This window comes from Streptomyces sp. G7(2002), assembly GCF_028870195.1.
Lineage (GTDB): Bacteria > Actinomycetota > Actinomycetes > Streptomycetales > Streptomycetaceae > Streptomyces > Streptomyces nigrescens.
In genome coordinates this window covers 571,993-1,033,365 of record NZ_CP102609.1, presented here as the reverse complement: position 1 = coordinate 1,033,365, position 461,373 = coordinate 571,993, and the positions used below count along the sequence as shown (strand labels likewise).

The following is a 461,373-nucleotide window of genomic DNA, read 5'->3' as shown; positions in this document are numbered from 1 at the left end:
GGGCCGTGCGTTGTCGTGGTGGGTGCCGAGCGTCGGGGGCTTACTTGTCGATCTGGCCCCGCCCGTATCGGCGGGTCCGCTCGTATCCCATGAGTTGGCCCTGTTCATCGAGGCGGACGCGGTAGGAAGCCATCACGCTCGCGGTGTCCGGCACCCTTTCGATCTCCACCACTTCCACGTTCGCCAACCAACCGTCCTCGGTGGGCTTGAGAGCCGACACCGAGTCGGGCTCACATTGGAGCAGTTGCGCAAGTTGCCCGGAGGCGTGGCGCATTGCCGTGGAGGCGGAGATCCGTTCCGTTCCGCCGCCGTGTGCTTTCTCGCGTTCCGTGTTTTCCTCGGTCGCCATGATCCCGCCTGTCGTGCGTCGTAGGGCTTTCTGTCGAAGTACGGAGGCCGTTTGCTGGCGGTAGAGGATCGCGTGCCCCTGGGACTCGAACATATGCGTAGCCGCGCACATGGGGGAGCAATTCCCGTTCACGCAAGAGCGTCTTCGTCCCGCAAGCCGGGGATCGACGCACAGGTCGACGCGCAGGCCAACGCACTGGCCAACGTGCAGGTCAATGTGTACGGATCGCCGGGCGGATCGGCGCATGAATGAGCTCACCGTCGCGTCATGGACAGCGCAGGACGGCAAGCGAAACAGGGACCGGAACAGGACAGACAGACCAATTCCGAGGTGCGGAAAGGTAATTCAGAGCCGGACGTGAGGCGCCGCGGCGGGCGGTTCGCCCGCGACGGCCACCTGCGCGGGGCGCAGCAGACGGTCGCCGACCCGGTAGCCCAGGCGCAGCACCTCGGTGCACAGGGCCTGCTCCAGCCGGTCGGTGGGGGTGAAGGTGACGGCCTCGTGGATCAGCGGGTCGAACGGGTCGCCCGCCGCGCCGAAGGCCTGCAGGCCCAGCGCCCCGAGCTCGGTGCGCAGTGCCTCGGCGACGCGCCGAAATCCACCGGTGACCTCGCCCTGCTCGGTGGCCTCGGCGAGGGAGTCGAGCACGGGCAGCAGCCGGCTCAGCACATTGGCCACCGCGATCTCGCCGACCGCCAGCCGGTCGCGGTGGACCCGCTTGCGGTAGTTGTCGTACTCGGCCTTCAGCCGCTGCAGGTCGGCGGTCCGCTCCCGGAGTTCGGCGTACAGCACCGCCTCCGGCGGCGTCGGCCGCCCGGCCGACTCGTCATGGCCGGACGGCCTGCCGGTGCCCTGCTCCACCCCTTCGTCCGGGCGGTCGGTGACATCGGGCGGGCCCGGTTCGGGGCGCTTTGCCGGCCCGTGTCCGACGAGGGCCAGCGGGGGGTGGGGCAGGCCGTGGACGTGGGGCGGGCGGTTCATCGTGCGCTGCCCTCCTGCTTGTCGTCGTCGACGATCTCCGCGTCGACGACATCGTCCTGCTCGTCGGCGGCGGCGTCCGACCCGCCCTCACCGGCAGCGGCGCCTTCAGGGCCCGGGGCGGTCTGCGCGCCCTGGGTGTCGGCGTACATGGCCTGGCCCATCTTCTGGGAGACGGCCGCGAGCTTCTCGCTGGCGGTGCGGATCTCGGCGGTGTCCTCGCCCTTGAGCTTTTCCTTCAGCTCGCCGACGGCGGTCTGGACCTCGGTCCTGACCTCGCCGGGGATCTTGTCCTCGTTGTCCTTGAGGAACTTCTCGGTCTGGTAGACGAGCTGCTCGGCCTGGTTCCGGGTCTCGGCGGCCTCGCGCCTGCGGCGGTCCTCATCGGCGTGGTGCTCGGCGTCGCGGACCATCCGGTCGATGTCGTCCTTCGGCAGCGAGGAGCCGCCGGTGACGGTCATCTTCTGCTCCTTGCCGGTGCCCAGGTCCTTGGCCGTGACATGCATGATGCCGTTGGCGTCGATGTCGAAGGAGACCTCGATCTGCGGGACCCCGCGGGGGGCCGGCGGCAGGCCGGTCAGCTGGAACATCCCCAGCTTCTTGTTGTACGCCGCGATCTCGCGCTCGCCCTGGTAGACCTGGATCTGCACGGACGGCTGGTTGTCCTCGGCCGTCGTGAAGATCTCGGAGCGCTTGGTCGGGATCGTGGTGTTGCGTTCCAGGAGCTTGGTCATGATGCCGCCCTTGGTCTCGATACCGAGGGACAGCGGGGTGACGTCCAGCAGGAGGACGTCCTTGACCTCACCCTTGAGCACACCGGCCTGGAGGGCGGCGCCGATGGCGACGACCTCGTCGGGGTTGACGCCCTTGTGCGGGTCCTTGCCGGTCAGCTCCTTGACCAGCTCGGTCACCGCGGGCATCCGGGTCGAGCCGCCGACCAGGATCACATGGTTGATGTCGGCGACCTTGACCCCGGCGTCGTTCACCGCGTTGTGGAACGGAGTCTTGCACCGTTCGAGCAGGTCGGCGGTGAGCTGCTCGAACTGTGAGCGGGTGAGCTTCTCGTCCAGGTGCAGCGGCCCGTCCGCCGACGCGCTCAGATACGGCAGATTGATCGTGGTCTCGGTCGCCGCCGACAGTTCGATCTTCGCCTTCTCGGCGGCCTCCCGCAGTCGCTGGGTGGCCATCTTGTCCTGGGACAGATCGATGCCGTACGCGTTCTTGAACTGCTTGGTCAGGTGGTCGACGATCCGCTGGTCCCAGTCGTCGCCGCCCAGGTGGGTGTCGCCGTTGGTGGCCTTCACCTCGACGACGCCGTCGCCGATGTCCAGCAGTGAGACGTCGAAGGTGCCGCCGCCGAGGTCGAAGACCAGGATGGTCTGGTCGTTCTCCTTGTCGAGGCCGTAGGCCAGGGCGGCAGCGGTCGGCTCATTGACGATCCGCAGCACCTTCAGGCCGGCGATCTCGCCGGCCTCCTTGGTCGCGGTGCGCTGGGAGTCATTGAAGTACGCCGGAACGGTGACCACGGCATCCGTGACGTCCTCGCCCAGGTATTCCTCGGCATCGCGCTTGAGCTTCTGCAGCACCCGCGCGGAGATCTCCTGAGCGGTGTACTGCTTGCCGTCGATGTCGCCGCTCTCCGGGAAGCGCCACTGCGCCTCGCCCATGTGGCGCTTGACCGACCGCGCGGTGCGGTCGACGTTGGTCACGGCCTGCCGCTTGGCGATCTCGCCCACCAGCACCTCACCGCCCTTGGCGAAGCCGACCACCGACGGGGTGGTCCGGGCGCCCTCGGCGTTGGTGATGACCGTGGGCTCGCCGCCCTCCAGCACACTGACCACCGAGTTCGTCGTACCAAGGTCAATACCCACTGCACGTGCCATGGTCTTCTCCTCACCTTGCGGCCCGCTCGCGGAACGGCCCCGCGTAGGCCTCCTCACCTGCTGATATGGGGAGCAAGCCGCCTACTCATCTGCATAGAACGCGCTGACACGCATGTCAAGATATTCCTATTCAAGGCAAAAGTTCGTTTTGCGCCAACCGCTGCCGTGCCCCCGCCGACGGCTGCCCCCGGGTGATCCCGTTCCCGGGACGCGCCCACACCGCGGCGCCTTCCCGGGGCGGCACGGTCCAGTCGCTTCCCGCGCGGCCACGCCGACGCGGGCCGGAGCGCTACCCCAGGGGAGTGAGGCGTCGCGGTGCCGCGCTGCGCGGGCACATGCGCGGTGCGCCCGGCGGATCACCGTCCGGGCGCACCGCGCGGGCGCGCTCACGCCGCGATGTCAGGGGTCGAGGCCCAGGTGCCGAGGGACATCTCGGCGGTGATGCCGGGACCGAAACCCGCCAGCAGACCGCGCTGGCCCTCGACGGCCGATGCTTCGTCGAACATCCTCGCCAGGGCGTCGAGCACCACACCGCTGGCGATGTTGCCGTACTCGGTCAGCGTCGCGCGGCTGAAGCGGAACGCCTCGGGCGGCACCTCCAGGAAGTGGCACAGGTCGTCCAGAATGCGCGGACCGCCCGCGTGGACGATGTAGAAGTCCAGTTCGCCCGCGTCCCATTGGTGCTGCTTCGCGATGGCGCGCAAAGCAGGGGCGAGCGGCTCCATGGTGCCGGGTACCCGCTTGTCCAGCTGGAAGTGGAATCCCGTGGCCCGCACCGCGTAGGAGATCCAGTCCTCGGTGTTCGGGATCAGGTACGAGCTGTTGCGCTCCAGGCGGACGCCGGTGCCGCCGTTGCCCCGGACCACGGCGGCGGCGACCGCGTCGCCGAACAGGCCGTTCGACAGCAGCGATCCCACCCCCAGATCAGTGGGCTGGTAGCACAGCGAGCAGAATTCACACGCGACGATGAGGACATTGGCCTCGGGGTACGCGGTGCAGAAGTCATGCGCGCGGTTGATCGCGGCGCCTCCCGCGGCACAGCCGAGTTGGGCTATCGGCATCTGCCGTGTCTCCGACCGGAAGCCGAGAGTGTTGATGAGCCATGCCGTCAGGGACGGCATCATGAAGCCGGTACAGGAGACGTAGACGATCAAGTCGATCTGCTGTGGCTCCAGTTCGGCCTGGTCGAGTGCCTGGCGCACCACGGCGGGGACACGGGCCTTGGACTCCTCCTCGTAGACCGCGCTGCGGGCGTCGAGCCCCGGGTGCTTGAGCACCTTGTCGATCGGCTGGATCAAATGCCGTTTGCGTACACCGGTGTGCTCGATGAGGCGGAGCACCAGCCGCAGCTGCGAATGATCCTTGTGCAGCCGCCGTGCGAGTTCGAGGGTGTCGTCTTGGGTGATGACGTATTCAGGGACCGCGATTGCAGGTTTGCACAGAACCGCCATGGGATGGGCTCCTTGCAGACTTGTGGTCCGCTCAGGGAATTCCCTGATTTCCCTTTCGGGTCGCTGTCGGCCGGTGGTTCCCGCCGCGGCAACCTGCCCGAAGAACGGGCACGTTGGCCTTGGCGGGAATCGGCGGACTGAAGTGCACGACCCTCGGAGAGAACTGTGAGCGGGCCATCCGTCGAAGAATGAACTCTCCCCGTGCAGGTGGATCTTCTTTCCGACTAGTAACCGTACGCCAGAGCGGTGACTTCTGCATTCTGCGGCGTCGGCACCCTTACCAGGCGACCGGCAGCTCCAGCGGATAGCGCCAGATCGAGGTCGTGTTCCAGCGCACTTCCTCGGCCGGCTTTGCCAGCCTGAGCTCGGGGAAGCGCTCCAGGAGGGCGCCGAGGGCGACTTCCAGCTCCGTGAAGGCGAGCGGGGCGCCCAGACAGTGATGGCCGCCCCAGCCGAAGGTCATGTGGGAGGGCCGGTCCTCGCGTTCCAGATCCAGCTCGTCGGGCCGCTCGAACTTCCGGCCGTCCCGGTTTGCCGTCAGGTAGGAAACGTGCACGATGTCCCCGGCCCGGATCATCACCCCGCTCAGCTCCACGTCCTCGGTGGCGACGCGGGGGATACCGACGCCCTTACGGAAGGGGATGAACCGCAGCAGTTCCTCCATCGCCTGCGGGAGCATCTCCGGGCGGGCCCGCACCATGGCGAGTTCCCTGGGCCGGGTGAGCAGGGTGTAGGCGAGGTTGCCGATCTCGTAGGTGGTGGTGTCCTGGCCGGTGATGAGCAGCACCATGGCCAGGACCGTGAGTTCCTGGTCGTTGAGGAGCTCGTCGCCGTCGCGAGCGGTCGCCAGCGCGCTGATCAGGTCGTCTCCCGGGTGCTGGCGGCGCTTCGCCGTCAGCGTCTTGAAGTACGCGCGCATATCGGCCTTGGCGCGGACGGCGCTGTCCCGGTTCTCGACGGTGACGTTCATCATGGTCCGTGCGTGCCCGCGCAGTTGTGCGCGGTCGGCCTCGGGGATGTCGAGGACCTCGCAGATGGTGGTCAGCGGCAGCGGGGACGCCAGGCTCTCCATCAGGTCGGCCGGGGAACCCTGCGCGGTCATCCGGTCCAGCAGGTCGTCCACGACGTGCTGCGTACGGGCCCGCATGCGCTCGACCTGACGCGGGGCGAACGCTTTGGAGACCAGGCTCCGCAAGCGGCTGCTGGCCGGCGGGTCCATCACGTTGATCGCCTCGTCCTGCACGATCGGCTCGGGCGTCATCCGTGGGAAGTCCCGGCCGATGATGGCACTGCGGCTGAAGCGCCGGTCGGTCGTCACCGTGCGCACATCCTCGTACCGGGTCACGAGCCAGGCCTCGCCCTCCCCGTAGGGCAGCTTGATACGGGCGACCGGTTCCTCGGTCAGCAGACGCTTGAGCGTCGGATCGAATTCCAGTGCCTCGGCGTAGTCGAACGGGCAGTTCCACACGGTAGCGCCGGGTTCCATAATGAGCTCCCGAAGTCAGAGGTGACGAGTGGATTCACCGCCTGTGAAGGCAGAAAATTGGCGCATGTACGCGTACGTACCAGGCCGTCAGCCAGAAACGCGCCAATTCATCCCGGATATCGTAAACACGGGGATGCGGAGGCGGCTTTACCGTCCGATCACGCTGAGGAATGGCGGGTGCTGTGGTCCGCCATTCCCCAGCGAATTGCGACCGGGGCCGGGTGCCCGAAGCGTTGCGCCATAAGGGTGATGTCCCCGCCCGTTCTGTGCGGTGACCACTGTGCTCAGCGCCGCCCCGGGCGCCGCGGGGAGGTCACAGGCCGTGGCGGCGCCCGCCGAGTACGCGTGCGCACACCTCGGCTTCCGTCCGTGCGGCGAACGGCTCCCGCGGTGCCGGGATCCGGGCGCGGTGTGCGGCGACGGCGCGGGCGGTGTCCTCCTTGACCAGATCGCCGTTGATCGACGTGGCGGCGGTGAGCCCGGCGGCAGCGGCCTGGATCACCCCGGCATACGGATCCGTGACATTGCCGGCCACCCACACTCCGGGAATCCGGGTTGCCCCGGCCGGGCCGGCGGCCACGGCACTGCCGAGTACCTGCTCGCCGCCCTTCTGCTCGTCCACTTCGAGGTCGAGCCGGGCCAACACGGCCCCACGTGCCGCGAACCGCGGTGCGACGACCACCGCCCGGCACGGGACGACCCGGCCGGAGTCCAGCCGCAGCCCGGTGAGCCGGTCGTCGGTCAGCTCCACCCCGGTGACCTTGCCGTCGACCACCGCGATACCGCGGGCCGCGAGCTGCTCCCACTGCTCCTCGGACGGCTCCGGCGCGGTGTGCAGGAACAGGGTCACCTCCGCGCTCCACTGGCGGAACAGCAGCGCCTTGTCCACCCCGTTCGGCCCGGTGGCCAGCACCCCGATCGGCTGGTCGCGGACCTCCCAGCCGTGGCAGTACGGGCAGTGCAGCAGCTCACGCCCCCACCGCTGCGCCAGCCCCGCGACCTCGGGCAGTTCATCGACCAGCCCGGTGGCCACCAGCAGCCGTCGCGCCCTCACCCGGGTGCCGTCGGCCAGCGCCACGTCGAAGCCCTCGTGCTCCCCGCCGTCGCCGGTCCGGCGCCGGGCCGAGACGACCCAGCCGCTGACGACCGACCCGCCGTACGCCGCCACCTCCGCCCGCCCCGCCGCCAGCAGCTCCGACGGGGGCGTGCCCTCCCGGCCCAGGTAGTTGTGCACCCGGTCGGCCGGGGCGTTGCGCGGCTCGCCGGCATCGACCACCAGTACCGAACGCCGTGCCCGGGCCAGCGCCAGGGCCCCGCTGAGCCCCGCCGCGCCACCCCCGACCACCACCACGTCATGGTGCGCCTCCGCGGAGAGCGCGGCCGGAATCCGGTCCTTCTTCTGAGTTGCCATCTCTCGTACCTCCGTTCACCGGAGATGCTCGACCGGCCGCGCCGCATTGACAAACATCGTTGCCGAGATGGCAAAGAGGAAGTCCGCCGTCCGGGGCCCGGCCACCGGCGCCGGCCCCTCGCTCAGTGCCCGCGCGTGCCCGGAGCCCGCACCGTGCCGTCCGACCCCTGCCGATCGGTGGCGTGGAGGGTGCCGAGCAGGGAGAGGGCCTCGGCGCTGGGGCTGCCCGGCTCGGCGTGGTAGATCACGAGTTGCAGGCCGGGCGCGCTCCGGACGTCGAAGGCCTGGTAGGTGAGGGACAGGGCGCCGACCTCCGGGTGGCTGAACTCCTTTGCCTCGTGGGTCTTTCCGCGCACGGTGTGGGAGTGCCAGAGCTCGGTGAACGCCGCGCTCGCCGCGGTCAGGCTCCGCACCAGCGCGGCCGGCCGCGGGGCATCGGGGTCACGGCCGACCGCCTGCCGCAGATTCGCCACCGTGGCCTGGGCCGCCCGGTTCCAGCGCGTGTGGAACTGCCGCGCCGCCGGGTCGAGGAACACCATGCGGGCAAGGTTGTCCGCCCGCTCGAAGGGGGAAAACAGCGCCTCGGCCAGGGAGTTGGCGGCCAGGATGTCCAGCGCCGGGTTGAGGACGAAGGCCGGTGTGTGCGGATAACCGTCGATCAGCTGGCGCAGGGCCGGGCCGACGGTCTCCGGCCCGTAGGACGCCGGGCGGTCGTCCGGGACGACACCGGCCAGCCGGCACAGATGCGTCCGCCCGTCCTCGTCCAGCCGCAGCGCACGGCTGAGGGCATCGAGCACCTGCGGCGAGGGGTGGCGTTCGCGGCCCTGCTCCAGCCGCGCGTAATAGTCGGCGTTCATGCCCGCCAGGACGGCGACCTCCTCGCGGCGCAGTCCGGGGACCCTGCGACGCCCGTGGGAGGGCATACCGACGTCCTCGGGGAGGACCTGTGACCGGTGCGCCCGCAGGAACGCCCCGAGTTCGTTGTTCGTCATCCGCCCAACGTAGGGCGTGTCTGCGGGAGGTGCCTGGGTGTGGGGCACCCAGGCACGAGCTGTCCTGGTCGCGGTGCGCTCCGCGGTGGAGGCTCGCCGGTGAAAGCAACTGGCAAAGGAGCAGCCATGACGGAGCACGAGAAGGCCATCCTGATCACCGGCGCGAGCAGCGGCATCGGCGAGGCGACCGCCCGCCGCCTGGCCGCCGACGGTCACCGCGTCTTCCTCGGCGCCCGCCGCACCGATCGACTGGAAGAGCTGTCCCAGGAGATCAGCAACGACGGCGGCACCGCGGCCTTCCGGCGACTGGACGTCACCTCCGCCGAGGACATGCGGTCCTTCGTCGCGGCCGGGCGCGCGGAATTCGGACGGGTCGACGTCCTGGTCAACAACGCGGGGGTGATGCCGCTGTCGCCACTGGAGGCGCTGCGGGTGGACGAATGGGACCGGATGCTCGATGTGAATGTGCGCGGGGTGCTCCATGGGATCGCCGCCGCGCTGCCCGTGATGCGAGCCCAGGGCGCCGGACACTTCGTCAATGTCGCGTCGACCGGGGCGTACGAGGTGGTGCCCACCGCCGCGGTCTACTGCGCCACCAAGTTCGCCGTACGGGCGATCTCCGAGGGACTGCGCCAGGAGTCCGCGGGCGGCATCCGGGTCAGCGTGGTCTCGCCGGGCGTCACGGAATCCGAACTCGCGGACTCCATCACCGATCCGACGGCCCGGGACGCCATGACGGCCTACCGCGCGGTGGCGCTGCCCGCTGCCGCGGTCGCGGACACCATCGCCTTCGCCGTGAGCCGGCCTCCGGAGGTCGAGGTGAACGAGCTGGTCGTGCGCCCGGCGGCCCGCACCCGCTAACAGGGCGTCTCCACAGGGCGCTTTGGCGACAAAGGGAGCGCCACCGGACCCGGTGGCGCTCCCCGCCCCTCCGCCCGCCCGGGACAGCCCTCAGTTCGCCTGCCCCAGGGCATGGCCCTCGCTCGCGGCGAGAACGAAGGGGTGGCCCGCGGGGTCCGCATAACGGCGGGCGTCGTAGGGCCCGCGGTTCTCCCGCGTCTGCAGCGGCCGTGCTCCCAGGCTGACCGCTTCGCGCTCCGCCTCGTCCATGTTGTCCTGCGGGACGAGGAAGTGCAGATGTGCCTGCTGTGAGTCGTCCGGGCGGGGCCAACTGGGCGGCGCCGCGCCCCGGTCCCGTCGTATCGCGAGGTGCACGGTGTCGCTCTCGACGACTTCGATGTAGTCCGGGCTGGTCCCGATCCGCACTTCTCCGCCGAGGAATTGTGCGTAGAAGTCCGCCAGTGCCGCGGGCTCCGCGCAATCCAGTACCAGGACGCTGGTTTTGGCGATGGCCATCCGGTTCCCTTCCTGTCGACGGGCCTCCGCCCGCCTCTCCGGACCGCTACCCCGAGACGGCTCCGACACTCCGCGTGCCGGGAAAGCCGCTTCGCCCGACCCGGCCCGCCCGCCTTGTGGAAGGGCGACGCGCAGACAGCCGGGGGAGTGGTCCCGGCCGATGACGCTACGGGGCAGATCCTTGTTCACGGCGGGCCTGTTCCAGCAGCGTACGGGCGCTACGGGCATGGGGGTGCGCGGCACCGAAGGCACGCTCACAGGCGCGTACCGCTTCCCCGGCCAACTGGACGGCGTCGGCCCAGGTGAGCTTCTCGGGCCTGGTGTGGGGACCCATCGTGCGGTCCAGAAAACGCACCACCGGCGCCGGGAACATCCCCACGCCCCTCGACCGGCTCGCGCCCTCGTCCCGCAGCGAGCGGACCGCTGCCGCCGTCACCTCCGCGTGCACGAGTCGCAGCAGGGCGGCATCCCGAGGGCGGTCCCCTTCGAGTTCCGCTCTGTCCCGGTAGGTGAGGGCGTCATGGACCAGGGCGAAAGCCTCGTGCCACAGGCGCTGTTGTCCCAGCGCGCGGGCGCGGTGCAACTGGGCGAGCAGGCGCGCCGGATGCGCCGCCCCCTGGACCCGCCAGCGCAGGCCGGCCGCCGCATGCAACAGCCGCTCGCACTCGGCGTAGCGCCGCAGCCCGTACAGCGCATCGGCCAGGGCATGCTGCACCTCGGCGATCTGCGTCAGCACATGACAGTCGGCCGGGGAGAGCCGACCGGTGAACGGGCCGTCGGCGTTCTCCCGGAAGATCTCGGCGATGCTCGGGCCGGTGTGCCCGGCAAGCGACAGTCCGCGCCCGCCCGCCTCCCTCTCCGCCCGGTCGAGCACCGGACGCAGCACGGCCTCCGCGTCGCCGAAGTCCCCGCAGCCGACCTGGAGTCGGCCGAGCGCCAGGACGTCCCCGAGCTCCGCCCCGGCGCCCGACGACTCCACGATCCGCACCGCGAACGGCAGCCCTTCCTCGTACCGGCCGGCCGCGGCATACGCGTCCCGGACCCGGCGCGCGACCGTGGCCGCCCGTGACGGTTCCCGGCCGGCACGCCACAGCAGGGCCATCGCATGCGGGGCGAACACGTCCGGTGCCGTACCGTCGGGCGACCGCAGCAGGGCATGGTCGAGCAACGCCGCGGCGTAACCGCACAGTTGCGCGCGCACCTCGTCCGTCAGCTCCCGGGCGGACTCGGCGACGGCGGCGGCGTCCGCCCGCACACAGGGCACCGGGGGTTCACCGGCCACCCCCGCGCGGTCGGTCAGCTCGCGCACCTCGGCCGCCACCCGTTCCGCCGGCAGCTCCGGTATCCGGACCGCGGCGAACGCCTCGGTGGACAGCACGGACAGCGGAAGGGGCGCCTCGTCGAAACACGACAGCAGATGCCGAAGGGAGAGCCGGGGCGCCGTCCTCGGCGCGCGGTCGTCGCCGTGCTGATGGGTGATGTGCAGATCACGGGCGGCCTGGTAGATCCGTGCCTGGTCGTGCGCCTCGGCTTCCCAGGACGCCCCGTCGCTCATGACCCCTGTACCCGCATATCGCGCCCGGCCTGGTAGATCCGGGAGCTGCCCTCCGCGCGCGCCTGCAACTGCACGTTACCGGCGGGGAGTTCCGCCGGCTGCGCCCCCTGCGCCGCCTCCAGCACCCGCCGCAATTCCTCGGCGGCCGCCGGATCGTCCCGCAGGACACGCAGCAGCCGCCGCTGCCACTCGCCGACCAGTTCCTGCTCCGTCTCCTCGTCAGCGCCCCCCTCCCTGGCCTGGACGAGTTCCGCGCGGGCCTCGTCGAGGTCCCGGCCGACACCGTCGGCGTCCGCGGGCCGTACCCGCCGCCACAACGCGACCACGCCGTCCCGGGTCTGCCCCCAGGCCTCGGTCACCATCAGCCCGACCAGCGTCGTCCCCGCACTGGCAAGCACCGGATCCATCGCTCCACCGCCCCGTTCCCGTCATCTGGCTCATCGGCCCTCCCCGGCCCCGGCCCGCGTCCCGTGCGGACCTGGTTTCGGACCACTGCACGCGTAGTCTCCTACGTCCGGTGACGGTGGCTCAACAACAGCGGCCGCGGGGCGCGCGCTGCCGGGTGTGGTGCCGAGGGCCGGTCGCGGCAGTAAAGTCTGCTCCCATGTCGAAGCCCGACGAGCTGCTTGTCGACATCGCCGCCATGGTGGAGTCGGAGCAGAGCAATCAGATGTCGCTCACAGTGGTTGTCCAGGGTGCTGTCATCACGGGGCGGCTGGCGCCCGAGAGCGTGTGGCGGCAGCGTGTGGCCGAGGTCCTGGAGCAGTCGGAGCGGCTGGGACCGTTCTCCGCGCTCTTCGCCTCCGCCGGCCCGGACACCGGCCCGCCGCAACGGAAAGAGCCACCCACCCACCTGTATTTCCATGTGGCGAGGATTCTGCAGGGGAGTATCGGCCTGCCCGAGACCGGCGGGATGTATCGCATCGCGATCAAGGACGTAGGAGCGTGGACGGTGGGCGACTTCAGCTACTCCGACCGCTGAGGCCGGGTCTCTGCCCCGGCGCAGGACCGTCCTGCTGTCGCAGTCCCTGCCGCCGTCGCTGCCGTGGCCGCCGCGCGACCACGGCCCGTCATGAGCCTGGAGGACCACCGTCACACAAAGGTGGGCTCCGACCGGTGCGGTCGGAGCCCACTTCGTCGTGCGGGGTGGCCCGTGTCAGCCCGTCGGGTCGCCGTCAGGCGCCGCCGGAGCCTGGAGCAGTGCCGACGCCTCCTCAAGAGGCGTGCGGGCGACGGGGGTCGAGGAGCTGCTGCAGGTGAAGCCGAGGCGGGTCAGAGCCCGGGTCACTTCGCCGGCGGAGAAGTCGCGGCGGTCCTGCCGGGTGATGATCTCCCCGACCTGCTTGACGGGGTAGTGACGGCCGCCGATGAGTACGGACTCACCCGTGATGGGTTCGGGCTTGACGCCCTTCATCGAGTCCTGCACCTCGGTCTTGATCAGGTCGAAGGGGAAGCGGGCGATGACGACGCGCATAGTGCCTCTACAGGGTCGAAGAGAACCGGGAACGGCCGGACGGCGGAGCGGAGGAGGAGCGGCGGGCGAGCGGCATGACTGCCGCGTTACGGGGTCTTGCCGGCGGCGGGCCGGCGCTGCGACGTCCCGGACGCGGTCCGGGGTGCGCCGGAGGACCGACGGGCCTGCGAGGAGCGACTGCGCCGGCCGCGGGTGGAGGAGCCACTGCGCTTGGGACGTTCGACGACCGGTGCGGCAATGGTAACGGGAACCCCTGAGGGAGCCTGGGCACCGGTGATACGGGTCAGTTCGGCCTCGCCGGAGCGGACCTGGGTGGACTGGGGGGTGATCCCCGCGTCGGCCATCAGCCGGTCCATCTCGCGGCGCTGGCTGGGCAGCACGAGGGTGACGACGCTGCCGGACTCCCCGGCGCGGGCGGTGCGTCCGCCGCGGTGCAGGTAGTCCTTGTGGTCGGTGGGCGGGTCGACATTGACGACGAGGTCGAGATTGTCGACGTGGATGCCACGGGCGGCGACGTTGGTGGCCACCAGCACGGTGACCTGGCCGGTCTTGAACTGGGCCAGGGTCCGGGTCCGCTGGGGCTGGGACTTGCCGCCGTGCAGGGCCGCGGCGCGTACCCCGCTGTTCAGCAGGTGCTTGGTGAGCTTGTCCACCGCGCGCTTGGTGTCCAGGAACATGATCGACCGGCCTTCGCGGGCGGCGATCTCCGTGGTGGTGGCGTGCTTGTCGGCGTCACGGACGTGCAGCAGGTGGTGTTCCATCGTGGTGACGGCGCCCGCCGACGGGTCGACGGAGTGGACCACCGGGTCCGTCAGGTAGCGCCGGACCAGAAGGTCGACATTGCGGTCCAAGGTGGCCGAGAAGAGCATCCGCTGACCCTCGGGGCGAACCTGGTCGAGCAGCGCGGTCACCTGGGGCATGAAGCCCATGTCGGCCATCTGGTCGGCCTCGTCCAGCACGGTGATGCCGACCTGGTTCAGACGGCAGTCACCGCGCCCGATGAGGTCCTTGAGCCGTCCGGGAGTCGCGACGACGACCTCGGCCCCGCCGCGGAGCGCGCCGGCCTGGCGGCCGATCGACATACCGCCGACGACGGTGGCCAGGCGCAGCGACAGCGCCCGGGCGTAGGGGGTGAGCGCATCGGTGACCTGCTGCGCCAGCTCCCGGGTGGGGACCAGGACCAGGGCCAGGGGCTTGCCCGGCTCGGCGCGCTGGCCGGCGGTGCGGGCCAGCAGGGCCAGGCCGAAGGCGAGGGTCTTGCCCGAGCCGGTGCGGCCGCGGCCCAGAACGTCGCGCCCGGCCAGCGAATTGGGCAGCGTGGCGGCCTGGATCGGGAACGGGGCGGTCACCCCTTCCGCGGTCAGCGACGACAGCAGCGGGGACGGCATGTCCAGCTCGGCGAACGACTCGGCCGGCGGCAGCGCGGGGGTGTGCGTGACGGGCAGGGCGAACTCTCCCTGCGGCGCCGGACGCCGCCGCTTGCCACCGGAGCGGTTGGCCGACTGCGAGCGGTTGCCGCCACGGCCTGAACCGGCGGAGCGGGTACGGGAGAAGCGGTCGTTCGGGCGAGATGTGCGGTTCATGGAGAACCTTCCTCGATGCGGTACGTCGAGGAATTCCCGGCAGCTGTGAGCCACACACAAAAGAATCGCAGAACGGACCGGCGAAAACAGATGGAACGAGGCGGGGCGGAATCGACCGCCGACGCGTGGAAAAGATTTCGCCGCGAAGAGCGGCGCACGTGATGCCGGATCGGGGAGCCGGGTGGAGCGGCGTGCTGTCGCAGCAGGCCGTGGTCCGGTACCGAGCAGGTTGCCTCTGTCGCCGGCGCGGCCGTGACGGCACACGCGGCGGATTCCGCAAAGGGCAACGAGCTGGGGCCCGCACCCAAGGTGCGGGCCCCAGCTGCGGTGTGATGCGTCAGCGTCAGGCGGGAACGATGTTCTCGGCCTGGGGGCCCTTCTGGCCCTGCGTGACGTCGAAGGTCACCTTCTGGCCTTCCTGGAGCTCACGGAAGCCCTGGGTGGCGATGTTCGAGTAGTGGGCGAAGACGTCAGCGCCGCCGCCGTCCTGCTCGATGAAGCCGAAACCCTTTTCCGAGTTGAACCACTTAACGGTACCGGTAGCCATGTCATATCTCCTTCGGGGGCAGTGCCGGGGCCGCACTGTGCGGACCCCGCGTCGCCGTGATGATTGCCCCGTCCGGAAAACCGGATATACAAAAGCGCTCCCGCCGGCATGGAATGTCGACGGGGGTGCGAGAAGTCTTTGGGAACCACAACTGCAACTGAGATCGACAGTAGCACGGCATCAGCGGCCTTGCGTGGCTGTTGCCTCCGCCATTCTTGGGCGCGAAAGCCCCTGCTGCCGTGGCGGGTATTTCTGTGGTCGCGGCACGAGATATTTGCCCCTCGCGCACCGACCCGTCCGGCCACGGGAGGGGGTGGCTCGCCCCGCACTTTCGGCTTGCGCGGCCGCGTGAGCGGTCCGTGCGCCGCGCCGGTCAGGCGCAGCCCGCCGCCCTCCCGTCCGCCCGGCGCGTGCCGAGGCCTGGAATGGCGGAGAAAATCTATGCCGGTCACGATAGATATATGGATCTGAGCCTCGCGACCGGATTCCGTCGGCGGCGGCCGGAACCGTACCACTCACCGGGCCGGAGGGCGCCGGCCGCGGGAAAATGTCCGGGGAGGTGGCGGCGATGTCTCCGTGGCGGGTCCGGAATCTCGGCGAGGACGATCTGGACCAGGTGGTGCGCATCTGGGAGGAGTCCCGGGACACCGTGCGGGAACCGGCGGTGAGCCTCGCGGAAGTCGTGAGCGCCCTGCGGGGCAGGATGCCGGCCGTGGTGGCCGTGGTGGGGGACCGGGTCGTCGGGGCGGCGGTGTCGTCGGTGGCGCAGGAGCGGGCCTGGGTGCTGCGGCTGGCCATCGCCCGTCAGTGGCGCCGCCACGGCATCGGGTCGGCGTTGCTGGCAGCGCTGGAGGAGCGCCTGGCGGAGGCGGGTGTGCGCCGTATCGGGGCGCTGCTGCCGGAGGGGGAGGTCGGTGAGCAGGCCTTCAAGAATTCCGGCTACACCGGACGGCCGGATCTGAGCTATTTCGAGAAGCTGCTGAGCGCGGATTCCGCGGAGGCCACCCTGCTCGATCAGCTGGGCGGCGTGGTGCCGGAAGCCGGGCTGTGGGACGGCATTGCGGGGATGACCGGGGAGAAGGCCCTGATCGAACGGCGGCTGGTGCTGCCGCTGGAGAATCCCGCGGTCGCCGAGCGCTACCAGCTGGTGCCGCCGCGCGCCGTGGTGCTCTTCGGACCGCCGGGCACTGGGAAGACCACGTTCGCGCGGGCGGTGGCATCCCGGCTGCGCTGGTCGTTCGTCGAGGTGTTCCCCTACCAGCTCGCCGAGGACGCGCACGGGGTGGCGGCCGCGCTGCGGCGGCTGTTCGCGCGCGTCGAGCATCTGGACGAGGTGGTGCTGTTCTTCGACGAGGCGGAGGAGATCGCCTCCGAGCGGCAGGATCCGACGTCACTTGCCCACCGGGTGACCAATGAACTCCTCAAGCTCATCCCGCAGTTCCGGCGCGGTGAGCGCCGGCTGCTGATCTGTGCGACCAATGCGGTGCGTTCCCTGGACCCGGCCTTCCTGCGGCCGGGACGGTTCGACTATCTGATCCCGGTGGGCCCGCCGGACGCCGAGGCCCGACGGGCCATCTGGATCCGTTACATCGGCCCGGACCGGGTGGCCGGTATCGATCTTGACGCGCTGGTCGGGGCCAGCGGCCGCTTCACCCCCGCGGACATTGAGTACGCGGCGCGCACCGCCGCCCAGAGTGCCTTCGAGCGGCATCTGGCGGCGGGCCCGGGGCGGGCCGGGGACCCCACCCAGCTGACCGACGACTATCTGCAGGCCATCGCCCGCACCCGCACCACGCTCACCGAAGAGGACATCCGCGCCTTCGACCGCGACCTCCGGGCTGCCGGGCGGGTGTGAGGCCCGAGTGAGGGGTGAGGCCCGTGCGGGGCGTTCGGTCGACCGGCGGTGGAAGGGACCGGACGGCCCCTGTCCGGCACGTCCGGCGCATTCCAGGCTGGAGGTGTCACGGGTCGGGCGACGTGCGTCCGGGTACCGAGGAGGCGTCATGCAGAACACTCCGCACCTTGTCAGCGATGTGATGACGCAGACCGTGGCCGCGGTCGACCGGGAGGCGCGGTTCAAGGAGATCGTCGAGACCATGGAGCGGTGGCAGGTCAGCGCGCTGCCGGTGCTGGCGGGCGAGGGCCGGGTGGTCGGCGTGGTCTCCGAGGCCGATCTGCTGCCCAAGGAAGAGTTCCGGGAGTCGGACCCCGACCGTCTGGAGCAGCTGCGGCGGCTCGACGATGTGCGCCGGGCGGGAGCGCTGACCGCGGGGGAACTGATGACCGCTCCCGCCCTGACCGCGCCGGCCGATGCCACGCTCTCCCAAGCGGCCCGGACGATGGCACGCGGGTCCGTCAAACGGCTGCCGGTGGTGGACGCGCACGGGGTGCTCCAGGGCATCGTCAGCCGCGCCGACCTGCTGAAGGTGTTCCTGCGCTCGGACGACGACCTCGCGGAGGAAGTCCGCTACGTCATCGGTGAGCTGTTCGCGACGCCGGTCAGGGACCTGCGGGTCACGGTCGTCGACGGGGTCGTCACGCTCAGCGGGCAGGTCCGGGACACCTCGCTCATCCCGGTGGCCGCCCGCCTGGTGCGCGCGGTCGAGGGGGTCGTGGACGTGGAATTCGACGTCACCACCCCGGCTGCCGCACGGACCCGTACGCCGATGGCGGGTCCGCACGGCTGACGGGACCGTTCGCCGAGGCCGTTCACGGCACCCACCGGCGGCGGGGCGGGGCGCGGTCCAGGGCCCGTACCGAGGAGGCGTCATGGAACACAGCCCGTACACCGTCGGCGATGTGATGACCCGGACCGTGGTGGCGATCGGCCAGGAGGCGCCCTTCAAGGAGATCGTCGAGACCATGGAGCGGTGGCAGGTCAGCGCGCTGCCCGTGCTGGCGGGCGAGGGGCGGGTGATCGGTGTGGTCTCCGAGGCGGATCTGCTGCCCAAGGAAGAGTTCCGGGAAGCGCAGCCGAGCCGTCTGGAGCAGCTGACGCGGCTGGACGATGTGCGCAAGGCCGGCGCGCTGACGGCGGGGGAGCTGATGAGCGCGCCCGCCCTGACGGTGCACGCCGGTGACACCCTGGCCCAGGCGGCGCGGACCATGGCGTTCAAGTCGGTGAAGCGGCTGCCCGTGGTCGACGGCACGGGGCTGCTGCAAGGCATCGTCAGCCGTGCCGACCTGCTCAAGGTCTTCCTGCGCGCCGACGAGGACCTGGCGGCGGAGATACGGACGGAGATCATCGGCCCGCTGTTCGCCGCGGCGCCCGGGGATCTGGCGGTCGGCGTCACCGACGGAGTGGTCACCCTCAGCGGCACGGTCCGCGACCCGTCGCTGCTCCCCGTCACCGCCCGCCTGGTGCAGGCGGTCGAGGGCGTCGTGGACGTGAGGTTCGACGTCACCGGCCCGGTGCCCGCCGGGCAGGAGCGCCGGGTGGACCCCGGCTGACCAGGGGCTTTCGGTCACCGCACGGCCGCCCCGGGACCGTTCGGCCTGGCAGGCCCCTGCGAGAGGGGTCACGATGGGGACAGTGAGACGGACGTCGTACCAGCCGGAGGGGCGTCATGAGCGACGCGGAGGCTTTCTCACCGCACCGGCCGATCCGGGTGTTCCTGCTCGACGACCACGAGGTGGTCCGGCGCGGTGTGGCGGATCTGCTCGATGCCGAGCCCGATATCGAGGTGGTCGGCGACGCCGGGACCGCCGCCCATGCGCTCGCCCGCGGTCCGGCGCTCCGGCCGGATGTCGCGGTGCTGGACGTGCGGCTGCCGGACGGCGACGGGGTCACCGTGTGCCGGGAGCTGCGCTCGCACCTGCCGGATCTGGCCTGTCTGATGCTCACCTCGTTCGACGACGACGAGGCGCTGCTCGACGCGATCATGGCCGGTGCGGCCGGTTATGTACTCAAGGAGATCAAGGGGGCCGATCTCGTCGCCGCGGTGCGCACGGTCGCCTCCGGCAGCTCGATGCTCGATCCCGCGACGACGGCACGGCTGATGAGCAGTCTGCGGGGCGGCGACTCCGGCGCTCCGCCCGAGGCGGCGGCGCTCTCCGGTCTGTCCCCGCGGGAGAGGGAGATCCTCGGCCTGATCGGCGCCGGATTGACGAACCGTCAGATCGGTAAGCGGCTCTATCTCTCCGAGAAGACCATCAAGAACCACATCTCCCGCCTGCTGGCCAAACTCGGTGTGGAGCGGCGCATCCAGGCGGCCGTCCTTGCCACCCAGGCCGCCTCGGCTCCCGGTGCGGGCGCGGGCCCGCACGGGAACTGAGGCGGGAGCAACGGTGCTTCACCCCCGCAGGGGACCGGAGCCCGGGTGACGGGCCGCTACGGCCCGTTTCTCCGACCCCGAAAGGAGGGCGGTCATGGAGCCGGACATCATCACCGTGGGGCTCGACGGTTCGCCGGAGAGCCTGGCGGCCGCGCAGTGGGCCGCTGACGAGGCGGACCGGCGCCAGTCGGTACTGCGGCTGCTCCACGCATGGATACTGCTGGCCGCCGAGGCGCCGGACACGCCCCCCGACCGTGACCAGAACGCCGCCGCCCGGCAACTCGTGCGCCGGGCCCAGGACGCGGTACGGGAACGCCACCCGCATCTGCAGATCATCGAGGACCTGGTGGGGTCGGAGGCGGAACCGGCGCTGCTGCGTGCGGCCGGTGAATCGCTGATGGTCGTGCTCGGGTCGCGGGCACTCGGGACCTGGGAAAGTTATGTGCTGGGCGATGTGAGCCTGAATGTCGTGGGCCGGGCCGAGGGACCGGTCGTCCTGGTCCGGGCGGCCGAGCGGGCGAGAACACCGCGCCACGCCTCCGCGGACGGCACGCCGCCCGCCCCCGACCCGCGGGTCGTCGTCGGCGTCGGACTCAGCGGCCCCTGCGACCGGATGATCGAGTTCGCCTTCGACGCGGCGGCGAGCCGTGGCCTTCCGCTGCAGGCCGTCCACGGGCGCCCGCTGCCCGTGCAGGCGTACACCCCGTGGGGCATCGACCCCGATGCCGCGACGGAACTCACCAAAGAGGCGGACATCGAGCTGCGGGACGCCCTGCGCCCGTGGTGCGAGCGTTTCCCCGGTGTGCTGGTACAGGAGACCGTGCTGCCGGAGAGCCCGACCCGGGCCCTCGTACAGACGGTCTTCGGAGCCGAACTCCTGGTGGTCGGCCGCCGGCGGCACCGTCCCCTGCTGGCGCCCCGCGTCGGCCCGGTCGCACACGCCGCCATCCACCATGTGACTTGCCCGGTCGCTGTGGTTCCCCACGACTGAGAGCCTGCGGCAGTGCACCGCCCGCCCATGGGGCCGATGAGATCCGGCCCGGCACACCCGGAGGGACTGGCCAGAGATGAGGCACCGGACCGTGGCAGACCTGATGACGCCCGAGGCCGTCGTCGTCCAACGGGGCACTCCGTTCAAGGAGATCGCGCGGCTGCTCGACGAGTACGACATCACCGCCGTACCCGTGCTCGACGAGGACGACCAGCCGGTGGGGGTGGTGTCCGAAGCCGATCTGCTGCGCCGGCAGATCGCGAAGCTCGGGGCGACCACCGCCGAAGCGATCATGACGAGCCCCGCGGTGGTGGCCCGGCCCGAGTGGAGTGTCGTCGAAGCGGCCAGGACGATGGAGAAGAAGAAGGTCAAGCGGCTGCCGGTGGTCGACGACTCCGGACGGCTCATCGGCGTGATCAGCCGCAGTGACCTCGTGCAGCTGTTCCTGCGCCGGGACCGGGCCATCCAGGAGGAGGTGCTGGAGGAAGTACTGACGCGCACGCTCGGGGTGTCACCGTCCGCGGTCACGGTCGAGGTCTCCGACGGCCATGTGACCCTCACCGGCACCTTGGAGCGCAAGAGTCTGGTCCCGATCGCCGTGCGGCTGTGCGAAAGCGTCGACGGAGTGGTCGAGGTGATCGACCGGCTCAGCTCCCTGCGGGACGACACCGTCACGCCCCGGCAGGAGACGCCGGAGTAGCGCGAACGGGCCGTCGCCCCGCGTCCGGGAGAGGGACGCAGCGCCCGGACTCATTGCTGCGGTACGACCGAGACGGGGCAGTTGGCATGGTGCAGGGCGGCGTGAACGACGGGGCCGAGCAGCATCGGTGACCGCTGCAGGCGACGCCCGACGACCAGCAGCCCCGCATGGGAGCAGGCCGCCAACAGGACGGGTGCGGCTCGGCCGCTCCTGACGTGCGGGATCACCTCGACCGCGGGGAACTTCGCCCGCCAGGGCCCCAGCGTCTCGGCGAGCGCCTGCTGCTCCGCGACGCCGGCCCCTGTCCCGTCCGGCGGGCGGGCCGGGGCGGCACGCACCGGCCCCACGGGTGCCGCGGAGTCCCACGCCCGTACGGCACGTACGCGCGCGTGATGGGCGTCGGCGGCAGTGAAGGCGAATTCCAGCAAGGCCTCGTCCTCCGGCCCCGCATACTGCACGCCCACCACGATCTCCCGCCGCGGAAAGGCCGCGTCCTCGCGCACCGTGATGACCGGGCACTCCGCCCGGCCCAGCACCTGCAGACTGACCGAGCCGAGCAGGAAACCGGCGATCGCACCGTGCCCGCGCGACCCCAGAACCACCATCGAGGCCTGTGCGCTCCGCTCCGCCAAGGCGTCCGCGGGCCGCTCCCCGACCTGCTCGGTGGTCACCGGAACCCCCGGGTGCCCGGTCTGTGCCAGATCCGCGGCGGTACGGAGCATCTCGGCCGCATGGCGCTCCGGTCCGGCCGCCTCCGGAGCAGCCGGGGCCCTGTGCGCCGACGGGGCGCCCCAGGAATACAGCAGGTGGAGCGGGAGGCCCCGGGCCGCGGCCTCCTCGGCGCCCCAGAGCACGGCAGGCACGCTGTTCCCCGTGTCGTCCAGTCCTACGACCACCGGGCCGCCCATGACGCACCTCCGCGCACACGGTGCCCTCACGGGCGCCGGTGCCTCGCCCCTTCCTCTCCAGCCTGGCCGGAGCGGCGCCGCCCCGGCATGAGCCACTCGGCCCCCATCGCCCGGCCGGTCAGGCCCGGACGGCGCGAGGGAACCGCGGTGCCGGTGGTGTGAGGGCCACTGTCCGCGGCAGCGCGCCCCCGGGCACACGACGGCCTTCCACCGGTTCACCCCGGCGGAACGTCCCACGCACCGGCCCGCGGACGCCGTGTCGCACCGGCCTCCTGACGCAGCGTCACGGCGTCATCGTGGCGCTCGCGGTCGTCGCCCGCCGGCCGGTCCGCCTCCCCGCCCGGCACGTCCCGGCCTCTGACCCGGTCCACTGCGGGGACGGCGGCTGACCTGGGCCTTCAGGCCGATCCTGCGCGCCGGCCCGGCGCCGCCGCCACAGCACCGCATCGGAGGGAACCCGCTCGGTGGCCGCCGCCCCGGGCGGGGCCGGCGGGCTCGCTTCCGGCCCCCGCGCGGAGCACCCTGGAGACATGACCGTGTAGCCGTGAACCGAGCTGTGAGGTGCCTGATGAGCACTCTCGAAGAACACATTGACGTGGGCGTTCCCCTCGATACCGCATGGGCCTGCCTCCACCGCGCGGAGGCCTATCCACGGTTCCTGGACGGTGTGCGCGAGGCCCGGTCGGAGGGCGAACACCGGACCCATCTGGATATTGACGCGGGCGGTCAGCCACAGGAGTGCGTAGTGGAGATCACCGACCGCAGCATGGAAAACGTCATGAGGTGGCAGACCACCAGCGGCCCCGACCTGGCGGGCACCTTCTCGCTGCTGCCCATCGACGAGGAGCACACCCGGGTCCAGGCCCGGTTCGAATACGACCCGGGAACCATCAAGGAGGCCTTCGGCGGACCGCAGGGATTCGCCCAGGCATCCGCCATCGAACGCGGCCTCCGAAGCGACCTGCAGCAACTGAAGCGCCTGGTGGAACAGGAACGCTGAGCCACGCCGCCGCGCTCACCCCGTGGCCCGCCCCGATGACGGCCTTCCGCCGTACGGGGGCGGGCCTCGGGGTGGCTTGACCGGCATCACGAGGCTTGGACCGGGGGCGGGGTCGAGGCGACGCCGCGGCAGCCCGCTCGGCCCTTCGTGGTCATTCGCGATGGATGCGGGCGGCGACGATCACTCCGTCCCGAACCGTGTAGGTTCCGGCGAAGTAGCGATGGGTGCCATCGGTCTGTGTGGCGTCCAGTTCCACCGCAACGTTGTTGCCGACCACGGAGCGCACCGTGACGTCATCTCGTGCGGTGTCGCTGAAGGTCCGCACGAAGTAGTCGTACGGCTGCCCCGTGATGTGCTTCCCGCCGAGCGCCCAAGCAGCCACATATTCACCGTTGTTGATGGCCTGGAAATACGCTTCGACCACATCAGCGGGGTCCGGCGCCGCCTGGTTCGGTACGACCGCGTGGTGGCCGGCTGTGTCCGGTGTCCGCGGCAGGCTCCGTGGCTGAGCGATTGCCGCCGTACGGTCCTGGGCGTCCGGGGCCGCCGCCCCGGCGGCCACTGTCACCATCGACGCCCCGGAACTGCCCCCGGCCGGCGGGGCAACGCCCAAAATGGCGCCGATACCGACAAGGACCGCGGCCATCGCCAACCGCAAGCGCGGCACCACGCGGCCGGCCGTCGTTCGAGCACCGCGTCCGGTGCGGAACGCGCTGCCCTTCCGTTGTACGCAATGGCTCTTTGTGTGTCCCGGATGCTCCGTCATTGGTAATCCCGGGCAATACGAGGATCTGGATCTTCCCCTCCCATCGTGCGCTCCATGTCCGCCGGATGCACCTGCAGGACGAGACCGCGGAAGGGCACGCAGTGCCCAGCGCTGCGGAGCTTCAACTGGCCTGCTTTAACTGCCCTGTTCAGTGTGTAGCGCACCTAGGAGCGGCACGGAGATGCGTGGCCCGGGAAGCTGTGATGTTCTGAAGGTAGCCAAGTGCCGACGCCTGTACGCATGGAGCCACTGACCATGACGCGGAGTGCACGTCGCAAAGTTCTCACGCTTGCCTGCGCGCCCATGCTCGCTGTGGGGCTTGCGGTAGGTGTGTTCCCCACTGCCGCCGCAGCGTCCGCCGCCACCTGTCCCACCCGCACGGCTGAGGGGCGAGCGATCGACCGGGCGGCGGTGATTGCCGGATCCGATGCTGATACACCGTCAACCAGCGGCCCTGTCACCTCTGTTGGTGATGGCTGTCGATTCATGGCGGGGGGCCGTGCCGAGGTTACCAAGCGCGACCCGGTCGATTTGAGTGCCCAGCCCATCACGGTCAACGGGATGGGCCCGCTGCGCATGGGCATGAGCCGTCAAGCGGCCGAGCGTGCGATCGGAGCCCGCATTCCCGACGGACCGGGTGGGCCGGAGTGCCGTGACCTGGCCGTCGAGGGAGGGCCGCAGAACCTCTCGCTGCGCTTTTCCAACGACGACCGGCTGGTGGCGATCTCTGTCCTGTCGTCGACGCCGGATTCGCTCGCCACTGCTTCCGGGGTGCGGGTGGGGAGCACGCGGGAGGACGTGCTGGCCACGTACGGTGACGAAGTGACGTCGCGTCAAGACGGCGGACCCGAGGAGCTCGTATTCGCTCCCAGGTCGGCGAAGTTCCACGGGAGGGTCATCACCTTCTTCATGAATGACGAGGGCACGGTGGGCTCTTTCATGGCCGGCGAGCGCTACTTCACTGACCCGTTGCCCTGCGGCAGTGACTGACCGTTCCTCCCTGCCCCCGCCGCAACTACAGGCGGACGATGACCAGGGCGATGTCGTCGCGGGCGCCGGCGCTGACTCCCAGGCGGGCAAGCAGGGCGTCGGCGAGGCGTTCGGGGCTGAGTCTGCTGTAGGGGGCGAGGGCGTCGGTGAGGCGGGCCAGGCCGGTGTCGATGTCCTCGTCGCGGCGTTCGATGAGCCCGTCGGTGTAGAGGACGAGGGTGTCGCCCGGCACGTACGGGAGGTGGGCCTGGGGGCGCGGCACCTGTTCGGGGTGGGCGCCCAGGGGCGGGTCGGTGGCCCGGTCCAGGAGTTCGTGGGTGCCGTCGGCGTGCAGCAGGACGGGCGGGGGGTGGCCGGCGCTGCTGTAGGTGACCTGGCGGCCGCCGGTGTCGATCAGCGCTTGGACGGCGGTGGTGGCCAGCGCCTTGTCGACGGAGCGGGCGTACAGGCCGAGCACTTTCAGCGCCTGGGCGGGCCCTTCGACCGAGCGGGCGGCGGCGCTGAGGGCGCTGCGGAGCATCCCCATGACGGCGGCGGCTTCCAGTCCGTGGCCGACGACGTCGCCGACGGAGAGGGCGAATCCGTCCTCCGGCAGGTCGACGATGTCGTACCAGTCGCCGCAGACGTTCAGTGAGCCGATGGCGGGGAGGTAGCGCACCGCGATGTCACGGTGTCCGGCGAGGTCGGGGGAGTGGAGCATGGCTTCCTGCAGGGTGACGGCGACCTGGCGTTCGCGGGCGTGGGCCCGGCGCAGCTCCTCGTTGAGGTGCTGCAGCGCCCGTGCCCGGACGTACAGCTCGGCCTCCATCGCCTCCTCGCGTTCGCTCAGCTTCCCGCCGGGCGCCGGACGGGTCCGGCGGGAGTGGACAAACGCCGTCACGTCTTCGACCCGGTGGATGATCCACGCCACCCTGCCGTCCGGCCCGGGGACGGGGGTGTTGATCGTGGACCACCAGCGTTCCTCGAACAGCCCCGGCTGCTCCGTCACGGGGATGTCGTACCGCTGCACCGCCATCGTGTCCGGCTCCCCGGTGGACAGCACGCGGAGCAGCGAGGGGTGCAGGTTCTGCACCCCTTCGGCGTCCGGGTCCGCGGGGTTGTCGGGGAAGGCGTCGAAGACGTACTGCCCGAGCAGATCGTCGCGGGTCCGCCCGGTCGCCTCCAGATACGCCTGGTTGACGTCCACGATGACCAGCTCCGGATCGAGGACCAGGCACGCGCTCGGTGTCGCGGCGAACAGCGCCGCATGATCGAGCTCCGGTCTCCTCACACGCTCCCTGCCCATCCTCCCGCAGCCCGGTGATGCGGACCGTCCTCGTGCCCGCCCGCGCCTTAGCCGAGTGGCCCGGGTCCGCCACCGGTGTGGCCTGCCGCGCCGCGGGGCCGTCCCGGGCCGCGGCGGGTCAGGCGCCCGGCGGGCGGAAGCCGACCGACTTCTTGGCGGCCTCGTCGATCTCCTCGACGGTCAGCAGCGGAATCGTCTTGGAGCGCAGGGCTCCACTGGCGCGGACGGTCATGGCGATGGCGGCCATCGACAACTGGTCGGGGAAGTCGACGACGCAGTACAAGTCGTCGTCCCCGTAAGCGAAGTACATCGTTTCGAGCCTGCCGCCGCACGAGCTGACCACCTGCTCGACGGCCGCCTTGCGCCCGGTGCCGCCCTCGGCGAGCAGCCCCTTCATTCCCTCGGCGGTATAGCTGGCCTGGACCAGGTACTTCGGCATCCGGCTCTCCCATGTTTCGGCCCATGCGGCAGCGGACCGCGGTTACGGCGGTCACACGGCCACCCTCACCCGCCGGATGCGGAGCGGCCACCGGTGGGCGGCCGGACGGATGACCCCGCCGCGGTCACGACGCCTTCCACGGGGCGAAGGCGTTGTCCACGGACCGCAGGGACGACCGCAGCTCCGGGAAGTGGCGCAGCAGCACAGTGGTCATGCTGTTGTTCTCGATCCAGTCCAGCCCGGTCTGTGTGTACACCTGGGGTGTGTAGTCCCTGGTGAGGAACCGGTCGCTGTTGAGGCGGCGGGAGGCCATGAGGATGAAGATGCGGAAGGCGGTGTCGCTGAAGGCGAAGCCCTTCGGCCGCGGCTCGGCATACATGCCCACCATGAGATCGACGCGCTCGATGTCGTCGTCGTACATCCGGCGGAGCTCCTCGGCCCAGGACGGATCGTCCGTGAGGGAGGCGAAGTCCTCGGCGGGTTTGAGGTGCAGCAGGCGCCGGAACTCGTTGTACCGCGGTACGCCGAGTTCCCGGATCCGCAGGATGTCGACGGCCGCCAGGTCCATGAGCTGGTCATCCGGACGCTGGAACTCCTGGAGGAATTTCGGGTAGTTGTGCAGCGTGACCAGTCCCGGATGCGAGGTGCCGAAGGAGTAGAACAGGTCCGGCAGCGCATGCTTCCGCAGGATGTCGTACGCGTACGGACCCGACAGTTCGCGGAAAGTGGCCTCCTGGAGCAGCGAGTTGTCGGCGGCCGAGCGGAAGCTCCAGTCGTCCGGGATCAGGGGGTGCATGCGGTAGACGGCGACGAATTCCTCGGTGAGTGCGTAGGGGACGCCGAAGTGGTCGGTCCGGCCGCCCACGATGCCGCTGAGCACCTCGCTGCCGCTGATCCGGCCGAGCAGCTTGTGCACCCGCTCGCCCAGGATGCCGAACCAGTTGGCGCGGAGCGCGGCGATCGTCGTCGGATGGCTGATCACCGCGGGGGTCCACTCGACCGTGTGGATCTTCGCGATCAGCGCCGCGTTGATCAGGCGCGCGCGTTGGAAGAGCTGCTCGTCCGACCAGCCCGGGTACTCATGGCGCAGCCGGTCGCAAATGGCGTTGTGCTCCTGGAGGAACAGCAGATGCATCATGGCGAGGCCCAGCCAGAAGCCAGGGGTGTGCGCCGGGTCCCGCTCCGGCTCGTCCGGGAACAGCGAACCGTTGTGGGGCACCCGCAGTTTGCCGTCCGTGCCCGAGCGCAGTGCCTGCTGCGCGGCCGGGTCGTTGCCGTAGAGCTGGGACGCGTCCCACCAGTGGGAGTTCTCGTTGAGGTGGGTCGGCGGCAGACCGTCGCCGTTCGCCGGCCGGGTCGGGTCGGGGAGGGTACGGGCCACCGGCATCGGCGAGGCCGGCCACGGGTCGTCGTCGGCCAGTTCGATCTGCCAGGGGCGGTCCATACTGCCCTGACCATGGCTGACCCAGTCGCGGATCATGAATTGCAGCCATGCGGCGACCAGGGCGTTGACCGACTCGGCGGGGATAAAGGTGTGTCTCGTGAGCAGTGCGCGGCTGATCTCCCGGGGGCTGGGGGACAGTATCTCCGGCTCCGGCTCGGGAAAGGCCGCAGTGGGCGGGACATTGCGGCCGAAGCGCGACCGGGCCATGCCCATGCGGGGGTCGTCCAGGTCGTTGTACGTACCGTCCGCCGTCCGTTCGGTGCGGTGCCGCGCCTCGGGAGGCCCGGTGTCCGGCAGATCCTGGGACGGGTAGCCGCTGGTGTCGAAGAGGTTCTGCCGGCGCAGGATGTTGCGCAGGCCCAGCAGGGGCAGCAGGCCGAGCGGCTTCGGAAGGTTCTGCCAGCCGATTCTGTGGTCCACCGCCAGCATCAGCCTGTTGTAGAGGGCGAGGAACGGCGACGGGGCGTCACCGGCCTGTCGGGGGTCGGACCGGCGTCCGGAGCCTCGGGGGGCTGTGCTCATCGTGGACCTTCCTTCCGGCTCCGGGCTTCCGATATGCGGCATGCGGCATATCGGCATATCGGAAGATCGGCATGCCGCATATCGCATACGGTGCGGCCGGTGGGGACGCGGCGTCGGCCGTCGGCCCGGGCCCCTGTACCCGTGTGCCCATGTGCCAGGGCAGTCGCCGCACAGGCGTCATGGCTGGAGTGGTGGTCGTCGGTTGCGCAGGCCCTCCCCGCATGCAGGGGAGCGGGCAAATCCCTCCTTATACGAAGATATCGAACGTGCCACTGATCGGCGCGCCGAGTTCTCCGGAGCTCCCGACGAGGCATGCCCGCCGCCTGCGGGCCGTTGGGGGCAGGTGGTGCGCGTAACTTCGACTACCGTCATCCGCCCGCTTCCGGGAACCAGGCGTCGGGCCCGTACGACTGACTGGACCGGGGCCCGTGAGGGCCGGAGCTGTCGGGAGGGGCGCGTGCTGGTGAAACGTGGCAAGGAACCGGAGGCCGCCGGGCCGGACGGTGGCACCGTACGCCCACCGGGCGGCCGGTCGCTGACCGTGCTGCTCACGACGGCGATGGCGTTCTCCATGCTCCAGCTGTTCGTGATCGGGGCCCTCGGGCCGCGGCTGGTCGGGGAATTGGGGATATCGCGCACGGTGCTGGGCCTGACCACCACGGCCGGCTTCGGGGCGGCGGCCGTGCTGTCGCCGATGGCGGGCCGACTGGTGGACCGGGTGGGTCCCCGGCGTTGCCTGATCGCGCTGCTGCTGCTCACCGCCGCTTCGCTGGCGCTCATCGGCGCCGTCCCGGGAACGGCCGTGCTGCTGCTGGCCGTCGCACTCGGCGGCGTACCGCAGGCGCTCGCCAACCCCGCCACCAACAAGGTGATCCTCGCTGCCTTTCCGGCCGAACGGCGGGCCGCCGTCACCGGGCTGAAGCAGTCGGGGGTGCAGTGCGGGGCGTTCGTGGCGGGACTGCCGCTGTCGCTGCTGGCGGCGGGGGTGGGCTGGCGCGGCGCGGTCTGGGCGGCGGCCGCCACGGCGGCACTGGCCGCGCTCTGGGCGGCCCGCGTCCTGCCCGCCGACCGGCCGTCGGCCACCGCGGGCCCGCCTGGGGCCTCATCGTCCCCCCGGGAGACACGGCGGCTGGCCGTCTTCTCGCTGCTGCTCGGCTGTGGCATCGCCTCGGTCAACACCTACCTGGCGCTGTTCGGCTCGCAACGCCTCGGGATGACGCCGACCACGGCGGCGGCACTGGTGGCCGTCCTGGGAGTGGCCGGCATCGGAGGACGCGTCGGCTGGTCACGGGCGGCGGGGCGGCCGGGCTGGGCCGAGGCGCTGCCGGCGCTGCTGGCGGCCGGTGCGGTGGGCGCCGCGCTGCTGCTCGCCGTCGCGCTCCGGGCGCAGCCGCTGGTGTGGCCGGCCGCCGTCGCGGTCGGCTCGTTCGCCGTGTCGGCGAATGCCGTCACCATGGTGCTGGTGCTGCGGAAAGCGGCGCCAGGCCGGGCCGGGAAGGACTCGGCCCTGGTGTCGGCGGGATTCTTCGCGGGGTTCGCGGTGGGGCCGCCGCTGTTCGGTGCGCTGGTCTCCGCGACCGGATACGGGCCGGGCTGGCTGCTGGTGGCGGCGGAGTTCGCTGCGGCGTCGGCGGTTGCCGTTCCCCTGATGCTGCGTCGCTCCGGAGGGCCCGATGCCTGAGACGACCCACCACGAGGCATGGGCCGACCGTGCGTGGACGGCGCTGCTGGAGCGGACCGGACAGACCGCGGCCGAAGTGGGGCCGCGCTTCCCGCTGTACGCCGATCCGGAGAGCGGTGCCTGGAAGTCCACCTCCAGAGGGTCCTGGACGGGCGGCTTCTGGGCCGGACTGCTCTGGCTGCGCGCCCTGGCGTCGGACGCTCCCCAGGACCGGGCCGCCGCGGCCGAGTGCACCCGGAGACTGGCCCACTGGACCGACCAGGACACCGCCACCCGCGGGCTGATCTTCTGGTACGGCACCGCGCTCGCAGCCGGGCCGGGGCGCGACGGTGAGGCGGCCGGGCTGCGGGAGAAAGCGGCCCGCTCCTGTCTGGCGGCGTACGACCCGGAACGCGAACTGGTGCCCTGGGGCGCGGCGTTCGGCGGCCCCCGGATGCTCGCACGGGTGGACGCGGTGCCGGGGCTGGTGCCGCTGCTGGCGGGCCTGGCGGGGGAGGGGCAGCGCGCGGCGCACGGCCATCTGACCCGGCATCTGACACTGAACCGCACCGAGCACCCACCGCGCCCGGCCTGGCAGGCCGGACCCGAGGACGGCTGGACACCCTGCGCCGAACCCGCACCGGGATGGAGCCGCACCACGCCCTGGCTGCTGCTCGGCCTCGCGGACGGACTCCACTTCCTCACGGACGGGCTCGACTCCCGTGCGGCCACGGGACTGTGGGAGGCGGCCGGTCGGCTCACCGCGCCCCGGCTCGCCCCGGCCTCCCCGCTCGTCCCGCCTGCCCAGGAGGGGCAGCCGTCCGGCCCGGTCGACACCTCCGCGGCCGCCATCGAGGCGGTGGCCCTGCTGAAGCTGGCCGCCCTGGCCCGGGCGACGGACCGCGGGACCGAAGCCGAACGGCTGACCGCGCGGGCCCGGCAGATCCTGCATCGTCTGTGCACCGGCCATCTGTCGGCCCGGGGCGCACTGACGGACGGGTGCTATGACGCCGCCCGCGCCCTCGCCCCGTGCCACGAGCTGATCTGGGGTGACTTCTTCCTCGCGGTGGGACTGGCGGTCCTCACCGGCCGGACGGATCCGTTCACGACGTGACCGTTCACGACGTGAACGGATAGCCGCGCAGCACCCGGCGGGCGACGGCCGTGATGTGCAGCTCGTCGGGGCCGTCCAGCAGCCTGGCCGTGCGGCCGGTGCGGAACAGCCCCGGCAGCGCGGTGTCCGGACCGAGGCCGGCCGCGCCGTGCACCTGGATCGCGGCGTCGGCCACCTGCTGCAGCATGCGGGCGGCCGCCACCTTGGCCAGGCCGGTCTCCAGCCGGGCGTCGCCGCCCGCGGCCAGCCGGGCCACCGCCTCATGGACCAGGGGCCGGGTGGAACGGATGGCCAGCAGCGAGTCGAAGACCATCTGCTGGACGAGCTGACGGTCCGCCAACGGCCCGGCCGACTGACTCCTCGACCGGGCCCGCAGACACATCAGATCGAAGGCCCGCTCGGCCTGTCCGAGCCAGCGCAGACACCGCAGCACCCGGCCGAGCACCAGCCGCTCCCCGGCGATCCGCAGCGCCTGGCCGGGGGCGCCCACCGCATGCTCGGGCGGCACGGCGACACCGTCGAGTTCGATCTCCCACTGCCCGCCGGCGCCCAGTACCGGCAGCTCACGCACCACCGTGAACCCCGCGGCGGACGAGGGCACCAGGAACAACGACAGGCTGTCCGTACCGGGCCCTTCGTCGTCCGCCCGCGCCAGCACGGTGAGCAGATCGGCGTCGCCCGCGCCCGAGATGAACCACTTGCGGCCGTGCAGGACCCATCCGCCCGCGGCGTCCGAGACGGCCTTGGTCGCGGTCAACCCCGGGTCGGTACCGGGTGTTTCGGGCTCGGTCATCGCATAGCAGGTCCGCACCTCGCCGTCGGCGATGCGCCGCAGAAAGCGTTCCTTCACGGTGTCGTCGGCATGCCGGTCGAGCATCAGCACATCGAGGAGGGGCGCCGAACCGAGTGCGGCCGGGCCGTGGTCGCTGGCCCCCTCGGCCTCTGCGATATGGGAGTAGAGCGGAAGGGCGAGCCCCTGGCCGCCCCATTCCTCCGGCAGCGGCAGGGCCCAGAGCCCCTCCCGCTTCGCCTCGGCCTGGAGTCCGCGCAGCTCGGTGCGTGCCGCGGCGCCCCCCGCGTCCAGCACCGGCTCGCAGGGCATCACCCGCTCCCGCACGAACGCCATGACCCGCCCGCGCAGGGCGTCGATCTCGGGCGGGCAGCCGGGCTGCCCGAGTCCGGCGGACCCGAGCGGCGGGTCCGTCGCCGACAGTTGCTGCCCAGCGTTCATGGCGTGCACGGCCTTCCTCCATTTCACCGGGAACTCGGTGAACCGACAGTCCGACTTACTGGCCGTGGAGTTGGTCGGCGCCGGACGCCGTCTGGTTCCCGTGTCTGTGTGAACCAGGCGGCGGTCCGCCGCCGGAGAGGAGTGCCGTGGGACACCCTGCCGTCATCCGCGCGTCCCAACCGTTGGAAGAGGTGACCGTCCGGGTCGCGGGCCCGCCGGCGCTCACCACGCCGGCGGCCGCCCATCTGCGGGCGCTCGGCGCGACACTGACACCGCGGACGCCCGGACCGCACACCGGGCCCGCGGCTTTCGAGGCCGCGGGCGCAGCGGGCGCGGCCACCGCGTACACCGCCTGGGCCGATGTCCTGCCGGCCGCGGACGCCGTCGACGAGTCCACCGTCCAGGCGGCCACCGGCATGATGCAGGTGCACGGCAGACGCGACGGCCCCCCGCGTGGTCTCGCCGTCGACTACGCCGCCACCTGTGCCTCCGTGCTCACCGTGCAGGGCCTGCTCGCCGCCCTGCTCGGCCGGGCGCGTGGCGGCGCGGGCCCCGCGCAGGTCACCACCGGAGCCGACCGGGCCGCGCTGCTCACCCTCGGCCAGTACCTCGCGGCGGCGAACGCCCCGGAGGCCGAAGCCGTGTCGCTGTCGCCAGGAGGGCCGCCGTTCACCGCGCGGTGCGGCACCCGGTTCGAGCTGGAGGCGCTGGACCCCGTCCCCTGGGCCCGGTTCTGGCGGGACCTCGGTGCGCCCGAGGAGGCGATCCGCACCGGCTGGCAGCCCTTCCAGTTCCGGTACGCCACCGCCTGCGCCCCGATACCCGAGGCCCTGCACCGGGCGGCACGGTCCGTGCCCTGGGCGCGGGTGCAGCAGGCCGCAGCCGCTTCGGGGGCGGAGGTGTGCCCCCTGCACGCCCCGGCCGCACCGCCCGGAGCGATGGCTCACCCGGCACCGTGGACCCTGACTCCCCGGACCGCTGACTGGACCTCTCCGGCCACCGGCACCGCCCCCGGTGCCGCACTTCCCCTGTCGGGGCTGACGGTCCTGGAAGCGGGCCGCCGCATCCAGGCCCCGCTCGCCGCCCATCTGCTCCGTCAGCTCGGTGCGGAGGTCCTCCGGATCGAACCCCCCGGCGGTGACCCGCTGCGCGGTATGCCGCCCTGCTGCGAGGACATCTCCGCCCGATGGCTCGCGCTCAACCGGGGCAAGGGCGCCGTACAGATCGACATCAAGTCCGCCGTCGGGCAGGCCGAGTTGCGGGAGCTGGCCTCCGGTGCCGATGTCTTCCTGCACAACTGGGCACCGGGCAAGGCCGAACAGCTCGGCCTGGACGCCGACCGGCTGTCGGCCGTCAATCCGGGGCTGGTGTACGCCTACACCAGCGGCTGGGCGGGACGGCTGCCCGATGCTCCGATGGGCACCGACTTCATGGTCCAGGCCCGTACGGGCATCGGCACGGTGGCGCGCCCCGCCGACGAACCGCCCGCGCCGTCCCTGATGACCCTGATCGACGTCCTCGGCGGACTGCTGGGCGCGGAAGCCGTGGTCGCCGGTCTGCTGCTGCGCGAACGCAGCGGCCGCGGTGTACAGGTGGAGTCCTCGCTGCTGGGCGCCGCGGAAGCGCTCACCGCACCGGCGCTGCACCGGGCGGCGGCCGGCGGGGAACTCCGCCGTCCCGCGGGCTTCCGCCGTCCGCTGCCGACCGCCGACGGCTGGATCGCCCCCGCCGATGACTCGGCACCCGCCGCCGGTGCCCGCGCGGCCCGGCTGGCGGAGCTGACCTCGGAGCAGGCGCTCGAAGGGCTGCGCGCCGACGGACTGGCCGCGACCGCCGTGACCACCGACCTCGGTGCGCTCCCGCAGGACCCGCGCCTGCGTGGTGCCTTCACCCGCGACCCCCATGGCTCCCTCGCCGTCCCCACGCCCTGGAGATTCCAATGACCCATCGGATGCACGACCTGGTTCCCGGCGCTCTCCGCCGCACATGGGCGGCGCAGGGACACTGCCCCGATCTCGACCTGTACGCGCTGTTCCGGGCACACCGGATGCGGGACCCGCTCCACACCGCTGTGATCGACGCGCAGGGTGAGGCCAGTTATGCCGAGCTGGACACCGAGGCACGATGTCTGGCCGCCGGCCTCGCCGAGGCCGGTATCCGCCCCGGCGACGTGGTGGGCGTCCAACTGCCCAACAGCAGAGCGGCGGTGGCCGCCGATCTCGCGCTGGCCGCCCTGGGGGCGATAGCCCTGCCCTTCCCCGTCGGGCGCGGCGGACGCGAAGCCGTATCGCTGCTCGGCCGCTCCGGGGCGCGGGCGGTGATCGCGGCCACCACGTACCGGGGGACCGAGCACGCCAGGGAACTGGCCGAGCGGGCACGCGACTTGCCCGCCCTGCACACCGTGATCGCCGCCGGACCGGGCCCGGTCCCCGCCGGATGCCGGTCACTGGCCGGCCTCACCAGCGACGAACGGACCGGATTCACCCCCGAACGGCCCGATCCCGACTCCGCGGCCCGGATCCTGGTCTCCTCCGGCTCCGAGGCGGAGCCGAAGATGGTGGCGTACTCGCACAACGCGCTCGCCGGCGGCCGTGGCAATTTCCTCGCCTCGCTGCTGGTCGACGGCACACCCCCGCGGTGTCTGTTCCTCGTCCCGCTCGCCTCGGCGTTCGGCAGCAACGGGACCGCGGTGACCCTCGCCCGCCACGGCGGAACCCTGGTGCTGCTCGACCGTTTCACGCCCGAGGACGCGCTGGCGGCGCTGCGCACCCATCGGCCCACCCATGTGCTGGGCGTGCCCACGATGGTCCGCATGATGGTGGAACGCTGCGCCACGGAAGGCCGTACGGCGGACGGGCCGAAGGCGCTGGTCCTGGGCGGCTCCGCGCTCGACGCGGCCACCCACGACGAGGCGGCCAGGGTCTTCGGCTGCCCGGTGGTCAACCTCTACGGATCCGCCGACGGGGTCAACTGTCATACCGGCACGGCCCAGCGGACCCCGCTCCCGGACGACGGACCGGGGATCGTGGTGGGCCGGCCCGACCCCGCCGTCTGCGAGATCCGTATCGCGCCACCGCCCGGTGCGGCCTCGGACGGGACCGGGGAGATCCTCGCGCGAGGCCCGATGACGCCCCTATGCTATGTCGGTGCCCCCGAGCTGAACATGCGCTACCGCACGGCGGACGGCTGGGTACGCACCGGCGACCTGGGGACACTCGCCGCCGACGGCACCCTGCGGGTCGTCGGCCGTCTCAAGGACATCGTGATCCGCGGCGGCGCGAACATCAGCCCCGCAGAGGTGGAGGGCGAGCTCTCCTCCCACCCGGACGTACGGGACGTGATCTGCGTGGGCGTGCCCGACCCGCTGATGGGGGAGCGGCTCGCGGCCTGCGTGGTGCCGAGAGCCGGCCGGGAGATCACCCTGCAGAGCCTGTGCGCCCACCTCGACGCGCGGGGTCTGGAGCGCCGCAAACACCCCGAGCATCTGCTGCCGGTGACCGGCGCGCTGCCCCTCACCCCCGCGGGCAAGCCCGACCGCGCCGCCCTGCGCGACCGGCTCGCCGCCGGGCTCCCGGACGAGCCCGCACGGACGGGGTGACCGGCCGGCGGTGGTGGGCCCATGCGCCAACATGCGTCAACGGCCCACCACCGCACGGCGGTCCGTCCGCTCAGGACCCGGCGAACGCCTTCTCCATCTGCTGCGCGGCCTTGCGGTACACCGCCAGCAGATCGAGGTCCTGGCCCGGGTAGTTGGCGATGCTCAGCTGCTTGGCGCCCGAACCGGGCAGTACCGTTCCGGTCGACATGTTCTCGTTGTCGAGCACGAACTTCGGCTTCTTCGCGGACAGCTTGGACAGCTGAGCCGGAGTCACCGCCTCCGGGCCGTAGGTGCCCACCATCTGCGCCCCGGCGAGCTTGGCCGCCCATGTGGTGAACATCTGCGCCGTCACCGCCGGGGCCTTGCCGCCCGGCCAGGCGGCCCGCACCTTCTTGTGCAGCGACTCCCACTCCTTGCCGAACGTGGTGTTCCACCGCCCGGCCGCCTTCTGCGTACCGAACGCCTTGCCCAGACGCGTCACATTCGCCGTCGTCTTCGACGGGGTGTTGTCCAGGTTGAGCTCGATCATCTTGGCGTCGGAGCCCGCCGCCTCCTTGATCCGGCCGGCGAAGGGCTCGAAGGAGGAGTAGAGGACATAATCGGCCTTCGCCACCTTGGTCAGATCCGACGGCTTGACGTCGTAATCGGGCGCATGCCGGATGCCTGCGGGGACGATGGACGTGACGTTCTTCGCCCCGGCTGCCTTGGCCAGCGCCGCCTCCCACGCGGTGGTGGCGACCACCACGGGTCCGGAGGCAGCCTTGTCCGACGTACCGGAAGCGGTGTTTTCCGAGGCCGCGCCGGAGCCGCATCCGGAGATCAGCAGCAGGCCCGCGCTCAGTGCGGTGAGGGGACGGACGAGGACGCGGGTTCGCGCCATGAGGGAGTTCTCCGTTCAGGGATGAGATGAGCTGCGAGGGCGACCGCACCCGCAGTGAGGACGAGGACCGGCCCGGGCGGCAGGTCCCAGGCCAAGGAGGTGAGAAAACCGACGACGTTGACCACCAGCCCGATGCCGATCGCCCACAGCGTGATCGACACCAGGGAGCGGCCGAGCCGGCGGGCGGCGAGGGCGGGCAGCAGGGTGAGCGCGTCCACCAGCAGGGCCCCGGTCAGCCGGATGGCACCGGCCACCGCGACCGCCACCAGCACCAGGAGCAGCACGGTGAGCCGCTGGACCGCCACCCCGGAACACAGCGCCAGTTCCCGGTCGTGCAGTAGCAACGACAGCTCCCGGCGCCGCCAGAAGAACAGCGCGGGAAGAGCCACCGCCAGGGCACCCAACACCGCGAGGTCGACGGGGCGCACCGCCAGGATCGACCCCCACAGCAGCGCGAAGGCCCCGTTCGCATTCACCCCCGACAACGCCAGCATCAGCAGCGCGGCGGCGATGGCCAGACTCATCAGCAGCCCCATCGCCCCCGACAGCCCGTCCGCCGTACGCGCCAGCGGCGCCACCCCGGCACCGGCCAGCGCACACGCGACGAGCGCACACAACACCGGGTCCAGCCCCAGCAGTTGCCCCACCGCGATACCCAGCAGCGCCACATGCATCATCGCGAAGCGCACCGGCATGATGTCCAGCCCGACGATCACCACGCCCACCACCGGCAGCCCCATGGCTGCGAGCAGCAGACCGGCCCCGGCGCGCTGGACCGGTACGAGCTGCAGCAGGTCACCGACCTGTCCGAACGCGCTCACCGGACCTCCCGCAGACGTCCGGCGGCCATCTCCAGCGTCCGGTCGCAGCGCGCGGCCATCGCCCGGTCGTGGGTGACCACGAGTACCGTCACCGGCAGCGTGGTGAGCGCCTCGGCGGCCTCCTCCTGCCCGGCGAAGTCCAGTGCCGCCGTCGGCTCGTCGGCGAGCAGCACCCCCGCCCCGGCGGCCACACACCCCACCGCCCGCGCCAGATGCATCCGCTGCAACTGCCCACCGGACAGACTGCTCAGCGGACGGTCCGCGAGCGCACCCACCCCCAGACGCTCGGCGGCGTCCGCCGCCTCGGCCGGGGCACCGCTGCTCGCCAGCAGTTCCTTCGCCAGCAGCGGGAAGCGTCCGGCAGCCGGGCGCTGCGGTATCCATGCGCAGGCCCGCCGGCGCCAGGCCCATTCCGCCGCGCTGCGGCAGCTCCGCCGCCCGACGAGAATCTGGCCGTCGACCTGCCGGTGCAGCCCCAGCACCGCCCGCAGCAGCGTCGTCTTGCCCGAACCGTTCGTACCGGTCAGCGCGATCCGTTCACCGGCGGCCACATCCAGATCGACACCGCTCACGGCCTCCAGCCGGCCATGCCGGCACACCACGCCGTGCATCCGTACGTCGAGACCGGACGACCTGCTCGTCTGCCGTGCCGCTGGGGGCTCCGGCCGCTCATTGCTGCGCTCCACAGCCCACTAGTCGGCCCGCCGGGCCGTGGAGTTCCCGGGAACTCCACTTTCTCTGGGGGACCGGGGCGGGTGACGCGTCACGGGGGCGTGCCGGCGGGCGTCGTTGGTGCGCGCGAGGCCCGATGCCTTCCGCTGCCTGCTGACCGCTGACCGCCGATCTCTGACCGCTGAGGGCCGACCTCCGATCTCTGACCTCCGACCGCTGACGGCCGCGGAGTGGTCGCGGGGCCGGGCGTGCGGGGTGGGGACGGGGACCGGGACGGGCGGGGGCCGGGCTTGCGGGACGGGGGCGCGGGACCGGGGCGCGGGACCGCTGTTCCAAGCGTCCCTGCGCCCCGGCCTTCTGCCCGGCCGACCACCACCGCCGCCGCCTCATCCGGCTCCCGACACCGGCCGAGGCTGACCCTGCCTCAGGCCGATCCCAACTCAGGCCGATCCCGCCTTAGGCCAATCCCGCCTCGGGTCGACCCCGTCTCAGGCCAATCCCACCTCAGGCCGATCCCGTCTCATGCCGACGCCGTCGAAGCGGACACCTGCAACGACGCGCCGAACCCCGCCTCCGCCGCTTCCCGCTCCGCACCGTCCGGCCGCCGCACGGTGGTGCCTTCAGCGGAGTTCACCAGCGCGATCAGCGTCTCCCGGGCCCGCGCCACCCGGGACCGGACGGTGCCCACCGGACACCTCGCCACCGAGGCGGCCTGCGCATAGGGCAGTCCGAGCAGCTGGGTGAGCACAAACGCTTCCCGCCGCGCGGGCGCAAGCGCGCAGAGCAGATCGGCCAGCACGATGCCCTCGTCGAATCCCGGCAGGACCTCCGGCTGCGCCTGTTCCGCCATGGTCTGCCAGTCGTCGAGCGCGGCGATCCGGGGCCTGGCCCGGTTGGCCCGGATCCGGTCGGCGACCGTGCGCCGCGCGATCGTCAGCAGCCAGGTACGGGCCGAGGACCGGCCCTCGAAGGAGGGGAGGCCCCGGAGGGCCCGCAGATAGGTGTCCTGGACCAGGTCGTCCGCCGCCTGGAAGTCACCGCTCAAGTGCGTGACATAGCGCAGCACATCGCGTCGGGTGGCCCGTACGAACCTCTCGACGGCGGCCTCGTCGCCGCTACGGCCCTCCAGCGCCCACCTGGTCACCAGGGCATCCTCAGCGGCACGCATGCGAGGCCTCCTCTCCCGTGCGCAGTTCCGTGGGCAGGGGTATCTGTGATACCGGCATCTGGGCAGGCGTCATCATCATCGGAAGTCCTTCGCTGGATCCGGTCACTGTGAACGGCATCGGGACCGGAGATGTCGGGGCGGGCGCGGCCGGCGCGGCGTCCGCGCAAGTTCCGTCCGTGGCCCGCAGGGCGCACTGCTGTCAGTGGACAGCGGGCTCCAGCGGTGGGCCCCGTCGCGAGACGACATGGACCAGGAGCAGTCTCCGCAAGGCGCGATGCGGTGTCCGCTCCGGTTCCCGGGTGTCCGGAGGGAGGGTCGGAAGCACGGGGTGCAGAACGAGCCGGATACGCGGTACGAGAGCGAGGGACACCGCCCGCACCAGCCGGAAGACCGCGCGTTCGCCGCCCCACATCCACCACACGCTCAGCGTCGCGATCAGCAGATGCGCCGCGAGCATCGCGCCGATGCCACCCGGCGTCCCCGGATGCGGTAGGTGCCCCATGCCGGGCATCTGGCCCGGCATCGACAGACCGCCGAAGTGCCCGTCACCGAGCATCGCCTGCACCGGCAATCCGTCAACCAGGCCCTCGTGCGGGCCACTTGGGACGCGCATGTCATGGAACGGCACACCGCCACCACACCGCAGCGATTCCCACCACAGCTTGGCCCAGGACAGCTTGCTGTGCCCGGCGTGGTCGATCGCCTGCCCGAGGGCGAAGGCGGAGTGCAGCGTCGCTTGGGTGCCCACGGTCAGGGCCGCCACCGTCAACGGACCTCGTTCACGGCCGGCGAAGCACCATGCACCTCCCGCGGCCCCTGCCGCAGCCGTGAGCAGCACCTTCCACGGCAGCACCGCACCGGAGGTCAGCACATGCCCGACAGCCGTGAGCAGTACGCAGACCACCGCGAACGCGATGGCCCGCAATCCCCTGAGTACGTATCCGGCTTCCATGGCGAGAACAGCTTGCCCCTCCCGTGCTCCGTCAGACAGAAGAGGCCAAAAGATGCTCACTTCCGGAGTGAAAATGACTGGCGGAACGGATGGCGGACTACGGCACATCGATGGCCGACGAGTCACCCAAAGACGTACGGGACACCCGGCACCGAGGAAGCCCCGCATCCGGGGTACGGCCGACAAAGGCGACGTATCGCCCTCATCGCACCCCCTTCCCAGACCCCCTCTCCAAACCCACACCCCGCGAACGAACCACAACCAGTAGCGTCGGACACATGCGTGCCTTCATCGTCGATGCGTTCACCGACCGCCCCTTCGCCGGCAATCCCGCCGGTGTGTGTCTGCTGGACGAGCCGGCCGACGCCGCCTGGATGCAGCGAGTGGCCGCCGAACTCAACCTGCCGGAAACCGCCTTTGTGCACCGGACAGCGGAAAACACCTACGGATTGCGGTGGTTCACGCCGACCGTGGAGGTCGATCTGTGCGGTCACGCCACATTGGCCACCACCCACGTGCTCCACACCACCCAGGGCGCCGCTCCTGACGCGGCCCTGCACTTCGACACGCTCAGCGGTGCACTGACCGCCCGTCGCGACGACCAGGGCGTGATTTCCCTGGACTTCCCGGCGGATGCGCCGACCGCCACCCCCGCGCCGCCGCACCTCGCCGAGGCCCTCGGCGCCGAGCCGAAGTGGACGGGCCGGGCCAGGCACGATCTGCTCGTGGAACTGCCCGATGCGGCCACGGTGCGTGACCTGACCCCGGACATCGCCGCGCTGGCCGACTTCAGCGGCCGGGCGGTCATCGTGACCGCGAGCGCCCCGGACGGAGCCGACCACGACTTCGTCTCCCGCGTCTTCGCCCCCGCCGCCGGCATCCCCGAGGACCCCGTCACCGGCGCCGCCCACTGCGTCCTCGCCCCCCTCTGGTCCGGACGGCTGGACCGCACCACACTCACCGGCGTACAACTCTCCCCACGGGGCGGCCGGGTGGGCGTCGAACTACGCGGCGACCGCGTCACCCTGCTCGGCCAGGCAGTAACCGTCTTCGACGGCGAACTGCGGGCTTGAGGCGGGGCGGCCGGCCGAGACGACCGCGGCCGCCCGCAGACGCAGGCAGCGTCTGCACCACCCGGTATCCGGTTGTGGGGGAACCACCTCCTGACGATGATCGACCCCATGACCACGCCGCAGCACGGGCCCTTTGCGGAGGCCCCTCTCGAAGAACTCTTCCCCGACGCCGGGGAGGGGGACCTGGAGCTCCTACGGCACGAAGCCGCGCGGGTGGATGCGGCACTCGCCCCAAAGGGCCCGGCGCGGTGGGAATGGGAGCCCGGGGTGCTGTTCACGGAGATCACGGTGGGCGACGAGGCCGGCGACCGGCTCGAATACATGCTGCAGGTGGACTGTTCGGAAGGCACCAGCGCTTGGGTGTTCGCGGGTGTGAGTGTGGCGTGCGGGTGCGAGGAGAACCATGAGACGCACCTCGTCGGCCAGGTCCCCGTGTACCTCACAGAACTGACCTCCCTCTACGAAGGAACAGAGCTGGGGATGGCGTTCTCCTTCGCGGCATGGGAGTTGACCGGCTGGATCGAGAACCCCAGGGAACCGGACTACTGGCGCTCCCTGAAGGGATTGCCGGCGCCTCGACCGACCGCTCCGGCGCCTTGACCGACCGCCCCCGCTTAACCGATGGACCGGACGAAGCTGGACCGATGGTCTGGAGAGAGGAGACAGGTGTGGACGCTGCCGTCGTCTTCTCGAACGCTGATGCCGCCGCGCTGTACGACCTGTTGAATCCGTGGGACCCCGAACAGTGCCCCAGCGATGCCTTCTACGACGAGCTGGTCATGGCCGCGGCCTCGGTCCTGGACGTCGGCTGCGGCACCGGCGCCATGCTGCACCTCGCTCGCGAACGTGGCCACCCGGGCCGTCTCGTCGGACTTGATCCGGACCGTGCCGCACTTGCCCGGGCTCGGTCCCGGGCCCGGCATCGCACCGCTATCGAGTGGGTCGAGGGCACAGCAGCGGCAGCCTCGCGGTGGGACGCCGCGTTCGACCTGGCGACGATGACCAGCCACGCCTTCCAATGCCTTGTCACGGACGCGGAGTTGCGTGCCTCCCTCGCGGCGGTCCACACGGCGCTGTGCAACGGCGGCCGCTTCGCGTTCGAGACGCGGCACCCGCAGGCGCGTGCCTGGGAGGACTGGAATCCCTCCGAGGCATCCGACATCGTCGACTCGGCCGGCCGGGCCCTGCGCGTATGGCACGAGACCGAGTCCGTCATCGGTGACCTGGTCACCTTCACCGGGACGACGGCCGCGGCCGACGGCACCGTGCTCCGTGTCGACCGGACGAGCCTGCGCTTCCTTGACGTCGCGAAGCTCGACGAGTTCCTCATCGACGCGGGCTTTGCCGTCGAGGCTCGGTACGGGACCTGGGACGGTGGGCCCGTCACCGGTACGAGCCGGGAGATCATCACGATTGCCCGCCGCCGATAGGGCCATGGGGCTGTGTAGCCTTCGGTGGCGAGAAAAGGCGGGAGCGGCTTCAGGCGCATGCAAGAACAACACAGTCACTTGACGAGGCGTCAAGTGGTCGACATCACAAGGTTTTGATATTCGGCAAAGCGCCCGCTGTCCGCTTTTGCCTGTGGTTTCGTGATACCTTCCTTCCCGCTTCTTATTCTGTCGTTACATCCATGGGGGGACCGCGGATGCGCCGTCGCCCATCCCGGAAGGATCACCGGTCGAAGTCTGACGACCCTCCTCTCTCGAGATCTCGCTGACGCGCCCACCCCTGCCGTGCAGTTTCCTTCGCCCGTACGGCGTGCGGAAGGAAACAAGGGTGGGGTTATTGCCGATGTGGACATCCGGGCCGCCGAAGGGCAGCTCACCGTAGGCCGGAAAGCGCTCAGCAAAGTACCGCGATCTGGCCATTCCTTCAGGACAGCGCAGTTGGTGAATTCGCCGCCGACCGGCGGCGATCCGGATTCGCCCCGCTGAATCCGGAGGAGGCGCGCCAAAGAACCGCGCGAGCACCACACCACCACCGAATCCCAGGGCTGAGAACGCACGCGCGCCTTGGCTCCCTCAGCTGAACCCGGTCGTTCCGACCCTTCAACGGACAGGCTCATGAAACGAATACCTTGGGTGCGCGCCGCCGCTGTCGGCGGCTGCGCCTCGATCGTGCTCGCCGTTCCGGCGCTCGCCGCGCATCAGGCGTCGCCGCCGGCTGCTCGGACCACGCCCGCGGATCAGGGCGCACAACCGTCCCTGCCGCGCGGCTTTCGGGCACCGGATGTGCCCGCCGGCGTGGCGACTGCGCCGTCGTCCGGTCCGGCGACGCCGTCCTCTGGCCCCGTGAAGCCCTCCAAGGGCGTGACGCAGGAAGAGATCCGCAAGGCGCAGGAGCTGGAGCGCTACTGGACGCCGGAGCGCATTCGTGCCGCCGTCCCCGTGGACGCGGTGCGGACGGGGGAGAAGGGGCAGGATCCGCCGGGTTCCGCCGACGTGGCGGGCCGCAGTGGAGTGTTCGCGCCGAGCCATCAGGTCGCGTCGGGAGCCGCCACGGTCGGTGTGTTCCTGATCCGCAGTGAGGACGGGTCGGCGACGCCCAACCAGTTCTGCAGCGCCAGCGCCGTCACCTCGCCGACCAAGAGTCTGGTGCTCACCGCGGCTCACTGCCTGAAGGGCGGCAAGTCGTATCGCAATGTCGCCTTCGTGCCCGGCTACCGGGGTGGGGCCTCGCAGGCGGGCCAGCCCGGGGAACGGCCCTACGGGCTCTTCCCGATGGAGCTGGGCAAGGTGTGGATCGACGAACGGTATCTGTCCTCGTCACCCAGCGACGATGTGGACTTCGCCGTCCTGCGCGTCGGACCGAACGCCCAAGGACAGCTCCTGGAAGATGCCGTCGGCCGCGGCAACACGCTCACGGCGGTCCGCGCCGCGGATCTGGCACGCCGTGAGGTGACGCTCATGGGCTATCCCGGGGGCCAGAAGACCCCGCTGCAGTGCACGAACGCGACCAGGGCCTTCCAGGGCCGGTTCATGGAAATCAGCTGCGCCGGCTTCCGTACGGGGGTCAGCGGCGGTCCGTTCCTGGAAGGCTTCGACGGCAGCCGCGGCAACCTCGTCGGCGCCATCGGCGGCTACAAGACCGGCGGGCTCCAGGACGACATCTCCTACAGCTCGCAGTTCGACAACGACGTCTTCCGCCTCTACCAGCAGGCGGTCACGGACGCGGCGCCGGACACCGTCAACCCCCTCGGTGACGCCACCACCTGGCAGCACGCCAGCACCGTCCTCACCGGCCGGTTCCACTCCGACTCGGTGCGCAACAACACCGGCGACCTGATCGTGCGCTGGTCCGACGGTGAGGTCTCTCTCTACCCCGGCAACCGCGCATACGGTCTGCGCAAGGACATCCAGCTCGTCAAGAAGGGTCCGGTCTGGAAGAAGGCCAAGGCCGTCACCGCCGGAGAATTCACCGGCAACAGCACCGACGACCTCCTCGTCCGCTGGGACGACGGCAGACTGACCCTCTACAAGGACGTCAACGAGACCAACAAGCTGACCCAGGCGATCCAGCTCAAGGGCCCCAACGGCACGTGGACGCATGCCGAGAGCATCACCGCGGGCCGGTTCGGCGGCGGCAACGCGCGCCGCGACGACCTCGTGGTGCGCTGGTCCGACGCCGAGATGACTCTCTACACCAATGTGGACGGGCGGGGTCTGCACGCCGAGAAGCAGCTCGCCAAGCGCAAGAACACGACCTGGTCACACGCCCGCGACAGCGTCGCCGGGAACTTCGCCGCGACCGCCGGCGACCAGGATCTGTTCGTCCGCTGGTCCGACGGTGAAGTGACCGTCTACGAGAACATCGCCGCCAAGGGCTTCAAGGCCGAACACCGGCTCCGCCCCGCGAAGTCCGCATGGCGTTACAGCAACCTGGTCACCGCCGGCGCCTTCGGCGGCGGTACCCGTCAGGACGACCTCATCGCGCTCTGGCCCGGCGGCAAGCTCGTCATGTACGGCGACACCACGGCCAAGGCCCTGGGCCTCGAACGTCTGCTCGTTCCCGCGCGGATCAGCTGAACCTCACGTCACGCCCCAGCCGTGCCTTCCGGTCTCGCATCAGGGAACCGGAAGGCATGGCCCTCCTCGTCCTCTATGCCTCGGCCCTCGGGGCCACCGCCGGCGCTCCCCTTGGGGCGCCGGCGCGCAGGTCAGGCCGGTGCCGGGAGGCCGGGGATCAGGCCGGTGCCGGGAGACCGCAGGTCAGGGACGGTGCCGGGGGACCCGCGGTTCAGGCCGGCGCTGGGAGGCCGCGGATCAGGTCCGCCGCCTTCTCCGCGATCATGATCGTGGGAGCGTTGGTATTGCCCCGCACCACCGTCGGCATCACCGAGGCGTCCACCACGCGCAGGCCGCTGACGCCGTGCACCGCGAGCCGGGAGTCGACCACGGGGCCGATCGCGCAGGTGCTCGCCGGGTGGTAGAGGGTCTGCAGCTCGCGCCGGGCGAACTCCAGCAGGCCGGCGTCGTCCGTGGCGCGGGGGACGCGGAAGTCGGCGCGACGGTGTTTGCGCAGGCTGGGCTGGTCGGCGATGTCCAGCAGCATCCGCAGTGCCCGTACCGCCGTGGTGCGATCCTCGTCCGTGGTCAGGTAGTTGTGCAGGATGTGCGGTTTGGCGCTGGGGATCGCCGACCGCAGCGAGACCTTGCCCCGGCTGGTGGGGGCGAGCAGGACCGCGCCGAACATGAAGGCATGGTCGGTGACCGGGCTGATGCCCTCCTCGTGGAACATCACCGGTGTGGCGTGCACCTGGACGTCGGGAGCGTCCAGCCCCTCGCGGGTGCGGTGGAACCCCCCGGCCTCACCGACGTTGGAGCTCAGCGGACCACGGCCCTCGGTCTCCAGCATGCGCACATTGTCCGGCGTCTCCGCGGTCAGCAGGGATTCGGTGTCGGTCAGGTAGGAAAGGCCGATGTGCGGGTGGTCCTGCAGGTTTTCCCCCACCGGGAGGTCCACCCGGGGTGTGATGCCGCGGGCCGTCAGCTCATCGGCCACGCCGATGCCGGAAAGCATGAGCAGCTGCGGGGAGTTGTATGCCCCGGCCGACAGCACCACCTCCCGCTCGGCGCGCAGTTGGAGCAGGTCACCGCCCCGTTCCAGCTCGACCCCGGTCGCGCGAGACCCCTCGAACAGCACCCGGGTGCACTGGGCGCCGGTGAGCACTTCGAGATTCGGCCGTTCCAGAGCGGGCCGCAGATACGCGACGGCCGTACTGCAGCGCATACCGTCGCGCTGCGTCAGGTGGTAGTAGCCGACACCGTCCTGCTCGGGACCGTTGAAGTCAGCGGTGTAGGGGTGGCCGGCCTCCTGCGAGGCCGCCACGTAGGCAGCCATCAGCGGATGCCGTGAGCGGCCTTCGCTGACGGTCAGCGGCCCGCCGGTCGCGTGCCACGGCGATGTCTCCCCCCGGAAGTCCTCGGCGCGCAAGAAGTAGGGCAGAACGTCGTCCCAGCCCCACTGCTCCGCACCCGCGGCGGCCCAGGCGTCGTAGTCACGGCGGTTGCCCCGGATGTAGATCATCGCGTTCATCGACGACGAACCACCGAGCATCCGGCCCCGGGGCAGGAACCGGCGCCGGCCGTCCAGCCCCGGTTCGCAGTCGCTGAGGTAGCTCCAGTCGTACTTCGTCTGGAAAAGCTTGCTGAAGGCGGCCGGGACGTGGATTTCCTGCGCATCGTCCACCGGCCCGGCCTCGACCAGCAGAACGCGGGTGCTCTCGTTCTCGGTGAGCCGGGCCGCCAGCACACATCCGGCCGATCCGGCACCCACGATGATGTAGTCGTACACCCATACCCCTCACGCAGCGCTCTTGCGGACCTCTCCACCCAAGCCGCTTCGGCAGCTCCGCTCACACCGGGAATCCAGCCAATGTCATCCGGATCCGACCCGCCCCGTAAGGCAGTTGAGGGACGAGGCCTCCCAGGTCAGGCAGGCGCGGCGGCACGGATCTCCTCGTACCGCGCATCCCGACGTGGCCCAGCCCGGCCCGGCGCATCCCGACGTGGCCCGTCCCGGCCCGGCGCATCGAGGCGCGGCCCGGCCCGGCGTATCCCGAAGCGGCCCGTCCCGGCCCGGCCCGGCACCGCGCCACCGCAGCGCTCAGCTGCCGGTGCGCTGCCGTACGCGAGGGCGGGCCGCCCGGCCGCATCGATCATGACGGCCGGAACCGCGGCGTACGGTGGCCGCGCTGCCGCTCGTCCCGGGACCGGTCACCACGCCGAGTGTCCGCACCTGAGCGACGGGCGCAGAATGAAGAGAGCCGCTCTGGCGTCCGGAGGGCGGCCGGGCCACCGTGCGCGGCGGGTGGAAGGACAAGCCGGTGCCATCAGATCGGCCGAGCGACGAGCAGGCTCGCGGTCCGCTCTGGTCCGAGCCCGGGTCGCTGCTGGAGCATGTCGCGGTCGCCGTGTTCGGCATCGATGACGACAACCGGATCTGCTACTGGGGCCCCGGCGCCCAGCACCTGTTCGGCTACCGCGCCGGGGAGCTGCTGGCGAAGCCCGGTGCCCTGCTCTTCCCTGCCGCTCCCGGTGACGGTTCCGACGCCTGCGCCCGCCTGGCCGAGCGCGGCCGGACCGAGGGCTACTGGCGTGGACGGCTGCTCGCCACGCATCTGGACGGTTCGGTCTTCGACTGCGGCTTCCGGGTCTTCCCGGTGGCCGGGGCCGCGGGGCGTTCGGTGGTCATGGCCCTGGCGAGCCGTGGTGACGAGCTGGACCGGGTGAAGACCAATCTCGCCTTCCTCGACGCGCTCTTCGAGACCTGCCCCATCGGCCTGGTCATGCTCGACGAGGAGCTGCGCTACGCCCACCTCAACCAGGGGCTCGCCGACATCAACGGGCTGCCCATCGAGGAACACCTGGGACGGCGCATCACCGAGATCATGATCACCGCGGACGGCGGCGAGTACGAGCGGATGCTGCGCGGCGTCGCCGAGGAAGGCAAGCCCGTCGCGGGGGTACGGGTCGGGATGCGTACCCGGGGCCATCCGGACCGGGACAAGGTGCTGTCGGTGAGCTTCTTCCCGCTCTCCCGGGCAGGGGGCACCCGCCCGGGGGTGGGCGGACTGCTGGTGGATGTGACCGACCGGGAGCAGGCCATCGTCGAGGCGACCGCCACCCGTCAGCGGCTGGCGCTGCTGGACCAGGCCTCCACCCGGATCGGCACCACCCTGGACGTGCAGGTCACGGCCCAGGAGCTGGTCGACGCCGTGGTCCCGGTCTTCGCCGACGCGGCCGTCGTGGAGCTCGTGGAATGGCTGGACGAGCGGGAGTCGTTCGACCCGGCGCTGCCGGTGATCACCCGCCGCCTCGCCCACGGCACCGTGCTGCCCCCTCCCGCGACGGAACTGGTGAGCGGGGTGGAGGGAGTGCACTACCCGCCGGGCTCCGCCATCCACCGGATGCTGCGGACCGGCCGCCCGATCTCCGCGCCGGTGAACCAGGAGTTCATCCTGCGGACCGTGCTGGATGAAGAGCGCGCCCGGGTGCTGGCCGACAGCGGTCTGACCTGCCTCCTCCTCGCCCCGCTCATCGCCCGGGGAACGGTGCAGGGCATCGCCATTTTCGGCCGGTCCGCGGCCCGGCCGGCCTTCACCGAGCAGGACCTCAGCCTGGCCGCGGAGCTCGCCTCCCGGGCCGCGCTCTGCCTGGACAACGCGCGGCTGTACAGCCGGGAGCGGAACATCGCGCTCACCTTCCAACGGGCGCTGCTGCCCAGCTCCCTGGGGACCTGCCCCTCCCTGCACCTCGCCCATCGCTATCTGCCGGGCAGCCACGTCACCGAGGTCGGCGGCGACTGGTACGACGTGATCGCCCTGCCCGAGCAGCGAGTCGCCCTGGTCGTCGGCGACGTCATGGGACACGGCGTCTCGGCCGCCGCGTCGATGGGCAGGCTGCGCATCACCGCCAAGGCACTGGCCCGGCACGACCAGGAGCCGGAAGAGCTGCTCACCGAACTCGACCAGTGCGCCCAGGAGGCGGGCATCGAACTCGCCACCTGTCTCTACATCCGCTACGACCCCGTCACCGGACACACCCGGATCGCCAGCGCCGGTCACCCCCCGCCCCTCCTCCGCTACCCCGACGGCCGTACCGAGATCGTCGACGAGGTGCTGGGGGTCCCCCTCGGCGTCGGCGGCTGTCCCTACCGGTCGACGGAGATCGGCCTGCCCGACGACACCACACTCGTCCTCTACACCGACGGCCTCATCGAGGCACGGGGCCAGGACATCGACGAGGGGCTGACGGCGCTCCGCACGGAACTGGGCCGGCTCCCCGACTCACTGGAGGCCGCCGCGGACCATATCCTCGCCCGCCTCGTACCGAGCTCCCCGGCCGATGACACCGTCCTGCTCCTCGCCCGGGTACACCGCCTGCGGCTGTGAGCGCGCGGCCGCGTCACCGGTCGACGGCATCGACGGGCCGGCGTCCCCTCAAGGGCGTCCCGGCGCGGCGATGCGCGCGGAGACGCACGGATCCTCGTTGCGGAATCCGAGGCGGTTGTAGAGCCGTTCGGCGGGGGAGTTGTCGGCGAGCTGCCACAGCGTGCAGAACCCGTACCGGCGTACGGCGTACCGGGTCAGCCACGCGGTCAGCGCCGCACCGAGCCCCTGACCGCGCTGCCTCGCGTCCGTCGCGACCGACGCCATCAGGGGAGCGCCGCTGTCCCGCAGGCTGCTCAGGGCACCGCAGGCCACCAGCCGTCCGTCCGTGTCGCGGATGCCGGTCCACAGGCTGACGCCGGAGGAGCCGGGGCCGGTCGAATGGGCGGGGCTGTGCTCGTTGAGGAAGGCGAGCAGCTCCCCGTGGTGCGTCTCGTCCAGCTCGATCACCCGCTCCTCGGCCCGTTGGACGGGCGGTTCCTCCAGCGTCCACCGGAAGACCCACTCGACGACATCGGTCACCGCGAGGTGGCGGCCGACCAGGGCCTCGGTACCTAGAGGGCCGGTGAACTCCCTTACGTCATCGGGGAGTTCATGCGCGGCACGGAGGACGAGCCCGGCGGCGGGAACCGCGTCGCCGACGCTCCACAGATGTCCGCGGGCGTCGTCGAGCCAGGCGGCGGCACCGTCGCCGGACCAGCTGATCCGGTCGGCCGGTTGCTGCCGCGCGGCGCCGAAACGCAGCAGGGCGGAGCCGGCCTGGCGCTCCAGACCCTGCCGGAACAGGTCTGCGGTCCGGGGAGGAAGAGTCGTTGCCTGCATCGCTCTCTCGGGAAGGACGTAGCGGGAGGGCGACGGCCCGGACACGCGCAGGGCGCAGCCGGAACCGACCGTTTGGGGTGTGGGGGAGTCCCGGCAGGGGCTGCGCAGGCGGCGCGCCCGGCTGACCGGGACGCCCACTGTTGCACACCGCCCCTGGCCCGAGGCAAATCCGGGGCCCGGGCGGCGAATGCGTACCGGGAATTGCGGCGGAAGCAACCGGGGAATGGCCCCGCCGACCGGCACCGTTCACCACGGACCACCCCGCGGACCGTGCCCGCGACTGCCTGTTCTCCCACGGCGTGACCAGCGGGGTGGCGGGGGCGGGGAGCACGTTCTCGACCCGCCGGCACGCCGACCTGCCGACTCGCCGGGGAATGGTGGTGTTGATCACGGTGCGGGCCGGTGTGCGTCCCTGTCGCCGGCATCAGTGGTCCGGGGCGCCGCGGGCGCGGTCCGGCGCGACTGCGCGGCCGCCCTGATCCGGGGAACATGGAAGCACTGCTGGGTGCGGTGGACACGGGCCGCAGTCCGAACCCGGCGGGGCCGCATACCGCGCTCACAGGCGGAGGAGGTGCCTGGGATGGGTACAGCAGGCCCCTTCGGCCCGGCGGGCGCCCAGCCGCCTCCCGGGGAGCCGCAGCGCAGCGGGCTGCTGGACCTGCTCAGCGTCGCGGCGGTGCTGCTCGACGCCGAGGGACGGATCGTGCTGTGGAGCCCGCAGGCCGAGAAGCTGTTCGGGTACACCGCGCAGGAGGCGCTGGGCCGGTACGCCGGGCGGCTGCTGGTTCATGAACAGCAGCTGGACCTGGTGATCAGGCTCTTCACCGAGGTGATGGCGACGGGCGAGAGCTGGGCCGGCGCCTTCCCCGTCCGGCACAAGGACGGCAGCACCCGGCTGGTCGAGTTCCGCAATATGCGGCTGCTGGACGACCGGGGTGACTTCTACGCCCTGGGCATCGCCACGGACGAGGAGATCCTGCGCCAGGTGGAACGGGATGTGGCCCTGTCCACGCGGCTGGTCTCGCAGTCCCCCATCGGACTGGCCGTCCTGGATACCGATCTGCGCTATCTGGCCGTCAACCCGGCGCTGGAGCGGATGAACGGCGTCCCCGCCGAGGACCATCTGGGCCGGTCGGTGCGTGAGGTGCTGCCGTTCCTGGAGACCGACGCCATCGAGGCCGCCCTGCGGCAGGTCCTGGAGTCCGGCACGCCCCTGGTCGATGAGCACACTGTGGGACGCACACCCGCCGACCCCGACAACGATCATGCCTGGTCGGTCTCCTACTACCGGCTGGAGGACCCGGGCGGGCGGGTGCTCGGGGTGGCCGGCCTCTCGGTGGACGTCACCGACCGGCACCGCGCGGCCACCGAGGCGGCCCGCGCCCGGCGACGCCTGGCCATGATCGCCGACGGGTCGGCCCGGATCGGCACCACGCTGGAGGTGGAGCAGACCGCCCGCGAGCTGGCCGACGTCGCCGTCCCCGACCTCGCCGACGTGGCGGCGGTGGACATCCTGGATTCCGTCCTGGAAGGCCGTCCGCCCCAGACATCCGGCGCCCGCCATGCGCTCTTCCGGGCCCTCGCGGTCAAGGCCGCCTACCCCACGGAGGCGGTCCGCGCCGCCGACCCTCCCGGCCACCTCGCCAGCTACGGACCCGACCGGCTGGCCACCCGGTGTGTGCGTACCGCCCGCCCCATCCTGATACCCCACGTCGACGAGCGGGACCTGGCCCGTATCGCCCGTGACCCCGAGGCCGCCGCCCTGCTGGCCCGCGCCGGCATCCACACCTATCTCACGATGCCGCTGATCGCCCGCGGTGAGGTGCTCGGCGCCCTGGGCCTGACCCGCGCCCGCAACCCGCTGCCGTTCGACGAGGACGACCTCGCGCTGGCCGCCGAACTGGCCGACCGCGCCGCGGTGTGCATCGACAATGCCCGCCTGTACCAGAGCCAGCGCAACGCCGCCCTCACCCTCCAGCGCAGCCTGCTCCCCGCCCACCCACCGCACCAGAAGGGCCTGGAGATCGCCACCCGCTACCAGCCCGCCGGCACGACCAGCGAGGTCGGCGGCGACTGGTTCGATGTGATCCCCCTCAGGGCGGACAAGACCGCGCTCGTCGTGGGCGATGTGATGGGCAGCGGCATCGACGCCGCCACCACCATGGGACGCCTGCGCACGGCCACCTCCACCCTGGCCGACCTCGACATCCCGCCGACCGAGGTGCTGCGGCACATCGACAAGATCACCGCCGGTCTGGATCAGTACGCCACCTGCGCCTACGCCGTCTACGACCCGCACCACGCCGTCTGTCACATCGCCGTCGCCGGACATCTGCCGCCGGTGCTGATGCGCACGGGCAAGCCCCCGGAACTGCTCGACCTGCCGATCGGCGTACCCCTCGGGGTCGGCGGTGTGCCCTTCGAAGAAGCCACCTTCGGCGTGCGCCCCGGCGACCAGTTGGTCCTTTACACGGACGGGCTGGTCGAGACCCGCCACGACGCCATCGACGAGCGCCTGGCGCTTCTCCTGCACCTTCTCGACAGCCCGGACCGTTCCCTGGAGGACACCTGTGACCGTCTTCTTGACGCACTGCGCGATCCGGACGATCCCGATGACGTCGCCGTCCTCATCGCCCGGGCCCGGAACCAGGGAGAGGCTGCCTAGATACGGCGGATCCGGGCGGCCAGCGCGTGCCCGATGCACACATAGACGACGGCGGGCAGCCCGTAGTTCAGCACGGTCCGCAACCAGTCGGCGTCCATGGTGAACAGATCGTGCGACCACCCGGCCAGCCAGCCGGCCGCGTCATGGACAAAGTTGACCAGATCATTGGCGCGGTTCGCGTCGACGAGGGCGAACAGGATCCACAGACCGAGGATCAGCGCCGTCAGGTCTGCGAGGACGACGACGACCTTCGCTGCTTCGTTGCTGCGGTAACGAGCGCGTGAGGACATGCACAACGCGTTGCCGCTTTCGGCCGCTTGAAACGCCGCCGTGGACGCCCGCCGCAGTTCCGGGCGCCGTACTTCGATGCAGTCCGTGTGCGGTCGGTGACCGGTCCGGCTGATCGTCCAGTTACCCGGCCGACTCCTGGTCCGTCCGGGTCAGGCTCGCGATGTGGGCGCGGTAGGCAGCGACTTCGGCCTCGGTCAGCGCCAGGCGGCCGGGGCCGGGCTGGCCGGCCGGCAGCTCGGTCGACTGGACCGCCGCCCGGTAGAGGGGGCCGGGAAGGTTCAGCAACAGCTGCCCCTGTTCGGCGGTTTCGATCACCAGCCACGAGTCCGCGTTCTCGTCGTGAACATCGGTGACTCCGATGGTGCTGATAGCGGTTACGGTCAGGACCGGAGGTATTTCGCTCATACCACCTCCCTACCAGCCGTCGCCTGTCACGGCGAATCGCCGAAGTGGGGTGGGCTCCCCCGGAGGAGAGCCCACCCCACAGCGCAACAGGAAGCCGGCCGGCGTCCGGTCACTGACCCGTCGTGCCGGGCCTGGTCCCCGTCCTAGCGCAGGAGGTCGGCCAGGTACCCGCCGCCGGTGTGCACCCCGCCGGTCGGCCGGTGGTGGTCCCACCTGTGGTGATCACGCTTGTGGTGGTCCCGCTTGTGGTGATCGCGCTTGTGGTGCTTCTTCTTGCGGTGGTCCTTCTTGTGATCGTCCTTCTTGTGGTGTCCGTGCTTGCACTTGCGGTGGTCGTGGTCGGAGCTGCTCGACGCGACGTGGTCCGTGGTGTGAGCCTCGGCCGCGGTCGCGGTGGGAGCGGCGACCGCGAACATCGCGGTGATGACGGCGGAGGCGAACAGAGTGCGGGCACTGCGCATGGACATGTTCCTTTCGGCCTGCTGCGAAGGGCGACACCCTGTCGGCCTTCTGCGGCGCAGTAGTGATATGACACGCAGCCAGTTGCATTGTCACGGCGCACCACTTGAGAGGATCGAATCCGGGTGAATAATTGAGCTTTATGGGTGGTGTGAGCGCGCCGTCGGCATCGGCGGTGTGCGCAGGGAAAGGGCATGAGCATGACGGCTCGCCGCTGGTGAGGGGATGTCTCACGGGACGGAAGACGACAGGGAAACGATGCTTCCGGGGCGCTGATCTGCACGGCATTCGACGGAAGCGGGCGCGGCCTCGTCACGGTGAATAGCAATTTCCGGTCGCGAGAGCTCACATTTTTTCTCAATTCACGTCACGTCGGGATTCGGTTCGGCAATTGACCGGTTGCAATCTGCTGTTTTCGGTCATCGGGCGAAGGTCCCCGGGGGGACGGTGGATTCCCGCAAGGGCGGAGACGCTAGGGCGTTTCCGGGGTGAACGGCTCGGTGCCGGCGATCAGCAGGGCGACATCGTCCGGGTCGTCGGGACGCCGCAGTTCGCGCAGGAGCCGGTCGCAGGTGTCCTCCAGGGAGCGGTCGGGGGCGTCCAGCAGGCGGAGCAGGGTGTCGAGGCGTTCGTCGAGGGAGTGGTGGCGGGTCTCGACCAGTCCGTCGGTGTAGAGGACGAGTTGGTCGCCGGGGTCCAGGACGAAGGTGGTGGTCTCGAAGGGGACGCCGCCCACTCCGAGCGGTGTGCCGGTGGGCAGGTAGAGGAACTCGGGGTGCTTGCCGCTGCGTACGAGGGCGGGGGGCAGATGGCCGGCGGTGGCGATGTGCAGCGTGGAGCGGTGTGGATCGTACGCGGCGTAGACGCAGGTGGCGATGTAGTGCTCCAGCCCCGAGGTGATCTTGTCGAGGTGCTGGAGTACCTGGGCGGGGTCGAGGTCGAGGTCGGCGAAGGCGCAGGTGGCGGTGCGCAGACGCCCCATGGTGGCGGCGGCGTCGATACCGCTGCCCATGACGTCGCCCACGACGAGGGCGGTCTTGTCGCCGTCGAGCGGGAGGACGTCGTACCAGTCGCCGCCGATCTCGTAGGTGGCCTGCGCGGGCCGGTACCGGGAGGCGAGCTGCAGACCGGGACGGTGCGGCGGGTGGTCAGGAAGCAGGCTGCGCTGCAGGGTCTCGGCGGCGTTGCGCACGCTCTGGTGCGAGCGGGCGTTGTCGATGCACACGGCGGCGCGGGAGGCCAGTTCGGCGGCGAGGGCGAGGTCGTCCTCGTCGAAGGGCGGCGAGTTGAGTGCTCGGATGAGCCCCAGGACGCCGAGGATATGGCCGCGCGCGGTGAGCGGGGCCAGCATGTAGGAGTGCACCCCGGCGCGGGCCAGCAGGGTGGCGGCGTGGTCGTCGCGGGCGATGCGCGCCAGGTCACGGGCATCGGCGTGGGAGACCAGGATCGGGCGGCCGGTGCGGACGCACTGGGTGGCCAGGCGGTCGGTGTCGTAGGCGGCGATATGGCCGGGCGGATCGGCGGCGCGGACGGCTTCGGTCGGGTAGGCGGCCTTCACCGCGAGGGCGCGGAAGAGCGCCGGGCCGCTGTCGCGGGTGGGGCGGTGCTCGTCCAGGACGGAGTCGAGGACATCGACCGTCACCACGTCGGCGAGCTCGGGAACGGTGACCTCGGCCAGTTCCCGGGCGGTCTGTCCCACCTCCAGGGTGGTGCCGATCCGGGCGGAGCCGTCGGCGATCAGGGCCAGCCGCTGCCGGGCCTCGGCGGCCTCCCTGGCCGCCTGGTACCGGTCGGTGACATCCACCACCAGATCGGCCACTCCGAGCACCCGCCCATGGGGGTCCTCCAGCCGGTACAGCGAGATCGACCAGGCGTGCTCATGGTCCGGGTCGGAGGGGGTACGGCCGACGACCGTGGCCTGGTCGACCATGGGGACCCCGGTTTTGAGGACCTGACGCATCGCGGCCTCGGGCACCTCGAACTTCGCGGCGCTCATGATCTCGCGGTAGTGCCGTCCGAGATGGTCCTTCGCGGGTATGCCGTGCATCCGCTCCAGGGCGGGGTTGACGGCCACGTACCGCAGCTCGGTGTCGAGCATCGCCAGCCCGATGGGGGACTGGGAGATCAGCCGGGTGGACAGGGCGACATCCCGCTCCACCTCGCGCAGCGTCGAGGAGTCGGTGGCGAGCCCGAGGGCGTAGAAGTCGCCGTGGTCGTCCATCAGCCGCATGTTGCGCAGCTCCACCAGCCGCACGGTGCCGTCCTTGTGCCGGACGGGGAAGGTGCCGCTCCAGCTCCGGCCGGTCTCCATGACGCCGGTGAACTTCCCGATGACCAGGTCCCAGTGCTCCTGGTGCACGAGCAGGGGTGCCGCGTACCGCCCGAGCGCCTCCTCGGCGGTGTAGCCGTACAGGTCCTCTGCCTGAGGGCTCCACAGGACGATCCGGCCGTCGGCGTCCAGAAGGACCGCGGCCACACCGAGGAGGTCCATCAGCCCGCTCGGCTGTGGCGGCCTTCCCTGCGGCTGACCGGCACCGGCCGGACGCCCGTCGGCTGCGCTCACCCGGGCACTCCTTCCACCCGACGGACCACGTGGGCTGCCCGCTCGCTCCGGTCCGCGGCCTGTCCACCTCGTTGGCTGTGGCCCTCCCCTTCACTGGTGAGTGCTTCGGCTTCCATGGTCCACCAGGACCGGCCGCCCGCACACCTCGTCCCGCCGGGGCCCGGGCGCCGCCGACCGAAAGTAATCTGACAGCACTTACATAAGCACTGTTACGATGCCGCGCATGACCGAGGACCCCACGCTCGACCCCACCGGCAAGAGCCTCTGGCGGCCGCTGCGACTGCTGCAGGCATCGATGGACGCGGAGATCGCCCGGATCTACGCCGAGGAGCGGATCGCCGGGCTCAAGCCGAGCTACGTCATGGAGCTGCTCCGGCTCCACGCCCGCGGGCCCATGACCATCACCGAACTGGCCGGGTCGGTCGGCCGGACCCACTCCGCACTCAGCCAGAAGGTGGCCGCGATGCGCGCGGCCGGCTGGGTGGAGACCGTGGCGGGCGACGACGCGCGCAGCAAGAAGGTGGCGCTCACGGACCGCGCCCGCGGCATCGTCGGACGGCTGGCCGCGGAGTGGCGCGCCACCGAGGCGGCCCTTGCCGAGATCGAGGCCGAGATCCCCTATCCGCTGAGCCGGGTCGTCACCGACATCGAGCAGGTCCTCGCGCGCAAGAGCTTCCACGACCGGATCGCCGAGAAGCTGGCCGAGGACCCCGCATGGGAGTGAAGCGCGCACTGATCGATGTGACCCCGCTGCGGCGGTCGGCACCGTTCCGGCGGCTGTGGCTCGGCCAGACGCTCTCCCGCCTCGGCGGCCAGATGACCCTCGTCGCCGTGATGTTCCAGGTCTGGCAGACGACGCACAGCACCGTCTGGACCGGGGCCGTCGGTCTGGCCCGGGCCGTCCCCCTCATCGTGCTCGGACTCTTCGCCGGGTCGCTCGTCGACCGCGTGGACCGGCGGACCTTCTACCTGATCACGACCACTGGCCAAGCCGTCTGCGTGTCCCTGCTCGCCCTGCAGGACTTCCTCGGGAACTTTCCGACCGCGGGGGTGCTGCTGCTGGTCGCGGTGCAGTCCTGCTTCGCGGCCGGCAGCGGTCCGGTGTCACGCACCTTCCTTCCGTGTCTGCTGCCGAAGCAACAGCTCGCCGCCGGGCTGGCGTTGAACCGGATCGCCTTCCAGGGCGCCATGCTGACGGGCCCGGTACTGGGTGGGCTGATCCTGGGCGGGCTGGGTGCCGGCGGTGTCTACCTGATCGACGCGCTCACCTTCGCCGCCGCGTTCCACGGCGCGTTCGGGCTGCCGCGGATGAGACCCGGCGACGAGCCCGCCCGGCCCGGTCTGCGCGGCGTGGCGGACGGCCTGGCCTTTCTCGTCCGTACGCCGGTCATCCGCGGAGCGCTCCTCACGGACCTGGCCACCACTGTGCTGTCGATGCCGATCAGCCTGTTCCCCCTGGTCAACGCGGAACGCTTTGGCAACGATCCCCGCACGCTCGGACTCTTCCTGAGCGCCGTGGCAGCCGGCGGGGTCCTTGCCTCGCTCTTCGCCGGGACCTTCACCCGCCTCTCCCGCCCCGGTCTCGTCATGCTCGGCGGATCGGCCACCTGGGGCGCGGCCCTCGCCCTGTTCGGCCTGTCGGCCGACCCGTGGACCGGGCCGGCCTTCCTGGTCCTGGCGGGTGCCGCCGACACCGTTGCCGTCGTGTCCCGAAGCACCCTCGTACAGCTGCACACCCCCGATGAGCTGCTGGGACGGGTCAGCGCCGCGGAACAGATCGTCGGACAGGCCGGCCCGGACCTCGGCAATATGCGCGGCGGCCTCATGGCGGACGCCACGTCAGGCACGGCGGCCCTGGTCAGTGGCGGCTTGCTGTGCATCGGCGCGGTGGCGCTGGTCGGCACGACCACACCGGGCCTGCGCTTCAGCCGTTCCCCGTCGCCGTCTCCTGCTCCGGCGCCGTCTCCTGCCCCGGCGCCTGCTCCGTCCCCTGCTCCGGCGCCTTGCCGGGCCAAATGGTGGTCACTATGGGCCAAATGAGGCTGTAGACAAGGACCTTGGTGAGCGGGTTGAGCCAGACGAGGAGCGGAGCACCCTTGTCGAAGGTGCCGGCCAGCACCACCAGACCGAAGATCAAGCCCACGCTGATCGCATAGGCCAGCAGGAATCTGAACCAGGACTTCCAGGCGTCCACAACAGCCGCACGCCCGTGGAGACTTGGGCGGGGTGGAGCGCTGCTCCCGCTGAAGCGGCGGGCGAACCTCGCGTCGGCCCAGCGGACGGTGCGGTGTCCGTAGACGACGGTGAGACCGAGGTAGGCCGCCGACAGGCCGTGCCAGACGGTCGGCCCGGCGCCGTCCCGGATGCTGAGGACGGTGGCCCCCAGCAGTACGACATCGATCAGCGGGACGCACAGCAGCAGCGCGCCACCGAGAATCCGCCGGCCGGCGGCGTAGCGCGCGGCCAGGCCCCCGACGAGGAAGATCCAAAAAAGCACATCACAAGCGAGAATCAAGTAAAAGATGATGCGGCCCCCCCAGTGCGCAATTCGATCATTATCGCTCGGGGCGGGCGTGCGGTGGCGTCCGGATCCAGCCAGGCCGGGGCACCCGCCCCGTGGGAGCGGGTCCGCAACGCGCGCATCCAGCCCACAGGGCGTATATGTGAAGCCATCGGAATGACACACCTGGTGCGGTGCGGCAAACCGTGCGGCGGCGTCCGGTCCTTCCGCGTCGCGAGCGCGGCCCGGCAGCAGGAGATGCACTGTGAAAGGCCTGCAACCCACGCTGGCGAAGGTGCCCTGGATCCTCGCGGCGCTGGCCCTCCTGGCCGGCGTGCTGCTGAACCTTTTCGCGCCCGAGCCGTACATGGGACTGCCGCTGCTGGCCGCCGCACCGCTCGTCGCCGGCGCCACGCTCACCTTCCGCTCCGCACTCGCCGTCGTGTGTGTCACCTGTGTGGTCTCGGTGGCACTGGACATCGAGCGGGGGCGTCCGGCGACGCCGCTGTTCGTCGACCTGGCCGTGGTGGGCCTGATCGGTGCGCTGGCGCTCGGGGTCAACCGGCTCATTGTGCGGCAGGGCCGTGATCTGGCGCTGGCCAGGGATGTCGCGGAGGCGGTCCAGCGGGCGGTGCTCCCGGACCCGCCGGCGGAGGCCGGGCCGCTGGCCGTGGCTGCCGGGTACACCACGGCGCAGGCCGAGGCGCGGATCGGCGGGGATTTCTACGCGGTGCAGGAGACGCCGTTCGGGGTACGGATGATCATCGGGGATGTGCGCGGCAAGGGCCTCCAGGCTGTCGCCGCGGTGTCGGTCGCACTCGGGGCGTTCCGTCAGGAGGCCGAATACGCTCCCACCCTGGACGCGCTGGGCCGGCGGATGGACGAGGCGCTGGCCAGAGCGGCGGCCGGGAGCGGTCCGGTGATCTCCAGCGAGGGCTTCATCACCGCCGTGCTGGCCGAGGTCTCCGCCGACGGTGAGGCGCTGAGGCTGATGAACCGCGGGCATCCGCCGCCGTATCTGGTGCACGAGGGGCAGCTCGTACGGCTCGACCCGACCGTCCCGCAGCTGCCCCTCGGGGTGGGGCTGGGCGATATCGCTCCTATGGCCACCGAGCCGGTCGATGTGGTGCCACTGCCCCCGGAAGCCTCGCTGCTGCTGATCACGGACGGGGTCACCGAGGCACGGGACAAGCAGGGCGCGTTCTACGACCCGGTCTTGTCGGGGCGCCTGGGCCGGCGGTTCACCGACCCCGAGGCCTTGGTGGAGGCCCTGACCAAGGACGTCGGCCGCTGGACCGAGGGCGACCACGAGGACGACATGGCCATCCTGGCCGTCACCCGGCGCCGCCCTCCCCACGCCACCTGACCGGTGCCACGCCGCCTGACCGGGAGTGCGCACCCACTAATGGCGGACCGCCTTTTCCCGCGGTATTCACCGCCCCGGTGCAGGCAGCCGTTGCCGATGCCGATGTCGCACGGCGCGGTCCTCGTCCACCGCGGCACAAGATTGGGCCCGCTCAGGATGCGCGGGTCATGGAGACGATGAGACTTGGTGTATGGCAGAGCAATCCCGAACGCGGGTCCGGTCGTCCACGGCTGCCCGAAAGCGGAAATCAACGCCGGAGAACACCCCTGCGGAGGTGGCGCACCGTGCCGCTGAATTGCTGCAGAGCGTGATCGTCCACCGGACCGAGGGCGTTTCGGCGGTACGGCGGACCGACGACGGCTGGTGTGTCGTGGTGGATGTGCTGGAGCTGGCGCGGATCCCGGACACCACGAGCCTTCTTGCGACGTACGAGGTAAGGCTCGACGACGAGGGCGAACTGCTCGAGTACTACCGGACCCACCGCTACCGACGAGGTGCGGCCGACCAGTGAGCGCGCCGTCCTCACCAGCTGAAAGGGCACCCTAGATGACCACCACGACCTATTCAGGCCTGTCCGGAGAGGTAATTCCCTGCCCGCCCAGGGCCGGAACGTTGTACGACGTGATGGAGCTCATCCTGGACCGGGGGATGGTCATCGATGTGTTCATACGGGTGTCCCTGGTCGGGATCGAGATTCTGAAGATTGATGCCCGCATCGTGGTCGCCAGTGTGGATACCTACCTGCGGTTCGCGGAGGCGTGCAACCGGCTGGATCTGGAGCGGGATTCGGGAAGTGTCACCGTTCCCGAACTCTTCAGCGGCCAGGCCGCCAAAGGCATCGGAAAACGCAAGGTGAAGGACGCCGCCAAATCCGTTGGCGAAACCGTCCGTTCGGCGGTGGGAAAGGGCGACGACTCGGATGACGATGCGGACGAGGAGGAAGCGCAGCCGCAGCGGCGGCGGCGTAGTTCCGCCCGGTCCGGAGCTGCTTCCCGCCGACGGCGCTCAGAGGAGGAATGACCCGTGACGGACGACGGTATCTACGTTTACGGCATCGTCCGGACCGATCGCCCGTTGCCCTCGCATGTGGGTGGAGTGGGGGATCCCCCAGGAGTCGTGGAAAAAATCGTGGAGGGGCGGGTCGCCGCGGTCGTGAGCCAGGCGCCGCCGCAGCTGCGTGCCCGCCGCCGCGACCTTTTGGCGCATCAGGAGCTGTTGCTGGCCCTGTCCGAGGGCGGGTCGGTCCTGCCCATGCGCTTCGGCATGGTGGCGCCGGACGAGACGGTGATCCGCCGTCAGCTGGCCGATGCCGAGGAGCGCCATCTGGCGGCGCTGGAAAGCCTCGCGGGCCGGGTCGAGATCAATGTCAAGGCGATGCCGGCCAACGACTCGCTCGCCGCGCTCGTCAAAGGGGACGCCACCATCCGCGGGCTGCGCGAAGAGGTACGTCGCCGGCCGAGCTACGAGGCCAATATGCGGCTGGGAGAGGCGGTGGCGGCCGCGCTGTCGCGCCGGGCCGCCGAAGCGGGCCAGGAAATCGTGCGGGAGCTGAAGCCCTGGGCGCATGCGGTCTGCCCCGGGCCGGAGGTGTCCGGATGCCAGGTCAATGTCTCGTTCCTGGTGGACCGGAGCGACAGCGCCGAATTCGCCGCGGAGGCGGAGCGTCTCGCCCAGGACCGGCGCGAGCGCGTCGAACTGCGGGTGGCGGGACCGTTGCCCTGCTACAGCTTCCTGGAGCCGCAGGTGCTCGCGGGAAGGGCGGGAGGATGACATGGGGCTGATCAGCGGAGTGCTCACGCTGCCGCTCGCCCCCGTGCGGGGCGTGGTCTGGGTGGCCGACCAACTCGCCCAGGCGGCCGACCGCGAGCTGCACGACCCGTCCGTCGTCCGCGCCCGGCTCGCCGCGCTGAACCAGGAGTACGAAGCCGGTCACCTCAGCAAAGCGGCGTTCGAACGCGAAGAGGACCAGCTGCTCGACCTGCTGTACGGGAGATGACCGGCGCTCCGGAGCCGCGTCCCGCCCCGTACGCGACGAAGAGGAATGAGTGACCACGTGACCGACGTCGATTACAGACAGGCCGCTCCTCCGGCCAACGGTCCCAGCACCGCGAACCTCGCCGACATCCTCGAACGCATCCTCGACAAGGGCATCGTCATCGCCGGGGACATCAAGATCGACCTGCTGGACATCGAGCTGCTCACCATCAGGCTGCGCCTGTTCGTCGCGTCGGTGGAGACGGCCAGGAAGGCCGGTATCGACTGGTGGGAGACCGACCCCGCGCTCAGTTCCAAGGCGGCACGGAGTGAACTGCGCGAAGAGAACGACCGGTTGCGCGAGCGCATCGAAGCGCTGGAGTCCGGCGATGACGGTGCTGCGTCCTCCTCCCGGACGGCTTCCCCCTCCTCCCGGACGAAGGACGAGGCAGCGTCATGACGACGGAACAACTCGGCACCTCGGAGAGCGCCACCTCGGAGAGCGTCATCTCGGAGAGCGCCACCGCCGCCGAGACCGCGACCTACGTCTATGCGGTGAGCCGCCGACTGGACCCGGCCGCCCTCAGCGGGCTCGCGGGCCTCGCCGAAGGCTTCCCCGTGCGCACACTGCCGCTCGGCCCGCTCACCGCGGTCGTCCAGCACGTACCGGCCGCCGAGTTCACCCAGGACGCCTGGCAGCGGCGGCTGTCGGACCGTGCCGAACTGGAACGCTGCGCACGGGCTCACCACGAGGTGGTGACGGCGGCCGCCGCCTGCGGGCCGACGGTACCGCTGCCGCTGGCCACCCTCTACCGCGGGGACGAACGGGCACAACAGGTCCTGGGCGCGGACCGGGACCGCTTCGCCGCGGCGCTGGCCCGTATCGAGGGCCACGCCGAATGGGGAGTGAAGGTCAGTCTCCCGACGGCCGCTCCCGAGCCTCCCAGGGTTGGATCCCCAGGGAGCGGCGGTGGACCGTCCGGCGGGGCGGGCCGTGCCTACCTGGATCGGAAACGGGGGCTGCACCGGGCGCGGGAGCAGCACCACGACCGTGCGTTGCAGACCGCCGAGGACATCGACGCCGCCCTGAGCCGTCTGGCCACCGCCACCCGCCGGCTTCGCCCGCACACTCCGGAGATGACCGGGGAGCGGCACCGCCTGCAGGTGCTCAACGCCGCGTACCTGGTGACGACCGTGCGGGAGAAGGAACTGCTCGCTGCGGTGGAGACCTTGCGGCACCGTACGGGAGCAGAGGTCGAGGTCTCGGGCCCGTGGGTGCCGTACTCCTTCGTCGGGGAGGTGTGAGCCGTGTCCATTCGCGAGCCCGTCCCCTGGGACACCCCGGGCCCGCTCTCCGGGCCCATCGGGGTGCCGCTGGTCGACCTTCTGGACCGCGTCCTGTCCACCGGGGTCGTGGTCAGCGGGGACCTGGTCATCGCCATCGCCGATGTGCCGCTGATCCGGCTCTCCCTGCACGCGCTGCTCTCCTCGGTCAGCGAACGGGTGCCCGCACCGTGGTCGGACGGAGGTCCGCTGTGACGGGAAGAACGGGTACGCCCGAGAGCAGAATCGACCTCGACCGTGAGCAAATGGGCCGCGATCTGGTCTCGTTGGTGCTCACCGTGGTGGAGCTGCTGCGGCAGCTGATGGAACGGCAGGCGATCCGCCGCGTGGAGCAGGGCGACCTGAGCGATGAGCAGGTGGAACACATCGGGGAGACGCTGATGCATCTCGAAGCGCGGATGACCGAACTGTGCGAACAGCACGACCTCCGTCTGGAAGACCTCAACCTCGATCTGGGCCCCTTGGGATCCCTCCTGCCCCGGAACTGAGCCGACCAGCGGCACCTGCCAACTCCCTTGCCGCCGCGCCTACTTATCCTGGATTTTCCGGTACGCCGCACGAGGCCCTGAGTTGGCCGTGCCGAGCCGAGCCATCAGCCAACTCGGGGAACATCACCCTGATTACGGAACGTGCCCAGCCGCTTACCTCTTTCGGCATACCCGTCGGCCGATCGGGGCAGGGAAAGGCCCGGGAACAGCGGGGTTCGGCCGGCAGAGGGAGGGAGCGGCATGCCCACGGATAGGCACGTCCGGCACGCGGTGGTGATGGGGGCGGGCATGGCGGGTCTTGCCGCCGCCCGTGTCCTGGCCGACAGCTTCGAGGCCGTCACCGTTATCGAACGCGACACACTTCCGAGCGCGTCCGCACCCAGGGCCGGCGTGCCGCAGGGGCACCATGTCCATGGCCTTCTGGCCCTCGGTGCCGAGGTGTTCGAGGGGTACTTCCCCGGGCTGCGGGCCGAGCTGGAACAGGCCGGTGCGCCGATGTGGGACTGGGGTGAAGGGCTGTGTGCCGTGCTGCCCAACGGAATCCCGCCGTCCACACCGATGGGCATGCCGATCCAGACCTTCTCCCGTCCCCTCCTGGAGCATGTTCTCCGCCAACGGGTGACGGCGCTGGGGCCCGTCACCTTACGGGACGGACTGACTGTCATCGGCCTGCGCACGGCCGCGCCCGGGAAGGTCACGGGGGTGCGCGTCAAGGACGGCGACGGCGAGGACGAGATCGCCGCGGACCTCGTGGTGGACGCCTCGGGCCGCTCCTCCCACCTGCCGCAATGGCTGGCCGCCCTCGGTCTGCCCCATCCCCGTACGACGACCGTCGATGCTCATGAACCGCCTGATCGACACCGTCCCCCATGACCCGCAGCTCTATACCGCCTTCTCCGGCCTCTTCCACATGACTGCGGGGCCCCTGACGCTGGCCGACCCACGCCTGCTGTCCCGCGTCCTCATCGGCCCCCGCCAAGGAGGACGCCCGCGCACGACCACGGCCTGAATCACCGGCATCGAGGCTGCGGCAACCCGCCGTTGAGGCAGGCGACTTGTGGATACACGCAGCAACGACCTGGGGGACACATGGACGAGGGGAAGGCAGCCCTCTACGCCGCCGTCATTGGCTTCGCAGCAGCCATCATGGGAGCCGCAGCAGGAGGATGGGCCAGCTGGCGGGCAGCTCGCCACAGCGCCGATGCCGCGGTACAAGCCGCCCTCGCGCAGGTTACTGGACAAGCCGCCAACGAGCTTGCTCAGTGGATCAGGCAGGAGCGTCGACAGGTCTACGGGGAGGTGATCACTGCCTACGCTCAGATGGGTCACATCCTCGTCAGGCTGGGTGAGGCGCCGGCGAACGACGCACTCGAAGCCGCCTACCAAGTCGAAGCCGACAAGGTGCGAATCGCCGCCCACACTGTTCGGCTATTTGGCCCCGGCAGCGTCAACGCCGCAGCCCAGGAGTTCATCCAAGCCACACATGAAGCGAGGAACGCCATTCATGTGTGGACTAGAAAGACGGCCAGCGGCTCTTCGGACCTACTAGAGGCGGAGGAAGCCGCCGCAGAGGCGCAGCGATCCATGGGGAGGAGCTATTCCGCCTTCGTGGCAGCCTGCCAGGAAGTGCTTCTGACACCACAGGGCGAAGACGCCGCGTAACCAGGCTGCTGCCAGGACGCCCTCAGTGGGGCATTTCCAACCTGGTTGAGCAGCGCGCAGCACGGCTGACATTGCTCCTCCCGTACGCTTCCCCTCCGACGTGCTCCACGAGGTCAGCGCCGTTCCAAGGCCGCCGACCGATCGGTGGGGCCTCGTGGATCGGTCGAGCTGTCGGGCACGAGCTCAACCGGACGGCGTTACGGAGGACCACACGCCGAACCACTGCTCGGCGCCGTACTCCTCGAACCGCTCCACCTCGGTGAACCCCAGCTTCGCCGCGAGGCGCATCGCGCGGTCGTTGGCGGTCTGGGTGCAGAGCACCACCGGCTCGCTGGGAAGCGCGCCGGTGAACCAGTCGAGTGCCGCTGCGCACGCCTCGGCGGCGTACCCGCGTCCCCACGCCTCCGGCAGGAACATATAGCCGAGCCCGGGCTCCCCGGCCTCCGGACGGACGTGACCCGGATGCTCGGCCCCGCGCCGATCGAACGTGATCATGCCGATCATCGCTCCGTCGAGATCGACCACGAAAAAGCCAGGGCGCCGCCCGGGCACTTCAGGCACGGCGCGATCGAGCTCATCACGTGTGCGAGGGCCACCAATGTAGGTGCCCACCTCCGGCGAGGCGAACAGCTCGATGAACGCCGCACGGTCCCGGGCCTCGGACTCGCGGAGCACGAGCCGCTCGGTCCTGATCGGGGCAGGTGGCCAGGCGACGGGGCCGAGCTCAGTCATGGCGGCCAACTTAGCGCAAGCCCTGGTCCGCGCGGTCATTCGGTGGCGGTGGCGGGTGCGTCGTCCCAGGCCAGTGAGGACATCCTCCATCCTGACGGGGTCCGGATGAACTGGGTGGTCTTGTGGCCGGTGCCCTCGAACCACTCGCCGTGGTGGAAGCCGGACTTGCGGTATTCGCTGAAGCGGTGCGCGATCGATCCGAAGATCTCGGTCCGTTCGGCGACCTCCCATTCGCTGAACTCCGTCAGCGTCCCGTCGGTGAGCATCTTCTGCCGGGGCTCGATGAACGCGTCGAGGTCGTAGATCACGGGCTCGTCCCCGACGTTCGCGATGATCCGGCCCTGCGGAATGAAGACGTCGCGGATGACTCCCAGGTCCGGCCGGCTGTCGCCGGTGTTGGTGAAGGCGCCGGTGAACACGCGCATCAGCCGGTCGAGTTCGGCCTGGACGCGGGGGCCGGACGCTTCCCCGGGAGACGGCCATTCTTCGGCGAGGACCGACCAGACTTCGCTGTCCTGTCGTGCACCTCGGTACGAAGAGCGCTGCCGCAGCACGCCGTCGCGGGTCATGCCCAGTCGGCGGGCGACGTCGATGCTGCGGGTGTTGCCCGCCGCGACCCACCATTCGACGCGGCTCATCCCGCGTTCCTGGAAGGCCCAGTCGATCAACATCCGGCAGGCCCGGGTCACCAGGCCGCGTCCCTCCCCGGCCTGCTCCAGCCAGCAGCCGATCTCGCACACCCCGGAGGCGCTGTCGAAGTGGGTGAACATGACGCCGCCGACCAGCGTGCCGTCCAGCCAGATCCCGTAGATCCGGCCGGTGTCCTGGGCCAGACGGTCGGCGTAGCGCTGGAGGGTGGCCGTGGCCGAGTCGAGGTCGGTGCTGAACGTCGCCCAGGGTATCCACGGGTCCACGGAGGTCCGGGCGCGGTCGATATGGGCGAGGAACTCCTGTGCCTGCCAGGGCTCCAGGGGACGGAGTCGGGCATGGTCGCCGAGCGGCAGGGTGAACATGGGAGCCTCGCTCTCTGGGTCCATAACAAGCGTTCGGTACGTAAGCTAGCAGCATGCCGCCGCCCGCACCCGGAGACCGTGAAGCCCGCCGCAAGGACGTATCCGAGGCGGTGTGGCACGTACTCGCCGACAAGGGGTTCGGCGGGCTGACCCTGCGTGCCGTCGCCGCTGCGATGGGGGTCTCGACCGGGATGCTCATGCACTACTTCCCGACCAAACGGGCCCTGATCACGCACGCGTTGGACCTGCTGGAGAAGCGCACCGCGGAGAGGCCCCGCCGCACGCGTCCCGCCGCGGGCCTCGCCACCGTGCGCGCCATGCTCCTGGACATCCTGCCGCTGGCCCCGGACGACACCGCCCGCAACCGCATCTGGGTCAGCTCCTGGGACCTCTCCCTGGCCGACGACGGGCTGACCACGGAACAGGCAGACCGCTACACCCGGCTGCGCTCGGCGATCCGCCCGCACCTCGAAGCCGCACGTGACCTCGGCGAGCTCCCCGCAGCGGCCGACCCGGACCAACTCGCCGCCGCTGCCGTCGCCTTCACCCACGGACTCGTCGTCCAGGCCCTCTTCGACCCCGGCCGATTCCCCCAGGACGTACAGATCACCATGCTCGACGACTTCCTCGCCTCGACCGCGCTAACCCGGCCCGACGGCGGCAGCCGACCGGCCCCTGGTGCCGGCGCACGGTCTTACTGATCACTTCGGAGTACGGTGCGTTGTCGTCTCCAGCAGATGATGCCGCAGGCGAGGTCCGGGGCAGGCCCGCCCGTGTGGCGGCGGTGCTCATGCGTGACTCGCCCTCGCACGGCGGCTGTTGACCAGGGCTGCTCCCACGAGCGAGATGACGCCACCGATGAGTCCGAGGAGGCTGGGAAGCTCCCGGAGGAAGACGAACGAGACGACGATCGTGATGAGCGGCAGGGCATACAGACCCGACGTCGACGCGGAGACGTCAAGCCTGGCCAGGGCGTAGTTCCACAGGAGGTAGGCCACCGCGGCGGGGAAGATGCCGAGGTACACCATCATCAGGACGCTGCCGGTCGTGGCCGAAGCCAGCTGACGGGTGAGGTCGCCGGCGAACGGCAGCATCATCAGGGTGCCGGGGATGGTGACGTACACGTTGAGTTCCATGGCCCCGTAGCGCTCCAGGAGCGGTTTGGACAGGACGAAGTACAGGCTTTCGGCGAGGGCGGCGGCGAGAACGTAGAGCGTTCCGGTGTTGATCTGGAGCCCGGTCTGATCGGCGAAGAGCATGACGACCGTGCCGGCGATGCCGACGCCGATGCCGATCCAGCCGACCACCGCCACGCGCTCCCTGAGGATCGCGGCGGCCAGCATGATGCTGAACACCGGTACCTGGCCGACCAGGAAGCTGGCTGTTCCCGGACTGACGGTCTGCTCGCCGAAGTTCACGCCCAGGTTGTAGATCACGATCAGCAGCAAGGCGCACAGCAGCAGCAAGGGCACGTCCCGGGCCGCGGGAAGCCGCAGCCGTTCGCGACGTATCCGTGCGGTCACCATCCACACGAGCAGCAGTCCGCACGAGGCGACGACGAAGCGGAAGAGGGCCATGGGGCCGGGGGTGAAGTCGTGCAGGGCGGAGCGGATACCGACGAACGCGGACGCCCACAGGGTCAGCGCTCCGGCGAGGGCGAACCAGACCATCGAGGTCTTGGTACCGACGTGTGTGGGGGTCTGCTCGATGGTCATGAGCGAGTCCTGTCTACAAGTATTCCGCCGAGGAGGGCGTGCGTGTTCTTCCGGCGCGTGCTCGGGTCCACCCCTCCACGCCGGTACCGGTCGAAGCTGTGCAGGTGGTCGGGGAGGTCCGCCGGCAGCCGTGCGGCGTCCACGGTGACCGGCAGCCAGCGGATCCGGCGGCCCGTTTCCCTGGTCACCCGGGTGAGCTGGTCGTAGGCGCCGGCGAGGGGACAGGCCGACCAGTCGGACAGCGAGGGGGTGATCAGCAGCAGGGCGGTTCTGGCGGGCAGCGTGGCCTCCACCAAGCGTGCCGTGTCGTGCTCTCCGTAGGCGGTGCGCAGCCCCAACGTCGCCAGCTCGGAGGCCAGTTCCGCCGCGGCGCGGTCGTCGTCCGGTGCGTGCCAGATGTGGACGTCGGGCGGTTCGTGCCCGGCGAAGCCGTCGTTCAGCAACAGGCGTTCCTGCCGCAGCCGTTCGTCGTCGATGTGCTCGTCGACGACCGCGACCCGGTCATCCAAACGCGTCGGCAGGTCCTGTTGGGAGAGCGCCCAGACCCCGACGGCAGCCGGGTCCCACTGGTGCAGGTTCGCGGGTACGGGACGGGCCATCCGGATGCCGCGGCGGGCGGGCGGGGCCGCGCCGGGCCGCGCGCGTGCGATACGGCGCGCCAGGAGCGCGACGAGCAGGTCCCGGTCCGCTTCGCGTTCGGCGGCCACCCGCACCGTCAGTCCTTCACCCGGTGCGCGCGTCGCGGTGACCCGGACGGAGTGGTGGTCGTCCGTGAGGGCCGTGAGCTCGTGGCGCCCGGCGGCCCAGCGCCGGAACAGGGTGGTGTTCAGGACGTCGGACAGCACCTTTGCCGGACTGTGGTCCACGTCCTGCGCGTAGCGCAGTTCCTCGGCCGGCCCGGCGGGGTACCCGGCCGACGGGGCGTCAGGTGTCTCCGGCAGGGCGTCCACCACGCAGAGCCTCCCGGGATGCGTCGTGCCGCGGACCCAGGCCCGGCCACTGCGCACCAGCTGACAGCCGACCAGGCTCGCGGTCGTCCTTGCCGACGCGTGACGGCTCCCGGTGACCGTGGGCGTGTCGCGCAGCAGCCGCTCGACGGTGGGCAACAGGTGCAGGTCATCTTCCGCTGCGGCCGTGGCACCCACGCACAGGTCGGCCAGTTGCCGGAGCCAGGGCGTGTCCAGGGCGGCCACCCGTGCTCCGTAGAGCGCGAGTTCGCCCGCGTCGGCGCTCCGCACCAGCTCCGCCTCGGCCCAGCCCTCCGGCTTGGGCCGCGTCGGCAGCGCGGCACCCAGATGCCGGGTCGCTTCGGTCAGGGTCAGATGGCCGGCACCTGCCCGCCGGGCGTCGCGGAGCGCGTCGCGCACGTAGGCGGACACGGGCCGCTCCGGCGGGGCGGCGGCGGTGGGGGCGAGCGGCCAGATACGGACTTCCTGTCCGTCCGCGTCGGTGCCCGCGAGAAGGGCGGCGGTCGGGGAGGCTTCGAGGCAGCCGGTCCACCCCGGGTAGGCATCTTCCCGGCGCCACAGCAGCCGGCCGGTACGGGCGTCCCACACGCCGATGCTCTGGTCGTGCGAGAGCGTCGCGATGACCTCGCCGTCGCTGCTCGCGGTGACCCGTGCGACCGCACCGCCGTGCCCGTCGATCAGCTCGCGGGGGCGCAGCGTCCGCGCGTCCCACAACCGCACCCGGCCGGCGGCGTTACCCGTGGCCAGGCCGCCACGCCACCAGCACACCGTCCAGACGCTTCCCGGGCCGGCCGGGGCCGCGCGCACGGTCCAGTCGGTGGCATCCCAGACGGTGAGGTCCGCGCCGCGGCCCGTCCCGGCCAGCGAGGCGCCGTCGGGCGACCACGCCAGGCTGAGGAACACGCCGTAGGGGCTGTGCAGGGGCGGGGCGGCGGGACGGCCGTACCGGTCGGTGACGACGATCCGCCGGTCGCCGCCGGCGGCGGCGAGCCGCTTGCCGTCCGCAGACCAGGCGACGGCGTTGACCCACCGCCGGTTGCGCTGCGGGGTGGCCTGGCGCTCGCCGGTGGAGCTGTCCCACACCACGGCCGTCCCGTCCTCCGCGCCGGAAGCCAGCAGGGTGTCGTCGGGGGTCCAGGACAGGGACCGCACCGCTCCGTCATGGCCGCGCAGGGTGAGCAGCAGGTCCGCGGTGCCCTCGCGGGGCCGCCACACCTTGATGAGGCCGTCGTTGCCTCCGGTGGCGAGGCGTTGTCCGTCGTGTGACCAGGAAAGGGCGCAGAGCCCTGCGGGGTGGGCGTGCCAGCCGGCTGCCGCCGGCGGGCACACCCCGGTCCTCTCGGTCATACACCGGCCCCGACGGGCTCCGGTGCGGGCAGTTCCAGGGCGGTGGTGGTCTTGCCTCCCCAGTCCACGGTGGTCCCGTCGACATCCACGTCGTAGAGGTAGCGGCCCAGCACGCTGTTGACGATGACGCCGCTGCGCCACGCCATCCCCGCGAAATTGGGGTCGATCCAGCCGTGGGTGTGCAGGGACATGTTGTGGGCGAAGATCCGGTGGTCCGGTGGCCCGTCCCACTGCAGCGAGAAGTCCTCGTTGACGACGACCTGTCCGTCCTCGTCGCGGACGAGCCGGTCGGAGAGCTGGTCGAGGATCGCGGGAGTCTCGTGGTTGAAGCCGGTCGCCAGGATGACGATATCGGCCTCGATCGCCTCGGTGCCCTGCGGGCCCTCCATCGTGAGCAGCCAGCCCGAGGCCGCGGGGGAGACGCGGGTGAAGTGCCGGTCCACCAGCATCCGGTAGCCGAGCCGCCGGTCCTGGAGGAAGTCCGTCTCGTACAGCCGCCGGTAGATGGACTCCAGCAAGGGCTGCAGGATGGCGTCGCTGGAGAGCTTCTGCTGGGGCAGCAGGCGCTGTCGCTCGGTGCGGGACTGCGCGTGGAAGTACCGCGTATAGCCGGGTACGTACAGCTCGTTGGCGAACGGCGACTCGTCGAACGGTGCGAAGTTGCCGCGCCGGGTCACCCAGGTCACTTCGGACGGCAGCCGGGAGTCGTCGCCGATGAGGTCGTCGAAGATCTCCGCGCCGGTCTGCCCGCCGCCGATCACCGCGACGCGTTTGCCGGTGATGTCGATGTCGCGCAGCAGGTACTCGCTGCCGTGGAAGACGGTGCTGCCGAGGTGGGGGCGGGCGCCTTCGGGGACGAAGGGGGCACGGCCGACACCGAGGATCACGTCCTTGGCACGGTAGGTGCCCCGGTTGGTGCCGGCGACGAAGGCGCGGCCGTCGAAGTCCAGGGACCGCACATCGGTGCCGAAGCGGAGGGTGTCGAGGTTGGCGCAGATCCACTTGAAGTAGTCGTTGAACTCACGGCGTTTGACATTCGGGTGGTCGGCCACGACGAACCGGTTCAGCCTGCGGCTGCGCGAGAGGTAGTTCAGGAACGAGTACTCGCTGGTCGGATCGGCCAGGGTCACGCAGTCCTTGAGGAAGGGCGACTGGAGCGTGGCGTGCCGGAAGAGGAGACCGGGGTGCCAGTCGAAGGCTTCCTTGCGGTCGATGAAGCGCGCCGTGACGGCGTCCTTCGGCAGCAGTGCCGCGGTACTGAGGTTGAAGGGTCCGATTCCGATGCCGAGGACGTCGAGGTCTTCGGTGGAGCCGGCTCGGTGGGTGTGGTGCTCAGACACGGTCGCTCCTCAGGTGGCACACGGGTGCTATCTCATTGGCGGTGAAGGTCTTCTCCGGCTCCGCGGGCGCGGTGGCGGTGGCGGTGCGGCGGCCGTTCTCCCGGCCGAGGTCGGCGAGCCGGGGGCGTCCCGCCCGGCCGAGTGCCGTCCACAGGCGCTGGGCGACGACCGGCATGAAGGGCTCGGCGAGGAGGGCGAGACCGGTGAGCCAGGCCGTGCCACCACCGTCGGCCGGTGACGCCGCCAGCCAGTCGTCGAGGACCCGGACCGCGGCGGGCAGGGACACCGCCGCGCCGGGCCGCAGGCTCTCTCCCTGCTGGTGGACGGCCCGCACGATCCGCTCGGTGTCCTGCGCGGTGAGGACGCCGTCCGTGTCGCACGCCAGGGCCTCGGCAGCGGCGAACTGGGTGCGGACCCGGTTGACGCTGTCGACGAATGCGGCGATGGCGAAGTTGTCACTGCCGGACGTGAGATCCACATGGCTGAGGTGGTAGCGCAGTTCGTCCGCGGTCGCCGACGTGCGGGAGAGGAGTTCGTGCAGCCAGATGCCGTGCTTGCGGCTGGTGGAGCACTTCTCGCCCTCGAAGTCGAGGAAGTAGTTCGTGACCATGTGGTCGAACGCCTTGAGCTCGCCGTGGGACGCGGCGATCGCGTGGCTGGCGGCGACTCCGCCGATGGCGTTGTCGATGCCGAACAGTCCGACGGTGATGACACCGGAGTCGCGGTGGAAGGCGTTGACCTCGGTGCCGTGGCGCCGGCGGTACACCTCTCCGCAGTAGAGGCTGAAGCCGAAGTAGGGGTTGCTCAGCACTCCTTCGGGCCCGGCCAGCTCACTGGGGATTCCCCAGTCGCCCGGCTGTGAAAGCCGCACCGCACCCTTGGTCTGCCGCAGGTAGGTGGCCGCGATATCGGCGAAGTCGGCTGCCACGTCAGAGGCGTGGACGGCGTCGATGACGTCCTCGACGGACGGCGGGCTGAGGTACCAGCTGTCGAAGTCCTCCCACTCCAGAGGGCCTTCGTCCAGCCGTGAGTGCGGTTCGAGGATCTCGGCCGGCTGGTAGTGGTAGCCACAGGCCTCACAGGCGTTGCCGCCGCCGGGCGTATGGCACTGGGGGCAGGTGCCCTTCAGCCACACACCGATGACATGGCGGCCGGTGTCGCGTGAGCGGGGCGTGGGGTCCGGCACCTTCCTGGCGGTGCCGGCGTCGGCGAGCCGCTTCAGCAGCTCTTCGTGCACCCGTTGGTAGGGCTCGGCGTGGTCGTCGTCGAGGGGGCTGATCCACTCGTCGAGTTCCACCCCGAGGCTGCGCAGGTCGTCCCCGATGAGCGCGTGGAAGCGCCAGCAGGTCTCCGCCGGTGTCCGGTCGGCGTCGAGCGCGTCGAGGAGGATCCAGTTCTCGTACGCGTCGCTGCCGCTCATCACGGACACCTGGTGGCCCTCGCGGCGCAGGTGGCGCGCGAGCACATCGGCACGGAGGTAGGCGCCGGCCGCATGCCCGATGTGCAGCCGCCCGTTGGGCGTCGGATGCATGGGCACGATCAGATAGCGCTGTGGTGCCTGGGTTTCGCTGGTCATGTCACTCCTGGGTGGGGGAGGGGCGGAGAGGCTAGATGTGCGGCACGTAGGGGGTGAAGTCGACAAGGAGGACGGAGCGCTCGCCGCGGCGTGCCTCGGTGCCACGGCGCACGGGGCTGACGTAGTGGCTGACCTGGGGGTCGTAGACGCCGTAGGAATCCAGCGGCCGGTCCAGGGTGAACTCGGCCTGGATCAGCTCCTTGTTGACTTCCTCCGGATGCAGGCCGGCGCATCGAGGGGGTGCGATCACATTGACGCCGCCCGTGACGTTGTCCCGGCTGATCAGGTGGGCGAAGGTGAAGGGTTCGCCGTCCTGGTGCAGGACATTCGGTGAGGGCACGGCCTCCTCTTCGGAGCCGTCCACGGCGAGCTTGAGGAGGTGCACACCGACATGCACGAGCCCGTGGCGGAGCGAGTCCAGCTGGGTGGCTTCCCGGGCGTCGAAGAGAATGATCTGGCGGAGCAGCGCATTGGCCCGGGTCGCCGCCGAGATCGCGGGGAAGCGGCGGCGCCGGCCGGGGTGTTCGGGGTTGTGGTCGCCCTGGTAGTACTCCGTGACCGGGCCCAGAACCGGGTCCTGGTGGGTGGGCAGCCAGGTGAGGGACTGCTCCCAGGGCACCAGCACCGCGCGTCCGTACCTGCGGTAGCGGTGCGCCCTCTCGGCGTACGGGTCCGGGGGCAGCTCCGTGAAGGCGTCCCGGAGCTGGCCGAAGAGCGCGTCGGCGTCACGGTCGCCCAGCCCCTCCAGGAAGTCTTCGCAGTCGTAGCGCTCAAATCCTTTGCCCATGAGACGTGTTGTCGTTTCGACAGCTACGGTCGTCATGTCTTCCTCCGTCTTCGCTATGGGAATTCCGCGCCGAGGCCAGGACGAGGCCGGGCGGGGTTTTGGATTTAACGGGGAGATGGAAGATGCCTGCCGATATTGTGAAACCGAGGATGTCTTCGACTCGAATTTCTGGAACTTTCGGCGGCGGGGAAATTCAGTGAACCACTTGGATTTCCCTCTTGCATCTCACGGTAATTGAATGAGGATGCGATGTGCAAGGCGGCTGTTGAAATAATTTTCCAGTATTTCCGCCGGGATGGCCTCGCGTATGCCGGCGGTGGCCCCCCGTGGACCGCGGCGTCACATCCGCCGCGGTCACACGAAGTCAGGCGTGCGTCGTCTCAGAGTATTTCGCACAGCGCACGGGCGAGCGGCTTCGCGGAAGCGGGGTTCTGCCCGGTGAGCAGGGCGCGGTCGCGAACGAGGTGTTCCCCCCACGGCGGGCCCGCGGAAAAGCGGGCGCCACGTTTGACCAGTCGGCCCTCAGCCGTCCAGGGAATCAGTTCCAGGAGCCCGAGGTCGGCCTCTTCCTCGTCGGTGAAGCAGGTCATTTCGTAACCGCTGAAAGGCCAGTCGCCGGATGCGTCCAACGACGAAAGCAATGCCGCCGGACCGTGGCAGACCGCTGCGATGGGTTTTCCGGACTGATGGAACGCACTCAGTACGCGCCCGCAGTCAGGGTCGGCCCACAGGTCTGCCAGGGGCCCGTATCCGCCGGGAATGAACACCGCGTCGAACATCTCGACATTGACGGCCCGCAGTGGCACCGGGGTGGTGAAGCGCGGGCGGAGCGCCTCGACGGCTTCGTGAAGTGCGGCGCAGTGATCGGCGGAGTATCCGGTCCCCTCGGGGGTGAGCCCCGCGGGGTCGGGGCCGGCCGGCGCGCCTTCGGGTGTGGCGATGACGGTGGTGATGCCGGCGGCCGCGAAGACGGCTTCAGGTTCGATGACCTCTTCCGGCCAGAATCCTGTCGTGTGACGGCTTCCGTCGGTGAGCGGGAGCTCGGTGGCAGCTGATAACAGCATCAGGACAGATGTCATGGCCGTCCTCCTTTCTGATGGTGGTGGGTGTGCGGCGGTCGCCGGCGACGCTCACCGGTCGCGGAGTGCGCTGCACGCGACCGCTGTTCATCGCTCGTCCGCTTCTTCGGTGTAGAGACCGAGCTTGTCGAGCAGGGGGAACTCGTTGTACGAGAACAGCACCGCCTCATCGGTGCCGGGGTTGGCGTGGCTGTGCCATGACCAGGACGGCACGCAGAAGGTGTCGCCGGCGCTCCACGGATGGACCACGCCGTCGATCGTCACAAGACCGCTGCCGCGCGCTGCGACATAGACGACCGATCCCGTGTGCCGGTGGCTGCGGGTGTGTTCACCCGGCGCCAGCATCTGCAGCTTCGCGCCGAGGGTGTGGGTCACCGGGCCGCCCGTGACCGGATTCGTGTATTCCATGATGACGCCGTCGAACGGGGAGTGGTTCCCCGCGCGTGCTGCCGCGGCCAGCGCCTCGTAGCACTTGTCCCAGGGGTAGGAGAACAGCGGGGACGCCTCGCTGCGCCGACGGGTGTCGGGCAACAGCAGGCCGCCGTAGCGCGCAAGGGTGTCCGTGCGGTCCTGCGTCCCGAGGTGGCTGCGCTGCGGATGAAGCTCGAAGAAGTTCGCACCGAGCGTGTTGACCAGCGGATCGTTGGTGCAGTCCTGCCAGATGACGAGACCGTCGTCGGAGTCGTTGCCGTGTTCGTGCCACAGCCCGCCCGGGGTGATCACGACATCGCCCGGGCCGACGGTCATGCGGTCACCGTCGACCGCCGTCCAGCCGCCCTCGCCCTCCATCACGAAGCGGATGGCGGAGGCCGCGTGCCGGTGGGCCGTCATTCTCTCGTGCGGTTTGAGGGTCTGGAGCCCCGAGTACAGGTGCCCCACCGCCGCCTCGTAGTCGGGGTGCCCGGGGTTGAGGTGGGTGATGACCCGGAGCGCGGCGTCCTCGCCCTTGACGAACTCGGCCGCTTCGACCGCGAAGGGGCGCAGCTCCGCGTAGCGCCACAGGGCGGGCACCGAGCGGGGGTTGGGCGTCCAGGACTGGTTCTCGTTGGCGGCGCCCCAGCGCCCCACGGCGTGGTGGCGGCGCAGTCGGCCGGCGAAGGACTCCGGCTCGGTGGGCCCCTGTTGCTGGGGCGGTATCGCACCGAGGAGTGCCGGTTTCATCGGGTGCTCCCTTCTGGTGTGCGCGGGACGGCGCAGCGCCGGGCGGCGGTGGTGAGTTCGGCCCACAGGGCGTGGATGTCGGCCTCGGTGGTGTGGATGTTCCCGATGGAGACGCGGATGGCATACCCGGACGGCACCACGGTGTGCGAGACGAACGAGCCCCCGGCCTCGTTGACGGCCCTATGGATACGCCGGTTCAGTTCGTCGACGTCCCGCGGGTCCAGCTCCTGGTCGTGGGGTTGGTAGCGCAGGCACACCAACGGGAAGGGGGTGTCGTTCTCCACCACCCAGTCCGGGTCGGAGCGCGCCCTGTCACGCAGCCCTTCGGCGAGGGCCGCCGCGGCGCTGAGCCGGTCGGTGAGACCCGAGACGCCGAAGGACTTGATCAGCCACCACAGCTTGAGCGCGCGGAACTGCCGGCCCAGCTGCAGTGAGTAGTTCATGAAGTCGACGCTGCCGTCCTCGTGACGGGTGCGCAGGTATTCCGGTACGACGCGGAAGGTGTTGGTGAGGGCGTCGCGGTGCCGGCAGAACAGGGCACTGGCTTCCATGGGGCACATCAGGACCTTGTGCGGATTGGCGACCAGCGAGTCCGCACGCGACAGGTCGGGAAGCTGTGGGCCGACCTGCGGGGCCAGCCTCCAGAACCCGCCGTAGGCGGCGTCGACATGCAGCCAGGTGTCGTGCGCGGCGCAGATCTCCGCGATCTCCTCGACCGGGTCGATCGCTCCGACGGAGGTGGTGCCGACGTTGGCGACCACGGCCATCGCGCGGTAGCCGAGCCGTTCATCCCGTTCCAGGCGCTCCCTCAGGGCGTCCGGGTCGAGCCGGCCGTCGGGGTCGGCGGGGATGCGCACCACGTTGTCGAGGCCGATACCGAGGGTGATGGCTGCCTTGTCGATGGAGCTGTGGGTCTGGTCGGAGGTGTAGATCCGCAACCGGGGCACGTCCCGGCCGGCGAGCCCCTGCTGTCTGATGTCCAGTCCGGCGAGGTGCTCCCGGGCCGCGGCGAGTCCGTAGAGCGTGCCCAGGGACGCGCCGTCGACCAGAACCGAGTCCTGCGCCACGGTGTAACCGACCATCTGGGCGAGCCAGTCCAGGACGGTCAGTTCCACGGCTGCGGCGGCCGGAGCGGCGTCCCACAGCATCACGTTGACGTTCAGCGCGGCGGTGAACATCTCGGCCAGGATGGCCGGCCCGCTGGAGCTGTTGCTGAAGTACGCATGGAACCGCGGGTGGTTCCACAAGGTGAGATTGGGACGCACGTCGTCCCAGGTCTGGCTCAGGATCTCGGTGAATGGCTGTGGGGCGTCCGGTAGCGGTTCGTCGAGCAGCGCACGGATCTCCTGTGCGGAGCGCTGGGTGGTGACGGGCTGGTTCCCCAGGGTCGAGAAGTGCTCGCGCAGTTGCGACAACAGGAGTTGACCGTTCTTCTCCAGCTCTTCGGGGCTCCAGTCCCCGACGTTCTCACTCATGTGTGTCCTTAGGTCATACGCAATCAAGTCCGACGGATCAGTGGTCGTGCTCGACCTCCACCTCCAGCTCGGTGGCGTAGCGGATGTGCCGCGGACGCGTGCAGTACTTGCGGTACAGAGGCTCCGCCAGGCTCTCTTCGGAGGTGAGCAGGTCCTGGTGGTCCTCCTTGCTGCGCCAGGAGTACTGCCACGTCACCAGGTGCGGGTCGGCGTCGTCCTGGAGGAAGATGGCGTGTCCGTTCCAGCCGGGGTGCGCATGGGCGTTGTCGCCGAGCGCGTCGTCCATGCGCTGCATGACGGTGGTCGCCTGGGCGGCGGACTCGTCGTTCAGGTACCAGGTCTCGATCACGGTGATGGCCATGACAATCTCCTCTTCGTGTGTGTCGGTCAGGCGTTGGCGTTGAAGTAGTCCTGGAGCAGCGACTGGCCGCCCGGGACGAACTTCTCGCAGATGAGCTTGTGGTTGGCGCGGTTGTGGGACTGTGCGCGCCAGAGCTGGGTGGCCGCTCTCTCGACCTCCTCCGGGACCTCCCCGGAGCGGATCGCCCGCTTCAGGCTCGTCCGGATCGTGCGCATGAGGTCGAGCATCCGCTCGTGGTCGCTGTTGAACTTTCCGGAGAATCCGGGGTTCAGCCACGGCGGCTCCATCGACGGCCTGATAAGGCTTTCGTAGGCCGTCTCCGGGAAATCCGATGCGTAGCGCATGCAGGAGGTCGCGGCGCCGTAGAGCCTGCTCAGCTTGGTCAGCAGCGGGCTTACGGACCGCCAGTCCTCTTCGTTGATCGATTTCTCCAGCGATGCGAGATAGGTGTTCATCACTGTGAGATGCAGATGGAAGACGTGGTGCCCGAGCTTCCACCGGCGCACTGCCGTCTGCTGTTCGGCCGAGATATGCATTGCTGTCGTGCTCCCCCTTCGGTCGGTGATGTCGGGAAACCGGCCCATTTTCACGTCGCCAGCTGCCGCAGCGTGTGCTGCAGGATGATGGCGAGACCGTCAAGAATCTGAGCCTGTTCGCTCTCTTCGAGGCTCGTCGCGGGAAGATCGTCGCTGACCTGTTCCGCAACGGAAAGCACGGTCTTCATCCAGGTGTCCGGCGATATGTCACTCTGATGCTCAATGCGGAAATACGCGTCGTATTCGTCCGAATCGCTGAGCACTTTGACGTCACCGGGCGCCCGGCCGTCGCCGGGCAGGGTGATCGGGGCGATCAGGTGATAGTCGTCCACTGCGAGAGTCGCTTCACTCATGACGCTTCCAGTCCGTTGGCAGCTACTTCGGGTCAGAGTTGTGCTGTGTATCGGGCATTTCCGTCACGAACCGCTGGTGCTGCTCGGGGAGGGCCTGCGGTTGGAGAACCACACTGCGGCGATCACGACCACACAGCCGACGAGCTGGCCGGCGGTGGGCGTCTCCCTGAGGATGATGAGTCCGAATCCGATGGCCATGACCGGCTGGAGCAGCAGCAGCGCGGCGGAGGTGTTCGGGGCGAGCTTGGGCGATCCGGTGCTGATCAGCAGCCAGGCCACGACCTGCCCGAGGAGGGCAAGGGCGATCACCCAACCCCATGACATCGGCGACATCGACAGGCTGATGCCGGTGGTGAACAGGCTGATGACGCCGGCGGCCACCGCGGCGGCACCGGTGGAAATGCAGATCGGTGTCACCACGTGCGCCGGGCTGCGCTCGCCCGACACCCGGTTGAGGTACAGATACGCGGCGTAGGCGATGCCGGCGGCGACACCCAGCACCGCACCGCGTACCGGGTTTCCGTCCCCCTCACCGTGTTCCAGAGCGCCGCTGGACAGCGCGATTCCGGCCAACATCACGGGAATGGTGAACAGGAATCGACGAGAAATCGCTGTTCCGTCGATGATCCGCGCCAGCAAAGGGAATGCGATGACTTGCACATTGATGAGCACTGTGGCGACCGCGGCACCCACATCCAGGATACTCATGGTCCACATGACGTAGTCCACGCCCAGGAATATGCCCGCGACCACTGCATATCCCTGAAGCGGCCGCGCCAGACGCCCTTTTCGCCTTACCTCATGAACAAGTAACGGCACAAGTACTGCGAGGGCGAGGGCGCAACGAAGGAATGCCGCGGTTCCCGCAGTGACGTCGGCGAGCTTGACAAACATCGCCGAAGCCGACAAGCAGGCGGCACCGCTGATCACCAACACGACCGGGGCCGCGGTGCCATGCCGCGGAGTCCGCTCGTTGTCATCTGCGGTTGTTACGGGGGGAGTTGAGGTCGCATCCACAACGTCCACGATCCCAGCGTGAGCCCCGTAACACTATTCAAGATTCATTACCAAAAAGCATTAGCCTGCCTTACATGATCACCTGGGAGAGGTTACGTGTCTTTGCCGCCGTCGCCCGGCTCGGCTCTGTGGGCGAGGCGGCCGCGGTGCTGCACATCACCGGCCCGGCGGTGTCCCAGCACCTGCGCAAACTTGAGAAGGAGGTCCAGTGCCGGCTCGTCGAACGAGACGGCCGCGGCATCCGGCTGACCAGCGCCGGACACATACTGGCGAGGTCCGCACAGGCCATGGTGACCACGCTCGACGACGCCGAGCGCGACCTCGCCAATCTCCACGGTCTCGTCGCCGGTCCGCTGCGCATAGGCGGCGTCGCCAGCGCCCTGCGCGCCCTGGTACCCCCTGTGCTGAGCAGTCTGATCACCCGTCACCCGCGCCTGGAACCCTCGCTGCGCGACGGTGAAGCGGTCGACATGATCCCGATGCTGCAGGCACGCCAACTGGACGCGGTCGTCACCGAGAGCTGGACCCACCGCCCCGCGCACATGCCGCCGGGCATCCGGATAACCCGGCTGGTTTACGAGGACGCCCAGTTAGCGGTTCCTGAGGGGCACCCGCTCGCCGACCGGGAGTTCGTGGCGCTGAGCGATCTTCACGGGGAGTTCTGGACCACCTGCCCCGAGGGAAGCGACGCCCATGAAGCGCTGCTGCAACTGCTGCGCGCGCATGAGGTGGAGGCGGAGGTGCGCTACTGCGTGTCCGACTACGCCACGCAACTCCATCTGGTGGCGGCGGGCCTCGCGGTGACCTTGGTACCGCGCATGGTGCGGGAATCCGCGCCCCCCGGCGTGTGCTTCGTTCCCTGCCGGCCGACCGTGACCCGCAGCGTGGTCGTGGCGACCGCCGCCGACGCCGAAACGCCGGGCGTGCGGGCCTTCATGGCGGAGATGATCCGGGTCGCCTACCGGACCGAGCCCAGCTTGACTCCGCACGCTCCGCGGAAGAGCGCCTCGGACGAGCAGGCCCTCGCGGCAGAAGCGAGTCCGGACACCGACGCGCCGCCGGATCCACCGGCGGTCACCTCGCACTTACCGCTTGGCACCGACCCCGCCCCGGCATCATCACCTGAGGAGTAACGACGGAAGAGGCGGCCATGTCCGGCTTCAGACGCGTCGTCGGCGGCCAGGGCTCGGCCACGACTCCCTCCTCCGCCCTACGGTCCACGGCACCGGCCCCGCTCGCTGATCCGGGCCGATCTGAACGAATGACCCTGGTGACCCGGGCCGGACACCGAGAGAGTCAGGCCCCTCACCCGGCCGCTGCCGCCTCCGCCGCCCCCCGGCCCAGGAGGTCGTGGAGGAGACGGGTGGCGGGGAGTTCCGGGTGGAGGTAGACGTGTTCGCCGCGCTGGGCGACGGCCGCGAGGAGGGCGTGGAAGGTGGTCTTCGCGTCCTCCGTCCGTCCGGCCCGGTGCTGGGCCTGTCCGAGGAGGCCCAGGTGGAGGGGGCGGCGCAGATGGGTTCTGGAGTTGCGGAGTTCGGCGAGGGAGGAGTTCATCAGCGTGAGACCGTCGTCCACCCTTCCGGAGTGGGTGAGGCCCCAGCCCTCCAGCGTGGCGAGCATGGCCTTCCAGTAGAGCAGCCCGTGTTCGTCCGCCAGGCGGGCTCCCTCGGCACCGGAGGAATGGGCCGTGCGGACGTCGCCCTCCCAGGCCGCCACGACCGCGTCCACATAGAGAGCGAAGGAGCGGTCGGAGGGCCTGCTGTCGTACTCGGTGAGACCCAGCAGTTCGCGGCGGCGTGCCGTGGCGGTCTTCCGGTCGCCCATGAGCCAATGGGTGAAGGTGTCGTAGGAGCGGCAGGAGACACGCGGGTCGTGCTGGAAGGTGCGGGCCAGGGAGTGGCCCTCGCGGGCGTAGCCGTCCGCCATGGCGACGCCGTGCTCCAGTTCGGTGAGCGCCTGCGGCAACTGGCCGCGGACGTGCAGAACGATGCCCTCGGCGTAGGCCGCGCCGAGCACCGCCACGGGCTGGCCGGACCGTTCGGCGAGGTCGCGGAGCAGGCCGGAGAACGGGCGTGAGTCGTCGTAGCGGCCGGTGACGAGGTGCGAGGCGCACAGGGCCCAGAGCACCGACGGGTCCTCGGGGGAGTGGGTGACCTCGCTGAGGGCCCGTCCACGGGCGAGTGCCGTCTCGGCCTCGGAGTGGCCGTAGCCCCGGGTGGTGGCCAGCACTTGGCCGAGCTGGATGTGCAGCCGCCGGTCCAGGGACGCGGTCGAGGGGTCGTCGGGCGGCAGCAGGCCGACCAGGTGCACCGCGCGGCGCAGCCAGGTCTCCACCTGTTCGTAGGCGAGCTGCTGCTCGGCCTGCTCGGCGGCGCGCAGCAGCAGGGGAAGTGTGTCGGCAATCGGCAGCGCGCCCTTGGCCTGCCAGGCATGGTGGGCGACCCGCTCGATCTCCTCGTCCTCCACCAGCCGGGGCCTGCGGGCGCACAACCCCTCGGCGACCCTGGCGTGCAGCCGCTGCCGGTCCTCGCGGGAGAGCTCGTCGATGAGCGTCTCCTGGACCAGGGCATGGGCGAAGTGGAGCCCTTCCGGACGGTGGGGGTCCTCGCCGAGCAGCCCGGCGCGGATCGCCGACTCCAGTGCCTCGGCGACCGGTTCGTCCTCGGTGGCGGTGCAGTCCAGCAGATCGGTGTCGACCTCGGTGCCGATGACGGCACACAGCCGCAGTACGCGCAGCACCGTCTCGGGCAGCGCGGCGAACCGCTGGCGCAGCGCCTCGCGGGCGCCCGTCGGGATGCGGGTCAGCAGTACGCCCACCGCGTCGGGCCGGCGCAGGCTCCGCGCGTCGGCCAGCAGCGAGAGGAGCTGCATGACGAAGTACGGGTTGCCCTCGCTGCGCCGGTGCAGCACCTCGACGACCTTCGCGTCGACACCGGGCCCGGCCTGGGCGGCGACGATGGCGGCGACGGCGTTCCGGGACAGGCCGCCGAGCCGCAGGGTCTCGGTCCGGGGACCGCGCAGGACCTCGGCGAGTATGCGGCGCAGCGTCGCGTCGGATCCGACCTCGTGCTCACGGGCGGTCAGGACGATGCCGAGCGGGTGGCCCTGGCTGCGGGTGCTCAGCAGTCTGAGGAGGTCCAGGGAGGCGGTGTCGGCCCAGTGCAGGTCCTCCATGAGGAGGACGAGCGGATGCTGGGTGGCGAGGGCGAGCAGGACCTCGCAGACCGCGTCGTGGGTGAGGAACCGGGCCTGGCCCCAGTCGGGTTCGGGGGCCGGCCGGCCGGGTCCGGCCGCGTGCTCGGGCATCAGTGGGGCGAGCAGGGTGCCGAACGGTTTCACCGCGTCGCGGAAGGCGTCCGGGCGGGTGGTGGACAGCCGCCTGAGGATCTGGGTCCACAGCCAGTAGGGCGGTACCCCCTCGCTCAGGAAGCAGTGGCTCCAGATCACCTCCAGGCCGGCACACTTCCGGTCGGCGTCGTCCTGGCCGGCGCAGGCGGCTTCCAGCCGGGGGACGAGTTCGAGCAGCAGGCGGGTCTTGCCGACACCGGCGGGGCCGAGGACGCCCGCCACGTGCCCGTGGCCGGCGAGCGCGCTCGCCGCCGCGGCCGTCAGACGCTGCAACTCCTCGCTGCGGCCGGTGAACGGTGACTGGGCGCCCGGCCTTAAGGTCTCGCGGATCGTGCCGTTCTTCGGGGTCTCCGCGTCCCGCGCGGGACGCGCGCCCTCAGGGGAATCCGCCATGGAAGACGGTGAGTCCTCGGCGGTCGTCACCGGCCGGCATGTGTGCCCCGGTCCGGCGGTGACGCGCGGCGCTCCCGCCCCGCCTGCGGCAGCGCTTCCGGCCGCTCCCCCTTCCGCGGACCCGGCGCCGTGCCGGCGAGAGTCGTGACAGCGGGCTGCCGTGAACGGCCCGCCCGATTCGGCGCCTGCCGTGCCGGCCCCACCGGACGCCTCGGCGGCCGCGGGCCGTGCGGGCTCCTGCGCCGCGCGGACGGGCGGGCGCGCCTCCGCCCTCCGCGTCCTCTCGCCGTCGTCCGCCTTCGCGACCCCGATCACCGGAGCCCCCAGCGCGGGACCGGCGGGTTCGGGGCGCGCGGTGTGTGATCCCGCGGTGGGCCCGCACGTCCCCGGCTCCTGGCGCAGTATCGCGGTCCTGACCCGGCGGAGTTCGGCGGCTGTGCCCACACCGAACTCCTCGTCCAGGTGGACGCGGGTCCTCTCGTACGCTTCCAGCGCCTCGGCCTGCCGCCCGAGCCGGGACAGGGCCGTCATCAGGTGGCCGACCAGGCGTTCCCGCGCCGGGTGGCGGCGTGCCTCGCGGTCGAGGTCCGCGGCGACCTCCTGGGCCGCTCCCAGGGCGAGCCGGGCCTCCGCGCTGGCCTCCACGGCGGCGAGCCGGACGTGTTCGAGCCGCGAACTCTCGTCACAGAGCGGGGGATGGCCGTCGAACTCCGCGTAGGGCGAGCCCCGCCACAGTGCCAGGGCCGCGCCGAGCCGGTCCCGCGCGGCGAGCGGGTCACGTCGTTCCAGTAGCCGTCGCCCTTCCGCGACCAGGCGCTCGAAGCGGCAGCCGTCGATCTGTTCGGGGGGCAGTTCCAAGACGTATCCGGGCGCGCGGTGGCGCAGCATGGAGGGGCGGTCGGGCCCGGACGCCGGCTGCAGTGCGCGACGCAGGTGGGACACGTGGCTCTGGAGCGTGGCGACGGCCTGACGCGGGGGCTCCTCGCCCCACAGCTCCTCGATGAGCAGTTCCGTGGGCACCACGCGCCCCGGGCGTATGAGGAGCAGGGCGAGCAGGGCCCTGCGGCGTGGCGGGCCGAGCGGGAGGTCGCGGCCGTCGTGGCGTGCCGACAGGGGACCCAGAACGCTCAGCAGGAGGGGGGCGTTGTCCGGCTCGGCCGCGGGGGCCGGGGTGGTCGGGGCCGGGTTGCGTATGGGGAATGGAGGCATGTCGGTCCCAATCGTTCTCGCACGCGCGTTGGTGCTGACGGGCGGGTGGCGCTGTGCGGCAGGTGCCCTTCCAAACCGGATCTTGGCATAGGGAACGGGGCATTCCAAGATCAAGATCCGCCGTCGGCAAGGGAACGGCAAGGTGTCTGCCGGGGGTCGGCAAGGTTGGCGCAAAACCGCTGCAGTGGACGGCAAGGATTCGCCAATGTTCCGGCCAGGCCGCTGCAAGGGGGGTGTCGCAGGCTGCCCGTCATCGGAAACCACCGCTGAACGGGGAGGCCATGAACCCGCCGGACGACTGCTCTGCCATCACCCGAGAACTCACCGCCGCGGGCCCGGCGTGAAGGCTTCCGCAGCGGGACCGCCCGCCGTGTTCTTCCCCGGCCAGGGGTCCCAGAAGCGCGGCATGGGAGCCGGCCTCTTCGACCGGTTCCCCGAACTGACCGCGTCGGCCGGCGACGTCCTCGGCCATGACCTCCCGCGGCTGTGTCTGGAGGACCCGGACGGGCGGCTCGACGACACGCGCTACACCCAGCCCGCGCTCTATGTCGTCAACGCCCTCGCCTACCAGGACTCGCTGGAGCGCGGCGAACCCGAGGGCGCGTACCTGCTGGGCCACAGCCTCGGGGAGTACAACGCCCTGCACGCCGCCGGCGCCTTCGACTTCGAGACCGGACTGAAGCTCGTCGTCAAGCGGGGCGAGCTGATGGCCCGGGCCACGGACGGGGCCATGCTCGCCGTCGTGGGGCCGGACGCGGACGAGGTGCGGGCCTTCCTCGCCGAGGAGGGCCTGTCGCGGCTCGACATCGCCAACATCAACACCCCTGTCCAGACCGTGCTGTCCGGGGCTCTGGACGAGATCGAGCGTGCGCACAAGACGCTCGACGCGCGCGGGACCCGGGTCGCCCGTCTGAAGGTCTCGGCCGCCTTCCACTCGCGGTTCATGGCCTTTGCCCGCGACGAGTTCGCCGCCTTCCTCAAAGGCTTCCGGTTCGCGCCCCTGCGGGCCACGGTGATCGCCAACCTCACCGCGCGGCCGTACACGGACCAGGACATCGCCGCGACGCTCAGCGAGCAGATCTGCGGATCGGTGCAGTGGCTGGACAGCGTCCGCTACCTGCTGGAGCGCACGACCGCCGGCCACTGCCGTGAGGTGGGCGAGGGAGGAGTCCTGACCCGAATGATCCGGCAGATCGACGCGGCCCCCGCCCGCCAGGCGCCGAAGCCGCAGCCCCGGTCGCGGCCACGCCTGTTCTGCATCGCCTACGCCGGAGGCGACGAGCGCGCCTACGCAGGGCTTGCCGAACACTGCCCGGACGTCGACGTCGTGACGCTGGAACGCCCCGGACGCGGCCGGCGCGCCACCGAGCCGCTGCTGCGGGAACCCGCCGCGATCGTCGACGATCTGCTCCGGCAGCTGCGGGACCGGCTCGACGCCCCGTACGCGCTCTACGGCCACAGCCTCGGAGCCCGGCTGGCGCTCCTGCTCTGCCGCCGGCTGCGCGCTGAGCGGCTCCCCGCACCGGCCCACCTGTTCGTCTCGGGGGAGAGCGGACCGTCGATCCCGAGCCGGGAGCGCCACACCTGGGAGCTGTCCACGGACGCCTTCTGGGACCACCTCAAGGAGCTCGGGGGGATCCCGGCGGAGCTGTGGGAGCACCCCGACCTGATGGCGTTCTACGAGCCCGTCCTGCGGGCCGACTTCGCCGCGCTGGGCGCCTACCGGCACGAGGACGCCCCGCCGCTGGACGTGCCGGTCACCGCCATGGCCGGCGACGACGAGCAGCTCACCCGGGCCGACCTGGAGGGCTGGCAACGGGAGAGCACCCGGCCCCTGACCACACACCGGTTTCCCGGCGACCACTTCTTCATCCGGGCCCAGTGGCCCGCGCTGGCCCGGATCGTCACTGCCGGGCTCGCGGCCCCCTGACGCCCTGCCGAACAGAGAAGAGTCCACGCGCGCCGGCCACCGGCACGTGTCCCGCACCGACCATCCCGAGGGTGACGACAGCCATGAAGCAGGAACTCAAGAAGCACATGGAAGAGCAGTTCATGTTCGAGTTCGACTCGGACATCACCGAGGACACCGACCTGTTCAAGGCGGGCATCCTCGACTCGTTCGGCTACCTCTCGCTGATGAAGCACGTCGAGGAGGAGTACGGCGTGCCGCTCGGCGAGGAGATCCTCGGCAACGTCATGGTCTCGCTGTCCGGCATCGTCGGGTTCGTCGACACCGCCCGCGCGCGGGCCGCCGGGAGCCGGTGACGCGATGTGCGGCATAGCCGGCTTCTACGGAAGCTCCCTGCCCCCGCAGGAGTACGAGAACCTGATCCACGGCATGCTCGCCCAGATCGAGCACCGCGGTCCGGACGAGGCGGGCTGCTTGCTCGACGACCGGCTGGCCATGGGCACGGTACGGCTGAGCATCATCGACCTGTCCACCGGTTCGCAGCCGGTCGGCAGCGCCGACGGCCGCTACTGGCTCTGCTACAACGGCGAGCTGTACAACTACCGCGAGCTGCGCGAGAAGCTGACCGCCCGCGGCTTCGCCTTCCGCACCGCGTCCGATACCGAGGTCGTGCTGAACGCCTGGGCCGCCTGGGGCCTCGACTGCCTGCCCCGTTTCAACGGCGCCTTCGCGTTCGCCCTCTACGACAGCACCACCGGCGAACTGCACCTGGTGCGCGACCGGTTCGGCAAGCGGCCCCTGTACGTGGCGCGCCACCGCGGTGCGTGGCTGTTCGCCTCCGAGATGAAGGCGTTCCTCGCCTACCCCGACTTCAGCTTCGCTTTCGACGAGGCACAGATGGCGTCGGTCTTCGCCACCTGGACCCCGCTGCCCGGCCAGAGCGGCTACCGCGGGATCGAGCAGATTCCCATGGGTGAGTACCTGTCCGTGCGCGGCGACGAGGTCCGGCGCGGCCGCTGGGCCACGCTCGACCTGGACGCGGGCCCGGCCCCGGAGAGCGAGCGGGAGGCCGTCGAGCTCGTCCGCGCGGACCTCGAAGCCGCGGTCGACGTGCGCCTGCGCAGCGATGTCGAGGTCGGCGTCTACGCCTCCGGCGGCCTGGACTCCTCGATCATCGCGCACCTCGCCGCGCAGCGGACGAACCGCCCGCTGCGGACGTTCTCGATCGAGTTCGAGGACGCGGAGTTCGACGAATCGGCCGAACAGGCCGAGCTGGCCGCCCATTTGGGCACGCGCCACTCCACCGTGCGCGTGACCGACGAGGATGTCGTCGACGCATTCCCCGAAGCCGTCCGGCACGCCGAGGTGCCCGTCTTCCGCACCGCCTTCGTCCCCATGTACCTGCTGGCAGGCCATGTCCGGAGCGAAGGGATCAAGGTCGTGCTCAGCGGCGAGGGCGCCGACGAGGCCTTCCTCGGCTACGGCATCTTCAAGGACACGCAGCTGCTCTCGACCTGGCACGAGCTGGACGACGACACCCGCCTGCGCCGCTTGAGCCGGATCTACCCGTACCTGCGCCACTTCAACAGCGGCGACGGCCACCGCCGGATGCTCGGCCTCTACCGGCAGTTCACCGAGGAGACCCTGCCCGGCCTCTTCTCCCACCAGATGCGGTTCCAGAACGGCCGCTTCGCCGCACGCCTGCTCAAGAACACGGGCGACCCGTTCGCGGCCCTCGGGGAACTCGTGGCCGACGAGCCCGGCTACGCACAGCTCACCCCCGTGCAGAAGGCTCAGTGGCTGGAGTTCCGCACGCTCCTGAGCGGCTACCTGCTCTCGACCCAGGGCGAGCGCATGACGCTGGCCCACGGCGTCGAGAACCGCTGCCCCTTCCTCGACCCGGCGGTGGTCCGCCGCGCCGCATCGGTCAACCTGCGGTTCGGCGACCCCTATGACGAGAAGTACCTGCTCAAGCGCGCCTACGCCGACGTGCTGCCGGAACGGATCGTGAAGAAGGGAAAGTTCCCCTACCGCGCCCCGGACAGCGCCGCGTTCGTCCGCTCCCGCCCCGAGCACCGTGAGCTGCTGACCGACCCCCACACCCTCGACGAGATCGGTGTGCTCGACGCGCGCTTCGTGAAGCGGTTCACCGACCGCGTCTTCGACAGCCCGCCCGAGCAGATCGGCACGAAGGAGAACCAGGCCTTCGTCCTCCTGGCGTCGACGGTCTGGCTGCACCACTGGTACGTGCGCGGCAACGCCCGCCGCCGGACCCCGCTCGGGGTCCCCCTGTACGTCGTCGACCGGCGCAGCGGCGCCCTGTCGGCCTAGGACGGAGAACGCGCCATGAAGAAGGAGAACGGCGTCCTCGCCGACGACCGGGACATCGCCGTCATCGGCCTGTCCCTGCGGTTGCCCGGCTCGCGCACGCCCGAGGAGTTCTGGAGCCACCTGGCCGAGGGCCGCTCGCTCATCAGCGAGGTCCCCGAGCGCCGCTGGCGCAAGGAGGACCACCTCGGCCACCCGCGCCGCGAATTCAACAAGACCAACAGCGTCTGGGGCGGCTTCGTCGACGACGCCGACTGCTTCGACGCCGACTTCTTCCAGATCTCCCCGCGCGAGGCGCAGTCCATGGACCCGCAGCAGCGGATGGCCCTGGAGCTCAGCTGGCACGCCCTGGAGGACGCCGGCTACCGGGCCGACCGCGTCGCGGGCTCCCGCACCGGCGTCTTCATGGGCGTCTGCCACTGGGACTACGCCGAGCTGATCGAGCAGGAAGTCGAGGAGATCGACGCCTACTACCCGACCGGCGCCGCGTACGCGATCATCGCCAACCGGGTCTCCCACCACTTCGACTTCCGTGGCCCGAGCGTCGTCAACGACACGGCCTGCGCCGCCTCGCTCGTGGCCGTGCAGCAGGCGGTGCAGGCCCTGCAGGCCGGCGACTGCGACCTCGCGCTCGCCGGCGGCGTCAACCTGACCTGGTCGCCGCGGCACTTCATCGCGTTCGCCAAGGCCGGCATGCTCTCGCCCGACGGCCGGTGCCGGGCGTTCGACGCGGACGCCAACGGCTATGTGCGCGGCGAGGGCGGCGGCGTCATCCTGCTCAAGCGGGCCGCGGACGCCCGCCGCGACGGCGACGCCGTTCACGCAGTGATCAAGGGCATCGGCAGCAACCACGGCGGGCGCACCAGCTCGCTGACCGTCACCAACCCGGCCGCACAGGCCGAACTGATCGCCGGCGTCTACCGCAAGGCCGGTATCGCACCCGAGACCGTCACCTACGTGGAGACCCACGGCCCCGGCACCCCGGTCGGGGACCCGATCGAGATCCGCGGCCTCAAGCAGGCCTTCGCCGACCTGGGCACGGACCGGACCGCCGAGGCCCCGGCCCACCGGTGCGGCATCGGCTCGGTCAAGACCAACATCGGCCACCTGGAAGGGGCCGCCGGCATCGCGGGCATGCTCAAGGTCATCCTCGCCATGCGCCACCGCAAGCTGCCCGCGACGGTCAACTTCCGCAAACTCAACCCCCTCATCAACCTGGACGGCAGCCCGCTGTACGTCCTAGACCGCCTCACCGACTGGGACACCGAAGGGTCCGCACCGCTGCGCGCGGGCGTCAGCTCCTTCGGGTTCGGCGGGACCAACGCCCACGTCCTGCTGGAAGCCGCGGACCCGGTGGCGGCCACCGAGGACGAAGGCGAACAGTGGCTGCCGGTGTCCGCCAAGGACGAGGAGCGGCTCCGTGAGACGTGCGCCCGGCTCGCCCGCTGGGTCCGGACCCGGATCGAGCAGAACGAGCTCCCGGCCCTCACCGATGTCGCCCGCACGCTGCGCGAAGGCCGGGTGCCCCTGCGCGAGCGCGTGGTCTTCCGCGCGAGCGGCATCGAGGAGTGGGCGGCGCAGCTGGAGAGCGTCGCCGCAGGGGAGGAGCCGCCCGCGCACTGCCCGCGCGGCCGGGCCGGAACCGAAGCCCCCGACGGTCTGGACGCGGACGACCTGACGGCCCTGGCCGAGCGCTGGCTGGAGAAGGGACGGCAGGACAAGTTCGCGGCCGCCTGGGCCCAGGGCCTGCCCGTGGACTGGGAGCAGTGGCCCGAGCACGGCCGCCGCGTGCACGTGCCCGGCTACGCGTTCGCCAGTACTCCGCACTGGTTCCGGACGGACCGGGACGAGACGACCGGGAAGCCGGAGCGCGGCGTGACGCCCACCGCTCCCGCCCCGCTCGGCGAAGGAGAGCCGGAAGGCGGCGACTGGACCTTCCCCCTGCGCTTCGACGCCTCACAGGGATTCGTCCGCGACCACCTCGTCAACGGCGCACGGATCGTTCCCGGAGTGGTGGCCCTGGCACTCGTCACCGAGGCAGCCGGACGGGCCGCCGCCGCAGACGCCCGGGCCGGGCTGGCACCCCGCATCCGCAACGCGGTGTGGATCCGCCCGCTGCTCGTCGGCGACACCGGCCTCACCGCGCAGCTCCGCCTGACCCCCGCCGCCGACGGCTACGACTACGCGATCACCGACGACCACGGCACGCAGTACACCAGCGGCCGCGTCGAGTACGGCGAGCCCGCCGCGGCCGAGAGGACGGACCCGAGCGCGCTGCGCGAGCGGTTCCCCCAGCGTGTCGACGCCGCCGAGGGGTACGCCGCGCTACGGTCCAGCGGCATCGAGCACGGCCCCGCTCTGCGCGGCCTCCACGCCCTGCACCGCGGTCCGGACGGCGTGCTGGCCGAACTGCGGCTCCCTGCGGGTGTCCCGGACGGCATGGCGCTGCAGCCCGCGATCCTCGACAGCGCCCTCCTCGCGTGCCTGGCCCTCGGCCCGGCCGACGGCGGCTGGCGCAGGCCCGCCGCCCCCGCGGTGCCGTTCGCGCTGGACCGCCTCACCGTGCACGCGGCGACGACCCCGACGATGTGGGCGTGGCTGCGGCCGGCCGGCAGTGGCACAGCCGGCGGGACGACCGGAGCCGACATCGACCTGTTCGACGAGAACGGCCGGCTGTGCGTGCGCTTCAGCGGCTACACGTCGAGGGAACTGCCCACCGCACGACCGGCGGCGGCCCAGGCCCCGGAAGGGGAGCTTCTGGAGCTCACCGGCGTCTGGGAGGCGGACCCTGCCCCGGCACCCGCAGCCGGGCAGGCCACCCCGGCCGGCCCGGTGACGGTGCTCAACGCCGCACTGGACGACGACCTCGCGGCGGCGAGCGCCGCACGGCTGGGAGTGGACATCCGACAGCTGGCGGTTCCGGCGGCAGCGGCCGATGTCACCGATGCCGAAGCCATGAAGGCGGCGTTCGCGGCCTGTTACCCGCAGGTTCGGCAACTGGTCGGTCAGGGACGGCAGGTGCTCGTCGTCGCACCGGGTGCACCGGACTCGCCGGTCTACGTCCCGCTGGCGGCGCTGCTGAAGACCGCACAGCAGGAGAACCCTTCGTTCCGGGGCAGGCTGGTGCTCCTCGACGCCTACGACCCCCGCGACGCCGACCGCTTCGAGCGGGTCGTCCGCGCGGAGGCAGGTGCCGGAGACGACACCGAGGCCGCTTACGACGCCCAGGACCGCCGCGTGCGGCACGGCTTCGTGGAACTTCCCCGGAACGAGGAGGGGGAGAGCCTGCTCCGCGACCGCGGCGTCTACTGGATCACCGGGGGCGCCGGCGGACTCGGTCTGCTGCTCGCCGAGCGGCTCTGCCATCGCCACCGCGCCGTGGTCGTCGTCAGTGGCCGCGCGGCGCACAGCCGGGCCGTCGAGGCACTGCGGGCGCGCCTGCCCCACGGTGAGGTGGCGTACTGCCGCACGGATGTGACGGATGCGGACGCCGTGCGGGACACGGTCGCGGAGATCCGTGCGCAGCACGGACGGCTCGATGGCGTGTTCCACGCGGCCGGCGTCCTCGATGACGGCTACCTCGCGAACAAGCCGCTCGCGGGCACCGCCGCCGTACTCGCGCCCAAGGTGGACGGCGCCACGTACATCGACGACGCGACGCGCGCCCACGGCCTGGACTTCCTCCTGCTGTTCGGCTCCGTGGCGGGCGCCTTCGGCAACGCCGCGCAGGCCGACTACGCCGCCGCCAACGCCTTCCTCGACGCGTTCGCCGCACGGCGGCAGGCAGCCGGCAGCGTGACCCGCTCCGTCGACTGGCCGCTGTGGGCCGACGGCGGTATGCGCGTGGACGATGCCAGCCTCGCCTACCTGCGCAAGCGCACCGGGACCGTGCCCCTGCCGAGCGAGGCCGGCCTGGACGCACTGGAGCGCGCGCTGCGCTCCGACGCCCCGGTCCGCCGCGTGGTGCTCTTCGGGGAGCGCTCCAAACTGCTCGTGTACGCGGGCCTGGACCGTGCCGCGAAGCCGGAGCGGCGCGCGTCCGGGGTGCAGCGGGACACGGCCGCGCCGGCCGTCCTGGAGGAGAGCGAACTCGTCGCCCGTACACAGGACCTGCTGCGGAACCTGTTCGCCGAGGTGACCCGGCAGGACGCGGAGCACATCCTGGTCGAGGAGAAGCTGGAGACCTACGGCATCGAATCGATCTCCATCGTCGACCTGACCAGCAGGCTGGAGGACACCTTCGGTTCCCTGCCCAAGACGCTCTTCTTCGAGCACGTCGATCTGCGGGGCGTGGCGGGCTACTTCGTCGCCGAGCACCGCGAACGACTCCTCGAACTCTTCGCCCCCGAAGCACCCGCTCCCCAAGCACCCGCCCCCGAAGCACTCGCGCCCGAGCAGCCCGCCCTTCAAGCGCCTGCCGTTCAGAAGGTGCCCGCTGCCGCGCCCGCCCCGGCCGTCAGGCCGTCCGGTCCGGACCGCCACGACATCGCGGTGATCGGTATGGCGGGCCGGTACCCGGGCGCCGACACCCTGGAGGAGTTCTGGGAGCTGCTCAGCGAGGGCCGGCACAGCTTCGAACCCGTCCCGGAATCGCGGTGGCGGCACAGCGACATCTACTTCGACGAGCGTGATGTCGACGGCAAGACCGTCGTCAAGACGGGCACGTTCCTGCGGGACGTGGCGGCGTTCGATCCGCGCTACTTCAACATCTCCCAGCGCGATGCCGAGCTGCTCTCCCCGGAGGTCCGGCTCTTCCTGCAGGCGGGCGTGGTGGCCCTGGAGGACGCGGGCTACTCGCGCGAGACGCTGCGGCGCCGCTACGACGGCGATGTCGGCGTGCTCGTCGGCTCGATGAACAACAGCTACTCGCTCTACGGCTTCCAGAACATGCTGATGCGCGGCACCGCGACCAGCGGCAGCGAGCTCGGAGTGATGGCGAACATGCTGTCCTACCACTACGGCTTCACCGGGCCGTCCGTGTTCCTCGACACCATGTGCTCCTCGGCGTCGGCGTGCGTGCACCAGGCGGTGCGCATGCTGCGCGGCGGCGAGTGCCGCATGGCCGTCGTCGGGGGCATCAACCTGATGCTGCACCCGTTCGACCTCATCGCGACCTCACAGGCTCACTTCACCACCAAGTCGGCCGATGTGGTGCGCAGTTACGGCCTCGGCGCCGACGGCACGATCCTGGGCGAAGGCGTGGGCACGCTCGTGCTCAAGCCGCTGGCCGAGGCCGTCGCCGACGGCGACCACGTCTACGGTGTGATCAAGGGCAGCGGTATGACCAACGCCGGGGTCCGCAACGGCTTCACGGTGCCGAGCCCGCAGCAGCAGGCCCGCGCCATCGAGAAGGCGCTCGACGACGCCGCCGTGGACGCGCGCACGATCAGCTACCTGGAGGGCCACGGCTCGGCGACCTCCCTCGGCGACCCCATCGAGATCAAGGGCGCCGCCCTCGCGTTCGGTCGCGACACCCAGGACCTGGGGTTCTGCGCGCTGGGCTCGGTCAAGTCCAATGTGGCGCACCTGCTGTCCGGATCCGGCATGGCCGGCCTGACCAAGGTGCTGCTGCAGCTCAAGCACCGCACACTGGCGCCCTCACTGCACGCCGGGACGCTCAGCTCGGCGATCGACTTCGACAAGACGCCGTTCGTGGTGCAGCGCCACCGCGACACCTGGCGGCGCCCCGTGGTCGGCGGCGAGGAGGTGCCGCGCCGGGCGGGCGTCACGTCCATCGGCGCCGGCGGCATCAACGTGCACATCGTCGTCGAGGAGCACGACGGGCAGGTCGCCGCCGCACCGGACAGCGGCCGCCCGCAGCTGCTGGTGTTCTCCGCCATGACGCCCCAGGCCCTGCAGAAGGTGCTGCGCGATGTGCACGAGTGCATAGCGGAGACCGCACCGGGCCTGGACTCCCTCGCGTACACCCTGCAGACCGGCAAGAACGAACTGCCGTGCCGGCTGGCCTTCGTCGCCGACGACATCGCGGTCGCGCAGGCCCGCTTGGCCCGGTTGTCCGCCGTGGACTGGACGGCACCGTCACCCGGTGTGCCCGCAGGCGTGCACTTCACGGCGAGCACGCTGCGGCGCCGGCGCACCGCCGACGCGGCGACCGTCGAACAGGCCCTGTACGAGGGTGAGTTGGCGGACCTGGCGCAGCACTGGACGGACGGCGCGAGCCTCGACTGGGACCGGCTGTGGCCGTCGGGAAGCCGCCCGGCCAAGCCGTCGCTGCCCGCCTACCCCTTCGACAAGGTGCACTGCTGGTACCCCGAGCACGACGACGCGCCCAGCGTGCTGCGGCCGCTCGCCTTCGCCGGGCGCGCCCACCCCTGGGTCGGTGTCAACGCCTCGGATCTCAACGGCGTGCGCTACACCCTCCGGCTGCGCGGGGACGAACTCCTCGACTACGTCCACACCGTGGGGCGCAAGCGCCGTTACGCCACGGTGGCGCTGCTGGACGCGGCACTGGCGTTCGCGCGGCTCGCCGGGCTGGCCGGGCCGCTGCGGCTGCGGAACGCGCAGTGGGCGGCGCTCCCGTCGCCCTCGGACGCCCCCGAGACGTTCACCTGGCGGCTCGGCGCGTCCGGCGACGGTGTGCACCGCGTCGAGCTGTGGCACGCCGACGAGGCCACGCTCCGGTTCGCCGCCGAGGTCGTACCGTCCGCGCCTGCCGAGGACGCGTCGATGCCGCAGGTGATGAAGGCGCCCGCGACCCTCGACGGGGACAGCTTCTACGCCGCGCTCGGCACCGCGGGCCTCGACGCCCGGCCGTACGCCCGCAGCGTCGAAGGGGTCACGGAACTCGACGACCACCGGCTGCTCGTACGGGTCGCCGAACCGGCCATGTGCCAGGACCCGCACAAGCAGCAGGTGCACCTCCCGGCCTGGGCGCTCGCCGGGCTGCTCCAGGGTGTTCAGCACACGCTGGGCCGGGCCGACGCCGCCGTGGTGCGGGTCGGATCCGTGCAGGGCGAGCAGTGGGAGCGCACCCGGGCGATCGTCCTGGCGCGGATGTCCGACGCCGTCTTCATCGCGGCTTTCCTCGACGAGGACGGCCGGGTTCTGGGCCGGGTCGAGGACGCCGAGTTCACCGCCGGCGACCTCCCGCCGGCCCTCCCCGGCGAGGCCGGACGGGCACTCGTGGCACTGCCGCAGGCGTCGCGTCCGGTGCTGCAGGCGCCGGCGGGCACGGAGGAGCGGCAGCAGCCGGAGGCCGAGCCGACAGTGCCCGTGCCGGTGGCCGTGGACAGGCTGGCGGCCGCGGACGAGCCGGTGGTCGCGGACGAGACGGAGGCGCTCGTCGTCGCGTCGCTGCGCGAGACCGTCGCCGACCTGCTCAAGTTCGACCTGGCCGACATCGACCTCGACACGCACTTCCACGCGTACGGCTTCGAGTCCATCGCGCTGGCCAAAATGGCCTCGGAACTCAACGGCATCCTCGGCACGGACCTCACCCCCGCCGTCTTCTTCGAGTGCCCCGACATCCGCAGCCTCGCCGAGCACCTGCTCGACCGCTACGGCCCCGAGCTGACCCTCCCCACGGTCACCGGCGCACCCGTCCCGGTCGCCGCCACCCGGCCGTCCCCGGAGCCGGCACCGGAACCCGGGCCGGACGACGGCGCGGTGGCCATCGTCGGCGCCGCCGGGCGGTTCCCCGGCGCGGACGACCTGGACACCTTCTGGCAGCAGCTCCGCGCGGGCGAGGACCTGATCACCGACTACCCCGGCGACCGTTTCGACGGCCCCTACGCGGACGTGGTGGCGCGGGCGGACTTCCCGAAGTTCGCCGGCCGGATCGACGGCGTGGACCGCTTCGACGCGGACTTCTTCCACCTGTCGCGGCTCGAAGCGGAGCTGATGGACCCGCAGCACCGCCTGGCACTGGAGACGGTGTGGGATGCGCTGGAGAACGGCGGCTACGCCCCGGCGCGCCTCCCCGCCAACACCGGGGTCTACTTCGGCGTCTCCGGCAGCGACTACCACCACCTGCTCAACGCCAGCGGCGTGGCACCCGACGGTTACACCGCCACCGGCAACGCCCACTCGATGCTGGCCAACCGGATCTCCTACGTCCTGGACGTGAACGGACCGAGCGAACCCGTCGACACCGCCTGCTCCAGCTCGCTCGTCGCGCTTCACCGCGCCGTCGAGAGCATCCGGTCCGGCCGCTGCGACATGGCCATCGCGGGCGGTGTCAACCTGCTGCTGAGCGTGGACACCTTCGCCGCGACGCACATGGCGGGCATGCTCAGCCCCGACGGCCGCTGCAAGACCTTCTCCGCCGGAGCGGACGGCTATGTCCGCTCCGAGGGCGTCGCCGCGGTGCTGCTCAAGCCGCTCGCCCGGGCGCAGCGGGACGGCGACGCCATCTGGGGCGTGATCCGCGGTACCGCCGAGAACCACGGTGGCCGCGCCGGTTCCCTGACCGCCCCCAACGGCAAGGCGCAGGCCGCGCTGATCCAGGAGGCGATGCGCGGCACCGACCCGGACAGCGTCGGTTACGTCGAGGCGCACGGCACGGGCACCGGCCTGGGCGACCCGGTCGAGGTCAACGCCCTCGACAGCGCCTACCGCGCCCTGCGCACCGCCGAGGGCAGGCCGCCGCACGCGGCCCGGCCGTGCGCGCTCGGCTCGGTGAAGAGCAACATCGGCCACGCGGAGGCGGCCGCAGGCCTGGCCGGAGTCCTCAAGGTGCTGCTCGCCATGCGCCACCGTGAGCTGCCGCCGACCCTGCACTGTGACCGGCTCAACCCGCACCTGCCGCTCGACGGCGGATTCGAGGTCGTACGTACCCTGCGCCGCTGGGAGCCGTGCGCCGACGCCACCGGGGGATCGTGGCCCCTGCGGGCCGGAGTGAGCAGCTTCGGTTTCGGCGGCGCCAACGCCCACGTCGTCCTCGAAGCACCGCCCGTACCGCCCGCACCGGCGGAGCCGGCCCGTACGACCGCCTCCCAGGCCATCGTGCTGTCCGCCCGCGACGGCGAGCGGCTGCGTGCCACGGCCGGACGGTTGCGGGACTTCCTCGACCGGGCGCGCCGTGACGGACACGCCCCGGACCTGGCGGACCTGGCGTTCACCCTCCAGGTCGGCCGGGAGGCCATGGAACAGCGCCTGGGCTTCGTCGCCGGAAGCATCGGCGACGTGCTCGGCACGCTGGACCGGTTCCTCGCGGGCGACGGGCCCTCCACCTGGCACACCGGCGGCATCAGGCGGTCGCGTGGCACCGGAGTGCGGCGCGAGCCCGAGCAGGCACCCGAGGTCACCCGGGCCCTCCGCGACGGACAGCTCGACCGGGTGACGGCCCTGTGGTGCGACGGAGCCCCCGTCGACTGGCAGGCGATCCATCCCGCGGGCGAGCGCCGCACCGTGCAGCTGCCCGCACAGCCCTTCGCCCGCGACCGCTACTGGGTGCCTGCCGGAGACGGAGCCCCCGTCCCACCGCCCGCGGCACCCGCTCCGCCCCCCGCGGCCGAGCCCGCCTTCGAGACCGATGCCCGTGCGGAGCTGCTGCGAGCGGTCCTCGACGGACGTGCCGACCCGGACGCCCTGAGCAGGACCTGACGCTTCCCCCAGCCTCCTCCCTGGACCGGGCGGCCCGGCCGCCCAGCGACCCGGAAACGGAATGAACGTGAGCAGAGACATCCTTCGTGTGCCGGCCTGGCGCGACGAACCGGCGTCGGGGCGCACCGCGCCCCTCGTGACCGGGCGGCTGGTCGTGCTGTGCGACACCCCCGACGCGGACGTGGCCGTCCTGCGCCGGCACCTGCCCGGTGTGTCCGTCGCCCGTGTGGAAAGCCGTGACGACGGGCCCGCCGCTGCCTACGAGCACGCGGCCACCCTGCTGCTCGGCGAGCTCCAGCGGCTGCTGAACCAGCCGGCCGGCGGCACCCGTTCCGTGCAGGTCGTGTGCCGGGAGGGGACTCCGTACGGCTACGCCGGTCTGCTCGGCATGCTGCGCACCGCCGCGCAGGAGGACCCGGCGCTGCACGGCCAACTGATCGAGTGCACACAGTGGCCGCCGGGGGACGAGCTCGCCGACCTGCTGCGCACGGAGTCCGGACAGGCGGACGACCATGTGCGCTACACCGGCGGCCGGCGCCAGGTCCGTTCCTGGACGGCGGCCCCGTGCGCGGCGGCACCCCCTCCGGCGTGGCAGCCCGACGGCGTCTACCTGATCAGTGGGGGAGCCGGCGGCGTCGGCCGCCTGGTCGCCGCCGACATCGCACGGCACGCCCCCGGCGCCCGGGTCGTGCTGTGCGGACGCTCGCCGTTGGGCCTCGGGCCGGGGCAGCCGGGCCCGGCGACCGAGTACCGCCGGGTGGATGTCACCGACGCCGCCGCCGTGGCCGAGCTCGTCAACTCCCTTGTGCGCACGTACGGCAGGCTCGACGGGGTCGTGCACGCGGCGGGCCTGGTCAGCGACGACTACGTGATCCGCAAGTCCCACCAGGACGCCCAGCGGGTCCTGGCACCGAAGGCCGCCGGGCTGGTCAACCTCGACGAGGCCACGCGCCGCCTGCCGCTGGACTTCCTCGTGGCGTTCTCCTCCGGCGCAGGGACGCTGGGCAACGCCGGGCAGGCCGACTACGCGGCAGCGAACGGGTTCCTCGACGCCTACCTCGCCCACCGCGCCGCCCTGGCCGCCGCGGGCGAGCGCCACGGCGCGAGCGTCTCGGTCGGCTGGCCGCTGTGGCAGGACGGCGGGATGAGCGTCCCGGCCGAGGACGTGCCGGCGCTCACCGCACGCTTCGGGCGCCCCCTGGAAACGGACACGGCACTGCGGGCCCTGCACGGCGCACTGGCGCTCGGCACCCCACACCTACTGGTCATGGACGAGGAGAGCGGCGTGGACGAGCAAGGCCCGCAGGAGGCGGAGACGCAGCGGACGGGGCCGACGGAGCTGCGGGCCCGTGTGCTGCCCCTGCTGAAGGAACTGATCGCCGAGACGGTGCGGCTGGACGCCGCCCGGCTGGACGCCGCCGCTCCGCTCGACGGCTTCGGCATCGACTCGCTGGCCGTGACCCGGCTCAACCGCCGGTTCGCGCAGTGGTTCGGCGCCCTGCCCAAGACGGTGCTCTACCAGTACCCGACACTGAACGACCTGGCCGGGCACCTGGCGGAGCAGCACGCGGACGGCTGCCGCCGCTGGCTGAACGACGCAGCGGGGGCCGGAGCATCCGCCACAGCGGCGGCGTCCCCCGCGGCACCCGTTCCGGGTGCGGCACCGGCGCCGGCCACGACGGATGCGCCGGGCACGGCACAGACCGCTCCGTCCGCCGAACTCCTGCGCCCCCGGTCCCGAGAGGCAAGGAACCCGCGTCCGGCCGGTGCGGACGAGCCGATCGCCGTCATCGGCCTGAGCGGGCGCTACCCGGACGCCCCGACCCTGGAGGCATTCTGGGACAACCTGCGCGCCGGCCGCGAGAGCGTCCGCGAGGTCCCCGCCGAGCGCTGGTCGCTGGACGGCTTCTACGAACCGGACCCGCAGCGGGCCGTGCAGCAGGGCGCCAGCTACAGCAAGTGGGGCGCGTTCCTCGACGACTTCGCTCGCTTCGATGCCGCGTTCTTCGGGATCGCGCCGCGCGACGCCGCCGACATGGACCCGCAGGAACGGCTGTTCGTCGAGACCGCGTGGTCGGTGCTGGAGGACGCGGGCTACACGCGGCAGCGCCTCGCCGAGCAGCACGGTTCGTCGGTCGGCGTCTTCGCCGGGATCACCAAGACCGGCTTCGACCGCCACCGCCCCCCGGCGACCGACGGATTGCCGCCCGCGCCGCGCACGTCCTTCGGATCGCTGGCCAACCGGGTGTCGTACCTGCTGGACCTGCACGGCCCGAGCATGCCGATCGACACCATGTGCTCGTCGTCGCTGACCGCGATCCACGAGGCGTGCGAGCACCTGCGCCACGGCGCGTGCGAGCTGGCCATCGCGGGCGGTGTCAACCTCTACTTGCACCCCTCCTCGTACGTCGAGCTGTGCCGCTCCCGGATGCTCGCCACCGACGGGCACTGCCGCAGCTTCGGCGCCGGCGGCGACGGGTTCCTGCCCGGCGAGGGCGTCGGCGCGGTGCTGCTGAAGCCGCTGTCAGCGGCCGAGGCCGACGGCGACCCCATTCACGCGGTGATCGTCGGCTCCGCCATCAACCACGGCGGGCGCACCAACGGCTACACCGTGCCCAACCCGCGCGCACAGGCCGCACTGATCCGCGACGCGCTGGACCGCGCCGGCGTGTCCGCGGCCGCCATCGGCTACATCGAGGCACACGGCACCGGCACCCGGCTCGGCGACCCCGTCGAGATCGACGGCCTGACACAGGCCTTCGCTCCCGACGCCGGCGGGAGCGGTGGGTGCGCCCTCGGCTCGGTCAAGTCGAACATCGGACACCTGGAGGCCGCTGCGGGTATCGCGGGCCTGACCAAGGCCGTACTGCAACTGCGGCACGGCGCGTTCGCGCCCACCCTGCACGCCGAGCGGACCAACCCCGACATCGACTTCGCGGCCACCCCGTTCACCCTGCAGACCGGTATGGCCCCCTGGCCACGCCCCGCCGACGGCGGCCCGCGGATGGCCGGAATCTCCTCCTTCGGCGCGGGCGGCGCCAACGCCCACGTCATCGTCGCCGAGTACCAGGGCACGACGACCGCACCGGCCACGCCCGTCCCGTCCACGCGGCCGGTGCTGCTGCCGCTGTCCGCCCGGACCACCGAGGACCTGCACGCACGGGCCGCCCAACTCTCCGGCCTGCTCCGCTCCGGCGCACCCGTGGACCTGCCCGCCGTCGCGGCCACTCTGCAGACCGGCCGCGAGGCGATGGACGAGCGGGTGTGCTTCGTCGCGAGCACCCCCGGGGAATGGCTCGACCAGCTCGGCGCGTTCCTCGCCGACCCCGATCCGGAGGCCGAGGGCCCGTGGTCCCGCGGCCGCGTCAGGGCCACCCGCGAGACCCTGGCCGCCCTGGCGGAGAAGGACGAACTGCGCGAACTCGTCGCCCGCTGGATCAGCCGCGGCGACTGGCACGACCTGGCCGCCTTCTGGGCCAAGGGCATGCCCCTGGACTGGACCCGTCTGCACACCGGCGCGGACACACCCGCACGGGTCCATCTGCCCGCCTACCCCTTCGCCGGACGGCAGTTCTGGTTCGGCCCGGCCGACAGCGAGCACCCGGCGACGAAGCCGGCGGCCGCCCCGTCCCGCACGACGGCAGCCGGTGCCGCCGACAGCCGGCGCATCCTGCTCGACGCACTGGCCGAGGCCCTGCAGATGCCGGCCGCCGACATCGAGCGCCGCCGCCCCTTCGCCGACTACGGCCTGGACTCCATCCTCGGCGTGAACCTGGTCCACACGCTCAACACGGCCCTCGGCACGGCGCTGGAGACCACCGACCTGTTCGACCACGGCACCGTCGAGCGCCTGCACGCGTTCATCGTCGGTACCTACGGAGACGCGCCGCACGCACAGCCCTCCCCGGCAGCCGACGTCCCGGCGCCGGACGATGACGCCGTCGCCGTCGTCGGGATGGCCGCCCGCTACGCCGACGCCGAGGACCCGCGCGCCTTCTGGGACCACCTGATGGCCGGCCACGACCTCGTCGAACCGGTGACCCGCTGGCCGCTCGGCCAGGAGGTGGCCTGCCGCTCCGGCAGCTTCGTCCGCGGCATCGACCGGTTCGACCCGGTGTTCTTCGCGATCTCCGGCGTCGAGGCCACCACCATGGACCCCCAGCAGCGCATCTTCCTCGAACAGTGCTGGAACGCCCTGGAGGACGCCGGCTACACCGGCGAACGCCTCACCCATCGCAACTGCGGTGTCTACGTGGGCTGTTACACCGGCGACTACCACGACCAGCTGGACGCCCGGCCGCCGGCGCAGGCCCTGTGGGGCACCATGGGCTCGGTCGTGGCCTCCCGGATCGCCTACCACCTCGACCTCAAAGGCCCTGCTCTCACCACCGACACGTCCTGCTCCAGCTCACTCGTCTCCCTGCACCTGGCCTGCCGCGACCTGCTCTCCGGCGACGCCGACATGGCGATCGCGGGCGGGGTGTTCATCCAGACCACGCCGCGGCTGTACGAGTCGGCGACGCGCGCGGGCATGCTCTCGCCCAGCGGCCGTTGCCACAGCTTCGACGCCCGCGCCGACGGCTTCGTCCCGGGCGAGGGCGCGGGCGCGGTCGTCCTCAAACGGCTCGGCGACGCCCGCCGCGACGGCGACCACATCTACGGCGTCGTCCGCGGCTCGGGCATCAACCAGGACGGCACCACCAACGGCATTACCGCCCCCAGCGCGGCCTCGCAGGAACAGCTCCTCCGCGACGTCCACGCCCGCAGCGGCATCGAGCCGGGCGGTATCCAGCTCGTCGAGGCACACGGCACGGGTACCCAGCTCGGCGACCCGATCGAATTCCGCGCGCTCACCCGCGCGTTCGAGGGCGCCCCGGCCGGGAGCGCCGTCCTGGGATCGGTCAAGACCAACATCGGGCACACGCAGTTCGCCGCCGGCATCGCGGGCGTCATCAAGGCGCTGCTGGCCCTGGAGCACCGGCAGATCCCGCCGTCGCTCCACTTCCACGAGGCCAACCGGGCCGTCGTGCTAGACGGCAGCCCCTTCACAGTCACCACCGCCCCGCAGCCCTGGACGGCGCCCGCCCGCGGCCCGCGCCGGGCGGCCGTCAGCTCCTTCGGGGCCAGCGGCACCAACGCACACGTCGTGCTGGAGGAGCACCCGGCCCCCCAGGTGACCGGCGCGGGCGGGGAGCACGCCTTCCTGCTGTCGGCCCGTACACCGGACGCCCTCCGCACCGTCGCCGAACGGCTGCTCGCCCACCTCGACCGCGAACCCGGTCTGCCCGCCGGCGCCGTCGCCTACAGCCTGGCCGCGGGACGCAGCCACTTCGCGCACCGGCTGGCCGTTGTCGCCGCCGGCCTGCCCGACCTGGCGGCACGTCTGCGCTCCTGGCTGTCCGGCACCGCCGGTGACAGCGTGCTGCAGGGGGAGACCGCCGCGGACCCCCGCCCCGTCGGCGGTGTGCGCGCCCTGGCCCCGGCCGCGCTGGCCGCAGCGTACGTACGGGGCGAGGCCGACCGGTTCGCCGACAGCTTCGCGCCCGCCTCGCGCCGCCAAGTGCCGCTGCCGACCTACCCGTTCGAGCGGCAGCGGTACTGGACCGACACGACCGGCACGACCGGCTCCCGGGAAAGCGAGGGGCTCAAGGACACGGCCGCGGCCGCGCATACGGACGGGACCGCGTACCGCCTGCGGCTCGGCGGCGAGGAGTTCTTCCTGGCCGACCACCACGTCAACGGCCGGGCCGTGCTGCCCGGCGTGCTCTCGCTGGAGGTCGCATGCCGTGCCGTGACCGGCACGTCCTTCGCGCCGGTCGGCCTGCGCGATGTCGTATGGCCGGAGCCGTTCCCCGTCGGGGATGACGGCGCCGAACTGCGGGTCGATCTGGACGGCGATGCCTTCCGCGTCCTGCGCGACGGCTCGGCCGTGCACGCCCGGGGCCGGATCGCTGCCCCCGGCTCGCCCGTACCCGCGCCGCTTGACGCCCTGCGGGCCCGCTGCGGCCGGCGCACCCTGTCGCGGAGCCAGTGCCGCGAGGCCCTCGACGCCGTCGGCATCCGCCACGGAGACCGCCTGCGCGCCATCGAAACCCTCGCCGTCGGTGACGGTGAGGTCCTGGCACGGCTCGTCCTGCCCGACGGCGCCCACGACGGCGCGTTCGCGCTGCACCCCGCGATGCTCGACAGCGCCGTCCAGGCCGTCGTCGGCCTCTACGGCGACGCCGCCGGCACGCTCGACGAGCAACGCGGCGCGCCCGCACTGCCCTTCGCCCTGGACGCCGCCGACCTCTTCGCCCCCACCACGGAGCGGATGTGGGCCCACCTGCGCCACACCGAGGGCTACGCCCCCTCGGCCGACCGGGACGTGACGAAAGTGGACATCGATCTGTACGACGACAACGGACGGCTCTCCGCGAGCCTGCGGGGATACGCCTTCCGCCGCATGACCGCCCTGCACGGCGAGGCCACCGCCCTGCACGGCGAGGCCCCGCGCGCGACGCTGCTGGCACCGGTGTGGGACGCCCAGCCCGCCGTGCCCGCCTCGCCCTGGCCCCACCCGCAGACCCGCGTCGTGCTGCTGGGCGGCACCGCCGAGGAACAGGACGGGCTCCGTCGCCGCTACCCGGACGCCACCGTCCTGGATGTCCGCGCCGACGAGCCGGCCGACCGGCTGGCCGCACGGCTGCCCGCCGGCGCCGAGCACCTCTTCTGGCTGGGGCCCGTGCCGGAAGTCCCGTCGTCCGCCCGGAGGGCCGGCCCGACCGGCGACGCGACCGGCGACCCGGCGGCCGCGCGCCACGACGGCGCCATCGCCGTCTTCCGCCTGGTCAAGGCGCTCCTGGCCGACGGCGCGGACGCCCGTGAACTGGGCCTGACCCTGGTCACCCGGCAGGCGCGCATGCTGCCGGGCGACACCGGTGCCGACCCCGCCCACGCCGGTGTGCACGGCCTGGCCGGCACCCTGGCCAAGGAGTACCCGCACTGGCGGATCCGTGTGGCGGACATCGAGGCGGACGGCCCCGTGCCGTGGCCGGCTCTGCTGGACCTGCCCGCCGACCCCCGCGGCGAGCCCCTGGCCCGCCGCCACGGCGAGTGGTACCGCCTGCGCCTGCTGGAGACGGACGGGCCCGGCCTAGCGGCCGCCCCGCGCGAGCCCGGCGGCGTCATCGTGGCCATCGGCGGCGCCGGCGGCATCGGCACCGTGTGGACCGAGCACATGATGCGCCGTCACGGCGCCCGGGTCGTCTGGATCGGCCGCCGCCCGCTGGACGCCGCCATCGCCGCCCGGCAGGAAGCCCTGGCAGCCCACGGCCCCAAGCCGGACTACGTGCAGGCCGACGCGACCGACCGCGAGGCCCTGCGCCGCGCCTGCGACGAGATCGTGCGCCGGCACGGCCCCGTGCGCGGCGTCCTGCACACCGCGATCGTCCTCGGCGACCAGACCCTCGCCCGGATGGACGAGGACCGGTTCCGCACGACCTACGCCGCCAAGGCCGACATCGCCGTGAACCTCGCCGAGGCCTTCGCCGGCCAGCCGCTGGACTTCGTCGCGTTCTTCTCCTCCATGCAGTCCTTCTTCAAGGCCCCCGGCCAGGCCAACTACGCGGCGGGCTGCACCTTCGCCGACGCCTACGCCGAGCACCTGTCCACCCGGCTCGACTGCCCGGTCAAGGTGATGAACTGGGGGTACTGGGCCGGCGTCGGCGTGGTCACCGCCGACGGCTACCAGCAGCGCATGGCGCAGCTGGGCCTGGGCTCGATCGAACCGGACGAGGGCATGGCCGCCTTCGACGCCCTGCTGGCCTCCCCGTACCCGCAGCTCGCGCTCCTCAAGGCCACGGACACCCGCAGCATCGACGGCCTCCACGACGAGGACTCCCTCACGCACCCGGCCGTCACCACCCCGTCCCTGATCAGCGTGCTGGCCGAGGACCGCCCCGACCGCCGCGCCGAGATCGCGCAGCTGCGCGAGAAGGCCGACGGGCACGCCGGAGCCATGCAGGACGCGCTGGTCCGTATCACCTGGGCGCTGCTGCAGTCCCTGGGCCTGTTCCGCGACGGCGGCGCGGCCACCGCCGCCGAGTGGCGCGCCGTCGGCGGCATCGAGGACCGCTACCAGCGCTGGACGGAGCACACCCTCGCGGTGCTCGCCGACGCGGGCCACCTGCGCCGCGAAGACGAGGACAGGTACGCGGCCCTCGACACCCGTACAGGATCCCTCGACGACGCCTGGGCCGACTGGGACCGGGCGCGGCAGCAGTGGCTGGCCGACGACGCCAAACGCCCCCAGGCGACCCTCGTCGACACGACGCTGCGCGCCCTGGCCGGCATCCTCACCGGCCGCCGCCCGGCCACCGATGTGATGTTCCCGAACGCCTCGCTCGACCTCGTCGAGGGCGTGTACAGGAACAACCCCGTCGCCGACTACTTCAACGACGTGCTCGCCGACACCCTCGTCGCCTACCTCGAACGGCGCCGCGCGGCCGACCCGTCGGCGCGCCTGCGCATCCTGGAGATCGGTGCTGGAACCGGCGGCACCAGCGACACGGTCTTCCGCAGGCTGCGCCCGTGGGCCGGGCACATCGAGAAGTACAGCTACACCGATATCTCCAGGGCGTTCCTGCTGCACGCGCAGCGGGAGTACGGCGAGAGCGTCCCGTACCTGGACGCACGGCTCTTCAACGCCGAACAGCCGCTGGCGGGGCAGGAAGTGGCCCCCGGCGAGTACGACATCGTGATCGCCACCAATGTGCTGCACGCGACCCGCAACATCCGCAGGACGCTGCGCAACGCCAAGGCCGCCGCGCGCCCGAACGCCCTGCTGCTGCTCAACGAGCTCAGCGACAACATCCTCTTCAGCCACCTCACCTTCGGCCTCCTGGACGGCTGGTGGCTCTACGACGACCCGGCGCCGCGCATCCCCGGATCTCCCGGCCTGGCGCCGGAGAGCTGGCGGCGAGTCCTCGGCGAGGCCGGCTTCCGCGCGGCGTTCGTCGCCGCCGAGGGCGCAGACGACCTCGGTCAGCAGGTGATCGTCGCCGAGAGCGACGGTGCGATCCGCCAGCCGCGCCCGGACGGCGAGTCCGCCTTCCGAGGCACCCTCCCGAAGGCCCTGCCGCAGGCCGCGGCGCCGGAAGAGCCCGCAGTGCCACAGCCGGCCCCGGCCGCCACCGCTGGTGGTGACCGCAACGAGCTCCTGGCGGACCTGGCCCGCGACCACTTCCGCGGTCTCGTCGCGGACACGCTGCGGCTGCCGGTCGCCGACATCCGCGCCGATGTGTCCTTCGACCGCTACGGCATCGACTCGATCCTGGTCGTCCAGCTGACGGAAGCGGTCCGCAAGGGGCTCGACAACGTCGGCAGCACGCTGTTCTTCGAGGTACGGACGGTCGACGGCCTCGTCCGGCACTTCCTGCGCACCCAGCCCGACGCGCTCGCCGCGCTGGTCGGCCTGAGCGACGGCACCGCAGCGCCCCCTCACGAGCAACTCGCTCCGGCCGCCCGGCCGGAGCCCGCGGACCAGCCGCGGACGGCCTCTGAACCGGAGCCTGCCGACGTGCCGGCACCGGTCGGCACCCCGGCCCCCGTCAAGGCCGCCGAGCCGACCGCCGGGGCAGCCCCTGCCGAGCAGGGCATGGCCATCGCGATCGTCGGCATGGCGGGCCGCTACCCCGGCGCGCCCGACCTGGACACCTTCTGGGAGAACCTGCTCACCGGCCGGGACAGCATCACCGAGATCCCGGCCGGGCGCTGGGACCACAGCCGCTACTACGACGCGCGTCGCGGCGTGCCCGGCAGGACGTACAGCAAGTGGGGCGGATTCCTCGACGGGATCGACGAGTTCGACCCGCTGTTCTTCGGCATCTCGCCGAAGGCGGCGTCCATGATGGATCCGCAGGAGCGGCTGTTCCTGCAGTGCGCCCACACCACGCTGGAGGACGCCGGCTACACGCGCGGCGCCCTGCGCGCCGCCGCCCGCGCCCGGGTGGCCCAGGACGCCGGCGACATCGGGGTGTTCGTCGGCGCGATGTACTCCGAGTACCAGCTCCACGGTGCCGAGTACAGCGTGCGCGGTGAGCCGGTCGTCGTGCCGGGGAGCCTGGCGTCCATCGCCAACCGTGTCTCGTACTTCCTCGACGCGAGCGGCCCCAGCGCCACCGTCGACACCATGTGCGCCTCGGCGCTGTCCGCCATCCACCTCGCCTGCGCCGCCCTCCAGCGCGGGGAGTGCGGTGCCGCCCTGGCCGGCGGGGTCAACCTGTCGGTGCACCCGGGCAAGTACCTGATGATCGGCGAGGGCCAGTTCGCCTCCAGCGACGGCCGCTGCCGCAGCTTCGGCGAGGGCGGCGACGGTTACGTGCCCGGTGAGGGCGTCGGCGCGGTGCTGCTGCGCCCCCTCGCCGACGCCGTCGCCGACGGCGACCGCATCCTCGGCGTGATCCGCGGCACCGCCGTGAACCACGGCGGCCACACGCACGGATTCACCGTGCCGAACCCGCTCGCACAGGCGGCGGTCATCCGCAGCGCCTGGCGCCGCGCCGGAGTCGACCCCCGGGACATCGGCTGTATCGAGGCCCACGGCACCGGCACCTCGCTGGGCGACCCGATCGAGATCGCCGGGCTGAACGCGGCCTTCGCCGAGTTCACCGACGCACGGAACTTCTGTGCCATCGGCTCGGCGAAGTCCAACATCGGGCACCTGGAGTCCGCGGCGGGCATCGCGGGCCTCGCCAAGCTGCTGCTGCAGATGCGGCACGGCACGCTCGTACCGTCCCTGCACGCCGAACGCGTCAACCCGGAGATCGACTTCGCCGACAGCCCCTTCGTCCTGCAGCGCGAAGCCGCGCCCTGGCCGAGGACCGGCGGACGCCCGCGCCTCGGCGGCCTCTCCTCGTTCGGCGCGGGCGGCTCCAACGCCCATGTCGTGGTCGAGGAGTACGTCGAGGAGCACACCGGCAAGGACCTCGCGCCAGGGGCGCCCGCGCACCGTGGCGAACCCGTCGTCGTGGTGCTGTCCGCCGCCGACGAAGAGCGTCTGCGCGAGTCGGCCGGCCGGCTGCGTGACGCCCTGCGGACGGAGCGGTGGAGCAGCGCGGACCTGCCCGACATCGCCTACACGCTGCAGATCGGCCGCGAGGCGATGCCCGCACGCTTCGCCGTGGTCGTCAGCGCACTTCCCGCCCTGGCCGACGCGCTGGACGCCTGCGCGCTCGGCGGCGGACTGCCCGCGGGCGCCTACCTCCACGGCGGCGGCGACCGGGGCGACGCGGTCAGGGACTTCCTCACCGACGAGGACTTCCAGGAGACGGTCGCGCGCTGGGCACGGCGCGGACGGCTCGCGCCGCTGGCCGAGGCCTGGACCAGCGGCCTGGCCGTCGACTGGGCCCGCCTCCACACCGAGGGACCAAAGCCGCGCAAGGTCGCACTGCCCGGCTACCCGTTCGCCCGGGAGCGCTACTGGTACACCGACGGACTGCCGGAACTCGCGGACCTCCCCGCCCCGTTGGGGGACGCCGCACCGCGGCCCGCCCCACCCGCTGCCGAGGCGACCGCGCCCGCGACGACGCCCGCCGTGCCCGCCCCGTCGGCTGCCGAGGTGGCCGCGCCCGAGACGACGCCCGCCGTGCCGGCCCTGCCCGCCAACTCCTATGAGCTTCCCGCGGGTCACCTCACCCTGCACCCCGTCTGGGAGCCGGCCCGGCTGCTGCGCGGCAGCCCCTACCCGTCCGCGGCCTCCCGTGTGGTGGCGATCGGCCTCGAACCGGATGTCCTCGCCGAGCTGACCGCCCACCGCCCGCAGACCGTGGTGCTGGACACCGGCGCGTCATCCGCCGAAGAGGTGCGTGCCGAACTCGCCGTCCTGGGCGACTTCGACCACGTCGTCATGCGATTCCCGACCGCGGCCACCGCCCACGGCGCCGAGGCGCAGATCAGTGCGGAGCGCGCGGAGATCCGGGGCATGTTCCGCGTCCTCAAGGCGCTGGCCCTCACCCGGGACCAGCAGCGACTCGGGCTCACCCTCCTGACCACCGGCGCGTTCGACACGGGCGGCTCCGCGGCCGCCGACCCGGTGCAGGCGAGCCTGCACGGTCTGATCGGCGGCCTGGCCAAGGAACAGCCGCACTGGCGCATCCGCGCGGTCGACCTGGCCGACGGTGAACCGTTCCTCGCCGACGAGGTCTTCGCCCTGCCCGCCGACCGCCGCGCGCACCCGCTTGCCCGCCGCGGCGGCCAGTGGCTGCGCCGCCAGCTCCTTCCGGTGGACGCCACCCCACCGCCCACTGAGCCCGTGCTGCGCCGCAACGGCGTCTATGTGCTCATCGGCGGCGCGGGCGACCTCGGCGTGCTGCTCAGCGAGTACCTCGTACGGCAGCACGACGCACACGTCGTATGGGTCGGCCGCCGTGCCGAGGACGCGGACATCCGGGCCAAGGCGGCGCGGACCGCGGCGGGCGGGCGGACCCCCGTCTACCTGTCCGCCGACGCCTCCGACCCCGGCGCGCTCGCCCGCATGCGGGACGAGGTCGTCCGCCGCTACGGCCGGATCGACGGCGTGGTGCACCTGGCGATGGTGTTCAGCCACACGCCGCTCGCGCGGATGACCGAGCGCGAGCTGGAGGCCACCCTCGCGGCCAAGGCCGACCCGTGCGTGCACTTCGCCGAGGTCTTCGCCGGCCAGGACCTGGACTTCATCCTGCTGGTCTCCTCCCTGGTGAGCTTCATCCGCAACTCCCACCAGGCGCACTACTCGGCGGCCTGCGCCTTCGAGGACGCGCGCGCCGACGCCCTGCGCAAGGCACTGGACTGCCGGGTCAAGGTCGTCAACTGGGGCTACTGGGGCAACGTCCCCGACGAGCTGCTGCGCGACGTGACCTCCATGGGACTGGCCCCGATCGACCCGGCCACGGCGATGGGCGCACTGGAGCGCCTCCTGGCCGGCCCGCTCGACCAGATCGGCTTCATGCGCCTGGGCCGCCCGCTGCCGGTCGAAGGGGTGCTCACCGCAGAGGTGTTGACCCCGCAGGCGCACGGTGCGGCGGCCCGCGACGGCGCCGCGGCGGTCGCCCTGCCCACCGGCCTGGCCGCGTACCAGGCCGGCCCGGTACCGGGCGAGATCGACGCGTCCCTGCTCCGCCGCCTCGCCGCCGAGCTGCGCCGTGCGGGTCTGGAGGAGCCGCGCCACGGCCTCCCCGAATGGAAGGAGCGGCAGGGCGTCGACACACGGTTCGACGGCTGGCTCTCGGCCACCCTGCGCGTACTCGCCGAGCACGGGATGATCGACGACCAGGGCCGCTGGACCACCGGCAGCCCGACCGCCCGGGATGCCGAGGCATGCGGCGCCGACTGGGCCGCGCAGACGCCCCGGTGGGCCGCCGCCAACCCGGATCTGCGCGCACCCCTGAACCTGCTGGACCAGACCCTGCCCGCGCTCACCGACATCCTGTGCGGCCGGGTGCGCGCCACCGATGTGCTGTTCCCCGAGGGAGCGTTCTCCCTCGTCGAAGGCGTCTACCGTGACAACCGCGTGGCAGCGCACTTCAACGCCGTCCTCGCCGAACACGTGGCGGCGTTCCTGCGCGCTCGCCGGGACGCCGATCCGGGCGCCCGCCTGCGCGTGCTGGAGATCGGCGCAGGCACCGGCGGAACCACCGGACCCGTGCTCGACCGCCTCGCCCGCGAAGGGCTCGACCTGGCCGAGTACTGCTTCACCGATCTGTCCCAGGCCTTCCTGCAGAACGCCCAGGACACCTTCGGGCCGGGCCGCGACCACCTCACGTACCGCATCTTCGACGCGGCCGGGCACCCGCACGCCCAGGGGCTCGAAACCGGTGCCTACGACGTCGTCATCGCGGCCAACGTGCTGCACGCCACCGACAACATCCGCCCGGCCCTCCGGCACGCCAAGGCGCTCCTGCGCGGCAACGGATTGCTGGCTCTCAACGAGATCAGCGGCTTCTACCTCGTGAACCACCTCACCTTCGGCCTGCTCGACGGCTGGTGGCTCCACGACGACGCCGAACTGCGCGTGCCCGGCAGCCCCGCGCTGTCGCCGCAGGCCTGGCAGCTCGTACTGGACCAGGAAGGCTTCACCGGCATCCGCCATCCTGCGCGGGACGCCCTGGCGCTGGGGCAGCAGGTCGTCGTGGCCCACAGCGACGGTCTCGCCCGCAGCCCGCGCCTGCTCCCCGCACCGCCCGAGGCGAGCAGCCCTCCGGCCCGGCCGCAGGCGGAGCCCGCGGCGCAGGCCCCCGCCTCCGCCCTGGCCCGGACCGTCACGGACGTGGTCCTGGCCGAGCTGGCCGACGCGCTGCGGATGCCCGCCGAACGGATCGGCCCGGACCAGGCGTTCGCCGACTACGGCCTCGACTCCATCGTCGGCGTCCGGTTCGTCCAGCGCCTCAACGAGGAGCTGGGGACCGACCTGCTGACCACGGTCATCTTCGACCACCGCAGCGTGTCGCAGCTCGCCGCCCACATCGCCGGGACCCACCGGCCGCAACTGACCGCCCCTGCCGCGCCGTCCCCTGCCGCCCCGGCACCGGTGCCCGCACCGGAAGCCGCCGGAGCACCGCACGCTCCCAGAGGGCGCGAGCCCCTCGCCATCGTCGGGATCAGCGGCCGCTTCGCGCAGTCGGACGACACCGATGCCCTCTGGCAGCACCTCGCCGCCGGCCACGACCTCGTCGGCCCGGTCGAACGGTGGGACCTCTCCGGCTACAGCCAGGACGAACTGTCCTGCCGCGCGGGCAGTTTCCTCGACGGCATCGACCAGTTCGACGCCCGCTTCTTCAACCTGACCGGCCTCGAAGCCACCTACACCGACCCCCAGCAGCGGCTGTTCCTCGAACAGGCGTGGACGGCCATCGAGGACGCCGGCTACGCGGGCTCCTCGCTGGACGGCCGCCGGTGCGGCGTCTACGTCGGCTGCACCGGCGGCGACTACCCCCAGTGGTTCGAGGACGCGCCGCCCGCCCAGGCGGCATGGGGCAACGCGCCCTCGGTCGTACCGGCGCGCATCGCCTACCACCTGAACCTCCAGGGCCCCGCCATCGCGGTCGACACCGCCTGCTCCAGCTCGCTGGTCGCCATCCACCTCGCCTGCCAGGGTCTGTGGAGCGGCGAAACCGATATGGCCCTCGCAGGAGGCGTCAGCGTCCAGACCACCCCGGACACCTACCTGGCGGCCGGCCGCGGCGGGATGCTCTCGCCCACCGGCAAGTGCCACACCTTCGACGCCGCCGCCGACGGATTCGTACCCGGCGAGGGCGTGGGCGTCGTGGTGCTCCGCCGCCTGTCCGACGCACTGGCCGACGGCGACCACATCCATGCCGTGATCCGCGGCTCCGCCGTCAACCAGGACGGGGCGACCAACGGCATCACCGCCCCCAGCGCCCTGTCGCAGGAGCGCCTCATCCGCCAGGTGCACACCGAATTCGGCATCGATCCGGCCGAGATCGGCATGGTCGAGGCGCACGGCACCGGCACCCAGCTCGGCGACCCCATCGAATGCCAGGCCCTGGTCGGCGCGTTCGGCACCGCCGGCGGCCGCGACACCTGCGCACTCGGCTCGATCAAGACGAACCTCGGTCACACCACCTCCGCCGCGGGCGTGGCGAGCCTGCTCAAGGTCGTGCTCTCGCTGCGGCACGGCCAGATCCCGCCGTCCCTCCACCACTACGAGACCAACCCCGCGATCCGACTCACCGAAAGCCCCTTCCACGTGAACACCACGCTGCGGCCGTGGCAGCCCAACGGCCAGGGGAAACGCGTCGCGGCCCTGAGCGCGTTCGGCTTCAGCGGCACCAACGGCCACCTGGTCGTGGAGAACGCCCCGGCCCGTGACGGGCGCCGGCAGTCGGCGGACGAGCTGCTGTTCGTCCTGTCCGCCCAGCAGCCCGAGGCGCTGCACCGCCGCGCCGCGGACCTGCTGGCACACCTGCGCCGCACACCCGACGCCGCACTGGGCGATGTCAGCTACACGCTGGCGGCCGGGCGGGACCACTTCACCCACCGCGCGGCGTTCGTCGCCGCCGACCGCGACACGCTCGCACACCGGCTGGAGGCCTGGCTGGCCGCCGGGCGGAGCGACACCGCCGGCGGGCGCGGCGACACCGAGCTGGAGCGCGCCCGGGCCCGGTACCTGAACGGCGAAGAGGTCGACTTCGCGCCGCTCTTCTCCGGCCTCGACGTACGCCGCACGCCGCTGCCCACCTACCCGTTCCAGCGCAGGAGTTACTGGCCGACGGCCGCCGCTCCGCGCCGACGCCACCGGGCCCCGGAGCCCGCGAACGGCCCTGCCGCCGCCCCGCCGCCCGAGCCCGCCCGGCCCGCCCCCGCGCAGCGGACGCCGGAAAGGGACGAGGCGACCGTGCGGTACCTGGCCGGCGAACTCCTGCTGGCCGAGCTCTCCCGCGTGCTCATGATGGAGCCCGACGAGATCGACCCGCAGGCGTCCTTCTCCGACTACGGCGTGGACTCGATCCTCAGCGTCAGGCTGGTCGCCGCGGTGAACGAAGCCCTCGCCGTCGATCTGCCGAGCACCGCACTGTTCGAACACAGCTCGCTCGACCGGCTGACGGACCACCTGGTCGCCCGGTACGGGGTGCAGCTGCGGTCCTCCGGCGCGGTGCGCGAGCCGGCAGCTGGCACCGGAGCGGCCCCGGCGCAGGACGGCCACGGGCACGCCTCCGGGGCTCCGTCCGCCGCTCCAGTTGCCCCCGTCGCCTCCGCCGGAACGCACGCCGTGCCCGCTCAAGCTCCCTCGGAAGCCCCCGCGGACGACCCGGCCGACGACGGCATCGCCGTGGTGGGCATCGCCGCCCGCTTCGCGCAGTCACCCGACGCCGCCGCTCTGTGGGCACACCTCGCCGCGGGCGACGACCTGGTCGGCGAGGTCACCCGCTGGGACATGGCCAAGGAGCTGGGCGAGGGCGCCCCGCGCCAGTACGGAAGCTTCGTCGACGACATCGAGCGCTTCGACGCCTGGTTCTTCCGCATGTCCGGCAAGGAGGCCACCTACACCGACCCGCAGCAGCGCATCTTCCTGGAGGAGTGCTGGCACGCTCTGGAGGATGCGGGCTACGCCGGTGAACGGCTCGACGGACGCGGGTGCGGCGTCTACGTCGGCGGTTCGCCCAGCGATTACCAGCAGCTGACCGGCGAGGACGCGCCACCGCAGACACTGTGGGGCAACATCTCCTCGGTCATCGCCTCGCGGATCTCCTACTTCCTCGATCTGCAGGGCGCGGCGCTGTCGGTCGACACGGCCTGCTCCAGTTCGCTGGTGGCCGTTCACCAGGCATGCCAGGACCTCCGTCTGGGCAACACGTCCATGGCCCTGGCGGGCGGAGTCTTCGTCCAGTCCACGCCGATCTTCTACCGGTCCGCCGTGCGGGCGAACATGCTGTCCGCCCGCGGACGCTGCCACACCTTCGACGAGCGCGCCGACGGCTTCGTGCCGGGGGAGGGCGCCGGTGTGGTCGTGCTCAAGCGGCTCGCCGACGCGCTGCGCGACGGCGACCAGGTCTACGGCGTGATCCGCGGCTCCGGCATGAACCAGGACGGCACCACCAACGGGCTCACCGCGCCCAGCGCCGGATCGCAGGAACGCCTCCTGCGCAGCGTGCACGAGCGCGCCGGCGTCGACCCCGGCGGAATCCAGCTGATCGAGGCGCACGGGACCGGCACACCGCTGGGCGACCCCATCGAGTTCGAGGCTCTGCGCGCCGCGTTCGGCGACGCGCCCGAGGGCGGCTGCGCCCTGGGGTCCGTCAAGACCAACCTGGGGCACACCCAGTTCGCCGCGGGCGTGGCCGGCGTCATCAAGGTGCTGCTGGCGCTCAGGAACGAGCAGCTGCCCCCGTCGCTGCACTTCCGCCGGGCCAACCCGGCGATCACGCTGGAGGGCAGTCCCTTTTACGTCAACACCGAACTGCGCCCGTGGCCCGCACCCGCCGACGGTCCGCGCCGCGCCGGCGTCAGCTCGTTCGGCGCCGCTGGCACCAACGCGCACGCGCTGATCGAACAGGCCCCCGCCGTGGAGACCACCGGCCACGGTCCCCGGCAGGCCTGGCTGATCCTCCTGTCGGCACAGGACGACGCCGGCCGCCGCGCCCAGGCCGAGCGCCTGCTGGACCACGCCCTCGCTCACGAGGACCTGGACCTGGGCGACGTGGCCTACACCCTGGCCACCGGGCGCCGCCACTGCAGCCACCGCTGGGCGTGCGTGGCCACGGACCGCGAGCAGTTCGTCGCCGCCCTGCGGACCTGGCTGTGCGACGGCCGGGCCGAGGGCGTGGTCACCGGTGAGGCGCCCGACGGGCACCGCCGCCAGGACCCCGCCGTGCACGCCCGCGCCGGCGTCCTGATGGCCGAGCCCGACCGTCACGACAGCCTCACCGAGCTGGCCGGGCTCTTCGCCCAGGGGCAAGATCTGCGCTTCGCCCCGCTGTTCGGCGACGGCTGCTTCCGTATCGTGTCCCTCCCGGCCTACCCGTTCGCGGGCGAGCGCTACTGGGTCGGATCACGTCCGGCGGCCCCCGCCGTCCCCGCCGCGCCCCCGGTACCCGTTGCGGTCCCGTCGCCGCTGGCAGGCCGCCGGCTGACCGGTGAGCCCGGCCTGCCGTCCTTCGCCGTCGAGCTGACCGGCCGCGAGTTCTTCCTCGACGACCACCGGGTGCGCGAGGAGCCGGTGCTCCCCGGCGTGGCCTATCTGGAGCTGGCCTACGCGGCGGCCCGCGCCGAGGGCCTTGACCCCGCCAACGCCCGCCTGCGCAACGTCGTCTGGTCGCACCCCGCACGGATCACCGGGCCGACCCCGGTCGAGACCGCACTGCGGCCCTGCGCGGACGACGCCTTCACCTACGAGATCACCACGGCGGCCGGCGGCGAACAGCCCGTGGTCCACGGGCAAGGACGCATCGAACGGTGGGAGACACCGTCACCCGCGCGCCTGGACATCGCCGCGCTGCGCTCCCAGTGCGATGTGCGCACGCTGGAACACGACGACTGCTACCGGCTCTTCGACCGCATGGGCATCGGCTACGGCCCGGCCATGCGGGGTATCCGGCGGATCCACATCGGCGCCGGACTCGCCGTCGCCCGCCTGAGCCTGCCGCAGGCCGCCCGGGACGGCGCCGGCTGGGACCTGCACCCCTCGGTGCTCGACGCCGCCGTACAGGCCACCCTGGGCCTGTCACTGGCCGAGGACACCGGCACCGACACCGTGGCGGCGGCACTGCCCTTCGTCCTGGAGGAGGTGCAGCTGCTCGCGCCCAGCCCGGCCAGTGGGTGGGCCGTGGTGCGGCCCGCAGCGGGCGACCGCGGCGGAGCCGTACGCCGCACCGACATAGAACTGTGCGACGACGACGGAAAGGTGTGCGTACGCCTGCTCGGGTTCACCGCACGCATCCTGTCCACCGCTGACGACTCCGACGGTAGGCAGAACACCGGGGACGCGACGCTCACCCTCATGCGCGCCGGCTGGCGCCCGGCCGGGCCCACCCGGACCTCGCCTCCGCCGGCGCGGCACGAGGTGCTGCTCGGCGGACTCGCAGGGATGGACCCGGCGGCGGTGCAGGACGGGCTCCGCGTGCCCTGCACCGCACTGCCCGCCGACGGCGACCTGGCCCAGCGGTTCACCCGCCAGGCCGAGACGCTGCTGGCCCGCCTCCAGCAGCTCGTCCCGGACACCCGCGACGGCCGGATCCTGCTGCAGGTGGCCGTGCCCGTCGACGGCGAGAACCGGGTCCTCGCGGGCCTGGGCGGCCTGCTGCGCACGGCCCGCATGGAGCACCCCAAGCTGCTTACCCAGCTCGTCGAGGTGGAGACGCCCGTCGACACCGCGACGCTGTGCGCACGCCTGCGCGAGGCCGCGGCGAGCCCCGACGACGTGGCCGTGCGGTACTCCGGCGGGCAGCGCCGGGTGCCGCAGTGGACCGCCGTCGAGGACGCCCGGCCGGCCCGCCCGTGGAAGGCCGGCGGCGTCTACCTCCTCACCGGGGGAGCCGGCGGGCTCGGTGCGCTGTTCGCCCGTGAGATCGCCCGGCAGGCGCCCGGCGCCGTCCTCGTGCTCTGCGGGCGCTCGCCGGAAGGCGCCGCCCAGCGTGAACTCCTGCGCGAAATCGGCGACTTGGGAGCGACCGCCACCTACCGGGTGCTGGACGTCGCCCGGCGCGACGCCGTGACCGCCTGCGTGAACACCGTCGTCGCCGAGTACGGCCGCCTCGACGGCATCGTCCACACCGCCGGTGTGGTGCGCGACGGCTACCTGGCCCGTAAGAGCGCCGAAGAACTGCGGGAGGTCCTCGCCGCCAAGGTCGCGGGCTTCGTCCACCTCGACGAAGCCACCGCCGCTCTCGATCTGGACTGCTTCATCGGGTTCTCCTCACTCTCGGCCTACGGCAACCAGGGCCAGGGCGACTACGCGGCGGCCAACGCCTTCATGGACGCCTACGCCGGCCTCCGCCACGAGCGGGTGGCCAGGGGCGAGCGCCGCGGCCGCACGCTGGTCGTCGGCTGGCCCTTGTGGGCCGACGGGGGGATGAAGGTCGACGGCGCCACCGAACGCCGCCTGCACGACAGCGTCGGCATGGTGCCCCTGCGCGCCCCGCACGGCGTGGAAGCGCTGGCACGCGCCTACGGCACCGGCGACCCGCACGTCCTGGCCGTCTTCGGCGACCGCGCCCGCATCGACGCCACCCTCCTGGCCGCCCCGGAGGCCACCGGCGCCGCACCGGCGGTGACCGCACCCGACCGCGCCGCCCTACGCGCGTTGGTCCTCGGCCGCACCATCGGCCACGCCTCCGCCGTGCTGGGCGTGCCGGCCGAGGAGTTCGACGGCGCGGTGGAACTGGGCGAGTACGGGTTCGACCCGGTCTCGCTCACCGGGTTCGCCGCCCGCCTCACCACGGAGTTCGGGCTCCCGCCCGTGCCCAAGCCCTTCCCCGAACACCTCACCCTGGGAGAGGTCGTGGACCACCTTCTCGACAACCACCCCGATCGCTTCGGGACGGTCCCGCCGGCTCCCGCGCCCGAGCGCGCCGCCGGGCCCGACAGCGCCGCCGCGCCCCTCGCCGCGGCCGACCGGGAGCGCCAGCGCAAGGCGCTGCTGAAGAAACTGACCGCCCGCGTGTCCGACCTGCTGGACGTGCCCGCCGAGCGGATCACCGGCACGGCCGAGATGACCCGCTACGGCTTCGACTCGCTCTCGTTCATCGGCTTCGCCAACGCGCTCAACGCCGACTTCGGGCTCTCGCTGGCACCGACCCTGTTCTTCGAGAACCCCACCCTGGACGGGGTGGTCGGCCACCTCCTCGACCACCACGCCGACCGCGTCGCCCCCACCGCGGCGGAGCAGCAGGAACCGCGCACGGCGGCCCCCGCCGCCCCCGAGCCCGCCACCGCCCTCACCACCCCGTCCCGTACGGATGCGCCCGGGAACGAGCCGATCGCCATCATCGGCATCAGCGGCCGCTTCCCGATGGCCGACGACCTCCGAGCGTTCTGGGAGAACCTCAGCGAAGGCCGCGACTGCACCCGTGAGGTCCCCGCGGACCGCTGGGACTGGCGCGCCCACTACGGCGAACCCGTCAAGGATCCCAACACCTCCAACGTGACCTCCGGCGGCTTCATGGACGGCGTCGGCGACTTCGACCCGCTGTTCTTCGACATCTCTCCCAAGGAAGCGGAGCTGATGGACCCGCAGCAGCGCCTGCTGATGCTGTACGTGTGGAAGGCGCTGGAGGACGCCGGGTACTCCGCGGGTGCCCTCGCGGGCACGAACACGGCCCTCATCGCCGGCACCACCAGCACCGGCTACAGCACCCTCGTCACCCGGTACTCGCCGGTGATCGAGGGCTACGACATCACCGGCGCGGCCCCCTCGATGGGCCCGAACCGGATGAGCTACTTCCTTGACCTGCACGGTCCGAGCGAGCCCGTCGACACGGCCTGTTCGAGCGCGCTCGTCGCCCTGCACCGCGCCGTCCAGGCCATCCGGGACGGTCAGTCGGACATGGCCATCGCCGGCGGGGTCAACACCATGGTCAGCGTCGACGGGCACATCAGCATCTCCAAGGCGGGCATGCTCAGTCCCGAGGGCCGCTGCAAGACGTTCTCCGACACTGCGGACGGCTATGCCCGTGGTGAGGGCGTGGGCATGCTGGTGCTCAAGAGCCTGTCGGCGGCCGAGCGCGACGGCGACCACGTCTACGGCCTCATCCGTTCGACGGCCGAGAACCACGGCGGCCGCGGCAGCTCCCTGACCGCGCCCAATCCCAAGGCCCAGGCCGCCCTCCTGCGCGAGGCCTACGGGAAGGCCGGGATCGACCCGCGGACGGTCGGCTACATCGAGGCCCACGGCACCGGCACCAAGCTCGGCGACCCGGTCGAGATCAACGGTCTCAAGGCCGCCTTCCGGGAGTTGTACGAGGAGCGCGGTGCGGTGGTGGAGGAGGTGCACTGCGGTGTCGGGTCGGTGAAGACGAATATCGGTCACCTGGAGCTGGCGGCGGGTGTCGCCGGTGTGATCAAGGTGCTGCTTCAGATGCGGCATCGCACCCTGGTCAAGAGCCTGCACTGCGACACGGTCAACCCGTACATCGACCTCGACGGCAGTCCGTTCCATCTCGTGCGCGAGCGGCAGCCCTGGCCCGCCCTGCGTGACGGGGAGGGCCGTGAGCTGCCGCGGCGGGCCGGTGTGAGCTCCTTCGGCTTCGGCGGCGTCAACGCCCATGTCGTCCTTGAGGAGTACGTGCCGCGCCCCGCCCCCGAGCCGGACCGGGCACCCACCGCACCGGTCCCCGTCGTCCTGTCGGCGAGCCACCCCGACGTGCTGTGCGAACTCGCCGCGCGCTGGGTGGACGTCCTGGGCCGCGGCGACTACGACGACACCGACATGGCGTCGATCGCCTACGTCACGCAGACCGGACGCACACCCATGGCCGAGCGCCTCGCCTGCCTGGTCCGCACGACCGGCGAACTCAGGGAAGCACTGGAGTCCTGGCTGCGCGGCGAGCCCACGGCCGATGTCTTCCGCGGCACCGTCCCGCGCGGCGTCGAACTGCCGGAAGCACCGGCCGGGTTCGGCCCGCACGACGACCCCGCCACCCCGGGCCGGCACGACTGGGCCGCCCTGCTCCAGGCATGGGTGAACGGCGCCCCCCTCGACTGGGAACGCCTCCGCGCCGGGCGCCGCCCGCGCCGGATCGCCCTGCCGACCTACCCGTTCCGCCTCCGGCGCTACTGGGTCGACACCACGCGCCCCGCGAACGGGAACCGGCCGGCGGCACTGCACCCGCTGGTGCACACGAACGCATCGGACCTGGACGAGCACCGCTACACCTCGCACTTCACCGGCCGCGAGTTCTACCTCGCCGACCACCGGGTCCAGGCCCGGGTGATGGAGACGGTCTCCGGCTGGCGGCCCGGCCGCCGGCCCACCGCCTCCGGAAGCCGCGCGGACGCCGTGCCGGTGCTGCCGGCGGTGGCCTACCTGGAGATGGCGCGCGCCGCCGCGGTCCAGGCGGCCGGCGGCGACGAACGCGGCTGGTCGCTGAAGCTGGCGTCCTGGCTGCGCCCGCTCACCGTCGAGCAGCCGACCGATGTGCACACCGCGCTGACCACCCGGGCCGGCGGCGGACTCAGCTACGAGGTGTACGCGGTGAACGAGGACGGCGAACGTGTCCCCTTCGGCCGCGGCCAGCTGCGGCGCGGGACCGCCGCGCCGGCCGAGCGGCTCGACCTCGCGGCCCTGCGCGCGCAGTGCGACGGCCCGGTGCTCGACGCCGAGACCTGCTACGCACGCTTCACCGGCATCGGCATGACCTACGGCCCGGCCCTGCGCGGCATCGAGCGCCTGCACACCGGCTCGCGGCAGTCGGTGGCACGGCTGAAGCTGCCCGCCGCCGCGTCCCGCGAGAGCGGCTACGTACTCAACCCGGCCATGCTCGACGCCGCCCTGCAAGCCACGGTCGGACTCTTCGTCGACGCCCCCGGGACGCCGCGCACGGCACTGCCGTTCGCCCTGGGCGAGCTGGAGGTCCTGCGGTCGGCCCCGGACACCGGCTGGGTGGTCGTCCGCTTCGCCGAGGACGACCACGTGGGCGCGGTACGCCGCCTCGACCTCGACCTCTGCGACGACGACGGCGAGGTGTGCGTACGCCTCCGCGGCTTCAGCGTCCGCACGCTCGGCGGCGAGCCCGACGGTGACAGCGAGCCCACCCGGCCCGCGGAACAGGCACCCGAGCCGCCGGCCGTCTCCGACGACGCCCACCTGCTGGAACTGATCGAAGCCATTGGCCGACGCGAGATGAGCGCGGACGAATTCAAGAGGAGCCTGGCATGAGCACCCCCCATATCGCGTCCCTGGACGACCTGCACGGGCTCATTCGCGAGGGAAAGGTGGGACAGGACGAAGCGCTCCGCCTGCTGCGCGACTGGAAGCAGGCGCAGGCGCAGGCACCGGAGCAGGCCGCACGGCCGGCCGACGCCGTCGACACCGAGGCCCTGACGGAGCGGGTCTGCGACGTCGTGGTGGAGAAGGTCTGCGAGCTGCTGAAGGTCACCGCGGCCGACCTGGATGTGCACGTCGACCTCAGCGAGTACGGGCTCGACTCCCTCGTCATCACCCAGCTGGTGAACATGGTGAACGACGCCCTGGGCCTGGAGCTCGTGCCCACCGTGCTGTTCGAGCACGCGACGATCCAGGCCTTCGGCACCCACCTGACCGAGGAGTACGGCCCTGCGCTGGCCGCCCGCCTGGGCCTGCGGTCGCCCGGCGCCGCCGCGGAGCCCCGTGCCGTGGAGCCCGTCGGCACACCGGTGCAGGCCGCGGCCGTCTCCGCACGGGACGCAGCCGTCCCCGCGCCCGCCGGCCGGCAGGACGGCCCCATCGCGGTGGTCGGTATGAGCGGCCGGTTCCCCCAGGCCGAGGACCTCGACGCCTTCTGGCACAACCTGCGCGACGGCCGGGACTGCATCGCGGAGGTACCCGCCGACCGGTGGGACTGGCGCGCCCTGTTCGGCGACCCCCGCCGGGAACCGGGCCGCACCAACGTGAAGTGGGGCGGCTTCATGGAAGGCGTCGCCGACTTCGACCCGCTGTTCTTCGGCATCGCGCCGCGGGACGCCGTCCACATGGACCCGCAGCAGCGCCTGTTGATGCTGTACGTGTGGAAGGCGCTGGAGGACGCCGGCTACGCCGCCGACGCCCTGGCCGGGAGCAGCCTCGGCCTGTTCGTCGGCACCAGCGACACCGGCTACGGCCTGCTCACCGACCGCAGCAGCGGCCGGGGCGAGAGCGTCACGCCCACGGGCAGCGTCCCCTCCGTCGGCCCGAACAGGATGAGCTACTTCCTGGACGTGCACGGGCCGAGCGAGCCGATCGAGACCGCCTGTTCGAGTGCCCTGGTCGCCATGCACCGCGGGGTCGCCGCGATCGAACGCGGCGAGTGCGACATGGCCGTCGTCGGCGGCATCAACACCATGGTGATCCCCGACGGCCATGTCAGCTTCAGCAAGTCCGGGATGCTCAGCCCCGAGGGCCGCTGCAAGACGTTCTCCGACAGCGCGGACGGCTATGCCCGTGGTGAGGGCGTGGGCATGCTGGTGCTCAAGAGCCTGTCGGCGGCCGAGCGCGACGGCGACCACGTCTACGGCCTCATCCGTTCGACGGCCGAGAACCACGGCGGCCGCTCCAACTCCCTGACCGCGCCCAATCCCAAGGCCCAGGCCGCACTGATCCGGCGCGCGTACCGCACCGCGGGCATCGACCCCCGGACCGTGGGCTACATCGAGGCCCACGGCACCGGCACCGAACTCGGCGATCCGATCGAGATCAACGGCCTCAAGGCCGCCTTCCGGGAGCTGTACGAGGAGTCCGGTGCGGTGGTGGAGGAGGTGCACTGCGGTGTCGGGTCGGTGAAGACGAATATCGGTCACCTGGAGCTGGCGGCGGGTGTCGCCGGTGTGATCAAGGTGCTGCTTCAGATGCGGCACCGCACCCTGGTCAAGAGCCTGCACTGCGACACGGTCAACCCGTACATCGACCTCGACGGCAGTCCGTTCCACCTGGTACGCGAGCGACAGCCCTGGCCCGCCCTGCGTGATGCGGAGGGCCGTGAGCTGCCGCGGCGGGCCGGAGTGAGCTCCTTCGGCTTCGGCGGCGTCAACGCCCATGTCGTCCTTGAGGAGTACGTGCCGCGCCCCGTGCCACCGGTGAGCACCACGGACCCCGTGGCCATCGTCCTGTCGGCCCCGGAGCCCGCAATGCTGCGTGCCCGGGCCCGGCAGCTGGCCGACTGGATCGACTCGGGCCGGCTCGGCGAGGCCGACCTGCCGGACCTCGCCCACACGCTTCAGGTGGGCCGCGTCGCGATGGACGAGCGCCTCGCCTTCCTGACCCCCTCGCTCGTCGACCTGCGCGAGCGGCTGGGCGCCTTCCTGGACGGCGGCACCGCACAGGGGCTGCACACCGGGCGGGCACAGCGCCAGGGGCCGTGGAACGAGCTCGCCGGCGACGACGACATCGCCCTCGCCATCGACAGCTGGATAGCCAAGGGCAAGCTGGGCCGCCTGCTCAAGCTCTGGGTCACCGGCTTCGACGTGGACTGGCGGCGTCTGTACGCCGGCCGGCCGATGCGGCGCATTCCGCTGCCCGTCTACCCGTTCGACCTGAAGCGCTACTGGATCACCGACGCGAAGCGCACGACAAGGACCCCGCTCCCGGTTGCCGAGGCGCCGGCCGCACCGCCGCCCCACCGCCACGAGCTGACCGGGCACACGTTCTACGTGCGCGACCATCGCGTGGGAGGCACGCCCGTCCTGCCCGGTGCCGCCTACCTCGAATTCGTCCGTGACGCGCTCGTCCGGGCCACGCCCGGGGCCACCGCCACCGGCGTGCGCCTGCGCGACGTGACCTGGCTGCGTCCTCTGGAGGTGACGGCACCGTGCACCCTCGCCGTCGAACTGGACCCGGCCGCGGGGACGTTCGAGGTGCACGCCCACGGCGACGGTGACGGCGACCGTGTCCTGCACGCGCAGGGCAGCGCACACGCGGACCCCGCACTCCTCGCCCTCGACGACACCCACGACATCGACGCGTTGCGCGCGACCCTCCCGTTCCGGCGCACCGGCGCCGAGTGCTACGCGCTGTTCGCGCGCATGGGCATGGGATACGGCCCCGCCTTCCGGGCCGTACAGGAGCTGCACCACGGTGCGGACACCGCCCTTGCCCGCCTGGTGCTCCCCGAGGCGGCGGCGTCCTCGCTGACCCTCAACCCGGGCATGCTCGACGCCGCCCTGCAGACGACCCTGGGACTGGCCCTCGGCGAGCACGGCGGCGCCCCGGAGGGGACGGCCCTTCCGTTCACCGTACGAGAGGTACAGATCCTGGCCCCCACCCCGGCCGAGGGCTGGGGGCTCGTGCGCCGCGCCGCGGACGACCGCCGCGACTCCGGCGTACGCCGCCTGGACATCGACCTCTGCGACACACAGGGCAACGTCTGCGTGCGCCTGCTGGGCTTCAGCACCCGGGTCAAGCCGAGCCCGGAGCCCCGCGCCGCTGAGCCGGCCACCGCGCCCGCCCTGCTGGTGCAGGCGGACTGGCGCGAGAGCGCGGCGCCGGAGGACCGGGGCGACGACGTGGAACGGCACGTCGTGCTGTGCGAGTTCCCGGAGGCGGACGCCGCCGCGCTCGGCGAAGCGCTGGGCGGCGCCACCTGTGAATCCTGGCAGGCACGCGGCGAGACCGGCGCCCGCTACACCGAATACGCCGAGCGGCTGCTGGCTCTGCTGCGCGCCAAGGCGCAGGAGGCCGCCCGGCCGCCGCGCCTGATCCAGGTCGTCACCCCCGCGCACGCGCCCTGGCTGGGCGGACTGAGCGGCATGCTCCGCACGGCGCACATGGAGCACCCCAAGCTGCGGACGCAGTGGATCGAACTGGACGGCGACGGCGCCCCAACCCCGGCCGAGCTGGCCGGACGACTGCGCCGTGACGGCGCCGACCCGGCCGAGGAGGCCGTGCGCCACCGCGGGGGAGGCCGGCAGGTGTCCCAGTGGCGCGAAGCCGCCCCGCCCGCCCCCGAGATGCCCTGGCGCGACGGCGGCGTCTACCTGCTGACCGGCGGCGCCGGAGGACTCGGCGCCCTGTTCGCCAAGGACATCGCCCGGCGCGTCGAGAGGCCCGCCCTGGTCCTGTGCGGCCGCAGCCCGGCCGGCCCGGCACAACGGGAACTCCTCGCCGACCTGCGGGCTTTGGGCGCGCGTGCCGACTACCGCGTGCTCGACGTCGCCGACCGCGCCGACGTGGACCGCGTCGTCCGTGACGTCCGGTCCGAGTACGGCGCGCTGCACGGCATCGTCCACGCCGCCGGAGTGCTGCGCGACGGCTTCGTGGCCAGGAAGACCGCGGACGACCTCCGCGAGGTCTTCGCGGCCAAGGTGGCCGGGCTGTGCCACCTCGACGAGGCGACCGCCTCCGTCCCGCTCGACTGCTTCATCGGTTTCTCCTCCATGGCCGCCTTCGGCAACGTCGGACAGGCCGACTACGCCGCCGCCAACGCCTTCATGGACGGATACGCCGCCCACCGCGCCTCCCTGGCGGACCGGGGCAGCCGGTCGGGCCGCACCCTCATGGTGAACTGGCCGCTGTGGGAGAAGGGCGGCATGGGAGCCGATCCGTCGACCGTCCACCTCCTGGAGTCCGTGGGCATGCGGCCGATGCGCGCGTCCGTGGGCATCGACGCCCTGGACCGCATCTGGGCGACCGGCCTGACCTGCGCCATCGCCCTCGACGGCGACCACGCCCGGATGCGGGAGCGCTTCCTGCCGGCGCACCCGGAGCCGGCGGTCCTCGCCGCCCCCGAGCCGCAGGCCGTCGCCGAACCCGCGCCGGCCGCCGCGACGACTCCGGCCGCCGAGACGACTCCGGCCGCCGCACCGGCCGAGCCGTCGGCCGTGGGAACCGTCGTCGCGGACCTCCTGGCGACACTGCTGGAGGTCGACGTGGAAACCCTGCGGTGGGACAAGTCCCTGGGCGACTACGGCTTCGACTCCATCTTCATGATGCAGTTCCTCACCCAGGCGCAGACGCACATCGACGCGTCCCTCACCCTCGACGTCATCGCCGGCTGCGAAACGCTTCAGCAGGTCGTCGACGCGATCACCGGCACGGCCTCCGAGGCAACCGGCACGGCCTCCCCGGGCACCGGCACGGCCACCCCGGAACCCGCTGTGGTGGCTCCCGTGGAGCCGGCCCCGGCGCCCGCCGCACCGGCCGAAGCCTCCGCACGACGCGCCGAGCCCGCATCGCCGAACGACTTCCCCGAACTGGTCCGGATGAACGGCGTCACCTCCGGCCGGCCCGTGTTCTGGGTCCACCACGGCAACGGCGGCGTGGAGTCCTACGCCCCGCTGGCCGCACGCTGCCCGCGCCCCTTCTACGGCATCCAGCCGAAGGGCTGGATCGACTCCACCGAGATCCTCACCGGCCAGTACGCCATGGCCGAGCACTACGCGTCCCTCATCCTCGCCGTACAGCCGGAAGGCCCGTACGACATCGGCGGCTTCTCCCTGGGCGGTCTGTTCGCGTACGAGACCGTGCGGCAGCTCCAGCTGAAGGGCGCCGAGGTGGGCTCGCTGGTCATGCTGGACACCCTGGACGCCGTATCCACCAACAAGGCCAACGCCCTCATCGTCGGCGGGAACTTCGACGCCGACGTGGTCACCAAGGTGAGCGACTTCCGCGCCGTCAACCTGATCCTCGGCAACAACCGCTTCGACTCGCACGGCGGCGCCACGCCGATCCTGCGCCGCGACGAGGTCGACACCACCCTGGACACCACGGCGTTTCTCGACTCCCTGATCGACGCCGCGCTCGCCCGCGGCATCAGCAAGACCGAGACGCAGCTGCGCTCCCGGGTCCGGCAGCTGTCGCGCTACTTCGAGGCCACGCAGGGCGAGACGTACACGGTGGACCCGCTGCCGCGGCGCGACGGACTGCGCTGCTACTACCTGCGCAACCGGGGCGGCGACTTCTTCGGCGCCTTCGAGGAGCACATGGTGCTCTTCCCGAATCCGGCCCTCCCCACCGTGGACGGCGTCGCGTACTGGCAGGAGTGGGCCGACCAGATCGACGACTTCTTCACCATCGACGTCGACACCTCGATGCATGCCGAGGTCATGACGGCCCCGCAGTCGCTCGACAAGCTGATGCGCCTGTGCGACCGGCTCTACGCCGCCGAGGACGCCGCTGTGGACGCCGCACCGGAGACCACCGCGCAGGGAGGCCGCTGACATGAAGGCAGTGGTCTTTCCCGGCCAGGGTGCCCAACGACGCGGTATGGGGCGCGAGTTGTTCGACGCGTACCCCGAACTCGCCGACGAGGCCTCCGAGGTCCTCGGCTACTCCCTGCGCACGCTGTGCCTGGACGATCCGCACCGGCAACTGGGCCGCACCGAGTACACCCAGCCCGCGCTGTTCGTGGTCGGTGCGCTCGCCCACCGGCAGTGGCGCGAGCGCACCGGCGACGAGCCGGCCTTTCTCGCCGGGCACAGCCTGGGGGAGTACTGCGCCCTGCACGCCGCCGGCGCCTTCGACTTCGCGACCGGACTGCGCCTCGTCCAGCGGCGCGGCGCTCTGATGGCGCAGGCACAGGGCGGCGGTATGGCAGCCGTGGTCGGGGTCGACGCGGCACGGCTGCGCGAACTCCTCGACGAAGGCGGATTCGCCGGCCTGACCGTCGCCAACGACAACGCACCGCAGCAGAAGGTCGTGTCCGGCGCCACCGCGACCGTCGACGCGCTGGTGGCATACCTCGACGCGCGCGACGTCCGCTGCGTGCGGCTGAACGTGTCCGGCGCCTTCCACTCGCCCCTGATGCGGCAGGCCCAGCGGGACTTCGCCCACTTCGCCGACGGGTTCACCCTCGGGGACCCGGCGACGCCCGTGATCGCCAACGCCACCGCGCGGCCCTACGTCCCCGGCCGGACCGCGCACACGCTCGTCGACCAGATCGTGCGGCCCGTGCGCTGGACCGAGAGCGTGCACCACCTCCTCGACCAGGGCGTCACCGACTTCGTCGAACTCGGAGGCCGCGTACTCGGCAGGCTGATCGACCAGATCCGCTCGGCCCCGCGGCCGGTCGCCCGGCCCGATGCTCCGGCCGCCCCGGCGGATACGCCGGCCGCACTGCCCGACACACCGGCCGCCGCGCTCGGCAGCCCCGTGTTCCGCCGGCGCATGGGCGTGCGCCACGCCTACGCCGTGGGCGGTATGTACCGGGGCATCGCCTCGGCCGAGATGGTCGTCCGGCTCGGCCGGCAGCGCATGCTCGGTTTCCTGGGAACCGGCGGTCTGCCGCTCCCGGAGATCGAGCAGGGGGTGAAGGAGGTCCAGCACGGCCTGGCCGACGGACAGCCCTACGGCGTCAACGTACTGGCCGACCACGACGACCCCGCGGCCGAGCGCGCACTGGTCGACCTGCTGATGCGCCACGGCGTCCCCGTCATCGAGGCGTCGGCCTTCATGCAGATGACTCCCGCGCTCGTCCTCTACCGGGCACGGGGACTCCGCCGCGGTGCCGACGGCCGGACCGTGTGCGACCACCGCATCGTGGCCAAGGTCTCCCGGCCGGAGGTCGCCGAGCAGTTCATGGCACCCGCCCCCGGGCCGCTCCTGGAGCGGCTCCGCCGGGAGAACGCCCTCACCGACGAACAGGTGGAGCTCGCCCGGACGGTGCCGATGAGCCACGACATCACGGTCGAGGCGGACTCCGGGGGGCACACGGACGGCGGCGTCGCCACGGTCCTGATGCCCGCCATGCTCCAGCTCCGCCAGCGGGCCCAGGACCGGTACGGCTACGACGAACCGATTTGCACGGGCCTCGCCGGCGGCCTCGGCACCCCCGCGGCGGTCGCGGCGGCCTTCATGCTGGGCGCCGACTACGTACTCACCGGATCCATCAACCAGTGCACGGTGGAATCCGGTATCAGTGACGAGGTCAAGGACATGCTGGAGGACGTCGGCATCGCCGACACCGCCTACGCTCCCGCAGGCGACATGTTCGAATTCGGGGCCAAGGTGCAGGTGCTCCGCAAAGGCGTCTTCTTCCCCACGCGGGCCAACAAGCTGTTCTCCCTGTACTCCCACCACGATGGCCTCGACGAAATACCGGAGAAAACACGCTCCCTCCTGGAGAGAACCTACTTCGGAAAGAGCGTCGAAGAGGTCTGGGACGAAGTACGGGCCTATCTCCGGTCGCAGGGCCGCGACGCCGACATCGCCCGGGCCGACGCCGATCCCAAACAGAAGATGGCGCTGGTGTTCCGCTGGTACTTCTTCCACTCCACGCGCCTGGCCATGAACGGCGACGGCACCGGAAAAGTGAACTACCAGGTCCAGACCGGACCGGCGCTGGGTGCCTTCAACCAGTGGGTCGAAGGCACCGAACTCGCCTCATGGCGGCACCGCCACGTCGACCGGATCGGCCTCCGGCTGCTCGACGGCGCCGCCGAACACATCGTCACCGCATGCCGGCACTGGCGCGACACCCTCGGTGTGCCCCGTGCGTGACGGACATCCCCCAGTCGAGGAGAACGCGATGACCGTTCCGTCCACAGGCACCGAAGTCCGGCTCGCCGCCCGCCCCGAGGGATGGCCGACCACCGGGAACTTCTCGGTCGTGCGGGCACCACTGCCCGCCGTCGGGACCGGCCAGGTGCTGGTCCGCAACCTGGTGATGAGCGTCGACCCGTACATGCGCGGGCGGATGAACAACACCAGGTCCTACGTTCCGCCGTTCGCCGTGGGCAAGGTGCTCGACGGGGGCGCCGTCGGCCGGGTCGTCGTCTCGAAGTCACCGCGCCACAGTGTCGGCGACCTGGTCCTGCACGGTCTGGGCTGGCGGGAGTACGCCGTCGTGGGCGCCGCCGGCGCGGTCACGGTGGACCCGGCGCTCGCCCCGCCCGGGGCGTACCTCGGAGTGCTCGGCATGCCGGGACACGCCGCCTACGCGGGGTTGCTCAAGGCCGCCGAATTCCGGCCCGGCGACACCGTGTTCGTCTCCGGGGCCGCGGGCGCGGTGGGCTCCCTCGTCGGCCAGATCGCCCGGCTGTGCGGCGCACAACGCGTGATCGGATCGGCGGGCAGCGCCGAGAAGGTCGCCTATCTCACGGAAGAGCTGGGCTTCGACGCGGCGTTCGACTACAAGGCCGGGCCGGTCCTCGACCAGCTGGCGAAGGCCGCACCGGCGGGCATCGACGTCTACTTCGACAATGTGGGCGGCGACCAACTGGACGCCGCCCTGGCCCTGGCCAGGATGGGCGCGCGGTTCGCCCTCTGCGGCACCGTCTCGCAGATCAACGAGAAGGACGGCCCGGCCGGCCCGCGGAACCTCGTACAGGCCATCGCCAAGGGCATCACCCTGCGCGGCTTTCTCGTCTCGAACCACGCCGGCCTCAAGGACGAGTTCACCGCCCGCATGGGCGGCTGGCTGGCAGAAGGGAGAATCTCCTACCGGGAAACCGTCGTCAAAGGACTGGAGAACGCGCCCGCCGCGTTCATCGACATGCTGCGCGGCGCCAACACCGGGAAAATGCTGGTGCGAATCGCCGATTGAAACACCGCGCCACACGGAAGAAATCGGCGAACTCCCGGGAATTTCCCATGGATTCGTTCCCCGCCCGCTTCCCGGCCGGTATGGTGATCTGTAAGCGCAGACACCGCACAGACAGCGCGCTTCACGCCTTGCGCAGCGATTTCCGAATTCCCCACCTGGCCCATTTCCCTTGGGCATTCAGCCTGCGGCGAGTCGGCGAGACGGCGATTCCGTCCGGACTCCACGCACCCACCGTGCAAGCTCCGCCGCTTCCCACTTCACCAGAAGAAAACCGGAGGACTCCCATGTCCAGCACGCCCACGGCCACGCCGACGACCGCCCCCGTCCCCGTCCCCGAAGAGGTCGGACGCCTCTACGACCGCCTCACCGCGCTGGACACCGAAGCGGTCGGCGGCAGCCTCCACCTCGGTTACTGGGACGTCGACGACAACGACACCCCGCTCGTGGAAGCGGCCGACCGGCTCACCGACATGATGACCGACCGCCTGCGGATCGACGAGAGCCACCGGGTTCTGGACATCGGCTGCGGAGTCGGCCAGCCGGCCATGCGTATCTCCAGGCGCACCGGCGCCCACGTCACGGGCATCGCGATCAGCAAGGACCAGATCGCCCGCGCCTCCGCCCTCGCCGAGGGCGCCGGTCTGAGCGGCCGTGTGGAGTTCCGGCACGCCGACGCCATGGAACTGCCCTTCCCCGACAACTCCTTCGACGCCGCCATCGCCATTGAGTCGATCTTCCACATGCCCGACCGCGGACGGGTCCTCGACGAGATCCGCCGCGTGCTGCGCCCCGGCGGCCGCCTGGTCCTCACCGACTTCTTCGAGCGCGGCCCCGTCCCCGCCGAGAAGCAGCCCGCCGTGGACCGGCTCCTCCGCGACTTCATCATGACGCTGGCCCGGCCCGAGGACTACGTGCCCCTGCTGCGCGACGCGGGCCTGCGCTTCGTCGAGCTCCTCGACATCACCGAGCAGAGCGTGCGCCAGACCTTCGAGCAGATGAGCCAGGGTTCCCAGGAGATGCAGACCGTCTTCGACGAAGAGGCGGAGGAGAAGTTCAGCCCCGCCTCCATGATCGGCGTCGATGAGTTCGGCTCCGTACTGCTGACCGCTCAGAAGCCCCTCTGACCACGGACGTTCGAAAGTGGCGGCGCCGGAGGAGCGTCGGCCCGGCCGTCGGGCGACGGCGCGGCGCACCTCCGGCGCCACCGTGCATCCCCCATCGACGAGGAGCGATACCCAGTGACCGAACCGACCGACGGCGGCACCCCGCCCGCATTCCCCTTCCCCCGTACCTGCCCCTACCGGCTGCCCGCCCAGTACAACGGCCTCCGTGAGAGCGGGCCCGTGTCCCAGGTGACCCTGCCGACCGGCAAGCCGGCGTGGATCCTGACCCGCTACGACGACGTGCGCAAGTCGCTGCTCGACCCGCGCCTGAGCTCCGACCGGGCCGATCCGAACTTCCCGATGCTGGTCGAGCTCGCCCGCAGCGACAAGGACTCCACCCTGTCCCTGGCCGGTATGGACGCACCCGAACACACCCGGGCGCGGCGCGCCGTGGTCGGCGAGTTCACCTTCCGCCGGATGGAGGCCCTGCGTCCGCGTGTCCAGGAGATCGTCGACGAGTGCATCGACGCGATGCTCGCCGGCCCCAACCCGGCCGACCTGGTGAAGAGCATGTCCTTCCCGGTACCGTCCCTGGTCATCTGCGAGCTGCTCGGGGTGTCCGCCACCGACCGCGACTTCTTCGAGGACCGCACTTCCCGCATGCTCAGCATGACCCTCCCGCCGCTGACCCGGCAGCAGGCGTTCTTCGACCTGCAGACCTACTTGGACGAGCTGGTGACGACCAAGGAGAAAACCCCGGGGGACGACCTGCTCAGCCGCCAGGTCGCCAAGGGCCGCAAGGACGGCACCTACGACCACGACGCACTCGTCGACCTGGCGTTCCTGCTGCTGACAGCCGGGCACGACACGACCGGAAACATGATCTCGCTGGGCATGCTCGCCCTGATGGAGAAGCCCGAGCTGCGGGCGCGCATCACCGGCGACCCCGGCAGCACACCGCAGGTCGTCGAGGAACTGCTGCGCTACTTCACCATCACCGACATCATCACCACGCGCGTGGCCAAGGAGGACCTCGAGATCGGCGGGCAGATCATCCGCGCCGGCGAAGGCGTCTTCGCGCTGGGAGGCGCGGCCAACCACGACCCGGACGTCTTCGAGAACCCCGGCAAGCTGGACGTCGACCGCGGCGCACGCCAGCACCTCGCCTTCGGCCACGGACCGCACCAGTGCCTCGGACAGAGCCTCGCCCGTATGGAACTGGAGATCGTCTACGACACCTTGCTCCGCCGTGTCCCCGGACTTCGGCCGGCCGGCCCCGCCGAAGACCTGCCACTGAAGAACGACGCGGCCATCTTCGGCCTGCACGAGCTCCCGGTCACCTGGTAGGCCCGGGGCGGCCCCCGGCCCCCGGCCCCCGGCCGCCTGGCAGGGCCTGGACACCTCACGCCTCGGCAGGGGCCACCTGGTCTGCAATTCTCCGGAGGGGTGTCGGAAGTCTGTCGGCGATATATCGGTGGAGGCTGCGACCTTGGGCGGGTCGGTTGCCCCCCTGAGCATGGGGCGGCCCAGAGCGCAAGGAGCCTGTCATCGTGCCTTCCTCATCCCGGAGCCGACCGTGGGACGTTCACCGGCTGCCGTCTGCCGGGGGCAGGACCTTCCTGGTCACCGGGGGTAACGCCGGGATCGGCTACTTCACCGCGGAGCAGCTCGCCGCCACCGGCGCCGTCGTCGTACTCGGCAGCCGGGACGCCGCGAAGGCCGAAGCCGCCATGGCCTCGATCCGCTCGCGCGTCTCCGGCGCGCATGTGCGGCATCTCCAACTGGACCTTGCCGACCTGTCGTCCCTGAAGACTGCCGTGGACAGGCTCGACCTCGATCATCTCGACGCGGTGGTCTACAACGCAGGGGTCGCCCTCGACGACCCGCCGCGTCGGGAGACCGGGGACGGCCACGAGCTGATGTTCGGCACCAACCACCTCGGCCACTTCGCACTCACCCAGTGGCTGGCCCCCCTGCTGTCCGCGGCGTCGGCGGGCCGCATCGTGACGGTGGGAAGTTTCGCGGCGCGGTCCGAGCGACTGGACCTGGACGATCTGCAGTCCACCCAGGACTACCGGCCCAAGCGCACCTACGGCCGGTCCAAGGTGGCGCAGATGTGCTTCGGCTTCGAACTCGACCGCCGTCTGCGTGCCATCGGCAGCACGGTGCTCAGTGTGGTGGCCCACCCCGGCGGCGCACTGGATTCCCTCACCCCGTCCCGCCCGCCGGTACGCACGACAGCCCCCGGCGAGCGGCTGCGAGCCTTGCCCGCCGGGCTCTTGGTGCAGGGCAAGGACGCCGGAGCATGGCCCGTCGTCCGTGCCGTCCTCGACCCGGAGGTGCAGGGAGGGCAGCTGTGGGGGCCAAGGGCCTTCGGCCTGCGTGGCCGGCCACGGCGTGAGCCGGTCCCCTCTCATATGGCCGACCCGGCCGTCGCTGCTCGCCTGTGGGCCGCCAGCGGTGAGCTGGCCGGCACCGATCCGCACCTCGGCTTTCGGTAGGCGCGGGGCCATGACGGACGGCGCCACCGCTCGAACGGCGCCTCGGGGCGAGCGCAGGCGACGGACAGGGGGGGGCACGGCACGGGACTCCCCGACGGCCCCAACTGAAGCATCCATCAGCCGGGCAGGAAGCCGGTTGCCGAGCCCTCAGCGAGTCTGCGGAGGGTGAGGGCAGCGCCGAAGAGCTGTACGCCGTGCGTGGTGTGCGGGTCCAGGCCGGTGAGTTGGGCGGCCCGGGCGAGGCGGTTGTCGACGGTGTTGGGGTGGACCCTGAGCGCCTGGGCCGTGCGGCGTCGGTCGAGGTCGCAGTCGAGGAAGGCGGCGACGGCGTCGACCAGACCGGCGTGGCCGTCCAACGGGTCGAGAAACGCGGCCAGTTCGGCGGCGCTGTCCTTGGATCCGGCCAGATGGTAATCGAGCAGCACATCCTGGAGCCGGTGCACGCCGGGTGTCCGGGCGATGGCGGCGATCCGGTGCGCCTGCTCGGCGGCGGCGGGGACGTCCCCCGGCGTGGCCGCGAGGGCGGCCCCCGCGATCACCGGGCGGGACGGACCGGTGGACAGATGCCGGACGAGGTCGGCGTGGGGTGTGCCGAGGGGGAGCAGGATGTGGCCGCCCTGTTCGTTCGGCAGGCTGAGCACCCGGCCGTCCGCGGCGGGCGCGAGCCGGACCAGGACCTGGTGGAGCAGCCGTCGCGCGGCCACCGGCTCCTGGGGCACAGGGGCGCGGACGCTGAGCACGAGGTAGCCGGGTTCGAGTGGGAGTCCGCACCGGGCGGCCACCTCCTGCGGCGCGTCACCGCGGAGCAGTGCCGCGGCCAGTTCCCGTTTTGCCTCCTGCTGGCCGGCCATCCCCAGCAGATACGCCTCGGTGGCCTGCTCGACCAGGGAGTTGACCGTAGTGAACAGCCGGCGGGTGAGCCACAGCAGGGCGGCCTCTTCCCCGGGACGGGCGGCGGCGCAGAGCGCGTCCGTCACCACCTCGGTGGCGACGTGGTACCCCCTGAGCAGCCCGGTCAGGTGGACGCCTTCCGATGCACGCTGGATGGCGCGTTCCCGGAGCACCTCGGCGTCGGTGTCCGCGAGGCCCTGCGCGGAGCGGAGGAAGCCGCGAATCGTGTGGCGGGCGGCCGAGGCGATCTCCAGATCCTGCATGTCGCCGGGGAGGCGGTCAAAGCCGGGGACCTCGGCCCGCTGGCGCTCGACGACCAGCCTGGCCAGCTGGTTGATCCCGGGTTCGAGACGGGCGGCCATCCGGACCACCTGCTCGCGGATGTCCTCGCCGGGTTCCGAGGCCTGGGGTGGCGACGCGCTGCGTTGTGACACCTCACAACGATAGGCGGCCTGACGTGTCTTCAGGACCGATTGCCCCGGCCCGCCGGTGGGACGACAGTGAGGCGATGACGACCTGACCTTCGTGCTGCGCGGTGCCGGCCGACCGGCCCACCCGCATCCGGCCGGCCCACCCGCATCCGCCGTCAACTCCGACAACAGCCCTGTGAGGAACAACCCTTCATGAACGCAACGCGACGACTCCGCCGCTGGGGTGCCGCCGCCGGTGTGGGGGCGGCCGTGCTCGCCCTGTCCGCCGCGCCGGTGACAGCGGCCCAGGCGAGCACGGCGGCACACCCCGCGCCCGCGCCCGCTCCCGCCGCCACCACCGCCGACGCGGTCAAGGCCTACGTCTACGGCTACCCACTGGTCCTGGCGCGGGCCACCGAGCAGGTGTCCACCAACGTCCGCAAGCCCGATCCGGCGACGCTGCGGGCCCCGGTGAACCAGTTCGCCAAGGCGGACCGAACTCCCGGCCCGGAGTTCCACACCGTGGTGGCCCCGAACGTCGACACCCTGTACACCTCGGCGTGGCTGGACCTGAAGAAGGGGCCGATCGTGCTCCATGTGCCGGACACCAAGGGCCGGTACTTCATGATGCCCATGCTCAGCGCCTGGACCGACGTCTTCGCCTCTCCGGGAACCCGCACCACCGGCAGCTCGGCCGGTGACTTCGCCATCACCGGCCCCGGCTGGCACGGCCGACTGCCCGCCGGCGTCAAGCAGATCAAGTCCCCCACCCGGACCGCGTGGATCATCGGCCGTACCCAGTTCGACGGCCCCTCCGACCTGCCCGCGGTCAAGGACCTGGTCCGCCACTACACCCTCAAACCGCTCCGCGACTACGGCCACCACCACACCCCGCCGCCAGGCCACGTCGACCCGACCGTCCCCGCCACCTCGCCGGCCGCCCGGGTCGCCGGCATGGACGCGCAGACCTTCTTCTCCCAGCTCGCCTCGGCCATGGCCACCAACCCGCCCGCGAAGAAGGACGCTCCCATGGTGGCCACCCTGGCCCGCCTGGGCATCGTCCCCGGCAAGCCGTTCGACATCAACGCCAAGGGCCCTGCCACCGCTCAAGCCCTGCGTCAGGCCGTACCCGCGGCCCAGAAGCAGATCCAGGCCGCGCTCGCCACGTCCGGAAACGACGTGAACGGCTGGCGTGTCTCGCTCAACCTGGGCGACTACGGCACGAACTACATGCTGCGCGCGACCACCGCCTGGCAAGGGCTCGGCGCCAACCGCCCCCAGGACGCCGTCTACCCGATCGTCCGCACCGACAGCCGGGGCAAGCCGCTGACGGGAGCCAAGCGGTACGTCCTCCACTTCGCCCCAGGGCAAACCCCGCCGGTGAAAGCCTTCTGGTCCCTCACGATGTACGACCCGTCCGGCTTCCTGGTCCGCAACCCGATCAACCGCTACGAGGTCGGCCACGCCGCCAAGCCGACCCGCAACCCCGACGGTTCCACGGACATCTACATCCAGCACGACGCCCCGGCAGGCAAACAGTCCAACTGGCTGCCCGCACCGAGCGGCCGGTTCTCCATGATCCTGCGCATGTACCGCCCCAAGTCAAGTGTCCTCGACGGCACTTGGTCCCCGCCCTCGGTCACCATGACCAGCTGAAGCAAGCCTCCCGGCGGCACCGGGTGAGCGCCCTGGAGCGCACACCTCCGTCATGTCGCAGACGCAGCACAAGGGCCCGGCCCAGCCGGCCTCCTGCTCAGATCGTTCGGACGCCAGCACTCCCGAACTGGGCAGGAGGCCCACCTTCCTCAGGGGCTTCAGCGACTCCACTGCGGACCGCAGCTCCTGGTCCGTGGGGTCAAGTGGCTCAGGCGAACTCCGCCCAAGACAGCGCCTCCTCCAGAGGTCGAAGAGCTCCGTCCCGTCGGTGCCAGATGGCCGGCATTCGTGTGAGAGGTCAGTGCGCCCGATCCTGAGTGCCGTTCGCCGGGAGGTGTTCCTCTGCCCAGACGATCTTGCCGTCGGCTGTGTATCGGGTACCCCAGCGGCGGGCGAGTTGCGCTACGAGGAAGAGGCCGCGGCCGCCCTCGTCGGTGGTCCGTGCGTGGCGCATGCGGGGTGAGCTGCTGCTGGCGTCGGAGACTTCGCAGATGAGCGTATCCTGCCGGATCAAGCGCAGCCGGATGCGTCCGTTGCCGTAGCGGACGGCGTTGGTGACGAGCTCGCTGACGATCAGCTCGAAGGTGAAGAGCAGGCTGTCCAGCCCCCAGGCGGTGAGGCGGTCGGCGGTCAGGGAGCGGGCGTCTGCGACGACCGACGGGTCGGAAGCCAGCTCCCAGGTGGCCACTTGGTCCTCGTTGAGAGCGTGGGTGCGGGCGAGGAGCAGTGCGACGTCGTCGTCGGGACGGCCGGTGAGCACCGCGTCCAGGACCGTTCCGCAGAGTTCGTCGAGCCGCACCTCGGGGGAGGCCAGTGCGGTACGGAGCCGGTCCAGGCCCAGGCCTATGTCCTGGTCGCGAGTTGCTATCAGGCCGTCGGTGTAGAGGGCGAGGACGCTGTCGTCGGGGACTTCGAATTCGGCGGATTCGAAGGGCAGGGCGCCAAGGCCAAGCGGAGGTCCGGCGGGCAGGTCGGGGAAGGTCACCGAGCCGTCCGGGGTGATGACCGCGGCAGGGGGGTGACCGGCGCGGGACATGGTGCACTTACGCGTGGCCGGGTCGTAGACGACGTACAGACAGGTGGCGCCGAGCGCGGCGGGCGTCAGTGACGGGTCAGCGGTCTGCTCCTCGTCGATCAGGCGCAGTACCTGGTCGTCAAGGTGAGCCAGCAGCTCTTCCGGGGGAAGGTCTATGTCCGCCAGGGTGCGAACGGTGGTGCGAAGTCGTCCCATGGTGGCCGCGGCGTCGATCCCATGACCCACGACGTCTCCGACGACCATGGCCACCCGGGCCCCGGACAGGGGTATCACATCGCACCAGTCGCCGCCCGCGCCATCGGAGGCATGGGCGGGCAAATAGCGCCAGGCGACGTCGAGGGTGCTGCCGCCGGTGAGACTGCGCGGAAGCAGGCTGCGCTGCAGAGCCAGGGCGGTGCTGTGCTGCCGGGTGTAGCGGCGGGCGTTGTCGATGCTCACCGCCGCGCGGGCCACGACCTCTTCCGCGAGGAGCAGGTCGTCCTGCTCGAAGGGGTCGCGCAGCTGCCAGCGGATGAACCTGACGACGCCCAGAACATCGCCGAGGGCGAGGATCGGGACCAGTATCAGGGAGCAGTAACCGAACTCGTGGATTTTCGCGGCTCGGGCCGGGTCCGTTGCGAACCAGCTGCTGATTGACGCACCCGGCATGGCTTCCAGGCGGGAGCGCCCGTCATGCATGCACTGCGTTTCGGGTGAGCGGGGATGGAAGCTGACGGGCTGCCCGGTTTCCGCGACCGACTCGGGGCAGCCTGCGTGGATCGACTGCTGGCCCGCACGGCGCATCCGCGGCGGATCGCGGCGAGCCCCAGGGCGCGGTGTGTCGCCGCGTATCACCGAATCCAGCAGGTCGACGGCGACGAAGTCGGCCAGGCGCGGCACGCTGGTGTCGGCCAGGGTCTGTGCAGTGTGCATGACATCCAATGTGCTGCCGGTCTGTGCTCCGACCTCGTTCAGCAAAGCGAGCCGCTCCCGGGCCCGCCAACGATCGGTGACGTCGAGGACCATGAAGGACACACCCAGCACTCGGTTCGCGGCGTCGTGGAGCCGAAAGACGGACAGCGAGTATGCGTGCGGCCGATGTGGGTGTGCCTTCGTGCCGCCCCGCATGAGGTGATCGACCAGGGGCTGCCCGGTATCGAGCACCTCCCTCGTACGCGACTCGATCCCCTCTGCGTCCAGCCTGAGATCCAAGAGGGGCAGAACGTCCCGCAGGTGCTTGCCCAACCGCTGGTCACGGGGAACGCCCCCGAGGCGCTCCAAAGCCTCGTTGACCCAGACGAAGCGCAGATCTCGGTCCAGCACGGCCATGCCTGCCGGCGACAGGGCGAGGATGCGCTCCAGCATCGGCGCGTTCGCATGCCACCACTGGTCGGTCGGCCCCGGGCTGCGGCCAGCTGCACCTACGCTGTCGGAGGTATCCATGTGCACTACACCGTCGTCTGCGAGAGACAGCGCCTGACGTGTCCGGCCCGCTGGGGCTTCCAGATCGCGTCGGTCGCGTCAGTCGCGTCAGTCGCTGATTCAAGGATCTCACTGGGCGCCGATGTCGCACACGAGGTCCAGCAGGGCCTGTCCGGACGCCGCGGTGCACCCCTCGTACACCCCTCATGCACCCCTCGTGCACCTCACGACGTGCAGCAGTCCGGCCCTGCAGGATCGACATCCCGTTAACCCGGGGCAGGGCAGTGCGCAGTACAGAGCGTGGCCAGATGGTCACCGTGACACCAGGGCCAAGGAATGCCTTGTCGTACGGCCGGGCATGCCGGGCCGAAGGCCACGGGGTCATACCGGAGACGTACGGGGCCCCACCGGGGCGACTCCAGACTGACCGCGTGATCGTGCCTGGTAGGGGGAGGGCGGCCAACGGCGACGCATAGCGTTGAGGCTGACCACCGGGAAGGGTGTGTGGCCTCGCCATGAAGAGACTGTCCAGCTTCGCCGTCAAAGATTTCCGGGCCCAGTTGCGTCAGTTGATGCTCACCGGGGTCGCCATCGCCGTGGGTGTGGGGTTCCTGGTGCTTTCCGTGGGCGGCAGCGGCGCGCTGGTGCAGTTCTACTCCCAGACCGCGGCCGTGGAGGTCGGAAACGCCGACCTCCAGGCGGTCCCCGGCTCCGGAAGTGGCCTGCCCAAGGAAGCGGCGGAGCGGGCCGGGAAAGTGGCGTCGGTGACACGGGTGAGCGAGCGGGTTCTCGGGCACGGAAAAGTGCTCGGCCCCTCCGGTCGCCGCCTCTCGGACGACCGGGCCGTGGTCACCTCGATCGCCGCCGACCCCAAGATGCGCTGGCAGCGGCTTGACGGCGGCCGCTGGCCCCAGGGCCCGGGCGAAGCCGTCCTCGATCATGGCACCGCGGAGCGTCTGGGTGTACAGCCCGGGGACACCGTCCGTCTCATCAAACCCGACGGCAAGGCAGCGGGCGTCAAGCTGACGGGCCTGCTGGACACCAGCTCTTCGAGCACCCTCGCCTCGCAGGCCGCGATCGGTGTGCCGTACGAGGCGATGAAGACGTACGCGACCGGGCTGACCACCACACGCATCGACATGGACATCCGTGAGGGTGCGGACGCCTCCGCTGTCGCACGGGCGGTGAAGACGGCACTGGAGGGCAACGCGTCCGTCTTCACTCACGCCGGGGCGGTCGACAACGCGCAGGAGGAGAACGGGACCATGTACGTGGTCGTGCTGACGGCCGCGCTGTCGTTCGTGATGATCGCGATGGCGGTGGCGCGCATGGTCGTCACCAACACGTTCTCCGTAGTCCTCGCCCAGCGTGCCCGCCAGCTGGCCCTGCTGCGCTGCATCGGTGCCGACCGCGGCCAGGTGCGCCGGATCATCCGTCGCCAGGGGCTCATGCTCGGCGTCCTCGCCTCGGCCACGGGTCTCGCCGCCGGCGGCGCCGCGTGTGCCCTGGGCACGGCGCTGCTGCGCAATTTCGTGGACCTCGGCCCCGTCAAGATCTCTCTGCTGCCGAACTGGATCACTTTCATCCTTGCCGGCCTCTTCGGGGCCCTGCTCACCCTGTGGGCGGTCCGTAAGCCCGCCAGGGCGGCCGCCGCCGTGCCTCCGGTGACCGCACTCGCACAGAGCGGGTCCGCGACGCTTCCCGAGCCGGGCCGCAAGGCCGTGCGCCAGATCTTCTCCGTGCTGCTCCTGCTCTTCGGCGTCTACATGCTCACCTTCGGCGCGTTCGGCGGTTCCCTGGCGCTGCTCGATGTGACCGTCGGTGCCATCTGCAGCTTCTTCGCAGTGCTCAGGTTCGCCCAGCACCTGCTGCCACCCCTGGTCGGCGTCCTGGGTATCCCGGCCCGCCGGTGGCTCGGCACGACCGGCAAGCTGGCTGCGCAGCAGCTGAGGTCGAACGCGCGCCGCACGAGTGCCGCCGCCTCCGCGATGCTCGTCGGCGTCACCGTCGCCGTCTCGGCGGTGACCGCGATCGGCGCCACCAAGGGCGCCACGGAGTCCATGCTGTCGTCGGGGCTGCCCGCCGTCTTCACACTGAACACCACGGACAACAAGGTGCCTGCCGGCGCCGTGGAATCCCTGCGCAGGCAACCGGAGTTGGCCGTCACCCCGGTCCGTGCCGCAAGCCTCACCGTTGACGGACACAAGAGTCTGGTCATCGCCGCCGACCCCGCACAGCTCAAGGAGGACGCTGAGGGTGTTTCCGCGGCACGCTCGCTGAGAGACGGTCAGGCCCTGACCACCACCGGGCGCGGCTCGGTCACGGTGGCCGGTACCCGCCTCGCAGCCGAGTCCGGACACCCCTCCTTGCTGTTCACTCTGCTTCCCGGAGCAAAGGTGTACGTCACCGAAGCCACCCTCGACCGGCTCGCACCGGGCGCGACGACCGTGGCCGCTGTGTGGCTGGACCCGGCGAGCGGCTCCGACCACGACACTGCCCGCAAGGCACTCGACCGGGCCCTGTCCGACTACCCGCACATCCGGGTCTCCGACGCTGCGGCCAACGTCGTCTCCATCCGCCACATGCTCGACCGGATGCTGCTCGTGGTGACCACCCTGCTCGGCTTCTCCATGGCCATCGCCGCCCTGGGAGTGGCCGCCACCCTGATGCTCGCGGTCGAGGAACGCACCCGCGAGTTCGGCATGCTGCGTGCCATCGGCATGTCGGGCAGGCAACTACGCGAGATGCTCACCCTGGAATCAGTACTGCTCGCGCTGACGGGCGCGGTCGCCGGCACCCTCCTCGGCCTGGTCTACGGAGTGCTGGCGGTCCGTTCGATCCTCGGCGGTTCGCCCATCGCCATCCTGACTTCGTCCGACGGCACAGCCCTGACGGTGCTCGGCATCCTCGCGGCCACCGTGTTCACCGGCATCGCGGCCTCGGTCCTGCCCGCCCGTCGGGTGCGCCGGATGGCGGTCGTCGACGCCCTGCACACGAGCGGGTGATACGCCGCCGTAAACCGCCCATCGCGGTCGCCGGCGGACATCGTGGCGGAGATCGTGGCCCCGGATCCCCTTGGGAGGTGTAGGCCCCTGCCGGCGCGGACGGCGGCCGGGATCCCGTACGTCCCCCGGGAACCCGGCCGCCGTCCGCGCCGACGGAACTATTCGGCCACGTAGGTGCAGCCCGTCCAGACGAACACCTGAAGCGTGTGGCCGTCCTGCCGGACGCGTTCCGCTGTCGGCTCGAAGTGCTCATAGCGGTTGCCGCAGAGCAGCTTGAGCGGGGAGGCCATGTCCGGCACATAGCGGACCCGCTCCTCGTTTGCGACGTAGGTGGTGGGGCCCCCACGAAGCAGTGCGTTCATTTCGTTCATCAGCATGGCCAACTGCCCTTCTCCGAGCCCGCTCGACTGCGTGGCGACCGATATTCGGGGTGACGATGTGCTGCAGGCCATTGGAGCAGGGGCGAAGCTCGGGAAATCCCTAAAGGGCCCCGGCTCCAGGAACACTGCCTCGGGTGTGGTTCACCTCGGCCGAGGCAGGCATCTGTGTCCGGCCTGCGGGACGGAGAGGCCCTCCGGGACCGGGAAAGTCTGGTCATTTCCCCGGGACTGAGGTGCGGTCACCCACTGCGGTGGTCCTGTCCGGGCGGCGCGCTCTAGTGTCGGGCCCTGCAGCGCCGTGAGCCACTGCTCCGCGCCGACGCCCAACGAGGCGCGCCCTCACCGAAGCAAGGACAGGAGACCCCGCGATGATCGACGAGTTACTGCCGGAGACGGTCTCCGCGGCGGAGATCTTCGGAGAACCGCCGGCCGCGGCGCTCCTGCCCGAGGAAGAGCCCCTAGTCTCCCGCGCGGTCGACAAGCGCACCCGCGAGTTCACGGCGGGCCGCTGGTGTGCCCGCCGGGCAATGGCTCAACTCGGCTCGCCGCCCGTACCGATCCTGCCGGGACCACGCGGGGAACCGCGCTGGCCGTCCGGGCTCGTCGGCGCCATCACCCACTGCGAGGGGTACGCCGCCGCGGTCGTCGCACGGTCCACGGAGGTGCTCGCCCTCGGTATCGACGCCGAGCCGGCGGAGCCGCTGCCGGACGGGGTCCTGGAAGCCGTGGCGCTGCCCGGGGAACGCGCCGGGCTTCCCCGGAACCCTTACGGCGCACCGCCGTTGTCCTGGGACCGGATGCTGTTCAGCGCCAAGGAGTCCGTGTACAAGGCGTGGTTCCCGATGACCGGGCGTCCGCTGGAATTCGAGGACGCGTTCCTTTCCTTCGACCCGTGCGACGGGACGTTCACCGCGCGGCTTCTGGTGTCCGGATGGCAGCTCGGCGATTCGGTACTGACCGGCTTCGAAGGACGCTGGGCCGTGCGGGCGGGCCTGGTCATGACCGCGGTCGTCGTCCACGCCGCCCCAGGGCGGGCGGGCGAGCCCGGCGCCCGGTGCCGCGGCACCGGCAGCGCCGTGACCGGCCGCCGCGGCACGGCCGGCGTGGACCGGAGCGGTCCGGGCACGGTGCGGGAGACCGCTCCCCGCGGCACACCGCGCAGAAGCCCTGCGGCCGGGACGTCACTTCGCGGTACTTCCGGGGCCGAAGAACCGGCCGAGGCCCCGCCGCCCGGACACCCCGACCTTGCGGTACACGGATGTCAGATGCTGCTCGACGGTGCGCTGGGTCACGAACAGCTCCTCGGCGATCTCCCGGTTGGTGCCACCGGCCGCGGCCATCCGCGCCACCTGGGCCTCGCTCGGGGTCAGCGACTCCACACCGCTCGATGTGACCCTGCGGGGACGGGCGCCGGTGGCCAGCAGCGCGTCATTGGCCTGGGCATGCAGCTGGGCCGCGCCGAGCGCATACGCAAGATCGAGCCCTTGACGCAGCGTCTCCCGCGCCGCCTCCGTGCGTCCGCACGCATGGAGGGTGGAGCCGTAGTCGACCAGCGTACGGGCCCGCTCGAGCCGCGCCGGAGAGCCGTCGAGGGCGGACAGCGCCTCCTCCAGCACGCCCAGCTTCCGTGCGCCGCTCTCCGTCGTTGCGAGGAGCCGCAGACCGGCGCCCAGCGCATCGGTCAGCTTCCCCTTCCGGGCTCGTTCCACGGCGTCCTCCGCGAGCTCCCGGGCAGCCGCCGGCGCGCCCAGGGCGAGGTGGGCACGGCCGGCCCAGAACCACCAGGACGACACGGCAGGACTCGTCCGCGTCCACAGGTGCTGCCGTCTGCCGGCCTCCAGGAGGTCCTCCAGCGCCCCCTTCGGATCCTGGTGGGTGAGCCGTAGCCGTCCCCTCGCGCACAGGAACTCGTTCCACTGCCAGGTGTCCAGGCTCGTCGAAGGGAAGGCCTGCGCGGCCGCCGCATCGGCGCCGGCGAGATCACCGGAGTCGATCAACGCATGGATCTGGGTCGCGACGGGCAGCGCCAGCGTGCGGCCCCAATGGCGGGGCGGCACCACGTTCAGTGCCGACCGCGTGGCCGCCAGCGCCTCGGACAGCGCCCCCAGTCGGTACTGCGCCTCGGCTCGCAGCGCCTGGCACAGGCCGTGCAGCAGCAGCCGCTGGCTCTGCCGGGTGATGCCCATGACCCGCTGGTAGGCGGCATCCGCCTCGTCCGGCAGTCCCGCGTACAGCAGCGCCGTCGCCGCCGTGGTCAGGAAGAACGGCGAGTCGACACCGGGCACGCTGCTCTCCAGCACCCGGCGGGCCGCGGCGGCCGACTCCTGCGCCCGGACCGCGCGCACCGAGCAGAGGCCGGCCCCCGCGGCGATCAGGGCCCGCTCACCGGGGGTGTCACCGGGCCGGCTGATGTCGAACGGATACTCCTGCAAGGTCACTGTGAAGCTCGTCAGGTCCTCGGCCGACGCCATCAGCCGCTGCCCCTCCAGAAGGCGCTGCAGATCGGCGTCGCGGACCGTCGGCGCCTCCTCGGAGAGCAGCCGCACCGCCTGGAGGGACTGCCCACTGCGGATCAGGCCGCTGGCCAGCGAGCTGAGCAGACGGAAGCGCAGCGGTGGCTCATGCACATGCTCCAGCGCCGCCTGCAGATGCCGGACACTCGCCTGCGGGTCCACGCCCGCCTCGGCCAGACCCAGCTCCACGAGGACCGGCGTGTCCTCGGGCGTGGGCCCCTCCGGGGGCAGACAGTGCCGCAGCAGATCCACCGCCAGTGCCGGGGCACCGCGGAACGACGCCTCCCGGGCGGCCTCCCGCAGCACGGTCACCGCCCAGTCCTCGGTGGCCGGCAGGGGAGTCATCAGCAGATGGCCGGCCACCTGCTCGGCACGCGCCCCCGCGTCCAGCAGCAGGCGGGCAGCGTGTCGGTGCGCCTGCGCGAGCTGTTCGGGTGGCAGGTCCGCCACGATGACTTCCCTGATCAGCCCGTGATTGAAGGACCATCTCCGGCCGTCGTCGACCTCCGAGACCAGTCCGTTGGACCGCAGCGCCCGCATCGCGGCGGAGTGCGTCGCGTCATCCAGCCCGGCCAGCCGTGCGCACACCTCCGGCAGAGCATCGTCGCCCATCACGGCCAGTGCGCGGGCCGCCGCCGCGGCGGACTCGGGCTGTTGCTGCAGGACCGACCGGACCGCTTCGTGGAAGAAGGCACCGTCGTGCGCGGTGACGTACGGCAGACCCTCGACGGTCGGCGGCCGGCCGCCGAGCCGCAGGACGCTCAGCAGGGAGTGGACGAGCAGGGGGTTGCCGCCGGTGATCGCCAGACAGGCTTCGTGGAACTCGTCGTCCGCCTCGTGGCCGAAGACGGTCTTCACCAGATGTCCGACACCTTGGTGGGTCAGCGGACCGGGTCGCAGCACCCGGCAGAGCGGCTGGCCCGCGATGTCACTGAGGAGTGCGGCGTCCGTCGCTTCGTCGCCGGTGCGCTGGGACAGCACCAGCAGGACGGGAAGGCCTTCGATCCGGCGCGCGAGGTGGGTCAGGAAGCGCAGGGACGCCATGTCGGCGCAGTGCGCATCGTCGACCACGATCACGAGCGGCGCCTCCGCCGCCAGATTGCAGGTGAACCAGTACAGCCCGTGCAGCACGGCGTACGACATGTCCTCGGTGGGGAGCAGGGCGTCGCCCGGCAGCTTCTCACCGCTGAGCGCCTGCGCGGCGGTACGGGCACTGCCGCTCAGCAGCCGGGTGAGCTGCGGTTCGTCGAGGGTGGCCAGCAGCGGTTCGAAGAGCTGGCGCACGACGCCGAACGGGAAGTCATGCTCCAGAGCGTCGCAGCGGGCCGTCAGCACATACAGACCGTCGGCAGGGAGCGCGGACACCAGCCTGTCCAGCAGCAGACTCTTCCCGATGCCGACGACGCCCTCCAGGAGCGCGATACCGCCTGATCCGGCGCGGGCGTCCTGCACGAGAGCGGTGAGGGAGGACATCTCCTCCTCGCGATTGGCGAGCGTCAACCGGTCCCGCCGGCATTCGAACGCCTCGGTGTATATCCCGTCGGTCATCGGGAGTCTCCTCTGCACGCACTGGCACCCGGCACGGTCGTTCCGGGCAGTCCGCCGCGGGCAGGGACACAGCATGCGGGCGGCCGTCGGCCGCCGTCCGGTCCGCTCCCGCGCAGGCTCCGCGTGGTACGCGGCGGCGTCCGTGCGCAGGGGAATGCTGCCTGTCCATTGCTGTCTCCTTGCCCTCTCCCCGTGGGGGCGCTCTCTCCAGCTTCTCCTATGTGCAGTGAACCGGAGACCTCCGGGGGTACCCGGGAGGCGAAGCTTCGGCGAAGACATCTCCCCGGGGGCGATATGGGCGCTGCGCCGGAGCACGACCACGCGACACCGCCGCACACGCAACATCGCCGCACCACGCGACACCGGCTCCGTGAGGAGAGGGGGACCGTCCTCACGGAGCCGGTTTGCGTGGTGCGGCGAAGGGGTGTCCCATCGGGGACGGCCGCTGTCCTGACGGTCGATCTGCAGCCCTATGAAGCCCGGGAGTTCGTCAGGCCCGGCACGGTCCGGGCGCCCGGGGTGGCCGACGGTGTGCGAGGTGCCGTGGCCTCGGGGCGGGCGGCTGTCGAGCGCCGTCGGGGGTCCGTCCGGCGGCCGCGGCTGCGCCGGCTGTCGGCGTCCTTCACGAACTCGGGGAGGACCCTGGGCGGCCAACTGCCGATGGTGAGCATCCCCATGGAGTGGGCCCGGGCGACCAACGCGGCGCGGTTGGGTGCCTTGAGCCGACGCAGCATCAGGCCGACGTGATACTCCACGCCTTGCCTACTGAGGTAGAGCCGGGCGGCCAGCTGCACCGTGGAGGCGCCGCTGGCGACGCCTTCGAGGATCTGTGCGTCGAGCTCGGTGAGCAGCTGCCTGCGGCCGGCCGGCGCGTCCTCCTGGCCGGTGAGCGAGGCCGACGCGTCGTCGGGCCGGACGACCACGACGAACGACGGAGCCTGTTCCGACTCGCTCCGCACCGCTATGCCGGTCAGTTCGCCCGAGAACGGCACCTCCTCGCCCCGGATCCCCACCATCCGTTCCACGAATCGTGTGCGTTGCCCCTCGGCCAGGCGGGCGAAGTGCCGGTTCAGCAGTCCGGGAGCGCTGGGGTGCAGAAGCGAGTAGAGGCTGCGTCCACAGGTTTCGGCGGAGTCCTGGCCGAACAGCCGGAAGAACTCCGCGTCGGCGGCCGTGATCGCCAGCGACTCATTGAGGCTCGCCATACATGCCTGTTGGTGGTCGAGCGGGCGCCGTCCCGCCCCGAGGGCGGGTTGGTCGGGCGCACGCGGGGTGTGGGGGGTCTGGGGGTGAGGGGGCGCCGCCGGCGGCATCGGGTCGGCGTATTGCTGGGATGTCAAGGGAGCTACCGTCTTTCTGCGGTCGACGCACCGGGAAATCCGACCGTCGAATGAGGCATTGGTCGTCCTCGCTCCATCCGTCCAAGGAGCGAAGTGCCTTTCTTGCATTGGTATTCCGCTGTTCAGACCCTAGGAACGCCGCATCCCGGGAGTCAACGCGACATGTGGCAAATAGCCAAACACTGTGGTGTCCCGGTGCGGTGGTTCGGTATCAATACGGTGCGGTAGCAATAACTCTTTGTCATGGCGGGATTGTTGAGAGAGGCCGGCGTCGCCATGCGACGCCGGCCTCTACTGCGGATGAGGGCGTGGAGTCAGTAAGGCGCCGCCGGGCCTGGCGAGTTGGGGGGCTCCCGGTCGAGTTCTCGCAATGCAGCGGAGAGATGCACTCGCCCTGGAATTGACATCTTGCGGTAGCAATTCGTCAGATGCTTTTCCACGGCACGGCACGTGATGTTCAGCTCGTTGGCGATCTTCTGGTTCGTCATCCCCGAGGTGGCCAGCTCGGCGACCTTCCGCTCCGCGGGGGTCAGTTGACCGCGTGCGCTCTCCGGGTCCGGTGGTGCCTCGGCGAGCAGCTCCTCCGCTCGCCGGGCCAGCCAGGGGGTGTCGCACTCGACCGCCTCCGCGTAGGCCCGGCGCAGCGCCGCGCGGCCATGGGCCTCGGCCGGTCCGAGGCGCTCGCCGAGGTCCAGCAGGGCCTGGCACAGCTCGAAGCGGTTGGCGGACAGTTGCAGTACGTCCACGGCCTCTCTCAGCACGTCGGTGCTGCCCGGGCCCTCGACCATGTGGCTGTACACGCGCAGCGCCCGGCCGAGCGGCCCCGGCGCCCCCCAGGCACGGGCCCATTCCACCTCCAGCGCACTCAGCTCCCTGGCCTGCTCGCGCTCGCCGAGGTGGAGGCGCAGAAATGCGGCGGCCGAGGCCCAGGGGAGCAGTGCCGGGTTGTGCCATCCGCACTGCTCAAGACGCCGTCCGGCGTCGAGGAAGTAGCCCAGCGCCGAGTCCAGGTCGCCCTTCCGCGCCGCGCTCTGCCCCTTCAGCATGGCCAGTCCGGACCACACATACGGCTCCTCCTCCGCCCGGTACTTGATGGCGAGCAGCCGGTCGGCGAGCTGGTGGTCCCCGGTGAGGATCGCGCACGTGGCGAGGGTCATCGACGACAGGGTGAAGACTTCCTCGTGCTTCGCCCCGGCGAGTTCGAAGGCGGCGAGCGCCTGCTTCTTGGCCACCGTCAGACGGCCGCGCGCCAGCGAGACGAGTGCCTGTTCGGTGCCGATCAGCGCCTGCTCCACGCGCGTCTGCCGCCCCACCGCGTTCTGCTGGACCGCGTCGAGCCAGGAACTCAGCTCCTCGACGGCGTCCGCGGCCACGAGGCTGGCCACCACCAGCGGCATGGTGGTGTGCACATGCGCGGGCAGGGCCGGTTCGCGCTCCAGGACACGCTTCGCGAGCTGTGCCACCTCATGGGCAGGCAGCGCGTTGGAGAACGTCGCGGCACCGATCAGCGGGGCGAGCAGCTCCCGCTCGGCCACGGTGCCGGTCTTCGGCTCGGGACCCAGAGCGACGAGACGGGCCACGGAGCCGGCCAGCTTCTCCGGATCCGGCAGCGTCGACTGCCGGATACGGGCCTCCAGGCGCAGCGCCAGCTCCCGTTCCGGTCCGTGCAGCCGGTCCTCGGGCCCCAGCGCGTCCGCCGCCTCCTGCAGCAGCTCGTGGACGGGCAGCAGGGTCGAGGAGAACGCGCTGGGCGCAAGCCGCACCACGGCCTGCGCGCGCCGTACGGGGCCGTCGCACAGCAGGACGGCCTGGGCGATGTGCCGCACGGAGGTGTACGGGGCGAAGCTGCGTTCCGACGTGGCCAGGTCGACCAGCAGTTCCGCCCTTTCCGCGTCCGGTGAACTGCCCATCAGGGCGCGTCGCAGATAGCGTGCGGCGACCTCGGGTGCGCCCCTGCCCTGCGCGGCGCGGGCCGCCGCGCGCAGCACCTCGGTGGCCCATGTGTAGGTCGGTGCGGTGAGGGCCATCAGATGCCTCGCCACCTGCTCGGGAGGCCGGCCGGACCGGTGCAGCAGCTCGGCCGCCAGCGCATGCATGGCGGTCCGTTCCTCCAGGGGTATGCCCTCCGCCACGGCTTCCTGCACGAGGGCGTGCACGTACCGGGGATGCTGTTCGCCGGTCGTCAGACCGAGATCCGTCAGCTTCCGCAGGGCATGGTCCCGCCCGGTGGAGTCCACCTCGGCCAGCTTGCTCAGCAGCTCCGGGTTCATGTCGTCCCCGAGCACGGCCATGGCCCGGGCAATCCTCCTGACCTGCTCCGCTTGCGCGTCCAGGCGCAGCAGCAGCCGGTGTTGCAGTGCGGCGGGCCGGAGTGCGGCGGCAGCCTCCGCGTTGTCCGCGACGGGCTGGAGGTCCCGGTGCGCGGCATCCGCCAGAAGGCAGTTGAGGATCAGGGGATTGCCGCCGGTGGCCCGGTGGCAGGCCGCGGCGAACACCCCGTCCGCTGCTTCGCCGTGATACCGGTGGATCAGCGCGTGAGTGTCCTGCCAAGCGAGGTTTCCCGGGCGCAGGATGTGCGTGGCGTGTTCGATGACCCCCTGGACCGCCGGATGTCCGGCAAGGTCGTCACCCTCGCGGACGGCACACACCAGCAGCACCGGCAGGCCGGCGAGCCGCCCGCTCAGGTGCCGCAGCCATTGGAGGGTGGCCAGGTCCGCCCACTGCAGTTCGTCGACGAGCAGCAGAACGGGCTGGTCGCGGGCCATGTTCTCGATGAGCGCGGTGAGGCTGTCCAGAACGGGCTGTGCAGGCACCGCACCGGCGGGCCGGCAGGCGTCGAGCGCGCTGCGCGCATGACTCGCGCTCCCCGCGGTCCATCGCGCCATCGCCTCCGGCGAAGCGTGCCGTAGCGCCGGTTCCAGGAGCTGGCGGGCCGCCCCCAGGGGGAAGTCCCGCTCCATCGGAGCCGCGTTCACCCGCAGGTGCAGGGCTCCCCGCGCCGCGCGGAGGGCGCCGATGCCGTCGAGGAGTGCTGATTTACCGACCCCCAACGGACCGGTGACCAGCACCAGAGCACCTCGCCCGCTTCCGAGGGCGGTGGCTGCCAGGTCGAGTTCCACCTCGCGGTCCAGCAACATCAGGTTCAGATCCCTTCAGACCGCGAGCTGTTGTGCAGCGGCGTGTGCCGAGGGTGTCGCACACTGTCCGGACAAGCGGGGAGCGGTACCGGGTATCTCCCGAACGCACCGCCGTCGGTGCTCGGCGCACAGGGCGCGTACTGCTACGGACATGCCGCCATGGGTGGCACCGGCGGAGGGGCAGGAAGCGCAAAAATCCGGCTGGGCAGTGCGGTCGAGGCAGCCTGTCGGGTTTCTGCCGCTTACGCCGAGCGCCCGGCGTGTATTGCAGCGAGCTGGTTTCTGTTGCTTCCTGTCGGCGCTCACCTTCCAACGGCAGTGTGATTCACAGGTATTTCGTCGTTCTCCGTGTTCAAGGTTGCCACATCGTTCTGTGAACCCCGCTCAGGGCCGCTGCATGATGCGCTGGGGCAGCAATCGATGGGAGTCCTCGCCGATCTCCGAAGGGCCGCAAGGAAATACTCGGCGGTAGCATCTCCGGGGAAAGGGATTTGACTGTGACAGGTATCCGTCATGAAATTTCTTGCGGGAGTCCGGGTTCGGTGCGGCTCCGAGCGGCGCAGGCACAGTGGATCGCACGGTGACGGCAAAGCAGGAATTCGCGGAGCGGCTGCCGAGTCGTAACGGTGTGACCAATGTACGCACGCATCTCAGGTGCACTGCGAGGTTCTTGAGGAGAATCTGAGGCTTCTCCTTATCCGGGGCCCACGGCTTGTGGCCGGGGGGAAGGCGTGTCGGTCCGGCCGCCGCATGGGGTGAACGGGCAGCCGGATCCGAACCCCTCCCTCATGCCTGTCCGCCTGTCTGACAAGTTCACGAGGCATCGTCGAACCCCAGGTGAGAGGTGTCAACCGGACCAACGGCCCTATCTGCGCCGCGGAAGGTCACGGATCGCATCGACGCAGGTCGTGGCCGGTTCCATGCCCCGGCGGTGATCGAGTTCGGCCACTCTTCTAGGGAAATACATAGAAGTGACCCATGGCCGTTGACGCCTCTCGCGCCGCGACCACAGGATGCGGGGCATGGCCGACCTGGACAGCGGGACAGCACGGGACAGCAGGGGCACCCTCCCGGTGCGTCAATGCGGAGGGAGGCCGTGCTGAGCGACCTGCGGGGCGCCATCGAACGAGGGGCGGCACGGAACGCCGGTCGCGAACGCGTCAGTTCCGGCTACGGGAGCGTCCTCATCCCCGCGACCAGGGTCCTGGCCTGCACATTCAGATAGTGACTGTACTTCAGCAGTTCATCTGCCTGACATAGCGTCACCCATCGGAAGTCCTCGGGCACCTCGGTCGGGAAGCCCTCGTCCACCTCGACGATCAGGTAGCGACTGCGGGCATGGCGGAAGCGGCCGCCCTCCTCCGACAGCACGGCATCGAACAGCGTCCGCTCCGGACCGCGGTCCAGCACGGCATCGAGATACCGGGGACGGTCCGCGGCAGGAAGATGGGCATAGCTCTCCGGAGTGCACTGCACAGTGGGCCCGAGCTCCACCACATCGAGGAAGCCCGGCTCGACCCGTGCGCTCAGCAGCGCATGCGGCACCCCGCCGATCCGCTTCACCAGCAGCGCGGCAATCCCCAGCCCGTGCGGTTCGAGCAGCGGCTGTGACCAGGCCGGGACCTCACGCCGGTGCGAGCTCACATCTACGGCGACGATGCTGAAGAAGAGCCCGCTCTCATGCGAGATGGCCTCGTCCGAGCGGCGCCAGCCCGCTGCCTCGCGCAGCGGCAGCGGCTCGGTGGTGATCTCGTGCCGGGCCCGTCGCGTCGTGACCCAGCTGCGGATCTCCGTATCGGAGTGCAGGCCGGCATTGGCCGTCGACGAACCCGCGCGCCAGTCGGGGATGCAGGACAGCACCGTACGGGCATCCATGTTCACCAGATCGGGATGGCGCAGCAGCGCACCGAGCTGGCCCAGCGTGACCCAGCAGAAGTCCTCGCCCGCCTCGACCTCGGGGCCCACCTCGACCACCATGTTGCGGTTGCGCTTGCGGAAGAACCACGACCCCTGCTCGGACTGGAGCACATCGGCCAGCACCCGGCGCGGATCGGGGTCGATGAAGCAGTCCATGTACGGCACGGCGGAACCGCCGTGCACCCGGGTGTAGTTGCTCTTGGTGGCCTGCACCGTGGGGGAGAGCTGCACCCCGTTGATGTTCCCCGGCTCCGGCTTGGCCTGCATCAGACAGTGCAGCACCCCGTCGATCTCGCGGACCGCGATGCCCAGCACACCGATCTCCGGCTGGTGGATGATCGGCTGGCACCACTCGCGGACCGGCCCGTAGTCGGAGCGGACCCGGATGCCCTCGATGGAGAAGAAGCGCCCGCTGTCATGCCGCAGATTCCCGCTTCCGGGAGCGAAGTTCCAGCCCCGCAGTTCCTCGAAGGCTATACGGCTGACCTTCAGCGCATGGGTACGCTGCCGCTCCTCGAACCACGCGTGGAACGCCTCGTTGCTCATCACCCCGCCGTCGGTGGCGAGCGCGGAGGCGGCCAGCCGGGAGGACAGTGCCACCGCCCGCCGGGAAGACAGTGCGGGGCCGGATGACCGCGACGGCTCCACTGTGCTGTCCAAATGCATTGCTGCACCCCTCCATGCTGATGTGTGTACGGCACCGGACGGCCGCCCTTTCCCCGCACAGCCTGCATCGGGGATTCCTGGCATTCACCTAGTTCTCCGCGCCTTGCCCCCGATGGCCGGGCGGGGCGGCCAGGGCACCGAAGCACCTGGGAATGGGGTTGCGGGGTCCGCTGCCGAAGGCTTGCGGCAGGCGGTCGCGCACTGCTGCGGAAGCCCTGCTCAGGGCGGTACGGAAGGACCTTCCGCCGCGCCTAGGAGTTCCCCTAGAGGTGGCCTTCGGCCCACCTTTGGGAGCCCGCCGCTGTGGAACGGTGAACGCAAGCCGGTGCCGCTTCGCGTAGGGAGTGCGATTGATGAACGGGTCGGAATCCGCGGGCTCCACGATTCCCTCGCCACACGGCGAGCCGATCGCGGTCATCGGCCTTTCCTGCCGCCTGCCCGGGGCCGCCGACCCCGACGCCCTCTGGCAACTCCTCCGCGACGGCAGAAGCGCCGTCACCGAGGCGCCGGCCGACCGCTGGACCGCCGAACTCCTGGCGCAGTCAGGGGTGTCCGAGCCGGCCCGGGGCGGCTTCCTCGACGAAGTCGCGTCCTTCGACGCCGCCTTCTTCGGCCTCTCACCGCGCGAGGCGCAATCGATGGACCCGCAGCAGAGGCTCGCCCTCGAACTCGGCTGGGAGGCCCTGGAGAACGCCCGCATCCGCCCCGAACGGCTCAACGGCCACCGGACCGGGGTGTACATCGGAGCCACCGTCGAGGACTACGCCGTACTCGTACACCAGCAGGGCCCCGCGGCACTCGACCACCACACTCCGACCGGCCTCAACCGCGGACTCATCGCCAACCGCATCTCCTACCACCTCGGTCTGCGCGGCCCCAGCATGACCCTGGACACCGCTCAGTCCTCGTCGCTCGTCGCGGTCCAGGCCGCATGCGACAGCCTGCGTCGCGGAGACTGCCACACCGCCCTGGCCGGCGGGGTGCACCTCAATCTCGCCCCCGAAAGCACCATCGCCATGTCCCGCTTCGGCGCACTCAGCCCGAGCGGCCTCTGCTACACCTTCGACGCCCGTGCCGATGGGTTCGTACGCGGCGAGGGAGGCGGCCTCGTCGTCCTCAAGCCGCTGGCCAGGGCACTGGCGGACGGTGACCATGTCCACTGCGTGATCCGCGGCGGAGCGGTCAACAACGATGGCGGCGGGCCCGGACTCACGACCCCGAACGCCGCCGCGCAGGAAGAGGTGGTGCGCCTGGCCTGCGAACGTGCCGGCATCCACCCCGGCGACATCGGCTATGTGGAGCTGCACGGCACCGGCACCAAGGTCGGCGACCCCATCGAGGCGGCGGCACTCGGCGCCGCTCTCGGCACCGACCCACGACGGAGCACCCCGCTGCCGGTGGGTTCGGTCAAGTCGAACATCGGCCACCTGGAAGGCGCCGCAGGAATCGCGGGACTGCTGAAGGTGGTGCTGTGCGTGGAGCACGGACACCTCGTGCCGAGCCTGAACTTCACCACACCCCACCCCGGCATTCCGCTCGACGCACTGAACCTGCGGGTACAGACGGAGTCTTGTGCATGGACGGCGCAGGAGGGCCGTCAACTCATCGCGGGTGTCTCGTCGTTCGGCATGGGCGGCACGAATGCGCATGTGATCGTCGAGCGGGCGGAGGAGCCCGAAGGTGCTGGGCCGGCTGACGTAGCGGCCTGTGCTCCGGCGTCGGGTGTGGGTGTGGGTGTGGGTGTGGTGGTGCCGTGGGTGCTGTCGGGTCGTTCTGCGGGTGCGTTGGCGGGGCAGGCGGAGCGGTTGATGTCGCGGGTGGCGGGTGCCGGCTGGTCGCCGGTTGATGTGGGTTGGTCGTTGGTGGCGTCGCGGTCGTCGTTCGAGCACCGGGCGGTCATCGTCGGGGCGGAGACCGGCGAACTGACCTCCGGGGCGCGCGCGGTGGCGGAGGAACGCCCCGATGCCGCAGTGACACTCGGCGAAGTGTCCGACCGCTCCGGCGGGCCGGTGTTTGTCTTCCCGGGGCAGGGGTCGCAGTGGCTGGGCATGGCGGTGGAGTTGCTGGATTCCTCGCCGGTGTTCGCTGAGCGGTTGGCGGAGTGTGAGGCGGCGTTGGAGCCGTTCACCGACTGGTCGTTGAGTGGTGTGCTGCGTGGGGCTGAGGGCGCACCGGGACCGGACCGGGTGGATGTGGTGCAGCCGGTGTTGTGGGCGGTGATGGTGTCGTTGGCGGAGGTCTGGCGCGCCCATGGAGTGGAGCCATCGGCGGTCATCGGCCACAGCCAGGGGGAGATCGCCGCGGCCTGTGTCGCCGGGGCGCTGAGTTTGGCGGACGGCGCCCGGATCGTGGCGCTGCGCAGCAAGGCGATCCGTGCCCTGTCGGGTCGTGGCGGCATGGTGTCGGTGGCGTTGCCCCGGCCCGAGACGGAGGAGCTGATCAAGGCATGGAACGGTCGGGTCTCGGTTGCGGCGGTCAATGGTCCGTCGTCGGTGGTGGTGTCCGGTGATGGTGATGTTCTGGGCCGGTTGGTGGCGGAGTGCCGGGAGCGTGGGGTGCGTGCGCGGCGGGTCGAGGTGGACTACGCCTCGCACTCGGCGCATGTGGAGTCGATCGAGGAGACGCTGAGGGAGGCCCTGGCGCCCATTACGCCGCGGGCTTCTTCCGTGCCGTTGTTGTCGACGGTGACGGGGGAGTGGCTGGACACGGCGGAGATGGATGCCGGGTATTGGTATGCGAATGTGCGGCGGACCGTGGAGTTCGCGCCTGCCGTCGAAGCCCTCCTCGCAGCCGGCCACCGCACGTTCGTGGAGGTCAGCCCGCATCCGGTGCTGACGATGCCGGTGCAGGAGACGGTTGAGGACGCGGATGCCGAGGCGGTGGTGGTGGGCACGCTGCGCCGTGGTGAGGGCGGGCTCGCCCGGTTCTACCTCTCACTGGGCGAGCTGTACGTGAACGGTGTGGACGTCGACTGGTCCCCGGCCTTCGCCGCCCATCGCCCCCAGCTCGTGGATCTGCCCACCTACGCCTTCCAGCGCGAGCGGCACTGGATCGAGCACACCGCCGAGCACACCGCCGAGCGCCCCCGCCGGACCGCTTCCCCTGAGCCGAGCCGGCCCGCCGATGCCACGTTCGCCGGCCCCGGGACGAGCCGGCCGACGCTCGATGTCGTACGGGGCAACGCTGCGGCAGTGCTCGGCCATCGGGAGCCCTCCGCGATCGACGCGGGCCGGACCTTCAAGGATCTGGGCTTCGACTCGGTCACCTCAGAGGAGCTGCGCCATCGGCTGAACCGGGTGCTCACGGTTCGGCTGCCGTCCACGGCGCTGTACAACCATCCTTCTCCCGCTCGGCTGGCCCGCCATCTCGACGCGGAATTCCTGGGCGCCAGCAACGCCGTGGAACCAGCGCACCGCCCGGCCATCGACCCCGATGAGCCGATCGCCATCGTCGCGATGGCCTGCCGCTACCCCGGTGGCGTACGGTCGCCCGAAGATCTCTGGCAGGTGCTGAGGGACCGAGTGGACGCGGTGTCGCCGTTCCCCACCGACCGGGGCTGGAACACCGACGGCCTGTACGACCCGAACCCCGAACGTTCGGGCACCAGTTACGTACGCGAGGGCGGTTTCCTGGATGCCGCGTCCTTCGACGCCGGGTTCTTCGGGATCTCGCCGCGCGAGGCCCTGGCGATGGACCCGCAGCAGAGGCTTCTCCTGGAGACCTCCTGGGAGGCGCTGGAACGGGCAGGTATCGACCCGGCGGGAATCCGCGGCAGTCTCACGGGTGTATTCGTCGGCGCCATGGCACAGGAGTACGGCCCCCGTCTCCACCAGGCGAGCCACCAGGTCGAGGGGCATGTCCTGACCGGGACGACCACGAGCGTCGCCTCCGGACGCATCGCCTACACGCTCGGTCTCGAAGGACCGGCCATCAGCGTGGACACGGCGTGCTCGTCATCCCTGGTGGCGCTGCATCTGGCGGCGCAGGCGCTGCGCGCAGGAGAGTGCACACTCGCGCTCGCCGGTGGGGCGACGGTGATGTCCCGGCCGGGAATGTTTGTGGAGTTCAGCCGGCAGCGGGGGCTCGCGCCCGACGGACGGTGCAAGCCGTTCGCCGCCGCCGCCGACGGCACGGCCTGGGGCGAGGGCGCCGGGATCCTGCTGCTGGAACGCCTGTCGGACGCCCGGCGCAACGGCCACCCGGTGCTGGCCGTGATGCGCGGCAGCGCCACCAATCAGGACGGCGCCTCGAACGGCCTCAGCGCCCCCAACGGGCCCTCGCAGGAGCGCGTGATCCGGGCCGCGCTCGCCGCTGCCGGGCTGCAGCCGTCCGAGGTCGACGCGGTCGAGGCGCACGGTACCGGGACGGCCCTCGGCGACCCCATCGAGGCCCAGGCGCTGCTCGCCACATACGGCAGTGACCGCGACGAGGACCGGCCGCTGTGGCTCGGCTCGCTCAAGTCCAACATCGGGCACACCCAGGCCGCCGCCGGGGTCGCGGGGGTCATCAAGGTGGTGCTCGCGCTGCAGCACGGCGTCCTGCCGGAAACCCTGCACCTCGATGCACCGTCCCCGCATGTGGACTGGTCGGCAGGCACGGTTCGCCTGCTCACCGCGGCGCAGCCGTGGGAGGAGAACGGGCAGGTGCGCCGGGCCGGTGTCTCGTCGTTCGGCATCAGCGGCACCAACGCGCATGTGATCGTGGAACAGCGTCCGCCGGAAGCCCCGCACGGGCCGGGCGGCGACGAAGAGCAGGGCGGCGACGAGGAGCAAAGCGGCGACGAGGAACAGGGCGGCGCGGGAAACGGGGACGGCGGGAGCGCTGACCAGCCGGTCGTGCCATGGGTCGTGCACGGCCGGACCCCCGACGCACTGCGCGCACAGGCAGCCGCGCTCGCCACGCATCTCGCCTCCCTCCCCGACGCCGCACCGTACGACGTGGCGCACTCCCTGCTCACGACCCGCACGGCACTGGAACACCGAGCGGTGCTCATCGGCGCCGACCGCGCCGCGCTGCTCACGGAGCTGCACGCCGTGACCAACGAGGACCCCGGCCCCCATACCGCCACCGGCTCCGTCCCCATCGCGCCCAAGCCAGGCGCAGTGTTCGTGTTCCCGGGTCAGGGGTCGCAGTGGCTGGGGATGGCGGTGGAGTTGTTGGATTCCTCGCCGGTGTTTGCGGGTCGGTTGGCGGAGTGTGGGGCGGCGTTGGAGCCGTTCACCGACTGGTCGTTGAGTGGTGTGTTGCGTGGGGTGGAGGGCGCGCCGGGTCTGGACCGGGTGGATGTGGTGCAGCCGGTGTTGTGGGCGGTGATGGTGTCGTTGGCGGAGGTCTGGCGCGCCCATGGTGTGGAGCCGTCGGCGGTCGTCGGTCACAGCCAGGGGGAGATCGCCGCGGCCTGCGTGGCCGGGGCGTTGAGCTTGGAGGACGGCGCCCGGGTGGTGGCGCTGCGCAGCAAGGCGATCCGTGCGTTGTCGGGGCGTGGCGGGATGGTGTCGGTGGCGCTGTCCTCGTCCGAGGTGTCGGACCTGATCAAGCCGTGGGGCGGTCGGGTTTCGGTTGCGGCGGTCAATGGCCCGTCGTCCGTGGTGGTCTCCGGTGACGCAGATGCGCTCGACGAGCTGATGGACAGGTGTCGGGAGCGCGGGGTGCGGGCTCGTCGGATCGAGGTGGATTACGCCTCGCATTCGGCTCATGTGGAGTCGATCCGCGAGGAGTTGCTTGAGGTCCTGGCGCCGGTCGCACCCCGGGAGTCGTCCGTGCCGTTGTTTTCGACGGTGAGGAGGCAACGGCTGGACACGGGGGAGATGGACGCCAGCTACTGGTATGCGAACCTGCGGCGGACCGTGGAGTTCGCGCCCGCCGTTGCGGCCCTCGTCGCGGCCGGTCACCGCACATTCGTGGAGGTCAGCCCGCATCCCGTGCTCACCGTGCCGCTTCAGGAAACCGTCGAGGACGCGGGCGCGGATGCGGTGGTGACGGGCACTCTCCGCCGGGACGACGGAGGCCTCGCCCGGCTCTACACCTCACTTGCTGAGCTGTATGCGCACGGTGTCGATGTCGACTGGTCCCCCGTGTTCGCCGACCGGCGCCCGCACCGGGTGGAGCTGCCGACGTATGCATTCCAGCGGCAGCGCTTCTGGCTGGAGCCGGATGCCCCGGCCGTGGCCGTATCCCCTGAGGAAGAGGCGTTCTGGACGGCCGTCGGGGACCAGGACGCAGAAGCGCTGGTGGGCACGCTCGGGCTGCCCGGCGTCGAGACCCTGAACGAGGTGCTTCCTGCGCTGTCGTCGTGGCACCGGAGTCGGCGGCAGCGCGACACGGCGGACGGCTGGCGCTATCGCATTGTGTGGCGGCCCCTCACCGAGCCGGCCGCCCGGCAACTCGACGGCAGCTGGCTCGTGGTGGTTCCGGACGGGTACGAGGACGATGTGCTGGTGCAGGGCGTCCGGAAAGCGTTGGAGGAAGCGGGCGCGCACACACACTCACTGACGGTGGACGACGGCGCCGAGCTCGCGGATCTGCTGCGCGCCGAGTCCGTTCCGTACGCCGGAGTGCTGTCACTCCTGGCCCTGGATGAACGGCCGGACCGTACTCACCCCTGTGTTCCCACCGGTCTTTCGCTCACCCTCGCACTGCTCCAGGCACTCGGAGACGCCGGGATCGGCGCCCCGCTGTGGTGCGTCACCCGAGGTGCGGTCGCCACCGGCAGCTCCACCGGCGAGGACGGTGCGCCGGTGAATCCCGACCAGGCCGGCGTCTGGGGGCTCGGCCGGGTCGCCGCGCTGGAGCACCCGGAGCGCTGGGGTGGCCTCATCGACATGCCCGGCCAGGCCGCTGGTCAGCCGGCGGTGGACGGCCGGCCAGCGGCGCTGGTGGCGCGGATCCTGGCAGCCGGTGACGACGAGGACCAGCTCGCTGTCCGCGGGGACGCCCTGTTCGGGCGGCGGCTGATTCCCGCACCGGTCGCCGGTGTGACGCCGCGGCGCTCCTGGCGCCCCCGCGGCACCGTCCTCGTCACCGGCGGCACCGGAGCGCTGGGCGCCCATATCGCCTGTTGGCTCGCTGCCCATGGCGCGGAACATCTCGTCCTCACCGGCCGCCGTGGCGCCGATGTCCCCGGCGTGGCCGCACTGTGCTCCGAACTCCGTGACCAGGGCGTCGAGGTCACCGTGGCGGGCTGCGACATCGGCGACCAGCAGGCGGTGGCGGACCTCGTGCGGCAGATCGAGCAGGACGGGGAACCGGTGCGGGCCGTGGTGCACGCCGCCGGTGTCAGCGCCCTCGGCTCGCTGGCGGCGGCCGGACCGGCAGACCTCGCGGCGGCGCTCGCGGGCAAGGTCGCCGGAGCCGACCATCTGTCCTCCGCACTCGATCCCGCACAACTCGACGCCGTCGTCTACTTCTCCTCCATCTCCGGCACCTGGGGAGTGGCCGATCACGGCGCGTACGCCGCCGCCAACGCGCTCCTCGACGCCCGTGCCGAACGCAGGCGGGTCGACGGGCTGCCGGTACTGTCGGTCGCCTGGGGCCCCTGGGCCGGCGGCGGCATGATCGCCGACTCGATTCACGAGCTACTGCGGCGTCGCGGAGTGCCCGTCATCGACCCGGACACCGCCCTCACCGCGCTCCAGCAGGGGCTCGACCACGACGAGACCTCGATCGCGGTCGCCGACGTGGACTGGCGGCGCTTCAACAGCGTCTTCACCTCGGTACGGCCCAGCCGCCTGCTCACGGAGATCCCGCAACTCGCGGCGGACGAGGACGGAGACGGACCCGGAGCCGACGGCAGCGGGACCGAGCGCGGCTCCGCCCGGTCGCCGCTCGCCGAGAAGCTGACCGGAGTCGATGTCCGGCAGCGCACCGCAGCACTGATGGATCTCGTCCGCGAACAGGTCGCCTCCGTGCTCGGTCACGACAAGACGGCCCCCGTGGACTCCGAACGCCCCTTCAAGGAGCTGGGCTTCGACTCGCTGACTGCCGTCGAGCTGCGCAACCGCCTGAGCCGGGCCACTGGCCTGCGGCTGCCCAGGACCGTCGTGTTCGACCATCCCAGCCCGGCAGCGCTCGCCGGCTACGTCGAGGCCCAACTGACCGGCGGGAAGGAACCCGCCGCGAAGCCGGCCACGTCGCCCGCCCTCGTGCCGCTCCCCGCGGACGACGACCCGATCGCCGTCGTGTCCATGGCCTGCCGTTATCCGGGGGGCGTGCAGTCGCCCGAGGACCTGTGGCGGCTGGTCCGGGACGGCGTCGACGCGATGTCCGCCTTCCCCACCGACCGCGGATGGGACCTGGACGGCATCTACGACCCCGATGCCGACCAGCCGGGCAGCAGCTACGTCCGGGAATCCGGATTCCTGGGCGACGCGGGTGACTTCGACGCCGAGTTCTTCGGGATCTCGCCGCGCGAGGCCCTGGCCATGGATCCGCAGCAGCGGCTTCTCCTGGAGACCTCGTGGGAGGTCTTCGAGCGTGCGGGCATCGACCCCAAGTCCCTGCGGGGCAGCGGGACCGGTGTCTATATGGGCGTCACCGACCAGGAGTACGGGAACCGCCTGCGCATGGCGGCCGCCGAGCAGATCGAGGGATATCTCGCGACCGGAGCGGCCGCGAGCGTCGCATCCGGCCGGGTCGCCTACACGCTCGGCCTGGAAGGTCCAGCCGTCACGGTCGACACGGCGTGCTCGTCGTCTCTGGTCGCCTTGCACATGGCGGTGCGAGCACTCCGCTCGGGGGAGTGCTCGCTCGCCGTAGCGGGAGCCGCGATGGTCATGGCTGATCCCGGACCGTTCCTCGGCTTCAGCCGGCAGCGGGGGCTGGCGCGGGACGGACGGTGCAAGCCGTTCTCGGCGGCGGCCGACGGCTTCGCACTCTCCGAGGGCGTCGGCGTACTGCTGGTGGAACGCCTCTCGGACGCCCGCCGCAACGGGCACCCGGTTATGGCGGTCGTCCGCGGGACGGCGATCAACCAGGACGGTGCGTCCAACGGCCTCACCGCACCCAACGGTCCCTCCCAGCAGCGGGTGATCCGGGCCGCGCTCGCCGATGCCCGACTGTCGGCCGGTGAGGTGGATGCCGTGGAGGCGCACGGTACGGGCACGTCGTTGGGCGATCCGATCGAGGCGCAGGCGCTGCTCGCCACGTACGGGCAGGAGCGGGAGGCGGACCGTCCGCTGTGGCTCGGCTCGGTCAAGTCGAACATCGGGCACACCCAGACCGTTTCCGGCGTGGCCGGTGTCATGAAGATGGTGCTCGCCATGCGGCACGCCGAGTTGCCGGCGACCCTGCATGTGGACGAACCGTCGCCGCATGTGGAGTGGTCGTCGGGTGCGGTGGAGCTGCTGACCGAGGCTCGGCCGTGGACGGCTGAAGAGGACCGTCCGCGCCGTGCCGGTATCTCGTCCTTCGGCATCAGCGGGACCAATGCGCATGTGATCGTCGAACAGGCGAAGTTGGCTGATGGAGGGGAGTCTCCTTCGTCGTCTTCGGCTTCCGGTGTGGGTGTGGTGGTGCCGTGGGTGGTGTCCGGGCGTTCTGCTGATGCGTTGGTGGCGCAGGCGGAGCGGTTGGCGTCGCGGGTGACGGGTGCCGGCTGGTCGCCGGTTGATGTGGGTTGGTCGTTGGTGGCTTCGCGGTCGTCGTTCGAGCACCGGGCGGTCGTCGTGGGCTCGGAGACCGATGAACTGGCCGAAAAGCTGAGGCAGTTGAGCCCCACGACTGCGGTGGGTGACCCGGGCAGGGCGGTGTTCGTCTTCCCGGGTCAGGGGTCGCAGTGGGTCGGTATGGCGATGGAGTTGCTGGATTCTTCGCCGGTGTTTGCGGGTCGGTTGGCGGAGTGTGAGGCGGCGTTGGAGCCGTTCACGGACTGGTCGCTGACTGCGGTGTTGCGTGGGGATGAGGGGGCGCCGGGTCTGGACCGGGTGGATGTGGTGCAGCCCGTTTTGTGGGCCGTGATGGTGTCGCTGGCGGAGGTTTGGCGGGCTCATGGAGTAGAGCCTGCGGCGGTTGTGGGGCACAGCCAGGGGGAGATCGCCGCGGCCTGCGTCGCAGGCGCCCTGAGCCTGGAGGATGGCGCCCGGGTGGTGGCGCTGCGCAGTAAGGCGATCCGTGCGTTGTCGGGCCGTGGCGGGATGGTGTCGGTGGCGCTGTCCTCGTCCGAGGTGTCGGACCTGATCGAGCCGTGGGGTGGTCGGGTTTCGGTGGCGGCGGTCAACGGCCCGTCGTCCGTGGTGGTCAGTGGGGATGCGGACGCGCTCGATGAGCTGATGGACGGGTGCAAGGAGCGCGAGGTCCGTGCGCGTCGCATCGAGGTGGACTACGCCTCGCATTCCGCCCATGTGGAGTCGATCGAGGAGACGCTGAGGGAGGTCCTGACGCCGGTCGCGCCCCGGAAGTCGTCCGTACCGCTGTTCTCCACGGTGACGGGGGAGTGGCTGGACACGGCGGAGATGGAAGCCGGGTACTGGTTCACCAACCTGCGGCGGACGGTGGAGTTCGCGCCCGCCATCGAAGCCCTCATCGCGGCCGGCCACCGCACCTTCGTGGAGGTCAGCCCGCATCCCGTACTCACCGTGCCACTTCAGGAAACCGTCGAGGCTGTGGGCGTGGAGGCGGTGGTGACGGGCACGCTGCGTCGTGACGACGGTGGTCTGTCGCGGCTCTACACCTCGCTCGGCGAGCTGTTCGTACACGGCGTGGACGTGGACTGGTCCCCGGCGTTTGCCGCGCATCGTCCGCAGCTCGTGGACCTGCCCACCTACGCCTTCCAGCGCCGCCGCTACTGGCTGGAGTCGGGGCGGTCGTCGGTGGCCGGTGCGGTCGATCCGGTGGATGCGCGGTTCTGGGACACGGTGGAGCGTGCGGATCTGGAGGGGCTGGCGGCGACGTTGGGTCTGGCGGATCCGGGGGCTTTGCGTGAGGTGTTGCCGGCGTTGTCGTCGTGGCGACAGGGCCGGCAGCGGCGGAGCACGGTCGACGGCTGGCGCTACCGGATCGTCTGGCGACCCCAACCCGAGCCGGAGGAAGCCGAGTTGGCCGGGCGCTGGTTGATCGTTGTGCCCGCCGGCCACCTGGACGATGACCTCGTGCAGGCGACCTCTCATGGTCTTGGCGACCGGGCCCGCATCATGCCCGTATCGGCCGCTGCCGACCGTGCGGAACTGGCGGCGCAGCTGGCGGCGCTGCGCGGAGATGCTGATGCCCCGCTGCATGTGGTGTCGCTGCTCGCGCTGGACGACCGGGACGCCGGCGGCCACCGGGGAGTGCCCAGCAGTCTGCTCAGCACTCTGGCCCTCACCCAGGCACTCGCCGACTCGGAGGTGAAGGCCCGCCTCTGGGCGGTCACCCAGGGAGCCGTCTCCACCGACGCCGCAGGGGGACTGGAAACCCAACAGGCGTCCGACCCGATACGCAACCCCGGCCAGGCTGCCCTCTGGGGTCTGGCCCGGGTCTTCGGCCTCGATCACCGTGAGCGCTGGGGCGGCCTGATCGATCTGCCGGGGACCCTGGACGAGCACGCGCTGCGCCGTTTCCTGGCCCTGCTCGGCGGTGACGGCGGCAGCCAGGACGAGTATGCCGTCCGCTCTTCCGGCGTCCATGTCCGGCGTATGGTGCGCGCACCCCTCGCCCCGTCGGCCGTGGCCGAGCCGTGGCAGCCGCGCGGCACGGTTCTCATCACCGGGGGCACCGGAGCCCTCGGCGCCCATGTGGCGCGGGCGCTCGCGGCCGGCGGTGCGGAGCACGTGGTACTCGCCGGCAGGCGCGGCCCGGACGCCCCCGGTGCATCCGAGTTGTCCGCCGAGCTGACCGCCCTCGGTACGCGCGTCACCGTGGCCGCATGCGATGTGACCGACCGGGCCGCGGTGGCCAAGCTGCTGGACTCGTTCACCGACGAGGCTCCGCTGACCGCCGTCGTGCACACCGCGGGCGTCGTCGGCGAGGCCCGTCCACTGGGCGAGACTTCCCTCGATGACGCCATGGCCGCCGTACACGCCAAGGTTTCCGGTGCCTGTCACCTCGACGAGTTGCTGGCGGATCACCCGCTGGACGCCTTCGTACTGTTCTCCTCCGGCGCCGGAGTGTGGGGCAACGGCGGCCAGGGACCCTACGCGGCGGCCAACGCCGCTCTTGACGCACTCGCCGAATGGCGCCGGGCACAGGGCCGCCCGGCCACCTCCATCGCCTGGGGTGCCTGGGCCGGAGGCGGCATGGTCGACGAGGCCGTGGCCGAGCAGCTGCGCCGCCGTGGTGTCCCCGCAATGGATCCCGGCCTGGCCGTACATGCGCTGCGGGAAGCCGTCGACCACGGGGAGACCACCCTCGTCGTCGCCGACATCCGATGGGACCGCTTCCTCCCCGCCTACACGGTGAGCGGGCCCCGTCCGCTTCTGGACGAGCTGCCGGACGTACGGCAACTGCTCGCCGGTCAGAAGGAGGAGCAGGCGGACGAGGCCGGTGAGAAGGGTTCGGAGCTGCCGGGCAGGCTGGCCGCGCTTCCGGAGGCCAAGCGCAAACGCATGCTCCTGGACCTCGTCCGCACCCATGCGTCCGCCGTACTGGGGCTCTCCTCGACCGACGCGGTCAGGCCCGCCCGGGCCTTCCGTGAGCTGGGCTTCGACTCACTGACCGGAGTGGAGCTGCGCAACCGGCTCAATGCGGTCACCGCGCTCATGCTCCCCGCCACTCTGGTCTTCGACCACCCCACACCGACCGCGCTCGCCGAGTATCTGCGGGACGAACTCCTGCCCCGGGAACCGCAACCGGAACCGCAGCTGGAACCGGAAGCAGGGGGAGGAACCCACGTGCTCCATGAACTGAAACAGGTCGCGAGCGCACTGCAAGCGGCCGGCGACGACGACACCCGGCGGGCGCTCACCGAGGGACTGCGCGGTCTGCTCGCCCAATGGGAAGGCCAGGCGCCACCACCGGCGACCGTCGATGACGAACTCGCGGAAGCGAGCGATGAGGACATGTTCGACCTGATCGACAGGGAACTCGGGACCGGCTGATCCGGAACGCACACCGACCGCCGGTTTCTTGAAGGGCTGACGCTACATGGACAACGAGGACAAGCTCCGCGACTACCTCAAGCGGGTCACCACGGACCTGCGGCAGACCCGCCGCAGGCTGCAGGAGGTGGAGTCGCGGGAGCACGATCCCATCGCGATCGTCGCCATGGCCTGCCGCCTTCCGGGAGGAGTGCGCTCCCCCGAAGAACTGTGGCGGCTGGTGGCCGAAGGCACCGACGCCATCGGGCCCATGCCGACCGATCGCGGCTGGGACGTGGAGAAGCTCTACGACCCGGACCCCGACCGGGCGGGCAGCAGCTATGTCCGACAGGGCGGCTTCCTCTACGACGCCCCGGAGTTCGACGCCGGATTCTTCGAGATCTCCCCGCGCGAGGCCCTCGCCATGGACCCGCAGCAGCGGCTTCTCCTGGAGACCTCCTGGGAGGTCTTCGAGCGTGCGGGCATCGACCCGACATCGGTACGCGGCAGCGAAGCCGGTGTCTTCGTCGGGTCGAGCAATCAGGGCTATGCCGCTTCCGCCGACGGGAGCACCACCCCGGAGGGCGTCGAGGGCCATCTGCTGACCGGAGGATCGGCAGCCGTCCTCTCCGGACGGCTCGCCTACAGCTTCGGCCTGGAGGGGCCGGCGGTCACCGTCGACACCATGTGCTCGTCCTCGCTGGTCGCCCTGCACCTGGCCGTCCAGGCGCTGCGGCACGGAGAGTGCGAGATGGCGCTCGCGTGCGGAGCGACCGTGATGTCCTCGGCACGGAACTTCGTGGAGTTCAGCCGTCAGCGAGGGCTCGCGCGGGACGGGCGGTGCAAGCCGTTCGCCGCGGCCGCCGACGGCACCGCGTGGGGCGAAGGTGTCGGCGTCCTGCTGCTGGAGCGCCTGTCGGAGGCCCGCCGCAGTGGCCATCCGGTGCTGGCGGTGATTCGCGGCAGCGCCACCAACCAGGACGGTGCGTCGAACGGCCTGACCGCGCCGAACGGGCCTTCGCAGCAGCGGGTGATCCGGGCCGCGCTGGCCAATGCCGGTCTGTCGCCCACCGAGGTGGACGCGGTGGAGGCGCACGGTACGGGCACCACGCTCGGCGATCCCATCGAGGCGCAGGCCTTGCTCGCCACGTACGGCAAGGACCGGGACGAGGACCGGCCGCTCTGGCTCGGCTCGTTCAAGTCCAACATCGGGCATACGCAAGCCGCCTCCGGCATCGCCGGAGTGATGAAGATGGTGCAGGCGATACGCCATGGCGTACTGCCGGCGACGCTCCATGTCGACATGCCGTCACCGCATGTGGACTGGTCGAAGGGGAACGTCCGTCTGCTCACCGACGAGACGGCGTGGCCCGAGACGGACGCGCCCCGGCGGGCCGGTGTGTCGTCATTCGGCGGCAGCGGCACCAACGCGCATGTCCTGCTCGAACAAGCGCCGGCGGAGGAACCCGCCGAACCCGCCGAACCCGCCGACGAACAGACCGCAGCCTCCCCCGCTCGGGACGCGGCGCCCGCCGCGCTGCCCTGGGTGGTTTCCGGGCGTTCCGCGACGGCCTTGCGTGCGCAGGCAGACCGACTGGCGTCGTGGGCGGATACCACCGGACAGTCGCCGGCGGACACGGGACATGCGCTGGTGGCTTCGCGTACGGCCCTGGAGCACCGGGCCGTGGTGGTGGGATCCGACCAGGACACGCTGGTCGCCGGACTGCGTGCCGTGGCTGAGGGCGAGACGCCCGCCGGTGCGGTGGTGGGCGATGCGGGAGCCCTGGAGGGCGACGCCGATGTGGTGTTCGTCTTTCCGGGGCAGGGGTCGCAGTGGGTGGGGATGGCGGTGGAGTTGTTGGACTCCTCGCCGGTCTTCGCGGCCCGGTTGGCGGAGTGTGAGGTGGCGTTGGAGCCGTTCACCGACTGGTCGCTACGCGAGGTGCTGCGTGCGTCCGAGGGATCCCCGGGCCTGGACCGGGTCGATGTGGTGCAGCCGGTGTTGTGGGCGGTGATGGTCTCGTTGGCGGAGGTGTGGCGGGCTCATGGTGTGGAGCCTGCTGCGGTGGTGGGGCACAGCCAGGGGGAGATCGCCGCGGCCTGTGTCGCCGGGGCGCTGACTCTGGAGGACGGCGCGCGGGTCGTGGCGCTGCGCAGCAAGGCGATCCGTGCGTTGTCGGGCCGTGGCGGGATGGTGTCCGTGGCCCTGTCCTCGTCCGAGGTCGCGGAGCTGATCGAGCCGTGGGACGGTCGGGTTTCGGTTGCGGCGGTCAACGGTCCGACATCCGTGGTGGTCTCCGGTGACGCGGACGCGCTCGATGAGCTGAGGGATGTGTGCCGGGAGCGCGGGATTCGTGCGCGTCGCATCGACGTGGATTACGCCTCGCACTCGGCTCATGTGGAGTCGATCCGCGAGGAGTTGCTTGAGGTTCTGGCACCGGTGGTGCCCAGGGCGCCCGAGGTGCCGTTCTTTTCGACGGTGACGGGGGAGTGGCTGGACACGGCGGAGATGGACGCCGGGTACTGGTTCACGAATCTGCGGCAGACGGTGCGGCTGGAGCCCGCGGTGCGTGCGCTGTTGGCGTCGGATCATCGGGTGTTCGTGGAGGTCAGTCCGCATCCGGTGCTGACGATGCCGGTGCAGGAGACCGCTGAGGCGGCGGGTGCGGATGCCGTGGTGACGGGGACCCTGCGCCGCAATGACGGTGGTCTGTCGCGCCTCTACACCTCCCTCGCCGAGCTGTATGTGAACGGCGTGGGGGTGGACTGGTCCCCAGTGTTCGCCGCTCCCCGGCCCGGGGTCGTCGAGCTGCCCACGTATGCGTTCCAGCGTCGGCATTACTGGCTGGAGTCGGGTCAGTCGTCGGTGGACGGTGCGGTCGATCCGGTGGATGCGCGGTTCTGGGAGTCGGTGGAGCGTGCGGATCTGGAGGGTCTGGCGGCGACGTTGGGACTGACGGATCCGGGGGCTTTGCGTGAGGTGTTGCCGGCGTTGTCGTCGTGGCGGCAGGGCCGGCAGCGGCGGAGCACGGTCGACGGCTGGCGCTACCGGATCGCTTGGCGGCCCCAACCCGAGTCGCAACAGGGCAAGTTGGAGGGCGTCTGGCTCGTCGTCGTGCCCGCCGGCCACCTGGACGACGGCCTCGTGCGGGCCACTCTCCAGGGCATGGGGGACAGCGGCGCCGAGACCGTGCTCCTCGTCCTGGAGGACTCGACCACCGACCGCCAAGGCGTGGCCGACCAGCTGCGCGACTCCCTCACGACCGGTGCCCCCAGCGGCGTTGTCTCCTTCCTCGCCCTGGACGAGCGGCCACTGACCGGGCACCCCGAGGTCACCGTGGGACTGGTCCAGTCCGTGGCCCTGATGCAGGCGCTGCTCGACGCCGCCGTGGAGGCTCCGCTGTGGCTGCTCACGACCGAGTCCGCCGCCACCGGTTTCACCGACGACGAGGTCCGGCATCCGCTCCAGGCAGCCGTCTGGGGCCTGGCCCGGGTGTTCGCCCTGGAGCACCCCAAGCTGTGGGGCGGCCTCGTCGACCTGCCTGCCGCACTGGACGACCACGGGGCGGCCCTGCTGTCCGGGGTCCTCGCCGCGGGAGGGGAAGAGGATCAGCTCGCCCTCCGCGGCTCCGCGCTCCTCAGCCGTCGGCTCACCCGGGCCCCTCTGGACGGCGGCGAGCCGGCCACCCCCTGGCGTACCAGTGGAACCGCGCTGGTCACCGGCGGTACCGGAGGCCTCGGTGCGCACACCGCCCGGCTGCTCGCCCGTAACGGCGCCGAGCATCTGGTGCTGACCAGCCGCCGTGGCCCGGACGCACCGGGCGCGGCCGAACTACGCGACGAACTCGCCGAGTTGGGGGCGCGAGTCACCATCGCCGCCTGCGATGTGACGGACGCCGACGCGCTGGCCGAGCTGGTCACCCAGGTCGAGGCCGACGGCCCGGCCATCCGCTCCGTCGTGCACACCGCCGGAGTCGGTCTGCTCGTGCCGCTCGCCGACACCACACTGGAGGAGTTCGCTGAGGGCGCTCGCGCCAAGCTGCTCGGTGCCCGCAACCTCGACGCGCTGTTCGACCGCGACGGACTGGACGCCTTCGTGCTCTACTCGTCCGTCGCCGGCACCTGGGGCAGCGGAGACCACGGTGCCTACGCCGCATCGAACGCCTACGTCGATGCGCTCGCGGCACACCGCCGCGCCCGCGGTCTGACGGGTACCTCGATCGCATGGGGCATCTGGAGCCCGGAGGGCGGCGGCATGGCCGTCGATGTCGTTCAGGAGCAACTGCGCTGGCGCGGTATCCCGTTCATGCCGGCGCTCCTGGCCGTGCTGGGACTCCAGCAGGCGCTCGACCACGATGAGACCTTCCTCGCCGTGGCGGACATCGACTGGGAACGCTTCGTCCCCGTCTTCACCGCCGCGCACCGCCGCCCGCTGCTGCACGAGATCCCCGAGGTGCTGCGGGCACTAGAGGCCGACGAGGTCAACACGGACGCCGCCGAGAGCACCTCCGAGGTGCTCCGCTCCCAGCTCGCCGGGCTGGTACCCGCCGAACGCGAGCGGCAGCTCTCCGACCTCGTACGCAAGCAGGTCGCGGCCGTGCTCGGATACGCGGACACGTCCGAGGTCGAGGTGGGCCGTGCCTTCCGTGAACTGGGCTTCGACTCCCTCACCGCGGTCGAGCTGCGCAACCGGCTCAACACAGCCACCGGACAGAAGCTCCCCGCCACCGTGGTCTTCGACCATCCGAACGTGAAGGCGCTCGCCGGGCATCTGGAGACCACCCTGGTCGGTGCCGGCGGCCCGCTGTCCGTACCGTCCGCCGCCGCGGACACCGCGGACACCGCGGCCCCCGTCGCACCCGCAGACGACGACCCGATCGCGATCGTGTCCATGGCTTGCCGCTATCCGGGAGGCGTACGGTCGCCCGAGGACCTGTGGCAGCTGGTGCGGGACCGGACGGATGCCATCTCGGAGTTCCCTGCCGACCGAGGCTGGGACCTCGATGGGCTCTACGACCCGGACCCGGACCGCACCGGTACCTGCTACGTCCGCGAAGGCGGATTCCTCGACGCAGCCGGTGACTTCGACGCCGAGTTCTTCGGGATCTCGCCGCGCGAGGCCCTCGCCATGGACCCGCAGCAGCGGCTTCTCCTGGAGACCTCCTGGGAGGCGATCGAGCGCGGTGGCATCGACCCCGGATCCCTGCGCGGCACCCCGACCGGCGTCTTTTTCGGAGCCGCCTACCAGGGATACGGCAACGGCGAGGCCCCGGAAGGGCTGGAGGGGCACCTCATCACCGGAACGGTGACCAGCATCGCCTCCGGCCGTATCTCCTACACGCTCGGACTGGAAGGCCCCGCGATAACGCTGGACACGGGCTGTTCGTCCTCGCTGGTGTCGCTGCATCTGGCCGTACAGGCGCTTCGCTCGGGTGAATGCTCCCTGGCGATCGCCGGCGCCGCGGCGGTGATGAGCGAACCGATCGGTCTCGTGGGCTTCAGCCGTCAGCGGGGGCTGGCGCGCGACGGCCGGTGCAAGCCGTTCTCGGCGGCGGCCGACGGTATGGGCATGGCCGAGGGCGTCGGCGTGCTGCTGGTGGAACGCCTGTCGGACGCCCACCGCAACGGGCACCCGGTGCTGGCGGTCGTCCGCGGAACGGCGATCAACCAGGACGGTGCCTCCAACGGCCTCACCGCCCCCAACGGCCTCTCCCAGCAGCGGGTGATCCGGGCCGCCCTGGCCGATGCCGGTCTGTCGGCCGGTGAGGTGGATGCGGTGGAGGCGCACGGCACGGGCACGTCGCTGGGCGATCCGATCGAGGCGCAGGCGTTGCTGGCCACCTACGGGCAGGAGCGGGAGGCGGACCGGCCGCTGTGGCTCGGCTCGGTCAAGTCGAACATCGGGCACAGCCAGGCAGCCTCCGGCATGGCCGGGATCATGAAGATGGTGCAGGCGCTACGCCACGGCGAGATGCCGGCGACGCTCCACGCCGATGAGCCGTCGCCACACGTGGAGTGGCCGTCGGGCGCGGTGGAGCTGCTGACCGAGGCCCGGCCGTGGACGGTGGAGGACGACCGTCCGCGCCGCGCCGGTGTCTCGTCCTTCGGTGTGAGCGGGACCAATGCGCATGTGATCGTCGAGCAGGCGGAGGAGTCCGAAGGTGCTGGGCCGGCTGATGTAGAGGCCTGTGCTCCGGTGTCGGGTGTGGGTGTGGGTGTGGTGGTGGTGCCGTGGGTGCTGTCGGGTCGTTCTGCGGGTGCGTTGGCGGGGCAGGCGGAGCGGTTGGTGTCGCGGGTGGCGGGGTCTGGTCTGTCGCCGGTTGATGTGGGTTGGTCGTTGGTGGCGTCGCGGTCGTCGTTCGAGCACCGGGCGGTGGTCGTCGGATCGGAGATCGACGAACTGGCGTCAAAACTGGGGGAGTTGAGTCCAGCTGCTGCGGTGAGTGATCCGGGCAGGACGGTGTTCGTGTTCCCGGGGCAGGGGTCGCAGTGGGTGGGTATGGCGGTGGAGTTGTTTGATTCCTCGCCGGCGTTCGCTGAGCGGTTGGCGGAGTGTGGGGCGGCGTTGGAGCCGTTCACCGACTGGTCGTTGAGTGGTGTGTTGCGTGGGGTGGAGGGGGCGCCGGGTCTGGACCGGGTGGATGTGGTGCAGCCGGTGTTGTGGGCGGTGATGGTGTCGTTGGCGGAGGTCTGGCGCGCCCATGGTGTGGAGCCTTCGGCTGTCGTCGGCCATAGCCAAGGGGAGATTGCCGCGGCATGCGTCGCCGGAGCGTTGACTCTGGAGGATGGCGCGCGGGTCGTAGCCCTGCGCAGCAAGGCGATTCGTGCGCTGTCCGGGCATGGCGGGATGGTGTCCGTGGCCGTGCCCTCGTCCGAGGTCGCGGAGCTGATCGAGCCGTGGGACGGTCGGGTTTCGGTCGCGGCGGTCAACGGCCCGTCGTCCGTCGTGGTCTCCGGTGACGCAGATGCGCTGGACGAGCTGATGGAGGGCTGCCAGGAGCGCGAGATCAGCGCGCGTCGGATCGAGGTGGACTACGCGTCGCATTCGGCTCATGTGGAGTCGATCCGCGAGGAGTTGCTGGAGGTCCTGGCGCCCATCGTGCCCCGGGCTTCTTCCGTGCCGTTCTTTTCGACGGTGACGGGGGAGTGGCTGGACACGGCGGAGATGGACGCCGGGTACTGGTTCCGCAATCTGCGGCAGACGGTGCGGCTGGAGCCCGCGGTGCGTGAGCTGCTTGCGCTGGATCATCGGGTCTTCGTGGAGGTCAGCCCGCACCCCGTCCTGACGATGCCGCTTCAGGAAACCGTCGAGGCTGCCGGTGTGGAGGCGGTGGTGACGGGCACGCTGCGCCGGGACGACGGTGGTCTGTCGCGGCTCTACACCTCGCTCGGCGAGCTGTTCGTACACGGCGTGGACGTGGACTGGTCCCCGGCGTTTGCCGCGCATCGTCCGCAGCTCGTGGATCTGCCCACGTACGCCTTCCAGCACCGCCGCTACTGGCTCGAATCGCACAAGCCCGCAGCAGGGCCGGCCGCTTCGGGACTCGTCGACGCCGGATTCTGGGAGACCATCGAGCGCGAGGACGCGGACGCCCTCGCCGAGACGCTCGGGCTGTCCGACGACGGTGCGCTGCGTGAGGTCCTTCCCGCGCTCTCGCTGTGGCACAAGCAGCGGCAGCAGCGGAGCACGGTCGACGGGTGGCGCTACCGGATCGTCTGGAGGCCCCAACCGGAGCCCGAGCGCGCCAGCTTGGACGGTACATGGCTGGTCGTCCTACCCGACGGCCACCAGGACGCCCCCGTGGCCGAGGGGGTCGTCCGCGCACTTCGAGCGGGCGCCGCGGACATCAGGACCCTGACCGTCGGTGCGGAGGACGGCGACCGGGAACGACTGGCGGGCCGACTGCGCGACGAGGCCGGGACGGCGGCCGGGCCGGTCGCCGGGGTGCTCTCCCTGGTGGCTCTGGACGAGCAGCCGTGGGCCGCCACGGAGACCCTGCCGGCCGGGCTGGTCCTGATGACGTCGCTGCTGCAGGCGCTCGGTGACGCCGGGATCGACGCTCCGCTGTGGTGTGCGACCCGTGGCGCGGTGTCGGTGAACCGTGCCGATGCCCTCGACCACCCGGTGCAGGCCATGGCGTGGGGGCTGGGCCGGATCGCCGCCTTCGAATATCCGCAGCGGTGGGGCGGACTCATCGACCTGCCGGGCGAGTTGGACGACCGGGCCGGCCGACGACTGGTCGCGCTGCTGGCGCAGAACCCCGGCGAGGACCAGCTGGCGTTGCGTGGGTCCGGCGTCTTCACCCGCCGGATGCTGCGGTCGCTCCCGGGGGACCGGCCGGCCGGGGAGGGCTGGCGGCCGCGTGGCACCGTCCTGGTCACCGGTGGGACGGGCGCGTTGGGCGGGCACCTCGCCCGCTGGCTCGCCCGCAACGGCGCGGAGCATCTCGTACTCGTCAGCCGTAGGGGCACTGAGGCGCCGGGCGCCGCCGCACTCGTCGAGGAGCTGGCCGCGCTCGGAGCGCGGGCAACCGTGCGGGCGTGTGATGTCAGCGACCGGGCGGCGGTGACGGCACTCCTCGCGAGCCTGCCGGAGGAGCAGCCGCTGACCGCGGTGGTGCACACGGCAGGAGTCCTCGACGACGGGGTGATCGACCAGCTCACCCCGGACCGCGCCGAGACCGTGTGGGAGCCGAAGGCGGGGGCCGCGTTCGTCCTCCACGAGGCGACCCGGCACCTGGACCTGTCGGCGTTCATCCTGTTCTCCTCCATGGCGGGCACGCTCGGCGGGCCCGGCCAGGGCAGCTACGCGGCGGCGAACGCCTGTCTGGACGCGCTCGCCCTGCAGCGCCGCGCCGAGGGACTGCCCGCGACGTCGATCGCCTGGGGAGCCTGGGGCGGCGGCGGTCTGGTGGGAGAGGAACTGGCGCAGCGGCTCCGCCGTGACGGAGTGCCGCCGATGGATCCCGACCTGGCGGTCTCCGCCCTGCAGACGGCCCTGGACCAGGGCGAGACGTTCCTGGTCGTCGCGGACGTCGACTGGCGCAGGGCCACGGCCCGACGGGTTGCCGCGGTGAGTGAGCTGCCCGAGGTCCAGGCGTCGGTCGGCGACCGCACCGAGGAGTCCGCGGTGCGCGGTGACGCCGCGCCGCTCGTCGTACGGCTGCGGGATCTCGCGCCGGGGGACCGGCGTGCGGCGCTGCTGGACGACGTACGGGCCGCGGCCGCCGCCGTCCTCGGCCACGACCGGCCCGACGCGATCCCCGCCGACCGGGCGTTCCGTGAGCTGGGCTATGACTCGCTGACCGCCGTCGAGCTGCGCAACCGGCTTGCCGAGGCGACCGGTCTGCGGCTGCCGGTCACCCTGGTGTTCGATCATCCGACGGCGGCCGCGCTCACGGCGTTCCTCCACGACGGACTCTTCGGCGCGGAGCCGGAGAGCGCGGCCCCGGCCGCACCTGCCGTTCCGGTGGACGACGATCCCGTCGTCATCGTCGGGATGAGCTGCCGCTACCCGGGCCGGGCAGACTCCCCCGAGGAGCTGTGGCGGCTGGTCGACGAGGGCACCGACGCCGTCTCGGGCTTCCCCACCAACCGCGGCTGGGACATCGAGCGGCTCTACGACCCGGACCCCGACAAGCCGGGCACGTTCTACGCCCGCGACGGCGGGTTCCTCTACGACGCCGACCACTTCGACCCGGCGTTCTTCGGGATCTCACCGCGTGAGGCGGTCGCCATCGACCCTCAGCAGCGGCTCCTCCTGGAGACTTCCTGGGAGGCGATCGAACGGGCGGGCATCGACCCGGAGCTGCTCCGTGGCACGGCGGCCGGCGTCTTCGTCGGTTCGAATTACCACGACTACGGCTCCCGTGTGCGCACCGCTCCGGAGGGCATGGAGGGACATCTGGCGACGGGCAGCGCGAGCAGTGTCGCCTCCGGCCGTATCGCCTACACCTTCGGTCTGGAGGGACCGGCCGTCACGGTGGATACGGCGTGTTCGTCGTCGCTGGTCGCCCTGCATCTGGCGACCCAGGCCCTGCGGTCCGGGGAATGCACGCTCGCGCTGGCCGCCGGTGTGACGGTGATCTCGACCCCGCAGACCTTCATCGAATTCAGCAGGCAGCGGGCACTCGCTCCCGACGGCCGCTGCAAGGCGTTCTCGGCGGATGCCGACGGCGCCGGGTGGGCCGAGGGCGTCGGAGTCGTCCTGCTGGAGCGGCTGTCAGAGGCCCGCCGACGCGGGCACCCGGTGCTGGCCGTAGTCAAGGGCACGGCCGTCAACCAGGACGGCGCCTCCAACGGACTGACCGCGCCCAACGGGCCCTCCCAGCAGCGCGTCATCCGCCAGGCGTTGGCCAACGCGGGACTGTCCACGGGCGACATCGACGCCGTCGAGGCCCATGGGACCGGCACCCGGCTCGGCGACCCGATCGAGGCGCAGGCGCTCCTCGCCACCTACGGCCAGGAACGGCCCGCGGAACGCCCGTTGTGGCTCGGCTCGGTCAAGTCGAACATCGGCCACACCCAGGCCGCGGCCGGGGTCGCCGGAGTCATCAAAATGGTGCAGGCGATGCGGCACGGAGTGCTGCCGCGCACCCTCCACGCCGCGCAGCCGTCGCCGCACATCGACTGGTCGGCGGGGAACGTGCGGCTGCTGGGCGAGCCGCAGGAGTGGACACCGGGCGCCGGTCCGCGCCGGGCCGGTGTCTCCGCCTTCGGCATCAGCGGGACCAACGCGCATGTGATCCTGGAGGAGCCCGAGCCCGAGCCCGAGCTGGTGGTCGTCGAGTCCGACGTCACCCCACAGGGCCTTCAGCCGGAGACCGCGGGCGCGCCGACGGCCGTAGTCCCCTGGCTGCTGTCCGCCCGGGGTGCCCCGGCCCTGCGGGCCCAGGCCCGGCGGCTGGCGGAACACCTCGCCCGCAACCCCGAGCTCACCCCTGCCGATATCGCGCTGTCCCTGGCCACCTCGCGCACCGGATTCGAGGACCGGGCAGCCTTCCTCGGCCAGGACACCGGTGAACTGACCGCGGCACTCCGGGTGTTCGCCGACGGCCGGGAGCACCCACGGGTCGCTGTGGGCCGCGCCCGCCCCGGAAAGCTGGCCTTCCTCTTCCCGGGGCAGGGATCGCAGCGCGCCGGGACCGGACGGAGCCTCTACGCGACCCATGACGCCTTCGCCGACGCCCTGGACGCGGTCTGCGCACACCTGGACGGCCACCTCGACCGGCCCCTGCGCGAGGTGCTCTTCGCCCGGCCCGGCACACCCGAGGCGGACCTCCTCGACCGGACCGTCTACACCCAGGCCGGTCTTTTCGCCCTCGAAGTCGCCCTGTTCCGGCTGCTCGAAAGCTTCGGGGTGCACCCGGACCTGCTGCTCGGCCACTCGATCGGTGAACTGGCCGCCGCACATGTCGCCGGGGTGTTCTCCCTGGCGGACGCCTGCCGTCTGGTCGCCGCCCGCGGCCGGCTGATGCAGGCGCTGCCCGCCGGCGGAGCCATGGTGTCCGTCCATGCGGCGGAGGAGGACGTACTGCCGCTGCTCGCACCGTACGAGGGCAGGGTCGCGGTCGCCGCGGTCAACGGACCGGCCGCCACCGTCCTGAGCGGCGACGAGGACGCCGTCACCGAGGTCGCCGGGCACCTGGCCGCCGCGGGACACCGGACCAAGCGGCTGCGGGTCAGCCATGCCTTCCACTCGGCCCGCATGGACGCGATGCTTGACGAATTCGCCTCCGTGGCAGCGGAGTTGAGCTACCAGCCGCCGGGCATACCCGTCGTCTCGAACGTCACGGGCCGCCCGGCCACGGCCGAGGAGCTGTGCAGCCCCGACTACTGGGTGCGCCACGTACGGCAGGCGGTCCGCTTCCACGACGGGACCCGCACCCTGGAAGAGCTGGGCGCGCGGACACTTCTCGACCTCGGGTCCGGGGTGCTGACCGCCATGGCGGACGAGTGCCTGACCACGACGGACGGGATCTTCCTCGGTGCGCTGCTGCGCCGGGACACCGAGGAACCGGAGTCGCTCACCACCGCCCTCGCCCAGCTGCATCTGCGGGGCCACGGCCCGGACTGGGAGCGCTGCTTCGCGTCCTCGGGCGCCCGGCGGGTGCCGCTGCCGACCTACCCGTTCCAGCGGCAGCGGTACTGGCTGGAGGCCGCTGACCCGGCCGACGTCTCTGCCGTGGGGCTGGAGGCGGCCGGGCATCCGCTGCTCGGTGCGGCGGTGCCGCTCGCCGGTTCCGGCGGTGCCCTGTACACCGGGCTGCTCTCGGCGGGGCGTCAGCCGTGGCTGGCCGACCACGCCCTGGACGGCACGCTGCTGTTCCCCGGCACCGGGTTCGTGGAACTGGCGCTCCAGGCCTGCGCACGGACCGGCGCCGGCCACGTGGAGGAACTCACCCTGCAGGCCCCGCTGGTGGTCCCGGAGGACGGCACGGTGCAGCTTCAGGTCACCGTCGGGGAGGCGGACGACTCGGGCCGTCGCCCGCTGTCCGTGCACTCGCGCCCCGCGACCGGCACGGACGACGAGGAGCAGCCCTGGACCCGGCACGCCGAGGGCGCCCTCGCCGACGGCCGGCCCGGGACCGGGACGCACACCGACGGCCAGCCCGAGGCCGGGATGCCAGCCGACGGCCGGCCCGGGACCGGGACGCCCGCCGACCTCACCGCCTGGCCCCCGCCGGGTGCCGACCCGGTCGACATCTCCGACCTGTACGAGCGCACCGCCGCGAACGGCTTCGCCTACGGACCGGCCTTCCGCGGTCTGCACGCCGCCTGGCGCCGGGGCGAGGAAGTGTTCGCCGAGGTCACCCTGCCCGAGCAGTACCGCGACACCGGCTTCGTGCTGCATCCGGCGCTGCTGGACGCCGCGCTGCACACGGTCGCCCTGGCCGCACCCGACACCGAACGGGCCGTGCTGCCCTTCAGCTTCCGGGCGGTCACCGCGGCGGCCGCGGCCTGCCCGGACACCGTGCGGGTCCGTCTCGTCCGACAGGCCGACGACACCTATGGAGTGCAGCTGGCGGACGCCTCGGGCACCCCGCTCGCCGCGATACCGGCATGCGTCCTGCGGCCGGTCGACCCCGCGCAGCTGGCCGCCGCCGGACCGAAGCCGGCCGATCTGTACCGGATGGACTGGGCGGACCTGGCGCTGAGCGAACTTCCGGCCGAGCCGTATGCGGTCATCGGCACGGAGGTACCCCAGGTCCCCGGTGACCACAGCGCCCGGCACCCGGATCTGTCCGCGCTGACCGCGGCCGTCGACGCCGGGGCCGAGGTGCCCGCCACGGTCCTCATCGGCTGTCTGCCGGCCGAGGGCGATCCAGCCGAGGCCACCCGACGGGCCGTACACCACGCACTGGACCTGGCACAGGCCTGGCTCCGCGATGAGCGGTTCAGCGCCTCGCGGCTGGTCCTGTGCACCCGCAACGCCGTGGCGGACCGGGCGGGCGCGGCGGTTCCCGGACTGGCGCAGTCCGCCGTCTGGGGCCTCATCCGCACCGCCAAGGCCGAGAACCCGGGCCGCTTCGCCCTGCTCGACCACGACGGCACGGCACGGTCAGCGGCCGCGCTGCCCGCTGCCCTGGCGACCGGCGAACCCGAGATCGCCCTGCGCGAGGGCGGTGCCCGGGTGCCGCGTCTGGTGCGGGCCCGGGCGGCCGAGCCGTTCCGCGGCCTCGGCGCCGACGGCACGGTGCTGATCACCGGGGGCGGCGGCATGCTCGGCCGGCTCGTCGCCCGTCATCTGGTGGCGGCTCATGGCGTACGCAGTCTGCTGCTCGCCAGCCGTCGTGGGCGGACGGCGGAGGGGATGCCCGAACTGGAGAAGGAGCTGCGCGAATTGGGAGCCGAGGTCGACATCGCCGCCTGCGATCTCACCGACCGGGCCGACACCGCCCGGCTGCTCGCCTCCGTACCCGCCGAACGTCCGCTCAGCGCGGTGATCCACACCGCGGGCGTCCTCGACGACGGGGTGCTCGGCTCCCTGACCGCGGACCGTATGGACACCGTGCTGCGGACCAAGACCGATGCCGTACTCCACCTCGACGAGCTGACCCGCGACCTCGACCTGACGGCGTTCGTCCTGTTCTCCTCGCTCGCCGGGACCTTCGGCGGGGTCGGACAGGGCAACTACGCGGCGGCCAACGCGTTCCTCGATGCCTTCGCCCACACCCGGCGGGCCGCGGGCCGTCCCGCCGTCTCCCTCGCCTGGGGCCTGTGGGCCGAACGCAGCGGGATGACCACCAAGCTGGACGAGACCGACCTCCGCCGGATGGCCAGGGGCGGGGTGCGCCCCATGCCGTCGGACCAGGCACTGGCGCTGCTCGATGCCGCACTCGCCACGGGCGAGCCGTTCCTCGTCCCGGCCCGGCTCGATATGGCGGCGCTGCGGACCGCGTCCGGCGAAGTGCCCCCGCTGCTGCGGTCGTTGGCCGGTCCGCGGCCCCGTCCTTCGGCCGGCCGGCCGGGCCCCGCGCCTTCCGCCGAAGCCGATCAGCTCGGCACCCGCCTCGCCGCGCTGCCGGAGAGGGACCGGCGCCAGGCGGTGCTCGATGCCGTCCTGGGGCAGGCCGCGCTGGTGCTGGGCCATACCTCGGCCGACGCGATCGACCCCGAGCGCGGCTTCCTGGAGCTGGGCTTCGACTCGTTGACCGCCGTCGAGCTGCGCAACCGTCTCACCACCGTGACCGGGACCAGGCTGCCCGCGACCCTGCTGTTCGACTACCCGGAACCGGGCGGCCTCGCCGACCATCTGCTCGGCAGGCTGGGCCCGGTGGTGGAGCAGCGATCGGCCCACGGGGACCCCGCATCCGGCCCGCTCGACGCCTGGGAGGCACAGACCGAGCGGCTCATGGGCGACACGGCCGCCAGGGCCTCGCTGCGCAGTCGGCTGCAGGGACTCATGGACCGGCTCGACAGCCTCTCCGAGGACCCGGACGCCGGTCTGGAGAGCCGGCTGGACCAGGCATCGGACGACGAGCTGTTCGACTTCATCGAGCAGGAACTCGGCGGGTCATGACGGGCTGACCGCCCGCCCGCACACCGGCTCCGGCCGCCCACTGAGGCGCTGCCGGAGCCGGTGCGGTCCGGCAGCACCTCAGCGGGCGGGCCCAAGCCGTGGCCACCCCTTCCCGCAGGACACCCTGAGCCGGTGCCGGCGGGCTCCCGGGCATGCCGTCGAGGCCGCCGCAGCACGTCCTAGGGGTTCTCTTAGAGTCACCGGCCGACGGCGCTGATCGGCCGATCCACGCCCACAGAATGTGATCAGCGAATAGAGGATTCCAGCGTGGCGGCCGCCGGTGTGCGGCAGGCCGCCGGTCCGCCGAGCGGTCCGGGGAAGGGAGCTGAACTGTGAGCGAGGGAAAGCTCCGCGACTATCTGAAGCGGGTGACAGCGGATCTCCACCGCACCGGCAAGCGTCTGCGGGAGATGGAGACCCGCGAACGCGAGCCCATCGCGATCGTGGCCATGAGCTGCCGCTATCCCGGCGGAGTGCGCTCGCCGGAGGACCTCTGGCAGCTGGTCACCAACGGCACCGACGGCATCACGCCGTTCCCGGAGGACCGCGGCTGGCACGTGGACTCCCTCTACCACCCGGACCCCGCCCACCCCGGCACCTGCTACACCCGGGAAGGCGGCTTCCTCCACGACGCCGCCGACTTCGACCCGGACTTCTTCGCCATGTCGCCCCGCGAGGCGCTGGCGACCGACCCACAGCAGCGCCTGCTCCTCGAAACGTCCTGGGAGGCCTTCGAACGGGCAGGCCTGCGGCGGCAGACGCTCAAGGGCAGCCCCACCGGGGTCTTCGTCGGCGTCATGTACAACGACTACGGCTCGCGGTTCACCGAGCCGCCCGCCGGCCTCGAAGGACACCTCGGCAACGGCAGCGCCGCCAGCATCGCCTCCGGCCGGATCGCCTACACCTTCGGCCTCGAAGGCCCGGCGGTGACCGTCGACACCGCCTGCTCCTCCTCACTGGTCTCCCTGCATCTGGCCTGCAACGCGCTGCGCCAGGGGGAGTGCTCCCTCGCCCTCGCCGGCGGCGTGACGGTGATGTCCACCCCCGTCACCTTCCTGGAGTTCAGCCGCCAGCGCGGGCTGTCCGCCGACGGCCGCTGCAAGGCCTTCTCCGACGACTCCGACGGCACGGGCTGGGGCGAGGGCGCCGGCCTGCTCCTGCTCGAACGGCTCTCCGACGCCCGCCGCAACGGCCGTCGCATCCTCGGACTCGTACGGGGCACCGCCGTGAACCAGGACGGGGCGAGCAGCGGACTGACCGCCCCCAACGGACCGTCCCAGCAGCGGGTCATCCGCGCGGCGCTCACCGCCGCGGGACTGACCGCGTCCGACGTGGACGCCGTGGAGGCGCACGGCACCGGCACCACCCTCGGCGACCCCATCGAGGCGCAGGCGCTGCTGGCCACCTACGGCCAGGAACGGGAAGCCGGCCACCCGCTGTGGCTCGGCACGGTCAAATCCAACATCGGCCACACCCAGGCCGCGGCCGGTGTCGCCGGAGTCATCAAAATGGTGCAGGCGATGCGGCAGGGTGTGCTGCCCCGCACCTTGCACGCCGAGCGGCCCTCCACCCACGTCGACTGGAGCGAGGGCGATGTCCGGCTGCTCAGCGACGCCGTCGACTGGCCCGAGACCGACCGGCCACGGCGCGCCGGGGTCTCGGCCTTCGGGGTCAGCGGGACCAACGCCCACGCCGTGCTCGAACAGGCCCCGCCCGCCGAGACCGCGCCGCAGGCCCCCGGCACCGACGCGGCGGAGCCCGAACGGCCCGTGGAACACCCCGGCCAGGCGCCGCGGCCCGCCGCGCCGCTCCCGGTGGTGCCCTGGGTGCTCTCCGCCCGCAGCGAACCGGCCCTCAGGGCGCAGGCGGATCAACTGCTCGTCCACGCAGGTGAGTTGCCCGAGGCCGTCGGCATCGTGCAGATCGGCGCTTCGCTGGCCACCACCCGTACCGCCTTCGAGGAACGCGCGGTGGTGCTGGGTGAGAACCGCGAGGAGCTGCTGCAGCGACTCGCCCGGTTCGCGCAGGGCGACGACACCGCAGCCGTCCGGGGAGCGGCCGGCCGTGGCAAGACGGCTTTCCTCTTCGCGGGCCAGGGAGCCCAGCGCCTCGGGATGGGCCGTGACCTTCGCGAGGCGTTCCCCGTCTTCGCGGAGGCCTTCGACGAGATCTGCGCCCATCTCGACCCGGAGCTGCCCCAGCCGCTCGCTGACGTCGTCTTCGGGCGGGACGCGGCCGCGCTGGACCGGACCGGCTTCACCCAGCCCGCCCTGTTCGCCTTCGAGGTGGCACTCTTCCGGCTCGTCGAATCCTGGGGCCTCGTGCCCGATTTCCTGCTCGGCCACTCCATCGGGGAGCTGGCCGCCGCGCACGCCGCCGGTGTCCTCTCGCTCCCGGACGCCTGCCGGCTCGTGGCCGCCCGCGGCCGCCTGATGCAGGAACTGCCGCCCGGGGGCGCGATGTTCTCCCTCCGGGCCGCCGAGGCCGAGGTACTGCCGCTGCTGGCCGACGCCGGCGAACGGCTGAGCATCGCCGCCGTCAACGGGCCCCGGATGACCGTCGTGGCCGGCGACGAGGACGCACTCGCCCGGTTCGTCCCGCACTTCGAGCAGCAGGGCGGCAAGGCGAAACAACTCCGGGTCAGCCATGCCTTCCACTCCCCGCTGATGGACCCCATGCTCGCCGAATTCCGCGCGGTGGCAGAGGATGTGACCTACCATCAGCAAAATATCCCGGTCATCTCCAATGTGACCGGGGAGCCGGCCGCCGACCTGGGGACCGCCGACTACTGGGTGCGGCACGTACGAGAGGCCGTACGGTTCGCGGACGGCATCCGGGCACTGGAGCGGCGCGGCGTCACCCGCTTCCTCGAAATCGGCCCCGACGCCACCCTCACCGCCCTGGCCCAGGGTTGCCTCGACGCGGACACCGGCCACCTTCTCGTACCCGCCCTGCGCAAGGAGCGGGCCGAAACCCACAGCGTCCTCACTGCCCTGAGCGCGCTGCACACCCGCGGCGCGAGCCCCGACTGGGACCGGCTCTTCCCCGCCGCCGACCGTGTCGACCTGCCCACCTACGCCTTTCAACGCGAGCGCTACTGGCTGGCCCCTGAGGCGGCCACCGCGCACCGCAAGGGCGAACACCCCCTGCTTCCGACGGCCATCACGCTGGCGGACCGCGGCGCCGTCGTCTCCACCGGACGCCTCACACCCTCCGCACACCCCTGGCTCGCCGACCGGGCGGCCGACGGCCGTGTCCAGCTCCCCACGAGCGCCTACCTCGACCTCGCCCTGCACCTCGGCGCGGTCGCCGGCTGCGAGCACCTCGCCGAACTCAGGGTGGACGCCCCCCTCGTCCTGCCCGAGCGGTCCGCCGTCGACATCCAGGTGGTGCTCGACGCCGCCGGGGAACCGGATGGGCAGCGCACCCTCACCGTGCACGCCCGTCCCGCCGACCGGCCGGACGACGAGACTCCGTGGACCCGGCACGCCCACGGTGTGCTCACCGCGCAGCCGCCCCCACTTCCCGGCCACGACCTGCGGACCTGGCCGCCCGCCGACGCCCGGCCCGCCGACACGGCCCCCCTCCGCGCGGCGCGGGCGGACGACGCGGCGCCGCACGGCCTCCCGTCCGGCGGGCCGGGAAGCGTCTGGCGGCAGGGCGACACGGTGTTCACCGAGGCCGCACTGCCCGAGGAGTACCGCGGCGACGCGGCCCGGTTCGCCCTCCACCCGGCGCTGCTCGACGCCGTGCTCCAGGCGCTCCCGGCGGCGGGACACCCCGGCGCCGTCGCCGTGTCCTGGCGCGACTGCGTGCTGCACGCGGTGGCCGCGGAATCGGTGCGCGCCCGCCTCGCGCCCGCTGACGACGGCGGTCTGGACATCCACCTCACCGACGAACTCGGCGAACCGGTTGCCTCGTTCGGCTCCGTCACGCCCGTACCCGCCACCGAGTTCGGGCCGCCGCAGGACACCGACGGCCGCGACGATCTCTTCACCGTCGAGTGGACCGGGCTGCGGCTGCCCACCCCGCAGCAGCGGCCCTGCCGGGTCGCCGTCCTCGGCGCGGAAGGGGTCGGGGCCGAAGCGGAAGGGGCCGGGGCCGACGCGGACGAACCCACGTTCCACGGTGCACTGAGCGCGCTCGCCACGGCCGTGGAACAGGGCGCTGACGCCCCCGACCTCGTCGTCGTCCCCTGGCGGACCGCCGACGTGGCCCCGGCCGCCGAGTCCGGTGAACCGGCTGACGCCGTCCACACCTCGGTCGTGCACGCCCTGACACTGCTCCAGGCCTGGCTCCGCCTGCCAGGCCTCGCCGGCGCACGTCTGGTCTTCCTCACCCGGGGCGCCGTCGCCACCTCCCCGGACGAGACCGTCAAGGACCTGCCCGCCGCCGCGGTATGGGGCCTGGTGCGCTCGGCGCAGTCGGAGAACCCCGACCGCTTCCTGCTCGTGGACGTGGACGCCGACACCGAAACCGACGGCGACGGCGATGCCCTGCCCACCGCAGTGGTCAGCGCGGCCGTGGAGTCGGGGGAGACCCAGCTCGCCGTCCGCGCCGCGCGCATCCTGGCCCCTCGTCTGACCCGGCTTCCCCAGCCCTCCCGGACCACCGAGCACCCCACAGCCGCAGCCCGTTTCGACGCGTTCCGCACCGTTCTGGTGACCGGGGCCACCGGGACCGTGGGCGCCGCCGTGACCCGACACCTGGTGACCGGACACGGCGTACGGCATCTGCTGCTCGTCGGCCGACGCGGGGACGCCGCGCCCGGTGCCGTCCAACTGGCAGCAGAATTGCGTGAGTTGGGCGCACGGGTGACTCTCGCCGCCTGCGACGTCGCCGATCGCGCGGCCCTGGCCGACCTGCTGGCGACCCTCCCCGAAGCACACCCCTTGGGGGCGGTCGTGCACGCCGCAGGTGTGCTCGACGACGGGGTGGTCTCCTCCCTCACCCCCGAGCGGATGGCCACCGTCCTGCGCCCCAAGGCCGATGCCGCGGTCAACCTCGACCGGCTCACCCGGGACCTCGATCTCTCGGCCTTCGTCCTGTTCTCCTCGGCGGCCGCCACCTTCGGCGGTCCCGGCCAGGGCAACTACGCCGCCGGCAATGCCTTCCTGGAAGCGCTCGCCCACCGCCGCCGCGCCGAGGGCCACCCGGCCCTCGCCGTCGGCTGGGGAATGTGGGCGGAGCGCAGCGAGATGAGCGCCCGCCTGGACGAGACGGACCGGCGGCGGATGGACCGGGGCGGCGTCGGTGCGCTGTCCACCGAGGCGGCACTCGACCTGTTCGACCGCTGTCTGTCCCAGGGCCGGGCGGTACCGGTCCCGGTGCCGCTCGATGTCGCCGCGATCCGCAGGAGCGGCCCTGCGGTCGCCCCCCTGCTCCGGGAACTCGCCGGCCGTCCCGCCAAGCGGACCGCGGCCCCGGCGCGGGGACCGGGCACGGGCGCCGGGGCCTCGGCGGCCCAGGCGCTGGCCGCCCTGGCACCGGAAGAGCGCCACGCCCAGGTCCTCGACCTCGTACGCACCGAGATCGCCGCCGTCCTCGGCCACAGGGCGGCGGGCCGGGTCGACGCGGACCGGGCCTTCGAGGACCTCGGCCTGGACTCCCTGACCGCCCTCGAACTGCGCAATGCGCTCGGCCGCCGGACCGGACTCCGGTTGCCGGCCACCCTGGTCTTCGACCACCCCACGCCCTCGGCCGTCGCCACCTACCTGATAGCCGAACTGCTCGGCAATGACCGGGAGTTGACCGCAGCCGGGGCCGACGCCACGACAGCCGGTGAGCCCGTCGCCATCGTGGCGATGAGCTGCCGCTTCCCGGGCGGCATCCGGACACCGGACGCGTTCTGGGAGTTCCTGGCCGCCGGCGGCGACGCCATCGGGGAGTTCCCCGAAGACCGTGGCTGGGACACCGCGGCGCTGTACGACCCCGACCCGGAGCACGAGGGAACGACCTACACCCGCCGGGGCGGCTTCCTCACCGAAGTCGACCGCTTCGATGCCGGATTCTTCGGCGTCTCGCCCCGCGAGGCCCTCGCCATGGACCCGCAGCAGCGGATCCTGCTGGAGGTCTGCTGGGAGGCGTTCGAGCGGGCCGGTATCGACCCGCTGTCCCTGCGCGGCAGCCGTACGGGCGTCTACGCCGGCACCAACGGGCAGGACTACACCACCGTCCTGGGCAACGCCGCCGAGGTCGTGGGCGGATACCTGGGAACGGGCAACGCGGCGAGCGTGGTCTCCGGCCGGATCGCCTACTCCTTCGGCCTCGAAGGCCCGGCCGTCACCGTCGACACGGCATGCTCCTCCTCCCTCGTCGCCCTGCACTGGGCCGTACGCGCCCTCCAGTCGGGGGAGTGCTCGCTCGCCCTGGCGGGCGGTGTCACGGTGATGTCGACCCCTGCCGCGTTCCTGGAGTTCAGCCGCCAGCGCGGGCTGTCCGCCGACGGCCGCTGCAAGGCGTTCGCCGACGGTGCCGATGGCACCGGCTGGGGCGAGGGTGCAGGGATGCTGCTGGTCGAGCGGCTGTCCGACGCCCGGCGCAACGGACACCCGGTACTGGCCGTCATCCGCGGCAGCGCCATCAACTCCGACGGTGCGAGCAACGGCCTCACGGCGCCCAACGGCCCCTCCCAGCAACGGGTGATCAGGGCGGCGCTCGCCGACGCCCGGCTCACGGCCGGTGAGGTCGACGCCGTCGAAGCACATGGCACCGGCACCACCCTCGGCGACCCGATCGAGGCACAGGCGCTCCTCGCCACCTACGGCCAGGAGCGCCCCGCGGACCGGCCGCTCCGGCTCGGGTCGGTGAAGTCCAACATCGGGCACACCCAGGCCGCGTCCGGTGTGGCCGGAGTGATCAAAATGGTGCAGGCCATGCGCCACGGCCTGCTGCCGCGGACGCTGCACATCGATGCGCCCTCGTCCCACGTGGACTGGGCCGAAGGCGCCGTGGAACTGCTGGCCGCCCCCCTCCCGTGGCCCGATCACGGGCGCCCCCGCAGAGCCGGGGTCTCCTCCTTCGGCTTCAGCGGCACCAACGCGCACCTCATCCTCGAACAGGCCACCCCGGAACTCGAACCGGCCGCCCCGGAACCGGCCGAGCCCGCCGAACCGTCCGAGCCCGCCGAACCGGCGGACGGCACGCAGCCGGACACACAGGACGCCGCCGACGCCACCCCGCTGCCGGTCGTATGGCCGCTGTCCGCCCGCAGCCCCGAGGCGCTCCGCGCCCTGGCCACGGCCCTGCACACACACGCCGAACGCCACGAGGACCTGCCCGTCGCAGCCGTCGGCCACGCCCTGGCCACCACCCGCGCCTCCTTCGAGCACCGCGCGGTCGCCCACGGCACCGACCGTGCCACCCTGCTGTCCGCCCTGGACGGACTGGCCTCCGGCGAGGAGCCGGCCACCGGAGCCGCCCACGGCGTGGTCCGTCCCGGCGCATCCACCGCCTTCCTGTTCACCGGGCAGGGCGCACAACGGGCCGGAATGGGAAGGGAGTTGTACGAGGGCTTCCCGGTGTTCGCCCAGGCCCTCGACGAGGTCTGCGAGCACTTCGCCGACCCTCTCGACCGTCCGTTGCGCGACGTCATGTTCCACGACCCCGACGGTCTGCTCCACCGCACGGAGTACACCCAGCCCGCGCTCTTCGCCATGGAGACCGCCCTCCACCGCCTCGTGGAAAGCACCGGCCTGCGCGCCGACTACCTGCTGGGCCATTCCATCGGCGAGGTGACCGCCGCGCAGATCGCCGGGGTGTTCTCCCTGCCCGACGCCTGTGCCCTGGTCGCCGCCCGCGGCCGGCTCATGCAGGAGCTCCCGGAGACCGGCGCCATGGTCGCGCTCCAGGCGACGGAGGCCGAGGTGCTGCCGCTGCTCGACGGACTCGGTCAGCAGGTGTGCATCGCCGCCGTCAACGGCCCCGACTCCGTGGTGATCTCCGGCGACCGTCCCGCGGTGACCCGGATCGCCGAACGGCTGGCCGCCGACGGCCGCCGGACCAAACAGCTCCGGGTCAGCCATGCCTTCCACTCACCGCACATGGACCCGATGCTCGCCGCGTTCCGCACGGTCGCCGAGGCGCTCACCTACCACGAGCCGCGCATCCCCGTGGTGTCCAACCTGACCGGCGAGGTCGCCACCGAACTGGACCTCCCCGACTACTGGGTGCGCCAGGTGCGGGGCGCCGTCCGTTTCCACGACGGCATCCGCGGACTCGCCGAGCAGGGCGTACAGCGCTATGTCGAACTCGGCCCCGACGGCACCCTCTCCGCCATGGCCGCCGGCTGCCTGCCCCCCGACTCCACCGGCACGGCCGTCATCCCGCTGCTCCGCGACCGGACGTCCGAGTCCCGCTCGCTGCTGGACGGCCTCGCCCGCGCCCATGTCCACGGCGCGGACCTCGACTGGTCCGCCGTCGCCAACGCCCGCCCCGGACGCCCGGCCGTCACCGACCTGCCCACCTACCCCTTCCAGCGGCAGCGCTACTGGCCGACCCCGCGCGCCCTCGCCACCGCGGGAATCAGCCCGGCCGGCCACCCGCTGCTGAGCGCGGCCGTCGAACTCGCCGACGGCAGCCGCCTGTTCACCAGCCGGCTTTCGGTACGCGACCAGCCGTGGCTCGCCGACCACGCCCTCGCGGGCACCGCCGTCGTCCCCGGCACGGCCTTCCTCGAACTCGCGCTCCTGGCGGGCGACCGGGCCGACTGCCCCCACGTCGAGGACCTCACCCTGGTCAGCCCTCTCATCCTCCCCGAGCGGGACACGATGGACCTGCAGGCGGTCCTCGGCGCCGACGACGGCCAGGGCCGCCGGCCGTTCACCGTCCATGCCCGCCACGTCGACCCGGCCCCCGGAGAGCCCTGGACGCTGCACGCCACCGGTACCCTCTCCGCCGCCCACCCGGAGCCCACGGCACCAGCCCTGTCGGCATGGCCGCCCGTCGGCTCCGAGCCCCTCCCGGTCGAGGACCTCTATGAGCGACTGAGCGCGGGCGGGTTCGACTACGGACCGCTCTTCCAAGGACTGCGTGCCGCCTGGCGCCACGGCGACCAGGTACTCGCCGAGGTGACCCTGCCCCAGCCCGCACACCAGGACGCGGACCGCTTCGCGCTCCACCCGGCGCTGCTCGACGCCGCTCTGCACGCGTCCGCATTCCTGCCGACGGAGGACACCGAGAGCGGACGACTGCCCTTTTCCTGGCGCGGAGTGCGGCTCCACGCCACCGGGGCGAAGCAGCTGCGGGTCCGCTGCGACCTGTCCGCACCCGGCACCGTGGCCCTCACCCTCGCCGACGCGGAAGGCCGGCCCGTCGCCGACATCGAGGCACTGACGCTGCGCGAGATGTCCACCGACCGGATCGCGCTCTCCGCCCGGCCCTCCGATCCCCTCTACCACCTTGACTGGCCCGTGGCCCCTCTGCCCACGACGCCGCCCGAGGAGCCGGCCCGCCTCCTCGTCCTGGACAGCGAGGCCCTCGCCGCCGGCCTGGAGGGCGCGGGCCACACCGTGACCCGGCTGACCGGTCCGGCCGATCTCCACGAGACCGCCGGCACCGTCCTCGTGGAACTCCCCGCCGCCGACCCGCACGAGGCGGCGACCGGCGCACTCGCACTGGTCCAGCGGTGGCTGACGGACCCGCCCGCCACCGCCCGCCTCGTCTTCGTCACCCGGGCAGCCGTCGACGCCCCCGGCACCACCCACCACGATCCTGCCGCCGCCCCCATCTGGGGGCTGGTGCGCTCGGCGCAGTCCGAGCACCCCGGCCGGTTCGTCCTCGCCGACCTCGACGGCCAGGACACCTCGTACGCCGCGCTGCCCGCCGCGCTGGCCACCCACGAGCCCCAATTCGCCGTCCGCGGCGGCACCGTGCATCTGCCGAAGGTCGCCCCGGTCCACGCCGGCACCGCGTTGCGCGAGCCCGCCGACGGCACCTGCTGGCGCCTCGGCATGACCGGCAAGGGCACTCTCGATCACCTCACGCTCATGCCCCACGACGACGCCGCACGACCGCTGGGACGGGGCGAAGTGCGCATCGCGGTGCGGGCGGCCGGGGTGAACTTCCGCGATGTGCTGAACGTTCTCGGCATGTACCCGGGAGATGCGGGGGCCTTCGGTCTGGAGGGTGCGGGGGTGGTCACCGAGACGGGCCCCGATGTCCTCGGGTTCGCCCCGGGGGACCGGGTGATGGGGTTGTTCCCGTCCGCGTTCGGTCCGGTGGCGGTGGCTGATGAGCGGATGCTGGTACGGGTTCCGGAGGGCTGGTCCTTCGCGCAGGCGGCGTCCGCTCCGGTGGTCTTCCTGACGGCGTACTACGCACTGGCCGAGCTCGGTGACCTCCAGGCCGGCGAGTCGGTCCTCGTGCATGCCGCCGCGGGTGGTGTGGGCATGGCCGCCGTGCAGGTGGCGCGCCACTTGGGTGCAGAGGTCTTCGGCACCGCGAGCCCGGGGAAGTGGGACACCTTGCGGGAACTGGGTCTGGGCGAGGCGCGTATCGCTTCCTCGCGTGATCTGGACTTCGAGCGGTCGTTCCTCGAGGCGACCGGTGGCCGTGGTGTGGATCTGGTACTGGACTCCCTGGCAAAGGAGTTCGTCGACGCCTCGCTGCGACTGCTGCCCCGGGGCGGCCGTTTCCTGGAGATGGGCAAGACCGACATCCGTGAGCCGGAGCAGGTGGCCGCCGAGCACGAGGGCGTCCGCTACCAGGCCTTCGATCTGATCGAGGCCGGTCCGGACCGGATCCGGGAGATGTTCGCGCAGGTCCGTGAGCTGTTCGACCAAGGTGTGCTGAAGCCGTTGCCGGTGACCGCGTGGGACGTGCGGCGGGCTCCTGAGGCCTTCCGCCACCTCAGCCAGGCCAAGCACATCGGCAAGGTCGTACTGACGATGCCGGTTGCGCTCGATCCGGCCGGAACGGTACTGATCACTGGCGGGACGGGTGGTCTGGGTGCGCTGGTGGCCCGGCATCTGGTCGCCGAGCACGGCATACGCCATCTCCTGTTGGCCAGTCGTCGGGGCCCGCAGGCTCCCGGCGTGGACGCCCTGGTGGAGGAGCTGACGGGTCTGGGTGCCGAGGTCGAGGTCGCGGCGTGCGATGTGTCCGACCGCGAGGCGCTGAGCGGGCTGCTGGATTCGGTACCCAAGCAGCACCCCCTCACCGCCGTCGTGCACACCGCAGGCGTACTCGACGACACCGTAGTCACCTCGCTCACCCCGCAGCGGCTGTCCGCGGTCCTGCGCCCCAAGGCCGATGCGACGGTCCATCTGCATGAGCTCACCCGTGACGAGGACCTGGCGGCGTTCCTCGTCTTCTCCTCGACCGCCGGTGTGTTCGGCGCTCCCGGCCAGGCCAACTACGCCGCCGCCAACGCCTTTTGTGACACTTTCGCCGCCGGGCGCCGGGCCGCCGGGCTGCCCGCCACCTCGCTCGCCTGGGGGCCGTGGTCCCGGACGACGGGCATGACCAGCGGACTCACCGAAGCCGATCTGCACCGCATGGCACGCGCGGGCCTGCCCGCACTGCCCCCCGACCGCGGGCTCGCCCTCCACGACGCGGCGCTCGGCCGGCCCGAGGCGGCCCTGCTGCCGATGCTGGTCGACCGCCGCGCCCTGGGCTCGGGCGGGCCCGTACCACCGCTGCTGAGCGGCCTCCTGCCGACCGCACCTCGCCGGACGGCGGCCGCGGCTCCGGCGGCACCGGCCGGAACGGGCTCCGCCGAAACACTGACCCGCACGCTCGCCACCCTGAACCGCGACGAGGCGCACCATGCCGTGCTCGACGTGGTGTGCACCCAGGTCGCTGCCGTACTCGGTCATGCCTCCGCGGCCGAGGTCGGTGACCAGCAGTCGTTCAAGGACCTCGGCTTCGACTCGCTGACCGCGGTGGAGCTGCGCAACCGGCTCGGTACCGCGACCGGAGCCCTGCTGCCCGCCACGCTCGTCTTCGACCACCCCACGCCGCTGGCCCTCGCCGACCACCTGTGCGCGGAGCTCGCCCCCGGTCATCCCGCGGGGCAAGCCGCCGCACCGGAGGACGACGCAGCGGTACGTGAGGCCCTGGCCGCCATCCCCCTCGAACGCCTGCGGGCGGCCGGACTGCTCGATGACCTGCTGGCGCTGGCACAGCCGACGACGACCGGCACCGTCCGCGAGGGCGGCGTCGACTCCGCCCCCGCACCGGACGCCATCGAGAGCATGGAAGTCGACGACCTCGTGCGCCTCGCGTTCGGCGCAGCGGACGGCTGAGCACCGCCGCCACGACGCACCCCCACCTGACGAAGCCGGAATGATGGAGAGCTGACCAATGGCCACGTCCGCGGATCAGATCGTCGAAGCCCTCCGGGCCTCGCTGCGGGAGAACGACCGGCTGCGCAAACAGAATCAGCAGCTGGTCGACGCCGCCGGTGAACCCCTCGCCATCGTCGCCATGAGCTGCCGCTTCCCGGGCGGTGTGCAGACACCCGAGGAGTACTGGCAGCTGCTCGCCGGAGGCGTCGACGCGCTGTCGGAATTCCCCGCCGACCGCGGGTGGGACCTGAGCGCACTCGATGTGGCCACCACCCGCGGCGGCTTCGTCCACACCGCCGACGCCTTCGATCCACAGTTCTTCGGCATGAGCCCGCGCGAGGCGCTGGCCACCGACCCGCAGCAGCGGCTCCTCCTGGAGGTGTCCTGGGAGGCATTGGAGCGGGCGGGCATCGACCCGATGACGCTGCGCGGCAGCAGGACAGCCGTCTTCGCGGGCTGCAGCAATCAGGAGTACGGCGCCGGGCTGCGTGACAACGTCCCCGAGGGTGTCGCAGGGCACCTCCTCACCGGCACCACGGGAAGCGTCGTCTCGGGCCGGGTCGCCTACGCCCTCGGCCTCGAAGGTCCCGCCGTCACCGTCGACACCGCCTGCTCCTCCTCGCTGGTCACTCTGCACCTCGCCGCACAGTCCCTCCGGGCGGGCGAATGCGACCTCGCCCTTGCGGGCGGGGTCGCGATCATGTCCACCCCCGCCGCCTTCGTCGAGTTCGACCGGCAGGGCGGACTCGCCGGCGACGGCCGGTGCAAACCGTTCTCCGACGACGCCGACGGCACCGGCTGGGGCGAGGGCGCCGGGATGCTGCTCGTCGAACGGCTCTCCGACGCCCGCCGCAACGGCCACCCCGTGCTCGCTCTGCTCCGCGGCAGCGCCCTCAACCAGGACGGTGCCTCCAACGGCCTCACCGCCCCCAACGGCCCCGCCCAGCAACGGGTGATCCGCTCCGCGCTCACCGGCGCCGGGCTGACCTCCGCCGACGTGGACGCCGTCGAGGCACATGGAACCGGTACGACGCTGGGTGACCCGATCGAGGCACAGGCGCTGCTCGCCACCTACGGCCAGGACCGGTCGGCCGAACGGCCGTTGTGGCTGGGGTCGGTGAAGTCCAACATCGGGCACACCCAGGCGGCCGCGGGGGTGGCCGGTGTGATCAAGATGGTGCTGGCCCTCAGGCACGGTGTCCTGCCGCAGAGCCTGCACACCGCCCGGCCCTCCACCCACGTGGACTGGTCGGCGGGCCACGTCCGGCTGCTGACCGAGCCCGTGACCTGGCCGGACGCTTCCCGGCCGCGCCGCGCCGCCGTCTCGTCCTTCAGCATCAGCGGCACCAACGCGCACACCATCCTGGAACAGGCTCCGCAGGACCCGGCTCCCTCCCCGGACGACCGGGAACCGGCAGCTGAGGGCCGTGAACAGGCCGCGGAGGGCGGGGAACAGGCCGCGGAGGGCGGGAAGCAGGCCGCAGAGCGTCGGGAACAGGCCGTCGAAACAGCCCCGCACCCCACCGCGGCGGCTGGCCCTCCGCACATCCCGTGGGTGCTCTCCGCCCGCAGCGCGGAGGCCCTGCGCGCACAAGCCGGCCGTCTGCTGACGCACCTGGAAGCCCACCCCGACGCGGACCCGCAGGATCTGGCCTACTCGCTCGCCACCTCCCGGTCCGCCTTCGAACACCGTGCGGTGCTGCTCGGCACCGGCCCGGCCGAACTGCACGGCAAGCTGACCGCACTCGCCGAGGAGGGACCCGACGCCGCAGGCGCGGTCACCGGCTCCCCCCTCCGCGGAAAGACCGCGTTCCTGTTCACCGGGCAGGGCGCCCAGCGCCCCGGCATGGGCCGCGAGCTGTACGACACCTTCCCCGCCTTCGCCGAGGCCTTCGACGCCGCCTGTGAACACCTCGACCCGGAGCTCGAACGTCCGCTGCGCGCCCTCGCCTTCGGCGACCACGCGGCCCTGCTGGACCGGACCGGGTACACCCAGCCCGCGCTCTTCGCCTTCGAAGTGGCCCTCTTCCGGCTGCTGACCTCGTGGGGCATCGAGCCCGACATCGTGATGGGCCACTCGATCGGCGAACTGGCCGCCGCGCACTGCGCCGGTGTGCTGTCCCTTCCGGACGCCTGCCGGCTGGTGGCGGCCCGCGGCCGGCTGATGCAGGCACTCCCGCCCGGCGGAGCCATGGCCTCCCTCCAGGCAACCGAAGCCGAGGTGCTGCCGCTGCTGACGGACACCGCGGACCGGGTGAGCATCGCCGCGGTCAACGGCCCCGAGGCCACCGTCATCGCCGGCGACGAAGCCACCGTGGACACCCTCGCCGGCCACTTCAGGGACCTGGGACGCAAGGTGTCCCGACTGCGGGTCAGCCACGCCTTCCACTCGCCCCTCATGGACCCGATGCTGGAGGACCTGCGCGCCACCGCCCGCGACCTCACCTACCGGCAGCCGCAGATCCCCGTCGTCTCCAATGTCACCGGCCGCCTCGCCACCCCCGACGAACTCTGCCGCCCTGACTACTGGGTGGACCACGCCCGCCAGAGCGTCCGCTTCGCGGACGGCGTACGCGCCCTCGCCGAGCGCAACGTCACCCGGCTCGTCGAGCTCGGCCCCGACGCCACCCTGACCGCGCTGGCCGCGGCCTGCCTTCCCGACGGCGACCGACTGCTGACCCCCCTCCTCCGCAAGGACACCCCCGAGGCCGTAAGCCTGCTCACCGCGATCGGCAGACTCCACCTCTCCGGCGCCCCCCTCGACTGGGCCGCCCTGCTGCCCGGCGCGCGCCGCGTCGACCTCCCCACGTACGCGTTCCAGCGCACCCGCTACTGGCTCAACGCCACACCTCCCGACGACGCCCCCGGCAGCCGGCCGGCCGACTCCGCGTTCTGGACCGCCGTCGAGCAGCAGAACGTGCCGGAACTCGCCGACAGCCTCAGCCTCGACAGCTCCCTCCTCGAACCGGTCGTCCCCGCACTCGCCGCCTTCCACCGCGACCAGCAGCAGCACTCCACCGCCGAGACTTGGCGGTACGCGGAGCACTGGGAGCCGGTTGAGCCCCATGCCACCACGACCGCACCGGCCCACTGGCTGCTCGTCGTCCCCGCCGAGGGGCCGGAGGACCACCAGCCCCTCGTCGACGCCCTCACGACCGCACTCGCCGGACACGGCTCGACCGTCACCACCCTGAGCCTGCCGCCGGACGCCGACCACCTCGCGCAACGGATCGAGGAGGCACGCGACCGGGACCGCGACCCGGACGAGATCAACGTCCTCTCCCTCCTCGGCCTGGGCACCGCACGCGACCCCCACCACCCCGAGGCCCCCGCCGCCCTCATCCTGACCGGTGCGCTCATCCAGGCACTGCTCCGCGCCGACGCCCCCGTACGACTGTGGAGCGCGACCCGCGGCGCCGTCAGCATCGGCCGCTCCGACCGGCTCAGCGCCCCCGGTCAGGCCACTCTCTGGGGCCTCGGCCGCAGCGCAGCCATCGAACACCCCGACCACTGGACCGGCCTGATCGACCTGCCGGAACGGCTCGACGCACGTGCCCTGGACCGACTGTGCGCCGTGCTCCACAGCCCCGGCCACGACACCGGGAACGGCAAGGAGTTCGCCCTCCGCGCCTCCGGCCTCTTCGCCCGCAGACTGGTTCGGGCCCCCCGCCCCGAGCAGCCCGGCGGATCGACCGGCTGGGCCCCGGCCGGCACCACACTGATCACCGGAGGCACCGGCACCATCGGCTCCGCCCTCGCCCGCCGGCTGGCCCGCGAAGGCGCCGCACATCTGCTGCTCATCAGCAGGCGGGGCGCCGACGCCCCGGGCGCCCAGGACCTCGTCGCCGAACTTGCCACATACGGCGCCCGCTCCACCCTCGCCGCCTGCGACCCCGCAGACCGCGACGCACTGGAGCGGCTCCTCGCCTCCCTCCCCGACGACCAGCCCCTGACCAGCGTCTTCCACACCGCCGGCGTCCTCGACGACGGCACCCTCGCCACCATGGACGCCGAGCGGTTCGCCACCGTCCTGCGCCCCAAGACCGAGGCCGCCACCAACCTCCACGACCTGACTCGCGCCCACGACCTCACCGCGTTCGTCCTCTTCTCCTCCGTCGCGGGCACCCTCGGCGCGGCCGGACAGGCCAACTACGCGGCGGCCAACGCCGGCCTGGACGCCCTCGCCCAGCACCGGCGCGCCCACGGCCTGCCCGCGACCAGCATCGCCTGGGGCCCCTGGGCACACGAAGGCATGGCCGCCGACCCCACCCTGCGCGCGAAGCTCGGCCGCGCGGGCCTGCCGCCCATGGAGCCGGAAACCGCACTGGTCGCGCTGCACCAGGCACTCGGCCACGGCGAGACACACGTCGTCATCGCCGACATCGACTGGGACACCTTCCCCGCAGGCCGCAACGCGCTCTTCGGCAAACTGCCCGAAGCCGCCGCCCGGAACTCCGGCCAGGACACCGTGGCCGAAGGCGTCCGCAGCCTCCTCGCCACCCTGCGCACCCCCGCCGAACAGGAACAACACCTGCTCCGCCTGGTACGCCGGACCACCGCCACCGTGCTGGGATACCCGGCCTCCGAATCCGTCGGGACAACCCGCACTTTCCAGGAACTCGGCACCGACTCCCTCACCGCGGTCGAACTCCGCAACACCCTCTCCGCGGCCGTCTCGCTGCCCCTGTCCCCGACGCTCGTCTTCGACCATCCGACGCCGCTGGCACTGGCGCGTCATCTGCGCACCGAAATCCTGGGAGACCTCGGGGAGCAGCACACCGCCGCACCCGCGCACCCCGTAATGGCGGACGGGGAACCGATCGCCATCGTGGGCATGGCCTGCCGCTACCCCGGGGACGTACGGTCACCGGAGGACCTCTGGAAGCTGATCGCCGACGGCGGCGACGCCATCACGCCCTTCCCCGAGGACCGCGGCTGGAACCTCGACGCCGTCTACGACCCCGACTCCGGCTGTCCGGGCACCAGTTATGTGCGCGAGGGCGGATTCGTCCGCAGCGCCGGCGACTTCGACCCCGGCTTCTTCGGGATTTCGCCACGCGAGGCATTGGCCATGGACCCCCAGCAGCGGATGCTGCTGGAGATCTCCTGGGAAGCCGTGGAACGGGCCGGCCTCGCCCCGCTGTCGCTACGGGGCAGCCGCAGCGGACTCTTCGTGGGCTGCGGCTACCAGGGATACGGGTCGGGTGCCGGCGATATGCCCGACGACCTCCAGGGCCATCTGCTCACCGGAAGCTCCGGCGCGGTGGTGTCGGGCCGGGTGGCGTATGCGCTGGGCCTGGAGGGACCCGCCGTGACCGTGGACACGGCATGTTCGTCGTCGCTGGTCGCCCTGCATCTGGCGGTGCAGTCCTTGCGCACGGGCGACTGCGACCTCGCCCTCGCCGGCGGAGTGACCGTGATGTCCACACCGGGTGCGTTCATCGAGTTCAGCAGGCAGCGGGGCCTTGCCGCGGACGCCCGCTGCAAGGCGTTCGCGGAGACCGCGGACGGCACCGTCTGGGGCGAGGGCGCCGGCATCGTGCTGGTGGAGCGCCTCTCGGACGCCCGGCGCAACGGCCACCGGGTGCTGGCCGTCATACGCGGCAGCGCCATGAACCAGGACGGTGCGTCGAACGGCCTGACGGCACCGAACGGCCCCTCCCAGCAGCGGGTGATCCGGCAGGCACTGGCCGGCGCGGGGCTGTCGGCGTCGGACGTGGATGCGGTCGAGGGCCATGGGACGGGCACCACGCTGGGCGATCCGATCGAGGCACAGGCACTCCTGGCCACCTACGGCCAGGACCGTGAGCCGGACCGGCCGCTCTGGCTGGGTTCGGTGAAGTCGAACATCGGGCACACCCAGGTGGCAGCGGGTGTCGCGGGCGTCATCAAAATGGTGGAGGCCTTCCGGCACGGAGTCCTGCCACGGACGTTGCACGTGGACGAGCCGTCCTCCCACGTGGACTGGTCGGCGGGCCACGTCCGGCTGCTGACCGATGACGTGCGGTGGCCGGAGGGAGCCCGGCCCCGTCGGGCAGGTGTGTCGTCATTCGGCCTGAGCGGCACCAACGCACATGTCATCCTCGAACAGCCCCCTGCGGACGAACCGCAGGTCGCCATATCCCGGACACCCGCACCCGCACCGTCCCTTGTGCCCTGGGTGCTGTCCGGACGCAGCGAGGCGGCCCTGAGGGCGCAGGCCGCGCGCCTGTCGGAGCATCTGACGGACCGGCCCGAACTGGACCCGCGGGACGTAGGACTGTCGCTCGCCACGACCCGGTCGCCGTTCGAACACCGGGCCGTCGTGCTCGGCGAGGACAGGGAAACGCTGCTCGACCGCTTGAACGCGCTCGGCCGCGGCGAGCCGCAGGGGAAGGTCGTCGAAGGCCTGGCCACCTCCGAAGGCAGCCTTGCCTTTCTGTTCACCGGACAGGGGGCGCAACGGGTGCAAATGGGCCGGGAGTTGTACGAGGAATTCCCGGTGTTCGCGGAGGCGTTCGATGCGGTGTGCGCGCACTTCGACGGTGAGCTGGCATCGCCCCTGCGGAGTGTGGTGTTCGCCACCGACGGAGACTCGGAGTCAGACGCGGAGCCAGACGTGAAGTCGGACCTGGGGTCAGACGCGGAGGCAGACCTGGAGTCAGACTCGGAGTCAGACGCGGAGGCGCTGCATCGGACGGAGTTCACTCAGCCGGCGTTGTTCGCCGTTGAGGTGGCGCTGTTCCGGCTGGTGGAGTCCTTCGGAGTCCGTCCCGACTACCTGGTGGGCCACTCCATCGGCGAGTTGGCTGCTGCCCATGTGGCGGGCGTCCTGTCGCTGGCGGACGCCTGCCGTCTGGTGGCGGCGCGCGGTCGGTTGATGCAGGCGCTGCCGGCGGGTGGGGCGATGGTGTCTGTCCAGGCCACCGAGGCCGAGGTGCTGCCGCTGCTGGAGGGCCGTGAGCAGCGGGTGAGTATTGCCGCGGTGAACGGTCCGCAGGCAGTGGTGGTCTCGGGCGAGGAGTCCGTGGTCGCGGACATCGCCGGGCATTTCGAGTCCGAGGGCCGGAAGGTGAAGCGGCTCCAGGTCAGCCATGCCTTCCACTCTCCGCTGATGGAGCCGATGCTCGCGGAATTCCGGACCATCGCGGAGAGCGTGGCGTACGAGGAGCCCCGTATCCCGGTGGTCTCGAACGTGACCGGTGAACTCGCCACGGCAGAGGAATTGACCTCCCCCGACTACTGGGTGCGGCATGTCCGCGGCGCCGTCCGCTTCGCTGACGGCATCCGGTGGCTTGAGCAGCACGAGGTCACGCGGTTCCTGGAGATCGGCCCGGACGGCACCCTGACCGCCATGGCGCAGGGATGCCTCGACGGTCACACGGACCACCTCCTCGTGCCCGCCCTCCGCAAGGACCGTCCGGAGGTGACGGCGCTCCTCACCGCCCTCGGCCACGCCTATGCCCGCGGAGTCACCGTCGACTGGGCCACCCTCTTCGCAGGCACCGGCGCCCGCCAAACAGACCTGCCCACCTACGCCTTCCAACACCAGCGCTACTGGCTCGGGCTGGCCCACACCAACGCCACGAACCTCGGTTCGGCGGGGTTGCAGGCGGCCGAACACCCCCTGCTCGCCGCCACCATGACGCTCGCCGACTCCCACTCCGTCGTCTTCACCGGACGGCTCTCCATGCAGGACCACCCGTGGCTGGCGGATCATGTCGTCGACGGCTCCCTCCTCGTGCCCGGAACGGCCTTCCTGGAACTCGCACTCCGCGCCGCCGACCAGGCCGGCTGCGACCACGTCGAGTCGTTGACCGTCGAAGCCCCCCTGGTGCTCCCGGCACACGAAGCCGTCCAGCTGCAAATGCGCATCCAGGAGCCGGACCTGCACGGCGCCCGCACACTGACCCTCCACTCCTGCCGCATCGGGAGCACGGGTGTCGCGGAGGAACCATGGGTCCGGCATGCCACCGGCGTGCTCGGAGCAGGCGATCACCGCGAGACCTTTGACTTTGCCGTGTGGCCCCCGGAAGGAGCCCGGCCCGTCCCGACGGACGGTCTCTACGAGGCCTTCGCCGACGCCGGGATCGCCTATGGTCCCGCCTTCCGCGGGCTGCGCGCCGTATGGCGGCGTGACGGTGACCTCTTCGCCACAGTGGAGATCCCGGAAGTGGCGGGGGCCTCGTCATTCGGGCTGCACCCCGCACTGCTGGACACCGTCCTCCATGCGCTGGCGCTCGAAGCGGACGAGACCGACGAACTCGGACAGCAGCCGCTCTCCTGGCAGAACGTGAAGCTGTATGCCTTGGGAGCCACCGTGCTCCGGGCACGTATGTCGACGAGTGCGGACGGTGGGGTGTCGCTCCAGATGGCGGATGCCGTAGGACAACCGGTGGCGGAGATTGCTTCCCTCACCCGGCAGCCGATGACGGCGGAGCTGTTCAGCCGCGCCCGGCAGGGCGGCACCCACTCCGACGCGCTGTACCGCGTCGACTGGACCCGGGCGCCCGAGACCGCCGCGGAAGCCGTCGACCTCGTCGATCTCCACGACCTCGTTGGTCTCCACGACCTCATCGATCTCCACGACCTTGGCTCTGCACCGGGCGATGGCCTGCCGTCGTTCGTCGCGCTGCGGCTCGACACCGCCACCGGTGAATCCGCCGCGACTCCGGCGGCCGCGCGGGCCGCGACGTACCGCGCCCTGGCCTGCATACAGCAATGGACGGAATCCGAGCACTGCTCCGCCGCCCGCCTCGTGGTGGTGACCCGGAACGCCGTCCCGGCGGAACTCCAGCACCCGGACCCCGCACAGGCCACGGTCTGGGGCCTCGTCCGCGCCGCACGCGTCGAGCACCCCGACCGCTTCGTGCTGGTGGATGTGGACGGCACGGAAGCCTCGCTGGCAGCGCTGCCGACTGCCCTTGCCACAGGGGAGCCCGAACTCGCCCTGAGGGAGGGCACGGCCTATCTGCCGAGGCTGAGCATGAACATCAGGCGGGACGAGCTGTCGATGCCGTGCCTGCCGCAGGACGGATGGTGCCTCGAAACCGCTGACGAGGGCACGCTGGAAAGCCTGCGCCTGGTGCGGCGACCCGAGGCAGTGGACGAGCTGGAGACCGGCCAGGTGCGCATCGCGGTGCGGGCGGCCGGGGTGAACTTCCGCGATGTGCTGAACGTCCTCGGAACGTACCCGGGTGACGCGGGGACATTGGGCCTGGAAGGCGCCGGCGTGGTGACCGAGGCCGGCCCCGGTGTCCTTGGACTGGCGCCGGGTGACCGGGTGATGGGGTTGTTCCCGTCCGCGTTCGGTCCGGTGGCGGTGGCTGATGAGCGGATGCTGGTACGGGTTCCGGAGGGCTGGTCGTTCGCGCAGGCGGCGTCGGTTCCGGTCGTGTTCCTCACGGCGTATTACGCGCTGGTGGAGCTGGGTGGGGTGCAGGCGGGCGAGTCGGTGCTGGTGCATGCCGCGGCGGGTGGCGTCGGCATGGCCGCGGTGCAGCTGGCGCGGCATCTGGGCGCGGAGGTGTTCGGTACGGCGAGTCCGGGGAAGTGGGAGACGCTTCGGTCTTCGGGTCTGGACGAGGCGCATATCGCCTCGTCCCGTGATCTGGACTTCGAGCGGTCCTTCCTGGCGACGACCGCCGGCCGGGGCGTGGATGTGGTGCTGGATTCCCTGGCGCGGGAGTTCGTGGACGCCTCGCTGCGGTTGTTGCCGCGGGGCGGGCGGTTCCTGGAGATGGGCAAGACCGACGTCCGTGACCCGGAGAGGGTGGCGGCGGAGCATGAGGGCGTGCGGTACCGGGCGTTCGATCTGTTTGAGGCCGGTCCCGAGCGGATCGGGGAGATGCTGACCGCACTTGTCGGCCTCTTCGAGGAGGGTGTGCTGGAGCCGTTGCCTGTGACGGCGTGGGATGTGCGCAAGGCTCCTGAGGCGTTCCGGTTCCTGAGTCAGGCCCGGCATGTGGGCAAGGTTGTGCTGACCATGCCGGTGCCCCTCGATCCGGAGGGGACGGTGCTGATCACGGGTGGAACGGGTGGTCTGGGTGCGCTGGTGGCTCGGCATCTGGTCGCCGAGCACGGCATACGCCATCTCCTGTTGGCGAGTCGTCGGGGCCCGCAGGCTCCGGGTGTGGACGCCCTGGTGGATGAGTTGACGTGTCTGGGCGCTGAGGTCGAGGTCGTGGCGTGCGATGTGTCCGACCGCGAGGCGCTGAGCGGTCTGCTGGATGCGATACCGAAGCATCACCCCCTCACCGCCGTCGTGCACACCGCGGGCGTACTCGACGACGGCACGCTGTCCTCGCTGACGCCCGCTCGCATGGACGCGGTGCTGGCACCGAAGGCGGATGCGCTGCTGCTCCTGGACGAGCTGACGCGTGAAGAGGACCTGGCGGAGTTCATGGTGTTCTCGTCGGTGGCGGGAACATTCGGCAGCGCGGGCCAGGGCAACTATGCGGCGGCAAACGCATTTGTGGATGCCCTGGTGCACCGGCGTACTGGGTCGGGCTTCCCCGCGAGGTCGTTGGCGTGGGGTGCCTGGGCTCCGGGCGCGGGAATGACGGGCGAGCTCAGCGAAGCCGATCTGCAGCGCATGGCACGCGGCGGCATCACCCCCTTCACCGAGGAGCGGGGCGTGGAGGCTTTCGACGCCGCCCGCCATACCGCAGTGCCCGTGGTCGTTCCGGTCCAGCTGAATCACACGATGTTGCGAGAGCAGCATGCCGCCGGAGTCCTTCCTCCGCTCATGCGAGGTCTCCTGGGGAGGAGTACGCGTCGTACGGCTGTCTCCTCATCGGTTGAGATGACGCCGGCGGACGCCCTGCGGTCGCGGCTCTCCCCCTTGTCCCAGGACGAGCGGCGAGCAGCGGTCCTGGAACTCGTACGGACTCAGGCGGCACTGGTCCTGGGACACCCCGGCCCCGAAGCGATCGAGCCCACCCGCGACTTCCGGGGACTCGGTGTCGACTCACTCACCGCCGTGGAGCTGCGCAACCATCTTCAGGCGGCCACCGGACTGGCGATGCCCGCCACTTTGGTCTTCGACTACCCCACTCCGCTGAGGGTGGCTCGCCACCTGGAAGGCGAGTTGTCGGGTGGGGACGAAACGGTTGACGCGGGTGTCATGGCTCCCACGACCGCAGACGCCGCCGATCCGGATGAGCCGGTCGTGATTGTGGCGATGGGTTGTCGGTTCCCGGGTGGTGTGGGGTCGCCGGAGGAGTTGTGGGGGTTGCTGGCTGAGGGTGGGGACGGTGTGGTGCCGTTCCCGGTGGATCGTGGTTGGGATGTCGAAGGGCTGTATGACCCGGAGCCGGGTCGTCCGGGGAAGGTTTCCACGCGTGAGGGTGGGTTCTTGCCGGGGGTGGATGAGTTCGATCCGGGGTTCTTCGGGATTTCGCCGCGTGAGGCGGTGGCGATGGATCCGCAGCAGCGGTTGCTGTTGGAGGTGTCGTGGGAGGCGTTCGAGCGGGCGGGGATTCTTCCGGGTTCGCTTCGGGGGTCGCGTACGGGGGTGTTTGCGGGGACCAATGGCCAGGATTACACGGGGTTGTTGGTGGCGTCGGGTGAGGAGGATTTGGGGGGTTATATCGGCACGGGCAATGCGGCGAGTGTGGTGTCGGGGCGGTTGTCGTATGTGTTCGGCCTTGAGGGGCCTGCGGTGACGGTGGATACGGCGTGTTCGGCGTCGTTGGTGGCGTTGCATTTGGCGGTTCAGTCGTTGCGTGCGGGTGAGTGTGATCTGGCGTTGGCGGGTGGTGTGACGGTGATGTCGACGCCGGGGTTGTTCGTGGATTTCAGTCGGCAGCGGGGGTTGGCTGCTGATGGTCGGTGCAAGGCGTTCTCGGATGCCGCGGATGGTGCGGGGTTCTCCGAGGGCGCGGGTGTGCTGGTGGTGGAGCGGTTGTCCGATGCGCGGCGGAATGGTCATCGGGTGTTGGCGGTCGTACGTGGCAGTGCGGTGAATCAGGATGGCGCGTCGAATGGTTTGACGGCGCCGAATGGTCCTTCGCAGCAGCGGGTGATCCGGCAGGCACTGGCGGGTGCGGGACTGTCTGCGTCGGATGTGGATGTGGTCGAGGCGCACGGTACGGGGACATCGTTGGGTGACCCGATCGAGGCGCAGGCGCTGATTGCGACGTACGGTCAGGGCCGGGGCGAGGACCGGCCGTTGTGGCTGGGTTCGGTGAAGTCGAACATCGGGCACACGCAGGCGGCCGCGGGTGTGGCCGGTGTGATCAAGATGGTGCTGGCGTTGCAGCACGGCGTCCTGCCGCGGACTCTGCACGTCGATGAGCCGTCGTCGCATGTGGAGTGGATGGCGGGGGCGGTGCGGCTGCTGACGGAGGCGGTGCAGTGGCCGGAGTCGGATCGGCCGCGACGAGCCGGTGTGTCCTCGTTCGGCATCAGCGGCACCAACGCCCACGCCATCATCGAAGAGGCGCCGGCAACCGACGACATGGCGGAGAGCGAGGAGTTGCTCAAACTGCCCGCAGTCCCTTGGGTCATCTCTGGGCGCGGCGAAGCGGGCTTGCAGGCCCAGGCGCAACGGCTCCTGCCGCACCTGGACGAGTTCCTGCTCGATCCTTCTGACGTGGGCTTCTCATTGGCAACGTCAAGAGAGATATTCGACCACCGCGCTGTGCTTCTCGTCGACGGTCACGAGACGGCCGTACAGGGGCTGACCGCACTCGCTGAGGGCCGAAAGGCCGCCGGTGTGGTGCGCGGTATCAAGCAACAGGGGCGGTCCGCATACCTGTTCACGGGGCAGGGGGCGCAGCGTTTGGGAATGGGCTGGGAGCTGTATGACACCTTCCCGGTTTTCGCGGACGCCTTTGATGAGGTATGCGCTTACTTTGACGCCGAGTTGGAGTCCTCTCTCCGGGGTGTCGTATTCGGTGATGATGCGGAGGCGCTGAGCCGGACCGCTTTCACCCAGCCTGCGTTGTTCGCCGTTGAGGTGGCGCTGTTCCGGCTGGTCGAGTCGTTCGGCGTTCGTCCCGACTACCTCATGGGTCATTCCATTGGTGAGTTGGTGGCTGCGCATGTGGCGGGTGTCCTGTCGCTGGAGGATGCGTGCCGGCTGGTGGCGGCCCGTGGCCGTTTGATGCAGGCCCTCCCGGCCGGCGGTGCCATGGTCTCCCTCCAAGCCACCGAGGACGAGGTACTTCCGCTGCTGGAAGGTCATGAGCAGCAGGTGAGTATCGCCGCCGTGAACGGTCCGCAGGCGGTCGTGGTCTCCGGTGAGGAATCCGCCGTGGTGGAGATCGCGGGGCATTTCGAGTCCGAGGGCCGGAAGGTGAAGCGGCTCCAGGTCAGCCATGCCTTCCACTCGTCGCTGATGGAGCCGATGCTGGACGGGTTCCGGGCGGTTGCGGAGAGCGTGGTGTACGCGGAGCCGCGTATCCCGGTGGTCTCGAATGTGACCGGTGAGTTCGCTGCGGCGGAGGAGCTGACGTCTCCTGACTACTGGGTGCGGCATGTCCGTGAGGCCGTCCGTTTCGACGACGGTGTTCGGTGGTTGGAGGAGCACGGGGTGACCCGGTTCCTGGAGATCGGGCCGGACGGCACTCTGACTGCCATGGCGCAGGCATGCACAGGCAGTGCGGACCTGCTGCTGTTGCCCGCGTTGCGCAAGGACCGGCTGGAGTCGGAAGCCCTTGTGGCCGCGGTCAGTGGCATGTTCGTCAACGGTGCGGATGTGCAGTGGCATGCGCTCTTCCCGGGGGCACGGCAGGTCGATCTGCCCACGTACGCGTTCCAGCGTGAGCGCTTTTGGCCGAGCGACCCGGGGACCGAGGTTGGGGACGTCGCGACCCAGCCTGCGGACGACGGGACCGCGTGGTTCTGGGAGGCCGTAGAGCGCGAAGATCCGGACGCCCTGGCCGGGGAACTGGCGATCCCCGGGGATGCCTCGTGGGATGAGGCCCTGAGCGCGCTGTCCTCGTGGCGTCGGCAGCAGCGTGAGCGGTCGGCGGTGGACGGCTGGCGCTATCGGGTGCAGTGGAAGCCGGTCGGTGTGGGAGCCGGGGAGAAGCTGTCCGGGCGTTGGTTGGTGGTAGTGCCCGAGGGCGTGGCGGACTCGGACTGGGCCTCTTCGGTGGTGGAGGGGCTGGCGGCGAGTGGTGTGCGGGTTGAGCGGGTGGGCTGCGGCCCGGATGTGGACCGGGTTGCGCTGGCCGAGCGGTTTGCGGGGTTCGAGGGTGACGCAGTCGCGGGCGTGATGGTGCTGCCGGGCGGCGTGGAGGGTCAATCCTCTGGTGGTGGGGTGCCGGTGGGTGTGGTGCGCACTGCGGTGGTGGTGCAGGCGTTGGCGGATGCCGGTGTGGGCGGGCGTGTGTGGGTGGTGACGCGGGGGGCTGTCGCGATCGACCAGTTGGATGGTGGGCCGGATCCTGCGGGTGCGGCGGTGTGGGGTTTGGGTCGGGTGGCGGCTTTGGAGTTGCCGGATCGTTGGGGTGGTCTGGTGGACCTTCCGGAGGCCGTGGACCGTGGGGTGGTTGATCGGCTCGTGGGTGTTCTGGCCGATGGCTCTGAGGATCAGGTGGCGGTGCGGGCGTCGGGTGTGTTCGGGCGCCGGCTGGTGCATGCTCCGTCTCCCGCTGGGGACGGCACCGCCGACGGTTGGCGGCCGCGGGGGACGGTGTTGATCACGGGCGGTACGGGTGCGTTGGGTGCCCGTGTGGCGCGCTGGGCGGCTGAACGCGGTGCCGAGCATCTCGTCTTGACCAGCCGTCGTGGTCGCGAGGCTCCGGGTGCGTCGGAGTTGGCGTCGGAGCTGTCCGCCCTCGGGGTTCGGGTGACGGTGGCGGCCTGCGATGTCTCGGACCGGGATGCGGTCGAGAAGTTGTTGTCGGGGTGTGCGGTGGATGCGGTCGTTCATGCGGCGGGTGTGGTGCATTCGGTTCCGTTGGGTGAGGCGGATGCGGGCCATTTTGGTGAGGTGATGGGGGCGAAGGTTGCCGGTGCCGTGGTGCTGGACGAGGCCCTGGGCGATCGGGAGTTGGATGCGTTTGTGGTGTTTTCGTCGATTGCCGGTGTGTGGGGGAGTGGTGGTCAGGGGGCGTACGCGGCGGGGAATGCCTTCGTCGAGGGGTTGGTGGAGGCGCGTCGTGCGCGGGGTGTGGAGGGTTGTTCCGTGGCGTGGGGCCCATGGGCAGGCGGCGGCATGGCCGGCACAGAGGGCGCGGAGGAGCACCTGCTGCGCCGTGGCCTGAAGGCGCTGGATCCGGCGTTGGCAGTTGCGGCGTTGGAGTCGGCAGTTGGCACGGGTGAGGGTTCGGTGGTGCTGGCGGATGTGGAGTGGGAGCGCTTCGCTCCCGCGTTCACCAGCGCCCGTCCGAGCCCGCTGCTGGAGGACCTGCCGGAGGTCGCTGACGCGGTAGGTAGCACGCACCAAGGGGCAATAGGTGACACGTCCCGAGAGAAGGCCCAGGACGCGGGTCAGTCCTTCCTCGGCAGGGTCGAGGGCCTTTCCGGGGTGGAGCGCGCGCAAGCCGTACTCGACCTCGTACGCAGCCACACAGCTGCCGTTCTCGGGTTCCGCGATATGAAGGCCGTGGAGCCTGTCAGGGCATTCCAGGACCTGGGCTTCGACTCGCTCACGGCGGTCGAGCTGCGGAACGGGCTGAACGCCGACACCGGAATGCAGCTCCCCGCCACCCTGGTCTTCGACTACCCCACGCCACAGCTTCTCGCGGAGCATGTGCACGAGGCCTTGTTCGGTGCCGCGGACGTCGAGCCGGAGGCCGCCGTACTCGCTGACCTGGACCGTCTCGCCGGCGCGATTTCAGGATTTTCCCCAGAGAACGCCGCCAGGGGGCTCGTCGAGGCCCGTCTTCGGAGCATCCTGTCTGAGCTGGGCGGGGTGGCCGAGAGCGAGGCGAAGTCCGCCGTGTCCCAGCAGCTGGATGCGGCCTCGGACGACGAGATCTTCGATTTCATCAATCAGGAGCTCGGCCGTTCCTGAACGCCGCAGGTGAACCGTTCCGGTCTACAACGTATGGGGCAAGTTCCACATGGCGAATGAAGAACGGCTTCGGGACTACCTCAAGTGGGTCACCGCGGACCTGCATGAGACCCGTCGGCGCCTGCAGGAGCTGGAATCGCAGCAGCAGGAGCCGGTCGCAATCGTCGGGATGAGCTGCCGCCTTCCCGGGGGTGTGCGGTCGCCGGAGGAATTCTGGCGTCTGCTGCACGGCGGAGAAGACGCCGTCTCCGAGTGGCCGCAGGACCGTGGCTGGGATGCCGATGCGTTGTACGACCCGGAGTCAGGCGGATCGGGCACGAGCTACTCGTGCAAGGGCGGTTTCGTCTATGAGGCCACCGAATTCGACCCCGGCTTCTTCGGGATTTCGCCGCGCGAAGCGCTCGCGATGGACCCACAGCAGCGACTGCTGCTCGAAGCGTCCTGGGAGGCATTCGAAGGCGCCGGAATCGATCCCCTGGGGCTGCGGGGGAGCCGTAGCGGTGTTTTCGTCGGGGCCAGCGGCCAGGAATACGGCGCCGGCCTTCGCGATATTCCCGACGATGTGCGGGGCCATCTCCTGACGGGCAACTCGACCTCGGTCGTGTCGGGTCGTGTCGCGTACACACTGGGACTTGAGGGCCCTGCCGTGACCGTGGACACGGCCTGCTCCTCCTCCCTGGTCGCGCTGCACCTGGCGTCACAGGCCCTCCGGTCCGGCGAATGCACGCTCGCCCTGGCGGGCGGGGTGACGGTGATGGCCACACCCGGGGCGTTCATCGAGTTCAGCCGGCAGCGCGGCCTTGCGGCCGATGGCCGATGCAAGGCGTTCGCGGAGGCCGCGGACGGCACGGGGTGGGCCGAGGGCGTCGGCATGCTGGTACTGGAGCGCCTCTCCGATGCCCGGCGGAACGGACACCGGGTGCTGGCGGTCGTACGCGGCACCGCAGTGAACCAGGACGGTGCCTCCAACGGTCTGACCGCGCCGAATGGCCCTTCGCAGCAGCGGGTGATCCGTCAGGCACTCGGGGCGGCCGGCCTGTCGCCCTCCGACGTGGACGCCGTCGAGGCGCATGGCACGGGGACGTCCCTGGGCGATCCGATCGAGGCGCAGGCGCTGCTTGCGACGTACGGTCAGGACCGGGACGCCGACCGGCCGTTGTGGCTGGGTTCGGTCAAGTCGAACATCGGGCACACCCAGGCGGCCGCGGGTGCGGCGGGTGTCATCAAGATGGTGCTGGCGCTACAGCACGGCATCCTTCCGCAGACCCTGCACGCCGATGAGCCGTCGTCGCACGTGGACTGGTCGGCCGGCAACGTACGACTGCTCACCGAGGCCGTCGGATGGCCGGAGAACGGGCGACCGGGGCGGGCGGCGGTCTCCGCCTTCGGCGTCAGTGGCACCAACGCGCACGCCGTGATCGAGCAGGCACCCGAGGTCGAGCCCGCACCCGAAGAAGGTCCGCAGGACGGCACGGCCGCTTCCGCGCGGCTGCCGATGGTGCCCTGGGTCCTCTCGGCGCGCGGTGACTTTGCCCTCCGCGAGCAGGCCAGAAGGCTGCTGTCGCACGTCGATGCCCACCCCGGGTACGACATACGGGACCTCGCCCGCTCGCTCGCCTCGACGCGCGCCGCGCTGGAGAACCGTGCCGTCGTCCTCGGCAGCAGCCGCGCGGAACTGGTCGCGGCACTGGACGCCCTCGCCCGTGACGAGTACGCCGAAGGCATCGTGCGGGGGACAGACCTGCCCGGCGCGAAGACGGCCTTTCTGTTCGCGGGGCAGGGCTCCCAACGTCCGGGAATGGGAAGTGAGTTGTATGAGGCGTTCCCGGCGTTCGCGGACGCTTTTGATGCGGTGTGTGCGTGCTTCGAGGGCGAGTTGGGTGCGCGGCTGCGGGATGTCGTGTTCGGCGACGATGCCGAGGCGCTGAATCGGACGGAGTTCACTCAGCCGGCGTTGTTCGCGGTGGAGGTGGCGCTGTTCCGGTTGGTGGAGTCGTTCGGTGTGCGGCCGGATTTCCTGGTGGGTCACTCCGTTGGTGAGTTGGTGGCCGCGTATGTGGCGGGCGTCCTGTCGCTGGAGGACGCGTGCCGTCTGGTGGGGGCACGCGGTCGGTTGATGCAGGCCCTCCCGGTCGGCGGCGCCATGGTCTCCCTTCAAGCCACCGAGGACGAGGTACTTCCGCTGCTGGAAGGTCATGAGCAGCGGGTGAGTATCGCCGCGGTGAACGGTCCGCAGGCGGTCGTGGTCTCCGGTGAGGAATCCGCCGTGGCGGAGATCGCCGGGCATTTCGAGTCCGAGGGCCGGAAGGTGAAGCGGCTCCAGGTCAGCCATGCCTTCCACTCGCCGCTGATGGAGCCGATGCTCGACGAGTTCCGGGCGGTCGCGGAAAGCGTGGCATTCGACGAGCCCCGTATCCCGGTGGTCTCCAACGTGACCGGCGAACTCGCCACGCCGCAGGAGCTGACGTCCCCCGACTACTGGGTGCGTCACGCCCGCGAGGCCGTCCGCTTCGCCGACGGTATCCGCTGGCTGGAGGAGCACAGCGTCGCCCGCTATCTCGAAATCGGGCCCGACGGCACGCTCACCGCGATGGCCCAGATGTGTGTGGAGGGCCCCGCGCACGTGGCGGTTCCCGTGCTGCGAAGGGACCGGTCCGAGGCACAGCACGTGGTGACGGCTCTTGCGCAGCTGCACGCGCACGGCGCCGTACTCGACTGGGCCGCGCTGCTGCCGGGGACACGGCCCGTCGATCTGCCGACCTACCCCTTTCAGCGTCAGCGCTATTGGCTGGCGGCGACGGGGACAGAGACCGAGGGCACCGCGGCCCACGCGCTGGAGGGAGCCGACGCTCTACTCTGGGACGCGATCGAGCGCGGTGACGCGGCAGCACTGGCCGGGGAACTGGCGATTGCCGGCGATGCCTCGTGGGAGGAGGCGCGCACTGCGCTGACGTCATGGCGGCGGCAGCGGCGTGAGCGGTCGGTGGTGGACGGCTGGCGCTATCGGGTGGAGTGGAAGCCGCTCGCCGCGCGGTCCGGTGGGGTGCCGGACGGTCGCTGGCTTGCGGTGGTGGCAGCAGAGGATGACGCGTACGCCGAGGCCGTTGTGGAGGGGCTGGCGGCGTGTGGTGTGACGGTTGCACGGGTGGAGTGTGCCGCGGGGGAGTGGGACCGGGGTCTGCTCGCCGCGCGGGTGCGTGAGGCGGCCGGTGCGGAGCCGGTCGCCGGCGTGCTGGCAGTGGGCGCCGCGGATGCGGTGCGTACCGCGGTGTTGGTGCAGGCGCTGGGGGACGCCGGTGTGGGTGGGCGTGTGTGGGTGGTGACGCGGGGGGCCGTCGCGATCGGTCGGTCGGATGCCGGGCCGGATCCGGTGCAGGCGGCGGTGTGGGGCGTGGGCCGGGTGGCTGCGCTGGAGTACCCGGACCGTTGGGGTGGTCTGGTGGATCTGCCGGAGGCTGTGGACCGCAGGGCGCTCGACCGCCTGGCCGGGGTTCTCGCTGATGGCGGTGAGGACCAGGTGGCGGTACGGGCGTCCGGGGTCTTCGGGCGCAGGCTGGCACACGCTCCGGCTGCCGGCGATGCGGCTGATGGTTGGCGGCCGCGTGGGACGGTGTTGATCACGGGTGGTACGGGCGCGCTGGGTGCCCGTGTGGCGCGCTGGGTGGCCGAGCGCGGTGCCGGCCATGTGGTCCTCACCAGCCGCCGGGGCCCGGATGCTCCCGGTGCGTCGGAGCTGGAGTCGGAGCTGTCCGCCCTCGGCGTACGAGTGACGGTGGCGGCCTGCGATGTCGCAGATCCGGACGCGGTCGAGGCACTGCTCTCCGAACATCCCGTGGACGCCGTCTTCCATGCCGCCGCCGTACTCGATGACGGCGTACTCGACTCCCTCACGCCCGAGCGGTTCGCCGCCGTCATGCAGGCCAAGGCCGCCTCGGCCGCGAACCTGCACGAGGCGACCCGCGGCCGTGACCTCTCGGCCTTCGTCCTGTTCTCGTCCTTCGCCGGCACCATCGGCGCCGCCGGACAGGCCAACTACGCCGCCGCCAATGCCTACTTGGACGCCCTTGCCGAGCGGCGAGCGGCCGAAGGACTTGCCGCGACCTCCCTCGCCTGGGGCCCGTGGGGCGGGACCGGTATGGCGAGCGACGAGGCGATGGCCCAGCGCATGCGCCGGGGCGGAGTGTCCCCGCTGCAGCCGGACCTCGCCGTCGAGGCCATGGGGAACGCGATCCGCTCCGGTACGCCCGGTCTGGTGATCGCCGACATCACCTGGGCGGACTTCCGTTCTGCCTTCGCCACGGTCCGCCCGAGCCCGCTGATCGGCGATCTTCCGGAGATCCGTACCGCGGTCGAGCAGACCGCAGAGACGGGAGGCGGCGATGACCGCCGGTCCGAGCTGCACCGGCAGCTTGCGGGACTGGAGCCGGCCGAACAGGAACACGTACTCACCGATCTCGTCCGGTCGTACGCCGCCGGGGTGCTGCATTACGCGGGTACCGCCGAGGTACCGCCGAACCGGCCCTTCCGGGACCTCGGTGTCGACTCGTTGCTCGCCGTGGAGCTGCGCAACGCACTGAGCCTGGCTTGCGGGATCACCCTGAGCGCAACGGTGGTGTTCGACTATCCGACGCCGACGGCATTGGCCGGCCTTCTGCGCACCCGGATCGCGCCGGCTCAGGATGACGTCGAGCAGCCGGTGGCCCTCTCCGCAATTGACGGCGACCCCCTTGCCATCGTGGGGATGAGCTGCCGGTTCCCGGGCGGCGTTGACTCCCCGGAAGCCTTCTGGAAGCTGCTGTCGGACGGTGCGGACACCGTCGGAGCATTCCCGGCCGACCGCGGCTGGGACCTGAACTCGGTCTATGATCCCGACCCGGAACACCCGGGAACCACGTACGTCAATGTCGGTGGCTTCCTGAAGAACGTGGACCAGTTCGAACCCGCTTTCTTCGGCATGAGCCCCAGGGAAGCGGTAGCAACCGATCCGCAGCAGCGTCTGCTGCTCGAAGTGGCCTGGGAAGCCCTGGAGCGAGCCGGCATCGATCCGCAGTCCGTGCGGGGCAGCCGGGCGGGCGTCTTCGTCGGCACGAATGGTCAGGACTACCCGGCACTGCTGGCCCATTCCCCGGACGACTTCGATGGCTATATCGGTACCGGAAACGCCGCGAGCGTGGTGTCCGGGCGAGTGGCCTACACACTCGGCCTGGAGGGCCCGGCGGTGACCGTGGACACGGCGTGCTCGTCATCGCTGGTGGCCCTGCACTGGGCGGCGCAGTCCCTCCGCTCCGGCGAGTGCGACATGGCGCTGGTGGGCGGCGTGACGGTGATGTCGACGCCCGGAGCGTTCGTGGAGTTCAGCCGGCAGCGCGGACTCGCCCCGGACGGACGGTGCAAGGCATTCGCTGCGGACGCCGACGGCACCGGCTGGGGCGAGGGCGTCGGAATGCTGCTCGTGGAGCGGCTGTCGGACGCCCGCCGGAACGGTCACCGCGTACTGGCCGTCGTGGCCGGCTCCGCGGTGAATCAGGACGGCGCATCGAACGGTCTGACGGCACCCAACGGCCCCTCCCAGCAGCGGGTCATCCGGCAGGCACTGGCGAGCGCCGGCCTGACGGCCTCGGACGTGGACGCGGTCGAAGCGCATGGCACAGGAACGGCACTCGGCGACCCCATCGAGGCACAGGCACTCCTTGCCACCTACGGTCAGGACCGCGCCGAGGACCGGCCGTTGTGGCTGGGCTCGGTGAAGTCGAACATCGGGCACACCCAGGCAGCGGCCGGCGTCGCCGGTGTCATCAAGATGGTGCTGGCGCTCCAGCACGGTGTTCTGCCGAGGACCCTGCACGTGGATGCGCCCTCGCCCCATGTGGACTGGTCGGAGGGCAACGTACGGCTGCTCACGGAGCCGGTCGCCTGGCCGCTCCACGACGAAGCAGCGGCCCATGTCTGCCGGGCAGGTGTGTCCTCGTTCGGTATCAGCGGCACCAACGCACATGTGGTCCTGGAACGCGCCCCGGAACCGCCGCCCAGCGCCGAGGCCCCCCAGGCCTCACCCGCGCGCCCGTCCGTCACACCGCTGGTCCTCTCCGCACGTACCGAGCCCGCCCTCCGCGCGCAGGCGGATCGCTTGCGCTCGGCCTGCGAGGCCGACCCCGAACTGGACCTGGCCGACCTGGGCTTCTCCCTCGCCACGACCCGATCCCTGCACTTCGACCACCGTGCGGTCGTACTGGCGGATGACCCGGCATCGGCAGTCCACCAACTGGCCGCGCTCGCCGACGGCCTCAGGACCTCCGGTGTCATACATGGGTCCCGGGCCGAGGGCCGGCTGGCGCTGCTGTTCGCGGGCCAGGGCGCGCAGCGGTTGGGAATGGGCCGTGAACTGTATGACGTGTTCCCGGTTTTCGCGGATGCGTTTGATGCGGTGTGTGCGCACTTCGACGGTGAGTTGGAGTCGTCGCTGCGGAGTGTGGTGTTCGGTGACGAGGCGCTTGCAGAGGCGGATTCGTATGCGGAGGCGCTGAGTCGGACGGAGTTCACTCAGCCGGCGTTGTTTGCGGTGGAGGTGGCGCTGTTCCGGCTGGTGGAGTCGTTCGGCGTTCGTCCCGACTACCTCATGGGTCATTCCATTGGTGAGTTGGTGGCTGCGTATGTGGCGGGGGTGTGGTCACTGGAGGATGCGTGTCGTTTGGTGGCGGCGCGTGGGCGGTTGATGCAGGCGTTGCCGGCGGGTGGGGCGATGGTGTCGCTTCAGGCGTCGGAGGCTGAGGTGCTGCCGCTGTTGGAGGGGTTTGAGCAGCGGGTGAGTGTCGCTGCGGTGAATGGTCCGCAGTCGGTGGTGGTTTCGGGTGAGGAGTCGGCGGTTGCTGAGATCGCCGGAGGTTTCGAGTCCGAGGGCCGGAAGGTGAAGCGGCTCCAGGTGAGCCATGCTTTCCACTCGCCGTTGATGGAGCCGATGTTGGACGAGTTCCGGGCGGTTGCGGAGAGCGTGGTGTACGCGGAGCCGCGTATCCCGGTGGTCTCGAATGTGACCGGTGAGTTCGCTGCGGCGGAGGAGCTGACGTCTCCTGACTACTGGGTGCGGCATGTCCGTGAGGCCGTCCGTTTCGCTGACGGTGTGCGGTGGTTGGAGGTGCACGGGGCGACCCGGTTCCTGGAGATGGGCCCGGACGGCACCCTGACCGCCATGGCACAGCTCTGCCTCTCGGCACCTGATCTCTCTCTGCTTCCCGCGATGCGTAAGGACCGCTCCGAGGCCGAGGCTCTGCTGACCGCTGTATCGCATGCGTTCGTGCTCGGCATGGATGTGGATTGGCGTATGTGCTTCCCCGCCGCCCGGCGAGTGGATCTGCCCACGTACGCGTTCCAGCGTGAGCGCTACTGGCCGACGCCTGCACCTGATTCCGACCCGAGTGAGAACTGGCGGTATCGGGTGGAGTGGAAGCCGCTCGCTGCGCGGTCCGGTGGGGTGCCGGATGGTCGCTGGCTTGCGGTGGTGGCAGCGGGGGACGCGTACGCCGGGGCTGTGGTGGAGGGGCTGGCGGCGTGTGGTGTGGCGGTTGAGCGGGTGGAGTGTGTCGCGGGGGAGGTGGACCGGGGGCTGTTGGCTGAGCGTGTGGGTGAGGTGGCTGGTGGGGAGTCGGTTGCTGGTGTGTTGGTGGTGGGTGCGGTGGATGTGGTGCGTACTGCGGTGGTGGTGCAGGCGTTGGGTGATGCGGGTGTGGGTGGGCGTGTGTGGGTGGTGACGCGGGGGGCTGTTGCGGTGGGTCGGTCGGATGGTGGTCTGGATCCGGTGGGTGCGGCGGTGTGGGGTTTGGGTCGGGTGGCTGCTTTGGAGTTGCCGGATCGTTGGGGTGGTCTGGTGGACCTTCCGGAGGCCGTGGACCGCAGGGTGCTCGACCGCCTGGCCGGGGTTCTCGCTGATGGTGGTGAGGATCAGGTGGCGGTGCGGTCGTCGGGTGTGTTCGGGCGGAGGCTGGTGCACGCTCCGGCTCCAGCTGGGGATGCGGCTGGTGGTTGGCGGCCGCAGGGGACGGTGTTGATCACGGGTGGTACGGGTGCGTTGGGTGCGCGGGTGGCGCGGTGGGCGGCTGAGCGCGGCGCCGAGCATGTGATCCTCACCAGCCGCCGTGGCTCTGAGGCGCCCGGTGCGTCGGAGTTGGAGGCGGAGCTGTCTGCCCTTGGGGTTCGGGTGACGCTGGCGGCCTGTGATGTCGCGGATCGGACCGCCGTCCAGGAGTTGTTGTCGGGCTGTGCGGTGGATGCGGTCGTTCATGCGGCGGGTGTGGTGGATTCCGTGTCGTTGGGTGAGGCGGATGCGGGTCATTTTGGTGAGGTGATGGGGGCGAAGGTTGCCGGTGCCGTGGTGCTGGATGAAGTGCTGCGGGATCAGGTGCTGGATGCGTTTGTGGTGTTTTCGTCGATTGCTGGTGTGTGGGGGAGTGGTGGTCAGGGGGCGTATGCGGCGGGGAATGCCTTCGTCGAGGGGTTGGTGGAGGCGCGTCGTGCGCGGGGTGTGGCGGGTTGTTCCGTGGCGTGGGGTCCGTGGGCAGGCGGGGGCATGGCCGGCGTGGAAGGCGCGGAGGAGCATCTGCTGCGCCGTGGTCTGAGGGCGCTGGATCCGGATCGTGCTGTCTCGGCGTTGGAGTCGGTGGTTGGTGCGGGTGAGGGTTCGGTGGTGGTGGCGGATGTGGCGTGGGAGCGCTTCGCTCCGGCGTTCACGAGTGCTCGGCCGAGTCCGTTGCTGGAGGACCTGCCGGAGGTTCGGGCCGCGTTGGCTGCCAGGGTCGCTGGTGAGGGTTCCGGTGCCGGGGTGGTGCGGGAGCGTTTGGCGGGGCTGTCGGCTGTGGAGCGGGACCGGGCGCTGCTGGAGCTGGTGCGTACTCACGCCGCAGCGGTCCTCGGCCACGCCAAATCTGTGGACCTCGAAATCGGCGGCACATTCCGGGACTTGGGGTTCGACTCGCTCACTGCCGTCGAGCTGCGCAACGCGCTGAATGCCGAGACCGGTCTGCGGCTGCCCGCCACTTTGGTCTTCGACTATCCGACGCCGGCTGACCTGGCGCGTTTCTTGGACGGTGAGCTGTTCGGGACCGGGACGGATGTGGTGTCCGGTCTGCCGGTGCTGGCGTCCACCGTGGACGATCCGGTGGTCATCGTCGGGATGAGCTGTCGCCTTCCCGGTGGGGTGGCAAGTCCGGAGGACCTGTGGCGGCTGGTGGCCGGAGCCGAGGACGCGATCTCCGGATTCCCGACGGATCGTGGCTGGGACCTCGATGCCCTCTTCGGGAACGACACCGGCCAGGCAGGTGCGAGCCAAACGCGCTCGGGCGGCTTCCTGCATGATGCCGCCCAGTTCGATCCGGCCTTCTTCGGTATCAGCCCACGTGAAGCGGTCGCGATCGACCCGCAGCAGCGGCTGCTGCTGGAAACCTCCTGGGAAGCTCTCGAACGCTCGGGCGTCAGCCCCACTTCGGTCAAGGGCAGCCGTACCGGTGTCTTCGTCGGTGCCAGCAGTTCGGGCTACGGGTCCGGGCTGCGGGAGGCTCCGGAAGGGCTCGGGGGGCACTTGCTCACCGGAAGCTCGGGCGCTGTGGTGTCGGGGCGGGTGTCGTATGCGCTGGGTCTGGAGGGGCCGGCGGTCACGGTGGACACGGCGTGTTCCTCGTCGCTGGTCGCCTTGCACCTGGCGGTGCAGTCCCTGCGCTCGGGCGAATGTGACCTCGCCCTCGCCGGTGGTGTGACGGTCATGGGCAACCCCGGAGCCTTTGTCGAGTTCAGTCTGCAGGGCGGTCTTGCTGCTGATGGTCGGTGCAAGGCGTTCTCGGATGCTGCGGATGGCACCGGTTGGGCTGAGGGCGCTGGTGTGTTGGTGGTGGAGCGGCTGTCGGATGCGCGGCGCAAGGGTCATCGGGTGTTGGCCGTGGTGCGTGGCAGTGCGGTGAATCAGGATGGTGCGTCGAATGGTCTGACGGCGCCGAACGGTCCCTCGCAGCAGCGGGTGATCCGGCAGGCGCTGGCGGGTGCGGGGCTGTCGGCGTCGGATGTGGATGTGGTCGAGGCGCACGGTACGGGGACGGCGCTGGGTGACCCGATCGAGGCGCAGGCGCTGCTTGCGACGTACGGGCAAGGCCGGGACGCCGACCGGCCGTTGTGGCTGGGTTCGGTGAAGTCGAACATCGGGCATACGCAGGCGGCTGCGGGTGCGGCGGGTGTCATCAAGATGGTGCTGGCGTTGCGGCACGGCATCCTTCCGCAGACCCTGCATGTCGATGAGCCGTCGTCGCATGTGGACTGGTCGGCCGGCAACGTGCGTCTGCTGACCGAAGCCGTGGGATGGCCGGAGAGCGGGCGACCGGGGCGGGGGGCAGTTTCTGCCTTTGGCGTCAGCGGGACCAATGCGCATGTGGTGATCGAGCAGGCTCCGCTGGAGGAGGGCTCGGAGGCCGGGCCGGTGGGTGTGGTCGGGGGTGTGGTGCCGTGGGTGGTGTCCGCGCGGAGTCGGGAGGGGCTGCGGGCGCAGGCGCAGCGGTTGTTGGCGCATGCGGAGACCCGGCCTGAACTCGGCGCGCCTGAGGTGGGGTTCGCCCTGGCCACGACGCGTTCGGCGTTGGAACACCGGGCCGTCGTCCTCGGCACCGAGCGCGCGGAACTCCTCGAAGGCCTTACCGCTGTGGCAGAGGGAACTGTCGCGGTCCATGCGGTAACGGGTGCGGTGGACGCCGGAGGCCGGCTGGCTCTGCTCTTCACCGGTCAGGGTGCGCAGCGGTTGGGGATGGGCCGGGAGCTGTATGACGCGTTCCCGGTGTTCGCGGACGCATTTGATTCCGTCTGTGCGCACTTCGACGGTGAGTTGGCGTCGCCGCTGCGGGACGTGGTGTTCGGTACGGATGAGGACGCGGATGAGGAGCGGCTGGACCAGACTGGTTTCACTCAGCCGGCGTTGTTTGCGGTGGAGGTGGCGCTGTTCCGGCTGGTCGAGTCCTTCGGTGTTCGTCCCGACTACCTCATGGGTCATTCCATTGGTGAGTTGGTGGCTGCCCATGTGGCGGGCGTCCTGTCGCTGGAGGATGCCTGTCGTCTGGTGGCCGCCCGTGGCCGCTTGATGCAGGCCCTACCGGCCGGCGGCGCGATGGTCTCCCTCCAAGCCACCGAGGACGAGGTACTTCCGCTGCTGGAAGGCCGTGAGCAGCGGGTGAGTATTGCCGCGGTAAACGGCCCGAACTCGATCGTCATAGCCGGTGAGGAGTCCGTGGTGGCGGACGTCGCCGGGCGTTTCGAGTCCGAGGGTCGGAAGGTGAAGCGGCTCCAGGTCAGTCATGCCTTCCACTCCCCGCTGATGGAGCCGATGCTGGACGAGTTCCGGGCGGTCGCGGAGAGCGTCACGTACGAGCAGCCGCGTATTCCGGTGGTCTCGAATGTGACCGGTGAAATCGCCACGGCGGAGGATCTGACGTCCCCCGACTACTGGGTGCGTCACGTCCGTGAGGCCGTCCGTTTCGCCGATGGTGTCCGGTGGCTGGAGGAGCACGAGGTCACGCGGTTCCTGGAGATCGGGCCGGACGGCACCCTGACCGCCATGGCGCAGGGGTGCCTCGACGGTGACGTGGATGCGGACCAGGTCCTCATTCCTGCTCTGCGTGGCGATGACCCTGGTGAGGTGTCCGCGGTGCTGTCGGCCGCCGGACGGGCGTTCGTCCACGGTATCGGCATCGACTGGCCGGCGTTCTTCCCCGCCACTGCCACTGCCAGTAGTGCCACCACCCCCGCCCCCACGCCCGTCGACCTGCCCACCTACGCCTTCCAGCACCAGCGCTACTGGCTGGAGATACCGTCCACCACCACAGACGCCTCGTCGATCGGCCTTGCCGCCGCCGAACACCCGCTCCTGGGCGCGACGGTGTCTCTGGCCGGTGGCCATGAGGTGGTGTTGACCGGGCGGCTCTCCCCCAGGACGCAGCCGTGGCTTGCCGAGCACCGCGTGGCGGGCGCGATCGTCGTACCGAGTACGGCTTTCCTGGAGCTTGCGGTGCGTGCAGGGGACGAGGTCGGCTGCTCCCACATCCGGGAACTCGCCCTCGAAGCACCGCTTGTGCTCGCCGAGGACGGTGCGGTGCAGTTGCAGCTGCGCATCGAGGACCCGGATGCCTCCGGTGTCCGGGCACTTGGCGTGTATGCGCGTCCTGCGGTGGCGTCGGCCGATGTGCCGTGGACGCGGCATGCGAGCGGCGTCCTGGCGGAGAGCGGTTCGTCGCAGCCCTTCGACTTTGCGGTATGGCCCCCCGCCGGCGCGGAGCCCGTGGACATCGACGACTTGTACGACGGGCTGGCGGCGGCCGGGTTCGACTACGGCTCGGCCTTCCGCGGCGTGCGAAACGTCTGGCAGGCCGCCGACGGTGTGTATGCCGAGACCGAGCTGCCGGAGTCCGGGTCCGGGGCCGAGGGATTCTCTCTCCATCCGGCGCTGTTGGACGCGGCGCTCCATCCCCTCGGGCTGGGTCTGCTGGACGGTGTGGCGACGGAGGCCATGCTGTTCGCGTGGAGTGGTGTGTCCTTGCAGGCCACCGGCGCGACCGCACTGCGGATCCGGCTGACCCGCCGCGGGCCTGACGAGGTGTCCCTCCAGGCAGCCGATGGCTCCGGGCAGCCGGTGGTCGCGGTCGACTCGATGCTGATGCGCAGGACCGGCGAGCTGCGGAACGACCGGACGCCTGCACTGCCGGCTTCGCTGCTCCGTCTCCACTGGGCACCGATCGCGGTGGAAGCGGTGGAAGCTGTGGAAGCCGTGGAAGGGGCCGTGGACTCGGACATGGTCCGGGACCTGGCAGCGGATACCCATGCGCCGCGGCTGACCGTAGTGGGGAGCGACCGCTGGGGCTTGGCCGAAGCGCTGGGCACCAACACAGCCGAGCCTGCCGATGCCACGACTGCCGACACGGTCTTCGTGACCGGTGTCGCCACCGCGGCCGAAGCACACACCATCCTCATGGCGCTGGGTGAACGATTGGTCCAGGAGCCGGCGGCCCGTCTGGTGTGCGTCACCCGAGGCGCCGTCGCCATCGGTGACGAGGCACCGGACGCCGAGGCCGCCGCCCTCTGGGACGAGCTCCGCGTTGTCCAGGCCGAACACCCGGGCCGCATAGTGCTCGTGGACATCAACCATGACCTCGACAACGACCTCGACAACAGCTACCTCGACTCCCTCCGTGTCCTGCCCGCCGCGGTTTCCACGGGCGAGTCCGAGATCGCTGTTCGTGGGGGTGAGGTGTCGGCGGCGCGGCTGGTGAGGTGCGCCTCGACCGCCCTCACCGCGCTTGATGTGGATCCCGGCGGAACGGTCCTGGTCACCGGAGCGTTCGCCGAGCAGTTCGCCGCCGCCCTTGAGGTCCAGGCACAGGTGGAGACCGTCGCATACCAGGACCAGGACCAGGACCAGAACCAGCAGGACGGGGAAGACCGGGAAGACCGGGAAGACGGGGAAGACGGGGAATACGGGCAACGGCGCCAGAGCCCGGACGTCCTGAAGGCGGCCATTGCCGCGATGCAGGCGTCCGAACGACCGATCAGCGCCATCGTCCACACCGCCGATCTCGGCCGGAGCCGCGACATCGATGCGGCACGGCGCCTGGACGAGCTGACCCGCGGGACCGACGGGGACGGTGCGCCGTCCGCGTTCGTCCTCATCGGCATCGGCCCGGCCAACGCTCCGGCGGGCGGGCAGCTGGCCGCGCTCGCTCACCGGCGTGCCGCCGCCGGCCTGCCCGCCCTGGCACTGCTCCCGCCGCCCGGTACCGGTACCCCGGGGCTTTCCGCGGTGCCGGTGGAGGAGATTGCGGCGCTGGTGGGCGCCGCTCAGGCGACGGGCCGGAGCGTGCTGCTTCCCGCACGGGTGGACCGCGCCGCACTGCGCAGCTCCGCAGCCCCGCTGCCGGCGGTGCTCAGCGCCTTGGAGCAGGGCTCCGGGCGACGGATCGCCACGCGTGAGCAGGCGACGGCGGCCTCCCGCATGGCGCGGCAGCTCGCCGGGAAGGGGACGGCCGAGCGCGGTCGAGTGCTGCTGACTCTCGTCCGTACCCGGATCGCCCATGTCCTCGGCTATGCCGGCCCCGACGAGGTCGAGCCTTCCCGGAGCTTCACCGACCTCGGATTCACCTCCCTCACCGCCGTCGAGCTGCGCAACCAGCTCAGGGAGGCGACGGGGATGGCGCTGCCCGCCACGCTCGTGTTCGACTACCCGACCCCGGTGGCACTCGCCCGCTACATGGACGGTGAACTCACCGGCGAAACGGGCGTCTTGGCGCCCACGCCGTCCGGTGTGCCCCTCGACGACGACCCGGTGGTCATCGTCGGGATGAGCTGTCGCTACCCGGGCGGAATCCGCACCCCCGAGGAGCTGTGGGAGCTGGTCGCCGCGGGGGGCGACGGGATCTCCCCGTTCCCCGACGACCGTGGCTGGGACCTCGGCAGCCTGTACCACCCGGACGCGGATCACCCGGGCACGTGCTACACCCGCGAAGGCGGCTTCCTGCACGATGCCAGCCACTTCGACCCGGGTTTCTTCGGCATCAGCCCCCGCGAGGCGCTGTCGATGGACCCGCAGCAGCGGCTGCTCCTCGAAGCGTCGTGGGAGGCCCTGGAACGCTCCGGGATCGACCCCGCTGCCGCACGTGGCACCCTCACCGGCGTCTTCGCGGGCGTCACCTACCAGGACTACATCGGCATCCTCGGCGCAGCGCAGGAGAGCTTCGAGGGATACGTCGGCACCGGCAACTCGCCCAGCGTGCTGTCCGGGCGGATCGCCTACACCCTCGGCCTCGAAGGGCCGGCGGTGAGCGTCGACACCGCCTGCTCGTCGTCCCTGGTCGCCCTGCATCTGGCCGTCCAGTCGCTCCGTCAGGGCGAGTGCGATCTCGCGCTCGCGGGCGGTGTCACGGTGATGTCCACCCCCGGTTCGCTCATCGAGTTCAGCCGGCAGCGGGCGCTCGCCGAGGACGGCCGGTGCAAGCCGTTCTCGGCCGGTGCCGACGGCGCGAGCTGGGCTGAGGGCGTCGGCATGGTGGCCGTCGAGCGGCTGTCCGACGCCCGGCGTAACGGACATCCCGTACTGGCCGTCATCCGCGGCAGCGCCCTCAACCAGGACGGTGCGTCGAACGGCCTGACCGCGCCCAACGGCCCGTCCCAGCAGCGGGTCATCCGCCGGGCACTGGCCGCCGCCGGCCTCGGCCCGCAGCAGGTGGACGCCGTCGAGGCGCACGGCACGGGCACCACACTCGGCGACCCGATCGAAGCGCAGGCCCTGATCGCGGCCTACGGACAGGAACGCGACGACGACCGCCCGCTGTGGCTCGGCTCGCTCAAGTCGAACATCGGACACAGCCAGGCCGCCGCCGGCGTGGGCGGCGTCATCAAAATGGTGATGGCGCTGCGCAACCGGCTGCTGCCCCAGACACTGCATGCCGACGAGCCCAGCCCGCACGTCGACTGGACGGCGGGCAACGTACGGCTGCTCAACGAGGCCGTCACTTGGCCGGACGCGGCAGAGCCCCGCCGGGCCGGTGTCTCCTCGTTCGGGATGAGTGGCACCAACGCGCATGTCATCGTCGAGGAGGCACCCCGGCAGCGGACGCAGCCGGACCCCTCCGCGGCAACCGCACTCCCCGTTGTGCCGGTGCCCTTGTCGGCGCGTACCGAGGATGCGCTGCGCGACCAGGCTGCACGGCTGCGTTCCCACCTGCTCGCCCGGCCGGACGAGTGCGACCTCACCGGGGTCGGCTTCTCGCTCGCCACCACGCGCTCCGCCTTCGAGCACCGGGCGGTGCTCGTCGTGGCCGACCGGGAGGACCTCGACCGGGGCCTGCGGGAGATCGCCGAGGGCGCGATGGTCTCCGACGTGCCCCGGGGTGTCGCACGCGACGGAAGCGCCCGCCCCGTCCTGGTCTTCCCCGGCCAGGGCAGCCAGTGGGCGGGCATGGCACGCGAACTGCTCGACAGTTCACCGGCGTTCGCCGATCGTCTGGCCGACTGCGCACGCGCCCTCGCCCCCTTCGTCGACTGGTCACTGACGGCCGTCCTGCGCGGCGACGCCGACGCACCGGACCTCGAACGGGTCGACGTCATCCAGCCCGCACTGTGGGCCGTCATGGTGTCGCTCGCCGAGCTGTGGCGCTCGTACGGAGTGGAGCCCGACGCGGTCGTCGGACACAGCCAGGGGGAGATCGCCGCCGCCTGTGTCGCCGGGGCGCTGACCCTGGACGACGGGGCGCGGGTGGTGGCCCTGCGCAGCCGGGCACTGACCGCCATCACGGGAAGCGGCGGCATGATGTCCGTCCAGCTGCCCGCCGAAGCGGTGCGCGAGCGCATCGAGCCATGGGGCGAGCAGCTGTCCGTCGCCGCCGTGAACGGCCCCGCCTCCGTCGTGGTCTCCGGCGCCGCGGACGCGCTCGACGAGCTGTTCGCCGCACTGACCGCGGAAGGTGTGCGGGCCCGCAAGGTCTCCGTCGACTATGGCTCCCACTCGGCGCAGGTCGAGCCGGTGCGGGCCCAGGTCCTCGACGCACTCGACGGCATCAGCCCGGCCGCCGCCGCCATCCCCTTCTTCTCGACCGTCACCGGTCAGTGGCAGGACACCATCGGCCTCGGCCCCGACTACTGGTACACGAACCTGAGGCAGACCGTGCGGTTCGAGGACGCCATGCGCGCTCTGGTGGCCGCCGGACACCGTTCCTTCATCGAGGTCAGCCCGCACCCCGTGCTGTCCGGCGGGATCCGCGACTGCGTGGACGCACTCGGCACGGACGCCGCCGTGCTCGGCACCCTGCGCCGGGACGCGGGCGGCCTCGGCCGGCTCCTCACCTCCCTCGCCGAAGCACATGCGCAGGGCGTGACCGTCGACTGGACCGCCGTCTTCGCGAGCACCGGCGCCCGCCGCGTCGACCTGCCGACCTACGCCTTCCAGCGTGCGCGGTACTGGCCCCAGGCACGCGAACTGGCTGCCGCCGACGGCCAGGAGAAGCCGCTGTCCGACGCTGTCGAAGCGAAGTTCTGGGAGAGCGTCGAACAGGAAGACCTCCAGGCCCTCGCCGACACCCTCGCCCTGGACGGCAACGAGCCGCTGAGCGCCGTACTGCCCGCCCTGTCGTCATGGCGCAGGAACAGCCGCGAGAAGTCCACCGTCGACAGCTGGCGGTACACCGTGCGCTGGTCCCCGCTCGCCGAGCGCACCGCCGCCGCCCTGCACGGCACCTGGCTGCTGGTCGCCCCGGCGGCGGAAACCGCCGATGGCCGGGTGGCCGCCGTACAGGACGCGCTCACCGCACACGGTGCCCGGGTACGCCTCGTGGAGCTGGCCCCCGAGGACTGCTCCGGCCGCGAGCGGACCGCGGGCCGGCTGCGCGAGGCGCTCGGCGACGACGACCTCACCGGAGTGCTCTCGCTGCTCCCGCTGGACGAGCGCGCCCACCCCGCCCACCCCGCCGTCCTCGTGGGACTGGCCGGGACCCTGTCCCTCCTCCAGACACTCGGCGACCTCGGCATCGAGGCGCCCCTGTGGTGCACCACCCGCGGGGCGGTCGCCATCGGCCGCTCCGAGTCCGTCACCCACGCCCACCAGGCTCTGGTCTGGGGCATGGGCCGCGTCGCCGCCCTGGAACACTCCGACCGCTGGGGAGGCCTCCTCGACCTGCCGGAGACGCTCGACAAGCGGGCCGCGGACCGGCTCTGTGCCCTGCTCGCGAGCCCGGACGGCGAGGACCAGATCGCCCTGCGAGCCTCCGGAGCCTACGGCCGCCGCCTGGTACGCGCCCCGCTCGCCGGCACACCCGCCCAGCGCACCTGGCGGCCCCGCGGCACCGTCCTCGTCACCGGCGGCACCGGAGCCGTCGGCGGCCACATCGCCCGTTGGCTGGCTCGCCAAGGCGCCGAGCATCTGCTGCTCACCAGCCGCCGCGGCTCCGAGGCACCCGGCGCAGCGGAACTCGAAGCCGAACTCACCGCGCTCGGCTCCCGCGTCACCCTCGCCGCCTGCGACGTCGCCGACCGCGAGGCGCTGCACGAGCTGCTGGCAGCCGTGCCTGAGGAGTACCCCCTCGACGCGGTCATGCATGTCGCGGGTTCGCTGGACGATGGCGTGATCGACTCCCTCGACCCCGGCCGTATGGACACCGTGCTGCGCGCCAAGGTCACCGCGGCGCTCAACCTTGACGAGCTGACCCGGGAACGGGAGCTGTCCGCGTTCGTGCTGTTCTCCTCCACCTCCGGCACCATCAGCGGCCCGGGCCTGGGCAACTACGCCCCCGGCAACGCCTTCCTCGACGCACTGGCCGACCGGCGCCGCGCCGAAGGACTCCCCGCCACCGCCGTCGCCTGGGGCCACTGGTCCGGAGACGGTATGGGTGAGGGCGCCGTCGGCGACCGGCTCCGGCGCTACGGCGTGTACGACATGCAGCCCGAACTGGCCTGCGGAGCACTCCAGCAGGCCCTGGACCACGACGAGGCATACGTCTCCGTCACCGACCTCGGCTGGGACAAGTTCACCCCCGCCTTCACCGCCTCCCGGCCCAGCGCACTGCTGCGCGACCTGCCGGATGCGCAACGTTTCCTGGACACGGCACAGGAGAGCGACGACACCGGCTCGGACGCCGCCAAGCTGCTCCAGCACCTCGCGGGACTCTCCGAGTCCGAACGCGCCGGCATGATCCTGGACGTCGTCCGCAGCTATGTCGCCACTGTGCTCGGCTACGCCGGTCCCTCGGCGGTCGATCCCGAACGGGCCTTCAGCGACCTCGGCTTCGACTCGCTCAGCGCCGTCGAGCTGCGCAACGGCATGAACGGCATCACCGGTCTGCGGCTGCCCGCGACCCTCGTCTTCGACTACCCGACCTGCGCGGTGCTCGCGGACTTCCTGCTGGCCGAACTGTCCGACACGACAGCCCACGACGGAACTGCTCCGGCGCCGGCCACCGTGCCGCCAGGACAGGCGGAGCATGACGAGCCGGTGGCGATCGTGGCGATGGGTTGTCGGTTCCCGGGTGGTGTGGGGTCGCCGGAGGAGTTGTGGGGGTTGCTGGCTGGGGGTGGGGACGGTGTGGTGCCGTTCCCGGTGGATCGTGGTTGGGATGTTGAGGGGTTGTATGACCCGGAGCCGGGTCGTCCGGGGAAGGTTTCCACGCGTGAGGGTGGGTTCTTGCCGGGGGTGGATGAGTTCGATCCGGGGTTTTTCGGGATCTCACCGCGTGAGGCGGTGGCGATGGATCCGCAGCAGCGGTTGCTGCTGGAGACGTCGTGGGAGGCGTTCGAGCGGGCTGGGATCGACCCGGCGTCGCTGCGCGGCAGCCGTACCGGCGTCTTCGCCGGCACCAACGGCCAGGACTACACGGGGTTGTTGGTGGCGTCGGGTGAGGAGGATTTGGGGGGTTATATCGGCACGGGCAATGCGGCGAGTGTGGTGTCCGGGCGGTTGTCGTATGTGTTCGGCCTTGAGGGGCCTGCGGTGACGGTGGATACGGCGTGTTCGGCGTCGTTGGTGGCGTTGCATCTGGCGGCGCAGTCGTTGCGTGCGGGCGAGTGTGATCTGGCACTTGCCGGCGGTGTGACGGTGATGTCGACGCCGGGGTTGTTTGTGGATTTCAGTCGGCAGCGGGGGTTGGCTGCTGATGGTCGGTGCAAGGCGTTTTCGGATGCTGCGGATGGTGCGGGCTTTTCCGAGGGTGCGGGTGTGCTGGTGGTGGAGCGGTTGTCGGATGCGCGGCGGAATGGTCATCGGGTGTTGGCGGTCGTACGTGGCACCGCAGTGAACCAGGACGGTGCCTCCAACGGTCTGACCGCGCCGAATGGTCCCTCCCAGCAGCGGGTGATCCGTCAGGCGCTCGGGGCTGCGGGTCTGTCGCCCTCCGACGTGGATGCGGTGGAGGCGCACGGTACGGGGACGGCACTCGGCGATCCGATCGAGGCACAGGCGCTGCTCGCCACCTACGGCCAGGACCGGGACGCCGACCGGCCGCTCTGGCTGGGTTCGGTGAAGTCGAATATCGGGCACACGCAGGCGGCCGCGGGTGTGGCCGGTGTGATCAAGATGGTGCTGGCGTTGCAGCACGGCGTCCTGCCGCGGACTCTGCACGTCGATGAGCCGTCGTCGCATGTGGAGTGGTCGGCGGGAGAGGTGCGGCTGCTGACGGAGGCGGTGCAGTGGCCGGAGTCGGATCGGCCGCGACGGGCCGGTGTGTCCTCGTTCGGCATCAGCGGCACCAACGCCCACACCATCCTGGAGGAAGCCCCGTCCGCGGAATCCGAGGCCTCACCGGCGCCTGCGGAAGAGTCCGCCGGGGGAGTCCGGACACCTGCGGAGACCTCCCCCGTCCCCTGGGTGATCACCGGCAAGACCAGGTCCGCGCTCCGCGCACAGGCCGCACGGCTGCTCGCACACGTGGAGACCTTCCCGGCTCTGCGCACTGCCGACGTGGGCCTGTCGCTGGTCACCACGCGCTCGGTCATGGAGCACCGGGCCGTGGTCCTCGGCTCGGATCGGAACGAACTGCTCCACGGCCTGGCTGCCGTGGCGGATGAGGACCCCTCTCCGCACGCCGTCACCGGGTCCGTAAGGACAGACGGCCGGCTGGCTCTGCTGTTCACGGGGCAAGGCGCCCAACGGGCGGGAATGGGACGGGAGTTGTACGACGCGTTCCCCGTCTTCGCTGACGCCTTTGATGCCGTGTGCGCGCACTTCGACAGTGAGCTGGAGTCGCCGTTGCGGGGTGTGGTGTTCGGTGAGGACCCGGGTGTGGAGCGGCTGAATCAGACTGGTTTCACTCAGCCTGCGTTGTTCGCGGTGGAGGTGGCGCTGTTCCGGCTCGTCGAGTCCTTCGGCGTTCGCCCCGACTACCTCATGGGTCATTCCATCGGTGAGTTGGTGGCTGCCCATGTGGCGGGCGTGCTGTCCCTGGAGGATGCGTGCCGGCTGGTGGCCGCCCGTGGCCGGTTGATGCAGGCCCTCCCGGCCGGCGGCGCAATGGTCTCCCTCCAGGCCAGCGAGGATGAGGTACTTCCGCTGCTGGAAGACCATGAGCAGCGGGTGAGTATCGCCGCGGTGAACGGCCCGACCTCGATCGTCATGGCCGGTGAGGAGTCCGTGGTCGCCGACATCGCCGGGCGTTTCGAGTCCGAGGGCCGGAAGGTGAAGCGGCTCCAGGTCAGCCATGCCTTCCACTCCCCGCTGATGGAGCCGATGCTCGCGGAATTCCGGACGGTTGCTGAGAGCGTTACGTACGAGGAGCCCCGTATCCCGGTGGTCTCGAACGTGACCGGCGAACTCGCCACACCGCAGGAGTTGACGTCCCCCGGCTACTGGGTGCGTCATGTCCGTGAGGCCGTCCGTTTCGCCGATGGTGTCCGGTGGCTGGAGGAGCACGAGGTCACGCGGTTCCTGGAGATCGGCCCGGACGGCACCCTGACCGCCATGGCTCAGGGATGCCTCGACGAGCCCGGCCATCTCCTCATCCCCGCGCTGCGGAAGGACCGTGCGGAGGCGTCCGGCCTGCTCAGCGCCCTTGCCCAGGTGTTCGCCGCCGGGACAGCGCTGACCTGGGAGGCCGCCTTCGCCGGCGGCGATGCCCGCCGGGTCGGCCTGCCGACCTACGCCTTCCAGCGGCACCGTTACTGGCCCAAGCCGCCCGTCATGCCGACCGGGGACATCAGCTCGGCGGGTCTCGGTTCGGCGGACCATCCCCTGCTCGGTGCGGCGGTCGAGGTAGCCGGTTCCGATGCCTTCCTCTTCACCGGGAGGCTGTCGCTGCGCACCCACCCGTGGCTCGCGGACCACGCGGTCACCGGTACCGTCCTGTTCCCCGGTACGGGCTTCCTCGAACTGGCCGTACGCGCGGCCGACGAGGTGGGCTGCGACCGGGTGGAGGAGTTCACGATCGCTGCTCCGCTCGTCCTGCCGGAGCGCGGGGCGGTGCAACTGCAGCTGGCGGTGGAGGCGCCGGACGAGTCCGGGCGGCGGACGCTGAACCTGTACTCCCGGCCGGAGGACGACCTCGGCGACCAGCCGTGGGTGCGCAACGCCAGCGGTGTGGTGTCCTCCGGGGCGGCCGTGGACCAGGGTGAGCCGTACGACTTCACGGTCTGGCCGCCGCGCGGCGCCGAGGCCACCTCGGTCGACGACTTCTACGGTCGGTTCGCCGAGGCCGGATTCGCCTATGGCCCGGTCTTCCGCGGGCTGAAGGCCGTCTGGCAACGCGGCGACGAGATCTTCGCCGAGGTCGAACTGCCGGAGGAGCACCACGGGCCGGCCGGAGCGTTCGGGCTGCATCCCGCGCTCCTCGACTCCGCACTGCACGCGATGATGTTTGTGTCCATGGAGGATGTCGGCCGGGGACGGCTGCCATTCTCCTGGAATGGCGTCTCCCTGCGCGCCGCCGGAGCCACCGCCCTGCGGGTCCGCCTGGTCCAGGCCGGGCCCGAGTCGGTCTCTCTGGAACTGGCCGACCCCACAGGGGGTGCGGTCGCCGCCATCGAGTCCTTGACGCTCCGTCAGGTCTCGGGCGAGCAGGTGAGCGGCAGCGCCCCCTATCACGAGGCGCTGTTCCAGGTGGACTGGGTCACCGCGCCCGTGCCCTCCGTGCAGTCCGAGGAGTCATGGGCGGTCGTCGGGGACATGGCGCTGGCCGTGGCCCTGGACGGCAGCGGCGTACGAGTGGAGGCAACGGACAGCCTGGACGAACTCGGCGACGAGGCGCCCGCCGTAGTGCTGGTCAGTTGCGCGAGCGCGGCGCACCCGGCCGGGACGGCCGCCGGTGCACACACCGCCGCCAACGAGGCGCTCGCTCTGCTGCAGAACTGGCTGGCGGATGCGCGCTTCGACGGTTCCCGGCTGGTGCTTCTCACGCACGGCGCCGTGAGCACCTCGGACGCGGACCACCCGGACCCGGCGCAGGCCGCGGTCTGGGGCCTGGTCCGGGCAGCCGGAGTCGAGAACCCCGGCCGGTTCACGCTCATCGACCTCGACGGGAAGGCCGAGTCGACAGCTGCCGTGCCCGGTGTGCTGGCGAGCGGCGAGCCCGAGGCCGCGGTCCGCGCGGGAGCGGTGCACGTACCGAGGCTGGCCCGGGTCGCGTCCGCGGAGGCGCTGCGCCGGCCCGACTCCGACGGGGACGCCTGGCGGCTGGACATCGCCGACAAGGGCACCCTGGAGAATCTCCGCCTGACCGAATGCCCGGAGGTGAACGCCGAGTTGGGCGCCGGGCAGGTGCGCATCGGCGTGCGTGCGGCCGGGGTCAACTTCCGCGATGTGCTCAATGCGCTGGGGATGTACCCCGGTGAGGCCGGTGCGCTCGGGAGCGAGGGTGCCGGAGTGGTGCTGGAGGTCGGCGCCGGCGTGCATGACCTGCAGCCCGGTGACCGGGTGATGGGGATGTTCTTCGGCGCCTTCGGCCCCCTCGCGGTGGCGGACCGCCGCCTGCTGGCCCGCGTACCCGACGGCTGGTCGTTCGCGCAGGCGGCGTCCGTCCCGGTCGTGTTCCTGACGGCGTACTACGCGCTGGTGGAACTGGCCGAGGTGCAGGCGGGCGAGTCGGTGCTGGTGCACTCCGCCGCGGGTGGCGTCGGTATGGCCGCGGTGCAGCTCGCCCGGCATCTGGGCGCGGAGGTGTTCGGAACCGCGAGTCCCGGGAAGTGGGAGACCCTGCGGAGTTCGGGGCTGGACGAGACACATCTCGCCTCGTCCCGTGACCTGGACTTCGAGCGGTCCTTCCTGGCGACGACCGCCGGCCGGGGAGTGGATGTCGTGCTGGACTCCCTGGCACGGGAGTTCGTGGACGCTTCGCTGCGGCTGCTGCCGAGGGGCGGACGTTTCCTGGAGATGGGCAAGACCGATGTCCGGGACGCGCAGGACATCGCGGCCGAGCACGAGGGTATCCGGTACCGGGCGTTCGACCTGTGGGAGGCCGGTCCCGAGCGGATCGGGGAGATGCTGACCGCGCTCCTCGACCTCTTCGAGCGGGGTGCGCTGGAACCGTTGCCGGTGACGGCATGGGAGGTGCACAGGGCCCCGGAGGCCTTCCGTTACCTCAGCCAGGCCCGGCACATCGGCAAGGTCGTGCTCACCATGCCGGTGCCCCTCGACCCCCGGGGCACGGCTCTGGTGACCGGTGGCACCGGTGGTCTGGGGGCGTTGGTGGCCCGGCATCTGGTGACCGAGCACGGAGTGCGCCACTTGCTCCTGGCCAGCCGGCGCGGACCACAGGCCCCGGGCGTCGATGCGCTGCGTGAAGAGCTCGCGGCCCTCGGTGCCGAGGTCACCGTCGCCGCATGCGACAGCGCCGACCGCGAGGCGCTGCGCGGGCTGCTGGACTCCGTCCCGAAGCAGCACCCTCTCACCGCCGTCGTGCACACCGCAGGCGTACTCGACGACGGAGTCCTGTCCTCCCTGACGCCGCAGCGGCTGGACAAGGTGCTCGCACCGAAGGTGGATGCGGTCAGCAATCTGCACGAGCTGACCCGGGACGAGGATCTGGCGGCGTTCGTCGTCTTCTCCTCGGTCGCGGGGACGTTCGGCAGTGCGGGGCAGGCCAACTACGCGGCGGCGAATGCGTTCGTGGACGCGCTCGCGTGCCGGCGCGGTGGACTGGGGCTTCCCGCACAGTCGTTGGCGTGGGGCGCCTGGGCTCCCGGCGTCGGCATGACGGGCGAACTGAGCGAGGCGGATCTGCAGCGCATGGCGCGCGGGGGCATGCTTCCCCTCACCCCGGAACAGGGCCTCGCCCTGCTCGACACCGCACGTGACCTGGCCCGCCCCCTGCTGCTGCCGATGAATCTCGATACGGCACCGCTGCGCGCACACCCCGAGGCCGTACCGCCGCTGCTGCGCGGTCTGGTCCGGGCACCCGCCCGCCGCGGTACCGCGACCTCCGCCGCGGCGAAGGGAGCGGAAACACCGCAGGATCTCGCGGAGCGGCTCGGGGCCCTGGCCCCGGCGGACCGCGAACAGTATCTGCTCGACCTGGTCTGCACCCAGGTGGCGATCGTCCTTGGACACGGATCCGCCGAGGACATCGAACCCGATCAGGCATTCAAGGAGCTGGGCTTCGACTCGCTGACGGCGGTGGAGCTCCGTAACCACCTCAACGCGGCGACCCATCTCAGGCTGCCCGCCACCCTCGTCTTCGACTATCCGACACCGCTCGTCCTGGTCCGCCATGTCCTGGACGCCTTCGACCTGCCGGAGACCTCGGGTGCGCAGCCGATCCTCGGCGAGCTCACCCGGCTGGAGGCGGCGCTGGCCGGTGCCACGGTCGAGGACGAGGAACGGGACCGGATCACCGAGCGGCTGCGGGCGCTGACCGAGCAATGGCAGGGCGGCGGCCGGCAGGAACGAGGCGCGGATCCGTACACGGAAAACGATGAGGACGACGGCGAGCTGGAGTCGGCCGCGACCGCCGGCGAGCTCTTCGACCTCATCGACAAGGAACTGGGAACGTCGTGACCGGACGCGGGGAACCGCTCGGCTTTGCTCGAGGATGTGACGTTGGTGGCTGCTGACGACGAGAAGTACATGGAGTACCTGAAGCGGGTGACGACCGAGCTTCGGCAGACCCGTCGCCAGCTTCGCGAGGCCGAGGGCAGGGACCAGGAACCCATCGCCATCGTCGCGATGAGCTGCCGCTACCCCGGCAGCGTGCGTACTCCGGAAGACCTGTGGCAGCTGGTCGCCGAGGGGGGAGACGCCGTCTCCGACTTCCCGGCCGACCGGGGCTGGGACGTCGACGCGGCCTACGACCCGGACCCGGAGAAGCCGGGGTCGATCTATGTCCGGGAAGGCGGCTTCCTCCATGACGCGGGGTACTTCGACCCGGCGTTCTTCGGCATGAGCCCGCGGGAGGCACTGGCCACCGACCCCCAGCAACGCCTGCTCCTCGAAGTGGCCTGGGAGGCCTTCGAACGCGCGGGCATCGACCCCACCTCGGTGCGCGGCGCCAACGGCGGAGTGTTCGTCGGCGCCGCCACCTCCGGGTACGGCGTCGGCGTGTCCGACCTCCCTGAAGGCGTACAGGGGCTGCTCCTCGCCGGCAACGCCACGTCCGTGGCCTCCGGCCGGATCGCCTACACCCTCGGCCTGGAGGGCCCGGCCGTCACGGTCGACACGGCGTGCTCCTCGTCGCTGGTCGCCCTGCACTGGGCCTGTCATGCCCTGCGCCGGGGCGAATGCGATCTGGCGCTGGCCGGCGGGGTCGCCGTGATGTGCACCCCGGCCATGTTCTTCGAGTTCAGCAGGCAGCGAGGCCTCGCGGCCGACGGCCGTTGCAAGCCGTTTTCCGACGATGCGGACGGCACCGGATGGTCGGAGGGCGCCGGCATGCTGCTCGTCGAGCGGCTCTCCGACGCGCGGAAGAACGGCCATCCGGTACTGGCCGTCGTCCGGGGGACGGCCATCAACTCCGACGGTGCATCCAACGGCCTGACCGCACCCAACGGTCCCTCACAGCAGCGGGTGATCCGGTCCGCGCTGTCCCGGGCCGGACTGACGCCGAGCGAGGTCGACGCCGTCGACGCCCACGGGACGGGTACCTCGCTGGGTGACCCCATCGAGGCCCAGGCCCTGCTCGCCACATACGGAAAGGACCGGGCGGACAACGGGCCCCTCCGGCTCGGCTCGCTCAAGTCCAACATCGGCCACACCCAGTCGGCGGCCGGCGTCGGCAGCGTCATCAAGATGGTCATGGCCATGCACCACGGCACACTGCCCAAAACGCTGCACATCACCGAGCCGTCCCGGCACATCGAGTGGACGGCCGGAGACGTCGAGGTGCTGACCGAGGCGATGCCCTGGGCGCCGGACGGACACCCGCGCCGCGCCGGGGTCTCCTCGTTCGGCATCAGCGGAACCAACGCCCACGCCATCATCGAGGAGGCACCGGCGGCCGAGGACACCCCGGCACCGGAAGCCGACGGCGAGCCCGCCCGCACCCTGCCCCTCGTCCCCTGGGTGGTGTCCGCCCGCAGCGCGGACGCTCTGCGTGCACAGGCAGCACAACTGCTGGCACGGGTCAAGCAGGACGAGCTGGACCTGACCGACGTCGGTCATTCCCTGACCACCACCCGGACCGCGTTCGAACACCGCGCCGTGGTCCTCGCCGAGGACCGGGCCGCGGCCCTGCGCGGCCTGGAGGAACTGGCCACCACGGGCGCCGAGGGACCGAACGCCGACGTCGTGGGCGGCCGTACGCTGCGCGGTGCCACCGCCTTCCTCTTCACGGGACAGGGCGCCCAACGTGCCGCAATGGGACGGGAGTTGTATGCCGCGTTCCCGGCCTTCGCCGCGGCGTTCGACGAGGCGTGCGCGCTCCTCGACACTCAGCTGGAACGCCCCCTGCGAGACGTCCTCTTCGGCGAGGACCCCGACGCCCTCCACCGGACGGCGTTCACCCAGCCCGCGCTCTTCGCCGTCGAGGTCGCGCTCTACCGGCTGGTCGAGTCCTGGGGCCTCAAGCCCAAATACCTGGTGGGGCATTCCATTGGCGAGTTGACGGCCGCGCATGTGGCGGGCGTGCTGTCGCTGAAGGACGCCTGCCGGCTGGTCGCTGCCCGCAGCCGGTTGATGCAGGCATTGCCGGCGGGCGGGGCGATGGTGTCGCTTCAGGCGTCGGAGTCCGAGGTGCTGCCGCTGTTGGAGGGGTTCGAGCAGCGGGTGAGTGTCGCTGCGGTGAATGGTCCGCAGTCGGTGGTGATTTCGGGTGACGAGTCGGCGGTTTCTGAGGTCGCCGGACGTTTCGAGTCCGAGGGCCGGAAGGTGAAGCGGCTCCAGGTCAGCCATGCCTTCCACTCGCCCCTGATGGAGCCGATGCTCGACGAGTTCCGGGCGGTTGCGGAGAGCGTGGCATACGCGAAGCCGCGTATCCCGGTGGTCTCGAATGTGACCGGCGAACTCGCCACTGCGGAGGAGTTGGCCTCTGCTGATTACTGGGTGCGGCATGTGCGTGAGGCCGTCCGTTTCGACGACGGTGTCCGTTGGCTCGCAGAGCACGGCGTGACCCGGCTCCTGGAGCTGGGCCCCGGAGGCACGCTCACCGCGATGGCACAGGCCTGCCTCTCGGACACCGGGGACGACGACACCGAGCGGGTGTTCCTCGCCTCCCTGCGGACAAACCGGCCCGAGACCACGTCGCTGATGTCGGCGGTGGCCGGTGCCTTCGCGTCGGGCGCACCGATCGACTGGGCCGCGTACTTCGCGGGCACCGGGGCGCGGCGGGTGGATCTGCCCACCTACGCGTTCCAGCGCGAGCGCTACTGGCTGGAATCGACGGGCGCCACACCCGAACCGCGCGAGCAGTCTGCCGTGAGCGACTGGCGGTATCGGGTGGAGTGGAAGCCGTTGGCGGCGCAGTCGGGTGGGGCGCTGGGTGGTCGCTGGCTTGCGGTGGTGGCAGCGGGAGATGCGTATGCCGAGGCTGTGGTGGAGGGGCTGGCGGCGTGTGGTGTGGCGGTTGAGCGGGTGGAGTGTGTCGCGGGGGAGGTGGACCGGAGGCTGTTGGCTGAGCGGGTGCGTGCGGTGGCTGGTGAGGAGCCAGTCGCTGGGGTGCTGGTGGTGGGCGCGGCGGATGCGGTGCGTACTGCTGTGGTGGTGCAGGCGTTGGGTGATGCGGGTGTGGGTGGGCGTGTGTGGGTGGTGACGCGGGGGGCTGTTTCGGTGGGTCGGTCGGATGGTGGGCCGGATCCGGCGGGTGCGGCGGTGTGGGGTTTGGGTCGGGTGGCGGCTTTGGAGTTGCCGGACCGTTGGGGTGGTCTGGTGGACCTTCCGGAGGCGGTGGACCGTAGGGCTCTTGATCGGCTTGTGGGTGTTTTGGCCGATGGCTCTGAGGATCAGGTGGCGGTGCGGGCGTCGGGTGTGTTCGGGCGAAGGCTGGTGCACGCTCCGGCTCCAGCTGGGGATACGGCTGGTGGTTGGCGGCCGCGGGGGACGGTGTTGATCACGGGTGGTACGGGTGCGTTGGGTGCCCGTGTGGCGCGTTGGGCGGCCGAGCGGGGTGCGGAGCATGTGGTCCTGACGAGCCGTCGTGGCCCGGATGCTCCCGGTGCGGCCGAGCTGGAAGCGGAGCTGTCTGCCCTTGGGGTTCGGGTGACGGTGGCGGCCTGTGATGTCTCGGACCGGGATGCGGTCGAGAAGTTGTTGTCGGGGTGTGTGGTGGATGCGGTCGTTCATGCGGCGGGTGTGGTGGATTCGGTTCCGTTGGGTGAGGCGGATGCGGGTCATTTTGGTGAGGTGATGGGGGCGAAGGTTGCGGGTGCTGTGGTGCTGGATGAAGTGCTGCGGGATCAGGTGCTGGATGCGTTTGTGGTGTTTTCGTCGATTGCTGGTGTGTGGGGGAGTGGTGGTCAGGGGGCGTATGCGGCGGGGAATGCCTTCGTTGAGGGGTTGGTGGAGGCACGTCGTGCGCGGGGTGTGGTGGGTTGTTCCGTGGCGTGGGGTCCGTGGGCCGGTGGCGGTATGGCTGGTGTGGAGGGCGCGGAGGAGCATCTGCTGCGCCGTGGACTGAGGGCGCTGGATCCCGATCTTGCTGTCTCGGCGTTGGAGTCGGCGGTTGGTGCGGGTGAGGGTTCGGTGGTGGTGGCTGATGTGGCGTGGGAGCGGTTCGCTCCGGCGTTCACGAGTGCTCGGCCGAGTCCGTTGCTGGAGGACCTGCCGGAGGTTCGGGCTGCGTTGGCTGCCGGGGCCGCTGGTGAGGATTCTGGTGTGGTGCGGGAGCGTTTTGCGGGGCTGTCGGCTGTGGAGCGGGACCGGGCGCTGCTGGAGCTGGTGCGTACTCACGCCGCAGCGGTCCTCGGCTACCACAAGCCGGAGTCGCTTGAAGCACGTTCTGCCTTCCGGGACTTGGGCTTCGACTCGCTGACCGCTGTGGAGTTGCGTGGCCGGCTGAACACGGAAACCGGGCTGCGGCTGCCCGCCACCGTCGTCTTCGACTACCCGACGCCGGTCGATCTGGCACGGTTCTTGGGCGATGAGCTGTTCGGGACCGGGACGGACACGGCATCCGATCTGCCGGTGATGGCGTCCATCGCGGACGACCCGGTGGTCATCGTCGGGATGAGCTGCCGTCTTCCCGGTGGGGTGGCCGGTCCGGAGGACCTGTGGCGGCTGGTGGCCGGAGCCGAGGACGCGATCTCCGAGCTCCCCAACGACCGCGGCTGGGACCTCGACGCTCTCTACGACCCGACCCCGGGACAGCCTGGGAAGAGCTACTCGCGCCATGGCGGATTCGTCAGCGGGGTTGACCGGTTCGACCCGGCGTTCTTCGGCATCAGCCCACGTGAAGCCGTCGCGATCGACCCGCAGCAGCGGCTGCTGCTGGAGACCTCCTGGGAGGCGCTTGAGCGTTCCGGCATTGATCCGCAGACGTTGCGGGGGAGCCGGGCCGGGGTCTTCGTCGGTTCCAACGGCCAGGACTACCCCGCCCTGCTGCTGAGCACCCCGGAAGGCCAGGACGGCTATCTCGGTACCGGGAATGCGGCAGCTGTGGTGTCGGGCCGGGTGTCGTATGCGCTGGGTCTGGAGGGGCCGGCGGTCACGGTGGACACGGCGTGTTCCTCGTCGCTGGTCGCCCTGCACTTGGCGGTGCAGTCCCTGCGCTCGGGTGAATGTGATCTGGCGCTGGCCGGCGGTGTGACCGTGATGTCGACGCCGGGTGCGTTCATCGAATTCAGCAGGCAGCGCGGCCTTGCTGCTGATGGCCGGTGCAAGGCGTTCTCGGATGCTGCGGATGGCACCGGTTGGGCTGAGGGCGCTGGTGTGTTGGTGGTGGAGCGGCTGTCGGATGCGCGGCGCAAGGGTCATCGGGTGTTGGCCGTGGTGCGTGGCAGTGCGGTGAATCAGGATGGTGCGTCGAATGGTCTGACGGCGCCGAACGGTCCTTCGCAGCAGCGGGTGATCCGGCAGGCGCTGGCCGGTGCGGGACTCTTGCCGTCGGATGTGGATGTCGTCGAGGCGCACGGTACGGGGACGGCGCTGGGTGACCCGATCGAGGCGCAGGCGCTGCTTGCGACGTACGGCCAGGACCGGGACGCCGACCGGCCGTTGTGGCTGGGGTCGGTGAAGTCGAACATCGGGCATACGCAGGCGGCTGCGGGTGCGGCGGGTGTCATCAAGATGGTGCTGGCGTTGCGGCACGGCATCCTTCCGCAGACTCTGCATGTCGATGAGCCGTCGTCGCATGTGGACTGGTCGGCCGGCAACGTACGACTGCTCACCGAGGCTGTGGCGTGGCCGGAGGGGGAGCGGCTGCGTCGGGCCGGGGTGTCGGCGTTCGGTGTGAGCGGCACCAACGCGCATGTGGTGATCGAGCAGGCTCCGGTGGAGGAGAGCGCAGAAGCCCGGCCGGTGGGCGGTGTGGGTGTGGTGCCGTGGGTGGTGTCCGCGCGGAGCCGGGAGGGGCTGCGGGCGCAGGCGCAGCGGTTGTTGGCGCATGTGGAGGCCCGGCCTGAACTCGGCGCGCCTGAGGTGGGGTTCGCCCTGGCCACGACACGTTCGGCGTTTGAACACCGGGCCGTCGTCCTCGGCACCGAGCGCAGTGCGCTGATCGACGGACTCAGGGCGCTGGCCACAGGGGGCGAAGCCGCTTCCGTGGTGAGCGCCCTGGCTGCGCCCGAAGCGCGACTGGCTCTGCTGTTCACCGGGCAGGGCGCGCAGCGGTTGGGGATGGGCCGGGAGCTGTATGACGCCTTCCCGGTGTTCGCCGATGCTTTTGACTCCGTCTGTGCGCACTTCGACGGCGAGTTGGCGACTCCGCTGCGGGACGTGGTGTTCGGTGACGAGGCCGGACTGCTGCATCGGACGGGGTTCACTCAGCCGGCGTTGTTCGCGGTGGAGGTGGCGCTGTTCCGGTTGGTGGAGTCGTTCGGTGTGCGGCCCGACTTCCTGATGGGGCATTCCATCGGTGAGGTGGTGGCTGCTCATGTGGCGGGCGTGCTGTCACTGGAAGACGCCTGCCGGCTCGTGGCGGCCCGTGGCCGGTTGATGCAGGCGCTGCCGGCGGGTGGCGCGATGGTGGCGCTTCAAGCCACTGAGGATGAGGTGTTGCCGCTGGTGGAGGGCCAGGAGCAGCGGGTGGGTATCGCCGCGGTGAACGGTCCGCGGTCGGTCGTGGTCTCCGGTGAGGAATCCGCGGTGGCGGAGATCGCCGGTCGTTTTGAGTCCGAGGGGCGGAAGGTGAAGCGGCTCCAGGTGAGTCATGCCTTCCATTCCCCGCTGATGGAGCCGATGCTCGACGAGTTCCGTGCCGTCGCGGAAAGCGTGTCGTACGAGGAACCTCGTATCCCGGTGGTGTCGAATCTGACCGGCGAACTCGCCGCACCACAAGAACTGATGTCCCCTGACTACTGGGTGCGGCACGTCCGGGAAGCGGTCCGCTTCGCCGACGGAGTACGGCGGCTGGAGCAGCAGGGCGTGACCCGGTTCCTGGAGATCGGGCCCGACGGCACTCTCACCGCCATGGCACAGGGCTGCCTCGACGGTGACGTGGATGCGGATCCGGACGCGGGCCATGTCCTTATCCCCACCCTGCGCGGCGACGACCGCGGGGAGATATCCGCGGTACTCTCCGCCGCCGGGCGAGCATTCGCCCACGGCATCGCCATCAACTGGCAGACCTTCTTCCCCACTCCCGCCCCCACTCCCACCCCCATCGACCTCCCCACCTACGCCTTCCAACACCAGCGCTACTGGCCCCGGTTCACGGGCCTGCCGACCGGGGACCTCGGTTCCGCCGGGCTGGTGTCCGCGCAGCACCCCTTGCTGGGTGCTGCCGTCTCCCTGGCCGGCAGTGTGGGCGGCACGGGCGGTACGGACGGCTCGGACAGCGTGTACGGGCCGGCCGACGGCGGCGCCGTGGTGTTCACGGGGCGGGTGTCCGTCGCTGCGCAGCCCTGGCTCGCCGAGCATCGCGTCGCGGGCTCCGTCCTGCTCCCCGGTACCGCCTTCCTGGATCTGGCCGTCCGTGCCGGGGATCAGGTCGGTTGCGGGCAGGTGGAGGAACTGACGCTGCAGGCGCCGCTGGTCCTGCCGGAGCCGGGTGCCGTACAGCTCCAGGTGGCCGTCGGGGCCGCGGACGAGACCGGGCGCCGGACGCTGAACGTCTACTCCCGGCCGCAGGATGCGCAGGCCGGCCAGTCATGGGTGCGCCATGCCGTCGGCGTACTCGCCACGGACGGCGCGGAGCCCGGGGCGGACCTGTCCCAGTGGCCGCCCGCCGGTGCGGAGCCCGTCTCCGTCGACGGCCTGTACGAGGCGCTGACGGCAGCGGGGTTCGGCTATGGGCCGGCCTTCCGTGGTCTGCGTCAGGTATGGAGCCGTGGTGACGAGCTGTTCGCCTCGGTCGAACTTCCGGAGAGTGCCGCCCCCGAGGCGGCCGGCTTCGGGCTGCACCCGGCGCTGCTGGATTCGGTGCTGCATCCACTCGGACTCGTGGAGTCGGACCGGGCGGACGAGAGCCGAGGCAGGCTGCCCTTCTCCTGGTCAGGGGCGACCCTGCACGCGTCCGGAGCGTCGGTGCTGCGTGCCCGGCTGTCCGTGAACGGTCCCGACTCGGTCGCCCTGGAGCTGTCCGACGCCTCGGGCGGACCCGTCGCGACGATCGACTCCCTGGTCCTGCGGCCGGTGTCGGCCGACGGGATCGCCCAGGCCAAGGCGGGCGGGCAGGACACCGCGCTGCACACGATGGACTGGATCCCGCTGCCGGAGCCCTCCGGGGCCGGCGGGCCCACCGTGCCCGCGGTAACCGTTGATGCGGTCGTCGATGTGTGCGACGGCGTCGACGGCCGGCTCGACGGGTCCGCGATCGGCGCGTCCGTCTACCCGGACCTCGCGTCGCTTCCCCGGGACGAGGTGCCTTCCCACGTCCTGCTGCGGCTGGACGCTCCTGATGGTGACCCGGCCGCCGCCGCGCATATCGCGACCCATCGGGCGCTCGCGCTGCTCCAGGCATGGCTGGCCGAGGAGCGGTTCGCCGCGGCCCGGCTGGTCGTCGTCACCCAGGGCGCGGTCACCGTGGACGAACGGCGACCGGACCCGGCGCCGGCCGCCGTGTGGGGGCTCGTCCGTGCGGCGCGTTCGGAGCACCCGGACCGGTTCACGCTGGTCGATCTGGACGGGGCGAGCGAGTCCCTGGCCGTGCTCCCCGCCGCACTCGCCTGCGACGAGCCCGAACTGGCGGTACGCGCCGGGCAGGTGTACGTCCCGAGGCTCAGCAGGCACGTACGGCCGGATGCGCTGCCGGTGCCCGGGGAGAGCGGGGCGTGGTGCCTGGACATCGCGGAGAAGGGCACGCTGGAGAACCTGCACCTCGTCGAAGTGCCCACGGCCCAGGCCGAGTTGGGCGCCGGGCAGGTGCGGATCTCGGTGCGTGCCGCCGGTCTGAACTTCCGGGATGTGCTGAACGCACTCGGTATGTACCCGGGTGACGCCGTGGCGCTGGGGATCGAGGGCGCCGGGGTGGTCACCGAGGTCGGTCCGGGAGTGACCGGGTTCGCTCCGGGCGACCGGGTCATGGGGCTGTTCACCCAGTCGTTCGGTCCGCTGGCGGTGGCCGATGCGCGCACCCTCGCCCGCATTCCCGAGGGCTGGTCGTTCGCGCAGGCGGCGTCGGTTCCGGTGGTGTTCCTGACGGCCTACTACGCGCTGGTGGAACTCGGCGACGTGCAGGCGGGCGAGTCGGTGCTGGTGCATGCCGCCGCGGGTGGCGTCGGCATGGCCGCGGTGCAGCTGGCGCGGCATCTGGGCGCGGAGGTGTTCGGTACCGCGAGTCCGGGCAAGTGGGAGACGCTTCGGTCTTCGGGTCTGGACGAGGCGCATATCGCCTCGTCCCGTGATCTGGACTTCGAGCGGTCCTTCCTGGCGACGACCGCCGACCGGGGAGTGGATGTGGTGCTGGATTCCCTGGCGCGGGAGTTCGTGGACGCCTCGCTGCGGTTGTTGCCGCGGGGCGGGCGGTTCCTGGAGATGGGCAAGACCGACATCCGTGATGCACAGGAGGTCGCGGCCGCGCACGAGGGCGTGCGCTACCAGGCGTTCGATCTGTTTGACGCCGGTCCGGAGCGGATCGGGGAGATGCTGACGGCGCTCGTCGGCCTCTTCGAGCAGGGCGTGCTGCGGCCCCTGCCGCTCACCGCGTGGGACGTAAGGAAGGCCCCCGAGGCATTCCGCCACCTCAGCCAGGCCAAGAACGTCGGCAAGGTCGTGCTGACCATGCCGGTGCCCCTCGATCCGGAGGGGACGGTGCTGGTCACGGGTGGGACGGGTGGTCTGGGCGCGCTGGTGGCCCGGCATCTGGTGACCGAGCATGGGGTGCGTCATCTGGTGCTGTCCAGTCGCCGGGGGCCGCAGTCTCCGGGCGCCGCCGCGCTGCGCGACGAACTCGCCGCCCTCGGCGCCGAGGTCACCGTCGCCGCCTGTGACACCACTGACCGCGAGGCGCTGCGCGGGCTGCTCGGCTCCGTACCGGTGCGGCATCCGCTCACCGCGGTCGTGCACACGGCCGGGGTGCTCGATGACGGCGTACTGTCCTCGCTGACGCCCGAGCGGCTGGATACCGTGCTCGCGCCGAAGGCGGACGCGGTGAGCGCACTGCAGGAGCTGACCCGGGACGAGGACCTGGCCGCGTTCGTCGTCTTCTCCTCGGTCGCCGGTATGTTCGGCGGCTCGGGGCAGGGCAACTACGCGGCGGCGAACGCCTTCCTGGACGCGTTCGCCCAGGCCCGGCACGGCCTCGGGCTGCCTGCCACGTCACTCGCGTGGGGTCCGTGGGCGCCAGGTGCGGGGATGACCGGCGAGCTGGCGGATGCCGATCTGCGGCGCATGGCGCGTGGTGGCATGGTGCCGTTCACGGTCGAGCAGGGCATGGCGGCGTTCGACGCCGCATTCCGTACTGCTGAACCGGTGTACGCCCCCGTACGGCTCGACCACGCGGCGCTGCGGGCACCGCACTCCGCACCGCCGGCCCTCCTGCGTGGTCTGGTGACCGGGTCCGCCCGGCGCTCGGCTGCGTCGGCGGCCCCCGGTGACGCGGCGGAGAGCCTGCGGACCGGGCTGGCCGCGCTGCCGGCCGCCGAGCGGGAGCCGGCGGTACTGGAACTCGTCCGTGCGCAGGCAGCGCTTGTGCTCGGGCACGCCGGCCCCGAAGCCGTCGAGCCCGCACGGGACTTCCGCGGCCTGGGCATCGATTCGCTCACCGCCGTCGAGCTGCGCAACCGGCTGGGCGCCGCGACCGGTCTGCGGCTGCCGGCGACCCTCGTCTTCGACTACCCGTCGCCGGTGGTGCTGGCCCGCCATGTGTGCGCCGAGCTCTTCGGAGACGGTGAGGCGGCTGCCGCCCCGGTCGCTGTGGCAGGGCAGCCGGCGAACGGCGAGGAACAGCTGGCCATCGTTGCCATGAGCTGCCGGTTCCCGGGAGGGGCGGGCAGCCCGGAGGAGTTCTGGCGGCTGCTGGCCGACGGCGTGGACGCGCTGTCGCCCCTGCCGGCCGACCGGGGCTGGCAGACCGACGGCGAGGCCGGCCGGGTTGAAGGCGGTTTCCTCCACGACGGCGGTGACTTCGACGCGGACTTCTTCGGCATCTCACCGCGTGAGGCGGTCACCATGGACCCGCAGCAGCGGCTGCTGCTCGAAATCTCATGGGAGGCACTGGAGCGGGCCGGTATCGACCCGGCGGCGCTGCGCGGCAGCCGCACCGGGGTGTTCGCGGGGACGAACTACCAGGGCTACGGCTCGGCCGCACACACCCTGCCCGAGGGCAGCGAGGGCCAGTTGCTCACCGGTCATGCCACCAGTGTGACGTCCGGCCGGGTCTCCTACGCCTTCGGCCTCGAAGGCCCCGCCGTCACCGTCGACACGGCGTGCTCGTCGTCGCTGGTGGCGCTGCATCTGGCCGCACAGGCACTGCGGCTCGGGGAGTGCGATCTCGCCTTCGCGGGCGGGGTGACCGTGATGGCCACTCCGGGTGCCTTCGTGGAATTCGGCCGGCAAGGGGGGCTGGCGGGCGACGGGCGGTGCAAGGCATTCGCCGACGACGCGGACGGCACCGGCTGGGGCGAGGGCGCGGGAGTCGTCCTCGTCGAGCGGCTCTCCGACGCGCGGCGCAACGGACACCCGGTGCTCGCCGTGCTCCGTGGGTCCGCGGTCAACCAGGACGGGGCGTCCAACGGTCTGACAGCGCCCAACGGCCCCTCCCAGCAGCGGGTCATCCGGGCGGCACTCGCCAACGCCGGCCTCGATGCCCATGAGGTCGACGCGGTCGAGGCACACGGCACCGGGACGTCGCTGGGCGATCCGATCGAGGCACAGGCGCTGATCGCCACCTACGGCCAGGACCGCGAGCCGGACCGGCCGTTGTGGCTGGGGTCGGTGAAGTCGAACATCGGGCACACGCAGGCGGCCGCGGGTGTGGCGGGTGTGATCAAGATGGTGCTGGCGCTCCAGAAGGGCGTACTGCCCCGCACACTGCACGTCACCGAGCCCTCTTCCCACGTCGACTGGTCGGCCGGCGAAGTGCGGCTGCTGACCCGGCCCGTGGAGTGGCCGCGGTGCGAACTGCCGCGCCGGGCCGCCGTGTCCTCGTTCGGGATCAGCGGCACCAACGCGCATGTGGTGCTCGAACAGTACGGGGCGGCAGACGGTGGACCCGCCGGGGCCACGACTCCCGACAGCGGTCCGGCCGACACCGCCCGCGCCGGACAGGACGGGCCCGGCGGTCCGCCGGGGCCCGTCGTCTGGCCGCTGTCCGCCCGGTCCGCCGCCGCACTCCGCGACCAGGCGAAGCGGCTGCGCGCCCACCTCACCGACCACCCGGACCTGCCCGTACACGATGTCGGGCACGCGCTCGCCACCACCCGGGCCGCCTTCGACCACCGGGCGGCGCTGGTCGCCGAGGACCGGGATATGTTCCTGAAGGGCCTTGCCGCGCTGGCCCGCGGGGAGGACTCGGCGGAGCTGGTGCGCGGGCGGGCGGACACCGGCGGAAAGCTCGCCTTCCTGTTCAGCGGCCAGGGCTCCCAGCGCGCCGGCATGGGACGCGAGCTCTACGATCGGTTCCCCGCCTATGCGACGGCGTTCGACGAGGTCTGCGCGGAGTTCGACCGCCACCTCGAACGGCCGCTGCGCGACCTGGTCTTCGCGGACGAGGGCACGCCCGAGGCCGCGCTGCTCGACCGCACCGCCTACACCCAGCCCGCACTGTTCGCCGTGGGAACGGCACTTCACGCGCTCGTCGGATCGTGGGGGATCAGGCCCGATGTGCTGATCGGCCACTCCATCGGAGAGCTGACCGCCGTGCATGCGGCCGGGGTGCTGACCCTGGAGGACGCGTGCCGGCTGATCGCGGCCCGCGGGCGGCTGATGCAGGCACTGCCGGAAGGCGGCGCCATGATCGCCGTACAGGCCGCCGAAGAAGAGGTGCTGCCCCTGCTGGCGGGCCGGGCGGACCGGGCGGGGATCGCCGCGGTGAACGGGCCGTCGGCCGTCGTCGTCTCCGGTGCCGAGGACACGGTCACCGAGATCGCCGGAGAGCTGGCCGAGCGCGGACGAAAGACTAGGCGTTTGCGGGTCAGCCATGCGTTTCACTCTCCCTTGATGGAAGCGATGCTGGAGGAGTTCGGCGAGATCGCGCGGGGCGTGCGCTACGCACCGCCGCGTCTGCCCGTCGTCTCCAACCTCACCGGGGAACCGGCGGCCGACGCCGACCTGACCTCGCCCGCCTACTGGGTGCGGCAGGTGCGGGAGGCCGTCCGCTTCGGTGACGGCATCCGCCGCCTGGAGGCCGAGGGAGTACGGACGTATCTGGAGCTGGGGCCCGACGGCGCCCTGGCGGCCCTGGCATGGGAGAGCCTGCGCGAGCCCGATGAGGACACCGCCGCACTCCCCGTCCTGCGGCGCGAACGGCCCGAGGCACGCAGCGCCCTGCAGGCCGCGGCGCGATTGCATGTGCGCGGTCTCGGGGCAGGGCCCGCCGCGCTGTACGGCGAGGGGGCGCGCCCTGTCGAGCTGCCCACCTACGCCTTCCAGCGCCGCCGGTACTGGCTGGAGCCGGCCGGTCCGCAGACCGGGACGGACCCGGCGCAGACGGTGGACGACCAGTTCTGGGCCGCGGTGGAACACGCCGACCCGGGCGAACTGGCCGAGCGTCTCCACCTGGCCGGTGACGCCCCGCTGAGCGACGTTCTGCCCGCGCTGTCCTCGTGGCGCAACGAGCAGCGCGAACGCACCGTCGCCGACGGCTGGGAATACCGCGTCACCTGGCGGCCGGCCGCCGATGCCCCGACTCCCGTGCTGTCCGGCACCTGGCTGCTCGCCTTCCCCGCGGGCCGCGGCGGCCGTGCCTGGGAGACGGCGCTCGCGGCCGGGCTCACCGCCCATGGGGCGGCCGCGGTCATCCCGGTCGAGATCGACTGCGGCCGCGCCGACCGCATGTCGCTCGCCGGCCAACTGGGCCCGCTGCTGGGCGAGTCCGGCCCCCTGGACGGGGTGCTGTCACTGCTGGCCACCGACGAGGAGCCGCATCCGAGCCGGCCCGCCACGCCCGGCGGACTCGCCGCGACGCTGGCCCTCGTCCAGGCCCTCGACGACCTGGGCTCCGCCGCACCGCTGTGGTGCGCCACCACCGGCGCAGTGGCGGTGCGGGAGCGCGAGGCGGTGCCGTCCCCCGTACAGGCCGCGGTCTGGGGCTTCGGACGGGTCGCCGCGCTGGAGCAGCCGCAGAGCTGGGGCGGTCTGGTCGATCTGCCCGCGGAGCCCGATGAGCGGGCCGTGGAGCGGCTCTGCGCGGTACTGGAAGCCGGGCCGGGCGAGGACCAGGTCGCCGTACGCGGCTCGGGTGTGTTCGTCCGGCGGCTGGTCCGGGCCCGGACCGGGGGCACCGGACCCGGCACCGAAGAGCCGTGGGCGTGTGCCGGTACCGTCCTGGTCACCGGAGGCACCGGTGCGCTCGGCGCACACATCGCCCGCCGGCTGGCCGACCGGGGTGTCGCACACCTGGTACTGGCCGGCCGACGCGGTGCGCGGGCCGAGGGCGCAGCCGAGCTGCGGGCCGAACTGAGCGCCCGTGGCATCCGGGTGACGCTCGCCGCCTGCGATGCCGCCGACCGTGAGGCGCTGGCACGGCTGCTGGCCGAGCATCCCGTCGATGCCGTGTTCCACGCCGCGGGCGTGCTCGACGACGGGCTGATCGCCGGGCTCGACGGTGCGCGCCTGGACGCCGTGCTGCGGTCCAAGATGGCGGCCGCGGCGCACCTGCACGAACTGGCCGACGACCGGACGCCGTTGGTGCTGTTCTCGTCCTTCGCCGGCACGGTGGGGGCGACCGGCCAGGCCAACTACGCCGCCGCCAACGCCTATCTGGACGCCCTCGCCCAGCACCGGCACGCCCTAGGCCTGCCGGCCGCCTCCCTCGCCTGGGGGCCGTGGGCCGGCGCCGGCATGGCGGCCGGAACCGCAGGTGACGAGCAACTGGCAGAGCGCCTCACCCGGGGCGGTATGAGCCCGCTCGACCCGCGGCTCGCGGTCGACGCGCTGGAGCGGGCACTCACCCGTGGCGACACCACGCTGACCGTGGCCGATGTGGACTGGGCGCGGTTCGTACCCGGCTTCACGTCGGTGCGGCCCAGCGCGCTGTTCTCCGACCTGCCGGAGGCCCGGCAGGCGGTCCCGGAAAGCGAGTCCGCGGACAGTGGCCGGCCGGGCGGTCTCCAGGCGCTGCGCGCGCAGTTGGCCGGGCGGAGCGAGGCGGACCAGGAACGCGTCCTCGCCACCCTTGTCCGCACCCATGTCGCCGGCGTCCTCGGGCATGACTCCGTGGACGCGATCGACCCGAAGCGGGCGTTCAGCGAGCTGGGCTTCGACTCGCTCATGGCCGTCGAGCTGCGCAACCGGCTCGGTCTCGCCACCGGCACCCAGCTGCCCGCCACGCTGCTGTTCGACCATCCGACCGCTGCGGCCCTCGCCCGTCATCTGCGGACGCAGGTCGCGGCGGGGGACACGGCCGGGGCGCTGCCCGCGCTCGCCGAGCTGGACCGGTTGGAGGACGTGCTGGCCGACGTGGCGCAGGACGATCCGCAGCGGGCCAGGATCGCCTCCCGGCTGCAGTTGCTGCTCGCGAAGTGGCACGAGCAGGAGGACACCGACGCGGAGGTGACGGACGACGCCGGGGTGAGCGACCGGATCAACTCCGCCACCGCGGACGAGATCTTCGACTTCATCGACAACGACCTCGGCATGTCATGAGACGCCGGCCGCGAAACAACCGGAACCACCACGTGGATGAGGGTGCATGAACGACCAGAAGCTCCTCGAGTACCTCAAGAAGGTCACCAACGACCTCCACCAGACCCGCCGGCGCCTGCAGGAAGTCGAGGCCGGGCGTCAGGAGCCGGTGGCGATCGTGGCGATGAGCTGCCGTTTCCCCGGTGGGGTGGGTTCGCCGGAGGAGTTCTGGCGGCTGCTTGCGGGCGGGGTGGACGCGATCGGTGAGTGGCCGGCCGACCGTGGCTGGGATGTGGAGTCGCTGTACGACCCGGAGCCGGGTGTACCCGGCCGCAGCTACACGCGTGCCGGTGGTTTCCTGGACGATGTCAGCGGCTTCGACGCCGGCTTCTTCGGGATCTCGCCACGCGAGGCACTGTCCATGGATCCGCAGCAGCGGTTGCTGCTGGAGACGTCGTGGGAGGCGTTCGAGCGGGCCGGGATCGACCCGGCATCGCTGCGCGGCAGCCGCACCGGTGTCTTCGCCGGCACCAACGGGCAGGACTACACCCCGCTGCTGCTCGGTGCCGCGGAAGGACTGGAAGGCCATATCGGCACCGGCAACGCCGCCAGTGTGGTGTCCGGCCGGGTCTCCTACGCGCTGGGCCTGGAGGGGCCCGCGGTCACCATCGACACCGCCTGCTCGGCATCGCTCGTCGCCCTCCATCTGGCGGCGCAGGCGCTCCGGTCGGGAGAGTGTGACCTCGCACTGGCCGGCGGAGTCACCGTGATGTCCACCCCCGGACTGTTCCTGGAGTTCAGCCGGCAGCGCGGACTGGCCGCAGACGGCCGGTGCAAGGCGTTCGCGGATGCGGCCGACGGCACCGCCTGGGGCGAGGGCGCCGGCATGCTCCTGGTCGAGCGGCTCTCCGACGCCCGGCGGCACGGACACCCCGTCCTTGCCGTCCTGCGCGGCTCCGCGGTCAATCAGGACGGGGCGTCGAACGGTCTGACGGCCCCCAACGGCCCTTCCCAGCAACGCGTCATCTGGCAGGCGCTGTCCGGCGCGGGCCTGGCCACGGCGGATATCGACATGGTGGAGGCACACGGCACCGGCACGACGCTCGGCGACCCCATCGAGGCCCAGGCGCTGCTGGCGACGTACGGGCAGGACCGGGACGCGGAGCAGCCGCTGTGGCTCGGCTCCGTGAAGTCGAACATCGGGCACACCCAGGCAGCCGCCGGAGCGGCCGGAGTCATCAAGGCCGTGCTCGCCCTCCACGAAGGGCTGATGCCCAGGACCCTGCACATCGACCGGCCCTCGTCGCACGTCGACTGGTCGGCGGGGAATGTCTCGCTGCTCGCCGATGCCACACCATGGCCCGACCGCGGGCGGCCCCGCCGGGCCGCGGTCTCCTCCTTCGGCGTCAGCGGCACCAATGCCCATGTCATTCTCGAACAGGCCCCGGCCCAGGACCCCGCCCCCGGGACGGCCGACGGTGCCCCCGGGACGGCCGACGGTGCCCCCGAAGTGGACGCCGCCTCCCGGCACCTCGTCTTCCCCGTCTCCGCGCGGACCGCGGACTCGCTGCGCACGCTCAGCGCCCGGCTGCGCGAGCGGCTGTCCGGGCAGCCGGCGCCGCCGCTGCGTGACCTCGCCTGGTCGCTGGCCACCACGCGCACGGAGTTCGAGCACCGGGCCGCCGTGATCGCCGACGGCCACGACGAGCTGCTCCGCGGCCTGGACCTGCTCGCCCGCGACGCTCCGGCCCCCGGAGTGGTACGCGGCACGAGCGGAGCGGACGGCCGTACCGCTTTCGTCTTCCCCGGCCAGGGCTCCCAGTGGGCCGGCATGGCCACCGAACTGCTCGATACCGAACCGGAGTTCCGTGCCCGCTTCACCGAGTGCGCACAGGCCGTGGAACGGTTCTCCGGATGGTCCCTCGACGAGGTGCTGCGCGGCGCCGAGGGGGCACCGTCCCTCGACCGTGCGGACGTCGTCCAGCCCGCCCTGTTCGCCGTGAAGGTCGCACTGGCGGGGCTCTGGCGCGCCCGGGGCGTGGAGCCCGACGCCGTCGTGGGGCACAGCCAGGGCGAGATCGCCGCGGCCTGCGTCGCCGGTGCGCTGACCCTGGAGGACGCCGCCCGGGTCGTCGTCCTGCGCGGCCGGGCACTGACCGCACTCGCGGGGCGGGGCGGCATGCTGTCCGTCCCGCTGCCGCTGCCCGAGGTGGAGGAGCGCCTCGCCCCTTGGGGCGACCGCATCTCGGTCGCCGCCGTCAACAGCCCCCGTTCCGTGGCCGTCTCCGGCGAAACGCACGCGCTCGACGAGCTGTTCGCCGCGCTGCAGGCCGACGGTGTCCGGGTACGCCGGATACCGATCGACTATGCGTCCCACTCCGCGCAGGTCGAGGAGGTCCGCGAGCAGATGCTCGCCGACCTCGCGCCGATCAGCCCGCGCACCGGCGCGACACCGTTCTTCTCGACGGTGACCGGCGACTGGATCGACACCGGCCTGCTGGACGCCGAGTACTGGTACCAGAACCTGCGCCGGACCGTACGCTTCGAACACGCCGTCCGCTCCCTGGCCGAACAGGACTACCGCGCCTTCGTCGAGACCTCACCGCACCCCGTGGTGACGACCGTCGTACGGGAGACGCTCGACGCGCTCGACATCCCGGACGCCGCCGTCGTCGGCACCCTTCGCAGGGGGGAGGGCGGCCGCCGGCGCTTCCTCACCTCACTCGCCGAACTGTCCGTCGCCGGCGGGCCCGTCACCTGGCGCACGGTCCTCGACCCCACCGGGGAGGGCGGCGGCGCCCGGCGGATCGCCCTGCCGACCTATCCCTTCCAGCACTCCCGCTACTGGCCCCGGCCCGCCCCCGAACCGCGCGGCAGCTCCGCCGAAGAGACCGACTCCGGCTTCTGGGAGGCCGTCGCGAGCGGCGACGCCGACACGCTCGGCGCGGCGCTGGACGTGGACCCGGCCACCCTCGATGAGCTGCTGCCCGCGCTGTCCGACTACCGCCGGCGCCACCGCGAAGCAGCTCAGGCCGACTCATGGCGCTACCGCATCACCTGGAAGCCGGTCCTCGCCGGCGCCGCGCCCGCCACTCTCCGTGGCACCTGGCTGGTGGTGACCACCGGCGACGATGCCCTGGTCAGCGGCCTGACCGAGGCAATCTCGGCGGCCGGTGCGCACCCCGTCACCGTGCCGGTGGACCCGGAAGAGGACCGGGCCGCACTCGCCGGAACGATCGAGGCGGCGCTGCGTGACACGGCTTCCCCGGACGCACCGCTGCCCCCGGTCACGGGCATCGTCTCCCTGCTGGCCCTGGAGGAGGACGACCACCCCGCCCACCCCGGCCTGCCCCGGGGCTTCGCCGCCACCGTCGCCCTCGTCCAGGCACTCGACGACCTCGGCGTCGAGGCCCCGCTGTGGTTCGCCACCCGGGGCGCCGTGGCCACCGACCCGCTGCGGGGCGTCACCGCACCGCGCCAGTCCCTGGTGTGGGGCTTCGGCCGAGTGGTCGCCCTGGAGACGCCGGAGCGCTGGGGCGGACTGCTCGATCTGCCCGAAAGCCTGGACCCGGCCGTGGCCGGCGCCGTGGTCCGGGCGCTCGCCGGAATCGGCGACGAGGACCAGATCGCGATACGGCCGAACGGTGTCCTCGCCCGGCGACTGGTCCGCGCCGCGACCGGCGAGCCCGACACCACACGCCGGTGGACGCCCCAGGGCACCGTCCTGGTCACCGGCGGAACCGGCGCCCTGGGGCAGCATGTGGCCCGCTGGCTCGCGCGAAACGGCGCACCGCATCTGCTGCTCGTCAGCCGCCGTGGTGCCGACACCCCGGGAGCCGCCGAACTCGCAGCCGAACTGGTGGAGTTCGGCACCCAGGCCGAATTCGCCGCGTGCGACATCGCCGACCGGGACGCGCTCGCCGCCCTGCTCGACACGATTCCCGCCGACCGGCCGCTCACTGCGGTCCTGCACACCGCCGCCGTACTCGACGACGGGACGATCAACTCCCTGACCCCCGCCCAACTGGCCGGGGTGCTCCGGGTGAAAGCCGGCGGCGCACACAACCTCGACGAACTGACCAGACGGCATGACCTGTCGGCCTTTGTGCTGTTCTCCTCCACCGCCGGCACCATCGGCGCGCCGGGACACGCCAACTACGCCCCCGGCAATGCCTACCTCGACGCCCTCGCCCAGCAGCGCAGAGCAGCCGGGCACCGGGCCACCTCCATCGCCTGGGGCCCCTGGGCGGAAGGCGGTATGGCCGAGGGCGCCGTGGGCGAGCGACTGCACCGGCACGGCGTACGTGCCATGGACCCCTGGTCGGCCGTCGCCGCGCTGCAACGTGCCCTCGACCACGACGACACCGCACTGGCCGTCACCGACATCGACTGGGACACCTTTGCGCGTGCCTACACCACGGCCCGTCCCCGGCCCCTGATCGCCGACCTTCCCGACGCTCAACGGGCACTCGCCACGGCCGGACCCACGACGGCGGAGACGGCCGAAGGCCCCGTACTCGCCCGGCAGCTTGCCGCCCTCGACGTGGCGGAGCAGCGCAAGGCCCTGTCGGAACTCGTCCGCGCCCATGTCGCCGCCGTCCTCAACCACACCGATCCCGACGAGGTCGCCCCCCACCGGGCCTTCCGCGAGCTGGGCTTCGACTCCCTCATGGCGGTCGAACTCCGCAATGCGCTCGGCGTGGCCATCGGCAAACGGCTCCCGGCCACGCTCATCTTCGACCACCCGACCCCGGCGGCGCTGGCCGCCCGGCTGCGCACCGAACTGGATCTCGACGAGGCTCCGGCTCCGGCCGCGCCCACGCCCGCCGGACCGGCGGACCACGAGGACGACCCCCTCGCCATCGTGGCGATGAGCTGCCGTTTCCCCGGTGGGGTGGGTTCGCCGGAGGAGTTCTGGCGGCTCGTTGCGGGCGGAGTGGACGCGATCGGTGAGTGGCCGGCCGAACGTGGCTGGGATGTGGAGGCGCTGTACGACCCGAAGCCGGGTGTACCCGGCCGCAGCTACACGCGTGCCGGTGGTTTCCTGGACGATGTCGGCGGCTTCGACGCGGGCTTCTTCGGGATTTCACCGCGTGAGGCGGTGGCGATGGACCCGCAGCAGCGGTTGCTGCTGGAGACGTCGTGGGAGGCGTTCGAGCGGGCCGGGATCGACCCGGCGTCGCTGCGCGGCAGCCGCACCGGCGTCTTCGCCGGCACCAACTACCAGGACTACACCTCCCGTTCCCTCGCCTCGGCACCGGACGCCGAGGCCCATCTGGGCACCGGCAACTCGGCGAGCGTGATGTCCGGCCGGCTCTCCTACACCTTCGGCCTGGAGGGGCCCGCGGTCACCGTCGACACCGCCTGCTCGGCATCGCTCGTCGCCCTCCATCTGGCGGCGCAGGCGCTCCGGTCGGGGGAGTGTGACCTCGCACTGGCCGGCGGCGTCACCGTCATGTCCACCCCCGGGCTCTTCCTGGACTTCAGCCGCCAGCAGGGTCTGGCCGCCGACGGCCGCTGCAAGGCGTTCGCCGACCGGACCGACGGCACCGGCTTCTCCGAGGGCGTCGGCATCGTGCTGGTCGAGCGGCTCTCCGATGCGCAGCGGAACGGGCACCCGGTGCTGGCGCTGCTCCGCGGCTCCGCGGTCAACCAGGACGGCGCCTCGAACGGGCTCACCGCCCCCAACGGCCCCTCGCAGCAGCGGGTGATCCGCGAGGCCCTGGCCGACGCCGGCCTGTCCGTCACGGAGGTCGACGCCGTCGAGGCCCACGGCACCGGCACGGCACTCGGCGACCCCATCGAGGCCCAGGCTCTCCTGGCGACATACGGGCAGGAACGGGCGGCCGACCGGCCGCTCTGGCTGGGTTCGGTCAAGTCCAACATCGGGCACACCCAGGCCGCCGCCGGTGTGGCGGGCCTGATCAAGATGGTGCTGGCGCTCCAGCACGGCGTCCTTCCGCCCACCTTGCACATCGACCGGCCGTCGACACATGTGGACTGGTCGGAAGGGAACGTACAGCTGCTCACGGACACCGTGGAGTGGCCCGAAACCGACCGGCCGCGACGGGCAGGCGTCTCCTCCTTCGGCATCAGCGGCACCAACGTGCACACCATCCTGGAAGAGGCCCCCGCCACCACCACCCCGCCTCCGGGCAGCACACCGGCCGTACCCGTCCCCTGGGTCCTCAGCGGCACCACCCGCGACGCGCTCCGGGCACAGGCCCGCAGGCTGCTCGCGCATGTCGAGGACCGCCCCGAACTCGGCCTGCCGGACGTGGCACAGTCCCTGGCCACGACCCGTACCGCCTTCGAGCACCGCGCCGCACTCGTGGGCGCCGGCCGTGACGAACTGCTGAGCGGCCTGCGTGCTCTCGCGACCGGCGAGACCTCCGCGCATGTCATCACCGGGGTGGCGAGGGGCGAGGGCGCAACAGCCGTGCTGTTCACGGGTCAGGGAGCCCAACGCGCGGGAATGGGCCGGGAGTTGTACCAGAATTTCCCGGTGTTCGCGGAGGCTTTCGATGCGGTGTGTGCGCACTTCGACGGTGAGTTGGTCGCGCCACTGCGGGATGTGGTGTTCGGTGAGGACCCGGGTGTGGAGCGGCTGAATCAGACTGGTTTCACTCAGCCCGCGTTGTTCGCGGTGGAGGTGGCGCTGTTCCGGCTCTTCGAGTCCTTCGGAGTCCGTCCTGACTACCTCATGGGTCATTCCATCGGTGAGTTGGTGGCCGCGCATGTGGCGGGGGTGTGGTCGCTTGCGGACGCCTGCCGTCTGGTGGCGGCGCGTGGCCGGTTGATGCAGGCGTTGCCGGCGGGTGGGGCGATGGTCTCCCTCCAAGCCACCGAGGCCGAGGTGCTGCCGCTGCTGGAAGGCCGTGAGCAGCGGGCGAGCATTGCCGCGGTGAACGGCCCGACCTCGATCGTCATAGCCGGTGAGGAGTCCGTGGTCGCGGACATCGCCGGGCGCTTCGAGTCCGAGGGCCGGAAGGCGAAAAGGCTCCAGGTCAGCCATGCCTTCCACTCCCCGCTGATGGAGCTGATGCTCGCGGAATTCCGGACGGTCGCCGAAAGCGTGGCGTACGAGGAGCCCCGTATCCCGGTGGTCTCGAACGTCACCGGTGAACTCGCCACACCGCAGGAGTTGACCTCACCCGACTACTGGGTGCGGCATGTCCGTGAGGCCGTCCGTTTCGCCGACGGCGTCCGGTGGCTGGAGGAGCACAAGGTCACCCGGTTCCTGGAGATCGGCCCGGACGGCACCCTGACCGCCATGGCTCAGGGATGCCTCGACGGTGACCGGGTGCTGATCCCGGTGCTGCGCAAGGACCGGTCCGAGACGCCCGGCGTCATGGCCGCGGTCGGCGCGCTCCACACCTCGGGCGCCGGCCTCGACTGGTCCGTGCTGTGTCCCGGCGCCCACCGCGTCGACCTGCCGACCTACGCCTTCCAGCGGCGGCGCTACTGGTGGGAGGCGGTGGCCGGGGCCGGGGACCTCGAAGCCGTGGGGCTGAGCGCGGCCGAGCACCCGCTGCTCGGCGCGGCGGTCACCGTGGCCGGTTCGGAGTCCGTGGTCTTCACGGGGCGGCTGTCCCTGGCCACCCATGCGTGGCTCGCCGATCATGCGGTGCTGGGCAAGGTGATCCTGCCGGCCACGGCCTATCTCGACCTGGCCGTCAGCGCCGGTGACCGCACCGGATGCGACCACCTCGCCGAACTCACCCTGGAGGCGCCGCTTGTGCTGCCGCGGCAGGGCGCCGTCCAGCTTCAGGTCGCGGTGGGCGCACCCGACGACGCCGGGTGCCGCTCGTTCACCGTGCACTCCCGGCCCGTGGACGAGGGCGACGCCGCGCCGTGGGCCCGGCACGCACAAGGCACCTTGACCACCGCTCCGGCGAACGAGCCGGAGACTCTGGGCAGTTGGCCGCCCGAGGGCGCCGAGCCCGTCGGGGCGGGGGAGTGGTACGACGCCTTCGCGGAAGCGGGGTTCACGTACGGGCCCGCGTTCCAGGGGCTCGGGCCCGTGTGGCGGCGCGGTGACGAGCTGTTCGCCGAGGCCGCACTGCCCGAGCCGCACCGGGCCGACGCCACGCGGTTCACGTTGCACCCCGCGCTGCTCGACGCGGCCGTCCAGACACTGCTCGTCGGCGGCCGGGACGCCGGCGGCACGGGCGACGGCGGGGCGATGCTGCCGTTCGCCTGGAGCGGGGTGACCTTCCATGCCGAGGGGGCCGACGCGCTGCGGGTACGTCTGAGGCCCGCCGAGGGCCGGGCCGATGCCTTCTCGGTGCTGGTCACGGACGCCTCCGGCCGGCCCGTGGCTGTCGCCGATGCGCTGACCCTGCGCACGGTGACCCCTGACCAGATGCCGGCCTTCCCGCAGGTCGGGCCGGATGTGCCGCTGCGCCTCGACTGGCAGGCCGCCGCCCTGTCCCCGCGTTCCGGGGCCGCACGGTGGGTCGTGCTCGGCAGTCCGGTCGGCGCCGCTCCCGGCGGACCGGTGGATGCCGGGATCGCCAAGGCACTGGACGGCGCAGGCGTGCACGCGGAGTCGTACGCAGATCTCGAAGCCCTGTCAGCCGCCGTGGCCACGGGGATGACGATGCCCGACACCGTGCTGCTGGAGTGCGCACCGCAAGCCGGTGCGGACACCCCGGACATCCGGGAACTGCTCCTCACCACCCTCGCCGTCTGCCGTCACTGGCTCGCCGAGGAGCGGTTCGCCGGCTCCCGGCTGGTGATCGTCACCCGGGGCGCCGTCGCCGCCGAGCACGGAGAGGACGTCAGCGATCTCGCCGGAGCGGCGCTGTGGGGGCTGGTCCGCTCCGCACAGCTGGAACACCCCGGACGGTTGTGGCTGCTCGACCTCGACCACCGCGAGGCGTCCCGCGGCGTGCTCGCGGACGCGGTGGCTGCCGCGCACCCGCAGACGGTCCTGCGCGCGGGCGAGTTGCGGCTGCCGCAGCTGTCCCGCGTCGAGCCTCCCGAGGCCCTTGAGTCCCCGTTCGACCCGGAGGGCACGGTGCTGGTCACCGGGGCCACCGGCGCGTTGGGGAAGCTCCTGACGCACCATCTCGTCACCCGTCACGGGGTACGGCACCTCCTGCTGGCCAGCCGCGGCGGGTCCGCAGCCGAGGGAGCGGCGGAGTGGTGCGCCGAGCTGGCAGAGGAGGGGGCGACAGCCTCTCTGGTGGCCTGCGATGTCGCCGAGCGTGCAGAGGTGGAGCGGCTGCTCGGCTCGGTCCCGGCGGACCACCCACTGACCGCCGTCGTGCATCTCGCCGGAGTCGTCGACGACGGTGTGCTGACCGCGCTCGGCGAAGAGCGGATCGACCGGACACTGCGGCCGAAGGCCGACGCCGCCTGGCTGCTGCACGAGCTGACGAAGGACCAGAAGCTGACGGCGTTCGTGCTCTTCTCCTCCGCGGCCGGCACCTTCGGTTCGGCGGGGCAGGCCAACTACGCGGCCGCCAACGCCTTCCTGGACGGTCTGGCCCGGCACCGGGCGGCCCAGGGGCTGCCGGCCACCTCGCTGGCCTGGGGGCTGTGGGCCGAAGACAGCGGAATGACGGCCGGGCTCGCCGACACCGACCGACGGAGGATGGCCCGTGGCGGTATGCGGCCGCTCTCCGCCGACGACGGGCTGGCACTGTTCGACGCCGCACTGGCGACAGGTGAGAACGCCCTGGTCACCGTGGGCCTTGCCACAGGGGGACGCACGGCGCTGCCGGGCGGTGCGGCTCCCGGCCGGGCCCGGCGTCCGGTCGCCGCGTCCGGAACGGACAAGGACGATCTGCTCGCACGGCTGGCGGACGCCGGCCCCGACGGACGGGACGCGCTCCTGCTGGACCTGGTACGGCGTCAGATCGCGGCGGTCCTCGGTCACGGGTCGCCCGAGGAGGTCGAACCGGACCGTGGCTTCGCCGAGTTGGGCTTCGACTCGCTGACCGCCGTGGAACTGCGCAACCAGCTCGGCACCGTCACCGGCCTACGGCTCCCGCCCACGCTCGTCTTCGACTTCGCCACCCCCGAGGAGCTCGCCGCCCGGCTGGGAGAGGAGCTCACCGCGGGCGTCCTCCCGCAGCCCGGCTCCGCAGGACCCGACGACCGCCCTTCCGCGACGGGACGGGAGCAGGACACCATCGGAGCCCTCTTCCGGGAGGCCAGCGAGTCGGGACGGGTGGCGGAGGGATTCGGGCTGCTGCAGGCGGCCGCCCGCCTCCGGCCGACGTTCGACACACCGGAGGAGTTCGGGAGCGCCTTCGCGCCCGTGCGGCTCGCGCGTGGCGGCGCCTCCCCGGACGCGGACGGGCCGACGCTGATCTGCTTCAGCTCGTACGTCGCGCTCGCCGGTGTGCACCAGTACGCCCGGTTCGCCGCCGTCCACCGGAACTCGCGCGACGTATGGGCGCTGCCGACCCCGGGCTTCGGCCGCGGAGAGCGCCTGCCCGCCTCCCTCGACGCGGTCGTACGGCTGCAGTCCGAGGCGGTGCTGCGGTGTGCGGACGGCGGCCCGGTGGTGCTGCTCGGCTCGTCGTCCGGCGGCATCCTGGCCCTCGCCGTGGCGCACCATCTGCAGAAGGCGGGGACACCGCCCGCCGGTGTCGCGCTGCTGGACACCTACCTGCCGCGCGAGGACTCGCCCTTCACCCGGTTCGCCGGAGAGATGATCGGGGGGATGTTCGACCGCGAGTCCCTGTTCGCGCACATGGACGCAGGCCGGCTCACCGCGATGAGCTGGTACCTCCACATCGTCGGCGCATGGTCGCCGGACTCGCTCTCCTGCCCCGTGCTGCTCGTGCGCTCCAGTGAGCCGCCGGCCACCGGCGAGCCGGCGGGAGCGCTCGCACCGGAGGAATGGCAGGCGTCCTGGGACGGCGCGGGCACCGTCACCGACGTGCCCGGCAACCACTTCACGATGATGGAGGACCACGCGGGCTCCACCGCGAAGACCGTGGCCGACTGGATGGCGGCCCTGCCGGGTGCGCGGCCGCCGGGCGGCACACCGCGATGAGCGGCGGGTACGCAGGAGTCGCCCGGACCGTGCCCGCGGGGGCGCGGGGCCCCGGCCCCCGCCCCGGACCATTGTCTGGGCGATTCACCAGACCCTGCCGGCGACGGTCGGCGGCGCGCCGCACAGCCGACACCATGGTCGAAAGCTCATGAAACGAGAGGAGACACCGTGAAGGTCACGGTTGATCAGGACCGGTGTGTCGGTGCCGGAATGTGCGCGATGACCGCGGGCGAGGTCTTCGCGCAGCACGAGGACGACGGCCTCGTCGTGCTGCGGATGACCGAGCCGCCCGAGCACCTGACGGACCCCGTGGAAGAGGCAGAGCAGCTGTGTCCCTCCCGTGCCATCACGGTGGACCCCGCTGCCCCCTGACCGGTCCGGTGAGGAGCCATTGTCTGGAGGAATCCCCAGACCCCGGCGGCGCGGTACCGCACGGCACTGCCGGAGACCACAGGATGAGACCGACACCATCCGCGCTCGGCCGTGAATGCGTGCCTCGCGGCCGTGTCGAGGCCACCCGACTACGCGCGACCGAGAGGGGATCCCCATGCGCGTGCTGTTCGCCGCACTGTCCGAGAGGTCGCACCTGTATCCCATGGTGCCGCTGGCTTGGGCGATGACCGCGGCAGGGCACGAGGTGCGTATGGTCAACGCCCCGTCCCTCACCGGCCTCGTCACCGGCACCGGTCTGGTCTCGGCTCCCGTAGGCCGCGACCACGGACTGCACCAGGCCATGAAACTGGCCCCCGAGACACAGGACCAGGACTTCGCCAACTGGAGCCGGCTGGGACCGGGGGAGGTGGACTGGCCCGCCCTCCGCGACCGCTACGAGTCCAGCGTCCGCTACGGCTTCTCGCCGTACAACGATCCGGTGGTGGACGACATGGCCGCGCTGGCACAGAGCTGGCAGCCGGATCTGGTCGTCCGGGACCCGCTCTGCTACGCCGGAGCCATCGCCGCCCGCGCCTGCGACGCCGTCCACGTCCGACTGCTGTGGTGCGCCGATGTCTACGGCAGGGCACGTCAGACCTATCTCGGCCTGATGGGCCAGGTCCCGCCCGAAGAGCGGGTGGACCCGCTCGCCGACTGGCTCGACGAGCGTGGCGCGCCCTTCGGCGTCTCCTGCGACGAAGAGCTGATCCACGGCCAGTACACCCTCGACACCACACCGCCGAGCCTGCGGCCGCCCACCACGCTGCCGTCCCTGTCCATGCGCTATGTGCCGTACAACGGGGACGCGGTGTGGTGGCAGTGGCTGCGCGAGGCACCCGAGCGGCCGCGCGTCTGTCTGACCCTCGGCACGAGCAACACCGAGGCCTACGGCGGTGACTATGTCTCCGTCTCCGACATCCTCGGAGCGCTGGCTCCGCTCGACATCGAGGTGGTCGCCGCTCTCCTTCCGCAGCAACGGGAGGCGCTCGCCGACATCCCCGCCAATGTGCGCGCCGTGGACGACGTGGCGCTGCACACCCTGCTGCCCAGCTGCTCGGCCGTTATCCACCACGGCGGTTGGGGGACCTACGCCACCGCCCTGATCAACGCCGTGCCGCAACTCACCCTCTGCACCTCTGTCGCCGACCTGGAGTGGCGGGGCCGGTCCCTGGAGCGCGCCGGCGCGGGGATCACCGTCCACCACAGCGAGGTCACCGCCGACCTGGTGCTCCGTCACACCCTGCAGATCCTCGACGATCCGGGCTTCGCCGCCGCCGCGCAGCGCTTGCGCGACGAGTCGGCGGCGATGCCCAGCCCGCGCGACATGGTCGCCACGCTGGAGCAACTGGTCGCGGAGCGCTGACCGGGCCGTGTCGGCCGGCGACCGACGGGCCCTCCCCCTGACACCACTCGCCCCTGGATGGAAACCGTGAAGGCTCTTGTGCTCTCGGGAGGCGCTGGTACGCGCCTGCGGCCCATAACCCACACCTCCGCCAAACAACTCGTCCCGGTCGCCAACAAGCCGATCCTCTTCTACGTGCTGGAGGCCATCGCCGAAACCGGCATCACCGAGGTCGGCATGATCGTCGGTGACACCGGACCGGAGATCCGCGAGGCGGTCGGCGACGGCTCACAGTTCGGCCTCCAGGTGACCTACATTCCGCAGAGCGCCCCGCTCGGCCTCGCCCACGCGGTCCTCATCGCCCGCGACTTCCTGGGCGACGACGACTTCCTGATGTATCTGGGGGACAACTTCATCTCCGGCGGTATCACCGATCTGGTCGAGGGCTTCCGCAAGGAGCGTCCCGACGCGCAGCTCGTGCTCAGCCGGGTCCCGGATCCCACCGCGTTCGGGGTGGCGGAGCTGGACGCCACGGGCCGCGTCACGGGCCTGGAGGAGAAGCCGCAGCACCCCAAGAGCGATCTGGCGCTGGTCGGCGTCTACCTCTTCACCCCCGCGGTGCACGAGGCGGTACGGGCCATCCGGCCGTCCGCACGCGGCGAACTGGAGATCACCGACGCCGTGCAGTGGATGGTCGAGGCGGGCCAGGACATCCGTTCCGGTGAGCTGTCCGGCTACTGGCGGGACACCGGCAGCGTCGTCGACATGCTGGAGGTCAACCGCATGCTTCTGGAGAGCCAGGAACGCCGCATCGAGGGATCGGTGGACGAGGCGAGCGAGATCCTCGGCCGGGTGCGCATCTGCCCCGGCGCGACGGTCCGCGCCTCACGGATCGTCGGGCCCGCCGTGATCGGCTCCGGCACCGTCGTCACCGAGTCCTACATCGGTCCGTCCACCTCCATCGCGGAGGACTGCCGCATCCATGACAGCGAACTGGCCTCCTCGATCGTGCTGCGCGGTTCGTCGTTCGAGAGCGTGCGCCGGGTGGAGGCCTCGCTGGTCGGACGCAACGCCCATGTGGCGCTCGCACCACAGCGTCCGGTGGCCCACCGGCTGGTCATCGGCGACCACGCCAAGGTGCACATCCAGTCCTGACGCCGCTCACACGGCGGTCCGACCCACTCACCCGCACCGAACAACGGAAGGGGGAAGGCGCTCCCCACCGGCCTGGAAGCCCAGGCCCTCGCGCCACAACCTCGATGAGCCCCACGAGAATCCTGGTGACCGGCGGCGCCGGCTTCATCGGGTCGCACTACGTCCGCACGCTCCTGGGATCCTTCGGGCCGGGCGATGTCCACATCACCGTGCTCGACAGCCTCACCTACGCGGCCAGCACGGCCAACCTGGACGAGGTCCGGCAGCTGGAAAGCTTCCGCTTCGTCGCCGGCGACATCTGCGACGAGGCACTCGTCGACAAGCTGATCGCCGCACACGACCAGGTCGTCCACTTCGCGGCCGAGTCGCATGTCGACCGCTCCATACTCAGCTCCGCGGCGTTCGTCCGCACCAACGTCCTGGGCACCCAGGTCCTGCTGGATGCCGCGCTCCGGCACGGGCTGCGGACCTTCATCCATGTCTCGACCGACGAGGTCTACGGATCGATCGCCACGGGGTCCTCCTCGGAGACCCATCCGGTCAGCCCCAACTCGCCGTACGCGGCCTCCAAGGCCTCCAGCGATCTGATCGCCCTCTCCTACCACCGCACCCACGGCCTCGATGTGCGGGTCACGCGCTGCTCCAACAACTACGGGCACCGTCAGTTCCCGGAGAAGGTCATCCCGCTGTTCGTCACCAACCTCCTGGACGGCAAGAAGGTCCCGCTGTACGGCGACGGTCTGCACGTCCGCGACTGGCTGCACATCGACGACCATGTCCAGGGCATCGAACTGGTCCGCACCGCCGGCCGCCCGGGCGAGGTCTACAACATCGGCGGAGGCACCGAACTGAGCAACCGGGAACTGACCGATCTGCTGCTGGAGAGCTGCGGGGCAGGGCCGGAGATGATCGAGTACGTCATCGACCGCAAGGGACACGACCGGCGCTACTCGGTGGACTGGAACAAGATCCAGACCGAGCTGGGCTACAAGCCCGCCAAGGACTTCGCCGACGGCCTGGCCGAGGCGGTCGCCTGGTACCGCGACAACCGTGACTGGTGGGAGCCGCTCAAGGAACGCGCCGAGCTGCTCGCCCAGACATGCTGAGGGAGGAAGCCACCGTGAGCGGGGCGCAAGCCCCGGACGGCATGCACCGCCGGGTGATCGTCCTGGGCGCGACCGGAGCCTTCGGCCGCCATGTCTGTGCGGCGGTCGGTGCCGCCGGCAAGGACGTGCTGAGGGTGGCGCGCCGGCCGGGCACCGCGACCGGTGCGGGGCGGTTCTTCCCGATGGATCTGGTCGGTGAGGGACCGGACGGCCTGGCCCGCCTCATCGACGCCGAGCGGCCCTACGCCGTGGTGAACGCCGCCGGCGCCGTATGGCTGTGTTCGCCGGAGGCCATGCGGCAGGCCAACCATGCCCTGGTCGACACGGTGCTGGCGGCCATGGCGGCCGCTTCCTGGCGTCCCCGGCTGGTCCACGTGGGCTCGGTGCACGAGTACGCCCCGCAGCCGCCGGGCACCTCGTTGGACGAGCGGACGCCGACCCGGCCGACCACGCTGTACGGACGGACGAAGCTGCAGGGGACCGAAGCGGTCCTCAAGGCCTCCGCGGCCGGGCAGGTGGAGGCGGTCGTCCTGCGGGTGTCGAACGCGATCGGCGCCGGCACCTCACCGGGCAGCCTGCTGGGGCGGGTCGCGGCGCAACTGCGCGCCGCGGAGGCGGACCGCGAAGCGGTGGTACGGGTCAGCCCGCTGAGGGCGAGCCGGGACTTCGTCGACGCCCGCGACGCCGCGGACGCGGTGCTGGCGGCGGCAGCCCTGCCGGTCGGCGGAGAGCTCATCAACATCGGACGGGGCGAGGCGGTCCCGGTACGCACCATGGTGGAGAGGCTGATCACCGCCAGCGGACAGCGGGCACGGATCGTCGAGGAGGCGGAGCCCGGTGCCCGGCCCGCTACCGACCAGGACTGGATGCGGGTGGAGACCAGCAGGGCCAGGCGGCTGCTCCACTGGACGGTGCGCCACAGCATCGACAGTTCGGCACGCGACCTGTGGGAGGCCACCGCCCCCGGGGCCGAGCCATCGCCCCAGGGCCACCCGGCAGCCACAGTGCCGGTCCCGCCCCGACCGGAGACCGCTGACCACCGTCCCCGCGGTGGCAGCACGAGAACCACGAGGACCTGGCCTCCGCAGACCCGCCCCGTACAGCAGCCCGAGTGAAGGTGTCGATGTGTCAGCATTCGCAGCCACCCCCCAGCGGCATGTCGCCGTGTTCCTGTTCGCCGACTTCGGGCACATCAGCCCGACGCTCGGCCTGACCCGTGAACTCATCCGCCGCGGCCACCGGGTGACGTACTTCGTCGACCACCAGTACAGCGAGGTGGTCGAGCGGACCGGCGCCCGCGTCGTGGGCTACAAGTCCCGGCGCGGTGCCTTCGTCAAGGTGCCCCAGGCCGGCGCGGCCCGCCTGGCAGCCGAAGGGTATGAACTGCTGGTCGAGTCGATGCAGACGGTCTATCCGCTCGCGCTCTCCACCCTGGCGGCCGACCCGCCGGACGTCGTGCTCTACGACTTCGAGTCGTTCCCGGCCGCGCGGATGACCGCGCACACCCTCGGCTGCGCCACCACCGTGCAACTGGGCATCAGCCACGCGTCGAACGAGGAGTTCTCCCTGCGGGTGCTGCTGTTCGACCCCGACGACCCGTCGCTGCGCGAGGGCGGGGCGGCACTGATGCGGTTCGCCCGGGACAACGGCATCCCCCCGGACGGGCTGGGCCGCTTCCTCCGGGAGTGGGACGAACGCAATCTGGCCTTCCTGCCGAGGGAGTTCCAGATCAAGGGCACCACATTCGACGAGCGCTTCGCCTTCGTGGGGCCCACGGTCGCCGAGCCCGAGGGGGACGTGCCGTGGTCGCCGCCGGCGGACGGCAGGCGGCTGGCGCTGGTCTCGCTGGGCACCGAGTCCAACCAGCAGCGTGACTTCTTCCGTACGTGTGTGGACGCCTTCGACGGAGACGACTGGCATGTGGTGATGACGCTCGGCCGGGACGCGGACCTCGCCGCACTCGGCGACCTCCCGCCGCATGTGGAGGCCCACCGGTGGCTGCCGCACCCGGCGGTGCTTCCGCACGCCGACGTCCTGGTCTGCCATGGGGGCATGAGCTGCCTCATGGAGGCGCTGTACTTCGCCACACCGGCGATCGTGGTGCCCCAGGCCTTCGAACACACCCTGACCGCACGGCGCGTGGACGAGCTGGGCCTGGGCCGGATGATCGACCGAGACCGGCTGACCACCGACACCCTCGGCGCGGCCGTGGACGACATCGTGGCCGACCCGGAGATCCCGGAGCACATGGCGTGGATGCGCGCGAGCGTCCACGGTGCCGGCGGCGCGCCCCGGGCCGCCGGCCTGCTGGAGCAGTGGGCCGGCCGGCCCGCCTCGACCCCGGCGGCCTGACCCCGGCCACGCGCCCCGCACGGCCGGACGGCGGACGGTGCCCGACGCACTCCCTGTGCGCGGGCACCGTCCGCCCGTGCGTGTCAGGTGCGGGACATGACGAACTCGGTGACGCTGCGGATGCTGTGGTCGATCATCTCGTCGGTCAGCCCGGGGAACACCCCGATCCAGAAGGTGCGCTCGGTGATGATGTCGCTGTTGGCCAGCGACCCGCTCACCCGGAACTCCCGCTCCAGATAGGCCGGGTGGCGGGTGAGGTTGCCGGCGAAGAAGCGGCGGGTGGCCACCCGCCGGGACTCCAGGTGGTCGATCAGTTCGGCGGTCGAGAAGGGCGCACCGTCCCGGACGGTGATCACAAAGCCGAACCAGCTCGGGTCACTGTCCGGTGTGGGCTCGGGAAGCAGGAGATGGGGCAGGCCGTCCAGCCCGGCGCGCAGCCGGGCCCAGTTGTGCTGCCGGGCGGCACCGAACTCGTCGATCCTCCCGATCTGGGTGAGTCCGAGCGCGGCCTGCAGGTCGGTCGACTTCAGGTTGTACCCGACGTGCGAGAAGATGTACTTGTGGTCGTAGCCGTGCGGCAGGGCGCCCATCTGCTGCTCGAACCGCTTGAAGCAGCGGTTGTCCTCACCGGGCTCGCACCAGCAGTCGCGGCCCCAGTCCCGCAGTGACTCCACGATCCGGGCCAGCACCATGTTGTCCGTCACCACGCACCCACCCTCGCCCATGGTGATGTGGTGGGCCGGATAGAAGCTCTCCGTCGCCAGGTCCCCGAAGGTTCCCGTCAGCCTGCCGCGGTACGTACTGCCCATCGCGTCGCAGTTGTCCTCGATGAGGAACATCCCCCGGTCGTCGGCGATCTTCGCGACCTCCTCGACGGCGAACGGGTTGCCGAGCGCATGGGCGATCATGATGGCCCGGGTGCGCGGGCCGATGGCCTCCTCGATGCGTTCCGGGGAGGTGTTGTAGGTGCCGAGCTCGACATCGACGAAGACCGGCACCAGACCGTTCTGAATGATCGGGTTCACCGTCGTGGGGAAACCGGCCGCCACCGTGACCACCTCGTCCCCCGGCATCAGCCGCAGATCCTCCAACTGGGGCGAGGTCAGCGCACTGAGCGCCAGCAGGTTGGCCGACGAGCCGGAGTTGGTCAGATGTGCTTTCCGCAGCCCGAAGTACTTGGCGAGCGCGCGCTCGAACCTGCGGGAACTGGTCCCGGCCGCGATCCGCAGGTCCAGGGCCGCCGTGACAAGGGCGACCCGGTCGTCCTCGTCGAGGACCGCGCCCGAGGCCGCCACCGGCGTCACCCCTGGCACGAATCCGGACGTGACGTCCTCCTGGTGGTACTTGCGTACCAGCTCCAGAATGTCACTCTTGATGTACCCCATCGGATGCCGCCTCCTGTGAGTGTCCTGCCCGATGTTCCGTCGCGCTGCCGCGGAGTGCGATCCGCGGAGCGCGTGGCGCGGAGCTCGACTGGCCGACGACTTGCCACGCGGCACACCGGTGTTGCGTATCCGGTCGGCTGATCGGGGAAGTTCACTCCAGCACGCCGCTCCGGCAGGAGCCAGGTCGGCCGGTGAAGTCTAGGAATTGCCATAGAGCCGGGCTGTGACCCACCACCCCCGCCCGGAAACACCGGCTGAGCAGCCGGGACGAGCCATGCCATCGTCTAGGGAATCTCCCACCATCGGACTGCACATACTGATGCCGGACAGGGGCAGCGTTGCGCGCGGCCGGGTGCCGGCGGCGGACGTCTCCGCCCGGCAGACGCGATGACGTTCCACCGGGCCGCGAGCTGTGCCGAGCGTCAAAGGAGCGGGCGGGAATGTGCCGGGGTGCCCGGTCGGCCCGTGTCTCCCCGATGCCAGAACCCCATTCCCGAACGTGTTGGGAGCGCCTGAGAGTGAGTGCCACGATGCGCACTGAACTGATGCGGCCGCTGGACGAGTTGCTCATCCGGCACGCCGGTCGATTCGCTGACGAGATCGCTTTCTCCGACGCCCGCCGCAGTGTGACCTACGCTGCGCTGGAGCAGCGCACCGCGCGGCTGGCCGGCCACCTGGCGGACCTGGGGCTGGACCGTGGGGGCCGCGCCGCCCTCTATCTGGACGACGGCGTCGAGATGAGGGAGGGCTCTCTGGCGGTCCTCCGTGCCGCGGCCGTCGGCGTGCCGCTCACGCCGGACGTGACGGACGCGGAACTGGCCCACCTGCTCGACGACAGCGGCGCCGACGTGCTGATCACCGCACCGGCCCTGGTCGACCAGGTGCTCCGCGTACTGCCGCAGCGCCCGGGGTGCACCGTCGTGGTCACCGGGGAGGGCGCCGCGCCCGACGGCACCGAGCGGTACGAGACCCTGGCCGCCACCGACCCCGCCGCACCGGCACGCGACGGCCTCGGCCTGGACGAGCCGGCGTGGATGCTCTACACCTCGGGGACCACCGGGCGGCCCGAGGGCGTGCCGGCGACCCAGCGCACCTGCCTGTGGTCGACGGCGGCGGGCACCGCACCGCTCCTGGGCCCCTCGCTCCTCGACCGGGTGCTCTGGCCACTGCCGCTGTTCCACGGGCTGTCGCACAGCATCTGCCTGGTGGGTGTGCAGGACGCCGGCGCCACGGCGCACCCTCTCATGGCCGGGCCGACGTCCGACGACGTACGGGAGGCCCCGCGGACGGCCGCCGCCGTGGGGGCCGCTGCCGCCGAACACCCCCTGCTGGGCGCGGCCGTGGAGATCCCGGACTCCGAGTCGGTGCTGTTCACCGGGCGTCTGTCGGCACGGACCCACGACTGGCTGACCCACCACCGGATTGCGGACAGCACCGTCGTTCCGGGCTCGGCGCTGGTCGAGCTGGCGGTCCGCGCGGGTGACGAGGTGGGCTGCGGCCTGCTGGAAACGCTCTCCCTGGAGGCGCCGCTGGTCCTGCCGGAGCAGGGCGCCGTCCAGCTCCGGGTCATGGCCGGTTCACCGGACGAGACGGGCCGCCGGCCGGTCACCGTCCACGCGCGGCGCGACGACGGGGGCACCGGACGGCCGTGGACCCGCCACGCCGCCGGGACTCTCGCCGCCAGCGGTCCCGCCCCGTCGTGGCGCCTCGACGTGTGGCCCCCGGCCGAGGCCACCGCGGTGGAGACCACCGAGCTGTACCCCTCACTGGCCGCCGCCGGCCACGTGTACGGGCCCCCCTTCCAGGGGGTGCGAGCGGTGTGGCGGCGCGGCGACGACCTCTTCGCCGAGATAGCCCTGCCCGACGAACGACGCGCCGAAGCCGCCGCGTTCGGCCTCCACCCCGCCCTGCTGGACGCGGCGCTGCACCCGCTGTGGTCGGAGGGCGGCGACGACGACGTGCGACCGGCGAGGCAGCCGGGCCGGTGGCGTGGGGTGTGCCTGCACAGCGCGGGTGCGTCGGTCCTCCGCGTGCGGATCACCCGGGCGGCGTCGGGGGAGTGCACCGTCGTCGCCGCCGACGCGACCGGCAGGCCGGTGCTCACCGTCGAGCACCTCGAACCACGAGCGGTGTCCTCCCCTGCGCTCAGGGGTGCCGGCGCGGCCCAGCAGGACAGCCTGTTCCGGGTGGAGTGGACCGATGTGCCGAGCGCGTCGATCGCGGGGGACGTCCCCCAGTCGTGGGCCGTCGTGGGCGACGACCCGCTCCGGGCGCGGTCCGGGCTGATGAAGGCTGGACAGTACGCCGAGCGGTACCCGTCGCTGGAAGCCCTGGCCAAGGAGGTCGACGGCGGCGCGTCCGTACCGGACGTCGTGGTGGTCACCGCCGGCACGGACACCGCAAGCACAGCCCCCGGCGGCGTCGATGCCGCGGATGGCGTCCACCGGCTGACCGGGCAGGCGCTGTCCTGGGCCCAGGAGTGGCTGCGCACCCCGGCCTTCACCGCCTCCACCCTGCTCGTCCTCACCCGCGGCGCGGTGGCTGCCTGGGACGGGGCCACCGCACGGGACATGGGCGCGGCCGCCGTGTGGGGTCTGGTCGGCTCGGCGCAGACCGAGGCGCCCGGCCGCTTCAGCCTCGTCGACACCGACGCGAGCAAAGCCGCCTGGCGTACCCTGCTCACCGTCGCCCGGTCCGACGAGCCCCAACTCGCGCTGCGCAAGGGCGCGTTGCGGGCACCTCGGCTGGTCCGTTGCGCCGCCCCGGCCGGACGCACGCCGCTGTTCGACGGTCAGCCCGGCACCGTCCTCCTCACCGGCGGCACCGGCCTGCTGGGCGCCGCCCTCGCCCGCCACCTGATCACCGAACACGGCGTACGCGACCTGCTGGTGACCAGCCGCCGGGGCCCCGACGCCCCGGGCGCCGCGGAGCTCCGTGCCGAGCTGACCGCGCTGGGCGCCCACGTGACCCTCGCGGCGTGTGACGTGGCCGACCGCGGCGCGGTGGACGCGCTGCTGGCGACGCTGCCCGCCGACCGTTCGCTCAGCGCCGTGGTGCACATGGCAGGCGTCACCGACAACGGGATCGTGCTGTCCCTGACGCCCGGCCGGCTGGAGACGGTGCTGCGGCCCAAGGTGGATGCCGCGCTCGTCCTGCACGAGGCGACCAAGGACCTGGACCTGTCGGCGTTCGTGATGTTCTCGTCGGTCGCGGGCGTCTTCGGCGGCGCGGGACAGGGCAACTACGCGGCGGCCAATGTCTTCCTGGACGCTCTCGCCCAGCACCGCCGCGCGCAGGGCGCCCCGGCGCAGTCCATCGCCTGGGGGCTGTGGGCCGGCCGGGACGTCCTGGCGCCGGGTACCGCCCGGCTGCCGGTGCAACCGCTCCCCATGGCCGAGGGCCTGGAACTCTTCGACGCGGTGTGCGGCCTGGACGAGGGCCATGTGGTCGCGGCACGGCTGGACAGCGCCGAACTCCGCGCCCGGGCCGCGTCCGCCGGCCTCCCGCCGCTGCTGCGCGCACTGGTGCGGAAGCCTGCCCGGCCGTTGGCGCAGGACGCGCCGGCGGAGGCGTCCGCGCTGAGGCACCGCCTCGCCGCGATGACCGATGCCGAGCGGGACGAGACGCTCCTCGCACTGGTCCGCCAGCATGTTGCCGCAGGCCTGGGCCAGGAGTCCGCCGAGGCGATCGGACCGGAGCACGCGTTCCAGGACCTCGGCTTCGACTCGCTGACGGCCCTGACGGTCCGCAATGCGCTGAACGCGGCCACCCAGCTCACCCTGCCCCCTGCGGTGATGTTCGACTTCGCCGGCCCGCAAGCGCTGGTGCAGCACCTCAAGAGAGAACTGCTCGGATGCTGACCGGCCTCGGCTCCACACGGAATGAGGAGATTGTTCGTGAAGGTGGATGACGTCTACATCGACTCCCTGGGAGTGTTCCTTCCTGAATGGCTGAGCGTGGAGCAGGCGGTCGCCGACGGCATCCTGGATCCGGAGATCCCCAAGACCAACGGCTTGACCGGCACCTATGCCGCGGGGGACATCCCGGCGATGGACATGGCGGTCAGTGCCGCCCGGGCCGCCCTGGAGCGCTCGAAGCTGGACGTCGACGCCGTCGACGGACTCATCCACAGTGCGGTCAACTACCAGGGTCCCGAGGGGTGTTATCCGCCGGGCTACATCATGCGTGAGCTCGGCGTCGGCAAGGTCCCGGCGCAGTACCTCCGGCAGGGGTGCAACGGCATGCTGGGCGCCCTGGAGGTGGCCATCGGGCAGATGACGGGTGCCGCGGAAGCCGAGGCGGTACTGCTGACCTCGGGCGAGAACTTCACCAAGCCGGGAGCCGACCGCTGGAACGACGGCTTCGGTCAGTCGCACTTCTTCTCCGACGGCGGTATGGCGGTTCTGCTCAGCGCCGACGAGGGGTTCGCGCAGGTCCATTCGCTGAGTTCCGGCGTTCTGAGCCCACTCGAAAAGTGGCACCGGGGCAACGGGCCGCTGGTGGAGGGGAATCCCGGCGAAACGCCGAGCATGCCCGAGCGGGCCCAGCAGTTCAATGACACCGAGATGCCGCTGTCCGAGGCCCTGGAGAAGATCACTCTCTTCAACCTCGACGTCATTCACCAGTCCCTGGTGGACGCGGATCTCAACGCCTCCGACCTCGCCAAGGTCGTCATGATCAATATGGACGGGCGGATGCTGGAGTACGGGACCATGATGCCGCTCGGCCTCCCCATGGAGCGGTCGAGCTTCGATTTCGGCAGGTCGGTCGGGCATGTGGGAGGGGCCGATGTCTTCATTTCGCTGGAGCATCTGGTCCGGACGGGTGAGGTGGGTGCGGGTGATAATGTCCTGCTGTTTTCCCAGGCGCCCGGATGGCTCTGCACGGCGAGTGTGGTGACCGTGCTGAATCCGCCTTCGTGGGCCGAGTGACACCCCGGTGAACGACCGCCCGGGCGGCGGGTGTTGCCCCGGATCCCGGGCTCCGGGGTGGTGTGTGACGGTGAAAATGTGCAGTGGTAGAGGTGAGGGAACGCTGTGGTCGTTACAGGTACAGTGGTGCGATTTGACGAGGTGCGCGGATATGGCTTCATCGCCCCCGACGCCGGCGGCGAGGACGTCTTCGTCCATGTCAACGACTTGAGGGACGACAAGCACCTGTTCGACAGCGGGCTGAGGGTTGAGTACACCACCGAGGTCGGGGAGCGCGGTCTCAAGGCCAGCGACGTCAAGCTGCTGGGGCCCGCACGCCCGGCCGCGATGCGGCGGCAGGCTCCCATGGGCAGCGGGCCGGAACGGGCGGGGAGCGCGGATTCCGACGAGGACATGATGTGCGATGTCCTGTCCCACGCCGAATTCCGGAACGAACTGACCGAGGCGCTGCTCGATGCGGCTCCCTCGCTCACCGCGGCGCAGCTCGTCCAGGTACGCAAGCGCGTCATGGAACTGGTCCAGGCGCACAACTGGACCGAAGCCTGATCCACCTCCCTCGCTAGGGGGCGGAATGTGCAGGGCGGAGGAATCAGTGCCGTCCGGGTGGCGTGAGCCCCGGACAGTCTGATTCCTCCGCCTTTTGCTTTCTCTCCGTCTTGTGTGTGACATCGGGCGCCGTGTGACCGTTGGCGAAATCCCATGAATCAACTAGTCATTCAGCGCCGTCGTTGACACCGGATTCAGGGCCCCGCACCCTCGCAAGGAAGCTCGAATCCGGGGAGCGGAGCCTGCCGGGCTGTCCGTGCTCAGCCGGAGTTCCATACGGTCCTGCACTCAAGAGGAGAACCGTCGCCGTGTCCAGCCATATTGCCGTTCTCTGCATTCCCGCTCACGGGCATATTCGTCCCGCCCTGGCAGTTACCGAGGAGCTTGTGCGCCGCGGTCACCGCGTCAGCTTCCTCACGCCGGACGGATTCGCCCCGGCCGTCCGGCAAACCGGGGCGAGCGTGGTGCCGTACGCCTCGCCGCTGGCCGAGGCGTTTGCCGCCGGGCAGAGCGTAGATCTCCCCCCTGACCAGATGGCCTGGTCACTGGTCATGGTCCAGTACGAGTGCGAGGCGCTGATCCGGGCGGCCGAGGAGCACTTCACCGACGGTCCGCCCGATCTCTTCTTCCATGACACGTCCCTGGCCTTCGCGGGCCGGACCCTGGGAGCGCTCTGGAACCGCCCCGCAGTACAGTCCGTCCCCAGCATGGCGTCCAACGCCCACTACTCGGACCTCGACACCATGTTCGACATGATCGGCGTCCCCGAGGACCACCCGGCGATACCCGAACTCTTCCGCCGCGCCGGAGAGGTCGCCGGGGAATACGGGCTCTCCGTTCCCACCGAGGAACTGCTGGGCTGGCACCGGCCCGTGGAGAGTGTGGTCTACGCACCCCGGGTGTTCCAGACCGCCCAGGAGACGTTCGGGGACGAGACCGCCTTCGTCGGGCCGTGTTTCCTCACCGAGGACCTCACCGCCACCTGGGACACCCCGCAGGACGACACCCCCCTGGTCGTGATCTCCATGGGAACCATGTCCCAGGCGCAGACGGAATTCTTCCGCACCTGCGTGCGTGCGCTCAGCGGTCAGCCCTGGCGCGCCGTCCTCACGGTCGGCAACGGCTTCGACACCACCACGCTGGGGACCGTGCCGTCCAACATCGAGGTACATCCGTGGATCCCCCAGGTCGCCGTCCTGGAACACGCCGATGTCTTCGTCACCTCCGGCGGCCTGGGCAGCCTCATGGGCGCGGTGCACACCGGCACCCCGATGGTCATGGCCCCGCACCTGCCGGAGCACCAGGTCACCTGCGTACGCGCGGCGGAACTGGGGCTCGGTGTGCTGCTCGACCCCCAGGAGGCCACCGAGGAGCAGATCCTCACCATCCTGCGGCACCTGATCGCCGATGAGGCCACGCGGACCGAGCTGCGCCGTATGCGCGAGCTGACGGAGGCCGCCGGCGGGGTGACCCGGGCGGCGGACATGCTGGAATCACGGATCCGGGTGTCCGGCTGAGGCATCGTCACCGAGGGTGGGCCCAGGGCGAGAGACAACCTCCCAGCCGACGGCCGCTGGGGAATTCCCTATAGAAGCCATCACCGCTTCGACGATCGGCATCGACGGAATAGGGTGGCCCATAAGGATCCGTTGACCGTTCCTCTCCGCCGACCTCCGCCGGCCCTTTCCTGAGCCGCGCCGAGGCGTGCCGCGCAAGTGTCCGTGACCATCCGTCCGTGACCGTCCGCTTGAAATTCTGCTTGACGATTCCTGTTTCCGATGTCAGGCGGGCACGCCACCCCCTCCGCCCACTGCCTCCTCTTGATGGGCGGGCGACGGATGTGGCCCGTTACCCACCCCAGGAGCATTGCGAATGACAGAGCTGAAGAAACCGGACGAGGTAGCGCTTCGTCCGCATTACAAGGCGCACTATCACTTCCAGTTCCTCAGCGCCGCCTTCCGGTTCGGACTCTTCGACATACTGGAGAAGGAGCCGGGGACCACCCTCACCGGCATATCCGAACGGCTGGGCCTCCAACAGCAGCCGACGCGCATCCTGCTACTGGGCTGCACCGCCACGGGCCTGGTACGCAAGGAGGGGGACGGCTACCACAACACCCCGCTCACCCAGCCGCTCGGGGAGCGCCCCGGCCATGTGCCGGCCACCTACATCCCCTGGGAGACGCACGGCATCTACCGTGCCATCAGCTGGTTCTACGAGTCGCTGCAAGAGAACTCCAACATCGGCCTGCAGCGCGAGATCCCCGGCACCGCGCCCACGCTCTACGGCCGGCTGGCGGAGAACCCGGAACTGGAGTCCACCTTCCACACCATGATGAGCGCGGTGACCCAGCTCGTTGCCGAGGACGTGGCCACCGAGCTCGACCTGTCGGAGTACCGGCACCTCCTCGATGTCGGTGGTGGCGCCGCGATGAACGCGGTGCATCTGGCGCGGGAATGGCCCGATCTCGAGATCACGATTGGCGACCTGCCGTCGATCGTCCCCCAGGCGAACGACAGGATCGCGGCACAGGGTCTGGGCCACCGGGTACGCGCGGTCAGCCTCGACGCCTTCCACGACGAGTTCCCCGTCGGCCATGACGCGGTGTTCTTCGCGCACTTCCTTGAGATCTGGTCCTCCGACCGCATCCGCGCACTGCTGGCGAAGGCGTCCCGCGCGCTTCCTTCCGGCGGCGGCGTCTTCGTGGTGACTCCCTACCAATACGACGACGAAACCGGACCGGAGCGCTCGGCCTACCTCTCCGCGTACTTCCACACGATCGCTTCCGGCGAGGGCATGGTGTACACGCCGAAGGAGTACGAGCAGTGGTTCGACGAGGCGGGAATCGAGCCCGCCAAGCCGGTGCAGCTCGGCCCGGACACCGTGGTGATCCGCGGCCGGAAGCGGTAGGGGCGTCTTCCTAGAAGAGCCCCGATGCCCGCGAGGCCGACCCGCCGGCGCGGCGGTCAGCAGCAGTCGTCCCCTCGAAGGCCGGAGCGCCGGGGCGGGGCCCTTGGCGGGCTCGCCCCGGCGCTCGCGTCATACCGTCCAGGCCGGGAGATCGCTGATGGTGACGACGCACGCGGTGCAGATCCAGCCGGGGCCCTGGGAGACCAGCAGGACGTGGTCGCCCGGGCCGACCTCTCCCGTGCGGACCAGGTGCTCCAGCGCGAGGAAGACGTCCGCACCGCCGACATGACCGATGCCCCTGCCGAAGTCGAAGGACGACTTCGACATGGGCAACCCGAGCGGCGCCATGACCGAGTACTCGATCATCCGGCCGTCCGTATGGATCGGCACGACCTTGGCGAGATCGGATGCGTTCAGGTCGGCGTCGACCAGGGCCCGGTGGATGATGCCCAGGTTGAAGACGCTCAGTTTCTCCAGCGTCTCCGACAGCGACAGCTCGGTCTCGGCGAACCGTTCGGCCCGCTCCGCCATGTCCGCCATCGAACCGGACTCCCCGCGCAGCAGCATGGGGCCGTCGCCGCGGTGCCACTTCTCCAGGGCGGGCAGCAGCCCGGCGTGCAGCGACCGCACCTCGGCGAAACCCTCCTCCGCGCTGAGCACCGCGGCGGCGCCCCCGTCTCCGAGGAAGTACGACTGGCCGTAGCCCGTCCACCGGTCGATGTCCGGGGAGGAGAAGTTCTCCCCCGTCGTCAGCAGCACGGCCTCCGTCTGCGCGGCGCCGGTCAGCTGGCCGATGGCCACCTCCAAGGCGCCCAGCATGCCGTTGCAGCCCTGCTGGAGGTAGAGCGCGGAGACACCGTCCAGGCCCAGCTCCCGCTGGATGTACCCGGGCGGATAGGAGCCCGCGGGCCCTTGGTAGTAGACCGCGCTGTGGAGATGCGACGCTATCTCGTCGGGATCGAGCTCCGTACGCTCCAGGGCGGCCCGGGCAGCTGACACCGCGAGGTCGACGGCCGGCACGTCACCGGCCACATGGGTTCCGGTGAGTCCGTTCGCCGCTGTCACCTCCGGGCCGAGGAGGCCGTCGGCCACCGCCTGTTCCGCGCTCACCCACTCGTGCAGAGCGACTCCCAGCGAGTTGATGTGGACGTTGTCTACCCTCATGCGGGATGTCTCCGTTTCCGTCCGGCACCGGGGCCGGGCTCAGGCGAGCAGCTGTTCCTTGATGTGCTGGGCCAGTTCGACGGGTGTCGTGAACTCGAAGGCCACGCCGGGCGCCAGGGTGAGCTTGGTGGCGCTGTTCAGGGCATTGCGGAGCGTGAGTGAGGTCAGGGAGTCGAAGCCGAGCCCGTTCAGTTCCGTCGTCGCGGTCACCGGGTCCGCGGACGAGTGCCCCAACACGGCCGCGATCTGCTCCCGTACGAGATCGGTCAGCGTCGTGTCGCGTTCCGCGGCGGTCATCGAAGCCAGCAGGTGCCGCAATTCCGATGCCTGCGCCGGGGTGTCCTGCGCCGCCCGGCGGGCCGGGGCAGGCAGCAGGGAACGGAGCAGCGCGGGTGCCTCCCCGGCCCTGGCCCGCTCGTGCAGCACACCGAAGTCCAGCCGGGCCGCGACGGTGAGCCCGTGCCCCAGCCCGCGCGCCGCGTCGAACAGCTGGAGACCGTGCGCCGGAGGGAGTTCCCCCACTCCCGGCAGCGCCAGCCGTGCCCTGCCCGCGGTGACCAGGTCGCGACCACCCCATATGCCCCAGGCGATCGACGTCGCGGGGACCCCCTGGGAGCGTGCCTCGTGGGCGAACGCGTCGAGGAAGGCGTTGGCCGCCGCGTAGTTGCCCTGTCCCGCGCCGCCGAAGATGCCCGCGACCGACGAGAACATGATGAACGCCGACAGGTCCGCGTCCCGGGTCGCCTCCCGCAATGCGAGCACCGCGTCCACCTTGGGCCGAAGGACCGCGCTCAGCCGGTCGGGCGTCAGGGACGGAAGGACACCGTCGTCGAGCATGCCGGCGGTGTGCACCACGGCCCGGAGCGGGCGGTCGGCCGGGAGGCCCGCCAGCAGTTCCGCCAGTGCCTGATGGTCCGTCACATCGCAGTCGGCCACGTTTACTTGCACACCCAAAGCGGCCAGCTCCTCCTGGAGTTCGGGCGCGCCCGGCGCGTCGAGCCCCTGCCGGCTCAACAGCAGCAAGTGCCGTACGCCGTGTTCCACCGCCAGGTGACGGGCGACCGCGGTTCCCAGCATGCCGGTACCGCCGGTGACCAGCACGGTGCCCTCGGCGCCATCGGGAAGCACCGCCGCACCGACATCGCTCCCGAGGGAGCGGCGGACCAGTCGCGGCACCCGTACCGCTCGCTTGCGCAGGGCCCATTGCGGCTCGCCGGAACCCACGGCCTTCAGCAGCGCACGCCAGGCCGGCTTGCCGCCGTCCGTATCCACCAGCAGGAAGCGGCCCGGGAATTCGGTCTGCGCCGAGCGCACCAGGCCCCACACCGCGGCGGCCGTGAGGTCGAGCCGACCGCTCCCCCCGCCGCCGTCCCAGGCGGGCACCGCACCCCGGGTGAGGAACACCAGCCGGGACCGGTCGAACGCGGGCGTCGTCACCCAGGACCGTGCCCACTCCAGCGCCCGGCGCGTGGTGTCGTGGACGGCGCCCGCGAGCTCCGCACCGGTCCGCTCCACGGACGTGTCGGACGCGCAGGTCACCACGACCACCTCGGGCGCACCGGAGGAGTCGCCGACGGCCGCGGCCAGCGCCTCGGGATCGGGGTACGCCTCGGCGTACTGGCCCGCCGACATCAGCCCCGAGCGCACTCCCAGTGTGTCCTCGCCGACGACCGCCCACGTCGCGGGCACCTCGCCGGCTACCGACGCGAGGTCCCTGTCGGTCCACTCCACGCCGAACAGTCCGTCCTGCTGGGCGGCGCCCGCCGTCCGGACTCCGCTCCGGGAAACCGCTCGCGGTGTCAGGGACTCCACCGTCAGCACCGGAGCTCCGGTGGCATCCGCGGCCCGTACCGAGAAGGAGCCGTCGGGGAGCGGGCTGAGGTGCACCCGCAGTACACAGGCCCCGGACGCATGCAGGGAAACCCCCTGCCAGGCCCCGGTCCGCCACGGCCCCACGGGCTCAGGCAGCACGCCGTCGATCCGCAGCGGCTCCAGCGCCGCGTCGGCCAGGACGGGGTGCAGTCCGAACTCCGCTGCCTCCGGCCGCAGTCGCTCGGGCAGGGCGACCTCCGCGAAGAGCTCGTCACCGCGTCGCCACACGGCGTGCGCGACCGGCGCGAAGTCACCTCGATCGTCCGCCGCTTCCCGGCCGTACGGTACTTCTTCGGCCTCGGCCGGGGGCCACGCCACCAGGTCCCAACCGGGTGCCGGACCCTCCTCGGCCAGCGATCCCGTCGCATGGCACGTCCACGGCCGTCCGACGCCTTCATCGCCCCGCCGCGAGTGCACGGACACCGGACGCCTCCCCGTCTCCCCGGGCTCACCGACCGTGACCCGGAGCTGGACGGCCCCGGACTCCGGCAGCACCAGGGGGGTCTGCACCGTCAGCTCCGCCAGCTTCCCGAAGCCCACCTGGTCACCGGCCCTGACGGCCAGCTCGACCAGCACCGGATCGGGCGCCAGTGGGGCACCGCCGACATCGCGCCGGGCGAGCCAGCCGTACGCGGCCGCCGAGAGCCGCCCCGTGAACAACACCGTTTCGGAGTCGGGGAGTTCGACCACTGCCCGCAGAAGTGGGTGCTCCGCGCGCACCGCGCCGACGCCCGAGTCACCGCGGGACCTCCCGGGGTCCGCCTTCAGCCAGTGGTGGTGGCCTTGGAAGGGGTAGGTGGGGAGGTCCGGGTGGGGTGGGGTGGTGGTTGAGGTGTGGAGGGGGATGCCGTGGGTGTAGGCGGTGGCGGTGGCCGTGAGGAGGTCGTGGTGGGTGGCGTGGTCGCGGTGGAGGGTGGGGAGGACGGCGTGCGGGGTGGAGTGCGGGAGGTCTTGTTGGAGTGTTTGCTGGAGGGGGAGGGTGAGGACGGGGTGGGGGCTGATTTCGAGGTAGGCGTGGTGGTTGTTGGCGAGGAGAGCCTTGGTGGCGGTGTGGAAGTCGACGGTGTGGCGCAGGTTTTGGTACCAGTACTCGGCGTTGAGTTCGGTGCCTTGGAGGTGGGTGCCGGTGAGGGAGGAGTAGAAGGGGATGGTGGTGGGGCGTGGGGTGATGGGTGCGAGGTCGTGGAGGAGCTTGTCGTGGAGCTGCTCCATTTGGGGTGAGTGGGAGGCGTAGTCGACGGGGATGCGGCGGGCGCGGATGTGTTGGTGGTCGCAGTGGTCTTGCAGTTGGTCGAGGGCCTGGGGCGTGCCGGAGATGACGGTCTGGGTGGGGCTGTTGACGGCGGCGATGTGGGCGTCGAGGTTGAGGGTGTTGATGAGGTGGTGGGCGGTGTCGGGGTCGGTGGCCAGGGAGGTCATGGCGCCGTTCCCGGCGAGGGTGGTGAGGAGTTGGGAGCGGAGAGCGGTGACGCGGGCGGCGTCGTGGAGGGTGAGTGCGCCGGCGATGGTGGCGGCGGCGATCTCGCCTTGGGAGTGGCCGAGGACTGCGGCGGGTCGGATGCCGAGGCCTCGGCAGGTGGTGGCGAGGGCGACCATGACGGCCCAGAGGGCGGGTTGGACGACGTCGACGCGGTCGAGGGTGGGCTGGTCGGGAGCGTTGTGGAGGACGCCGGTGAGTGACCAGTTGATGTAGGGGGCGAGGGCCTGTTCGCAGGTGTGGAGGTGGTGGGCGAAGGTGTCGTTGGTGGCGAGGAGGTCGGTGGCCATGCCTTGCCATTGGGAGCCTTGACCGGGGAAGACGAAGACGGGGTCGGTGAGGGCGGGGCCGGTGTGGGTGAGGGCGGGCCCGGTGAGGGTGGGTGTGTGGGGGAGGGCGCGTAGGGCGGTGGCCAGTTCGGTGTGGGTGGTGCCGATGACGGCTGCGCGGTGGTCGAAGACGGTGCGGGAGGCGAGGGTGCTGGTGAGGTGGGGGAGGGGGCTCTCTGGGTGTCGTTCGAGGAAGGTGGCGAGGCGTTCGGCTTGTGCGTGCAGCGCTTGTTGATCGCGGGCCGACAGGACCAGGGGCAGGTCACCGGTATCGCCACCACCCCCGTCCAGCGGCAGCATGCCGTCATCCGTGTCCTCACCGTCCGGCGCCGCCGCGGGCCCGTCCAGCGCCTCCTCCAGCACCAGGTGGGCATTGGTCCCGCTGATGCCGAAGGAGGACACCCCGGCCCGGCGGCGCCCGTGCGCGGCCGGCCAGGGCTCCTGCTCGGTGAGCAGTTCCACGGCGCCGGTGGTCCAGTCGACGTGGGGGGACGGCTCGTCGACATGGAGGGTGCGGGGGAGGACGCCGTGGCGCATGGCCTGCACCATCTTGATCACTCCGGCCGCCCCGGCCGCGGCCTGGGTGTGTCCGATGTTCGACTTCACCGAACCCAGCCACAGTGGCCGCTCCTCCGGCCGGTCCTGCCCGTACGTCGCCAGCAGGGCCCGGGCCTCGATCGGGTCACCCAGCGTCGTCCCCGTCCCGTGCGCCTCGACCGCGTCGACATCGGCGGCCGACAGACCGGCGTGGGCCAGGGCGGCGCGGATGACGCGCTGCTGGGCAAGGCCGTTCGGGGCGGTCAGACCGTTGGAGGCGCCGTCCTGGTTGACCGCGGAACCGCGGATGACCGCCAGCACCGGGTGCCCGTTGCGCCGTGCGTCGGACAACCGCTCCAGCAGCATCAACCCCACGCCCTCGCCCCAGCCGGTGCCGTCCGCCGCCGCGGCGAACGGCTTGCACCGGCCGTCGGGGGCCATGGCGCGCTGGGTGCTGAACGCGGTGAAGGTACCCGGAGTCGCGATGACGGTCACACCGCCGGCCAGGGCCAGGGTGCACTCACCCTGCCGCAGCGACTGCGCCGCAAGGTGCAGGGCGACCAGGGAGGACGAGCACGCCGTGTCCACCGTAATCGCGGGACCCTGCAGTCCCAGGAAGTAGGACAACCGGCCCGAGAGCACGCTGAGCGCGTTGCCCGTCAACAGCACGCCGTCCAGGCCTTCCGGCGCCTCGTGCAGCAGGGTGGAGCCGTACTCCTGCGCCAGCGCCCCGACGAACACACCGGTCGTGCTGCCCTTCAGGGAGGTCGGCTCGACGCCCGCGCGTTCGAAGGTCTCCCAGGCCGTCTCCAGCAGCAGCCGCTGCTGCGGGTCCATCGCCAGCGCCTCCCGCGGCGAGATCCCGAAGAACGCCGCGTCGAACCGGCCCGCCTCGTCCAGGAACGCGCCCTCCCGCGCGTAGGAGGTGCCGGGCTTGTCGGGGTCCGGGTCGTACAGCGCGTCCAGGTCCCAGCCCCGGTCGGAGGGGAAGCCGGTCACGGCGTCGGTCTCCGAGGCCACCAGGTCCCACAGCTCCTGCGGAGAGGTGACGCCTCCGGGAAAGCGGCAGCCCATCGCGACGATGGCCACGGGATCGTCCGGAGCGGCGGGCCCGAGGCGCGCGGTGTCGTCGGCCGGGGGCGCGGTGTGCAGCAGTTCGCCCTCAAGATAGGAGGCCAGGGCGGTCACCGTCGGATAGTCGTAGGCGATCGCGGCCGACAGCTTCCGTCCGGTCGCGGCGGACAGCCGGTCGCGCAGGGCCACCGCGGCCAGCGAGGTGAAACCGAGCTCGTGCAGGGGCCGGTCCGCCGCCACCTCCTGGGCGGAGCCGAGCCCGAGGACCTCGGTGACGATGGAGCGCACGAGGGCGAGCAGCCCCCGGCCTCCGACCGGGGCTCCGTCGTCCGCGGGAACGAGCGCCGTGGCGGAGACCTCTGGCGCGCCGGTGCCGTCCGTGGAGGAGGGCGGGTCCGGACGGAGACCGGCCGGGGGACTGACGGTGAGCAGGGCGCCGGGACGCTCCGCCAGTCGCCGACGGACGATCTTTCCCGCCGCGTTGCGGGGGATCTCGGCGACGCTGCGGAACTCGTCGGGCACCTTGAAATAGGACAGTTCCCGCCGGCAAGCCTCCAGGAGCAGCCCCGCGTCGACGCCTTCGGGCCCCGGGACGACATAGGCGACGGGCACTTCGCCGAGCACGTCGTGCGGCCGGCCGGCCACCGCGGCGTCGTTCACTCCGGGCACCCGCGTCAGGACCTCTTCGATCTCCCGCGGATGGATGTTCTCGCCGCCTCGGATGATGAGCTCCCTGACCCGGCCGGTGAGGGTGAGGAAGCCCGCCGCGTCCTGGCGAGCGAGGTCTCCGGTGCGGTACCAGCCGCCGGAGAGCACCGCCCGGGTCTCCTCCGGCTGGTTGTGGTAGCCGAGCATGAGCGCCGGGCTGCTGACCCACACCTCGCCCTCTTCACCCGCGGCGACCTCCGCGCCGGTCCGGGGATCCGTCAGCCGCACGGTGAGCCCGGGCACCGGCCGCCCGCAGGAGCCCGGCACCTTGGGGCCGCCCGGGACGTGCGTGGTGATCGCACCACCGGTCTCGGTACTCCCGTAGCTGTCGAGCAGACGGATGCCGAAGGTGTCCTCGAAGGCCTCTTGCAGGCCGGCTGGGCAGGCCGAACCGGCCGCCAAGCAGAAACGCAGGTACGGGAGTCCGGCACCTTCCTCCCGCCCGACCTCCAGCATGCGGTGGAACAGGGTCGGCACGGCCACCAGGAAGGTGGACCGGTCCTCCTGCGCTGCCCGCAGGATCTCGTCGGCCGCCGCGCCCACCATGAAGTGTGCCGTGGCGCCGACGGCCAGCACGCCCAGGAATCCGACGCTGTGGGACACGGCGTGGAACAACGGCATCGGCCACAACACCCGGTCCTCCGGGCCCAGGCCGAACAGGGGCACGGAGCAGGACGCCGTGGCCCACAGCGAGGACTGCTGCGTCGACACCACACCCTTGGGACGTCCCGTGGTGCCCGAGGTGTAGAGCATCCAGGCCGGCTCGTCCAGGCCGAGGTCGTCGCGCGCCGCGCTCTCCGGCTCGGTGACCGCGAGCGTCTCGAACCGCAATGCTCCGTCCGGCACTTCGGGGGCCGCTCCGACCACCACGACGGTACCGGCCGACGCCGTCCGCCCGGTGACTGCGAGCACCTGTTCCGCCTGGGCGGCACCGCTGATGACCAGGACGGCCCCGCTGTCGTCGAGATGATGGGCGAGCTCGGCATCCGTCGACTGCGGATCGAGCGGTACGCCGATGGCACCGGCCCGGGCCACGGCCGCGTAACTCTCCACCATCTCCACGCGGTTGCCCATCCGCAGCAGCACCCGGTCGCCGCGTGCCACTCCCAGGTCCGCGAGGTGTCCGGCCAGTTTGCGTGTGCGCTCTTCCAGATCCCGGTAGGTCACTGACCGCTGGGCGTCCCGGAACGCGGTCTTCTCCGGAAAACGACGGGCGTTGCGTGAAAGCAGCTCATGCAGCGGCCGGATCAGCTCATTGCGCAACGTGTCACTCACGCTTCTCGGATTCCAATCACATGGGGAACGGAGACGCGGTACCGCCGACAACCGGGCGGAGCCGCTCCAGGCGCTGCAATCGCCGCTCGGGCCGGTGCACCCGGAAGTGCGGAAACCTGCCGGCGGGGGGCCAGTATGTCCAGATCCCCTCTAGGGGAATCCCTCGCGATACCCACGGAGGCGGTGCGCGGTGCGGACCACGCCGGGCACCGCCCTTGAACCGGCCGACCAGCCCTAGGCACCGGCCTTGCGGAACACCCGCGCGCCGAGGAAGACCGAGACCCCGGCGAGCGCCGCCGCCATCAGTGCGCCGCGGATCATCGCGGTGCTGCCGTACTGGCCGAGGAATGCGGCCCGGACCGCTTCCACCAGGTAGCGCAGCGGCACGAATCGCGAGATCACGTCCAGCCATCGGGGTGCGAGCGCCATCGGCAGCAGGATGCCGGAGAGCAGCATGACCGGCAGGTTGACGGTGTTGATCACGGGAGCGAAGCCTTCGGGGGACTCCAGCCGCATGGCCAGCGCATAGGACAGCGAAGCCAGCGCCACCGTGAGCACGGCGACGAACAGAAAGGCGATGAGGATGCCGAGCACCGGGGCGCGCAGCCCCATCGTCACGCCCGCGAGCACCAGGAGCAGTGACTGGGCGAGCAACTTCACCACATCGCACAGCACCCGCCCCATCAGCAGCGCCAGCCGGCTGACCGGGGTGACCTGCATCCGCTCGATCACACCGTTCTGCTTCTCGATCAGAATGCCGAAGCCGGCGAAGGCCGCGCTGAACAGGCCGAGTTGCACCAGAAGCCCCGGCACCAGCGTCTGCCAGGCGTCACCGCCGGTACCGAGCGGTATCTGCGTCAGCAGCGGACCGAAGAAGAACAGCATGAGCAGCGGCATGAGGACGCCCACCACCAGGCTGATCTTGGCGCGCATCGTCTCTCGCAGATAGCGCCCGAAGATCAGGCGGGTGTCGGCGACGAGGTCGGCCAGGCCGGCCGGGCCGGAAGTCTCCTTTCTCTGCCTGGCCGCGTGGCGACGGGACGGCTCCGTGGGCTCGGATGCCGTCCTCACCGAGGACGTGGTGGGGGACGGGTGCGGCACGTCAGCCTCCGTGGGGAGCGGGCGGTCAGATGGCGACCGGGACGTCGGGAGCGAGGGGGTGGTGCCCCGTGATGGCGAGGAAGGCTTCGCGGAGGCTGGCCGCTTCCGAGCCCGTGTAGCGCAGCTTCAGGTCCTGCGGTGTGCCCTCGGCGGCGACCAGTCCGCCGTCGACGACGACGAGCCGGTCGGAGAGGACGTCCGCCTCGTCGAGATAGTGCGTGGTCAGGAAGACCGTGGTGCCCTCGGTACGGATGCGCTGCACCAGGTCCCATACGTCGGAGCGGCTTCCGGGGTCGAGCCCGGTCGTCGGCTCGTCGAGGAACAGCAGCTGGGGCCGGTGGGTCAGGCCCAGAGCGATGTCGAGGCGGCGGCGCTGGCCTCCGGAGAGTGACCGGGTGGGCCGGTCGAGGAGATCGGCGAGGTCGAGATCCTCGGCGAGTTCCCGGGCACGGTTCTTGGCCTCGGTCTTGCCGAGTCTGTACAGCCGGCCCTGGGTGACCAGTTCCTCCCGCACGCTGACGGCCGGGTCGACCCCACTCGCCTGGGCGACATAGCCGATGCGCCTGCGCACCCCGACCGGGTCGCCGGCCAGGTCGTGCCCGGCGACGGTGGCGCTTCCCCCGGTGGGGGGCAGCAACGTGGTGAGCATGCGCATCATGGTGGTCTTGCCGGCGCCGTTGGGGCCGAGAAAGCCGAGGATCTCGCCTGCGGACACGGTGAGGTCGATGCCGCGCACCGCCTCGACCGGACCCTTCTTGGTCGTGAAGGTGCGGGCGAGCCCCTTGGCGTCGATGATCGGGGTCGTCATGGCGGCCTCCTGCCTTGCGGATGGGTGTCTCGTCCGGTGCCCCGCGCACCCCTGTGATCCCCCGGCCGCGGCCTTACGGGGTCACCGGAAGCGGCGTGGGCTCCGGGGTCAGTCGGCGTTCCGGGGCGGGAGTGACTGATCCGCGGTCACGGTGTCCCACATGGCCCGCATCGACTCCCCGATGGTGAACCGGGGGTGCCAGCCGAGGAGGCGGGCGGCGCGGGAGATGTCGACCCGGACCCAGTCGGCACCCCTGCTGTGTACCTCACCCCGCTGCTCCCGAATCGTCTCCGCCGGCAACCCGGCGGCCGTGACGAGCTCGTGCACCAGCTGCCGTACGCCCATTGCCTGGCCGCAGCCGATGTTGACCAGTGGGTCGGCGCGGGTGATCCGGGCCGCTCTGACCACGGCGTCCGCGGCGTCCCGCACATCGACGTAGTCACGCTGGGCATCGGCGATGGTCAACTCGATGCCCGCGGCCACGTCGACACCGCGGAGCCGTACCGCCAGGGAACCGAAGAAGCTCTCCAGCGCGGGGTGCGGCCCCAGAGTGTTGGCCACCCGCAGAACCACTCCGTCGAATGCGCCGTTCCGGACGGCGTCGAGGATCATCTGCGAGGCGGTGAGCTTCGTCGTGCCGTAGGGATTCGCCGGATCCGGTGTGATGCCCTCGTGTATCGACGTGCCGAAGGGGACCGGGCCGTACTCGTGGATGGTGCCCAGGTGGACCAGCCGGGGAGGGCGCTGCAGCAGCGCCAGCGCGCCGATGAGCCGTTCCACCAACTGCACGTTGGTGTAGTGCAGTTCGTCCCCCCAGCCGAGGGTGGCATTGACCACTACGTCGATGTTCTCCTCGGCCAGCACCCGGGCGAGCTCCTCGCTCGTGCTGCCCGCGACATCGAGGGACTGGAACCGGTGGGCAGCGATGCGCGGCGCATACCGCCGGGCGATCGCGATGACTTCGCTCCCCTCGGCCGTGAAGGCGGCACAGATGTGCCGGCCCATACACCCGGTGGCCCCCAGCACTGCGACACGGAAGGAGCCAGGGGGCGGCATCAACGGTGCCTCGGTGTTTTCCTCATCAGTCACGGAGCGCGACCCCCGACTGGTCGGGGCACACCGCCGGTTCGGCGGCCGGCCCGGTCGGCAGGCAGTCGGCGTACTTCGGGAGGACGCCCTGGGCCTCGGCCTCCGCCAGACTGGGCGCGCTGGTGTCCCGCGTGGACAGGCGGAACTCCACACTGTGCGGCCAGGGCAGCCCGATCGCGGGGTCGAACGGATCGATCGCGTGCTCCAGCTCGGCCCGGTAAGCACTGCTCACGAGGTACGACATGACGGTGTCGTCCTCCAGCGCCAGGAAGGCATGGGCGAGACCGTCGGGGATGTACACGGCCCGGCAGGACTCCGAGTCCAGCGTGACGAGGTCCCACTGGCCGAAGGTGGGCGACCCCACCCGGATGTCCACGACGGCATCCAGTGCCTTCCCCCGTGCGCAGTAGACGTACTTGACCTGGCCCGGGGGAGTGGCCGTGAAATGGAGCCCGCGCAGCACACCTTTGGCCGACCGGCTGTGGTTGGTCTGTGCCACGGGGAACCGGTGGCCGACCGCCGCGACGAACGCCTCGTCCTGCAACGGCGAGAAGAACAGCCCGCGGTGGTCGAGGTGGATGTCGGGGGTGAACTCGAATCCGCCGCCGACGGCGAGCTTTCGGGTACGCATCACGGATCACCTGCCCGCTGCGTCGTGTGCGGACAGCGCCGCGGGCCGCGTGCCGGGCCGCCGCGGCCGGATCGGTTCGGTGCGCCTCATGTCACTCACGTTTTCGCGCTCCCACCACGTTCGGAAACAGGTTCTTGCTTTGCGGAGGCAGGCACAGCTCGTCGCGTACGGCGCACGGCCGTGTGTGCCGACCGGAGGGACGGGCTGATCCCGGCTGTGTCTGCCTCAGTATGGGTCGCACCCATGTGGAAGATTCCCTAGTGCCGGAGCCGGAGGGTGCCTGCCGGACGGCGGCGGCACGGTCAGACGATGGAGAGCTCGGGCAGCGGGAAGACCAGCTTGCCGCCGCCGGCCAGGAAAGCGCTCTCCCGCTCGATGAAGCCTTCCCGGTAGATCCAGGGGAGCACCAGCAATTGATCTGGGCGCCGGGACTTGGCCTCCTCCTCCGACACGATCGGGATCCCCGAACCGGGCGTGAAACAGCCGGACTTGTCCGCGTTGGGCTCGCCGATGCAGGGCAGATCGTCCTCGGTGAGCCCGCAGAACTGCAGGATGACATTGCCCTTGGTCGAAGCGCCGTACCCGAGGGTCACCTTCCCCGCCTTGCGCGAGTCGTCGAGGAAGTCACGAAGGCGGTCGCGATAGTCATGGACGCGCTTGGCGAACGCTTCGAACGGGGCCATGGTGTCCAGCCCGAGGGCGGTCTCCCTGGCGCGGACGGCAGCCAGCCCCGCCTCGTCCACGGGGTAGCGGCCGGGCCGCTTGGCGAGGGTCACACAGAGGCTGCCGCCGTACACCTCGGTGAGCTCGGCCTTGAGGACGGTGAATCCGACGCGCTCGGCCATCCATTCGATCTGCCGCAGCGCGTAGTACTCCAGGTGCTCATGGCACACCACGTCGTAGGCGGTGCCTTCGAGCATCGCCGGCAGATAGCTCTGCTCCATCACCCAGACGCCGTCGTCGTCGAGGACGTCGTACACGTCCTGCATGAACGCCATCGGCCGCGGCAGGTCGTAGAACATCGCGATGGAGGTGACGACCTTCGCACGGCGCGAGCCGAACCGTTCGGTGAACTGGTCGCGGGAGAAGAAGTCGGGGATCAGTTCGGCGTGCGGCGGGTAGTACTCGCGGAACTTCGGCCCGGTCGGGTCGATGCCGACCAGTGTCGGGCCGGGGGTCGGGTAGCCGCGCAGCAGCGTGGAGTCATTGCTGCCGATGTCCACCACCAGATCGCCGGGACCGGGGCCGACCAGGTCGGTGATCGCCGCGACCTTGTGGTGGAGATGCTGGACCATGAACGGGCGTATGCCGGAGCGGTAGCCGTAGTTGTCCCCGTACATCAGGCCGAAGTCGGCGGTGTGGCGGAGCTGGACGAGGCCGCAGCCGTCCGGTGAGCACTTGACCAGTTCCAGGGGGACCGTGGGCACCGCCTCGTCCCGGGTGCGGGGAAAGATGCCGGTGAGAGCCTGTGGGCCCAGGTCGAGAACCGGCAGCAGGGTGCGGTTGCCGCAGACACGGCAGTCATCGATGATCATGGATTCTCCAGGTCGCGTTCCACCATCGGCTGGACCGGATCGGAACCGGCGCCGTGATCCCACGCCAGGCGCGGTGAGCCCCGCCAGGTATCTGCCGGCGACCTTAATGCCGACGTCCCGGGGCACCGCGACTCCGGATCACAATTCTGGGAAATGCTCCAGAACCCGCGTGCCGGAGCCACTGTGCCGACGGGCCGGGTGACAAGCGCTGCGCCCCTGGTCAGCCCCGGCTGTACCGCCGCTGCCACTGCGGGGACGGGGCGCCCCGCCTGCTGGTCCGTGCGCGTTGTTGCTTGACTGCGCAACTCGGCAGGTATCAGGGTCGGTCGAGCTCCAGAGGCGCGGACTCCTCGGAGAGCTACCCGATCCGGCACGGGCGGGCGGCAACAGACGACTCAAGGAGCAGCGGTGGCTGCACTGCCTGAAGAGACCGAGTTGGCACAAGACAGCAATCGAAGGGAGGAGACCGCAGCCCGCCGGCAGTTCGCGTTGACGTTGCTCTGTGATGTCGTTCTTCCCGTGGGGCTCTACTACGCGCTGCGCAGCGCGGGCGCCGGCGAACTGGTGTCGCTGCTGATCAGCGCCGCCGCGCCGGCACTCAGCACCGGTTACTCCATCGTCAGACAGCGCAGGGTCGACAGCGTCGGCGTCTTCGTGCTCGCCATCCTCGTGCTCGCCGGGCTGGGTTCCCTGATTTCCGGCAGCCCGCGCCTGGCCTTGGCCAGAGGCGGCTGGTTCACCGGGCTGATCGCGCTGTGGATCCTCGGGACGCTGTACACCTCCCGTCCGTTCGCCTACCGGGCACTCAAGAGCTTGCTCCCGGGCAAGTCCGAGAAGCTGGAAGGGCATTGGCACGACGATCCGCAATTCCGCCGTATCTGGCGCGGCCTGACGGTGCTGTGGGGATGCGGGCTGCTGGTCGACGCGGCGCTCCGGGTGATCATGGCGTACGCCCTGCCCGTCGATTCGGTGCCGGCGCTCGACGGTGCGCTGTACTTCGTGACCTACCTCGTGCTGCAGGTGATCACGCACATCATCCTGCACAGGACCGGTGTGTTTCGCCGGCTCTTCCCCGGACGGGGGAAGAGGAAGCCGGCCGGATCACGGGCAGCCGCGGAGACGAAGGACAACGGGACGGCTTGAACGGGACGGCTTGAACGGGGACGGCCTGAACGGGACGGCCTGAGAGGGGCAGACGCCCGGCCGGTGAACGGTCACAGCGCACCGCGCCGCGTGACCGCGCAGGCCCCGGGGCGCTCTGCCGCGCCACCGGTCCGGTTCCCCCACACCTGAGAACCGGGGAAACGCCCAGACTTCCGTCGCATCGGGCCGACAGGCCTTGTGCCGGGGGTCCGGGCCCACTGGATAGTGGCGGCAGCAACTGTTTCCCGGTCCGCTCGGACGACGGTGCCGGCCGTGGCGCGGCCGGACCGGTCCACCGGAAAGGATCAGAAGGATGAGTTCACCCACTGCGGACGACGGCCTGTGGTGCCGGCGCTTCCACCCTGCCCCGGACGCGGGCAGGCGCCTGGTGTGCTTCCCGCACGCCGGCGGTTCCGCGAGTTTCTACCATCCCGTCTCGGCCGCGCTCAGCCCCGGCGTGGATGTGATCGCCGTGCAGTACCCCGGGCGGCAGGACCGCCGCCGGGAACCGGCGATCGACGACATCCGCCTCCTGGCGGACCGGATCGCCGAGGCGCTGGGAGCCTGGTCCGACCGGCCGTTGACCTTCTTCGGCCACAGCATGGGCGCGCTGGTGGCCTTCGAGGTGGCACGGCGGCTGGAGCGCGACGGGGACGGTCCCCTGCGGCTGTTCGCCTCCGGGCGCAGGGCGCCGTCCATGTACCGCGACGAGCAGGTGCACCGGCGGGACGACGACGGCATCGTCGCCGAGCTGCGGGCGATGAGCGGAACCGACGCGCGGGTCCTCGACGACGACGAGATGCTGCGGATGGTGCTGCCCGCGCTCCGCAGCGACTACAAGGCCGTCGAGACCTACCGGAGCGAGCCCGCGGCCGTCGTGCGCTGCCCTGTCACCGTGCTCGTCGGGGACGACGACCCCAAGACCACCCTCGACGAAGCCCGGTCCTGGGACGCGCACACCACCGGCGACTTCGATCTGCGGGTCTTTCCCGGCGGGCACTTCTACCTGGCCGACCGGCCGGAAGAGGTGATGACCGTGCTCAGCGACCACTTCACCTCTGCGGCTCTCCCCCACCATGCGTAAGGGCCGCCGCGCTGCCCCGACCGAGTCACCCTGGAGCCCTGACAGACATGTCTGAACCGCTACTCACCGCGTCGGCCACGCCCGCACCGCGCACCGGGCGACGGCCCAGGGTCGGTCATATCGACTTCCTCAACTGCCTGCCGCTGTTCTGGGGGCTGGCCAGAAGCGGCGGTCTGCTCGACCTGGACCTGAGGAAGGACAGCCCGGATGCGCTGAGCGACGCACTCGTCGCCGGCACGCTCGACATCGGGCCGATCAGCCTCCTCGAATTCCTCAAGCACGCCGACGATCTGGTGGCGCTGCCGGACATCGCCGTGGGCAGCGACGGCCCCGTGGAGTCCTGCCTGATCGTCAGTCAGGTCCCGCTGGACCAGCTGGACGGCGAACCCGTCGCACTCGGATCCACCAGCCGGACATCGGTCCGCCTCGCCGAGTTGCTCTTCGCGGAGTCGGTCGGTGTCCAGCCCGAATACTTCGTCTGCCCTCCGGACCTCGCGGCAATGATGAAGCAGGCACGAGCGGCCGTCGTCATCGGTGACGCCGCCCTGCGGGCCTCCCTGCACGACGCGCCCCGGCTCGGTCTGCAGGTGCACGACCTGGGGCGGATGTGGCGCGACCTGACCGGACTGCCCTTCGTCTTCGCCGTCTTCGCCGCCCGCAAGGACTTCCTCGCCAGGGAGCCGGAGACCGTCCACCGCGTACACGCCGATCTGCTGGCGTCCCGCGATCTGTCCCTCGCCGAGGTCAAGGAGGTCTGTGAACAGGCCGCCCGGTGGGAGGCGTTCGACGCCGGGACGCTGGAGCACTACTACACCACCGCCCTCGACTTCAGCCTCGGTGAGCGGCAGCTCGCCGGAATCGCGGAATTCGCCCGCAGGGTGGGCGGCGGACAGGCCGGCTTCCCGCCGGACGTCCGCGTCCAGCTGCTGGGCAGCGAAGCACTCAGCATGTGACCTCACCAGCAACAAGCCCGAAGCACACCCGGAAAGGCCGTCGACATGCCCCGACCGTCCGAAGCCACCGAGCGTGGCCTCCAGTCCGTACTGGACCGTGCCGCCGAGGGCGGCAGGGTGACCCCCGAAGAGGCGCTGGATCTCTATCGATTCGCTCCGCTGCACGCGCTGGGCAGTGCGGCCGACACGATCCGTCGCCGCCGCTACGCCGGTACCGAGCACATCGCGACGTACATCATCGAACGCAACATCAACTACACCAATGTGTGCGTGACGGCCTGCAGGTTCTGCGCCTTCTACGCCGCGCCCAAGGACACCGCCAAGGGCTGGACCCGCGACCTCGACGACATCCTGCGCCGCTGCGCGGAGACCGTCGAACTGGGCGGCACCCAGATCATGTTCCAGGGCGGCCACCACCCGGACTACGGCGTCGAGTATTACGAAGAGCACTTCTCCGCCATCAAGAAGGCCTTCCCGCAGCTGGTCATCCACTCCCTCGGCGCCTCCGAGGTCGAGCACATGGCCCGGATCTCCAAGGTGTCCGTCGAGGAGGCGATCCAGCGCATCCACGCCGCCGGCCTCGACTCCTTCGCGGGCGCCGGTGCCGAGCTGCTGCCGGCGCGCCCCCGTAAGGCCATCGCTCCGCTGAAGGAGTCCGGTGAGCGCTGGCTGGAGATCATGGAGGCGGCCCACGAGCTGGGTGTGGAGTCGACCTCCACGATGCTGATGGGCACCGGCGAGACCAACGCCGAACGGATCGAGCACATCCGCATGATCCGCGACGTCCAGGACCGCTCCAAGGGCTTCCGGGCGTTCATTCCGTACACCTACCAGCCGGAGAACAACCACCTGAAGGGCCAGACCCAGGCGACGGTCTTCGAGTATCTGCGCATGCTCGCCATTGCGCGGATCTTCCTGGACAACGTCCCGCACATCCAGGGGTCCTGGCTGACCACCGGTAAGGAGGCCGGACAGCTTTCCCTGCACTACGGCGCGGACGACCTCGGCTCGGTGATGCTGGAGGAGAACGTGGTCTCCTCGGCCGGCGCCAAGCATCGCTCGGACCGTATGGAACTGCTGCAGCTGATCCGGTCGGCCGATCGGGTCCCGGCGCAGCGCGACACGACCTACCAGCACCTGGTCGTCCACGACGACCCGGCCAACGACCCGGTAGACGACCATGTCGTCTCCCACTTGTCCTCCACAGCCCTGGACGGCTTGGACGACGCGAGGAGCCACCCCGAGCTGAAGGTGATCGGGGCGAGCTGACCGGCTCAGCCTTCCTCGCCACTCGTCCCACAGCCCCTCCCACGCGGTGACCGGATCACTCGGCTGATCCGGTCACCGCTGTGCTGTGCACGGAGACCCCGGCGGCGCGGCCCCCAGGCCGAAGAACCCATGCCGACCGGACCCATGCCGGCCGGACCCATGCCGGCCGGACCCATGCCGACCGGACCCATGCCGACCGGCCCATGCCGACAGGCCGGTTCCCGAAAGCACCTTCCGGGAACCGGCCTGTTCGCTGCGTGTCCTGCGTGTCCTGCGGGCCCGCCGGCCGCGGTCAGGCCGACTCGGCCTCCGGCCCGTAGACCTCCACCGCGTCCTTGACGCGCCGTACGTGAATGCAGTCGCCCGGGCACTCCTTGGCCGAGTCCGCGACATCCCGGATCAGATCCAGGGGCAGCGGCACGGTCGCCCGGGGCTCCTGGCGCAACTCGTCGTCCTCACCCTTCACATAGGCGAGACCGTCGATGTCCAGCTCGAAGACCTCCGGCACGTACTCCACGCAGATGCCGTCTCCGGTGCACAGGTCCTGGTCGATCCAGACCTCGAGTTCGTCGTCGTTCACGTTCGCGTTGGTGGACATACCGCCTGCCTGCCGATCGTGGTCTTGGTCTTGGTCTTGGTCTTGGTCTGTGGTTCGGGTGCTCGGGCGCTCGGGCCGGTGGGTCTCAGACCCGCATGGGCTGCGGGGATTCGCGGCGGTCCGGGTCCGGGCCCGGGTACTCGCGGATGGTCTCGTAGCGGGTGTTGCGCTCGACGGGGCGGAAGCCGGCGTCCCGGATCAGTTCGAGAATGTCCTCGCGGGTCAGCTTGTCCGGTGTGCCGAAGTCATCCGCGTCATGCGTGATCTTGTACTCGACCACCGAGCCGTCCATGTCGTCCGCGCCGTGGTTCAGGGCGAGTTGGGCCGTGGAGACCCCATGCATGACCCAGAAGACCTTGACGTGCGGGACGTTGTCGAAGAGGAGGCGGGAGACCGCGAAGGTCTTCAGCGCCTCAGCGCCCGATGCCATGGTGGTCCGGGCCTGGAGCTTGTTGCGGACCTTGCCGTCCTGCATGTCGACGAAGTCGTGCTGGTAGCGCAGCGGGATGAAGACCTGGAAGCCGCCGGTCTCGTCCTGGAGCTCACGCAGGCGCAGCACGTGGTCGACGCGGTGGCGGGGCTCCTCGATGTGCCCGTAGAGCATCGTCGAGGGGGTCTTGAGGCCCTTCTCGTGGGCGAGGCGGTGGATGCGCGACCAGTCTTCCCAGTGGGTGCGGTGGTCGACGATGTGCTGCCGGACCTCCCAGTCGAAGATCTCGGCGCCGCCGCCGGTCAGTGACTCCAGGCCGGCGTCGATCAGCTCGTCGAGGATCTCGGAGGCGGTCAGCCCGGAGATGGTCTCGAAGTGGTGGATCTCGGTGGCGGTGAAGGCCTTGAGGGAGACGTTCGGCAGGGCCTTCTTCAGCTCGCTGAGCGAGCGGGGGTAGTAGCGCCACGGCAGGGTCGGGTGCAGGCCGTTGACGATGTGCAGCTCGGTGAGGTTGTCGTTCTCCATCGCCTTGGCGAGGCGGACGGCCTCCTCGATGCGCATCGTGTACGCGTCCTTCTCGCCCGGCTTGCGCTGGAAGGAGCAGTAGGCGCACGACGCGGTGCACACATTCGTCATATTGAGATGACGGTTGACGTTGAAGTGCACGACATCGCCGTTCTTGCGCGTGCGCACCTCATGAGCCAGCCCGCCCAGCCATGCCAGGTCGTCACACCCGTAGAGGGCGATACCGTCCTCGCGGGACAGTCGCTCTCCCGCACGGACCTTCTCCTCCAGCTCACGCTTGAGTCCTGCGTCCATCCCCAACTACCTTCCTCAGTGCTTGACCCTTGCTGAAAAGTGCTCTCAGGCGCTGATGGCATCGCCTCAGTGGATTCCTTCGGGAGCCGCCCGGGAGACCTGCAACGGCTGCACATTCGCCACTCCTCGCAGGGCCGGTCGGACGAGGTGAAGGAAGGCGCGCGCGGATCTGCGGGAGCCGGTCTGCCGCCCGTGTCACCAGGCCGGACCGGCACAGGGGTGACAGTCCGACACGGCAACGCCGACGGCCCCTCTCATACTCGCCGAGGCCACTGTGGGGAAATCCCCATATCTACAACGGGTTTGCTGGTAAGTACGGCGCCGGAACCCCGCGCCGACAGCCCGAACGAGCCCCGGAGGGGACCCATGGCCCAGCGGCTGACGATCGCGCACTCACCGTGCCCCAACGACACCTTCGCGTTCCACGCCTGGACACACGGGTTGCTTCCGGAGGCTCCCGGACTCGCGGTGACCATCGCGGACATCGACGTCACCAACGGCCTCGCGGAACGCGGCGGTGCGGATCTGCTCAAGATCTCCTATGCCTCCTTGCCGTATGTGCTCGACGAGTACGTGCTGCTGCCGTGCGGCGGCGCACTGGGCCATGGCTGCGGGCCGCTGGTCCTCACCCGGTCCGAGGACGGCCCGGCCGGCTCCGGCCCGGAGTGGCTGGCGGGGCGGCGCGTGGCGGTGCCCGGCGTGCGCTCGACCGCGTATCTGCTGTTCCGCCTGTGGGCGGCGCGGGCCGTGCCGGGCGGAGTGGGGGACATCGTGGTGCTGCCCTTCCACGAGATCATGCCCGCGGTCCGGGACGGCGAGGTGGACGCGGGGCTCGTCATCCACGAGGCCCGCTTCACCTACCAGCACTACGGGCTGCACCGCCTCGCCGACATGGGCGAGGAGTGGGAGGCCGGCACCGGCCGGCCGATCCCGCTCGGGGCGATCGTCGCCAGAAGGGCCCTCGGAGAGGAACAGCTGGGAGCGGTGGCCCGCGCTGCCGCAGACTCCGTCCGCTTCGCCTGGGCCAACCCGTCGGCCTCCCGTCCCTATGTCCTTGAACATGCCCAGGAGATGGCCCCGGACGTGATCGAGCAGCACATCGGGCTGTATGTGAACGACTACACCGCCGACCTCGGCGAGGACGGATACGCGGCGGTGCGGGAGCTGCTCGGCAGGGCCGCCGCCGAGGGCCTCGTCCCGGCCGTCACCCCCGGCGCACTGGACTTCCCGGGCGCCCGCTAGGCAGCGTCTCCAAAGATCTCGTGTGGTGGATCGGGTGATACCTGGCGTCACAGCGGGGCTCCTGCCCGGTCCGCTACCCCTCGACGGTCACGCGCACGGCCTGCGCGCGGACCGCATCGACCAGTTCCATCATGGCGACCGCGTCCTGCCGCCACCGGGCCTCCCGGGGCGAGGCCGCAGCGCCACCGGCGGTCACGGCCGCGGCGAACCCGGCGAGCGACGCGGTCAGCTGGTCCGCCGCCGGGAGCGTGAATTTCTCGACATGGTCCTGTTCCTCCAGCACCAGCACCGGCTGGTACGCGGCCGGCGGGGTGAACGCCCGTCCCACCGTGAGCTTCGCCCCCTCGCCCCACAGGGAGTAGGACGAACCGTAGGCGTGCTCGAAGCCGAACTCGACACTCGCCAGTACGCCGGACGGCGACACCAGCAGCGCCTGGCCCGACAGATCGAGCCCGTCGGACTGCCGCACCCGCGCCGTGGCGCCCGCCACCCGCAGCCCGGGGCCCAGCAGCATCGCGGCCGCCCGCAGCGGATACACCCCCGCATCAAGGAGCGCCCCGCCACCGAGACCGGGCACATACCGGATGTCCTTCGTGGGCAATGGTGGGAAGCAGAAGGCACCGCGGAAGGAGCGCAGTCCTCCGAGCCGCCCCTCGGCGATCAGGGCCGCGACCGCGTCATGCTGCGGATGGTGCAGGAACATGAAGTTCTCCCGCAGCACCAGGTCACGGTCCTCGGCCAGCCTCACCACAGCACGGGCCTCGGCGGCCGTTGTGGCGATCGGCTTCTCGACCAGTACGTGCTTGCCCGCGTGCAGCGCCCGGGCCGCCCATTCGCCGTGCAGTGACGGCGGCAGGGAGATGTAGACGGCGTCGATGTCGTCGCGTTCCAGGAGTGCTGCCATGGAGGAGCCGGCGCAGCCGAACCGGTCGGCGAACCGCTGCGAGCGCTCCGGGCTGCGGCCGCCCACCGCGACGAGTTCGGTCTGCGGGCAGGCCGTCATCGCCGGCAGCACACGTCGCCCTCCGAAGGACGAGGTACCCAACGCGCCGAAGCGCACCGGTCTGGCCGCGGCGGTGTCCACGGCCTCACGGTCGGGAACCGGGCCGCTATGTGCGGACAGCGGCTGTGGGGGAGTGCTTCGCCGGGTGGGAATGGAGTCATCCAATGGAATTCCTCGGATACGGAGGCGGGGAGGTCTGCCACCACCCGCGGTGATCGATGGGCGGCCGGTGGTCACGGGACGGCGGGCCCGCCCGACAAGCCGGCCCGGGGAATCAGCCCCAGGTCACAGGCAGTTCGTATACGCCGTAGTGCATCGCGGTCTCCCGCAGCGGCACCTGCTCGGCGGGCATCGCGAGCCGCAGATCCGGAAAGCGGTCGAACAGCTTCTGGAATCCGATGCGCAGCGATGCCCTCGCGAGGTGCTGCCCCAGGCACTGGTGGATCCCGAATCCGAAGGCCAGATGCCGGCGCGACGGGCGGTCGATGTCGAACTCGTCGGCGTTCTCGAAGTACCGCGGATCGCGGTTGGCCGACGGCAGCGACAGCACCACCGTCTGGCCGGCCTTGATGGTCCGGCCGTCGATCTCGACATCCTCCAGCGCCACCCGGCTCGCCCCGAAGTGAGAGATCGTCAGATAGCGCAGCAGCTCCTCGACGGTGCTCTCCATCAGCTCCGGCCGCTCCCGCACCTTAGCCAGCTGCTCGGGGTGCTCCAGCAGCGCGAAGGTGCCCAGCGCGAACATGTTGGGAGTGGTGTCCAGCGCACCGCCGATGGCGATCCAGGCGATGTTGAACATCTCCTGTTCGGTCAGCTCACCGGTCGCGATGAGCTGACCGAGCAGGTCATCAGTCGGATCGCCGGCGAACCGCTCGGCCATCATCCGCTCCAGCGTCGCATTGAGCTCGGAGTTGTGATGGATGAACTCGTCGAGGGTGTAGTTGATCCCCATGATGACGGAGAAGTGCTGAGCCAGGGCTGCCAGATCGCTCTCCGCCACCCCCATGATGGAGCAGGTGGACCTGGCGGAGATCTGCTCCGCGAAGACCTTCACCAGGTCCACCGGAGGCTCCATCGCGGCCATTTCGTCGAGCACACCGTCGATGATCCGTGCCAGCGTGGGCTCGTACTGCTGGATCTTGCGTACGGTGAAGAAGCCGGTCAGCAGCCGCCGGTACCGGGTGTGCTCCGGAGCGTCCATCCGCACGAAGTTGCCCGGCGCGGACGGCTCGGGGGAGTAGTCCTCCACGGGGAACGGCGGCGAGTGCACCAGCGCCAGCAGCTCGCTGCGGTGGCTGAAGCGCGGGTCCGTCATGATCTGGCGGATGTGATCGTGCCGGGTGACCAGCCAGCCGTTCTTCTCGCGCGGAGCCAGCTCGAATGTCACCGGGCTGATCGGGTCCTCCTCGCGCAGCCTGGCGTATTCGGCCGCCGGATCGAAAGGGCAGGTGCGTTTGTAGGGGATCACCGGCGCTTTCGGCTCGTGAACCATGACTCCTCCGTTGCTGTTGGTGGTCATTGGGGTGCCGCGCTCGGAGCGCGTGCGCAGCGGGGGCCGCACCGGGTTCGACGGGCGGCCGTCGCAGACCGAAGACTTTGGTCCGGTCCGGTCGGTCCAGTCCGGTCCGGTTCGGGAAGCGGGACGCTCGACGCCGTGCCACACGCGGGCGGTGGCCGGTCGAGCATGAGGTCGAGGGCAGGTCCGCACTAGGAGGCGTGCCGGCGGCGCCCCAGGGCAGTAGTGAATGCCATGGCGACTCCCCTTTCGGTGTGGCCCGAGCCCGATGACAGCCACAGCCCAGCACGGACCGGTGAGAGGGAGCCAGCCCGGTGGGGGAACTCTAGGGAATTGCCAGTCAGGGACGGCTTGGTGGAGCGGTGCCGGGAGGGTGCCTTCGTGGCCCATCTGGCCGGGCGGTCCCCCGGGCCCAACGGACCTGCCGGAGCATTCCGGCGACGCCGGCCGGTCCCCGTACATGCCCTGTGCGTACCTACGGGTTCCGGGGCCGTGCGGCGGATGACGGCACCGTGGACGGATCGCGGAATTCCAGCGTGCCGTCGTGTCTCCAGCGTCCCAGCCTGCCCGAAGACAGCAGCGGCGCGGTGTCCCCGGCCAGGCATGCCCCGTCCGCGCTGCGAATGCCGGCGTAGGGCAAGGACGACCCCGTGGCACGCACTTCACCGGTCTGTCCGGTCGGTACGGGGCTGCCGTCCGGGGCCACCACCTGCACATGGACGCCGGGCAACGGACGGCTCGCTCCTGGATACTCCGGCCCGGGTTTGCCGGGGCTGAATTCCTGGACCGTCCAGGGCATGGCGCCGTCCGCGGCGGCGAACTCCACCCACAGCGGCGCCCGGGGCAGCACCTCGAAGTGCCGGTCGATCACCGTGCGCGGACAGGGGCCGCCGATCAGCACGGTCAGCCGCCGGGAATCCGGGTGGGAGGCCCCGGAGAGGGACTGCAGGAGCCGCGCGTATTCGTCCGGGCCGAAGACCGCGGCGGCATTGCGCTTCGGAGCCGGTGAGCAGGTGGCACCGCCGTAGCGGGACGGCACATGGAGTGTGCCTCCGCAGGCGAACGCCCACCACATCGCGGGCAGTGTCGTCGTGCGGACGGGAGGGTGGTGCACGATCACCCCGTCGTGCGCCCCGCCGACCCGGCGGATCCTTGCGGCCAGCGTCTGCTGCCATGCGCGGTGGTCGGTCAGATAGCCGCTGACCCCCTGGCGATCCGCATCGGAGACCAGCAGGTAGGCGGCTTCGGTGTGTCCGGAACGCGGCAGCGAGCGGTCCGGCCGCTCGGCGGCGATCGTGCTCCAGGTGGCCGGGTCGTCCAGCACCCAGGACATGAGGCGGTAGCTCCACACCGGCCGGGTCACGGTGCTGCACAGCACCACCCGGGCCCCGCTGATGTCAGTGATCCGGTCGAGCCGCGCACCGCGCAACGCCGAGGGGAGGGGTACGCACACCCCTCCGGCCTTCAGCACCGCAAGCTGGGCCACCACCGCCTGCCGGTGGTCGGCGCAGTGGACGATCACCGGGTCGCCCAACTGCACTCCGCCGCGGACCAGCGCCGACGCCAACTGTACGGCCCGGTTTTCGGCTTCGCCGTAGAACAGGTGGTGCTGCCCTTCCTGGACGGCTCTGGCCATCGGGAACCTGCCGGCAATGCTGGTGAACAGGCCGTCAAGGGTGAGCGGCAGGGGCTGCGGAAGCCGCCGCCGGTCCGCCCTCGGCTCCACGTGTCCGGCCCTGCCGCCGTCGGACAGTGTCTGTTGAGCGACCACTTCGTCCCTCTTTCGTGTCGGCCCCCACGAAGAACATCCGAGTGACCTCCGCGGAAATCCTGATGCGCAGTCGTGGCTCGACCCGGTCATGTGCCTTCACAGCAGAGGCCGGAGGGGGAGCTGCTGTCGGCCGCGGTGGAAACGGACGGGCCGGCGCGACCGCGGACGAACCGCCTTCCGGACATCGGGGCAGGCGCCCGCGTCAGCAGCAGCCTTCCCACCGGGACGAACCCTCGCCCGACCGACAGCTTCACCGCACTCTTTGAAGGCCGACAAGGCCGATGGGACGGAACTAGGAGAATTGCTGGTAGTCCGGCCACGCCCGGCGTTCCTTTTCAGCGTTCCAGGGGACGCGTATATCTGCTGGTCAGGGCCGGTTCAGACGTTCCCGTATCCCGAACTGCCCCTCGCTGGTGGCGGCTGGGACGGATCATGCCGCAGGGTCGAACCGCCTCGGCAACGCAACAGCCGGACCACCGAGGCACGTAACAGCACAGCACGGCACAGCACGGCACAGCACGGCACAGCACGGCACAGCACGGCACGGCACGGCACAGCACGGCCGAAGCGGCCGAAGGCTGCTGCCCCGCCCGGGCGTTGACCCGATGAGAAGAGCTTGGAGCGCCTTGGTGGCCTTACGGATAGCGATCACCGCTGAACCGATACCTTCACATGTGTCCGCGCTGGACTACGTCACCTGCCCGGCCCATGAACAGGGCCACCAGGTCACGCTCCACGCCCCCCTCATATTCCGCAGCGAAGCCCGGCGACGCGGGGTGGAGTTCTCCGGCGCCGGTACGAACTGGACGTGCGATCCCCTCGTCCAGCAGGCGGCGAGCGAGGTCTGGCAGAGGCACGGAAACGCCTCCTTCAACCGGTACGTCTTCGGCCACCTCTGGCCCGGACAGGCCGAGGCGAAGGCCCATGACCTGCTCACCGCGTGGACACAGGAGCGGCCCGATCTGGTGATCGCCGAGTGCAGCGACCTCGGCGCGCACCTCGCGGCCAGGGCCTTGCAACTGCCCCTGCTCGCAGCGGACAACGGCCTCGGCCCGGTGCTCCTGGATCTCTGGGACACCCACATCGCGCCCGTGCTGCTTCCCCTCTACAAGCAGCACGAGCAGGACACACCCACGCTCCCCCCGATGCTCACCCCGGCGCCGGTCCACTGGTTCTACGAGACGCCCCCGCCCTCGGCGCGCGCGGTCCGACGCACCGTCGCGGACTTCCGCACCGCCCTCCCCGAGTGGCTGGACCGCGCCCCCTCCCTCCGCCCGTCGCGCCCGCTCGTCTACGTGAGTCTCGGCACCCTGACCACCGCGATGTCCGGTCTGCGTACCGCCGTCGGGAACGTCTACCGGGAGATCATGGCTGCACTTCGTGCCATCGACTGCGATGCGATCGTGTCCGCGGGAGACCTCGCGCAGCACCTGCCGACCGCGAGCCCTCACATCAAGGTCGTCAAGCACGCCCCGCAGCCCGCGCTCCTGCACCGGGCCGACCTGTTCGTGACGCATGGAGGCCGGGCGTCCCTGCTCGACGCGGTGCAGGGCACAACGCCCGTCCTGGGCCTGGGTGTTCTCGCCGACCAGCCCGACAACGCCGCCGCGTTCACCCGCAGCGGCCTGGGCCGGTCGCTGGACCTCACGGCGAGACACGACGAAATCGCCGACGCCCTGACGGAACTCCTGGACGCCCCGCGCTACGGCGCCGCCATGAGCGAGGCCTGTGCCGAGCTGTCTCAGCTGCCGCCCCTGAACCTCACGGAAATACGGGACAGCCTCTAGGGCGTGTTTTGAATGTGCTGGTCACAGCCACTCGTTGATGGCCGCGACGGTCTGTGTGGCCTCTTAGCGGACTGCGAGTTTGTCGAATCTGGCAGTCGCAGCCCGGTTGCACTTGAGGCGGTTGATGCCGCACTCGCCTCCGTGCCATGGGTGGTGTATTGGCGGGTTTGTTGCCGAGGTCATGAAGGGGTGAGCGGAAGATCGTAGTCCATGGTGCGTGCGGTGATGCGCAGTCCGGCCAGCGGCAGTGCTTGGCGTACCGAGGCGTCGTCGAATTCCCAGATGGTCAGTTCGGTGACCTCGGGGTGGTCGCGCCGCAGGCGTGTGACGAGTTCCGCGATGAGCGCGGCGAGCGCGCGCGGCTCGGCGTTCTCGTGGCGGATCGACTCCCCGGCATTGATGTGGGCCGCGTGCCCGTCGATGAAGGCCGAGACTTCTGCGTCCGCCGTCGCCAGGGTGAGGTGCGCAGGCAGTTGGTGGACTTGCACATCGGGCAGCCCAGCAGGGGGCTGCCATGTGGCTGGCTCGGTGCTCCAGTAACGGGCGCATTCGCCGTGTCCGTGCGCGTTCAGCGCGGTCGCCGCCTGGCCGTCGGGCCCGGTGTCCCGACCGCCCCACCGCAGGGTGCGGTAGCCGGCGGCGCGGGCCTCGTCCGCGGCCCGGCGGTACAGGCCTGTGACCATCTCGAACTCCTCGGCGGTCGGCGGGAGCAGGTCGTAATAGCCGGTTTTGAGACGGCGGACCTGGCGTGGCACGTACGTTGCCTGCACTCGCGCAACCCGCTCGTGGTCCGGGTCCTCGTATACCCATGCCCAACCCAGCAGCGCCCCGTCGCGGCGGGCCGCGACCGCGCCGATGGTACGGGGCCGGCCCTGGCCGCCGGTTGGCTCGGGCTCGGGCTCGTCGTCCGCCGTGTAGGGGGCCCGCCCGCCACCGCGTACATTTCTCCGCTCACGTGCTTGCCCGCATCCGGCCGGACGTCCCACTCAAAGAACAGTTCGGAATTCATGTCCGAAGGGTACGACTGCACGACCGACGGACCGCGAGAACCGCCGCAGCCGACCCGGCCACCTTCGTCACAGCTCCGTGCCTGACTGCCACATCCCCCGAAGCCGATCACGGTTTGCGATCCCTTTCCCATGGGTCATGGCGATGTGACGGACGCTCAGTGGACGTTCTTGGAACCGTTGCTGCCGGTCATGAAGAAGCCGGGGAGGCCGCCGAAGTGGACGACACGCCAGCTCGTCGACGGGATGCGGTGGCGCACGCGGGCCGGGGTGCCGTGGGGGATGTGCCCGAGCGGTACGGCGCCTGGCAGACCGTGTACGGGCCGTTCCGCCGTTGGCAGCGGGACGGCACGTGGAAGCGGATCCTTGCGGACTTGCAGGCCGACGCGGACGCGAAGGGACTGATCGACTGGGATGTCTCGGTGGACTCCAGCCTCGCCCGGGCCCACCAGCACGCCGCAGCGGCCCGGAAAAGGGGGGCCGCAGAAGGAGCCCCCGGGCGGCGTCGAGACCGAGCCGACCATCACGGGCTCGGACGCTCGCAAGAGCGTCCGGGCGTACGAGGACTCTCTCGATCTTGCGCTGTTCGAGGCGGCGTTCTGCTTCAGATGCCACGAGGTCCGCATGCACGGAACGGCCGTGCCACCCTCGTTGGCCACGCAGTTCTTCGACGCGGACACCCCGCCGGCCCAGGCCCTCCTGGCCCTCTTCCGCGCGGCGGCCCCGTAGCCGACCGACCCTGCCGCGCTCAGTCACACCGCTGTGGTGGGTGTCCTGTGACAACGAAGGTTGAGCAGTGTCGGGGAAGGCTGAGTGGCGGCAGTTCGCTTCTGTGGCGGTTACCGGGCGGGTCCGGCGACGGTCGACCCACCACTTTTGATCTCATTTCCCGAACGGACCGGCATCGAACTGGGCGCCAATTGCCTGACCTGCACGGTTTACACGTCCTTGGTGTGTCAGCTTCGAGGCCGGGACGAATGGCCAGGTGAAGGGACGGACGACAGTGGGATTACGCAAGGGCAGGTGGGGAATGGCGCTCACCGCAGTCGCGGCGGCGGCCGCTGGGGTCGTGCTGCTCGGACCCGGTGCCGCGGGGCCCGGATCCGGTCCGAAGGCGTCGTTCGCGCTCCGCTCCCATGAACCGCAGGTGGTCGTGGGTGATTACGATGCGCCGGTGCCGCTCCTGACGCCCGCGTTCAAGAACACCGGGCCCGAATCGGCCTCCCGCGGCGTCGTCCTGCGGGTCTCGGTCACCAACGCGGTGATTGACAACACCGCCCCTTCACACCGCAACTGCTACTACTCGGACGACTACCGCACAGCGTTCTGCGAGTTCCCGGGCGCCGTGCCCGTGGGAGCCGCGTTCGAGACGACCGAGCCGATCGCGGAGCGCATCAACGCCCAGTACCACGAGCTCGAAGCGACATACACATACGCCATGTGGCCGTTGGACAGTCCTTCACCGCACACCCCGGACTACAAGGCGCACTACCACCAGGGCACAGGTGACGCACTCGGCCTGAAGCCAACGACCCTCAGCGCCGGCAAGCGTGGCGGTGAGCTGCGCTTCCGCTGGAAGGCGTTGGAGGGGCCGGCGGACTGGTCTGCCGGCGCCATCACGATCCGCGGCAGGATCGGTGAAGAGGTCGAGGTGGACGTCCCGCAGCCCCAGAGCACACCGGGGCCCGGCCCGACACGGATGCGCATCGAACTCCCGCCTGGCACCACACTGGCCAAGCTCACACAGGAGGTGCGGGAATCAAAGCCTTCCGAAGTGAACTACTGCTCGCGGGATGACGAGGACGGGAACATCTACTGCACCAACGTCAACTGGAATGTCCTACGGGTGCGGATCGACCGTCGGGTCGACGGCGGCGAGGGGCGGATCTCGGTGCCCGAGCCGTTCAACGGGGACACTGACCCAGCCAACAACTCCGCCCCGATCAAGGTTGAGATCACCGGCACCACATAGGCGGAACACGCCACGCCACGCCACGCCACGGCACAGCATGGAGTCCCGGCTCACCACGCTCCAGTCGATCCGACCGTCCAGAAGGGTGGTCGGCAAGATCAACTTGCCGATCGACGCGGACATTCCGTCCTCCTGTAGAGGATGCTGCTGCGATAACCCTGAGTGCATCTGCCTACCGAAAGGCAGAGGCGGAAATCGTCGTGTTCTCAGCGGCCAGGAGTAGAAATCTATCGACCCGGGGCTGTTTGGTGGGCGACCGGTGCCCATGCAGGCCCATTTTCCGGAAACCTCGCTGACCGGGAAGTGGTACTTGCGGAGTAGGCCAGGCGGTAGATGTGCGGCGCGCCACGCTGGGTGCACAATGTCGACCCGGAGCAATGGAACAGATTGGAGTCAAGCGACGATCTGGGCACCTGACGTCGACCGTGCGGTAATGGCAAGCGGCCTGGTGATGAGAACCGGCTGGTATTCGCACCCTGTTTCTGCGAAGGCTCGCACCACTCTGTGCGGGAGCCAAGGCCGAAGTCCCGCTCGCGTACTTCAACATGCAAAAGCCCCAGGCGCAGTAGCCCCGGCCCGGCACCCACAGACCGGCGGTTGACCGCCCGCGCCCACCGCGGCACCGGAGGTGCAAGGACGCCGGGCACGACGCGGCGCCCTTCCACACACGCTCTCCATGGCCTGCTTCGGGCCGTGGAGAGCGTCTTCGGCCGTCGGCCGGTGCGATGCCGGTATGCGGTGGGCATTCGTGCCGCAGATCAGGTCGACGAGGTGGACGCACACGACGAGATCGTGGAGTGCACTCTGCGAGGGGCCTGAGTGTGGTGTGTCCCCGGGCCTACCTGCCCCAGATCTTCCGGTACGCCGCACGGTAGCCGGGCTGGTCCCAGGTCGTCTCTCCGCTGCTGTTGGCGGCCGTGGAGATGTGGACGGGGGCGACGTAGCCGCTGGGGGGCTCGCCGGAGAAGGCGCGGTTGAATTCGTCGAGGATCTGCCAGCCCTGCTGGGAGAGCGGTTCGGGAACGGTGGCTGCCTGGAATTGGCCGCTGTTGATGCGTTGGAAGGCGGAGGGATCGCCGTCGCCCGCGCCGATGTTGTAGGGGGCGCCGGCGCCTTTTTTGCGTGCCGCGCGCAGGGCCGGTGCGGCGTCGGCGAAGTACACGTCGTTGATGGCGATGGAGTAGGTCCATCTGTCCTGGAAGCGGGAGAGGAGCGAGGAGACCTGCTGGGGAGTGCGGCTGCTGGTGTCCGAGATCGGGATGTTCTCCTCGGCCAGCAGCCGCACCCCGGAGCAGGTGGCCAGTGCCTTCTTGATCAGTTCGGATTTGTTCCTGGCGAACGGGATGGAGGCATCCGTGAACACGACGGTTCCGGCGTGGCCGTGGGAGTGCGCGATGACCCAGTCCGCGCTGATCTTCGCTACGTCCTGGACGCGGGTGGTGATGTTGGTGAAGAGCTCGGGATCCTTGCTCGGGCCGGGGGAGTCGACCGCATGCCAGCCGATGAGCGGAATGTGCAGGGCGTTGGCCTTGGCGACCTGCTGCGACGTCAGCTTGGGGTCGAAGCCGCCGATCACGATGCCCGAGGGCCGGAGGGCGAGGGCCTGGCTGAATGCCGCTTGGATCCCGGCGGGGGTGCCCTGGCCGTCGATCACCCGGACGTCCCAGCCGATGACCTGCGCGGCGTCCCGCACCCCCTCGGCGGCGCCGGCGACACCGGGGTTGGTCATGGTCTGGGCGACGTAGACGATGCTTTTGCCGGGGACCGCCCGGGGGCCACGGGTGGGGCCGTGCCAGGCGGGGCGGTTCTTCATGGCCCGTTGCACGGCCGCCTCGGCGCCGGCCACTACGGCGGGGCAGCCGGCCTCGGCCGGCCCTGTCGTGGTGGGCCCGGCACCGGTCGAGGTGCCGCGCTCGCAGCCGGCGAGCACAGCGGCCACCACCGCTACGGCGACGGACGTGCTCAGGGCGGACTTGCGGTGCGGCTGCACGGGCGCTCCTCGCGGAGGGACGACACGGTGGTGACACGTCACGAGGTGACTTCGGACAGGTCCTTGCGGGGGCGGGGCGGCTCGGCCCGTCGGTGGCGCAGCTGTCGGCGCGCGGCATAGCCGGCCATGCCGACGGCGAGGAGCAGGGTGGCGCCGTTGAACAGCGGGGTGACCCAGAACTGGGCACCGAACTGCCCGATACCGGCGAGGCCGATGGCGAGGATGACGACGGCGACCAGAGTGCCCAGCGCGTTCGGGCGGCCGGGTTTGATCGCGGTGGAGCCGAGCAGCGCACCGACGAAGGCGGGCAGCAGATAGTCCAGGCCGACGCTGGGATTGCCGATGCGCTGCTGTGCGGCGAGCAGAACACCGGCGATACCGACGATCAGGCCCGAGCCGGCGAAGGCGTAGACGACATAGCGCCGGGTGGGGATGCCCAGCAGGTCGGCGGCGCGCGGGTTGGAGCCGATGACGTACAGGTACCGGCCGAGGGGCAGTCGTTCCAGGAGCAGCCACAGCACGGCGGTGAGGGCGAGCACGTAGAAGGCGGAAACCGGCAGGCCGAGGAACCGGGAGTCGTAGAGGTCGGTGAAGGCGGCCGGCAGGCCCTGGGGGCCGGGGACGATCCGGGCGCCGTTGGTGATCCAGCCGGTGAGGGCGTACAGGATGCTGCCGGTGCCGAGGGTGGCGATAAAAGAGTCGATCTTCGCGAATTCGACGACGACACCGTTGAAGGTGCCGACGACCGCACCGCCGAGGACCACCACGAGGCAGGCGAGCGGCCAGGGCCACGAGGCGTTGGCGATGAGCTGCATCGTCATCACGTGCGCGAGACCGAGACCGTAGCCGATGGACAGGTCGAACTTGGCGGTGACGATGGGGATCATCGCGCCGAGCGCGAGGATGGCGGGGATCGACTGGTTGGACAGGATCTCGGAGATGTTGTCCAGGGTGGGAAAGGTGTCCGGCAGGGCGAGGGAGAAGGCCAGGAACAGCAGGGCCGTGAGGGCCAGGAGGCCGTAGGCGCCGACGAGGTGCCCCAGCCGGCGGACCGGCGGGGAATGCGGGGAGGGCGTCATGGTCTCCTCGTCTCCCCGGTGAGCGCGGCCATGGCCGAGGAGGCGTGGGCGAGTCCGGCGACCGTGAGGGCCTTCCCGCTCAGCTCCTCCGTCACCGCCCCGCGGACGAATACCAGGGCGCGATGGCACACCTGGGCGACCTCCTCGAAGTCGGTGGAGATGAGCAGTACGGCGAGGCCTTCGGCCAGCGCTTCCTGGAGCAGGCGGTAGACCGCTGTTTTGGCGCCGATGTCCACCCCGGCGGTCGGCTCTTCGAGGATCAGCAGACTGCGGTGTATCCGCAGCCACCGTCCGACCATGACCTTCTGCTGGTTGCCCCCGGACAGGGTGGCGATCGGCGCCTCGCTGTCCCGGGGGAACACCGAGAACCGCTCGGCCAGGGCCGTGGCCCCGGCCCGCTCGCGCCGGGGGCTGATCCAGTGAAAGGCCCGCAGCCCGTCCGCCCGGGGGTTGGCCAGGAAGTTCTCCCGTACGGTCAGTTCCGCGGCACAGCCCTCTTCCTGACGGTTGCTGGTCACGAAGCCGACGCCGGAGCCGACGGCGGCGGTGACCGTGCCCGGTGTGTACGGCCGGCCGTTGAGCCGGACCCGTCCGCCGACGACGGGCCGGGCGCCGGCCAGGGCGCGGCCCAGTTCCATGTGGCCTGCGCCGGTGAGGCCCACCATGCCGAGGATCTCCCCGGTGCGCAGTTCCAGGCTGACCGGTGCGGTGTTCTCGGTCCGTACGCCGTCGAGGCTCAGCACCACCGAACCCGCGGCGGGGGCGCGTCGGAAGCCGACCGGTTCATGCCCCACGATGTCGTGCACCAGCCGCGCGGGGCTGTGGCCGGTGAGCGGGCCCTGGCTGATGAGGCGGCCGTCGCGGAGGACGGCGAACACCTCGGCGACCTTGTACACCTCGTCGAGCCGGTGGGTGACGTAGACGAGGGCGTGACCCTGGTCGCGCAGGGTGTGGAGCACCTCGAAGAGCCGGGCGCAGTCCGCCGCCGGGAGGCTGGCGGTCGGCTCGTCGAGGACGATGAGTTCGGCCCGGGTGGACAGTGCGCGGGCGATGGCCACCAAGGAGCGTTCGGCCCGCGGGAGGTCGGCGAGGACGGTGCGGGGGTCGAGGTGCGCGGCGACGATGCTCAGGGCCTCGGCGCACCGTTCGCGGGTCAGGCGCCAGGACAGCAGCCCGGCGCGGCGTGGGTAGCCGGTGCCCAGGGCGATGTTCTCGGCGACCGTCATCCACTCCACCAGCCCCAGGTCCTGGTGGATGAAGGACATGGTGCGGGCGGCCGCTTCGGTGCCGAGCGGGTGCCCGGCCACGGTCACCTCGCCCTCGTCCGCGTGGTGGACGCCCGCGAGCACCTTGATGAGGGTGGACTTTCCGGCACCGTTGGGACCGAGCAGGGCGAGGATGCTGCCGGAGTGGATGTCGAGGTCGACCGCGTCCAGCGCGAGCGTGCCGCCGAACCGCTTGCTGAGGCCGCGTATGCGGACGAGCGGCTCCAGGCCGTGGTGCGGGGGAGGGATTCGGTCAGGAGCGTCGTGCACAGACTTCTCCGGGGGTCGGCCTCGTGGTTCTTCCCGACTGAAAGGGACACTGATGCTGGGCGCTTCGCGGTGGTGGAGGCGCCGGGGCGTGCGGTCCTGACGAGGCGTGACCGGCCCGGTCGCCACATTTCCGCCATGCTAAGGCCCCCTTTGGCCTGGATGCCGGATGGGCTATCAGATGGCGGGAATGTCGTCGAAGTGCGCTTCGATGGCGCCGGGCTTTCCGCCAGGTGCCTCCAGTGCGCACTCGGCCCAGATGACCTTGCCGTTGGCGGTGTAGCGGGTGCCCCAGGCCTGAGCGAGCTGCGCGACGAGGAACAGACCGCGGCCGCCCTCGTCGGTGGTGGCCGCATGGCGCAGATGCGGGGCGGTGCTGCTGGTGTCGGAGACCTCGCAGATCAGCGTGCGGTCGTGGAGCAGGCGTACCTGGATGGGGGCGGTGCCGTAGCGGATGGCATTGGTGACCAGCTCGCTGAGCAGGAGTTCGGTGGCGAAGACGGCCTCGTCCAGCTCCCATTCGGCCAGTTGGCGGGTGACGGCCGCGCGGATGCCGGAGACGCGCGCGGGATCCGCGGCCACGTCCCACGTGGCGATCCGGTGCGGGGCCAGGACGCGGGTACGGGCGACGAGCAGGGCGATGTCGTCGGTGGGATGGTCGGGCACCACGGTCCGGAGAACGGCCTCACAGGTGTCCTCGGGCGAGCGGTCCGGGTGCGCCAGGGCTTGGCGCAGCCGGTCGAGAGCCCGGTCGAAATCGCGGTGGCGGTCCTGGATGAGCCCATCGGTGTAGAGGACGAGTTGACTGCCCTCGGCGAGGTGGAATGCGGCAGTTTCGAACGGGAGCCCGCCCAGGCCCAGCGGCGGGCCCGCGGGGAGGTCGGGGAAGGTCACGGTGCCGTCGGGGCGGACGATCGCGGGCGGGGGGTGCCCGGACCGGGCCATCACACACTGCTGGGAGGTGGGGTCGTAGATGGCGTACAGGCAGGTGGCGCCGATGATGCCGGGGCTGCCCGCGGCCTCCGCGGTGTCCTCGTCCCGGTCGAGGCGCCCCACGAGATTGTCGAGGTGGGTGAGGACCTCGTCCGGGCCGAGGTCCAGTTCGGCGAAGTTGCGCGCCGCGATGCGCAGTCGGCCCATGGTGGCGGCGGCATGCATCCCATGGCCGACGACATCCCCGACGATCAGGGCGATACGGGTGCCGGAGAGGGGAATGACATCGAACCAGTCCCCGCCGACCCCCGACTCGGCAGGCATATAGCGGGAGGCGACCTCGACGGCGCTCTGCTCGGGGAAGCTGTGCGGCAGCAGGCTGCGCTGCAACGCCAGGACCATGGTGTGTTCACGGGTGTAACGGCGGGCGTTGTCAATGCAGATGGCCGCACGCGTGGCGAGTTCCTGGGCCAGCGACCGGTCGTCGTCCCCGAAGGGCGCCGGATCCGCCGAGCGGTAGAAGCTCGCCACGCCCAGGGCGATCCCACGGGCGAGGAGGGGGACGGCGATCAGGGAGTGGACGTGGTGGTCGAGGAGGTCCTGGGCGTGCCCGGGATCCTGGGCGATCCACCCCGTGGCGGCCCGCAGGTCGGGCTCCAGGACCGGCTCCCCGGCGGCCAGACAGCGGAGCTGGGGCGTGGTCGGGCGGAGATCGACCGGTTCGCCGGCCGGGTAGAAGGGGCAGTCGTCGCGAATGCCGTGGACCACCGTGCGGTGGAGTCCGGAGCGAGGGTCGGTCGGCTCCTCACCGCGCAGCACCGCCGCGGGCAGGTCGATGGTGATGTAGTCCGCCAGGCGCGGCACGGCCATCTCGGCCAGCTCCTGGGCGGTACGGCTCACGTCCAGGGTGGTGCCGATGCGGGTGCTGGCCTCGGACAGCAGCTCCAGACGGCGCCGGGCCGCCACCGCGTACGTCCCCACCCCCGGCTCGCCCACCATCACCAGCCCGCTGGCCGCACTGCCGGGTGCGGTGCTTCCCGTGGCGCCGGGCCTGCCGGGAGTGCCGGGCTTGCGGGCCGTCGCGACCGCCCGGCCGGGTGCGGCGTCGGGAAGGCGCCCGGGCAGGGGGGTGACGGGCGCGAGGACCTGCTCCGTGAGGGGGAGAGTGGGCGTCCCGGCTTCGGCGGGTACGGCCACCCGCTGGTGGGCCGAGGGCAGGACCGCTTCGATGACGATCCCCTCCACCCCGGAGGCACTCGTCACGGGGCGGCTCAGCAGGGTGACCCGCCGGCCGCCGGGCAGGGACACCTCGACGGCGGCCCGCTGGGCCGAGGTGATCAGTTCGGTGGCCTTCTCCTTGAGGATCATCTGGTCCCGCCAGTCCAGACCGCTCTCGGCGAGCTCGCCCAGCTGCCCGTTGCCGCTCGTCTCGTCGCCCGGCCCATGGCGCCTGGCGTCGAGGTACGCCTGCAGCAAGGCCCGCTCCCGCGTCGAACTCTGCTCCAGCAGCCGCCGTTCGATGACGCCGGCGGCCTTGCGGATCACGGTGTTCAGCGCGGTGTCCGCGTCGGTGAGCGGAAAGCCGAGGCAGAGGACGCCCTCGATGCGCCCGCTGAGCAGGTCCCGGACGGGAATGGCCGCACAGGCACTGGACTGCGAGCGTTCGGCGAAGTGCTCGGCCCCGTAGACGTTGATCAGCTGCCGTTCCGCGAGCGCCAGCCCGATTCCGTTGGTCCCGCCGAACTGCTCGGCGAACACGAACCCCGGGACGCTCTGGATCGCGGCCAGATGTCTGACCAGAGAGGCTTCGCCGAAGCGGCGTTGCAGCACCGCGCCCCGTCCGTCGGCGAGTGACACATTCATGTTCCGGCCCGCGAACCGGGACTGCAGCCGGTCCAGTACGGGCACCGCGGCGCGGACGAGCCGACCGTCCAGATCGAGATCCTGGCGGAAGGGCAGCTCGCAGCCATCCGGTGTGAGCCCCAGCGATCGGGAACGCTGCCACGAATTCAGGATCGGACTCCGGACGGCCCCCTCGACCGACCCCTCACGGAGGAACTGCTCACGGGCGCGTGCGGGACCGATGCCCTCTCCCGCCAGCCCCATCCCAATCACTTCCCACATGGGTGCATGCCACGATGGCCACCCGTACGTCGGAGCAGCTGTCCCGTTTGATCCAATTGTAGAGCTTTGTACTTCTGGCGGAACTGATCGCGGACCCGGGGGAGAACCGGGCGGCCGGACACCTTCCGCGACCCGGCCACGCGGTCCGACCGGACGGAGATCACGGGCAGGCCGAAGCGGCGATCATGGCCGTGACCTGGCCTCCAGCGGGTCGCCCGGTAGACGGTCCGGTGACCGCCGGCCGTCACAGGACCGCGACCGGAGTGACGGGCGAGCCGGTGCCGCCGGGGATGTTCAGGGGAGCTACCAGGAGTAGGAACTCGTAACGGCCCGTCTCGGCGCTCGCGGCGGAGAGCACCTCCAGGTCGAGGTTGTCCAGGAGCGGCACCCCCATCGCGGCGACGGCGAGCGCATGCACCGGAGAATGCAGGCCGTCGACCGGCGAGGGCCGTACATCGCTGTCACCGTCGCCGCCGAGCAGGGCGATGCCGCGCTCGGCCAGCAGCGGCATGGCGTCCACATGCAGGCCCGCGCTCGCCGCGCCGGTGTCCCAGGCACCCAGTTCCTGGCGGCGGCGGACAGCGCCGGACCGCAGCAGCACCGCGTCGCCCTCGCCGATCGTCACCTCCAGCGCCCGCTCCGCGGCAAGGAGGTCCGCCGCGTGCACCGCCTGTCCGGGCTCCAGCCAGCCGACTCCGAGAACGAAGGGCAGGTCGAGAAGCACCCCCTTGGTCACCAGCGGGCCCAGCGCCGATACGGCGCCGAACCGCGCACCTCCGGCGTCGACGCACTCCTGCGCCGCGCGGCCGTCGTAGAGGTGCCCGCGGTAAGCGACATGGGAGAGCGCGTCCAGATGACTGACGGCCTTGCCGTGGTAGTCGACGGCGATGAAGTCCTTGTGCGTGGCGGGCTCAGGAGGCTCGACGTCACCGAGATCGGACATGTAGTGCAGGGCGGGCTTGCTGTTGTCCGGGCCGGGTGCCGTGTCCCAGGGACGTGCCATCGGGACGAGCGTGCCGGACCGGACCAGCGCGGTGGCCCGCCGTACGTGCTCCGGGGTCACCCGGTTCCAGGCACCGCGGTCGGCAGCGGCCCAGCGGCCCCACGTACGGACCGCCGCGAACAGCGCGTCGAACTCCTGGCGGGACACGGCGGACCCCTTGCCGGTACCGGCCGGCGGGGAAGCCGGAGAGTCGCCGGGATTGCCGGTCACGTGTGGGTGACCGCTTGCGGGAAGTCGAAGACCCGGTCCGGGTCGTACTCGTACGCGACAGTGCGCAGGCGCTCCAGATTCGGGCCGTAGTAGGCCTTTGCCCAGTCAGGGAGGGCCGGATCGATGTAGTTGATGTAACCGTCCTTGATGCCCTGGTCCGCAAGTCCCGCCACGACCTGGCCGACGCTGCGCGTCACCGCGGCTTCGGACGCCGCCGTCGCGCTCGCATAGATCTGGGCGGTGGCGAAGGCCTTGCGGTGCGGGAACGCGGTCTGCTGGACGTCCACATCGGCCACCGCACCACCGAGGGGATCGAGGATGAGATCCATCCCCAGGCGGTCTTTGAGCAGGCTGACAACCGCGCCCGGATTGGCGGCGTGCGAGGTGAGGACCCGCGACGAGGCGACGAACGACTGCCGGTCGGGGCTGCCGGAGAAGAAACGCATGGCCTTGAAGTAGTCGCGGTCCTCGACCCTTCGCAGGTCGGGACGCACATCGGCGCGCGTGACAAGGTCGTTCAGCAGGGGATTGCAGGCGCTGCTCGGCCCGACGAAGCAGCCGGCCACCTTGCAGCGCGGTATGGCCCCGCCCGACACATTGAGGTTGGCCCACAGCTCGCGCGGCGCGGCCGTGATCCACGGCTGCCACGCGGTCAGCATCTTCGTTACACTCCCCGCCGGGAAGTCGAGCCGGAACACCGTCAGCGCCGGAGCCGGGTCGGTCGCGAAGGTGAACTGTGTGACGACCCCGAAGTTGCCGCCGCCGCCACCGCGCAGGGCCCAGAACAGATTCGGATTCTGCGTGGCCGAGGCGGTCAGCGTCCTCCCGTCCGCGGTGACGACCTCGGCGGACACGAGGTGGTCACAGGTGAGCCCGAACTTGCGTTGCAGCACGCCGATTCCGCCACCCAGAGCCACCCCGGCGATGCCGACGGTGAAACAGGAGCCGCCGGGCAGACAGCGGTTGGCCTGGCTGAGCGCGGTGTAGACAGCCTGCAGTGTCGCGCCGGCGCCGATGGTGGCGGTGCCGTCCGGATGGGCCCGCACGGTCGACAGACGCCGGAGATCAAGGGTGAGGCCGCCGTGCGGAGCCGAGTAGCCGACATAGGAGTGCCCACCGCTACGGGCCGCCAGCGGCACCCGGTTCGCCGCCGCCAGCACAGCCTCGCGGACATCGCCCACCGACGCGCACTGCGCCACCGCCGCGGGCACCAGGTCGTCATTGAGCGGGTTGAAAAGCTTCCTGGCAGTCTCGAACCCGGCGTCTCCCGGCCGCAGTAGCGCGCCGGTCATCCGCCGGCGCAGGCCGTCCCAGTCCACATTGTTCCTGACGGCGGCCGCCCGTCCGGCGGCTCGGGGGGAACTCTCCTCGCCTTCCCGAGCCTCGGTGCCGGCCCCGGATGCGTGGAACAGAGGGTCCCGCGCCATGGTCACCATCTCCCTCTGGAGAGGCCAGGTATGCGGGTGCGTGCCCGTTTTGATACGGACAATTTCACGCTAACACGGGGTGAGGGGCCCCTCCAGTTGACGGCCGTAGGTCTCGGATCGGCAGGTCAGGGCTGGTTGGCCTGCAGACGGGCCGGAGCGCGCGGGCCGGTGAGATTGCCGGCGAACGCGGACCGGAGCGCAGGGCTGTCGGCGCCGTGGGCGGTGAGGGTGGCCCTTCGGGCTCCCACCGCCTGCCTGGCCCGTCGGTCAGAGCCGACGGCCGAAGAGCTCCAGCAGATTGTGCCAATGACGCTGATCTGCCACGGAGTTGTACGCGGCGGTGTCGGTCTGGGTGTAGCCGTGCTGGGCACCCTCGTACAACTCGCTGCGGTAGGAGACACCCTCGGCGTCCAAGGCCCGCTCCAGGCTCGCGATCTGCTCGGGCGACATCAAATGATCGTGGTCGGCGTGGCCGAAGTACAGCTCCGCCGTGCTGCGGCCGGCGAGCCGGTGCGGGCTGTCCTCGGCATCGGTGGCCAGGCGGCCCGCGTGGAAGGAGGCCGCGGCTCCGATGCGGTCGGGGTAGGCCGCGGCGGTGCGGATGGCGAGCACACCGCCCATGCAGTAGCCGGTGGTGCCCACCGGCCCGTCGGTGACCAGGGGTGAGGCGGCCAGCCAGTCCAGGTAGGCGCCGGCGTCCCGCATCGCCAGTTCCGGGGTGAGGGCCTGCATGCCCGGGGAGAGGTTCTCGAAGATCTCCGGCAGATGGGAGGGGGCGATGAAGTCGGGCAGGTCCACCACGGGCGCACGCCCCGCGCGGTACAGGACGTTGGGCACCAGCACCGTGTAGCCGTGCCCGGCCAGACGCCTGGTCAGCTCCTCCAACGAGGGGCGCAGTCCGAACGCGTCCATGTACAGCAGGACCCCGGGGTGCGGCTTGCCGTCGTCGGGATGAGCGAGATAGGCGTCGGCGACGCCGTCCGGGGTGGGGATGTCCAGGGATGCACCGTGCACGCTCGTCATGTCCACACCTTTCCTCGGGCTCCCGGGGGACGCACGAGGGCGGCCGCCCGTCCGCCGGTGATCACGCCGGCGGATTCCACACTAATCGTCGTGGGTGAGCTTCGAGGAGCACGGCATCCGCCAAGGAGAGACATGCGCGGGCCACGCGAGGGTGCGGGCACAGTTGAGGTGAGGCAGGGTACGCATCTCCGGCCCGCCCCCATCCCAGCCGATCTGTCGAGAGCCCACCACGGACGCCCCGTAAGACTGTCCATGCACGCACAAGTCCCTTGTGTTTCCCCCGTGTTGGAATCCAGGCATGGCCACTACCTCTGCCGGACCACCCCTGTCACCCTCTTCGAACGAGCCCTCTGACCGGCTGCGGGCCGAGCTGGAGCGGTTATGTGACGAAGCGATACGCCAGAAGGACCTCGCTCACCGCAGGGCCGATTTCTGGGTCAAGGTCGATATCGCACTGGGTTTCCCCGCGGCGCTCCTCGCCGGCGTCTCCGGAGCCGCGGGGCTGGCCTCGGCGGACGCCCGCATTCCCGCGGCGTTGATGGCGCTGGTCGCCGCGGGGTGTGCGGCGGGGGCGGGCTTCCTCCGGGGTGACAGCCGGCGGGTGGCCAACAAACGTGCTCGCCAGGCATGGGCCTCCGTCGAGGCCGCGGCCCGTATGAAGCTGGCGAAGGACCGCGTGGTCCCCGAAGACCTCGGTGAGGTGCTGGAGTGCCGCCAAGTCGCGCTGGCGGCATACGAAGGGGACGATTCCTAGCCTGATGCGGCCCGGTCCCGCCCGGCCCGGTCCCCGGCGATTCCGGGCCGATGGCCGCATGCGGGGACTCAGTGAGTGGCTGTGACCAGCGCTTCCCCAACAGGCCCAGGGGCGCAGGGGCGCGCTGTGAAGTGCCGGCACATGGCACCCCTCACCCCAACTTGTATCGAGTCATTGACACAAGATGCCATCCCGAGGCATCTTGTACTTACCACTTGATACAAGTAGGGCTTGCGGAACGCGGTGTCCGCTACCGCCGGGCGCAAGCCGCGCAGCCGTCACCACTCACTGGGGACCCCTATGCTCGACACCGAACGGCCCGCATCCCGCCTCCGTGCCCGCGCCGACCGCTACGCCCGCTGGGCCGGTCTGGCCGTGGGCGTCGTGGCCGCACCGCTGTGGGCCACTGTGGACGTCACCAACTACCCCCTCAGCAGCTTCGACGCCGGTGTGCCCTTGGCGAGCTTCGTCACCGCTTTCGGCCTGTGCGCGGTGGGCGGCGTGCTGCTCGGCGACGCCCTCACCCCCCGCCCCCGGGAAGCGGTGCGCACCGCCAGTCTCACCCCGCGCCGGGTCCGAGACCACGTGCCGCCCCGAATCACCCTTGCGCTTCTCCTCCAGGCGGCATTCCTCGTCGTGCTGGTGGGCATCGGGGCTGCCACGTCCTCCCTCGACGCCATCTACCGGGTGAGCGCGGCTATCGCGGACGGCTGCGACGGGGCCGAACCACCCGTCAGTCTCTGGCCCGGCATCCTCTTCGGCAGGCAGATCCTCGGCTCTTTCGCCCTCGGCACCGTCTCCTGTGCCTGGGCCCTGCGCCGTGTCGCCCACCGTGCGGGCGACGACCAGCAGCGCCGCGACCGTTCGTGTGCGATCACCGCGGCCTGGGGGGTGCTGGTCTCGACCCAGCTGCTGCTTGTCGTTCTGATGACCGCCCCCTGGCTTGCGCACTGCGCGAGCACGCTGGGTACCGTCATCGCCGTGGTGATCTACCCCGTGGGTCTGCTGGCCCTCTGCACCCTGGCATGGTCCCTGTTCGCCGTGGTGATGCCCCGGGCGGCCCGACGATGACCGGGCCCGCCGTCCGCGTCGACACCACCGGCCCGGTACCGCCGTACGAGCAGATCCGCGCCCAGCTCGCCGCCCTGATCGCCACTGGTCAACTGGCCGAGGGTGAACGCCTGCCGACGGTGCGTCAGCTCGCCACCGACCTGGGCCTGGCGCCGGGCACCGTGGCCCGCGCATACCGTGAGCTGGAGACGGCCAAGCTGATCCACACCCGCCGTGGGGCAGGCACCCGGGTCGCGGCACTCCCGTCCGAACCGCAGCAGCCTGATCCGGCCCAACTCGCCCGGCTGGCCCGTGACTTCGCCTCGGCTGCCCGCGCTCTGGGCGCCGACACCGAAGCCATCCTGACCGCCGTCCGCAAGGCCTTGGAGTAAGGCCTGCCCGATGGGTCGGAGTGGAGGCCGCGCCGACTGGTGGGGATGCTTCGGCGCCCATCGGGCTCGGCTGGCCGTTCAGGCATGGTGGAGAGGAGCCGTGCCAACCGTCAGCTTGCCGCCCCTGAGTCCTGACCCACTGGCCAGGCTCTCGTGGGCGTGCTGACTACTTGTCGGCGGATGGCTCGGGCTCCGCCTGGAGTTCGTCGAGCCGTAGAAACGCCAGCGCCCGGCGCATCAGGTCGACGAATTCCTCGGGCTCGTCCTGCCAGGCCCAGTACTCCATGGTGACGGTGAACGCATCCAGCACCGCGGTGGTCAGCAGCCGCACTTCGAGGCTGTCGGGAGAGGCGCCCGTGCGGGACGCCAGCGCGGGCGCGAGCCGTTCCTGCATCTCCCGCCCCGCCGCGAGCCAGCGCATCTTCAGGACGGGGACGGTTCCCAGGACCCGGATCAGCCGACGGGCGCGGGCGGTGTCCTCCAGGCGCCGCTCGGCCGTCTCCGTTCCGAAGGACGCCTCGATGGCGGCGCTGAGCGGCTCTTCGGCCGGATGTTCCGCGAGGACGTCCACGAGTTGGCCGACGCTGGAGGCGAAGAGGGGGGTGAGGGCGTCCTCCTTCGCCGGGCAGTAGCGGTAGAAGGTGCGCAGGGAGATGCCCGCGGCCGAGGCGATGTCCTCGACCGTCGTCGTGTCGTAGCCGCGGTCGGCGAACAGGGCCGCCGCGGCCTCCGCGATCTCCAGCCGCGTCTGAAGGCGCCGTTGTTCCGTCAGGGACGGACGGCCGCGCGCTGCCGTCATGGTGTGCTCCTTACCGTGCTTCAGCTCGGCCTTTATTCTCACAGAGAATTATTGGCATGTCATGCCAGAAAAGGCGTATGTTGATCAACGGCTGATCAGGAGCCGCTCGTTCAGCGGTCGATCCGTCCGCCGTGCCCGTGCTGTCGCGCTGTCCCTGCGTACCCGCGCGCCGGTGGGGGCCCCGCGCGGGCAACGGCGATGGCCGGTCGATGACCGGTGATCGGCGATCGACGGCGTACGGTCCACGGCCGACGCGCGGTGATCAGCGACCGGAGAACGTCCAGCGTCAGCGAAGGAGCCGACCATGTCCCGCACTTACCTCATCACCGGAGCTGCCTCCGGCATCGGCAAGGCCACCGCCACCCGGCTCAAGGAGCAGGGGCACACGGTCATCGGCGCCGACCTCAAGGACGCCGATATCGTCGCGGACCTCGCCACCCCCGATGGCCGGGCCCATCTGGTCCAGCGCGCAGGCGAGTTGAGCGGTGGGCGGCTCGACGCCGTGATCGCGGGCGCCGGCCTCGCCGGTTTCGAACCGCGCGCCGTCAGCGTCAACTACTTCGGCGCGGTCGCCACGTTGGAAGGGCTGCGCCCCCTGCTGGCCGCCGGTACGGACCCGCGCGCCGTCGTCATCGCCTCGGTCGCCTCCGTCCACCCGCACGACACGGCCATCGCCGACGCGGCGCTCGCCGGTGACGAGGAAGCGGCGCTGACCGCCGCCCAGGCAGCGGTCGACCGGGGAGAGGGCTATGCGATCTACGGCTCGGCCAAGGCCGCCATCGCCCGATGGATACGCCGTACCGCCGTGACCGCCGACTGGGCGGGCGCCGGTATTCCCCTCAACGCCATCGCCCCCGGAACCGTCGTCACCCCCATGACGGAACCCATGCTGGCCAGCCCCGACATGCGCAAGATCGTTGACGCGACGGTCCCCATGCCGCTGCACGGTCACGCCCAGCCGGAGCAGATCGTGCCCCTTCTGACCTGGCTCACCTCTCCCGAGAACGAGCTGGTCACCGGCCAGGTCGTCTTCATCGACGGCGGCGCCGACGCCGTACTGCGAGGCGACGGCACTTGGTGAGCCGCCGACGGAAGCGGCCGATCAGATACACCCCGCAGTCATCGCCATCCGCAGTCATCGGAGGCCCATCCGTGCACACGCTTACCCGTACCACCGTCGTCACCGCCGACCCCGATGCCGTCTGGCGGGTCATCGGAAAGTTCGGCGGCCTCGCCGACTGGCACCCCCTGCTCCCGCCGTCGGTGATCGAGGACGGCGCCGATCCCGAGACGCCCGGGGCGGTACAGGCGTTCTCCGTCAACGGCCAAGTCGTCATCCGGGAACGGCTCCTGGAGAAGGACAACTCGCGCCGGATGCTCCGTTACACCATCCACGAATCAGCAGTCCCCGTCTCCGACTACGTCTCCACGCTGTCCGTGCACCCGCACGAGGCGGGTGCCGAGATCCGCTGGGCCGCGACATACGAGGCCGCCGACGCACTCGTCCCCGAGATCGAGAAGCAATTCGGCGACAACATCTACGCCACCGGCCTGGACGCCCTCAAAGAACGCTTCGCTCTACCCGCCTGAGGGCTGCCCCGCAATCCTCTGGCGGCGCACGACGGCAGCTTCGGCACTTCCCCGGTTCACGCCGGGAGGTGCCCCTCGCCGCGTTGTCGGGACCTCCGGATGCGCCCAGTATCCGGAGGTCCCTCCTACGGGGCGGCCCTCAGTCGACGCCGTCCCGTTCGGCCGGCTTCTTGAGGGTCAGGGGCTGTTTGCGCATCATGACGAGATCACCGCAGGCGAGAAGCCTGCGACGGAGTCTGTGGGCGGGGGACCGCTTGGCCTCGGCAACGACCTTCACCACCAGGCGGCAGCCGTTTCTCGACCGCGACTGACCGCGCCCGGCCGCCGAAGATCAGTTGTGGCCGAACTTCCGCTGGGCCTTGTGGGCGACGTGCTTCGTCATCGACTGCTCCGGCTCCTGCGGGGCCGACGCCTTCGCCTTTTCCTTCGCTTCCGCGGCGGCGCTGCGTTCATGGCCGCCGGTGCGGGCGCCGCGATTCTGCCGGCTCTGTTTCTTGCCCACGGTCGTGCCTCCTGGCGGATCTCGAACGATGAACCGGTACCAGACTTGCATGCGCGTAAGAAGAGTGCATTTCGGAGTGCATTTCGGGCGGACGGTGGATGCCGGAAGTCATCAATCGGCGTCGCGTAGCGGGCGTGATGAAAGGGAGGGAGGAAGCGGAGGGAGAGCAGGAAGCCCCGTAAGCAAGCGCGGGTTGGGGCATCGCTCTGCCTTCGACGAACCGCGCCTGACGAGGCGTCATACGGCGAATGTGATCAATGGCGGGGACGTGCGCGAGGAGGTCCGACTCAGGATGCGAGAACGCGTCAGCCCACGGACAATGGAGAGGGCGGGGCTTTCGTAGCAGCGCGCACGCAGCCGCAGCCGTAGCCCGCTTTGCACGCTTGCACGCCCCACGAATACGGGGCCCGGGTTCGGGGCACCGCGGAGCCCGGTCGGGGGCGCGCTCTTTTACGGAGGCGCCGAGATGCCCGTGCTCTTCTTCGATATCGGTGAAACGCTCGCGGACGCGAGCATCGGGGCCGACGGCTCATTGACTCTCCGCCCACGGCCCCGTGTTTTCGAAGTTCTTGACGCGTCAGCGGGCATGCGGAAAGGCATCATTTCGAACCCGGGCACGGGGGAGGCGGCGCGCGCCCGCGCGGTGGCGGCTTTGCATGCGGCCTTTGCGGGCCGTTTCACGGACGAGGGCCTTCTTCACTGGGGTGAAAAGACCTCTCGCGGGATCTTCGACGGCGCGGTGGCGAGCGCGGGCGTCGGGGCCGACGACTGCGTTTTCGTGGGCGAGGATCCGGATGAGCGTGCGTTCGCCCGCGAAGCGGGAATGCGGGCCGCCCCGCACCCGGTCTTCACGTTCGCCGCCGTCGAGGGCCGCCCGGTGTTCTGGGCACGCATCGAGGTGCCGGCGGACCGGAGTCTGGCCGACCTTGAGGCGATCGCGCACACCGGTGAGGTCGTTCCGGTCCATGTGGCCTCCGCCCACCTCGTCCTCGTCATGGCGACCGCGCGGGGTGTGGCCGCACTTGAGCAGGGCGGGTTCACGGCCGACCTGCGGGGCGAGGTGGCGGAGACCACTGCCTTCCTGATGCGCGACGACCGTCCGGTTTCCCTCCCGGAGGCGCTCACCCATGTCTCGGGCACAGCCAAGGAAACGGCGGAGGCCACTCTGCGCGCCGAGTCGGCGTTCACCTTCATCGCGGGCGCACTCGACGGGCCGGAGCAGTCGGTAGCCTCTCTCGGCCCGGCTCCGGGCGGCGTCTATGTCGCCGCCGCGGCCGGCACCCCCATCGAGGACCTGCACATCGCGGAGGCCAAACCCGGGCACACGGAGCGGCTGCTTCCCGACCCGGCTCTCCTCTCCCGGCCGGGCGAGGCCCAAGTCCGGGGATTCGCCGATGAGTTCGCGAACGGGGTGCCCTCTCCGGAGACCGTCGCCGCGGTACGTGCGGCCATCACCCCCGCGGCCATGCGCGGCCACGTCGCCCGTATCTCCGGCATCGCCCCGCTCGTCGAGGGCGACCCCTTGAAGGTACGCAGCCGCGACGCGGCGAGCCCGGACAACGCCCTCGTGGTCAGCGCACTCGCCCGCCGGCTCCATGACCTCGGCCTGACGGTCAGACGCCATGAGTTCTCATGGCGGGGGCGCAGGCTCTCCAATGTCGAAGCGGAATTCCCGGTCGCGGCAGCGGACTCCGCCGTGCTCATCACGGCACATCTCGATTCGACCGCGGCCAGGGGCGAGTTCTTCGACAGCAGCGGCCGGCCGCGCCCCTACGACCCCGCCCTGGACCCGGCACCCGGCGCCGACGACGACGGGAGCGGTACGGCGGCGGTCCTGGCCACGGCCGAGTGCCTGAGCGCGATGATCGCCGAGGGCAGGGCACCGGCACGGACCATACGCTTCGTCCTCTTCAACGCCGAGGAGCAGGGCCTCGTCGGCAGCAAGGCCTATGCGCGTGCGGCGGCCGCGGCCGGCGACCGGATCGTCGGCGTGCTCCAGATGGACATGATCGCGGGCTTCCAGGGCGGCACACCCACGATGGAGATCCACACGGGTTCGTCGGTCCCCGGCCCGGTCGTGGGCGCCTCCGACGCGCTCGGGGGTCTCGTCGCCCAGGCCGCCCCGGCGGTCGCGGCCGACTTCTCGCTCCAAGCGCTCGCGGGTTCCGGCGACCCGGCCGCCGGGCGGAGCGATCACGCAAGCTTCCATGAACGCGGTTGGGCAGCTGCCGCCGTCTGCGAGAACTTCTTCGACGACACCGCGCCCGCGACCGGCACCCGGCAGTACCACATGCCGGGCGACACCCTCCTCGACGAGGACCACGACACGGACTACGCCGCCGCGATCGCCCGCACGGTCGCAGCGGCGGCACTCACGCTCGCGGGCCTCTGAACCCTCCCAAGGAGCACGCCATGAGCGTAATGATCGACAGGCGGAACAAGAACTACGACCGCTTGGCCAGTGTCGCCGAAGCCGACGCCTTCCTGGACGACACCGAACGGGTGGCGGCGGAGGTCGACCACACCCTCGTGGCGGACCGCAGCAAAGTGAACCGCTTCACCGGGCATCTGACGGAGCTGAGGGTGACCGGTGCTCCCGGCTTCACCGGCACGGACGAGTCGGTGCCCATGCCCGACAACGGCTATATCGCCCAGGCCAAGCAGTACGTCACGTCGGTCGCCGAGGCGATCGGCTTCGCGGCGGGCGAGCCGGTGGAATTCGAGGCCGACCCGAATGTGATGACGACGAGCGAGGGACTGCGCGTCGTCAGCCTGCAGCAGGTGCTCAACGGCATCGAGGTGTGGGCCATGGCGCCGAAGGTGTGGATGTTCGAGGACGGCACCGTCGACCGGGTCATCGGCGACACGGTGAGCGCACCGGCGACCCTGCCGACCAGACCGGTGGTCCCGGCCGAGGTGGCGCTGCGGGTGGCGGCCGCGAAGGCCGCCGAGCCGACAACGCTCCGCGGAGTCTTCGGCGACGACGAACTCCCGCGCCTCGACATATCGGACGGCTTCGAGCGCCTGTCGCACCAGGCGCGGAACGATCAGCCGATGACGTTCAGCAAGGGACCGTTCGAGGAAGCCGTCCCGGCCCGGCTCGTGTATCTGTACATGGGCGAAGATGCCCGCCTCACCTGGATGTTCACCTTCTCCCGAGAGAAACTGGCCGCTCAGTACCACGCCTTCGTCGAGGCCGACGACCGGACCGCGAACCCGGACGAGCCCGAGATCCTCTACTTCTACGACACGGTCCGGCACGCGGTCGCGGGACGTGTCTTCCAGCGCAATCCGGCCGAGAGCACCTTTGACACCGTCCCGTTCCCCGTGCCCGCGAACGGCTATCCGACCGTGGTGTCCGCGGGGTTGCCCGCCGGTTTCCCGCTGCCCTGGGCAGAGACCCACAATGGGAAGGTGTCGACCGAGGGCAACAACGTACGCGCGCTCAATGGGAAGACCCGCCGACCCGTCGAGGTCACGATCGACGCCGAGGGCAACAGCCTCTTCGACCCGCCGCAGGACAGCCCCGAGCAATTCGTCACCAACATCTTCTACTTCTGCAATTTCGCCCACGACCTCTTCATGATGCTCGGCTTCACGGAGGACCAGGGCAACTTCCAGACCACGAACGTGACGGGCCTGGGAAGGGGGGCGGACCCCGTCCGGGCCCTCGCGCACCCGGGGGCGGTGTTCGGTACGGCCAACATGGCCACCCGGGCCGACGGCCTGGAAGCCGTGATGAACATGGGACTGGTCACCGACACCGGCCGCCACACGGCCGACGACTTCGACGTCGTCCTCCACGAGTTCTGCCACGGGGTGTCGAACCGTCTCGTCGGCGGCCTGTTCGACGCGAACGGCCTCGAGGAGGACCAGTCGGTCGCGATGGGTGAGGGCTGGGGAGACTACTTCGCCCTCACCACCAGGAACTTCTCGAACCCCCAGGAACGCGATGTCGTCGGCAACTGGGTGGTCAACAGCTCGAAAGGCATCCGGCAACGGCCCTACGACTCGCAGTACCCTGGCGCCTTCGGAGACATCGGCAAGGGGCAGGGAGAGGTCGCGGGCGCCGGCAACCGCGATCTGACCTACCAGGAAGTCCATGACGTCGGCGAGATCTGGTGCGCGGCACTCATGGAACTGACCCGCAAGGTCGCCACCGCCCTCGACAACAAGGAGCGGGGCTACCAGGTGACATGGCAGGCGGTCGTCGACGGCATGAAGCTGACACCGAAGAACCCCTCGTTCCTCGTGGCACGCGACGCCATCCTGCGGGCCTTCAAGGCGATGAAGGGCGGACCGCTGACCAGTACCGAGTACACCGCAGTGCGGAACGCCGCCTGGAAAGCCTTCGCACGGTACGAGATGGGCTTCGACGCCTCCTGCCCGAACGCCACCTTCACGGGGTGCCGGGGTGGCACGGCGATGCCGCCGGCGGGGCACGAGGACTAGGGGCGACACCGCCAGCCCCTGCCGGTCACGGGAGTGCCCGAGGGGGACCCGCCCGCCCGATAGGTGGTGCGGCGAGCGGGCCCCCGACGGCGGGCCGCTTCAGATGCGCGGTAACTGCCGTGGCTGCGCGTCGAGAGAGAGAAGTGACGTCAGCACGCCGCGAGCCGGACGATCTCGCGCGGGCGCGATTCACGCTCGTCAAAGGCGAGGTCCAGTCCTGCCGCCGCGACGGTGGCGAAGGAGGCGGCGGAGGCTTCCTCGGATTCCCATTGCACGATCGACACCACCGCGTCGGCGGACACCCAGCACTCAGCCGAAAGGCATCCCGGGGTCCGCAGGAACACCGCGCGGACTTGATGGACGCGCGAGATGAACTCCTCACGGTAAGCGGCGTGCGGATAGTGGCTCGCTACCATTCCGACCTTCATGATGCTCTCCTTGGCGATGCTCGATGATGGGTCTTCGGTCTCGGTTGTCAGCGGTTTCTGAGCGGGGCCATTCGGTGGTGCGGCCGGTGGCGGAGGCGCCCGTCCAGAGGGCTGGTGTCGTGGTCGGCCGGTCCGGGCAACGTCCTCGCGGACGGCGCGGACGGCGCGGACGGCGGGGACGGTGTGGGTGCCGTCGGCCGACGCGGGCCCCGGCCGGAACCAGCTATCCCGCACGCCGGTCTTCGTCCCGGCTCCGCCAGGCGCGTCCGATCTTCCGCATCAGCGCCGGATCCACGATCAGATGTCGGAGCGGCCTGATCACGGCCATGTAGGCCTTCCCGGACAGGCCGTTCGGCTTCACCAGGACAGCCATCTGACCGCGGTAGCCACCGGACTCGTCCGGTACCCAGCCGATGTGCATCACCGCGTGCACGGTCCGGTTGGCCACCTCCGCCGCCCACTCGTTGTCCGTCAGATAGACGGGGGTGAGCGGGACCGCTCGGAAGCCCGGTCCGGGCGGTGCGTCGCGGAGATCCGCCGGCAGCCTGTCGCGCAGAGTCTGCACCCGGGCGCCGATACCGGAGCCGGGCCGATCCCAGCCGAGCAGTGCCCCGAGCTTCCAGCGGAGTGCGAAGAGCGTGCGGGTGGCTCCGGAGAACCGCCCGTTGCCGGAGGTCATTTGCCGCACCAGCCGCATCAGGTCGTCAGGACCGCCAGGTGTCGGCAGCGCCCAAACGTCCTCGAGCCGGAAGTCGGGTGTGAGGGCGTGGATCCGCCAGGGGTGGGAGGAGTGTGCGGTGTTCGGGAGTTTCATCAGGGGACCGCCTTCAGTTCATAGGAGTACGTGGCACGGGGGCTGAGCCCGCGCACCCGACGGCGGAGCCGGCCGCGAATGGCGCGTCGTGGGAAGCGGGAGCGGGAGCGGAAGCGGGAGCCAGGCCGGGCGAGGCGGCGTTCCACCGCACTTGCGTACGCCGACGAGGGCGAGTGCGACGATCTGGCCGACGGGTCATGACGGTTCGAACCCGGCTCCGCGGGAGACCACGCGGCTTGCGGACCGTGGGGCACACGACTGCCGACGACTGTCCCACTCGGCCATCAGGGCGAACAGGGCGAACCTGTCGAGCACCGGCTGGTCGGGATGGATCTCGCGATAGCGCCGGTAGATGTTGACCACGACCCGTTCCGCGTCCAGCCAGCCGGCGTACTCGGCCAGATCGGCCCCGAACGCCGCCTCCTGGAAGTCGAGCCCCTTGGCGTAGGCGGCGTCGGCCTGTTCGACGATGTGGCGGAAGTAGTCGCGGACGGCTCGGATTCCGTCGGCATCCGTCACCGGGCCGTGGCCCGGCACCACCGTCGACGCGCCGAGGCCGATCATCACGTCGCAGGCGGCGATCCAGTTGGCGATGGGGCCGCTCCATACGATCGGAGTGCACCCGATGAACAACAGGTCGCCCGCGAAGAGCACCCCCGCGTCAGGAACGTGCACCACCGTGTCGGCCTCGGTGTGGGCGGGGCCGAGATCGATCAGATGCACCTCGCGACCGCCCACGTCGAGGGTGAGCCGTCGGTCGAAGGTCTGGTCGGGAGTGCGCAGACGGATGCCGCCGAAGTCGAACCGTCCGAAGCGGTCGCGCAGATACGGCGTGAGCGTCGGACCGAGATCCATGACCTGGAGGGCCGCGGTCAGTTCGGGTGCCATTTCGGTGCGCATCTCGTGTGCCGTCCCCTCGGCGGCGATGACGCGCGTCGAGGCGGGAAGCAGCTGACCGCCGTGGGTGTGGTCGCCGTTGGCGTGGGTGAGCACGGCGTGGCTCAGTGGGTTCCGGTCCGTGACCGGCCGCATGCCCGACAGCATCTCGGCGGTCAGCGGCAGATCGTAGAGCGTGTCGACCAGCAAGGAGGCGCCGTCGCCCGCGATGAGCCCCGCATTGCTCCAGCCGTACCCGCCGTCGGGCAGCAGCCACGCCCACACGCCGTCACCGACCTGGTGCAGCCCCTTGGTGTACGGCAGGGCGGAGGCGGCCGGGTTGACCCGCGGCCGACGGGGCTTCGCAGCCGGGTCGGGCCGGGCGGCGAGCGGAGGCGGAGGGGCACTTGCCCGCACGGTCTGCCGGACCTCGCCCAGCCCCTCGGCGCGCAGCGAGACCACATCGCCGTCCTTGAGCCAGCCGCGGAACGCCGCGAGATCGCCGAAATCGAGGTGTTCGGCCAGACAGCAGCCGGGAACGGTGCCCGAGCCGAAGACCTCGCCCGGCCGGAGCTCGACTCCGCGGGAGGCGTAGGAGATGACCTCGCCGAAGGACCAGTCCATGGAGTCGGTACGGCCCGCGCCGACCGGCTCGCCGTTGACCTCGGCCCGCACCTGGAGCGCGAGCCTGCCGTCCGGGCCGAAGGGCAGCTCGTCGGGCGTGACCAGCCACGGCCCGAGCGTGGACGCGCCGTCCTTGCCCTTCGCCTGGCCGATCTTGAGCTGGCTCTCCAGCCCCTGGAGGTCGCGGGCGCTCCAGTCACAGAAGAGGGTGTAGCCGGCGATATGGCCCTCGGCCTGTTCGGGCGTCAGATCGCGCCCCGCGGTGCCGATCACCGCGGCGATTTCCAGCTCGAAGTCGAACCAGGCGCTGCCGGGGGAGATGGGCACGTCGTCGTGGGGGCCGATGACGGTGGCCGGGTTGGCGAAGTAGAAGGCGGGGATCTCGTACCAGACCGGCTCCAGCACTCCCGTGTCGCCGGCTGCTTTGCGGCAGGCGCGCAGGTGGTCGAGGAAGCACAGGCAGTCCCGTATGGACGGTGGCCTGGGGATGGGGGGCTTCAGCGTGACGTCGGTGAGCGCGACGACGTCAGCGGGCTCGGTGAGTGCGCGCTCGCCAGCCTGCCGCAGCGCGGGGCCGAGCAGTCCGAGCAGGGAGGTGCCTTCCGGTAACGCATGGATCAGCTCGCCGTTGAGGACGCCGGTCCGGTCGCCGTCGGCCGAGGCGTAGGTGACGAAGCGCAAAACACCCCCTGTGTTGGCCAGCATAGAATATTATTGCTAGCACAGAGGAGGTGGCGTGACAACGCGACGAGAGCAGACCAGTCACGAGAGCAGCGAGCTGATCCTCAGGGCGGCGGCGGAGCTGTTCGCGGCGAAGGGCTACCGGCAGACGACGTTCGCCGACGTGGCTGAGCGGTCCGGCATCAGCAGGGGATCGATCCCGTGGCACTTCGGCAGCAAGGAAGGTCTCCTGCTGGCCGTCCTCGAACGCTCGGTGGACCTGATCCGCGCCGAACTCATCGAGGAGCCAGGGGAGTTGGCGGCGCCGGAGGAGGCGGAAGCGGGGTTCGACCGCCTGATGGGCGGCGCCGACGCGCTGTTCGCGCAGCCCACGACCAAGCTCTTCGTCACGCTCCTGGTGGAGGCGCTGGAACCGGGCTCGCCGATCCACGGCCGTTACGTCGAGATCCACAACACCCTGCGCGACCACTGCAGACGATGGCTGGAGCGGCTGCCGCTACCGCCCGGGCTGTCCGCCGAGACGCTGGCCGTCACGATCATCGGTGCCGGGATCGGCATCCATCAGCAGTGGCTGCTGGCGCCCGACCGCGTCGACCCCGAGCAGGCGTTGGCCGCGCTGCGCACGCTGGTGACGGCGGCGGTGCTGCCGACCGGGGAATGAGCCAGGGACCTGCGTGCGTGAGTTGTCCGGGGCGTGGGGGAGGGGTGCGCCGACGGGACGGGGCGAGGTGCTGAATGATGCCGCAGCTGATCCGCCCCTCCGCCGACGGGTGAGGGCCGGATCGGCGGGAGCTGACGGGTATGAACTGCCCACCCACCGGTTCCTGTTGAGCGCCGAGGGCTCCTGAGGGCTGGTCGGCTGCCCCACCCACGGCAGGCGTTCACAAAAAATCCATGCAGATGTACAACCATTCACATCTGTTCGGGGTCTGGTCTTCGGAGTCAGCGGACTCCAGACCGATCCGGGTCCCGTCGAACGCGTCCCACGCCGCGGGGCCCCTTCCTATTCGAGGAATACATGCGCACTCGAGCCACTGTTGCCGCACTGTCCGGCGCCCTGGCCCTCTCCGCCCTCGCCGTCCCGACCGCACAGGCCGCGGACAACCCGGGCGCCCACGCCGTCAAGGCGCAGCTCTCTCCGTTCACTGCGAAGTCTCCCGCCAAGGCCGTGGCGGACGACGCGCGGGGCGACACCAAGATCACGAATGTCACCGTCAACGGCGGCAAGGACATAGTCGTCGGCACCAGCCTGAAGAAGACGTACACCGTCTCGGTGACCGCCACCGACCCGGCCGGCATCTATGACGGCTATGCGTTCCTGTGGCACGGCACCGACCTGAAGACCGGTGTCGACGGCGCCATGACCCCGAGCGTCGACCACGGCACCTGCAAGACGGTCAACGCCACCACCGCCACCTGCTCGGTCACCCTCGTTGCTGACCCGGCGTCCACCGTCTACGGCAACATCCTCGCCGGCCGGTGGCACGTGTTCGCGTCCGCCGTGGGCAAGGACGGCGACTACACCACCCAGGACTCCTACAAGTCCTCCTGGGTCAAGCGGGCGTCGCGGCTGACCACCAACGCCTCGCCGGAGCCCGTGGTGAAGGGCAAGACCGTCACGGTCGCCGGTGCCCTGACCCGCGCCAACTGGGACACCGACAAGTACGCGGGCTACACCCAGCAGTCCGTGCAGCTGCAGTTCCGCAAGAAGGGCGCCGGCAGCTTCAGCACGGTCAAGACCATCAAGTCGGACAGCCACGGCAACCTGAAGACCACCGTGAAGGCTTCCGCCGACGGGGACTGGCGCTACGCCTTCGCCGGTACGTCAACGACCTCGTCGGTGACCTCCACGAGCGACTTCCTCGACGTGAAGTAGGCCGTACGAGGGGGGACTTCGGCCCCTTGATGCGGTGTGGAGCGATGGGTGCCGGCCGCCCGGGATGGACGGGCAACCGCTCCGTTCCGGGCGGCCGGCACCATGGCGGCTGCTGCCGCCCGGATCTCCTCGACGCCGGTGTGCAGGAGCCCGGTGTGATAGGTGACCGGCAGGCAGGAGACCAGTGCGTAGGAGACCGGCAGGCAGGAGATCTGTGACGGTCCGGCGTGCTGTCGGCGCGCCCGGGCCCGTCGCTGTTGAAGTGAAAAACCCTGGCGCCTTCGGCATGGCGCTGTCCGCGGAGCGATCCGCTTGAGTATCCAGGTGCCATGACCCTTCGGCACCCCGTGGAGCGGGGCGGAACGCAGCGGGGGCGGTTCGCCCAACTGGCCGCCAAATCCTCGCATTTCACCAGCTCTCCCGCCTTCTTCGTGGTCTGCCTCGCTCTGATCGCGTTCTTTCTTGCCGCCCATTTCGCGCATCTGCCCCTGGCCTGGCAGCTGATGGCGGGGGACCTGATGGCCGCGGTGACCCTGCTCCTTCTCGCCTTGCTGAAGAATTCCGAGCTCCGCGCGGAACATGCGATCCAGCGGAAACTCGACGCCTTGGCAGCCGCCCTGCTGGAGTCCCATGAAGGCCGGGGTGGCCAGGCGGCGGAGGACCTCAAGAAGGTGATCCGCTTGGAAGAAGAGACGTAGCCCCGCCCGAATGGAAGGCTTCCTGCAGCCGGCCCGCAGGCGCGGCCGACCGGGGTTTCTCGCGGGCCGGACGGGGCTTTGCGGACACGTCCTAGGGATGCAGGACGACCTTGGTGTAGCCCTCGATGCGCTTGTCGAACTTGTCGTATGCCGAGGGGGCCTGGTCCAGGGGCAGGTCATGCGAGACGACGAAGCTCGGCTTTGCCCGGCCCTCGATGATCATGTCGCGCAGGAACCGGTTGTAGCGCTTCACGTTGCACTGCCCCGTACCCATCCGCAGGCCCTTCTCGAAGAGCTTGCCGATCGAGACGAGGAGCATGCCCCGTTTGGCCTGCTCATCCGGGCCGCCCGGATCCGCGGGAACATACAGGCCCGGTACGCCAAGGGCGCCGGTCGCCCGGACCGTGTCGACGAGCGAGTTCAGAACGGTCGCCGGTTCCTCGCGTGCCGCGCCGTGTGCCATCGCCTGGTAGCCGACGGCGTCCACGCCCTTGTCCGTGCCGACGCCCTCCGTCAGATCCTTGATCTGCTGCACCGGGTCGCCCTCGGCGAAGTTGATCGGGACCGCGCCGATCTCCTCGGCCTTCGCCAGCCGCTCGGGCACCCGGTCCACGACGAATACCTTGCTCGCGCCGCGCAGCAGCGCCGAGTAGGCGGCCATCAGCCCGACCGGCCCGCCGCCGTACACCGCGACGTTCTCCCCGGGACGTACCTGTGCGAGTTCACAGCCGTGGTAGCCGGTGGGGAAGATGTCGGCGAGCAGGATGAAGTCGGTCTCGTGCTCGTTTCCCGGTGGCAGCTTCAGGCAGTTGAAGTCGGCATAGGGTACGCGCAGATATTCGGCCTGGCCGCCCGACCAGGGTCCCATGGCGACATAGCCGTAAGCGCCGCCCGCAAATCCCGGATTGACGGTTTGACAGAAACCCGTGAATCCCTCGACGCAATTGTCGCAGAATCCGCAGGCGACATTGAAGGGCATGACGACCCGGTCACCCTCCTTGAGGGAGGTGACGCCCTGGCCGACTTCCTCGATGATTCCCATGTTCTCGTGCCCGAAGACGATGCCGGGCTCGGCTGCCGTACGCCCTTCGTACATATGCAGGTCCGAGCCGCAGATCGCGGTGGAGGTGACCTTTACGATCACCTCGTTGGGGTGCTGGATACCGGGCTTGTCGACATTCTCGACAGCCACGGTGAACGGTCCTTTGTAGACGACGGCCTTCATTGCTGCCACCTCCCGCTCAGCGAAGAGTGCGCATGGATTCCCCGCCCCTTTGACGTGAGCTATCACTCATGATTCTCCGGTCTGCTGGGCGGGGCAAGCCGCTAATGTGAGAGGGAATATCCACTCCGGTATCGCAATGTCGCACCGAGAAACGAAAGAGGGAGGGCGACACGTGGCAGCACAGCGACTCGGGACCCTGCTCGTCCCGGTGCCCGGCCTGTCCGGCACCACGTATCCGCCTGGAACCACGGTTACTGTCCGTGGTCGCGGTGCGACGGTCGATGCCTTTGTGAACGGCGACTGGCTCCCCCTGTCGTGGTGGGAATTCTCCGACGGCCTCCGTGAGGACATCGCTGACCGCTGACCGCTGACCGCTGACCGCTGACCGCTGCCGTTGACCGGGCCTGTGTGCGACTTCGCCGTACAGACCGGCTGACCGAGGCAGAGCGCGAGATACCCGCCCAGCCCAGCCAAGCCCAGCCCGCGCCCGCGCCCGCGCCCGAGCCCGCGCCCGCGCCCGCGCCCGGAACCGAGCCCCGGACCCGCGGATGCTGCTACACCCCGTGCGTCCCCTGTGTACCCGCCGTCCCGTCCGTCCCCGCCGTCCGATCTGAATCCGCCGTCCGGTCTGCGCGGCCACCGGTGCCGAGGAGTCCTGTGGCGTCGAAGCGGACCCGTTCAGCGAGCCGGGGCAGTTCCCGGCGGGAGATCCAGGTGACCAGGGGTGGCAGTACGGGTCGGACCGGCTGTGCGAGGCGCAGCCATGAGGGCGCGTAGACGGTGGAGGAGCGGCGTTCGACCGCTGTCACGAGGCGTGCGGCGACCTTCTCGACGGGGTGGACGCGTCTGGCCGGTGGCGGCATGTGGGCGCGCAGTTCCCGTAGTACCCCGTGCTGGTCCGCGTCGCGGATCATGTCGGTATCGGTCCAGTTCAGGTAGGCGATACCGACACCGACTCCTTGGTGACCGAGTTCGGCACGCAGGCACTGGGCGAAGGACTCCACACCGGCCTTGGAGGCGCAGTACGCACTCATCATGGGCGCCGGCCCGAAGGCGGCCGTCGAGGCGATCTGCAGGAAGTATCCGCGCGTGGCCAGCAGGCCGGGAAGGAAGGCCCGCGCGGTGATCGCGCTGCCGATGAGGTTCACCTCGATGACCCGCCGCCAGGTGGCCGGATCCGAGGTGACGAACGGGCCTCCCTCGGCCACACCGGCGTTGGCAACGACTACGGACGGCGGGCCGATGCGGTCATGAATCCGGGCGGCCACGCGGTCCATCGCCGCGTCATCGGTGACGTCCACCTCGAAGGTGTGCGCTTCGACGGGGAGCGAGTCCGCCAGTCGGGCGAGCGACTCCTCCTCCCGGCCGAGTACGACGACCCGCGCACCGTACCGGGCCAGTTCCCGGGCAATGCCCGCGCCGACCCCGCGGGCCGCGCCCGTCACCACTGCGAGCCGCCCCGCCAAGGGCGTCGTCTTGTTTCCCACGTCGTACTCCGAGGCAGATCCGAGGCAGAAGGGACAGTGGTCAAGCCGCAGGCCCCCTCCAGCCGGTCCGCCGGGGCACGGGGGAGAGGTGTGATCACCATAGGCACGGTCGGTCGGGTACCGCCGGGCGGCACGGCAGGCCGATGCCTGACGCCCTGTCTGCCTGGCCGGTCCCCGGTCATGATGGCGAACCTTGCCGGCCTGGGTCACGACGGCGATCTCGCCGGCCTGGCGATCGCCACCCTGCTCCAACAACTCGGCCGGTCGGCGGAGTTCACCGCACACCCGGAGAAGGCCACCTAGGGGGAGACCCTCTGGCGGCGAAGCCCCCGTCACAACCGGGTGATGATCAAAGCGATGTCGTCGCGGGCGCCGCCGGTGAGGCCGAGGTGGGCGAGCAGGGCGTCGGCCAGGCGTTCCGGGCTCAGGGCCCGGAAGCTGCTGAGGGCGTCGGTCAGCCGGGAGAGTCCGGCGTCGATGTCCTCATCGCGGCGTTCGATCAGCCCATCGGTGTACAGCACGAGGGTGTCCCCGGGGCTGTAGGCCAGGCCGGCCTGGGGCCGGGGAACGTGCTGGGGACGGGCGCCCAGCGGCGGGTCGGTGGCCTGGTCCAGCAGCTCATGGCTGCCGTCTGCATGCACCAGGACCGGGGGCGGATGCCCCGCGTTGCTGTAGATGATCAGGCGGCTGCGGGGATCCACCAGCGCTTTGACGGCGGTGGTGTTCAGTGCGCCCTCGACCGATCGGGCGTACAGACCCAGCACCTCCAGCGCCTGGGCGGGCCGCTCCAGGGCGCGAATCGCGGCGCTCAGGGCGCTGCGCAGCATGCCCATGGCCGCGGCGGCCTCCAGGCCGTGGCCGACGACGTCGCCGACCGCCACCGCGAAGCGGCCGTCGGGCAGGTCGACCATGTCGTACCAGTCGCCGCACACGTTCAGCGATCCGGCGGCCGGCAGATAGCGCACCGCGACTTCCCGGTGCCGGGCCAGATCCGGTGACTGGAGCATGGCCTCCTGCAGGGTGACGGCCACCTGGCGCTCACGGGTGTGGGCCTGGCGCAGCTCCTCGTTCAGCCGCTGCAGCTCACGCGCCCTGGCATACAGCTCGGCCTCCAGGGCCTCGCGCTCGGTGAGCTGCCCGGTCGGCGGCCGGTCGCGTCCGGTGCGGGCCTGGACGAATGCGGTCACGTCCTCGACCCGGTGAATGATCCAGGCCACCGCCCCGTCCGGCCCGGGGATCGGCGTGTTGACCGGGGACCACCAGCGCTCCTCGAACGCCCCGGGACGGCCCACGAGGGGGATGTCGTACTTCTGCAGGGCCATCGTGTCGGGCTCACGCGAGGTCAGGACGCGGTGCAGCGAGGCGTTCAGGTTCCGTACGCCGTCGGCCTCGGGGTCGGCGGGGTTGTCCGGGAAGGCATCGAAGATATGCCGTCCGAGCAGGTCATTTCTGGTGCGCCTGGTCGCGTCCAGGTAGGCCTGGTTGACTTCCACGATCACCAGGTCCGGCCCCAGCACCAGGTAGGGGCTCGGCGTGGCGGCGAACAGCGCCGCGTAGTCGATCCCTGACATCGCCGCCGCCTCCCTACCCTTCTCCGTGCCGCCGGCTCCGCCTCCTCACGCTACGGTCCGCCCGCCGCACCCGCCCGCCCACGACCGGAGGAGCCCGAGCCCCCTCCGGCGGACCTCCTCCACCATTCGGCTGCACAGACGCTGCCTGACCGGCTCTCTCCTGTCGCGCACCGCGCCCTTTGCGAGTGGAGTGGTAGAGGCACCGCCGCAGACAGTGGACGCGCCGGCGGTGGGCAGGCGCCCTTCAGCACACGCATGACGCCCCACTCGATCAAGGAGCTGCAGCATGCCGGCAGGTTCGGACAAGAAGCGTGAGCGGCAGTACGAGCACATCAAGGAGAACGCGCTGGAGCACGGCGTCTCGGAGAAGCGCGCCAAGGAGATCGCCGCGCGCACGGTGAACAAGGAACGTGCCCGCTCCGGGGAAGCGAAGTCCGCGGGCAAGGCCTCGCTCCGCGACTCCAAATCCGCCTCTCAGCGCGGCGGCGAGCGCTCCCACAGTGGTCCGCAGGGCCCCACGAAGGACCAGCTGTACGAGGAGGCCAAGCGGAAGAACATCGACGGCCGCTCCCACATGAACAAGGAAGAGCTCCGCAAAGCTCTCGGCCGCTAGGGGAGGGGCATTTGGCAGCCGGCTGCCTGCGCCGGCCGTCCGGTGTCATGGCTACGGCCTTTCCTGTCCTGGCCTGGCCGTAGAGAGGGGTGCCGGCGGCGACAGGTGTGGCGCATAGTGCGCCCTTGTCCGCCGGCCGACGCTTGCGGACACTGACGGGCATGACGCTCCCCACCCCGTCCCAGGAGGGCTCCTGGGACGCCGCGGACTCCGCCGAGGTCGTTGTCATCTCTTTTCCCAAGTGCGGTCGCACCTGGCTCCGCGTCATGATGGCGAAGGCCATCTCGGCCGGCTGGGGGTTGCCGATGGAGGTCTGCGCGGACCTGCAGCTCACCGCGTTCTGCGAGGTCGAACCGGCCATCCCGCGGATCATCTTCTGGCACGACGACCGGGTCGCCTGGCGCTCCCCGAACGAGCTCTCCAGCGACAAGAGCTGGTACCGCGGCCGCAAGGTGGTCTTCCTCACCAGGGACTTGCGGGACACCATGGTCTCGCACTACTTCCAGCGCACCCGTCGGCCAGGTAACCCGTATCGAGGGGAGCTGGGCGAATTTCTGGCCGCCGAGGAGGGCAGCCTCCGCACCTGCGTCGCCTTCTGGAACATCTGGTACGCCAGCCGCGGCATACCCGACGGCTTCCTGCTGACGTCCTACGAGCGGCTGGCCGCCGACACCACCGGAGAGCTGGCCCGGGTCCTGGAGTTCTGCGGTGTGCCGTCTCCGGGCCCCGGGACGCTACGGGAAGCGGTGGAGTTCGGCGGTTTTGACCGGATGCGCGCCATGGAGGTCGCTGACGTCTTCCACTCGGAAAAGCTCCGCCCCGGACGCCTGGACGACGTCGAGTCGTACAAGACCAGACGGGGGATCGTCGGCGGCTACCGTGACTACCTGACGCCCCAACAGATCGCTTATGCCGGCGCCCAGATCGAGGGCCGACTGGTCCCGGACTGGCAACCACTCGCGTTGGCCGCCGACATGGTCGGCTAGAGCCTGTCGCAAAGTGAGGTCAGGAGCCCGGGGTGCCATGAGGTCTCCGGTGTGCAGGTGCTTCTTGGCCGATGAACCCTCTACCGGAGACCTCACTTACTGCACGATCACGACACGCCCGTCACACCGGACTTCGAGACAGACCCTGGGTACCTGGTGCCGAGGCGTGACCGATGGGCATCAGAGTGGGTTGAGGCGGGCCTTGAGCAGGCAGAACTCATTGCCTTCGGGGTCGGTCAGGACATGCCACTGCTCCTCCCCTGTCTGGCCGATGTCGGCCGGGCGCGCACCAAGCTTCAGAAGGCGTTCGAGCTCGGCGTCCTGATCGCGGTCGGTGGCGTTGACATCGATGTGCAGCCGGGACTTCCCCTTCTCCGGCTCATCCCTGTAACTGAGGATGATCGTCGGCTGTGGACCACCGAACCCTTCGCGCGGCCCGATCTCCAGCGTGCCGTCGTGCTCACGATCGAGCACGACGAAGTCCAGGACCTCGCACCAGAACCTCGCCAGCGCCTCAGGGTCGCGGCAACCGAGTACGAGCTCACTGATACGACATGCCATAACGAAACCTGCTCTCGGTCCGGGAACTGCCTGGGGGGCCACACACGAACCTCACAGGCCCAGCAGTGAAAACAATCCCGCGACCGTACCGGACGAGGTGAGCATGGGCGATTGATTTCTGGCCCGGCTCTGTCCGGGCGGCGGGGTGGCCGGGCAAGGCCGTTGGCCATGTAGTGGGGAAGCTGACTCCGAGGCGCGACGTAGACCGTCTCTCTACGCCATGCCGCAAACTCAGGGTTGGCCGGCTGGCTCGCCATGACCCTGCCACGGTCGGGCGAGCGTGGTCAGCGCTACCGCAGAGAAGGGAACGAAGCCCAGCACTACGACGGCCGTCGACAGGGCGGTGGTGCTCCCCAGGACGCCGGGTAGAGGTGCGGCCGCGGCGCCCAGCGCGAACTGGGCGCCACCGAGCATGCCGGAGGCGGCTCCGGGGGCATCGCTGCCGACCGCGAGGACGAGGGTGGTCGAGGCGGGCGGCAGCAATCCGAAGCAATCCTCCCATCGCGGTGAGTACGGCCCGCAGGCCGCCGGTCCGGCGTCGTTCGGCGGGGAGCTTGTGTTGTCAGAGAACGAGGGCACAAGGCCGCCCACCGCACGCACGCCCGGTTCACGCGGCAAACGCCAGACGCCAGGCGCCAGGCGGCGGTCGGCGGGCAGTGGACGGCAGCCCAAAAAGTCCTTTGACTCTCGTGAAGCGTGGCCTAAAGTGCCGACCGCGCCAGGCCCTTGAGGGTGCGGCGTTCGCCCGGCAGGGGCTGTGGACCAGGGAAGGAGCGTGGCGCCGTGAAGTGGTGGATCTAGCCGTCCGCCCGGAAGGTCCGGGAGCCCGGGCGGCGGGTTCCGGAAGGAACGAGATGTCCCGTACGGACAAGACGAAGCCACTGTGGGTGCGTCACGCGGAGCACAACCCCCGGCCGGTCCACGATCACCGCTACGGTGCCTGCGATCTGCCGCCGCACCCGACGCAGGAGGACGCGGACACCCGCTGCCGGTGGGAAGACCCCGGCATGCAGCTGCTCGGTCGCACCTGCTGTGCGGGGTGCAATGACCGCTCCTGCGTGAAGGAGTGGCAGGAGATGGTCAGGGCCGGCAACCGCAAGGAGCGCTACGCGGGCCGGCGCGAGGCACGCCGTTTCGCCGCCGGAGAGATCAGCGACTGATTCCCGACGACGCCGTACCGCTGCCCAGTGAGGCGCAGACTGCGGCGCAGGTCCAGGTCCAGCAGCGGGCCACCCCTGTATCGGGGGGTGGCCCCACTGGTCTGGACGACCGCCCCTGGGCGAAGGGCTACCCACCGGCGATGGACCCGGGCTTGGCGGACAGATCAGAAACCGGGGAAGGGCTCGTCCGGGATCGGTACGCCGAGGAAGGGGGCCAGGCGCTCGTAGCCCTGTCCGCCGACGATGTCGAGCACCAGCAAGTCGTCGTCCCGGCCCGCGAAATGACGCCGCACCTGCTCGATGTGCCGGCGGTGGACCCGGGCGAAGCGCGCCGCGTTGAATTCATGGCATCCGTAGACGGCCGCCCGCAGGAAGCGCTGGACCCGGACATAGACCGAGCCGGGGGCCGCCTTGCTGGTGACGGGCCGTTCCCAGTGGTACGCACAGGAGCGCAGCCAGCTCTGCTCCTCGCGGACCGTGAGGATGAACTTGGCGCCGGGCCAGGCGAGATCGAGTTCTTCGTAGTAGGGCGCGACGGTGATGTCGGTGATCCCGTCGCGCTCCGCGAGCAGCGGGAAGCGCGCCGTGCCGTCCACCAGGGCCTGGTAGGTACCCGGGTCGCAGGGGTAGTGGGCCACGTCGAAGCCCAGGGTGCGCAGTGCGGTGGTGAGGGAGCGGGTGCCGGTACGGGACAGTCCGAGGCCGAAGACCTTCGGGCGGGTGGGGCGGTCCTCAGCCATTGAGGTGCCTCCAGGTCATCGTGTGCTTGACCATCGCGGTCAGCCCGTCGTACAGATCCGTCCGGGGGCGGTAGCCGAATTCCCGTGCGGCCAGGGCGATATCGGCTCCGGTGTGCCGGGCCTCGCCGGGGCCGCCCGGCCGCGCATGGAGGATGACCGGCCCGATCAGCTGCTCGACCGTGGTGACCGCCTGCTTCATCGAGACCGGCCGGCCGCCGCCGAGGTTGGCCACACCGGTGAAGCCGGCACAGGCAGCGGCGCGCATGGCGGTGACGACGTCGCCCACGTAGGTGAAGTCCCGGGTCTGCTCGCCGTCTCCGTACAGCGGGAAGGGCCCGCCGGTCAGCGCGGCGTCGATGAGGCGGGCGAAGGCCATGTCGGGGCGCTGCCGGGGGCCGTAGACGGTGAACAGCCGCAGCGAGACGGTGGGCAGTCCGTGCGCGGTGCGGTACAGCTCGCACACGTGCTCAGCCGCCAGCTTGGTGACGCCGTACGGCGAGACGGGCCGGGGACAGACCGTCTCGGGGGTGGGGAAGACCGGCGCGTCACCGTATACGGAGGAGCTGGAGGCGTAGAGGAATTTGCGCAGGGGGCGCCTCCGGGCGGCCTCGACGAGGGTCTGGGTGGCCAGCAGATTGCGGTCGGCGTAGCGGGCGAAATCCGTGCCCCAGGAGGGGCGGACGCCGGGCTGGCCGGCAAGGTGGTAGACGACTTCTGCCCCGTCGAGGAGGGTGCCGAGGTCCGCATCGAGCAGGTCGGCCCGGTGGTGGGTGAAGGCGGGGTGCGGTGCCAGTAGGCGCAGGTTGCGCGCCTTGAGAGCCGGGTCGTAGGAGTCGGTCAGCGCGTCGATGCCGACGACGGTGTCACCGGAGGCCAGCAGATGTGCGCACAGATGGGAGCCGATGAACCCGGCGGCGCCGGTCACCACCGCCCGCATCAGCGGCTCTCCGGCCCGGCGGCCGCCGGGACAGCGGGCAGCACCCGGTCCGCGCGGGCCCGCCAGGTGTAGCGCTCGGTCAGCTGCCGCCGTGCCTCGTTTCCCAGGGCCGTACGGAGGGCGGTGTCCTCGGCGAGCTGTGTGACGGCCTGCGCCCAGTCCGCGACGGAGCCGGGCGGACGGAGGAGGCAGTTGACCCCGTCGGTGAGGACTTCCCGGAGGACGGGCAGGTCCGAGGCGATGACGGCCTTGCCGTACGCCATGTACTCGAAGAGCTTCATCGGTGACACCCAGCGGCTGATCTCGCCGACGCCTCCGGCGCAGTACGCCCGCCGCTGGTAGGGCGCGAGAACGATGTCGAAAGCCCGGTAGAAGGGGGCCAGTTCGGCCGGCGGACGATGACCGTGGAAGTACACATGGGGCTGGCGGCAGCGGCTCTGCCAGTGTGTGCGGTCCGCCGTCGTGCCGCCGACCAGATGGAAATCGGCGTCGGGGAGCTGCTCCGCCAGGCCGAGGATGACGTCCGTGCCCCGCCCGGGGTAGAGATGGCCGACGTAGCCGATCCGTAAGGCCTGTTCCCGGCCGGGTAAGGGGGCCACCGGGCCGTCGAGCGGCACCGGATCGGCGCAGTCGTGGGCGGCGACCAGGTCGACGGTGTTCAGGGCGGTGAGCTCCGGGAAGGCCGCGCGGTAGTCGTCGGCGAGTGCCTGGGAAACGCACACCACCCGGCGCAGGTTGGGCCTGCGGAACAGTGACCGCTCCACCGCCCGGATGCTGCGGCTGGGCCACAGCAGATGTGTCTCGTACACCAGCGGTGCCAGACCCGAGCAGGCCAGCAGGGCGAAGGGGTCGCGTCCGTAGAGCAGGTCGGGCACGCCACGGCGGCGGAGATCGGCCCGGATCTGCCGGGCCCGGATCCATTTGCCCGCCCCCGGCACCGCCGGCTGCCCGTGGGGGCGTACCTCGAAGCGGTTGCGGGTGCCGTAGTAGGCGTGGATGTCGTCGGCGGGGGTGGTGCCCGGCAGGGCGTGGAGGACGACCTCGTGGCCGGCGTCGGTGAAGGCGTCGCACATCCGCATGACGTGCACACCGTTTGCGTAGACGGAGGGGATGCTGCCGCTGTGCAGATAGGCGATCCGCATGGGTGAAGGGGCCTCCGGGCGTCGTGGTGACGGGCGCCCATGCTTCCCATCGCCACCTCCGGTCACAACCGGGCCGGGCGAGCGGCCGGTGGCACGGCGGGGCGCATGGCGGCGCACACCCGATCGGCCCGGCGGAGATATCAGCCAGATCGGGGAACCACTGGTGTCACATGCTTCCCGCGCGGCCCGGGCGTCCGGTGCTCCGCGGCGCACTGATCCACTGCTGGCCTTCGGCGGAGCGTGTTCCACGGGTGACGGCGCACGCGAGCCGGCAGGCGTCCGGTTTCCGTACGGCAGTGCGGTGGGCGTGTGGTCTGCCGGTCAGGTGCCCCGTACGTTCGATGCGGGCGTCAGCTGACGCTCCTTGAGGTGTGCGACCCGAGAGGGAAGGACGGACATGGAGCACGAGGACATCGAGCAGGTCACCGAGGAGCTCCCCGACTACGCACTCATGATCGACCTTCCGGACCAGGACTGATCCAGATCGGCTGCCTGCTACCCGCCGCGCCTGTCCCCGAGCCCAGAGGTCCGGACCTCGGGGGTTCTGATGCCCAGAGGTGGAGTGTGAACTCGGTGGAGGTGAACCGGTGCTGCGGGTAGCCCCCGATGCGCAGGCGGCCCGCCGCGACGAGGAGGCCGTACGGCGGGTGGCAGAAGGCGTGTTGGCGGCCGCCGGGGTCCGGGCGGCCGCGGCGGCGGGCCCCGCGCTCGTGGCCGCCGCCTTCGCCGTGCAGACCGCGAACCTGCCGAACGTGACCGCAGGCACGGACACCGCGACGGGAGAGCCCCTGGGGCCCGTCGGGCCGGCACCGCACCTTGCCCGCTCCGTGGAGCGTGCGCTGGCCGCGCGGCCCCGCGGCGCCGACCTCAGGGGCGGGTCGCGGCTGGTCGGCTGGGAGCGGGCCGAGCGTGCCGTCCTGGACGACAGCCGGGACCGGCTCGCCGCCGCCTGGCCGGAGATGCTCACCGAACTACGTATCTGCGTGGCACAGGTGGCACTGCTGGAGGGCCGGGCGATCGACGGCTTCACCGACTTCGCCACCCATGGCGCCGTCTACGTCAACCGCGCCCGACTGGGCGCGAGTCCCCGCGGTCTGCCCGGACCGGTCCGGTTCGCCGAGGCACTGGTACACGAGGGCACCCACACACGCTGCAACGCCGCCCAGTTGAGCAGTCCGTTCCTCACCTCCGCCGCCGACGGCGTGGACCCCGTACGGACCCCGCTGCGGGCCGATCCGCGCCCACTGGCGGGCCTCTTCCAGCAGGCGGTGGTCCTGACCCGCTGCACGGAGCTCTACCGGCGCCTGCTGGACGCGGAACACACCACCGCCACCCCTGCTCTGGCCGCCCGCCGGGACCGGTTGTCGAGCGATGCGCGGCAAGCCATCGGCACCCTGCGGCAGCACGGGGAGTCCCTCACCGCGCACGGACTCGCCGTCCTGGGGGAGTGCGACGCCCTGCTGCGCCCGACCGCCGTCTGATCCACCGTCCCCGGGAGTCCGTCTGTGCCGCCCGCCGCTGCCCGCGCCCTGCCGACCGCCTGGTCCCCGCAGGTCTTCGCACCGTTCCCCGGTGAATCCCAGCTGCTGTTCGGCCGGGTCGCCGCCCGCAGTCCGCTGTTCGACGCCACCGCGAGCGCCGGCGGGCAGCGGGTGCTGATCGGCAGCGCGGCGGGCACCCGGGCGGCCGACGTCGCGGTGCGGGCCCGAGGCGAGCTGCTGGAGCGGATGGGCAATGTCCTGGCCGGGCGCGCGGCGGAGGCATCCCCTGCGCTCGTCGCCAGCCACGCCGAACTACGGCGCAGGCGGGCGCCCGCGCTCGATCCGGCACCCTGGGCGGGGACCGAGGCCCGCGCCGCACACCAGCTCTGGATCACCGGGCGATCCCTGCTCTCCGATACGGAGATCCTGGTGCCGGCCGCGCTGGCCTTCCTGCAGCACCGCCCACCCGCCGGCTGCACCGCCCCGGCACGCGCCGGCTCCACCGGTCTGGCGGCCCACCGGCAGCGGTCCGCGGCCGTCGAGCACGCGGCCTGGGAGATCCTGGAACGCGACCTGCTGCGCCGCAGCTGGCAGGCACCCGCGGAACATGCGCCCGCCGCCACCGGAGTGCTGGACGAACTTCCCCCGCCCGTGCACCGCGTGTGCGAGCGACTCGGCGTGCACGCCACCGCGCTGACCCTGTCCGCGCCGGGCGCCCGCGCCGTCGCCGTCTGCCTCCACACCTCCGCCGGCCGCGAGCAGACCTTCGGCGCGCGCTGCGGCCCGGCGGCCGAGCGCGCGGACCTCCTGGCACGGGCCGCGCAGGAGGCGCTGCTGGTGCGCTGGAGCATGAGCACCCCGGCGGCCCAACGTGCCCATGAGCGGCTGGTGTCGACGGGTGCGCCGGCATCCGCGGTCGCGCACGCGCTGTGGACCTACCACGGCCATCAGGACGCACTGGCGCGCTGGCTGCAGTACGGCCCCACCCCCCTGCCGGCACCGCGGAACGCACCCGTGGATCCCGTGAACCCCGTCGGCCTGCTCGCCCAGCACACCGGCGAGGACATCGTCTGCGTCGACACGTCCCCCGCCGCACTCCGCGAGGAGCACCTGGCCTTCGTCCGTCTGATCGCCCCCGGCGCCCGGCCGCTGCCCTCCGTGGCCGCCCCCGGCACGCCGCCGCACCCCTTCGGCTGAACCCCTTCCAGAGGAGCACGATGACGACGGTTCCCCGTTATGCGGGCGACTTCGCCGACCGCTACGACGACTGGTTCACCCCGTCTACCGGCAGCACCAAGGAGACCGTGGACCTGCTGGCACGGCTGGCCCGGAGCGCGCCGCCCGGCCCCTTGCTCGAACTCGGCATCGGCACGGGCCGGGTGGCCCTGCCGCTGGCCGGGCGCGGGCACCAGGTCCACGGCATCGACGCCGCCCCGACCATGGTCGACCAGCTTCGCGCCAAGCCCGGCGGCGACGAACTCACCATCAGCTTCGGTGACTTCTCCGAGGTGGACCACGACGGCGAGTTCGCCATGGTCTATGTCGCCAATGGCACCTTCTTCGAACTGCCCACCCAGCAGGCCCAGTTGCGCTGCTTCGCGAGGGCGGCCCAGCGCCTGCTGCCCGGGGGGCTGTTCGTCCTGGACGGCCACCTCCCCGAGGTGCTGGCGGCCCACAGCGGCGGCGGCGCCCAGTCCGTGGCGAGTGCGAACGGTGATCCGATGCTGCGCACCCGTCGTCTCCAGCCCGCCTCCCAGCGCTACACCTCCGACTACCTGGTGCTCGACGAGGGCATCTTCCGGCACGTCCAGGTGGTCTTCCGTTACGCGGCCCCGGGCGAGCTCGACCTGATGGCGGCGGCCGCCGGCCTGCGGCTGCGCGAGCGGTTCGGCGGGTGGTCCGGTGCCCCCTTCGACGACAGCAGCCGCTGGCACATCAGCGTCTACGAGCTGCCGGCATGACCGCGCCGAGCGGGTCGCGTGACCCACAGCCGAGCGGGTCGCGTGACCCACAGACGTACCTCAGGAAGAACCATGAGATGTGGCAGCGGTGGACGCCGCTGAAGGCCGCATCCGCCCAATACGATCTCGCGGGGTTCCGGACCGGCGGCTCCCGGATGCGTGCGCTGGAACGCGCCGAGGTCGGCGAGGTACGCGGCCGCTCGCTGCTGCACCTGCAGTGTCACGTCGGGCTGGACACCCTCTCCTGGGCGCGGCTGGGGGCGCAGGTGACCGGTGTGGACTTCTGCGCCGAGGGCGTGGCCACCGCCCGCTCCCTGGCCGCCGACGTCGCCCCGTCGGCCGTCTTCGTGGAGGCGGACGTCCTCGACCTCCCGTCCCGGCTCGACGGTACCTTCGACATCGTCTACACCTCGCACGGGGTGCTCGGCTGGCTGCCGGACCTGTACCGCTGGGCCGAGGTCGCCGCGCACTTCACCGCGTCGGGCGGCTTCGTCTACGTCTTCGAGTCGCATCCGGCGGCCTGGATGCTCGACAACAAGGCCGACCGTCCCGAACTGCGGCTCCGCTACTCGTACTTCGGCGAGGAGGAACCGCTGGCCTTCGAATACCGCAGTCCGACCGCGGTACCCGAGGCGGAGCTGCCCGGCTGGGAGTACGCCTGGGGCCATTCGCTCGGCGAGGTCGTCAGCGCACTGGCGGCCGCCGGCCTGCGAGTGGAGTTCCTGCACGAGTGGCCGTTCGTGGCCTGGCGATTGGTGCCCTTCATGACCCAGGGGCAGGACGGCTGGTGGCGGCTCCCGGAGGGCCTGCCGTCGATGCCGCTGTCCTTCTCGCTGCGCGCGAGCAAGCCGTCCGACTGAGGGAGCGGATGTGTCACTGGCGACCCTGCACGCGTCAACGGTCGGCGAGCTGCGCCTGCGCCAGGTGCTCGACGGCCATCTGGTCGTGGTCCGCGGCGGGTTGCACCAGCTCGTCCCCGGCAGCACCTTCCACCGCGCGGCGCTCGCCTCCGTCACCTCCGCCGTCTCACCGCAAGCGGCCGGCCGGCTCGCGGAACGGGGCCTGGAGCATCTGCACCATGTCGCCGGCGCCGAACAGGTCCGGGCGGTCCGCGACGAGCTGGACCGCCGGCTGCGCCCGGCCGCCCAACGGCTGCTGCTCCGCTTCGCCGCAGCGCTGCCGCCGCAAGGACGCCGGCTGTATGTGAGCGACCACCTGGGCGTGCGGATCATGCCGCCGCACGCCGCCGTCCGCGGCAGGGAGGAGGAACTGCGCCCCTACACCGGCTTCCTGCTCCCGAACGAGGCGCACACGGACTCCTGGTTCAACACCGCCGTCAACTCGGTCAACCTCTGGATGGCCGTCAGCCGGGTGCGCCAGGACAACGGTCTGACCTTCTGGCCGCAGGCGTACCGGCGCCCCCTGCGGCACGACGGTGTGCGCCTGCTGCCGGACCAGCCGGTCGGCGACCCGGTGGAGGTCGAGCTGGAACCGGGCGACCTGCTGGTCTTCGCCGGCGACCACCTGCACGCCACCCGCCCGAACACCGGCCCGGAGACCCGCTGGGTGATCACCAAACGCCTCTGCGTCGGCCCACCCCGCTACCACCCACGCGCCACCGGCTGGACCCCCTACCTCGACCCCCGCCTCCTCGACACCCCCCTGCAACCCCTGGCCTCCCTACGATCGGCCCTCACACTCGGCCGCATCCGCCAACTCGCCCGCGAATACCACCAGTTATGGTCCCGCTTACGTCACTGACCTCCCCCGCCAGCCGACCGGGCCGCTGCGGGGCCCGCCTGGGGAGCCGCCTGCGGATCCGCCTGGGGAGCCGCCCCTCGGCGCAGGCTTCACCGCTGCCGGTGAGGGCCTCCGCAGCAGTCCTGCACCACAGTGGCGTCTCCGCGGCGCACCAGAAGCGACGGTCGGTTACCGTTCCCCATGCCTTTCGCTGTGATTGCTCTCCTTGTCGGATTCGCCGGTGCTCTCCTCACCTGGCCGGCCACCCGGACCCGCCACACCTCCCAGCGGGTCCTGCTGGGCCTGGTGTGGCTATGGGCCGCCGGAGTCGTCAGCCTCACCTTCGGCACGCCCTCGGGCGGGGGCCGACCCGTCAACATCGCCCTGCTCGACGTGAGCAACCCCGCCGACCTCATCGATTTCCTGGTGAACATGGCGCTGTTCCTCCCGGGCGGAATCCTGTTCGCCGCGCTCGGCTGCCGCTGGTTCACGGCAGGGCTCTTCGGATTCCTCGGCTCCCTCGCAATCGAGACGGCCCAGCACCTCGTCCGATGGGGGCGTACCGCCGACATCAATGACCTGCTCTCCAACACCGCCGGCTGCCTGGCCGGCTTCGTAGGCGCAGCGCTCGTCCTCAGCATCCTGGGGAGGCCGACGCCCCCTGGCGGGCAGCATCCCCGCATCGGGAGCCAGTCGCAGGCATCGGCGCCGCTGAGTGGGTCCGGGGCCGGTCGCCGCTAGAACGTGTCATCGGGGGGGAGGGGGCAGGGCTTCCAGCACGCTGTCAGGCCACTTCGCGAAAGCCGATGGACGTGCGCAACTATGAAAGCTAGCTTTCCCATCATGGCGGATGATCTGGATGTGAACGCGGTGGGTTCGGCGCTGCAGGTGAGCCTCGGTCTGTTCGTGCGACGGCTTCGCCAGCCGCTTCCGGGCGAGCTCACGCTTCCCGAGGTGTCGGTCCTGTCGCGCCTGGAGCGGGCCGAGTCGACGACGAGCGAGCTGGCCCGCGCCGAGCAGATCACGCCGCAGGCGATGGGGATGACGCTCGCCGGGCTGGAAGAGCGCGGGTTGGTGCGGCGCCGCCCCGATCCCGCTGACGGCCGGCGGGTGGTCATGTCGGTCACCGAGGACGGGCAGCGGGAGCTGCGGAACCGGCGTAGTGCCCGTGCCGAGCAGCTGGCGGAGGCGCTCGCCGCGGGCGGGTTCACCCGCGCCGAGCTGGAGACCCTGAGGGCGGCAGCGCCGCTGATCGAACGGCTGGGCGAGAACCTGTGACGCCGGCGGCCGTACCGCCCGGCACCACCCGCACCACGAACGCGTTCTCGTGGCGGTTCGTGACGCCGCTGTTCACGGGATCGGCGATCAACGCGATCAATACCTCGCTGATCGCGACCGCGCTGGTGCCGATCGCGGCCGCCGTCCACGTCTCGGTGGGGCGGACCGCGGTGCTGGTCTCGGCGCTCTACCTGGCCTGCGCGATTGCCCAGCCGATGGGCGGGAAGCTGGCGGAGGAGTTCGGTCCGCGCCGGGTGTTCCTGGCCGGCATCCTGATCGTCCTGGCGGGCGGGACCGTGGGTGGCCTGGGCCAGGATCTGACCGCCCTGGTCGTGGCCCGGGTGCTGATCGGGGTGGGCAGCTCCGCCGTCTACCCCTCCGCGATGCTGCTCATCCGCCGCCGGGCGGAGGCGACCGGGCTGGACGCACCGCCCGGCGGCGTACTCGGGGGCCTGATGATCGCCGGTGCGGCCACGTCCGCCCTCGGCCTTCCGATGGGCGGCATGCTGGTCGATGCCTGGGGATGGCGGACCACGTTCTTCATCAACCTCCCCTTCGCCCTACTGGCCCTCGCCATGGCCTACTTCTGGATTCCCTCCGACCCGCCGGCCGTGGGATCGAGAACACTTCGGGAGCTCGCGGCGCGCCTCGACGTGGCGGGCATCGTCGGCTTCGCCGGGGCCATCGCCGCTCTGTTGGTGTTCCTGAGGGGACTTCCGCACCCCGACTGGCTCGTTCTCGTCCTGGCCGCCGCCATCGGTGCCGGGCTCGTGTGGTGGGAGCTACGGACGAGCCGTCCGTTCTTCGACGTACGCCTGCTGGGCAAGAATCCGGCGCTCACCCGCACCTACCTGCGCTTCGCCGTGGCATCGCTGTGCGTCTACACCGTCCTCTACGGGCTCACCCAGTGGCTCCAGGCCGGCCGGAACATGTCCTCCGAGGCGGCCGGCCTGCTTCTGCTGCCCATGAGCGCGCTCTCCGCCCTGCTCGCCCGGCCGATCTCGCAACGGAACCTGGTCCGCATGCCGCTGATCGTCGCGGCGGTCTCCTGTCTGGCTGCCTCGGCCGGGGTGCTCGCGCTCACCGCGAGCACACCGACCGTCTGGATCGTGGTCATCACCCTGGTCTTCGGGATCACCCTGGGCACCACCATCAGCGCCAATCAGACGGCCCTGTACACCCAGGCCGGCTCCGGTGAGATCGGTACCGCTGCGGGGCTGTTCCGGACGTTCGGCTTCCTCGGCTCCATCGCCTCGTCCGCCCTGATCTCCGTCGTGTTCCACACCCAGGTCAGCGACCACCGCCTGCACCTGATCGCCCTGATCATGGTCATCGTCAGCGTCCTGGGCCTGATCCTCGTGATCACCGACCGCACGGTCATGACCCGCGCCCGGGCGTGACGCGCTGGCCCGCAGGCCGGGCCTCCTCCACCTCAGCTGGTTCGTCATCGTCATCGTCATCGTCATCGTCCAGTGCGGCAGGCGTGCTTCGCGGCTCGGGGCTTCCACTCGCGCCCGTTGGACCAGAGTTAGACGAGAGGGTGCCGGTGGACGGGCGGCAGACCGGGCAGCAGTCCGGGCCAGACGACGTCCAGGACGTGGGCGCTGGGTGTGAACAGTGCGGCGGCAAGAGTCGGAAGGTCGGCGACGTCGTGCCACTCCCAGCGGTGGATGAGATCCGGCTCCCGTACGGCCGGTTTGCCGCAGAAGTCGACGATGCGCACCGCGGCGGTCACCCGCGGCATGCCGTGAACGGCGTCCATCAGGATCGCCAGCAGCCGCGCATCGGCCGCCTTGGCCCGCAGGCCGGTCTCCTCTTCGAGCTCGCGCACGGCGGCCTCGACGAATGATTCACCGCCGTCGTTCTTGCCGCCGGGCAGCTCCCATGTCCCCCGCAGCGACCTGCCAAGTAGCACCCGGCCCGCTTCGTCGGTCACCACGACGCCCGCACCGGTCAAGGCGTGCGGGGACGGGCGTCCCTTGCCGCGGTAGGCCACCGGGCCCGGGGCGGGGTCGCGCAGCACGAGGAACGCCAGCCCTTCCGCGTCACGTCGTTCGACCGTGTGCCAGCCGGCGGACAGCAGGGTGATCTCTTCCTCGTCGAGTGCGATGGCGCGGCGGTCGGCCGGCACCCCCGCCACGACCGGGGTGATCACCACGACCGCGCCGCCGGGGCGCAGCCGTTCGCGCAGTCGGTGCATGACGCGGGTGCGGTCGCCGATGAAGGCATAGCTCAGCCGGAAGGCGATCAGGTCGTACGAGGAGCGCAGGCCGTCGAGGGGATCCCGTTCGATGTCGCACTGCACGAACCGCACCGTGCCGGATGCCGGCGGCGTCTGCTCGGCGATGCTGAGGGCCGAGGCGGCGAAGTCGACGGCATCGACGGTGTAGCCGGTGGCCGCGAGGTGGCGGGCGAGTTCGCCCAGGCCGCAGCCCACGTCCAGGGCATGGCCGCCACCGGGCGGTGCGGGAACCAGTTCACGGAGAAAGGTGAGTTCGGCGTCGCCGAGCGGACGGAAGGTACGGCCTTCGCCATAGTGGGTGTCCCATGCTTCCTGTGCTTCCTGTGCTTCCCGCGTGACGTTTCCCATCGCGATACTGCCTTTCAGCGTCTTGAGCGAGCCGGACATGCGGTACGGCGTCCAGCGGAAGCTTGCCCCTCGTACCTTGACGGCAACGTCCGGACCGTGACTTCCCACAACGTGCCCTGGCCGGGGCGGGGTTACCTGCCCCTACAGTGTCCGCATGATGGCTGAGACACAGGCGGAGAACTCCCCGCAGATGCTGCTGCAGACGTGGACCGACGACCTGCCGTATCAGCTGCTGGTCCTGGAGAAGGTGCACCTTCCAGAGGACTTCTCCTTCGACTACTGCCCCAAGTCGCTGGCCGCGCTGGAGACTTGCCTGCTGGAGCACGACGGATCCGTCCAGGAGAGCGAGAAGCGGCCGGAGTTCGAGGAGAGCGCGAAGCAGAGGGAGTTCGTGGAGAGTGCGATGGCCTACCTCGGCGAAGTGCTGCTCGGTGTCGCGGGCGGTGCCTGGGGGTGGCACGCCCGGCCGGTCGGCGATCTCCCGGGGCAGCCTGTGGTCTGCCCGGACCCGGATCTCGGACTGTCGCCCGTCGCACCGATGCTGCTGATCTCGTACGCCCTCCGGGTCCGCACGGGGACCGCGTTCGCCGAGGAGACAGAGCGGCTGCGACAGGCCGTGACGGCGCGGCAGCAGGAGATACCGGGGTGGCAGCCGGTCAAGGAGCACACGCCGCATGTGGACCCCAGGCTGCCGCTGCCGGAGGATCCGGTGCTGACGGCGTGGCTGGCCGCACGCAAGGAGGCGCTGTCCGGCTGGGTCGAGGACGCGTTCGCCGGAGCGTGGCGGTGGAATTTCCACCCCGACACGCTGGACTGGCTGGAAGTCGTCGTGAAGCAGCGGTTCGCCACGGTGGAGGAATTCGACGCGGCGCGGGACGAGCCGTTCGTGCAGGGCGCCTGCTGGTATCTGGGGGAGGTGATCCGGCGCAACAAGGGGGCGGTGTGGCAGTACATCCCGTTCGATCCTGACGCCGAGCCCTGGGCCCTGGGCTCGCGGGAGAACGTGTGGACCGAGGTGCCGTTCGTGGACCAGCCGGACAAGCGGGTCGGGGGCGCGGCGATTCCGCTGGGGTGCTTGCGTGAGCTGCTCCTCGATGAGGAGGTGCACGGGGAGCGGCAGGGGGGCGGCCTGCGGGACGAGCTGTTCTGGTTCAGGGCGTCCTCGTACGCACACGTGGGGGCGCTCCTGACGCGGATGGGCATGGTGTCCCGGGAGAAGGCCGAGAGCGTGCTCGCGGGGTGTGCCGGGTTCGCGCACCATGAGCTGCCACCCCATGAAGTGCCCGGCGCGCTGGAGGAGTTCGGCGTGGCGATCTCGGCCCACGCGGACGGTGTCGGTGATCTGGAGGGGAGTTACACGAGGATTCTGGACGATGCCGCGGCACTCACCGATGGCGCGGTCACCATCACCGACGTCAGGCTGTACGGGGGTGAGTACGGCGAAACCCTGGAGTTCGCCCGCAACGGTGTCCTGGTGACCCAGGATACCGAGCACCGGTCGCACAAGTACCTCGACCATCTGGCGATCATGGAATTCATCGACCATGTCGATCCCGATCCCGGCGACGACGCACGCCGGTTCTACCAGGTCCAGTTCGTCTACCTCAGGGAGGCCAGCTACGACAGCTACTACGTTTTCGCCACACCGGAACAGGCAACCGTGCTGGAGAAGGAACTCGGCCTGGATCTGCGCTGACCGGGGCATGCGACCGCACCGCTTGTGGTGGAAGACGCCCTCCGGGGCTGGCACGATGAACGCCCATGAATGATCCAGCAGCCCCAACAGCCCTGGCTCTTGGCCTGGTTACCCGCCACTTCCCGCACGCACTGGGCGCGACACTCGGCGGTTCGGCCGCCCAAGGCCGGGCAACTCCGACCAGTGATCTGGACGTGGCCGTCCTGCTTCCGGACTCGGACACCAGCCGCCGCGAGGTGGTACGCCACGACGGCCGCTTGGCCGAGCTGTTCCTGCACACCCTCGCGGACCTTCCCGGCGTCTTCGCACGGGACCGAGCGCGTCGCCGGGGCACCGTGCTCTTCCTCTATGACCAGGGCGTGCCCCTGATGGATCCACACGGCCAGGTGTCCCGAGCACGCGCACAGGCCCGAGCGGTACTCGCGGCCGGCCCGCCACCGCTCACCCCGGCGGAGTGGGAACGAGGCCGCTACTACCTCACCTGCTTCATGGACGACCTGATCGACACTCAGCCGGCCGACCGCTACGAACAGCTCGCCCTCGCCGACTCGACCCTGGGCGAGTCCGCGCACCTGCTCACCGCCCACCACGGCGCATGGACAGGCATCGGCAAATGGCTGCCCCGCAGACTGCTCAGCGCGGATCCGGAACGAGGCAGGGCCCTGCTGGACGGCCATCGAGCCGTGGCCGAACATGGCGACCCTGCGCCCTTGGCAGCCGCGGCGGAGCAGGTGCTCGACCTGCGCGGCGGCCCGCTGCGCGAGGGGTACACACAACCCTGGGGTGGGTGACCAGCGGCGTCGGCTGAATGCGTAACTCGATCACTACTCTCCGCAGTTTCGAACCTGCTCGAATTCTGTGTACTGCTGTGCGACAAGTGCTTGAATCGACTCTGACGCCGGGCGGTGCCCGGGGGCTGAGGGGGCATTCCGTGACCGGGAAGGCTCCCCTCCCACGTCGGCAACACCGTTGATGCAAGGGGGAGAAGAACATGCAGCGCAACATCATGCGGACGTTGACCGCGGCCGCGTTGAGCACGGTGGGACTGATCGGGATCGGCACGGCCACCGCGGACGCCACCACAGCCACTCCGGCCGTGACGACCGCAACGGCAGATGACTCCGCGACGACCGCAACGGCAGATGACTCCGCGGCACCGGCCGAGGTGGGCATCAATGCGGCCAAGTTCTATTTCTTCAAGGACGACAACCGGCACGGCGGCTATGCCTACGTCACGGGCTCCGACCGCGACCTGAGGAACAACCGCTGGCTGAGCGGACCGCACAAGGGCCGCACGATCAACAACGGCACCAGCTCGGTCAACAACACCACGTCCCACTTCGTGGTGCTCAGCGACCACGCCGGCAGCTGCGTCGGACCGCACTACTACTCCAATGCACACAGCTCCGACAACGACCTGTCGAACAACGGCTTCGACAACAAGGCCAGCTGTGTGACGTTCCGGTAGCAGCGCAGTGCGGTGGGGCGTCCGTGAGAGCGGCCGCCCCACCACGCCGCAGTGCGTAGTGAGGTCACCATGCCATTCCGTCATATCGCCGCCGTCCTGGCTCTGCTGGCCCTGGTCACCGGATGTTCGTCCGGGGTAGTGCCCTCCCCGCCGCGCCACGCTTCGCGGCCCCCCGCAGTGCCGCCCGCCTCCGAGGAAGTACGCCGCCTGGTCCTGCCGTTCGACGCCTATGCGCTCTCCGGCCCCGATGTCCACACCATCGAATCGGCCGAAGACGTCCTGATCCGCGACTGCATGCGCACCAAGGGGAAGGCCTGGAGGGCGCTTCCTCAACCGAGCACCGTCGACCCGGACCCGCCGCAACGACGCCGTTACGGGGTCATCGAACCGGACGTCGCCCGCCGGTTCGGATACCACCTGCCGCCGGCCCCGCCGGAGACGGCTCGGCGGGACGAGATCTGGCGGGCCAGGGAGAAGATGCCACGCGCCGCGCAGCTCGCCGCATACGGGAAGGACGGCGTCGGCGGGTGCTGGAAGAAGGCGCACGTCCACCTGCTGCGAGGCGTCCCGAAGGGCAGCACGGCGCAGTTCAACCGACGTATCCGAGATGAGTTCACGGCATCTCAGCAGCATCGTGCGGTGCGGTCCGCCGTCCGTTCCTGGAGTGCCTGTATGAAGGGGAACGGGTATCGCTATCCGGACCCGTTGGCCGCCGCCGGCGATGACCGCTGGGCGAAGTCCCCCCGGCCTTCCCGCCAGGAGATCGCGGCGGCGGAGGCGGACGTGCGGTGCAAACAAGAAACCCGGCTCGTGTCTGTCTGGGGCAAGGCGGAGACGCGGATCCAACACGATGTGGTGCGCAGCCACGCCGCGGAATTCCGGAAGCTCGCCACCCAGAAATCCAGCTGGCTCAAGGCCGCCCGCCGGGTCATCCGCGGTGGCGCCTGAGGCGTACCACCAAGGGCCGGCTCCGCGGCCCGCGCGCCCGGTACACCTCGTCTCACGCTTCTTGCTGTTCCCGACGCCGGGGCGCGTGCAGGCTCCCAACGGCCCAGTGTCAGTGGTCGCTGCCATGATGCCCGGCAAGGAAACCAAAGCACGGGAGCAGAGCATGGTGGAGCAGGCCGTACGGCCCATAGTCGAGGCGCTCGTCGCGAACGCCCCGAGCGGCTGGACACACGCAGTACTGCACTGCCGGGCAGGGCGGGGCGGTACGTCCGCGACCGGCGGCTACACCCCGCCGAGGGACCGCTGGAACACGGGCGTGCCCAACCCCTACCGCGAACTCATGGCCCTGGCGGAGACACTGCGCAAGGACCGCGGCTGGGAACCCGTCAGCCTCGAATTCCGATGCCGGCCGTCGGGCGAGTACCGGTTCGTCGCCTTCCACGACGCCATCACCCGGGTGACCGGAATGGGCAGCGGCTTCCAGGTGGTCCTGGACCCCGACTACCGGTTGTCCCAGCCCGGGCTGGGACAGGAGCTCGGCACCGCCGCACCGGCAGGCGACCCCGAGACGGCCGTGGCCCGCTTCCGCGCCTACCTCGAACGGCGCGCCGCGATCCTGGGACACCGCGACGAACTGCCCCCGCCCGCCACCGCCGCCGCCCTCGACGAAGCCGAACGCCGTCTCGGCCGCCGCCTGCCCGCCGACCTGCGGGCGCTCTACACGATCGCCGACGGCGACGGCATCGACTACGAGAACCGCTACCTGTTCCAGGGCAACGCCTGGCTGTCGCTGAAGAGCCTCGTCGCCGAGCACACCGATTGGAGCGCGGGCGAACGACCCTGGTACGGCTGGGACCTGGAATGGGACGCCGTCGTCTTCGACACCACCCCCGCAGATACCGTCCGCCGCTGCGGAGCCCACCCCGGCTGGTTGCGCTTCGCCACCAGCGAGGACGGCAACTTCCTGGCCATCGACACGGACCCGGCCCGCAACGGTCGCCCCGGCCAGCTCATCCGCACCGGCCGCGACTACGACGAGGGACCCGCCTACCTCGCCGACTCGGTCACCGCACTCCTCGGCCACTACCTGGAACTTCTGGACCAGGGCGCATACGAGAGACACGGCGACCACCTCTCCCTGCTCGAACCCGCCGGTGACCCCGCCCCCCGGCAGATCATCGGCGAGATCCCCGACGAGGTTCCGCCCACCCTCCAGGCAATCCACATCAACAACGCCTCCGCCCTCGTCGACCTCGCCCCGCTCACCGCCGCCCCCCACCTCCGCCGGCTGCACCTCAACCGCTCCACCACCGCCGATCTGACGCCGGTGCGCGAACTGCCCGTCGAATCCCTGCGCATCACCCTCGACGACGGCAATCTGACCCCGCTCGCAGGCCACCCCCACCTCACCTCCCTCGACCTGACCACCACCGTCCCGACCGACCTCGCCCCCCTGCGCACCATCCCCCACCTGCGCGGTCTCGACCTCTCCCGAGCGGACGCCCCCGATCCGACCGTCCTCGCCGACCTGACGGAGCTCCGCTACCTAGCCCTCACCGGACGCCAGTGGACCACCCTGCTGGACAAGGGCGAAGTGCCGCCCTCCCTGACTGCCGCCCGCCTCGCCGACGAGGACGCCACCCTCGACGACGCCCTCGCCTGGGCAGCCCGCCTCGGCCTCCCCACCGAGAACGCGTTCCGCGCCACCGGCAGCTTCAAGTCCGCCAGCGGGTGAACGACGCGGCCCCGCTATCGACGCCGACGCCGCCGGTCGTCGTTGGCGGGGCAGGCGTGGGGGCAGGCGTGGGGAGGGCTGATGAGAAGGCGGCGGCACAGCGACGGTCAGAACTGCCTCGTCTTGCGTGGCCCCGCGTGGAGCGCGGTCGGTCGTTGTGGATCTCCGCATCGCGGCACCGTACGGGCGGGTCGCTGTGACCTGCGCGCATACGGCGCGCTGCGGGCCGTATGCCAGCTCACGGAACGTGTCCGTCATCGACACCTTCGTGCACCGTCAGCGACGGGCGGGGGATTCCTCAGCGGTCTCGGATCCCTGAGGAGCCGCTGCGGCCCGCTCTCGCGGCGGCCGTCCACCAGCCCCTATCTGTCAGCATCCGCGGGCGCGCCCCCTTACACGCCGTGCCCGGCCGCCCTCCGGATCCGCGCAGCGCGGCGCGCATCCTTTCCCCCGGCCACTGAGGGCCGAACCCGGCGCGGTGTCGGTTCACCCGACCAGCCCTCCTTCGATGGCCCAGCCGAGTGTCCCGGTGTTCCATGAGCAACGGATGGAACCGGACCCACGGCGCTGGAGGCGGCGGCTTGTTCCCTGCCGTCCAGCCCCCCACCAGTATCAGGGAGAGGCCCATGTACGAGATGCGCGCCGGCCCCTCAACGACCGGCAGCTCAGGACAGGTGTGGCACGTCATGGCCAAGCACGACGCCCGTGCGACCTTGTGCGGCCGCAAGCTGGCTTCCCACGGCCCCAGGCCGTCGGACCAGGAGGATGACCCCACCGCACGCTATTGCTCGCCGTGCATGACCGCTTTCCGCGAGGTTCTGGACATCAACGGGGCCCCGGCCCACGAACACAAGCCGGCCTGATCGTCCTGTCCGAGCACGAGCCCGAGCCCGGGGGAGCGCCTATCGCGCCACCCCGGGCTCGGAGGTCAGGCACCGACAGCTTTACTTCGCTGTGGACGGCTCGGCGGCCGGAGAACTCGGTCCGCTGGGGTCGTAGCCCTCAGCGCCTGGATAAATGTCGCGGTATATGGTGCGGGAGACGGTCTCTATCGTTTTGATCCCGTAATCCCACCCTTCCTTTGCGGGGTGCCCTTCGGGGACTCTGTTGTTCTCGGTGAGTATGGCCAGCCCTGAGTCGTAGCCGTTTTCGGTGAGGACGGCCATGCTGTTCACTTTCCAGTCACCCCTGTCGAAGGATTCGACGTCAGCGTTCTGGCTGCGCTGCATCCAGCCGTTCTTCACCTGGATCACGGAGTCGAGTGGGGCGCCTGCTGTCGCTCCCCAGCGCTGGGTGCTCTGGACGTGGTTCATGAGTCCGAGGGCGTAAGCGCGAGCCTTGCTCCCGAGGACCGCGTCATCGTCGCCGGAGAAGAGACGCAAGAGCTTGGCCTGGTCGTCTGCGGTGACTTGGGTCAGGCCCCAGGAGCCTTCCTGGTCGAGGACGGTGTGATCCATACCGGCCTTGTCAAGGAATTCCTGGATCTTGACAGGGTTCGGCTTTGCAGGATCCGTCAGATCGGACAATTGCTTCCACAAGGTGGTGGCGGAGGCGTTGTCCGATTCGGTGATCATCTTGCGGGCGAGAGCGTCTTCTGCCTCGGTGAGGGTGCCGCCCTTCTCGTACAGCAGGGCCGCGAGAATTATCGTCTTCGCCACGCTGGCCGAGTCGTACTTCTTGGCGGCGTCAGAGGTGCACCTGGTTTTGGTCGGGCGGTCGTAGAAGGAGAGCGATGCCATGCTCTTCCGGCTTGCCAGTGCCCCGGCTATGTCGTCCGACAGCTTCTTCGCCAGCTCTCGGTCTTTGGACGTGCAGTGCACCGTCGAGGTGACTGCCTCGCCTCGTTGCGGTGCTGCGGCGGACGGTGTGGCCGCTGCGACAGGTCCGGCAACCACTCCGGCTCCTATGGCCGCCGCGGTAACGGTGGAAACCCATCTCATGTCTGATCACTTCCTTTGTGGGGGGATGAACAATCGGCGCAGGCGCAGGCGCAGGCGCAGGACGTGTGGGGGGAGTGTTGTCGAAGAGATCCCAACTGCCGGTGGTGGACGGGGAGTTCTGGGTAGCGTCTGTGTAGCGTGTGTCTGTCCAAGGTCGGAATCGCCGCGGCCGGCGCCGTCCTTCCGGACCGCGTCCCCTGTGCGTGAAGAGAGACCCGGCTTCCTCCGGACGGTGCTCAACTCCCCGGCCCGGCCTGCGACTCAGCCCATGAGTCGGGCCTGGTGCGCCAGCAGCGCAGCCTGCACCCGGCTGCTGCACCCCGTCTTTCCCAGGATCGATCCGACGTGGCACTTGACCGTCCCCACCCCGATGCCGAGCCGTGTGCCGATCTCCAGGTTCGACAGCCCCTCGCCCAGCATGACCAGCACCTCCCGCTCCCGGTCCGTCAGTCCCGCCACCCTGGGGTCGGGGGAGCCGGTGCCGCCGCTGAGCATCCGCCGGATGACGACCCCGGTGACGCCGGGCGAGAGCACGGCGTCACCCGCGGCCGCGGCCCGTACCGCGCTGATCAGCTCCTGCGGCCCCCCGTCCTTGAGGAGGAAGCCGGTGGCGCCTGCCTGTAGGGCGCGGGTGACGTTCTCCTCGTCGCCGAAGGTGGAGAGCATGACGACCTGCGGCGCGGGGTCCAGGGCGATGAGCGGTGCGACGGCCGCGAGCCCGTCAAGTACGGGCATGCGGACGTCGAGGAGCACCACATCGGGCCGGTGCTCGGTGGCGAGCCGGACGGCCTCGGCACCGTTGGCCGCCGCGCCCACCACGTCGATGCCGTCGGCGTGCCGGAGGATCAGCGCGATGGCGTGCCGGATCAGCTCCTCGTCGTCGGCGAGCAGTACCCGGATCGCGGAACCCGGCCCGGAGCCCGCGGAGTTGATCTGATCAGTCATGCATCCTGCTCTCATGGGGCGGTTCGGTCACGATGGGGACCGTGAAACGGTCGATTGCGATCAAGGTGTCGGACCGGAAGCAGTAACGGACGAGCTCCATCCGCCCGCCTTTGCGCTTCCCGCCCGCGTACGGATACATGCAGTCCGTGGCGGAAGCCGGCCGCGGCGGCTCGCGCCCGGCGGCGGCCGCGCGCGACGCGTCGTCGTCCGGTGCCACGGCGCGCTCCACCTGCCCCCTCGTCATCCCCAACCGGGGCTTTTCGGGGCTCTGATAGGCGAGCTCATAGCGCGAATGGTCCACCAGCAAGACCGCGAACAGCATCATCACGCCCACCCCCGCCAGGCCGAGCAGCCCGATGACGGCGCCGGCAACGCGCCGCTGGAGGACCGAGAGCCTGCTGCGGGACTCGTCGACGGAGGCCGATCCGCTGTCGTCCGGCGCCGCGTCCGCCGTCTCCGCGCCGGGCCCCGGGGTAGCGGGGATCTCGGCAGCCACGGCGAAGCCGCCACCGGACGTCCGCCCGGCCTCCAAGCTGCCACCGAGCAGCGTCACCCGCTCCCTCAACCCGGTCAGCCCGCGCCCCGAGCCGAGCCCGGTCACGGCAGCGGGCCGCGTGGGCGGAACGCCATTGCGCACCCGCACCGCCACCCGCTGGTCGGTGTGGCGGACCGCGACCGTCACATGGGCCTCGGCCGCGTACCGGTGGACGTTGGTGAGCGACTCGCGCACCACGCGGTGGACCGCTCGCCGTACTTGGGCCGGCCGGGCGTCGAGATCGGGCCCCTCCCAGGAGAACGCGACGGGGACGCCGCCGCTGCGCGACTCCTCGACCAGCGCCTCGATGTCCGCGCGGGTGCCCGTCGCGTCGGTCAGCGCGCCGGTGCCGGTGTCGCTCCCCAGTGGGCCGAGGACCCCCAGCGCCTCCCGCAGCTCCTGCATGGCGTCGCGGGTGGCACGGCGCACCACAGCGGCCTCGTCCCGCAGTTCGGGTGCCTCCTTGAGGAGAGCCATCTCCAGCCCGCCCGCATGCAGGGAGACCAGGCTCAGCCGGTGCCCGACCAGATCGTGCATCTCCGCGGCGATACGCGACCGTTCGCGCATCCGCGACTCGCTGTCCGCCAGCCGCCGCGCCTCCTCGGCGGCGGCCGCGCGCTCCCGCAATGCCCGCAGCAGCCGGTCCTGCTGCCCTCCGGCGGTACCGGCCAGCCCCGGCAGCACGACCGTGGTGACGGCGAACACCGCACCCAGCGCAAGGCCGAAGAGCCTGCTGCCCATCTCCAGCTCGGGGGTGAACGCCGCGCAGGTCAGCATCGTCAGGGCGGCCGCCCCGAGCAGCACCCCGATCCGCCGCCGCGGTGTTCTCGTCTGCCGGGCCGCGGTGTAGGCAGCCACCGCGGTCAGCAGCGCCACGGCGGGCACCACCCCCATCAGCGCGGCCAGCCCGGCCACACAAGCCACCGGGAACCGGCGCCGCACCAGCACCAGTGCGATGCCGATGAGTCCCAGGGCCGACGCGCCGCCCTCCAGCCTGCCGTCGATCGTCGACACGCCCTCGTGGACGAGCAGCACCAGGGCCCCGGCCAGGAGCGCCTCGCCCGCCGCCCGCCACAGCAGCCACCGCCCTTGCTCCCCGGGCCCCGCAAAGAAGCTTCGGGTAGGACGGTTTTCGGCCACAGGTGGGGTGCTGGACGACATAACGCCGATTATCGGAGGCCTCGCATGAGGTTCCCCTGCTCCTTGAGGGCGAGCCGCCTCTGACCAAAGACAGAGGCCCTACGAAAGAGAGAGCCCTGGCGAGAGGCAGAGGAACGGGTACGGGAAGGGTGGGCTGGGGTGGGGGTGGGGTCAAAGGAATGGGGGGTGGGGGAACTTCCGCACCCCCTCCTGGGCTGCCAGCCGCGTCCTGTGCTGTCAGCCGCGTCCGGTGAACTTCTGTCCGACGCCGAGCCCGCGCAGGTTGGCGAGGACCTGGGGGTCCTGGGCGTCGAGCCAGTCGCACAGCTGGCGGAAGGAGACCATCCGGACGTCCTCGTGCTTCTCGTCGGCGATGTGCTTGAACGCCTCCTCGACGGCGTCCATGTAGATGCCGCCGTTCCACTGCTCGAAGTGGTTGCCTATGAAGAAGGGGGCCCGGTTCGTGTCGTACGCCCGCTGGAAGCCGGCTATGTAGGCGTCGGCGGCCTGCTTGCGCCAGCCCGGGTAGTTGGCGGGCGGGGCCTTGGTGGAGGCTTGCGACTGGTTGGCCATGATGTTGTAGTCCATCGAGAGCACCTCGAAGGAGTGGCCGGGGAACGGCATCTGCTGGAGCGGGAAGTCCCACAGGCCCTGCTTCTTGGTGGGCCAGACCTGGAGGCCGCCGGGCGAGCTGGCGTCGTAGCGCCAGCCGCGCTTGCGCGCCGTCGGCAGCAGGTTGCCCTGGCCCAGCAGACAGGGCGTACGGGCGCCGACGAGTTCCTTGCTGTAGTCGAAGGGCAGCGGTTCGAGGTCGGTGAAGCCGGTGTTGGTCCGCCACTTGGTGACGAAGTCCATGGCCTGCTCGATCTCGGAGTCCCACTGCGCCGGGGTCCAGTGGGCGACCGAGCCGCTGCCGGTGCCGCAGAAGTGGCCGTTGAAGTGGGTGCCTATCTCGTGGCCTTCCAGCCAGGCCGCGCGCAGGTTCTTCAGCGTCTCCCTGATGTGGTCATCGGTGAGATAGGGGATGTCGGAGGCGCCGACGCCATTGTTCGGCGGCCGGTACAGCCGCTTCTTCGACTCCGGCAGCAGATACAGCCCGGAGAGGAAGAAGGTCATCGAGGCATTGTGGTCGCGGGCCAGCTTGCGGAACCGCGGGAAGAGGCCATTTCCTACCTCGCCCGCCCCGTCCCAGGAGAACACCACGAACTGGGGCGGCTTCTGGCCGGGCGCCAGCCGCTCCGGCTTGGGCGGCTGCTTCGGCTGCTTTCCGGTGTACGCGGTCGAGCCGTCGCCGATCGGCTTGCTCTTCGCCGTCTTTCCGGGCTCGGTCCCGACCTTGCCGGATTCCGACGAACCCGGGGAGGAACAGCCGGCGACGGACAGTGCCGCCGCCGCTCCCACCCCGAGTCCGAGCATTCCCCGCCGACTGACATCACGCATAACGGTCCTCATCGCATTTATCGCCCTGAAGTGCCCCACTGGACGTCCAGAGAGAGGGGCTGGTGGACGCTGGGGTTCCGTTACGGCGGCGAAACTCACAAGGTGGACCGAGCGGCCACGGAGGGTCGTTGCCCGGTCACCGATGAGCCGGAATCGACGCAGGTCACATCCACTTCGGGGTGCGGGGTGCGGGGTGCGGGGTGCGGGGTGCGGGGTTGCGTGGGTGCGGCGTGGGTGTAGTGGCACGGTGTACACGGGCAGCGGGCAGCGCGCCGCATGAGACTGCGCAGCGGCCGGCGTCGTCAGCCGGTGTCCCTCCCCGCCGCCGTCCGCCCCACCGTCAGGGCGAGCCTGCGTACCCTGCGCCAATTCATCGGCGGCTTCGCGCGCGGCGTGCCGGGACGGTTGCTGGGCAGTCGTACGCGCAGGGCGCCCGGTTCGATCCAGCAGCGTACGGGGGTGGGCACGGTCAGGGCCTCGCCGTCGACACCGACCGGGATGACGGGGGCATCGGCGTTGACGACCACCTCTTGGACGGTGAGCGAGGTCAGCCCCGGCCCATGGCTGCCGCGCAGCATCGAGGCCGCCTGGACCGCGTTGTCGACCGTCACACCGAGCACTCCCAGGACGCCGGAGTCCAGCCGTTCCCGGTACCCCAGTCCCGCGGGATCTCCCATCCGGTAGGGGTTGTTGCTCACCAGGACGGCTTGGGGCGCGTCGACGGTCACATCGCCGGTCCGCACCTGGAGGCGCGGGCCGCTGTGGTGGGTCAGCAGGTCCGGCAACATCTGAAGGGTGGTACGGGCTTTGTCGTCGCGATAGGCCGGGCTTTGCACCACGGTCGCGTACGCGCCGAAGGAGGCGTTGTTGACGAAGACGCGCCCCCGGCCTTCCGCCGCGGGCTGCCCCACGTCGATGAAGCCCAGGTCTATGCGCAGCTCGACCCCGTCGGTGAGCGCCTCAAGACAGGCCGAGGGATCCTCCCGGTCGAGGCCGAGGTCCATGGCGAAATGGTTGCGGGTTCCGGCGCAGATGACGACGAACGGAACGTCGCGCGCCGCCGCTACGGCCGCGACCAGAGCCTGCGTACCGTCGCCGCCCGCGACACCGAGCAGATCGGCGCCGTCGTCGACGGCCCGCCGCGCCAGCTCTGCCACGTCCTGCGGCTGCGCGGGATCCAGCTCGACGACCTCGGCGCCGAGCGCCCTGGCCTGGTCCGCCAGCTGGAATCGGCCGACCTTCCCGCCGCCCGAGCGCGGATTCATGATGAGGAAGGGGCGTCTCGGAGGAGCGACCGGGCGTTCCGGCTGGGGCGCCGGTTCGGTCTTCTGTGGCACCAGTGCCGTTCTGCCCGTGAAGACCGCAAGCGTCCACAGGGCGAGCGAGACGAGCACTACCCACAGCAGCCCGGCAACCGCGTAGAGCACCAGAACGACGACCGGTGTGGCGGTCGCCAGCAGGAAAGCGAGCACCCTGATCACACCCGTGCGCGCGAGCACCCACCACAGTCCGGCCGCCGTGGCGGCCAGCCCGGCCAGCCCCACGCCCACCAGCACGATGCTCCGCAGCCCGGCGAACACCAGCAGGACCAGCAGCGCCGCCGTCCCCGCCGCCAGCGCCAGACGTGCGGCCCATCGCCTGTCCACGCGCATCCGCCTCCCGCCGGTTCCGCTGCCGCTCCCTCCTCCATTGCACAGGTGCGGGCGGCGGAGCGCATCACCTGGCGCGGGCGGGCGCTCCCCGGGACTCGGTGCCAGGGCCTGCCGGCCCGCGCTCGGCCTCGGCACGGCACGGCACGGTCGGACAGCCAGGACTCACATCCAGGGCTCACATCCAGGGCTCGCGTCACCACGGTGCGCCCGCGTGCATGATGGTGCCCTCCTGACTCATTCATTGCGGCGAAAGGGCGTGTGGCGCAGATGCGGTGGAATCGGCGGAGGCAAGCGAACGGCACGGCATCGTTACCCGTCATAGCCTTCCTGACGCTTTCCCTGGGTGCCGCCTGCGTGGTCGGGGCCCAGGCCCAGCCGGCGGTCGCGAGCGGGTCCCTCCCTGCCGGGGCCGGCGCGGCGGGGGCCGTGGAGGCCGCCGGACCGGTGACGCCTCCGGCCCGTACACCGGGGCCCGGCACACCCACGACCGCGCACCTCAGGATCAGCGAGGGGCAGGTCGGCGAGGTCGGGCCCGGTGGAACCCTCATCTACCCGAGCGTGACCAGCTGTCTGACGGTGACCGTCCGGCTCCAGGACGGCGGAAAGGTGGGCGCGCACGCCAGCTTGTTCCAGGTGCCGGGGGAGTACCGGTCGGACCGGATCCTCGCTGCGGTCAAGCAGCGGATCGGGGCGCGGGAGGTCCGCGCGGTGGAGGTCAGAGGCGCCGTCGGTGCCTGGCATCCGAGCTACTTCACCAAGGCGATCGAGAGTTACGCAGAGGGCGAGCAGGTGCCCGTACCCACTGAGCCCGACCCGGGCGGCCTGGCCAGGGTGGTGGCGGACGCACTCGGGGAGCCGCGGGGAAAGGTGACCGTCGAGGATCTGCCCGACGGCGACCAAACGGTGGACTGAGCCGGGCGGCCTCCGCCGCGCACCAGGCGCAGAGGACGCCGACGGCTCACTTCCCAGCGGGTGACGGGGCGGCCAGCAGCCGGGCGGCACCGACCTGGTGCAGATGCACGACGATGTCGTGCGACCGCGCGAGCGCGATCTGGAACTCCGTCCCGGGCCCGGGGTACTCCGTGCCGATGCTCCTGGTGGTACGTGCCGTGGCAAGCCAGGCGCGGGCCGCGGGCGGGGCGGTGCGCAGGTCCAGGACGTAGTCGCGGTGGCGCACCCGGTCAAGGGTGTACTCATTGCTGCCGGGTTTCGCGGGACCCACGGTGTGGGCCCGCACCCGTCCGTCGGCTCCGGTGGCGTTGAACGAGCCCCGGTCGAAGGTCATGCTGATGCTCACATAGCGTGCGCCCAACTTGCCGCGCAGGAAGCTGCCTTGGACCTTGGGGTAGTGCTTCGGGTCGTAGGTCCGCAGCGCGACATGACCGTCATGAGCCGACAGCATCACCTTGTCCCCGGTGTGCTGCTGCCACCAGGCCACGTTGTCCGCCATGACCGCGTCGCGGTAGCGCATGCCCGCCGCGGCCTGCTGTGGGTCGTCGAAGTCGAAGGCGTACCCCCGGGCCGTCTGGTCGATGGCGGTGGCGTGCTGTACGGCCCAGGCATGCGCCTCCCCTGCCTCCCTCGCGGTCCCGGCGCCGGGCCGCTGCCGCTTGAGCAGGTCCAGCGCGCGCCCGGTCCTGTCGGCTATCTCCTTCCGCTCGGCCAGCGGCCGCTTCAGATAGCCGTTCACATGGGCGTCGACGCCGGTCGTGGGCCGCAGACCGCGGTAGAGCTCGGCGAAGCGCGGGAGCAGCGTCGGATGCGCCTTGGCCACATGGCCGGTCACCCGGTCATAGAGTTCCGGACCGGCGTACCCGAAGTCATCGCCCATGAACTGGACCGGATCGTGCGGATGCCGGCTGTTGTAACTGCGCATCCATGTCAGCAGGTTCAGGTAATCGGTGTTGTTCCACCAGGAGTAGATGCTCTGGAACTCCTCGCGCATGATCCGCCGTGGATCGCCCTTGCCGTGCAGCACATAGTCGTTGAGCCGCAGTCCGGTGCTCCAGCTTCCCTCCAGTGCGAAGCTGCGGAAGCCCTTCTCCTCCACGAGGTAGCGGAAGACCCGGTGCTTCATGGCGAAGAATTCATGCGAACTGTGGGTGGCCTCGCCCAGGCCCACCACCCGTGCGTCCTTCACCATGCGGCCGACCGGACGCAGATCGTCCATGTTCCCCTGGGGCTCGGTGGTGCGCAGCGGGTGCGCGTCGCGTTCCAGGGCGGGGACCGGCGACTCTGCCGGGGACGGGGGAGCGGCGGCGACCACCGTGCCGAGCGAAAGGAGCAATGCGAGGAGGGCCGACCTGTGTTGTCTCATGCCACAAGACTTCCTGTCGGCGGGCACGGCGACCATACGCCCCACCCCCCAACCGTCGGTGGGGCTGCCCCCACCGACCGGCTTCCGGTTTGCCCGTCCATAGCTGGCGAATTCGGTTCGTCTCCGAGGCGGGGGCGTGCAACGATCGTGATCATGAGCAAGATGGGGGAGACACCGATCGGCGTCACGCTGATCGGGGAGGGCAGCGCGCCCGGTGCGGTCGCGGCGGTCACCGGCGGACGGGTTGCGGTCGATACGGGTGACCGGGTTGAGGTGTACGAGCAGCGGGCGTTCCTCGCCGGCGCGCGCTCTGTGTCGTATGGCCTGCCTCTCCCTCCGCAGGCCAAGGCGACCTTGGCGCCCGACGGCGGCTTCATCGTGGCCGAGGGCGCGGCGGTCCGTGCCGTGGACGCCGATGGCAGCACCAGATGGCGGCTGCCGCATGACCCCTGGCACGGCGGGAACCGAGCGCCCCGAGCGCCCGGCTTCCCGGCGGTCAGCCCGGACGGCAAGCTGGTCAGCGTACTCACCCCGACCCTCGTCGAAGACGACTCCCGGGCGGTACTGGTCTACGACGAGCCGCACTGCAGCTACGGACGCGACACGTTGCTCATCCTCGACGCGGCGTCCGGCGCGATCCGCGGACGCCGACCGGTCGCTTCCGTCGCCTCCGGCCTGACCCAGCATTGGCATCCCGATGGCGCGACTCTCGTCGTGTCGTGCTGGACGGCTTGGTACAGCTGGTCGACCTGGTGGCTTGATCCGCATACCGACGATATGGCTGTCCGCGGGGGAACGACGATGCGGGAGGTGAGGGGCTCGCTGCCCGCGTCGGCTCAGGTGCTGACGATACGGCGCGCCGAGAGCATCGCCTACCAGGACGACCGCGACGAACTCGCTCTGCACGATGCGACCACGGGCGACCAGGTTGCGCTGTTCGACCTCGAGGAGCTCGGCGCCGACCCTGACTCCGACGAGTTCGACGACGCTTACGTGCTCGATTCGGAGCATGTGCTGGTCACGGGCAAGGTGTACCTGCAGGGACGTCCCCCGGAGATCCACCATTGGCTGTTCGCGGCCGTGACACTCCAACCACTCGGCCGGCTGCAATACCCGGGATCGGTCAGCAGGGACGTGACCCCGCTCGGCGACGGCACCTGGCTCACCCGGGACGGCGGGCAACTCCGCCACTGGGCACTCGCCTGACAGCCGTACAGGCGGTGTGGGTGTGCACCGGCCGGCCAGGGGCGGGGGACTCCCGTCAGCCGCACTGCCAGGTGAACATCGCGCGGTCGAAGCGTCGTTCGGCCAGGTCTTCGGGGCGTATGAGCCAGTAGAGGGCACCGCAGTCGCCCCACATCATGTCCGCATCGTCATCGGAATCGATCTGAGCGAGCAGCACCCAGCGGAGGGCCTCCTCCTTGATGCGGGGGTCGTCCCAGGGCGGGCTGCCCAGGGCGCCCCGGGCGACCTCGGTCTCCACCTCGTCCTGCACCGGGTGCGCATGGCCACCGATGCGGTGCTCCGTGCCTTCGAAGTGGTCCCACAGGGCCTCCTGGAAGTCGTCGTCCCACACCGGATGGTCGTCCGGCATCGGCGCGAACTCCCGGTAGACCACCGGGTGCCAGAGGTACGGCGCCGTCGTCTCCACACGCGCCGTCAGCGGGACCTCCGGGTACGGCTGCATCGTCTCCGGCGCCGTCCGCTCGGCGACGGCGACCCCCGCAGGGACGTACAGCACGCGCGCTCCCGCCCAGCTGTCGGGCTCATCGGGCGCAACCACTGCACAGCCGTCGTCCAATTGCCCGTCGAAGTAGAAGAAGGCCAGCGTGCCGTCTGCGGGCATGGTGATGTCGAGGGCGGCAGAGGGGAGCGCGGCACAGTCGAGCGAAGCGACGAAGGAGAGCGGACCATGCCCCTCCCACACCGGCCACTCCTCGTTCTCCGGCAGCTCCGGCAGACCGCCGAGCCGGCCGACGACCGGAGCCGTACCCGTGGCCTTCTCCAAGCGCAGCCCCGGCCGCAGCAGGCCGATCCAGCGCTCGGCGATCTCGTGGGGCAGGTGCTCGCGGGCGAGTGTGTGCAGCGTGTCGGCAGTGCTCTGTGTCATGAGAACGATGATGCACGGGACCACTGACAACGAGCCGTCCCCCGGGGTGTCTTCCCGATCTCCGTCGGCCGGGGAGAAACCCCCTAGGCGTCGTCCGCGCCGTCGTCGGGGACCCAGCGCAGCACATCGCCGGGCTGACAGTCGAGTGTGCGGCAGATCGCGTCAAGTGTCGTGAACCGCACCGCCTTCGCACGACCGTTCTTCAGCACGGCGATATTGGCAGGAGTGATGCCGACCGCATCGGCGAACTCGCCCACCGACAGGCCGCGTTTGGCGAGCTGGAGGTCGAGGTCGACGATGATCGCCATCAGACCACCTCGGCGATCTCGGTCTGCAACTCCGTCGCCTTGTGCAAGAGGCTTCGCATGATGACGATGAGCATCACGAACGAGGCCCCTACGCCGACACTCGCGGTCGCGGCGGCCAGTGCGCCGAGGACCTCCATGCCGTCGTCGGGTGAGGGGATGTCGGTGAGGGCCAGATGCCCGGTGATCCCGATCGCCAGCAGCGTCGCCACGATCGATGACCCGATGATGGTGTCGACCCACCGGAAGGCCCTCGGGGTGAAGATCGCATCACGTTCGACCATGGTGAGCAGCATCCACACTGCGGCGAGCGCGACTTGGACACAGGCGATCCCGACGATCGCCACCGTCACGTAGGGCGCGGCGAAGGGGGCGTAGGGAGGGAAGTGGTCGACTTCATCAGCTGCCGTCGTCGGAATGACCACGATCTGACCGAAGAGGCCGAACAAGATCACTGCGACGATGCCAGCCCGGAGTGCGGCGATGAACAAACGATGCATGTATCGATTATCGATTGGTTTCGATCGAAAATCAATCGATCCGCCCCGACGGTCGGTCCCTGGCGTGCTCCGGGGGCCTGGGCGGGAGCTGCCGGAGTAGCGCGAACGGGCCGTGGCCCCGCGTCAGGGAGAGGGACGCAGCGCCCGGACTCAGTGCTCTGTGGTGGCCTCGGTCATGCCCAACCCATCTCGGTGTAGAGGCGCCCCGCCCGGATTCCGTCGATCGCGGCGCGGGTGTAGGGCACGAGCGGCTCCGGGAGCGCCTCCGGCCGCCACCAGCACCAGTTGACGCACTTGTCGGGCTCGAGAATCTCCGGCGTGCCCGTCCAGCGCCGGGCGCGGAAGACCATCTGCATGCGTGGCTGTGTGCCGGGCGCGTCGACGAGATGGACGGCGTGCACATACTCGACGTCGCCGGGGTCGATCAGCAGGCCAGCTTCCTCCAGGGCTTCTCGGACGAGGCAGGCGACGGCGGACTCCTGTTCGCAGTGGCCGGCCAGGAAGTGCCATGTCTCCCCCGCGTAGGCGGAGTCGGGGTGGCGTAGCCCGAGCAGGACCTCGCCATGGGCGTTCTCCAGGTAGAGATGGACGCCGATGACGTTCAACACGGCTTTCCCGTCCGAGGACGGCGCCGATGGGTCGCGCGGGTGCGGAGTCCGGCGGGCGGTGGTGACAGCGCCGGTTACCGTCGCCGGCGCAGCGGATCCGTAGTGGCCGGCGTGGAGCAGCTCGGCGTGGCGGCGAACCAGCTCGCGGGTCGTAGGGGCCATCCTCAGGCGCGGCAAGACCTCCGGCCGGAACCAGTGCAGCATGACGCCTTCGGTCAAGTTCAAGGCCGTGGGGTCACCGGCCCAGTGACCGGCGAAGATCTGGATGGGGACGCTCGTGCCGTCGCTGCCCTTGGCCTCCTCCACCGTGAAGGGCACGAGGTCGGGGACGTCGAGGCCCGCCTCCTCTCGCAGTTCGCGCCGGATCGTGTCCTCCAGGGAGCGGTCGCCCGGTTCACGGCCGCCGCCTAGCAGGGACCACGATCCCGGCTCCCAGATACCGGGAATCTCGTCCCGAAGGTGCAGCAGGTACTCGCCGGCCCCGTTGTAGATCAGCGCCGATGCGTTCGCCCGCCGGAGCTCTGGCGGCAGTGCAGAGCCGAGCTGTGACGTCTCGTCGTTCACTGGTGCACCGTCCCGGGTTCGGAGTCGGATACGCGCATGCGGCCTGGTGGCCGGCTGGCGCGGTCACGAGCACAGGTGCCCTGAAGAACGGTCCGTTCCCCTCCCCGTAACGGGTGGTGAGGGCCAGAGGCCGTGGAGGCATTTTCCGTTAGGCAGTGTCTCTCCGGTCATGAGCAGCCCAGATGAGGAGGCCGGCCGACATTACTGAGATTGGCGTGTGCGGGTCAGAGAAAGTGCCCGCTGGCGAGGTAGGGCGCCGGAACAGGCATGCCCCGGACAGCGATATAGCCTTTCTGGCCGATGCCGAGACGTGCGGCCAGGCCGACATCGATCGCCCACTCGTTGGGGCTGGTGATGCAGTTGACCAAGGTTGTTCCCTGTGACGAGGCCAGGGCTTCCCACAACAGTTTCTGCGCGGTCTCCGGGTCCGAGGCGGCCAGCAGTGACGCCCGTCCCCGGTCGTCGAAGTAGGCATATCCCGGCCTCGCTCTGTCCCGGCATACGACCAGCCGCAGGGTGTCGAGCATGTAGCCGTGGTCCGGGCCGTGGCCCGCAACACGCAGGTCCTGGTCCAGCTGGTCCATCCACTCGAAGTCGTCAGCTTGGCCCTCCTGGAGACCGTCGACCATGGGGAGCGTGGACCGGTCCACGGTGCCGACCATCCGCATCTGCGGATGGAGCGAGAAGTCCGCCATCCGATACCGACGTGTGGCACCGGGGTGGACACTGGACGAGAAGATGCCAGGGCGCCCGTCAGCGTGGGCGAGGGCGGCGTCCAACAGTCGTTTGCCGATGCCCTGTCCTTGATAACTGGGCAGCACCCCATACGTGGCGAGGAACCACAGACCTCCGCGGTTCTGCGAGAAGGCGAACCCCACTGCTCTGCCGGCGCCGGCTTCCTCGTCAGCCGCGACCCAGCACCCGCCCGGATCAACGCTCAGGTAGAAGCGCATCCGGTCGATCCACTGCTTCGAGGCCGCCGCCGACCGCGGCTCGGCCTCCGGATCGCTGACCCGTCTGGTAGTTCGCTCTGCCTCGAAGAACGTCACCGCTGAAGCTCGCTCCGCCGAAGGGAGATCGTCCTCTTGCATCGGCCTGACCTGCACAGAGTCCATCATTTCAGCGTAGGGATTGGCCAGGCCAGGACGCATTCGATTTTCCAGCTGGGAGTATCTGCTCGATCAGCTAACTCGTTGTTCAGTGCATGCTCAGCAGGGGTGACCTGACCGACAAGGAATGGAAAGTGCTGGAGCCGCTGCTGCCCGAGGGTAATAACCGGTACGGCCGGTGGCGGGACCACCGGCAGCTGATCTATGGGATCAGTCACCGGCTCAGCAACGGCTGTCAGTGGCGCAAGCTGCCCGAACGCTTCGGCCCCTGCCAGACCGTCCACAAGCGGCACTTGCTGTGGTCGGCCGACGGGACTTGGGAGAGGCTGCTCAGACACGTCCAGGCCATAGCCGACGCCGCAGGCGATATCGACTGGGATATCAATGTCGACTCCACCTCGATTCGCGCCCACCAGCATGCCGCCGGGGCACGCTTCGCCGGCGGGTGACCGCGGCGACGAACAAGGTCGAGTCGTTCAACCGGTTCTCCCAGCGGGTCGGCTTCGGCAACCAGGGCGTCCTCGCCGACAACGACCCCATCGAGCAGGAGAAGGCGATGAAGTTCAACGCTCTGCTCACCAACGCGGTCATTTTTCACAACGCCCTGGACATCGCGGAGATCGTCCGCCAGCTCCTGGAGGAGGACTGGGAGATCGACCCGGAGGACCTGGCCCACATCTCGCCGTACCTGACCGAGCACATCCGCCGCTTCGGCGAGTACTCCACCCACGAACTCGGACTTCAACCCGAGGCGTACGACCCGCACCTGGACGTCGACTTCAGCCCGCTGCGCGACGACGACCCGCCAGCCCCGGACGGCTACGGCCAAGCGGCCTGATCAGGCGAAGTCGGGCGGCGAGCTGTCAGGGATGTCGGCCATGGCTCGGTCACGAACTCTCGCTGGCGGAACTCGGACGGACTGGCCTCCTGCGAGCTCGTCGAGGAGCTTTCGCAGCCTGTCCCTCTCGGACTCGATCGCCGAGAGGCAGCGTGGGCCAGCTCGATGCTGATGGCGCCGTGCAAGTGGACATCGACGCCGTCCCGGTGCGCGACGGGGATGCCGCGCAGGGCGCGGGCGAGCTGGACGACGGTGGCGAAGACGGGTAGGTGCCGGTCCATTCAGTCGTGGGCGGTCCGGCCGGAGTCACCTCCTGTGCCTCCGGCCGGACCGGCCTGTTCTTCGGCCTGGGGGCTAGCCCCGGGGCCCGAATGCTACCGGTCACCGTGTGTAGAGCTGTGCGATGGCTGGTCGCGCTCGCACCCGGCGCCACGGACGAGCCACGGGTAGGCGCGGACGTGAGCGGCGGCCTCTGTCGAGCGTCTCTGTGGATGAGGGCCGGATGTGAGGGCCCGGCTAAGCTTCGCTCCGCTTCTTCAGGCGGCTGCCGCGTGGAAGGGTGACGGACATGATGTCGCTGGGGGCGTCCAGTGCGATGCGGTGCCATCGCCCGCGCGGGACGATGACCGCCGTTCCCGCCGCCAGCTTGATCTCCTCCTCCTTCTCGCCCGGCTGCTGCGGGCGGAAGCAGAGACGTATCCCGCCGCTGAGGCAGGACACGACTTCGTCCGCGGCGGAGTGGACTTCCCAGTGGTCGGCGTGGACGTCGGCGTCGGTCTCCACATGGAAGGTCATCAACTGCCAGCCGTCCCGCTCGGGGTCGAACACGGGTTGTGCGGCGCGCACCTGGCCGCCTTGGTCAAGGTGGATGAAGGAGGCGAAGAGATCGATCGGGGCAACGGTCATGCCGACACATCCATTCTGCGGTCATCGTTCATCTGGTCAGGTGTAGGGCTTGGGGCCAGCCTGGTTGGCCCGGCCGCCTACGAGGCCAGGGCTCGGCGAGCTGCCGCTGCGACACCTCAGCGGACAGGACCGCCTGCGAGCCGTGGAACGTGCCGGGCCACTGGTGCAGCCCGACCGGGACGCCCGCCTGCAGCAGACGCAGTGCGTAGTCGATGCCTTCGTCGCGCAGCGGGGCGAACTCTGCGGTGGCGATGTAGGCCGGTGGCAGGCTGGACAGATCGGCGGCCGGGCCGCGGCCTCCCCAGCCCGGTCAGCGGTACATCGCCACGCGGTACAGAGCCGCAAGCGCGTCGTCGATGGGATGGGGCTGCGGCTTGCCGGAGGAGTCGAACCCGTTCCACCTCTGCAGGTTCACCGCGACCGCCATCTGCCGCTTGCCGTCGGCACGGGTCATGGCCAGCGCTCCACCACCCCAGACCGTGCCACCATGGCCCCAGAAGATGCCCTGCCCGGGACCCTCCATCGGGTACAGGCCGAGGCCGTAGTCGATCGTCTTTCCCTCCTGGGAGACGACCGGGACAGTGCGTTGCATCTGCGCCAGCGACGACGGACTGACGATCTCCCCGGCCAGCAGCATGCCGAAGAAGCGATTGAGGTCGGTGACGGTCGATATCAGCGAGGCAGAAGGGCCCGCGTATGACATGTCGAAGACGCTGTAGTCGCGCGGCGGGTCGATCATGCCGAACCATGCCTCGTAGAGCTGCGAGTGCGGGCCTTCGACGTACGGGCCGGCGGGGAATCCGGTGTCCCGGAGCCCGGCGTGCTCGATGACGTTCCGGGTGATGCATAACTCGGCCGTTGTGCCGCTCACCTCTTCCAGGAGTTGGGCGAGGAGCAGGTAGTTGGTGTTGGAGTACACCCCCGGAGTGCCGCCCGGGGTGCCGACGGCAGGTGCGGTGACCCCCATCTCGATCAGTTCGGCGGGGTCGAACCGCGTATGCCGGTGATCGTCCAGGCTCTGCGGCCTGGTATCCGCGGCGACGGGGAACGCCTTGAGGGAGGGGTAGGCGTACGGGAGGTACTCGGCGAGGCCGCTGGTGTGGTTGATCAGCATCCGGACCGTGATCGCGTCACCGCGTTCTCCGGGAACCAGCTTCGGAAGGTACCGGCCGATCGGTGTGTCGAGACCGATCTGACCGCTCTCGACCTGTTGCAGGACCGCTGCGGCGGTGAAGGTCTTGGTGATGCTGCCGACTCGGTGCCGCATGTCGGCGGTGACGGGACGGCCGGTGGCGACATCGGCGACCCCGGCGGCACCGCGCCAGACCTGGTCACCGTCTCGCACCTCGGCGAACAGGCCCGGTAGCCCGGCGCGGTGGACGTCTTCGAGGGCTGCGTTCAGCGCCGCGGAATCCAGTGGGCTCTTCACGTCATGCGTCCTTTCGTGTTCCCCGGGGTGAGCTCCGCATCGGTCGCTGACCCGGACAACAGGGCACGAGTGGCATGCCGGCCCGCCCGGCATACTCATGTCCTCATTATGCACGCGGCGCGTGCATCGCCAAGTGCATAGGTTAGACTGAGTCCGACGAGAGGGGCGAAATGACAGGTCGAAAGCGTTGGTCGACCGAGGAAATCCTGGATGTAGCAGTGGAGTTGCTGCGCACAGGCGACACAGAGTCGTTCAGCGTGCGCAAGCTCGCCGCGACCCTTGGGACCGATTCCTCCAGCCTCTACCGGCACTTCCGCAGCAAGACGGAACTGCTGCGTGCGGTCGCCGACCGGATCCTCCTGGCTTCCATGGACGGCTACCGCCCCGAGGGCGACTGGAAGCAGCGCATCACCGCCCTGGCCCTGCGCGTGAGGGAGGCGTTCGGCCGGCAGCCCCAGCTCGCCGCGGTCTGGGGACGGTACGCGTCAGGCGGCGCCGGTTCCCGGCTGGTCGTGGAAGAGGTGCTGCAGGCCCTGCGTGCGTCGGGACTGCCCGACGAGGAGATCCCGGCGCGCTACCACCGGCTCGCGGTCCTCATCGCCGCGCTGATCGCCTCCGAGGCCGGAGTCAGCACCATCACTTCGGAAGAGTACGAACAGGGCATGGAGCTCTTCCGTGTCACGGTACTCGGCGCCGACCCCGAACGCTTCCCCGCCCTGGCCTCCTTCGCCCGCGACGTCCGCCCCCTGGGGGTGGATCGCCGCGCCGCGTTCGAAGAGATCCTCGCCGCCCACCTCGCCCACATCGAGGCCGCAATCTGCCCGAGCTAGCCGATCGGCTCGTGAGTGTCGGCAAACGATCCTTTGAAGACAGGGCGGCAGCGTGCCCAATGAACCCGTGTGATCCGGGGGTTCGCGGCGGCTCGAATCAAATCAGATCCGACGGTGATTGATGACAGGGTTTGACGACGGATGGGGTCCATTCCTCCGTACGAAAGGGGCCCCTCGGTGGCGAACCTGATCTACAAGCGTGTCTCGACCGACCAGCAGTCGACCGCCCGGCAGAACCTCGTCCTGGGCGAGGCCGGGATCGAGGACCCGATCGTCTTCGAGGAAGAGGCCGGCACCTCCAGCCGCTGCTCGGGCTCGATGCGGTCGGCGGCCGCCGGTATGTCTTCGCCCTCGCGGAGCCGCCCCATGGGTTCGTTGGTCAGGGACCGATCCCGCGAAGACCGATATCACGGCACAACACACAAGTGAAGAAGGTGAGGCGGCCTGCCCTGGATGCGGGACCCAGATCGCGGGCACCGGGTGGCACAGCACACGACGCCGGGAGGGCGGCCGCCGGGGGCCAGCGCCTTCTGGGGCATCGCCATCAAAGCCGCAGCCCAGGCGTCACTCTCGCCGAAAGGTGACACTGCGCGGGCCGTCGCCGGGACCACGTGCGGAGTCGTGAGGGCGGTCGGCGCAAGGCCTCTCCGAGGTGCCATCCGGTCCCTGCTGTCCGGAACCGTATGCGGTTTCGGTGAGCAGTAGGGCGATGTCGTCGGCCCGGTACGAGGAGCGCCGGGCGTTGTGCAGCAGCCGGCCGGCGAGTTCGTCCAGTGAGTCCGAGCGGGCGTGTGCCAGGGAGGCGCGGAGGCGGTCGATTCCCACGTCGATGTCGGCCCCGGGTTCCTCGACCAGGCCGTCCGTGTAGAGGGCGAGGACGGATCCCGGCGGGAGGGCGATCCGGGTTCCGGGGTAGGCGCTTGCGCGTTCCACGCCGAGGAGGGGGCCGACGTCGAGGTCAAGGACATCGGTCGTCCCGTCGGGGCGGCGGAGCAGGGGTGGGGGGTGCCCGGCGGTGACGGCCTGGGCGTGGTGGGTGCGGGGTTCGAGGTGGATGCAGCAGCAGCTGGCCAGCAGCCCGGAGTCGAGGTCGATGAGGGTGCGGTTCACGCCCGCCATCACCTCGCCCGGTGTATGACCCACGGCCGTGAAGGACCGTACCGCGCTGCGTAGTTGGGCCATGGTGGCCGCGGCGGCGATGCTGTGCCCCTGCACGTCTCCGATGATGAGCGAGACCCCGTTGGTTGTGGGGATGACGTCGTACCAGTCGCCGCCGATGTCCATGCCACTGGTGCCGGGCAGATAGCGCGCAACGGTGCGGATGCCCGGGATGGCCGGCAGTCGGTGCGGCAGGAGCGCCTGCTGCAGGCCGCGCGCGATGGCGAACTCCGAGTCGTAGAGCTGTGCCCGTTCCAAGGCCTGGCCGATCAGCCCGGCGAGAGCGGTGAGGACGCCGCGGTCCCTCTCCGTGAACTGATGGGTCGTGTCGAAGCCCAGAACGCAGATGCCGACGGGGTGGCTGGAGGCGATCAAGGGCAGATACACCCAGGAGCTCACCTCGCCCGTGGGGATGTCCGGGTAGTCCTGGGAGAGGTCCTGCCGCGATTCGATGAAGAGCGGAGCGCCGGATGTGAGGGCCTCCGTACCGGGCAGCCGGGCGTGCAGCGGTGCGCCCTCCAGCCAGTCGAGGAAGTCTTCGTGGTGCCCGGTGTGAAAGAGCAGATGCATCGTTTTGTTGCGGACCACGTAGATCGCAAGCTGCTGGCCTCCGAACGCGGGTACTAGCTGGTCGGAGACGACTTCGCAGACTTCGCGGGTGGTGACCGCCTCGGTCAGCGCGCTGCCGAGCTGCAGGACGTGGTGCATGACGCCCAGGCGCGTCGGTGTGGCGGCAGTCGGCGACTCGGTGGAAGAGGCGGAGGAGGCGGAGGGCGTCGAGGTCGAGGGCGGCTGGCCGAGGGGCACCACGCGGCCCGTCACTCCATCCGCTTCCGGATGGAGGGAGAAGGCGAGCCAGCGGTCGGGCGAGGGACAGGCAAGGAAGGAGGCCGGCGCCTGCGCGATCATCGCCGACCGGTGGCGGGACTCGACATCGGGATCGGACAGCCAGGGCAGTACGTCCCAGAGGATCCGGCCCAGCAGCTCGTCGCCGGAGACGTCCAGCAACTGCAGAGCGCTGTGGTTGGCGTAGGTGACCCGCCCGTCAGGGGCGAGGGAGAACAGCCCGTCCCGCAGCCGTTCGACCGCCGCGAGGGCCGTGCTGCCGGCCCGGGCGTCGACGATCGCGCCGACCAGGTGGGTGCGTGGCTCCGCGTCGTCGGCTTCCGGTACGCGGCCCCACAGCTCGACCGTGCGGTACCCGTCGCCGCCGTACCTGTGATCCCGTATGCGCAGGCGTCGCGAAGTGGTCCGGCTCCCCGAAGCTGCCTCGCCGGCCCCGAACCGGAAGGCAGCAAGATCGCCCGGGTGGAGGGAGGCATGCAGGGTTTTGGCCTGTCCATCGAACGTACGAGGGTCGAGGCCGAAGATCGTGCAGAACTCGTCGTCCACGGAGATCATGCCGGAGATGAGGTCCCAGTCGAACAGGCCGACCCGCACGGCCGGTGCCGAGGGAGCGGGGTTCTCGACAGGGATCGTTTCGGGGGCGCATTCAACTGGATCGCCGATACGGGTCCGTAGGGCGGCGAGAGAGGCCCCGAGCCGGTTGGCGATGGTCCGTACGTGGCGGCGCTGGGCCTTGGAAAGCCCTGCGCCGCCGGGTGACGCCGCCCAGATGATCGCCAGCGAACCGAAGGTCTCCCCACCTGCGCCCACCGGCACGGAGCAGGAGCCGAAGGCGTACGGCAGAGCCACCGCGAGCTGGGGATAGCGGCGCATGGTCTCCTCTGCGTCGGCCAGGTGGACCGTGCGCCCGGAGGTGTACGCCGTGGCGACCGGGATGGGACTGCTCACCGGAATGAGGCGCCAGCCACCGAGCAGGGAGGGCGGCACCCCGCAGGTCGCGGCGAGCACGATCGACCGGCGGTCGCGGGAGCGGAGAAAGACGCTCCCCGCGTACGCGCTGGTTCCTTCGACGGCTTCGACGACGGCTGCGGCGAGCAGCTCCTCGCGCTCCGCCGTGGTGCCGACGGTTATCCCGCGCATACCTCCAGTGTGCGCAGGTCGGGCCACCCGGCACAGGGCGGCAACTCAGCGAGAGGCGCCGATTACGGTTCGCAGGACCTGGATGTGTAACTGGCGGAGCACGCGACGGATAAGGAATTAGTCGAAGGGTTATCCCTGGGCGACTAATTCCATCGATCTCTGGTTGTCTCGCAATGGAATCGGTAGGATTTGGGTGGTGTGAGTGATCAACGGCGCTCGCATCGGTGACTACCTTGGCGGGGGAGGGGAGGAAGCCCGGGCTTTGCCCCCACCGGGCGGGACGCGCCCCGCGTCCCGCGCCCCGCTCCCCGTGTCGCCGCCGGGGCAACGCGCCTGCTGGGCAGGGACCTTCGTATCAGGGACCTTCGTATCAGGGATCGTCGCCTCAAGGGCCTCGTCTTCGGCACACGTTCCGGCCACCGGACCACACGTCACCCATCGACACCAACGTAAGGCCCCGCCATGAGCCATCCCACGCCCGGTCGGCCCCTGTCGCAGACGGACTGCACACGGCACCAGCGACTGCGAGAGCAAGGCAGCCTCGACCGGAGCGACCTCGACGCCATCCTCAAGGCCGGCTTCGTCTGTCACCTCGGAGTGACCGTCGACAGCAACCTGCTGGTCATACCCACCGTTTACGGCACGGACGGCGCCACGCTGTACTTCCATGGATCGGTAGCCAGCCGCAGCCTGGTCGCCTCACCCGACGCGAGCGTGTGTGTCACCGTGACGCACGTCGACGGCCTGGTCTTGGCCCGGTCCGTCTTCGAGCACGGGGTCAACTACCGCAGCGCCATGATCTTCGGCATTCCCCGGCTGGTCACGGACCCAGAGGAGAAGTGGACGGGCCTTCGTTGCCTCACCGAACAGGCGACCCCTGGCCAGTGGGACTACGCGCGGCAGCCCAGCCGCAAGGAACTCGCCGCCACTTCCTTGCTGGCACTCTCCCTCGACGAGGCATCCGTGAAGATCCGCACCGGTGCCCCGGACGACGGTGACACCCCCGACGCCGAACTCGGGCTGTGGGCCGGTGTCCTCCCCCTCCAAGCCCACTGGGGTGACCTGGAGCCCGATCCAGCCCTCTCCGCACACATCAAGACACCACCCCACCTCGCGAACCGCCAGGGTGTTTCCGCCTTCGGTAGCTGATGCTTGGCGGACTGTGCTTGAGGGCTGAGGGCTGAGGGCTGCGGGGGGGGGGGGGAGCATCGATGCCCGGCGACTCAGGCCTCGTTCCCTTGGCATCGATCCCCGGCACGCCGAGCGCCCATTCCGCGAGCTGGTTCCTCCGCAGACGTCCCCTTGGGGCGCCGGCCTCAGTCGTGGCTGCCCTGACCGCTCAGTCGAAAGTGCCGGCCAGGTAGGCGTTGCGGGTTCTGATGAGGTGGGGCATGTACCGGCTCAGGAGGATTCTGTCGACGAAACGTCCGACAGGCCCCAGCGGTGAGGCGAAGTCGATGACGTCTCTCATCACGGTGCCACCGTCGCCGTCCGGCTCGAAGTGGTGGGCGTGCCGCCATCGCTTGAAGGGCCCGGACTCCTGCTCGTCCACGAAACGTCGAGGCCGGTCGTATGCGGTGATGCGGGCCTTGAGCCGCCAGGTCAGACCGAAATGACGAGCCCGGAAGGTCACTGTGTCACCGAGAGCCAGCTCGCCCCGAGTCTTGCCACCCACCGCTCGCTCCGACGAAGCGGCCATGGAACGGGTGTGCGCCTGCACATCCAGGCATACCGCGAACACCTGGTCCGGGGGTGCGGCGACGGCTGTCACGACCTCAAAATTCGGCACGAGTTCATCGTAGGCATCGGGCAGTGGCTTCCTGCCACGGGGTCGTTGGTGTGGCGGATGTTGAGCGGGACGAGGATTGCGCCGAGGGGTGCCCGCCGCGTCGGACAGTGAGCGGCCCAGCGGCCCAGCGGCCCGGAGGTCGCGGCGCCTGCGGCGCAGCCATGACAGCAGCGGCGGCGACGTGATGGACTGGACTGCGATCCGGGGCCGCGCCCCGGGACAACTGGTGCTCGAATAAATGCTGGTGACGTGTCATCAGCTCCAAAGCGGTCGTCGGGCGCCGATATGCAAATGGGGGTGGCTGTGTCGGCGGACGAGCACGTATCGCGGGCGAATGATGCGGACGCGCGCACTTCGCAAGAGCCCGATCAGGACAGGCCGCGGGCGTCTCAGCCGTCGGCGGCTGAGGAGCCGGAGTTATCGCGCCCCTCGCTGTCCCCGCTGCGGGACCGTACGCACTGGGTGACGCTGGTCTTGCTGCCGCTCGTCGGAGCTGTCGGCTTCTGGGCCGTGCAGGGACTGTGGGAGTGGGCCTGGAGTGCCATCAGCGGCCCGCCCGGTCTCACTGCCTTCGCTTCGCGGACCGTCGGGGGAGAGCACCTATATCTCGACCCAACGGAGGCCACGGATCCCGCTTCCGTGTGCAAGCGAGGCATCCCCGTCACCGCAGCGGGCAAGCCCGCGAGCCTTCCCATCACGCTGCAGGCCAAGACGGACGAGGCCATTATGGTCATCGGGGTCGAGGTCAACGTCGTATCCAGTGAACCGCCACCGAAGGGCGGGGCGGTAGCCGAGCCGAAAGGCTGCCCGGCTGCCCTCAAGGGCCGTGCCTTCGACGTCGATCTCACCCGTATCCCGTCACCCGTGGTGCCGGCTGCCGGCAAGGCCGGCGGCCACCAGGCCACGGACCTTCCCTTCACCGTCACCGCCGACGATCCTGAGCAGTTGAACCTCCGGCTCAGCCCGGGCGGCAAGGACGTACGGTTCACCGTGAAGATTGAGTGGGTGGCCGATGGCAAATACGGCAGCGTGACACTCAACGGTGACGATCGGGATCGTGAGCGCGACGGCTTCCGCGTGATGGGTCGGCCGCACTCTCCCTCAACTCCCGAAGGCAATTGAAGAGCTCCTTGAACCGGCCCAGGCCCGTTTCGGTGCCGGCGGCGGTGCCATCGGGCTCGTCGGAGCTCGTCGGATCGACGCCGTCCGGTCCCTGGCGGAGCCGTATCAAGTGTGGGGAGGACTCCGGGGGCGGGGTGATAACCCCGAGGCGTCGCCCTGAGGGCAACCCTGACCACGTCCCGGTGCCTTCCCTGATTTCCGTCTCTGGCGGTGGTGAACCCGGGTGGCCCGCTGTCAGGCTCGGTTGAGGGCAACCCCCGTGATCCATTTCGAAGACCCTCGGAAGGGGCTTGATGCAACCGCTCTTCAGGGCGCTCAGCGGAGTGCTCGCCGTTGGATTATTCGCCGGAGCGTCGGCACCGGGTGCGGAGGCGAATGCCGGCCCTCCCGGCAGAAGCACGACGACACAGGGCGCCATCGACTGGAAGCCGTGCCCCCAGAACGCCGCAGTGGAATGCGGGACTCTGCGCCTGCCCGTCGACTGGGCACGTCCGTCGGGCGAAGGGTTTGATCTTGCGGTGGCCCGTCGCAAGGCGACCGATCCGGATCGCCGGGTCGGTGTGCTGCTGGTCAACCCGGGTGGGCCGGGTGATTCAGGAGTGGACTTCGCTGTACGGCGTGCCAAGTCCCACTTCAGCGCGGAGATCCAGGCAAAGTTCGACATCATCGGTTTTGACCCCCGGGGTGTCGGGGGCAGTCAGCCGGTGAAGTGCTCGCAGAAGCTGCTGGACCAACGGCCGTCGGCCTACCCCCGCAATCAGGCGGAGTTCGATCGACTCGCCGATTTCAACCGCATCTTGCGCAAAGACTGCCGACGACACAGTGGTCCGGTCTTCGACCACACCGACACCTTGAGCGTCGTCCGGGACATGGACGCGATCCGTAGATCGCTGGGCGAGAAGAAGATCAACTACTTTGGTCACTCCTACGGCACGTTGATCGGTCAGCAGTACGCGGAGCAGTACGGCGACCGGATCCGGACCATGGCCCTCACCGCGAACGTCGACCACAGCCTCGGCGCCCGGGAGTTCCTGGTCTCCTCGGCCGCCACCACGGAGGACTCGTTCCACCAGTTCGTCGAGTGGTGTGACCGCACCAGCTCCTGCGCATTGCACGGCCGGGACGTCACCGCCGTATGGGACGGCCTGCTCGCCAGGGCGGACCGGGGAGAGATACGCGATCCGGAGAACCCGGACCAGCTTCTCACCGCAAACGCGATCGCACTCGTCGCCTTCAAAGCGTTCTACGGACCGGATGGGGAAAAGCTGGCCACATATATAGCGCAGCTGGATGCCCAGGAACCGAAGGATCATCCGCAGCAGTCTCAGCAGCCGCAACCGCGGGCCTCGCAGGGAAAGGAGGGACAGACGGCGGCGGAGCCGTTCCATGCGGTGTTCTGCCAGGACTGGCGGTTCCGGCCGAAGGACTACCGGGAGTTCGCCCGCCTGACCGAGGCCGAACTACGGGCTGCACCGCACATGCGCGGCTCACCCCGGGTTCACGCCGACGTGGCCGGCTGCGTCGGCTGGCCGAACGAGGTGAACAACCCGCAGCACCGTCTGCGCATCACCGAAGCACCCAAGATACTCATGCTGCATTCGCTGCACGACCCGGCGAACCACTACGCGTGGGCCACCAATGTGCACCGGCAGACCCGTAAGACGACGGTCCTGCTGCCGTACGAGGGCGCGGGACACAGTGTCTACGGCCGCAGTGACTGCACACGCGACGCCGTTGACGATTACCTCACGGAGCTGAAGACCCCGAGCGCGGGGAGCCGTTGTACCCCCGCCGCGTAGAACTGACCGCCGTGGCGTAGCGCACCGGCCCGACGCGGCGGACGTGGCGGACGACGGCCGACGGCGGCCGACGGCGGCCGAAGCCACGCGCCCGTGAGCCAGGCTCCCACGCACTGGTTCGCTCCTTCTGGGCCCAGTGCGGCAGGAACCGTCCACATCCCGGGCCGACACCAGCCGAGTGCCCACCATCCACCGTCAGTTCAGAGCCGAACTCATAGCCACCCACCGACACTTGCCCATCCCCCCCATCCGCCCAGCAGGCCGCCCCGGCAGCACATGCAGGGGCGGCCGCTGCCTCATCGGCCGTTGCCGGAAGAGTGTTCCTCCCGCGTGCGGCGGCTCAGGAGAGCATGTTGACCTTGTACTGCATGATCCGGTAGTTCTTCGGGTCGTACCACTGGCTGACGACGATGTGGAAGTTGCCGAACGTCGAGCCGGGGATGACGAATCCGCCGTACGGGCTCGCCACGAAGTTGGCCGCCTCCTGACCCGGGGTGCCGGGCAGGATCATCGTCTGCTCCAGCGTCCTGGTCAGGTCCGACGTCGGGAGCGGAAAGACCATCGCCCGGATCGACAGCGCGTTCATGTTCAGCCAGGTGAGGACGTACTTGCCGTCCATGGCGCGGAAGCAGATCTCGCCCCACTTCCGGGTGCCAAAGACGGTCGTCGGGGGCGCGCCCCACCGCCAGCCTCCGTCGGCGTAGCCCCACGGCTCGTACGCGTCCGCGTTGCCGAGGCTGTCCTTCCGTACCCGGTGCAGCAGCATCCCCGATTCCACGTCGCGGTTGAAGACCGTGGACAGGACATAGCAGTAGTCGCCCTCAGCCACCGCGTACGTCTTCTGCTGGAACTGGCCGCCGTGCAGGTCCCCCGGCCACTGGCACAGGTACTCCCAGGTCTCACCGTTGTCGGTGGAGCGCCAGAAGTCCGTGTGGTGGGTGTCGTAGATGACACCGCGCATGAGGTGCATGTACATCACGCCGTCGACGACGAACACATCGGACGGGATCGCCGTCGTGGCCTTGTCGCCGACCGGGCTGTGCGGCTCGTCGACCAGGCTGTTGGCGTGATTGCCGCCGACGCTGCCATCGATACGCAGGTTGTTCAGGTCCGCGCTGCTGGAGCGCAGGCCGACCGGGGCGCGCCAGTCATCGGCGGGCTCGCCCGGCTGCGGTACATGATCGCCGTTGAAGGTGTCGCCGCCGACGAACAGCATGGTGCCATTCGGGCACAACGCGGGGATGCCGAGGTCGGTCCACGGTGAGGCGAACGGGCCGGTCTCGGCCGGGCCGCTGAGGTTCTTCACCTTGGTCGCGAGCGTCGGGCTGGACGGGTCGTTGGGCCCACCGGCCATCGCCACCGTGGTACTGGAACCGACGACCCCCGCCCCCATGGCGACGCCGAGGCCGGCCTTGAGGAGTCTACGGCGGGAGTACCCGCCGGTCGTCGCGTCCTTCTCCTGCGGTAAACGTGTCATTCTGTCGATGCCTCTCAGAGTCGGCTCACTTGTACCGGAGACGCCCTCGGCGCCGCTTCCTTCGACGAGGGTCGTACGAGAGAATCTCGTCCTTCTGCGGGGAGTGCGGGTGGTTTTGGCGGACTCCTCACACAACGCCGCGGCGCGTCTTCACACCCTCTTCATGCGCACCCCCGCATCCGCTTCGCGTACACGCGGAGTGCTGTGGCGCTCCTCGGCACAGTTCGCCGGCCCGGACTGGCTGGACCGGGCGCACGTACTGCTGATCTCAACGCTGGGCTTCGGTCTGCTCGTAGCGCTGCCGCTGCTCCTGCGCAGGGAACTGCGCGTTCGCCGCACGAGTGAGGAGGCCGGCGATGCACCGGCGACATGACATCACCACTGCGACCTGGATCGCGTGGGTGGCGGCAGTGTCCCTGCTGGCCACCGGCTGTCTTGAACAGCCTGCCGGAGACAGCGCTCCACCGGTCGCAGGCCCGACGGCCGGACCGGCCGGACCGGCCGGACCGGCCGGACCGGCCTGCGACCGGCACCGCGAAGAAGGGCACGGACGGGGTACAGCGGATCACTGTCACCGTTGAGGAGTGTCCAGCGGCCTTGCGCACGATCGCCACCGAGCGGGCCTCAGAGCTTCACCGCGATGAGCGCGACTCGCACCGTGGGTGAGACGCACCAGCGCCTGCTTTCCTGCAGTCGCCTGCCCGGGCGGTAGGGGAAGGGATCGATCGATACTCACCGTTACGCGGACAGCGGCGTCCGCCGGCGGCGGATAGCGTGCCATTTTCGCAGGTCAGGGCCGCGTCGTGGGAGCACGGCGCCGGGGCGGGCCACGCTGCGGACAGCTCTTGACGGCGGTGTCTCGATCACCGTACGGTGCGGCGAACCACAACTGAAAAGACCACCGACGATTCTGCGCGGGAGAGCCCACACCCCAGTGGTGTGGCGCCGAAGGAGCAAATCCTCCCCGGAAACTCTCAGGCCTCGTTACCGCGCAGTGGAGGTGGACTCTGGAAAGCAGACGCTCATGCGTCTCGCCCACGGTGCAAGCCGCGCTCGTCGCGGTGAAGCTCTCAGGCCAATGACAGAGGGGGAGGCTCACTCGATCGCGTGCCCCGTTCGACGGTGCGCGCCAGGCCCGAGGAGCCTCCATGACGCACCCCGACTCTCCCCCCGACGCCCCGTCCCGCCAGCCGCTCGCCGCTCTGGAACTGGCCGCGCCCTTCTCCGTACGCCACATCGGACCAGACGCCGAAGAGCCGTTCCGCGTCCCGCACGGTGGGGGAGGGCCCGGCGTCGGCCCCATCGCCGTACGCGAGCACCTCGCACCGTATCTGCCCTCACACCCGATGCACCCGGATCCCGCCCAACGCGACGGCGGGGGGCCGGTGTCGGCAGCCCCCTACGGATCCACCTCGATCCTCCCGATCACCTGGGCCTGCATCCGGATGATGGGAGCCGACGGGCTCACCATCGACCGGTTCTGCGACAGCATGATCGCCATCCGCCGGGGGATCGACAAGGTGGGCGACGCGGTATGGCCGAAGGACGACAATCCGCTGGTTAACACGCCCCACACGGCACAGATGCCGGCCCGCGACGGGGAGCGTCCCTACAGCCGGAACACCGCGGCATACCCGATGACGACCACCAGCCGTAACAAGTACTGGCCCCCCGTCCGCCGTGTCGACGGCGCGCACGGCGACCGCAATCTCCTCTGCTCCTGCCCGTCGATCGACGCCCACGAGAGCTGACACCGCCGCACAAGGCCGGCGGTGCGTCGCGCTGCGACACCACCACCCTGCTGCCCCTGCCCGGCTTCACACCACCTGTCTGAGCGGCACCGTCCCGAACTGGCCGGTGCCCCCAGCGACCCACGGAGGATGGCATGGCCATCAGCGTATTCGACCTCTTCTCCATCGGTATCGGACCCTCCAGTTCCCACACGGTCGGCCCGATGCGCGCCGCCCGGATGTTCGTGCTCAGCCTCCAACGCGACGGCCTGCTCCCTCGCACCGCCTGCGTACGTGCCGAACTCTTCGGCTCGCTCGGCGCGACAGGACACGGCCATGGCACGCCGAAGGCCGTACTGCTGGGTCTGGAAGGCCACTCCCCGCGCACGGTGGACGTGGAGAGCGCCGACGAGGAGGTCGCACGTATCCGTGGCACCCAGCGGCTGCGGCTGCTGGGCGCCGAGACAGGCACCGCCCACGAGATCGACTTCGACGAGTCGACCGGACTGATCCTGCACCGCCGCCGCACGCTGCCATACCACGCGAACGGCATGACTCTCTTCGCCTACGACACCACCGGTGCGCCGCTGCTGGAGAAGACGTACTACTCGGTGGGCGGCGGCTTCGTCATCGACGAGGACGCGGTGGGCGAGGACCGCATCAAGCTCGACGACACCGTCCTGAAGTACCCCTTCCGGACAGCGGCGGAACTACTGAGCCTCAGCCGCGAGACGGGCCTGTCGATCCCCTCTCTGATGCTGGAGAACGAGAAGGCCTGGCGCACCGAGGACGAGATCCGCACCGGGCTGCTGGAGATCTGGCAGGTCATGCAGGCGTGTGTGGCGCGGGGGTTGTCCCGTGAGGGAATCCTGCCCGGCGGTCTGAAGGTCCGCCGGCGGGCCGCCAACGCCGCCCGGGCCCTGCGCTCCGAGGGGGATGCGGCCGCCCGGGCGACGGAGTGGACCACGCTCTACGCGATGGCCGTGAACGAGGAGAACGCGGCCGGGGGCCGGGTGGTGACCGCCCCCACCAACGGCGCGGCCGGCATCATCCCCGCCGTCCTGCACTACTACATCAACTTCGTGCCCGGCGCCGACGAGGACGGGGTCGTCCGCTTCCTGCTCGCGGCCGGCGCCATCGGCATGCTCTTCAAGGAGAACGCCTCCATCTCCGGCGCCGAGGTCGGCTGCCAGGGCGAGGTCGGCTCGGCCTGCTCCATGGCCGCCGGCGGCCTCGCCGAGGTCCTCGGCGGCTCCGTCGAACAGGTGGAGAACGCCGCGGAGATCGGCATGGAGCACAACCTGGGCCTGACCTGCGATCCCGTCGGCGGTCTCGTCCAGATCCCCTGCATCGAGCGCAACGGCATGGCCGCGGTCAAGGCCGTCACCGCCGCCCGTATGGCGCTGCGCGGTGACGGCCGCCACCACGTCTCCCTCGACAAGGTCATCAAGACCATGAAGGACACCGGCGCCGACATGAAGGTCAAGTACAAGGAGACGGCGCGGGGCGGGCTCGCGGTCAACGTCATCGAATGCTGACCCGGCGGACTTCACCGCCCGTTCCGTTCCGGCCGTTCCGCTCTGGCCGTTGCCGCTTCGTGCCCCTCCCCTCCGCTCTTGCCGCTTCTTCTCCGAGAGGAACCACTCGCCCATGCCATCCTCTGCTTCCACCCACCTCCGCGGGGCACCACCGCCACCAACCCCCACGGCCACGGCGAATCCCGGATACGTAACCCCCTCCACCGATACGGACCCCGAGGTCGCGGCGGTCGTCGCGGCAGAACTGCGGGAACGGCAGCAGTCCTTGGCGATGACTGCTGCGGGGGAGAGCAGTTTCGCCACGCCCCCGGCGCAGGCGGCGCTCGAACGCCTTGCGGTCAGCCGGGCGAAGGCCCTCTTCGGCGGGAAATACGCCCAGGTACTGCCGAAGACGGGAGTCCCGGCCCACGAGGCAGCACTCACCGCCCTGTTGGCCCCCGGAGACACCGTCCTCTGCGCTGGCCACTCCTTTGGTGGCCGGGGTGTGCACGGCACCCTCGTCGCCCTGGCCGGCCGGCCCTACGACGTCGTCCCGTACCCACTTCGGGCATCCGACGGTCTGGTCGACATGGCGGAAGTGGCTCGCCTTGCCCGGGCCCACCTGCCCGCGGTGATCGTCGCGGGCGGGGCAACCCACCCCCGCATTCCGGATCTCGTGGGCTTCCGACAGGTCGCGGACGAGGTCGGTGCCCTGCTGATGGTCGATATGACGCGCTTCGCGGGCTTGGTCGCGGCAGGCCTGCAGCCGACTCCGCTGTCCGGTGCCCACGTCGTCACCGCCGACCTGCACGGGATACTGGACGGCGCCGGTGGCGGGGTGCTGCTCACCGACGACCGGCACCTCGCCACGCGGATGGCCTCGACAACCGCCGCCCGCCGGACGAGCGGGCCTCCGGGGCAGTTCCTCGCGGCGCAAGCGGTCGCCCTCCGCGGGGCCATGTCGTCGGAGTTCCGGGACCGGCAGGAGCGCGCGCTCCGTGGCGCCCGCATTCTCGCCGGGCGGCTCCTCGCCGATGACGTGGCCGAGACCGGGGCCCGGGTGGTCACCGGCTCGACCGAGACGCCGCTTGTGCTCATCGATCTCGCGTATGCGTCGCTGGACGCCGGACGGGCCGGGGAGCGTCTGCGCTCGCTCGGCATCAGGCCGGACAGCTCGGAGAAGAACGGCCTGTGCCTCGGTACCACGCCACTGGCCGTCCGTGGATTCGATGACGCGTCCTTCCGCGAAATCGCCGACGTGATCGCCCGAGCCCTCACACACGAACCCCACGCCACCGCCATGGCCGAGCTGAGCGCTCGCGTAGCTGCACTGACGCAGCGTCATCCCCTCGCGTCCGCAGACACCCAGCCTGAAGAGGAGTAAGCCCCCATGACCCCCGCGAAGCCCCTGAACCAGCATTTCGACGTTCTCGTCATCGGCGGCGGACCCGGCGGCTACGTCGCCGCCATCCGCGCTGCTCAGCTCGGCCGTACGGTCGCCCTCGTCGACAAGGAGCGCCCCGGTGGCGTCTGTCTCAACTGGGGCTGCATTCCGACCAAGGCCATGCTGCGCTCGGCGGAAGTCCTGGAGACCGTGCGCGGCGCCGAGGAGTTCGGCGTGCTCACAGAGGGAGTGCGGCTGGACTACTCCGCCGTTCTGAAGCGCAAGGACGGGATCGTCAGCCGGCTGACGGACGGCATCGCGCATCTCCTCAAGGCCAACGGCGTGACCGTGGTGAACGGCCATGCACGGTTCACCGATCCGCACACCGTCGCCGTCCACGAAACCGGCCCCTCGCCCCTTGGCGAAGACGGCCCGCTCTACGCCGCACCCCCGACGCCGCAGCCGGCGCGGGAAACCCTCTCCGCGGACGACATCATCATCGCCACCGGGTCCCAGCCGCTCATGCCGGACCTCCCGGGCTCCGATCTTCCCGGCGTCATCACCTCCGACGGCGCTTTCCTGCTGCCGGAGGTCCCGGCACGGGCCGTTGTGGTCGGAGGGAGCGCGGTCGGCGCGGAATGGGCGAGCCTGTTCCGCACGTTCGGCGCCGAGGTCACCCTCGTCGAGATGGCGCCGACGCTCCTGCCGGCCGAGGACGCAGAGATCGGACGCACCCTCACCCGGTCCTTCACCAAGCAGGGGATCAAGGTTCTTACCCGGCACACCGTCACGGCCATCGAAGGGCAGGGCGGAGGGCAGGGCGAAGGCGACGGAGAGGGCGAAGGCGACGGAATTCAGCTCCGGGCGCTGGTGACCGACGCCAACGGCCAACCCGTAGAGACTCTCCCCGCCGACATCGTCCTCTTCGGCGTCGGACGCCGTCCCAACACCGCCGGACTCGACCTGGAGAAGGCCGGAGTGCACACGGACGACCGGGGCTACATCCCGGTCACTGACCGGTTGCGCACCAACATCCCGCACATCGCTGCGATCGGAGATGTGACGGGCCGCATCCAGCTCGCACACGTCGCCTCCCACCAGGCCCTGGTGGCGGCGTCCGTGGTGAGCGGCCATGACGAACGCATCGACTACCGGGCCGTACCGGCAGCCACCTTCACCCGCCCGGAGGTGGCGAGCGTCGGCCTGACGGAGGCCCAAGCACGCGAAGCCGGCCACGAGACCACCACCGCACGCTTCCCGTTCGCCGCTCTGGGGCGCGCTCACGCGTATGGCGCTACGGACGGCATGGTCAAGGTGGTCGCCGACCGGTCGAGCGGTGCGGTCCTGGGTGCGCACATCATCGGTCCCGGCGCGAGCGACCTGATAGCGGAGGCGGCGCTCGCCGTGACGCACGGCGTGACTCTGACGGGCCTCGCCGACACCATCCACGCCCACCCGACCCTTGGCGAGGCCACCATGGAGGCGGCGATGGGAGCCCTCGGCCTCCCGCTCCACACCGCGCCCGTCCGCCGCAGAGGATGAGCAGCGGTTAGCGGTTACCCCCCTGGGCTGGGACCGCAACGAGGCCGGGGTGACCGCCACGAGGCCGGGGCGGGACGCCGCCCCGGCCTCGTGGTCCGTCCCGGTATCCCTGCGGCTTCCGCCCGGAGGTGCGCTGTGCGACCAGCCTGGACTCGCCCCCACCGCACGCCTGTTGGAGGAGCCGACCGGGAGCCGGCGACCGGGAGCCGGCCGGGAGCGAGCCGAAGGAGCGATGAGGACAATCGCCACCTTCTTGGCGCGGACGCCTGCATGACGGTGAGGAAGCCCTGCGGCCTCGCCCTGGCGGAAAACCACGGGGCACACCTACGGCATGCGAAAACATGGAGCATGCGACCGGACGACTGGCAACTCACCGAAGACGTCGACGACTTCCTCGCCCGAGCCGGAGACTTCCTGCGCTCACGGCCCGACCTGCACACCATGCCGCTGACGGTGACCGAGAAACTGCGCACACACGGGGCGGACGCATTCGGCGCCCAACCCACCGTATTCGGCCGACTGGAGCGAGCGGGCACGGTCCGCGCCACCTTCCACCGCCTCCCGTCCCGCGGACTGAGCGTCACCTCCCTCACCCCCGAGCAAGCCGACACCCTCGCCGCCCACCTGGCCGCCCTCGGGCACTCCCTTCCCTACGTCAGCGCGGACCACAGCACCGCCACTGCTTTCGCCGAGGCATGGCAGCGGCACACAGGCGCAGCGCCGACCCTCAGCAAGCGGATCCGTCTGTACCGTCTCGGCACACTCACCCCACCGGAGCCGCTCCCGGAGGGCCGGCACCGAGTCGCGGGCGAGCAGGACCACAAGCAAGTCGTCTGCTGGTGCGGCGAGTTCGTTGACACCGTCGGAGAAGTCCCCACCGTGGACGCCGGCTCCTGGGCCGGCTCGCGCTTCGCCGACAAACACTTCACCTTCTGGGAGACCCCGGACGGCACTCCCGTCTCCATGGCGGCCGTGACCTCGATGCTCGCCGGCATGGTCCGGGTGGACCCCGTCTACACCCCGGCTCGCCTCCGCGGCCGTGGCTACGCGGGCGCCGTGACGGTCGAGGTGAGCAGGGCCGCGCTCACCGCAGGCGCGAGAGACGTCGTCCTGTTCGCGGACCCTGCCAACCTCACCAGCAACGCCCTCTACCAGCGCATCGGATACGTCCCGATCACCGACTTCGCCGTGTACGACTTCTCCCGTGCCGCACCGGACGTCAGTTGAGAACTAACGAACTTGCTGCTCAGGGCATCAGATACTGGGAACGGACACGCGTCTTGCGTACGGTTCAGGTCGCGCTGCACCTCTCCAGGGAGCGGCCCACGCTCGACGGCCTTGACCGGTATGTCTCGGCCGCCGAACGGGCGGCCGAGGCCGGTCAGTGGAACGAAGCGGCTACCTGTTCTCTGGACTTCCACCGCGGTGTGGTGCACCTGATCGGTAGTGACCGGCTCGACCGCTTCTTCCTCACCACCGTTGCCCAGCTGCGCCTCGCCTTCTGCGAGGTGCCGATCGAAGCGGAATTCCAGAGTCAGTGATTACCAGGAAAGAGAGCACACCGATGGTCAGCACCGAAGCCGCGTACCAGGCCACCAAGGGCGGCCCCCTCGACGTCGACAAGGCCTTCTACGACCGGGTCTCCGGCAGCTCCGGAGACCGCCGGCTGGTCGACAGCTTCACCATCCCGATCCGCTCCGGCCGCGCCTGGGAAGTACCCGCCGGCCATCTGTGCCGCATCGTCACCGTGGACGGGCCGCAGGTCGGTGACTTCAACGTCTGGAACCGCCACGACCCGCGCGAACGCCTCTGGGCCGCACGCACCCGTCAGCTGCAGCGCGCCCACGTCAGCACCTACGACCGCCTGTGGTCCAACCTCCCCTTCCTGCGCCCGCTGCTGACCGTCACCGACGACACGCTCGCCGGCTACGGCACCGACAACGAGGGCGGCAGGGTGCACGATCTGCTCGGCACCCGCTGCGACCCGTACGTCAACCGCATGCTCACCGGTGAGGACTTCGACTTCCACTGCCACTCGAACCTGGTGCGCGCAGTGCTGCCGTACGGGCTGACGGAGTTCGATGTGCACGACGTCCTCAATGTCTTCCAGTGCACCGGACTCAACGAGAACGACCAGTACTTCATGAAGGACTGCCCGGCCCGGCCCGGTGACCACTTCGAGTTCTTCGCCGAACTCAACCTGCTCTGCGCGCTGTCCACCTGTCCCGGCGGCGATCTGTCCGTGCCGCTGTGGGGACCGGACGCGGGCGACCCGCTCGACGTGTGTCATCCGATCGACATCGAGGTCTACGAGGTCGACGCCGAACTCCTCGACGACTGGGCACCCCCGCAGCGTGCCGCTTACCGCAACCTCCACGGCATGAACCTCCCTGTCTGGAAGGGCTGACCATGGCACCAGACCTGACCGGCGCCCCCGGCCGCCGGTTTGGGCGCCCGAACCCTCGCCCCCCGGAACCCTCGCCCTCCGATGAGCCCGGCTCCCGCAGCGAGTGTCAGTGGTCACGCCTACTCTCCTGACTGACCGGAGACCAAGCGTGACCACCGCTTCCGACTCAAGGGGCCCAGCATGACCAGCATCTTCACCGTGTCCATCGACTCCGTCGAAGGCTCGACCCTCCGTGGGAGGGTGCACATCATCAACCCCGACGTCCCCTCCGTGCCGCGGAAGTCCGTCTTCCCCCTGTCTCTCCTGGTCGACGCCTGGTGGCACCTGGACCGTGGATTTCTGCACGACGAAGACGATGAGGAGGAAGGCGGAGACCGATACCCCTTCACCGCGGACCAGGGCAACGACATCACGGCAAGCATGCGGCTGAAGGACGAGTTCTCGAAGCTCTACGAACTCATCCTCGGCAAGCACATACGCGTCACCGAAGACGGATACCTGCTCGCGGACGACGGCAAGACCGTGCTCGAACCCAGGCGCAAAGCGAAAGACGTGTACCAGCTGGACAGCGGCAGGGGGCACGACGGCATTTCGCACTTCGTGATGACTTCCGGCAACGCCGAGGAGTTCTCCCAAGGGGCCGCCGACATCGTGACCCTCTACGACATCAGCCCCTACCGCAACGTCCCCCTGCGAAGTGAGGTCGCAGCGCTGGAAAACCCGGACGAGCCCTGGGACCCGGAGGAGCCCTGGGGCCCGGAGGAGCCGGACGGCCCCGCCGACCTGGACGACTACACCGTATGGAAGCTTCTGCGGACCTGTTCCTTCGCCGAGCTGCCTTATGCAGAGATCGCGGTGACGGTCAGCGACGCGGGCTACCTGGAGCACATGGTCGCCGGCATGCGCTGGTCGACGACCATGACGGGGCATGTGTGCTGAAAACCCCGTGAGGCCGAGTCGTTCAGCGCCTGCTTACGGGGGACGGGATGCATGGCACGACGCCACTACGGCGACGTGCCGGAGCCAGGCCGTACTGGCGCAGCAGGGGTCTCACCGGGGTGATGCACCGTGAGAAACCGGCTTGCTGTCGTGACGCACCGGGTACCGCAGACGTATGCGGATGTGGAGAGAGGTCTTGGGGTGGGGGCGCTGGACGGAGGCTCTTCTTCCGGGCGTGGTGAGGCGCGTGTTGGAGGGTGCGGAGCCTCAGCCACGATGGATGCCGCGGCATGTGCTGACGGTGGTGTCGGCCGATGTCGACACCACCACCGGCGTCGGGGCGGTCTGGCTCGTGTGGTACCCGAAGTTCCCGTGGGCGCGGGAGCACACGGCGCTGCTGGAGTGGTACGACGAGCAGTGGGAGTACGTGGGTGGCGGTAGTGGCACGGTGAATGACCCTCCCGACGTCGATGTGATCGAGCTCTGCGGCGGCGGGTGCGCACTCAGCCTCACCCGCTGCCTTGACGCGCCCCGCTCCGTCGACACGGCCCCACGGATCCACTGCGTCGAAGTCCACCTCGGGCCGGGCGTCGGCCAAATCCTCTTCGGCAACCGCAGGATCGACGCTCCCGAGCAGCGCAAGCTCATCGCCGCCTGGATGTCCCCCCACGCCAGCCGCAGCGCTCGTCCCGTCATCGTGGCTCTCGGACACGACGGCACCGAGCTCTCCCGCATCGGCCCCTACAACACCCTGGACACCCACACCTGGGCACGGCTGGCAGAGGAGTCGTAGACGGTCTGCCGGCGCCGGCCCACACTCGGCGGAGGGGTCCCGGCGCGGACCGCGAAGCCCGGGCAGGCAGGCACCTGCGCCCACGGTCCTCCTGCTCGTCGGAAGGCGATCAATCGATGAATCGATCAATCGGTCCATCACGATGTCCTGGCCGAGTCAGGAGCTCGTGAGGATGACGAGTTGCTGGGTCGCCCGGGTCATCGCGACATAGCGGTCGACCACTCCTTCTACCCCCTTGCCGAACTCCTCTGGGTCCACGAGTACGACCAGGTCGAACTCGAGGCCCTTGGAGAGTTCCGGGGTCAGCGACCGGACGCGGGATGTCGCCCGGAACGTGGGATCGCCGATGACGCAGGCAATCCCGTCGGCATGCGCAGCGAGCCAGGTGTCGAGGATCGCGTCCCGATCCGCAACGGCTCCGTGGACGACGGGGATGCCGCTGCTGCGGATGGAGGTCGGCACATTGGCGTCCGGGAGCTCGGCCCGGATGACCAGCTCGGCTTCCGCCATCACCTCTTCCGGTGTGCGGTAGTTGACGCTCAGGGAAGCCACCTCGATCCGGTCGAGCCCGATCCGTTCGAGCCGTTCCTGCCACGACTCCGTGAATCCGTGCCTGGCCTGGGCGCGGTCCCCGACGATGGTGAAGCTCCGGGACGGGCAGCGGAGCAGCAGCATCTGCCACTCCGCGTCGGTCAGTTCTTGCGCCTCGTCCACGATGATGTGCGCGAACGGGCCGGCGAGGAGGTCCGGTTCGGCGCTGGGCAGGGCGGACTCGTCGATCAGGGTGTTCTGCAGGTCCTGTCCGCGCAGCATCCCCACCGCGCCTTCGCTCTCGTCGATCTCGGTGTCCTGCAGGATGCCGTCGATGACGTCGGCCCTGCGCGCACGTTCGGCGGCGACCGCGGCCTCGTGCCGGCGCTTGCGTACGGATGCCTCCGGGTCGCCGAGCCGCTGCCGTGCCGCATCCAGAAGCGGCAGGTCGGACACCGTCCAGGCCTGGGCGTCCTTCCGCTGCAGCTTGCGCACGTCATCGGGGCCGAGCCAGGGAGCGCACTTGCGCAGGTAGGCGGGCACCGACCACAGATCTCCGACGAGGTCGCTCGCTTCGAGCATCGGCCACGCACGGTTGAGGGTCCGGATCAGCTCTCGGTCCTGCAGCAGCGACCTCCGGAGCAGGTCGGGCGAGGCGTCGCTGTCGTCCTTGTCAATCAGGATCGTGAGCAGCTCCTCCCGGATCTGGTCACGCGCCTCATTGTGCGGAGTACCTGGTTCCACCGCTTCGAACGCCGCCGCCCAGTCGTCGGCGCTCAGCCAGATGTCGGACCAGTGGGTCGAAACCGTCATCCCCTCGGTGGGCGGCTCCTCGTAGATACCGACGGCCGGCTCGATCGCCTTCACCAGGTCCGCGGACGACTTCAGAAGGGCCACGCCCGGGTCGGTCTCGGTCGCTGCTCCGGCTCCCTCGGCGACGAGGTCCCGCAGGGTGCAGGTCTGTACGCCCTCCTCTCCCAGGCTGGGCAGGACATCGGCGACGTAGGCCAGGTAGGGCTGGTGCGGACCGACGAACAGCACGCCGCCCCGACGGTGACCGAGGCGAGGGTCGGAGTAGAGGAGATGGGCGGCGCGGTGCAGTGCCACGACGGTCTTGCCCGTACCCGGGCCACCGTCGACGACCAGAGTGCCGCGGGATCCCGCCCGGATGATGGCGTCCTGATCGGCCTGGATGGTGGCGAGCACATCGCGCATCCGGGCCGACCGGTTGCTGCCCAGACTGGCGATGAACGCGGACTGGTCGTCCAGCGCGGCGTGCCCTTCGAGCCCGTCCGCGGTGAACACCTCGTCCCAGTAGTCGCTGATCCGGCCACGGGTCCAGCGATACCTGCGGCGGCTTGCCAGACCCATCGGGTTGGCGTGCGTCGCTGCGAAGAACGGCTCGGCCGCGGGAGAGCGCCAGTCGAGCAGCAGCCGACGCCCCGCGCTGTCGGTGAGACCAAGGCGTCCGATGTACACGGGCTCGGGATGGTCCGTACCGACGATGTGCCCCAGACAGAGGTCCAAACCGAAGCGACGCAAGGCGCGCAGGCGACCGGTCAGCCGGTGGATCTCCGCGTCCCGGTCCATCGCCGCCCGGCCGATGCCGCCGGGAGCCCTGCGCTCGGCCGCAAGACGGTCGGACAGTTCGGCGATTGCTTGCTGGAGGCTCTCCGCGATGGCCGCGAAGTGCTGCTCGTCGCCATCGATCAGGGCCGGGTCGGCCTTGGGGGAGAGGTGGTGGGGAAGGTCGAACGCGCTGGTGGTCAGGGGATTCATGTCATCAGCTCCGGTCCGCGGTAGCTGCCGCGACGTCCGCCGGCCCGCACACCAGCACCCCGGTGTCGAGTGCCCGCAACCGCGGCGCGCGTCCCCCCAACGGCTCGATGTCACCGCACGACTCATCACCAGACAAAAGCATGCACACTTCGCGAATCTCTCATTTCTGCAGGTTCCGACCTCGGCCCGCGATTCTGCCCCACCACCGGGGCCTTGCCGCAAGCCCCCCAGTGCGCTATAAGTTGAGAGTGGCAAGGAGTGGGTACTCCTCTTTGCCCTTCCTCGCCCGCAGTGAACGGGCAAGCCCTTCGCAAGGCGGCGGCGACGCGTTACGTATGGCGGTTCGTCGGCCCAGGAGGATCTCCCATAGGCCTCCATACGGCTGCGGAATGAGGAGCTCTCACCAATTCAGCAAGGCGCTGAGGCCTGCGGCTGTCCCCGGCCGACTGGACCACCTTGAGGTGTCCGGACTGGTCGCGATCGGCTCCCCACCACATCAGGGAGTCAGCTGCCGCGGATCGCCAGGGGCGGGCCCGGGGGTCAGGCGAGTGAAGTACTCGGTCGAGATGATCTGGTGGCGGATGTCCTCGGGCAGGCGGGAGAGGAGCCCGGGCAAGGAGCGCTCGCGTGCCACCTCTCCTTCGTGTGCGAGGATCGCGCGCCACTTCCGCTCGAGCCAGGGCGTCACGTCCACGATCGCGGTGACGTATTCGTCCGGCACGCTGAGCAACGTCTTGCCGACCCCTGTCAGGAGCGGGGCCAGGGCGCCGACCCCGGAGCGGGGATGGGTGGCCGCGTAGAGGGCGCTGGTCTGCCAGGGGGCCCCGGTCTCTGGGTAGAGGTGTGCGAGTCCGGCGGCCTCGACGGCGAGAACGGCCACCCGGTGGGTGTGGCGGTGGTCCGGATGGCCCGTCAGCTGGCCGAGGGCATCGTGAGTGACGACGATGTCGGGGCGGAACTCTCGGAGTGGTCCGACGAGTTCGGCGATGACGTCGTCGAGCGGCGCGTCGCAGAACCGGGGGCGCCCGGGCGCGGACTCGGGGTTGCGGGCGTCGGCATACCCGAGCATGCGTGGTGCGCCGGCACCGAGGATCCGCAGGGCGTGGGTGAGCTCGATGGCCCTGGGGCTGTCCGGGGCCCAGGTGGTGGTAACGACCGCGGTGCGCGCGCCCGCCGCGGCGTGCTGGGCGAGGACACCGCCGGCGGACAGGGACTCGTCGTCGGGATGTGCGAACACCCCGAGCAGGGACGGGGGAGGGGACGGTGGCACGTGGCGGATCTTTCTCGCGACGGAATGGCCGGGTGGCTGGGAGGGCTCAGATGACGGGTGGACGGCCGGCGGCGGTCAGACGCCACACGGTCCGCCAGCTCATGGGGCGGCGCTGCTGTTCGTGGCGGCGGGCCCAGCCCTCGCGCTTGCCGCGGAGAGACTCGCGGACTTGGCCGCCGCGCGCTGAGCGGACCAAGGTGATGACGGTCCAGACGGTCAGGTAGGCGGGGATGAGCGCGGCCGGAAGATTGCGGTAGGCGACCCAGACTCGGTTGCGGGCAGAGCAGCGGTGGAAGAGGGCATGCCGGGCCGGGCTGGTCACCGGATGGTGCATCCGGACCTCGGCCGCGTACCAGCCGATGTATCCCTGAGCCCAGAGCTGTTGTGCCAGCGCGATGCCCTCGTGATAGAGGAAGAACTCGGCCGCCCACCCGCCGGCGGCGTCGAACGCCTCTCGGCGCAGGAGGACGACACCCTCGGTCATCGTGGTGATGATGCCGGACCGTTCCGGATGGCTTGCGCGCAGGCGCGGAACCCAGCGGCGCGGCGTGGTCACGTCGTCGGGACCGGTCAGCCGGGGCTGGACGTACGCAGCCTTGGGGCGGCGTTCGGCTTCGGCGACGAGCCGGGCGAGGACATCGGGGCGCGGGAAGGTGGCGTCGTTGTCGAGGAAGAACAGAAGGCCGGCCGGATCACCGGCCTTGCGGAGCGCTTCGGCGCCGGCGTTGCGTCCGCCGGGAATACCGAGGTTCTCCGGCAGGGCGACGGTGATCGCACCGGGAGGCACGAGTGCGGGTGTGCAGCCGTTGCCGACCACACAGATGCGTAGCTCGACGTTGGTCTGGGCAAGCAGCGTCGCCTGGGCGGCGGCCTCCTCTGTTGGGCGGTCGTTCATGGTCAACAGGACAACATCGATGCGAGGGTCGGGCACGGGGGAGTTCCTCCAGGCCGGCCGTGGTGAAGCCGGATGTGGGGATGGCGCTGGTCAGGGTGTTGGGCTCGGCAGGGGGGGAGGTGTTCGGCCAGTCGGGCGATGAGCGGGGCGAGGGCGGAGTGAACTCCTCTATTGCAGGCCTGCCTGGTGGGGAAAGCGCGATCTCAAGAGCCTCGCCGTCGTCACAGGGTCTCCTCGCGCCGAGGAGCAGAACCGCGCCGCGGTGCGGGCACCACATCTCCGGGGGCCTGGATGAGCCCGTACTGGGCGGCCTGGGCGGCGAACATGCCCCGGTAGAGGCCGTCGTCGGCACTCATGAGCTGGTCGTGGGTGCCCTCTTCGACGACGCGCCCGTGGTCGAGAACGTAGATGTGGTCGGCCTTCGCGGTCGCGGCAAGCCGATGTGTGACCAGCACGACCGCGTGGTCCCGCTCGGCCAGTGCCCACAGCCCTTCGAACGCCGCGATCTCCGCGTGTGGATCGAGTGCCGAGGTGGGTTCATCGACCAAGAAAAACGGCGCATTCCTGTATCGGCTGCGAGCGGCCCCCAGCTTCTGCCACTGACCGCCCGAGAGTTGGACGCCGCGCTCGTACCCCTTGAAGACGATCGAGTCGTATCCGTGCGGCAAACCTGCGATGAGAGCGTGCACGTCGGCGGCTTGCGCTGCCTCTTTGACCCGGTCCATGTCCCGGGGGCGGTTGCCGGCGCCGATGGCGATGTTCGTGGCGGCGGTCATCTCCCAGTGTGGGAAGTCCTGCCCGAGCAGCCCCACCATGCCGAAGACCTCCGTGCGATCGGCCTCGCGGAGCTCGACCCGCCGGCCGGGCTCCCCTTCCCACCACACGCTCCCGTCGGTGGGCAGTAGAAGCCCGGCGAGGATCTTGGTCAAGGTGGTCTTGCCCGAGCCGTTCGCGCCCACCAGCGCCGTCACCGTGCCCCTGCGGACCGACAAGCTCACTCCCTTCAGCGCAGAGGAGTCGGCCCCCGGGTAGGTGAACGAGACGTTCTCCATGTGTACGGCCCGTGTGGGGCAGGGCAAAGGCGTGCCCCTGCGGGGGATCGCGTGTTCGGCGGCCAGCTCGGTGGCGTGCTTGGTGTCGGTGAGGAACAGCAGCTCTTCGTACAGCCGGTTGACCTGCTGGACCAGGGACGTGAGCCGTTCGGTCGAATTGCGGATGGCAATCACCGCGGTCCCGCCGACAGCCAGTGGCAGCCCGCCGGCGGCCAGCAGCCACCAGAGCAATCCGTAGCAGGCCAGCGACGCCAGACCGGCGAAGCCGCCCGCGACCAGGTCCGTGTGTGCCTGCGCCCGCGCCAGCCGCCGCTGCTCCGCCTCCGTCTGCCGGGACATCTCCTCGTACCCCCGCAGCAGCGTCTCCCCGGCCGCGTGTACGCGGATCTCCCCGGCGGCGTGCGGCCGCGTCAGGTACGCCAGCAACGATGAGATGGCACGTCGGTGATCGACCCAATTCAGCCGCGAGGTGTACTCGCGGCGCGCGGAACGCACCGCTCCCCATCCCTTGGGAAACGCGATCGCCAGCAGCATCGGCAGCAAAATCCAGTGCAACGACACCAGTACGACGGCGGCCGCCACCATACCGATCAGCACGCTGCCCACACCCACCGACAGCCGGAGCATGCTGCGGGCCGAATCGGTCCCGAACCGCCCGGCCTCCAAGACCCGCTGGACCTCCGGCCGCTCGGTCGCTTCCACCTCGACCCGGGTGACGGCCGTGTAGTACCGCGCCGATACGGCTCGTTCGACCTGCGGCTCCAGCCGGCCGGACATCGCCGTCGACCATGCCGCCAGCAATGCCGAACCCACCGACACCACCGCCAGGACCACCAGCGACGGCAGGGCTTGACGAAGTTTGTCCGCAGTCGGACCGTCCGCGAACAGCTGAGTCAGGACACGATTGACCGCCACTAGCCCCCACGCGGCCGTCACCCCTTGTCCGACCTGGGCAGTCACGACCCCGGTCAGCGCCCGCCGGTCCACCTCCCATCCGGTGCGCAGCACCATCCCCACCATGCGCGGCAGCGCCGCCGCCATCTGCCCGAACTTCAATCGGGTCAACGCGCCCTCGTAGCGGACGAATGTCTGATCCCAGCGGAGCCGGCCCCCATAGAGCTCGCGCTCCGCGTTCGAGATCCCGTCCGCTGCTGCCGTGCTTCGCGCGCCCTGGTGGGCATCGCGGCGTGGTCCGGCCGATGTCAACGTCGGTTCCCCCTTCGACGGTTGTGTCTGTGTCGTCAGGCTCAACGACGCCGTCGGGATTTCGAACACATGTCTTTCGGTCGGTCTGAGAACCCCGGAACTGAGCGGTTCATGGCGGGGGCGGGAGGCGCGACCCTTGTCCCACAAGCGCTTCCCGGTGAGGGCTGGTTGGCCGAAACGCTGGTGCCCTGTCGAGCGTCGGCTGAGCAGTGACACACCGGCGCTCTCCCTAGGCGGACGCCCTGGGAAGCCGGTCCTCCCGCGGCGGGGGCGGGGTGTTGACGCGTCCCTGAACGACGAGGAGCTGCCCGGCCCCGCACCAATGCCGACAGAAGCACGAAATCCGGGCTCGGTAGGATGTGCGATATGCCGAAACACCTGTTATTTGTGGCCCTTGCAGGGCACGGGCATGTCAATCCCACACTGCCGCTGGTCCAGGAACTCGTGCGGCGAGGGCATCGAGTGGACTACGCCACCAGCGCGGAGCACTCCGAAGCGGTGATCAGTGCCGGGGCGCGCTGGGTGGAGCTGCCTTCGATGGACGCGATGGCGGCGCCGCCACGTGAGTTCGGTCCTGCAGATATCGCCGTTGTCCTGCGCGCCATGTTCGCGGCCATGCGCTCGGCCTACCCGGTGCTGCGAGAGCACTGTGTCACTGAGTCGCCGGACGTGATCTGTTACGACGCAATGAACTGGTTGGTCCGGGTCCTTGCCGAGCAACTGGGTCTTCCCGCCGTGCGGTGCATTCCCAACCTCGCCTCGAACGAGGAGTTTTCGCTGTTCGCCGGCTTCATGGGCGACCATGGCGAGGAGAATCCCCTGACCGCCGCACTCGCCGACGACTGTGCGGAGTTCTCCGCCGAGCACGGCGTCGTGCTCGACCCGGCGAACCTCCTGGATGTCATCGAGAAGCTCAACCTCGTCTTCATACCGAGGGAGTTCCAGCCCGCGGGTGACACCTTCGACGAGCGCTTCCACTTCATCGGCCCCTCGTTGGGCAGTCGGGAGCATGACGAACCCTGGTCGCCCGCCGACCCCGACGCCCCTGTCCTGTTCATCTCGCTGGGGACGGTCTTCAACGACCGGCCCGAGTTCTACCGCACCTGCATCGAGGCCTTCGGCGGAGGGCCGTATCAAGTCGCCATGTCTGTGGGAGGGTTGGACGTCGCCGAGTTGGGCGACATTCCGCCCAACTTTGACGTCCGGCCGCACTTCCCGCAGCCGGCCGTGCTGCGGCATGCTGCAGCCTTCGTCTCTCACGCCGGTATGAACTCCACGATGGAGTCCCTGTATTACGGGGTCGGCCTGATCACCGTTCCGCAGATGCCCGAGCAGGCTGCCAACGCCGGGCGGGTGCAGGAATTGGGGCTCGGCGAGCAACTGGACGCGGCGACGGTGACCGCCGAGTCCCTGCGTGCCGCGGTCGCCCGGGTCACCTCCGACTCCGCGGTACGTGCCAACCTCGACCGGATGCGCAAGGTCATCAGTGAGAGCGGGGGAGCCGTGCGCGGTGTGGATGTGATCGAGGAGTATCTCCGCTGAACCTCCGCTGAACGTCTGCTGCGCCTCGCCTGAGGGATGTCTCGTGACGTCGTGATCAGGCGAGGCCCGCGGGTGAGGGTGAGGGTGAGGGTGAGGGTGTGCGCAGGGGGACACCACGGTGGCCCCTGTGCACCCCCCGCCCTTGTGGGCACCAGTCGTCACCCCGCGCTGTTGTCCTCCGGTACGACCGCCATGGCCTCGACCTCGACGAGGTATTCCGGCTGTGCCAGGGCCTGCACTCCGATCCATGAGGACGGGGGCGGGTTCTCCGTTCCGAAGGTTTCGACGAGGACGCGGCCGATGAGATCCGCCTCGGGACCGGACTCGAAATTCGGAAGGTAGAGACGCAGGATCTGAATGTCGTCCGGGGTGCCGCCGACGGCTTCGAGAGCGATGAACACATGCTTTAGCGCCTGCCGAAGCTGCGCCTCCCGCCCCACCGCCGTCACCTCGTGGTTGCTGTCCCACGCCACCTGCCCGGCGATGTTGACGATCTTTCCCGGTGGGGAGACCGCGACCTGGGAGAAGCCCCACGGCCTGCTGGAGAACAGTTCCTGCGGCTGGAGCGTTTTACGCGGCACGTCACACTTCCTTGTTCACGGATTGCGGGTTGCGGATTTCCCTCGTGATTCACTCTATGCGGCAGATGTCCACACCTCGGATCATCCGCCGCCTCAGCGGTAGGCGGCCAGGCCGTCTGCCAGTTCTTCTTCGTCGCCGTCGTGGAGGGCATAGAGGGCTTGCTGCAGGGCGAATGTGCCGCGGATCGCGGCAATGCGGGTGGGGAGTCCCTTGTCCGGCCAACTGCCCAGGGCGAGCACCTGGCCCAGGAGGTCGTGGCCGTAACTGGCGCCGATGGCTGCGAGGTCCTCGGCCGGGTCGCTGAGGGTGACATCGTCCCAGTCGAGCACTCCGGCGAGACGCGGCAGGCCGTGATCCCACTCCCATAGGACGTTCTCGGCGCCGAGGTCACCATGCACCACTGCACGAGTGAGGTGGGGAAGGCCGTCGAGCGCGGCGAGTTCCCGCTCTGCCCGTAAGCGCCCGCTGTCGGACATCAGCCCGAACAACTCCGTGCGCACGTTCTCCGCGAACCGCTGCCACTGGCCTTCCGGGGGCCGGGGCAGAACCTCTCGTACCGACTCGTCGGTGCCGGCGCGGTCCAGCCTGGCCAGCAGTGTCGCGTACTGCGCCGCCACGGTGCCGGCCACATGGGCATCGTTGAGTGCGTCGGCCTCCAACGGTTCCCCGGGAACGCGGCTGAGCACCAGGAACGGCTCTTCTTCGGTGCCGTGGGCTCCGCCTTGCACCAGCGGCTCGGGTGTGCGAAAGCCGAGGTCGAGCCCGGCAAGTGCGCGGAGCACGGCTGCCCGCTCGGGCAGCCGGGCGGCCGCCGCCCTGGTGCGGGGCAGGCACACGACGCGCTCTGAGCCGAGGACTACGTGGTGGAACTGCCCCTGGCGTACGGCAAGATCGTCCGGTTTGTCGTCAGGCAGCAGGCGGCTCAGCAGAGCGCGATGCGTTGTACGGATGCTCACGAGGGTGACCTCTGGATCCTTCGATGGCGGAGGCGATGGTCCGACAGTGCGGTGATGTCCCGACATTGAGGCGTGTCCCGACAGTGCTGTCACGCCGCGTCGGCGAGGGGACGTATGCGCCGGCGGATGCCCTTTTGCTGCGGATGCGGATGCGGATGCGGATGCGGATGCGGATGCGGGGCCCGTTCTCGGCGCTGGGCGGCGCGGGCGGGTGCGCAGCGCTATGCGGTGAGCCCTGCCATGGCGGCCGCCGCTGTGGCCGTGGCGGGGTCCCACCCCGGGTGTGGCACGGCTGCCAGGAGGGCCCGGGTGTATGGCGCGGTCGGATCGGCGAGTACCTGCTCGGTGGGGCCTTGTTCCACGGTCCGGCCGTGCCGCATCACCAGTGTCTCGTCGGTGAGGTGGCGCACCACGGCCAGATCGTGGCTGACGAACACCAACGACACCCCGGTGTCGTGGCGGATCTCGGCCAGGAGTTGCAGGATCTGCGCCTGGATGGAGACGTCCAGCGCGGCGACCGCCTCGTCCAGGACGAGCACCTTCGGGTCGACGGCGAGCGCACGGGCGATGGCGAGGCGCTGGCGCTGTCCGCCGGAGAGTCCGTGCGGCCTGGCGCCGGCCTCCCGGGTTCCCAGCCCGACGAGGCCGAGCAGTTCCGTCGCCCGCTGTTCGGCGTGCTGCGGCGCTGCGCCGTGCAGCCGCAGCGCGGTGTGCAGGCACTGGCGTGCGGTGAGCCGGGGATCGAGTGAGACATAGGGATCCTGGAAGACCATCTGGATGTCCCGGGCCCTGGCCAGCCGTGCTGCCCGGCCCCGTGGCGTACGGGGTGTGCGGGCGTGGCCGTCGACGGTCACGGTGCCGGCGTCGGGCCGCACCAGTCCGACGAGCATCCGGGCCACGGTCGTCTTGCCGCACCCGGACTCTCCGACGACCCCGATCGAGCCGCCGCGCGGCAGCGTGAAGGAGATTACGTCGGCGGCCCGGTGCCGGCCACCGCCCGGCAGGGGATACGTCTTGGCCAGTCCCTCGGCGACCAGTACGGGCGTGCTGTCGTACGCGGGCCGGCGGGACGGGCCGTGGAGGGGATGGGTGCCGGTCATGGCTGCCTCTTCTCGTACGAGGACGGCGTGGGGGAGTCGGTCGGTGCCGGGGCGTCCGGCAGTTTGCGGCAGGACGCGGAGCCGCCGGTGGCCAGCGCGGCCGGGGCCGGTGTCCAGGCGGCGCAGTCGTCGTCGGCGTGTGCGCAGCGTGCGTGGAAGGGGCAGCCGGGGAAGGCGTCGGCGAGGGACGGCGGGCGGCCCGGGATGGGGCGTAGCACGCGCGGCGCTTCGGCCAGGTCGGGTGAACAGGCCAGCAGCCCGCGGGTGTAGGGGTGCCGGGGCGCGCCGAACAGGGCGCGGGCCGGCTGTTCCTCGACGACCCGGCCCGCGTACATGACGTACACCCGCTCGCAGTAGGCGGCCGCCAGTTGCAGGTCGTGGGTGATGAAGAGCAGGCCCATACCGTGCTCGTCGCGCAGGGTGCGCAGCAGGGCGAGGATCTCGGCCTGGGTGGTGACGTCCAGCGCGCTGGTGGCCTCGTCGGCGAGCAGCAGCTGGGGGGCGGCGGCGAGGGCGCCGGCGATGACGACGCGTTGCAGCATGCCGCCGGAGAGTTCGTGTGGGCGCTGCCGGATGCGGTGCTCCGGGTCGGACAGGCCCACGGTGTCCAGGAGTTCGAGGGTGCGGGCGCGCATCGCGGGGCGGTCGAGTCCGCTGCGGGCGAGCCGTTCGGTCAGGAAGTCGCCGATCCTGCGGACCGGGTTGAGTGCCGAGCGCGGGTCCTGGTGGACCATCGCGACGGTGCCGGCGCGGTGTGCGCGCAGTGCCGCTCCGCTCAGGGACAGCACTTCGGTGCCGGCCACCCGGACGGTGCCCTCGGCGCGGGCGCCCTCGGGCAGCAGCCGCAGCGCGGCCTTGGCGGTGGTGGACTTGCCCGATCCGGACTCGCCGACCAGGCCGACGATTTCGCCGGGGCCGACGCGCAGCGAGACCTCGGCGAGGACGGGGCGGGCGGTGCCGGGCAGTTGGAGGGTCAGCCGGTCGATGTCCAGTAGTGGAGCGGCGTCCGGCGGGGGAGCGGAGGGGAGGGGGGCAGTGTGCGTGGTCGGGTTCGGCATGGCGGCTATCCCTTGGCGGAGAGTCGGTCGGCGGCCCGGACACCGGCGACGTTGAAGGCCACCACGACGGCGGCCACGGCACAGCCCGGCACCATGGCCGGCAGCAGCGCCCCCTGGACGATCGCGGCCTGGCCCTCCTGCACCATCAGCCCCCAGTCGGAGCTGGGCGGCTGGGTGCCGAAGCCCAGATAGCTGAGGGTGGCCAGGCTCATCAGGGCCTCGCCGAAGAGGACGACGAGATAACCGGCGAGTGACCGGCCGAGGTTGGGGACGAGGTGGCGGACGCAGAGCCGGGCGCCGCCCATGCCCTGGACGAGGTAGGCATCGACATAGGGCTTGGCGCGTTCGGCGAGGGCGATGCTGCGGGTGTATTTGGCGATGGTGGGGGCGAAGGCCAGCCCCAGGGCGATCACCGAGGTGGTGATACCGGAACCGAACACCGCGATGATCAGCACGACGAACAGCAGGCCCGGGAAGGCGTACATGACGTCGGTGATGCGGCTGACCAGGGTGTCGACCCAGCCACCGCGCCAGGCGGCGACGGTGCCCAGGGTGACGCCGAGCACGGCGGCCAGCGCGAGCAGCAGCAGCGGCGCGATCAGACTGGTCCTGGCCCCGTACAGGACCCGGCTGAGCAGGTCCTGGCCGGAGGCGTCGGTGCCCAGCAGATGCTCCCGGCCGGTGCCTTCGAGCGAGGACGACAGATCGATGGCGTCCGGTGCGTACGGGGCGAGGAGCGGCGCACAGAGCGCGGCGAGCACCACCAGTGCGAGGAAACCGGCGGCCGCCGTCGGAGCGACCGGACGCCTGGTACGCGGGCGGCGGCCTGCGGTCACCGCCGGGCCGGGGCCCACCGCCGGATGGAGGGAGGTCATATGGCGCTCCTTGCGGCCTTGACCCGCGGGTCGAGCAGCGGGTGCACGAGGTCGACGAGGGTGGTGGCGAGGATGTAGCCGGTGACCATCAGCAGCAGGACGGCCTGGGCGACCGGGAAATCATGGGTGTTGATGGCCCCGACGAGCAGCGAGCCGATGCCGCTGATCCCGAAGGCGGTCTCGATGACGACGGTGCCGGCCAGCATTCCGGCGGTGACCAGACCGCACATGGTGACGATCGGTCCGAGGGCGTTGCGCAGCACATGCCGCAGGACGATCTCGCGCTCGGGGACGCCACAGGCACGGGCGACCTCCACATGGTCGGCGGCCGCGGCATCCAGCATGGCCTGCCGGGTGACCCGGCTGATGATCGCCAGCGCCCCCAGTGCCATGGACAGGGCGGGCAGGGTGAGGTGGTGGACCGTTCCGGCGAAGCCCGTTCCGCCACCGGTCACCGGGAACCAGCCGAGCCGCACCCCGAAGAGCGAGATCAGCGCGATGGCGGCGACGAAGGAGGGGACGGAGCCGGCGAGGGTGGTGGCGCCGACGACGGCGGAGTCCACCCAGCCGCGGCGGACCGCCGCCAGCACCCCGGCGCCGACGCCCAGCAGGACGAACAGCACCGTCGCGTAGCCCACGAGTGCGAGGGTGGTGGGCAGCCTGGCGGTCAGCAGATCGGCCACCTGGTCGCCGTAGCGGAAGGACCTCCCCAGGTCGGTGTGTACGCAGTCCCACAGCCACCGGCCGTACTGGACGACCAGCGGCTCGTCGAGGTGGTACTGCGCGCGGACGGTGGCGATTTTCTCGGGGGTGAGCTTGTCGCGGCCGCCGGCGAGGAAGACCGCCGGGTCGCCGGGGGCGGCGTAGACGGACGCGAAGATGACGAAGGAGGCGGCGAACAGCGTCGCGATGAGGCCGGCGATGCGCCGCACGAGTCTGCGGACCACGGCGGTTCAGTCCTTTTCCTGGGGCTGGTGGGCGGGGGCGGCCCCGGGCGCGGTGCCCAGTTCGGCGGCCCAGGGGTAATAGAGGTGGGCCTGTGACGCCGGCGGCCCGGTCAGTCCGTCCTTGAGGACGAGGACGGAGGGCACCTGCGCGACGGGAACCCACACCGCCGCGTCGGCGAACTCCTTCTGCACTCGTACGGCGAGCCGGGCGCGCGCCCCGTCATCCAGGGTGCGTAGCGCCTGGTGCACCGTGCTGTCGTACGTACGGCTTTTGAAGCCGACCCAGTTGTTGGGGCTGTCCGACAGGGCGTTGTCGTAGAAGCCCATCGGGTCGCTCTTGGAGATGTACCAGTCGCCGACCAGCACATCGATCTCCGAGCGGGCCTGCTGGGAGCTGTAGAACTCCTCGAACTGGGCGGTCGGCACGGTCTTGATCTGTCCGACGAGCCCGATGCTCTGCAGCGCGGCACGCACCGCGTTGGCGATGACGGTGCGGCCCTGGCTCGCGTCCGTGCCGATGACGATCGGTTCGGTGGGTGCCCCCGCCGACTGCACCAGCTTCTTGGCCCGTGCGAGAGCTGCGGCGTCCGGCCGCGCGGGGGCGGCGGCGTTCAGCTTCCGCTGCGCCGCGGCGAACGCGGGTTTCGCATAGCCCCAGGAGCCGGAGCCGACGGGGGTGGCCCAGGGCTGGACGAGCCCGCCGTAACCGGAGGCGGCGATGCCGGCGCGGTCCAGGGCAAGGGACAGTGCGCGGCGGATCGCGGGGTCCTTGAGGCCGCCGCGTTCGGTGGGGATGAGGGCGAGGGAGGCGGTGCTGGGGCCGTAGTGCTCGGTGAGTCCCTTGCGTCCGGCCAGGGCGGCGGCGGTGTTGGGGGATTCGGCGTAGCCGCCGTCGGCGGCACCGGTGGTCAGGGCATTGACGAAGGCGCTGTCGGAGGCCCAGCGGAAGACGATCTGCCGGGTCAGCGGCTTGCTGCCCCAGTAGCTCTCGGAGCGGCGGATGGTGAGGGAGTCACCCGACTTCCAGCTCGTGAGCTCATACGGGCCCGAGCAGGCGTCTCCGCGCCCCGGAGTACCGAACTCCGCTCCCGCCGCCTGTACTTGACTGCGGTGGTACACCAGCCCCGCATCGCCCGCGAGCGCCTTGGTGAAGAGGGCGTCGGGCTCCTTGAACGTAATGGTGATCTCGTGCGGACCCGTCTTGGCCATCTTCTTGACGTTGCCGAACTCGTCGGCCTGCTCCATGTCCGGGTCGGCGTGCCGTTTCAGACTCCACAGCACGTCGTCGGCGGTCATCTTCGCGCCGTCGTGGAAGGTGACGTCGTCGCGCAGGCTCAGCACCAGGGTGGTGGGGTCGGGGCGGGTGGCCTTCCGGGTGAGGAAGGGGCGGACGGACATGTCCGGCTGGAGCTGGTAGAGCCGCTCGCAGACGTTGGTCAGAACGGCCCGGCCGGCGCTGGTGCCCTGGGTGTCCAGGTCGAGGGAGTCCGGTTCGTCCTCCAGCAACCAGTTGACGGTGTCGAGCCGGCCGGTGGCCTCGGCGGTCGTGGGGGTGAGCCGGAGATCGGCGGCGTTCAGCGCCTTGCCACCGCCGAGGGTGTTGGTGGCGCCGCTGCACCCCGCCGTGCCCAGGGCGAGGGTGACGACGGCCGCGGTGAGCAGGGGAGCGGTGGGCCGGGGAGTGCGCTTCATCGGTGTGCCCCCGGTCCGTCGTAGAGGTTCCACGGCACCCGCTGGTACTCGTGCTCGCAGGGGGTGCCCGCGGTGGCGTGGTATTCGCCGCTGGTCAGATCCACGCACGAGGAGACCAGTGTCGTCCAGTGCCGGAGCGCGGGCTTCCGGGGATCGGGGTGGGTGCACAGCGACTCGGGGTGGCCCAGGTGGTCGGACATCGCCTGGCGGATGATCTTGCGCGACTCGTCGGGGCCGGTGGACGTACACAGTGCCCGCAGCCCGGCCTCGGCACGCGGGACCCGTACGAGGGAGTCGGACGACACCGGGCGGTACCCGGCGGTGAGCGCGGCCGGGACGCCGGCCTGGTAGTGGTTGCCGTGCACCAGCAGCCCGTCGGTGGGATACATCCAGCCGTGTCCGGCCGGGGTGGTCTCCAGGTCGACGGCGAAACCCTCGCGACAGGTCAGCAGCGCGTTGCTGGCGATGTGCGCGCGGGTGCGGCACAGCACTTCGAGGGCGTCGGTGATGCTGTCCTGGTCCAGGACGCTGCGCCGTACGACGGTCTGCGGCAGCCCGATCGCGTCGTCGAACCGCCCGCCGAGACCGTTGGCGTTGAGCGCGATACCGGCCGAGCTGGCGCCCTGGCGGCCGATCTGCCCGGCCTCCACCTGCATGATCAGCGTCGGTTTGGGCGGCTGGACGATCCGGAGCAGCACGACGGTGTCGGCGACGCCGGCCCGCCAGTCCCAGTTCTGCCCGGCGTAGACATGGCCGTCGCCGCTGGCCTCCCCGTAGACGGCGTAGGAGGTGCAGCCCTCGGCGGGTTCCTCATCGGCCGACAGCGCCGCCTCGCTGATCTTGGTGAAGGACTTGTCGTAGAGGACCTCGCCCCGGGCGTTGAGGGCGAGGATGTCGAGCAGGTTGACGCCCGCGCCGTCGGCGATCCCCTGCATCTCGTCGACCAGGTGGGGTGCGTAGTCGCGGACCGGCGCCAGCCAGCGGGCGGCACGGGCGGTGACCTGCTGCCAGGTCAGCCCGCTGGAGGCGCCGAAGGCGGCTTCGTAGTACGCGATCGCGGCGTGGATGCGGTCGCGCACCGCCTCGCCGTACTGACGGCCTCGTTCGGCCGGCGGACCGGCGATCTCGATGACCGGAAGGGTGCGCTGTGCCATGTCTCTCCCTGCGCAGGACCCAGTGCCGGGACGCGTGATGCTGTAACGTCAATTTCAGCAAGTGGGTCTCTTGGAATGCGTTGTCCAGGAGAGTAATGCCGGTCTCATGAAAGTCAAGGGTTGTAATGGAGATTCCAGCAGGGGCGGGCGTGGGCGAGGGCACCGGCATGACGCGGCTGCGGGCCGCCGTCCGCGACGCCTGGGACGAGCTCTCCACCTCCGAGCGCGCGGTCGCCCAGTACCTCGTGGGGGCCGAGCCCGAGCAGCTGCTCTTCGCCAGCGCCCAGGAGCTGGGGACCGCCAGCGGCACCAGCAACGCCACCGTCGTACGCGCCCTCCAGCGCATCGGCTACGCCGGCCTGCCCGCCCTCAAACGAGATCTCACCACCGACTTCACCACCGCCGTCGCCCCCGAGGTCCGGCTGCGGCAGCGCATCGCCCATGTCGGCAAGGACCTCACGGGCATCTGGGACGACGTCTTCGACGAGGCGGCCGAACGGATCGGACACGCCAGGCGGCTGACCGACGCCGAGTCCTTCCAGCGCGCTGTGGCCGCACTGGCCCAGGCCGGGGAGGTGTTCTGCTACGGCGTCGCCGCCTCCGAACTCGCCGCCCGGCACCTCGCCCTGATGCTCGCCAGGACCGGCCGCCGGGCCCGCTTCCTGGGCGCGACCGGATTCGCGTTCGCCGATGCGCTGCTACCGCTGGGGCGCGGCGACGCGGTGGTGGTCTTCCAGCCGGCGCGCCCGCTGACGGAGTTCACCGTGCTGGTGGAGCGGGCCCGCGCGGTCGGCGCCAAGGTCGTCTTCGTCACCGATGAACTCGGGGACACCTTCGAGGGCCGCGTCGAGGCCGTACTGACCGCGCCGCACACCCCCACCGGCATCACCGCCGAGTCACTGACCGGCCTGGTCATCGCCGACGCCCTGCTGCTCGCCCTCACCACGCTGGACGAGACCCGCGCAGTGGAGACCTCACACCAACTGACCGCCCTGCGCGAACAGTTGCTGCCTCCTTCGGTACGCGCCCGTGGCCGGAAGGAGGCCCCTTAGACGCTTGTGCTGGCCACTCGCACTGGCCGCCCGTACTAGTCCACTCGCACGGGTGGCGGTGCGCCAGGGAGCCGCCTTCGTCGCGCGAGCGATGGTGAACCGGACTCCACGGCAGGGTGGACCTGCCCTCGTCATCGGACGAAGCGCACCTCTGGATGGGACGGCGAAGGCCCGTCCAGCAGGCGTCGCGGCCGGCCCAGCAGGTGCTGGTCGAAGAACGCGGTGACATAGGCGCGCTGGGCGGCGGTACTGCGCCCGGGGTCCACGGTGCCGATGTACTGCTCACGGGTCTGCGCCGGGATGTCCAGGTACTCGTCCAGTGCGGGCACGAACGACTGAGCGTCGGTGTAACTGAAGTGGCTGCCCCGTTCCAGGCTCAGGTCGCGCTTCCAGCCGGTCGAGCGGTCCCAGAACGACTGCCAGGACGGCTTGTTCAGATGCGTCTGATCCGCCTTGCCCATCAGCATGAACGGTCGGTTCAGCCCTTCCCGGGCCACCGGCAGGAATTCGGTCTTGCTGTACTGGAGCGTGCCGTCCATGTTGATGCCCGCGTCGATACGCCGGTCCGCGCGCATGGCCTCGGCCGCGGTGGCACCACCGCCCGAGTGGCCGAACATGCCGATCCGGTCCAGATCCAGCGCTCTGCCCAGTCCGTTGGGCAGACGGCGTCCCTCGGCATCGGGATTCCCGCCCTCCCGCAGCACCTCAAGCTGGTCAAGGACGAAGCGTGTGTCGCGCACCCGGGTGTCGATCGCCTTCTTGAGCCCCTCGACTCCGCTCATCGGCTTCTGCAACTCGACCCGGCCGCCCGGGAATTCCACCGCCGGGACCTCATAAGTGTGGTCGATGGTGACCACGACGTAGCCGCGGCTCGCCAGTTCCACCGCCGTCGAGGTGCCGAGCGCACGGAAGGACTGCAGGCCCGGCGAGTACAGCACGACCGGCCGCCTGCTGTGGTGGTCGGCAGGTGCCATGGCGGCCGCGTCCGTCCGGATGGCGGCCCAGTCCACCTCGCCGGGCCGGGCCAGCCTGAACGGGTCCGACTCGTCCACAAAGCGCGCGGTGCCGGGCTGCAGGTACGGCTGGCGTGGACACTCACGCGTCGAACGCGCCGGATACCACACGCTGACCATCAGTTCCCGGTCTCTGCCGTCGGCCCAGGGGTCGGGCCGCTTGTGGTCGACGAGATGGAGCTCGGTGCTCCCGACCGGCTTCCGCCCCGTCGGCTCGGGCAACTCGAACCGCACCGCATCATGAGCTGCCGAGGGGCGGGAATCGGATGGGGCGGTGGCAGAGGCGGCAACCCCCACCCCGATGGTCAGGGAGAGGGCCAGCGCCACTGCGGTGGTGACGACTCTGTGGATTCGCATGCCGGCCACTCTGGCTCCGGCCCCGCACCGCTGCATCCGCCGACAAGTGGAGACGCACCCTGACGTTTTACGGGTACCTTCCGCCGACTTCTCAGGGGAGCCGGAGTCTCAGAGTACGGAGCGGATCCGGACGTCCGGCAGGAGCACCCCGGGGCGCGAAGAGTACCTTGGCGTCGTGGTGCAGCGGTTCCAGAGGACGGTCCGGCTCACCTCCGCCAACCGGTGAGCACCGGACCTGTGGTTCGCCCGTACAAACGAGGGGGCGACTCATCCATGCGTCGCCTGGCAAGCTCTGCTGAACCCGATGCACGTATCATGATCGTCGAATCGAGTATCTGGAGCGATTCACATCCCCTCGCCGACACTGACACCCGGTACGACACCACATCGCACGGGCTCAACGGCAGCACGACCACGGTTACTTCGGTGGAGCGGAAGCGCCGACACCTGGTTCGCGGCATCGGCCCCCGACGTATGGCTGACCCGTGCCGCATCCCCAGGTTCGTCGGACGTCTGCCCGACCGTGCGACCCATCACAGCCCAACCACCGCTTATGGCCGTAAACAGCAAGGAACCTCATGTCCCCTTCAGCACCGCAGCCGCACAACAAGATCGCCGCCAATCCCCCTCGCCCGGCGAAGCCCGACTACAGCAACGTTTTCATCGAACCCGTCTACACGAACCGCTTCAGCGAAGCCGACCTGGAGGACGATCTCGACGCGCCTGGCACCTCTCACGCCGACTACTGACGACCTTGGACGCGGGGCGGCATCTCACGGTCCGCCTCCGCCTCCGCCGCTACCTCCGCCTGCCCGCAGAGCACGGACGCGCGTCGTCGGTGGTGGGGGCGTTGTGCGGCGGACCTCTGCTCACGCGGAGGAACCGGGCGAGGACAGGATCGCGTCCCGCGCCGCGACCGTCCCCGCAGGTCCGCGCGTGCGGGGAGCGGGCCGCCCTCTACCTGTAGCCGGCCGCCGGCATCGACCGCGCCGCCGTCACGCCGCAAGCCGTGCCCCGCTCCACTCAAGAACCGTTCAAGAACCGTTCAAGAACCGTTCATGGACCGTTTCTGATGGATTGCGGGTCCTGTGCGGTGCCGGCAGCCCGGGCTCAGGTCGCCATGAACCGGCTCAGCTCGCGTGACTTCCGCTGAAGGGCAGCTGCCCACGCCTCCCCGGAGCAATCCGGGACCGCTGGGACCTGAACATCCTTGAACTCGCCGCCCTCGACAAAGCCGGCCGGCTGCCAATTCACCTCGATGCCTGCCCTCTCCGCCAGGACGAGCACTGCGGCGACGAACCCCTCGGCCAGGGCGGCCATGACGGCGTGGCTCGTTCTCCGGTGCCACGCGAGCAGGGCGTCGACGAACGCTTTGAACGGGACGGGGTCGATCTGGCACTCGTCAGCTTTCATGGGGCCGATGCCGGACGGCAGACCCACTTCGGCTTGGTAGACGTGTACCTGGCTCATGAACAGCCGGGAGGCCCCGTTGGACGGGTTCCACAGGGTCTGGTCGCCCATGTCGAAGTACTGGCTCACTGCGGCCTCTTCGCGCTGGTCATACGGGGCAGCGTAGCGAGCCACTGACATTACGGGCAGCCAGCCCTCCACTGGAATGAGCCAGAACCGGTCTCCGTGCACAGAGCCGCCGGCCCTCGGACGGCGCCCGGCACCAGCCCAGTCCTGTCCAGTGTCAGGCGACTGTTACTCCGCCTTCGGTGGAGTCGGTGGAGCGGCTGAGTTTCTCCCAGGCGTCGAAGTCGTCCTGGACGCGTTGGCGCCGGGCGGTGACCAGGCGTAGCGCGTCCGAGCCGAGCAGGATATGCACGGGAGGCTTCTCCGCGTCCAGGAGGGTGAGAATGGCGTCGCCCGCGCGATCGGGGTCACCGATGCCCTGACCCGCGAGGGCCTGGCGGCGGGTCCGGATCGGGTCGAACAGCGCGTCGTAGTCGGCGATGCTGCGTGGTGCGCGGACCAGTGACCTACCTGCCCAGTCGGTTTTGAACGCGCCGGGAGCTACGGCGGTGACCCGCACGCCGAACTGGGTGACCTCTTGGGCGAGGGTGTCGGTGATGCCTTCCAGGGCGTGTTTGCTGCCTTCGTAGAACGCCAGTCCAGGGAAAGTGGTGTGCCCGCCCATCGAGGTGATGACGAAGATGTGGCCGCCGCGCCGTTCCCGCATGCCGGGTAGGACTGCTTTCACGGTCGCTACCGTGCCGAATACGTTGACCTCGAACTGGCGGCGCAGATCGGCCATCGATGACTCTTCGAAGGTGCCTTCGAGCCCGTAGCCGGCGTTGGCCACGAGCACTTCGACCGGGCCCAGTTCCGCTTCGGCGGCCCGCACGGTGGGGTCGATCCGGTCCGCGTCGGACAGGTCGAGGATGAAGGCCCGGGCACGGTCGGGGGCCAGTGCCTGGAAGGCGGCCGCGTGCTGCTCGGTGCGCACGGTGCCCGCGACCCGGTGCCCGGCCGCCAGGGCTCGTCGGGCGATGGCCAGTCCGAGGCCGGTGCTGACGCCGGTGATCAGGAATGTCTTGCTCACTACGGGTGTCCTTTCGTGGATGAGTGTCAGGCCGCGGGGCGTGCGTGGGCACGGCGGCATCGACCCCGCGGGTATGGCGGGGTCGTGTCTGGGTGGTGTTGGTGCTGGATCGCCCGGTTCGGGCGGTGGTCAGGACTCTGCGGCGGTGTCCCGGGTATTCGCGGTGGCGGGTTCGCTGCCCCAGCTGGCCAGCAGTCGCAGGCGCTCCTGAGATGGCGAGCCGGACGGCGCGCAGTAGACGACGAGCGATTGGCCCGGGTCGGCGGCAGAGGTGAAGATCTCGTACTGCAGTTCCAGGTCACCGGCGACAGGGTGGTGGAGGCGTTTGAGGCCGGTGCTGCGTTCCTGGACGCGGTGTTCCGACCACCACGCCGGGAACTCGGGTGAGCGCATCATCAACTCACCGATCAGGTTGGCGATGCGCTGGTTTCGCGGCTGGGCGGCGGCGGCCAACCGCAACCCATGCACGTAGTCGCGGGCGACGCGTTCCCAGTCGCACCACACCAGGCGAGCACGCGGATCGAGCAGCGTCCAGCGCGCCATGCTGCGTTCCCGGCGCGGCAGCTCGGCCACATCGGGAAACAGCAACGCCCACAATGTGTTCCCGCCGACGACCGTGAGGTTCCGGTCGCTGACAAAAGCAGGAGCCAAGTCCATCGACTCCAGCACCTGTCGCAGCGCCGGTCGTAGCCGTGACGAGGGCTCGGCCCGGTCCTTGTGCCCGGCTGTGGTGCCCGCGAGGGCGAACAGATGCCGCCGCTCGATGTCATCGAACCGCAGCGCGTCGCAGAGGGCATGCAGTACCTGTTCGGACGGCTGCCGGGCGCGGCCTTGTTCCAGACGGGTGTAGTACTCGGTACTCACCCCGGCCAGCTGCGCGACCTCACCGCGCCGCAGACCGGCGACCCGGCGACCGGCGCCGAACTCGACCGGCAGACCGATCTCATCCGGCGTGAGTCCAGCACGGCGGGCCCGCAGGAAGTCGCCCAAGTCGTTGTTGCCCATGCCCTAAGTCTGCTGTTCACCCAGCCGATCCCCAAGGGCATAGCTGGCCCTGCCAGTACTACACACCAGGACACCCTCGGGATGCCTTCGAGGTCGTCAACTCCGCGCTCAGCGACAACTGCCAGGTGGCCGAGGAGTGCGGTGCACGAAGTGCGGCGCTATCACTACCCAGGCCGGGCACGAGGGGCGGGGATGGACACTGGCCCGCCTCGACCTCATGGTCGACCGTAACCGGTGACCGGCTTGCGGTTTCTCGGGCCGTCGGCACGTTCACCCGGCCATCCAGGGCGCAGGCTTCGGGCCGTGCCCCGTCCACCCGGATGCCCCTGGTGATGTCTGATCGGCAGCCATCAACCCGTACGCATGGCCCTATGATTCGGGGACTCGCGTACGGGTTCCCGTCGACCCGCCCCGGGCGCGACGCCCGGCGCTGACGGGAGACGTCAACGCAATGGCTGGAGCCCGTGCGCGAACTGGCGGAAGAATTACTGCGCAACGGGCCGTGCCCCGGTGTAATCCGCTGGCCGCACGATGGCGGCGTCCCTACCGTGGCCCCATGACCGGACTCCCTGTCCCCGTACCCGGCGTGAGCGTCTGCGTGCTGATGAACCGCGGCTGCTGCGGGCCGTTCGCGCGCTTCGACGCAGACTTCGAACCTCCGGGCAGCGATGGCGGACTGGAACTGCTCAGCACCGTGTCGGAGCAGCGTCTGCCGGCCGAATTCCTCCTGGCGATCCGGGAGGGCCTGGCGCAAGGGCTCGGCGGCGTGTCTGCCTCGGTACTGCTCACGGACGGCTACTTCCACGAGACGGACTCCTGGGCGAGCGCCTACCGGATCGGTGCGGAGCAGGCAGGCCGGGCAGCGCTCATCGGCGCGGGCCTGCTGCCCCCGGAGGAGGCCGAGGCGCTGCGCTGGGTGCGCTGGCCCGGCAGCCCGAAGCCCCGGCGCGCCAAGCGCGCCCGCTGACCTCCCGCAGACCGCCTTCGCGCCGGACAGCTCCCATGCCTTACAGCCGTTGCGGTTGCCGGGCACCGGCCGACCGCGACGATGAGTCGGGTGTCGGCGTCGATGACGATCTGGTGATTCGTAAAACTCACGATCCGGAGCAACCCCGGATCGCCCTGCATCGAGTCAAGCTCGAAGCCTTCGTGGTCGGCGTCCGGGCTCCGGAGCCAGAGCGCCAGGTGTTACGCCAAGTCGGCCACGGGGAACGCCTCCTCGCACCACACCGCCCGCCCTTCTTCCCAGATGGAAAGCTCTGCCTCGATGCCGAGGAGAAGCACCTTCAGAGGAGCTTCATACGGGGCGAGACCGCGCCGAGGCAGATCCGGCAGTCCAAAGTTCCGGCAGACGAACCGCATCATCCGGCCCCCCGAGTCGTGCCTCCGTCCCGCCAGCCAGCACACTGGAGGCGGCCAACGTGCCGTGTGTTACGGGTTGTTGACGTGACGTGACGTGACGTGACGTGACGTGCGTCGACTCGGCAAAGCTCCGGGAGCAGTGTCAGCGGCGTTCGGTACGGTTCCGGGCATGCCTGCGCACCGTGAAAGCTACGACTCGACCCGTCACCCCGATCTCCTGGCGTGGCTGACAGAACGACAGACCGGCTTCGAGCACTGGGCCCACGAAGCCGGAGACGTCACCCTGTTCGACTTCTCAAACGCCTCCCTGGACGCACTGGAAGACCTGGTGAGGGAGGCGTACACCAAGACGGACGAGATCACTCGGCAGCGCCGCACCCCCTTCATCCAAGGCGCCGTGTGGTACATCGGCGAAGTCTTGTGCCGTCGCAAGGGGTGGGTATGGAAGTTCGAGCCGGACTTCAACACAGGCGAAGTGCCGCCGTTCTACGGCGAGGCAGAAGCGCCGGGACTCCTGGACACCCCCTGCGTGGGCGCACCCGAGGCCGGTCCTGGTGAGCACTGGTACCCGCTGAACACGCTACGCCGCCTGCTCGCTGAGGACGACGAGCTGGGCAATCCGATTGATGAACGGCTCGTCGGGATGGTCGAAGGCTGGTACGACGACGAAGACGACGAAGACGACGAAGACGACGAAGACGACGAAGACGATGAAGACGACGAAGGCGGCGAGGACCAGGACCAGGAGGACGACGAGGGCTGATGCCGCCCAGGGGAGGAGCGTGCCGTGACAGACATCGAGGTGCCGGGGCCTGACCCCGACTGGCAGGCAGCCACCAGCCTGCCCTACTACTCCGGCAAGAACCCTGCCCATCAGTGGAGCGTGTGGGAGCACTGCTCCCCGCTCTTTCAGATGATCGGAGGGCTGGCGCTGCCGGTGCAGCCCGTGGCCAGGCGGCTGCGATTGAATGTGGAGCGGTCGTGGGACGGGCTGGACGCACTCAGCGTCGTCCTGTTCCGGCTGCGGGGCTTCAGCTTTGCCATCAGCGAGCACGACGGCAATCCGGCCGGTATTTCCCTTGTCTGGCTCACCCAGGGGCATGAGGACGCCGACAAGGCCCTGGACATCCTCCTGGAGGTGGTCGGGATCGGAGAAGAGGCTGTCGCCTTCCGCGGAGATCCGCACGAAGAGCCGACTGCACTGCCCTCCACGATCCACGAAGGCACTCTGCTTCCTCAGGGACCGGGCATCACCCTGGGGGCCTCTTGCTGGGCACGCCTTCGCCGCATCTTCGGTGCACGGGGGAAGTGAGCGCCCGTCCTCGAAAAGCTGCAGTTCCGGAGGGCCGAGGCGCCGTACCGTGGCCGGGTGGGGAACGTATTTGGTGGTGGGGAGCAGAGTCTGTACCTGTCCAACGGCGGCACGGAGGTGTTCATCGATGTGCTGATGCTGGCGGTGTCTGATCTTGCCGATGACGTGTGGGACTACCGCTTCGCGGGGCTGCTGACGCTGCAGGACCAGACGGTGATGGGGCGAGGGGCTGTCGGATTCGACCTGCAAGAGATCGCCTGGGGTGCAACTCCGCGGGGACGTGCGCGGTCGAAGGGCTTCGTGCTGCGTGCCACCGCACTCGCGTTGAGCCGCCACCGCTGGAACGAGCTGGGTTACGACCCTCCCTTCGCCCAGGACTACCTGTACCGGTTCAAGGCGATGGTTGAGTCCTTCGTGGACGCCCCCGGCGACGCTCCTCTCGCCGGGGGTTTCCCCGGACCGGGCGAACGTGCGATGGCTTCATGTGCAGCACACCGGATCCTCAGTGCGCTCCCGCACTGGGAGGGGTGCTTCCTCTGCACCAGGCCACGATCGTCTTGAGGACGCGAGTTGGTGGAGGCCGCCAACTGCGGGGCTGAGTCACATTCGTGCCGATGGCACTGCACTGGTCGTGCAGCTCCGGGCGCCGAGCCTGTGGCCGCGATGCTTACCCGTCCTGTCCCGTACGTGTGCCGCGGTCTGTCCCGTACGTGTGCCGCGGTCCCTTGGCTGGCTGGTTCCAGGCTCTCGCGCCCCGCGAGATCACCGTCGGCGCCATGGCCGGGCTGGATGTCCTCGCTCCGCAGTGGCTGACCACGAGATAGATCCGTGGTCCCCCGTGCCTAACTTCGTGGTCGACCGCTGAGATTCTTCTGCGCACCGCAGCTCCGCGGCTTATTTCTTCCCAACGGTGGCCTGGCCGGGCATAACTGTGAGCACACGGCGCGGCATCGGAAATCGATGCTCTTCCCAGGCGTCGTACCACAGTTCAGAGAAAGGCCGGAACCTTGAGAACTGCCCGAAGGACGGTATTCAGTCTGGCGGCCGGGGTGACCCTCTGCGCTTCCGCCGTGGCGCTCGCCCCGGCCGCTCATGCGGGGTCCGACAACTACGTCAAGATCACCAACAAGGCGGGAATTGTCGCGACCACGTGTTACGAGTGGCTGGGCACCAGCGGAAAGGACTACTGCCACGAAGGCAGGCCCGTGGGGCAATCCTGGACCGCGTACTTCCCCGCGGACGCGACCTCGGCCGTGGTCAACCTGAAGCTGTCGAAATGGGGGGCGATCAGGGACAGCGCCCCCGTGAAGGACACCAGCACGAACCACTGCTTCGAGATCCAGGGCCTGCTCGGATCGGAAAAGCTGGTCGAAACCGGTTGCTGAAATACAAGAAAGAGAACAGAGCCATGAACCTCATGCGCATGGGCGTGGTCGCCGGTGCACTCACCACCGCAGTCGCTTTCACCGTACCGATGGCCGCTGCGGCAGAACCCGAACTCAAGACGGTGAACGGTCACACGGACAAGTGGGTGAACGAGGCGACGCCGACGGTCGAATACAAGAACGGCCTCAAGGACACTGATGTGGCCAGGGTCAAGGAAGCCCTGGAGCAGTGCAAGAGCCAGTCGGTTTCGTGCGCGTCGACAACGGTCGGCACCCCCGAAAAGGTGACGAAGTGGTTCGACGTGGAGAACGCAGGGACCGGCACCGGCCCGCTGGAGAACTGCGGTCCGGGTCAGACGGACCTTAAGGAGCAGATGGGCGGCATGCACGCGTTCGCCTGGGGCTGGAACGTGGGCGGGAACATCGATATCGAGCTGGCCAAGGGTGTCGGGATCGGCGTCAGCGCCCAGTACAACGAGACCCATACCGAGACGAAGACCGGCAGCATCGATGTCACCGTGAAGCCGGGTTGGCGGGGCATGCTCAAGGTGGGACACGACATGGAGCGCGTCACCTCCGACGTCACCATCCAGGGCGGGAAGTTCGGCGGGGCGAAGATTTCCGGTGTGCGTACGGAAATTCCCCTCAAGGAAGGGGCCGCCCCGCGCGCCGGCTCCGACCTCGTGCAGTGCGGCGAAAAGCTGCTGATCGAACAGTGATCCGGCGGGAACCGACGAGACGAAGGGACGCAGTCATGGCGAAAATGAGGAGAACGGCGGTCTGCGCCGTCGCCGCCATCGGCATCTCGCTGGGCAGCGCGGTGGTGACGGCTTCGCCGGCTTTTGCCGGCTCGGGCCACTCCATCTCGTTCTCCAACAAGGGCTGGTTCGTGGCCAACACCTGTTACAAGTGGACGGGTTCGCAGACGCCCGACAGCTGTGACTCCGGAAAGACCATCAACCAGGACTGGAGCGTGGAAATACCGGACGACGCGACCGGCGTGGAGCTGAGCGTGACGGTGAACGCACAGGTCGGCGGCGGGAACATCACACCGCAGATCACCGACCTGAAGCGCAACCACTGCTACGAGCTTTCCGGTTACACCTGGGGTCCGAAGATCACCGAGAAGCAGTGCTAGGCCGGGATGAGGGGAACGGAAAGATGAAAGCCATCACTGGCCGGATGAAGCGGGCGGGCGGGTACGGTGCGGCCGCTCTCGCCCTCGCACTGGGTGGCGGAATTCTGACGGCACCGTCGGCCGCCGCGAGCGCGGACAACTTCATTCAATTCAAGAGCGACGCGCTGTATTTCGTCGACACCTGCTACGAATGGCAGGGCCCGGCGGGCATAGAGAAGAAGAACTACTGCCACAACGCCAAGGCCAAGGGGGCAAGCTGGCAGGCGTACTTCCCGGCGGAGGCGACCGGAGCCACCGTCAAGGTGACCTTCGCCGGTTCCACGGACGGTCCGCCGAAGACGGTCACCATCGATGACGCCAACAAGAATCACTGCTACGAGCTCAAGGGCGCGTGGCTGAGCGGGTCCGAGGTCCTGCGGGTGAACTGCTGACCCGGCACCCCCGGTGAAGAGCGGCGGCCCTCGTGCTGCCGGTCCCCTTCAGGGGTGCCGGCGGCGCGGGGGCCCTGCGCTGCAGTGACCCGTACGAACAGTCGTAGCGACCGGTGCCGGTCAGCGGCTGCGGCGCATCTCACGTAGCCGGCTGGGCGGGGAGGACTCGAAAAATCCTGTGGGCGCTGTCTAAGAAGACGGCTGTCGGGCACCCGCTGAACCACGCGAGATGCGCGTCGCGGGTTTTGTTACCTGCGCAATGCCACCACTGAGGAGCGTAGCGATGAGCACGGTGAAGGAGACGGTGGACGTCGAGGTCCCGGTCCACACCGCCTACAACCAGTGGACGCAGTTCGAGGAGTTCCCGAAGTTCATGGAGGGTGTTGAGAAGATCACCCAGCTCGACGACCGGCACAACCGCTGGACCACCAAAATCGGCGGCGTGCGGCGGGAGTTCGACACCGAGATCATTGACCAGCTCCCGGACGACCGCATCGCCTGGCGGACCACCACCGGCGACACGCGGCAGAAGGGCCTGGTCAGCTTCCGGCGCCTGGATGAGACCCATACGCGGGTGGAGCTGGTGATGGACGTCGAGCCCTCGGGCGTGGCGGAGAAGGCCGCCGACATGTCGGGAACCATCGAACGGCGCGTCAAGGGCGATATGCGGCGCTTCAAGGGCTATATCGAGCGCCGTGGCGCCGAATCCGGAGCCTGGCGCGGCCGGATCACACCCGGTTGACTGGCCCCGGCGGCGCGGCTGCCGCGGCGACGCCGGCCGCCCGGACCGCCCCTCCCGGCGGGGGAGAGTAAGCCCGGCCGGGAGGGGCGGGCCGACCGCCCCAACCCACCTGAACAGGGGCGGGTTTCAATGGGCGAATGGATTACGTAGACCTCGACGCCCGGTTCAACGGACTGACCGGTGTCATCAGCCCTGCCCGCTACCTTGAGCATCTGCCCCAGCTGATGGACGACCTGCCCTGCGGCGCCCGGGCCTTCGCCACCGATCCGGACCACTACAGCTTCAGCAGCAAGCGCTGCACAAAAGACCTGAAACTCCGGCAGTTGAGCCTGCCCAGCGCCGAAGAGCCGGATGCCGAGGCGCACTTCCGGCACAACTGCTGGAAGCACGACGAAGACCTCACCATCCGCTACACGGACGTGACCGACTTCCGGATCGGGATCCCGCACGGCCCCGCGAGCGAGGACCCCGGCACCGTCATCCTGGACGAGATACTGCCCCACGAGGACGGCTGCTCCCACGAGGTGGCCTTCCGCCCCGGCACGCTGTATGTCGTCTGCCGCGACCTCACTGCCACGTGGGTGGAAACCGACTGCCCGGATGCCCAGCGCGGCTGAGGACCCAGCTCCCGTCCACGAGCCCCGGACGCCCCGGACCCCGTAGCGGCCGGACCTGCGCACCCCTCCCGGACAGCGGCCGGGCCTGCGCACCCCTAACCGGACAATGGGGTGAATTTTCCTCTTGTCCGGAATTGGGTGGTTGCGTGTATCGTCCTCAGAGGCAGTTCCCGCACGCGATGGAACGGGGAAACAAGATGAAGAAGATCATCGCGATAGCGTTCGTTACCGCGCTGTTCAGCGCCGGAGGTGCCGGCATCGCCTCCGCGGCTCCCGCGTCACCGGAGCCTCCGCCGGGCCGTGAAACCGTCACCACGACGTTCCACTGTCCCGCCCCGCGCGGCACCTTCACGATCACGGCGGACCCGTGGGTGATGGGCCAGTACGAGTGGCATTACGGCAAGCAAGGCTGCACGTACACCTCGTAGTCACCGGCGGTCGGCCCCCGCGGTCGCGCTCCTACCCTCGTCCCATCCCCTTCTCTCGTCCCTTACCTCGCCCTTTCCCTCGCCCTTTCCCTCGTCCCTTCCCGCGTCGCGGTGATCTGCTCGTCGGATTCCCCGTGGCCACCGGACCCGACCCGGTCGGTAGAGTCCTGCCGTGGCACGGAGGGGGACTGCGATGACGGACATTGGCGTGGTGGTGGCGCGGTTGCGCCAACTGCCGGACATATCCGGTGGGTTGGTGGAGCTGGAGCCCGGGATTGATGACGCCCGGATGGACTCCTGGCCGGTTCCGGTGCCGGCCGAGATCCGCGTGCTGTTCCGCTCCGTCGGCGGCATCCGGATCACCGTGCGTCGTTCCGTGGTGAACGGACACACCTCGGCGGAGCACATCGACTTCACCGAATCCTTCAACAATGGTGACTATCTCGGCCACGACGTCGGCTGGTACCTGGAGCACGCCGGCGGCCCGGGCAGTCACTGGTTCGTCCACCTGGACCACGGCGACGGACACTTCTATGTCGATGTCGACCGGGACACCGGTGCCTGGGGCCCGGTCTTCCAGTTCTGGGACGCCACCGACACCCGCCGGCTGGCACTCTCGCTGCCCGACTGGCTCCAGTGGTTGAGTGACTGTGTGCACCAGGCCGTGGCGGAGGCAGGCGCGGAGGACGTCAATGCCTTCGGGGCGGCGTTCACCGACCGGTGGGGGGAGCCCGTAGGGGATCCCGTACGGGTCGAGCCCGTCCGTGCGGCCGACGCCAGGTCGGCCGGCGACCCGGTGCTGCGGGACGCGGCGGCCGGATTGCCGGACGACGCTCTCCTCGCGGATCTGCGGCCGGTCACCGGAGTCGCCGAGGTGCTGTTCGACCTCCCGGTGAGTTGCCGCTACGCACGGCGGCACGGCGGGGCCGTCCTGACCGCGGTGAAGTGGGACGGGGAATAGGCCACGCGCTGAACATCTCCACGGGTTCGCCATGGGACGGCGGGTCCTCAGGCGAGACAGGGACAAGTGAGACGGGGACACGGCAAGGCGCGGGTGAGCGGGGTGCGCCCCCTCTCCGGGCGGGTGGAGGAGGGGCACAGGATCAGCCCGTGGCGAGGGAGAGGTCGGCGGCCCCGAAGGAGACCGAGAACCTCTCGCACCACAGGACGGCGCTGCGGAACTCCGACAGATCCGTGCCCGCCGGGACGGTGTAGTTCTGGTTGCCCAGATTGCCCTTGAGCTTCCCCAGCTCCACCGCGCCGTCCCCGAGCCCCGTCTTCACCGCGGCGGCGTCACGGGTGGACAGATAGACCCGTACATCCGGACCGTCCGAGGTCTTCAGGTCCTCCAGACGCAGCACGTGGCCGCCGTCGGCCAGCCGGACCGTTCGGGCGATTCCGCTGGTGGCGTGCTCGTGGGTGACGAAGCGGCCCTCGGCGAGATCCTTCGGCCCGGTGGCCGGCCGGGGAGACATGGGTGACTCCTTCATCGACTTCATCGACGGCTCGGTCCGCGTCGAGGGGGAGGAGGCCGGCAAGGCCTCATTCACCTCGGTGTTGGTGAACGCCTTCCAGGGCTGGAAGAGAGCAAGCCCGAGTCCGGCCGCGACGACCAACCCCAGGAGGACGGTCAGGACGGTGCGGCGGGACAGTCGGACACTGCGGGACTGGGACACAGGGCCTCCTCAGGCGTATGAACCGGCTGACCGGAACCGACCGTCAGCCTCACCCTTAGGGAACCCTGCGGGGGCGCTTCTCCGGGGCAATCCGGGGGCGCGGTAAGACTCCGGTAATGGGACGGCCACGGGCTCCGTGATCCTGCGCGCCGGTGGACTGGACGAGTCGGCGCTGAGGTGGGCAGCACGTGCAAGGCGGTGGCCCGGCGCGCTCACGGTGGATAGCCGTACCGGCCGTGGAGGCGGACGAAGCGGGCGAGTGTCAGGACTCGCCGGCGCTCCAGCCCGGAGGCGGTCCGCCGGAAGGACACGACCTCCTCGCTCCCGCCCGTGCCGAGGGGTTGTACGAGGCGGCCGCCGATCCGTAGTTGGTCGACCAGCGGAGCAGGGACGTCCGGGAAGGCGGCCGATACGAGGATGGCGTCGTACGGGGCGCGGTCCGGCACGCCGGCGCTGCCGTCCCCGACGCGCAGCTCCACGTGGGGAACGTTCTGCCGGTCCAGATTGCGCCGGGCCTGCTGGGCGATGTCGGGCCACCATTCGATGCTGACGACGTCGGCGGCCAGGCGGGCGAGCAGGGCCGTCTGAAAGCCGAGGCCGGTGCCGACTTCCAGGACGTGTTCCCTGCCGTGCAGGTCGAGGCCGTCGATCATCATGGCGGAGAGCGAGGGCTGGGTGGTCACCTGGCCGTGCCCGATCGGAAGGGGCACGTCCTGATAGGCGGACGGCGCGTGAGCGGCGGGGACGAAAGGTGCCCGCGGTGTCGCCCGTACGGCTTGGAGCAGGCGCTCGTCACAGATGCCGGCCGCTCGGACCGCCCGTACCAGATCCTCGCTCGGCCGGTCCTTGCTCATAGCCGCCGCCCTCCCTCAGCTCATCGGGAGTCATAGCTCCAGAAGACCGCTCATCGGGGCCGGTTACCAGCGGCCGCGGCCACCTGACGGCGCGGGCCTCGTCGAAGAACCCCCACCACCCCGGGCGGACGGCCGGCCGCGGCATCGTGCTCTGCTGCCTGCACTCTGCGCCACCCGGATCACCGTCTGGGAGGTCGCTCATGGCGCCGACGCGCAGTCGCACCGGGACGGTACGAGAGTGGTAGGTGATGGACACACCGGTGACGACGTTCAGCGAGGCCCCGGACGATCCGTTCGCCGTGCGTCGCTCGGCCTCCGCCGTGCTGGACGGCAACGGGCGGGTCGTCGGCTGGAGTGAGCGCGCCGAGGCGCTGCTCGGCTACGCGCCCGAGGACGTCCTCGGGCGGCCGGTGCGCGAAGTGCTGCTCGACCCCCGCGATGAAGACGTCGTCATGTCCGCGGTGGAGGCCTGCCTGAGTGCCGGGGGCTGGTTCGGGGTCATCCCCGTACGGGACCGCGGCGGCAAGCGGGTGGAGCTGGGCTGCCGGGTCCGGGCGGTGGCGCGCGTGGACAGCGGTATCGAGTGGTTTCTCGTCGGCGGGCCTGCGGAGCAGGTGATCCAGTGGGAGACGGACCGGTCGATCCTGGACGGGATGTTCCGCCGGTCCCCGATCGGTCTCGCGGTGCTCGCCCCCGACCTGAGCCTGCTGCGGGTGAACCGGGCGATCGCACGGTTCGGCGGCATCCGGGCCGAGTACTACCGCGGGCTGCGCATCGGCGACTTCGTCATGGGCCGGGACGCGAAAACAGTGGAGGCGCGGCTGCGACGGGTGCTCGAAACGGGGGAGCCGCTGATCTTCACCGAGCAGCCCTGCCGTCTGCGGCACGACCCCGACCGGGAGCTGGTCGTCTCCGTGTCGGCGTTCCGAATGCAGGATCCCGCGGGTCGGATCCTAGGCGTGACCCAGATGGTGGAGGACGTCACCGACCGCTACCGGGCCCGGCGCAGACTGGCGCTCCTCAACGACGTCGGTGCCCGTATCGGCACCACCCTCGACGTGGAGCGCACGGCGCGCGAGCTGGCCGAGGTGGCGGTCCCCGACCTCGCGGACTGTGTCTCCGTCGACCTGCTGGAACCGGTGACCCGTGGTGAGGAGCCGGGCCAGGAGGCGTGGGCTCCCCTGGTCAGGACGGCCGTCCGGAGCATCGCACCCGAGGCTTCCCGGGTGATGCATCCGGTGGGCCACACGAGGCACCCCCCACCGGGGGCCCCGGAGACCAGATGCCTGGCCGAGCGGCGGCCCGTCCTCGAACCGGTCCTGGAGTTCTCCCCGGGCTGGTCCTCCCTTGACCCGGACAAGGCCGAGCGGGTCCAGGAACTGGGCGTCCACTCGCTCATCGTCGTGCCGCTGGTCGCGCGTGGCCTCGTACTGGGCGTGGTGAGCCTGTGGCGGTGGCGGCGGCCCGAGCCGTTCGAGGAGGACGACCTCACGCTGGCCGAGGAGTTCGCCGCCCGGGCCGCCGTCTGCATCGACAACGCCCGCCGCTACACCCAGCAGCACCAGGCCGCGCTCACGCTCCAGCGCAGCCTGCTCCCGAGCGAGGTGCCCGAGCACCCGGCGGTCGAGATCGACCACCGGTATCTGCCGGCCGACGCCGCTGCCGGGGTCGGCGGCGACTGGTTCGACGTCATCCCGCTCTCCGGGCTGCGGGTCGCCCTCGTCGTCGGCGACGTGGTCGGCCACGGCATCCACGCGGCGGCCACCATGGGCCGGCTGCGTACCGCCGTCCACACCCTCGCCAACCTCGATCTGCCCCCGGACGAGGTCCTCTCCCACCTGGACGACCTCGTGGACCGGCTGGCGCCCGAGCAGGAGGCGACCGGCGAACGTGCCCCGCAGGTCGTCGGCGCGACCTGCCTGTACGCGGTCTACGACCCGGTCAGCGGGCGCTGCGCCCTCGCCCGCGCCGGTCATCCGCCGCCCGCGGTGGTGACACCGGACGGACGGGTGGCCTTCCCCGACCTGCCGGCCGGCCCACCGCTCGGGCTCGGCGGCCTGCCGTTCGAAGCAGCTGAGCTGGAACTGCCCGAGGGCAGCTTGCTCGCGCTCTACACCGACGGGCTCCTGGCGGCCCGGCGCCGGGACGTCGACGAGGGCCTGGAGCTGCTGCGCGGGGCGCTGAGCGACCCCTCCCGCTCGCTGGAAGACACCTGCAAGGCGGTGGAGGACGCGCTGCTGCCCGACCGGCCCGGCGATGACATCGCACTGCTCACCGCCCGCACCCGCTGCCTGGCCGCACACAAGGTGGCCACCTGGGAGCTGCCGGCGGAGCCGGCCGCGGCCGCCGAGGGCCGGACGCTCGCGGTGGCCCAGCTCAACGACTGGGGGCTGGAGGAGGTGGCGTTCACCACCGAGCTGATCGTCAGCGAACTGATCACCAACGCCTACCGCTACAGCAGTGGTCCGGTCACCCTCCGGCTCATCCGGGACCGCCACCTCATCTGTGAGGTCTCGGACCCGAGCAGCACCTCGCCCCATCTGCGCCACGCCGCCACGACCGACGAGGGCGGCCGCGGCCTCTTCCTGGTCGCCCAGCTCACCGAACGCTGGGGCACCCGCTATGTGCGCAACGGCAAGACCATCTGGACCGAGCAGCCGCTGCCGTGACGACGAGAGGAGTGCGATCTCACTCCTTCTGTGTGGCTGACCGGTGTTTCCGCAGCTCAGACGGGGTTCGGCGGGAAACACCGGGTGTCCGGGTGTCGACGTGTTTCGCCACCTCTGGCAGGGTTCCTGCTGACCCGTTGCCGAGTTACATTGCGCCTGGTCAGGTAACAAGTCACCGTGGGCCCGGTGGCTGATCCGCCAGCCCAGGACATTACGGTGTCCGTCAACGGCAGGCTGAAGGGATCGAGCATGTTCCGCAAGGTACTGGTCGCCAATCGTGGTGAGATCGCGATTCGCGCTTTCCGCGCGAGCTATGAGCTGGGCGCGAAAACCGTTGCCGTCTTCCCGCACGAGGACCGCAACTCACTGCACCGGCTGAAGGCCGACGAGGCCCATGAGATCGGCGAGCCGGGACACCCGGTGCGTGCCTACCTCTCCGTGGAGGAGATCGTCCGTGCCGCGCGCCGGGCGGGCGCGGACGCGGTCTACCCGGGCTACGGGTTCCTGTCCGAGAACCCCGACCTTGCGCGTGCGTGCGAGGAAGCGGGCATCACCTTCGTCGGGCCGAGCGCGGAGACGCTCGAACTGACCGGGAACAAGGCGCGCGCGGTGGCCGCCGCGCGCGCGGCCGGCGTACCGGTGCTCGGTTCCTCGGAGCCCTCCAGCGACGTGGACGAACTGGTCCGTGCCGCCGACGACATCGGCTTCCCCGTGTTCGTCAAGGCGGTCGCCGGCGGCGGAGGGCGCGGTATGCGCCGCGTCGAGGACCCCGGCATGCTGCGTGAGTCCATCGAGGCGGCGGCCCGCGAGGCCGCGTCCGCGTTCGGCGACCCCACCGTCTTCCTGGAGAAGGCCGTCGTCGACCCCCGCCACATCGAGGTGCAGATCCTCGCCGACGGGCAGGGCGAGGTCATCCACCTCTTCGAGCGTGACTGCTCGGTGCAGCGCCGGCACCAGAAGGTCATCGAACTCGCGCCCGCGCCGAACCTCGACCCGGCGCTGCGCGAGCGGATCTGTGCCGACGCCGTGCGGTTCGCCCGGGAGATCGGCTACCGCAACGCGGGCACCGTGGAGTTCCTGCTCGACCGCGACGGCAACCACGTCTTCATCGAGATGAACCCGCGCATCCAGGTCGAGCACACGGTGACCGAGGAGGTCACCGACGTCGACCTCGTACAGGCACAGCTGCGTATCGCCGCAGGTGAGTCGCTGCCCGATCTCGGCCTCACGCAGGACACGGTCGAGCTGCACGGCGCCGCGCTGCAATGCCGTATCACCACCGAGGACCCCGCCAACGGGTTCCGCCCGGACACCGGCCGGATCAGCGCCTACCGTTCGCCGGGCGGCTCGGGGATCCGCCTGGACGGCGGCACCACGCACGCCGGTACGGAGATCAGCGCACACTTCGACTCGATGCTGGTCAAGCTCAGCTGCCGGGGCCGGGACTTCAGCACCGCCATCGGCCGGGCCCGCCGTGCCGTGGCCGAGTTCCGCATCCGCGGTGTGGCCACGAACATCCCGTTCCTGCAAGCTGTGCTCGACGACCCGGACTTCCGGGCCGGGCGGGTCACCACCTCGTTCATCGAAGAGCGCCCGCACCTGCTCACCGCGCGCCACTCCGCCGACCGCGGTACGAAGCTGCTCACCTACCTCGCGGACGTGACGGTGAACAAGCCGCACGGTGCACGGCCCGAGCTGATCGACCCGATCACCAAACTGCCGCCCCTGCCCGCCATCGAACCGCCCGCCGGCTCCCGGCAGCGGCTCGCCGAGCTGGGCCCGGAAGGGTTCGCCCGGTGGCTGCGCGAGTCACCGGTCATCGGAGTCACCGACACCACCTTCCGCGACGCCCACCAGTCACTGCTCGCCACCCGGGTCCGTACCAAGGACATGCTCGCCGTCGCCCCGGTGGTGGCGCGGACGATGCCGCAACTGCTGTCCCTGGAGTGCTGGGGCGGCGCCACCTACGACGTCGCGCTCCGCTTCCTCGCCGAGGACCCCTGGGAGCGCCTGGCCGCGCTCCGTGAGGCCGCACCGAACATCTGCCTGCAGATGCTGCTGCGCGGCCGCAACACCGTGGGCTACACGCCGTATCCGACCGAGGTGACGGACGCCTTCGTGCAGGAGGCCGCGGCCACCGGTATCGACATCTTCCGGATCTTCGACGCGCTCAACGACGTCGGGCAGATGCGGCCCGCCATCGACGCGGTACGGGAGACCGGAACGGCCGTCGCCGAGGTCGCCCTGTGCTACACCTCCGACCTGTCCGACCCGTCCGAGCGGCTGTACACCCTCGACTACTACCTCCGCCTGGCCGAGCAGATCGTGGACGCCGGCGCCCATGTCCTGGCCATCAAGGACATGGCAGGGCTGCTCCGGGCTCCGGCCGCCGAGAAGCTCGTATCGGCCCTGCGCCGCGAGTTCGACCTGCCGGTGCACCTGCACACCCACGACACCGCGGGCGGCCAGCTGGCCACCTACCTCGCCGCGATCCGGGCCGGCGCGGACGCGGTGGACGGTGCGGTGGCGTCCATGGCCGGCACCACCTCGCAGCCTTCGCTGTCGGCGATCGTGGCCGCGACCGACCACTCCGAGCGGCCCACCGGGCTGGATCTGAAGGCGGTCGGGGACCTGGAGCCGTACTGGGAGAGCGTCCGCAGGATCTATGCGCCGTTCGAGGCGGGCCTGGCCTCGCCGACCGGCCGCGTGTACCACCACGAGATCCCCGGCGGGCAGCTTTCCAACCTCCGTACGCAGGCGGTCGCGCTCGGCCTGGGCGACCGCTTCGAGGACATCGAGGCGATGTACGCCGCCGCCGACCGGATTCTCGGCCGCCTGGTGAAGGTGACCCCGTCGTCCAAGGTGGTCGGGGACCTGGCGCTGCACCTGGTGGGCGCCGGGGTGAAGCCGGCGGACTTCGAGGCGACGCCCAACGAGTTCGACATCCCCGATTCCGTCATCGGTTTCCTGCGCGGCGAGTTGGGCAACCCGCCCGGCGGATGGCCGGAGCCGTTCCGCGCCAAGGCGCTGGAAGGCCGCGCCGAACCCAGGCCCGTGCAGGAACTGACCGCGGAGGACCGTGGGGGACTGGAGCAGGACCGGCGCGCGACGCTCAACCGGCTGCTGTTCCCCGGGCCGGCGCGCGACTTCGAGACACACCGTCAGGCCTACGGCGACACCAGCGTGCTGGACAGCAAGGACTTCTTCTACGGCCTGCGTTCCGGAACGGAGTACGCGGTCGATCTGGAGCCGGGCGTACGTCTCCTGATCGAGCTGGAGGCCGTCGGCGAGGCCGACGAACGCGGTATGCGCACCGTGGTGTCCACCCTGAACGGCCAGCTGCGGCCGATCCAGGTACGCGACACCGCGGCGGCCGCCGACGTACCGGTGACGGAGAAGGCCGACCGGGCCAACCCGGGCCATGTCGCCGCACCGTTCGCCGGAGTGGTGACGCTCGCGGTGGCCGAGGGCGACGAGGTGGAGGCCGGCACCACAGTGGCCACCATCGAGGCGATGAAGATGGAAGCCGCGATCACCGCCCCGAAGGCCGGGCGGGTGGCCAGGCTGGCCATCAACCAGATCCAGCAGGTGGAGGGAGGCGATCTCCTTGTCGACATCAAGTGATTCGCCTCGCACGAACGAAGGCGACCGAAGGCGCCGTTAGCGAGCGGCCCGGCTGACCACGGTCTTCAAACAGGGTGAATCCGCCCGGCCCACCGGTGGGCCGGGCGGACACCGCGTGGCATCGCCCTATGACCGGTGCTGTGCGGTGGACGGGAGTGGTGGCAGCGGCAGCGGCAATCCCGGCAGGCCGTCGATGCTGGTCGCGACATGCTCCTTCTTCTGGAAGTACCGTCGAGCGACTCATCGGTCTCGCGCGCGAAGCGCGAGGCGTGCAGCGGGCGGTCCTGGCCGTAGGACATGAACGGGACCGCGTACCCACAGGTGTCGCGGATCTTCTCGGCGGTCACGACGATGATCGCCCGCAGACCGTGCACGGCCGGGTCGATGTCCGGGAAGTACCCCATCAGCCCGGCCCAACGCGCATCGTCGCGGAAGACCGGCTCCCCGCGGCCATGCACACGCACGATGTTGGGCGGCCCCTCGAAGGCACACCACATCAGGGTGATGCGGCCGTTCTCCCGCAGATGGGCGATCGTCTCGGCGTTGCTGCCGGCGAAGTCGAGGTAGGCCACGGTGAGTTCGTCGAGCACGGCGAACGAGCCGTTCAGGCCCTTCGGTGAAAGGTTGACGGTACCGTCGCCGTCCAGCGGCGCCGTCGCGGTGAAAAAGATGTGCTGCGCCTCGATGAAGGCACGCAGCCTGCCGTCTATTCGCTCGTAGCTCTCTCCCATGGGCCGATTATGACGGGGCGTTGAATCCTCCTACTCGGCGAAGGCCGCCGGGATCGCGCGCCCTGGGCCCGTATGTCCGCGCCCCGTCCGCCTGGTTCACCGTGCTCGGTCACGAACCCTTGTGCTCGTTTCTGTTCTACATAACACTCTCAATGCACAGAAGCGCGCACCACTGAACATGTTCGAACCTTGGGTGACGGCAAGTCGAGTCGAGGAGAGCAGGCATGACGCAGTTCAGCCGACGTAGATTTCTGAGCGCGGCCATAGTGACCGGCGCGTCCGTGGGTGTCGCCCTGGGCAGCGGCCGTACGGCCTTCGCCCAGGCCGACAACCCGCGCGGGCTGACCATCCGCGGGGACGAATTCCTGCTGGACGGCGAGCCGTTCCGGATCCTCGCGGGTGCCTTCCACTACTTCCGGACGCATCCCAAGGACTGGCGCGACCGGTTGCTGCGGATGCGGGCCATGGGTCTGAACACGGTGGAGACCTACGTCGCCTGGAACTTCCACCAACCGTACGAGGAGAAGGCCGACTTCACCGGTTGGCGCGACGTCGCCGCCTTCGTACGGACCGCGGACGAGGCCGGGCTCAAGGTGATCGTGCGACCGGGACCGTACATCTGCGCGGAATGGGACTTCGGCGGTCTGCCGGCCTGGCTCCTCAAGGACAAGGACGCGCCGCTGCGCCGCTCCGACCCCGCCTACGAACGGGCGGTTGACGACTGGTTCGCCGAACTCCTGCCCCGGTTGGTCGATCTGCAGGCCACACGCGGCGGGCCCATCATCGCCATGCAGGTCGAGAACGAGTACGGCAGCTACGACGACGACCATGCGCACCTGGAACATCTGCGGGACACCATGCGGGCACAGGGCGTGGACAGCCTGCTGTTCTGCTCCAACGGCGCCACCCAGGAAGCGCTGAGGGCCGGCAGCCTCCCCGATCTCCTGTCGACCGTCAACTTCGCCGGGGACCCCACCGGACCCTTCGCTGAACTGCGTAAATTCCAGCCGGACAAGCCCCTGTTCTGCACGGAGTTCTGGGACGGCTGGTTCGACCACTGGGGAGAGCGGCACCACACCACCGACCCGGCACAGACCGCCGCCGACGTGGCGAAGCTCCTCGAAGCGGGAGCGTCGATCAACTTCTATATGGCGGTGGGCGGAACGAACTTCGGCTGGTCGGCGGGTGCCAACTTGACCGGCAGCGCCTACCAGCCCACCGTCACCAGCTACGACTACGACTCCCCGATCAGCGAATCCGGCGAACTCACCGAGAAATTCCACAAGGTGCGTGAAGTGCTGGCCAAGTACACCACTTTGCCGGACACGCCCCTGCCGGCCACACCGCGCCGCATGCCGCCCCAGAGGGTCGCCGTCCGCGAGTCGGTGCCGTTGATGGACACGCTCGACGCACTGAGCACTCCGGTACGGCATACCGCTCCCGTCCATATGGAGGCGCTCGGGCAGCCGTACGGACTGATCCACTACCGCACTCGGGTACGGGCGCCGCAGGGGACCAAAGCCCTGAGGATCACGGGCCTGGGCGACCGTGCGCTGGTGTTCGGCGACGGCAAGCGCATCGGCACCTTCGACCGCAACCAGCCGGACCACACCGTCGACTTCACCGTGGCCGACACATCCAGCACCCTCGACCTCTTGGTGGACCCCACCGGGCGGATCAACTTCGGCCATAACTTCAACGACACCAAGGGGATCAGCGGCAAGGTACTCCTCGACGACGGGGAACTGAGCGACTGGGAGATCCGCCGGCTGCCCCTGGACAACCTCTCGGCTCTGAAATTCGGCAGCGGAAACACCCCTACCGGCCCCGCGTTCCACCGGACCCGGATCCATGTCGACACCCCCGCGGACGGCTTCCTCGCCTTTCCGGGCTGGGACAAGGGCATGGTGTGGCTCAACGGCTTCGCGCTCGGCCGCTATTGGTCCCTCGGGCCGCAGGTCACCCTGTACGCACCGAGCCATCTGTGGCGGCGGGGGCGGAACGAGCTCGTCGTCCTGGAGATGGAGCGGACGGGGGACCGGATCGAAGTACGGTCCGAGCCCGACATCGGTTAGCGCTGCGACCCATCAGGCGCGCCGGCCCTGCAGTGGGCCGTCTGTACTCATCCGACCGAGCGGGCCGTCGAATTCGCGCCGACGGCAGCACAGCACCGACGCGTCGAGGTCAGCCGTGAGCCGTGAGCCGTCAGCCGTCAGCGGTCAGCGGTCAGCCGTCAGACGGGGGCTCGGTGATCTCGTCCAGAAGGTGAGGCCCGTTGTTGCGTACGCTGTTGACCGCGGTGGAGACGGCACGGGAGTCGAGGTGTCCTGCGGCCGGAGCCGTCAGCAGCGCGCGGAGCTCGGCGGGGTCCTGGTGTGCGGGGTCGAGCCAGGCGCTCCAGTCGCCGGGGGCGATGGTCAGCGGCATCCGCGGGTGGACGCGTCCCGCGGCGTCGGTGGCCTCGGTGGTGATGATCGTGCAGGTGGTCCACCACGCCCCCGGCGCATCGTCGTCGGAGACGTCGGGGGCGCGCCAGAACTCGTACAGACCGGCGAGCGCCATGGCCCGGCCGTCCTCGGGGCTGATGAAGTACGGCTGCTTGCGGGCCTTGGTCGTCTCGGTCGCCGCGACGGCCTGCCATTCGTAGAAGCCGTCAGCCGGCAGCAGGCACCTGCGCTTGGCGAAGGCCCGGCGGTAGGCGGGCTTCTCCGCGACCGTCTCCACCCGGGCATTGATCATCTTCGCGCCGACGCTCAGGTTCTTCGCCCACGAGGGCACCAGCCCCCAGCGCAGTGGCCGCAACTGCCGGGTGATCTCGCCGGTGTCGCGCTCGACGCGTTCCAGCACCGACCACACGTCATCGGTGGGGGCCACGTTCCAGCTCGGGTCGAGCGCCTGGCCGGGATCCCAGCGCGTCACGTCGAACAGGTCGACCAGATCCTGCGGACCGCGGGTGGAGACAAATCGACCGCACATACCGTCCACCTTGCCACGCCACCGGGCATTGCCAGGTCACCCACGTCTTCGTCTGACGTGCCGAGCCTGCCCGCCGGCCGCGATACCGGCCCGCTTCCCCGACCGCAGATCTTCGGGCAGAACTGTGGGCAGATCCTCAAGGCACGCCCGCATGCGCGACTCCGCTGCCGCGCGCCTGCCCCACGGCTGGTGGCACAGGCACTTAAATATCGGAGCGTGACTAGAGAGCCGCAGCGCTTCACGATCTTGTTGATCCCCGAACATGTTGAGGACAGGGGCGGTGCCTCGGTGGAGGACTCAGCCGTCCGATCGGCGGTCGTCGAGGCGACGGGCGAGACGGGCGCCTCGGGCTACCCTCGCTACGTCGGGCACGGGATCGTGGCCGACATCGACCCCCGGACGCGCACGGTCGAGGCGTTGCTCGTCGACGGTTCAGAGCTGGACTACGGGCTGACCGTGAGGGTCATTTCCTGATCGCGGTGTCGTGAACGAGCGGGTGGCCGTGACGCCGGCGCATCGTGGCCGGCTGGTGGCCGGTCCGAGAAGCGCTTGATCACCGACGGGTACGACTCCCCACTCACCGTGATCCCGGTCGGCGGCGACCGCAACGATGGGCACTAGCTCTTGCCTCGCTACTGGAGGCCGCCCTATTGCGGTGCGTGTCCGCCCCGCAGCGCTGCGTATGTCCCTACCACGAGTGTGACGGGGGCGATAGCGGGGGGCGCCGCCTATGCGCATGCTTCCCGGGGGGGCAGCGAGAGAGCGAGAACGGCGATTGATGTCCATACCCCGCAGGTCCAGGTCCAAGTTCAAGCCCAAGTTCAGGCCCAAGTCCCTGACCGCTGGTGTGCTGGCCGCCACCACGTTGGTGGTGACGGCCTGCGGCGTCAGTGGCGCCGCAGCGTCCCGGCCCGACGACGCGAAGGGCAAGAACGCGTCCGCCCCGGTGCTGCCCGCGCGCTTCGCCCAGCAGAAGGTCCAGTGGACGGCCTGTGGCGCGGACGTCACCCCCGAGGCCGTGCCCGGCGCGGAGTGCGGCTGGGTGAAGGTGCCTGTGGACTACGCCGCCCCGGACGGTGAGACCGTCAAACTGCGGGTGTCGCGGGTGGCGGCCAAGGACCAGGGGCATCGGCTGGGGTCACTGCTCTTCAACCCCGGCGGGCCCGGCGCGGGCGGTGCGGCCGACGTGGCCAGTGGGAACTGGCAGGCCGGCGGACAGGCCCGGGCACGCTATGACCTGGTCGGCTTCGACCCACGAGGCATAGCCGGCTCCGGGCAGATCAAGTGCCCCGACGGCGTGGCGCAAGGCCCCGAGGACCCGCCGCGCACCGAAGCGGAGGCCGAGGAGGCGTTCTCCGACGCGACCAGGCGTGCCCAGGCTTGCAAGAAGGCCAGCGGTGCTGTTCTCGCGCACATGGACAGCGTGAGCGTCGCCCGCGACCTGGATGTGCTGCGTACGGTCCTGGGGGACGCCAAGCTGAACTACACCGGCGTCTCCTACGGCACCTTCATCGGCCAGCAGTACATGAAGCTGTTTCCCGGCAGAGTGGGCCGGATGGTGCTGGACGGTGTCGTCAACCCCGACGCCGACTTGCAGCAGGTCACCCGGCTCGACGTCAAGACCTCCGATGACGCGCTGCGTCGATACGCCCAGGACCTCGTCGCGCGCGGGGACGACCGTCTGGGAGCCACGACCCAGGAGATTCGGCGGAGGCTCACCGAGTTCGCCAAGAAGCTGGAGCAGGAGCCGCTCCGAGGGGCTGACGGCGAGGAGATCAACGACGCCACCTTGTCCATGTATCTGGAGATGGGCGTGACGGCGGAAGAGAGCTGGAAGGAACTGACCACGGCGCTGGTGGCCGCCCTGGGCGGGGACGGGACCGCTTTCGAGCGCTTTGAGGCCGGGACGGCCGACGAGAGCGGTGCCGAGAGCCTGACGCCGCAGGAGGAGCAGGCCGAGGAGAACGAGTCCTCGAGCATGCCGGCGGTGCTGTGCCTGGACTCGCCGTCCGCGCCGAAGTCCCCGAAGGAGATGCTGGACACCGCCGACGCGTTCGCCAAGCAGTCGCCGCTCTTCGGTCGCTACTACGCCTGGCAGATGATCGACTGTGCGACGTGGCCGGTCGCCCCCACCGGTGGGGCCGATCCGGTCAAGGCCTCCGGGGCGGCACCGGTGCTGCTGGTGTCATACACCGACGATGTAAACACTCCGCTGGAGAACGCGCAGGCGGTGCACCGGCAGTTGGGCAACAGCTCGCTGCTCGTACGCAAGGGCCAGGGACACGGGGCGTACGCAGCGGAGGATGCGTCCACGTGCACCGACCGTGCCGTCGACAGGTATCTGGTCGGGGGGAAGCTCCCGGACAAGACCGCCAACTGCCCGCGCTGACAGGGGGAGGCCGGCGCACGTGCGTGGCGGCTGAGCGGCGGCCTGCTCTCCTCGAAAGCCCTCAGCGACCGGCGCGGCCGTACGGAAACGCGCCACACCGGAATGAAATTCGCTTGACCCTTGTGGAGCGTGGACATTCCACTCAGGGGCATGACTGATCGTCAATCCGTCCCCCGGAATGCGGCCGTGCCGCGGTTGCGGATCCTGTGGTCGTTCGCCCGCCCCCACAAGGGTGCGCTGATACGGGCACTGCTCTTGGCCCTGGTGGCGTCGGCGCTGGGGCTGGCCACGCCCATGGTTACGAAGTGGGTGCTCGACGCGCTGGGTGATGCGTCGCCGCTGAAGGGGCCCCTGGCGGCCCTGCTGGTGCTGCTCGTGGTCGGCGTTGCCGTCCGGTTCTGGCAGTGGACGCTCCTCGGTGCCGTGGGGGAGCGTGTCGTGCTGGAGGCCCGTGAGTCGATGGTGCGGCGCTTCCTGCGGGCCACCGTGCCGGCCATCACCCGACGCCCTACCGGCGAGCTCGTTACCCGGGTCACCTCCGACACGGTGCTGCTGCGAGAGGCCGCCACCGACGCGCTGGTCGGCCTGATCAACGGGACGGTCATGCTCCTGGGGACACTCGTCCTGATGGGCGTGCTCGACGTCGTACTGCTCGGCACCACGCTGGCGTCGGTGGCGCTGGTCGGTGTGCTGTTCGCGGTCCTGATGCCCGGGATCGCCACGGCTCAGCAGCGGGCCCAGGAGCATCTCGGCCGGCTCGGCGGAGCGCTGGAGGGCACACTGCGTGCCATCAGGACGGTGAAGGTGAGCCGCGCCGAGGACCGCACCGCCGAGCGGATCGCGGCCGACGCGCGGGCCTCGGCCGAGTACGGCATCCGTGCGGTCCGCCGCGAGGCGCTGGCCTGGACGGTCTCGTGGTCCGGAATCGAGCTCGCGATCATCGTGATTCTGGGCGTGGGCGCCTGGCGGGTGGGTGAGGGGCAGATGGAGGTCTCCAGCCTGATCGCCTTCCTGCTGTACGCGTTCGGGCTCATGGACCCGATCACCGAACTCAGCTCGAATGTCACCGCGCTACAGGCCGGCATGGCGGCCGCGGAACGGATCCGCGAGACCGACGACCTGCAGACCGAGAGCACCGCCGCCCACCCGGCGCCCCGGACCGGCCTGGATCACCGGCACGACGTGCCCGTACTGGCACTGAGGCAGGTCACCGCCGCCTACGGCCCCGACGCCGAGCCGGCCGTACGGGGCATCGACCTGGCCGTCCCACGGCGCGGACACACCGCGATCGTCGGCCCGTCGGGAGCCGGCAAGACGACCCTCTTCTCCCTCGTCCTGCGCTTTTTGGAGCCGACGCAGGGCGAACTGCTCCTGGACGGCCGTCCCTACCGCGACCTCACCCATGACGAAATCCGGGCCCGACTGGCGTACGTGGAGCAGGACACTCCGATCGTGCCCGGGACCATCCGTGACAATCTGCTGCTCTCCCGCCCCGACGCGACGGACGAGGAACTGCGCCGGGTTCTGCGGGACGTCCGGCTGGCCGAGAAGATCGACGCCCTCGACGACGGCCTCGACACCACCCTGTCCACCACGACCGTCTCGGGCGGCGAACGCCAGCGCATCGCCCTGGCCCGGGCCCTGTTACGCACCCCCGACGTCCTGCTTCTCGACGAGGCGACCGCCCAGCTCGACGGGATCACCGAGGCCGCCGTCCACGACTGCATCCGTTCCCGCGCCGCCGCCGGTGCGGTGGTCACGATCGCCCACCGGCTGTCGACCGTGATCGACGCGCACACCATCGTGGTGATGGAGGCGGGCCGTGTCCGCGTCCAGGGCAGCCACGAGGAGCTGCTGGAGACGGACCTCTTGTACCGCGAACTGGTGGAGGCCCTGGACATCTCCACGGGCCCCGCGCCGGCCCCGGAGGCGGAGGCCGTCTCCGTGACATCCGGAGGCAGTCGACCGCAGGCGACCTGACCGTCGGCCCTGAGCGCTACGGGTCCGCAGGCGCCGGCCTCGGGCCGGCTGTACTCAGGCGACATGGCTTTTGCGGAAGAGGCGGGACTCTGTGCTCACCGGCCCCGGCTGAGGGGGGCGTCGCCGAGCCGAACGCTGAGCTGGGTACCCAGTTCCTGGAACCCCAGAGCGACGGCCACACGCTGCGAGGGACAGAGCCGTGCTCTCCACTGCGGCAGCAACCCGGCATCGAGGGCATGGGCCACTGCTGCGGACGCCACGACGCGGGCCAGGCGCCGGCCCCGACAGTGCGGGGCCACCAGCACGCTCAGGTGAGCCACCGACCGCGGCCAGGACCGGTACCCGGCCGCCGCCACCACCTCATCGCCCCGGCGAAGACAGAACGCGGGAGAGGAGATGTCCTCCAGGCCGCTTTCGTCGGCCTCCTCCTTCCCGGACCGGGCCAGCAGGGCGGCCACACCACCGGCACCGTCACTGTCACTGCTGCTGTCACCGATCGGCAATTGCTCGACCGCGGTACCTTCATGCGCAGGAAGGAAGCCGTCCCGGCCGAGATAGAAGAGCGAAGCCGGGCCGAGGACATCGAGTACGGGCAGCACCGCACGCAGACGAGCGATGTCGACGAGCTCTTCGGGGGGCATCTTCCGCGCGGCATCGGCCACCATCTCGGCGGTACGTACGGTCGGCGCTGTGACGAGGGCAGCGTCACCGATCCGTACGACCCCGGTCCACGACGGCGGAGCCAGCCGCGAACTGGGCGCGACCACAACCTTTGCCCCTCCTGAGGAGATGAACTCGGCTGGTGTGCCTGCCAGTTCCGCCCACAGCGCCCGGGCGCGAACGAGCAAGAGAGCTTCAGCCATGGCCGCGTCCGTTCGGTTTCACCATGGTCAGTGGCGGGTGCTGCTGCTCGGATCGGTGAGGGCGGCGCACGTGGTGGCCGGGCTCTTGTCCTTGGCGAGGAAGATGGTCTGCGCCATCATCCGGTAGCCCGACATTCCCTCGCGCAGCGTCTCGATGGATTCCTCGGGGTGCACCGAGTCGATCACCGCGTTCGGCCCTACCGCGTTGAACTGGTGGGACACCCCGCGCGGGATCTGCATGTCCACCCAGGAGTTCGGCGGGACGATCACGTTGTGCCGGTCCCGGTGCACTCCGGTGGGCGTACCGGGCAACGCGTCGGTGAAGGCCCGCAGCGGACCGGTCCAGTTCGCTGCCGTGGGGCGCACGGTGATGGGGGACAGGCTGGAGACCCGGATCGTGGTCTCCGGGCCCGTCATCATCCGCACGAACCGCAGCCCGGTGTGCAGGTGCATGCGTGAGCAGATGTCCCGTTCGGCGGTGTCGTAGAAGTCCATCAGGTAACGGTCGGCGAAGAAGCCCTCGAAGGGGGGCTCCAGCATGAAGACGTCGCCCTCCTCGAACTCCTGCGCCTGTTTGAGCACGCCGGCGGGGGTGGGGTGAGTCTGCTCCGTGCGGTGTGCCGCCCGGACCAGACCGGCGAGGGCGTCGACCACGCTCAGGGCGACGTCCGGTGGCAGCTGCACCACCGGAGTCAGCCGGTTCCGGCCGGGGTCCTGATGTCGCCGGACGTCGAGGATCTCGTCCTCGTGGTCGGGGGACTGCTTCATCCGCCCGGTCGTTTCGGTGCCGTGTGTCATCCAGTCGCTCCAGCGTGCTCGTTCGGTCCGGAATCCGGCTGCCGTGCCCACAGCACGCCGCCCAGATCGTGTCGCCCGGCGCGCAGCACCGAGCAGCCCGTGGTCAGGAATCCGCGGTCGCGCAGCCGGGCCAGCCGTGTCCAGCGATCCCTCTCGCAGCCCCCGAGAGGACCGTCCAGAAAGGACAGCAGCGGGCCCAGCGGCCATACCGGGCCGTCGGCCGCGGGCCCGTGCGGGAGCACCTGCAGTGCGCCGTCGCCGAAGAGGGCTTCGGTGCCGAACGGCACCGGCGGTCCCTCGAAACCGTGGCGGGCCGCCACTTCCGCGGCGAGCTCCGCGTGCACTGCCAGAGGCCACTCGGTGCGCAGTGTCGTACGCCAGTGGGCCTTGGCCCGGGACAGTTCCGCGTCGTCCTCGTGGTGCCAGTGTTCGCGCAGGAAGTCGAAGGCGCCGAAGACGGTCTCCTCGTCCGGGTGGGGGCGGCGGTTCCCCGCCTGCGTGGCCAGCGCGCGCAGGCCGGGGTGGTCGGCGCCTGAGTGCAGCAGGTCGTGTGCGGTGGCCGCGGCGTAGCGCAGCAACCGTTCGTAGCGCGCGGGAGCCAGTCGGCGCGCGGCGAGTCCCCGACTCATCGCCTTGCGCTGGGGCTTTCCGGTGGACGTCGCCAGGAGGCCGCCGAACTGGAGGGCCGCCGGGCGCAGTTGTGCCCGTTCGTACAGGTCGCGTACGGCGGAGACCGGCTGCTCCGTGGCGATCAGCCCGATGTCCTGGCCGAGTGAGGGTTCGTCCACCGCGACCGCCGCGAACCGGCCGGACAGGCCGGCTCGGCGCCAGCCGTGCTCGATGTCGAGCGGGTAGTGCTTCTCCCCGCCCCGGTTGATGCGCTCGCCGGCGCGGCCGCGCAGGACGAGCAGGCCGTCGCGCAGTTCGCCCAGATCGCCGGTGCGCAGCCAGCCGTTGTCGGTGACGGTGGCGGCGGTCGTACGGCTGTCCTGCCAATAGCCGGTCATCAGGTCCGGCGTTCTGATCCACACCTCACCGGACTCCAGCCGGAGTTCGGTGTCCGGCAGCGGCGCCCCGACCGGGGGCACATGCTCCAGGTACTGGTCGCGGAACTCGGCGTCGTCGAGCCGGGGCATGGTGAAACTGAAGTTGACCGCCTCGGTCAGGCCGTAGCCCTGCCGCAGGCGCGGACCGTACCGGCGGTGGAAACGGCGGGCGAGGTCGCTGGTCAGCGGGGCGGCCGCGGTGATCAGGTACTCCAGCCCGTCCGGCCAGTCGGGACCCACCTCCAGCAGGTCCGCCAGCAGGGCGGGCACGATGGAGGCGGTCCTGGCCCCGGCGGCGCCCAGCGCGGCGAAGTAGCCGGCCGGGTCGAAGTCGGCCTGCTGGGTCAGCGGCGTACCGGTGAGGTGTGTGCCGAGCAGCGACATCACCAGCGCATTGCAGTGGTACAGCGGAAGGCAGGTCCCGTGCGGGCGCTCCGGTGACAGCCCGTGCAGTGCCGCGGTCTTGGCCGCGTTGCCCAGGACCGCCCGGCGGCTGAGCATGACCCCCTTCTGCGGGCCGGTGGAGCCCGAGGTGAACATGATGAAGGCGAGGTCGTCCGGGACGGTATGGGCGTCGGGCAGGGCGGTGCGGTGCAGGCCGTGGACGTCCACCAGGGCGGCCGCGGAGACGCGCTCGGCGATCCCCGCGACCGCCCGGTCGGTGGCCCGTGGGTGCAGCGGGACCGCGACGAGACGCCGGTCGAAGCAGGCGAGCAGCACGTCCGCCAGTGCGCTGCCGTTGGGCAGCCGGATCACCACCCGTGCACCTGCGGGCAGTTCGGCGAGGGCGCCGGCCCCGGTGCGGATCAACGCTGCCTCCTCAGCAGGTCGCGGAGCTGGACTCCGACCTCGGCCACGTGCTGCGGCTGCAGCACGCGATGGTGGGGCGCGGTCGCGTGACCGACGGTCAGGTAGCCACCGACGTGGGGCCGCCACAGGTCGTGGTGCGGGACGGGGCGCGGTGTGTGCGCCGTCGCTTCGATGTAGGTGGTGTCGCCCGGGTAGCGCGGCGGCCGGTAGGTCCGCGCGAGCCTGTAGTTGTGGCGCGACACCGCGATGACGCGGCCGATGTCGTCCTCGGTGAACCGGGCGAATACGCTGCCTTCCTTGTGCAGCAGCGCCGAGACGGTGTCGAAGTCGAGGTCCGCCGAAGCGAAGCGCTCGCCGTCGAGTCCCGCGGCCGTCAGCAGCACTCGGAAGACGCGCTGGTCGTCGATGGGATCTTCCGGCCCGGGTCCGGTACCGGCGACCGTGTCCACCAGGAACAGCGATCCGGCCGGCTCGCCGAGCTCGTGCAGCCGGACCGCCATCGCATGCGCCACGAGCCCGCCGAAGGACCAGCCGACCAGGTGGTAGGGGCCGCTGGGGCGGACCGAACGCAGCAGGCCCAGGTAGCGCTCGGCCATCGCTTCGACGGTGCCGGGCAGGTCCGCCACTCCGCCGGGCCCCTCGGCCTGGATGCCGTACACCGGGTGGTCGCGGTCGATGTGCCGCAGCAGCCCCGAGTACACCCAGCTGATCCCGCTGAGCGGATGGACGCAGAACACCGGTGCCGCCGGGCCGCCGGTCCGGAACGGCACGAGGTGCGTGGGTGCGCTCTGCGACGGTGCCCGGTCCAGCAGCCGGCTCAGCGCTGCGGGGGAGGCCGCCTCGAAGACGTTCCGGATCGTCGGCTCCAGCCCGAGCACGGTCCGCACCCGGTCGGTCAGCCGGGCCGCCAGGAGCGAGTGCCCGCCCAGTTCGAAGAAGTGGTCGCCGGGGCCGACCCGGGGCAGATCCAGCACCTCGGCGAAGATCTCGCACATCAGGTGCTCGCGGAGGTTCTCCGGCGGCGGCGAGTCGCCCGCGGACGCCCAGTCCGGTTCGGGCAGTTGGTCGCGCAGCAGCTTTCCGTTGGCGCTGAGGGGGAGCCGGTCCAGTGCGAGCAGGCGGGTGGGCACCATGTAGTCCGGCAGATGCCGGGCCAGGTGTGCGCCCACCGAGCGCAGATCGGCGTCGGCGGGGACGACGTAGCCGACCAGTCGGCGGTCGTCGGCCTTCCGGTCGTGGACGGCCACCGCGGCCGCGTCGACGTCCTCGTGGCGGGCCAGCACGGCCTCGATCTCCCCGAGCTCGACGCGATGGCCGCGGATCTTCACCTGGTCGTCGGTCCGGCCGTGGAAGTGCAGGACTCCGTCGGCGGTCCATGACGCGAGATCGCCGGTGCGGTACATCCGGTCCCCCTCCGGGCCGAAGGGGTCCGGGACGAACCGGGTCGCGGTCAGTCCGGGCCGGTGCAGGTAGCCCGTGGCCACGCCCGCACCGGCCACGTACAGCTCGCCGGTCACGCCCGGGGGCACCGGCCGCAACCTGCCGTCGAGCACATAGCACCGGGTGTTCCACAGCGGGCGCCCGAGGGGGACCGTGGCGGATGCCACGCGGCCGACCGGGTGGGTGGTGGACCAGACCGTGGTCTCCGTCGGGCCGTAACAGGCCAGCAGGGACGCCGTGCAGCCGGACAGCGTTTCGGCCAGCTCCGGCGGTACCGCCTCGCCGCCGATGACCGCGCGGATGTGGCGCAGCCGGTCCGGCCGCCGGGTCAGGAGGGTCTGCCACAGCGACGGGGTCGCCTGCATCACGGTGACCTGGTGCCGGTCGAGCAGGGCGGACAGCTCGTCGGGGTCCCGCAGTGCGCCGTGGCCGGCGAGCACCATCGTGGCACCGGTGACCGGCGGGAGGTACAGCTCGGGCTGGGACATGTCGAAGCCCGCGGGCGCGGCGGCCAGTACGCGGTCCTCGGCGCCGACCGCCAGCCGCTCGCGCAGGGCGAGCACCAGGTTCGTCAGCGCGCTGTGGGGCACGACGACCCCCTTCGGACGCCCGGTGGAGCCCGAGGTGTACGTCACGTACGCCGTGTTCTCCGGTACGCGCGCCGGTTCCCCGGAGCCCGCGGTGACCGTGAGCCCGTCGTTGTGGCGCACCACCAGCAGGGGGCGGGCATCCGCCAGCAGCGCCGCGATCCGCTGTGGTGGCAGCGAGGGGTCGATGGGCAGATAGGCGGCACCGATCGACTGGACCGCGAGCAGCGCGGCGGGCAGGTCGGGGTCGCGCCGCAGCTCCAGCGCGATCAGACTGCCCGGGCCGGCCCCGCGCTCACTCAGCTCCGCCGCGATGCGCGCCGCCCGCTCGGACAGCTCCCGGTAGGTGAGCACGGTGTCCCCGTGCCGTACGGCCGGTGCGTCGGGAACGCGGCGGACCTGTGCCGCGAACAGTGCGGCCACGGTGGTCTCGGGCACGTCGTGGGCGGTGGAGTTCCAGCGCCCGATCATCCGCTCCCGCTCGCCGGCGACGAGGATCGGGAGGTCGGCGATCCGGCGGTGCGGCTCCGCCACCAATGCCCCCAGCAGATCGTCCAGCCGCGCGAGCAGCAGACGCGCGGAGGCCGAGGTGAACAGCTCGGTGTCGTACTCCAGTTGGCCTTCGATACCGGCTTCCGCACCGTCGTCGCCGTGGTGCTGGCGCAGGCTCCACAGCAGGTCCATGCGGGAGGCGCCGCCGTGTGCGGCGACCGGCTCGACCCGCAGTCCCGGCAGGTCGAACGCGACGGGCGGTGTGTCCTGGAAGGCCAGCATCACCTGGAAGACGGGGTGGCAGGAGAGCGTGCGCGGCGGGTTGACCGCCTCGACCACCTGCTCGAACGGCACTTCCTGGTGGGCGAAGGCATCGAGGTCGGTGGTCCGGACCCGCTCCAGCAGTTCGGTGAACGTCGGCGTTCCGCTGAGGTCGGTGCGCAGCACCACCGTGTTGACGAAGCAGCCGACGGTGTCGTTCAGCCCCTCGTCATGGCGCCCGGCCACCGGGGTTCCGATGGGGATGTCAGCGCCGGCACCGAGCCGTGACAGCAGCACCGCGAGCGCGGCGTGCATCACCATGAACAGGCTGGTGCCGGTGGACCGTGCGAGCTGGTTCAGCTGTGCGTGCAGGCCGGCGTCCAGGGTGAAGTCGACGGTCTCCCCGCGGTGTGCGGACACCGGCGGTCTGGCGTGGTCGAGCGGCAGCGGCAGCACCTCCGGGGCGCCGCGCAGTGCCTCCCTCCAGTACGAGAGCTCGGGGCGGAGGTCGAGACCGCGCTGCCAGACGGTGTAGTCCGCGTACTGCACGGGCCGGCTCGTCCACCGCGGGGCCTCGCCCGCGATGCGTGCGCGGTAGGCGGTGGACAGGTCGCGGGCCAGCGGTGCCAGTGACCAGCCGTCGGCGGCGATGTGATGCAGCAGGATCAGCAACACGTGCCGCTCGGGTGCGGTCTCGAAGAGCAGGACACGGACCGGGAGTTCGACGGAGAGGTCGAAGACGTGCGTGGCCGCTTCGGCGAGCAGGCCGGGCAGCTCGGCCTCCGACGTCGCCACCACCGCGAACGACAACTCCTCGGACGCGCCGATGTGTTGGCAGGGCTCGCCGTCGATCTCGCTGACGGTGGTGCGCAGGCTTTCGTGCCGGACGAGAACGTCGCCGAGCGCCGCATACAGGTGTTCCGTCGCCAGCGGACCGCTCAGCCGTGTCGCGAAGGACATGTTGTAGACCGCGTTGGGGCCGGCCAGCCTGCTGAAGAACCACAGTCTCCGCTGCGCGGGGGAGAGCGGGATCCGCTCCGGCCGTGCGGCCGTGGCGAGTCCGGTGCGCGGGGTACCGGCCGGCTCCGGCAGGCACCGCGCCAGGTCGGCGACGACGGGGGCGTCGAACAGGGTGCGGATGCTCAGCTCGCACCCGGTCTCCGCCCGCACCCGGTTGATCAGGCGGGTGGCCAGCAGCGAATGCCCGCCCAGATCGAAGAAGCTGTCCTCCGCGCCGACCTCGGGGACCCCCAGCGTCTCGGCGAACAGCGCGCACAGGAGCCGCTCCCGCTCGGTCGCCGGCGGGCGGCTCACCGGCAGTGCGGACTCCGGTCGCGGCAGGGCTCCGCGGTCCAGCTTGCCGTTGCCGGTCAGGGGGATCTCGTCGACCGGGAGGATGAACGCGGGCACCATGTGGGCGGGCAGCACCGTCCGGGCGTACGCGCGCAGTTCGGCGGGCGCCGGATCCCCCTGCGTCACGGCGTAGCAGAGCAGTCGGCCGCCGTCGGCATCCGCGTCCGCGAGCACCACGGCGCGGTCCACGGCGGGGTGCCGTTCGAGGACGCGCTCGACCTCCCCGGGCTCGATCCGGTAGCCGCGGATCTTCACCTGGTGATCCGTCCGGCCCAGATACTCCAGTGTGCCGTCGGCCCGGCGCCGCCCGAGGTCCCCGGAGCGGTACATGCGGGCACCGGGCGCGCCGAAGGGGTCGGCGACGAACCGGCTCGCGGTGAGCCCGGGGCGTCCCAGGTACCCGCGCGTCACACCGGGACCGGCCACGTAGATCTCGCCGGGGCAGCCCGGCGGGACCGGACGCAGCGCGTGGTCCAGCAGGTGCAGTCGCAGATCGGGCAGCGCGGTGCCGATGACTCCGGCCGTCTCGTCGGGATCGGTCAGCTCGGCGTACGTCGAGTGCACGGTGGTCTCGGTGATCCCGTACATGTTGACGAGCTTCGGCCGGCCGGGGCCGTGCCAGGAACGGATGCGGGAGAGTTCCAGCGCCTCACCGGCGAACACGACGACCCGCAGCGCGGGCAGCCCGCCCGGCTCCGTCTCCGATGCGGCCCGCATGAGCTGGTAGAACGCCGACGGAGTCTGGCTCAGCGCGGTGACCTGCTCCCGGGCGAGCAGCTCCAGGAATTCCCGTGGTGACTTGGCGACGTCGTCCGGCACCACCACCAAGCGGCCTCCACGGCCCAGCGCCGTCCACAGCTCCCACACCGAGACGTCGAAGGCGTAGGAGTGGAACAGCGTGTGCGCATCGTGGTCGCCGAAACCGAACCGGCTGTCGGTCACCGCGAGCAGCCGCCCGACATTGTGGTGCGAGACCACAACACCCTTGGGCGCTCCGGTGGAGCCCGAGGTGTAGATCACGTAGGCGACGCTGTCGGGGTCCACGGCGAGACCGAGATCGTCCGCCGGATAGTCGGCGGCCGGATCGGTGCCGTCGAGCACGATCTGCGGATCCGGCACCGCGAGCGGCTCGCCGGTCACGACGAGCACGGGAGCGGCGTCGGCCAGCACCTGCCGCACCCGCTCCACCGGGTGGGCCGGGTCCAGAGGCAGGTAGCCGGCTCCCGACTTCAGCACGGCCAGTACCGCGACCACGAGGTCCGTGGAACGTCCGAGCACCAGGGCCACCAGGCGTTCCGGTCCGGCCCCGCGCGCGACGAGGAGCCGCGCGAGACGGTTCGCCCGCGCGTTGAGCTCCCCGTACGACAGGGTGGTGTCCCCGCAGGTGAGGGCCGGGGCCGCCGGCCGCCGCCGTACCTGCTCCTCGAACAGCGCGGGCAGGGCGATCGGGGCGGGCTCCGCTGCGGTCTCCGCCGGCCTCTCCTGCTCGTCCGGCAGCAGCAGATCGAGCTGCCCCAACCGTGCCTCCGGACGCGCGGTGATCCGGCCGAGCAGCGTGCCGAGGCGGTCGAGGAGGCGGCGGGCTTCTTCCTCGTCGAACAGGTCGCTGCTGTGGTCGAGACGGAGTCGCAGGCGGCCGTCGCCCGGCATGGCGATCAGCGTCAGCGGGTAGTGCGTGCCGTCCCGTCCCTGGACGTCCCGGAGTTCCAGGCCGGGCACGAGATCGCGCAGCTCCTCCTCGTCGATCGGATAGTTCTCGAAGACCACGACCGTGTCGAAGAGTTCGGCATGCCCGGCGATCGACTGCAGCTGCGTCAGATCGGCGTGCTGGTGGTCCCACATGGACAGTTGCTGGGCGCGCAGGTCCGCGAGGGACTCGGCGACCGACCGGCGAGGATCGAGGCGGACCCGCACGGGAATGGTGTTGATCAGCAGTCCGACGATGTGCTCCGCACCGGGCAGCTCCGCCGGCCGGCCGGAGACCGTCGCGCCGAACACCACGTCGTCGCGGCCGGTCAGAGCACCGAGCAGGACCGCCCACGCCAGCTGTACGACGACGTTGGCGGTCAGCCCGTGCTGCCGTGCCACGGCCTCGATCCGCGCGCTCGTGGTGTCGTCCAGCTCGACCGTCAGCCTGTGCCGGGCCGCGGCCGAACCGCGCCGTCCCGCCCCGCCGACCAGCGTCGGACCGTCCACGGAGGACAGCAGCGCGCGCCAGGCGGCCTCGTCCGCGCGGGAGTCCCTGGTGGACAGCCAGTCGAGGAAGTCGCGGTACGGCGTCGCGGGCGGGAGCGCGTGGCCGGCGTAGAGCGAGAACAACTCCTTGATCAGGATCGGCATGGACCAGCCGTCCAGCAGGAGGTGGTGTGTGGTCAGTACGAAGGTGTGCCGCGCGTCGGCATGGCGCAGCAGGGCCGCGCGGACCAGTGGGGGACTGGCGAGGTCGAACCGCCGCCTGCGGTCGGTGTCGAGGAAACGGTCGAGGTCCTCGTGCGCGGGTATCTCCTGCCATTCCACGGTGAAGTCCGGGACGACCACCTGGACGGGACGCCCCGACGGACTGTGCCGGATGCCCGCGGAGAGCTGGGGATGGCGCAGCAGCAGACGGTGGAGCGCGTCGCGCAGCGCGGCGGGGTCCAGCGCTCCGCCGAGTTCGAAGACGAACTGGACGAGGTACGGGTCGGCGCCGTCGTGGTCGTAGAGCGAGTGGAACAGCAGTCCCTGCGCCAGCGGCGGCAGGGGCAGCTCACCGGTGGCCCGGGCGCGGGCCCGCCGGGCCAGGGCCTCAAGTACGTCGAACCACCGGCGCGCGAGTCCGGAGACCCGTTCTTCGGTGAGCAGTTCACCCGGCCAGGACCAGTGCGCCACGAGCCGGGGGCCGTCCGGATGATCGTTGATCACCGCGTCGAGTTCCACGGTGTGGCCCATCGCCAGCTTGCCGCCGGTGGCCGGACCGAGCACCGAGGAGTCGGCCGGCACCGCCCAGTCGCCGTCACCGCCGACATCGAACCGGCCCAGGTAGTTGAAGGCGAACTGCGGCGACGGCCGGGCCGCCAGCGCCGGACCGGTCTGCGGGTTGAGGTAGCGCAGCAGACCGTGGGTCAGACCGGCGCGCGGGGCGTCCCGTACGCAGGACCGCACCATGGCCACCGCACCGTCC

At 70.8% G+C, this 461,373-nt stretch carries 272 protein-coding genes, 4 pseudogenes and 2 riboswitches (1 of these 278 only partly in view); of the genes and pseudogenes, 145 read left to right on the top strand and 131 right to left on the bottom strand.

Annotated elements, in window-relative coordinates:
• Positions 1-40: 40 nt before the first annotated feature.
• The 7 genes from NUT86_RS03910 to NUT86_RS03880 form a co-directional block, all read right to left on the bottom strand.
• A complete protein-coding gene (locus tag NUT86_RS03910) occupies positions 41-349 on the bottom strand; it encodes a gas vesicle protein GvpO (RefSeq protein WP_274733419.1) in 309 nt (102 codons plus the stop codon).
• Between the two features lie 345 nt (positions 350-694).
• Positions 695-1,330, bottom strand: coding sequence for a nucleotide exchange factor GrpE (gene grpE / locus NUT86_RS03905; protein ID WP_274733417.1), 636 nt, complete (start codon positions 1,328-1,330; stop codon positions 695-697).
• Positions 1,327-3,210, bottom strand: a complete 1,884-nt coding sequence (gene dnaK, locus NUT86_RS03900; RefSeq protein WP_093638079.1) for a molecular chaperone DnaK — start codon at positions 3,208-3,210, stop codon at positions 1,327-1,329. Before dnaK ends, grpE begins: the two co-directional genes overlap by 4 nt.
• A gap of 386 nt (positions 3,211-3,596) precedes the next feature.
• Positions 3,597-4,679 carry a type III polyketide synthase gene (locus NUT86_RS03895; protein ID WP_262371613.1) on the bottom strand — a complete coding sequence of 361 codons (1,083 nt, stop codon included), beginning with the start codon at positions 4,677-4,679 and terminating at the stop codon, positions 3,597-3,599.
• A gap of 259 nt (positions 4,680-4,938) precedes the next feature.
• Positions 4,939-6,147, bottom strand: a complete 1,209-nt coding sequence (locus NUT86_RS03890; protein ID WP_093638074.1) for a cytochrome P450 — start codon at positions 6,145-6,147, stop codon at positions 4,939-4,941.
• A gap of 313 nt (positions 6,148-6,460) precedes the next feature.
• Positions 6,461-7,558, bottom strand: a complete 1,098-nt coding sequence (locus NUT86_RS03885) for an NAD(P)/FAD-dependent oxidoreductase (RefSeq protein WP_274733414.1) — start codon at positions 7,556-7,558, stop codon at positions 6,461-6,463.
• Between the two features lie 122 nt (positions 7,559-7,680).
• Positions 7,681-8,550, bottom strand: a complete 870-nt coding sequence (locus NUT86_RS03880; RefSeq protein WP_148592836.1) for a helix-turn-helix transcriptional regulator — start codon at positions 8,548-8,550, stop codon at positions 7,681-7,683.
• Between the two features lie 126 nt (positions 8,551-8,676).
• On the opposite strand from NUT86_RS03880, the gene NUT86_RS03875 reads away from it, so the two are divergent.
• On the top strand, positions 8,677-9,411 hold the full coding sequence (locus NUT86_RS03875; protein WP_109887216.1) for an SDR family oxidoreductase: 735 nt from the start codon (positions 8,677-8,679) through the stop codon (positions 9,409-9,411).
• A 90-nt stretch (positions 9,412-9,501) separates the two neighbouring features.
• Here the strand turns inward: NUT86_RS03875 and NUT86_RS03870 are convergent, their stop codons facing one another.
• The 3 genes from NUT86_RS03870 to NUT86_RS03860 all read right to left on the bottom strand — a co-directional run bounded on the left by NUT86_RS03870 (position 9,502) and on the right by NUT86_RS03860 (position 11,868).
• Positions 9,502-9,906, bottom strand: a complete 405-nt coding sequence (locus NUT86_RS03870; protein ID WP_093638062.1) for a VOC family protein — start codon at positions 9,904-9,906, stop codon at positions 9,502-9,504.
• A gap of 166 nt (positions 9,907-10,072) precedes the next feature.
• Positions 10,073-11,461, bottom strand: a complete 1,389-nt coding sequence (locus tag NUT86_RS03865; RefSeq protein WP_274733410.1) for a hypothetical protein — start codon at positions 11,459-11,461, stop codon at positions 10,073-10,075.
• Positions 11,458-11,868 carry a hypothetical protein gene (locus NUT86_RS03860; RefSeq protein ID WP_093638452.1) on the bottom strand — a complete coding sequence of 137 codons (411 nt, stop codon included), beginning with the start codon at positions 11,866-11,868 and terminating at the stop codon, positions 11,458-11,460. Before NUT86_RS03860 ends, NUT86_RS03865 begins: the two co-directional genes overlap by 4 nt.
• 197 nt (positions 11,869-12,065) lie before the next feature.
• Between NUT86_RS03860 and NUT86_RS03855 the strand changes: the two genes are divergently transcribed.
• Positions 12,066-12,443: a hypothetical protein gene (locus tag NUT86_RS03855; protein ID WP_093638056.1), complete on the top strand. Its 378-nt coding sequence runs from the start codon at positions 12,066-12,068 to the stop codon at positions 12,441-12,443.
• A gap of 174 nt (positions 12,444-12,617) precedes the next feature.
• Here the strand turns inward: NUT86_RS03855 and NUT86_RS03850 are convergent, their stop codons facing one another.
• The 3 genes from NUT86_RS03850 to NUT86_RS03840 form a co-directional block, all read right to left on the bottom strand.
• A complete protein-coding gene (locus tag NUT86_RS03850) occupies positions 12,618-12,935 on the bottom strand; it encodes an SCO5918 family protein (protein ID WP_093638053.1) in 318 nt (105 codons plus the stop codon).
• An 86-nt stretch (positions 12,936-13,021) separates the two neighbouring features.
• Entirely contained in the window at positions 13,022-14,518 is a 1,497-nt protein-coding gene (locus NUT86_RS03845; RefSeq protein ID WP_109887212.1) for a DEAD/DEAH box helicase, read from the bottom strand.
• A 343-nt stretch (positions 14,519-14,861) separates the two neighbouring features.
• Complete coding sequence (locus NUT86_RS03840) at positions 14,862-15,065, bottom strand: cold-shock protein (RefSeq protein ID WP_009715709.1); 204 nt, start codon at positions 15,063-15,065, stop codon at positions 14,862-14,864.
• A 568-nt stretch (positions 15,066-15,633) separates the two neighbouring features.
• Between NUT86_RS03840 and NUT86_RS03835 the strand changes: the two genes are divergently transcribed.
• The 6 genes from NUT86_RS03835 (at position 15,634) to NUT86_RS03810 (ending at position 21,030) form a co-directional block, all read left to right on the top strand.
• The gene (locus NUT86_RS03835) at positions 15,634-16,920 is read left to right on the top strand and encodes an ATP-binding protein (RefSeq protein ID WP_266439739.1); all 1,287 of its coding nucleotides are present in this window, start codon (positions 15,634-15,636) and stop codon (positions 16,918-16,920) included.
• 148 nt (positions 16,921-17,068) lie between these two features.
• On the top strand, positions 17,069-17,752 hold the full coding sequence (locus NUT86_RS03830) for a CBS domain-containing protein (RefSeq protein ID WP_148590962.1): 684 nt from the start codon (positions 17,069-17,071) through the stop codon (positions 17,750-17,752).
• An 82-nt stretch (positions 17,753-17,834) separates the two neighbouring features.
• On the top strand, positions 17,835-18,515 hold the full coding sequence (locus NUT86_RS03825; protein ID WP_274733403.1) for a CBS domain-containing protein: 681 nt from the start codon (positions 17,835-17,837) through the stop codon (positions 18,513-18,515).
• A gap of 116 nt (positions 18,516-18,631) precedes the next feature.
• Positions 18,632-19,339: a response regulator gene (locus NUT86_RS03820; RefSeq protein WP_109887208.1), complete on the top strand. Its 708-nt coding sequence runs from the start codon at positions 18,632-18,634 to the stop codon at positions 19,337-19,339.
• 94 nt (positions 19,340-19,433) lie between these two features.
• On the top strand, positions 19,434-20,330 hold the full coding sequence (locus NUT86_RS03815; RefSeq protein ID WP_274733400.1) for a universal stress protein: 897 nt from the start codon (positions 19,434-19,436) through the stop codon (positions 20,328-20,330).
• Positions 20,331-20,406: 76 nt separating this feature from the next.
• Positions 20,407-21,030, top strand: coding sequence for a CBS domain-containing protein (locus tag NUT86_RS03810; protein ID WP_093638036.1), 624 nt, complete (start codon positions 20,407-20,409; stop codon positions 21,028-21,030).
• 50 nt (positions 21,031-21,080) lie between these two features.
• Here NUT86_RS03810 and NUT86_RS03805 read toward each other — a convergent pair whose 3' ends face one another.
• Positions 21,081-21,938 carry a universal stress protein gene (locus tag NUT86_RS03805; RefSeq protein ID WP_274733397.1) on the bottom strand — a complete coding sequence of 286 codons (858 nt, stop codon included), beginning with the start codon at positions 21,936-21,938 and terminating at the stop codon, positions 21,081-21,083.
• Positions 21,939-22,506: 568 nt separating this feature from the next.
• Here NUT86_RS03805 and NUT86_RS03800 point away from each other — a divergent pair.
• The gene (locus NUT86_RS03800) at positions 22,507-22,938 is read left to right on the top strand and encodes an SRPBCC family protein (RefSeq protein WP_093638030.1); all 432 of its coding nucleotides are present in this window, start codon (positions 22,507-22,509) and stop codon (positions 22,936-22,938) included.
• 151 nt (positions 22,939-23,089) lie between these two features.
• On the opposite strand, the gene NUT86_RS03795 is transcribed toward NUT86_RS03800, so the two are convergent.
• Complete coding sequence (locus NUT86_RS03795; protein WP_274733394.1) at positions 23,090-23,509, bottom strand: hypothetical protein; 420 nt, start codon at positions 23,507-23,509, stop codon at positions 23,090-23,092.
• Positions 23,510-23,944: 435 nt separating this feature from the next.
• Between NUT86_RS03795 and NUT86_RS03790 the strand changes: the two genes are divergently transcribed.
• Positions 23,945-24,694, top strand: coding sequence for a hypothetical protein (locus NUT86_RS03790; RefSeq protein WP_274733393.1), 750 nt, complete (start codon positions 23,945-23,947; stop codon positions 24,692-24,694).
• A 25-nt stretch (positions 24,695-24,719) separates the two neighbouring features.
• Here NUT86_RS03790 and NUT86_RS03785 read toward each other — a convergent pair whose 3' ends face one another.
• From NUT86_RS03785 to NUT86_RS03775, 3 genes are all read right to left on the bottom strand, one after another.
• Positions 24,720-25,979, bottom strand: coding sequence for a PP2C family protein-serine/threonine phosphatase (locus NUT86_RS03785; RefSeq protein WP_159491261.1), 1,260 nt, complete (start codon positions 25,977-25,979; stop codon positions 24,720-24,722).
• Positions 25,980-26,097: 118 nt separating this feature from the next.
• Positions 26,098-26,418, bottom strand: a complete 321-nt coding sequence (locus NUT86_RS03780) for a GYD domain-containing protein (RefSeq protein ID WP_093638021.1) — start codon at positions 26,416-26,418, stop codon at positions 26,098-26,100.
• A gap of 124 nt (positions 26,419-26,542) precedes the next feature.
• Positions 26,543-28,384, bottom strand: a complete 1,842-nt coding sequence (locus tag NUT86_RS03775; protein ID WP_274733390.1) for a peroxidase family protein — start codon at positions 28,382-28,384, stop codon at positions 26,543-26,545.
• 559 nt (positions 28,385-28,943) lie between these two features.
• Here NUT86_RS03775 and NUT86_RS03770 point away from each other — a divergent pair.
• Both NUT86_RS03770 and NUT86_RS03765 read left to right on the top strand, forming a co-directional pair.
• Positions 28,944-30,065: an MFS transporter gene (locus NUT86_RS03770; protein ID WP_446750818.1), complete on the top strand. Its 1,122-nt coding sequence runs from the start codon at positions 28,944-28,946 to the stop codon at positions 30,063-30,065.
• Positions 30,058-31,158 (top strand): sugar ABC transporter permease, encoded by a 1,101-nt coding sequence (locus NUT86_RS03765; RefSeq protein ID WP_274733389.1) that lies wholly within the window; start codon positions 30,058-30,060, stop codon positions 31,156-31,158. Before NUT86_RS03770 ends, NUT86_RS03765 begins: the two co-directional genes overlap by 8 nt.
• Positions 31,159-31,162: 4 nt before the next feature.
• On the opposite strand, the gene NUT86_RS03760 is transcribed toward NUT86_RS03765, so the two are convergent.
• Positions 31,163-32,389, bottom strand: a complete 1,227-nt coding sequence (locus NUT86_RS03760) for an acyl-CoA dehydrogenase family protein (protein WP_274733387.1) — start codon at positions 32,387-32,389, stop codon at positions 31,163-31,165.
• Between the two features lie 146 nt (positions 32,390-32,535).
• Between NUT86_RS03760 and NUT86_RS03755 the strand changes: the two genes are divergently transcribed.
• Entirely contained in the window at positions 32,536-34,332 is a 1,797-nt protein-coding gene (locus NUT86_RS03755) for a CoA transferase (RefSeq protein WP_274733385.1), read from the top strand.
• Positions 34,329-35,987 (top strand): class I adenylate-forming enzyme family protein, encoded by a 1,659-nt coding sequence (locus NUT86_RS03750; protein WP_274733383.1) that lies wholly within the window; start codon positions 34,329-34,331, stop codon positions 35,985-35,987. Before NUT86_RS03755 ends, NUT86_RS03750 begins: the two co-directional genes overlap by 4 nt.
• 70 nt (positions 35,988-36,057) lie before the next feature.
• On the opposite strand, the gene NUT86_RS03745 is transcribed toward NUT86_RS03750, so the two are convergent.
• The 5 genes from NUT86_RS03745 to NUT86_RS03725 form a co-directional block, all read right to left on the bottom strand.
• On the bottom strand, positions 36,058-36,867 hold the full coding sequence (locus tag NUT86_RS03745; protein ID WP_148590741.1) for a metal ABC transporter solute-binding protein, Zn/Mn family: 810 nt from the start codon (positions 36,865-36,867) through the stop codon (positions 36,058-36,060).
• A complete protein-coding gene (locus tag NUT86_RS03740) occupies positions 36,825-37,688 on the bottom strand; it encodes a metal ABC transporter permease (RefSeq protein WP_274733382.1) in 864 nt (287 codons plus the stop codon). Before NUT86_RS03740 ends, NUT86_RS03745 begins: the two co-directional genes overlap by 43 nt.
• Complete coding sequence (locus NUT86_RS03735; protein WP_274740369.1) at positions 37,685-38,299, bottom strand: ABC transporter ATP-binding protein; 615 nt, start codon at positions 38,297-38,299, stop codon at positions 37,685-37,687. Before NUT86_RS03735 ends, NUT86_RS03740 begins: the two co-directional genes overlap by 4 nt.
• A gap of 581 nt (positions 38,300-38,880) precedes the next feature.
• A complete protein-coding gene (locus NUT86_RS03730) occupies positions 38,881-39,528 on the bottom strand; it encodes a sigma-70 family RNA polymerase sigma factor (protein ID WP_274733380.1) in 648 nt (215 codons plus the stop codon).
• Positions 39,529-39,727: 199 nt separating this feature from the next.
• Positions 39,728-40,480 (bottom strand): PE-PGRS family protein, encoded by a 753-nt coding sequence (locus NUT86_RS03725; protein ID WP_148590771.1) that lies wholly within the window; start codon positions 40,478-40,480, stop codon positions 39,728-39,730.
• Between the two features lie 278 nt (positions 40,481-40,758).
• Between NUT86_RS03725 and NUT86_RS03720 the strand changes: the two genes are divergently transcribed.
• The 4 genes from NUT86_RS03720 (at position 40,759) to NUT86_RS03705 (ending at position 45,578) form a co-directional block, all read left to right on the top strand.
• The gene (locus NUT86_RS03720) at positions 40,759-41,553 is read left to right on the top strand and encodes a PhzF family phenazine biosynthesis protein (RefSeq protein WP_148590769.1); all 795 of its coding nucleotides are present in this window, start codon (positions 40,759-40,761) and stop codon (positions 41,551-41,553) included.
• A gap of 108 nt (positions 41,554-41,661) precedes the next feature.
• Positions 41,662-42,153, top strand: a complete 492-nt coding sequence (locus NUT86_RS03715; RefSeq protein WP_159491277.1) for a hypothetical protein — start codon at positions 41,662-41,664, stop codon at positions 42,151-42,153.
• 68 nt (positions 42,154-42,221) lie between these two features.
• Complete coding sequence (locus NUT86_RS03710) at positions 42,222-42,983, top strand: class I SAM-dependent methyltransferase (RefSeq protein WP_274733376.1); 762 nt, start codon at positions 42,222-42,224, stop codon at positions 42,981-42,983.
• Between the two features lie 861 nt (positions 42,984-43,844).
• On the top strand, positions 43,845-45,578 hold the full coding sequence (locus NUT86_RS03705) for a trypsin-like serine peptidase (protein WP_274733374.1): 1,734 nt from the start codon (positions 43,845-43,847) through the stop codon (positions 45,576-45,578).
• 211 nt (positions 45,579-45,789) lie between these two features.
• Here the strand turns inward: NUT86_RS03705 and NUT86_RS03700 are convergent, their stop codons facing one another.
• A complete protein-coding gene (locus tag NUT86_RS03700; protein ID WP_274733372.1) occupies positions 45,790-47,346 on the bottom strand; it encodes a GMC family oxidoreductase in 1,557 nt (518 codons plus the stop codon).
• Between the two features lie 532 nt (positions 47,347-47,878).
• Here NUT86_RS03700 and NUT86_RS03695 point away from each other — a divergent pair.
• Positions 47,879-49,945, top strand: coding sequence for a SpoIIE family protein phosphatase (locus NUT86_RS03695; protein ID WP_159491285.1), 2,067 nt, complete (start codon positions 47,879-47,881; stop codon positions 49,943-49,945).
• A 48-nt stretch (positions 49,946-49,993) separates the two neighbouring features.
• Here the strand turns inward: NUT86_RS03695 and NUT86_RS03690 are convergent, their stop codons facing one another.
• Positions 49,994-50,764, bottom strand: a complete 771-nt coding sequence (locus NUT86_RS03690) for a GNAT family N-acetyltransferase (RefSeq protein ID WP_148590760.1) — start codon at positions 50,762-50,764, stop codon at positions 49,994-49,996.
• A gap of 580 nt (positions 50,765-51,344) precedes the next feature.
• On the opposite strand from NUT86_RS03690, the gene NUT86_RS03685 reads away from it, so the two are divergent.
• Positions 51,345-53,429 (top strand): SpoIIE family protein phosphatase, encoded by a 2,085-nt coding sequence (locus tag NUT86_RS03685; protein WP_274733369.1) that lies wholly within the window; start codon positions 51,345-51,347, stop codon positions 53,427-53,429.
• Here NUT86_RS03685 and NUT86_RS03680 read toward each other — a convergent pair.
• The 4 genes from NUT86_RS03680 to NUT86_RS03665 all read right to left on the bottom strand — a co-directional run bounded on the left by NUT86_RS03680 (position 53,426) and on the right by NUT86_RS03665 (position 57,147).
• Positions 53,426-53,719: a hypothetical protein gene (locus NUT86_RS03680; protein ID WP_148588762.1), complete on the bottom strand. Its 294-nt coding sequence runs from the start codon at positions 53,717-53,719 to the stop codon at positions 53,426-53,428. The two genes, NUT86_RS03685 and NUT86_RS03680, sit on opposite strands and share 4 nt — an antisense overlap.
• A gap of 121 nt (positions 53,720-53,840) precedes the next feature.
• Positions 53,841-54,125 (bottom strand): hypothetical protein, encoded by a 285-nt coding sequence (locus NUT86_RS03675; protein ID WP_159491289.1) that lies wholly within the window; start codon positions 54,123-54,125, stop codon positions 53,841-53,843.
• Positions 54,126-54,268: 143 nt separating this feature from the next.
• Positions 54,269-54,586: a hypothetical protein gene (locus NUT86_RS03670; RefSeq protein ID WP_109887167.1), complete on the bottom strand. Its 318-nt coding sequence runs from the start codon at positions 54,584-54,586 to the stop codon at positions 54,269-54,271.
• Positions 54,587-55,056: 470 nt separating this feature from the next.
• Entirely contained in the window at positions 55,057-57,147 is a 2,091-nt protein-coding gene (locus NUT86_RS03665) for a SpoIIE family protein phosphatase (RefSeq protein WP_229838384.1), read from the bottom strand.
• Between the two features lie 223 nt (positions 57,148-57,370).
• Between NUT86_RS03665 and NUT86_RS03660 the strand changes: the two genes are divergently transcribed.
• Together NUT86_RS03660 and NUT86_RS03655 are read left to right on the top strand one after the other, a co-directional pair.
• Complete coding sequence (locus tag NUT86_RS03660; RefSeq protein ID WP_148588759.1) at positions 57,371-57,871, top strand: MarR family winged helix-turn-helix transcriptional regulator; 501 nt, start codon at positions 57,371-57,373, stop codon at positions 57,869-57,871.
• Complete coding sequence (locus tag NUT86_RS03655; RefSeq protein ID WP_274733363.1) at positions 57,862-59,187, top strand: MFS transporter; 1,326 nt, start codon at positions 57,862-57,864, stop codon at positions 59,185-59,187. Before NUT86_RS03660 ends, NUT86_RS03655 begins: the two co-directional genes overlap by 10 nt.
• On the opposite strand, the gene NUT86_RS03650 is transcribed toward NUT86_RS03655, so the two are convergent.
• Positions 59,072-59,662, bottom strand: coding sequence for a hypothetical protein (locus tag NUT86_RS03650; RefSeq protein ID WP_274733361.1), 591 nt, complete (start codon positions 59,660-59,662; stop codon positions 59,072-59,074). The genes NUT86_RS03655 and NUT86_RS03650 overlap by 116 nt on opposite strands.
• A gap of 271 nt (positions 59,663-59,933) precedes the next feature.
• Between NUT86_RS03650 and NUT86_RS03645 the strand changes: the two genes are divergently transcribed.
• From NUT86_RS03645 to NUT86_RS03590, 12 genes are all read left to right on the top strand, one after another.
• Entirely contained in the window at positions 59,934-61,013 is a 1,080-nt protein-coding gene (locus NUT86_RS03645; RefSeq protein ID WP_159492302.1) for a PP2C family protein-serine/threonine phosphatase, read from the top strand.
• Positions 61,014-61,203: 190 nt separating this feature from the next.
• Complete coding sequence (locus tag NUT86_RS03640) at positions 61,204-61,524, top strand: gas vesicle protein GvpO (protein ID WP_093637963.1); 321 nt, start codon at positions 61,204-61,206, stop codon at positions 61,522-61,524.
• Between the two features lie 35 nt (positions 61,525-61,559).
• Entirely contained in the window at positions 61,560-62,033 is a 474-nt protein-coding gene (gene gvpJ, locus NUT86_RS03635; RefSeq protein WP_093637960.1) for a gas vesicle protein GvpJ, read from the top strand.
• A 3-nt stretch (positions 62,034-62,036) separates the two neighbouring features.
• A complete protein-coding gene (locus NUT86_RS03630; RefSeq protein WP_274733357.1) occupies positions 62,037-62,783 on the top strand; it encodes a GvpL/GvpF family gas vesicle protein in 747 nt (248 codons plus the stop codon).
• A gap of 1 nt (position 62,784) precedes the next feature.
• Positions 62,785-63,009 carry a gas vesicle protein GvpG gene (locus NUT86_RS03625; protein WP_148588757.1) on the top strand — a complete coding sequence of 75 codons (225 nt, stop codon included), beginning with the start codon at positions 62,785-62,787 and terminating at the stop codon, positions 63,007-63,009.
• Between the two features lie 57 nt (positions 63,010-63,066).
• Complete coding sequence (locus NUT86_RS03620) at positions 63,067-63,447, top strand: gas vesicle protein (RefSeq protein WP_174876492.1); 381 nt, start codon at positions 63,067-63,069, stop codon at positions 63,445-63,447.
• A complete protein-coding gene (locus NUT86_RS03615; protein ID WP_274733356.1) occupies positions 63,444-64,292 on the top strand; it encodes a GvpL/GvpF family gas vesicle protein in 849 nt (282 codons plus the stop codon). Before NUT86_RS03620 ends, NUT86_RS03615 begins: the two co-directional genes overlap by 4 nt.
• Positions 64,293-64,295: 3 nt before the next feature.
• Positions 64,296-64,526, top strand: a complete 231-nt coding sequence (locus NUT86_RS03610; RefSeq protein WP_159491303.1) for a gas vesicle protein — start codon at positions 64,296-64,298, stop codon at positions 64,524-64,526.
• Entirely contained in the window at positions 64,523-64,819 is a 297-nt protein-coding gene (locus NUT86_RS03605; protein WP_262037897.1) for a gas vesicle protein K, read from the top strand. The genes NUT86_RS03610 and NUT86_RS03605 overlap by 4 nt, the downstream gene beginning before the upstream one ends.
• Positions 64,820-65,059: 240 nt before the next feature.
• Entirely contained in the window at positions 65,060-65,692 is a 633-nt protein-coding gene (locus NUT86_RS03600) for an NAD(P)/FAD-dependent oxidoreductase (RefSeq protein WP_274733354.1), read from the top strand.
• Positions 65,661-65,828, top strand: a complete 168-nt coding sequence (locus NUT86_RS03595) for a hypothetical protein (RefSeq protein WP_274733353.1) — start codon at positions 65,661-65,663, stop codon at positions 65,826-65,828. The genes NUT86_RS03600 and NUT86_RS03595 overlap by 32 nt, the downstream gene beginning before the upstream one ends.
• Before the next feature lie 80 nt (positions 65,829-65,908).
• Complete coding sequence (locus NUT86_RS03590) at positions 65,909-66,481, top strand: hypothetical protein (protein ID WP_274733352.1); 573 nt, start codon at positions 65,909-65,911, stop codon at positions 66,479-66,481.
• A gap of 183 nt (positions 66,482-66,664) precedes the next feature.
• Here NUT86_RS03590 and NUT86_RS03585 read toward each other — a convergent pair whose 3' ends face one another.
• A complete protein-coding gene (locus tag NUT86_RS03585) occupies positions 66,665-67,213 on the bottom strand; it encodes a GNAT family N-acetyltransferase (protein ID WP_159491309.1) in 549 nt (182 codons plus the stop codon).
• A 35-nt stretch (positions 67,214-67,248) separates the two neighbouring features.
• Positions 67,249-68,226 carry a GNAT family N-acetyltransferase gene (locus NUT86_RS03580; protein WP_274733350.1) on the bottom strand — a complete coding sequence of 326 codons (978 nt, stop codon included), beginning with the start codon at positions 68,224-68,226 and terminating at the stop codon, positions 67,249-67,251.
• Positions 68,227-68,279: 53 nt separating this feature from the next.
• Between NUT86_RS03580 and NUT86_RS03575 the strand changes: the two genes are divergently transcribed.
• Positions 68,280-68,927, top strand: coding sequence for a TetR/AcrR family transcriptional regulator (locus tag NUT86_RS03575; protein WP_159491313.1), 648 nt, complete (start codon positions 68,280-68,282; stop codon positions 68,925-68,927).
• Between the two features lie 87 nt (positions 68,928-69,014).
• Here the strand turns inward: NUT86_RS03575 and NUT86_RS03570 are convergent, their stop codons facing one another.
• The 12 genes from NUT86_RS03570 to NUT86_RS03515 form a co-directional block, all read right to left on the bottom strand.
• Positions 69,015-69,941 carry a DMT family transporter gene (locus NUT86_RS03570; protein ID WP_266439809.1) on the bottom strand — a complete coding sequence of 309 codons (927 nt, stop codon included), beginning with the start codon at positions 69,939-69,941 and terminating at the stop codon, positions 69,015-69,017.
• Positions 69,938-72,256: a WD40 repeat domain-containing protein gene (locus tag NUT86_RS03565; protein WP_274733347.1), complete on the bottom strand. Its 2,319-nt coding sequence runs from the start codon at positions 72,254-72,256 to the stop codon at positions 69,938-69,940. Before NUT86_RS03565 ends, NUT86_RS03570 begins: the two co-directional genes overlap by 4 nt.
• Positions 72,253-73,596, bottom strand: coding sequence for a lysine N(6)-hydroxylase/L-ornithine N(5)-oxygenase family protein (locus NUT86_RS03560; protein ID WP_109887141.1), 1,344 nt, complete (start codon positions 73,594-73,596; stop codon positions 72,253-72,255). The genes NUT86_RS03565 and NUT86_RS03560 overlap by 4 nt, the downstream gene beginning before the upstream one ends.
• On the bottom strand, positions 73,589-75,172 hold the full coding sequence (locus tag NUT86_RS03555) for a class I tRNA ligase family protein (protein WP_266439815.1): 1,584 nt from the start codon (positions 75,170-75,172) through the stop codon (positions 73,589-73,591). The genes NUT86_RS03560 and NUT86_RS03555 overlap by 8 nt, the downstream gene beginning before the upstream one ends.
• Before the next feature lie 31 nt (positions 75,173-75,203).
• Positions 75,204-75,959: a 2OG-Fe dioxygenase family protein gene (locus tag NUT86_RS03550; RefSeq protein ID WP_237538724.1), complete on the bottom strand. Its 756-nt coding sequence runs from the start codon at positions 75,957-75,959 to the stop codon at positions 75,204-75,206.
• Positions 75,960-76,339: 380 nt separating this feature from the next.
• Entirely contained in the window at positions 76,340-77,038 is a 699-nt protein-coding gene (locus tag NUT86_RS03545) for a type 1 glutamine amidotransferase domain-containing protein (RefSeq protein WP_262037904.1), read from the bottom strand.
• Between the two features lie 87 nt (positions 77,039-77,125).
• Entirely contained in the window at positions 77,126-78,199 is a 1,074-nt protein-coding gene (locus NUT86_RS03540; RefSeq protein WP_274733335.1) for a cupin domain-containing protein, read from the bottom strand.
• Positions 78,196-79,674, bottom strand: coding sequence for a pyridoxal phosphate-dependent decarboxylase family protein (locus NUT86_RS03535; protein WP_274733333.1), 1,479 nt, complete (start codon positions 79,672-79,674; stop codon positions 78,196-78,198). Before NUT86_RS03535 ends, NUT86_RS03540 begins: the two co-directional genes overlap by 4 nt.
• A 37-nt stretch (positions 79,675-79,711) precedes the next feature.
• Positions 79,712-80,035: a hypothetical protein gene (locus NUT86_RS03530; protein WP_148588741.1), complete on the bottom strand. Its 324-nt coding sequence runs from the start codon at positions 80,033-80,035 to the stop codon at positions 79,712-79,714.
• A 26-nt stretch (positions 80,036-80,061) separates the two neighbouring features.
• Positions 80,062-80,571: a hypothetical protein gene (locus NUT86_RS03525; RefSeq protein WP_093637903.1), complete on the bottom strand. Its 510-nt coding sequence runs from the start codon at positions 80,569-80,571 to the stop codon at positions 80,062-80,064.
• Positions 80,572-80,621: 50 nt separating this feature from the next.
• The gene (locus NUT86_RS03520) at positions 80,622-80,924 is read right to left on the bottom strand and encodes a hypothetical protein (RefSeq protein WP_141725548.1); all 303 of its coding nucleotides are present in this window, start codon (positions 80,922-80,924) and stop codon (positions 80,622-80,624) included.
• A gap of 63 nt (positions 80,925-80,987) precedes the next feature.
• The gene (locus tag NUT86_RS03515; protein ID WP_229838385.1) at positions 80,988-81,950 is read right to left on the bottom strand and encodes a DMT family transporter; all 963 of its coding nucleotides are present in this window, start codon (positions 81,948-81,950) and stop codon (positions 80,988-80,990) included.
• A 65-nt stretch (positions 81,951-82,015) separates the two neighbouring features.
• Here NUT86_RS03515 and NUT86_RS03510 point away from each other — a divergent pair, with 65 nt between their 5' ends.
• Complete coding sequence (locus tag NUT86_RS03510) at positions 82,016-83,074, top strand: LysR family transcriptional regulator (protein WP_148588740.1); 1,059 nt, start codon at positions 82,016-82,018, stop codon at positions 83,072-83,074.
• Between the two features lie 172 nt (positions 83,075-83,246).
• On the opposite strand, the gene NUT86_RS03505 is transcribed toward NUT86_RS03510, so the two are convergent.
• Positions 83,247-86,891 carry an AfsR/SARP family transcriptional regulator gene (locus tag NUT86_RS03505; RefSeq protein ID WP_274733331.1) on the bottom strand — a complete coding sequence of 1,215 codons (3,645 nt, stop codon included), beginning with the start codon at positions 86,889-86,891 and terminating at the stop codon, positions 83,247-83,249.
• A gap of 205 nt (positions 86,892-87,096) precedes the next feature.
• On the opposite strand from NUT86_RS03505, the gene fabD (NUT86_RS03500) reads away from it, so the two are divergent.
• From fabD (NUT86_RS03500) to NUT86_RS03450, 11 genes are all read left to right on the top strand, one after another.
• On the top strand, positions 87,097-88,821 hold the full coding sequence (fabD, locus tag NUT86_RS03500) for an ACP S-malonyltransferase (RefSeq protein ID WP_274733330.1): 1,725 nt from the start codon (positions 87,097-87,099) through the stop codon (positions 88,819-88,821).
• A gap of 71 nt (positions 88,822-88,892) precedes the next feature.
• The gene (locus NUT86_RS03495; RefSeq protein WP_229838387.1) at positions 88,893-89,156 is read left to right on the top strand and encodes an acyl carrier protein; all 264 of its coding nucleotides are present in this window, start codon (positions 88,893-88,895) and stop codon (positions 89,154-89,156) included.
• 4 nt (positions 89,157-89,160) lie between these two features.
• Entirely contained in the window at positions 89,161-91,131 is a 1,971-nt protein-coding gene (gene asnB, locus NUT86_RS03490) for an asparagine synthase (glutamine-hydrolyzing) (protein ID WP_274733329.1), read from the top strand.
• A 15-nt stretch (positions 91,132-91,146) separates the two neighbouring features.
• Positions 91,147-100,692 (top strand): SDR family NAD(P)-dependent oxidoreductase, encoded by a 9,546-nt coding sequence (locus tag NUT86_RS03485; RefSeq protein WP_274733328.1) that lies wholly within the window; start codon positions 91,147-91,149, stop codon positions 100,690-100,692.
• A gap of 67 nt (positions 100,693-100,759) precedes the next feature.
• The gene (locus NUT86_RS03480) at positions 100,760-125,041 is read left to right on the top strand and encodes an SDR family NAD(P)-dependent oxidoreductase (protein WP_274733326.1); all 24,282 of its coding nucleotides are present in this window, start codon (positions 100,760-100,762) and stop codon (positions 125,039-125,041) included.
• Entirely contained in the window at positions 125,038-130,989 is a 5,952-nt protein-coding gene (locus NUT86_RS03475) for an SDR family NAD(P)-dependent oxidoreductase (RefSeq protein ID WP_274733324.1), read from the top strand. The genes NUT86_RS03480 and NUT86_RS03475 overlap by 4 nt, the downstream gene beginning before the upstream one ends.
• A 1-nt stretch (position 130,990) precedes the next feature.
• On the top strand, positions 130,991-133,267 hold the full coding sequence (gene fabD, locus NUT86_RS03470; RefSeq protein ID WP_274733322.1) for an ACP S-malonyltransferase: 2,277 nt from the start codon (positions 130,991-130,993) through the stop codon (positions 133,265-133,267).
• Between the two features lie 28 nt (positions 133,268-133,295).
• Positions 133,296-134,312 carry an NADP-dependent oxidoreductase gene (locus tag NUT86_RS03465; RefSeq protein ID WP_274733321.1) on the top strand — a complete coding sequence of 339 codons (1,017 nt, stop codon included), beginning with the start codon at positions 133,296-133,298 and terminating at the stop codon, positions 134,310-134,312.
• A 284-nt stretch (positions 134,313-134,596) separates the two neighbouring features.
• Positions 134,597-135,436 carry an SAM-dependent methyltransferase gene (locus tag NUT86_RS03460; protein ID WP_266439839.1) on the top strand — a complete coding sequence of 280 codons (840 nt, stop codon included), beginning with the start codon at positions 134,597-134,599 and terminating at the stop codon, positions 135,434-135,436.
• A 114-nt stretch (positions 135,437-135,550) separates the two neighbouring features.
• Entirely contained in the window at positions 135,551-136,762 is a 1,212-nt protein-coding gene (locus tag NUT86_RS03455) for a cytochrome P450 (protein WP_159491345.1), read from the top strand.
• 203 nt (positions 136,763-136,965) lie between these two features.
• On the top strand, positions 136,966-137,916 hold the full coding sequence (locus tag NUT86_RS03450) for an SDR family NAD(P)-dependent oxidoreductase (protein WP_274733319.1): 951 nt from the start codon (positions 136,966-136,968) through the stop codon (positions 137,914-137,916).
• 116 nt (positions 137,917-138,032) lie between these two features.
• On the opposite strand, the gene NUT86_RS03445 is transcribed toward NUT86_RS03450, so the two are convergent.
• The gene (locus tag NUT86_RS03445) at positions 138,033-139,241 is read right to left on the bottom strand and encodes a PucR family transcriptional regulator (protein WP_274733317.1); all 1,209 of its coding nucleotides are present in this window, start codon (positions 139,239-139,241) and stop codon (positions 138,033-138,035) included.
• A gap of 189 nt (positions 139,242-139,430) precedes the next feature.
• Here NUT86_RS03445 and NUT86_RS03440 point away from each other — a divergent pair, with 189 nt between their 5' ends.
• Complete coding sequence (locus NUT86_RS03440) at positions 139,431-140,873, top strand: DUF1254 domain-containing protein (protein ID WP_274733315.1); 1,443 nt, start codon at positions 139,431-139,433, stop codon at positions 140,871-140,873.
• 298 nt (positions 140,874-141,171) lie between these two features.
• On the opposite strand, the gene NUT86_RS03435 is transcribed toward NUT86_RS03440, so the two are convergent.
• Positions 141,172-143,331 carry a SpoIIE family protein phosphatase gene (locus NUT86_RS03435; RefSeq protein WP_274733313.1) on the bottom strand — a complete coding sequence of 720 codons (2,160 nt, stop codon included), beginning with the start codon at positions 143,329-143,331 and terminating at the stop codon, positions 141,172-141,174.
• Between the two features lie 494 nt (positions 143,332-143,825).
• On the opposite strand from NUT86_RS03435, the gene NUT86_RS03430 reads away from it, so the two are divergent.
• Complete coding sequence (locus NUT86_RS03430) at positions 143,826-146,315, top strand: FtsX-like permease family protein (protein ID WP_274733311.1); 2,490 nt, start codon at positions 143,826-143,828, stop codon at positions 146,313-146,315.
• Between the two features lie 158 nt (positions 146,316-146,473).
• Here the strand turns inward: NUT86_RS03430 and NUT86_RS03425 are convergent, their stop codons facing one another.
• Positions 146,474-146,692, bottom strand: coding sequence for a DUF5988 family protein (locus NUT86_RS03425; RefSeq protein ID WP_093637847.1), 219 nt, complete (start codon positions 146,690-146,692; stop codon positions 146,474-146,476).
• A 371-nt stretch (positions 146,693-147,063) separates the two neighbouring features.
• On the opposite strand from NUT86_RS03425, the pseudogene NUT86_RS03420 reads away from it, so the two are divergent.
• A pseudogene (locus NUT86_RS03420) lies at positions 147,064-147,549 on the top strand (4'-phosphopantetheinyl transferase family protein); the annotation flags it as partial.
• Between the two features lie 327 nt (positions 147,550-147,876).
• Here the strand turns inward: NUT86_RS03420 and NUT86_RS03415 are convergent.
• The 4 genes from NUT86_RS03415 to NUT86_RS03400 all read right to left on the bottom strand — a co-directional run bounded on the left by NUT86_RS03415 (position 147,877) and on the right by NUT86_RS03400 (position 157,810).
• Positions 147,877-150,756: a helix-turn-helix transcriptional regulator gene (locus tag NUT86_RS03415; RefSeq protein ID WP_159491357.1), complete on the bottom strand. Its 2,880-nt coding sequence runs from the start codon at positions 150,754-150,756 to the stop codon at positions 147,877-147,879.
• 470 nt (positions 150,757-151,226) lie between these two features.
• Positions 151,227-152,096: a helix-turn-helix transcriptional regulator gene (locus NUT86_RS03410; protein ID WP_229838389.1), complete on the bottom strand. Its 870-nt coding sequence runs from the start codon at positions 152,094-152,096 to the stop codon at positions 151,227-151,229.
• Positions 152,097-152,410: 314 nt separating this feature from the next.
• Positions 152,411-155,233, bottom strand: a complete 2,823-nt coding sequence (locus NUT86_RS03405) for a helix-turn-helix transcriptional regulator (RefSeq protein ID WP_274733305.1) — start codon at positions 155,231-155,233, stop codon at positions 152,411-152,413.
• Positions 155,234-156,403: 1,170 nt separating this feature from the next.
• A complete protein-coding gene (locus tag NUT86_RS03400) occupies positions 156,404-157,810 on the bottom strand; it encodes an NDP-hexose 2,3-dehydratase family protein (RefSeq protein ID WP_274740367.1) in 1,407 nt (468 codons plus the stop codon).
• Positions 157,811-158,169: 359 nt separating this feature from the next.
• Here NUT86_RS03400 and NUT86_RS03395 point away from each other — a divergent pair, with 359 nt between their 5' ends.
• The 13 genes from NUT86_RS03395 (at position 158,170) to NUT86_RS03335 (ending at position 272,685) form a co-directional block, all read left to right on the top strand.
• Positions 158,170-170,823, top strand: a complete 12,654-nt coding sequence (locus NUT86_RS03395) for a type I polyketide synthase (RefSeq protein WP_274733303.1) — start codon at positions 158,170-158,172, stop codon at positions 170,821-170,823.
• 46 nt (positions 170,824-170,869) lie between these two features.
• Positions 170,870-185,824, top strand: coding sequence for a type I polyketide synthase (locus NUT86_RS03390; RefSeq protein ID WP_274733301.1), 14,955 nt, complete (start codon positions 170,870-170,872; stop codon positions 185,822-185,824).
• 332 nt (positions 185,825-186,156) lie between these two features.
• Positions 186,157-198,069 (top strand): type I polyketide synthase, encoded by an 11,913-nt coding sequence (locus NUT86_RS03385; protein ID WP_274733299.1) that lies wholly within the window; start codon positions 186,157-186,159, stop codon positions 198,067-198,069.
• A 58-nt stretch (positions 198,070-198,127) separates the two neighbouring features.
• A complete protein-coding gene (locus NUT86_RS03380; RefSeq protein ID WP_274733297.1) occupies positions 198,128-214,060 on the top strand; it encodes a type I polyketide synthase in 15,933 nt (5,310 codons plus the stop codon).
• 49 nt (positions 214,061-214,109) lie between these two features.
• On the top strand, positions 214,110-239,534 hold the full coding sequence (locus NUT86_RS03375; RefSeq protein WP_274733295.1) for a type I polyketide synthase: 25,425 nt from the start codon (positions 214,110-214,112) through the stop codon (positions 239,532-239,534).
• Between the two features lie 69 nt (positions 239,535-239,603).
• Positions 239,604-255,305, top strand: coding sequence for a type I polyketide synthase (locus tag NUT86_RS03370; RefSeq protein ID WP_274740365.1), 15,702 nt, complete (start codon positions 239,604-239,606; stop codon positions 255,303-255,305).
• A gap of 46 nt (positions 255,306-255,351) precedes the next feature.
• Positions 255,352-266,298: a type I polyketide synthase gene (locus NUT86_RS03365; RefSeq protein WP_274733293.1), complete on the top strand. Its 10,947-nt coding sequence runs from the start codon at positions 255,352-255,354 to the stop codon at positions 266,296-266,298.
• Between the two features lie 168 nt (positions 266,299-266,466).
• Positions 266,467-266,670, top strand: coding sequence for a ferredoxin (locus NUT86_RS03360; RefSeq protein WP_274733291.1), 204 nt, complete (start codon positions 266,467-266,469; stop codon positions 266,668-266,670).
• A gap of 175 nt (positions 266,671-266,845) precedes the next feature.
• Entirely contained in the window at positions 266,846-268,093 is a 1,248-nt protein-coding gene (locus NUT86_RS03355; RefSeq protein ID WP_266436767.1) for an activator-dependent family glycosyltransferase, read from the top strand.
• Between the two features lie 66 nt (positions 268,094-268,159).
• Positions 268,160-269,227, top strand: coding sequence for a glucose-1-phosphate thymidylyltransferase (locus NUT86_RS03350; RefSeq protein ID WP_159491371.1), 1,068 nt, complete (start codon positions 268,160-268,162; stop codon positions 269,225-269,227).
• A 104-nt stretch (positions 269,228-269,331) separates the two neighbouring features.
• A complete protein-coding gene (gene rfbB / locus NUT86_RS03345) occupies positions 269,332-270,333 on the top strand; it encodes a dTDP-glucose 4,6-dehydratase (RefSeq protein ID WP_274733287.1) in 1,002 nt (333 codons plus the stop codon).
• Positions 270,334-270,347: 14 nt separating this feature from the next.
• A complete protein-coding gene (locus NUT86_RS03340) occupies positions 270,348-271,448 on the top strand; it encodes an NAD-dependent epimerase/dehydratase family protein (RefSeq protein ID WP_274733285.1) in 1,101 nt (366 codons plus the stop codon).
• A 10-nt stretch (positions 271,449-271,458) separates the two neighbouring features.
• Positions 271,459-272,685, top strand: coding sequence for a macrolide family glycosyltransferase (locus tag NUT86_RS03335; protein ID WP_274733283.1), 1,227 nt, complete (start codon positions 271,459-271,461; stop codon positions 272,683-272,685).
• 83 nt (positions 272,686-272,768) lie between these two features.
• Here the strand turns inward: NUT86_RS03335 and rfbH are convergent, their stop codons facing one another.
• A complete protein-coding gene (rfbH, locus tag NUT86_RS03330; protein WP_274733281.1) occupies positions 272,769-274,070 on the bottom strand; it encodes a lipopolysaccharide biosynthesis protein RfbH in 1,302 nt (433 codons plus the stop codon).
• A gap of 530 nt (positions 274,071-274,600) precedes the next feature.
• Between rfbH and NUT86_RS03325 the strand changes: the two genes are divergently transcribed.
• The 5 genes from NUT86_RS03325 to NUT86_RS03305 all read left to right on the top strand — a co-directional run bounded on the left by NUT86_RS03325 (position 274,601) and on the right by NUT86_RS03305 (position 282,457).
• A complete protein-coding gene (locus tag NUT86_RS03325) occupies positions 274,601-277,930 on the top strand; it encodes an SDR family NAD(P)-dependent oxidoreductase (protein WP_274733279.1) in 3,330 nt (1,109 codons plus the stop codon).
• Positions 277,931-277,966: 36 nt separating this feature from the next.
• Positions 277,967-279,001: a ketoacyl-ACP synthase III family protein gene (locus NUT86_RS03320; protein ID WP_262370994.1), complete on the top strand. Its 1,035-nt coding sequence runs from the start codon at positions 277,967-277,969 to the stop codon at positions 278,999-279,001.
• A 126-nt stretch (positions 279,002-279,127) separates the two neighbouring features.
• Positions 279,128-279,547, top strand: coding sequence for a cold shock domain-containing protein (locus NUT86_RS03315; protein WP_342456219.1), 420 nt, complete (start codon positions 279,128-279,130; stop codon positions 279,545-279,547).
• 308 nt (positions 279,548-279,855) lie between these two features.
• Positions 279,856-281,064 carry a macrolide family glycosyltransferase gene (locus NUT86_RS03310; RefSeq protein WP_274733274.1) on the top strand — a complete coding sequence of 403 codons (1,209 nt, stop codon included), beginning with the start codon at positions 279,856-279,858 and terminating at the stop codon, positions 281,062-281,064.
• Positions 281,065-281,419: 355 nt separating this feature from the next.
• Entirely contained in the window at positions 281,420-282,457 is a 1,038-nt protein-coding gene (locus NUT86_RS03305) for a methyltransferase (protein WP_093645796.1), read from the top strand.
• Between the two features lie 129 nt (positions 282,458-282,586).
• Here the strand turns inward: NUT86_RS03305 and NUT86_RS03300 are convergent, their stop codons facing one another.
• From NUT86_RS03300 to NUT86_RS03270, 7 genes are all read right to left on the bottom strand, one after another.
• Entirely contained in the window at positions 282,587-283,621 is a 1,035-nt protein-coding gene (locus NUT86_RS03300; RefSeq protein WP_274733271.1) for a ketoacyl-ACP synthase III family protein, read from the bottom strand.
• A gap of 39 nt (positions 283,622-283,660) precedes the next feature.
• A complete protein-coding gene (locus tag NUT86_RS03295; RefSeq protein ID WP_274733269.1) occupies positions 283,661-290,893 on the bottom strand; it encodes a type I polyketide synthase in 7,233 nt (2,410 codons plus the stop codon).
• A gap of 234 nt (positions 290,894-291,127) precedes the next feature.
• Positions 291,128-291,883: an ABC transporter permease gene (locus NUT86_RS03290; protein ID WP_093645815.1), complete on the bottom strand. Its 756-nt coding sequence runs from the start codon at positions 291,881-291,883 to the stop codon at positions 291,128-291,130.
• A gap of 136 nt (positions 291,884-292,019) precedes the next feature.
• Positions 292,020-292,802 (bottom strand): ABC transporter ATP-binding protein, encoded by a 783-nt coding sequence (locus NUT86_RS03285; RefSeq protein ID WP_093645791.1) that lies wholly within the window; start codon positions 292,800-292,802, stop codon positions 292,020-292,022.
• Between the two features lie 108 nt (positions 292,803-292,910).
• Entirely contained in the window at positions 292,911-293,891 is a 981-nt protein-coding gene (locus NUT86_RS03280) for an NAD-dependent epimerase/dehydratase family protein (RefSeq protein WP_274733266.1), read from the bottom strand.
• Positions 293,884-294,522: a dTDP-4-dehydrorhamnose 3,5-epimerase family protein gene (locus NUT86_RS03275; RefSeq protein WP_266436805.1), complete on the bottom strand. Its 639-nt coding sequence runs from the start codon at positions 294,520-294,522 to the stop codon at positions 293,884-293,886. The genes NUT86_RS03280 and NUT86_RS03275 overlap by 8 nt, the downstream gene beginning before the upstream one ends.
• Before the next feature lie 302 nt (positions 294,523-294,824).
• The gene (locus NUT86_RS03270; RefSeq protein ID WP_148590568.1) at positions 294,825-296,057 is read right to left on the bottom strand and encodes a class I SAM-dependent methyltransferase; all 1,233 of its coding nucleotides are present in this window, start codon (positions 296,055-296,057) and stop codon (positions 294,825-294,827) included.
• A 408-nt stretch (positions 296,058-296,465) separates the two neighbouring features.
• Here NUT86_RS03270 and NUT86_RS03265 point away from each other — a divergent pair, with 408 nt between their 5' ends.
• From NUT86_RS03265 to mqnC, 4 genes are all read left to right on the top strand, one after another.
• The gene (locus NUT86_RS03265) at positions 296,466-297,200 is read left to right on the top strand and encodes a VC0807 family protein (RefSeq protein ID WP_274733263.1); all 735 of its coding nucleotides are present in this window, start codon (positions 296,466-296,468) and stop codon (positions 297,198-297,200) included.
• A 313-nt stretch (positions 297,201-297,513) separates the two neighbouring features.
• Positions 297,514-298,284 carry a thioesterase II family protein gene (locus NUT86_RS03260; protein WP_148590572.1) on the top strand — a complete coding sequence of 257 codons (771 nt, stop codon included), beginning with the start codon at positions 297,514-297,516 and terminating at the stop codon, positions 298,282-298,284.
• A 47-nt stretch (positions 298,285-298,331) separates the two neighbouring features.
• Positions 298,332-299,237 (top strand): menaquinone biosynthetic enzyme MqnA/MqnD family protein, encoded by a 906-nt coding sequence (locus NUT86_RS03255; RefSeq protein ID WP_159491395.1) that lies wholly within the window; start codon positions 298,332-298,334, stop codon positions 299,235-299,237.
• A gap of 45 nt (positions 299,238-299,282) precedes the next feature.
• Positions 299,283-300,506, top strand: coding sequence for a cyclic dehypoxanthinyl futalosine synthase (gene mqnC, locus NUT86_RS03250; RefSeq protein WP_274733260.1), 1,224 nt, complete (start codon positions 299,283-299,285; stop codon positions 300,504-300,506).
• Positions 300,507-300,798: 292 nt separating this feature from the next.
• On the opposite strand, the gene NUT86_RS03245 is transcribed toward mqnC, so the two are convergent.
• Complete coding sequence (locus NUT86_RS03245) at positions 300,799-301,104, bottom strand: ferredoxin (protein ID WP_093646038.1); 306 nt, start codon at positions 301,102-301,104, stop codon at positions 300,799-300,801.
• A gap of 85 nt (positions 301,105-301,189) precedes the next feature.
• Positions 301,190-302,353, bottom strand: a complete 1,164-nt coding sequence (gene mqnE / locus NUT86_RS03240) for an aminofutalosine synthase MqnE (RefSeq protein WP_159491399.1) — start codon at positions 302,351-302,353, stop codon at positions 301,190-301,192.
• 366 nt (positions 302,354-302,719) lie between these two features.
• On the opposite strand from mqnE, the gene NUT86_RS03235 reads away from it, so the two are divergent.
• The gene (locus NUT86_RS03235; protein WP_109887054.1) at positions 302,720-303,595 is read left to right on the top strand and encodes a 1,4-dihydroxy-6-naphthoate synthase; all 876 of its coding nucleotides are present in this window, start codon (positions 302,720-302,722) and stop codon (positions 303,593-303,595) included.
• 73 nt (positions 303,596-303,668) lie between these two features.
• Here NUT86_RS03235 and NUT86_RS03230 read toward each other — a convergent pair whose 3' ends face one another.
• The 3 genes from NUT86_RS03230 to NUT86_RS03220 form a co-directional block, all read right to left on the bottom strand.
• On the bottom strand, positions 303,669-304,679 hold the full coding sequence (locus NUT86_RS03230) for a Gfo/Idh/MocA family protein (RefSeq protein WP_274733255.1): 1,011 nt from the start codon (positions 304,677-304,679) through the stop codon (positions 303,669-303,671).
• A 193-nt stretch (positions 304,680-304,872) separates the two neighbouring features.
• Complete coding sequence (locus NUT86_RS03225; protein ID WP_109887052.1) at positions 304,873-306,090, bottom strand: cytochrome P450; 1,218 nt, start codon at positions 306,088-306,090, stop codon at positions 304,873-304,875.
• A 499-nt stretch (positions 306,091-306,589) separates the two neighbouring features.
• The gene (locus NUT86_RS03220) at positions 306,590-307,885 is read right to left on the bottom strand and encodes an AMP-binding protein (RefSeq protein ID WP_274733252.1); all 1,296 of its coding nucleotides are present in this window, start codon (positions 307,883-307,885) and stop codon (positions 306,590-306,592) included.
• Between the two features lie 674 nt (positions 307,886-308,559).
• Here NUT86_RS03220 and NUT86_RS03215 point away from each other — a divergent pair.
• Entirely contained in the window at positions 308,560-309,672 is a 1,113-nt protein-coding gene (locus NUT86_RS03215) for a glycosyltransferase (RefSeq protein WP_274733250.1), read from the top strand.
• Between the two features lie 179 nt (positions 309,673-309,851).
• Here the strand turns inward: NUT86_RS03215 and NUT86_RS03210 are convergent, their stop codons facing one another.
• Positions 309,852-310,427, bottom strand: a complete 576-nt coding sequence (locus NUT86_RS03210; RefSeq protein WP_274733248.1) for a hypothetical protein — start codon at positions 310,425-310,427, stop codon at positions 309,852-309,854.
• A 384-nt stretch (positions 310,428-310,811) separates the two neighbouring features.
• Here NUT86_RS03210 and NUT86_RS03205 point away from each other — a divergent pair, with 384 nt between their 5' ends.
• The 3 genes from NUT86_RS03205 to NUT86_RS03195 all read left to right on the top strand — a co-directional run bounded on the left by NUT86_RS03205 (position 310,812) and on the right by NUT86_RS03195 (position 312,651).
• Entirely contained in the window at positions 310,812-311,084 is a 273-nt protein-coding gene (locus tag NUT86_RS03205) for a transposase (protein WP_342456218.1), read from the top strand.
• Positions 311,085-311,093: 9 nt separating this feature from the next.
• On the top strand, positions 311,094-311,408 hold the full coding sequence (locus NUT86_RS03200) for a hypothetical protein (protein ID WP_274733244.1): 315 nt from the start codon (positions 311,094-311,096) through the stop codon (positions 311,406-311,408).
• Positions 311,409-311,709: 301 nt separating this feature from the next.
• Positions 311,710-312,651: a hypothetical protein gene (locus tag NUT86_RS03195; protein WP_274733243.1), complete on the top strand. Its 942-nt coding sequence runs from the start codon at positions 311,710-311,712 to the stop codon at positions 312,649-312,651.
• A gap of 838 nt (positions 312,652-313,489) precedes the next feature.
• On the opposite strand, the gene NUT86_RS03190 is transcribed toward NUT86_RS03195, so the two are convergent.
• The 7 genes from NUT86_RS03190 to NUT86_RS03160 all read right to left on the bottom strand — a co-directional run bounded on the left by NUT86_RS03190 (position 313,490) and on the right by NUT86_RS03160 (position 323,972).
• Positions 313,490-314,641, bottom strand: coding sequence for a substrate-binding domain-containing protein (locus tag NUT86_RS03190; protein WP_274733241.1), 1,152 nt, complete (start codon positions 314,639-314,641; stop codon positions 313,490-313,492).
• A gap of 38 nt (positions 314,642-314,679) precedes the next feature.
• Positions 314,680-315,720 carry an ABC transporter permease gene (locus tag NUT86_RS03185; protein ID WP_159491417.1) on the bottom strand — a complete coding sequence of 347 codons (1,041 nt, stop codon included), beginning with the start codon at positions 315,718-315,720 and terminating at the stop codon, positions 314,680-314,682.
• Positions 315,717-317,255, bottom strand: a complete 1,539-nt coding sequence (locus NUT86_RS03180; RefSeq protein ID WP_274733238.1) for a sugar ABC transporter ATP-binding protein — start codon at positions 317,253-317,255, stop codon at positions 315,717-315,719. The genes NUT86_RS03185 and NUT86_RS03180 overlap by 4 nt, the downstream gene beginning before the upstream one ends.
• A 174-nt stretch (positions 317,256-317,429) precedes the next feature.
• Entirely contained in the window at positions 317,430-320,309 is a 2,880-nt protein-coding gene (locus NUT86_RS03175) for a SpoIIE family protein phosphatase (RefSeq protein ID WP_274733237.1), read from the bottom strand.
• 244 nt (positions 320,310-320,553) lie between these two features.
• Positions 320,554-321,522, bottom strand: coding sequence for a cyclase family protein (locus NUT86_RS03170; RefSeq protein WP_274733235.1), 969 nt, complete (start codon positions 321,520-321,522; stop codon positions 320,554-320,556).
• The gene (locus NUT86_RS03165; protein WP_274733233.1) at positions 321,519-322,733 is read right to left on the bottom strand and encodes an FAD-binding oxidoreductase; all 1,215 of its coding nucleotides are present in this window, start codon (positions 322,731-322,733) and stop codon (positions 321,519-321,521) included. Before NUT86_RS03165 ends, NUT86_RS03170 begins: the two co-directional genes overlap by 4 nt.
• Before the next feature lie 483 nt (positions 322,734-323,216).
• Positions 323,217-323,972 carry a dienelactone hydrolase family protein gene (locus NUT86_RS03160; protein ID WP_274733232.1) on the bottom strand — a complete coding sequence of 252 codons (756 nt, stop codon included), beginning with the start codon at positions 323,970-323,972 and terminating at the stop codon, positions 323,217-323,219.
• Positions 323,973-324,270: 298 nt separating this feature from the next.
• Here NUT86_RS03160 and NUT86_RS03155 point away from each other — a divergent pair, with 298 nt between their 5' ends.
• From NUT86_RS03155 to NUT86_RS03145, 3 genes are all read left to right on the top strand, one after another.
• Positions 324,271-324,726 (top strand): hypothetical protein, encoded by a 456-nt coding sequence (locus NUT86_RS03155; RefSeq protein WP_148588200.1) that lies wholly within the window; start codon positions 324,271-324,273, stop codon positions 324,724-324,726.
• Between the two features lie 300 nt (positions 324,727-325,026).
• On the top strand, positions 325,027-325,797 hold the full coding sequence (locus NUT86_RS03150; RefSeq protein ID WP_274733229.1) for a hypothetical protein: 771 nt from the start codon (positions 325,027-325,029) through the stop codon (positions 325,795-325,797).
• A complete protein-coding gene (locus NUT86_RS03145; RefSeq protein ID WP_148588202.1) occupies positions 325,794-326,168 on the top strand; it encodes a GntR family transcriptional regulator in 375 nt (124 codons plus the stop codon). Before NUT86_RS03150 ends, NUT86_RS03145 begins: the two co-directional genes overlap by 4 nt.
• A 166-nt stretch (positions 326,169-326,334) precedes the next feature.
• Here the strand turns inward: NUT86_RS03145 and NUT86_RS03140 are convergent, their stop codons facing one another.
• Complete coding sequence (locus tag NUT86_RS03140; protein WP_266436912.1) at positions 326,335-326,967, bottom strand: TetR/AcrR family transcriptional regulator; 633 nt, start codon at positions 326,965-326,967, stop codon at positions 326,335-326,337.
• A 304-nt stretch (positions 326,968-327,271) separates the two neighbouring features.
• On the opposite strand from NUT86_RS03140, the gene NUT86_RS03135 reads away from it, so the two are divergent.
• Complete coding sequence (locus tag NUT86_RS03135) at positions 327,272-328,048, top strand: SDR family oxidoreductase (protein ID WP_159491433.1); 777 nt, start codon at positions 327,272-327,274, stop codon at positions 328,046-328,048.
• A gap of 71 nt (positions 328,049-328,119) precedes the next feature.
• Complete coding sequence (locus tag NUT86_RS03130) at positions 328,120-328,557, top strand: SRPBCC family protein (RefSeq protein ID WP_148588205.1); 438 nt, start codon at positions 328,120-328,122, stop codon at positions 328,555-328,557.
• Between the two features lie 139 nt (positions 328,558-328,696).
• Here NUT86_RS03130 and NUT86_RS03125 read toward each other — a convergent pair whose 3' ends face one another.
• Positions 328,697-328,837, bottom strand: coding sequence for a hypothetical protein (locus NUT86_RS03125; RefSeq protein ID WP_159491435.1), 141 nt, complete (start codon positions 328,835-328,837; stop codon positions 328,697-328,699).
• Between the two features lie 51 nt (positions 328,838-328,888).
• Positions 328,889-329,059 carry a hypothetical protein gene (locus NUT86_RS03120; protein WP_167540657.1) on the bottom strand — a complete coding sequence of 57 codons (171 nt, stop codon included), beginning with the start codon at positions 329,057-329,059 and terminating at the stop codon, positions 328,889-328,891.
• A gap of 586 nt (positions 329,060-329,645) precedes the next feature.
• Here NUT86_RS03120 and NUT86_RS03115 point away from each other — a divergent pair.
• Positions 329,646-331,451: a M20/M25/M40 family metallo-hydrolase gene (locus NUT86_RS03115; RefSeq protein ID WP_274733224.1), complete on the top strand. Its 1,806-nt coding sequence runs from the start codon at positions 329,646-329,648 to the stop codon at positions 331,449-331,451.
• A gap of 20 nt (positions 331,452-331,471) precedes the next feature.
• On the top strand, positions 331,472-333,511 hold the full coding sequence (locus NUT86_RS03110) for a M36 family metallopeptidase (protein WP_148588207.1): 2,040 nt from the start codon (positions 331,472-331,474) through the stop codon (positions 333,509-333,511).
• 149 nt (positions 333,512-333,660) lie between these two features.
• Here NUT86_RS03110 and NUT86_RS03105 read toward each other — a convergent pair whose 3' ends face one another.
• From NUT86_RS03105 to NUT86_RS03095, 3 genes are all read right to left on the bottom strand, one after another.
• Positions 333,661-333,939 carry an antibiotic biosynthesis monooxygenase family protein gene (locus tag NUT86_RS03105; protein WP_148588208.1) on the bottom strand — a complete coding sequence of 93 codons (279 nt, stop codon included), beginning with the start codon at positions 333,937-333,939 and terminating at the stop codon, positions 333,661-333,663.
• Positions 333,940-334,162: 223 nt separating this feature from the next.
• Positions 334,163-334,753 carry a DUF2867 domain-containing protein gene (locus NUT86_RS03100; protein ID WP_274733222.1) on the bottom strand — a complete coding sequence of 197 codons (591 nt, stop codon included), beginning with the start codon at positions 334,751-334,753 and terminating at the stop codon, positions 334,163-334,165.
• A gap of 195 nt (positions 334,754-334,948) precedes the next feature.
• Positions 334,949-336,958: a fumarylacetoacetate hydrolase family protein gene (locus tag NUT86_RS03095; RefSeq protein WP_274733221.1), complete on the bottom strand. Its 2,010-nt coding sequence runs from the start codon at positions 336,956-336,958 to the stop codon at positions 334,949-334,951.
• 31 nt (positions 336,959-336,989) lie between these two features.
• Between NUT86_RS03095 and NUT86_RS03090 the strand changes: the two genes are divergently transcribed.
• The 3 genes from NUT86_RS03090 to NUT86_RS03080 all read left to right on the top strand — a co-directional run bounded on the left by NUT86_RS03090 (position 336,990) and on the right by NUT86_RS03080 (position 339,508).
• Entirely contained in the window at positions 336,990-337,595 is a 606-nt protein-coding gene (locus NUT86_RS03090; RefSeq protein WP_148588211.1) for a TetR/AcrR family transcriptional regulator, read from the top strand.
• Positions 337,596-337,952: 357 nt separating this feature from the next.
• Positions 337,953-338,810: a calcium-binding protein gene (locus NUT86_RS03085; RefSeq protein WP_274733219.1), complete on the top strand. Its 858-nt coding sequence runs from the start codon at positions 337,953-337,955 to the stop codon at positions 338,808-338,810.
• A 329-nt stretch (positions 338,811-339,139) separates the two neighbouring features.
• Positions 339,140-339,508: a low affinity iron permease family protein gene (locus NUT86_RS03080; protein WP_266436942.1), complete on the top strand. Its 369-nt coding sequence runs from the start codon at positions 339,140-339,142 to the stop codon at positions 339,506-339,508.
• A gap of 91 nt (positions 339,509-339,599) precedes the next feature.
• Here the strand turns inward: NUT86_RS03080 and NUT86_RS03075 are convergent, their stop codons facing one another.
• Positions 339,600-340,733, bottom strand: coding sequence for a glutathione-independent formaldehyde dehydrogenase (locus NUT86_RS03075; RefSeq protein ID WP_093645986.1), 1,134 nt, complete (start codon positions 340,731-340,733; stop codon positions 339,600-339,602).
• 172 nt (positions 340,734-340,905) lie between these two features.
• On the opposite strand from NUT86_RS03075, the gene NUT86_RS03070 reads away from it, so the two are divergent.
• A complete protein-coding gene (locus tag NUT86_RS03070; protein WP_030931808.1) occupies positions 340,906-341,097 on the top strand; it encodes a hypothetical protein in 192 nt (63 codons plus the stop codon).
• A 190-nt stretch (positions 341,098-341,287) separates the two neighbouring features.
• On the opposite strand, the gene NUT86_RS03065 is transcribed toward NUT86_RS03070, so the two are convergent.
• Both NUT86_RS03065 and NUT86_RS03060 read right to left on the bottom strand, forming a co-directional pair.
• The gene (locus NUT86_RS03065) at positions 341,288-342,220 is read right to left on the bottom strand and encodes an SDR family oxidoreductase (protein WP_274733214.1); all 933 of its coding nucleotides are present in this window, start codon (positions 342,218-342,220) and stop codon (positions 341,288-341,290) included.
• 332 nt (positions 342,221-342,552) lie between these two features.
• A complete protein-coding gene (locus NUT86_RS03060; protein ID WP_159491453.1) occupies positions 342,553-343,791 on the bottom strand; it encodes a PP2C family protein-serine/threonine phosphatase in 1,239 nt (412 codons plus the stop codon).
• Between the two features lie 286 nt (positions 343,792-344,077).
• Between NUT86_RS03060 and NUT86_RS03055 the strand changes: the two genes are divergently transcribed.
• The gene (locus NUT86_RS03055; protein WP_093645982.1) at positions 344,078-344,404 is read left to right on the top strand and encodes a plasmid stabilization protein; all 327 of its coding nucleotides are present in this window, start codon (positions 344,078-344,080) and stop codon (positions 344,402-344,404) included.
• A 161-nt stretch (positions 344,405-344,565) separates the two neighbouring features.
• The gene (locus NUT86_RS03050) at positions 344,566-345,390 is read left to right on the top strand and encodes a sulfotransferase domain-containing protein (protein ID WP_159491455.1); all 825 of its coding nucleotides are present in this window, start codon (positions 344,566-344,568) and stop codon (positions 345,388-345,390) included.
• Positions 345,391-345,570: 180 nt separating this feature from the next.
• On the opposite strand, the gene NUT86_RS03045 is transcribed toward NUT86_RS03050, so the two are convergent.
• Both NUT86_RS03045 and NUT86_RS03040 read right to left on the bottom strand, forming a co-directional pair.
• The gene (locus NUT86_RS03045; RefSeq protein WP_148588216.1) at positions 345,571-345,951 is read right to left on the bottom strand and encodes a VOC family protein; all 381 of its coding nucleotides are present in this window, start codon (positions 345,949-345,951) and stop codon (positions 345,571-345,573) included.
• A gap of 231 nt (positions 345,952-346,182) precedes the next feature.
• Positions 346,183-346,530: a hypothetical protein gene (locus tag NUT86_RS03040; RefSeq protein WP_274733211.1), complete on the bottom strand. Its 348-nt coding sequence runs from the start codon at positions 346,528-346,530 to the stop codon at positions 346,183-346,185.
• Between the two features lie 275 nt (positions 346,531-346,805).
• On the opposite strand from NUT86_RS03040, the gene NUT86_RS03035 reads away from it, so the two are divergent.
• A complete protein-coding gene (locus NUT86_RS03035; RefSeq protein WP_274733210.1) occupies positions 346,806-347,111 on the top strand; it encodes a hypothetical protein in 306 nt (101 codons plus the stop codon).
• Positions 347,112-347,275: 164 nt separating this feature from the next.
• On the opposite strand, the gene NUT86_RS03030 is transcribed toward NUT86_RS03035, so the two are convergent.
• Genes NUT86_RS03030 through NUT86_RS03020 form a run of 3 tightly spaced genes read right to left on the bottom strand, consistent with a single transcriptional unit; the run spans position 347,276 to position 349,930 of the window.
• A complete protein-coding gene (locus NUT86_RS03030) occupies positions 347,276-347,851 on the bottom strand; it encodes a sulfotransferase family protein (protein WP_159491459.1) in 576 nt (191 codons plus the stop codon).
• Positions 347,844-348,788, bottom strand: a complete 945-nt coding sequence (locus NUT86_RS03025; RefSeq protein WP_159491461.1) for an NAD-dependent epimerase/dehydratase family protein — start codon at positions 348,786-348,788, stop codon at positions 347,844-347,846. Before NUT86_RS03025 ends, NUT86_RS03030 begins: the two co-directional genes overlap by 8 nt.
• Positions 348,788-349,930, bottom strand: coding sequence for a glycosyltransferase family 4 protein (locus NUT86_RS03020; RefSeq protein ID WP_266436975.1), 1,143 nt, complete (start codon positions 349,928-349,930; stop codon positions 348,788-348,790). Before NUT86_RS03020 ends, NUT86_RS03025 begins: the two co-directional genes overlap by 1 nt.
• 587 nt (positions 349,931-350,517) lie before the next feature.
• On the opposite strand from NUT86_RS03020, the gene NUT86_RS03015 reads away from it, so the two are divergent.
• The 8 genes from NUT86_RS03015 (at position 350,518) to NUT86_RS02980 (ending at position 357,790) form a co-directional block, all read left to right on the top strand.
• Positions 350,518-351,411, top strand: a complete 894-nt coding sequence (locus tag NUT86_RS03015) for an aKG-HExxH-type peptide beta-hydroxylase (protein WP_274733206.1) — start codon at positions 350,518-350,520, stop codon at positions 351,409-351,411.
• Between the two features lie 24 nt (positions 351,412-351,435).
• Positions 351,436-352,608, top strand: a complete 1,173-nt coding sequence (locus NUT86_RS03010) for a YcaO-like family protein (RefSeq protein ID WP_274733205.1) — start codon at positions 351,436-351,438, stop codon at positions 352,606-352,608.
• A 20-nt stretch (positions 352,609-352,628) separates the two neighbouring features.
• The gene (locus NUT86_RS03005) at positions 352,629-353,372 is read left to right on the top strand and encodes a class I SAM-dependent DNA methyltransferase (RefSeq protein ID WP_159491468.1); all 744 of its coding nucleotides are present in this window, start codon (positions 352,629-352,631) and stop codon (positions 353,370-353,372) included.
• 77 nt (positions 353,373-353,449) lie between these two features.
• Positions 353,450-354,232: a class I SAM-dependent methyltransferase gene (locus tag NUT86_RS03000; RefSeq protein ID WP_274733203.1), complete on the top strand. Its 783-nt coding sequence runs from the start codon at positions 353,450-353,452 to the stop codon at positions 354,230-354,232.
• A gap of 10 nt (positions 354,233-354,242) precedes the next feature.
• Entirely contained in the window at positions 354,243-355,133 is an 891-nt protein-coding gene (locus tag NUT86_RS02995) for a phytanoyl-CoA dioxygenase family protein (protein WP_274733201.1), read from the top strand.
• Between the two features lie 180 nt (positions 355,134-355,313).
• Positions 355,314-355,853: a VanZ family protein gene (locus tag NUT86_RS02990; RefSeq protein ID WP_274733199.1), complete on the top strand. Its 540-nt coding sequence runs from the start codon at positions 355,314-355,316 to the stop codon at positions 355,851-355,853.
• Positions 355,854-355,955: 102 nt separating this feature from the next.
• Positions 355,956-356,390 (top strand): MarR family winged helix-turn-helix transcriptional regulator, encoded by a 435-nt coding sequence (locus NUT86_RS02985; protein WP_148591755.1) that lies wholly within the window; start codon positions 355,956-355,958, stop codon positions 356,388-356,390.
• Entirely contained in the window at positions 356,387-357,790 is a 1,404-nt protein-coding gene (locus tag NUT86_RS02980) for an MFS transporter (RefSeq protein ID WP_274733196.1), read from the top strand. Before NUT86_RS02985 ends, NUT86_RS02980 begins: the two co-directional genes overlap by 4 nt.
• A 128-nt stretch (positions 357,791-357,918) precedes the next feature.
• Here NUT86_RS02980 and NUT86_RS02975 read toward each other — a convergent pair whose 3' ends face one another.
• Positions 357,919-359,019: a bifunctional class I SAM-dependent methyltransferase/NUDIX hydrolase gene (locus NUT86_RS02975; protein ID WP_274733194.1), complete on the bottom strand. Its 1,101-nt coding sequence runs from the start codon at positions 359,017-359,019 to the stop codon at positions 357,919-357,921.
• 115 nt (positions 359,020-359,134) lie between these two features.
• Here NUT86_RS02975 and NUT86_RS02970 point away from each other — a divergent pair, with 115 nt between their 5' ends.
• The 6 genes from NUT86_RS02970 (at position 359,135) to NUT86_RS02945 (ending at position 365,690) form a co-directional block, all read left to right on the top strand.
• Entirely contained in the window at positions 359,135-360,676 is a 1,542-nt protein-coding gene (locus NUT86_RS02970) for a hypothetical protein (RefSeq protein WP_274733192.1), read from the top strand.
• A 65-nt stretch (positions 360,677-360,741) separates the two neighbouring features.
• Positions 360,742-361,467: a nucleotidyltransferase domain-containing protein gene (locus NUT86_RS02965; RefSeq protein ID WP_274733191.1), complete on the top strand. Its 726-nt coding sequence runs from the start codon at positions 360,742-360,744 to the stop codon at positions 361,465-361,467.
• Positions 361,468-361,667: 200 nt separating this feature from the next.
• A complete protein-coding gene (locus NUT86_RS02960) occupies positions 361,668-362,144 on the top strand; it encodes a hypothetical protein (protein ID WP_274733189.1) in 477 nt (158 codons plus the stop codon).
• Positions 362,145-362,213: 69 nt separating this feature from the next.
• Positions 362,214-363,092 carry a hypothetical protein gene (locus NUT86_RS02955; protein WP_274733188.1) on the top strand — a complete coding sequence of 293 codons (879 nt, stop codon included), beginning with the start codon at positions 362,214-362,216 and terminating at the stop codon, positions 363,090-363,092.
• A gap of 127 nt (positions 363,093-363,219) precedes the next feature.
• Complete coding sequence (locus tag NUT86_RS02950; RefSeq protein ID WP_274733187.1) at positions 363,220-364,827, top strand: SMI1/KNR4 family protein; 1,608 nt, start codon at positions 363,220-363,222, stop codon at positions 364,825-364,827.
• 626 nt (positions 364,828-365,453) lie between these two features.
• On the top strand, positions 365,454-365,690 hold the full coding sequence (locus NUT86_RS02945; protein WP_093646956.1) for a hypothetical protein: 237 nt from the start codon (positions 365,454-365,456) through the stop codon (positions 365,688-365,690).
• Positions 365,691-365,771: 81 nt separating this feature from the next.
• Here the strand turns inward: NUT86_RS02945 and NUT86_RS02940 are convergent, their stop codons facing one another.
• From NUT86_RS02940 to NUT86_RS02920, 5 genes are all read right to left on the bottom strand, one after another.
• Positions 365,772-366,767, bottom strand: a complete 996-nt coding sequence (locus NUT86_RS02940) for a serine hydrolase (protein WP_274733185.1) — start codon at positions 366,765-366,767, stop codon at positions 365,772-365,774.
• Between the two features lie 261 nt (positions 366,768-367,028).
• Positions 367,029-367,712: a response regulator gene (locus NUT86_RS02935; RefSeq protein WP_159491482.1), complete on the bottom strand. Its 684-nt coding sequence runs from the start codon at positions 367,710-367,712 to the stop codon at positions 367,029-367,031.
• The gene (locus NUT86_RS02930) at positions 367,705-369,408 is read right to left on the bottom strand and encodes a sensor histidine kinase (protein WP_274733182.1); all 1,704 of its coding nucleotides are present in this window, start codon (positions 369,406-369,408) and stop codon (positions 367,705-367,707) included. Before NUT86_RS02930 ends, NUT86_RS02935 begins: the two co-directional genes overlap by 8 nt.
• Positions 369,409-369,624: 216 nt before the next feature.
• Positions 369,625-370,827, bottom strand: coding sequence for a hypothetical protein (locus NUT86_RS02925; RefSeq protein WP_274733180.1), 1,203 nt, complete (start codon positions 370,825-370,827; stop codon positions 369,625-369,627).
• Between the two features lie 302 nt (positions 370,828-371,129).
• On the bottom strand, positions 371,130-372,479 hold the full coding sequence (locus tag NUT86_RS02920; protein WP_159491488.1) for a diacylglycerol/lipid kinase family protein: 1,350 nt from the start codon (positions 372,477-372,479) through the stop codon (positions 371,130-371,132).
• A 354-nt stretch (positions 372,480-372,833) separates the two neighbouring features.
• On the opposite strand from NUT86_RS02920, the gene NUT86_RS02915 reads away from it, so the two are divergent.
• The gene (locus tag NUT86_RS02915) at positions 372,834-373,391 is read left to right on the top strand and encodes a hypothetical protein (protein ID WP_274733179.1); all 558 of its coding nucleotides are present in this window, start codon (positions 372,834-372,836) and stop codon (positions 373,389-373,391) included.
• A gap of 46 nt (positions 373,392-373,437) precedes the next feature.
• Here the strand turns inward: NUT86_RS02915 and NUT86_RS02910 are convergent, their stop codons facing one another.
• Entirely contained in the window at positions 373,438-374,796 is a 1,359-nt protein-coding gene (locus NUT86_RS02910) for an erythromycin esterase family protein (RefSeq protein WP_274733178.1), read from the bottom strand.
• Between the two features lie 153 nt (positions 374,797-374,949).
• On the opposite strand from NUT86_RS02910, the gene NUT86_RS02905 reads away from it, so the two are divergent.
• Positions 374,950-376,002: a hypothetical protein gene (locus NUT86_RS02905; RefSeq protein WP_274733176.1), complete on the top strand. Its 1,053-nt coding sequence runs from the start codon at positions 374,950-374,952 to the stop codon at positions 376,000-376,002.
• Between the two features lie 55 nt (positions 376,003-376,057).
• Here the strand turns inward: NUT86_RS02905 and NUT86_RS02900 are convergent, their stop codons facing one another.
• The 5 genes from NUT86_RS02900 to NUT86_RS02880 all read right to left on the bottom strand — a co-directional run bounded on the left by NUT86_RS02900 (position 376,058) and on the right by NUT86_RS02880 (position 379,998).
• On the bottom strand, positions 376,058-376,906 hold the full coding sequence (locus NUT86_RS02900; RefSeq protein WP_274733174.1) for a YwqG family protein: 849 nt from the start codon (positions 376,904-376,906) through the stop codon (positions 376,058-376,060).
• An 83-nt stretch (positions 376,907-376,989) separates the two neighbouring features.
• Positions 376,990-377,214, bottom strand: a complete 225-nt coding sequence (locus NUT86_RS02895; protein WP_148588351.1) for a helix-turn-helix domain-containing protein — start codon at positions 377,212-377,214, stop codon at positions 376,990-376,992.
• Positions 377,214-377,711 (bottom strand): DUF2975 domain-containing protein, encoded by a 498-nt coding sequence (locus tag NUT86_RS02890; protein ID WP_109886947.1) that lies wholly within the window; start codon positions 377,709-377,711, stop codon positions 377,214-377,216. The genes NUT86_RS02895 and NUT86_RS02890 overlap by 1 nt, the downstream gene beginning before the upstream one ends.
• Before the next feature lie 173 nt (positions 377,712-377,884).
• A complete protein-coding gene (locus tag NUT86_RS02885; RefSeq protein WP_262370912.1) occupies positions 377,885-378,883 on the bottom strand; it encodes an NUDIX domain-containing protein in 999 nt (332 codons plus the stop codon).
• A gap of 224 nt (positions 378,884-379,107) precedes the next feature.
• The gene (locus tag NUT86_RS02880) at positions 379,108-379,998 is read right to left on the bottom strand and encodes a GNAT family N-acetyltransferase (protein ID WP_274733169.1); all 891 of its coding nucleotides are present in this window, start codon (positions 379,996-379,998) and stop codon (positions 379,108-379,110) included.
• 89 nt (positions 379,999-380,087) lie between these two features.
• Here NUT86_RS02880 and NUT86_RS02875 point away from each other — a divergent pair, with 89 nt between their 5' ends.
• Positions 380,088-380,441, top strand: a complete 354-nt coding sequence (locus tag NUT86_RS02875) for an IS5 family transposase (RefSeq protein WP_381845204.1) — start codon at positions 380,088-380,090, stop codon at positions 380,439-380,441.
• Complete coding sequence (locus NUT86_RS02870; RefSeq protein WP_274733168.1) at positions 380,438-380,830, top strand: Tn3 family transposase; 393 nt, start codon at positions 380,438-380,440, stop codon at positions 380,828-380,830. The genes NUT86_RS02875 and NUT86_RS02870 overlap by 4 nt, the downstream gene beginning before the upstream one ends.
• A gap of 516 nt (positions 380,831-381,346) precedes the next feature.
• Here the strand turns inward: NUT86_RS02870 and NUT86_RS02865 are convergent.
• Genes NUT86_RS02865 through NUT86_RS02855 form a run of 3 tightly spaced genes read right to left on the bottom strand, consistent with a single transcriptional unit; the run spans position 381,347 to position 383,165 of the window.
• Positions 381,347-381,736 carry a cupin domain-containing protein gene (locus NUT86_RS02865; protein ID WP_274733167.1) on the bottom strand — a complete coding sequence of 130 codons (390 nt, stop codon included), beginning with the start codon at positions 381,734-381,736 and terminating at the stop codon, positions 381,347-381,349.
• Between the two features lie 28 nt (positions 381,737-381,764).
• The gene (locus tag NUT86_RS02860) at positions 381,765-382,013 is read right to left on the bottom strand and encodes an alpha/beta hydrolase fold domain-containing protein (RefSeq protein WP_371874950.1); all 249 of its coding nucleotides are present in this window, start codon (positions 382,011-382,013) and stop codon (positions 381,765-381,767) included.
• A 33-nt stretch (positions 382,014-382,046) separates the two neighbouring features.
• Positions 382,047-383,165, bottom strand: coding sequence for a serine hydrolase domain-containing protein (locus tag NUT86_RS02855; RefSeq protein WP_229838273.1), 1,119 nt, complete (start codon positions 383,163-383,165; stop codon positions 382,047-382,049).
• A 170-nt stretch (positions 383,166-383,335) separates the two neighbouring features.
• Between NUT86_RS02855 and NUT86_RS02850 the strand changes: the two genes are divergently transcribed.
• Positions 383,336-383,995 (top strand): TetR/AcrR family transcriptional regulator, encoded by a 660-nt coding sequence (locus NUT86_RS02850; protein ID WP_109886935.1) that lies wholly within the window; start codon positions 383,336-383,338, stop codon positions 383,993-383,995.
• Positions 383,996-384,172: 177 nt separating this feature from the next.
• On the top strand, positions 384,173-384,424 hold the full coding sequence (locus NUT86_RS02845; protein ID WP_266437073.1) for a hypothetical protein: 252 nt from the start codon (positions 384,173-384,175) through the stop codon (positions 384,422-384,424).
• A 135-nt stretch (positions 384,425-384,559) separates the two neighbouring features.
• Here NUT86_RS02845 and NUT86_RS02840 read toward each other — a convergent pair whose 3' ends face one another.
• Positions 384,560-387,139, bottom strand: a complete 2,580-nt coding sequence (locus tag NUT86_RS02840) for a SpoIIE family protein phosphatase (protein WP_274733162.1) — start codon at positions 387,137-387,139, stop codon at positions 384,560-384,562.
• A 462-nt stretch (positions 387,140-387,601) separates the two neighbouring features.
• Here NUT86_RS02840 and NUT86_RS02835 point away from each other — a divergent pair, with 462 nt between their 5' ends.
• On the top strand, positions 387,602-388,288 hold the full coding sequence (locus NUT86_RS02835; RefSeq protein WP_274733160.1) for a pyridoxamine 5'-phosphate oxidase family protein: 687 nt from the start codon (positions 387,602-387,604) through the stop codon (positions 388,286-388,288).
• 190 nt (positions 388,289-388,478) lie between these two features.
• Here NUT86_RS02835 and NUT86_RS02830 read toward each other — a convergent pair whose 3' ends face one another.
• Positions 388,479-388,928: an SRPBCC family protein gene (locus tag NUT86_RS02830; RefSeq protein WP_274733158.1), complete on the bottom strand. Its 450-nt coding sequence runs from the start codon at positions 388,926-388,928 to the stop codon at positions 388,479-388,481.
• Positions 388,929-389,390: 462 nt separating this feature from the next.
• Between NUT86_RS02830 and NUT86_RS02825 the strand changes: the two genes are divergently transcribed.
• Both NUT86_RS02825 and NUT86_RS02820 read left to right on the top strand, forming a co-directional pair.
• A complete protein-coding gene (locus NUT86_RS02825) occupies positions 389,391-390,050 on the top strand; it encodes a hypothetical protein (protein ID WP_159491506.1) in 660 nt (219 codons plus the stop codon).
• Between the two features lie 293 nt (positions 390,051-390,343).
• The gene (locus NUT86_RS02820; RefSeq protein WP_274733156.1) at positions 390,344-391,849 is read left to right on the top strand and encodes an alpha/beta fold hydrolase; all 1,506 of its coding nucleotides are present in this window, start codon (positions 390,344-390,346) and stop codon (positions 391,847-391,849) included.
• 340 nt (positions 391,850-392,189) lie between these two features.
• Here NUT86_RS02820 and NUT86_RS02815 read toward each other — a convergent pair whose 3' ends face one another.
• Positions 392,190-393,326, bottom strand: a complete 1,137-nt coding sequence (locus NUT86_RS02815; protein WP_274733155.1) for a DUF4185 domain-containing protein — start codon at positions 393,324-393,326, stop codon at positions 392,190-392,192.
• Positions 393,327-393,489: 163 nt separating this feature from the next.
• Between NUT86_RS02815 and NUT86_RS02810 the strand changes: the two genes are divergently transcribed.
• The 10 genes and pseudogenes from NUT86_RS02810 to NUT86_RS02765 all read left to right on the top strand — a co-directional run bounded on the left by NUT86_RS02810 (position 393,490) and on the right by NUT86_RS02765 (position 403,638).
• Positions 393,490-393,699, top strand: coding sequence for a hypothetical protein (locus NUT86_RS02810; protein WP_274733153.1), 210 nt, complete (start codon positions 393,490-393,492; stop codon positions 393,697-393,699).
• Positions 393,700-394,231: 532 nt separating this feature from the next.
• A riboswitch (glycine riboswitch) is annotated at positions 394,232-394,326 on the top strand.
• Positions 394,327-394,418, top strand: a riboswitch (glycine riboswitch). It begins immediately after the preceding riboswitch.
• A 167-nt stretch (positions 394,419-394,585) separates the two neighbouring features.
• Positions 394,586-395,077: pseudogene (locus NUT86_RS02805) on the top strand (hypothetical protein); the annotation flags it as partial.
• A 134-nt stretch (positions 395,078-395,211) separates the two neighbouring features.
• Positions 395,212-396,594: an L-serine ammonia-lyase gene (locus NUT86_RS02800; protein WP_274733149.1), complete on the top strand. Its 1,383-nt coding sequence runs from the start codon at positions 395,212-395,214 to the stop codon at positions 396,592-396,594.
• Positions 396,595-396,706: 112 nt separating this feature from the next.
• Positions 396,707-397,957: a serine hydroxymethyltransferase gene (locus NUT86_RS02795; RefSeq protein ID WP_159491516.1), complete on the top strand. Its 1,251-nt coding sequence runs from the start codon at positions 396,707-396,709 to the stop codon at positions 397,955-397,957.
• A 6-nt stretch (positions 397,958-397,963) separates the two neighbouring features.
• The gene (gene lpdA, locus NUT86_RS02790; protein WP_274733146.1) at positions 397,964-399,499 is read left to right on the top strand and encodes a dihydrolipoyl dehydrogenase; all 1,536 of its coding nucleotides are present in this window, start codon (positions 397,964-397,966) and stop codon (positions 399,497-399,499) included.
• 348 nt (positions 399,500-399,847) lie between these two features.
• Positions 399,848-400,726, top strand: a complete 879-nt coding sequence (locus NUT86_RS02785) for a GNAT family N-acetyltransferase (RefSeq protein WP_274733144.1) — start codon at positions 399,848-399,850, stop codon at positions 400,724-400,726.
• Positions 400,727-400,779: 53 nt separating this feature from the next.
• Entirely contained in the window at positions 400,780-401,040 is a 261-nt protein-coding gene (locus NUT86_RS02780; protein WP_174876494.1) for an FCD domain-containing protein, read from the top strand.
• 23 nt (positions 401,041-401,063) lie between these two features.
• Positions 401,064-401,906 carry an urea carboxylase-associated family protein gene (locus NUT86_RS02775; RefSeq protein ID WP_274733140.1) on the top strand — a complete coding sequence of 281 codons (843 nt, stop codon included), beginning with the start codon at positions 401,064-401,066 and terminating at the stop codon, positions 401,904-401,906.
• 180 nt (positions 401,907-402,086) lie between these two features.
• A complete protein-coding gene (locus tag NUT86_RS02770) occupies positions 402,087-402,845 on the top strand; it encodes a hypothetical protein (RefSeq protein ID WP_274733139.1) in 759 nt (252 codons plus the stop codon).
• Between the two features lie 280 nt (positions 402,846-403,125).
• Positions 403,126-403,638, top strand: coding sequence for a hypothetical protein (locus tag NUT86_RS02765; protein ID WP_274733137.1), 513 nt, complete (start codon positions 403,126-403,128; stop codon positions 403,636-403,638).
• A gap of 156 nt (positions 403,639-403,794) precedes the next feature.
• Here NUT86_RS02765 and helR read toward each other — a convergent pair whose 3' ends face one another.
• From helR to NUT86_RS02745, 4 genes are all read right to left on the bottom strand, one after another.
• Positions 403,795-405,948: an RNA polymerase recycling motor ATPase HelR gene (gene helR, locus NUT86_RS02760; RefSeq protein WP_274733136.1), complete on the bottom strand. Its 2,154-nt coding sequence runs from the start codon at positions 405,946-405,948 to the stop codon at positions 403,795-403,797.
• Between the two features lie 496 nt (positions 405,949-406,444).
• A complete protein-coding gene (locus tag NUT86_RS02755) occupies positions 406,445-407,218 on the bottom strand; it encodes a PIG-L deacetylase family protein (protein WP_274733135.1) in 774 nt (257 codons plus the stop codon).
• A gap of 46 nt (positions 407,219-407,264) precedes the next feature.
• Complete coding sequence (locus NUT86_RS02750) at positions 407,265-408,149, bottom strand: glycosyltransferase family 2 protein (RefSeq protein WP_323182435.1); 885 nt, start codon at positions 408,147-408,149, stop codon at positions 407,265-407,267.
• Positions 408,150-408,334: 185 nt separating this feature from the next.
• Positions 408,335-410,371 (bottom strand): ABC transporter ATP-binding protein, encoded by a 2,037-nt coding sequence (locus tag NUT86_RS02745; RefSeq protein WP_274740361.1) that lies wholly within the window; start codon positions 410,369-410,371, stop codon positions 408,335-408,337.
• Positions 410,372-410,737: 366 nt separating this feature from the next.
• Between NUT86_RS02745 and NUT86_RS02740 the strand changes: the two genes are divergently transcribed.
• Positions 410,738-411,913, top strand: coding sequence for a macrolide family glycosyltransferase (locus tag NUT86_RS02740; RefSeq protein ID WP_274733133.1), 1,176 nt, complete (start codon positions 410,738-410,740; stop codon positions 411,911-411,913).
• Positions 411,914-412,071: 158 nt separating this feature from the next.
• Here the strand turns inward: NUT86_RS02740 and NUT86_RS02735 are convergent, their stop codons facing one another.
• The 8 genes from NUT86_RS02735 to NUT86_RS02700 form a co-directional block, all read right to left on the bottom strand.
• The gene (locus NUT86_RS02735; protein WP_148588372.1) at positions 412,072-412,494 is read right to left on the bottom strand and encodes a RidA family protein; all 423 of its coding nucleotides are present in this window, start codon (positions 412,492-412,494) and stop codon (positions 412,072-412,074) included.
• Between the two features lie 93 nt (positions 412,495-412,587).
• Positions 412,588-413,451, bottom strand: a complete 864-nt coding sequence (gene vph, locus NUT86_RS02730; RefSeq protein WP_274733131.1) for a viomycin phosphotransferase — start codon at positions 413,449-413,451, stop codon at positions 412,588-412,590.
• Positions 413,452-413,672: 221 nt separating this feature from the next.
• Positions 413,673-414,551: an ABC transporter ATP-binding protein gene (locus tag NUT86_RS02725; RefSeq protein ID WP_274733130.1), complete on the bottom strand. Its 879-nt coding sequence runs from the start codon at positions 414,549-414,551 to the stop codon at positions 413,673-413,675.
• A complete protein-coding gene (locus NUT86_RS02720) occupies positions 414,548-415,609 on the bottom strand; it encodes an ABC transporter ATP-binding protein (RefSeq protein ID WP_274733128.1) in 1,062 nt (353 codons plus the stop codon). Before NUT86_RS02720 ends, NUT86_RS02725 begins: the two co-directional genes overlap by 4 nt.
• A gap of 5 nt (positions 415,610-415,614) precedes the next feature.
• Positions 415,615-416,484 (bottom strand): ABC transporter permease, encoded by an 870-nt coding sequence (locus NUT86_RS02715; protein ID WP_266437134.1) that lies wholly within the window; start codon positions 416,482-416,484, stop codon positions 415,615-415,617.
• Positions 416,481-417,431, bottom strand: coding sequence for an ABC transporter permease (locus NUT86_RS02710; RefSeq protein WP_093648091.1), 951 nt, complete (start codon positions 417,429-417,431; stop codon positions 416,481-416,483). The genes NUT86_RS02715 and NUT86_RS02710 overlap by 4 nt, the downstream gene beginning before the upstream one ends.
• Before the next feature lie 6 nt (positions 417,432-417,437).
• The gene (locus NUT86_RS02705; protein WP_274733124.1) at positions 417,438-419,123 is read right to left on the bottom strand and encodes an ABC transporter substrate-binding protein; all 1,686 of its coding nucleotides are present in this window, start codon (positions 419,121-419,123) and stop codon (positions 417,438-417,440) included.
• Positions 419,120-420,277 carry a C45 family autoproteolytic acyltransferase/hydolase gene (locus NUT86_RS02700; protein WP_109886897.1) on the bottom strand — a complete coding sequence of 386 codons (1,158 nt, stop codon included), beginning with the start codon at positions 420,275-420,277 and terminating at the stop codon, positions 419,120-419,122. The genes NUT86_RS02705 and NUT86_RS02700 overlap by 4 nt, the downstream gene beginning before the upstream one ends.
• A gap of 125 nt (positions 420,278-420,402) precedes the next feature.
• Between NUT86_RS02700 and NUT86_RS02695 the strand changes: the two genes are divergently transcribed.
• On the top strand, positions 420,403-421,329 hold the full coding sequence (locus NUT86_RS02695) for a MurR/RpiR family transcriptional regulator (protein ID WP_239471623.1): 927 nt from the start codon (positions 420,403-420,405) through the stop codon (positions 421,327-421,329).
• 131 nt (positions 421,330-421,460) lie between these two features.
• Here the strand turns inward: NUT86_RS02695 and NUT86_RS02690 are convergent, their stop codons facing one another.
• Complete coding sequence (locus NUT86_RS02690; protein WP_274733121.1) at positions 421,461-422,699, bottom strand: alpha/beta hydrolase family protein; 1,239 nt, start codon at positions 422,697-422,699, stop codon at positions 421,461-421,463.
• A 578-nt stretch (positions 422,700-423,277) separates the two neighbouring features.
• On the opposite strand from NUT86_RS02690, the gene NUT86_RS02685 reads away from it, so the two are divergent.
• Positions 423,278-423,448 carry a hypothetical protein gene (locus NUT86_RS02685; RefSeq protein ID WP_159491550.1) on the top strand — a complete coding sequence of 57 codons (171 nt, stop codon included), beginning with the start codon at positions 423,278-423,280 and terminating at the stop codon, positions 423,446-423,448.
• 361 nt (positions 423,449-423,809) lie between these two features.
• On the opposite strand, the gene NUT86_RS02680 is transcribed toward NUT86_RS02685, so the two are convergent.
• The 3 genes from NUT86_RS02680 to NUT86_RS02670 form a co-directional block, all read right to left on the bottom strand.
• Complete coding sequence (locus tag NUT86_RS02680; RefSeq protein ID WP_274740359.1) at positions 423,810-424,289, bottom strand: DUF6086 family protein; 480 nt, start codon at positions 424,287-424,289, stop codon at positions 423,810-423,812.
• Between the two features lie 103 nt (positions 424,290-424,392).
• Positions 424,393-425,244, bottom strand: a complete 852-nt coding sequence (locus tag NUT86_RS02675; RefSeq protein WP_274733119.1) for an oxidoreductase — start codon at positions 425,242-425,244, stop codon at positions 424,393-424,395.
• A 129-nt stretch (positions 425,245-425,373) separates the two neighbouring features.
• The gene (locus NUT86_RS02670; protein WP_274733117.1) at positions 425,374-426,249 is read right to left on the bottom strand and encodes a helix-turn-helix transcriptional regulator; all 876 of its coding nucleotides are present in this window, start codon (positions 426,247-426,249) and stop codon (positions 425,374-425,376) included.
• Positions 426,250-426,700: 451 nt separating this feature from the next.
• Between NUT86_RS02670 and NUT86_RS02665 the strand changes: the two genes are divergently transcribed.
• Positions 426,701-427,216, top strand: a complete 516-nt coding sequence (locus NUT86_RS02665) for a hypothetical protein (RefSeq protein WP_342456217.1) — start codon at positions 426,701-426,703, stop codon at positions 427,214-427,216.
• Here the strand turns inward: NUT86_RS02665 and NUT86_RS02660 are convergent.
• A pseudogene (locus NUT86_RS02660) lies at positions 427,214-427,338 on the bottom strand (IS5/IS1182 family transposase); the annotation flags it as partial. The gene NUT86_RS02665 and the pseudogene NUT86_RS02660 overlap by 3 nt on opposite strands.
• 442 nt (positions 427,339-427,780) lie before the next feature.
• On the opposite strand from NUT86_RS02660, the gene NUT86_RS02655 reads away from it, so the two are divergent.
• From NUT86_RS02655 to NUT86_RS02605, 11 genes are all read left to right on the top strand, one after another.
• Positions 427,781-428,374 (top strand): hypothetical protein, encoded by a 594-nt coding sequence (locus NUT86_RS02655; RefSeq protein ID WP_274733116.1) that lies wholly within the window; start codon positions 427,781-427,783, stop codon positions 428,372-428,374.
• 24 nt (positions 428,375-428,398) lie between these two features.
• Positions 428,399-428,923, top strand: a complete 525-nt coding sequence (locus tag NUT86_RS02650; RefSeq protein WP_274733114.1) for a hypothetical protein — start codon at positions 428,399-428,401, stop codon at positions 428,921-428,923.
• 57 nt (positions 428,924-428,980) lie between these two features.
• A complete protein-coding gene (locus tag NUT86_RS02645; RefSeq protein ID WP_274733112.1) occupies positions 428,981-429,484 on the top strand; it encodes a hypothetical protein in 504 nt (167 codons plus the stop codon).
• Positions 429,485-429,972: 488 nt separating this feature from the next.
• Complete coding sequence (locus NUT86_RS02640) at positions 429,973-430,308, top strand: hypothetical protein (RefSeq protein WP_266437164.1); 336 nt, start codon at positions 429,973-429,975, stop codon at positions 430,306-430,308.
• Positions 430,309-430,331: 23 nt separating this feature from the next.
• The gene (locus NUT86_RS02635; protein WP_274733109.1) at positions 430,332-431,027 is read left to right on the top strand and encodes a hypothetical protein; all 696 of its coding nucleotides are present in this window, start codon (positions 430,332-430,334) and stop codon (positions 431,025-431,027) included.
• Positions 431,028-431,062: 35 nt separating this feature from the next.
• Positions 431,063-431,446 (top strand): hypothetical protein, encoded by a 384-nt coding sequence (locus NUT86_RS02630; RefSeq protein WP_159491560.1) that lies wholly within the window; start codon positions 431,063-431,065, stop codon positions 431,444-431,446.
• Between the two features lie 23 nt (positions 431,447-431,469).
• A complete protein-coding gene (locus NUT86_RS02625; RefSeq protein WP_159491562.1) occupies positions 431,470-431,877 on the top strand; it encodes a hypothetical protein in 408 nt (135 codons plus the stop codon).
• Positions 431,878-432,160: 283 nt separating this feature from the next.
• Positions 432,161-432,619 (top strand): SRPBCC family protein, encoded by a 459-nt coding sequence (locus NUT86_RS02620; RefSeq protein WP_159491564.1) that lies wholly within the window; start codon positions 432,161-432,163, stop codon positions 432,617-432,619.
• Between the two features lie 137 nt (positions 432,620-432,756).
• Positions 432,757-433,236, top strand: a complete 480-nt coding sequence (locus NUT86_RS02615) for a hypothetical protein (protein ID WP_274733104.1) — start codon at positions 432,757-432,759, stop codon at positions 433,234-433,236.
• Positions 433,237-433,433: 197 nt separating this feature from the next.
• Positions 433,434-433,664 carry a hypothetical protein gene (locus tag NUT86_RS02610; RefSeq protein ID WP_274733102.1) on the top strand — a complete coding sequence of 77 codons (231 nt, stop codon included), beginning with the start codon at positions 433,434-433,436 and terminating at the stop codon, positions 433,662-433,664.
• A 193-nt stretch (positions 433,665-433,857) separates the two neighbouring features.
• A complete protein-coding gene (locus NUT86_RS02605; RefSeq protein ID WP_274733100.1) occupies positions 433,858-434,625 on the top strand; it encodes a hypothetical protein in 768 nt (255 codons plus the stop codon).
• A gap of 142 nt (positions 434,626-434,767) precedes the next feature.
• Here the strand turns inward: NUT86_RS02605 and NUT86_RS02600 are convergent, their stop codons facing one another.
• A complete protein-coding gene (locus NUT86_RS02600) occupies positions 434,768-435,340 on the bottom strand; it encodes a DM13 domain-containing protein (RefSeq protein WP_274733099.1) in 573 nt (190 codons plus the stop codon).
• Between the two features lie 212 nt (positions 435,341-435,552).
• The gene (locus NUT86_RS02595; protein ID WP_266437186.1) at positions 435,553-436,194 is read right to left on the bottom strand and encodes a protein-L-isoaspartate(D-aspartate) O-methyltransferase; all 642 of its coding nucleotides are present in this window, start codon (positions 436,192-436,194) and stop codon (positions 435,553-435,555) included.
• Between the two features lie 248 nt (positions 436,195-436,442).
• Here NUT86_RS02595 and NUT86_RS02590 point away from each other — a divergent pair, with 248 nt between their 5' ends.
• Positions 436,443-438,863, top strand: coding sequence for a SpoIIE family protein phosphatase (locus NUT86_RS02590; protein ID WP_274733097.1), 2,421 nt, complete (start codon positions 436,443-436,445; stop codon positions 438,861-438,863).
• Between the two features lie 249 nt (positions 438,864-439,112).
• The gene (locus NUT86_RS02585) at positions 439,113-442,487 is read left to right on the top strand and encodes a pyruvate carboxylase (protein WP_274733095.1); all 3,375 of its coding nucleotides are present in this window, start codon (positions 439,113-439,115) and stop codon (positions 442,485-442,487) included.
• Positions 442,488-442,613: 126 nt separating this feature from the next.
• On the opposite strand, the pseudogene NUT86_RS02580 reads toward NUT86_RS02585, so the two are convergent.
• A pseudogene (locus NUT86_RS02580) lies at positions 442,614-443,218 on the bottom strand (pyridoxamine 5'-phosphate oxidase family protein).
• A 224-nt stretch (positions 443,219-443,442) separates the two neighbouring features.
• On the opposite strand from NUT86_RS02580, the gene NUT86_RS02575 reads away from it, so the two are divergent.
• Complete coding sequence (locus NUT86_RS02575) at positions 443,443-445,293, top strand: glycoside hydrolase family 35 protein (protein ID WP_274733093.1); 1,851 nt, start codon at positions 443,443-443,445, stop codon at positions 445,291-445,293.
• A 151-nt stretch (positions 445,294-445,444) separates the two neighbouring features.
• Here the strand turns inward: NUT86_RS02575 and NUT86_RS02570 are convergent, their stop codons facing one another.
• Complete coding sequence (locus NUT86_RS02570; protein ID WP_148587896.1) at positions 445,445-446,194, bottom strand: SOS response-associated peptidase; 750 nt, start codon at positions 446,192-446,194, stop codon at positions 445,445-445,447.
• Between the two features lie 216 nt (positions 446,195-446,410).
• Between NUT86_RS02570 and NUT86_RS02565 the strand changes: the two genes are divergently transcribed.
• From NUT86_RS02565 to NUT86_RS02555, 3 genes are all read left to right on the top strand, one after another.
• Positions 446,411-446,668 (top strand): hypothetical protein, encoded by a 258-nt coding sequence (locus NUT86_RS02565; protein WP_093636300.1) that lies wholly within the window; start codon positions 446,411-446,413, stop codon positions 446,666-446,668.
• A 304-nt stretch (positions 446,669-446,972) separates the two neighbouring features.
• Positions 446,973-448,583 (top strand): alpha/beta hydrolase, encoded by a 1,611-nt coding sequence (locus tag NUT86_RS02560; RefSeq protein WP_274733092.1) that lies wholly within the window; start codon positions 446,973-446,975, stop codon positions 448,581-448,583.
• Between the two features lie 150 nt (positions 448,584-448,733).
• Positions 448,734-450,563, top strand: coding sequence for an ABC transporter ATP-binding protein (locus tag NUT86_RS02555; RefSeq protein ID WP_274733091.1), 1,830 nt, complete (start codon positions 448,734-448,736; stop codon positions 450,561-450,563).
• 95 nt (positions 450,564-450,658) lie between these two features.
• On the opposite strand, the gene NUT86_RS02550 is transcribed toward NUT86_RS02555, so the two are convergent.
• The 4 genes in view from NUT86_RS02550 to NUT86_RS02535 are tightly spaced (at most 27 nt apart) and all read right to left on the bottom strand, a layout consistent with a single transcriptional unit that may run on beyond the window.
• The gene (locus NUT86_RS02550) at positions 450,659-451,426 is read right to left on the bottom strand and encodes a GNAT family N-acetyltransferase (RefSeq protein ID WP_274733089.1); all 768 of its coding nucleotides are present in this window, start codon (positions 451,424-451,426) and stop codon (positions 450,659-450,661) included.
• Between the two features lie 27 nt (positions 451,427-451,453).
• Positions 451,454-452,224: a hypothetical protein gene (locus NUT86_RS02545; protein ID WP_274733087.1), complete on the bottom strand. Its 771-nt coding sequence runs from the start codon at positions 452,222-452,224 to the stop codon at positions 451,454-451,456.
• Positions 452,221-454,080 carry a class I adenylate-forming enzyme family protein gene (locus NUT86_RS02540; RefSeq protein WP_274733086.1) on the bottom strand — a complete coding sequence of 620 codons (1,860 nt, stop codon included), beginning with the start codon at positions 454,078-454,080 and terminating at the stop codon, positions 452,221-452,223. The genes NUT86_RS02545 and NUT86_RS02540 overlap by 4 nt, the downstream gene beginning before the upstream one ends.
• A protein-coding gene (locus NUT86_RS02535) for an amino acid adenylation domain-containing protein (RefSeq protein WP_274733084.1) crosses the window boundary here: on the bottom strand, positions 454,077-461,373 show its 3' portion. Its footprint extends 4,037 nt past the window's final position; only the last 7,297 of its 11,334 coding nucleotides appear in the window; the start codon falls outside the window, past its right edge; its stop codon occupies positions 454,077-454,079. Before NUT86_RS02535 ends, NUT86_RS02540 begins: the two co-directional genes overlap by 4 nt.

Coding starts and splice junctions, on each gene's coding strand:
- NUT86_RS03910 (WP_274733419.1), bottom strand. CDS start 349: ATGGCGACCGAGGAAAACACGGAACGCGAGAAAGCACACGGCGGCGGA.
- grpE (WP_274733417.1), bottom strand. CDS start 1,330: ATGAACCGCCCGCCCCACGTCCACGGCCTGCCCCACCCCCCGCTGGCC.
- dnaK (WP_093638079.1), bottom strand. CDS start 3,210: ATGGCACGTGCAGTGGGTATTGACCTTGGTACGACGAACTCGGTGGTC.
- NUT86_RS03890 (WP_093638074.1), bottom strand. CDS start 6,147: ATGGAACCCGGCGCTACCGTGTGGAACTGCCCGTTCGACTACGCCGAG.
- NUT86_RS03885 (WP_274733414.1), bottom strand. CDS start 7,558: ATGGCAACTCAGAAGAAGGACCGGATTCCGGCCGCGCTCTCCGCGGAG.
- NUT86_RS03880 (WP_148592836.1), bottom strand. CDS start 8,550: ATGACGAACAACGAACTCGGGGCGTTCCTGCGGGCGCACCGGTCACAG.
- NUT86_RS03875 (WP_109887216.1), top strand. CDS start 8,677: ATGACGGAGCACGAGAAGGCCATCCTGATCACCGGCGCGAGCAGCGGC.
- NUT86_RS03870 (WP_093638062.1), bottom strand. CDS start 9,906: ATGGCCATCGCCAAAACCAGCGTCCTGGTACTGGATTGCGCGGAGCCC.
- NUT86_RS03865 (WP_274733410.1), bottom strand. CDS start 11,461: ATGAGCGACGGGGCGTCCTGGGAAGCCGAGGCGCACGACCAGGCACGG.
- NUT86_RS03860 (WP_093638452.1), bottom strand. CDS start 11,868: ATGGATCCGGTGCTTGCCAGTGCGGGGACGACGCTGGTCGGGCTGATG.
- NUT86_RS03855 (WP_093638056.1), top strand. CDS start 12,066: ATGTCGAAGCCCGACGAGCTGCTTGTCGACATCGCCGCCATGGTGGAG.
- NUT86_RS03850 (WP_093638053.1), bottom strand. CDS start 12,935: ATGCGCGTCGTCATCGCCCGCTTCCCCTTCGACCTGATCAAGACCGAG.
- NUT86_RS03845 (WP_109887212.1), bottom strand. CDS start 14,518: ATGAACCGCACATCTCGCCCGAACGACCGCTTCTCCCGTACCCGCTCC.
- NUT86_RS03840 (WP_009715709.1), bottom strand. CDS start 15,065: ATGGCTACCGGTACCGTTAAGTGGTTCAACTCGGAAAAGGGTTTCGGC.
- NUT86_RS03835 (WP_266439739.1), top strand. CDS start 15,634: ATGTCTCCGTGGCGGGTCCGGAATCTCGGCGAGGACGATCTGGACCAG.
- NUT86_RS03830 (WP_148590962.1), top strand. CDS start 17,069: ATGCAGAACACTCCGCACCTTGTCAGCGATGTGATGACGCAGACCGTG.
- NUT86_RS03825 (WP_274733403.1), top strand. CDS start 17,835: ATGGAACACAGCCCGTACACCGTCGGCGATGTGATGACCCGGACCGTG.
- NUT86_RS03820 (WP_109887208.1), top strand. CDS start 18,632: ATGAGCGACGCGGAGGCTTTCTCACCGCACCGGCCGATCCGGGTGTTC.
- NUT86_RS03815 (WP_274733400.1), top strand. CDS start 19,434: ATGGAGCCGGACATCATCACCGTGGGGCTCGACGGTTCGCCGGAGAGC.
- NUT86_RS03810 (WP_093638036.1), top strand. CDS start 20,407: ATGAGGCACCGGACCGTGGCAGACCTGATGACGCCCGAGGCCGTCGTC.
- NUT86_RS03805 (WP_274733397.1), bottom strand. CDS start 21,938: ATGGGCGGCCCGGTGGTCGTAGGACTGGACGACACGGGGAACAGCGTG.
- NUT86_RS03800 (WP_093638030.1), top strand. CDS start 22,507: ATGAGCACTCTCGAAGAACACATTGACGTGGGCGTTCCCCTCGATACC.
- NUT86_RS03795 (WP_274733394.1), bottom strand. CDS start 23,509: ATGGTGACAGTGGCCGCCGGGGCGGCGGCCCCGGACGCCCAGGACCGT.
- NUT86_RS03790 (WP_274733393.1), top strand. CDS start 23,945: ATGGAGCCACTGACCATGACGCGGAGTGCACGTCGCAAAGTTCTCACG.
- NUT86_RS03785 (WP_159491261.1), bottom strand. CDS start 25,979: ATGGGCAGGGAGCGTGTGAGGAGACCGGAGCTCGATCATGCGGCGCTG.
- NUT86_RS03780 (WP_093638021.1), bottom strand. CDS start 26,418: ATGCCGAAGTACCTGGTCCAGGCCAGCTATACCGCCGAGGGAATGAAG.
- NUT86_RS03775 (WP_274733390.1), bottom strand. CDS start 28,384: ATGAGCACAGCCCCCCGAGGCTCCGGACGCCGGTCCGACCCCCGACAG.
- NUT86_RS03770 (WP_446750818.1), top strand. CDS start 28,944: ATGGCGTTCTCCATGCTCCAGCTGTTCGTGATCGGGGCCCTCGGGCCG.
- NUT86_RS03765 (WP_274733389.1), top strand. CDS start 30,058: ATGCCTGAGACGACCCACCACGAGGCATGGGCCGACCGTGCGTGGACG.
- NUT86_RS03760 (WP_274733387.1), bottom strand. CDS start 32,389: ATGAACGCTGGGCAGCAACTGTCGGCGACGGACCCGCCGCTCGGGTCC.
- NUT86_RS03750 (WP_274733383.1), top strand. CDS start 34,329: ATGACCCATCGGATGCACGACCTGGTTCCCGGCGCTCTCCGCCGCACA.
- NUT86_RS03745 (WP_148590741.1), bottom strand. CDS start 36,867: ATGGCGCGAACCCGCGTCCTCGTCCGTCCCCTCACCGCACTGAGCGCG.
- NUT86_RS03735 (WP_274740369.1), bottom strand. CDS start 38,299: ATGCACGGCGTGGTGTGCCGGCATGGCCGGCTGGAGGCCGTGAGCGGT.
- NUT86_RS03730 (WP_274733380.1), bottom strand. CDS start 39,528: ATGCGTGCCGCTGAGGATGCCCTGGTGACCAGGTGGGCGCTGGAGGGC.
- NUT86_RS03725 (WP_148590771.1), bottom strand. CDS start 40,480: ATGGAAGCCGGATACGTACTCAGGGGATTGCGGGCCATCGCGTTCGCG.
- NUT86_RS03720 (WP_148590769.1), top strand. CDS start 40,759: ATGCGTGCCTTCATCGTCGATGCGTTCACCGACCGCCCCTTCGCCGGC.
- NUT86_RS03715 (WP_159491277.1), top strand. CDS start 41,662: ATGACCACGCCGCAGCACGGGCCCTTTGCGGAGGCCCCTCTCGAAGAA.
- NUT86_RS03690 (WP_148590760.1), bottom strand. CDS start 50,764: ATGCAGGCAACGACTCTTCCTCCCCGGACCGCAGACCTGTTCCGGCAG.
- NUT86_RS03685 (WP_274733369.1), top strand. CDS start 51,345: ATGGGTACAGCAGGCCCCTTCGGCCCGGCGGGCGCCCAGCCGCCTCCC.
- NUT86_RS03680 (WP_148588762.1), bottom strand. CDS start 53,719: ATGTCCTCACGCGCTCGTTACCGCAGCAACGAAGCAGCGAAGGTCGTC.
- NUT86_RS03675 (WP_159491289.1), bottom strand. CDS start 54,125: ATGAGCGAAATACCTCCGGTCCTGACCGTAACCGCTATCAGCACCATC.
- NUT86_RS03670 (WP_109887167.1), bottom strand. CDS start 54,586: ATGCGCAGTGCCCGCACTCTGTTCGCCTCCGCCGTCATCACCGCGATG.
- NUT86_RS03660 (WP_148588759.1), top strand. CDS start 57,371: ATGACCGAGGACCCCACGCTCGACCCCACCGGCAAGAGCCTCTGGCGG.
- NUT86_RS03655 (WP_274733363.1), top strand. CDS start 57,862: ATGGGAGTGAAGCGCGCACTGATCGATGTGACCCCGCTGCGGCGGTCG.
- NUT86_RS03640 (WP_093637963.1), top strand. CDS start 61,204: ATGGCAGAGCAATCCCGAACGCGGGTCCGGTCGTCCACGGCTGCCCGA.
- gvpJ (WP_093637960.1), top strand. CDS start 61,560: ATGACCACCACGACCTATTCAGGCCTGTCCGGAGAGGTAATTCCCTGC.
- NUT86_RS03625 (WP_148588757.1), top strand. CDS start 62,785: ATGGGGCTGATCAGCGGAGTGCTCACGCTGCCGCTCGCCCCCGTGCGG.
- NUT86_RS03615 (WP_274733356.1), top strand. CDS start 63,444: ATGACGACGGAACAACTCGGCACCTCGGAGAGCGCCACCTCGGAGAGC.
- NUT86_RS03600 (WP_274733354.1), top strand. CDS start 65,060: ATGCCCACGGATAGGCACGTCCGGCACGCGGTGGTGATGGGGGCGGGC.
- NUT86_RS03595 (WP_274733353.1), top strand. CDS start 65,661: ATGAACCGCCTGATCGACACCGTCCCCCATGACCCGCAGCTCTATACC.
- NUT86_RS03590 (WP_274733352.1), top strand. CDS start 65,909: ATGGACGAGGGGAAGGCAGCCCTCTACGCCGCCGTCATTGGCTTCGCA.
- NUT86_RS03585 (WP_159491309.1), bottom strand. CDS start 67,213: ATGACTGAGCTCGGCCCCGTCGCCTGGCCACCTGCCCCGATCAGGACC.
- NUT86_RS03580 (WP_274733350.1), bottom strand. CDS start 68,226: ATGTTCACCCTGCCGCTCGGCGACCATGCCCGACTCCGTCCCCTGGAG.
- NUT86_RS03575 (WP_159491313.1), top strand. CDS start 68,280: ATGCCGCCGCCCGCACCCGGAGACCGTGAAGCCCGCCGCAAGGACGTA.
- NUT86_RS03570 (WP_266439809.1), bottom strand. CDS start 69,941: ATGACCATCGAGCAGACCCCCACACACGTCGGTACCAAGACCTCGATG.
- NUT86_RS03565 (WP_274733347.1), bottom strand. CDS start 72,256: ATGACCGAGAGGACCGGGGTGTGCCCGCCGGCGGCAGCCGGCTGGCAC.
- NUT86_RS03555 (WP_266439815.1), bottom strand. CDS start 75,172: ATGACCAGCGAAACCCAGGCACCACAGCGCTATCTGATCGTGCCCATG.
- NUT86_RS03550 (WP_237538724.1), bottom strand. CDS start 75,959: ATGGGCAAAGGATTTGAGCGCTACGACTGCGAAGACTTCCTGGAGGGG.
- NUT86_RS03545 (WP_262037904.1), bottom strand. CDS start 77,038: ATGACATCTGTCCTGATGCTGTTATCAGCTGCCACCGAGCTCCCGCTC.
- NUT86_RS03540 (WP_274733335.1), bottom strand. CDS start 78,199: ATGAAACCGGCACTCCTCGGTGCGATACCGCCCCAGCAACAGGGGCCC.
- NUT86_RS03535 (WP_274733333.1), bottom strand. CDS start 79,674: ATGAGTGAGAACGTCGGGGACTGGAGCCCCGAAGAGCTGGAGAAGAAC.
- NUT86_RS03530 (WP_148588741.1), bottom strand. CDS start 80,035: ATGGCCATCACCGTGATCGAGACCTGGTACCTGAACGACGAGTCCGCC.
- NUT86_RS03525 (WP_093637903.1), bottom strand. CDS start 80,571: ATGCATATCTCGGCCGAACAGCAGACGGCAGTGCGCCGGTGGAAGCTC.
- NUT86_RS03520 (WP_141725548.1), bottom strand. CDS start 80,924: ATGAGTGAAGCGACTCTCGCAGTGGACGACTATCACCTGATCGCCCCG.
- NUT86_RS03510 (WP_148588740.1), top strand. CDS start 82,016: ATGATCACCTGGGAGAGGTTACGTGTCTTTGCCGCCGTCGCCCGGCTC.
- NUT86_RS03505 (WP_274733331.1), bottom strand. CDS start 86,891: ATGCCTCCATTCCCCATACGCAACCCGGCCCCGACCACCCCGGCCCCC.
- fabD (WP_274733330.1), top strand. CDS start 87,097: ATGTTCCGGCCAGGCCGCTGCAAGGGGGGTGTCGCAGGCTGCCCGTCA.
- asnB (WP_274733329.1), top strand. CDS start 89,161: ATGTGCGGCATAGCCGGCTTCTACGGAAGCTCCCTGCCCCCGCAGGAG.
- NUT86_RS03485 (WP_274733328.1), top strand. CDS start 91,147: ATGAAGAAGGAGAACGGCGTCCTCGCCGACGACCGGGACATCGCCGTC.
- NUT86_RS03475 (WP_274733324.1), top strand. CDS start 125,038: ATGAGCACCCCCCATATCGCGTCCCTGGACGACCTGCACGGGCTCATT.
- fabD (WP_274733322.1), top strand. CDS start 130,991: ATGAAGGCAGTGGTCTTTCCCGGCCAGGGTGCCCAACGACGCGGTATG.
- NUT86_RS03465 (WP_274733321.1), top strand. CDS start 133,296: ATGACCGTTCCGTCCACAGGCACCGAAGTCCGGCTCGCCGCCCGCCCC.
- NUT86_RS03460 (WP_266439839.1), top strand. CDS start 134,597: ATGTCCAGCACGCCCACGGCCACGCCGACGACCGCCCCCGTCCCCGTC.
- NUT86_RS03440 (WP_274733315.1), top strand. CDS start 139,431: ATGAACGCAACGCGACGACTCCGCCGCTGGGGTGCCGCCGCCGGTGTG.
- NUT86_RS03435 (WP_274733313.1), bottom strand. CDS start 143,331: ATGGATACCTCCGACAGCGTAGGTGCAGCTGGCCGCAGCCCGGGGCCG.
- NUT86_RS03430 (WP_274733311.1), top strand. CDS start 143,826: ATGAAGAGACTGTCCAGCTTCGCCGTCAAAGATTTCCGGGCCCAGTTG.
- NUT86_RS03425 (WP_093637847.1), bottom strand. CDS start 146,692: ATGCTGATGAACGAAATGAACGCACTGCTTCGTGGGGGCCCCACCACC.
- NUT86_RS03415 (WP_159491357.1), bottom strand. CDS start 150,756: ATGACCGACGGGATATACACCGAGGCGTTCGAATGCCGGCGGGACCGG.
- NUT86_RS03405 (WP_274733305.1), bottom strand. CDS start 155,233: ATGTTGCTGGACCGCGAGGTGGAACTCGACCTGGCAGCCACCGCCCTC.
- NUT86_RS03395 (WP_274733303.1), top strand. CDS start 158,170: ATGAACGGGTCGGAATCCGCGGGCTCCACGATTCCCTCGCCACACGGC.
- NUT86_RS03390 (WP_274733301.1), top strand. CDS start 170,870: ATGGACAACGAGGACAAGCTCCGCGACTACCTCAAGCGGGTCACCACG.
- NUT86_RS03380 (WP_274733297.1), top strand. CDS start 198,128: ATGGCCACGTCCGCGGATCAGATCGTCGAAGCCCTCCGGGCCTCGCTG.
- NUT86_RS03375 (WP_274733295.1), top strand. CDS start 214,110: ATGGCGAATGAAGAACGGCTTCGGGACTACCTCAAGTGGGTCACCGCG.
- NUT86_RS03370 (WP_274740365.1), top strand. CDS start 239,604: ATGGAGTACCTGAAGCGGGTGACGACCGAGCTTCGGCAGACCCGTCGC.
- NUT86_RS03365 (WP_274733293.1), top strand. CDS start 255,352: ATGAACGACCAGAAGCTCCTCGAGTACCTCAAGAAGGTCACCAACGAC.
- NUT86_RS03355 (WP_266436767.1), top strand. CDS start 266,846: ATGCGCGTGCTGTTCGCCGCACTGTCCGAGAGGTCGCACCTGTATCCC.
- rfbB (WP_274733287.1), top strand. CDS start 269,332: ATGAGCCCCACGAGAATCCTGGTGACCGGCGGCGCCGGCTTCATCGGG.
- rfbH (WP_274733281.1), bottom strand. CDS start 274,070: ATGGGGTACATCAAGAGTGACATTCTGGAGCTGGTACGCAAGTACCAC.
- NUT86_RS03325 (WP_274733279.1), top strand. CDS start 274,601: ATGCGCACTGAACTGATGCGGCCGCTGGACGAGTTGCTCATCCGGCAC.
- NUT86_RS03305 (WP_093645796.1), top strand. CDS start 281,420: ATGACAGAGCTGAAGAAACCGGACGAGGTAGCGCTTCGTCCGCATTAC.
- NUT86_RS03300 (WP_274733271.1), bottom strand. CDS start 283,621: ATGAGGGTAGACAACGTCCACATCAACTCGCTGGGAGTCGCTCTGCAC.
- NUT86_RS03285 (WP_093645791.1), bottom strand. CDS start 292,802: ATGACGACCCCGATCATCGACGCCAAGGGGCTCGCCCGCACCTTCACG.
- NUT86_RS03275 (WP_266436805.1), bottom strand. CDS start 294,522: ATGCGTACCCGAAAGCTCGCCGTCGGCGGCGGATTCGAGTTCACCCCC.
- NUT86_RS03270 (WP_148590568.1), bottom strand. CDS start 296,057: ATGATCATCGATGACTGCCGTGTCTGCGGCAACCGCACCCTGCTGCCG.
- NUT86_RS03260 (WP_148590572.1), top strand. CDS start 297,514: ATGAGTTCACCCACTGCGGACGACGGCCTGTGGTGCCGGCGCTTCCAC.
- NUT86_RS03255 (WP_159491395.1), top strand. CDS start 298,332: ATGTCTGAACCGCTACTCACCGCGTCGGCCACGCCCGCACCGCGCACC.
- mqnC (WP_274733260.1), top strand. CDS start 299,283: ATGCCCCGACCGTCCGAAGCCACCGAGCGTGGCCTCCAGTCCGTACTG.
- NUT86_RS03245 (WP_093646038.1), bottom strand. CDS start 301,104: ATGTCCACCAACGCGAACGTGAACGACGACGAACTCGAGGTCTGGATC.
- mqnE (WP_159491399.1), bottom strand. CDS start 302,353: ATGGACGCAGGACTCAAGCGTGAGCTGGAGGAGAAGGTCCGTGCGGGA.
- NUT86_RS03235 (WP_109887054.1), top strand. CDS start 302,720: ATGGCCCAGCGGCTGACGATCGCGCACTCACCGTGCCCCAACGACACC.
- NUT86_RS03225 (WP_109887052.1), bottom strand. CDS start 306,090: ATGGTTCACGAGCCGAAAGCGCCGGTGATCCCCTACAAACGCACCTGC.
- NUT86_RS03205 (WP_342456218.1), top strand. CDS start 310,812: ATGGGTCATGGCGATGTGACGGACGCTCAGTGGACGTTCTTGGAACCG.
- NUT86_RS03200 (WP_274733244.1), top strand. CDS start 311,094: ATGTCTCGGTGGACTCCAGCCTCGCCCGGGCCCACCAGCACGCCGCAG.
- NUT86_RS03195 (WP_274733243.1), top strand. CDS start 311,710: ATGGCGCTCACCGCAGTCGCGGCGGCGGCCGCTGGGGTCGTGCTGCTC.
- NUT86_RS03185 (WP_159491417.1), bottom strand. CDS start 315,720: ATGACGCCCTCCCCGCATTCCCCGCCGGTCCGCCGGCTGGGGCACCTC.
- NUT86_RS03175 (WP_274733237.1), bottom strand. CDS start 320,309: ATGTGGGAAGTGATTGGGATGGGGCTGGCGGGAGAGGGCATCGGTCCC.
- NUT86_RS03160 (WP_274733232.1), bottom strand. CDS start 323,972: ATGACGAGCGTGCACGGTGCATCCCTGGACATCCCCACCCCGGACGGC.
- NUT86_RS03155 (WP_148588200.1), top strand. CDS start 324,271: ATGGCCACTACCTCTGCCGGACCACCCCTGTCACCCTCTTCGAACGAG.
- NUT86_RS03150 (WP_274733229.1), top strand. CDS start 325,027: ATGCTCGACACCGAACGGCCCGCATCCCGCCTCCGTGCCCGCGCCGAC.
- NUT86_RS03145 (WP_148588202.1), top strand. CDS start 325,794: ATGACCGGGCCCGCCGTCCGCGTCGACACCACCGGCCCGGTACCGCCG.
- NUT86_RS03140 (WP_266436912.1), bottom strand. CDS start 326,967: ATGACGGCAGCGCGCGGCCGTCCGTCCCTGACGGAACAACGGCGCCTT.
- NUT86_RS03135 (WP_159491433.1), top strand. CDS start 327,272: ATGTCCCGCACTTACCTCATCACCGGAGCTGCCTCCGGCATCGGCAAG.
- NUT86_RS03115 (WP_274733224.1), top strand. CDS start 329,646: ATGCGGAAAGGCATCATTTCGAACCCGGGCACGGGGGAGGCGGCGCGC.
- NUT86_RS03110 (WP_148588207.1), top strand. CDS start 331,472: ATGAGCGTAATGATCGACAGGCGGAACAAGAACTACGACCGCTTGGCC.
- NUT86_RS03105 (WP_148588208.1), bottom strand. CDS start 333,939: ATGAAGGTCGGAATGGTAGCGAGCCACTATCCGCACGCCGCTTACCGT.
- NUT86_RS03100 (WP_274733222.1), bottom strand. CDS start 334,753: ATGAAACTCCCGAACACCGCACACTCCTCCCACCCCTGGCGGATCCAC.
- NUT86_RS03095 (WP_274733221.1), bottom strand. CDS start 336,958: ATGCTGGCCAACACAGGGGGTGTTTTGCGCTTCGTCACCTACGCCTCG.
- NUT86_RS03085 (WP_274733219.1), top strand. CDS start 337,953: ATGCGCACTCGAGCCACTGTTGCCGCACTGTCCGGCGCCCTGGCCCTC.
- NUT86_RS03080 (WP_266436942.1), top strand. CDS start 339,140: ATGACCCTTCGGCACCCCGTGGAGCGGGGCGGAACGCAGCGGGGGCGG.
- NUT86_RS03075 (WP_093645986.1), bottom strand. CDS start 340,733: ATGAAGGCCGTCGTCTACAAAGGACCGTTCACCGTGGCTGTCGAGAAT.
- NUT86_RS03060 (WP_159491453.1), bottom strand. CDS start 343,791: ATGTCAGGGATCGACTACGCGGCGCTGTTCGCCGCCACGCCGAGCCCC.
- NUT86_RS03055 (WP_093645982.1), top strand. CDS start 344,078: ATGCCGGCAGGTTCGGACAAGAAGCGTGAGCGGCAGTACGAGCACATC.
- NUT86_RS03050 (WP_159491455.1), top strand. CDS start 344,566: ATGACGCTCCCCACCCCGTCCCAGGAGGGCTCCTGGGACGCCGCGGAC.
- NUT86_RS03045 (WP_148588216.1), bottom strand. CDS start 345,951: ATGGCATGTCGTATCAGTGAGCTCGTACTCGGTTGCCGCGACCCTGAG.
- NUT86_RS03035 (WP_274733210.1), top strand. CDS start 346,806: ATGTCCCGTACGGACAAGACGAAGCCACTGTGGGTGCGTCACGCGGAG.
- NUT86_RS03030 (WP_159491459.1), bottom strand. CDS start 347,851: ATGGCTGAGGACCGCCCCACCCGCCCGAAGGTCTTCGGCCTCGGACTG.
- NUT86_RS03025 (WP_159491461.1), bottom strand. CDS start 348,788: ATGCGGGCGGTGGTGACCGGCGCCGCCGGGTTCATCGGCTCCCATCTG.
- NUT86_RS03020 (WP_266436975.1), bottom strand. CDS start 349,930: ATGCGGATCGCCTATCTGCACAGCGGCAGCATCCCCTCCGTCTACGCA.
- NUT86_RS03005 (WP_159491468.1), top strand. CDS start 352,629: ATGACGACGGTTCCCCGTTATGCGGGCGACTTCGCCGACCGCTACGAC.
- NUT86_RS03000 (WP_274733203.1), top strand. CDS start 353,450: ATGTGGCAGCGGTGGACGCCGCTGAAGGCCGCATCCGCCCAATACGAT.
- NUT86_RS02990 (WP_274733199.1), top strand. CDS start 355,314: ATGCCTTTCGCTGTGATTGCTCTCCTTGTCGGATTCGCCGGTGCTCTC.
- NUT86_RS02985 (WP_148591755.1), top strand. CDS start 355,956: ATGGCGGATGATCTGGATGTGAACGCGGTGGGTTCGGCGCTGCAGGTG.
- NUT86_RS02975 (WP_274733194.1), bottom strand. CDS start 359,019: ATGTCCGGCTCGCTCAAGACGCTGAAAGGCAGTATCGCGATGGGAAAC.
- NUT86_RS02970 (WP_274733192.1), top strand. CDS start 359,135: ATGATGGCTGAGACACAGGCGGAGAACTCCCCGCAGATGCTGCTGCAG.
- NUT86_RS02965 (WP_274733191.1), top strand. CDS start 360,742: ATGAATGATCCAGCAGCCCCAACAGCCCTGGCTCTTGGCCTGGTTACC.
- NUT86_RS02960 (WP_274733189.1), top strand. CDS start 361,668: ATGCAGCGCAACATCATGCGGACGTTGACCGCGGCCGCGTTGAGCACG.
- NUT86_RS02955 (WP_274733188.1), top strand. CDS start 362,214: ATGCCATTCCGTCATATCGCCGCCGTCCTGGCTCTGCTGGCCCTGGTC.
- NUT86_RS02950 (WP_274733187.1), top strand. CDS start 363,220: ATGCCCGGCAAGGAAACCAAAGCACGGGAGCAGAGCATGGTGGAGCAG.
- NUT86_RS02945 (WP_093646956.1), top strand. CDS start 365,454: ATGTACGAGATGCGCGCCGGCCCCTCAACGACCGGCAGCTCAGGACAG.
- NUT86_RS02940 (WP_274733185.1), bottom strand. CDS start 366,767: ATGAGATGGGTTTCCACCGTTACCGCGGCGGCCATAGGAGCCGGAGTG.
- NUT86_RS02935 (WP_159491482.1), bottom strand. CDS start 367,712: ATGACTGATCAGATCAACTCCGCGGGCTCCGGGCCGGGTTCCGCGATC.
- NUT86_RS02930 (WP_274733182.1), bottom strand. CDS start 369,408: ATGTCGTCCAGCACCCCACCTGTGGCCGAAAACCGTCCTACCCGAAGC.
- NUT86_RS02925 (WP_274733180.1), bottom strand. CDS start 370,827: ATGCGTGATGTCAGTCGGCGGGGAATGCTCGGACTCGGGGTGGGAGCG.
- NUT86_RS02920 (WP_159491488.1), bottom strand. CDS start 372,479: ATGCGCGTGGACAGGCGATGGGCCGCACGTCTGGCGCTGGCGGCGGGG.
- NUT86_RS02910 (WP_274733178.1), bottom strand. CDS start 374,796: ATGAGACAACACAGGTCGGCCCTCCTCGCATTGCTCCTTTCGCTCGGC.
- NUT86_RS02905 (WP_274733176.1), top strand. CDS start 374,950: ATGAGCAAGATGGGGGAGACACCGATCGGCGTCACGCTGATCGGGGAG.
- NUT86_RS02900 (WP_274733174.1), bottom strand. CDS start 376,906: ATGACACAGAGCACTGCCGACACGCTGCACACACTCGCCCGCGAGCAC.
- NUT86_RS02895 (WP_148588351.1), bottom strand. CDS start 377,214: ATGGCGATCATCGTCGACCTCGACCTCCAGCTCGCCAAACGCGGCCTG.
- NUT86_RS02890 (WP_109886947.1), bottom strand. CDS start 377,711: ATGCATCGTTTGTTCATCGCCGCACTCCGGGCTGGCATCGTCGCAGTG.
- NUT86_RS02880 (WP_274733169.1), bottom strand. CDS start 379,998: ATGGACTCTGTGCAGGTCAGGCCGATGCAAGAGGACGATCTCCCTTCG.
- NUT86_RS02875 (WP_381845204.1), top strand. CDS start 380,088: ATGCTCAGCAGGGGTGACCTGACCGACAAGGAATGGAAAGTGCTGGAG.
- NUT86_RS02865 (WP_274733167.1), bottom strand. CDS start 381,736: ATGACCGTTGCCCCGATCGATCTCTTCGCCTCCTTCATCCACCTTGAC.
- NUT86_RS02850 (WP_109886935.1), top strand. CDS start 383,336: ATGACAGGTCGAAAGCGTTGGTCGACCGAGGAAATCCTGGATGTAGCA.
- NUT86_RS02840 (WP_274733162.1), bottom strand. CDS start 387,139: ATGCGCGGGATAACCGTCGGCACCACGGCGGAGCGCGAGGAGCTGCTC.
- NUT86_RS02835 (WP_274733160.1), top strand. CDS start 387,602: ATGAGCCATCCCACGCCCGGTCGGCCCCTGTCGCAGACGGACTGCACA.
- NUT86_RS02820 (WP_274733156.1), top strand. CDS start 390,344: ATGCAACCGCTCTTCAGGGCGCTCAGCGGAGTGCTCGCCGTTGGATTA.
- NUT86_RS02815 (WP_274733155.1), bottom strand. CDS start 393,326: ATGACACGTTTACCGCAGGAGAAGGACGCGACGACCGGCGGGTACTCC.
- NUT86_RS02810 (WP_274733153.1), top strand. CDS start 393,490: ATGCGCACCCCCGCATCCGCTTCGCGTACACGCGGAGTGCTGTGGCGC.
- NUT86_RS02800 (WP_274733149.1), top strand. CDS start 395,212: ATGGCCATCAGCGTATTCGACCTCTTCTCCATCGGTATCGGACCCTCC.
- NUT86_RS02795 (WP_159491516.1), top strand. CDS start 396,707: ATGCCATCCTCTGCTTCCACCCACCTCCGCGGGGCACCACCGCCACCA.
- lpdA (WP_274733146.1), top strand. CDS start 397,964: ATGACCCCCGCGAAGCCCCTGAACCAGCATTTCGACGTTCTCGTCATC.
- NUT86_RS02785 (WP_274733144.1), top strand. CDS start 399,848: ATGCGACCGGACGACTGGCAACTCACCGAAGACGTCGACGACTTCCTC.
- NUT86_RS02775 (WP_274733140.1), top strand. CDS start 401,064: ATGGTCAGCACCGAAGCCGCGTACCAGGCCACCAAGGGCGGCCCCCTC.
- NUT86_RS02770 (WP_274733139.1), top strand. CDS start 402,087: ATGACCAGCATCTTCACCGTGTCCATCGACTCCGTCGAAGGCTCGACC.
- NUT86_RS02765 (WP_274733137.1), top strand. CDS start 403,126: ATGCCGCGGCATGTGCTGACGGTGGTGTCGGCCGATGTCGACACCACC.
- helR (WP_274733136.1), bottom strand. CDS start 405,948: ATGAATCCCCTGACCACCAGCGCGTTCGACCTTCCCCACCACCTCTCC.
- NUT86_RS02740 (WP_274733133.1), top strand. CDS start 410,738: ATGCCGAAACACCTGTTATTTGTGGCCCTTGCAGGGCACGGGCATGTC.
- NUT86_RS02725 (WP_274733130.1), bottom strand. CDS start 414,551: ATGACCGGCACCCATCCCCTCCACGGCCCGTCCCGCCGGCCCGCGTAC.
- NUT86_RS02720 (WP_274733128.1), bottom strand. CDS start 415,609: ATGCCGAACCCGACCACGCACACTGCCCCCCTCCCCTCCGCTCCCCCG.
- NUT86_RS02715 (WP_266437134.1), bottom strand. CDS start 416,484: ATGACCTCCCTCCATCCGGCGGTGGGCCCCGGCCCGGCGGTGACCGCA.
- NUT86_RS02705 (WP_274733124.1), bottom strand. CDS start 419,123: ATGAAGCGCACTCCCCGGCCCACCGCTCCCCTGCTCACCGCGGCCGTC.
- NUT86_RS02700 (WP_109886897.1), bottom strand. CDS start 420,277: ATGGCACAGCGCACCCTTCCGGTCATCGAGATCGCCGGTCCGCCGGCC.
- NUT86_RS02695 (WP_239471623.1), top strand. CDS start 420,403: ATGGAGATTCCAGCAGGGGCGGGCGTGGGCGAGGGCACCGGCATGACG.
- NUT86_RS02690 (WP_274733121.1), bottom strand. CDS start 422,699: ATGCGAATCCACAGAGTCGTCACCACCGCAGTGGCGCTGGCCCTCTCC.
- NUT86_RS02685 (WP_159491550.1), top strand. CDS start 423,278: ATGTCCCCTTCAGCACCGCAGCCGCACAACAAGATCGCCGCCAATCCC.
- NUT86_RS02680 (WP_274740359.1), bottom strand. CDS start 424,289: ATGTCAGTGGCTCGCTACGCTGCCCCGTATGACCAGCGCGAAGAGGCC.
- NUT86_RS02670 (WP_274733117.1), bottom strand. CDS start 426,249: ATGGGCAACAACGACTTGGGCGACTTCCTGCGGGCCCGCCGTGCTGGA.
- NUT86_RS02665 (WP_342456217.1), top strand. CDS start 426,701: ATGGCTGGAGCCCGTGCGCGAACTGGCGGAAGAATTACTGCGCAACGG.
- NUT86_RS02655 (WP_274733116.1), top strand. CDS start 427,781: ATGCCTGCGCACCGTGAAAGCTACGACTCGACCCGTCACCCCGATCTC.
- NUT86_RS02635 (WP_274733109.1), top strand. CDS start 430,332: ATGAACCTCATGCGCATGGGCGTGGTCGCCGGTGCACTCACCACCGCA.
- NUT86_RS02630 (WP_159491560.1), top strand. CDS start 431,063: ATGGCGAAAATGAGGAGAACGGCGGTCTGCGCCGTCGCCGCCATCGGC.
- NUT86_RS02625 (WP_159491562.1), top strand. CDS start 431,470: ATGAAAGCCATCACTGGCCGGATGAAGCGGGCGGGCGGGTACGGTGCG.
- NUT86_RS02620 (WP_159491564.1), top strand. CDS start 432,161: ATGAGCACGGTGAAGGAGACGGTGGACGTCGAGGTCCCGGTCCACACC.
- NUT86_RS02615 (WP_274733104.1), top strand. CDS start 432,757: ATGGATTACGTAGACCTCGACGCCCGGTTCAACGGACTGACCGGTGTC.
- NUT86_RS02610 (WP_274733102.1), top strand. CDS start 433,434: ATGAAGAAGATCATCGCGATAGCGTTCGTTACCGCGCTGTTCAGCGCC.
- NUT86_RS02605 (WP_274733100.1), top strand. CDS start 433,858: ATGACGGACATTGGCGTGGTGGTGGCGCGGTTGCGCCAACTGCCGGAC.
- NUT86_RS02595 (WP_266437186.1), bottom strand. CDS start 436,194: ATGAGCAAGGACCGGCCGAGCGAGGATCTGGTACGGGCGGTCCGAGCG.
- NUT86_RS02590 (WP_274733097.1), top strand. CDS start 436,443: ATGGACACACCGGTGACGACGTTCAGCGAGGCCCCGGACGATCCGTTC.
- NUT86_RS02585 (WP_274733095.1), top strand. CDS start 439,113: ATGTTCCGCAAGGTACTGGTCGCCAATCGTGGTGAGATCGCGATTCGC.
- NUT86_RS02575 (WP_274733093.1), top strand. CDS start 443,443: ATGACGCAGTTCAGCCGACGTAGATTTCTGAGCGCGGCCATAGTGACC.
- NUT86_RS02570 (WP_148587896.1), bottom strand. CDS start 446,194: ATGTGCGGTCGATTTGTCTCCACCCGCGGTCCGCAGGATCTGGTCGAC.
- NUT86_RS02560 (WP_274733092.1), top strand. CDS start 446,973: ATGTCCATACCCCGCAGGTCCAGGTCCAAGTTCAAGCCCAAGTTCAGG.
- NUT86_RS02555 (WP_274733091.1), top strand. CDS start 448,734: ATGACTGATCGTCAATCCGTCCCCCGGAATGCGGCCGTGCCGCGGTTG.
- NUT86_RS02550 (WP_274733089.1), bottom strand. CDS start 451,426: ATGGCTGAAGCTCTCTTGCTCGTTCGCGCCCGGGCGCTGTGGGCGGAA.
- NUT86_RS02545 (WP_274733087.1), bottom strand. CDS start 452,224: ATGACACACGGCACCGAAACGACCGGGCGGATGAAGCAGTCCCCCGAC.